General features: G+C 30.2%; 410 protein-coding genes, 19 tRNA genes, 3 rRNA genes, 1 other RNA gene and 14 pseudogenes (2 of these 447 running past the window's edge). 226 read left to right on the forward strand and 221 right to left on the reverse strand.

Features of this window, described 5'->3' with window-relative positions; translation table 11 throughout:
• Window positions 1-1,126, forward strand: partial view of a cell division protein FtsZ gene (gene ftsZ / locus CKCE_RS00225; RefSeq protein WP_015238308.1) — the 3' portion only. The gene continues 35 nt to the left of window position 1, outside the view; the window shows 1,126 of its 1,161 coding nt (coding positions 36-1,161); the start codon falls outside the window, past its left edge; it ends in the stop codon at window positions 1,124-1,126.
• A gap of 37 nt (window positions 1,127-1,163) precedes the next feature.
• Window positions 1,164-2,039, forward strand: coding sequence for a UDP-3-O-acyl-N-acetylglucosamine deacetylase (gene lpxC, locus CKCE_RS00230; RefSeq protein ID WP_015238309.1), 876 nt, complete (start codon window positions 1,164-1,166; stop codon window positions 2,037-2,039).
• Between the two features lie 38 nt (window positions 2,040-2,077).
• Here lpxC and CKCE_RS00235 read toward each other — a convergent pair whose 3' ends face one another.
• Window positions 2,078-2,575, reverse strand: a complete 498-nt coding sequence (locus CKCE_RS00235) for a DciA family protein (RefSeq protein ID WP_015238310.1) — start codon at window positions 2,573-2,575, stop codon at window positions 2,078-2,080.
• A 196-nt stretch (window positions 2,576-2,771) separates the two neighbouring features.
• Here CKCE_RS00235 and secA point away from each other — a divergent pair, with 196 nt between their 5' ends.
• Window positions 2,772-5,408, forward strand: coding sequence for a preprotein translocase subunit SecA (secA, locus tag CKCE_RS00240; protein WP_015389152.1), 2,637 nt, complete (start codon window positions 2,772-2,774; stop codon window positions 5,406-5,408).
• A gap of 4 nt (window positions 5,409-5,412) precedes the next feature.
• Here the strand turns inward: secA and CKCE_RS00245 are convergent, their stop codons facing one another.
• The 7 genes from CKCE_RS00245 to CKCE_RS00275 all read right to left on the reverse strand — a co-directional run bounded on the left by CKCE_RS00245 (window position 5,413) and on the right by CKCE_RS00275 (window position 12,515).
• Window positions 5,413-6,069 (reverse strand): lysophospholipid acyltransferase family protein, encoded by a 657-nt coding sequence (locus tag CKCE_RS00245; protein ID WP_015238312.1) that lies wholly within the window; start codon window positions 6,067-6,069, stop codon window positions 5,413-5,415.
• A gap of 128 nt (window positions 6,070-6,197) precedes the next feature.
• Window positions 6,198-8,363: a glycine--tRNA ligase subunit beta gene (gene glyS, locus CKCE_RS00250; RefSeq protein ID WP_015238313.1), complete on the reverse strand. Its 2,166-nt coding sequence runs from the start codon at window positions 8,361-8,363 to the stop codon at window positions 6,198-6,200.
• A gap of 9 nt (window positions 8,364-8,372) precedes the next feature.
• Complete coding sequence (glyQ, locus tag CKCE_RS00255) at window positions 8,373-9,260, reverse strand: glycine--tRNA ligase subunit alpha (RefSeq protein WP_015389149.1); 888 nt, start codon at window positions 9,258-9,260, stop codon at window positions 8,373-8,375.
• Between the two features lie 65 nt (window positions 9,261-9,325).
• On the reverse strand, window positions 9,326-9,808 hold the full coding sequence (folK, locus tag CKCE_RS00260; RefSeq protein ID WP_015389148.1) for a 2-amino-4-hydroxy-6-hydroxymethyldihydropteridine diphosphokinase: 483 nt from the start codon (window positions 9,806-9,808) through the stop codon (window positions 9,326-9,328).
• Window positions 9,809-9,844: 36 nt separating this feature from the next.
• On the reverse strand, window positions 9,845-11,074 hold the full coding sequence (gene pcnB, locus CKCE_RS00265; RefSeq protein ID WP_015238316.1) for a polynucleotide adenylyltransferase PcnB: 1,230 nt from the start codon (window positions 11,072-11,074) through the stop codon (window positions 9,845-9,847).
• Between the two features lie 44 nt (window positions 11,075-11,118).
• Window positions 11,119-11,817: an HAD family hydrolase gene (locus CKCE_RS00270; RefSeq protein WP_015238317.1), complete on the reverse strand. Its 699-nt coding sequence runs from the start codon at window positions 11,815-11,817 to the stop codon at window positions 11,119-11,121.
• Window positions 11,814-12,515: an HdaA/DnaA family protein gene (locus CKCE_RS00275; RefSeq protein ID WP_015238318.1), complete on the reverse strand. Its 702-nt coding sequence runs from the start codon at window positions 12,513-12,515 to the stop codon at window positions 11,814-11,816. Before CKCE_RS00275 ends, CKCE_RS00270 begins: the two co-directional genes overlap by 4 nt.
• A 200-nt stretch (window positions 12,516-12,715) precedes the next feature.
• Here CKCE_RS00275 and purM point away from each other — a divergent pair, with 200 nt between their 5' ends.
• Entirely contained in the window at window positions 12,716-13,765 is a 1,050-nt protein-coding gene (purM, locus tag CKCE_RS00280) for a phosphoribosylformylglycinamidine cyclo-ligase (RefSeq protein WP_015238319.1), read from the forward strand.
• Between the two features lie 4 nt (window positions 13,766-13,769).
• Here purM and miaA read toward each other — a convergent pair whose 3' ends face one another.
• The 6 genes from miaA to pdxH all read right to left on the reverse strand — a co-directional run bounded on the left by miaA (window position 13,770) and on the right by pdxH (window position 19,451).
• Window positions 13,770-14,666 (reverse strand): tRNA (adenosine(37)-N6)-dimethylallyltransferase MiaA, encoded by an 897-nt coding sequence (gene miaA / locus CKCE_RS00285; protein ID WP_225968721.1) that lies wholly within the window; start codon window positions 14,664-14,666, stop codon window positions 13,770-13,772.
• 71 nt (window positions 14,667-14,737) lie between these two features.
• Window positions 14,738-16,507, reverse strand: a complete 1,770-nt coding sequence (mutL, locus tag CKCE_RS00290) for a DNA mismatch repair endonuclease MutL (RefSeq protein WP_015238321.1) — start codon at window positions 16,505-16,507, stop codon at window positions 14,738-14,740.
• A gap of 29 nt (window positions 16,508-16,536) precedes the next feature.
• On the reverse strand, window positions 16,537-17,817 hold the full coding sequence (locus tag CKCE_RS00295; protein ID WP_225968710.1) for an N-acetylmuramoyl-L-alanine amidase: 1,281 nt from the start codon (window positions 17,815-17,817) through the stop codon (window positions 16,537-16,539).
• Window positions 17,766-18,302 carry a tRNA (adenosine(37)-N6)-threonylcarbamoyltransferase complex ATPase subunit type 1 TsaE gene (tsaE, locus tag CKCE_RS00300; RefSeq protein WP_225968711.1) on the reverse strand — a complete coding sequence of 179 codons (537 nt, stop codon included), beginning with the start codon at window positions 18,300-18,302 and terminating at the stop codon, window positions 17,766-17,768. The genes CKCE_RS00295 and tsaE overlap by 52 nt, the downstream gene beginning before the upstream one ends.
• Window positions 18,302-18,778: a flavin reductase family protein gene (locus tag CKCE_RS00305; RefSeq protein WP_015238324.1), complete on the reverse strand. Its 477-nt coding sequence runs from the start codon at window positions 18,776-18,778 to the stop codon at window positions 18,302-18,304. Before CKCE_RS00305 ends, tsaE begins: the two co-directional genes overlap by 1 nt.
• A 34-nt stretch (window positions 18,779-18,812) precedes the next feature.
• Window positions 18,813-19,451 (reverse strand): pyridoxamine 5'-phosphate oxidase, encoded by a 639-nt coding sequence (pdxH, locus tag CKCE_RS00310; protein ID WP_015238325.1) that lies wholly within the window; start codon window positions 19,449-19,451, stop codon window positions 18,813-18,815.
• 193 nt (window positions 19,452-19,644) lie between these two features.
• Here pdxH and CKCE_RS03975 point away from each other — a divergent pair, with 193 nt between their 5' ends.
• Together CKCE_RS03975 and CKCE_RS03995 are read left to right on the forward strand one after the other, a co-directional pair.
• Entirely contained in the window at window positions 19,645-20,079 is a 435-nt protein-coding gene (locus CKCE_RS03975; RefSeq protein WP_015238326.1) for a tRNA threonylcarbamoyladenosine dehydratase, read from the forward strand.
• Window positions 20,080-20,095: 16 nt separating this feature from the next.
• Window positions 20,096-20,401 carry a hypothetical protein gene (locus CKCE_RS03995; RefSeq protein ID WP_015238327.1) on the forward strand — a complete coding sequence of 102 codons (306 nt, stop codon included), beginning with the start codon at window positions 20,096-20,098 and terminating at the stop codon, window positions 20,399-20,401.
• A 6-nt stretch (window positions 20,402-20,407) separates the two neighbouring features.
• Here the strand turns inward: CKCE_RS03995 and uvrA are convergent, their stop codons facing one another.
• Window positions 20,408-25,858 (reverse strand): excinuclease ABC subunit UvrA, encoded by a 5,451-nt coding sequence (gene uvrA, locus CKCE_RS00320; protein ID WP_015238328.1) that lies wholly within the window; start codon window positions 25,856-25,858, stop codon window positions 20,408-20,410.
• 505 nt (window positions 25,859-26,363) lie between these two features.
• Between uvrA and ettA the strand changes: the two genes are divergently transcribed.
• Entirely contained in the window at window positions 26,364-28,037 is a 1,674-nt protein-coding gene (gene ettA / locus CKCE_RS00325) for an energy-dependent translational throttle protein EttA (RefSeq protein WP_041572020.1), read from the forward strand.
• 80 nt (window positions 28,038-28,117) lie between these two features.
• Here ettA and minE read toward each other — a convergent pair whose 3' ends face one another.
• From minE to CKCE_RS00385, 12 genes are all read right to left on the reverse strand, one after another.
• Window positions 28,118-28,372 (reverse strand): cell division topological specificity factor MinE, encoded by a 255-nt coding sequence (minE, locus tag CKCE_RS00330; protein ID WP_015238330.1) that lies wholly within the window; start codon window positions 28,370-28,372, stop codon window positions 28,118-28,120.
• A 3-nt stretch (window positions 28,373-28,375) separates the two neighbouring features.
• Complete coding sequence (gene minD / locus CKCE_RS00335) at window positions 28,376-29,191, reverse strand: septum site-determining protein MinD (RefSeq protein WP_015238331.1); 816 nt, start codon at window positions 29,189-29,191, stop codon at window positions 28,376-28,378.
• Window positions 29,192-29,371: 180 nt separating this feature from the next.
• Window positions 29,372-30,043 carry a septum site-determining protein MinC gene (gene minC, locus CKCE_RS00340; protein ID WP_015238332.1) on the reverse strand — a complete coding sequence of 224 codons (672 nt, stop codon included), beginning with the start codon at window positions 30,041-30,043 and terminating at the stop codon, window positions 29,372-29,374.
• A gap of 4 nt (window positions 30,044-30,047) precedes the next feature.
• Entirely contained in the window at window positions 30,048-31,808 is a 1,761-nt protein-coding gene (locus CKCE_RS00345) for a glutamine--tRNA ligase/YqeY domain fusion protein (RefSeq protein ID WP_015238333.1), read from the reverse strand.
• A 119-nt stretch (window positions 31,809-31,927) separates the two neighbouring features.
• Entirely contained in the window at window positions 31,928-33,001 is a 1,074-nt protein-coding gene (gene ruvB / locus CKCE_RS00350; protein WP_041572022.1) for a Holliday junction branch migration DNA helicase RuvB, read from the reverse strand.
• 105 nt (window positions 33,002-33,106) lie between these two features.
• Window positions 33,107-33,682, reverse strand: a complete 576-nt coding sequence (ruvA, locus tag CKCE_RS00355; protein ID WP_015238335.1) for a Holliday junction branch migration protein RuvA — start codon at window positions 33,680-33,682, stop codon at window positions 33,107-33,109.
• Window positions 33,683-33,715: 33 nt separating this feature from the next.
• Window positions 33,716-34,258, reverse strand: coding sequence for a crossover junction endodeoxyribonuclease RuvC (ruvC, locus tag CKCE_RS00360; RefSeq protein WP_015238336.1), 543 nt, complete (start codon window positions 34,256-34,258; stop codon window positions 33,716-33,718).
• Between the two features lie 21 nt (window positions 34,259-34,279).
• Window positions 34,280-35,875, reverse strand: a complete 1,596-nt coding sequence (gene purH / locus CKCE_RS00365) for a bifunctional phosphoribosylaminoimidazolecarboxamide formyltransferase/IMP cyclohydrolase (RefSeq protein WP_015238337.1) — start codon at window positions 35,873-35,875, stop codon at window positions 34,280-34,282.
• Window positions 35,876-35,947: 72 nt separating this feature from the next.
• Window positions 35,948-36,181 carry a helix-turn-helix domain-containing protein gene (locus tag CKCE_RS00370; RefSeq protein WP_015238338.1) on the reverse strand — a complete coding sequence of 78 codons (234 nt, stop codon included), beginning with the start codon at window positions 36,179-36,181 and terminating at the stop codon, window positions 35,948-35,950.
• A 146-nt stretch (window positions 36,182-36,327) separates the two neighbouring features.
• The gene (locus CKCE_RS00375; protein ID WP_015238339.1) at window positions 36,328-37,665 is read right to left on the reverse strand and encodes an aminopeptidase P N-terminal domain-containing protein; all 1,338 of its coding nucleotides are present in this window, start codon (window positions 37,663-37,665) and stop codon (window positions 36,328-36,330) included.
• A 13-nt stretch (window positions 37,666-37,678) separates the two neighbouring features.
• Window positions 37,679-38,542, reverse strand: coding sequence for a UTP--glucose-1-phosphate uridylyltransferase (locus tag CKCE_RS00380; RefSeq protein ID WP_015238340.1), 864 nt, complete (start codon window positions 38,540-38,542; stop codon window positions 37,679-37,681).
• A 168-nt stretch (window positions 38,543-38,710) separates the two neighbouring features.
• A complete protein-coding gene (locus CKCE_RS00385) occupies window positions 38,711-38,896 on the reverse strand; it encodes a zinc-finger domain-containing protein (protein ID WP_015389142.1) in 186 nt (61 codons plus the stop codon).
• A 211-nt stretch (window positions 38,897-39,107) separates the two neighbouring features.
• Between CKCE_RS00385 and CKCE_RS00390 the strand changes: the two genes are divergently transcribed.
• A complete protein-coding gene (locus CKCE_RS00390; protein ID WP_015238341.1) occupies window positions 39,108-40,415 on the forward strand; it encodes a DEAD/DEAH box helicase in 1,308 nt (435 codons plus the stop codon).
• A 71-nt stretch (window positions 40,416-40,486) separates the two neighbouring features.
• Here CKCE_RS00390 and CKCE_RS00395 read toward each other — a convergent pair whose 3' ends face one another.
• The 4 genes from CKCE_RS00395 to CKCE_RS00410 all read right to left on the reverse strand — a co-directional run bounded on the left by CKCE_RS00395 (window position 40,487) and on the right by CKCE_RS00410 (window position 42,221).
• Entirely contained in the window at window positions 40,487-40,858 is a 372-nt protein-coding gene (locus CKCE_RS00395) for a thioredoxin family protein (protein ID WP_015238342.1), read from the reverse strand.
• Between the two features lie 21 nt (window positions 40,859-40,879).
• Entirely contained in the window at window positions 40,880-41,935 is a 1,056-nt protein-coding gene (locus CKCE_RS00400; protein ID WP_015238343.1) for a quinone-dependent dihydroorotate dehydrogenase, read from the reverse strand.
• Between the two features lie 117 nt (window positions 41,936-42,052).
• Window positions 42,053-42,126, reverse strand: a tRNA-Cys gene (locus CKCE_RS00405).
• Window positions 42,127-42,145: 19 nt separating this feature from the next.
• Window positions 42,146-42,221: transfer RNA gene (locus CKCE_RS00410), tRNA-Gly, on the reverse strand.
• A 214-nt stretch (window positions 42,222-42,435) separates the two neighbouring features.
• On the opposite strand from CKCE_RS00410, the gene murB reads away from it, so the two are divergent.
• Window positions 42,436-43,449: a UDP-N-acetylmuramate dehydrogenase gene (gene murB / locus CKCE_RS00415; RefSeq protein ID WP_015238344.1), complete on the forward strand. Its 1,014-nt coding sequence runs from the start codon at window positions 42,436-42,438 to the stop codon at window positions 43,447-43,449.
• 12 nt (window positions 43,450-43,461) lie between these two features.
• Here the strand turns inward: murB and dapB are convergent, their stop codons facing one another.
• The 4 genes from dapB to CKCE_RS00435 are packed head-to-tail and all read right to left on the reverse strand — an operon-like array spanning window position 43,462 to window position 47,287.
• A complete protein-coding gene (gene dapB, locus CKCE_RS00420; RefSeq protein ID WP_041572074.1) occupies window positions 43,462-44,262 on the reverse strand; it encodes a 4-hydroxy-tetrahydrodipicolinate reductase in 801 nt (266 codons plus the stop codon).
• Between the two features lie 37 nt (window positions 44,263-44,299).
• Complete coding sequence (locus CKCE_RS00425) at window positions 44,300-44,695, reverse strand: outer membrane protein assembly factor BamE (protein WP_015389140.1); 396 nt, start codon at window positions 44,693-44,695, stop codon at window positions 44,300-44,302.
• Window positions 44,696-44,714: 19 nt separating this feature from the next.
• Window positions 44,715-46,382 carry a DNA repair protein RecN gene (gene recN / locus CKCE_RS00430; protein WP_015238347.1) on the reverse strand — a complete coding sequence of 556 codons (1,668 nt, stop codon included), beginning with the start codon at window positions 46,380-46,382 and terminating at the stop codon, window positions 44,715-44,717.
• A 5-nt stretch (window positions 46,383-46,387) separates the two neighbouring features.
• Window positions 46,388-47,287, reverse strand: a complete 900-nt coding sequence (locus CKCE_RS00435; protein ID WP_015238348.1) for an NAD kinase — start codon at window positions 47,285-47,287, stop codon at window positions 46,388-46,390.
• Between the two features lie 255 nt (window positions 47,288-47,542).
• Here CKCE_RS00435 and hemH point away from each other — a divergent pair, with 255 nt between their 5' ends.
• From hemH to dnaJ, 4 genes are all read left to right on the forward strand, one after another.
• Entirely contained in the window at window positions 47,543-48,598 is a 1,056-nt protein-coding gene (gene hemH, locus CKCE_RS00440) for a ferrochelatase (protein ID WP_015238349.1), read from the forward strand.
• Between the two features lie 72 nt (window positions 48,599-48,670).
• The gene (grpE, locus tag CKCE_RS00445) at window positions 48,671-49,261 is read left to right on the forward strand and encodes a nucleotide exchange factor GrpE (protein WP_015238350.1); all 591 of its coding nucleotides are present in this window, start codon (window positions 48,671-48,673) and stop codon (window positions 49,259-49,261) included.
• A gap of 138 nt (window positions 49,262-49,399) precedes the next feature.
• On the forward strand, window positions 49,400-51,319 hold the full coding sequence (dnaK, locus tag CKCE_RS00450) for a molecular chaperone DnaK (protein ID WP_015238351.1): 1,920 nt from the start codon (window positions 49,400-49,402) through the stop codon (window positions 51,317-51,319).
• A gap of 95 nt (window positions 51,320-51,414) precedes the next feature.
• Window positions 51,415-52,533 (forward strand): molecular chaperone DnaJ, encoded by a 1,119-nt coding sequence (gene dnaJ / locus CKCE_RS00455; protein ID WP_015238352.1) that lies wholly within the window; start codon window positions 51,415-51,417, stop codon window positions 52,531-52,533.
• Between the two features lie 11 nt (window positions 52,534-52,544).
• Here the strand turns inward: dnaJ and CKCE_RS00460 are convergent, their stop codons facing one another.
• Window positions 52,545-52,979, reverse strand: coding sequence for a DUF1841 family protein (locus tag CKCE_RS00460; RefSeq protein WP_015238353.1), 435 nt, complete (start codon window positions 52,977-52,979; stop codon window positions 52,545-52,547).
• Window positions 52,980-53,266: 287 nt separating this feature from the next.
• Between CKCE_RS00460 and CKCE_RS00465 the strand changes: the two genes are divergently transcribed.
• Window positions 53,267-54,703: a basic amino acid/polyamine antiporter gene (locus CKCE_RS00465; protein WP_015238354.1), complete on the forward strand. Its 1,437-nt coding sequence runs from the start codon at window positions 53,267-53,269 to the stop codon at window positions 54,701-54,703.
• A gap of 12 nt (window positions 54,704-54,715) precedes the next feature.
• Here the strand turns inward: CKCE_RS00465 and CKCE_RS00470 are convergent, their stop codons facing one another.
• From CKCE_RS00470 to trxB, 3 genes are read right to left on the reverse strand one after another with little or no spacing between them, the layout of a single operon-like run.
• The gene (locus tag CKCE_RS00470; RefSeq protein ID WP_015389138.1) at window positions 54,716-55,042 is read right to left on the reverse strand and encodes a DMT family transporter; all 327 of its coding nucleotides are present in this window, start codon (window positions 55,040-55,042) and stop codon (window positions 54,716-54,718) included.
• Window positions 55,043-55,591: a Smr/MutS family protein gene (locus CKCE_RS00475; RefSeq protein WP_015238356.1), complete on the reverse strand. Its 549-nt coding sequence runs from the start codon at window positions 55,589-55,591 to the stop codon at window positions 55,043-55,045.
• Window positions 55,584-56,540 (reverse strand): thioredoxin-disulfide reductase, encoded by a 957-nt coding sequence (gene trxB / locus CKCE_RS00480; RefSeq protein WP_015238357.1) that lies wholly within the window; start codon window positions 56,538-56,540, stop codon window positions 55,584-55,586. Before trxB ends, CKCE_RS00475 begins: the two co-directional genes overlap by 8 nt.
• 76 nt (window positions 56,541-56,616) lie before the next feature.
• Between trxB and CKCE_RS04075 the strand changes: the two genes are divergently transcribed.
• From CKCE_RS04075 to serS, 3 genes are all read left to right on the forward strand, one after another.
• A complete protein-coding gene (locus tag CKCE_RS04075; RefSeq protein WP_015238358.1) occupies window positions 56,617-59,064 on the forward strand; it encodes an FtsK/SpoIIIE family DNA translocase in 2,448 nt (815 codons plus the stop codon).
• Window positions 59,065-59,246: 182 nt separating this feature from the next.
• Complete coding sequence (locus tag CKCE_RS00490; protein WP_015238359.1) at window positions 59,247-60,602, forward strand: replication-associated recombination protein A; 1,356 nt, start codon at window positions 59,247-59,249, stop codon at window positions 60,600-60,602.
• Between the two features lie 4 nt (window positions 60,603-60,606).
• Complete coding sequence (gene serS / locus CKCE_RS00495; RefSeq protein ID WP_015238360.1) at window positions 60,607-61,911, forward strand: serine--tRNA ligase; 1,305 nt, start codon at window positions 60,607-60,609, stop codon at window positions 61,909-61,911.
• A gap of 24 nt (window positions 61,912-61,935) precedes the next feature.
• On the opposite strand, the gene CKCE_RS00500 is transcribed toward serS, so the two are convergent.
• Window positions 61,936-62,027 (reverse strand) — tRNA-Ser (locus tag CKCE_RS00500).
• A 183-nt stretch (window positions 62,028-62,210) separates the two neighbouring features.
• On the opposite strand from CKCE_RS00500, the pseudogene CKCE_RS03905 reads away from it, so the two are divergent.
• From CKCE_RS03905 to pnp, 7 genes and pseudogenes are all read left to right on the forward strand, one after another.
• Window positions 62,211-62,917, forward strand: a pseudogene (locus tag CKCE_RS03905) (YaaA family protein).
• Window positions 62,918-63,310: 393 nt separating this feature from the next.
• The gene (gene ilvB, locus CKCE_RS00510; RefSeq protein ID WP_015238362.1) at window positions 63,311-65,029 is read left to right on the forward strand and encodes a biosynthetic-type acetolactate synthase large subunit; all 1,719 of its coding nucleotides are present in this window, start codon (window positions 63,311-63,313) and stop codon (window positions 65,027-65,029) included.
• A gap of 10 nt (window positions 65,030-65,039) precedes the next feature.
• Window positions 65,040-65,531 (forward strand): acetolactate synthase small subunit, encoded by a 492-nt coding sequence (ilvN, locus tag CKCE_RS00515; protein WP_015238363.1) that lies wholly within the window; start codon window positions 65,040-65,042, stop codon window positions 65,529-65,531.
• Window positions 65,532-65,610: 79 nt separating this feature from the next.
• Window positions 65,611-66,627, forward strand: a complete 1,017-nt coding sequence (gene ilvC, locus CKCE_RS00520; protein ID WP_015238364.1) for a ketol-acid reductoisomerase — start codon at window positions 65,611-65,613, stop codon at window positions 66,625-66,627.
• Window positions 66,628-66,709: 82 nt separating this feature from the next.
• Window positions 66,710-67,462 carry a CDP-diacylglycerol--serine O-phosphatidyltransferase gene (gene pssA / locus CKCE_RS00525; protein WP_015238365.1) on the forward strand — a complete coding sequence of 251 codons (753 nt, stop codon included), beginning with the start codon at window positions 66,710-66,712 and terminating at the stop codon, window positions 67,460-67,462.
• Window positions 67,463-67,603: 141 nt separating this feature from the next.
• Window positions 67,604-67,873, forward strand: a complete 270-nt coding sequence (rpsO, locus tag CKCE_RS00530; RefSeq protein ID WP_015238366.1) for a 30S ribosomal protein S15 — start codon at window positions 67,604-67,606, stop codon at window positions 67,871-67,873.
• Window positions 67,874-67,955: 82 nt separating this feature from the next.
• Complete coding sequence (pnp, locus tag CKCE_RS00535) at window positions 67,956-70,058, forward strand: polyribonucleotide nucleotidyltransferase (protein ID WP_015389134.1); 2,103 nt, start codon at window positions 67,956-67,958, stop codon at window positions 70,056-70,058.
• An 8-nt stretch (window positions 70,059-70,066) separates the two neighbouring features.
• Here pnp and CKCE_RS00540 read toward each other — a convergent pair.
• Window positions 70,067-70,151, reverse strand: a tRNA-Leu gene (locus tag CKCE_RS00540).
• A 143-nt stretch (window positions 70,152-70,294) separates the two neighbouring features.
• On the opposite strand from CKCE_RS00540, the gene CKCE_RS00545 reads away from it, so the two are divergent.
• From CKCE_RS00545 to nuoN, 20 genes are all read left to right on the forward strand, one after another.
• A tRNA-Ser gene (locus CKCE_RS00545) sits at window positions 70,295-70,382 on the forward strand.
• 142 nt (window positions 70,383-70,524) lie between these two features.
• Window positions 70,525-71,502 carry an NAD(P)H-quinone oxidoreductase gene (locus CKCE_RS00550; protein WP_015238368.1) on the forward strand — a complete coding sequence of 326 codons (978 nt, stop codon included), beginning with the start codon at window positions 70,525-70,527 and terminating at the stop codon, window positions 71,500-71,502.
• 59 nt (window positions 71,503-71,561) lie between these two features.
• Entirely contained in the window at window positions 71,562-72,311 is a 750-nt protein-coding gene (tpiA, locus tag CKCE_RS00555) for a triose-phosphate isomerase (RefSeq protein ID WP_015238369.1), read from the forward strand.
• 16 nt (window positions 72,312-72,327) lie between these two features.
• Window positions 72,328-72,702: a preprotein translocase subunit SecG gene (gene secG, locus CKCE_RS00560; RefSeq protein WP_015389132.1), complete on the forward strand. Its 375-nt coding sequence runs from the start codon at window positions 72,328-72,330 to the stop codon at window positions 72,700-72,702.
• A gap of 63 nt (window positions 72,703-72,765) precedes the next feature.
• Window positions 72,766-72,852, forward strand: a tRNA-Leu gene (locus CKCE_RS00565).
• 443 nt (window positions 72,853-73,295) lie between these two features.
• Window positions 73,296-74,480 (forward strand): porin, encoded by a 1,185-nt coding sequence (locus CKCE_RS00570; RefSeq protein WP_015238371.1) that lies wholly within the window; start codon window positions 73,296-73,298, stop codon window positions 74,478-74,480.
• Window positions 74,481-74,683: 203 nt separating this feature from the next.
• Window positions 74,684-75,043: an NADH-quinone oxidoreductase subunit A gene (locus CKCE_RS00575; protein ID WP_015238372.1), complete on the forward strand. Its 360-nt coding sequence runs from the start codon at window positions 74,684-74,686 to the stop codon at window positions 75,041-75,043.
• A 42-nt stretch (window positions 75,044-75,085) separates the two neighbouring features.
• Complete coding sequence (locus CKCE_RS00580) at window positions 75,086-75,562, forward strand: NuoB/complex I 20 kDa subunit family protein (protein WP_015238373.1); 477 nt, start codon at window positions 75,086-75,088, stop codon at window positions 75,560-75,562.
• 58 nt (window positions 75,563-75,620) lie between these two features.
• Window positions 75,621-76,241, forward strand: a complete 621-nt coding sequence (locus tag CKCE_RS00585; RefSeq protein ID WP_015238374.1) for an NADH-quinone oxidoreductase subunit C — start codon at window positions 75,621-75,623, stop codon at window positions 76,239-76,241.
• Window positions 76,242-76,246: 5 nt separating this feature from the next.
• Window positions 76,247-77,503, forward strand: coding sequence for an NADH-quinone oxidoreductase subunit D (locus CKCE_RS00590; RefSeq protein ID WP_015238375.1), 1,257 nt, complete (start codon window positions 76,247-76,249; stop codon window positions 77,501-77,503).
• Window positions 77,504-77,560: 57 nt separating this feature from the next.
• Complete coding sequence (gene nuoE, locus CKCE_RS00595) at window positions 77,561-78,052, forward strand: NADH-quinone oxidoreductase subunit NuoE (RefSeq protein WP_015238376.1); 492 nt, start codon at window positions 77,561-77,563, stop codon at window positions 78,050-78,052.
• A gap of 3 nt (window positions 78,053-78,055) precedes the next feature.
• Window positions 78,056-79,426: an NADH-quinone oxidoreductase subunit NuoF gene (gene nuoF / locus CKCE_RS00600; RefSeq protein ID WP_015238377.1), complete on the forward strand. Its 1,371-nt coding sequence runs from the start codon at window positions 78,056-78,058 to the stop codon at window positions 79,424-79,426.
• A gap of 15 nt (window positions 79,427-79,441) precedes the next feature.
• Window positions 79,442-81,784: an NADH-quinone oxidoreductase subunit NuoG gene (gene nuoG / locus CKCE_RS00605; protein ID WP_041572076.1), complete on the forward strand. Its 2,343-nt coding sequence runs from the start codon at window positions 79,442-79,444 to the stop codon at window positions 81,782-81,784.
• Complete coding sequence (gene nuoH / locus CKCE_RS00610; RefSeq protein WP_015238379.1) at window positions 81,781-82,842, forward strand: NADH-quinone oxidoreductase subunit NuoH; 1,062 nt, start codon at window positions 81,781-81,783, stop codon at window positions 82,840-82,842. The genes nuoG and nuoH overlap by 4 nt, the downstream gene beginning before the upstream one ends.
• Window positions 82,843-82,866: 24 nt before the next feature.
• Window positions 82,867-83,355, forward strand: coding sequence for an NADH-quinone oxidoreductase subunit NuoI (gene nuoI, locus CKCE_RS00615; RefSeq protein WP_015238380.1), 489 nt, complete (start codon window positions 82,867-82,869; stop codon window positions 83,353-83,355).
• 21 nt (window positions 83,356-83,376) lie between these two features.
• Complete coding sequence (locus CKCE_RS00620; protein WP_015238381.1) at window positions 83,377-84,018, forward strand: NADH-quinone oxidoreductase subunit J; 642 nt, start codon at window positions 83,377-83,379, stop codon at window positions 84,016-84,018.
• Window positions 84,015-84,323 (forward strand): NADH-quinone oxidoreductase subunit NuoK, encoded by a 309-nt coding sequence (nuoK, locus tag CKCE_RS00625; protein ID WP_192810990.1) that lies wholly within the window; start codon window positions 84,015-84,017, stop codon window positions 84,321-84,323. The genes CKCE_RS00620 and nuoK overlap by 4 nt, the downstream gene beginning before the upstream one ends.
• A 10-nt stretch (window positions 84,324-84,333) precedes the next feature.
• A complete protein-coding gene (nuoL, locus tag CKCE_RS00630) occupies window positions 84,334-86,358 on the forward strand; it encodes an NADH-quinone oxidoreductase subunit L (RefSeq protein WP_015238383.1) in 2,025 nt (674 codons plus the stop codon).
• A 5-nt stretch (window positions 86,359-86,363) separates the two neighbouring features.
• Complete coding sequence (locus CKCE_RS00635) at window positions 86,364-87,848, forward strand: NADH-quinone oxidoreductase subunit M (protein ID WP_015389130.1); 1,485 nt, start codon at window positions 86,364-86,366, stop codon at window positions 87,846-87,848.
• Window positions 87,849-87,860: 12 nt separating this feature from the next.
• Entirely contained in the window at window positions 87,861-89,333 is a 1,473-nt protein-coding gene (nuoN, locus tag CKCE_RS00640; RefSeq protein ID WP_192810987.1) for an NADH-quinone oxidoreductase subunit NuoN, read from the forward strand.
• Here nuoN and mfd read toward each other — a convergent pair.
• Complete coding sequence (gene mfd / locus CKCE_RS00645; protein WP_015238386.1) at window positions 89,326-92,790, reverse strand: transcription-repair coupling factor; 3,465 nt, start codon at window positions 92,788-92,790, stop codon at window positions 89,326-89,328. The genes nuoN and mfd overlap by 8 nt on opposite strands.
• A gap of 387 nt (window positions 92,791-93,177) precedes the next feature.
• Complete coding sequence (locus CKCE_RS00650) at window positions 93,178-93,726, reverse strand: peroxiredoxin (RefSeq protein ID WP_015238387.1); 549 nt, start codon at window positions 93,724-93,726, stop codon at window positions 93,178-93,180.
• Between the two features lie 205 nt (window positions 93,727-93,931).
• Here CKCE_RS00650 and CKCE_RS00655 point away from each other — a divergent pair, with 205 nt between their 5' ends.
• Window positions 93,932-95,179, forward strand: coding sequence for a bifunctional tRNA (adenosine(37)-N6)-threonylcarbamoyltransferase complex dimerization subunit type 1 TsaB/ribosomal protein alanine acetyltransferase RimI (locus CKCE_RS00655; protein ID WP_015238388.1), 1,248 nt, complete (start codon window positions 93,932-93,934; stop codon window positions 95,177-95,179).
• A 7-nt stretch (window positions 95,180-95,186) separates the two neighbouring features.
• The gene (locus CKCE_RS00660) at window positions 95,187-95,942 is read left to right on the forward strand and encodes a uracil-DNA glycosylase (RefSeq protein ID WP_015238389.1); all 756 of its coding nucleotides are present in this window, start codon (window positions 95,187-95,189) and stop codon (window positions 95,940-95,942) included.
• A gap of 2 nt (window positions 95,943-95,944) precedes the next feature.
• On the opposite strand, the gene lplT is transcribed toward CKCE_RS00660, so the two are convergent.
• Entirely contained in the window at window positions 95,945-97,240 is a 1,296-nt protein-coding gene (gene lplT, locus CKCE_RS00665; protein ID WP_015389128.1) for a lysophospholipid transporter LplT, read from the reverse strand.
• 278 nt (window positions 97,241-97,518) lie between these two features.
• On the opposite strand from lplT, the gene CKCE_RS00670 reads away from it, so the two are divergent.
• Together CKCE_RS00670 and ligA are read left to right on the forward strand one after the other, a co-directional pair.
• A complete protein-coding gene (locus CKCE_RS00670) occupies window positions 97,519-98,466 on the forward strand; it encodes a hypothetical protein (RefSeq protein ID WP_015238391.1) in 948 nt (315 codons plus the stop codon).
• A complete protein-coding gene (ligA, locus tag CKCE_RS00675; RefSeq protein ID WP_015389127.1) occupies window positions 98,420-100,528 on the forward strand; it encodes an NAD-dependent DNA ligase LigA in 2,109 nt (702 codons plus the stop codon). Before CKCE_RS00670 ends, ligA begins: the two co-directional genes overlap by 47 nt.
• A gap of 31 nt (window positions 100,529-100,559) precedes the next feature.
• Here the strand turns inward: ligA and CKCE_RS00680 are convergent, their stop codons facing one another.
• From CKCE_RS00680 to fdxA, 7 genes are read right to left on the reverse strand one after another with little or no spacing between them, the layout of a single operon-like run.
• Window positions 100,560-101,336: a peptidylprolyl isomerase gene (locus tag CKCE_RS00680; protein WP_015238393.1), complete on the reverse strand. Its 777-nt coding sequence runs from the start codon at window positions 101,334-101,336 to the stop codon at window positions 100,560-100,562.
• Window positions 101,337-101,361: 25 nt separating this feature from the next.
• Complete coding sequence (locus CKCE_RS00685) at window positions 101,362-101,628, reverse strand: BolA family protein (protein WP_015238394.1); 267 nt, start codon at window positions 101,626-101,628, stop codon at window positions 101,362-101,364.
• A gap of 5 nt (window positions 101,629-101,633) precedes the next feature.
• The gene (locus tag CKCE_RS00690) at window positions 101,634-102,194 is read right to left on the reverse strand and encodes an inner membrane-spanning protein YciB (protein WP_015238395.1); all 561 of its coding nucleotides are present in this window, start codon (window positions 102,192-102,194) and stop codon (window positions 101,634-101,636) included.
• Between the two features lie 15 nt (window positions 102,195-102,209).
• Complete coding sequence (gene nth, locus CKCE_RS00695; RefSeq protein ID WP_015238396.1) at window positions 102,210-102,884, reverse strand: endonuclease III; 675 nt, start codon at window positions 102,882-102,884, stop codon at window positions 102,210-102,212.
• A gap of 13 nt (window positions 102,885-102,897) precedes the next feature.
• On the reverse strand, window positions 102,898-103,527 hold the full coding sequence (locus CKCE_RS00700) for an RnfABCDGE type electron transport complex subunit B (protein WP_015238397.1): 630 nt from the start codon (window positions 103,525-103,527) through the stop codon (window positions 102,898-102,900).
• Between the two features lie 24 nt (window positions 103,528-103,551).
• On the reverse strand, window positions 103,552-104,343 hold the full coding sequence (locus CKCE_RS00705) for a ferredoxin--NADP reductase (protein ID WP_015238398.1): 792 nt from the start codon (window positions 104,341-104,343) through the stop codon (window positions 103,552-103,554).
• A gap of 6 nt (window positions 104,344-104,349) precedes the next feature.
• The gene (gene fdxA / locus CKCE_RS00710; RefSeq protein ID WP_015238399.1) at window positions 104,350-104,673 is read right to left on the reverse strand and encodes a ferredoxin FdxA; all 324 of its coding nucleotides are present in this window, start codon (window positions 104,671-104,673) and stop codon (window positions 104,350-104,352) included.
• Between the two features lie 99 nt (window positions 104,674-104,772).
• Between fdxA and pncB the strand changes: the two genes are divergently transcribed.
• From pncB to accD, 4 genes are all read left to right on the forward strand, one after another.
• Window positions 104,773-105,957 (forward strand): nicotinate phosphoribosyltransferase, encoded by a 1,185-nt coding sequence (gene pncB / locus CKCE_RS00715; protein ID WP_015238400.1) that lies wholly within the window; start codon window positions 104,773-104,775, stop codon window positions 105,955-105,957.
• Between the two features lie 575 nt (window positions 105,958-106,532).
• Window positions 106,533-107,732, forward strand: coding sequence for a tryptophan synthase subunit beta (trpB, locus tag CKCE_RS00720; RefSeq protein WP_015238401.1), 1,200 nt, complete (start codon window positions 106,533-106,535; stop codon window positions 107,730-107,732).
• A gap of 6 nt (window positions 107,733-107,738) precedes the next feature.
• Complete coding sequence (gene trpA, locus CKCE_RS00725; RefSeq protein ID WP_015238402.1) at window positions 107,739-108,578, forward strand: tryptophan synthase subunit alpha; 840 nt, start codon at window positions 107,739-107,741, stop codon at window positions 108,576-108,578.
• A 31-nt stretch (window positions 108,579-108,609) separates the two neighbouring features.
• On the forward strand, window positions 108,610-109,461 hold the full coding sequence (accD, locus tag CKCE_RS00730) for an acetyl-CoA carboxylase, carboxyltransferase subunit beta (RefSeq protein ID WP_015238403.1): 852 nt from the start codon (window positions 108,610-108,612) through the stop codon (window positions 109,459-109,461).
• Between the two features lie 59 nt (window positions 109,462-109,520).
• Here the strand turns inward: accD and CKCE_RS00735 are convergent, their stop codons facing one another.
• The gene (locus tag CKCE_RS00735) at window positions 109,521-112,010 is read right to left on the reverse strand and encodes an Rne/Rng family ribonuclease (protein ID WP_015238404.1); all 2,490 of its coding nucleotides are present in this window, start codon (window positions 112,008-112,010) and stop codon (window positions 109,521-109,523) included.
• Window positions 112,011-112,476: 466 nt separating this feature from the next.
• Here CKCE_RS00735 and CKCE_RS00740 point away from each other — a divergent pair, with 466 nt between their 5' ends.
• Window positions 112,477-113,391 (forward strand): RluA family pseudouridine synthase, encoded by a 915-nt coding sequence (locus tag CKCE_RS00740; RefSeq protein WP_015238405.1) that lies wholly within the window; start codon window positions 112,477-112,479, stop codon window positions 113,389-113,391.
• Here CKCE_RS00740 and CKCE_RS00745 read toward each other — a convergent pair.
• Window positions 113,386-114,111 carry an SAM-dependent methyltransferase gene (locus tag CKCE_RS00745; RefSeq protein ID WP_015238406.1) on the reverse strand — a complete coding sequence of 242 codons (726 nt, stop codon included), beginning with the start codon at window positions 114,109-114,111 and terminating at the stop codon, window positions 113,386-113,388. The genes CKCE_RS00740 and CKCE_RS00745 overlap by 6 nt on opposite strands.
• Window positions 114,104-114,712: a Maf family nucleotide pyrophosphatase gene (locus CKCE_RS00750; protein ID WP_015238407.1), complete on the reverse strand. Its 609-nt coding sequence runs from the start codon at window positions 114,710-114,712 to the stop codon at window positions 114,104-114,106. Before CKCE_RS00750 ends, CKCE_RS00745 begins: the two co-directional genes overlap by 8 nt.
• A 242-nt stretch (window positions 114,713-114,954) precedes the next feature.
• On the opposite strand from CKCE_RS00750, the gene rpmF reads away from it, so the two are divergent.
• The 13 genes from rpmF to recO all read left to right on the forward strand — a co-directional run bounded on the left by rpmF (window position 114,955) and on the right by recO (window position 127,074).
• Window positions 114,955-115,137: a 50S ribosomal protein L32 gene (gene rpmF / locus CKCE_RS00755; protein ID WP_041572078.1), complete on the forward strand. Its 183-nt coding sequence runs from the start codon at window positions 114,955-114,957 to the stop codon at window positions 115,135-115,137.
• 13 nt (window positions 115,138-115,150) lie between these two features.
• Window positions 115,151-116,149 carry a phosphate acyltransferase PlsX gene (gene plsX / locus CKCE_RS00760; protein ID WP_015389122.1) on the forward strand — a complete coding sequence of 333 codons (999 nt, stop codon included), beginning with the start codon at window positions 115,151-115,153 and terminating at the stop codon, window positions 116,147-116,149.
• Between the two features lie 68 nt (window positions 116,150-116,217).
• Complete coding sequence (locus CKCE_RS00765) at window positions 116,218-117,195, forward strand: beta-ketoacyl-ACP synthase III (protein WP_015238410.1); 978 nt, start codon at window positions 116,218-116,220, stop codon at window positions 117,193-117,195.
• Window positions 117,196-117,234: 39 nt separating this feature from the next.
• A complete protein-coding gene (fabD, locus tag CKCE_RS00770; protein WP_015238411.1) occupies window positions 117,235-118,167 on the forward strand; it encodes an ACP S-malonyltransferase in 933 nt (310 codons plus the stop codon).
• 18 nt (window positions 118,168-118,185) lie between these two features.
• On the forward strand, window positions 118,186-118,923 hold the full coding sequence (fabG, locus tag CKCE_RS00775) for a 3-oxoacyl-ACP reductase FabG (RefSeq protein WP_015238412.1): 738 nt from the start codon (window positions 118,186-118,188) through the stop codon (window positions 118,921-118,923).
• 177 nt (window positions 118,924-119,100) lie between these two features.
• A complete protein-coding gene (gene acpP / locus CKCE_RS00780) occupies window positions 119,101-119,340 on the forward strand; it encodes an acyl carrier protein (RefSeq protein ID WP_015238413.1) in 240 nt (79 codons plus the stop codon).
• A gap of 111 nt (window positions 119,341-119,451) precedes the next feature.
• Window positions 119,452-120,681: a beta-ketoacyl-ACP synthase II gene (gene fabF, locus CKCE_RS00785; RefSeq protein ID WP_015238414.1), complete on the forward strand. Its 1,230-nt coding sequence runs from the start codon at window positions 119,452-119,454 to the stop codon at window positions 120,679-120,681.
• Window positions 120,682-120,758: 77 nt separating this feature from the next.
• Window positions 120,759-122,195, forward strand: coding sequence for a Do family serine endopeptidase (locus CKCE_RS00790; RefSeq protein WP_015238415.1), 1,437 nt, complete (start codon window positions 120,759-120,761; stop codon window positions 122,193-122,195).
• Window positions 122,196-122,240: 45 nt separating this feature from the next.
• On the forward strand, window positions 122,241-124,034 hold the full coding sequence (gene lepA, locus CKCE_RS00795) for a translation elongation factor 4 (protein ID WP_015238416.1): 1,794 nt from the start codon (window positions 122,241-122,243) through the stop codon (window positions 124,032-124,034).
• A gap of 5 nt (window positions 124,035-124,039) precedes the next feature.
• Entirely contained in the window at window positions 124,040-124,867 is an 828-nt protein-coding gene (gene lepB, locus CKCE_RS00800; RefSeq protein WP_015238417.1) for a signal peptidase I, read from the forward strand.
• Window position 124,868: 1 nt separating this feature from the next.
• Complete coding sequence (gene rnc, locus CKCE_RS00805; RefSeq protein WP_015238418.1) at window positions 124,869-125,573, forward strand: ribonuclease III; 705 nt, start codon at window positions 124,869-124,871, stop codon at window positions 125,571-125,573.
• Window positions 125,574-125,580: 7 nt separating this feature from the next.
• Window positions 125,581-126,477, forward strand: a complete 897-nt coding sequence (gene era / locus CKCE_RS00810) for a GTPase Era (RefSeq protein ID WP_015238419.1) — start codon at window positions 125,581-125,583, stop codon at window positions 126,475-126,477.
• Between the two features lie 12 nt (window positions 126,478-126,489).
• Window positions 126,490-127,074 (forward strand): DNA repair protein RecO, encoded by a 585-nt coding sequence (gene recO, locus CKCE_RS00815; protein WP_041572023.1) that lies wholly within the window; start codon window positions 126,490-126,492, stop codon window positions 127,072-127,074.
• Window positions 127,075-127,127: 53 nt separating this feature from the next.
• Here recO and CKCE_RS00820 read toward each other — a convergent pair whose 3' ends face one another.
• The 3 genes from CKCE_RS00820 to CKCE_RS00830 all read right to left on the reverse strand — a co-directional run bounded on the left by CKCE_RS00820 (window position 127,128) and on the right by CKCE_RS00830 (window position 129,859).
• Window positions 127,128-127,838: a Bax inhibitor-1 family protein gene (locus CKCE_RS00820; RefSeq protein WP_015238421.1), complete on the reverse strand. Its 711-nt coding sequence runs from the start codon at window positions 127,836-127,838 to the stop codon at window positions 127,128-127,130.
• A 97-nt stretch (window positions 127,839-127,935) separates the two neighbouring features.
• Complete coding sequence (locus CKCE_RS00825) at window positions 127,936-128,382, reverse strand: DNA polymerase III subunit chi (RefSeq protein WP_015238422.1); 447 nt, start codon at window positions 128,380-128,382, stop codon at window positions 127,936-127,938.
• The gene (locus CKCE_RS00830) at window positions 128,372-129,859 is read right to left on the reverse strand and encodes a leucyl aminopeptidase (RefSeq protein ID WP_015238423.1); all 1,488 of its coding nucleotides are present in this window, start codon (window positions 129,857-129,859) and stop codon (window positions 128,372-128,374) included. Before CKCE_RS00830 ends, CKCE_RS00825 begins: the two co-directional genes overlap by 11 nt.
• Window positions 129,860-129,921: 62 nt before the next feature.
• Between CKCE_RS00830 and CKCE_RS00835 the strand changes: the two genes are divergently transcribed.
• Window positions 129,922-130,998, forward strand: a complete 1,077-nt coding sequence (locus CKCE_RS00835) for an LptF/LptG family permease (RefSeq protein WP_015238424.1) — start codon at window positions 129,922-129,924, stop codon at window positions 130,996-130,998.
• 15 nt (window positions 130,999-131,013) lie between these two features.
• Here CKCE_RS00835 and CKCE_RS00840 read toward each other — a convergent pair whose 3' ends face one another.
• Window positions 131,014-131,529: a C40 family peptidase gene (locus CKCE_RS00840; protein ID WP_225968712.1), complete on the reverse strand. Its 516-nt coding sequence runs from the start codon at window positions 131,527-131,529 to the stop codon at window positions 131,014-131,016.
• Between the two features lie 215 nt (window positions 131,530-131,744).
• Between CKCE_RS00840 and CKCE_RS00845 the strand changes: the two genes are divergently transcribed.
• On the forward strand, window positions 131,745-132,146 hold the full coding sequence (locus tag CKCE_RS00845; RefSeq protein WP_015238426.1) for a GlcG/HbpS family heme-binding protein: 402 nt from the start codon (window positions 131,745-131,747) through the stop codon (window positions 132,144-132,146).
• A gap of 73 nt (window positions 132,147-132,219) precedes the next feature.
• Window positions 132,220-134,205, forward strand: a complete 1,986-nt coding sequence (gene acs / locus CKCE_RS00850) for an acetate--CoA ligase (protein WP_015238427.1) — start codon at window positions 132,220-132,222, stop codon at window positions 134,203-134,205.
• A gap of 8 nt (window positions 134,206-134,213) precedes the next feature.
• Here acs and CKCE_RS00855 read toward each other — a convergent pair whose 3' ends face one another.
• Window positions 134,214-135,866 (reverse strand): electron transfer flavoprotein-ubiquinone oxidoreductase, encoded by a 1,653-nt coding sequence (locus CKCE_RS00855; protein ID WP_015238428.1) that lies wholly within the window; start codon window positions 135,864-135,866, stop codon window positions 134,214-134,216.
• 204 nt (window positions 135,867-136,070) lie between these two features.
• On the opposite strand from CKCE_RS00855, the gene pyrG reads away from it, so the two are divergent.
• Window positions 136,071-137,714, forward strand: coding sequence for a CTP synthase (pyrG, locus tag CKCE_RS00860; RefSeq protein ID WP_015238429.1), 1,644 nt, complete (start codon window positions 136,071-136,073; stop codon window positions 137,712-137,714).
• Between the two features lie 259 nt (window positions 137,715-137,973).
• The gene (gene eno / locus CKCE_RS00865; protein ID WP_015238430.1) at window positions 137,974-139,260 is read left to right on the forward strand and encodes a phosphopyruvate hydratase; all 1,287 of its coding nucleotides are present in this window, start codon (window positions 137,974-137,976) and stop codon (window positions 139,258-139,260) included.
• A gap of 64 nt (window positions 139,261-139,324) precedes the next feature.
• On the opposite strand, the gene CKCE_RS00870 is transcribed toward eno, so the two are convergent.
• The 3 genes and pseudogenes from CKCE_RS00870 to CKCE_RS00880 all read right to left on the reverse strand — a co-directional run bounded on the left by CKCE_RS00870 (window position 139,325) and on the right by CKCE_RS00880 (window position 143,379).
• On the reverse strand, window positions 139,325-140,536 hold the full coding sequence (locus tag CKCE_RS00870; protein WP_015238431.1) for a THUMP domain-containing class I SAM-dependent RNA methyltransferase: 1,212 nt from the start codon (window positions 140,534-140,536) through the stop codon (window positions 139,325-139,327).
• Between the two features lie 28 nt (window positions 140,537-140,564).
• Window positions 140,565-140,996 carry a CopD family protein gene (locus tag CKCE_RS00875; protein ID WP_015389120.1) on the reverse strand — a complete coding sequence of 144 codons (432 nt, stop codon included), beginning with the start codon at window positions 140,994-140,996 and terminating at the stop codon, window positions 140,565-140,567.
• Between the two features lie 100 nt (window positions 140,997-141,096).
• Window positions 141,097-143,379: pseudogene (locus CKCE_RS00880) on the reverse strand (NADP-dependent malic enzyme).
• A gap of 661 nt (window positions 143,380-144,040) precedes the next feature.
• Between CKCE_RS00880 and CKCE_RS00885 the strand changes: the two are divergent.
• From CKCE_RS00885 to CKCE_RS00900, 4 genes are all read left to right on the forward strand, one after another.
• Window positions 144,041-146,917 carry a 2-oxoglutarate dehydrogenase E1 component gene (locus tag CKCE_RS00885; RefSeq protein WP_015238435.1) on the forward strand — a complete coding sequence of 959 codons (2,877 nt, stop codon included), beginning with the start codon at window positions 144,041-144,043 and terminating at the stop codon, window positions 146,915-146,917.
• A 39-nt stretch (window positions 146,918-146,956) separates the two neighbouring features.
• Window positions 146,957-148,171 (forward strand): 2-oxoglutarate dehydrogenase complex dihydrolipoyllysine-residue succinyltransferase, encoded by a 1,215-nt coding sequence (gene odhB / locus CKCE_RS00890; RefSeq protein ID WP_015238436.1) that lies wholly within the window; start codon window positions 146,957-146,959, stop codon window positions 148,169-148,171.
• 120 nt (window positions 148,172-148,291) lie between these two features.
• Entirely contained in the window at window positions 148,292-149,716 is a 1,425-nt protein-coding gene (lpdA, locus tag CKCE_RS00895) for a dihydrolipoyl dehydrogenase (RefSeq protein WP_015238437.1), read from the forward strand.
• Between the two features lie 103 nt (window positions 149,717-149,819).
• On the forward strand, window positions 149,820-151,154 hold the full coding sequence (locus CKCE_RS00900) for a tryptophan--tRNA ligase (protein WP_015238438.1): 1,335 nt from the start codon (window positions 149,820-149,822) through the stop codon (window positions 151,152-151,154).
• Between the two features lie 8 nt (window positions 151,155-151,162).
• On the opposite strand, the gene bamD is transcribed toward CKCE_RS00900, so the two are convergent.
• Window positions 151,163-151,918 carry an outer membrane protein assembly factor BamD gene (bamD, locus tag CKCE_RS00905; protein WP_015238439.1) on the reverse strand — a complete coding sequence of 252 codons (756 nt, stop codon included), beginning with the start codon at window positions 151,916-151,918 and terminating at the stop codon, window positions 151,163-151,165.
• Between the two features lie 59 nt (window positions 151,919-151,977).
• Here bamD and CKCE_RS00910 point away from each other — a divergent pair, with 59 nt between their 5' ends.
• Complete coding sequence (locus CKCE_RS00910) at window positions 151,978-152,931, forward strand: RluA family pseudouridine synthase (protein ID WP_015238440.1); 954 nt, start codon at window positions 151,978-151,980, stop codon at window positions 152,929-152,931.
• 12 nt (window positions 152,932-152,943) lie between these two features.
• Here the strand turns inward: CKCE_RS00910 and ssrA are convergent.
• Both ssrA and CKCE_RS00915 read right to left on the reverse strand, forming a co-directional pair.
• Window positions 152,944-153,329: a transfer-messenger RNA gene (ssrA, locus tag CKCE_RS03930) on the reverse strand.
• Window positions 153,330-153,507: 178 nt separating this feature from the next.
• Window positions 153,508-154,053 carry an OmpA family protein gene (locus CKCE_RS00915; RefSeq protein WP_015238441.1) on the reverse strand — a complete coding sequence of 182 codons (546 nt, stop codon included), beginning with the start codon at window positions 154,051-154,053 and terminating at the stop codon, window positions 153,508-153,510.
• Window positions 154,054-154,396: 343 nt separating this feature from the next.
• Here CKCE_RS00915 and gyrA point away from each other — a divergent pair, with 343 nt between their 5' ends.
• The 13 genes from gyrA (at window position 154,397) to rplS (ending at window position 168,759) form a co-directional block, all read left to right on the forward strand.
• The gene (gene gyrA, locus CKCE_RS00920; protein ID WP_015238442.1) at window positions 154,397-156,997 is read left to right on the forward strand and encodes a DNA gyrase subunit A; all 2,601 of its coding nucleotides are present in this window, start codon (window positions 154,397-154,399) and stop codon (window positions 156,995-156,997) included.
• Window positions 156,998-157,055: 58 nt separating this feature from the next.
• A complete protein-coding gene (gene serC, locus CKCE_RS00925; protein WP_015238443.1) occupies window positions 157,056-158,183 on the forward strand; it encodes a 3-phosphoserine/phosphohydroxythreonine transaminase in 1,128 nt (375 codons plus the stop codon).
• Window positions 158,176-159,267 (forward strand): prephenate dehydratase, encoded by a 1,092-nt coding sequence (gene pheA / locus CKCE_RS00930; RefSeq protein ID WP_015238444.1) that lies wholly within the window; start codon window positions 158,176-158,178, stop codon window positions 159,265-159,267. Before serC ends, pheA begins: the two co-directional genes overlap by 8 nt.
• A 7-nt stretch (window positions 159,268-159,274) precedes the next feature.
• On the forward strand, window positions 159,275-160,396 hold the full coding sequence (hisC, locus tag CKCE_RS00935; RefSeq protein ID WP_015238445.1) for a histidinol-phosphate transaminase: 1,122 nt from the start codon (window positions 159,275-159,277) through the stop codon (window positions 160,394-160,396).
• Window positions 160,393-161,286: a prephenate dehydrogenase gene (locus CKCE_RS00940; protein WP_015238446.1), complete on the forward strand. Its 894-nt coding sequence runs from the start codon at window positions 160,393-160,395 to the stop codon at window positions 161,284-161,286. The genes hisC and CKCE_RS00940 overlap by 4 nt, the downstream gene beginning before the upstream one ends.
• Window positions 161,287-161,290: 4 nt before the next feature.
• Window positions 161,291-162,625 carry a 3-phosphoshikimate 1-carboxyvinyltransferase gene (gene aroA / locus CKCE_RS00945; protein ID WP_015238447.1) on the forward strand — a complete coding sequence of 445 codons (1,335 nt, stop codon included), beginning with the start codon at window positions 161,291-161,293 and terminating at the stop codon, window positions 162,623-162,625.
• Window positions 162,626-162,646: 21 nt separating this feature from the next.
• Entirely contained in the window at window positions 162,647-163,318 is a 672-nt protein-coding gene (gene cmk, locus CKCE_RS00950; RefSeq protein ID WP_015238448.1) for a (d)CMP kinase, read from the forward strand.
• A gap of 99 nt (window positions 163,319-163,417) precedes the next feature.
• The gene (gene rpsA / locus CKCE_RS00955) at window positions 163,418-165,130 is read left to right on the forward strand and encodes a 30S ribosomal protein S1 (RefSeq protein ID WP_015238449.1); all 1,713 of its coding nucleotides are present in this window, start codon (window positions 163,418-163,420) and stop codon (window positions 165,128-165,130) included.
• A 5-nt stretch (window positions 165,131-165,135) separates the two neighbouring features.
• A complete protein-coding gene (locus tag CKCE_RS00960) occupies window positions 165,136-165,420 on the forward strand; it encodes an HU family DNA-binding protein (protein ID WP_015238450.1) in 285 nt (94 codons plus the stop codon).
• A gap of 209 nt (window positions 165,421-165,629) precedes the next feature.
• Window positions 165,630-166,559: a histone deacetylase family protein gene (locus tag CKCE_RS00965; RefSeq protein ID WP_015238451.1), complete on the forward strand. Its 930-nt coding sequence runs from the start codon at window positions 165,630-165,632 to the stop codon at window positions 166,557-166,559.
• A gap of 24 nt (window positions 166,560-166,583) precedes the next feature.
• Complete coding sequence (locus tag CKCE_RS00970; protein WP_015238452.1) at window positions 166,584-167,324, forward strand: electron transfer flavoprotein subunit beta/FixA family protein; 741 nt, start codon at window positions 166,584-166,586, stop codon at window positions 167,322-167,324.
• Window positions 167,321-168,265, forward strand: a complete 945-nt coding sequence (locus CKCE_RS00975) for an electron transfer flavoprotein subunit alpha/FixB family protein (protein ID WP_015238453.1) — start codon at window positions 167,321-167,323, stop codon at window positions 168,263-168,265. Before CKCE_RS00970 ends, CKCE_RS00975 begins: the two co-directional genes overlap by 4 nt.
• A 122-nt stretch (window positions 168,266-168,387) precedes the next feature.
• Window positions 168,388-168,759, forward strand: a complete 372-nt coding sequence (rplS, locus tag CKCE_RS00980) for a 50S ribosomal protein L19 (RefSeq protein ID WP_041572026.1) — start codon at window positions 168,388-168,390, stop codon at window positions 168,757-168,759.
• Here rplS and rsgA read toward each other — a convergent pair.
• Window positions 168,739-169,665, reverse strand: a complete 927-nt coding sequence (gene rsgA / locus CKCE_RS00985) for a ribosome small subunit-dependent GTPase A (RefSeq protein ID WP_015238455.1) — start codon at window positions 169,663-169,665, stop codon at window positions 168,739-168,741. The two genes, rplS and rsgA, sit on opposite strands and share 21 nt — an antisense overlap.
• Before the next feature lie 90 nt (window positions 169,666-169,755).
• Here rsgA and orn point away from each other — a divergent pair, with 90 nt between their 5' ends.
• On the forward strand, window positions 169,756-170,301 hold the full coding sequence (orn, locus tag CKCE_RS00990) for an oligoribonuclease (RefSeq protein WP_015238456.1): 546 nt from the start codon (window positions 169,756-169,758) through the stop codon (window positions 170,299-170,301).
• On the opposite strand, the gene CKCE_RS00995 is transcribed toward orn, so the two are convergent.
• The 3 genes from CKCE_RS00995 to CKCE_RS01005 form a co-directional block, all read right to left on the reverse strand.
• On the reverse strand, window positions 170,294-171,703 hold the full coding sequence (locus CKCE_RS00995; RefSeq protein WP_015238457.1) for an MATE family efflux transporter: 1,410 nt from the start codon (window positions 171,701-171,703) through the stop codon (window positions 170,294-170,296). The genes orn and CKCE_RS00995 overlap by 8 nt on opposite strands.
• A 235-nt stretch (window positions 171,704-171,938) precedes the next feature.
• The gene (locus CKCE_RS01000; RefSeq protein WP_015238458.1) at window positions 171,939-172,202 is read right to left on the reverse strand and encodes a type B 50S ribosomal protein L31; all 264 of its coding nucleotides are present in this window, start codon (window positions 172,200-172,202) and stop codon (window positions 171,939-171,941) included.
• 255 nt (window positions 172,203-172,457) lie between these two features.
• Window positions 172,458-172,533 (reverse strand) — tRNA-Thr (locus CKCE_RS01005).
• A 342-nt stretch (window positions 172,534-172,875) separates the two neighbouring features.
• On the opposite strand from CKCE_RS01005, the gene CKCE_RS01010 reads away from it, so the two are divergent.
• The 9 genes from CKCE_RS01010 (at window position 172,876) to CKCE_RS01050 (ending at window position 185,995) form a co-directional block, all read left to right on the forward strand.
• The gene (locus CKCE_RS01010; protein WP_015238459.1) at window positions 172,876-174,237 is read left to right on the forward strand and encodes a pseudouridine synthase; all 1,362 of its coding nucleotides are present in this window, start codon (window positions 172,876-172,878) and stop codon (window positions 174,235-174,237) included.
• A gap of 286 nt (window positions 174,238-174,523) precedes the next feature.
• Window positions 174,524-175,042 carry a ribosome maturation factor RimP gene (gene rimP, locus CKCE_RS01015; RefSeq protein ID WP_015238460.1) on the forward strand — a complete coding sequence of 173 codons (519 nt, stop codon included), beginning with the start codon at window positions 174,524-174,526 and terminating at the stop codon, window positions 175,040-175,042.
• Window positions 175,039-176,511, forward strand: a complete 1,473-nt coding sequence (gene nusA, locus CKCE_RS01020; protein ID WP_015389117.1) for a transcription termination factor NusA — start codon at window positions 175,039-175,041, stop codon at window positions 176,509-176,511. Before rimP ends, nusA begins: the two co-directional genes overlap by 4 nt.
• 77 nt (window positions 176,512-176,588) lie before the next feature.
• Window positions 176,589-179,465, forward strand: a complete 2,877-nt coding sequence (infB, locus tag CKCE_RS01025; RefSeq protein ID WP_015238462.1) for a translation initiation factor IF-2 — start codon at window positions 176,589-176,591, stop codon at window positions 179,463-179,465.
• Between the two features lie 23 nt (window positions 179,466-179,488).
• A complete protein-coding gene (rbfA, locus tag CKCE_RS01030; RefSeq protein WP_015238463.1) occupies window positions 179,489-179,851 on the forward strand; it encodes a 30S ribosome-binding factor RbfA in 363 nt (120 codons plus the stop codon).
• 30 nt (window positions 179,852-179,881) lie between these two features.
• Entirely contained in the window at window positions 179,882-180,610 is a 729-nt protein-coding gene (truB, locus tag CKCE_RS01035; RefSeq protein WP_015238464.1) for a tRNA pseudouridine(55) synthase TruB, read from the forward strand.
• A 14-nt stretch (window positions 180,611-180,624) separates the two neighbouring features.
• Window positions 180,625-182,439: a translational GTPase TypA gene (typA, locus tag CKCE_RS01040; protein WP_015238465.1), complete on the forward strand. Its 1,815-nt coding sequence runs from the start codon at window positions 180,625-180,627 to the stop codon at window positions 182,437-182,439.
• 54 nt (window positions 182,440-182,493) lie between these two features.
• Window positions 182,494-185,172: a DNA polymerase I gene (gene polA, locus CKCE_RS01045; RefSeq protein ID WP_015238466.1), complete on the forward strand. Its 2,679-nt coding sequence runs from the start codon at window positions 182,494-182,496 to the stop codon at window positions 185,170-185,172.
• 28 nt (window positions 185,173-185,200) lie between these two features.
• Window positions 185,201-185,995 (forward strand): ZIP family metal transporter, encoded by a 795-nt coding sequence (locus CKCE_RS01050; protein ID WP_015238467.1) that lies wholly within the window; start codon window positions 185,201-185,203, stop codon window positions 185,993-185,995.
• A gap of 33 nt (window positions 185,996-186,028) precedes the next feature.
• Here the strand turns inward: CKCE_RS01050 and CKCE_RS01055 are convergent, their stop codons facing one another.
• Window positions 186,029-186,673 carry an epoxyqueuosine reductase QueH gene (locus CKCE_RS01055; RefSeq protein WP_015238468.1) on the reverse strand — a complete coding sequence of 215 codons (645 nt, stop codon included), beginning with the start codon at window positions 186,671-186,673 and terminating at the stop codon, window positions 186,029-186,031.
• A 35-nt stretch (window positions 186,674-186,708) separates the two neighbouring features.
• On the reverse strand, window positions 186,709-187,965 hold the full coding sequence (gene rho / locus CKCE_RS01060; RefSeq protein ID WP_015238469.1) for a transcription termination factor Rho: 1,257 nt from the start codon (window positions 187,963-187,965) through the stop codon (window positions 186,709-186,711).
• A gap of 615 nt (window positions 187,966-188,580) precedes the next feature.
• Here rho and CKCE_RS01065 point away from each other — a divergent pair.
• From CKCE_RS01065 to trmD, 7 genes are all read left to right on the forward strand, one after another.
• Complete coding sequence (locus CKCE_RS01065; protein WP_015238470.1) at window positions 188,581-189,585, forward strand: 2Fe-2S iron-sulfur cluster-binding protein; 1,005 nt, start codon at window positions 188,581-188,583, stop codon at window positions 189,583-189,585.
• Between the two features lie 27 nt (window positions 189,586-189,612).
• Window positions 189,613-190,875, forward strand: coding sequence for a D-amino acid dehydrogenase (locus CKCE_RS01070; protein ID WP_015238471.1), 1,263 nt, complete (start codon window positions 189,613-189,615; stop codon window positions 190,873-190,875).
• A 184-nt stretch (window positions 190,876-191,059) separates the two neighbouring features.
• Window positions 191,060-193,693 (forward strand): alanine--tRNA ligase, encoded by a 2,634-nt coding sequence (alaS, locus tag CKCE_RS01075; RefSeq protein ID WP_015238472.1) that lies wholly within the window; start codon window positions 191,060-191,062, stop codon window positions 193,691-193,693.
• An 8-nt stretch (window positions 193,694-193,701) separates the two neighbouring features.
• Complete coding sequence (locus CKCE_RS01080) at window positions 193,702-193,965, forward strand: sulfurtransferase TusA family protein (RefSeq protein WP_015238473.1); 264 nt, start codon at window positions 193,702-193,704, stop codon at window positions 193,963-193,965.
• An 82-nt stretch (window positions 193,966-194,047) separates the two neighbouring features.
• Window positions 194,048-194,308, forward strand: a complete 261-nt coding sequence (rpsP, locus tag CKCE_RS01085) for a 30S ribosomal protein S16 (protein ID WP_015238474.1) — start codon at window positions 194,048-194,050, stop codon at window positions 194,306-194,308.
• Window positions 194,309-194,321: 13 nt separating this feature from the next.
• Window positions 194,322-194,891 carry a ribosome maturation factor RimM gene (gene rimM / locus CKCE_RS01090; RefSeq protein ID WP_015238475.1) on the forward strand — a complete coding sequence of 190 codons (570 nt, stop codon included), beginning with the start codon at window positions 194,322-194,324 and terminating at the stop codon, window positions 194,889-194,891.
• The gene (gene trmD / locus CKCE_RS01095) at window positions 194,891-195,664 is read left to right on the forward strand and encodes a tRNA (guanosine(37)-N1)-methyltransferase TrmD (protein WP_015238476.1); all 774 of its coding nucleotides are present in this window, start codon (window positions 194,891-194,893) and stop codon (window positions 195,662-195,664) included. The genes rimM and trmD overlap by 1 nt, the downstream gene beginning before the upstream one ends.
• Before the next feature lie 32 nt (window positions 195,665-195,696).
• Here the strand turns inward: trmD and CKCE_RS01100 are convergent.
• Window positions 195,697-198,574, reverse strand: a pseudogene (locus tag CKCE_RS01100) (valine--tRNA ligase).
• Between the two features lie 232 nt (window positions 198,575-198,806).
• On the opposite strand from CKCE_RS01100, the gene ndk reads away from it, so the two are divergent.
• The 25 genes and pseudogenes from ndk (at window position 198,807) to CKCE_RS01220 (ending at window position 222,878) form a co-directional block, all read left to right on the forward strand.
• A complete protein-coding gene (ndk, locus tag CKCE_RS01105; RefSeq protein ID WP_015238479.1) occupies window positions 198,807-199,238 on the forward strand; it encodes a nucleoside-diphosphate kinase in 432 nt (143 codons plus the stop codon).
• Between the two features lie 8 nt (window positions 199,239-199,246).
• Window positions 199,247-200,368 (forward strand): dual-specificity RNA methyltransferase RlmN, encoded by a 1,122-nt coding sequence (gene rlmN, locus CKCE_RS01110; protein WP_015238480.1) that lies wholly within the window; start codon window positions 199,247-199,249, stop codon window positions 200,366-200,368.
• 347 nt (window positions 200,369-200,715) lie between these two features.
• A complete protein-coding gene (gene hisS, locus CKCE_RS01115; protein WP_015238481.1) occupies window positions 200,716-202,038 on the forward strand; it encodes a histidine--tRNA ligase in 1,323 nt (440 codons plus the stop codon).
• Window positions 202,031-202,612, forward strand: coding sequence for a YfgM family protein (locus CKCE_RS01120; protein WP_081581874.1), 582 nt, complete (start codon window positions 202,031-202,033; stop codon window positions 202,610-202,612). Before hisS ends, CKCE_RS01120 begins: the two co-directional genes overlap by 8 nt.
• A 6-nt stretch (window positions 202,613-202,618) precedes the next feature.
• Window positions 202,619-203,719: an outer membrane protein assembly factor BamB family protein gene (locus CKCE_RS01125; protein ID WP_015238483.1), complete on the forward strand. Its 1,101-nt coding sequence runs from the start codon at window positions 202,619-202,621 to the stop codon at window positions 203,717-203,719.
• Between the two features lie 25 nt (window positions 203,720-203,744).
• Window positions 203,745-205,080, forward strand: a pseudogene (der, locus tag CKCE_RS01130) (ribosome biogenesis GTPase Der).
• Between the two features lie 310 nt (window positions 205,081-205,390).
• Window positions 205,391-205,627 carry an RNA chaperone Hfq gene (hfq, locus tag CKCE_RS01135; RefSeq protein WP_015238486.1) on the forward strand — a complete coding sequence of 79 codons (237 nt, stop codon included), beginning with the start codon at window positions 205,391-205,393 and terminating at the stop codon, window positions 205,625-205,627.
• A gap of 69 nt (window positions 205,628-205,696) precedes the next feature.
• On the forward strand, window positions 205,697-206,788 hold the full coding sequence (hflX, locus tag CKCE_RS01140) for a GTPase HflX (RefSeq protein WP_015238487.1): 1,092 nt from the start codon (window positions 205,697-205,699) through the stop codon (window positions 206,786-206,788).
• Window positions 206,772-208,027, forward strand: a pseudogene (gene hflK / locus CKCE_RS01145) (FtsH protease activity modulator HflK). Before hflX ends, hflK begins: the two are co-directional and overlap by 17 nt.
• Window positions 208,028-208,042: 15 nt before the next feature.
• The gene (gene hflC / locus CKCE_RS01150; protein ID WP_015389113.1) at window positions 208,043-208,915 is read left to right on the forward strand and encodes a protease modulator HflC; all 873 of its coding nucleotides are present in this window, start codon (window positions 208,043-208,045) and stop codon (window positions 208,913-208,915) included.
• Between the two features lie 32 nt (window positions 208,916-208,947).
• Window positions 208,948-210,111, forward strand: coding sequence for an ATP phosphoribosyltransferase regulatory subunit (locus tag CKCE_RS01155; RefSeq protein WP_015238491.1), 1,164 nt, complete (start codon window positions 208,948-208,950; stop codon window positions 210,109-210,111).
• A 75-nt stretch (window positions 210,112-210,186) separates the two neighbouring features.
• Window positions 210,187-211,476, forward strand: a complete 1,290-nt coding sequence (locus CKCE_RS01160) for an adenylosuccinate synthase (RefSeq protein WP_015238492.1) — start codon at window positions 210,187-210,189, stop codon at window positions 211,474-211,476.
• A gap of 185 nt (window positions 211,477-211,661) precedes the next feature.
• Window positions 211,662-211,874 carry a 30S ribosomal protein S21 gene (gene rpsU, locus CKCE_RS01165; protein ID WP_015238493.1) on the forward strand — a complete coding sequence of 71 codons (213 nt, stop codon included), beginning with the start codon at window positions 211,662-211,664 and terminating at the stop codon, window positions 211,872-211,874.
• Between the two features lie 16 nt (window positions 211,875-211,890).
• Window positions 211,891-213,246: a DNA primase gene (gene dnaG / locus CKCE_RS01170; RefSeq protein WP_015238494.1), complete on the forward strand. Its 1,356-nt coding sequence runs from the start codon at window positions 211,891-211,893 to the stop codon at window positions 213,244-213,246.
• Between the two features lie 77 nt (window positions 213,247-213,323).
• Window positions 213,324-213,707 carry a hypothetical protein gene (locus tag CKCE_RS04000; protein ID WP_225968713.1) on the forward strand — a complete coding sequence of 128 codons (384 nt, stop codon included), beginning with the start codon at window positions 213,324-213,326 and terminating at the stop codon, window positions 213,705-213,707.
• 140 nt (window positions 213,708-213,847) lie between these two features.
• Window positions 213,848-216,085, forward strand: a complete 2,238-nt coding sequence (rpoD, locus tag CKCE_RS01175) for an RNA polymerase sigma factor RpoD (protein WP_015238496.1) — start codon at window positions 213,848-213,850, stop codon at window positions 216,083-216,085.
• 51 nt (window positions 216,086-216,136) lie between these two features.
• Window positions 216,137-216,215 (forward strand) — tRNA-Ile (locus CKCE_RS01180).
• Between the two features lie 281 nt (window positions 216,216-216,496).
• The gene (gene xseB / locus CKCE_RS01185) at window positions 216,497-216,754 is read left to right on the forward strand and encodes an exodeoxyribonuclease VII small subunit (protein WP_015238497.1); all 258 of its coding nucleotides are present in this window, start codon (window positions 216,497-216,499) and stop codon (window positions 216,752-216,754) included.
• Between the two features lie 292 nt (window positions 216,755-217,046).
• Window positions 217,047-218,875: pseudogene (gene dxs, locus CKCE_RS01190) on the forward strand (1-deoxy-D-xylulose-5-phosphate synthase).
• Between the two features lie 68 nt (window positions 218,876-218,943).
• Window positions 218,944-219,762, forward strand: coding sequence for a GTP cyclohydrolase FolE2 (gene folE2, locus CKCE_RS01195; RefSeq protein WP_015238500.1), 819 nt, complete (start codon window positions 218,944-218,946; stop codon window positions 219,760-219,762).
• A 142-nt stretch (window positions 219,763-219,904) separates the two neighbouring features.
• Window positions 219,905-220,279 (forward strand): 30S ribosomal protein S6, encoded by a 375-nt coding sequence (rpsF, locus tag CKCE_RS01200; protein WP_015389110.1) that lies wholly within the window; start codon window positions 219,905-219,907, stop codon window positions 220,277-220,279.
• 16 nt (window positions 220,280-220,295) lie between these two features.
• On the forward strand, window positions 220,296-220,592 hold the full coding sequence (locus tag CKCE_RS01205) for a primosomal replication protein N (protein WP_015389109.1): 297 nt from the start codon (window positions 220,296-220,298) through the stop codon (window positions 220,590-220,592).
• A 75-nt stretch (window positions 220,593-220,667) separates the two neighbouring features.
• Window positions 220,668-220,940 (forward strand): 30S ribosomal protein S18, encoded by a 273-nt coding sequence (gene rpsR / locus CKCE_RS01210; protein WP_015238503.1) that lies wholly within the window; start codon window positions 220,668-220,670, stop codon window positions 220,938-220,940.
• 12 nt (window positions 220,941-220,952) lie between these two features.
• Entirely contained in the window at window positions 220,953-221,405 is a 453-nt protein-coding gene (gene rplI, locus CKCE_RS01215) for a 50S ribosomal protein L9 (protein WP_015238504.1), read from the forward strand.
• Window positions 221,406-221,510: 105 nt separating this feature from the next.
• Window positions 221,511-222,878 (forward strand): replicative DNA helicase, encoded by a 1,368-nt coding sequence (locus CKCE_RS01220; RefSeq protein WP_015238505.1) that lies wholly within the window; start codon window positions 221,511-221,513, stop codon window positions 222,876-222,878.
• On the opposite strand, the gene pdxA is transcribed toward CKCE_RS01220, so the two are convergent.
• The 3 genes from pdxA to CKCE_RS01235 are packed head-to-tail and all read right to left on the reverse strand — an operon-like array spanning window position 222,871 to window position 224,810.
• Entirely contained in the window at window positions 222,871-223,875 is a 1,005-nt protein-coding gene (gene pdxA, locus CKCE_RS01225) for a 4-hydroxythreonine-4-phosphate dehydrogenase PdxA (protein ID WP_015238506.1), read from the reverse strand. The genes CKCE_RS01220 and pdxA overlap by 8 nt on opposite strands.
• Window positions 223,876-223,891: 16 nt before the next feature.
• A complete protein-coding gene (locus CKCE_RS01230) occupies window positions 223,892-224,368 on the reverse strand; it encodes a peroxiredoxin (RefSeq protein WP_015238507.1) in 477 nt (158 codons plus the stop codon).
• A gap of 4 nt (window positions 224,369-224,372) precedes the next feature.
• Window positions 224,373-224,810 (reverse strand): Mth938-like domain-containing protein, encoded by a 438-nt coding sequence (locus CKCE_RS01235; RefSeq protein ID WP_015238508.1) that lies wholly within the window; start codon window positions 224,808-224,810, stop codon window positions 224,373-224,375.
• Between the two features lie 206 nt (window positions 224,811-225,016).
• On the opposite strand from CKCE_RS01235, the gene CKCE_RS01240 reads away from it, so the two are divergent.
• On the forward strand, window positions 225,017-226,327 hold the full coding sequence (locus tag CKCE_RS01240) for a homoserine dehydrogenase (RefSeq protein ID WP_015389108.1): 1,311 nt from the start codon (window positions 225,017-225,019) through the stop codon (window positions 226,325-226,327).
• Window positions 226,328-226,386: 59 nt separating this feature from the next.
• Here CKCE_RS01240 and CKCE_RS01245 read toward each other — a convergent pair whose 3' ends face one another.
• The 3 genes from CKCE_RS01245 to CKCE_RS04005 are packed head-to-tail and all read right to left on the reverse strand — an operon-like array spanning window position 226,387 to window position 230,142.
• On the reverse strand, window positions 226,387-227,373 hold the full coding sequence (locus CKCE_RS01245; protein WP_015238510.1) for a class 1 fructose-bisphosphatase: 987 nt from the start codon (window positions 227,371-227,373) through the stop codon (window positions 226,387-226,389).
• A 10-nt stretch (window positions 227,374-227,383) separates the two neighbouring features.
• The gene (gene pepN / locus CKCE_RS01250; RefSeq protein ID WP_225968714.1) at window positions 227,384-229,531 is read right to left on the reverse strand and encodes an aminopeptidase N; all 2,148 of its coding nucleotides are present in this window, start codon (window positions 229,529-229,531) and stop codon (window positions 227,384-227,386) included.
• On the reverse strand, window positions 229,492-230,142 hold the full coding sequence (locus tag CKCE_RS04005) for a gluzincin family metallopeptidase (RefSeq protein ID WP_015238512.1): 651 nt from the start codon (window positions 230,140-230,142) through the stop codon (window positions 229,492-229,494). The genes pepN and CKCE_RS04005 overlap by 40 nt, the downstream gene beginning before the upstream one ends.
• 338 nt (window positions 230,143-230,480) lie before the next feature.
• Between CKCE_RS04005 and tldD the strand changes: the two genes are divergently transcribed.
• The 4 genes and pseudogenes from tldD (at window position 230,481) to purB (ending at window position 235,857) form a co-directional block, all read left to right on the forward strand.
• The gene (gene tldD / locus CKCE_RS01255) at window positions 230,481-231,944 is read left to right on the forward strand and encodes a metalloprotease TldD (RefSeq protein ID WP_015238513.1); all 1,464 of its coding nucleotides are present in this window, start codon (window positions 230,481-230,483) and stop codon (window positions 231,942-231,944) included.
• A 173-nt stretch (window positions 231,945-232,117) separates the two neighbouring features.
• The gene (aroG, locus tag CKCE_RS01260) at window positions 232,118-233,191 is read left to right on the forward strand and encodes a 3-deoxy-7-phosphoheptulonate synthase AroG (protein WP_015389106.1); all 1,074 of its coding nucleotides are present in this window, start codon (window positions 232,118-232,120) and stop codon (window positions 233,189-233,191) included.
• A 91-nt stretch (window positions 233,192-233,282) separates the two neighbouring features.
• Window positions 233,283-234,384 (forward strand): annotated as a pseudogene (mnmA, locus tag CKCE_RS01265) (tRNA 2-thiouridine(34) synthase MnmA).
• 72 nt (window positions 234,385-234,456) lie between these two features.
• Window positions 234,457-235,857, forward strand: a complete 1,401-nt coding sequence (purB, locus tag CKCE_RS01270; protein WP_015238517.1) for an adenylosuccinate lyase — start codon at window positions 234,457-234,459, stop codon at window positions 235,855-235,857.
• Between the two features lie 10 nt (window positions 235,858-235,867).
• On the opposite strand, the gene CKCE_RS01275 is transcribed toward purB, so the two are convergent.
• Together CKCE_RS01275 and CKCE_RS01280 are read right to left on the reverse strand one after the other, a co-directional pair.
• Window positions 235,868-235,944 (reverse strand) — tRNA-Met (locus CKCE_RS01275).
• A gap of 148 nt (window positions 235,945-236,092) precedes the next feature.
• Window positions 236,093-236,177 (reverse strand) — tRNA-Leu (locus CKCE_RS01280).
• Window positions 236,178-236,248: 71 nt separating this feature from the next.
• On the opposite strand from CKCE_RS01280, the gene rnr reads away from it, so the two are divergent.
• From rnr to CKCE_RS01300, 4 genes are all read left to right on the forward strand, one after another.
• Window positions 236,249-238,432: a ribonuclease R gene (gene rnr / locus CKCE_RS01285; RefSeq protein WP_015238518.1), complete on the forward strand. Its 2,184-nt coding sequence runs from the start codon at window positions 236,249-236,251 to the stop codon at window positions 238,430-238,432.
• Between the two features lie 28 nt (window positions 238,433-238,460).
• Window positions 238,461-239,201, forward strand: coding sequence for a 23S rRNA (guanosine(2251)-2'-O)-methyltransferase RlmB (rlmB, locus tag CKCE_RS01290; protein ID WP_015238519.1), 741 nt, complete (start codon window positions 238,461-238,463; stop codon window positions 239,199-239,201).
• A gap of 152 nt (window positions 239,202-239,353) precedes the next feature.
• A complete protein-coding gene (locus CKCE_RS01295) occupies window positions 239,354-239,626 on the forward strand; it encodes an HU family DNA-binding protein (protein WP_015238520.1) in 273 nt (90 codons plus the stop codon).
• A 105-nt stretch (window positions 239,627-239,731) separates the two neighbouring features.
• Window positions 239,732-239,807: transfer RNA gene (locus CKCE_RS01300), tRNA-Val, on the forward strand.
• 54 nt (window positions 239,808-239,861) lie between these two features.
• On the opposite strand, the gene argF is transcribed toward CKCE_RS01300, so the two are convergent.
• On the reverse strand, window positions 239,862-240,803 hold the full coding sequence (gene argF / locus CKCE_RS01305) for an ornithine carbamoyltransferase (RefSeq protein WP_015238521.1): 942 nt from the start codon (window positions 240,801-240,803) through the stop codon (window positions 239,862-239,864).
• A 183-nt stretch (window positions 240,804-240,986) separates the two neighbouring features.
• On the opposite strand from argF, the gene rdgB reads away from it, so the two are divergent.
• The 6 genes from rdgB to recG all read left to right on the forward strand — a co-directional run bounded on the left by rdgB (window position 240,987) and on the right by recG (window position 246,165).
• Entirely contained in the window at window positions 240,987-241,610 is a 624-nt protein-coding gene (gene rdgB, locus CKCE_RS01310) for an RdgB/HAM1 family non-canonical purine NTP pyrophosphatase (protein ID WP_015238522.1), read from the forward strand.
• A gap of 141 nt (window positions 241,611-241,751) precedes the next feature.
• Complete coding sequence (gene hemW / locus CKCE_RS04010; protein ID WP_015238523.1) at window positions 241,752-242,411, forward strand: radical SAM family heme chaperone HemW; 660 nt, start codon at window positions 241,752-241,754, stop codon at window positions 242,409-242,411.
• Between the two features lie 41 nt (window positions 242,412-242,452).
• Window positions 242,453-242,851, forward strand: a complete 399-nt coding sequence (locus CKCE_RS04015; RefSeq protein WP_015238524.1) for a hypothetical protein — start codon at window positions 242,453-242,455, stop codon at window positions 242,849-242,851.
• Window positions 242,852-242,885: 34 nt separating this feature from the next.
• Window positions 242,886-243,659 (forward strand): ferredoxin--NADP reductase, encoded by a 774-nt coding sequence (locus tag CKCE_RS01320; protein ID WP_015238525.1) that lies wholly within the window; start codon window positions 242,886-242,888, stop codon window positions 243,657-243,659.
• Window positions 243,660-243,680: 21 nt separating this feature from the next.
• Window positions 243,681-244,067 (forward strand): Rid family detoxifying hydrolase, encoded by a 387-nt coding sequence (locus tag CKCE_RS01325; RefSeq protein WP_015238526.1) that lies wholly within the window; start codon window positions 243,681-243,683, stop codon window positions 244,065-244,067.
• Window positions 244,068-244,122: 55 nt separating this feature from the next.
• Window positions 244,123-246,165 (forward strand): ATP-dependent DNA helicase RecG, encoded by a 2,043-nt coding sequence (recG, locus tag CKCE_RS01330; RefSeq protein ID WP_015238527.1) that lies wholly within the window; start codon window positions 244,123-244,125, stop codon window positions 246,163-246,165.
• 17 nt (window positions 246,166-246,182) lie between these two features.
• Here the strand turns inward: recG and CKCE_RS01335 are convergent, their stop codons facing one another.
• Together CKCE_RS01335 and asd (CKCE_RS01340) are read right to left on the reverse strand one after the other, a co-directional pair.
• On the reverse strand, window positions 246,183-247,247 hold the full coding sequence (locus CKCE_RS01335) for an alcohol dehydrogenase (protein ID WP_015389104.1): 1,065 nt from the start codon (window positions 247,245-247,247) through the stop codon (window positions 246,183-246,185).
• Between the two features lie 25 nt (window positions 247,248-247,272).
• On the reverse strand, window positions 247,273-248,151 hold the full coding sequence (asd, locus tag CKCE_RS01340) for an archaetidylserine decarboxylase (protein ID WP_015238529.1): 879 nt from the start codon (window positions 248,149-248,151) through the stop codon (window positions 247,273-247,275).
• A 459-nt stretch (window positions 248,152-248,610) separates the two neighbouring features.
• On the opposite strand from asd (CKCE_RS01340), the gene CKCE_RS01345 reads away from it, so the two are divergent.
• From CKCE_RS01345 to CKCE_RS01370, 6 genes are all read left to right on the forward strand, one after another.
• On the forward strand, window positions 248,611-250,674 hold the full coding sequence (locus tag CKCE_RS01345) for a carbon starvation CstA family protein (protein ID WP_015238530.1): 2,064 nt from the start codon (window positions 248,611-248,613) through the stop codon (window positions 250,672-250,674).
• A 29-nt stretch (window positions 250,675-250,703) separates the two neighbouring features.
• Window positions 250,704-250,916 (forward strand): YbdD/YjiX family protein, encoded by a 213-nt coding sequence (locus tag CKCE_RS01350; RefSeq protein WP_015238531.1) that lies wholly within the window; start codon window positions 250,704-250,706, stop codon window positions 250,914-250,916.
• Between the two features lie 190 nt (window positions 250,917-251,106).
• Entirely contained in the window at window positions 251,107-252,567 is a 1,461-nt protein-coding gene (guaB, locus tag CKCE_RS01355) for an IMP dehydrogenase (protein ID WP_015389102.1), read from the forward strand.
• A 3-nt stretch (window positions 252,568-252,570) separates the two neighbouring features.
• Window positions 252,571-254,151 carry a glutamine-hydrolyzing GMP synthase gene (gene guaA, locus CKCE_RS01360; protein ID WP_015238533.1) on the forward strand — a complete coding sequence of 527 codons (1,581 nt, stop codon included), beginning with the start codon at window positions 252,571-252,573 and terminating at the stop codon, window positions 254,149-254,151.
• Window positions 254,152-254,246: 95 nt separating this feature from the next.
• The gene (lplB, locus tag CKCE_RS01365) at window positions 254,247-254,534 is read left to right on the forward strand and encodes a lipoate-protein ligase small subunit (RefSeq protein ID WP_015238534.1); all 288 of its coding nucleotides are present in this window, start codon (window positions 254,247-254,249) and stop codon (window positions 254,532-254,534) included.
• Window positions 254,525-255,307, forward strand: a complete 783-nt coding sequence (locus tag CKCE_RS01370) for a lipoate--protein ligase family protein (RefSeq protein WP_015238535.1) — start codon at window positions 254,525-254,527, stop codon at window positions 255,305-255,307. Before lplB ends, CKCE_RS01370 begins: the two co-directional genes overlap by 10 nt.
• Window positions 255,308-255,310: 3 nt before the next feature.
• Here the strand turns inward: CKCE_RS01370 and CKCE_RS01375 are convergent.
• The 4 genes and pseudogenes from CKCE_RS01375 to mltG all read right to left on the reverse strand — a co-directional run bounded on the left by CKCE_RS01375 (window position 255,311) and on the right by mltG (window position 258,740).
• Window positions 255,311-256,086, reverse strand: a pseudogene (locus CKCE_RS01375) (TatD family hydrolase).
• A gap of 52 nt (window positions 256,087-256,138) precedes the next feature.
• The gene (locus CKCE_RS01380; protein ID WP_015238537.1) at window positions 256,139-257,134 is read right to left on the reverse strand and encodes a hypothetical protein; all 996 of its coding nucleotides are present in this window, start codon (window positions 257,132-257,134) and stop codon (window positions 256,139-256,141) included.
• On the reverse strand, window positions 257,131-257,751 hold the full coding sequence (tmk, locus tag CKCE_RS01385; RefSeq protein WP_015238538.1) for a dTMP kinase: 621 nt from the start codon (window positions 257,749-257,751) through the stop codon (window positions 257,131-257,133). Before tmk ends, CKCE_RS01380 begins: the two co-directional genes overlap by 4 nt.
• Complete coding sequence (mltG, locus tag CKCE_RS01390; protein ID WP_015238539.1) at window positions 257,748-258,740, reverse strand: endolytic transglycosylase MltG; 993 nt, start codon at window positions 258,738-258,740, stop codon at window positions 257,748-257,750. Before mltG ends, tmk begins: the two co-directional genes overlap by 4 nt.
• Before the next feature lie 117 nt (window positions 258,741-258,857).
• Here mltG and ygfZ point away from each other — a divergent pair, with 117 nt between their 5' ends.
• Window positions 258,858-259,832 carry a CAF17-like 4Fe-4S cluster assembly/insertion protein YgfZ gene (gene ygfZ / locus CKCE_RS01395; RefSeq protein WP_015238540.1) on the forward strand — a complete coding sequence of 325 codons (975 nt, stop codon included), beginning with the start codon at window positions 258,858-258,860 and terminating at the stop codon, window positions 259,830-259,832.
• Here ygfZ and CKCE_RS01400 read toward each other — a convergent pair.
• Both CKCE_RS01400 and CKCE_RS01405 read right to left on the reverse strand, forming a co-directional pair.
• Complete coding sequence (locus CKCE_RS01400) at window positions 259,822-260,511, reverse strand: VIT1/CCC1 transporter family protein (RefSeq protein WP_015238541.1); 690 nt, start codon at window positions 260,509-260,511, stop codon at window positions 259,822-259,824. The genes ygfZ and CKCE_RS01400 overlap by 11 nt on opposite strands.
• A gap of 26 nt (window positions 260,512-260,537) precedes the next feature.
• Window positions 260,538-260,861, reverse strand: coding sequence for an RnfH family protein (locus CKCE_RS01405; protein WP_015238542.1), 324 nt, complete (start codon window positions 260,859-260,861; stop codon window positions 260,538-260,540).
• A 264-nt stretch (window positions 260,862-261,125) separates the two neighbouring features.
• On the opposite strand from CKCE_RS01405, the gene smpB reads away from it, so the two are divergent.
• On the forward strand, window positions 261,126-261,596 hold the full coding sequence (gene smpB, locus CKCE_RS01410; RefSeq protein WP_015238543.1) for an SsrA-binding protein SmpB: 471 nt from the start codon (window positions 261,126-261,128) through the stop codon (window positions 261,594-261,596).
• A gap of 70 nt (window positions 261,597-261,666) precedes the next feature.
• Here the strand turns inward: smpB and ppsA are convergent, their stop codons facing one another.
• Entirely contained in the window at window positions 261,667-264,030 is a 2,364-nt protein-coding gene (ppsA, locus tag CKCE_RS01415) for a phosphoenolpyruvate synthase (RefSeq protein ID WP_015389099.1), read from the reverse strand.
• A 155-nt stretch (window positions 264,031-264,185) separates the two neighbouring features.
• On the opposite strand from ppsA, the gene ppsR reads away from it, so the two are divergent.
• Window positions 264,186-265,022, forward strand: coding sequence for a posphoenolpyruvate synthetase regulatory kinase/phosphorylase PpsR (ppsR, locus tag CKCE_RS01420; RefSeq protein WP_015238545.1), 837 nt, complete (start codon window positions 264,186-264,188; stop codon window positions 265,020-265,022).
• Window positions 265,023-265,029: 7 nt separating this feature from the next.
• Here ppsR and rnhB read toward each other — a convergent pair whose 3' ends face one another.
• From rnhB to rpsB, 15 genes and pseudogenes are all read right to left on the reverse strand, one after another.
• Window positions 265,030-265,611 carry a ribonuclease HII gene (gene rnhB / locus CKCE_RS01425; RefSeq protein WP_015238546.1) on the reverse strand — a complete coding sequence of 194 codons (582 nt, stop codon included), beginning with the start codon at window positions 265,609-265,611 and terminating at the stop codon, window positions 265,030-265,032.
• A 19-nt stretch (window positions 265,612-265,630) separates the two neighbouring features.
• Window positions 265,631-266,826, reverse strand: a pseudogene (gene lpxB / locus CKCE_RS01430) (lipid-A-disaccharide synthase).
• Window positions 266,823-267,623 carry an acyl-ACP--UDP-N-acetylglucosamine O-acyltransferase gene (gene lpxA, locus CKCE_RS01435; RefSeq protein ID WP_015238549.1) on the reverse strand — a complete coding sequence of 267 codons (801 nt, stop codon included), beginning with the start codon at window positions 267,621-267,623 and terminating at the stop codon, window positions 266,823-266,825. Before lpxA ends, lpxB begins: the two are co-directional and overlap by 4 nt.
• Window positions 267,607-268,077, reverse strand: coding sequence for a 3-hydroxyacyl-ACP dehydratase FabZ (gene fabZ, locus CKCE_RS01440; RefSeq protein ID WP_015238550.1), 471 nt, complete (start codon window positions 268,075-268,077; stop codon window positions 267,607-267,609). The genes lpxA and fabZ overlap by 17 nt, the downstream gene beginning before the upstream one ends.
• Before the next feature lie 47 nt (window positions 268,078-268,124).
• Window positions 268,125-269,228: a UDP-3-O-(3-hydroxymyristoyl)glucosamine N-acyltransferase gene (gene lpxD, locus CKCE_RS01445; RefSeq protein WP_015389097.1), complete on the reverse strand. Its 1,104-nt coding sequence runs from the start codon at window positions 269,226-269,228 to the stop codon at window positions 268,125-268,127.
• Between the two features lie 8 nt (window positions 269,229-269,236).
• Window positions 269,237-269,752, reverse strand: coding sequence for an OmpH/Skp family outer membrane protein (locus CKCE_RS01450; RefSeq protein WP_015238552.1), 516 nt, complete (start codon window positions 269,750-269,752; stop codon window positions 269,237-269,239).
• A gap of 90 nt (window positions 269,753-269,842) precedes the next feature.
• Window positions 269,843-272,167: an outer membrane protein assembly factor BamA gene (bamA, locus tag CKCE_RS01455; RefSeq protein WP_015238553.1), complete on the reverse strand. Its 2,325-nt coding sequence runs from the start codon at window positions 272,165-272,167 to the stop codon at window positions 269,843-269,845.
• A 36-nt stretch (window positions 272,168-272,203) separates the two neighbouring features.
• Complete coding sequence (gene dxr, locus CKCE_RS01460; protein WP_015238554.1) at window positions 272,204-273,415, reverse strand: 1-deoxy-D-xylulose-5-phosphate reductoisomerase; 1,212 nt, start codon at window positions 273,413-273,415, stop codon at window positions 272,204-272,206.
• Window positions 273,412-273,576: a phosphatidate cytidylyltransferase gene (locus CKCE_RS04085; RefSeq protein ID WP_420864527.1), complete on the reverse strand. Its 165-nt coding sequence runs from the start codon at window positions 273,574-273,576 to the stop codon at window positions 273,412-273,414. The genes dxr and CKCE_RS04085 overlap by 4 nt, the downstream gene beginning before the upstream one ends.
• Window positions 273,577-273,649: 73 nt before the next feature.
• On the reverse strand, window positions 273,650-274,132 hold the full coding sequence (locus tag CKCE_RS04065; RefSeq protein WP_015238555.1) for a phosphatidate cytidylyltransferase: 483 nt from the start codon (window positions 274,130-274,132) through the stop codon (window positions 273,650-273,652).
• Window positions 274,133-274,287: 155 nt separating this feature from the next.
• A complete protein-coding gene (gene uppS / locus CKCE_RS01470) occupies window positions 274,288-275,010 on the reverse strand; it encodes a polyprenyl diphosphate synthase (RefSeq protein ID WP_015238556.1) in 723 nt (240 codons plus the stop codon).
• 46 nt (window positions 275,011-275,056) lie between these two features.
• The gene (gene frr, locus CKCE_RS01475) at window positions 275,057-275,620 is read right to left on the reverse strand and encodes a ribosome recycling factor (protein ID WP_015238557.1); all 564 of its coding nucleotides are present in this window, start codon (window positions 275,618-275,620) and stop codon (window positions 275,057-275,059) included.
• Between the two features lie 11 nt (window positions 275,621-275,631).
• A complete protein-coding gene (gene pyrH / locus CKCE_RS01480) occupies window positions 275,632-276,348 on the reverse strand; it encodes a UMP kinase (RefSeq protein ID WP_015238558.1) in 717 nt (238 codons plus the stop codon).
• Between the two features lie 77 nt (window positions 276,349-276,425).
• Window positions 276,426-277,304: a translation elongation factor Ts gene (gene tsf / locus CKCE_RS01485; RefSeq protein WP_015389093.1), complete on the reverse strand. Its 879-nt coding sequence runs from the start codon at window positions 277,302-277,304 to the stop codon at window positions 276,426-276,428.
• A 32-nt stretch (window positions 277,305-277,336) separates the two neighbouring features.
• The gene (gene rpsB, locus CKCE_RS01490; RefSeq protein ID WP_015238560.1) at window positions 277,337-278,077 is read right to left on the reverse strand and encodes a 30S ribosomal protein S2; all 741 of its coding nucleotides are present in this window, start codon (window positions 278,075-278,077) and stop codon (window positions 277,337-277,339) included.
• A gap of 323 nt (window positions 278,078-278,400) precedes the next feature.
• Here rpsB and map point away from each other — a divergent pair, with 323 nt between their 5' ends.
• The 3 genes from map (at window position 278,401) to CKCE_RS01505 (ending at window position 280,678) form a co-directional block, all read left to right on the forward strand.
• The gene (map, locus tag CKCE_RS01495; RefSeq protein ID WP_015238561.1) at window positions 278,401-279,207 is read left to right on the forward strand and encodes a type I methionyl aminopeptidase; all 807 of its coding nucleotides are present in this window, start codon (window positions 278,401-278,403) and stop codon (window positions 279,205-279,207) included.
• 252 nt (window positions 279,208-279,459) lie between these two features.
• Window positions 279,460-280,122: a MarC family protein gene (locus tag CKCE_RS01500; protein ID WP_015238562.1), complete on the forward strand. Its 663-nt coding sequence runs from the start codon at window positions 279,460-279,462 to the stop codon at window positions 280,120-280,122.
• Between the two features lie 58 nt (window positions 280,123-280,180).
• Complete coding sequence (locus CKCE_RS01505) at window positions 280,181-280,678, forward strand: disulfide bond formation protein B (RefSeq protein WP_225968717.1); 498 nt, start codon at window positions 280,181-280,183, stop codon at window positions 280,676-280,678.
• Between the two features lie 56 nt (window positions 280,679-280,734).
• Here the strand turns inward: CKCE_RS01505 and purF are convergent, their stop codons facing one another.
• The 4 genes from purF to rph all read right to left on the reverse strand — a co-directional run bounded on the left by purF (window position 280,735) and on the right by rph (window position 284,929).
• Window positions 280,735-282,192 carry an amidophosphoribosyltransferase gene (purF, locus tag CKCE_RS01510; protein WP_015238564.1) on the reverse strand — a complete coding sequence of 486 codons (1,458 nt, stop codon included), beginning with the start codon at window positions 282,190-282,192 and terminating at the stop codon, window positions 280,735-280,737.
• A gap of 21 nt (window positions 282,193-282,213) precedes the next feature.
• A complete protein-coding gene (locus CKCE_RS01515) occupies window positions 282,214-282,705 on the reverse strand; it encodes a CvpA family protein (protein WP_015389091.1) in 492 nt (163 codons plus the stop codon).
• Between the two features lie 202 nt (window positions 282,706-282,907).
• Window positions 282,908-284,197, reverse strand: coding sequence for a bifunctional tetrahydrofolate synthase/dihydrofolate synthase (gene folC, locus CKCE_RS01520; RefSeq protein ID WP_015238566.1), 1,290 nt, complete (start codon window positions 284,195-284,197; stop codon window positions 282,908-282,910).
• A 24-nt stretch (window positions 284,198-284,221) separates the two neighbouring features.
• The gene (gene rph / locus CKCE_RS01525; protein WP_015238567.1) at window positions 284,222-284,929 is read right to left on the reverse strand and encodes a ribonuclease PH; all 708 of its coding nucleotides are present in this window, start codon (window positions 284,927-284,929) and stop codon (window positions 284,222-284,224) included.
• 88 nt (window positions 284,930-285,017) lie between these two features.
• Between rph and CKCE_RS01530 the strand changes: the two genes are divergently transcribed.
• Window positions 285,018-285,923: a YicC family protein gene (locus tag CKCE_RS01530; RefSeq protein WP_225968718.1), complete on the forward strand. Its 906-nt coding sequence runs from the start codon at window positions 285,018-285,020 to the stop codon at window positions 285,921-285,923.
• A 67-nt stretch (window positions 285,924-285,990) separates the two neighbouring features.
• Here the strand turns inward: CKCE_RS01530 and purL are convergent, their stop codons facing one another.
• From purL to CKCE_RS01555, 5 genes are all read right to left on the reverse strand, one after another.
• Window positions 285,991-289,959 carry a phosphoribosylformylglycinamidine synthase gene (gene purL, locus CKCE_RS01535; protein ID WP_015238569.1) on the reverse strand — a complete coding sequence of 1,323 codons (3,969 nt, stop codon included), beginning with the start codon at window positions 289,957-289,959 and terminating at the stop codon, window positions 285,991-285,993.
• Window positions 289,960-290,128: 169 nt separating this feature from the next.
• Window positions 290,129-290,971: a PHP domain-containing protein gene (locus CKCE_RS01540; protein ID WP_015238570.1), complete on the reverse strand. Its 843-nt coding sequence runs from the start codon at window positions 290,969-290,971 to the stop codon at window positions 290,129-290,131.
• Window positions 290,972-291,014: 43 nt separating this feature from the next.
• Complete coding sequence (locus tag CKCE_RS01545; protein ID WP_015389090.1) at window positions 291,015-291,818, reverse strand: TatD family hydrolase; 804 nt, start codon at window positions 291,816-291,818, stop codon at window positions 291,015-291,017.
• Window positions 291,819-291,824: 6 nt separating this feature from the next.
• Window positions 291,825-292,511 (reverse strand): ABC transporter ATP-binding protein, encoded by a 687-nt coding sequence (locus tag CKCE_RS01550; RefSeq protein ID WP_015238572.1) that lies wholly within the window; start codon window positions 292,509-292,511, stop codon window positions 291,825-291,827.
• Window positions 292,501-293,694, reverse strand: coding sequence for an FtsX-like permease family protein (locus tag CKCE_RS01555; RefSeq protein ID WP_338058144.1), 1,194 nt, complete (start codon window positions 293,692-293,694; stop codon window positions 292,501-292,503). The genes CKCE_RS01550 and CKCE_RS01555 overlap by 11 nt, the downstream gene beginning before the upstream one ends.
• A gap of 149 nt (window positions 293,695-293,843) precedes the next feature.
• Between CKCE_RS01555 and CKCE_RS01560 the strand changes: the two genes are divergently transcribed.
• Both CKCE_RS01560 and recJ read left to right on the forward strand, forming a co-directional pair.
• Window positions 293,844-294,767 carry a hypothetical protein gene (locus CKCE_RS01560; RefSeq protein ID WP_015238574.1) on the forward strand — a complete coding sequence of 308 codons (924 nt, stop codon included), beginning with the start codon at window positions 293,844-293,846 and terminating at the stop codon, window positions 294,765-294,767.
• Window positions 294,751-296,460 (forward strand): single-stranded-DNA-specific exonuclease RecJ, encoded by a 1,710-nt coding sequence (recJ, locus tag CKCE_RS01565; RefSeq protein ID WP_015238575.1) that lies wholly within the window; start codon window positions 294,751-294,753, stop codon window positions 296,458-296,460. Before CKCE_RS01560 ends, recJ begins: the two co-directional genes overlap by 17 nt.
• A gap of 1 nt (window position 296,461) precedes the next feature.
• On the opposite strand, the gene CKCE_RS01570 is transcribed toward recJ, so the two are convergent.
• Genes CKCE_RS01570 through aceE form a run of 5 tightly spaced genes read right to left on the reverse strand, consistent with a single transcriptional unit; the run spans window position 296,462 to window position 305,058 of the window.
• Entirely contained in the window at window positions 296,462-298,084 is a 1,623-nt protein-coding gene (locus CKCE_RS01570; protein WP_015238576.1) for an NAD+ synthase, read from the reverse strand.
• A gap of 30 nt (window positions 298,085-298,114) precedes the next feature.
• A complete protein-coding gene (locus tag CKCE_RS01575) occupies window positions 298,115-299,287 on the reverse strand; it encodes a mechanosensitive ion channel family protein (protein ID WP_015238577.1) in 1,173 nt (390 codons plus the stop codon).
• 42 nt (window positions 299,288-299,329) lie between these two features.
• Window positions 299,330-301,036, reverse strand: coding sequence for a dihydrolipoyl dehydrogenase (gene lpdA / locus CKCE_RS01580; RefSeq protein ID WP_015389087.1), 1,707 nt, complete (start codon window positions 301,034-301,036; stop codon window positions 299,330-299,332).
• A 9-nt stretch (window positions 301,037-301,045) separates the two neighbouring features.
• Window positions 301,046-302,344, reverse strand: coding sequence for a dihydrolipoyllysine-residue acetyltransferase (gene aceF / locus CKCE_RS01585; RefSeq protein WP_015238579.1), 1,299 nt, complete (start codon window positions 302,342-302,344; stop codon window positions 301,046-301,048).
• An 11-nt stretch (window positions 302,345-302,355) separates the two neighbouring features.
• Window positions 302,356-305,058: a pyruvate dehydrogenase (acetyl-transferring), homodimeric type gene (gene aceE, locus CKCE_RS01590; RefSeq protein WP_015238580.1), complete on the reverse strand. Its 2,703-nt coding sequence runs from the start codon at window positions 305,056-305,058 to the stop codon at window positions 302,356-302,358.
• A 241-nt stretch (window positions 305,059-305,299) separates the two neighbouring features.
• Between aceE and folD the strand changes: the two genes are divergently transcribed.
• Window positions 305,300-306,151 (forward strand): bifunctional methylenetetrahydrofolate dehydrogenase/methenyltetrahydrofolate cyclohydrolase FolD, encoded by an 852-nt coding sequence (folD, locus tag CKCE_RS01595; protein ID WP_015238581.1) that lies wholly within the window; start codon window positions 305,300-305,302, stop codon window positions 306,149-306,151.
• A 103-nt stretch (window positions 306,152-306,254) separates the two neighbouring features.
• Here the strand turns inward: folD and CKCE_RS01600 are convergent, their stop codons facing one another.
• The 8 genes from CKCE_RS01600 to rpmI all read right to left on the reverse strand — a co-directional run bounded on the left by CKCE_RS01600 (window position 306,255) and on the right by rpmI (window position 311,520).
• On the reverse strand, window positions 306,255-306,467 hold the full coding sequence (locus CKCE_RS01600) for a hypothetical protein (protein WP_015238582.1): 213 nt from the start codon (window positions 306,465-306,467) through the stop codon (window positions 306,255-306,257).
• 87 nt (window positions 306,468-306,554) lie between these two features.
• Window positions 306,555-306,631, reverse strand: a tRNA-Pro gene (locus CKCE_RS01605).
• 25 nt (window positions 306,632-306,656) lie between these two features.
• Entirely contained in the window at window positions 306,657-307,034 is a 378-nt protein-coding gene (locus CKCE_RS01610; protein ID WP_015238583.1) for a MerR family transcriptional regulator, read from the reverse strand.
• Between the two features lie 71 nt (window positions 307,035-307,105).
• A complete protein-coding gene (locus tag CKCE_RS01615) occupies window positions 307,106-307,399 on the reverse strand; it encodes an integration host factor subunit alpha (protein WP_015238584.1) in 294 nt (97 codons plus the stop codon).
• Window positions 307,400-307,422: 23 nt separating this feature from the next.
• Window positions 307,423-309,843, reverse strand: coding sequence for a phenylalanine--tRNA ligase subunit beta (pheT, locus tag CKCE_RS01620; protein ID WP_015238585.1), 2,421 nt, complete (start codon window positions 309,841-309,843; stop codon window positions 307,423-307,425).
• A gap of 15 nt (window positions 309,844-309,858) precedes the next feature.
• Complete coding sequence (gene pheS / locus CKCE_RS01625) at window positions 309,859-310,881, reverse strand: phenylalanine--tRNA ligase subunit alpha (protein WP_015238586.1); 1,023 nt, start codon at window positions 310,879-310,881, stop codon at window positions 309,859-309,861.
• Between the two features lie 63 nt (window positions 310,882-310,944).
• The gene (rplT, locus tag CKCE_RS01630) at window positions 310,945-311,298 is read right to left on the reverse strand and encodes a 50S ribosomal protein L20 (RefSeq protein WP_015238587.1); all 354 of its coding nucleotides are present in this window, start codon (window positions 311,296-311,298) and stop codon (window positions 310,945-310,947) included.
• Between the two features lie 24 nt (window positions 311,299-311,322).
• Window positions 311,323-311,520 carry a 50S ribosomal protein L35 gene (rpmI, locus tag CKCE_RS01635; RefSeq protein ID WP_015389085.1) on the reverse strand — a complete coding sequence of 66 codons (198 nt, stop codon included), beginning with the start codon at window positions 311,518-311,520 and terminating at the stop codon, window positions 311,323-311,325.
• A 511-nt stretch (window positions 311,521-312,031) separates the two neighbouring features.
• On the opposite strand from rpmI, the gene CKCE_RS01640 reads away from it, so the two are divergent.
• Window positions 312,032-312,280 carry a cold-shock protein gene (locus CKCE_RS01640; RefSeq protein ID WP_015238588.1) on the forward strand — a complete coding sequence of 83 codons (249 nt, stop codon included), beginning with the start codon at window positions 312,032-312,034 and terminating at the stop codon, window positions 312,278-312,280.
• Between the two features lie 147 nt (window positions 312,281-312,427).
• On the opposite strand, the gene CKCE_RS01645 is transcribed toward CKCE_RS01640, so the two are convergent.
• Both CKCE_RS01645 and xseA read right to left on the reverse strand, forming a co-directional pair.
• Entirely contained in the window at window positions 312,428-313,009 is a 582-nt protein-coding gene (locus CKCE_RS01645) for a superoxide dismutase (RefSeq protein WP_015238589.1), read from the reverse strand.
• A gap of 49 nt (window positions 313,010-313,058) precedes the next feature.
• Window positions 313,059-314,402, reverse strand: coding sequence for an exodeoxyribonuclease VII large subunit (xseA, locus tag CKCE_RS01650; RefSeq protein ID WP_015238590.1), 1,344 nt, complete (start codon window positions 314,400-314,402; stop codon window positions 313,059-313,061).
• Between the two features lie 366 nt (window positions 314,403-314,768).
• Here xseA and lpxK point away from each other — a divergent pair, with 366 nt between their 5' ends.
• The 7 genes from lpxK to CKCE_RS01685 all read left to right on the forward strand — a co-directional run bounded on the left by lpxK (window position 314,769) and on the right by CKCE_RS01685 (window position 320,381).
• A complete protein-coding gene (gene lpxK / locus CKCE_RS01655) occupies window positions 314,769-315,779 on the forward strand; it encodes a tetraacyldisaccharide 4'-kinase (RefSeq protein WP_015389084.1) in 1,011 nt (336 codons plus the stop codon).
• A gap of 337 nt (window positions 315,780-316,116) precedes the next feature.
• Entirely contained in the window at window positions 316,117-316,536 is a 420-nt protein-coding gene (locus CKCE_RS01660; protein WP_015238592.1) for a hypothetical protein, read from the forward strand.
• A gap of 82 nt (window positions 316,537-316,618) precedes the next feature.
• Window positions 316,619-317,290 (forward strand): adenylate kinase, encoded by a 672-nt coding sequence (adk, locus tag CKCE_RS01665; protein WP_015238593.1) that lies wholly within the window; start codon window positions 316,619-316,621, stop codon window positions 317,288-317,290.
• Window positions 317,291-317,426: 136 nt separating this feature from the next.
• Window positions 317,427-319,004 carry a murein biosynthesis integral membrane protein MurJ gene (gene murJ, locus CKCE_RS01670; RefSeq protein WP_015238594.1) on the forward strand — a complete coding sequence of 526 codons (1,578 nt, stop codon included), beginning with the start codon at window positions 317,427-317,429 and terminating at the stop codon, window positions 319,002-319,004.
• Between the two features lie 117 nt (window positions 319,005-319,121).
• Window positions 319,122-319,382, forward strand: a complete 261-nt coding sequence (gene rpsT, locus CKCE_RS01675; protein WP_015238595.1) for a 30S ribosomal protein S20 — start codon at window positions 319,122-319,124, stop codon at window positions 319,380-319,382.
• A gap of 122 nt (window positions 319,383-319,504) precedes the next feature.
• Window positions 319,505-320,287 carry an exodeoxyribonuclease III gene (xth, locus tag CKCE_RS01680; RefSeq protein ID WP_015238596.1) on the forward strand — a complete coding sequence of 261 codons (783 nt, stop codon included), beginning with the start codon at window positions 319,505-319,507 and terminating at the stop codon, window positions 320,285-320,287.
• An 18-nt stretch (window positions 320,288-320,305) separates the two neighbouring features.
• Window positions 320,306-320,381, forward strand: a tRNA-Ala gene (locus CKCE_RS01685).
• Window positions 320,382-320,388: 7 nt separating this feature from the next.
• Here the strand turns inward: CKCE_RS01685 and CKCE_RS01690 are convergent.
• Window positions 320,389-321,894: an AMP nucleosidase gene (locus CKCE_RS01690; protein ID WP_015238597.1), complete on the reverse strand. Its 1,506-nt coding sequence runs from the start codon at window positions 321,892-321,894 to the stop codon at window positions 320,389-320,391.
• 213 nt (window positions 321,895-322,107) lie between these two features.
• Here CKCE_RS01690 and gmk point away from each other — a divergent pair, with 213 nt between their 5' ends.
• The 3 genes from gmk to pyrF all read left to right on the forward strand — a co-directional run bounded on the left by gmk (window position 322,108) and on the right by pyrF (window position 324,234).
• Window positions 322,108-322,731, forward strand: a complete 624-nt coding sequence (gene gmk / locus CKCE_RS01695; protein ID WP_015238598.1) for a guanylate kinase — start codon at window positions 322,108-322,110, stop codon at window positions 322,729-322,731.
• A 50-nt stretch (window positions 322,732-322,781) separates the two neighbouring features.
• Entirely contained in the window at window positions 322,782-322,985 is a 204-nt protein-coding gene (rpoZ, locus tag CKCE_RS01700; protein WP_015389083.1) for a DNA-directed RNA polymerase subunit omega, read from the forward strand.
• Window positions 322,986-323,406: 421 nt separating this feature from the next.
• Window positions 323,407-324,234 (forward strand): orotidine-5'-phosphate decarboxylase, encoded by an 828-nt coding sequence (gene pyrF / locus CKCE_RS01705; RefSeq protein ID WP_015238599.1) that lies wholly within the window; start codon window positions 323,407-323,409, stop codon window positions 324,232-324,234.
• A 5-nt stretch (window positions 324,235-324,239) separates the two neighbouring features.
• On the opposite strand, the gene CKCE_RS01710 is transcribed toward pyrF, so the two are convergent.
• The 6 genes from CKCE_RS01710 to ftsY all read right to left on the reverse strand — a co-directional run bounded on the left by CKCE_RS01710 (window position 324,240) and on the right by ftsY (window position 328,996).
• Window positions 324,240-324,737, reverse strand: coding sequence for a phosphatidylglycerophosphatase A family protein (locus CKCE_RS01710; RefSeq protein ID WP_015238600.1), 498 nt, complete (start codon window positions 324,735-324,737; stop codon window positions 324,240-324,242).
• Window positions 324,738-324,766: 29 nt separating this feature from the next.
• The gene (gene thiL / locus CKCE_RS01715; RefSeq protein WP_015238601.1) at window positions 324,767-325,723 is read right to left on the reverse strand and encodes a thiamine-phosphate kinase; all 957 of its coding nucleotides are present in this window, start codon (window positions 325,721-325,723) and stop codon (window positions 324,767-324,769) included.
• Between the two features lie 41 nt (window positions 325,724-325,764).
• Entirely contained in the window at window positions 325,765-326,199 is a 435-nt protein-coding gene (gene nusB, locus CKCE_RS01720; protein WP_015238602.1) for a transcription antitermination factor NusB, read from the reverse strand.
• A 47-nt stretch (window positions 326,200-326,246) separates the two neighbouring features.
• Window positions 326,247-326,708, reverse strand: coding sequence for a 6,7-dimethyl-8-ribityllumazine synthase (gene ribH / locus CKCE_RS01725; RefSeq protein WP_015238603.1), 462 nt, complete (start codon window positions 326,706-326,708; stop codon window positions 326,247-326,249).
• A gap of 26 nt (window positions 326,709-326,734) precedes the next feature.
• Window positions 326,735-327,865, reverse strand: coding sequence for a 3,4-dihydroxy-2-butanone-4-phosphate synthase (ribB, locus tag CKCE_RS01730; RefSeq protein WP_015238604.1), 1,131 nt, complete (start codon window positions 327,863-327,865; stop codon window positions 326,735-326,737).
• Window positions 327,866-327,937: 72 nt separating this feature from the next.
• Window positions 327,938-328,996 (reverse strand): signal recognition particle-docking protein FtsY, encoded by a 1,059-nt coding sequence (gene ftsY / locus CKCE_RS01735; protein ID WP_015238605.1) that lies wholly within the window; start codon window positions 328,994-328,996, stop codon window positions 327,938-327,940.
• Between ftsY and rsmD the strand changes: the two genes are divergently transcribed.
• Window positions 328,995-329,552, forward strand: coding sequence for a 16S rRNA (guanine(966)-N(2))-methyltransferase RsmD (gene rsmD / locus CKCE_RS01740; RefSeq protein ID WP_015238606.1), 558 nt, complete (start codon window positions 328,995-328,997; stop codon window positions 329,550-329,552). The genes ftsY and rsmD overlap by 2 nt on opposite strands.
• Here rsmD and CKCE_RS01745 read toward each other — a convergent pair.
• From CKCE_RS01745 to surE, 5 genes are all read right to left on the reverse strand, one after another.
• Complete coding sequence (locus CKCE_RS01745) at window positions 329,549-331,444, reverse strand: peptidylprolyl isomerase (RefSeq protein WP_015238607.1); 1,896 nt, start codon at window positions 331,442-331,444, stop codon at window positions 329,549-329,551. The genes rsmD and CKCE_RS01745 overlap by 4 nt on opposite strands.
• A gap of 63 nt (window positions 331,445-331,507) precedes the next feature.
• Window positions 331,508-332,818, reverse strand: a complete 1,311-nt coding sequence (rlmD, locus tag CKCE_RS01750; RefSeq protein WP_015238608.1) for a 23S rRNA (uracil(1939)-C(5))-methyltransferase RlmD — start codon at window positions 332,816-332,818, stop codon at window positions 331,508-331,510.
• Complete coding sequence (locus tag CKCE_RS01755) at window positions 332,818-333,600, reverse strand: 3'-5' exonuclease (protein WP_015238609.1); 783 nt, start codon at window positions 333,598-333,600, stop codon at window positions 332,818-332,820. Before CKCE_RS01755 ends, rlmD begins: the two co-directional genes overlap by 1 nt.
• A complete protein-coding gene (locus CKCE_RS01760) occupies window positions 333,597-334,376 on the reverse strand; it encodes a peptidoglycan DD-metalloendopeptidase family protein (RefSeq protein WP_015238610.1) in 780 nt (259 codons plus the stop codon). Before CKCE_RS01760 ends, CKCE_RS01755 begins: the two co-directional genes overlap by 4 nt.
• 63 nt (window positions 334,377-334,439) lie before the next feature.
• On the reverse strand, window positions 334,440-335,192 hold the full coding sequence (gene surE / locus CKCE_RS01765; protein ID WP_015238611.1) for a 5'/3'-nucleotidase SurE: 753 nt from the start codon (window positions 335,190-335,192) through the stop codon (window positions 334,440-334,442).
• Window positions 335,193-335,263: 71 nt separating this feature from the next.
• Here surE and plsY point away from each other — a divergent pair, with 71 nt between their 5' ends.
• Complete coding sequence (plsY, locus tag CKCE_RS01770; protein WP_015238612.1) at window positions 335,264-335,887, forward strand: glycerol-3-phosphate 1-O-acyltransferase PlsY; 624 nt, start codon at window positions 335,264-335,266, stop codon at window positions 335,885-335,887.
• Between the two features lie 4 nt (window positions 335,888-335,891).
• Here the strand turns inward: plsY and tsaD are convergent, their stop codons facing one another.
• Window positions 335,892-336,932 carry a tRNA (adenosine(37)-N6)-threonylcarbamoyltransferase complex transferase subunit TsaD gene (tsaD, locus tag CKCE_RS01775; RefSeq protein WP_015238613.1) on the reverse strand — a complete coding sequence of 347 codons (1,041 nt, stop codon included), beginning with the start codon at window positions 336,930-336,932 and terminating at the stop codon, window positions 335,892-335,894.
• Between the two features lie 132 nt (window positions 336,933-337,064).
• Between tsaD and trxA the strand changes: the two genes are divergently transcribed.
• Entirely contained in the window at window positions 337,065-337,382 is a 318-nt protein-coding gene (trxA, locus tag CKCE_RS01780; RefSeq protein WP_015238614.1) for a thioredoxin, read from the forward strand.
• Window positions 337,383-337,405: 23 nt separating this feature from the next.
• Here the strand turns inward: trxA and CKCE_RS01785 are convergent, their stop codons facing one another.
• The 4 genes from CKCE_RS01785 to queE are packed head-to-tail and all read right to left on the reverse strand — an operon-like array spanning window position 337,406 to window position 339,574.
• Entirely contained in the window at window positions 337,406-337,984 is a 579-nt protein-coding gene (locus tag CKCE_RS01785; RefSeq protein WP_015238615.1) for an IMPACT family protein, read from the reverse strand.
• A gap of 51 nt (window positions 337,985-338,035) precedes the next feature.
• Window positions 338,036-338,506 carry a tRNA adenosine(34) deaminase TadA gene (tadA, locus tag CKCE_RS01790; RefSeq protein ID WP_015389081.1) on the reverse strand — a complete coding sequence of 157 codons (471 nt, stop codon included), beginning with the start codon at window positions 338,504-338,506 and terminating at the stop codon, window positions 338,036-338,038.
• On the reverse strand, window positions 338,496-338,942 hold the full coding sequence (gene queD / locus CKCE_RS01795) for a 6-carboxytetrahydropterin synthase QueD (protein ID WP_015238617.1): 447 nt from the start codon (window positions 338,940-338,942) through the stop codon (window positions 338,496-338,498). Before queD ends, tadA begins: the two co-directional genes overlap by 11 nt.
• Window positions 338,939-339,574: a 7-carboxy-7-deazaguanine synthase gene (gene queE, locus CKCE_RS01800; protein ID WP_015238618.1), complete on the reverse strand. Its 636-nt coding sequence runs from the start codon at window positions 339,572-339,574 to the stop codon at window positions 338,939-338,941. Before queE ends, queD begins: the two co-directional genes overlap by 4 nt.
• Before the next feature lie 101 nt (window positions 339,575-339,675).
• On the opposite strand from queE, the gene CKCE_RS01805 reads away from it, so the two are divergent.
• From CKCE_RS01805 to lysS, 3 genes and pseudogenes are all read left to right on the forward strand, one after another.
• Entirely contained in the window at window positions 339,676-340,143 is a 468-nt protein-coding gene (locus tag CKCE_RS01805; protein WP_015238619.1) for a GatB/YqeY domain-containing protein, read from the forward strand.
• 27 nt (window positions 340,144-340,170) lie between these two features.
• Window positions 340,171-341,274, forward strand: a pseudogene (gene prfB, locus CKCE_RS01810) (peptide chain release factor 2).
• Between the two features lie 83 nt (window positions 341,275-341,357).
• Window positions 341,358-342,881: a lysine--tRNA ligase gene (gene lysS / locus CKCE_RS01815; protein ID WP_015238621.1), complete on the forward strand. Its 1,524-nt coding sequence runs from the start codon at window positions 341,358-341,360 to the stop codon at window positions 342,879-342,881.
• Between the two features lie 45 nt (window positions 342,882-342,926).
• Here lysS and fdx read toward each other — a convergent pair whose 3' ends face one another.
• The 9 genes from fdx to uvrB form a co-directional block, all read right to left on the reverse strand.
• Entirely contained in the window at window positions 342,927-343,268 is a 342-nt protein-coding gene (gene fdx, locus CKCE_RS01820; RefSeq protein WP_015238622.1) for an ISC system 2Fe-2S type ferredoxin, read from the reverse strand.
• Between the two features lie 13 nt (window positions 343,269-343,281).
• Window positions 343,282-345,138 (reverse strand): Fe-S protein assembly chaperone HscA, encoded by a 1,857-nt coding sequence (hscA, locus tag CKCE_RS01825; RefSeq protein ID WP_015238623.1) that lies wholly within the window; start codon window positions 345,136-345,138, stop codon window positions 343,282-343,284.
• A 27-nt stretch (window positions 345,139-345,165) separates the two neighbouring features.
• Complete coding sequence (gene hscB / locus CKCE_RS01830; RefSeq protein WP_015238624.1) at window positions 345,166-345,684, reverse strand: Fe-S protein assembly co-chaperone HscB; 519 nt, start codon at window positions 345,682-345,684, stop codon at window positions 345,166-345,168.
• A gap of 10 nt (window positions 345,685-345,694) precedes the next feature.
• Entirely contained in the window at window positions 345,695-346,018 is a 324-nt protein-coding gene (locus CKCE_RS01835; protein ID WP_015238625.1) for a HesB/IscA family protein, read from the reverse strand.
• A gap of 14 nt (window positions 346,019-346,032) precedes the next feature.
• The gene (gene iscU / locus CKCE_RS01840) at window positions 346,033-346,416 is read right to left on the reverse strand and encodes a Fe-S cluster assembly scaffold IscU (RefSeq protein ID WP_015238626.1); all 384 of its coding nucleotides are present in this window, start codon (window positions 346,414-346,416) and stop codon (window positions 346,033-346,035) included.
• A gap of 29 nt (window positions 346,417-346,445) precedes the next feature.
• On the reverse strand, window positions 346,446-347,663 hold the full coding sequence (locus CKCE_RS01845) for an IscS subfamily cysteine desulfurase (RefSeq protein ID WP_015389078.1): 1,218 nt from the start codon (window positions 347,661-347,663) through the stop codon (window positions 346,446-346,448).
• A 25-nt stretch (window positions 347,664-347,688) separates the two neighbouring features.
• On the reverse strand, window positions 347,689-348,186 hold the full coding sequence (locus CKCE_RS01850; RefSeq protein WP_015389077.1) for an Rrf2 family transcriptional regulator: 498 nt from the start codon (window positions 348,184-348,186) through the stop codon (window positions 347,689-347,691).
• A gap of 85 nt (window positions 348,187-348,271) precedes the next feature.
• Window positions 348,272-348,769 (reverse strand): low molecular weight protein-tyrosine-phosphatase, encoded by a 498-nt coding sequence (locus CKCE_RS01855; protein WP_015238629.1) that lies wholly within the window; start codon window positions 348,767-348,769, stop codon window positions 348,272-348,274.
• A 19-nt stretch (window positions 348,770-348,788) separates the two neighbouring features.
• Window positions 348,789-350,819 carry an excinuclease ABC subunit UvrB gene (gene uvrB, locus CKCE_RS01860; protein ID WP_015238630.1) on the reverse strand — a complete coding sequence of 677 codons (2,031 nt, stop codon included), beginning with the start codon at window positions 350,817-350,819 and terminating at the stop codon, window positions 348,789-348,791.
• A gap of 70 nt (window positions 350,820-350,889) precedes the next feature.
• On the opposite strand from uvrB, the gene CKCE_RS01865 reads away from it, so the two are divergent.
• Window positions 350,890-352,095, forward strand: a complete 1,206-nt coding sequence (locus CKCE_RS01865) for an amino acid aminotransferase (RefSeq protein ID WP_015238631.1) — start codon at window positions 350,890-350,892, stop codon at window positions 352,093-352,095.
• A gap of 53 nt (window positions 352,096-352,148) precedes the next feature.
• On the opposite strand, the gene lon is transcribed toward CKCE_RS01865, so the two are convergent.
• The 6 genes from lon to CKCE_RS01895 all read right to left on the reverse strand — a co-directional run bounded on the left by lon (window position 352,149) and on the right by CKCE_RS01895 (window position 358,925).
• A complete protein-coding gene (gene lon / locus CKCE_RS01870) occupies window positions 352,149-354,596 on the reverse strand; it encodes an endopeptidase La (RefSeq protein ID WP_015238632.1) in 2,448 nt (815 codons plus the stop codon).
• Window positions 354,597-354,765: 169 nt separating this feature from the next.
• Window positions 354,766-356,016 (reverse strand): ATP-dependent Clp protease ATP-binding subunit ClpX, encoded by a 1,251-nt coding sequence (clpX, locus tag CKCE_RS01875; protein WP_015238633.1) that lies wholly within the window; start codon window positions 356,014-356,016, stop codon window positions 354,766-354,768.
• A 44-nt stretch (window positions 356,017-356,060) separates the two neighbouring features.
• Entirely contained in the window at window positions 356,061-356,672 is a 612-nt protein-coding gene (clpP, locus tag CKCE_RS01880) for an ATP-dependent Clp endopeptidase proteolytic subunit ClpP (RefSeq protein ID WP_015238634.1), read from the reverse strand.
• Between the two features lie 23 nt (window positions 356,673-356,695).
• Window positions 356,696-358,006, reverse strand: a complete 1,311-nt coding sequence (gene tig, locus CKCE_RS01885; RefSeq protein WP_015238635.1) for a trigger factor — start codon at window positions 358,004-358,006, stop codon at window positions 356,696-356,698.
• Between the two features lie 247 nt (window positions 358,007-358,253).
• Entirely contained in the window at window positions 358,254-358,460 is a 207-nt protein-coding gene (locus tag CKCE_RS01890; RefSeq protein WP_225968723.1) for a cold-shock protein, read from the reverse strand.
• Between the two features lie 380 nt (window positions 358,461-358,840).
• Window positions 358,841-358,925 (reverse strand) — tRNA-Leu (locus tag CKCE_RS01895).
• Window positions 358,926-358,964: 39 nt separating this feature from the next.
• On the opposite strand from CKCE_RS01895, the gene dapC reads away from it, so the two are divergent.
• From dapC to prmB, 4 genes are read left to right on the forward strand one after another with little or no spacing between them, the layout of a single operon-like run.
• Window positions 358,965-360,164 (forward strand): succinyldiaminopimelate transaminase, encoded by a 1,200-nt coding sequence (gene dapC / locus CKCE_RS01900; RefSeq protein WP_015238637.1) that lies wholly within the window; start codon window positions 358,965-358,967, stop codon window positions 360,162-360,164.
• 23 nt (window positions 360,165-360,187) lie between these two features.
• Complete coding sequence (gene dapD, locus CKCE_RS01905) at window positions 360,188-361,009, forward strand: 2,3,4,5-tetrahydropyridine-2,6-dicarboxylate N-succinyltransferase (protein ID WP_015238638.1); 822 nt, start codon at window positions 360,188-360,190, stop codon at window positions 361,007-361,009.
• Window positions 361,009-362,148 (forward strand): succinyl-diaminopimelate desuccinylase, encoded by a 1,140-nt coding sequence (gene dapE, locus CKCE_RS01910; protein WP_015238639.1) that lies wholly within the window; start codon window positions 361,009-361,011, stop codon window positions 362,146-362,148. The genes dapD and dapE overlap by 1 nt, the downstream gene beginning before the upstream one ends.
• Window positions 362,149-362,153: 5 nt before the next feature.
• Window positions 362,154-363,053: a 50S ribosomal protein L3 N(5)-glutamine methyltransferase gene (gene prmB, locus CKCE_RS01915; RefSeq protein WP_015238640.1), complete on the forward strand. Its 900-nt coding sequence runs from the start codon at window positions 362,154-362,156 to the stop codon at window positions 363,051-363,053.
• Between the two features lie 5 nt (window positions 363,054-363,058).
• Here prmB and CKCE_RS01920 read toward each other — a convergent pair whose 3' ends face one another.
• The 3 genes from CKCE_RS01920 to purN form a co-directional block, all read right to left on the reverse strand.
• Window positions 363,059-365,311, reverse strand: coding sequence for a UvrD-helicase domain-containing protein (locus CKCE_RS01920; RefSeq protein WP_015238641.1), 2,253 nt, complete (start codon window positions 365,309-365,311; stop codon window positions 363,059-363,061).
• Window positions 365,308-366,510, reverse strand: a complete 1,203-nt coding sequence (locus tag CKCE_RS01925) for a DesA family fatty acid desaturase (RefSeq protein WP_015238642.1) — start codon at window positions 366,508-366,510, stop codon at window positions 365,308-365,310. The genes CKCE_RS01920 and CKCE_RS01925 overlap by 4 nt, the downstream gene beginning before the upstream one ends.
• Before the next feature lie 216 nt (window positions 366,511-366,726).
• The gene (gene purN / locus CKCE_RS01930) at window positions 366,727-367,380 is read right to left on the reverse strand and encodes a phosphoribosylglycinamide formyltransferase (protein ID WP_015238643.1); all 654 of its coding nucleotides are present in this window, start codon (window positions 367,378-367,380) and stop codon (window positions 366,727-366,729) included.
• A 73-nt stretch (window positions 367,381-367,453) separates the two neighbouring features.
• Here purN and CKCE_RS01935 point away from each other — a divergent pair, with 73 nt between their 5' ends.
• The 5 genes from CKCE_RS01935 to dut are packed head-to-tail and all read left to right on the forward strand — an operon-like array spanning window position 367,454 to window position 373,500.
• A complete protein-coding gene (locus CKCE_RS01935) occupies window positions 367,454-368,389 on the forward strand; it encodes a bifunctional riboflavin kinase/FAD synthetase (RefSeq protein WP_225968696.1) in 936 nt (311 codons plus the stop codon).
• Window positions 368,379-371,240, forward strand: a complete 2,862-nt coding sequence (ileS, locus tag CKCE_RS01940; protein WP_015238645.1) for an isoleucine--tRNA ligase — start codon at window positions 368,379-368,381, stop codon at window positions 371,238-371,240. Before CKCE_RS01935 ends, ileS begins: the two co-directional genes overlap by 11 nt.
• A 3-nt stretch (window positions 371,241-371,243) precedes the next feature.
• Complete coding sequence (gene lspA / locus CKCE_RS01945) at window positions 371,244-371,771, forward strand: signal peptidase II (RefSeq protein WP_015238646.1); 528 nt, start codon at window positions 371,244-371,246, stop codon at window positions 371,769-371,771.
• 21 nt (window positions 371,772-371,792) lie between these two features.
• Complete coding sequence (gene coaBC / locus CKCE_RS01950; RefSeq protein ID WP_015238647.1) at window positions 371,793-372,989, forward strand: bifunctional phosphopantothenoylcysteine decarboxylase/phosphopantothenate--cysteine ligase CoaBC; 1,197 nt, start codon at window positions 371,793-371,795, stop codon at window positions 372,987-372,989.
• A 1-nt stretch (window position 372,990) separates the two neighbouring features.
• Entirely contained in the window at window positions 372,991-373,500 is a 510-nt protein-coding gene (dut, locus tag CKCE_RS01955; RefSeq protein ID WP_015238648.1) for a dUTP diphosphatase, read from the forward strand.
• 19 nt (window positions 373,501-373,519) lie between these two features.
• Here dut and CKCE_RS01960 read toward each other — a convergent pair whose 3' ends face one another.
• The 12 genes from CKCE_RS01960 to dusA form a co-directional block, all read right to left on the reverse strand.
• Entirely contained in the window at window positions 373,520-373,777 is a 258-nt protein-coding gene (locus tag CKCE_RS01960; RefSeq protein WP_015238649.1) for an HPr family phosphocarrier protein, read from the reverse strand.
• A gap of 59 nt (window positions 373,778-373,836) precedes the next feature.
• On the reverse strand, window positions 373,837-374,790 hold the full coding sequence (gshB, locus tag CKCE_RS01965; protein WP_015238650.1) for a glutathione synthase: 954 nt from the start codon (window positions 374,788-374,790) through the stop codon (window positions 373,837-373,839).
• Between the two features lie 70 nt (window positions 374,791-374,860).
• Complete coding sequence (gene infC / locus CKCE_RS01970) at window positions 374,861-375,385, reverse strand: translation initiation factor IF-3 (protein WP_041572042.1); 525 nt, start codon at window positions 375,383-375,385, stop codon at window positions 374,861-374,863.
• 25 nt (window positions 375,386-375,410) lie between these two features.
• Window positions 375,411-377,342 (reverse strand): threonine--tRNA ligase, encoded by a 1,932-nt coding sequence (thrS, locus tag CKCE_RS01975; protein WP_015238652.1) that lies wholly within the window; start codon window positions 377,340-377,342, stop codon window positions 375,411-375,413.
• A 278-nt stretch (window positions 377,343-377,620) separates the two neighbouring features.
• Window positions 377,621-377,697: transfer RNA gene (locus CKCE_RS01980), tRNA-Val, on the reverse strand.
• 74 nt (window positions 377,698-377,771) lie between these two features.
• Complete coding sequence (locus tag CKCE_RS01985; protein ID WP_015238653.1) at window positions 377,772-378,446, reverse strand: phosphoribosylanthranilate isomerase; 675 nt, start codon at window positions 378,444-378,446, stop codon at window positions 377,772-377,774.
• Between the two features lie 17 nt (window positions 378,447-378,463).
• Complete coding sequence (gene asd / locus CKCE_RS04020) at window positions 378,464-380,362, reverse strand: aspartate-semialdehyde dehydrogenase (RefSeq protein ID WP_015238654.1); 1,899 nt, start codon at window positions 380,360-380,362, stop codon at window positions 378,464-378,466.
• Between the two features lie 42 nt (window positions 380,363-380,404).
• The gene (gene leuB / locus CKCE_RS01995; RefSeq protein ID WP_015238655.1) at window positions 380,405-381,490 is read right to left on the reverse strand and encodes a 3-isopropylmalate dehydrogenase; all 1,086 of its coding nucleotides are present in this window, start codon (window positions 381,488-381,490) and stop codon (window positions 380,405-380,407) included.
• A gap of 53 nt (window positions 381,491-381,543) precedes the next feature.
• The gene (gene leuD, locus CKCE_RS02000) at window positions 381,544-382,185 is read right to left on the reverse strand and encodes a 3-isopropylmalate dehydratase small subunit (RefSeq protein ID WP_015238656.1); all 642 of its coding nucleotides are present in this window, start codon (window positions 382,183-382,185) and stop codon (window positions 381,544-381,546) included.
• Window positions 382,186-382,195: 10 nt separating this feature from the next.
• Complete coding sequence (gene leuC / locus CKCE_RS02005) at window positions 382,196-383,599, reverse strand: 3-isopropylmalate dehydratase large subunit (RefSeq protein WP_015238657.1); 1,404 nt, start codon at window positions 383,597-383,599, stop codon at window positions 382,196-382,198.
• Between the two features lie 72 nt (window positions 383,600-383,671).
• Window positions 383,672-384,736 (reverse strand): chorismate synthase, encoded by a 1,065-nt coding sequence (gene aroC, locus CKCE_RS02010; protein ID WP_015238658.1) that lies wholly within the window; start codon window positions 384,734-384,736, stop codon window positions 383,672-383,674.
• 239 nt (window positions 384,737-384,975) lie between these two features.
• Window positions 384,976-385,989: a tRNA dihydrouridine(20/20a) synthase DusA gene (gene dusA, locus CKCE_RS02015; protein ID WP_015238659.1), complete on the reverse strand. Its 1,014-nt coding sequence runs from the start codon at window positions 385,987-385,989 to the stop codon at window positions 384,976-384,978.
• Window positions 385,990-386,099: 110 nt separating this feature from the next.
• Between dusA and CKCE_RS02020 the strand changes: the two genes are divergently transcribed.
• Window positions 386,100-386,861 (forward strand): hypothetical protein, encoded by a 762-nt coding sequence (locus CKCE_RS02020; RefSeq protein WP_015238660.1) that lies wholly within the window; start codon window positions 386,100-386,102, stop codon window positions 386,859-386,861.
• 1 nt (window position 386,862) lies between these two features.
• Here CKCE_RS02020 and ppa read toward each other — a convergent pair whose 3' ends face one another.
• The 13 genes from ppa to CKCE_RS02075 all read right to left on the reverse strand — a co-directional run bounded on the left by ppa (window position 386,863) and on the right by CKCE_RS02075 (window position 397,505).
• Window positions 386,863-387,399, reverse strand: coding sequence for an inorganic diphosphatase (gene ppa, locus CKCE_RS02025; RefSeq protein ID WP_015238661.1), 537 nt, complete (start codon window positions 387,397-387,399; stop codon window positions 386,863-386,865).
• Between the two features lie 50 nt (window positions 387,400-387,449).
• Complete coding sequence (locus tag CKCE_RS02030) at window positions 387,450-388,835, reverse strand: heme biosynthesis protein HemY (protein ID WP_015389074.1); 1,386 nt, start codon at window positions 388,833-388,835, stop codon at window positions 387,450-387,452.
• Window positions 388,836-388,849: 14 nt separating this feature from the next.
• Complete coding sequence (locus tag CKCE_RS02035) at window positions 388,850-389,839, reverse strand: uroporphyrinogen-III C-methyltransferase (RefSeq protein WP_225968697.1); 990 nt, start codon at window positions 389,837-389,839, stop codon at window positions 388,850-388,852.
• A gap of 61 nt (window positions 389,840-389,900) precedes the next feature.
• The gene (locus tag CKCE_RS02040) at window positions 389,901-390,482 is read right to left on the reverse strand and encodes a uroporphyrinogen-III synthase (protein WP_081581875.1); all 582 of its coding nucleotides are present in this window, start codon (window positions 390,480-390,482) and stop codon (window positions 389,901-389,903) included.
• Window positions 390,464-390,652 (reverse strand): uroporphyrinogen-III synthase, encoded by a 189-nt coding sequence (locus CKCE_RS04090; protein ID WP_420864528.1) that lies wholly within the window; start codon window positions 390,650-390,652, stop codon window positions 390,464-390,466. Before CKCE_RS04090 ends, CKCE_RS02040 begins: the two co-directional genes overlap by 19 nt.
• A 96-nt stretch (window positions 390,653-390,748) precedes the next feature.
• A complete protein-coding gene (hemC, locus tag CKCE_RS02045; RefSeq protein ID WP_015238666.1) occupies window positions 390,749-391,678 on the reverse strand; it encodes a hydroxymethylbilane synthase in 930 nt (309 codons plus the stop codon).
• Between the two features lie 10 nt (window positions 391,679-391,688).
• Window positions 391,689-391,811, reverse strand: a complete 123-nt coding sequence (locus CKCE_RS04070; RefSeq protein ID WP_263987851.1) for a hypothetical protein — start codon at window positions 391,809-391,811, stop codon at window positions 391,689-391,691.
• Between the two features lie 66 nt (window positions 391,812-391,877).
• On the reverse strand, window positions 391,878-392,759 hold the full coding sequence (gene sucD / locus CKCE_RS02050; protein ID WP_015238667.1) for a succinate--CoA ligase subunit alpha: 882 nt from the start codon (window positions 392,757-392,759) through the stop codon (window positions 391,878-391,880).
• Between the two features lie 26 nt (window positions 392,760-392,785).
• Entirely contained in the window at window positions 392,786-393,946 is a 1,161-nt protein-coding gene (gene sucC, locus CKCE_RS02055; RefSeq protein ID WP_015238668.1) for an ADP-forming succinate--CoA ligase subunit beta, read from the reverse strand.
• A 285-nt stretch (window positions 393,947-394,231) separates the two neighbouring features.
• Entirely contained in the window at window positions 394,232-394,675 is a 444-nt protein-coding gene (locus tag CKCE_RS02060; protein WP_015389072.1) for a regulatory protein RecX, read from the reverse strand.
• A gap of 42 nt (window positions 394,676-394,717) precedes the next feature.
• Entirely contained in the window at window positions 394,718-395,776 is a 1,059-nt protein-coding gene (gene recA, locus CKCE_RS02065; protein ID WP_015238670.1) for a recombinase RecA, read from the reverse strand.
• 144 nt (window positions 395,777-395,920) lie between these two features.
• Window positions 395,921-397,189, reverse strand: a complete 1,269-nt coding sequence (locus tag CKCE_RS02070) for an aspartate carbamoyltransferase (protein WP_015389071.1) — start codon at window positions 397,187-397,189, stop codon at window positions 395,921-395,923.
• 239 nt (window positions 397,190-397,428) lie between these two features.
• A tRNA-Met gene (locus tag CKCE_RS02075) sits at window positions 397,429-397,505 on the reverse strand.
• Between the two features lie 274 nt (window positions 397,506-397,779).
• Here CKCE_RS02075 and CKCE_RS02080 point away from each other — a divergent pair.
• The 6 genes and pseudogenes from CKCE_RS02080 (at window position 397,780) to rlmH (ending at window position 402,192) form a co-directional block, all read left to right on the forward strand.
• The gene (locus tag CKCE_RS02080) at window positions 397,780-398,508 is read left to right on the forward strand and encodes a YebC/PmpR family DNA-binding transcriptional regulator (RefSeq protein WP_015238672.1); all 729 of its coding nucleotides are present in this window, start codon (window positions 397,780-397,782) and stop codon (window positions 398,506-398,508) included.
• A 68-nt stretch (window positions 398,509-398,576) separates the two neighbouring features.
• Window positions 398,577-399,866, forward strand: a complete 1,290-nt coding sequence (gene purD / locus CKCE_RS02085; RefSeq protein ID WP_015238673.1) for a phosphoribosylamine--glycine ligase — start codon at window positions 398,577-398,579, stop codon at window positions 399,864-399,866.
• 9 nt (window positions 399,867-399,875) lie between these two features.
• Window positions 399,876-400,775 (forward strand): oxygen-dependent coproporphyrinogen oxidase, encoded by a 900-nt coding sequence (gene hemF / locus CKCE_RS02090; protein ID WP_015238674.1) that lies wholly within the window; start codon window positions 399,876-399,878, stop codon window positions 400,773-400,775.
• Window positions 400,772-401,365: a nicotinate (nicotinamide) nucleotide adenylyltransferase gene (gene nadD, locus CKCE_RS02095; protein WP_015238675.1), complete on the forward strand. Its 594-nt coding sequence runs from the start codon at window positions 400,772-400,774 to the stop codon at window positions 401,363-401,365. The genes hemF and nadD overlap by 4 nt, the downstream gene beginning before the upstream one ends.
• Before the next feature lie 18 nt (window positions 401,366-401,383).
• Window positions 401,384-401,725: a ribosome silencing factor gene (rsfS, locus tag CKCE_RS02100; protein ID WP_015238676.1), complete on the forward strand. Its 342-nt coding sequence runs from the start codon at window positions 401,384-401,386 to the stop codon at window positions 401,723-401,725.
• Window positions 401,726-401,761: 36 nt separating this feature from the next.
• A pseudogene (gene rlmH, locus CKCE_RS02105) lies at window positions 401,762-402,192 on the forward strand (23S rRNA (pseudouridine(1915)-N(3))-methyltransferase RlmH).
• A 67-nt stretch (window positions 402,193-402,259) separates the two neighbouring features.
• Here rlmH and rrf read toward each other — a convergent pair.
• The 5 genes from rrf to CKCE_RS02130 form a co-directional block, all read right to left on the reverse strand.
• Window positions 402,260-402,373, reverse strand: a 5S ribosomal RNA gene (gene rrf / locus CKCE_RS02110).
• Window positions 402,374-402,511: 138 nt separating this feature from the next.
• Window positions 402,512-405,394, reverse strand: a 23S ribosomal RNA gene (locus CKCE_RS02115).
• Between the two features lie 247 nt (window positions 405,395-405,641).
• Window positions 405,642-405,717 (reverse strand) — tRNA-Ala (locus CKCE_RS02120).
• A 32-nt stretch (window positions 405,718-405,749) separates the two neighbouring features.
• Window positions 405,750-405,826, reverse strand: a tRNA-Ile gene (locus CKCE_RS02125).
• Window positions 405,827-405,957: 131 nt separating this feature from the next.
• A 16S ribosomal RNA gene (locus CKCE_RS02130) occupies window positions 405,958-407,488 on the reverse strand.
• Together the 16S, 23S and 5S rRNA genes with 2 tRNA genes alongside form the textbook arrangement of a ribosomal RNA operon.
• Window positions 407,489-407,875: 387 nt before the next feature.
• Between CKCE_RS02130 and lgt the strand changes: the two genes are divergently transcribed.
• The gene (gene lgt, locus CKCE_RS02135) at window positions 407,876-408,682 is read left to right on the forward strand and encodes a prolipoprotein diacylglyceryl transferase (RefSeq protein WP_015238678.1); all 807 of its coding nucleotides are present in this window, start codon (window positions 407,876-407,878) and stop codon (window positions 408,680-408,682) included.
• Here lgt and CKCE_RS02140 read toward each other — a convergent pair.
• The 3 genes from CKCE_RS02140 to CKCE_RS02150 all read right to left on the reverse strand — a co-directional run bounded on the left by CKCE_RS02140 (window position 408,647) and on the right by CKCE_RS02150 (window position 410,002).
• On the reverse strand, window positions 408,647-408,976 hold the full coding sequence (locus tag CKCE_RS02140; protein ID WP_041572045.1) for a cell division protein ZapA: 330 nt from the start codon (window positions 408,974-408,976) through the stop codon (window positions 408,647-408,649). The genes lgt and CKCE_RS02140 overlap by 36 nt on opposite strands.
• On the reverse strand, window positions 408,963-409,445 hold the full coding sequence (locus CKCE_RS02145; protein WP_015238679.1) for a hypothetical protein: 483 nt from the start codon (window positions 409,443-409,445) through the stop codon (window positions 408,963-408,965). Before CKCE_RS02145 ends, CKCE_RS02140 begins: the two co-directional genes overlap by 14 nt.
• Window positions 409,446-409,519: 74 nt before the next feature.
• A complete protein-coding gene (locus CKCE_RS02150; RefSeq protein WP_015238680.1) occupies window positions 409,520-410,002 on the reverse strand; it encodes an RNA pyrophosphohydrolase in 483 nt (160 codons plus the stop codon).
• A gap of 89 nt (window positions 410,003-410,091) precedes the next feature.
• On the opposite strand from CKCE_RS02150, the gene CKCE_RS02155 reads away from it, so the two are divergent.
• The 9 genes and pseudogenes from CKCE_RS02155 to CKCE_RS02195 all read left to right on the forward strand — a co-directional run bounded on the left by CKCE_RS02155 (window position 410,092) and on the right by CKCE_RS02195 (window position 419,764).
• Window positions 410,092-411,819 (forward strand): proline--tRNA ligase, encoded by a 1,728-nt coding sequence (locus CKCE_RS02155; protein ID WP_015389157.1) that lies wholly within the window; start codon window positions 410,092-410,094, stop codon window positions 411,817-411,819.
• Window positions 411,820-411,880: 61 nt separating this feature from the next.
• Window positions 411,881-412,537 (forward strand): hypothetical protein, encoded by a 657-nt coding sequence (locus tag CKCE_RS02160; RefSeq protein WP_015389158.1) that lies wholly within the window; start codon window positions 411,881-411,883, stop codon window positions 412,535-412,537.
• Between the two features lie 190 nt (window positions 412,538-412,727).
• Window positions 412,728-413,129 (forward strand): hypothetical protein, encoded by a 402-nt coding sequence (locus tag CKCE_RS02165; protein WP_225968698.1) that lies wholly within the window; start codon window positions 412,728-412,730, stop codon window positions 413,127-413,129.
• Window positions 413,130-413,136: 7 nt separating this feature from the next.
• Window positions 413,137-414,417 carry a PD40 domain-containing protein gene (locus tag CKCE_RS02170; RefSeq protein ID WP_015238684.1) on the forward strand — a complete coding sequence of 427 codons (1,281 nt, stop codon included), beginning with the start codon at window positions 413,137-413,139 and terminating at the stop codon, window positions 414,415-414,417.
• Window positions 414,414-414,896: an OmpA family protein gene (locus tag CKCE_RS02175; RefSeq protein WP_015238685.1), complete on the forward strand. Its 483-nt coding sequence runs from the start codon at window positions 414,414-414,416 to the stop codon at window positions 414,894-414,896. The genes CKCE_RS02170 and CKCE_RS02175 overlap by 4 nt, the downstream gene beginning before the upstream one ends.
• Before the next feature lie 31 nt (window positions 414,897-414,927).
• Window positions 414,928-415,554 (forward strand): tol-pal system YbgF family protein, encoded by a 627-nt coding sequence (locus CKCE_RS02180; protein WP_015389160.1) that lies wholly within the window; start codon window positions 414,928-414,930, stop codon window positions 415,552-415,554.
• A 38-nt stretch (window positions 415,555-415,592) separates the two neighbouring features.
• Entirely contained in the window at window positions 415,593-416,393 is an 801-nt protein-coding gene (locus tag CKCE_RS02185) for an alpha/beta fold hydrolase (RefSeq protein WP_015238687.1), read from the forward strand.
• Window positions 416,394-417,000: 607 nt separating this feature from the next.
• Window positions 417,001-418,215, forward strand: a complete 1,215-nt coding sequence (gene gltS, locus CKCE_RS02190; RefSeq protein ID WP_015389161.1) for a sodium/glutamate symporter — start codon at window positions 417,001-417,003, stop codon at window positions 418,213-418,215.
• A gap of 293 nt (window positions 418,216-418,508) precedes the next feature.
• Window positions 418,509-419,764 (forward strand): annotated as a pseudogene (locus CKCE_RS02195) (TAXI family TRAP transporter solute-binding subunit).
• 62 nt (window positions 419,765-419,826) lie between these two features.
• Here CKCE_RS02195 and dnaQ read toward each other — a convergent pair.
• Window positions 419,827-420,549, reverse strand: coding sequence for a DNA polymerase III subunit epsilon (dnaQ, locus tag CKCE_RS02200; RefSeq protein WP_015389163.1), 723 nt, complete (start codon window positions 420,547-420,549; stop codon window positions 419,827-419,829).
• Between the two features lie 26 nt (window positions 420,550-420,575).
• Window positions 420,576-421,028 (reverse strand): ribonuclease HI, encoded by a 453-nt coding sequence (rnhA, locus tag CKCE_RS02205; RefSeq protein ID WP_015238692.1) that lies wholly within the window; start codon window positions 421,026-421,028, stop codon window positions 420,576-420,578.
• 170 nt (window positions 421,029-421,198) lie between these two features.
• Here rnhA and gloB point away from each other — a divergent pair, with 170 nt between their 5' ends.
• From gloB to CKCE_RS02225, 6 genes and pseudogenes are all read left to right on the forward strand, one after another.
• Window positions 421,199-422,014 carry a hydroxyacylglutathione hydrolase gene (gloB, locus tag CKCE_RS02210; RefSeq protein WP_015238693.1) on the forward strand — a complete coding sequence of 272 codons (816 nt, stop codon included), beginning with the start codon at window positions 421,199-421,201 and terminating at the stop codon, window positions 422,012-422,014.
• 61 nt (window positions 422,015-422,075) lie between these two features.
• Window positions 422,076-422,789 carry a lytic transglycosylase domain-containing protein gene (locus CKCE_RS04095; protein ID WP_015238694.1) on the forward strand — a complete coding sequence of 238 codons (714 nt, stop codon included), beginning with the start codon at window positions 422,076-422,078 and terminating at the stop codon, window positions 422,787-422,789.
• 17 nt (window positions 422,790-422,806) lie between these two features.
• A pseudogene (locus tag CKCE_RS04110) lies at window positions 422,807-422,872 on the forward strand (hypothetical protein); the annotation flags it as partial.
• A gap of 12 nt (window positions 422,873-422,884) precedes the next feature.
• The gene (locus tag CKCE_RS04100; protein ID WP_015238695.1) at window positions 422,885-423,295 is read left to right on the forward strand and encodes a LysM peptidoglycan-binding domain-containing protein; all 411 of its coding nucleotides are present in this window, start codon (window positions 422,885-422,887) and stop codon (window positions 423,293-423,295) included.
• Between the two features lie 48 nt (window positions 423,296-423,343).
• Entirely contained in the window at window positions 423,344-424,123 is a 780-nt protein-coding gene (locus CKCE_RS02220) for an enoyl-ACP reductase FabI (protein WP_015238696.1), read from the forward strand.
• A 92-nt stretch (window positions 424,124-424,215) separates the two neighbouring features.
• Window positions 424,216-426,054, forward strand: a complete 1,839-nt coding sequence (locus tag CKCE_RS02225) for an ABC transporter ATP-binding protein (protein ID WP_015238697.1) — start codon at window positions 424,216-424,218, stop codon at window positions 426,052-426,054.
• A gap of 8 nt (window positions 426,055-426,062) precedes the next feature.
• Here CKCE_RS02225 and CKCE_RS02230 read toward each other — a convergent pair.
• From CKCE_RS02230 to tyrS, 6 genes are all read right to left on the reverse strand, one after another.
• Window positions 426,063-426,153 (reverse strand) — tRNA-Ser (locus CKCE_RS02230).
• Between the two features lie 31 nt (window positions 426,154-426,184).
• Window positions 426,185-426,805, reverse strand: a complete 621-nt coding sequence (locus CKCE_RS02235; RefSeq protein ID WP_015238698.1) for a riboflavin synthase — start codon at window positions 426,803-426,805, stop codon at window positions 426,185-426,187.
• 14 nt (window positions 426,806-426,819) lie between these two features.
• Entirely contained in the window at window positions 426,820-427,977 is a 1,158-nt protein-coding gene (gene ribD / locus CKCE_RS02240; RefSeq protein ID WP_015238699.1) for a bifunctional diaminohydroxyphosphoribosylaminopyrimidine deaminase/5-amino-6-(5-phosphoribosylamino)uracil reductase RibD, read from the reverse strand.
• A 32-nt stretch (window positions 427,978-428,009) separates the two neighbouring features.
• The gene (nrdR, locus tag CKCE_RS02245; protein WP_015238700.1) at window positions 428,010-428,456 is read right to left on the reverse strand and encodes a transcriptional regulator NrdR; all 447 of its coding nucleotides are present in this window, start codon (window positions 428,454-428,456) and stop codon (window positions 428,010-428,012) included.
• Window positions 428,457-428,555: 99 nt separating this feature from the next.
• Window positions 428,556-429,803 (reverse strand): serine hydroxymethyltransferase, encoded by a 1,248-nt coding sequence (gene glyA / locus CKCE_RS02250; protein WP_015238701.1) that lies wholly within the window; start codon window positions 429,801-429,803, stop codon window positions 428,556-428,558.
• A 107-nt stretch (window positions 429,804-429,910) separates the two neighbouring features.
• Window positions 429,911-431,116: a tyrosine--tRNA ligase gene (tyrS, locus tag CKCE_RS02255; protein WP_015238702.1), complete on the reverse strand. Its 1,206-nt coding sequence runs from the start codon at window positions 431,114-431,116 to the stop codon at window positions 429,911-429,913.
• Window positions 431,117-431,392: 276 nt separating this feature from the next.
• Between tyrS and CKCE_RS02260 the strand changes: the two genes are divergently transcribed.
• The gene (locus CKCE_RS02260; protein WP_015389165.1) at window positions 431,393-432,727 is read left to right on the forward strand and encodes a M23 family metallopeptidase; all 1,335 of its coding nucleotides are present in this window, start codon (window positions 431,393-431,395) and stop codon (window positions 432,725-432,727) included.
• Window positions 432,728-432,735: 8 nt separating this feature from the next.
• Here the strand turns inward: CKCE_RS02260 and erpA are convergent, their stop codons facing one another.
• From erpA to CKCE_RS02285, 5 genes are all read right to left on the reverse strand, one after another.
• Window positions 432,736-433,098, reverse strand: a complete 363-nt coding sequence (erpA, locus tag CKCE_RS02265; RefSeq protein ID WP_015238704.1) for an iron-sulfur cluster insertion protein ErpA — start codon at window positions 433,096-433,098, stop codon at window positions 432,736-432,738.
• Window positions 433,099-433,153: 55 nt separating this feature from the next.
• Window positions 433,154-434,218 (reverse strand): N-acetyl-gamma-glutamyl-phosphate reductase, encoded by a 1,065-nt coding sequence (gene argC, locus CKCE_RS02270; protein WP_015238705.1) that lies wholly within the window; start codon window positions 434,216-434,218, stop codon window positions 433,154-433,156.
• 122 nt (window positions 434,219-434,340) lie between these two features.
• Complete coding sequence (gene rpsI, locus CKCE_RS02275) at window positions 434,341-434,733, reverse strand: 30S ribosomal protein S9 (protein WP_015389167.1); 393 nt, start codon at window positions 434,731-434,733, stop codon at window positions 434,341-434,343.
• Between the two features lie 10 nt (window positions 434,734-434,743).
• Window positions 434,744-435,172 carry a 50S ribosomal protein L13 gene (gene rplM, locus CKCE_RS02280; protein ID WP_041572048.1) on the reverse strand — a complete coding sequence of 143 codons (429 nt, stop codon included), beginning with the start codon at window positions 435,170-435,172 and terminating at the stop codon, window positions 434,744-434,746.
• 214 nt (window positions 435,173-435,386) lie between these two features.
• Window positions 435,387-436,751: a metallopeptidase TldD-related protein gene (locus CKCE_RS02285; RefSeq protein WP_015238708.1), complete on the reverse strand. Its 1,365-nt coding sequence runs from the start codon at window positions 436,749-436,751 to the stop codon at window positions 435,387-435,389.
• A 201-nt stretch (window positions 436,752-436,952) separates the two neighbouring features.
• Between CKCE_RS02285 and CKCE_RS02290 the strand changes: the two genes are divergently transcribed.
• Window positions 436,953-437,630, forward strand: coding sequence for an alpha/beta hydrolase (locus tag CKCE_RS02290; protein WP_015238709.1), 678 nt, complete (start codon window positions 436,953-436,955; stop codon window positions 437,628-437,630).
• Here CKCE_RS02290 and CKCE_RS02295 read toward each other — a convergent pair.
• Window positions 437,619-440,060 (reverse strand): bifunctional acetate--CoA ligase family protein/GNAT family N-acetyltransferase, encoded by a 2,442-nt coding sequence (locus CKCE_RS02295; RefSeq protein WP_015389169.1) that lies wholly within the window; start codon window positions 440,058-440,060, stop codon window positions 437,619-437,621. The two genes, CKCE_RS02290 and CKCE_RS02295, sit on opposite strands and share 12 nt — an antisense overlap.
• Window positions 440,061-440,175: 115 nt before the next feature.
• On the opposite strand from CKCE_RS02295, the pseudogene gltX reads away from it, so the two are divergent.
• The 3 genes and pseudogenes from gltX (at window position 440,176) to CKCE_RS02310 (ending at window position 445,751) form a co-directional block, all read left to right on the forward strand.
• Window positions 440,176-441,575, forward strand: a pseudogene (gene gltX / locus CKCE_RS02300) (glutamate--tRNA ligase).
• Between the two features lie 244 nt (window positions 441,576-441,819).
• Entirely contained in the window at window positions 441,820-444,642 is a 2,823-nt protein-coding gene (locus tag CKCE_RS02305; RefSeq protein ID WP_015389171.1) for a ribonucleoside-diphosphate reductase subunit alpha, read from the forward strand.
• A 35-nt stretch (window positions 444,643-444,677) separates the two neighbouring features.
• Entirely contained in the window at window positions 444,678-445,751 is a 1,074-nt protein-coding gene (locus tag CKCE_RS02310) for a ribonucleotide-diphosphate reductase subunit beta (RefSeq protein ID WP_015238714.1), read from the forward strand.
• 71 nt (window positions 445,752-445,822) lie between these two features.
• On the opposite strand, the gene prmA is transcribed toward CKCE_RS02310, so the two are convergent.
• The 4 genes from prmA to aroQ are packed head-to-tail and all read right to left on the reverse strand — an operon-like array spanning window position 445,823 to window position 449,016.
• Window positions 445,823-446,725 carry a 50S ribosomal protein L11 methyltransferase gene (prmA, locus tag CKCE_RS02315; protein ID WP_015238715.1) on the reverse strand — a complete coding sequence of 301 codons (903 nt, stop codon included), beginning with the start codon at window positions 446,723-446,725 and terminating at the stop codon, window positions 445,823-445,825.
• Between the two features lie 19 nt (window positions 446,726-446,744).
• On the reverse strand, window positions 446,745-448,091 hold the full coding sequence (gene accC / locus CKCE_RS02320; protein WP_015238716.1) for an acetyl-CoA carboxylase biotin carboxylase subunit: 1,347 nt from the start codon (window positions 448,089-448,091) through the stop codon (window positions 446,745-446,747).
• A gap of 6 nt (window positions 448,092-448,097) precedes the next feature.
• Window positions 448,098-448,529: an acetyl-CoA carboxylase biotin carboxyl carrier protein gene (accB, locus tag CKCE_RS02325; RefSeq protein ID WP_015238717.1), complete on the reverse strand. Its 432-nt coding sequence runs from the start codon at window positions 448,527-448,529 to the stop codon at window positions 448,098-448,100.
• Between the two features lie 52 nt (window positions 448,530-448,581).
• Window positions 448,582-449,016 carry a type II 3-dehydroquinate dehydratase gene (gene aroQ, locus CKCE_RS02330; protein ID WP_015238718.1) on the reverse strand — a complete coding sequence of 145 codons (435 nt, stop codon included), beginning with the start codon at window positions 449,014-449,016 and terminating at the stop codon, window positions 448,582-448,584.
• A 376-nt stretch (window positions 449,017-449,392) separates the two neighbouring features.
• Here aroQ and CKCE_RS02335 point away from each other — a divergent pair, with 376 nt between their 5' ends.
• The 4 genes from CKCE_RS02335 to CKCE_RS02350 all read left to right on the forward strand — a co-directional run bounded on the left by CKCE_RS02335 (window position 449,393) and on the right by CKCE_RS02350 (window position 454,219).
• The gene (locus CKCE_RS02335) at window positions 449,393-451,279 is read left to right on the forward strand and encodes a ribonuclease catalytic domain-containing protein (protein WP_015238719.1); all 1,887 of its coding nucleotides are present in this window, start codon (window positions 449,393-449,395) and stop codon (window positions 451,277-451,279) included.
• Between the two features lie 99 nt (window positions 451,280-451,378).
• Window positions 451,379-452,245 carry a shikimate dehydrogenase gene (gene aroE, locus CKCE_RS02340; protein WP_015238720.1) on the forward strand — a complete coding sequence of 289 codons (867 nt, stop codon included), beginning with the start codon at window positions 451,379-451,381 and terminating at the stop codon, window positions 452,243-452,245.
• 26 nt (window positions 452,246-452,271) lie between these two features.
• Entirely contained in the window at window positions 452,272-453,357 is a 1,086-nt protein-coding gene (locus CKCE_RS02345) for an LptF/LptG family permease (RefSeq protein WP_015238721.1), read from the forward strand.
• Window positions 453,358-453,391: 34 nt separating this feature from the next.
• On the forward strand, window positions 453,392-454,219 hold the full coding sequence (locus CKCE_RS02350) for a symmetrical bis(5'-nucleosyl)-tetraphosphatase (RefSeq protein ID WP_015238722.1): 828 nt from the start codon (window positions 453,392-453,394) through the stop codon (window positions 454,217-454,219).
• 2 nt (window positions 454,220-454,221) lie between these two features.
• Here the strand turns inward: CKCE_RS02350 and ruvX are convergent, their stop codons facing one another.
• Complete coding sequence (gene ruvX / locus CKCE_RS02355; protein ID WP_015238723.1) at window positions 454,222-454,623, reverse strand: Holliday junction resolvase RuvX; 402 nt, start codon at window positions 454,621-454,623, stop codon at window positions 454,222-454,224.
• A gap of 50 nt (window positions 454,624-454,673) precedes the next feature.
• Complete coding sequence (locus tag CKCE_RS02360) at window positions 454,674-454,838, reverse strand: rubredoxin (protein WP_015389172.1); 165 nt, start codon at window positions 454,836-454,838, stop codon at window positions 454,674-454,676.
• Between the two features lie 134 nt (window positions 454,839-454,972).
• Between CKCE_RS02360 and thiE the strand changes: the two genes are divergently transcribed.
• Together thiE and hemL are read left to right on the forward strand one after the other, a co-directional pair.
• Window positions 454,973-455,620 (forward strand): thiamine phosphate synthase, encoded by a 648-nt coding sequence (thiE, locus tag CKCE_RS02365; RefSeq protein WP_015238724.1) that lies wholly within the window; start codon window positions 454,973-454,975, stop codon window positions 455,618-455,620.
• 4 nt (window positions 455,621-455,624) lie between these two features.
• Window positions 455,625-456,914, forward strand: coding sequence for a glutamate-1-semialdehyde 2,1-aminomutase (gene hemL / locus CKCE_RS02370; RefSeq protein ID WP_015238725.1), 1,290 nt, complete (start codon window positions 455,625-455,627; stop codon window positions 456,912-456,914).
• Window position 456,915: 1 nt separating this feature from the next.
• Here the strand turns inward: hemL and panC are convergent, their stop codons facing one another.
• Together panC and CKCE_RS02380 are read right to left on the reverse strand one after the other, a co-directional pair.
• Complete coding sequence (panC, locus tag CKCE_RS02375) at window positions 456,916-457,773, reverse strand: pantoate--beta-alanine ligase (RefSeq protein ID WP_015238726.1); 858 nt, start codon at window positions 457,771-457,773, stop codon at window positions 456,916-456,918.
• Between the two features lie 48 nt (window positions 457,774-457,821).
• Window positions 457,822-458,010 (reverse strand): DUF3460 family protein, encoded by a 189-nt coding sequence (locus CKCE_RS02380; protein WP_015389173.1) that lies wholly within the window; start codon window positions 458,008-458,010, stop codon window positions 457,822-457,824.
• Window positions 458,011-458,481: 471 nt separating this feature from the next.
• Between CKCE_RS02380 and rplU the strand changes: the two genes are divergently transcribed.
• The 3 genes from rplU to cgtA all read left to right on the forward strand — a co-directional run bounded on the left by rplU (window position 458,482) and on the right by cgtA (window position 460,223).
• Window positions 458,482-458,796: a 50S ribosomal protein L21 gene (rplU, locus tag CKCE_RS02385; RefSeq protein ID WP_015238727.1), complete on the forward strand. Its 315-nt coding sequence runs from the start codon at window positions 458,482-458,484 to the stop codon at window positions 458,794-458,796.
• 43 nt (window positions 458,797-458,839) lie between these two features.
• Window positions 458,840-459,091, forward strand: coding sequence for a 50S ribosomal protein L27 (rpmA, locus tag CKCE_RS02390; protein ID WP_015238728.1), 252 nt, complete (start codon window positions 458,840-458,842; stop codon window positions 459,089-459,091).
• Between the two features lie 103 nt (window positions 459,092-459,194).
• Window positions 459,195-460,223, forward strand: a complete 1,029-nt coding sequence (gene cgtA / locus CKCE_RS02395; protein ID WP_015238729.1) for an Obg family GTPase CgtA — start codon at window positions 459,195-459,197, stop codon at window positions 460,221-460,223.
• Here cgtA and CKCE_RS02400 read toward each other — a convergent pair.
• Both CKCE_RS02400 and CKCE_RS02405 read right to left on the reverse strand, forming a co-directional pair.
• Window positions 460,210-460,980 carry a HesA/MoeB/ThiF family protein gene (locus CKCE_RS02400; protein ID WP_015238730.1) on the reverse strand — a complete coding sequence of 257 codons (771 nt, stop codon included), beginning with the start codon at window positions 460,978-460,980 and terminating at the stop codon, window positions 460,210-460,212. The two genes, cgtA and CKCE_RS02400, sit on opposite strands and share 14 nt — an antisense overlap.
• A 36-nt stretch (window positions 460,981-461,016) precedes the next feature.
• Window positions 461,017-461,373, reverse strand: partial view of a S41 family peptidase gene (locus CKCE_RS02405; protein WP_015389176.1) — the end only. 1,002 nt of this gene lie beyond the right edge of the window; only the last 357 of its 1,359 coding nucleotides appear in the window; its start codon lies beyond the right edge, outside the window — the gene reads right to left on this strand; its stop codon occupies window positions 461,017-461,019.

Below are 461,373 nucleotides of genomic sequence, written 5' to 3' on the forward strand. Positions count from 1 at the left end.
AACAATTATAAAAGTTATAGGGGTCGGAGGTGCAGGAGGTAATGCTGTAGCACATATGATTAATAGTGGAATTAAAGGTGTTGATTTTATATGTGCAAATACAGATTCTCAAGCTTTAGCTGCTACTAATGCTCCTGTGCAAATACGTCTTGGAGAGACTGGTTTAGGTGCAGGAGCAAAACCAGAGCAAGGAAGGGCACATGCGGAAACGGCGAGAGAAGAGATACGTTCTGTGTTAGATGGATCCCATATGGTATTTATTACTGCAGGAATGGGAGGAGGTACAGGTACAGGTGCTAGTCCTATTGTTGCAGAAATAGCAAAAAATTTAGGTATATTGACGGTGGGGATTGTAACAAAACCATTTTTATTTGAAGGCAATAAGCGCTTACGTTTAGCAGAAGAAGGTATAGCAGAGTTATCAAAATATGTAGATTCTCTGATTGTTATTTTGAATGAGAATCTTTATGAGTTTATGGATGATGATTCTACACAAGAAGATTGTTTTAAAGCTGCAGATAGTGTTTTACATAATGCCTGTGCTGGTATTGCAGAAATAATTAATGTTGATGGTAATGTTAATGTTGATTTTGAAGACGTGCGTACAATTATGGGCGAGCATGGACAAGCTATGATGGGTACTGCAGTAGCATCTGGTATAGAACGTGCAAAAATTGCAGCAAAACAGGCTATTTCTTGCCCTTTATTAGAAGGAGTGAATTTAGAAGGGGCAAAAGGATTGCTAGTTAATATTACTTCTAATAGATCACTAAAAATGAAGGAAACTCGTGAAATTATGGAAATAATACGTGCTTATGCATCAGAAGATGCTACTGTGATTTTTGGTAATGCTTATGATGATTCTATGGGCGATGAACTTAGAGTTACTGTTGTGGCAACTGGTTTGAATAAGTTTACAGATGATATAAATAATAATAAATTGCAGAGTATTTCTATTGATAAAAAGAGATCAGCTTTTGATTCTAATAAATATCAAAATAGAGTTTCTACTCCATCTGTCATTACGAATCCTAGATTAAAAGATTCTAATATTGAAAATGATAAATCTGTTCAAAGTAATAATGATTTCGATATTCCTAGCTTTCTAAGAAAGAGAGTTGATTAGATTATAATATTTTATATTCTGTGTATAGGGTTTATTTATGCTAAAACAGTGTAGCATACAGAAAGTTGTTAGTATAAGAGGTATTGGTATCCATTCAGGACAGATTGTTGATTTGGTTTTAAGGCCTGCTAATGTTAATAGTGGCATTGTATTTCATAGGGTTGATATAAACCCAACTATAGATATACCAGCTTGTGCAAATTATGTATGTAATACTAAATTGGCTACAGTTTTACAGTATGGTGATGTAAGAGTGTCTACAGTGGAACATTTAATGTCTGCTCTATGTGGTTTGGGAATAGATAATTTACATGTAGACATTAATGCAGAAGAACTTCCAATAATGGATGGCAGTTCTATTTCATTTGTTAATTTATTATTAGCAGCTGGCATTGTTGAACAAAACAAACCTAAAAAGTTTATAAAAATAATTAAGCCAATAGAGGTTTTTGACGAATGTGAAAAATACAGAAAATATGCTAAGTTAGAGCCTTGTAGTGAATTTGTTATAAATTTTTCAATTGACTATAATCATCCTGCCATTATGGATACTGCTAGTAACATGGAAATTAATATTTCTAAGGAAACTTATATAAAAGATATTTCTATGGCAAGAACTTTTGGTTTTATAGAAGACGTTAACTATTTGCGATCCAAAGGATTAGCGTTAGGTGCTTCTTTGAAGAATGTTATTGTTTTAGACCATAATAAGGTTGTAAATGATGAAGGTCTTCGCTATAAAGATGAATTTCTAAGACATAAGATTTTAGATGCAATAGGAGATTTATATTTGTTAGGTCATCCTTTACTAGCTCGTTATACCGCTAGCAAATCTGGTCATTCTTTGAACAATAAATTAGTTAGATCTTTGTTAAAAACTAAAGATGCATGTGAATATATTACCTTTTGTTAATAAGGTAATAACAAGGAATTAGGATAGTATAATGTTGACTATGTTCTTATAAAGGTGGAGTTCTTTTTTATCAAATTTGATATAGATTCTTTTAAAGGACCTTCTTGTATTTTATTTTGCAATTTCTTGAAGTTATTTAAACTATGTTCATTGAGAAAACATTTTGCACTATTTTTTGCAAGTGGTTTATGTGTTACAAAACAATTGCTATATATTTTTATTTTTATTGTATCAATTTTTAAATGAAATTTTGATTGTATATTTTTTATAATGTCTGTTGAGAAATAACGTATTCTTGTTGCATTTTCTGAGTTTGGTACTGCAATTGATAGAATATTGTTCTCAAATTTGATAAGTTTATACGAAATTTTCAAGTTTTTAGGTATGAATATAGAAATAGCATGTTCTATACTTATCATATTTTGTGCTATGTTTATAATGTTATTGGTATTTTTATCTAAAGATAACCATTTAACAACTAGTATATCCAATATATTATGATAGTTTCCTTTATTTTTTTTATAGTAAATAGCCATTTTATATGTAGAGTATAGTTTTATGCTGATAAAATAATTATTATATAGAGTTTAATATTTAGATTGTAAAATAATTAATTCTTATTAGAAATGAAATTATAATAACCAATACAGCATATAAATTTAAATTTTTTGCAAAAATCAAAATCTAGTGATTGAGTCTAGATATCTTATAATGGGGTCTTATAGTTTGGCAATGGACTTTTTCTTTTTATTCAAAAAAATTTTTGGTAGTCGTAATGATCGGTTATTAAAAAAATATTATGATTTAGTTAATATAATAAATAGTTTTGAGAATCAACTAATTGTTTTAACTGATGACGAGCTTAAATCTAAAACTAAAGAATTTCGTCAACAATTTGAAAAAGGCATTTCTTTAGATGATTTATTGCCAGAAGCATTTGCTGTTGTTAGGGAAGCAAGCAAAAGAGTATATAACATGCGTCATTTTGATGTGCAGTTATTAGGAGGCATTGCTTTACATAATGGTAAAATTGCTGAAATGCGAACAGGTGAGGGTAAAACTCTTACAGCTACCTTAGCTGTGTATTTAAATGCTATACCTTCTAAAGGTGTTCATGTTGTTACAGTTAATGATTATTTAGCACGTAGAGATTCTGAATGGATGGGTAAACTATATAATTTTTTAGGCTTATCTATAGGGGTTGTTGTTGCAAATCAGACTGCGGAAGAGAAAATTGCTGCATATAGGTCTGATATTACATATGGAACAAATAATGAGTTTGGTTTTGATTATCTAAGAGATAATATGGAATTTAGCTTAGATAACAAACGTCAGCGAATATTAAATTATGCTATTGTTGATGAGGTTGATTCTATACTGATAGATGAGGCACGCACTCCTTTGATAATATCTGGAGCTTCAAGTGACAGTACAGTCCTATATATAGAAATTAATCGTATCATTCCTTTATTAAGACGTATGGTCTCAGAGCCAGATAGAGAAGGTAATGAGCCTGACGGAGATTTCTGGGTGGATGAGAAAACTCAGCAAGTTTACTTATCAGAGTCAGGTCATGAAAATGTAGAATTTTATTTAAAAAAGCATGGTTTATTAAAAAGTAATGAATCTCTATATGATTATAATAATGTTCATCTAATCAATCATATTATGGCAGCTTTAAAAGCTTGGAATTTATTTAAAAGAGATCACCATTATGTGATTAAGAATAATGAAATTGTTATAGTAGATGAATTTACTGGTCGGTTAATGAGTGGTAGGCGTTGGTCAGATGGTTTGCATCAAGCAATTGAAGCTAAAGAAGGAGTTGCTATTAATGCAGAGAATCATACTATGGCTTCAATAACTTTTCAAAATTATTTTAGAATGTATGACAAGTTATCTGGAATGACGGGAACAGCTGATACTGAGGCCTATGAATTTCAAGAAATATACGGCTTAGAAACCTTGGTAATACCAACCAATAAGCCACTTGTAAGACATGATTATAACGATCATATTTATAAAACGAATAAAGAAAAATATGAAGCCATACTAAAAGACATAGTGTCTTGTAATGATAAGGGTCAGCCTGTACTTGTAGGAACTACGAGTATTGAGAATTCAGAGCTTTTATCTGATATGTTGAAAAAGAATAATTTGAAACATAATGTTCTAAATGCAAAACAACATGAACGCGAGGCTGATATTATTGCTGAAGCTGGTAAGCCTTATTCTATAACTATAGCTACTAATATGGCAGGACGTGGTACTGATATTCTATTAGGAGGTAATGTAGATAAGCATATAGATAAAATTTTGTATAGCAATAATATAGATGCTAGTTCTAAAGATATAATTATTGAGAAATTAAGAAAAGAGTGGAGTTCTTTAAATCTAGATGTTAAAAAATCTGGGGGCTTGCATATTATAGGTACAGAAAGGCATGAATCTAGAAGAATTGATAATCAATTGAGAGGCAGGTCTGGTAGACAAGGAGACCCAGGGTCTTCTCGCTTCTATTTATCGCTTGATGATTCATTAATGAGAATTTTTGCTGGTGAAAAATTACAACAGATAATGAGCCACTTAAAATTGCCTGATGGTGAACCGATTAAATCTAGCCTGGTTGATAGGGCTATAGAAAACGCACAACGCAAAGTCGAAAGTAGGAATTTTGACATAAGAAAGCAATTATTAGAGTATGATGATGTAGCAAATGAACAGCGTCAAATAGTTTATGTACAAAGAAATGAGATTTTATCAAGAGAATCTTTTATTGACTCTATTAGTGTTATTTTTAAAACAGTAATAAATAATATTGCCCAGTCTATATTGATTGATATTTCTAATAAAGAGCAATTATTAGAATTCCAATATGCTATAAAAAATCTATTACATGTGAATTTAGATTTAACCAATTTTTTTCAGAATAATATTGAAGATATTGATGCTTTGTTAAATTTAGTTGCAGATGATTTAATAAGCTTTTACTCAAATAGAAAAGATATATCTGGTAATTTAGATTGGATAGAAATAGAAAGATTTATTTTTCTGCAGTCTATAGATACAAATTGGAGAGATCATTTATCTTTCTTAGACTCATTGAGACAAGGCATTCATCTTCGAGGTTACGCTCAAAAGAACCCTAAACAAGAATATAAAAAAGAGGCTTTTGAGAATTTTTCTGTAATGTTAGAAAATATAAAAAAAGATATAGCAAAGAATTTGCTGTTAGTCGACTTTAATAGTAATGTACATTCTGCAGGTGAAGTTGATAATGTAAAGCATATTGGGAAAATTAGGCGTAATGATCCATGTTATTGTGGAAGTGGAAAGAAATTTAAGCATTGCCATGGTTTTATAAAATAAAAAATTAATTCTGATTAATATGATCTTGGCAATTTATTTTATCGAATTCTTTTTTGATCCATTCATAAATTATTATGTTGATCTCACCAGGAGTTAATGAATCTATTGTTATTACATCACCTATAGATAGTTGTATGATGCCAGGCTGTATCATAAAACTATTTTTTTTCCAAAAATTACCTGCATTATGTACTATTGGTAGGATGTTACATCTAGTATTCTTTGCTAATAATGATGCTCCAATTTTGAATTTTTGTATTTTTCCAGATGGAGCTCTTGTACCTTCTGGGAAAATTAATATTGAATAATTATGTTTTAATTTTTCTGTGCCTATCTCTGATACTTTTTTAAAAGAATTGAATCCATCAGAGCGATTAATTGCTATCATATCTAATAAAATTAATCCCCATCCAAAAAAAGGTATATAGTTAAGTTCTTTCTTATATATAAAGCATATTTTTTTAGGAAAATATGCAATAAAAAATAGAGTTTCCCATATAGATTGATGATTAGATACAATAATTAAAGGTTGAGTTGGGATTCGATCTATTCCTTTTATATGACATTGAAGATTACATATAAATTTTAAGCCAAATAATGCTATTTTAGGCCAAAATGTTATTATTTTATAACGTATATTTAGTGGTAAAGCGAAAGTCATTAGACTTAATATTGAGTACGGTATAACTGTTACTATTAAAAATAATACATATATACAAGATCTTAGAAAAATTATTAATGTTTTCATATTTTGATAAATAAATTTTGTTTTTATGTTATGAGATTTTATCAAATATTGTTATTTTCATGGTTTAAGTATGAAAGATCTGCAAAATTATTAATTATTTCTCTTATCTTCGATAAAAGAAACAATCTGTTATTGCAAATTCTGTTATCTGTCGTCATTATTGTTACTTTATTTAAAAAATTATCCGTTTTATAGATTAAGGAATAAGTTAATTCTAAATATTCTGAAAACTTTCCAAGTTGTAATAGTTCTAATAGAACATGTTTTGTATTTAAGAAAGCATCATAAAGTATTTTTTCAGCATCATTGTCTATTAATTTTTCTTCAAAGTAATTTGTAGATAGATTATCTTGTTTCAAAAAATTGTTTATGCGTTTATTTGTTATAAGAAACAATGATAATTTTGGTGTGGTTTTAAATATTTCTAAGGTTTTTAATATTGGAAGTATTAGATGTAGTGGTGGTTTTTTTGCAAAAGTTGATTCTATAATATCTCTGTTGAAATTATTTAATAATTGGTATTTATAACGATCATGTATGAAATCTACTGCTTTTTTTGGGGTTTCTAAATCAATATTTTTTTGATGAAATAATGATAATGTTAATTCAGATAATTCTAGTATATCGATATAATTAGAATAGTTTGTTTCTAGTGTTTTGCCTTCAACCATTTTCTCAAAAATATTTATTATCCCTATAGCTGCTCTTCTGAGTCCATAAGGATCTTTTTCTCCACTAGGATATATTTTTATGCTAAATAAACTTATTACTTTTTCTATTCTTTCAGAAAGAAAAAGTATAGCTGAGATGATATTTTTGCTTGTAACAGGCTGATCAAATCTATTTATATATTGATTTTTCAATGCGTCTACTATGCTATCAGATTCTCCATTTTGTTTAGCATAATATGACCCCATGATTCCTTGTAATTCAGGAAATTCACCAACCATTAATGATTCTAAATCAGATTTTGATAACATTGCTGCACGGTCTGCTAATATAGGATCAGTTGCTAATTTATTTGCAAGATATTTGCTTATTATGCGTAATCTTTCTACACGTTCTAGTTGATTACCTATCTTATTATGATATATTACGTTTTTTAGTTTTAAGACGCGCTTATCTAGAGATACAATATTGTCTGTTTCGTAAAAAAATTTAGCGTCAGATAATCTTGGATATATTACTTTTTGATTTCCTGTTATTATATTTTCTTCTTTGCCAGAATAGACATTACTTACAATTAGGAATTTATTTATTAAGTTGTTAGTTTCTTTTTCAAATAAAGGAAAGTATTTTTGATGTGATCGCATCGTCAATATCAAACATTCTCTAGGTAATTCTAAGAACTCTTTATCAAATTCACCTATATATACAGATGGATATTCAACTGTGGCTGTTACTTCATCTAATAAACTCATTAATTCTTCATGATTCCCTAGTATAGAATTTATTTGAGTTGCTTTTTCTTTTAATTCATTTAGTATATATTTTTTTCTTTTTATAAAAGATGGTATTACAAAACCTTTTGTTTCTAGAATATCCTCATATTTATTAGCATGATCTATCTTTATGAAACTATTGGACATAAATCTATGTCCAATAGTTTCATTTGAAGACTTGATTCCTAAAACAGATATATCTAGCAATTCTTTGCCAAATAAAACAAGCAGATTCCTTGCTGGTCTAATAAATTTAACTGTGTTGACTTCATCTGGAAGTTGATATCTCATTGATTGATACTGATTAGATATATTTTGTATTGTTGTAGTTATTGTTTCTTGGACTATGTTTTGAATTGTTTTTCCAGATATAGAGTTTTCTATTGTTAAATATTCTTGTTGTTCATTCAATTCAATTTTTACGCTAGACAGATGTTTTTCATCTAAACCTTTGGAATATAGTTTTTTTATTAATGCTTGTGTAGGCTGATTGTTTTCTGTTAATCCTATTTTTTTAGGCATTAATTTTTCTTTTTTTGTTACATCAGGTGACTTTTCTAGTACATCAGAAAATGAAATAGCTAATCTTCTTGGAGTAGAGTAACAATTTGTAATATTATTTACACCTATAACATTATTATTTGACAAATTCAAACTTATAGAATTAGTAAAAGTATTTTCAATTTCCAATAATTTTTTTGGTGGTAATTCTTCCGTTAATAACTCTATCGTTAATGCCTTTGTTCTCATTTCTTCATGTTCCATTAGATAATATTATTTCGATATTAAAGGGAAGTTTATTTTTTCTCTGGTAGTATAATATGTTTGTGCAATCGATCTAGATAAATTACGTATTCTTCCTATATATGAAGCTCTTTCTGTGACACTTATCGCTCCACGCGCATCTAATAAATTAAATATATGAGCCGCTTTTAATGTTTTTTCGTAAGCTGGTATTGGCAGCGATATCTCTACTAATTTTTTTGCTTCATTTTCATAGTCATTGAAATGATTAAATAACATTTCAATTGAAGCATGTTCAAAATTAAATTTTGATTGTTCTTGTTCATTTTGAAGGTGAATATCTCCATATGATATGGAAATATCATGGTGATTTTTTGTCCAAGTAATATCGTATACATTATTTACATTTTGTAAATACATTGCTAATCTTTCTAGACCATAAGTAATTTCCCCTGTAGTTGGATTGCAATCCATTCCACCTATTTGTTGAAAGTATGTGAATTGTGTTATTTCCATTCCATTTAACCATACTTCCCATCCTAGGCCCCAGGCGCCTAATGTAGGATTTTCCCAGTTGTCTTCAATAAAACGAATATCATGCTCTATTGGGTTTATGCCTAATTCTTTTAAGGAATCTATGTATAGATCTATAATATCAAGAGGAGACGGTTTCAAGATTACCTGAAATTGATAATATTGTTGTAAACGATTAGGGTTTTTTCCATACCTGCCATCTTTAGGACGTCTAGATGGCTGAACATAGGCTGCTCTCCATGGTTCTGGTCCTATAGCTCTTAGGAAAGTAGCTGTGTGAGATGTGCCGGCACCTATTTCCATATCATAAGGTTGCAATATTGTGCAACCATGTTTATTCCAATACTGTTGTAAATTAAATATAATTTGTTGAAATGTAAGCATTTTATGTATTTTTGCAAAAAGCATATTGTATTTGAATTGTTTTATTCTATTTGAAATTTTTTATATTACTCAATAGTATTAATTTCCTGATTCTTAATTTTTTTTATTAAATTATTAATGTTTCCATAAATAGGTAATTCTATATTTGGTTCTAAATCTTTTAATGGCTTTAAAACAAATAGTCTTTCATGCATTCTAGGATGAGGGATTATTAAATCATGACTTTGTATTATTTGATTACCATACAATAATATATCAATATCAAGAGTTCTAGGAGCATTTTTATATGGTCTTGTTCTTCCAAATTTGTTTTCTATTTTTTGCAACTGATCAAGGAGATCTATTGGACTGTTAGTCAAATAGATCTCCATTACAGAATTAGTAAAATTTGGACCGTCAGCATCGACAGGTGTAGTTGAATACAATTTAGATGTTCTACAATTGTTTTTATGAAAAATAGAATAAATGTGGTTTGTAGCATTTTTAATATTTGCGATACTGTTGCCTTGATTAGAGCCTAATCCAATATAAGTTTTTATAGAATGCATTTTTGTTAATTATTTAAAAATTTAAAATAAATGTAATTATTTTTTGTTTTTTAGTTTTTTATTTTGTTTTCCTTTAATCATCTGTTTTTTTAAATCATCATCAGCTTTATAAAAATCAACCCACCAGTTTGATAATCCATTATCTATCTCTTTTGACTCTGCTCTTAGTTGCATGAAATCAAATGCAGCTCTGAATTTAGCATGTTCGATAATTTTATAGTAATTTTTTATATTTTTTGCTTCTAATTTTGCTTGCATTAACCAAATATCTTTTGCATCTATAGTAATTCTTTTATGTATTTTTAGAGTTTTTGATTGTTCTAAAAGAATTTTTTCTGATGCTTGATCCATTGATAAAAAAGAATTGTTTTGCTTAGATAGTAATTCTTTCCATAAAGACTTTGTTGGCTCCCATAGTATTATAGCTAATAGAAATCCAGGGCTGATGCTTTTATTTGTTGAAAGTCTATAATCAGTATTGTTTAATGCGATTTTTAGGAAGTTTATATCTTTTTTATTTGTGAATGTTTTATTTAATGATGGAATTAGATTATGTAATATGTTTTTAGCATGTAGTTGTTCTAAGCAAGAAAAAGAATTTCCACATGTAAGGATTTTAATTATTTCATCAAATAATCTTGCTTGAGGGATATTAACAATTAGATCTTTTAATGCATCTATTTCAATATTAGTATTTTTTTCTAGAGTTCCATTAATTTTAGTAGATAATCTTATTGCTCTTAACATCCTTACAGGATCTTCTCTATATCTTTCTCCTGCATTTCCTATTATTCTAATTCTTTTATATTTTAAGTCTTTTAATCCAGAGTAATAATCAATTATTTCTTGTTTCATCGGATTATAGTACAGTGAATTTATAGTAAAGTCTCTTCTAGATGCATCTTCTTGATGTGAACCGAAGGAATTATCTTTCAATATGCGTCCAAACTCATCTTTTTCCAAAGGAGGGGACCTAAAAGTTGAAATTTCTATAAGTTCTTTCCCCATAATTACATGGACGATTCTAAAACGCTTGCCAATTATATAAGCTCTTCTAAAGAGTGATCTAACTTCTTCCGGGCTAGCATTTGTTGCTATATCAAAGTCTTTTGGCTTTAACCCTACAATTAAATCTCTAATAGCACCTCCTACTATATAGGACACAAACCCTGCTTTTTGTAGAGTCTCACATACCTTTATGGCGTTAGTTGATATATTATCTATATTGATGTTGTGTTTATTTTGTTTCACTATTTTAGGTTTCATATATCCAAAAAAATAGCATATTTTATGAATTGTTTTTGTAAGCATTAAGATTTATTGTCATCTAGATTTTCAAAAATATCTATGGTTTTCCAATTTCTTTGTTGAGCTATGGATCTAAGTTTTTCACTGGGGTTAGTAGCTACTGGATTAGTAACTTTTTCTAGCAAAGGAAGATCATTTATAGAGTCACTGTAAAAATATGTTTTTTTAAAGTCATCAAAATTGCTATTTAACGTAGATAACCATTGATTTACGCGAATGATCTTACCTTCTTTAAAGCTAGGAGTTCCAATAAATTTACCGGTATACCTACCATTAATGTATTCAGCTTCTGTTGCTATCAAGTATGGTATTCCAAATGCTCTAGCTATTGGTGTGGTTACGAAATTATTAGTGGCTGTTACTATTGCACAAAGATCACCTTTGTTTAGATGTTTTTGTACAAGATCTATTGCTTGTTTTTTTATTGAATGCCTAACTACTTTTTGCATAAATTCTTCATGAAATTTTGACAAATCATAGGGATTATGTATTTTTAGTAAACCAAGCATAAATTCCGCAGATTCTTCTATTGATAATTTGCCTTGATTATACTTATCCATTAATTCATTATTTAATTTAATCGCTATTTCTGGTGTTGTGCCAGCTCTGCCTGTTTTTGCTAAGAAATTAGCCCATTGATAATCACTATCTATAGGTATCAAGGTATGATCTAGGTCGAATAGGGCAAGATTGTTGTTCATATCTGTATAGACTCCGATTCTTTTAGCATAGTTCTAAGTAAATTTATGGTGATTGGACGTTTTGTCGAAATAGAATATTTATTTAGTAAAGTTAGTAGGTTCATGAGATATTTTATATCGCGGTTGCAATATTTTAACATCCATTGGATAACATTATCTAGATTTCTAATACCGAGTTTATTTCCTAATGTTTTTAACGCATTTAATTTATCTTGATCTGATAATGGTTCAATACGGAATGATATGTCCCAACCTAGACGAGTTTTTAAATCTTCTCTTACATTCATAAGTATTGGGTTTTTATCACCTGATAAAATCATAGCAAAAGATTTGTCAGTTTGTGATAATTCACGCCAACGGTTATATAGACTAAATAGTCCAGATTGTTGGCTATTACTTAGTAGATGAACATCATCTATAGCTATTAATTTTGGAATAGATTCTATTTCATTATTTATTGCTAGATTGAATATTTCATAACAATTTGTATAGTTAATATATGGGCTATTTCTTTCATTGGTTATTGCGCGCAATATATGGCTCTTTCCTGAACCTTTATCACCCCATATATATAAAGCTCTTCCTCCTGTTATGGATTTAGCAGCATGTAATGCTTCAGTATTTATTCCCAAAATATAATTAGATAAAGATGGTTCAATGTTAGGTAGTATATTTAAAATAAGCTGATGTTGTTTCATGCTTTAAAGGTTAATCTATTACTGAGTATAAATAATTATATCTCTAGTATATACTATACTTTGTTGAAATATATCAATGAGTTTCATGATATCGTTGACAACAAGTCTAGAAAAGATGTTATAAATATACATTATAGTGTGGTGGTTAGAATATTACTTTCATTCTAGCTAATTGTAGTTTTTTTTATATAAAGTTAAATATGTCTAATTTAAATTCTACTTCCTTAAATTATCGTGATGCAGGTGTTGATATAGATGCAGGTGAAGCTTTAATTAACAAAATAAAGCCTTTTGCAGCTAAGACAATACGCTCTGAAGTATTGACTGGTATAGGAGGATTCGGTGCTTTATTTGAAGTTCCAAAAAAATTTGCTGATCCAGTTTTGGTATCTGGAACAGATGGAGTTGGTACAAAATTACGTTTAGCTTTTGAATGGAATTCGCATGGCACAGTAGGTATAGATTTAGTAGCGATGAGTGTAAATGATATATTAGTACAAGGTGCTGAACCGTTATTTTTTTTAGATTATTTTGCTTGTGGCAAACTATCAGTTGATATTGCTTCTGCTGTGATAGCTGGCATTGCTAAGGGCTGTGAATTATCAGGCTGTGCATTGATAGGAGGTGAAACAGCAGAGATGCCTGGAATGTATCCAGATGGCGAATATGATCTTGCTGGATTTGCTGTTGGTGCTGTCGAAAAATCATCTATTATAAATGGCAGTTCGATAGATGTTGGAGATATTGTTTTAGGTTTAACTTCCAGTGGGGCTCATTCTAATGGATATTCCTTAATTAGAAAAATTATAGATATAACTGGTTCTAAACCTTATCAAGATTTTTATGGGCGACCACTTGTTGATGTAGTAATGGCTCCAACTAAAATTTATGTTAAATCAATTTTGTCAGTAATTAACAAGTTTGGTAAAGGTATTAAAGGACTCGCTCATATTACTGGTGGAGGTTTACTAGATAATATTCCTAGAATTTTGAACCAAAATATTTCAGCTAAACTATATAAGGACTCTTGGAGAATGCCTGATCTCTTCAATTGGCTACAAAAATCTGGCAATATAAGTGACACTGAAATGTATAGGGTGTTTAACTGTGGAATTGGTATGGTTTTAATAGTTCCTAAGCATCAAGCAGATTTAATAATGGGTGAGCTTTCATCTAATGGTGAAGACGTAATAAAAATAGGTGAAATAGTAAATAGAGAAAGAAATATGCCTAGTACCTATGTGGTGTAAATTTTTACGTATAATTTTTATAATTGTTGTTAACTATAGGTGCTAAGGCATCTATAGTTTTTTTATTATAGTTTTGATCTAAACAATCTATAATAATTCTTTCTGGTTGGGATCTTAACCAAGTCATCTGTTTTTTAGCTAGTTGCCTAGTGGCTATTATGCTTTTTTCAACAGCAAATTCTAAGGAATTTTTTTCTTCAAAATATTCCCATAATTGCCTATATCCAACACATCTTATTGATGGCATTGTTGTGTTGAGATCGCCTCTCTTAAAAAGAGAATATACTTCCTCTAAAAGTCCATTCTTCATCATTATATTGAATCTTTTGGTGATTCTATCATGTAGAGCAGATCTATTTGAGGGCTCTAAACTAATAGTGATATATTTATATTTTTTATTAGTTAGTTGATTGTCTCTTACCTTTAGTAAACTTGATAATGGTTTCCCTGTTGTAAAAAAAACTTCTAATGATCTTTGTATTCTTTGTTTATCTCTAATACCTATTCTATTTGCTGTGGTAGGGTCTATTTTTTTTAAATAGTTATGTAGGGAAGGCCATCCATTTTTACTGGCTTGTTCTTCTATTATTTGACGTATAGCTTGATTTGAAGTAGGTAAGTCATCAATACCTTCTCTTAAAGATTTATAATACATCATTGTTCCACCAACTATTATAGGTATTTTTTTTCTTTCTAGTATATTAGATAATAAAGCTAATGTATCAGAACAAAAACTTGCTGCTGAATATGAATCAACTGGATCAATTATATCTAATAGGTGATGTTTAGTTTTTAGTTGTTCTTCCCTAGAGGGCTTAGCAGATCCTATATCCATTTCTTTATAAATAGTGGCTGAATCCATATTAATAATTTCTATTGGCCAGTGTTTGGCTAATCCTATGGCGACAGAAGTCTTACCTGAAGCTGTTGGTCCAGTAAGGCAAATGATGTTGGGCTGATGTGTACTAATAACTACTTACCTCTTAAAAAGAATTTATCAATTTGTTTAATGCTAAATTGAACCCATGTAGGTCTTCCATGATTACAGTAGTCAGATTTTTCTGTAAGTTCCATTTGTCTTAATAAACTATTCATTTCTTCTAAATTTAATATGCGATTTGCCCTGATAGAACTGTGACATGCGATTGTAGCTAGTATTTTATAATGGTTTTCTAAAATAGAGCATGACTGTCCTGTTAAATTAATTTCATCAAAGATATTTAATAAGGTTTCTTCAATGTTATTTAATTTTATTATAGAAGGAATATGTTTTATAGAAATAGAAGAATTTTCTATGTTACAACTTATATCAAACCCAAAACTTAGTAAATCAGATTTATGGTTGTCAGCAATTTCTATAAACTCTTCTTTAATTTCTATTTCTAAAGGAGACATAAGCGTTTGCGTTTGTATCGAACGGTTAGCAAACGATTTTTTAAGATTTTCATATACTATACGTTCATGTGCTGCATGTGCATCTATTATAACCAGTCCATCTTTATTCTGAGATAATATATATATACCATGTATCTGTGCTATTGCTAAGCCAAGTGGGTATTCATTATTATTATTATTATTATTATTCTGTTTTATTTGTGATTGCTGTCCTTTTGAATTGCTTTCAAAAACATTGTTGTTTATGTTATTAAATACAGAATAATCCATATTTATTTGTTTGTAATTATTATCAACAGTATTTTCTATTATTTTTTCTTCTAATGGTCTAGAAACAATTTGATTCCTATTGCTAGAAATGGTTTTGTTAATCACAGTTCTTATAAATTTGTAAATTGCATTGCTATCACGAAATTTCACTTCATTCTTTTGTGGGTGAATATTTACATCTATTAGATTAGGATTAATATAAATAAATATAATAAATGATAATTTACTATTGTGGTGTGATATATCTTGATATGCTGATTTGATAGCATGATTTACGATCCTATCTTGTACATATCTATCATTTACATATAAGTACTGATAGTGTGCTTTTAAATTAGTATTAGTTGATTGAGAGATAATACCTCTAATTGTTATGTCATTACTTGATTGATTTATTTTAAGACATGGATCTGTAATTTTTTTTCCAAAAACGTCTTTGATTCTGCTAAAGGGTTCATTTTTTACCCATTGTTTTTGTAGTTTTTTATTATGGAATATTTTAAAGCATATATTTGGGTGTGATATGGCTATTTTTTCTATCATAGATAGACAATGAAGCCATTCTGTTCCTTCAGATTTGAGGAATTTTCGGCGTGCTGGTATATTATCAAAAATCTGTTGTACTTTAATTGTTGTTCCTGGCAAACCTAAGGCAGGAAGTATTTTCTGTGTTATCGAGTTAATCTGCCAAGCATTTTGTGATTTGTTTATGCGGGAAATGATAGTCAAATCAGATATTGAACTGATAGAAGCTAATGCTTCTCCACGAAAGCCTAGTGATAATGTAGAGTTTAACTCTTCTAAGTTATATATTTTGCTAGTCGCATGTCTAGTCATTGCCATTGCTAAATCTTTTTTGCTTATTCCTTGACCATCATCAATTACTGTTATTTGTTTTATGCCTCCGCCATCAAGATAAATTTCTATAGAAGTTGACTTGGCATCAATAGAGTTTTCAAGCAATTCTTTTACAATTGAAGAAGGTCTATCTATAATTTCTCCTGCAGCTATTTGACTTACTAATAAGTCTGAAAGTTTTAATATTGCACGATTTTTGTAAATTGAATTTTTATTCATCTCATCAAATTTAATATGTTTTCTTGTTTTTAATTTGAGTTACACTCTATTTTAAAATACTCAATAATGGTTTTAAAAATAGCATTAGCTATTTTATCTTGATGTTGATTTGAGTTGAGTAATTTTTCCTCTTTAGGATTACTAATAAATGCTGTTTCTACTAGAATTGATGGTATATCAGGAATTTGTAAAATGGCAAATTCTGCTTGTTCTACATCTTTATTATGTAATTTGCTAATTTTTGCTAATTTTTTTAATAAGATATTTCCTATTTTTTTTGATTCATTAATTTGTGTAGCAGTAGACAAGTCCAGTAGTATTTTAGCTACTTTTTCATCTTGATTATATAAGTTAACACCGCCTATTAAGTCAGATCTATTTTCTTTATCAGCAAGCCATTTTGTTTGTATACTGGAGGATTTATCATTTGACAAGGCAAACACTGAGGCACCATTTGTTTCAGGGTCTATCCATGCATCTGCATGGATAGAAATAAAAATATTTGCTTTTAAAAGTCTAGCCTTCTGTGTTCGGATAGCCAAAGGTACAAAACAGTCATCATTTCTAGTTAAATAAGTCACAATATTTTTTTGTGTTTTTAATAATTTTTCTATTTTTTTTGATATTGATAAGACTATATTTTTTTCCATTGAACCATTAATTCCTATAGCTCCAGGATCTTCTCCTCCATGCCCAGGATCAATTACTATTATGATTTTTTTATTATTTATTATTTTTTTGTCATAACAATCATTATCTGTTATAAGATTTATTATTGTTTCTTCTAGTTTATTATTTTTGTATTCTTTTTGATTATATATGATTGCTTTAATTGGATCATTTGTAATTTTTGGGTATAAATCTAAAATAGTTCTATATTTATAACTAGCTACTGGTTTTAGAGTGAATGTTTGAGAGTCAATTGGTTGTTCTAAATCAAATACTAACCTAAAACAGTTCGAGTTTTTTTTAGCAGTTCTTATATTTTTAATATAAGAACTGTTTATTGTAAGATTTTCTATATGTTTTGTTATTGCATAATCTATTTCTATATTTTCTATATCTAAAACTAATCGATCAGGTTTTTGCAAAAAAAAACTTTTATAATTTAAATATTCTGATGATTCAATTATTACTCTTACATATTCTTCTGAGGGCCATATTCTTATTGATAGTGCTTTGTTATGGTGTGAAAACGCTATTTTAGGGAATAAGAGTGATAAAACAATCAATGGAATTAGGATGGCAAATTGTCGTTTCATAGCAGATATTGGAGATTTATATTTTTTGTCTCCATTATCTTCATCCATTCTATTCCTTGTATTGTGCGTGCTAATACTTTAGCTATTCTTCCTTCTTTATAACATTGAAAAGAAATTTCTATATCTGGGGTAGGTAGGAATTCTTTAGTTTTTTCTGGCCATTCTATTAAAAATATTGCTTTTTCATATAATAAATCTTTGAAACCTAGATCTAGGAATTCCATATGATGATTTAGCCTATAGAAATCAAAATGATATATATTTAAATTATCAATATTATATTGTTCTAAAATAGAGTAGCTTGGGCTCTTAATTTTATCTATAACCCCTATTGTTTTTAAAAATGATCTGGCAAAAGTAGTTTTTCCTGTGCCAATTTCTCCTGTTAGATAAATTCTAATAGGTTTTTTATTTTTAATTAGTATCGTTGTTCCTAAGGTATTTGCAAAATAATCAGTGTTATTAGGTTTTGGCAAAAATAGATCTATATTATTAGAGGTATTCATTTTTACGACATATTCTAAATAATTCATTAGGAATTGAAATTTTCATTTAATTTCCCATTATAAAAAATTAAAGGATTAATTTCTGAATAAAAAAGATGCTCAACCTTTCCTATCATGATAATATGATCTCCTTCAACATATTGTTTGTAATTGTAACAATCAAACCATGCAGTAAAATTATCATTTATCATAAAAGTGCCACTTGGCGACATTGTTTTTTTTACTTCATCAAATCTTTCAAAAATATTTTTTTTAGAGAAAATCTTTGCAAGATTAGCTTGTTTATTAGATAAAATTTGTATTACATAGTTATTGCAATTTGTAAATATATTTTTTGCTGATGATTTAATAGAAAGATTCCAGATTACCATTGCAGGATTAAGAGATAATGATGAAAATGAATTTATAGTTAATCCAATCGCTTGATCATTGAGATAATTTGTGCTTACAATAGCTACTCCAGTAACATATCTGCCAAATGATTTTCGTAGTTTTTCTTCCATAATGATATGTATTATATTTTTTTTGTTTTTTGTTTTATGGAGATAATCTATTTATGTTCCAGCAATTATTATTTTCCAAAACATATATAATTCTATCATGTAACCTAGAAGGTCTTCCTTGCCAGAATTCAAAATATGATGGTCTTAAATTATAACCACCCCAATAATCAGGTCTGGGAGGATTATCGCCAAATTTTTTTTGAAAATATTTTTCTTTGTCCTCAAGTGTTTTGCGGCTTTCAATTTGCTCGCTTTGAAGAGAAGCCCATGCTCCGATTTTAGAGGCTAATGGACGGCTGTTAAAATATTCATCAGATTCTGCAGAAGACACTTTGTTAATAATTCCTTCTATTCTAATCTGACGCTCTAAAGTTGGCCAGAAGAAGAGTAAAGATGCCTTAGGATTATTTATTAAATCTAATCCTTTACGAGATTTATAGTTAGTATAGAAAACAAAGCCATTATTATCAAAGTTTTTCAACAATAATATTCTAGAAGATGGTTGTAGTTTTTCATTTACTGTGCTTAAAATCATTGTATTAGGTTCATATATTTTATTGTCTATAGCATCTGAGAACCACAAACCAAATTGGTCAAAAGGAGAGCTTGATAGATTTTCTTCTATGATTTGGTCTTTGTAATAATTTTGGCGTAGATTTGATATATTTGACATAATTGTTTGTGTCTTTAAATAATTCTAAATTAAAATTTAATATTAATTTAAAGATATGTTTTTAACAATAGTTAAGTAATGATTTAAAATAATCTTATACTAAATCATTACATTTTATATAAGTAATTATGTATGAAAGAAAATATTGATGTTAATTTATCTAGAAGATTTAATAGTGTAGTTAGATTATATAATGAAGAATTTTTTGTATTTTTTTAGAAATTCTCATGTTGCTGTTATAGGTGTAGGAGGAGTAGGGTCATGGGTTGTGGAGGCCTTAGCCAGGACAGGTATTGGTAATATTACTATGGTAGATTTAGATAACATATCAGAATCAAATATTAATAGGCAGATTCATGCTTTGAGTTCTACTATAGGAAAAACAAAAATTTTTACAATGGCAGAACGCATATTAGAAATAAATCCAGCCTGTAATATAGTTTGTAAAGAAGAATTTGTTACATCAGATAATATTGATAGTATTCTGTCAGATGAATATAACGTTATTATAGATTGTATAGATCAGGTTATAGCAAAATTATCAATAGTATATTTTTCAATGAGAAAAAAAATTTCCATTATTAGTATGTGGGGGAGCTGGAGGAAAAACGAATCCATTTTCTCTTAAGTATGGTGATATTTCTTTGGCTAAGTACGACTCTCTTTTATCATCATTAAGACATAAAATTCGTAAAGATATTAAGTTTTCAAATTTAGTGAAAAGTAGTTACAAGGACAGATCTATTAGGAAAATTGGTTTAAATGCTTTATGGTTTGAGCAGCATACTGTATATCCTGATAATTGTTCTAAAACAGGTCTCCAGTATGGACTGGCATGTTCAGGATACGGTTCTGTGGTGACATCAACAGCCTCTATGGGTTTTGCTGCTTCTAGTATAGCTATCAACATTATTGAAGAGGAATTTCGTGTAAAAAATCCAATTAATTAAAGATTATTATTGTTGTATATATTCTATGATTGCTTCTTTTGTATAGGAATCGACATCTTTTTTTAACAAGCTGTCAATTGTTCCTTGAAATAATAATTGTCCTCCATTTCTTCCTCCTTCTGGCCCTATATCTATTATCCAATCAGATTGGATAATGAAATCTAAGTTGTGTTCTATAACGATAACAGTATTATTTAATTCTGTTAATTTTCTCAATACCAGGACCAATTTTTTTATGTCATAAGACGATAGTCCTATAGTTGGTTCATCTAATATATACAGAGTATTTTTTTTGTTATTTATAAAATCGCTCATTTTTGACAATTCAGTTACTATTTTTATTCTTTGTGCTTCTCCACCTGATAAATTTGAAGATGATTGTCCAATAGGTAGGTATCCTAGTCCTATTTCTTGCATTAGTTCTAGTGGATGACTAATTTTTGGGAAATTTGCAAAAATTTTTAAAGCTTGATCCACATTCATGGATAAAATTTCACCAATATTATATCCTGAAAATTCAACAGTTTTTGTTTCACTATTGAATCGACTGCCATTACATACATCACATTGACTCTCGGCATTAGGCATAAAGTTCATTTCAATAGTTTTTATGCCAGTACCTTTGCATTCTTCACACCTGCCTTCCTTAGAATTAAAGGAGAATCTTGATGCTGTCCATCCTCTAATCTTTGATTCGTTAGAATTAGAAAAGATTTTTCTAATTTCATCCCAGAAACCTATAAATGTGGCAGGACAAGAGCGAGAATTCTTTCCTATTGGCGTTTGGTCTACGGATAGTATTTTATCTATACTCTCGAAATTCTTAATATTTTGACAGTGTTCCCATGTATATAAGTCATTGTCAAGTTTAGATTTAATATTGTTAAATAGAACATTTCGTATTAGAGTTGATTTTCCTGACCCAGATACGCCTGTGACTACATTTAAAAAACCTAGAGGAAATTTTACACTTACATTGTTCAAATTGTTTTTTGATGCATTTTTAATTTCTAAATTATTTTTATAAGAATTTTTTTTGTTGAAAATTAGTTTATTCACATATTTATGTGTTATATTTTTTGTAAAAAAAGAGTCATTATCTTTTAAAATTTTCTCCATTGGTCCTTGGTTAATAATTGTGCCTCCTCTAACTCCAGCACCTGGTCCTATTTCTATAAGGTAAGAAGCACTCTTAATTACTTCTGGATCATGTTCTACAACTACAACTGTATTTCCATTATTTGTAAGATTTACGAGTGATTTGATTAATGATTTGTTATCACGTGGATGTAACCCTATAGTTGGTTCATCTAATATATAACATATCCCTTGAGATGCTGAGCCTAATTGTGATGATAAATGTACTCTTTGTAACTCTCCACCTGATAAAGTTGGTTCAGACCTATTTAGAGAAAGATAACCTATGCCTAGGTTTGCCATAAAATCTAAACGTTTTATAATTTCTTTTACAATTTCATTAGCTATTTTGTTTTCTATAATTTCAGTAAGATTTTTATTAAAAAAAGTTTTTAGGTCATCTATAGACATTGAAATTAAATCATTAATATTAAGGTTTTTCCATAACACAGATAAGGATATGTTATTCAGTCTTTTCCCATTACATATTTTACATTTCAAATCATTGTCATACTGCTTAGAATCAATCATTTTTTTTGACTGTTGATTGTTTGATAGCATACCTGTACCGTGGCAGCTATCACACCATCCTTTTTTATTATTATATGAGAATAATTGAGAATCTATTTTTGGATAATCAATTTGGCAATAGAAACATTTTTGCTTTGTTGAGTAAATAATTGATTTGTTTTCTAGTTTAAGGCATGCAGATTCTGCTTTCTCACTTATTTGAACGAATCCATCACTATATTCTAAGGCATTTTTTATTCTATTGTTTAATAGAATTTCATTTTTTTTACTAATTTTTATTTCTGCTATTGGCAAATATATAATTGTATTTTCTTGTGTTTTATTTATATCTATAGATAAGTTTAATTGTTTAATAAGGTTTTTTATCAATGTTTTATTGCTAGTTTTTATAGGGGTTGTAATAATAACAATTTTATTATAAAAAATATTCTTTATGCGAGAAATGATTTGTTCTATAGTAAGTGAGGTTATGTTTGAACCGCATTTATAACAATGTTGTTGTCCTAATTTAGAAAATAATAATCTTAGAAAATTATTTATTTCTGATATTGTGCCAACGGTTGACTTATGACCTGCACTATTTAATCTTTGAGATATAGCAGCAGTTGGTGGTAGGTTAATGATTTTATCAACACGTGGCTTTTTTGCTGTATGTATTATTGAACGAGCGTAAGCGTTCATAGTCATTAGATATCTTCGTTGGCCTTCATTAAATAATATATCAAATGCTATAGTTGATTTTCCTGATCCAGACACACCTGTGATGGCTATAAATTTTCCTAAAGGCAATTCTAGATTAATATTTTTGAGATTATTTTCATATGCATTAAATATTTTAATATTATCGTCTTTCGTTATTCTTTTTATTTCATTTCTATCAAAATATTGTTTTTGCAAAATTATATCGTTTGATACTGCATCTTGTTCTCTTAATGCTTTTCCAGTCAAAGAAATATTACTTTTTTTAATATTTTCTGGAGTGCCTACCGCTACTATTTCACCGCCTTTTTCTCCAGCGCCTGGCCCTAAATCACATATCCAGTCAGAGGAACTGATTAATTGTAAATTATGTTCGACTACTATTACTGTATTTCCAGATTTTACTAAGTCTTTTAAAACGGTTATTAGTAAATCAATTTCGTTAATGTGTAATCCTGCTGTAGGCTCGTCCAATAATAATAGTGAGTTTTCATTTGCATTTTCAGATTTAAATTGCATTAGATATTTTGCAAGTTTTAATCTTCTAATTTCACCGTTGGACATTATTGATATAGTTTGACCTAGAATTATATGCGGCAAGCCTAATGACATCATACAAGAGAGAGCATCTGAGAAAATAGAATCATTATTAAATATAATCATTGCTTCTTGTATGGTCATATCTAAGACTTGGTCTATAGAATATGCTTGGTCATTCCTATAAATTTTAACTTCTAATATTTCAGGGCGAAAACGTTTACCTTCACATTCTTCACACTCTAGGTATATATCAGATATAAACTGCATTTCAATTTTTTTAAATCCTTTACCCTCGCACTCAGGACATCTACCTAAACCACTATTCATACTGAATACATTAGGTTTGTAGTTTCTTTCTATAGAGAGATCTGCTTTTGCAAAAATATCTCTAATTATTTCAAATATTCCAAGATAACTGGCTGGTGTAGATCTAGAGCTTTTTATGAGAGGACTGTTATCTATCAGATATGTTTCAGTTATATGTTCTATCCCAGTTATATCTTTTACTTCTTTTGTTTTCTTATTGCCTGTTTCTTTAAAGTCCATTATAGAACTATAAATAATATCTTTCACAAGGGAGCTTTTTCCTGATCCTGAAATGCCAGTAATGCATATAAAATTATTTAATGGTATTTCTAAATTAATATTTTTTAGGTTATTAGCGCATGCTCCTGTAATACATATTATATTTCTTTGATTGTTTTGTTGGGAAGTTTGTTTGTGTGTATGATTTTTTTCTTGTATGTATTTGCCAGTTATGGTATTTGATTTTATTATCTTTGATGGATGATCATCAAAGATAATATTTCCACCATTTATGCCTGATCCAGGACCCATTTCTATCAGTCTATCTGCTGATAATATTGCTTCTTTATTATGTTCTATTACAATTACACAATTCCCCATGTCACGTAATTGTTTGAGCTCTTTAATAATTTTATGTACATCACAATAATGAAGACCATTGGTTGGTTCATCTATTATAAAAAGAGTATTTATTAATGAAGATCCAAGTGCTGTAGTTAAATTAATTCTTTGCAACTCTCCGCCAGAGAGAGTTTTGCTTTGTCTATTTAGAGTTAAATATCCAACTCCAATATTATTTAGTGTTTCTATTCTTTTAATGATTTCTTGTATTGTGGATATTTCATTAAGATCTGGGTTTTTAGAAAAATTTTTAAGTAGAATGAGAGTTTGTTCTAATGGAGAATTTAGTATATCGCTGATATTAAATTCCTTTTTATATTCTTGCTTTCTTTCTTGAAATTCTATACTAGGTATTTCATTATTTTCATACTTTATTTTTGAGCACATATACCATAGTAAAGAATCTTTTTTTAATCTGTTTCCTTTACATTTTGGACATATAATATGTTTTCTATACTTTGAGAGTAATATGCGAATATGCATTTTATATGATTTTGATTCCAAATGTTCAAAAAAATTCTTTACTCCATACCATATGTTTTTCCAAGAAGAATCATTATTTTCCCAAGAAGCATCTCCATTAATAACCCAATTTTTCTCCTCCTCCTTTAAATCTTTCCATGGTTTTGACAATGGTATTGAGTGTTTTGTAGCATATCGTTGTAAATCCATTTGACAACTTTTAAAAGTATCTGTTCTCCATGGTTTTATTGCCCCATCTAACAAAGAAATAGATTTGTCTGGTATTACTTTATCTATATCTATAACTATTTTATTGCCAAAACCATTGCATTCAATACAAGCTCCTAATGGAGATGAAAATGAAAAATGATCAGATGTAATATCGTAATATTTTATATTGCAATTTGTGCAGTATAGAGAGCCACTATATTTCCATGTATTAATAATTTCATCTTTGTCCATTAATTGGATTGTAACCATATTTTTACCCATTGATAGGGCAGTGTTCACTGCCTCTAGGAATCTGGTCTTATTTTTATTGGCTAGAATCAATCTATCTTGTATAATATTCAATACAATGTAAGGCATGCCATTGTTTTGCTTAACTATGTTCTGTTGATGTATGTTTAAGTATCCTTTACTAGCTAAGAATTTTAAAACATCATCTTTTATTTCTTCAGAAGTTAAAAAATCAAAAGATATAATTATTTTTGGTTTGCTTATTTTTTCTGTTCTATCTAAAATATTCTGAAATATAGATTCAGGATTATTTTTTTGTACTAAAGCATTACATTTTTTGCAAAATAGCTTAGAGTTATTTGCAAAAAATAGTTTTAAATAGTCACATATTTCAGTAATAGTTCCAACTGTGCTATGAGAATGTTTTATGGTGTTTTTTTGATTAACAAGAATGGCGGGTAGTATACCTTCTATCTTATCTGCCATTGGCTTGTTTGCAGAATTTAGAATTTGTCTTGCATATGTTGAAAATGTTTCTAAATATCTATTTTGGCCTTCAGAGAACAGGGTGTCTATAGCTAGGGAACTCTTGCCAGAGCCAGATACTCCGGTGATAACCATAAATTCATTTGTATCGATTTCTAAATTTATGTTTTTTAGGTTATTTTGTAATGCTCCTGATATTCTGATTTTTGCACTCATATAATTCCAGATTATTGGAAACTAAAAACTATTTGTTTTCTATTTAATAGTTAAAGGTTGTACAGTTTTGCTTATAATTATAGTATATTGATAGCATATTTATATAGCAATTGATCCCATTTAACAAATAGATTATTTTAATCCTTAAGGAGGCTTATTGTGGCAGAACGTAAACGTGTGAGACGCAATACACTTGAACGTCGTTGTCTTAGTAAAATTTATAAAAGATTATTTGTAAATTTATCAAAAGATGTATTTAAAATGCTAGAGAAAATAAAGAAAATTTGATTTTAGCTTATTTTGAACGTATTTAAATGTTGCCTTATATGATTGTAATTCGTTATAGCAAAAAGAATATTTTTTGTTTATATTCTTTTTGCTGCAATTAATGTTTTCAATCAGAGTTTCTCAGATTATACAGTAACTGGTTTTGAAGGTTACTGTATAACTTTTTTTAAAGGTATAACTTATATCTTTAATTTAATTAATATTTGATAGTATATAAATGACTAAGTATGTATATACGATGAATCGAGTTAGCAAGACTGTTTCATCTAATAAAAATATTCTTCGTGATATTTCACTATCATTTTTTCCTGGTGCAAAAATTGGTGTTCTTGGATTAAATGGTTCTGGAAAATCAACATTGTTAAAAATCATGGCTGGTTTAGATAATGATATTGATGGAGAGGCTACTCCTATGCCTGGTCTTAAGATAGGCTATCTTGCTCAAGAACCAATACTTGATTCTAATTTTTCAGTAAGAGAAATAATAGAAGAAGGATTGGGTAATGTTTATGCTGCAAAGAAACGTTTAGAGTTAGTATATGCAGCTTATGCTGAGCCTGATGCTGATTTTGACAAGTTATCATTAGAACAGGCTGAGTTGGAATCTATAATAACTGCTTCTGCATCTAGTGGGTTTGATGATCTAGATCTCCAGATAGAAATAGCTGCAGAGGCTCTGCGTATACCATCTTGGGATTCTAGAATAAGCGATCTTTCAGGTGGAGAAAAAAGAAGAGTGGCTTTATGTAGGATGTTATTATCTAAGCCGGATATGCTTTTGTTAGATGAACCAACTAATCATTTAGATGCTGAAAGTGTAGAATGGTTAGAGCAATTCTTACATAAATTTAGTGGTACTGTAGTTGCTGTTACACATGATAGATATTTTCTAGATAATGTTGCAGAGTGGATATTAGAGTTAGATAGGGGTTATGGCATACCGTGGAAGGGAAATTATAGTTCTTGGTTAAAACAAAAAGAAATACGTTTGTTAAATGAAGAAAGCACAGAAACAGCCAGACAACGGACTATCAAGAAAGAATTAGAGTGGGTTTCTAGCAATGCGAAAGGAAGGCAGTCTAAATCAAAAGCTCGTTTGAAGCGTTTTGAAGAGATGTCTTCTTACGAATATCAAAAACGTAATGAGACTCAAGAGATATTTATTCCTGTTGCGGAGAGGTTAGGTAATGAAATTATAGAATTTAGTAATGTAAGTAAATCTTATGGTGATCGGTTGTTAATAGATAACTTAAGTTTTAATGTGCCTCAGGGTGCCATTGTTGGTATAATAGGGCCTAATGGAGCAGGTAAGTCTACTCTGTTTAGAATTATTACAGGAGTTGAGAAAGTTAATAATGGCTCTGTTTCTATAGGAAAGACAGTTAGTATATCCTATGTTGATCAGTCAAGGGATGATTTATTATCTGATCAAACAGTGTTTAATTATATATCTGAAGGTGCAGATAATATAACTGTTGGTAGATTTTTAATGTCTACACGTGCCTATCTAAGTAGATTTAACTTTAAGGGCAGTGATCAAAATAAGAAAATAGGTTTGTTGTCTGGAGGTGAAAGAGGGCGGCTTCATTTAGCTAAAACATTGTTAAATGGTTCAAATGTTTTGTTATTAGATGAGCCATCAAATGACTTGGACGTAGAAACTTTGAGAGCACTAGAAGATGCTTTGATGGAATTTGCTGGTGCGATTTTAGTTATTAGTCATGACCGATGGTTTTTAGATAGAATAGCTACTCATATAATAGCATTTGAAGGTGATTCAAAAGTAGTTTTCTTTAACGGAAATTATAGTGAATATGAGTCTAACAAAAAAATATTGATGGCAGTTAACGATATAACTCCAAAGAGACTAAAATTTAAATCATTAAGGTAGGCAAAGTAATTGCAAATTTGACATGAGCATTATATCAGTTAATAGAAATTATGCTCATGTTTACAAAAGTACTTAGGTAATTAAGTTTTTTGTTGCATCTCTATTTTTACTTCAAGAACATCCAAAGAACCCTGACTTTCAATATTAACTTTAATATCATCAGGGTTTATTACAACATACTTAGATAGAACTGATATAAGTTCTTGTTGTAGTTTATTTAGATAGTCTGGTGAATTTTTGTTTGAACGCTCGTGTGCAAGTATGATTTGTAATCTTTCCTTAGCAACAGAGGCAGTTTTTTTCTTTTCTCCTAATAAAAACGACAGAAATGACATGTTTTATCTACCTCCAAAAAGTCGTTTGATAAAGCTAGGTTTTTCATATTCTGTAAATTTCATTGGAATGGATTCGCCTAAGTAACGAGAAACAAGATCATTGTATGCTATTGATACTGGTGTTTCATTAAGATGAATAGCAGGTAGACCCTGGTTAGATGCGTGCAATACTGATTCAGATTCTGGAATAACTCCAGCTAGGTCGATACGCAAAATATCTTCTATATCTGATATAGAAAGCATTTCACCATTAATAACTCTTTTTGGGTTATATCTGGTTATCAACAAGAATTCTTTTATAGGTTCGAGGCCCTCTATAGCACGTTTTGACTTTGAGGACAGTATCCCTAAAATCCTATCGGAGTCTCTTACAGAAGATATTTCAGGATTTGTGACAATAATAGCATCATCTGCAAAATATGCGGCCATTAACGCACCAGACTCTATTCCAGCTGGAGAGTCGCATACTATGTATTCGAAACCCATTTTTTTTAGATCTTCTAAAACCTTTTCTACTCCAGATTGTGTTAATGCATCTTTATCTCTTGTTTGCGAAGCAGGAAGTATAAATAGATTTTCAGTATTTTTATCTTTTATTAGAGCTTGTTTTAGATTGGCGTCTCCTTGTACTACGTTTATGAAATCATATACTACTCTTCTTTCACAACCCATAATAAGATCAAGATTACGTAATCCGACATCAAAGTCTATTACGATAGTTTTATAGCCGCGTAAAGCTAATCCAGCAGAAAAGCTAGCACTGCTAGTGGTTTTACCCACGCCTCCTTTACCAGAAGTTACTACAACAACTCGCGCCACGACGTTTAAATCCTTATGAATGTTCAAAGTTTTAAAATTAATATGTGGTATTTATAATTTACCTAAGCTAGTACTATAAATAATTTATAATGTCAATATTATTTTCTAATAATACTTTATTATCTTAATAAATTCCACCATTATTATTATAATAATGGTGGAATTTATTCTTAAGAAGAGTTATATGGCAATTATTGTTAGTTTTTCATCCATTAGTTGTACTATGGCTGGTTTATTCATCACAGTATCTTTTAAATCATTTTCTATAACTTGATATACACCTGATATAGATAATAATTCTGCATTTAGTTGTGTTGTAAATATTCTAGCCTCTTTATTACCCTGTGCTCCAGCCATTGCTTTACCTCTTAGCGGGCCATACACATGTATATTTCCATCTGCTATAATTTCAGCTCCTTGGCTGACCATGCCGATTACAATAAGGTCAGATTTGCTAGCATATATTTTTTGCCCAGAGCGTAACGGTTTATCAATTAGCATCGTTGGTAATTGTGTAGCGTTTGTTTCAATTTTAATATTTTTATTAGTGATAATATCTAATGGAGACAATCCAGCTTTGATTGCATTCTGAATATTAATGTTATTAGCTACTATTCCTAATATATTAATCTCGTGTTCTTTAAGAATTGTGATCAGCATATCCCAGTCTATAATTTGGTCTATCTGAGTAGCATCTATAACTACATGTTCATTTTTAAAAAAGTTTCCAGAATTATATATATGTTTTGTTATTGAGGTGCTTAAGTCATTTATATTAGAAGTATGAATTATAATTTTAGGAGCATATACATTAAAACTGGCACTTTTAAATTCAATTAAGGATTTATTCATCATTTTAAATTGACCACGAATCTTTTAAGGTTACAACTCGATTGAGTACATAACAATTATTTTGGCTTTCTTTGTAGTCCAAAGCAAAATAACCTAATCTCTCAAATTGCCAATTAGTGGTATTTCTAATGAAGCAATTTGGTTCCAATAAGGCCTTAGTAGTTTTTTTAGAGTTCTTATTTATAAGTTTTAAGAAATCCTTATTGCCTGAATCTGGTTCTGGGTCGACAAACAACCGATCATATAAATTGACAACAACAGATTGTGTTTGAGAGGTAGAAAGCCAAGTTATGGTATTTTTTACTTTTATTTTATTTGATCCAGGGGATCCACTTTTTGTATCATGTATATATTCTGCATATACCTCAATAACTTCACCTTTTTCATTTTTTAGGAATCCAGTACATTTTATTATATACGCATATTTTAATCTTACTATATTTCCTGGAAATAGACGATAGTATTTTTCATAAGGAATTTCTTGGAAGTCATCTCTCTCAATCCAAATTTCTTTTTCAAAAATTAATTCACGAGTTCCTGCCTCTTTATCATGTGGATTAATTGGTGCATAACAATTTTCTTTAATGTTATCAGGATAGTTAGTAATTATGAGTTTTATAGGATCAATAATACATATTGCCCTGGGGGCAATAGGGTCAAGATCTTCTCTTAAAGATTGTTCTAGAAGAGAATAATCTATTATAGACTCTGATTTAGATACTGATATTTTATTACAAAATAGCTTGATAGAGTTAGGAGTATATCCTCTGCGTTTCAAACCTAGCAAGGTTGGCATTCTAGGGTCATCCCAGCCTTCAACAAATCCTTCTTTTACAAGCTGTAATAGTTTTCTTTTACTAGTTACAACATGACTGAGTTTGAGTTTCGCAAATTCATATTGTTTTGGTAAAGGTTCTCTTAGTTTTCCTAGCTCTTTTAACTTGCTTAAGAACCAATCATATAGTGGTCTTATATCTTCAAATTCTAGTGTGCAAATACTATGAGTAATTCCTTCTAGAGCATCTTCTATAGGATGTGCCCAATTGTACATTGGATATATACACCATTTATTAGAAGTTCTATGATGAGGGACATGTTTAATTCTATACATTACAGGATCTCTCATATTTATATTTGGAGATGCCATGTCTATTTTAGCTCTTAGAACAAGTTGTCCGTCTTTATACCTACCATTTTTCATATTTTCGAATAATTCTAGAGATTCTTTGTAAGGTCTATTTCTCCATGGTGAATTAATGCCAGTTTCGGTTAATGAGCCTCTTGTGTTTTTTATTTGTTCAGAGGTTTGTTCATCTACATATGCATTTTCAGATATAATTAGTGCTCTAGCAAAATCATACATATAATCGAAATAATCACTAGCAAAGTATAGATTACGTTTGTCATTTTCTATAAAACTAAACCCAAGCCATTCTACGGCATTAATGATAGAGTCTACATATTCTTGTTCTTCTTTGGTTGGGTTAGTATCATCAAACCTTAAGTGGCATGATCCATTATATTGTTCAGCCAACCCAAAGTTTAAGCATATGCTTTTAGCATGTCCAATATGTAAATAACCATTTGGTTCTGGTGGGAATCTAGTTCTAATTTTAGCTGGGTCAATTTTGTTTGCTGATTCTTGGAATATAGCATCTCCTGGTGTTCCTGACCATATTCTATTTTCTAGATAATGGTTTTTTATATCATCATCTATAATGCGGCATAAAAAATTTTGAATTGGTTTTATTTTAGATGGGTCCATAAATATTTTTGATTTTTTAAGTTACTTAATAGTTAGAATAATAAACAAAATTAGTAAGATATATAATAATAGACTACGATTATTGTTTTGGTAGGTTCTACTTATTATTTATAGTTAGATTATTGATGTTTCTCATCAAATTGTATGTTTTTCTGTTTATTATTGATGATGTCTGTTGATCCAATATGGTTTAATGTTATTGATGTTGCTATTCTTCCCCTTGGTGTTCTTTGTATATAACCATGTTGAATAAGATAAGGTTCAATAACATCTTCAATTGTATCTTTCTCTTCTCCTATTGATGCAGCTAAGCTATCTATTCCTACTGGTCCTCCGTCAAACCTATACACTATAGCTTCTAGTAATTTTCTATCCATCAAATCAAGACCATGAGGGTCTACTTCTAGCATCGTTAGAGCATGATTTGCTATTTCTGCATTTATGTTTCCTTCAGCTTTTACTTCAGCATAGTCTCTTACTCTTCGCAATAATCTATTTGCTATTCTAGGTGTTCCTCTTGATCTATTTGCTATTTCATTAGCCCCATCATTTGTAATGCTTGTGTTAAGTAACTTTGCACTACGCATAATAATTTGAGTTAATTCTTTGGGGTTATAAAATTCAAGACGAGAAACAATACCAAATCGATCCCTTAAAGGATTTGTTAGCATTCCTGCTCTAGTAGTTGCTCCTATTAAAGTAAATGGTTGTAGATCAAGTTTTACGCTTTTCGCAGATGGGCCTTCTCCTATTAGAATATCAATCTGGAAATCTTCTAGAGCAGGGTATAAGATCTCTTCCACAACAGATGATAGTCTATGGATTTCATCTATAAATAGCACATCATTTTTTTCCATATTGGTAAGTATAGCTGCTAGATCACCAGGTTTTTCTAGTATTGGTCCTGATGTTTGGCGTAAGTTAGCCTTCATTTCATGAGAAATAATATGAGCCATTGTTGTCTTTCCTAATCCTGGAGGACCAAACAATAACACATGATCTAGAGCTTCATTTCTTTGAGTAGCAGCTTTTATAAAAATATTTAATTGTTCACACGTGTTTTTTTGTCCAATATATTCAGAGAGACTTTTTGGACGCAAGGCTTTTTCAACTTTTTCTTCTACAGTATATTTGGCCGGTTCCAAAATATTTCTAGTGGCATTTGATTTTAGATGGTCAGATTTTATGGCCATATATTTTATTTCTTCCAAGATATGATTAAATTATTATTCTAATCCATAATTTATGGAATTAAAAAGAATGTTTGGTAAATTTAATATATTGTGTATTGATATGTTTTAGCTTTTGTTTAATAGTCTAAGAGCATATTTTATAGTTTCTGGCAGAGTCAGTTGATCTGGTAATAAATTAATTATAGACATAATCTCTTTTGATGAATACCCCAAAGAAGTCATTGCTTCTATTATGTCTGTTTTCTTACCTGATTCACAAAAATTATCTTCAATATGTGAGGATTTTATTTTATCTCTCATTTCTAATATTAGTCTTTCTGCTGTTTTCTGTCCTATTCCTGGTATTTTAGTTAAGATTGACGTGTCTTGTAATGTAATTGCTGATATTATTTCTTTAACAGTCATGTTAGATAAGATTGACAAAGCTGTTCTTATTCCAATGCCATTTGTTTTCATAAGGGATTTAAATATAACTCTATCTTGTTGGTTATCAAATCCAAATAATATATGTGCATCTTCTCTTATTACCAAATAAGTAAATAATGTAACTTTTTCTCCAATCTTGGGTAATTTTGTTAATAGACTTGTTGGTATTTCTATTTCATAACCGACTCCATGCACATCTACACAAATGCTGTTCGACCATGTTTCTAACAATAAGCCAGAGATTCTTTCTATCATATGCAATACAACCTAATATCATAATTAGCCATGTTATATAATTAACCGTCCATTTTTAACTTTTTTTCTGCCATCTAATGAGTTTTCTATTTTTAAAATTTTATTTTGTAACGAGCTAACATGAGCATGACAAATAGCGCACGCAAGTGCATCTGCAGAATCTGATGCGGGCATGCCATTTAATGATAGCAAATGTTGCACCATTGTTTGCATCTGTCTTTTTGCGGCTCTTCCAGTGCCAACTACCGCTTTTTTTATTTGTAGTGCTGTATATTCATAAGTTGGTATGCTTTCACTAGCAACTGAACAAAAAGCTGCTCCTCTAGCTTGGCCAAGCAATAAGGTAGTAGCTGGATTTGTATTCATAAATATTATTTCGATAGATGCTACATCTGGCTTTGTTTCCTCTATAACCTGTTTTAAATTATCAAAAATAACTTTTAGTCTTTCGGACATAGGCATAACAGGTGGTACCAATATGGTGCCACTTGTTATGTATGATATATTAGTGCCATGTTTATCTATGACTCCAAATCCAGTTTTTCTTAACCCTGGATCTATTCCTAATATTCTCATGCTCATTTATATAGTTTGGTTTTAATGTTTGAAATGTCTAGTCCCTGTCATTGCCATAACTATATTATGTTCATTCGCTGCTTCAATTACCTCATTATCTCTTAAGCTGCCACCAGGCTGAATTATACAACTGCTTCCAGATTGGACAATTACATCTAAACCATCTCTAAAAGGGAAAAATGCATCTGATGCAGCTACAGAATTTTTAAGACTAAGACCAGCATTATCTGCTTTTATTGAAGCAATTCTTGCTGAGTCAATGCGGCTCATTTGACCTGCGCCAACACCTAAAGTCATTTCATTAGAAGCAAATACTATGGCATTCGATTTTACAAATTTTGCAACTGTCCATGCAAAAAGCATGTCTTTAGTTTCTTGATCTGTAGGTTTTCTTTTTGTAACAATTTTTATTTTGCCCAAGTCGGTTTTACAGGAATCTGGTGATTGCATTAGCCATCCTCCTCCTACTCTTTTAATATCAAAGTCATTCTGAGAATATCCAATTGGTATTTCTAATACTCTAATATTCTGTTTTTCTGAGAGTATAAGAATAGCCTCTTCATCATAAGAAGGAGCTATTAATAACTCTAGGAATTGGTTGTTTATGATTGTCTTAGCTGTTTTAGCATTAACACGGCTATTAAAAGCAATAATTCCACCAAATGCTGATGTTGGGTCTGTTTGAAATGCTTTTGAGTATGCTTCTAAAGTATCTGAGGCAACTGCAACTCCACATGGGTTGGCGTGTTTTACAATAACACAAGCTATTGCATTATTAAAACTACGGACACATTCCCAAGCTGCATCGGCATCAGCTATATTATTAAAAGATAACTCTTTTCCTTGTATTTGTTTATAAGATCCTAGTAAGCCAGATATATTTTTTCTATCTACATAAAAAGAAGCTGTTTGATGAGGATTCTCTCCATATCTTAATGATTGTTGTTTGTTTGTTTGAATAGTGATGATATCTGGCCATTTTTGTTTTGATGGAGTTAGATTATAATCTGGTTGTTCATCTATGATGCTGTTTAAATAATTGCTGATAATTCCATCATATAAGGCAGTGTGTGCAAATACTTTTTTTGCAAGCTCCAATCTTAATTTATAAGAAGTATTACCAGATAGATCTATTTCATTAATAACATTTTTATAATCTTGTGGATCAACAATTACAGTAACTCCTCCATTTATAGTTCCATGATTTTTTGCTGCTGATCGTAACATGGCTGGGCCACCAATATCTATATTTTCAATAGCATTAGAAAAAGTGCAATTATCTTTTGAAACTGTTTCGTAGAAAGGGTAGAGGTTTACTGCTAAAATATCAATTTTGTCTATATTATATTTTTTTATAATATCTAAATGATCTTGCTTATCTCTTCTTGCTAATAATCCACCATGAATCTTAGGGTGCAAAGTTTTTACTCTGCCATCTAGCATTTCAGGAAAATCTGTATATTCTGACACTTCAGTAACTTTGATCCCAGATTCTTTTAAAAGTTTAGATGTTCCTCCTGTAGATAGTATTCTAATATTTCTTGATTCTAAGGCTTTAGCAAAATCAATGATTCCTTCTTTATCTGATACAGAGAGTAGTGCGGTTTCAATTTTCATAATAATAAATATGTTATAAATATTATAAAAACACAATAAATAAAATTCTTGGTTTTTATGAAAGACCTAAATTTATATATTGTGAGCAATTAATTTTTTTCTTAAAGTACTTCTAGTAATTCCTAATATTTCAGATGCCTTGGATTGGTTATTGCCAGCTTTCTCTAGAGCAACCTCTATAACTGGTTTTTCAACGCATAACATAACCATTTTCAGCATATTACACGGTTCAGAATCTCCTAAATCTTCTAGATATCGAGACAGGCTTATTCTTATGCATTCCTCAAAAAGATCTTCTTTTTTCATTTTATAAAAAACTCAGCGTTCCTAAATGTAACTATTTTGTTATTGTATACTTATATAATCATATACTATATGTTTAATACATTATATATAAATAAATGATTTCTATTACGTTTATATTTATTGCTTTTAATAGAAGTTAGGATTTATTAGATTATTATTGAATCCTTCATTATTTTTTCTATTTCATGAGCTTTAACTGGTACATTTTTTGTAATAATTTCACATTCATTGGTTTTAATAAGAATAGTATCTTCTATTCTTATTCCAATATTCCAGAAATGACTTGGTATATTATTAGATTGTCTAATATATAGACCAGGTTCTATTGTAAGTAACATTCCAGGTTTTAGTTTTGTCCAGTTCTTAATATTATCTTCTGATGAAGAGTAGTATGAACCAACATCATGTACATCAAGACCAATCCAGTGGCTCGTGCTATGTGGGTAGAATTCTTTGTATTTCTGATTTTCTATTATTTCATCTTTATCGCCAACCAGGATTTTTTCATCTAATAATCCTTGTATTAAGATCTTTAGAGCAGCTTGGTGAGGATCATTAAAACTATTGCCTGTCTTGCAAGAATCTATAGCAGTTTTTTGAGCTTCTAGTACTATGTTATATATAGCTAATTGTGAAGGGCTGAATTTGCCATTGGCAGGGAATGTTCTTGTTATATCTGAAGCGTAACTATTTAGTTCGCATCCTGCATCTACAAGTATTAGATCTCCATTTTTGATTTTTTGATTATTTTTAATATAGTGAAGTGTGCAAGAGTTCTTGCCTGATGCAACTATACTATTATAAGAAATTGACTGTGCTCCTTGTTTTCTAAAATTGTAAGAAATTCTAGATTCTAGCTCATATTCATACATTCCAATTTTGCAATATTTTAGAAGATCCAGATGTGCTTCTGCTGAAATTTGAGCTGCTAGTTTCATTGTTTTTATTTCTGAGTTATCTTTTATTAACCTCATTTCACTTACAATATCAGATAAATCACAAATATGTTTTATTTTGTTTGTTGTTTTTATTTGTTCATTTATAGAATCAAAGATTTTATTTTTTTGTCCTATATATTTGTTCATTTCTATATATATGGAATTAATAGATAGATTATTGATAATGTCAGATATTACTATATCGAATTTCTCTATTGGATAAGCATAATCAAACTTAAATACTCTACCTGCTACTTCATTTCCATATACCTCTCCAGTCCACATTTCATTATTTTTGTTTTTTGGTAAGCAGAAGAGAAAAGATTTATTTTGTTTGCCAGCCACTAGTACTATACATGAATTTGGTTCTGTGAATCCTGATAAATAATAGAAATTGCTATCATGTCTATATTGAAATTCATTATCATTATTTCTATAAAATTTTTTGGCATTAGGAATAATTATGATTCCTCCACCTAATTCATTTATTTTTTTTATTAATGTTTCCCTACGTTTTTGAAATTGCGTTACAGATATTGTTTTCATTACAGCATACCTTTTATTCTATAAACTTATTTATTGCATTGAATCCATGATATTTTTTTCCAAAATATATGTTGGCATAGAATATTCCATGTTTTGTTCCACAATCAAATCTTTGCCCTTCATATCTATAAGCCAAGATCTTTTGTTCTTTTAAAAGAGAGATTATAGCTGCAGTTAATTGAATTTCGCCTTTTATATCTGGTGTGATAATACGTAGATGATCGAAAATATCAGGTTTAAGTATATATCTGCCAACGATAGCCGTTTGAGATGGAGAGCTTTTTCGAGTAGGTTTTTCTACAATACTACTAATTTCTTCAGTATTTTTTATTTTAGGATATTTTTGCGTGGCTGCTATGCCATAATTTTCTACGTCTTCTAATGAAACATCTTGAATAGCAATAACATTAGAATTTGTTTGTTGAAATATCAGCATTAATTGTTTAATGGCAGGTATTTTAGAGTCTATTAGATCATCCGCTAGTATTACAGCGAATTCTTCATTATTTATAATATGCTCAGCGCTCAGTATTGCATGACCAAGACCTAGTGGTTTTGATTGTCTGATAAAGCTAAATTTTATATTTCTTGGTACAATGTTTTCTATTATGCTGAGCATTTCGGTTTTATTATTATCAATTAGATATTTTTCTAATTCTGGAGATGAGTCGAAATGATCTTCTATGATTCTTTTGTTGCGGCTGGTAATAAAAATTAATTCAGTTATTCCAGCAGATATGGCTTCTTCTACAGCATATTGAATTAAAGGTTTATCTATTATTGGAATTATTTCTTTGGGGAGTGCTTTTGTTATTGGTAAAAGTCTTGTCCCCATTCCACCTCCTAATGGAAATATAGCCTTTCTAATCTTGCTCATTATTTGATATAAGTTTATGTTGTTAGGTGGTTATTAATTTTTAATATAAGTATATTTGGAGTTAGAAAATCATCAATGGCTTGAGGTTCTAGTATAATCTAGATAACATTTAGAATTTATCATATATAATCATTATTTATCTATAAAATATCATGATTATATTTATTGCTATATTGTTGATTCTTGTTTATTAATTTGATATTTTGCCCCGCAATAAGGGCAAATTGTTACTTTTTTATTAGTTAAATCTAGAAATACTCTGGGATGCATGTTCCAGATTTCTTTTTCATAGTCTGGGCAGGATAACATTGTTTTATTGTGGTGATTATCAAAGTCTAGATAATTGGTTTTCATTAGATAGCTCTTATATATTAATTAGTTTTTGTAAGAAAACATTTGTACTATAAATTTTTGTAATAAAACTACTGTTTAAATAAGTTGGAGTTGTTAATTATATATGACGTTCCTTCTAGTTGACAAATATGTAACAATACTACTTGTTACATATTTATATTTTAAAATATAAATATCTATATGTTCAGATAAGGAAGATATACACATAGTTATGAAAGAAAAAAGAGAAAATAAAAATAAGCAGATTTTATTTGATAGTTTTGGTTTAGATCAACTTTTACTAAACAGCATAAACTCCATAGGTTATGACACTCCAACAGCAATACAAGAAAAGGCTATACCTTTCATATTGAATGGAAGAGATGTTCTAGGTGCAGCACAGACTGGAACAGGAAAAACAGCAGCTTTTGTTTTACCAATTATTAACAAAATATTACCATATGCTAATTCTAGCACCTCTCCAGCTCGTCATTTATTACGTGTCTTAATATTAGTTCCAACGCGTGAGCTTGCAAATCAGGTTTATGACAGTGTTGTTATTTATAGTAAAAATACTAATTTGCGATCTGTTGTTTTGTTTGGAGGAGCAGATCACTATAATCAAGAAAATAACTTAAAGTTAGGATGTGAGATTCTTGTAGCAACGCCAGGAAGGTTGATAGCTCATATCGAGCAAGGTAATTTGCATTTACAAAATATAGAAATTTTTGTTCTTGATGAAGCTGATAGAATGTTAGATATGGGGTTTATGCCAGATATAGATAAAATCATAAGTAAATTACCTAAAAATAGACAAACTCTTTTCTTTTCAGCTACATTTAGTAAGTTTATGCGTAAAATAGGCATGTCTTATTTAAAAGATCCAGTTGAATTAGATATTACTAGTCCTAATTCTATAGCTGATAATGTAGAGCAATTATCATATATTGTACCTAATAGATTTAAGATGGAAGCAGTTGTATCTATCCTTACAGCTAGAGTTCTAGAAACAATAATAATTTTTACTAATACTAAATTATCTACCATAAAACTTACATCTTTTTTGCGATCGAGTAATATTCAGTGTGACTCTATTCATGGCGATAAGAGTCAATTAGAAAGAACAGCCGTACTAGAAAGTTTTAAAAATGGTATTTTGCGTGTGCTTGTTGCTACAGATGTAGCAGCTAGAGGACTTGATGTACTAGGTATTTCATGTGTTATAAACTTTGATATTCCACATAGTCCTGAAGATTATGTACATAGAATAGGAAGAACGGGTAGAGCAAACAATACTGGAGTTGCCATTTCCTTAATATCTAATGATGAAGAAGATGTTTTGTTATCAAGTATTGAAAAATTTACAGATAGTACAATATTACGGTTGCCTTTAAATCAGATGAAGTTAACCTCTAATGATTCTAGATTATTAGGATCTGGTGTTGATGAACAACTTAATAAAAAAGCGGTTCTTTTAGGCTCGAGCGCAATTGCTTCTTCTAACAAAGAAGATCATTTTAATAAAATTAAAATACAATAACAGTATTAAAATGACTAAAGAGAATTACGCTATATTGCTGGGTGGTACTGGGAAAAAAAATTGATAACTATTTATTTCTTTAGTTTTTCCCATAGTTTTGGTGCATTAGTAGATGAGTAATGATCATTCATAGTGTCTATACCACTAATTATTTTTGTTAGGTATTTAATATTTGGGTTTATAACACCATAAAAAAGTGTCTTATATTTATTCTGAATCAATATGGTTGGAAAATTTATTATATCTTCATCATCTAGAAGATAATCATCTTCTTCTATATCTATCCAATAGAAGTTATAGTCTATAAAATTTTCTGATACTTCATGAAATTTGGATTGATAATCCCTGCATGTGCCACACCATTCTGCGCAAAAGCAGGCTATTATATATTTATTCGAATCACATGAAGATTTCACTATATTTTTTTCAGGTTTCAAAATCATATAAATATTTTATTAAATTAATTAATTAATATTGATGTTTTCTTTAATAAGATTAAAGCATTCTTCTATAATACTAGGACCTTTATATATGAGTCCGGTGTATATTTGTATAGCATTCGCTCCTGCTTCTATTTTTTCCTTTGCCTGTTGTCCTGAAATGATTCCACCTGTTCCTATTATTGTTATTTCTTGCCCTAGTAATGATTTTAATCGTCTAATAACATTTAAAGATAGTTCATGTAAAGGTTCTCCTGATAGCCCGCCTAATTGGTCATGATTTTTCAATGTTTCTATTTTTTTTCTTGAAATTGTTGTGTTGGTGGCTATTACTCCATCAATTTTATATTTTAAGAGTAATGTAGAGATGTCTTCTATTTCTTCATTTATTAAATCTGGTGATATTTTTAATGCTATAGGAACATATTTATTATAATTATCTACTAATTCCTTATGTGTTTCTTTAATCTGAGTTAAAAGGTTTTCTAAATAATATGTGTTTTGTAAATCACGAAGATTTTTAGTATTTGGAGAAGAAATATTTATGGTTATATAATCAGCATATGGATAAGCTTTTTTTAGACAAAAAGTATAATCATCAGCAGCATTTTTTAGTTCTGTGTTGAAATTTTTTCCAATGTTTATTCCTAATAAATTATCATTTTTTTGCCACTCATTATTTTTTATATTATCTAAAATTTTTTCTATTCCATGATTATTAAAACCTAATCTATTTATTATGGCATTAGCTTTAGGTAATCTAAATATTCTTGGTTTCTGATTTCCATTTTGGGCATAAGGAGTTACAGTTCCTATTTCCATGAATCCAAATCCTAAATTTCCTAGAGCGTCAATACATTCTCCATTTTTGTCAAGACCTGCTGCTAGACCTATAGGATTTTTGACATTTAACCCCATTATTTTGCTTGGCAAGTTTATAGAAGAGTGTAATTTTTTTCTGAGAAAGTTGTATTTATATGTTTTGTTAAGCATAAACAATGTAAGGTTGTGGGCTGTTTCTGCATCTATAGAAAACAAAATTTTTCTTATTATTGGGTATGAGCTAGAAATTATAGACATGGTAATCGTCTTTGGAATATTGTGTGTTAGTATGACTATCGGTTATGGTCAAATTATAACATTGATATTTAAAGAAAAATAATTATTGATAAATTAATGTGATATTTTATATTAGCTTGGAGGCGCAAGACGGAATCGAACCGCCGTACACGGATTTGCAATCCGCTGCATGACCACTCTGCCATTGCGCCATTACTAGATTATCAGAACTGGAGCGGGAAACGAGTCTCGAACTCGCGACCTCAACCTTGGCAAGGTTGCGCTCTACCAACTGAGCTATTCCCGCAATTTTATAGATAAAAGCAAAACTATGCTTCATGAAAACATATAAAATACTAAGAATGCATTATATATCTAAAAAAATATTTTTGCAAAGATATTAATACTAACTTGAGTATAATTTTATATAATACTAAACAATTTTTCATATGTAGTTGATTATCTATGTATTATATAATAGATTTATTTTTTTATTTAAACAATTATTTTTCCATATAGCTTTGAAGAAACCTTGTCACCAAAATCTTAAGAAATTTAATACTTTTGGAATAGATATATATACCAAAAATTTTTTTCGTGTTTCTAACTACAGTGATTTAGAATACTTAATAGATATAAGTAAGAATTATTCAAAAATCTTTGTAATTGGTGGTGGTAGTAATGTTATTTTATCCTCAAATATTATTGATGCTTTAGTAGTAAAAATAGATATTCTTGGCATTAATATCATATCCAATGATAGCAATCATATTTTGATAGATGTTGGAGCTGGTGAATCTTGGCATGATATAGTAGTTTTTTGTTTAAGCCGAGGATGGTATGGATTAGAGAACCTAGCATTAATTCCAGGTACAGTAGGAGGGGCTCCTGTTCAGAACATAGGGGCTTATGGCTTAGAGTTTTCTGAATACTGTCATAGTGTTTTTGCTTGGAGTTTTAAAAATAATTGTTTCATTGAAATTAAGGCTCAAGATTGCTTGTTTTCATATAGAGAAAGTATTTTTAAGAAAAATAATAATGATTATCTAATACTATCAGTTCGTTTGCTTTTAGACAAAATATGGACTCCTAGAATAGGATACCATGATATAAAAAAGCAAATTACTAATTGTGTAGCAAAACTAACTCCTACGCATGTTTTTGATGTTGTTTGTTCTGCCAGAAGAAGTAAGCTTCCAGATGTCAAGGCTTTAGGTAACGTAGGCAGTTTTTTTAAAAACCCTATATTGGAAATACCAGAGTTAGAATATCTTAAATTACTTTTTCCTAATATTGTATTCTGGAATCATATTCCCGGTGTATCTTTTAAAATATCTGCTGGTTGGCTAATCAATATATGTGGTTGGAAGGGCAGGATTATAGGTCCGGTGGCTGTTTATAAAAAGCAGTCTCTAATATTAGTAAATATCAATAATGCGAATGCAAGTGATGTGTTAGTACTAGCACACGCCATTCAAGAAGACGTGTGCTGTAAAACTGGTATTTCATTAGAAATAGAGCCTGTCATATTCTAATAATTATTAGAATTAGTAACTATTTAAATTTAGTACATCTGCCATATTGTAGTAGCCAGATTGTTTATCTTTCAAAAAAGTGGAGGCAAGTAAAGCTCCACTTGCATAGCCGTCTCTGCTACCAGAATGATGAGCAACTTCAATGGTCTCGCCTTTTCCACAGAAATATGCTTTATGATCACCTATAATATCACCGCCTCTTAGAACAGAGAAGCCTATAGTTCCTGGCTTTCTTGCTCCTATATTACCATGGCGTGTCCAGGTTGCTACATCTGACAATGGAACATTCCAAGCTGATGCTATTGCCTCACCCATAGTGATTGATGTTCCTGATGGACTATCTATTTTATCTTTGTGATGAGCTTCAAATATCTCTGCATCATATCCAGAATTCAACATTTTAGCAGCTATTTCTACAAGCTTGAATGTTACGTTTACTCCAATACTCATGTTTGATGAATGAACAATAGCTATTTTTGTAGACGCATTTTTTATAGTTTTTAGCTCATCTTTACTAAATCCTGTTGTCCCAATGACAATATTGATTTTATGTTTCAAACAATATTCTAAATGCGTTAGTGTTCCATGTGGTCTTGAGAAATCTATCAAACAATTAGCTTTTTTTATTTCATCCATATCATCGCTAACTATTACTTCAGTTTTCTTTCCTAACAAAATAGCCGCATCTTTTCCAATTAAAGGGCTGCCAGGACGATCAATAGCTGCTGTTAGTTTAACGGAATTATCTTCTAGAGATGCTCTAACTAATGTTTGTCCCATTTTTCCACTGACACCAGTGATTGCTATATTCATATCTGCTCCTTGCATATTAATTAATGGATTTCAACTCTTATTCTTTTTGATCTATTGTAATTCTTTTTATTATATCAATTTTATATTCTCGCTGTTTTGGAAATTCATCTCCTGACCATTTAATTAGTTTGTCATTTTTAAAAAACACTGTAAATTGCAATATGTTTTTTTTGCCTTTATTTGTTTTGCTATATTGAATATAATTCCACTGTTCTGGTTGATAAATATTTTTTAATAAAGGAGTTCCCAGGATAGATAAAACTTGTTTTTTCGTCATTCCTATTTTTAGCATATTTTGCTGTTCTATATTAATAACGTTACCTTGTTTTATATCTTGCTTATATGGGATCGATATTTCCTTAACAACTGAACACCCTTCTAATAACAAGAAAAGTGAGATGATTAAGATGTTTTTAATGGTATTATAAAACATTTCTAATATTCTCTAATTTTTATATATTTGAAAAATTTTTTATTGTGTTAATAAGCATCTCTTTTGCATGATGTATCGTTGTTGGTGTTATTACTATCCCACCCAGCATTCTAGCAATTTCTGTTACTCTGTCATCATAAGATAGCTCTTTTATTTCAGAAGTAATATCTTGGTTCTTTTGATGTTTGCTTACTAAGAAATGATTTTTACCATAGGAAGCTACTTGTGGTAAATGTGTCACGCATAAAACTTGATTATGATTGCTTAATTGACTTAGTAATTTGCCTATGGTTTCAGCTACAGCACCTCCTATGCCACTATCTACTTCATCGAATATTATTGTTGGTACATTACTATGGTTAGTTACAACTGATATTGCTAAATATATACGTGAAAGCTCACCTCCAGAAGCAATTTTTGAAATGCCTTTAGATTCAGTTCCAGTATGAGATACTAAAAATTCAATATTGTCTATCCCATGGTTATGTTCTTTAGATCTTGTGATTTTAATATCAAAAGAACTATCTTCCATAGATAGCTCTTTCATGATCTTAGTAACTTCATTACTAAGTATAGTTGCTTTTCTACTTCTTTCTTCAGAAAGAATATTTGCTGCATGGAGGTAATTTTTTTGTGCTTCTTGTTCTTTTATTTTTATCTCATCAATATTGGTAATGTTTTTTATTGCATTGATTCTATTTATTATAGTGTCATGAAAATGCTTTAACTCATTTGGTGATATTTTTAGGCGTCTAGCTGTATCTGTAATTAGCGTCATTCTTGCTTCAAGATCATCTATTTTATTCGAATCAATTTCAATTTTGCTTATATAATTATTCAAATCATGAATTGCTTCTTTTATTGTTATTTGTGCTGAGTTTAATTCTTCATATATATTTTGTAGTCCAGGGTCTTTTAACAAAATATTGTCTATTCGTTGAATAAGAGTATTTAAAGTTCTATATATAGAAAATTCTTCTCCATCCAAATTTTTAAGAAGAAAATCACATGTATCAATTATAGTTTCAATATTAGATAGTTTGTTATATTCGTGTTGAATTTTCTGCCATTCATCCGTTGAGAATTTTATTTCTGATATTTCTTCTGCTTGCAACCTTAAAATATTTAATTCTTCTTTAAGGTTTTCTGCTAACTGTGTAGCATTATCTAGGTCTTTTCTTATTGAACGCCATACTTTCCAAAATTTTTTTGTTCTTGTTAATGGGATATCTAATTGTCCATATAGATCTAGAAGTGACCTTTGAGAATTTGTATTTAACAAATCTTGATAAGCATGTTGCCCATAAATTTTGACCAACATAGAACCTATTGTTCTTAGATTTGCAATTGTAGTAGGAGTATTGTTTATAAAAGCTTTGCTATTATTATCTTTATCTAGAGTTCTCTTTAAGTGGATTTCATGACCGATACTAAAAGCATGTTTTTCAAGCCATTCTTTTGCATTTGTTGTGATATCAAAAGAAGCTGTTACTTCAGTGTTAATAGTATTTTTTCCAATTATATTGTCTATATTTGAAACTTTGAAACCTAATACAAATGATAAAGCATCTATTATAATTGATTTTCCTGCTCCTGTTTCTCCAGAAAATACAGTAAACCCATTACTAAAAATAATTTCAGCATTTTTTACTATTATGAAATTTTGAATAAATAGATTACGTATCATAATTATTATTCTATAACGTCTGATGATATAGGCATAATATTCCAGTGAAGTTTTCTTCTTAAAGTAGAAAAGAAACTATAACCTTTTGGATGTATGAATCTTGCATTATGTTGTGATTTTTGTATTGTAATATAATCACCAGGGTGTAATTCAGATAGTGTTTGCATATCAAAATGTACGCTGGCTCCTATGTCGGTTCTTCCTACTGCAGTTAAGGTCATTTTTAATATTCCATTATAAGGAATAACAATTGGTCTATTAGACAGGGTTTGAGGCGCAACCGCTACTAAAACCATAGCGTTTAGTTCTGGGTGTAGTATTGGCCCATTAGAAGCTAAAGAATATGCCGTAGAACCAGTTGGTGTTGCTACGATCAATCCGTCAGCTCTTTGTGTGTACATAAAAGTATTATTCAATTCTACTTTTATTTCTATCATGCCGCCTATGCCTGCTCTATTTAAGACCACATCATTTAAAGCGCAGTTTGAGTAAATTTGTTGATTGTCACGCCAAACAATTCCTTCTAATAGCATTCTATTTTCAGATAAATAAGATCCTTCCATTATATGAATAATTGCTCTAAATGTTTCATCCATTGACAATGAGGTTATGAATCCTAATCTTCCATGATTAATACCTAGAATAGGAACGTTATACTTTGCTAAATGTCTAGCTGCGCTTAAAACGGTGCCATCTCCACCGGTAATGATAGCGAGAGATGCTTGTTCTCCTATTTGGCTTATGCTCGCTACATCATATTCATGAATTCCTGTGTTACAGGCAGTGGTAGATTCTATTAATATTTTTCTGCCTATATTACTTAAAGTTTTAGCAATAGCTTTTAGCGGAGTATCGAGACCAGTATCTTGGTATCTCCCAATAAGAGCAATAGTGGGGAAATGCATATGAAGTTCACTAGTATTTATTTAACTAAAAAATGTTTGGTGTTTTGTTATCTTTGTTTGTAAATATAGTCGATTAAATTGTCTATAATTTGTTATTATAGCAAATTATTGTAACTAATATTTCTATACTAGAAAATAGTAGCAATTTAATAAAGACTAATAGCTAGTTGGTTAGTAATCAATATTAGATTGTTCTGAGCAATTAAGGTATATTTAAATTTTAATTATAAACTAAGTTTAACATTTTGGTTATCAATGGATGAAAACTCTAAAGAATATAATTCTATTCTAATGTCTGCTAATAATGATCACTATGGTTTGAAAAACTCAAATCGCAATATAGGTATATTATTGGTGAATTTGGGTACACCTAAATCTACGAAAATTAATGATATTAGAGAATATATTGGATCTTTTTTGTCCGATAATCGTGTTGTTGAGTTGCCTAGGTTTATTTGGCAGATCATATTACGTACTATAGTATTGAGAACTAGGCCTAGAAAATTAAAGAAACTTTATGACAAAATATGGATGCCAGAAGGTTCTCCTTTATATGTGTATAGTAAACTGCAAGCATTGAAATTAGAGAGAATATTTCTGCAAAATAATATTAATGTTCAAATAAAGTTTTGCATGAGATATGGTTATCCATCAATTAAAGAATCTTTAGATAGTTTAATTGATGGATCTTGTGAAAAAATTTTGTTATTTCCTTTGTTTCCTCAATATTCTTCTAGTACTACTGGTAGTATAGTAGAGTATGTTGGTAGGCGTTTGATTTGCAAAAGAGATATTCCAGAGTTTAGATATATAAAAAGATTTAGCTCATCTAAATTTTACATAGATTCCTTGGTAACTAATATTCATAACTATTGGAATACGCATGGTTTTCCAAATAGTCTTGTAGTAAGTTTTCATGGTCTGCCTCAGAACTCTATTGATAAAGGAGATCCTTATTATAAGGACTGTATTGAAACGTTTACTTTATTATCAAGTCAGCTCAATTTTGACAAAAATATTATATATATAAGTTTTCAAAGCAAATTTGGTTATTCAAAATGGATAAAACCTTGTACATCAGAAATATTGGTGGATCTTGCTAATAGAGGGGTTAGTAGGGTGGATGTTGTTTGCCCAGGTTTTGTCTCAGATTGTCTAGAAACACTAGAAGAAATAAATGAGCAGTGTCGCCACTTGTTTTTGAGTTCAGGTGGAAGAGATTTTCATTATATAAATGCTTTAAATGATAATGAAGATTGGATAAATGGTCTAGAAAATCTCATTAAAACCCATATATATGATTGGGTATAGATTTATCAAATTCTTTTGACCTGAAGCGATATTAGTGTATGGTTTTTATTCTAACGAATTTTTGATGAGTCCATGATATTGGCTTATGATTTTCAAATTGGAGGTAATGATATGAATACAAAGGTTAATTCTAACGATGATCTACAAGATTTAGAGGTGGATAACAAATCCATTGATGATTTGTCACCTGAGGAACTCAATGTTTGTTTGCAGGATAAATTAGAAAAATTAGAATCAATTATTGATAATCAAAATGATAAAATTTTAAGAATTTCTGCAGAAATGGAAAATGTAAGAAAAAGGTCTCAGGAAGAATTAGTTAAAACTCGTAAATTTGCTATTGAGTCTTTTGCAGAGGGTATGGTGTCAGTAAAAGATAGCTTAGAAGCCGCCTTATTGCAAAAAAATCAAAATATTAATAGTTTAACTGAAGGAGTTTCTCTAACTTTGAAACAGCTGGATTCAGTTTTTAAAAGTAATATGTTGCAAGAAATTAGTCCTGCTTTGGGTGATAAATTTGACCCAACATTACATCAAGCTATTTCTTCTGTGAAATCTGATTATCCTGCCAATTCGGTTGTAGAAATTCTACAAAAAGGTTATGTTATAAGCGAGCGTGTTTTGCGCCCAGCTATGGTTGTTGTAGCCTCTTCAAATGATTGATTTATTTTTGAAAATGATCATAGGTAATTGTTTTTTCTAACAATTGATCTTGAAAAATATTCTTTAATCCCAAATTAAAGATCAGGAAAGTTTGTTTTACAACATTAATCAATATTACTTATTCAAGGTAAAGACGCTATGGGAAAAACTATAGGTATCGATTTAGGTACTACAAATAGCTGTGTAGCTGTTATGGATGGAAGTCAAATAAAAATAATAGAAAATGCTGAGGGCGCTCGTACTACTCCTTCTATAGTTGCCTATATGGAAGATGGCGAGATTTTAGTTGGAACTCCAGCAAAAAGGCAAGCTGTTACAAACTCAAAGAACACGGTGTATGCAAGTAAGCGTTTAATTGGAAGAAAATTTGAGGAAAAGGCTGTTCAGAAAGATATTTCTCTTATGCCTTATTCTATTGTTAAGGCTGAAAATAATGATGCATGGATAGAAATTCGTGGAAAGAAAATAGCTCCTCCACAGGTATCAGCTGAAATTTTAAGAAAAATGAAGAAAACAGCTGAGGATTACTTGGGTGAAGAAGTAACTGATGCTGTTATAACAGTGCCTGCTTATTTTAATGATAGTCAAAGACAGGCAACTAAAGATGCTGGAAAAATTGCAGGTTTAAATGTAAAAAGAATAATTAATGAGCCAACTGCTGCTGCATTGGCATTTGGTCTAGATAGATCAGAAAAAGGTGATAAGAAGATAGCAGTATATGATCTTGGCGGAGGAACTTTTGATGTTTCAATAATAGAAATAGCAGAAGTAGATGGAGAAAAACAGTTTGAAGTTTTATCTACTAATGGAGATACCTTTTTAGGTGGAGAAGATTTTGACCAGTGTATTATTGAGTATATAATAGCTGAGTTTAAAAAAGATCAAGGTCTTGATCTTTCTAAAGATATATTGGCTTTACAAAGGTTAAAAGAATCTGCAGAAAGAGCAAAAATAGAGCTTTCTTCATCCCAGCAAACTGAGATTAACTTGCCTTATATAACTGCTGATGCTTCTGGACCTAAACATCTAAATGTAAAAATCTCTAGAGCTAAGTTGGAATCTATGGTTGAAGCTCTAATAGATCGTACAATCGAGCCTTGCAAAATAGCTATTAAAGACGCAGGTCTTTCTGCTTCGGATATAGATGATGTTATTTTGGTTGGTGGTATGACACGTATGCCAAAAGTTCAGGAAAAGGTTAGAAATTTTTTTGGTAAAGAACCAAGGAAAGACATTAACCCTGATGAGGCTGTAGCTGCTGGTGCTGCTATACAAGGTTCAGTTTTATCTGGTGAAAGAAAAGATGTTCTCTTATTAGATGTTACTCCATTATCTCTCGGAATTGAAACCCTTGGTGGAGTTATGACGAAGATGATTCAGAAAAACACGACAATACCTACTAGGTATTCTCAAGTATTTTCTACAGCGGAAGATAATCAGCCTTCTGTAACAATCAAAGTATGTCAGGGAGAAAGAGAATTAGCTTCAGCTAATAAAGTTCTTGGTGAATTTAATTTGGAAGGTCTTCCTGCGGCAGCTCGTGGTACTCCACAAATAGAAGTAACTTTTGACATTGATGCCAATGGTATTTTACATGTTTCTGCAAAAGATAAAGGGACAGGTAAAGAGAAGAAGATTACTATTAAGGCTAATTCAGGATTATCTGAACAAGAAATTGAAAAGATGATTAAAGATGCTGAGGCAAATGCAGAAGAAGATCATCGTATTGCAGAATTAGCTTTATCTAGAAATCAGGCTGATAGTTTGATTCATGTTACACGTAAATCTATTTCTGAACATGGAGAAAAACTAGAACCTTCTGATAAAGAAAATATAGAGAATGCTATTAAAGATCTTGAAAATGCATTGAAAGGATCAGACAAGTCAGAGATAGATTCTAAAATGACAGCTCTTTCAATGTCGGCTCAGAAGTTAGGTGAAAAGATTTATTCTGATAATAAATCAGAAAACCACAATGAAGTTAACGAAACAGATGGTGACTCAACTTCTGACAAAGATATTGTTGATGCTGAATTTAAAGAAGTTAAGAAAGATTAATTTTCTTTATTTAAATTAAAAGTCCGAGTTTTCTCGGGCTTTTTTCATGTTAGTAGATATTTTCTTTTTTAACAAAGTCAAATTGTGTGTTGGATATGTCAAAACGTGATTTTTATGAAGTATTAGGTTTAAAGCGAAATGCATCTGAAGATGAAATAAAAAAAGCTTATCGTAAGCTGGCTATGAAATATCATCCTGATCGCAACCCCAATAATAAAGAGGCTGAAGATAATTTTAAAGAAATAAATGAAGCCTATGAAGTTCTTGGGAATTCAGAGAAAAGGTCTGCTTATGATCGCTTTGGGCATTCTTGGTCTGGGCAAAATGGATTTTCTGCTGGACAAGGGATGGAGGGTGGATTTGCAGATGCTTTTGGCGATATTTTTGGTGAAATATTTGGTTCTTCCGGTAAAAGAGATGACAGTAGTCGTTTTCGTGGATCTGACTTGAAATATGACCTAGAAATTACTCTTGAACAAGCCTCTAGTGGTTGTAATGTTGATATTCGTGTTCCTGGTTGGGATACTTGTAAAGGATGTAATGGGAAAAGATCTAAATCTGGGGATGCTCCAAAAAAATGCTCTTTATGTGGAGGAAAAGGTTCTGTAAGAATGCAACAAGGTTTTTTTAGCGTTCAACAGACATGTCATGTTTGTCGTGGAGTTGGGGAAGAAATAAGTGATCCATGTTCTGTTTGTAATGGCGTAGGGAAGACTAGTAGTAAAAAAACTTTGCAAGTGAATATCCCTATTGGTGTTGATGATGGGATGAGGATACGTTTGTCTGGTAATGGAGAGCCTGGTTTGCATGGTGGTCAACCAGGTGATTTATATGTAGAAATACATGTTAAGAAACATAAAATTTTCCAAAGAGATTCTGATAACTTGCATTGTGAATTAACAATACCATTTACTACTGCTGCTTTAGGTGGTTCTATACAAGTACCTACTTTAAATGGCAAGGCTGAGATTTCTATCCCAGAAGGAACTCAATCTGGTAAGATATTTAGGCTAAAAGGAAAGGGCATAAAGAGCATGAGATCTAGTCATACTGGTGATTTGTATTGCCATGTTATAGTAGAAATTCCTGTTAAACTTAACGAAGAACAGAAAAATATATTAAGAAATTTTGAAGTGTCTCTTAAAGATACTGGTGGTCGTCATTCACCAAACAGCAAGTCATGGACAGATAGGGTTAAGGAGTTTTTTAGTTAATTAATAATGAATTAGATTGATGATGTTATTTTAATAAGTTCTATGTATCTTGTGTGGTTGATTTGGTGCTTTTTTATATTACTTTCACGCATTACAGTTTCTAGACATTTTATTAGTTTGTGAGCTGCTTTGTGTTTATTAGTTTTTTCTGATAATTTTACGTAGGCCTCTTTGATTCCAAGAGGTTGGTTTATCATTATTTGTTCAGATATAGCAAGATGCATAGATAAATGTAGAAATGGATTATGATTTAATTCTTTAAAATTATAATCTTTTTTTGCAGAATCCCTATCTTCTAAAACTTTATGATATTCAGGATGTTCTTTTATCCATTCTATGGCTAATAATTCTATAGGAGATAAGAGTAATTGCGTTCTGGGATTGTTGAATTTTCCCCACGCCTCAATAAAAAAAAATCTGACCTGTTCTATAGAAGGATTAAACATAAAAAGCTAATTTGTTTGCTAAAAATAGAGTGATTTTACGTATATTTTTGCAATTGATTTATAATAGATTTTTTAAATTCAATTAATTATAGTAAAACATTAGTATCATTATAATATACTTCTGTGCCAAAGACTATATAATGATATTTTTCAATATTTGAAATAATTTAATTCGTCATACTAACCTTTACATGTATATTTTATTAAGGTTCTTATGATGACTTTCCTTGAATATTATTTAGAATAAGATTTTGTAATAGACAAAATTTTAATGGGAGTGTATTTATATGAGTGAGTCCAGTACTCAGAAACTTTCTGTTATGACCCTGACTGCTATGGTTGTAGGTTCTATGGTTGGTGCAGGTATTTTCTCTCTACCCCAACATTTTGGTCAAGTAACTGGGCCATTTGGAGCTTTGATTGCCTGGTCTATTTCTGGTTTCGGCATGTTAATGTTGGCTTTTGTTTTTCAGAGTTTATCTTGTAGGAAACCAGATTTAGATTCTGGAGTTCACTCTTATGCACAAGCTGGTTTTGGAGATTATTTAGGTTTTTCATCTGCCTGGGGATACTGGGCAGGCACTTGTTTAGGTAATGTGACCTACCTTATTATTATAAACTCTACGATGGGTGCGGTTTTTCCTGTTTTAGATGATGGGACTACAATATATGCAGTGTTATTGTCATCAATAGTATTATGGGCTTTTCATTTTTTAATTTTGAGGGGAATTAAAGAAGCGGACTATATTAATAATATAGTTACAATTTCTAAAATTATTCCAATCATTATGTTTTTGGTATTAGTTGCGGTTGGATTTAAACCAGAAATTTTTATGAAAAATTTTTGGGGTGGTGGAGAATTTAGTTGGTCTGGTATTTTTGAGCAGATTAGAGGAACAATGCTTGTAACTGTATTTGTGTTTTTAGGGATAGAAGGTGCAAGTGTTTATTCTCGTTATGCAAAAAATAGAAAAGATGTGGGAGTGGCAACCTTATTTGGATTTACAAGTGTTCTAATTATATTAATTTTAATCACTATGCTTTCATACGGGGTTATGGATCGTGAGGAGTTGGCTGGGTTAAGAAATCCATCAATGTCTGGTGTGCTACAAGCAGTTGTTGGTGATTGGGGGGCTGTTTTAATAGGATTTGGTTTGTTAATAGCTGTATTAGGGGCTTATCTTTCTTGGTCTTTGTTAGCGGCAGAAGTTTTGTATACGGCGGCTGCAGCTGGTACAATGCCCAAATTTTTAATGATAGAAAATAAAAATAAAGTTCCGTCTGCTGCTTTATGGATGACCAACATAACCATACAGGTCTTTCTTATTGTTACTGTTCTAGCACAGGAAGCTTTTGTTTTAGCAAGAGAACTAACTAGCTCTATGAACCTTATTCCTTATCTTTTGGTTGCTGCTTATGGATTTAAGCTATCTTTTACAGGAGAAACTTATCTTTCAAAAGATTACAAGCAAAGAAAATTTGATTTTATTTGTGGTGCTTTGGCTACCATATTTACAACTTGGTTGATATACGCGGGAGGTCTTAAGTATCTTCTTTTATCTGCTGTTTTATATGGTCCTGGTACAATCTTTTTTATCTTAACTAAAAGAGAACAAAAAACAAATAAAATTTTCTCTACTAGCGAACTTGTGCTATTTGCTATAGCAATGATAGGTGCTTTCATTGCTATATTTAATTTAGTGAAAGGTAATATAGTTATATAGTATTTTATGAATTTACACACTAACCTTAGAGAATAAATTCATTATAACTACCCCCAGTACTATCATAGATATTCCTATGATAGCTGGGGTGTCGAGTTTTTGTTTGAAAAAAAAAGCTCCTATTATTGAAACTAAAACTATTCCAACTCCGCACCATATGGCATAAGCAACTCCTACTGGTATTTCTTCAAGAGTTAGTGATAAAAAGTATGTTGATATAAAATAGAATGTGCATGTGAATAAAGAAGGCCAAAGTTTGGTGAATCCAATAGAATTTTTTAATGCTATTGTTGCCATTAGTTCAGTAATAATTGCAATAGATAAATAGATAAATTTCATTTAAGATCTTATTCTTTGTTGTATTAATATTACTACAGCTCCGGTACCACCTTCATGTTTAGAAGCCTCTGAAAATGCTTGAACTTTTTCTATTTGAACTAGCCATGATGGCATTTTTTGTTTTAAAATTGGTCCTATATTACTATTAGAGCCATAGCCTTTTCCATGAATGATTTTTATACATCGCATGTTTTTTTGATAGCATTCCTGAATAAATTTATTTAAAATTTCTCTTGCGCTATCTACTTTTAAACCATGTAAGTCTAATATTGCTTTTATAGGCCATTTGCCGTTTTTTAAGTTTTTTGCAATATTAGGGTCTGAATTATTTCTAATAAAAGATTTTCCATCGTCAGATAACACATGAGACATTTCTAATTCATCAGAAATATCGCATTTAATTATATCATAATTACTTGAGTTTTTCTTAATAGTAGAATTGAATCTATTGGTTTTGATTTTTGTTACATAATGTTTATCTGAGTTTTTATTTTCTGTTAGATATTTTCTTTTAAAATCTTCTATTTTTAATAATTTTATCCTACCCATTATTCTCTAGCCATTTTTGTGCATCTAAAGCTGCCATGCAACCTGTTCCTGCGCTAGTTATTGCTTGTCTATATATGCTGTCTTGTACATCTCCTGCAGCAAAAATTCCTGGTATTGAAGTCATTGTTTGAAAATTTTCAGATCCTTTTTTGGTTACTAAGTATCCATTAACCATGTCAATTTTATTTTTGAATACTGAAGTATTTGGATTATGCCCTATTGCTATAAATACTCCATCTAATATTAATTCTTCTTCTTTATTTGATTTTGAATTTATTATTCTTGCTCCTGTGACACCATGTTCATCTCCAATTATTTCACTGATATTGTAAAATGTTTTTACGCTTATCAATCCTTCTTGAGATTTTTTTCTAATTTTTTCTAGAAGAATAGCTTCGGCTTTGAATTTATCATGCCTGTGTATTAAAGTTACTTTATTGCATATTGTAGATAAATATAAGGCATCTTCTATAGCAGTATTTCCTCCTCCTACTACCAGTACATTTTTGTTTTTATAAAATGGTCCATCACAAGTTGCGCAGTATGAGACACCTAAACCATTATATCTTTCTTCAGATTTAATATTAAGTTTTTTTGCAGAAGCGCCTGTTGCTATAATGACTGTTTGGCAGGCATAATTACATCCACTATCAGTTTTTACTATAAAAGGCCTTTTTGAAAAATCTACATCTATCATAATGTCTGAAATTACTTTAACATTAAATTTATTGACATGTTTTGAAAATAGATCCATAAGTCCTGGCCCGTCTATTCCTTCTATAGTTGGCCAATTCTCTATTTCTAATGTGTTCATTAGTTGACCTCCTTTATCTAAGCCTGTAATAATAATTGGGTCTAGATTAGCTCTTGCTGCATAGATAGCTGCTGTATATCCAGCAGGTCCAGAGCCAATTATGAGGACTTTAGTATTTTTAGTATTTGTAGACATGGCATTACCTTTTTAAGTTTCAATAATTATATAAATCATAATTTTACATATGTTTCGACGATATAAAATATTTAATATGTTTTTACAAGTGCTAGCTAGCTTTAGAAAAAAAATTTCTTTGATAAAATTTTCTACTACTTTATATGAAGTTTGTTTTCTTTCTTTAATTATTTTAACTATTTGGTTATCAATAAGCTTGTTTACTTGGAGTTCTGAAGATCATAAATTGCTCTCAGATAATCTTTATTTTGCTTTGAAAAATCAGGGTGGTATTGTAGGTTTTTATTTTTCCAGCTTTTTATTAAAATTTTTTGGTTTCTCTTCTTATTGGTTTGTGTTTTTGTTATCTTATTTTATTATTAATTTATATAGATTAATATATTTTAACTTATCTAATATTGAAACAAGTAATTTCTCATTAAGAAAAAACAATTTTTTAAAAACAATTGTTGGTTTTGCTTTCATTTTAGTAGGTTCTTTAGGTATAGAGTCATTATATGTCACTTTCTTTTGTTCATATATGCCTATAACATTTGTTGATATTTGTATTTCTGGTTGTTTATTAGGTAACTTAATAACAAATTATGTTTATTTTTCATTCGGATTACTATCTACAAAGTTATATTTTTTTGCTTTGTTATCAATAGGATTTAGCTTATTTTTTTCTTTTTCTTGGTTTGTTTTTTTTAGATCATTAGTAACTAATTTTTTTTGTCTGACTTGTAATATTAAATATAGATTTATTTGTCTCGCTTGCTGGTTATTAAAATTAATAAAAGGCATAAGGATCAAAAGATCTAATAATAAAAAAGATGTTTTTTTAAGTAGTGAGTCAAATTCAATTAAAGTTATAAAAGATAAAAATATTAGAGAAATAGAAAGTAATTCAAATGATGGTAGTAATTCAAGTGAGGATAGCAATTTAAGTTCATATGTTGAAGAGGATTTTGTAGAAAAGGCAAGTGATAATAATGTTTCAGATTCCAAAAGCAACACAAATATCATAGAATCTTATAAAGATAAAACCTCTTATGACAAAAAATCTCCAGATCTTAGTTTATTAGATATGCCAGATAATAGTCCATGTTATGTCACAGATGAGATCATAGAGTCTACTTCTGAATTAATAGAAAAAAAACTTTCTGATTTCGGAGTCTCTGTAAAGGTAGTTCTTGCAAAGGCTGGTCCGGTTGTAACAAGATACGAGATTGAGCCTAATATAGGTGTAAAAGGCAGTCAGATTGTCAATTTGTCTCGTGATTTGGCTCGTGCCCTTAGTGTTGCAAGTATCAGAGTTGTAGAAACAATACCAGGAAAAAATTTGATGGGGTTAGAATTACCCAACCCTAAACGTCAATCTGTTAGCCTACATGAAATTTTAGAATCTTCTTTATATCAAAATAGTAATTCTGTATTAACTATGGCTCTTGGTAAAGATATTGCTGGAAATCCGGTTATAGCTGATTTGTCAAAAATGCCCCATTTGTTAGTTGCAGGAACGACAGGATCAGGAAAGTCAGTTGGTATAAATGCTATGATCATATCTTTGTTATATAAATCTGATGCATCTCAAATTAGATTGATTTTAATAGATCCTAAAATGTTAGAGATGAGTGTATATGAAGGAATACCTCATTTATTGACTAACGTTGTTACAGATATGAAAAAAGCAGCTAATGCTCTGAGATGGTGTGTTGGAGAAATGGAAAGAAGATATCGATTGATGAGCAAATTAGGCGTTCGTAATTTGTCTGGCTATAATGAGAAAATTATAGCTTCTTTTAACAATGGCAATGGCATAAAAAATCCATTTTCTATTAGCACTGATAATCCAGAATTTCTACAGGTTATGCCATCGATAGTTGTTGTTATTGATGAGTTAGCTGACTTAATGATGGTAGTAGGAAAGAAAATAGAAGAATTAATAGCTCGTTTGGCACAGAAAGCTAGAGCTGCAGGTATACACTTAATTCTTGCTACACAAAGACCTAGTGTTGACGTTATTACAGGATTGATTAAGGCAAATATCCCTACACGTATAGCTTTTCAGGTTTCTTCAAAAATAGATTCACGTACTATTTTAGATCAATCTGGAGCAGAAAACTTATTGGGCCAGGGAGATATGTTATATCTACCTCCTGGGGTAGGTTTTCCTGTCAGAGTACATGGTGCTTTTGTTAGTGATAATGAAGTCCATAGGGTAGTTGAATATTTTAAATCACAAGGAGAAGCTAATTATGTTGAAGGAATCCTTGATGCTGAGCCTTATGATAACAATTCTGATTCTGCAAATAGTATCACTGGCATAGAAGACAATGAGTCAGATCCAATGTATGATAGTGCTTGCGACATTATTATAAAACATAAAAGAGCCTCTATATCTCTAGTTCAGCGTCATTTAAGAATTGGGTACAATCGTGCAGCAAGATTATTAGAACAAATGGAAAAGGCAGGTATGGTTTCTAAAATGCATTCAAATGGAAATAGGGACATACTAATTTCTACAGATGGTAAGGATGAGTGAAATTTTGTATATGTTTTTGTTTTGATTTTTTCAAAATACAAATCAAAGAAATATGATTTTTATCAGTTTTTTTATCTTGTTTGTTTTAAATATAAAATCTGTAGTTGCTAAAGGATATTTTAATTTTTAAAGATATATGAATTATAGAAATTTTTTTCTGTTTCTTATATTGGGGCAAAACAATGTCTTTTGATGATAGTTTTAAAAATAATAGTCATACTCCTCTTTCAGAAATTATGCGTCCTACTAGTTTAGATGATTTTATAGGGCAAGATCATTTAATAAATAAAGATAAACCTTTGAGATTGTCGCTGGAAAGCAAAAAACTTTATTCTATGGTGTTATGGGGGCCACCTGGGGTAGGTAAAACTACATTAGCCAATCTAATAGCAAGATTGTCTGGATATAATTTCGTATCAATATCTGCTGTTTTGAGTGGGGTGAAAGAAATACGTAATGCCATCGATAATGCAAAAGAATCAAGAAATATTGGAGTTAGCACTATTATATTTGTTGATGAGGTTCACCGTTTTAATAAATCTCAACAGGATATTTTTTTGCCCTATATAGAAAAAGGGTTATTTTGTTTTATAGGAGCAACAACAGAAAATCCATCGTTTGAGTTGAATTCTGCATTGTTATCAAGAGTTAAGGTTCATATTTTAAATGCTTTAACATATGAAGATCTGAAGAAAATATTATCGAGGACACTATTTTTTTTAAATAAAAAATTAGTAAAAAATTTTATTAAATTTGATTCGGAGGTTATTAATAAATTAATTATATTTGCTGATGGAGATGGTAGGAGACTTATTAGCTTAGTAGAAACTTTGTTTGATTCCGCTGTATCTCTGGAAGTATTTGATGTGAAACATGATTGGTTTGAAGAGATAATTTCTAGAGATCTTAGGCTATTTGATAAATCTGGTGATATTTTTTATGATCAAATAAGTGCGTTGCATAAATCTATAAGAGGGTCAAATCCTGATGCTGCTTTGTATTGGTTTTTTTGTATGATTGATGGAGGGGTTGATCATTATTATTTAATTAGAAGACTTTTAAGAATAGCTACTGAAGATATAGGGTTAGCTGACCCAAGAGCTATAAGTTTAGTTGTTGATTGCGCTAATGCTTATGAGCGTCTAGGTTCTCCAGAAGGAGAACTGGCCTTAGCAAATGCAGTTATTTATATGTCTTGTGCTCCTAAATCTAATGCTGTCTATAAAGCATATAATGATGTAAGTAAATTTTCAAAATTTCATGGGAGTCAACCTGTTCCTATTCATTTACGTAATGCTTCAAGTAGCCTTGATAAGAAATTAGGTTACGGAAAATTATATAGTTATTCCCATGATGAGCCTGAAGCATATTCTGCACTACAAGATTATTTTCCAGAAGGTTTAAATGCTATTTTTTATAGGCCTACTGATTTTGGTTTGGAAATAAAAATAAAACAAAAATTAGAATTTTTAAGAAATTTAGATTATAAACAAAAAAGGAAAATAAAAGATAGTTTTTATTATTTTTTAACTTTTTAAAATTATGTTAGATATCAATATTATACGTAAAGAACCACGAAAATTGTTTGAGAAATTGTCTACTCGTGGTTATGACCTGGACATTTCCTATTTTGAAGAATTAGAATTTAGTCGTAAAAAACTTCAAAAACAGACTGAAGATATGCAAGCTAAGCGTAATTCTTTGGCAAAGAAAATAGGTTTTTTAAAATCACAAGGACTAGATGCAAATGATTTAATTCTTGAATCTCAATCTATACCTGAAGACTTAAAAAATCTAGAACAAAAACTTTCTTATTATCAGGAGGAAATTAATAAAATATTATTTTCTATTCCAAATGTTCCACATGCTAGTGTTCCTATTGGCTCTAATGAACAAGATAACATTGAGGTTCGTCGATGGACCCCAGATCAAAGGGTTGTTGATGAAAGTTTTGATTATAAAGATCATGTTACAGTAGGTGAGCCTCTTGGGCTTGATTTTTCTACTGCAGCCAAAATGTCTGGTTCTAGATTTTTATTCATGACTGGTGGTTTAGCTCGTTTGCATAGAGCATTGTCACAGTTTATGTTGGATTTGCATATTAATCATGGTTACGTTGAGTGCTATACTCCTTACATAGTCAATGCTTCTGCTTTGCTTGGAACTGGTCAGTTGCCTAAGTTCAAGGAGGAAATGTTTGCTATAAAGAAAGGTTCATTGAATTATGGCAACAATAGTATTGATGAACAGTATTTAATCTCTACTTCGGAAATTACTTTAGTTGGCAGGGTATCTAATAGCATACTAAATATGAATGAGTTGCCCATTAAATTAACTGCTCATACTCCTTGTTTTCGTTCTGAAGCAGGAAGTGGTGGTCGTGATATTAAAGGTATGATCAGGCAGCACCAGTTTGATAAAGTTGAATTAGTTCAAATTGTTCATCCTAGTACTTCATATAATGCTTTAGATGATGTTTTATCTGACGCTGAAAGAGTGTTGCAATTATTAGAACTTCCTTATAGGGTTGTTTTATTATGTTCTGGTGACATGGGGTTTTGTTCAGCTAAAACTTATGATCTAGAAGTTTGGTTGCCATCTCAGAAAAATTGGCGTGAAATATCATCTGTTTCTAATTGCGAAGATTTTCAAGCAAGGAGAATGAAAGCTCGTTTCCGTAATGATCAAGGTGTGCTTGAATATGTACATACAATTAATGGCTCAGCTCTTGCTATAGGTAGGACCTTAGTGGCTATTTTAGAAAATTACCAACAAAAAGACGGTAGTTTGATTATACCAGAAGTTCTTCGTGGTTATATGAATGGTGATAGTATTTTAAGGCCTTAGAGATACATATTTATATACTTGTTATGGCGGAGAGAGTGGGATTCGAACCCACGGTACAGTTAATTCTGTACTCCTGATTTCGAGTCAGGTACATTAGGCCTCTCTGTCATCTCTCCTAGATTTATGATTATACATGTAATTTTGTTATATTTGTTTGTATTGTTTTTGCTTTTTTGCATTTATAACATTTAGATGTTCTAACGATTTTTAACTACCTAGGATTTTGAAGTGTTATTTTTGCTTTCTCCATCTAAAAAATTAATCAAAAAGATAGTAAATATTCTTTTGATATAGAACCTATCTTTACAAAACAAGTTTCTGTTTTATTAAATGAACTCCAAAGAAAGAGTGCGAATGAATTATCTAGCCTGATGAAGATTAGTAAAGAACTTGCTGAGTTGAATGTTGATCGTTATTTGAATTGGGAAAATAGTAAGTATGGTATGGCAAGTGCTTTTTTTCTTTTAGTGGGGATGTTTATAAATTTTTAGATCCATATTCTTTGGGTCTTGATGATTTATATTGGGCACAAGATCATTTTATCATTCTAAGTGGTTTATATGGTTTGCTTAGACCATTAGATTTAATGAAGCCTTATAGATTAGATATGGGGGTTAAGATTAAATTAAGTTGTAGTAGAGATCTATATGAATTTTGGAAAACTGAAATTGCTTGGTACATCAATAGGCAGCAAAAAGAAAGCAGTTCTAATGTTATCGTAAACTTGTCTTCGAATGAGTATTTTAAGGTTATAGATCCAAGTATTTTGAATGGTAAAGTGGTTAATTGTGTTTTTCAAGATTTTGTAGGTGGTCACTGGAGAGTGGTTGGGGTTAATGCAAAACGGGTGCGTGGTTTGATAGCTAGATATATTATAAATAATAAGGTTGGAAATTTAGAGGATTTAAAAAAAATACATATGGTGGTTATGCTTATGTTTCATCTGAATCAATGGAAGATTGTTTGGTTTTCAGACAACAAATATAATTTTATTTATTTTTTTTAAATCTACCTTCATTGAGTTGCTAAAGTAGTTTATACTTATAAGCTGAACGTAGCAAAGCGTTGGTTCTCATATGGCACTGATTTGTATATGCTTGACTCAGTGTTTTTAATATTATATTTATCGGTATATCATTTATATGGGTTAACAATAGCTGCTTTTGGTCGCATCACAAGTGCGGATTACCAGGGCTTTCGTTTCGATCTTATTCGTCTTCTATAGACGTTTGTTCTGTGCTCATGATGAACAAAGATAAAGTTTATTACTGTGGTTTTGTGGAATAGCTCTATGAGTTTCTAAGCATTTATCATAGTTATTCAAAATTGTTTTAGTTCTGTTATTATATAGTTATGACAATCATGAGGAAAAAGAGCTTGTATTGAAAGGAAATAAATAATGGAAATGAATGGTGCGGATATACTTGTGCATTGCTTGGCTGAACAAGGTGTGGAACACGTTTTTGGCTACCCAGGTGGTGCAGTTTTGTATATATATGATGCGATTTTTAGACAGGATAAATTTGAACATATTCTGGTTAGACACGAACAAGCAGCAGTTCATGCTGCTGATGCATACTCTAGGTCTTCAAAGAAAATAGGAGTTTGTCTAGTAACTAGTGGTCCAGGTGCAACTAATGCTGTAACTGGCATAGCGAATGCTTACATGGATTCTATTCCTATGGTCATCATAAGTGGACAGGTTTCTACTGAGGCTATTGGAGAAGATGCTTTTCAAGAATGTGATACTATAGGCATTACTCGTCCGTGTGTTAAACATAATTTTTTAGTTAGAGATGTAAAGAATTTGGCTGAAACTGTTAGAAAGGCTTTTTATATAGCACAGACTGGTCGTCCTGGACCTGTATTGATAGACATTCCAAAAAATGTTTCTGCTGCTAAGTATAAATATGCACCTGCTAAGAGTGAAGTTGTTATGAGGTCATATTCTCCTGTTGTAAAAGGGCATCAAGGACAGATAAAGAAAGCCGCTCAAATGCTATTAACTGCTGAGCGTCCAATTATCTATACTGGTGGAGGGATAGTTTTATCTAATGCATCAGATAATTTACGATCTTTATTAAAAGTAACAGGAGCTCCTTGTGTAAATACATTAATGGGGTTAGGTTCTGTTTCATTTGATGATTCACAGTATCTTGGCATGCCTGGAATGCATGGGACTTATGAAGCTAACTTTGCTATGCAACATTGTGATGTAATGTTAGCAATTGGCACTCGTTTTGATGATCGTGTCATTGGAAATGTAAAGCATTTTTCCCAAAATGCTCGGAAAATAATACATATAGATATTGATCCTTCTTCTATTTCTAAAAGAGTTAGGGTTGATGTTCCAATTGTTGGTGATGTTAAAGATATACTAGTTGATTTGATTGATCATATTGAACAATTAAAGCTGAGTGGTTTGAAGCAGTCATCATTAAAAAAATGGTGGGATCAAATTAGTATATGGAAAGAGAAGGATTGTAAAAAATATTTGAATTCTGAAGAAGTTATCAAACCCCAATATGTTATTGAAACATTATGGAAAGTAACCAATGGTGATGCCTTTATAACATCTGACGTTGGTCAACATCAGATGTGGACTGCTCAGTATTACGGCTTTAAACAACCAAGAAGATGGATTAACTCTGGTGGTCTTGGGACCATGGGTGTTGGTTTGCCGTATGCAATGGGAGTGCAAAAAGCAAATCCTGATGCTGATATTGCTGTTATTACTGGTGAAGCTTCAATACAAATGAATATCCAGGAATTATCTACATGTTTTCAGTACAATCTAACGCCAAAGATTATATGTTTAAATAATCGCTTTCTTGGAATGGTGCGCCAATGGCAGCAAATTGATTATGGTTCAAGATATTCTCAGTCATATATGGAGTCTTTACCTGATTTTGTGAAATTAGTAGAGTCTTATGGTCATGTAGGTATTCGTATAGAAAACCCATCTGATGTTGAGCCAGCATTGAAAGAGAGTTTTTCTAAACATAAGAAAAGATTGGTTTTTATGGATTTCATTACAGATCGTACAGAAAATGTATGGCCAATGGTAAAAGCAGGCCGTGGTTTGACTGAAATGTTGCTTGGTTCTGAGGACTTATAGGATTGTCATTATGAAACATGTGATTTCTGTTTTAATGGAAAATGAGCCCGGTGCGCTATCCAGGGTGGTTGGTTTATTTTCTGCTCGTGGTTATAATATTGAGTCATTGACAGTTGCTCCTACAGAGGATTCAACTTTGTCTAGACTTACAGTTGTTACTATTGGTTCTGATGAGGTAATAGAACAAATTACCAAACATCTTAATAGGTTAATAGATGTTGTAAAAGTTGTTGATTCAAATGATGGCGCTCATGTTGAAAGAGAGCTTTTACTTATTAAGGTAAGGGCTATAGGTAAAGAGAGAGATGAAATAAAACGTATGGCTGATATTTTTCGTGGTCATATTGTTGATGTTACATATAAATCATATACAATTGAATTAACTGGAACACAATGTAAAATACAGGCTTTTATAGAGGGGTTAGATCGTAGTTCTATTTTGGAAACTGTTCGTACCGGTATTTCTGGTATAGGCAGAGGAGAAAGGATACTGAAGATCTAATTTTATAAAAATCTTAAAAGTGTTGTTTTATGTCTTGTTTTATGTGGTTATATAAATTTAAAATTAATGGAGCTTTTTGATGAAAGTTTTTTATGATAAGGATTGTGATTTATCTTTAATTAAAGGTAAAACTGTTGCCATAATTGGTTATGGATCTCAAGGTCATGCACATGCTTTGAACTTGCATGAATCAGGTGTTAAGGTTGTAGTTGGCTTGCGCAAAAATGGAGCTTCTTGGAACAAGGCTGCAAATGCAGGTTTGCAAGTTAAAGAAGTTGCTGAAGCTGTAAAGTCTGCCGATGTAGTAATGATGTTATTGCCAGATGAAAATATTGCCAATGTTTATAATAATGAAGTTCAAAAAAATATAAAATCTGGTGCTGTTTTAGCTTTTGCTCATGGTTTTAATGTTCATTATGGTCAGGTAGTTCCACGTGATGATATCGATGTTATTATGGTGGCTCCTAAAGCTCCTGGTCATACAGTAAGAGGCACTTATAGAAATGGTGGCGGTGTTCCTCATTTGGTTGCCGTATATCAAGATAAATCAGGTTTTGCTCGTGACATCGCTTTATCATATGCATGTGCAAATGGTGGCGGTCGTGCTGGTATTATCGAAACTTCTTTCCGTGAAGAGACAGAAACAGACTTGTTCGGAGAACAAGCTGTCTTATGTGGTGGTACAGTCGAACTTATTAAAGCTGGTTTTGATACTTTAGTTGAAGCAGGATATGCTCCAGAAATGGCATATTTTGAGTGCTTGCACGAACTTAAATTAATAGTTGATTTAATTTATGAAGGCGGTATAGCTAACATGAACTATTCTGTTTCTAATAATGCAGAATTTGGTGAGTATGTAACAGGTCCTAGAGTTGTTACAGATGAAACACGTAAAGCTATGCGTCAATGTTTGACAGATATACAAACCGGAGAATATGCAAAGAATTTTATTCTAGAACATGTTGCTGGCGCTCCTACATTAACTTCTCGTCGTCGTATTAATGCCGATTCTTTAATTGAGAAAGTTGGTGGACAATTAAGATCAATGATGCCTTGGATTACTGCTAATAAATTGGTAGATAAATCTAAGAATTAAGATTTTTTGTATATTTATTTGTAACGGTATACTATAAAAAGTATACCGTTTTTTTATGCTTTTATTTTTGGGTAGATGAACTATGGTTGATCTTGAGAATCGTCATCGTAGTATATATCTATTGCCTAATATATTTACTACGGCGTCATTGTTTGCAGGATTTTATGCGATAGTTCAATCAATGAATAATAACTTTGAGATTTCTGCTATTGCTATTTTTGTTGCTATGTTATTTGATGGGGTAGATGGTAGAGTAGCCCGTTTTACAAATACTCAATCTTCTTTTGGAGAAAATTATGACTCATTGTCAGATATGGTGTCGTTTGGGGTTGCTCCAGCTTTAGTTGTCTATGAATGGGTTTTACATGAAATTGGTCGCTGGGGATGGATTGCAGCTTTTGTTTATGTTGTAGGTGCTGCTTTAAGATTGGCTAGATTCAATACTAACATAAATAATATTGATAAAGTGTTTTTTCAAGGACTACCTACACCTGCTGCTGCTGCTTTAGTATCTGGATTTATTTGGTTGGCTGTTGATAATAAAATATCTATTCATGATTCATATGTGATTTGGGTTGCTTTTTTACTAACTATGTATTCTGGTATTGTAATGGTTACAAATATTCCATTTTATAGCGGAAAAAACTTTTCATTAGGGAAAAGCGTTCCTTTTTGGGTGATACTTTTAATGGTAGGGGTATTTGTATTTGTTTCTAGCAATCCTCCTTTAATGCTTTTTTGTTTATTTATTATATATGGATTATCTGGGTGGGTAATATTTATGCATAGATATCGCAAAGCTTATAGTATTAGAAAAAATCGTCATAAAAACTAAAATATCTTCAGTGTCTATTAGTTATATTTGTAATACTTTTTAAATTGTATATAATCTTATTATTGCTATTGTATTAGTATTTTTTTATTTTTTCACTTTAGGACTCCTCAGTTCTGAAGCATGTTTTAGAGGATTTTGATTATGGCTGTTGCCGATATAAATAAAAATGAAATAGTTTCTGCCTTTTGTCGTTCCGATAGAGATACAGGTTCTCCAGAGGTTCAGGTTGCATTGTTAACTGCTAGAATTAATGATCTTACAGGTCATTTTAAAAAACATTTGAAGGATCATCATTCTCGCAGAGGTTTGCTAAAAATGGTTAGTAGACGTCGCAAACTTTTAGATTATTTAAAAAGTAGAAATCCTAATTCTTATAAGATTTTAATAGATAGATTAAATTTACGTAAGTAATTTTATTACATATGACATAGTACCGTGGTTAGATCGATTATTTGTGATCGTACTGACCACGGTTTTTTTTTAAGGAATATTTGTGTTTAACAAAGTAATTAAGTCATTTAAATATGGTTTGAATGATGTGGTTTTAGAAACTGGAGAGATAGCAAGACAATCTTCTGGAGCGGTTCTTGCTTCTATGGGTGATACAGTTATTTTAGCTACAGTTGTAGGTAGTCAAGAAATTAAAGAAGGACAAAAATTCTTTCCTTTAACTGTAGACTACATTGAGAAAACATATGCTGTAGGTAAAATACCTGGAGGTTTTTTTAAAAGAGAAGGAAAATCATCTGAGAAAGAAATATTGACAGCTCGTTTAATTGATAGACCTTTAAGGCCTTTATTTCCTAAACAATTTTATAATGAAGTTCAAATAATTATTCATGTGTTATCTGTTGATCCAGAAATTGATCCTGATATCATTTCTATAATAGGGTCTTCTGCTGCATTGGCTTTATCTGGAATTCCATTTAATGGTCCTATTGGTGCAATTAGGGTTGGTTTTATAGAAAATGACTTTGTAATAAATCCTACAAAGAGTCAATTAGAGAAATCTTCTTTAGATCTTGTTTTGGCAGGTTCTTCGGACGCTGTTCTTATGGTTGAGTCTACAGCTAGAGAATTATCTGAATCTACAATGCTTGAGGCAATTGATTTCGGTCATCAACAGATGCAAGTTGTTATAGATAATATAATAGAACTAGTTAAGGAAGCTGGAAAGCCAGAATGGGATTGGAAACCAAAACCATGTGATCAGTTTTTAGTTGATATAATAAATGAATTTTCTAATGAGAAATTAGTATCTGCTTATAACATAAAAGAAAAGCAAGATCGTTCTTTGGTTCTTAGAGAGATTAGGCTAGAAATCAAAAATTTTGTTAAAGATAGAGTTGGTAATTCTGATGTCATTCCATTAGATAGTACTATTGATGATATTATTTTTAACTTAGAATCTAAAATTGTTAGAAATAGGATATTGTCGGGAGAGCCTAGGATAGATGGTAGAAATACAAGAACAGTAAGGCCTATAGATATTAGGCTTGGTGTTTTGCCGAGAGCTCACGGTAGTGCTTTGTTTACAAGAGGTGAAACTCAGGCATTAGTTATAGTTACATTGGGGACTAAGCAGGATGAGCAAATTATAGATTCTTTATTAGGAGAATATAGGGATAAATTTATTTTTCATTATAATATGCCTCCATTTGCAACAGGAGAAATCGGACGCATAGGAATTCCAAAAAGAAGAGAAGTAGGACATGGCTATTTAGCAAGAAGAGCATTAACACCAATGCTACCTGATCCTAAAGATTTTCATTATACTACTAGATTAGTCTCTGAGATAACAGAATCTAATGGCTCCTCTTCTATGGCATCTGTTTGTGGAGGATCTTTAGCAATGATGGATGCAGGTGTTCCGATAAGTAAGCATGTTGCAGGTGTTGCAATGGGTTTAATACTAGAGGATGATAAATTTGCTATTTTAACTGATATTCTAGGAGATGAAGATCATCTTGGTGATATGGATTTTAAAGTAGCAGGAACTTCTGATGGCATCACTGCTTTACAGATGGATATTAAGATTCAAGGAATAACTAAAGACATAATGGGGATTGCTTTATTGCAAGCTCAGGAAGGAAGGTTATCTATTCTTGAAAAAATGAAAAAGGCTATAAATATTTCTCGTGAGGAATTATCTTCATATTCACCAAAGATAATAACAATCAAGATTAATCCAGATAAAATCCGTGATGTTATTGGTAAAGGAGGGGCTACAATCAGAGCAATCACAGAAGAAACAGCAACTCAGATTGATATCTCAGAAGATGGAGTGGTTTCCGTTGCTGGTGTTGATAATAATAATGTGCAAAATGCTTATAAGAAAATACTAGAGTTAACTGCCGATGTGGAGGTTGGTAGTGTATATGAAGGTAAAATTTTGCGCATTCTGGATTTTGGTGCTATTGTTCAGCTTTTTCCAGGAAAGGATGGTCTTCTACATATATCTGAAATATCCAATAATAGGATACAGAATATAAGTGATGTTCTATCTATTGGACAAAGAATAAAAGTCAAGGTGATAGAATCTGATGATAAGGGTAGGTTTAGACTTTCAGCTAAAGCAGTGAAAGAAGATCTATAAAACATTTTTGGTGCACCTGGCCGGAGTCGAACCGGCATGCCGTTAGGCGAGGGATTTTAAGTCCCTTGCGTCTACCAATTTCGCCACAGGTGCAAATGATATATTTGTTAATCACAACAAATATATCATTGCTTTTATTTATATCCAAGAATAATTTTTATAAAATTTAATTTTTTTTCAAAAATACAAATTTTACAACATGAATATCTAATTATATTATATAATACAGATAAGCGGGAAGTTTGGCAGAGTGGTCGATTGCACTGGTCTTGAAAACCAGAGATCCGAGAGGATCCCAGGGTTCGAATCCCTGAGCTTCCGCCATTTCATTATTTTCTCGCTGTTGTTAAATTCTCAATGTATACCATTTCATATCGTATATGTCTTTATTCTATAATAAAATATTTTGTTTTTCATATTGATTTAATCTTATCAATTTTATTAGCTTTGCTTTTGGGTTTTTGACATGAAAGTTATAGAGGTTAATGGTTATGGTAATATTGATGTTTTGCGTGTTGGTAGTAGAAACATTCCAAAGCCAGGTAAACAAGAGGTTTTAATTAAAGTAATAGCGGCTGGTGTTAATAGACCTGATGTTTTGCAAAGAAAAGGGTTTTATGATCCACCTATGGGGGCTTCAGATATTCTTGGTCTAGAAGTTTCTGGAGAAATTGTTTCTGGTGATTTGGGTAATAGTGATTTTTCTATAGGCGATAGGGTTTGTGCCTTATTATCTGGTGGTGGTTATGCTGAATATTGCATAGCTCACGTTTATCATTGTTTGCCAATTCCTAAGAATGTTACTTTTGAAGAGGCTGCAGGTCTTCCTGAATCTCTTTTTACTGTTTGGAATAATGTTATTAACATAGGTAATTTATCAAACGGTGAATCTTTTTTAGTCCACGGAGGTTCTAGTGGTGTTGGAACTATGGCAGTACAGTTAGCTAAATCTATGGGATGTTTGGTTTATTCTACGGCTAGTAGTGATGAGAAAGTAAGAGCAGTAGAATCTTTGGGGGCTTTGAAATGCATTAATTATAAAAATGAAGATTTTGTAGAACAAATATTAAATTTAACTGAAATGAAAGGTGTAAATTTAATATTAGATATGGTTGCTGGTGATTATCTGCAAAGAAATATAAAAGTTCTATCTTATAATGGTAGAATGGTGATAATAGCTTTTCTTGGTGGGTCTCGTGCTAATCTGAGTTGTGTTGATATTTTGACCAAAAATCTTACTATTAGTGGGTCCATGTTGCGTTCTAAATCTAATTCATTCAAGTCTAGGATAGCGAGTGCTTTACGAGAAACTGTTTGGCCTCTTCTAGAGAAAAAAAATATTATACCAATTACTTATGCTTATTTTCCAATAGATCAAGTTTCTCAAGCTCATGCTATGATGGAGTCTGGAGAACATATTGGTAAGATAATTTTAAGAATATAGCTCTAAGATTGCTATGTTTATTTTATGATGATTTTATATATTGGATTTTGACTACTGCTATGGGTTATAAAAAATCTGCACGTCTTGTTCTAGGTAACTGGAAAATGTTTGGTAGTTTTTTTGAAAATGCACGCTTATTAAAAGGTTTGCAGTCTATAGATTATTCTCTTTATTGTGAAATGGGAATTTGCATTCCTTTTCCATATTTATATCAAGCGGTTTTAAGTTTGCAAGGTAGTAATTGCTCTTGGGGAGCTCAGGATATAAGTATGTATTCTTCTGGAGCATATACAGGGGAAGTATCAGGTATTATGCTGAAAGAGTTTGGTTGTAAATGGGTTATAGTAGGTCATTCTGAAAGGCGCATGCTTCATGGAGAAACTGATCTTGATGTTTTAAGAAAAATGGAAGCTGCAATAAATAATGATATAACTCCTGTAGTTTGCATAGGAGAAACTCTAGAACAGTATAAATCAGGTATTTCTTTTAAAATAATTGAAAAACAAGTAAGGTCTATTTTGCAGCTAAAGCATTCGTCATTATCAAAAATTGTAATTTCATATGAGCCCATTTGGGCAATAGGATCTGGAATTGCTGCAAATCCTGATTATGCACAAAATATCCATTATATGATTCGTAAAATGTTATCAGATGATGGCGTTTTTAATGTGAAAATACTATATGGTGGTAGTGTAAAACCAAATAATGCATTTGATTTTTTTGCAATGCCAGATATAGATGGGGCGTTAGTAGGTGGCGCTTCTTTAGTTTTAGAAGATTTCTTGGCTATATCTTCTATAAAATTTTGATTTGAGGGTGTTTAAAATGTCTTTATTCTTACTTATGGTAAGTCTCCAAATAATTTCAGCTTGTGCTATCATTGTGTTAGTTTTGTTGCAAAATGGTAAAGGCTCAGATATTGGTGCTTTAAGTGGAAGCGCTTCTTCTCTTAGTGTTTTTGGTGCTTCTGGGTCTGCTAATTTCTTATCCAAATCTACTAAGTATTTCGCTATTATCTTTTTTCTAAGTACAGCGGGTATTTCTTATTTGAATAACAAGACGTTTATTAGGTCCTCGGCATCCAGTATTATGTATAGTGATAACCATAGTAAGATGGATGTTTCAATTCCTAATTTTGAGCATGTTGATAGTAGTACAGATAAAGAATTTGTTGAAAAAAAGTTGGATAAAAAACAATAAGATCTAATTTGTACTAGATAATCTTGTTTATATGATACAATGACCGTCATTATTTTATTCATGGCCGACGTGGTGGAATTGGTAGACACGCTATCTTGAGGGGGTAGTGGCTTGATTGCTGTGCGAGTTCGAGTCTCGCCGTCGGCACCACATGGTGCCAATTGCTTAATTGGTTTTTATTTGTATCAAGAATAATAACAATAGTTTTATATATTTTATCCCTTAGCTAGTTGTTTTTAACTATTTAGTATTTTTTCTTTTTAGTTATTATGTTATTGTAAGTTTGTAACACTTTTGTATTTTTGTTGTTTTTTATTGGTGAGTTTTACTCTATGGAGATTATAATATCTCTTGATTGATTTAGTAGAGGATAGATCACTTTATTAAAAGTGCTGAATATGTTTAAAAAAGATGGAGGCTTAGCTTTATAAGCAAGTTGTTATTTTGCAACATATTTTGTCTTTTTTATTGTACTTATTGTGGTCATTTGAGCTAAATTTTAATGCAACGCTCACAACTTCTATTTTGGAGCTAAGGAGTTTTGTATTGAGTATATCTTGCTCTTGTTATTCAAATTATTGGAGATTTTTTAAATGAAAAAAACTCTGCTTGCAGCTGCTTTGGTTACCAGTTTTGCTGGTGTTGCCCAGGCAGAAACAGCTGTTAATCTATATGGATTAATTGATACAGGTGTTAATGTAAATACTGTAGAAGTACGTGACTTTCGGAGAGTAAAACACAAGATTAGTCGTGTTGGTCCTGTATCTGGAGCTCAAAGTGGTTCTCGTTGGGGTCTTAAAGGGACTGAAGAGATTGGAAATGGTTTGCGCGCTGAGTTCGTTTTAGAAGGTGGTTTTAATTCTGGAAATGGTGATGCTGCTCAAACTCAACGTATTTTTGGTAGACAGGTCACTGTTGGCGTAGCAAATGATGCTTGGGGACGTTTAGATATTGGTCGTCAAACTAATGTTGCTAGCAAATATTTTGCAGATATAGATCCATTTAAAGGTGGTTTTGAACAGTCAGCTATTGGAATGAGCATTGGTTCTTCGAATGTTCGTTATGATAATATGATTATGTATCAAACTCCTTCTTTCCGTGGAATTGATATCGGAGTTGGTTATTCTTTCAGCGTTGATACTAAGTCTTCTAAATCTGAGCATGTTACTGTTAATAACGCATTCTCAGCAGAAGAAGCAGCAAACTGGAGAACAAATGAAAACGATCGTGCTTTTACAACAGGCATTCGTTACTCTAATGGTCCTGTAGTTGCTACTGCATCATTCGATTATGTTAAAGGTTCTAAACGCAGAGTGGAACGTGATGCTTACTTTGATGTAAGTCCATGTTCTTATGCTGTTGGTGGAGCTTATGATTTTGATGTAGCTAAAGTTTCCGTAGCTTATGCAAAAACCATGGATGGATGGATTGGAGCATTGAATGTAGACGGCTATAGAGATCTAATTGGCTTAAGTAGATTAATAACAGAATATGCTGATGGATTCCGTTCTAGTTCATATGTTGTTGGAGTAAGTGCGCCAATTAATGAAACTAGTAATGTTTTTGGATCTTGGCAACGCGTTTCTGTAAATGCAAAACCAAAAGGAGCTAGATTAACTGGCGATAATGACTCCATGAATGTATATAGTGTAGGCTATACACAAGATTTGTCTAAACGTACAAATTTATATGCTTATGGTTCTTATGCCTCTGACTATGCTTTCTTGTATAGTGCAAAAAGTAAAGTTGTTGGTTTCGGTATGCGTCATCGCTTCTAAACCTGATGGCTCGAGTAATTTAAGGTATGTTACGTAACTATACTTAATAATATTAGATATTTCTAATGCTAAAAGCCACCTTCTTACAATAGATAGGTGGCTTTTAGTTTTTATATTGATTTAATTTAAGCTTGATACCATAATTTTTGTTATATGATATATAATCAACAAGTTTATTCAGTTATCATTAGGAATTAATATTTATGAATTTGCAGCAATATTTTCCTGTATTCCTTTTTATAGTAATAGCAATAGTTATTGGTTTTGCATTGCTATTTGTAGGTTATTTGCTTGGTCATAAATCGCCTTATTCTGCAAAAAATTCTCCGTATGAATGTGGTTTTGATTCATTTGGAGATTCTCATATGCAATTTGATATCAGGTACTATTTAGTTGCGATATTGTTTATTCTATTTGACCTGGAGATAGCATTTCTATTTCCTTGGGCAATAGCTCAAGATGCTCTAGGACTAAAGGGCTTTATTTCAATGCTAATATTCATATTTATATTAGTTATAGGTTTTATATATGAGTGGAAGAAAGGTGCGATAGAATGGGAATAAATCTTAATAAATATATTATTTTTTCTTTTAGAGAATAGGATTATGTCTACAGACGATATTCTTAAACAAGGTTTTATAACCACTAACGCTGATAAGCTTCTTAAATGGGCTCAAACTGGGTCCATATGGCCAGTAACTTTCGGGTTGGCTTGTTGTGCTGTTGAAATGATGCATGCTGGTGCAGCGCGTTATGATTTGGATCAATTTGGTATTATCTTTAGGCCAAGCCCACGTCAATCTGATTTAATGATAGTAGCTGGTACATTATGTAATAAAATGGCTCCAGCCTTAAGAAAGGTTTATGATCAGATGCCTGAGCCTAGATGGGTTTTGTCTATGGGTTCTTGTGCTAATGGTGGTGGTTATTATCATTATTCTTATTCTGTTGTCAGGGGGTGTGATAGAATTGTTCCTGTAGATGTCTATGTTCCTGGATGCCCGCCTACATCCGAAGCATTAATTTATGGGCTTTTTCAAATGCAGAAGAAAATTTTACAAAAGAATAGTATTTCAAGGTAATTCTTTAATGTTTTAGAAAAAAATAAAATTTTATTGCCTATTAAGGATATAAGTGTAGATGAATCAAATAGAAATTCTGAAAGATACTTTAAAAGAGGTGCTTGTAAATTATAATTTTAACTTATTGCATGGTAGAACAAATGAGCTAACTTTAGAAATTTCTTCTGACCAATGGTTGGATGTTTGCAATATCTTAAAATTGGATAATAGTTTATATTTTGAAACTTGTATCGATTTATGTGCTGTAGATTATTTATCTTGGGGTAAGTCTAGTATTCATGAGAGTAATACTATGTCTGATGGTAAGCGTTTTGCTGTAGTGATTCATGTTTTATCTATAGTTAATAATTGGAGGCTTAGAGTCAGGACATGGGCAAATAATAATGATTTTCCAGTTATACCTTCTTTAATAAATTGTTGGCCTAGTGTTAATTGGTTTGAAAGAGAAGCTTTTGATTTATTTGGTATAGTTTTTCATGGGCATAAAGATTTAAGAAGAATAATTACTGATTATGGTTTTGTTGGCTATCCTTTTCGTAAGGATTTTCCTTTATCTGGTAATGTTGAAGTGCATTATGATGAAAGCCTTAAAAAAGTTGTTTACAAAGAAGTTAGTATTGATACTAGAGAAATTACTCCAAGAGTTATTCGGGAAAACTCTTATGGATTGGAATTGTAGTAACCATGGATATTAAAACTTATACTTTGAATTTTGGTCCTCAACATCCTGCTGCTCATGGTGTTTTGCGTTTGATATTGGAATTAAATGGTGAAGTAGTTCAAAAAGCAGACCCACATATAGGACTGCTACATAGAGCAACTGAAAAATTAATAGAAAATAAAACATATATACAGGGTCTACCTTACATGGATCGTTTGGATTATGTTTCTATGATGTGTAACGAGCATGCTTATGTTATGGCTATTGAGAAACTTTTAGGGATTGAAGTTCCATTAAGAGCTCAATATATCAGAGTAATGTTTGATGAAATTACTAGGATATTGAATCACCTTATGTCTTTAGGTTCCCATGCACTGGATGTTGGGGCCATGGCCGTATTCTTATATGCATTTCGTGAGCGTGAAGATTTGATGGATTGTTATGAAGCTGTGTCTGGTGCAAGGATGCATGCTGCTTATTATAGACCAGGTGGTGTATATAGAGATTTACCTAATTCCATGCCTATGTATAACGATTCTTCTAAGGAAATTAGAAATAAAAAAGATTTTGATAGAATGAATGAAGCTCGTTCAGGTTCCTTGTTGGATTTTATATATGATTTCACTGAAAGATTTCCAAAATGTATAGATGAGTATGAGTCTTTGTTGACAGACAATCGTATTTGGAAACAGAGACTTGTTGGTGTTGGAGTAGTCAGTCCTGATAGAGCAAAGGCTTTGGGTTTTACTGGTCCTATGTTACGAGGGTCAGGTGTTGTTTGGGATTTACGTAAAAATCAGCCTTATGAAGTTTATGATAATCTTTCTTTTGATATTCCTATTGGAGTTAATGGAGATTGTTATGATAGATACTTGGTTCGTATGGCTGAAATGAGGGAAAGCAATAAAATTATCAGACAATGTATAGATTGGCTGCGTAATAATACAGGCGCTGTTATAGCAGATAATTGTAAATACGTTCCTCCTAAAAGGACAGATATGAAGACAGGAATGGAAGAACTGATTCATCATTTTAAGTTTTTTAGTGAAGGTTTTTGTATACCAGCTGGAGAGGCTTATTCTTCAGTCGAGCATCCCAAAGGCGAATTCGGGATATATATAATATCTGATGGTGCTAATAAACCCTACCGAGTTAAAATTCGTGCGCCTGGTTTTGCTCATTTGCAGTCTTTAGAGGAAATGTCAAAGGGGCATATGATATCAGATGTGGTAACTATTATAGGAACACAAGATATTGTGTTCGGTGAAATAGATAGGTAAATTTTTTATATTGACATTATATAAATTAAGGTTATTTAACTCTAAGACAGGCAAAGTATGTTGCTTTCTAAAAAATCATATCAGAAAATAGATGCGGAATTGGCAAAATTTCCTGCTGATAGGCGTCAATCTGCTTTAATAGCAGCTTTAGCAATTGCACAAGAAGATAAATCTTGGTTATCTCCAGAAGTTATAGAGGATGTTGCTAATTACATAGGTGTTTCTCCTATAACAGCTCAAGAAGTTGTTACTTTTTATAATATGTTTAATATTAAACATGTGGGAAAAAATAAAATTTCTGTATGTACTAATCTTTCATGTTCGTTTCGTGGTAGTAACGAAATTGCTTCATATTTAAAAAGAAAATTGGGTATAGAATTTAACGAAACAACTGAAAACAAACAGTTTACTTTGATTGAAAGTGAGTGTTTAGGAGCTTGTGGTGATGCTCCAGTTTTATTGGTTAATAACAAACATATGTGTGCCAGAATGACTGAAGAAAAAGTTAATTCTCTTATTGATATTCTTTCAAAAGAAGACGGGGAATAATAGATGAATTTAAAAGAATTTGAGATTAATTTTGATGATGGTTTAAAGCCATATCCTAGTGGCACGATAGAAAGTAGATCTACATGTTTCCATGGTAGGCATCTTTCTCCTCAAATTTTTGCTGGAATTACTGGTTGTAATTGGAGAATAGAGGATTATTTAGCTAGGAATGGCTATGATTCTATAAAAAAAATTATACATTCTAAAATGTCTCCTAGTGATGTAATAGAAGAGATTAAGTCATCTGGATTGAGAGGTAGGGGAGGAGCAGGATTTCCGACTGGTTTAAAATGGAGTTTTATGCCAAAGAATTCATCTACTCAGAAATATCTAGTTTGTAATTCTGATGAAGGTGAACCAGGAACCTTTAAAGATAGAGATATATTAAGATTTAATCCACATATTGTTATTGAGGGCATGATTATAGCAGCTTATGCTATGGGCATAAGCATTGGGTATAATTACATTCATGGTGAAATTTTTGATGTTTATAAGCGTTTTGAAGAAGCTTTAAATGAAGCTAGATCATATGGTTTTTTAGGTGAAAACATATTAAATTCAAACTTTAGTTTTCATTTATATGGAGTACATGGCTATGGTGCTTATATTTGTGGAGAAGAGACTGCTTTATTAGAATCTCTAGAAGGTAAAAAAGGAAGACCTCGTTTTAAACCACCATTTCCTGCTAATGTTGGATTATATGATTGTCCAACAAATATTAATAATACTGAAACATTTGCTGCTGTTCCTTGGATTATATTGAATGGTGCAGATAAATATTTAGAATCTGGAAAAATTAATAATGCAGGAACCAAGATATTTTCTGTTAGTGGAGATGTAGAGTTTCCTGGTAATTATGAAATTCCACTTGGTACACCATTTTCTGTGCTTTTAGATCTTGCTGGTGGTGTTGTTAATGGTAATAAATTAAAAGCTGTAATTCCTGGAGGATCAAGTTCACCCGTTCTTCCTGCAGATATAGTTATGAATTGTAGTATGGATTATGATTCCATATCTAAGGCAGGATCTATGCTTGGTTCTGGTGCTGTTATAGTTATTGATGAAACTAGGTGTATGGTAAAGTCTCTTCTAAGATTGTCATACTTTTATTATGAAGAGAGTTGTGGGCAATGCACTCCTTGCAGAGAAGGAACAGGTTGGCTATATCGCATATTATCTAGAATTGAGAAAGGTGATGCTAATGTTGACGACTTGGAATTATTGAATTCTATTTCTCATAATATAATGGGTAATACAATTTGTGCTCTGGGAGATGCAGCAGCTATGCCTGTGATAAGTTTTTTAAAACATTTTAAACATGAATTTTTGTATCATGTAACACATAAATCTTGTTTAGTAAAAAAATATTTGTAGAGTCTGAAAATGCAAATGATAGAAATAACCGTTAATGGTGAAAAAATACGAGTGCCAAAAGGAAGTAACCTTATTCAAGTTACTGAAAAACTTGGTTGTTATGTGCCACATTTTTGCTATCACAAAAAATTGTCAGTTGCTGCAAATTGCCGTATGTGTTTAGTAGAGATAGAAAAAACACCTAAGCTCATGCCTGCTTGTTCTACTATAGCAAGTGAAGGAATGGTTATATATACTGACTCTAAGAAAGTTAAGGAAGCACAAAACTCTGTTATGGAGTTTTTGCTAATTAATCATCCTCTTGACTGTCCTGTCTGTGATCAGGGAGGTGAGTGTCAGTTACAAGATTTAGCTGTTGGTTATGGTAAGAAAAAGTCTCGTTATTCTGAAAAGGAAAAAAGAGTAGTTTTTCATAAAAATTTTGGTCCTTTAATATCTGCTGAAGAAATGAGCCGTTGTATACACTGTACTCGTTGTATACGTTTTGGACAAGAAATAGCAGGAATAAAGGAATTAGGCATGCTTGGCCGTGGTGAGAATTCAGAGATATCGACTTTTCTAGGTAATTATGTAGAGTCTGAATTATCAGGTAATATGATAGATATATGTCCAGTTGGAGCGCTTACTTCTAAGCCTTTTCGATTTAAGGCCCGTACTTGGGAACTAGCTAGGAGAAAATCAATTAGTCCTCATGATAGTTTAGGTACAAATTTAATAATGCAGATTAAAAATAATCAGGTTATGAGAGTTGTTCCTTTTGAAAATGATGATGTTAATGAGTGTTGGATAACAGATAGAGATCGTTTTTCTTATGAAGGATTAAACAGTACTGATAGATTATCTTCTCCTATGTTTAAAGACGACAATGGTGATTGGAAGGAGTTATCTTGGGAAGAAGCATTAGAAAAAATTGCTTATAATTTTAACTTAATAAAAAACAAATATGGTGAGCAGCAAATTGCTGGTATAGCTTCTGAGTATTCTACTCTAGAAGAGTTTTATTTATTTAAAAAATTATTGAATAATATAGGATCTAATAATGTCGATTTTAGATTAAGGCAAAATGATTCTAATTTAGATAAAGTTTTTAATGGTATCCCTTGGTTAGGGTGTTCTTTAGAAGAGTTAGAAAAATTAGATATTTTACTAGTAGTAGGATCTGACTTAAGGAATGATCATCCATTAATAGCACATAGACTTCGTAAAGCGGTTAAGCGTGGAGCAAAGATTTTTATATTAGATAGTTACCAGTCAAATCAATTTATTAATATTTCAGGTAGAATTACTGTTATTCCTTCACAGCTTCATTTGTTATTAGCAGAATTATGTGTAATTTTGTCAAAGAATATGTCTCAAGATATTCCAAGAGAATTTGAAAAATTGTGTCTTACTGATAACAAAGTTTTATTTGCTATTGCACAAGAGTTATTAGATAGAAATAAGAGGTCAGCTATTTTATTGGGTAATATGGCTTTATCAGTTCCTAATGCATCAAAGTTGGTGGCAAATGCAGGTTATGTTGCTGATATTATTGATTCTAATATTGCTTTTCTTGGCAATGGAGCAAATGCTATTGGTGGTTATGTATCTAACTTCCTTCCTGAGAAAGGAAAATTAGTAAATGATATTTTTAATAGTTCATTGAAATCCTATATAGTTCTTCACTCTGACCCATATTTAGATATTGATAATGGAGCAAATGCTTTAAAAGCTATAAATAGTTCTGAATTCTCAGTTGCGTTAACTCCTTATTTCTCTTTTGCTAAAAAATGGGCAAATATAATACTTCCGATATCTCCTTTTAGTGAAACTTCAGGAACATACATAAATTCTCAGGGCATCGTGCAAAGTTTTAAAGGTGTAGTAGCTCCTTTTGGTAAAACTCGACCTGCATGGAAGGTTTTTTGTGCTTTAGGTAAGTTATTAAATATCTCTGGATTTAATTATGAAAGTTCTGATGAAGTTAAACAGGTTGTTTTAACTAATTGTGACTTGAAAACTAGTCTATCGAATAGCATCGACCTTTCTTTTATAGGCATAGATAATCTGTCTAGTAAGTTTGAAAGAATTCCTAACGTTCCAATATATAGGTCAGATGTTATTGTAAGAAGTTCTACCTCTTTGCAAAAGACAAAATATTCACAGCCTCCAGTTTTAAGGCTTAATAGCTGTTCATTAAAACAGTTAGGTATTTCCAATGGTGAAATGGTGAAGATATCTAGTAGTAGTGATAGTATAAAATTAGCTGTGATGCATGATGATTTTGTTCCAAATCAAGGCTTATATTTGCCAGCCGCATTTGAAGAAACAGCTTCTTTAGGTTGCTCTTTTGAAGATATTAATGTGGAGAAATTATGATATCAGAATTGATTTTTATAAATTTCTTAAATAGTAATATATATTTAGTTTTATACACTATATTAAAAATATTCGCTATTATGCTTCCTGTAATACTTTGTGTGGCTTATTTAACATATTGGGAACGTAAATTGATTGCATCAATGCATGCTAGGCTTGGTCCTAATAGAGTTGGTTACGGAGGGCTTCTTCAACCATTTGCTGATGTTTTTAAACTGTTAACTAAAGAAGTTATTATTCCTAGTGAATCTAATAAGGTTCTTTTTTTAATTGCTCCCGTTATTACGCTCATGCCAGCACTAGCTGCATGGGCTGTTATACCTTTTGGTCCTGATATTGTTTTAGCTGATATTAATGCTGGTTTATTATATGTGATGTCTATAACTTCTTTAGGTGTTTACGGAGTTATCATAGCTGGTTGGGCATCAAATTCAAAATATGCTTTATTAGGTGGCTTGAGGGCTTCTGCTCAAATGATATCCTATGAATTAGCTATTGGGTTTGTATTAGTTACTGTTTTATTAGTTTCTAGAAGTTTGAATATGAGTGATATCGTTAATATTCAAAACAAAGGTTTTTTTTCTGACATAGGATTGTCTTTTTTATCTTGGAATTGGTTGCCACTGTTACCTCTATTTGTTATATATGTCATTTCATCTGTTGCTGAAACAAATAGACATCCTTTTGATGTTGTAGAAGGAGAATCTGAGATTGTTGCTGGTCATATGGTTGAATATTCAGGAGTTTCATTTGCAATATTTTTTTTAGCTGAATATGCAAATATGATTTTGTTATCATGTATGGCTTCAGTAATATTTTTAGGTGGGTGGTATTCCCCACTTAATTTCTTTCCTTTTTATTTAATACCTGGATGGATTTGGCTTTGGATAAAGACATTTTTTATAGTATGTTTGTTTATATGGTTTAGAGCTTCTTTCCCAAGGTATAGATATGACCAAATAATGAGACTTGGTTGGAAAATATTTATACCAATTACAGGAGTGTGGTTTTTGGTAGTTGCTATTTGGGTTAGAACACCATGGAATATATGGTATTAGTTCTTTTATGATAAGAGGGATTTAATGAAGTCTATAGGAAGGTTTTTACGTAGTCTTATGCTTGTTGATTTCTTGAAAGGAATGTTTATAACAGGTAAATATTTTTTTAAAGGTAAAAATACGTTGATCTATCCGTATGAGAAGACTCCTATTTCTCCAAGATTTAGAGGATTGCATGCTTTAAGGCGTTATCCAAATGGAGAAGAACGTTGTATTGCTTGTAAGTTATGTGAGGCTGTTTGTCCAGCTATGGCTATAAGTATAGATTCTGAGCAAAGGGAAGATGGTACAAGACGTACTACTAGATATGATATTGACCTTACTAAATGTATTTTTTGTGGTTTTTGTGAGGAAAGTTGCCCTGTTGATTCCATAGTAGAAACGCATTTTTATGAATATCATGGAGAAAAAAGAGGTGATCTTTATTTTACAAAAGAGATGCTTTTAGCTATTGGCGATAAATATGAATCTGAGATTGCATCTAGAAAAGCTCAAGATGCTTTGTATCGTTGATTATTTTCAGGATTTTAAAAAATGAGTTTTGTTGATTTTCTTTTTTCTTTTTTATCTGTTGTAGCATGTCTATCGGCAGTTTGTGTTGTAATAGTTAGAAATCCTATTGTTGCTGTTATGAGTTTGATATTGGTATTCATAAACGTTTCCATGATGTGGATGCTATTAGGCTCAGAGTTTCTATCATTGATATTAGTATTGGTTTATGTTGGTGCTGTTATGGTTATGTTTTTATTTGTCGTGATGATGATTGACATTCATAATCTTAAGGAAGATTTTAGTCTAAATAGATATATTATTTTTGGTTTTTTTGTTGGGTTTGTTTTAGTTATAGAAACAGCTATGATATTATTTGCGACATGGAATAAAAGTTTTTATATGCCTATGAGTAATTATTGTTCTAGTATGACTAATTCTTTTTCTATTGGTTATGCCATGTATTCTGATTATTATATCTTTGTTGAAATAGGTGCTGTAATATTATTGGTAGGGATGATATCTGCGATTGCTTTAACAATACGTACTAGAAAGGATAAAAAAACAAATGAAGTGGATGTTGCTTTAAAGGCAGATCCAGCTAGCAGGTTGATTATGGTAAAGTTTCCTAAAAATATAAACAATTATTATACTAATGGTGTTTCTTCTAAAGAAGGAAATGAATAATGTTAACCTTGTCATATTGTCTTATTGTTAGTTCTATTATTTTCTCTATAGGTTTGGTTGGAATTTTTATAAATAGAAAAAATCTAATTGTTTTGTTAATGTCTTTAGAATTGTTATTGTTATCAGTTAATTTTAACCTAGTTGCATTTTCTCGATTTAATAGTGATATATCAGGTCAAGTTTTCGTGTTTTTTATTTTAACAGTTGCAGCTGCTGAAGCAGCTATAGGATTGGCATTGTTAGTCTTATTATTTAGAAATTCAGGTGTTGTAGATTCTAATGCAATTAGCAATCTTAGAGGATGAAAAATAAAAGATGAATATTTTTTCATTAAATTCTAATATTTTTCTAGTTATATCTTTAGCACCTTTATTTGGATCAATACTGTCTGGTTTGTTTGGAACTAGCTTCTTTGGTAAACCTATCTTAAATAGAAAAATTACTCATATTATTACAATATTTGCAGTTTTTATTTCTTTTATCGGATCTGCAATTGTAATAACTGATATTATCAATAATCATAATTCTTATGAATATGTTTTGTATACTTGGAGTGTTATAGAAGATGTTGAATTAGAAATAGGTTTTTTAATTGATATATTATCTGCACTTATGATGGTGATAATAACATCAATCTCTTTGATGGTTCATATTTACTCTATAGGTTATATGTCAGACGATCAAGGTTATCAGCGTTTCTTCTCATATATTTCTTTATTTACATTCGCAATGTTGATGTTAGTTATGTCTAATAATATGCTGCAATTGTTCTTTGGATGGGAAGCTGTAGGACTAGTTTCTTATTTGCTAATAGGGTTTTGGTATAACAAGGAATCTGCAATTGTAGCAAATATGAAGGCTTTTTTAGTTAATAAAGTAGGCGATTTTGGTTTCATATTGGGTATAGGTTTATTATTTTCTTATACTGGCACAATGAATTATTATGAGATTTTTGATAAAACAAATGGTTTGGTTGGTAAAGTTATCGAAAATGATGTTATTTTTTCTGGATGTTCTATTATTACTGTGGCTTGTTTTTGTTTGTTTGTGGGGGCAATGGGAAAGTCAGCACAAGTTCCGTTGCATGCTTGGTTACCAGATTCCATGGAAGGTCCTACTCCAATTTCAGCATTAATACATGCAGCTACTATGGTTACTGCTGGTATTTTTATGGTTGCTCGTTTTTCCCCTATTTTTGAATACTCTTCAGTTGTTTTATCATTTATCATCCTAGTAGGATCTGTTGGAGCTTTGTTTTTAGGTATATTAGGTATTGTTCAGCATGATATTAAAAAGGTTGTTGCTTATTCTACATTATCGCAACTAGGGTACATGACAGTAGCTTTAGGAGTATCCTCATATTCTTTAGCAATTTTCCATTTGATGACTCATGCATTTTTTAAAGCTCTTTTATTTTTAGGAGCTGGTTCTGTTATTTTAGGTATGCATCATAATCAGGATATTAGATATATGGGTGGGTTATATAGGTATATGCCTATAACCTGGATAACTTTTCTAATAGGAACTTTATCTTTAGTTGGGACTCCTTTTTTCTCTGGTTTTTATTCTAAAGAATTGATATTAGAAGCAGTGAAGAATTCTGATATTTATGGTTCGTCTATTGCATATTATTTTTTACTTATTGGCATTTTTGTTACATCTGTATATTCTTTTAGATTATATTTTCTAGTTTTCCATGGTTCTTATAATGAAAAAAATCATCATTTAGATGAACATAAAACGCTTAGTAATAATTTGGATGACCATCATCCAAAAGAGTCCTCTATTGTTGTGACTATACCATTATTATTATTATCTATTCCAGCTATGTTCATAGGATATATTTTTGCTGATAGGTTTTTATTTAATGGATTATTTGATAATGTTATTACTATAATTCCAGATCATTTATCTTTTTATAAAGTGTCATTAAATTGGCATGGTAGCCTAAATTTTGCTTTGCATTCTTTAACTTCTATGCCTTTTTTATTAACTATAAGTGGTGCTATTATTTCATGGTATTTATTTTTGATTAATACAAATCTGCCTGTTGTAATTAAGAATAGGTTTTCCTTGATTTATAAGATATTACAAGAAAAATATTATTTTGATTTTTTATATGGAAAAATTGCGGCAAGTGCTTATTATATAGGATTGTTTTTTTGGCAATTCTTTGATCAAGTCTTAATTGATAAGTTTCTTGTGAATGGTTGTGCAAATATTGCTTGTTTTTTTTCAAAGATTAGTAAGAAATTACATTCTGGTTTTATTTACTATTATTCTTTTTCCATGACTATGGGTATTGTTTGTTTGGTAACATTTTTTGTATTTATTCGATGATTACAATGTCTTATACATCTATTCCTTGGCTTTCTTTATCTATTTTTACACCAATTGTTTTTGGTTTTATTATTTTGGCTGTAGATAGACGTAATCAGCTTTATATTAAGTTGATATCATTATTTGGTTCTATAATTAGTCTTTTTATTGTTTTATCTATATATAAGTTATTTCAAATAGATAGTTCTTTATTTCAATTTGAGGAGAATTATTCTTGGATAGAAACATTTAATATAAATTATCATTTAGGTATAGATGGCATATCATTATGGTTCCTAATACTAAATTCTTTCATGACAGTTATAGTAATTTTATCTTCTTGGGAATCTATAAAGAATAATATTTCACAGTATTTTGCAGCCTTTCTTATTCTATCAGGTTTAATTAATGGAGTTTTTGTTTCACTAGATGGCATATTATTTTATGTGTTTTTTGAAACTACTTTAATTCCTATGTATCTAATTATAGGTATATGGGGAGGTCCTAATCGTTTTTATGCTTCTTTTAAATTTTTTTTATATACTTTATTAGGCTCTTTATTGATGTTTATTGCGTTAATTTATTTGCGTAATATTTCTAATTCTTCTGAAATTATTAATTGGTATTCAATAAATATTCGTTATATTGATCAAGTACTTATTTTTATGGCATTTTGGTTAGCTTTCGCTGTAAAAATACCTATGTGGCCAGTTCATACATGGTTGCCTGATGCTCACGTAGAAGCTCCTACTGGTGGATCTATTATTTTGGCTTCTATTATGCTTAAGTTAGGGGCTTATGGTTTTTTACGTTTTTCACTGCCCATATTACCTGATGCATCTAAAGACATGTCTATTTTAATGATATCATTATCTTTGATAGCCATTATATACATAGGGTTTATTGCTATAGCACAAAGAGATATGAAGAAATTGATAGCTTATTCTTCAATTGCTCACATGGGTTTTGTTACTTTGGGGATATTCATATTTAATAAGGCAGGGATGGAAGGTGCTATTTTACAAATGATTTCTCATGGTTTTGTTTCTACTGCGATGTTTTTTTCTATAGGGGTTTTATATGATCGAACTCACTCTAGATTAATATCTGACTATAGCGGCCTCGTCAATGTTATGCCTACATTTGTAACGTTTTTTGTATTTTTTTCTATGGCAAATTCTGGCTTGCCAGTTACTAGTGGTTTTGTTGGTGAGTTTTTTGTTATTATGGGCTCTATAAAATATAATTTTGTAGTAGGCATATTAACGGCATTATCTTTGGTTCTTAGTGCATCTTATTCTTTATGGCTAGTTAAAAGAATTGCTTTTGGCAAAATTAATAGTAGTACTGCTTCTAATAATTTATCAGATGTTAATAAAAGAGAATTTTTTATATTTTCTTTATTAGCAATATTAATTTTATTTATGGGGATTTATCCCAAGATATTTACAGATGTAATTCATCTTCCAGTAGAAATTTTATTAGATCAATTATCTATAACAAAAATATAACAAAATTTTAAAATGAATATGATTAACTATAATAGTTTTATTCTCATCCTGCCTGAGATTTTATTGCTCTGTTCTACTTTGATAATACTTTTGATAGATCTTTTCAAAAGAAATCATAATATTACATTTATAATAAGTTTGTTGGTGTTATTTATATCAACTATTTTTCTTATAGTTATGCAACAGTTTGATTTTGTCGATAGGATATTTAATGGGTCATTAGTAATAGATAATTTTTCTCAATATTTAAAAATATTTCTTTGTATTATTACTTTTACTTCTTTTGTTTATAGTAGAGCCTATGTAAAGGATTTTAATATTTTATCACAAGGTGGTGAGTTTTATTATTTAGCTTTATTTTCTCTACTTGGTCAAATGATCATGGTTTCTTCTGGAAATTTGCTATCTATTTATTTAGGGTTAGAATTAATGTCTTTGCCCCTATATACAATGATAGCTATGCGTAGAGATTACTCTAAATCAATAGAAGCTGCTTTAAAATATTTTATTTTAGGTTCTATTGCATCAGCAGTTTTACTATATGGGTTTTCTTTAGTTTATGGTATTTCTAATTCTTTGGAATTAGTTGACCTATCTGCATTTGTTCAAGGTGCAATTGGCACAAAAATTGTTATTTTTTCTTTAATATTTATATTAGCTGGCCTTTCTTTTAAGCTTGGGGTCGTTCCTTTTCATATGTGGGTTCCTGATGTTTATCATGGTTCTCCTACTATAATTACATTATTGATTAGCACTGCACCAAAAATAGCTGCTTTTGCTGTTATGATAAGAATTTTATTTAATTCTTTTGTTGCATTTTATCTAGATTGGCAATCTATAATGATAATATTCTCAATCTTATCATTAGCAATAGGAAATATAGCTGCTATATTGCAAACTAATTTCAAAAGAGTGTTGGCTTATTCTACAATTTCTCATATGGGTTTCATCTTGTTAGGGCTTGTAGGAGTTGAGCCTTTAGAAGGATCGGTTGCGTATGTAGATGCTATTTTTTATATAATTAGTTATGTTTTAACTAACATGGCTATTTTTGGCTTATTAATGTTTTTCTCACGTGCTAGTTTTGATTGTGAGAATTTAGATGATTTAAAAGGTTTAAATCAAGTAAGTCCTATAATGGCTTTTTTGATGTTGATTTGTATGTTGTCTTTAGCTGGCTTACCTCCTTTTGTAGGGTTTTATGCCAAATTTTCTATTTTGCAGAATTTGATAAATTCTAATCATCTATATCTTGCTATTTATGCTGTTTTATTTTCTTTAATTGGAGCTTTTTATTATTTGAGAGTTATTAAGCTTGTTTATTTTGATAACTGTAATAACAATTTATCTCTGATCAAATTAAATAATTCTTATCATTCTCTAGTTTTTAAGAATTTATTAATTTTTAATGTAGCATCTATTATAATTATTAGTTTTTTTCCAGATATCTTATTTGATTTATGTGCTCAAATGACTATTATTTAATGTAGCTGTTATTGTTTAAATAATTTAATATATTAAATAATTCATTGATCTTCGATTTATAATCTTTATTATTTAGCAGAAAAATTTTATTATCACTACTGAGCTTTATGTTTCTATTATTTTTTGTTAGAGATATTATTTTTTCTATATCTGCACTTGTGTTTTCTTCAAAAATTAAAATAATACGATTATTTTCTACGATGAGTTTTTTTATGTGTAATTTATCGGCTAATATTCTCAGCTTATGAGTGATAATGAGATTTTCTGCTGGATCTGGTAATTTACCAAACCTATCTTCTATTTCATATTGTATTTTAAGTATCTCATCTTCATTATGAGCATGAGATAATCTTTTGTATAACGCTAATCTAGCGGATATATCAGGACAATATTCAGATGGTAGAATAGATGAGACACCTAGATTTATTTCGCAAGATGCTGGTATAGTTAAATGTGTTAGGTTTGTTTCTTTTCCATCTTTTATTTTGGCTATAGCTTCAGACAGCATTTCGTTATATAAAGAGTATCCTATTTCTTGTATATTTCCAGACTGTGATTCTCCTAGAATTTCTCCAGATCCTCTAATTTCCAAATCGTGAAGAGCTAAATAAAAACCTGATCCAAGATCCTCCATGTTTTGGATTGCATTAAGTCTTTTATTCGCCTGGCTAGTTATTGACCCTTCATTAGGAATTAATAAATAAGCATATGCTTGATGATGAGATCGTCCTACTCTACCTCTTAATTGATGCAGCTGTGCTAATCCAAAAGTATCAGCTCTATTAATTATAATAGTATTGGCATTTGGTATATCTATTCCATTTTCTATTATGGTTGTACATAGTAATACATCATATTTTTTTTGACAAAAATCTTTCATAATATTCTCAAGATTTCTTGCCAACATTTGGCCATGAGCAATAGCAACTTTTATTTCTGGCAATAATTGTTCTATTAAGTCTTTTTTATTATGTATTGTAGAAATTTCATTATGTAGAAAATAAACTTGTCCTCCTCGCCTTATCTCGCGTCTTATAGCTTCTACAATAATGCTATTATCTTGATATCTTATAAATGTTTTTATTGGAAGTCTTTTTTGTGGCGCTGTTGTAATAATTGAGAAATCTCTTATTCCTTCTAACGACATACTTAGAGTACGAGGAATAGGGGTTGCAGTCAGCGATAATACATCAACTTCAGATCTAATATTTTTGAACATTTCTTTTTGTCTTACGCCAAATCTATGTTCCTCATCTATTACTACAAGACCTAGATTTTTAAATTTAATTTCAGATGATAGTATTTTATGTGTGCCTATAATTATATCTACAATACCATCGTTTATTGCAGAGATAGTATGTAATATTTCTTTGCGTGATTTCATTCTAGATAATTCAGATATTTTGATTGGCCAATTTGCAAATCTTTTACTAAATGTTTGTGTATGTTGTTCTGCCAATAATGTTGTAGGGCATAGTATAATTACTTGTTTATTATTTGAAACAGCAATAAAAGATGCCCTCAAAGCTACTTCTGTTTTTCCGAAACCTACGTCTCCGCATACTAATCTATCCATTGGTTTTTCTAAAGACATATCTTTTAAAACAGACTGGATAGCTTGTTCTTGATCAATAGTTTCTGTAAATTCAAAATCTTCTACAAACTTGTTATAGTCATCATTATTTGATAAGAAGGCATGTCCTTTTTTTAAAGCTCTTTTAGAATAGATATCTAATAACTCAGCTGCTGTATCATGTATTTGCTGAATTGCTTTTTTATATTTTTTTTCCCACGTATCTGAGCCTAATTGATGTAGTGGGGCATTTTCTGGGTCTATTCCTATATATCTAGAAATTAAATTTAAGTTAGTAATAGGCACATATAAATTAGTTTTTTTTGCATATTCTAAATGTAAGAATTCCATTTGATCTTGTCCTACATTCATATTAACTAATCCTTTGTATCTTCCAACACCATATTGATAATGTACGACAGGATCTCCTATGGATAGTTCAGCTATATCACGAAAGTTAGCTTCTTGACTTTTTTTATTGATCTTATTTTTTTTATAATTTTTCTCATTATATGTATTGGGATATAAATCATTTTCTGTGATAACAGTTAAATTTTCTGAAATATATTTGAAACCATAATTTATAGGTGCTATTGTTATCCCTATTTGATCTGCTGAATTAAAAAAAGATTCAATATTTTTATGAGATACTATATTTATTTGTGAATTTGTTTTTAATGTATTTGTTATTATTTCTTTCCTAGAATTTGCATCTACACATATAATAATTTTTGATTTCTTGTCTCTAATAGTCTCTTTTATGCTTTTTACTATATTTAAATTGTTTTCTAATATAGAAATATTAGGAATTTTTTCAAATTCGTCATTCTGCTTTAAATTAATAGATAAATGTTTAAAATTATTTATTTTTTTGTAAAAATTTTCTTGATCAAGAAAAAGATCCTCTGGCTTAAGGATAGGTCTTTCAATATCATGTTTTAAAAAATTATAACGATCTTGAGTGTCTCTTGAGAATTGTTCTATAGTTTCATTGATATTTTCTAATGTTATAAATAAAGATTCTTTTTGTAAGTAATCGAAAATTGTAGTTTTTTCTTCAAAAAATAATGGCAAATAGTATTCAATTCCAGGAAATATATTTGATTTACTAATATTCTTATAGATCGAGTACTTAGAAGGATCTCCTTCAAAGTATTCACGAAATTTTGAACGAAAATAATTTATTGATTTTTCATCTACAGGGAATTCTTTTCCTGGTAGTACTTCTATACTTTCAATGTAGCCTGTGCTACATTGTGTTTCTATATTAAATGTCCTAATAGATTCTATTTTGTTGTCTAATAAATCTAATCGATACGCTGTTGATGAGCCCATTGGAAATATATCTATAATACTACCTCTGATGCAAAATTCACCAAAGTCTGCTACTTGGCTAACTTGTTTATAATTGGCAATTTTAAATTGATTAAGCAAGTTTTCTTCATTAATAAAATCATCTTTTTTATATATAAAACTATATGAGGCTATAAAATCAATAGGAGATATATAATTAATAACTGCATTTATAGGTATAACTAAAACATCAATGTTATTGTTTAGTAACTCGTAAAGAGTTTTTAATCTTTCTGAAATTAAACTTTGATTTGGGGAAAATATATCATAAGGTAAGGTTTCCCAGTCTGGCATATTAAACACGCGTAGTTTGGAGTAGAGTACCCCTATCTCTCCAGCTATTTGTTGAGATTCCAGAGAGTTATGCGTAACTATTATGATTGGATATTTATAATATTGTTTAATATTGCCTACTAGAAATGATAAACCTGAACCGTAAGGTTTTCCGTATTGATATTTTTTATGATTATCTAATTTAGATAGTAATTTTTGAATTGTGTATGGAGTATTTTTCGTATTAGAGAGATTCACTTAATTAATACCAATTATTAATAATATATTAAAATATGAAATCCAATTCCTTAGATATTAGGATTTCATTATCATTTTTAGTAAAAGATTCTTACAATATTCGTAATGTTATATTGTAGCAAAACAACATGCACGTATTTTAATAAAAATTTTTCATAAATTAAATTTATATTAGATTGCGATTTAAATTAATTTGAATATAGGAGTAAATAGATATATTGCATATATCTATTTATAAAAATAGTATTCTATTTGCAACATATGGTTTTTGATTATTAAATTTATTGATTAAAACTCTTTATAAGAGTCTTATGGTTTTGTTTGTTAGTAAATTTATAATTTAATCTTTGCAATTTATTCTCATAAATTGCAAAGAAGGTTTTACATTTATAATGTATCCTCACCTATTCCTCTATTGCAAGGACACAACTCTTTAGTTTGGAAACCATCCAATAGTCGTAGTATTTCTTCAGGATTACGTCCGACACTTAGATTATTGACAGAAACATGTTGTATAACGTTGTCTGGGTCTATTATAAATGTAGCACGCAAAGCAACACCAGCATTTATGTCTCTAACTCCTAGTTGGTCTATTAGTGAGCCTGTCATATCAGCGAATTGATAATGGCTAATTTTACTAAGTCCAGGATGTTCTCTACGCCATGCTAATTTTACGAATTCATTATCTACAGAACCACCCATAAGCACTGCATTTCTATCTTCAAATTCTTTAGATAATTTATCAAATCCCATTATTTCTGTAGGACAGACAAACGTAAAATCTTTAGGATAGAAGTATATAACTTTCCATTTTCCAGGAAATGAACTTGCTGTAATTTCTTCGAATGCAGAAACTCCATTTTCTTCATGTTGTGTAAATCCTGGTTTTACTCCCATCACTTTGAAGGATTCTAACTCTTCTCCAACTGTCTTCATAAAAACTCCTTTGAATAATACAGATTATAATTTTTAAATTATTTTAATACAAGTTTAATTAATTTTTATATCATAGAACATTACATAAGTGATAAATTGTTATTTTAGTTACTAAAAATCTAGAATAACATTTAGATACTATTGCCTAATCTAAACCTATTAACTTTTATAAATTTTTCATGGTACATATCTGAAATAAATTATTATGAACAATAAGATTATTAATTTGTTAGCTATGGAGTCTTCTACAGAGGTTTGTAGTGTCTCTATAATATCTTTTGATTTAAATGGAGTTGTTAAAGATCTAATTTCATCAAAAATTTATAAAGAAAACCTGCCTTCTGAGCATATAATACCTACTATAGAATCTATTCTATCAGAAAGAAAATTAGATAAGAGTGAATTATGTGCAGTTTCATTTGACCAAGGCCCCGGTAAATTCACAGGTATCAGATTATCTTGTAGTATTGCAAAGTCTATTGGCATGTTTCTAAATATACCAATCATACCTGTAATTTCTTTATATTCTATGGCTTATCAAGCACAAATTGAATCTCCAGATGACTATAATATCATAATATCATCTATGGATGCTAGAATGAACGAAGTATATATAGCAGCTTATCTGGTATGGCCTTCTACTAGTAGTAATTGTAAGACTTTATTCGAACCTAGTCTTATTTCTGTTTGTGATCTATCATTATGGTTATTATTTCATGTCAACCAATGGAAATCAGTTTATAAAAAAAATACTGTTATATTAGTTGGTGATTCATGGCGTATTTATGAGTCTGAATTGAGAATACCAGAAGATAGCATTTATTTTGGTATTGCTAACCCAGATTCAGCTATCATAGCTATGATAGCAAGGGATTATTTCCTTGACACAGCAAAAACATTTGAGGATATTGAACCTTTTTATATAAGAAATAAAGTTGCCTTTACAAGAAATGAGTTGCTGCATAATAAGGGAGGAAATCCGCAAGCAGGTTCTTTTCTTTCAGAAATGAATATAACTAAAATGACTATTAGTGATATTAAAGATGTTGTATTGTTAGATGCTAAGGTACAGTTGTCCTCTTGGACTTATGGTAATTTTCAAGATTGCCTTGATGCTGGATATATTTCTTGTATAGTTAAGTATAAAGGAAGTCTTCTAGGTTTCTTTGTTATGATGCTTGCTCCTGATGTTGCTCATTTATTGCGCATTGCAGTTCATGAGGATATTCAAAATATTGGTATTGGTTCTAAATTATTAGATGAATGCATCAAAATTTCTAAAGATAATGGATTAAGTAGTATCATAATAGAAGTTGGAGAGCATAATATAAATGCTGTAAATTTTTATAAAAAACATGGTTTTGCTAAAATAGGTATAAGAAAAAATTACTATATTCTCGAGAATTCTAAAACTGAACATGCAGTTGTAATGGAAAAAAAACTATGCAAATAAAATTGTTATGCTATTTTACTTAAAGAATAAGAATTCAGTCAGTTATATACAGCGTATCTTATTAAAAGAGATAGGTGTACGTATTGTTTCTGAAGAATCTAGTCTAAATAGATCAAAGCATAAGGAGAAATTTTTGAAAATAGACAATCCGTCTATAGAAGAGAATATATCTAATGATCATCGGGCAAATAAAATTAATTCTAATAATTTTGACATACTAAAAAACGTAGTAAATAAATGTCAGTTATGTGACCTTTGTCATTCTAGGAAGAATGTAGTTTTTGGTTCAGGAAATATTACTCAATGCTCATGTTTAATAATAGGAGAAGCACCAGGAGAACAGGAAGATGCTACCGGAATTCCATTCGTAGGAAGATCAGGAAAACTTCTGGATCAAATGCTTAATGCAATTGAAATTCATAGAGATAGAGAGACTTTTATTACAAATATAGTTAAGTGTAGACCACCTGCTAATAGGAATCCAAAACTTGAAGAATTAGAATCATGTCGACCTTTTTTGTTAGAACAGATTGATTTTTTGAAGCCAAGTAAAATTTTAGTTTTGGGAAAGTTCGCTGCCAACGCTGTTTTAAATAACAGTTTGAGTATAAGAGAACTTAGAGGCAAAGTTCACTATTTTTCTTCTGGCAATAAATCAAATGATATTCCTGTTATTGTTAGCTATCATCCTGCATATTTATTACGTAGGCCAGAAGAAAAATCTTTGGTTTGGGATGATCTTTGTTTATTAAAGAGTGTATAAAACTAGTTTTGTTCTTCTTTATCTAAAATTGCTAATAACTTCCTATATAATTTTTTGTTTATATGTATATACAATAGACAATAGGACATCGATATACTGACTATCATTCCATATATAATAATTATATTATCTATATCTACATTAAACCAAACAAGCATAGTGTAAAAACTTATCATAACAAGTATATTTAACTGCTCGTTAAAATTTTGAACAGCAATAGAATGGCCAGCAGATAATAACTTATAACCTCTATGTTGTAGCAATGCATTCATTGGAACAACAAAGAAACCAGCGAGTACTCCAGTGATAATTAGTAATAGATAGGCATTTATTTCTGTTTGTATAAAAGGCATTAATAACATCAATAGTCCCATCGTTATTCCTATAGGTATAGTTGATAATGCTTGACTTAACCTGAGATATTTTGCTACTGCTGTTGCTCCTATTATTGTTCCTATTGCTACACTTCCTATAAGTATAGAAGTTTGGTCTATGGAATATCCAAGATGGATTTGACCCCATTTAATAACTATTAATTGTAAACTTGCACTTGCTCCCCAAAAAACAGTCGTAACAAATAGTGATACTCTACCTAATTCATCTTTGTATATTACCAATATGCTTTTATAAAAATTTCTAAAAATTTCAATTGTATTTTTATGCTGTATTGTATATGTAATATTTGTTTTTTTTATCATTAGATTAAATATAGAAGCAGATATATATATATGTAATATAACAAACACTGCCATTTCTGATGAGGAACTAGTAAAATATGATAGGTATGTTTGATTGATTAAAAAGCTTGATGTATTAGGAGTGATAAGGTATCCACCAAGACAGGTTCCTATTATTATTGATAATACTGTTAGGCCTTCAATCCAACTATTACCTTGTACAAGCATTTTTGGAGGAAGTATTTCAGTTACTATGCCATATTTTGCTGGTGAATATATTGCAGCACCTATTCCTACTAGGCTATAGGATAGTGATACTAGATATATTTTTACATCTAAATCAAAATCTAGTGTTGGAATAAAAATTATTAATAAGCAACCTAGCATTTTAATTAGATTTGAATAAAACATAACATGACCTTTTGGAAACTTATCAGATATTATGCCAACAAATGGGGCTAGGACAACATAAGATAAAGCAAATGACCATTTCATAAGTGGAATGACCCAAGCTGGGCCATTGAGTTCTATGATTAGTGATATAACAGCTATGAATAAAGCATTGTCTGCCAATGATGAAAGAGCCTGTGCAGCCATGATAATATAGAATTCTTTTTTCAAAAATCTTCCTCTAATTTTTTTAAACTTAGATTATATAATATATTTAATAATAATTATTATTAAATATTGCTCACAAGTTTTGCTTTGTATTGTAATTCAGGTTTAAGATGGTTTTTAATTTTGTTAAAGTAATAACACTAGGTTAACTTTATGCTTATAATATATATGTAATCAATGATGCATTTGTTTTTCTAATATAGAACATGAGTTTGTCAATTACTTATTTTATCTATAACTTATTTTATTTATCTTATAAAACCTAATAAAAAATATCAGAGATGAATTATAACTTTTTACAATCTATAAAAGATATTATTAATAATATAAAATTAATGACTAATGTAAATAATTCAAAAGATATTAGTCATATTTCTGATCGTATTGAACCAGTTATTTCGGCATCTGCTTCTATTTTGAGTGAAGATTATAACAATTATTATTCTAATATTGATAATGAAATTGAATTTTCAATAGATATTATTTTCGATTTGCCAGTTTTGGGTATTGATATTAAGAAAATATTAACTGTTAATCATGAAGAAGAGATAAGATATTTGGTAGAGTCAACAGATAAAATAAAGCAGATAGATATTTCTGATAATAATTCTTACAGTTTGTTAAAAATGCTAGTTTTACTAGCAAATAGAGCAGGACCTATAAGTGAGTCAAGATTTTTCAATTCATATCAATTAGCTAAAGATATAACATCACATATTAATGCTACTATCATATGTCCTGATTATAATTTTATTATTGACAAAGCTATTTGTTTAGATAGGCTATGTATGTCTTTAGATTCTTGTATTAGTTTGCATTTAATTATGAACAAGAAATTAGATAATGGGATGTTATTAAGTATTGCTAATATATTCGGATTCATATATTCATATAAAGATGCTTTATTATTGGATAATAGTGAATATTACATTATCTTATCTCGAAGTAATAATTATTCATTACAAGATTTTGTAAAAATAGGAGATGTAATTAGTTTTACATTAGATATTCCTCGTTCTAATTCTGATAAAAATTTGTTTTATATTTTTTTTAGTTTTATAAAGGAAATCTCAGAATATATAGATGCTAAAATAGTTGATAAAAATGGTATTGAGTTATCTTTTGATAATATAAATGCAATAGAATTACAAGTGCAAAAAATTTTGAATTCTTTAGAAAATAATGGTTTTAAAGCTGGTAGCTATCGTGCAAGAAGAGTTTTTAAATAAAAATTATAGCATTAATGAATTGAAACAAATAATTCTTTCCTTAAGAAAAGAAATTGATTTTCATAATATAAATTATCATTGTTATGATGATCCTTTGATTAGCGATGCCCAATATGATGCATTGGTGGATAAGCTAGTTAAATTGGAGTTATTGCATCCTGATTTAATAGACCCTAATTCTCCAACGCAGCGTGTAGGGTCTTCGCCTTTGCCTTATTTTAATCAAATTGAACATGAAGTGCCAATGTTGTCTTTGTCTAATGCATTTAAAGATGATGATGTTGTTTCTTTTGATGCCAGGGTAAAAAAACTATTATATGATAATAATTTGGTTAGTCCTAAGGAAGATGTCTGCTATTTTTGTGATTTAAAGTTTGACGGACTTGCTATAAATATACGTTACGAAAAAGGTTTACTAGTAAGCGCTTCTACAAGAGGTGATGGTAACGTTGGAGAAGATGTTACATCTAATATCAGAACTATAAAGTCTGTTCCACTGATTTTACATGGTGTAGTTCCTGATATCTTAGAAGTTAGAGGTGAAGTTTTTATGAGACATGATGATTTCGAAAGATTAAACAATCATCAAAGAATGAACGGTGATAAGCTTTTCATGAATACTCGTAATGCTGCTGCTGGTAGTTTAAGAAATTTAGATCCCAGGGTAACTGCTTCACGTAATTTGAAATTTTTTGCATATGGTTGTGGCAATATTCAAAATATTTTTCAAGAAGAAAATTTTATAATATCTAATTATCATAGTTCAGTTATAAATTGGCTTTCGTCTATAGGATTTCCAGTTAACAAAACCTATCAGGAAATAGTGAACAGCTGTAGTGGTATGCTGAATTTTTATGAAAAGATTAACAACATAAGAAATTCTTTGCCTTATGATATAGATGGAGTTGTGTATAAAGTTAATTCTTTGGTTTTTCAAAAAACACTTGGTTATTCATCTAGGGCCCCTAGATTTGCTTTAGCACATAAATTTTCTCCAGAAGAGGCTGTCACAAAATTGCTTTCTATAGATGTTCAAGTAGGTAGAACTGGAGCTATAACGCCAGTAGCTAGACTGGATCCAGTTCTTATATCAGGAGCCAATATATCAAGTGCTACTTTGCATAATGAGAATGAAATAATCCGTAAAGATCTAAGAATTGGTGATTTTGTAAGAATCAGAAGAGCAGGAGATGTTATTCCAGAGGTTATTGAAGTAGTCAAAGAATTACGATCAAACGTTGTTAGTATTTTTAATATGCCACATTACTGTCCTATTTGTAACTCATTACTACGTAGAATAGATGGTGAATCTGTAACTCGTTGTACTGGCGGTCTATTTTGTTCAGCGCAATTGAAGCAAAGGTTACTACATGCAGTAGGTAGAAAAGCTTTGAATATTATTGGTTTTGGCGAGAGCTTGATTTATAAACTAGTAGATAGTAATAGAATAAAATCTTTGGCTGATATATATAGCTTAAATATTGAAGATTTATTAGATATAGAAAAGATAGGGCCTAAGTCTGCTAATAATATTATGGAGTCTATAGATAGGTCTCGTTCTCCAAAATTAGATAGATTTTTATTCTCTCTAGGTATAAGACATGTAGGAGATAGTACTGCTAACACTATTGCAAGTAAGTTTATTTCTTTAGATAGAATTATGAATTGTAGTAAAGAAGATTTTATGGAATTGCCTGATATTGGGCCAAAAATAGCTTCTTCAATAGCAATTTTTTTTTCGGAACAACAGAATATAGACTTGTTAGATAAAATGAAGAAAAATGGTTTAAATCCTGAATCGTTTGAAGTTAACACAGAAGTTTTGCCTTCATTGGAAGGTAAAACTTTTGTGTTAACCGGAAAGCTAAAAAGATTCTCTAGGGATGAGATTAGAGATTATATAACTAAGAATGGTGGTAAAGTTTTAAATACAATTTCATCAAATGTCAATTATTTGCTTGTTGGTGATGAGCCTGGCAGTAAAGTAGCCAAGGCTCAACAATTCCCTAATTTGATAATTATAAATGAGGAAGATTTTATGTATTTAGTTGAACAAACCTAGTTCAGATTTTTGCATAAAATTTTTTAAACACTTATTTTATAATAGATTTTGAACGTAATTCTTTTTGTAAATTCGATAGTACTTGTTGTTTTAGCATTTCTTCTATTTGTGGTCTTACTTGGCTTAGTTCTGGAAACTCTATGTTTCTAGTTTCATCTAATTTGATGATATGCCATCCAAATTTTGTCTTGATTGGATTTTGCGATATTGTTCCAGGTGAGAGGTTTTTAACAGCAGTTGCAAACTCTTCTACATATTCTTCAGTGTTGCTCCATCCTAATAAACCACCATTAAGCTTACTGCTTTCATCTTTAGAGGTTTCTTTTGCTATTTCAGCAAATTTTGATGTATCTGCATTTAATTTTATAATTAAATTAATGGCGTCATTCTTATTGTCTGTAAGTATATGTCTTACTTTATATTCTTTTTTAGAAGATTGATCTTTCTTTAGTTTTTCATATTGGGTTTCTATTTCATTATCAGTTATTTTATTTTTTTTTAAAAATTCTGTTAGAAAAGATCTTACTATTATGCTTTCTTTTGCAAGCTGTATTTCAGTTTTTACTATAGGATTGTTCATAGTGCCATCTTTTTCAGCTTCTTGTAATAGAATTTGTCTATTTATCAGTTCTTCTTTTATTTGTTCTCTTAGTTCCTTTGAGTCAGAAGCTCCTTGGTTTACAAGTAGGGTAACAAAATTTTCTAAATTTTCTTGAGTAATATTATGACCATTGACTGATACTATATTCTTTGCTGAAGCTACATTTGATATTAAAAGTACAGCTATAAACATTATGATTTTTTTCATATTGGGCCTTTATTATTTCTATATGTTAATTTTTTGTTTCTAAAATAATAGCATGTATTGGTGATGGTATTAAATCTTCTAGGCATTTATATACTGTCCTATGTTGTTCTATTTTAGATATATTTATAAACTTATCAGATTTTATTATGACTTTATAATGCCCAGAATTTTCTGGTTTATTATGGTTTTTATGTAAGTCAGATAGGTCAATTACTTCTAAAAAACTTGGTTGTAAAACAGTTAATCTATTTTTTATTAGACTTACTAATGTATTTTCGTTTTGTTCTTTCATATTTTCTATTCTTTATTTGTTAAATATTTATGTTTAATATGTTTTCTTATTAATAGTAATTGTATAAAAGCGTATGTAAGTAATATTGATAATATTCCAAATGTTCGAAAATTTACCCATGTTTTTTGAGTAAATAAACCTGAAAAAGCAACAAATGAATTTAATAGGCTAAGCATTACAAAAAAACAAATCCATGAAACATTTAGATTATTCCATACTTTAATTGGTAATTTAATTTTCTTATGTAGGACTATGTAAACTAAATTTTTTTTAAAAAATACATTTGCTATTAACATTGATATAGCAAAACCTAGATATATTATGGTTGGTTTTAGTTTTATAAAGAAATCATTTCTACATACTACTGTAGCTGTACCCATTATTATCACTAATAATGTACTTAATACCATTATATTATCTGTTTTGTTTTTTTGTAATTTCAGAAATATTAATTGTAGTATACATAGTAAAACTAAAATTTTTGTAGCGATGTATATATCATTTGTATAATTATAAGATAAGAAGAAAACAGATATTGGAAATATGTCTATAATAATTTTATTCACTTATTTGTCCTAATATTAAGATTGTTTTTTTAAGCTTTTAGATACATGCATTATATTTATATTTGATTTCTTGTCATATTCACATATATCTTTTATTAAACATAAATGACATTTTGGTGATTTTTTTTTGCAAGTATATCTACCAAGAATAATTAACCAATGGTGAGCATTTTGTAAATATTCTTTTGGTATGTTATTTAGCAGATTTTTTTCAACTTCCACAACATTCTCACCTTTTGCTAGGCCAGTTCTATTTGAAACTCTAAATACATGTGTATCAACTGCAACTGTTGGTTGTTGGAATATTATGTTTAATATTATGTTTGCTGTTTTTCTTCCTACTCCAGGTAGGAGTTCTAAATCTTTTCTATTTCCAGGAACTTGTCCATTGAAGCATTCATCTATAATTGTAGATGTATTAAAAATATTTTTTGATTTTGATTTATATAATCCTATACTTTTTATATAAGACTCTATTCCTGAAACACCTAGTTTTATTAATGATTTTGGTGTTCCATAGTTTAAGAATAGATGTTTTGTTGCAGCGTTTACAGATTTATCAGTTGATTGTGCTGATAAAATAACTGCTACCAACAACTGGAAAGCAGAATTGTATTCGAGTTCTGTTTTTGGATTTGGAGTTGTGTTTTGAAAACGCTCGAAAATACTAATTATTTTTTCTTTTTCCATTGTAGATATAAATTTATTTGTTTCTTTTTTCTTTTGCTTTGCGAGTAATTTGATTTATTAAACTCATTTTGTCTTTTAGAGAATTGCTGTTATTATCAATATCGAAATTATTGTTATTATTGATTATCTCTGTTAAATGTATATCCATAGATGTTTTTGGCTTGACTCTATTTTGATGTTTTTCTCTTCTTATTCTGGAATTGTCTGCATCTTTTTGTGTCCATGATTTATTGCTTGGAACCATTTCTATGCAATCAACAGGACATGGATCAAGGCAAAGTTCACAGCCAGTACACCAATCTTGAACTATAGAATGCATCTTTTTTGCAGCTCCAATTATTGCATCAACTGGACATTTATTTATGCATATTGTACATCCTATACATATATTTTCATCTATAATTGCTCTTTTATAGCCGACATATTTACCTCTTGAATTATCAAGTGGTATTATTTGTTGATTTAAAATGGTAGCTAGCTTGTATATGACTTTATCGCCACCTGGGGGACAAAGATTTATTTTTGCATCTCCATTGGACAAAGCTTCTGCATAAGGTTTGCAAGCTTGATATCCGCATTTACCACATTGTGTTTGGGGTAGGATTGCATCAATTATATCTAGTAATTTTTCTTTGTTTATCATTCTTTATTATTTGTTTTTATAAAATCAGATCCAATAACGTTCCATAGCAAGATTACCAGTAATATGCTGTTTTGATGTATAGAATCCTCTATCATATAGTATTTTACGCATTTCCAATACCATTGTAGGATTGCCACACAGCATTATTTTGGAAGACTCTGGGTCTAATTTTTCTTTTGTTAATGTTTCTAAATTACCACTCATAACTAAGGATGTAATTCTTGTTTCTGATATAGTTGATGATTTTTCTCTTGTTGTTACTGGTAAATATTTAAATCTTTTGTTTGTTTTTGATAAAATCTCTAATTCTTTTTTATATGACAATTCATCTAAAAACTTGGTGCTATGTATTAAAAAAATTTTGTCAAAATATTTCCAGGTTTTATGGTCTCGTAATATTGAAATATAAGCAGATAAACCTGTTCCTGTAGCTATAAGCCAAAGTTTATTATTTTTTTTCTTTATATTTGGTCCAACAAATTGATTTATCGTTAAGAACCCATATGCTTTTTTTTCTATAAATATATTATCATTTTCTTTTAGATTTAATAAAATTTTGCTAAATTCTCCCTTATTGATTATAGTGTAGTAAAATTCTAAAAAATCTTCATGAGGAGCACTTACTATTGAATATGCTCTCCATATTAATGTATTGTTATTTTGGTTTATGAGACCAAGACGAGCAAATTGACCTGGTTGGAAATTATAACTTGCATCTTTGGTGGTTTTTATGGAAAATAAACTATCATTTTTCCATATTTTGATATTCTCAATAATTTGAGATGTATAGTTTTTGCTTAATTTTGCTTCTATCATAATTATTTAGCGTTTTAGATATTTTATTTTTCCTTTTATATCTTTCCATTTATCTGCGTCTTTTAATGATGGTTTTGACCTGGTAATATTTTTAAATGTTTTTGATAGTTCTTGGTTTATAGAAAGAAAAATTTTTTGATCTTCTGGTAAATCTTCATCAGAGAAAATTGCATTTGCAGGGCATTCAGGTACACAAACTGCACAATCTATACATTCATCTGGATCGATTACTAAAAAATTTTCGCCTTCCTTAAAACAATCAACAGGGCAAACATCAACGCAATCGGTATATTTGCAATTAATGCAGTTTTCTGTAACTACATGTGTCATTTATGTACCTCCTATGATATAAATAATTTGTTTCAATATGTTTAAACATGTTAGTGTAAACTTTTAATTATATTAAAAAAAGTTTTTTATAACAGAGCCATGATAATAGAATCTTTACTTGATACAGATTTATATAAATTTAGTATGATGCAAGTGGTTTTACACCATTTCCCTGCTGCCTATGTAGAGTATCGTTATAAATGTAGAACTACAGGGATTAATTTATGTCCATATATTGATGAAATAAGAGAAGAAATTAACCATCTTTGTTCCTTAAGGTTTTCTGAAGACGAACTAAGTTATTTAGGTAATTTAAGATTTATCAAAAGCGACTTCATAGATTTCCTAAGATTGTTTTACCTTCCTAAAAAATGTATTTCAGTTGAAGAAAGTAATAATATAGGTGAAATTAGTATTAGCGTAAAAGGTCCATGGTTACATACTATTTTGTTTGAAATACCAGTTTTAGCAATAGTTAATGAAGTTTATTTTCGTCATAATAGTAATAATTTAAATTTGGATGAAGGACGAAATAGACTAAAATCAAAAATTAATTTGGTTTTGAAAGATTGTAGCTTAGTTGATTTAAGAGTAGCTGAGTATGGCACAAGACGTCGCTTTTCTAAGAGTTGGCATGAAGAAGTTGTAGATACTATGAAAAATGATATGTTCCATAATTTTGCTGGAACCAGTAATGTTATGTTGGCTAAGAAACATGGAGTGTTGCCATTAGGAACAATGGGTCATGAATATTTGCAAGCTTGTCAGTCATTAGGTCCGAGATTAAGAGACTCTCAGGTTTTTGCATTTGAAATTTGGGCTAAGGAGTATAGGGGTGATTTAGGAATAGCATTATCAGATGTTTATGGAATAGATGCTTTTTTAAGAGATTTTGATTTATATTTTTGCAAATTATTTGATGGTGTTCGTCATGATTCTGGAGATCCATTTATTTGGGGTAATAGAATTTTAGAACATTATAGAAAAAATAGAATAGATGCTCGAAATAAGACATTGATTTTTTCAGATTCTTTGACTTTTCCTAAAGCTATTGAACTAACAAGATATTTTTCTAACGCATGTAAACTTACTTTTGGTATAGGAACAGATCTAACAAATGATCTTGGTTTTAAACCTTTGCAAATCGTTATGAAAATGGTTCGTTGTAATGATCAGCCAGTTGCAAAGATTTCTGATGCTCCAGAAAAAATAATGTGTGATGATCCAGACTATCTATTTTATTTAAGAAAAGTTTTTAATTTACCTGATATTAGATCAAGCTAATCATTCTTTATAGATTCTTATAAAGAAATATATTGTAAAAATATTAAAATTTTTATCTTGATTTAAATATTATTCATTTCTCGTGAATAATTTGTTACTTAATGGTACTCTCTATGATCGGAAATGTTACAACAGATGACAAACAGATGACAAACAGATGACAAATTAAGTAATTGTTTAGACAATTTTTATGTTTACAAAGATATAAAATAATTTTTTATTTCCATTCAATTTCAATGCTAATTAATTATTATTTTTGAGATTGTATTTTAAGTCAAATGGCTATTAACAGTTATGAATTTTTAAAGAAATATGAGTATTATGCCTTGAAGTATAAACGATATTAATTTTGGAATAGAAGTTTCTTTGTTTAACCATCAATATAGAGTATTTTATAAGTAAAGGCACGAGTTAATTAAAGTAATTTTAGTTCTTATAAATGTTATTGATATATTGTATTTAGAGCATAATATTTTATTAATTCACAATTTCTTATAACTTGATGTAGAATTACAATTATTAGTTTTATTTAAGTTGTTAATAATAATTTTTATTAGTAATAGTGGAGAACTTTCTTGTTAAAGTATAATTACCCTGATGATAATGGCCATTTTGGTCAATATGGTGGGCTCTTTGTTTCTGAAACGTTAATGCATCCATTAGCTGAATTACGTTTCAATTATGATAAATACCGTAATGATTTATTTTTTGTTGAAGAGTTTGAAAATGAATTAAAACATTTTGTTGGCAGACCTAGCCCTGTATATCATGCTAAGAGATGGTCGGAACTGTTGGGTGGGGCGCAAATATGGTTTAAAAGAGAAGACCTAAATCATACTGGAGCACACAAAGTCAATAATTGTATAGGGCAAGCGTTACTCGCTAAAAGAATGAATAAGCGACGTATTATAGCAGAGACTGGTGCTGGACAGCATGGGGTTGCTACAGCGACTGTTGCTGCTCGTTATGGCATGGAATGCGTTGTTTATATGGGTAGTGAAGATGTTAAGAGGCAAGCTTCTAATGTATATAGAATGAAATTATTGGGAGCAAGTATAATACCAGTTAATTCTGGTTCATGTACATTGAAGGATGCTTTAAATGAGGCAATGAGAGATTGGGTTACCAATGTAGATGATACTTTTTATATTATTGGTACTGTGGCAGGACCTGATCCTTATCCGCGCATGGTCAGAGATTTTCAAACTGTAATAGGTAAAGAAAGTATTTGTCAGATGCCTAAATATGCAGGTCGTCAACCTGATTATGTTATTGCTGCAGTAGGTGGTGGCTCGAATGCTATAGGTATATTTCACCCATATATTCCGTATGAAAATGTTCAATTAATAGGGGTGGAAGCAGCTGGATCTGGTATAGATACAGGTTTGCATTCAGCTTCTTTAATAGCTGGCAAGGTAGGTGTTTTGCATGGTAACAGAACATATGTAATTCAAAATGAGGATGGTCAAATAACAGAGACTCATTCTATATCAGCTGGATTGGATTATCCTGGAGTTGGTCCAGAGCATGCTTGGCTAAAGGAAATAGGGAGAGCTAATTATGTGGGTATTACTGATGATGAAGCGTTGAAATCTTTTCATGATTGTTGTCGTATTGAAGGCATTATGCCTGCCTTAGAATCATCTCATGCAATTGCTCAAGCCGTCAAAATGGCACCTTCTCTTTCAAAAGATAGTATCATTCTTGTTAATTTATCTGGTCGTGGTGACAAAGATATGCATACAGTTGCCGAACGTTCTGGTATTTTATTATAAAAAATTATGAACACAAAAATAAATCGCATTGAATCATTTTTTTCTAGCATGGTTAGTAATGGTCGTAAGTCAGCTCTCGTTACATATGTTACGGCTGGTGACCCTTCAATCAATTCTACTGTTCCTTTGATGCATAGCTTAGCAAAAAGTGGGGCAGATATTTTAGAAATTGGAATACCTTTTTCTGATCCTATGGCAGATGGACCTGTAATACAAAAAGCTTCCGAACGAGCTATAAAAAATGGCATGACTTTAAAAAAGATATTAACTTCAGTAGAGGAGTTTCGTATTCATGACAAAATAACACCAGTTGTTCTCATGGGATATGCTAATCCAATAGAGAGTATTGGGCAAAAACAATTTGCTAAGTTGGCGCAAACTGCTGGAGTAGATGGGGTATTAGTAGTTGATTATACTCCTGAAGAATCTGATGATTTTTCAAAAATGCTTAGTGATGTAGGGATAAATATGATTTTTTTGCTTTCTCCTACATCTGGAGAAGATCGCATAAAAAAAATATCTAAGATTGCGAATGGTTATGTATATTATGTTTCCTTGCGTGGAGTTACTGGTTCTAAAAAACTGAATGCTGAAGAGGTGGCTGAGAAATTACAGTTAATTAGAAAATATATCAATATTCCAGTTGGAGTTGGTTTTGGTATCAGAGATGCTGAGAGTGCCAAACAGATTGGTAGTTGTGCTGATGCAGTAGTAATAGGAAGTAAAATTATAGAAATAATGCACGAAGCAGCTAATAATGAAATTGTTGGAAATAAGGATAATGCAGCTATATCAGCTGCTAGTGATTGGATATCTAATATAAGAAAGTCTCTTGATAGTATATGATTCTTTATTTTATTTTTCTGCTATATATAATATGAGTTGGCTAGAAAAAATTCTACCTCCAAGAATTAGTAAATCTAATGATAGTGGTGCTAGACGTGTTCCACAGGGTTTGTGGTGCAAATGTGCTTCTTGCGATTCAGTCTTATATAACGAAGATTTGATTGCTAGTTTATACGTTTGTCCAAAATGTAGTTATCATATGCGTATGGGGTCAAGAGCAAGAATAGATTCTTTGTTGGATTCAGAAGGGCGTTTTGAGATAGGTGGCAATATAAGGTCTGTTGATATATTGAAATTTAAGGATACAAAAAAATATAGCGACAGATTAAATGATGCTATAAAACAGACAAAGGAAACAGATTCGTTACTTGTAATGTCTGGTTGTATAAGTAGAATGCCAGTTGTTTTAGCTTGTTTTGAATTTGCGTTTATGGGTGGTTCTATGGGCTCAGTAGTTGGCGAGCGTTTTAAGTTAGCTGTGCAGCATGCTATAGAGCATTCTATGCCATTTATATGTGTATCTGCATCTGGCGGAGCAAGAATGCAAGAGAGTTTATTTTCATTGATGCAGATGTCTAAAACTAATGCTATGTTAGTTTCTTTATCTGCTGCCAAACTACCTTTTATTAGTGTTCTTACTGATCCTACTATGGGTGGTGTTTCTGCTAGCTTTGCTTTTATGGGTGATGTTGTAATCGCTGAGCCTAAGGCCCTAATAGGATTTGCAGGGCCTAGAGTTATAGAGCAAACTGTTAGAGAAAAATTACCTGAAGGATTTCAGAGAGCAGAATTTTTACTAGATAAAGGTGCCATAGACATGGTTGTTGATAGAAGAAAATTAAAAGAAACAATTTATAATCTATTATCAATTTTAGTAAAATAATTATTCAAGCATGAGACTGTAGCATCTGTAATTTATTACAGATGCTATAGTCTCTATTTTTAATTTTTAGTTTCTACCTGTGTTAGTTGTTTCTTTATTTTATAGTTTGTTGTATTTTTTGTATAAAGTCTTTTATTAACTTCTGGTTTAACATCATTAGTTTGCTCATTAGTAGATTGGCAATTAGTTTCTACCATTTGAAGATTTTTTGTGTGGTGACTAGTAGTAGCTACAGTATCCTGTTTTGTCTTTGAATATTCTAGATCTAAATTATTTATAGCTACTGTTGTTCTTATTATATTATCTTCAACTTTATTAGTAGTAGATGTCATTTTTTCTATATTTTTCTGAGCATCAATATTGTTAATGTTATCTTCAGAAGAAAGAGTTCTGTCTATATTATCTATTTCATGAGAATTAGATAATTCTTTCGAATTTTTAGACATATTAAAATTTTTCTGATTTTTTCTATAACCATTATTTCTTCTGCGGATATTTGGTTTTTTATCATTATCGCCATTACTTGTTATCAAATTATTCTGATCTAAAGCATCAGTTTTTTTGTCATCATGGTCTAGAATTTTATTCTCTACAAGGTTTATTTGGTTATCACGTTTAGTTTTGTTCTTGTCTTTTTTAGATAAAAGATAATCCTCTTCTAGCTTATTTAAATTTTCATTATATGTATCTATAGAATTTATCTGTTGTTTTTCTTGTAGTAATTTGCTTTGATTTTTATTTTTATAATTATATTTTTTTTCATTTCTATGTTTTGAGTTGTGTTGTTCATGTAGAGATGCTTTATGATTATTATGTTGGTTTTCTGGAGTTATTTCTTTTTTATTGAATAAATTTATCCAGGAAAATATTTTTTTGAATATATTTTTACTAACATTAGAATTATTCAAGGATTTATATTTGATATTTGATACTATTGGAGCTGGCTTTTTAGGAGTGCTATCTTTTATTAAGGCTTCAGGCCTATGTTTTTCTTCTGATTCTGGTATGTTCCATATTAAGTTATTGTTTGGTATTTCTACTAAATTAAAACTTGTTTTGTGTTCTTCTAGTTTTGGATCATCATTTTTTATTCTTTCTATATTATAATGAGGTGTTTCAAAATACTTATTTGGTATTAGAACAAGTTTTATATTTAGTTGCAGTTCAATGTTGTTTATATCATTTCTTTTTTCATTTAATAAATAAGTGGCAACATCTACTGGTAATTGTGCATATACTGCTGAAGTAGCATCTTTCATTGCTTCTTCTTGAATTAGCCTCAATACTTGTAGGGCACTAGATTCAGTATCTCTAATAACGCCAATCCCAGTACATCTAGGACATGTTATATGTGATCCTTCATTTAACGCTGGGCGTAGTCTCTGTCTTGATAGTTCTATTAATCCAAATTTTGATATTTTTTTCCCAATTTGAACTCTTGCTCTATCGACTCTTAATGCTTCTCTAAGTTTTTGTTCAACATTTTTTTGATTTTTAATATCTTCCATATCTATGAAATCAATTACTATAAGACCGCCAAGATCTCTTAACCTTAATTGTCTCGCAACTTCTTCAGAAGCTTCGAGATTGGTTCTTAAGGCAGTTTCTTCTATATCTGCTCCTCTTGTTGATTTTGCAGAATTTACATCTATTGCAACTAAAGCTTCAGTATGGTCAATTACAATAGATCCACCAGATGGCAATTGAATCATTCTAGAATATGCTGTTTCTATTTGATGTTCTATTTGAAATCTTGAAAATAATGGTATTTCATTTTGATAATCTTTGACACATTGTACATTATCAGGCATTACAACGCTCATAAATGCTTTAGCTTGCTTAACAATTTCTTGATTGTCAATTAAAATTTCATTAATATCTGGTGAAAAATAATCTCTTATTGCCCTGATAATTAGACTAGATTCTAAGTATATAAGTACGGGGGAATTATTTTCTTTAGCTGCCTGGTCTATCGCATTCCATAGTTGAAGTAGATATGATAAATCCCACTGAAGTTCTTCAATAGTTCTACCAATTCCAGCTGTTCTTGCTATTATGCTCATTCCATTAGGCACATCTAGTTTTTCCATTATGTCTTTTAACTCTTGACGTTCTTCTCCTTCTATACGTCTAGATACACCTCCGCCTCTAGGGTTATTAGGCATTAGTACTAAATATCTGCCAGCCAATGATATAAATGTAGTAAGAGCAGCTCCTTTATTACCTCTTTCTTCTTTTTCTACCTGAACAATTAATTCTTGACCATCTTTTATGGCATCTTGAATTCTTGTGTTTCTAAAATCTATTCCATCTCTAAAATAACTCTTCGCTATTTCTTTAAATGGTAGGAATCCATGTTTATCTTCTCCATAGTTTATGAAACATGCTTCTAAACCAGGTTCTATTCTTGTTACAACTCCTTTATATATATTACCTTTACGTTGTTCACGGTTAGACGTTTCTATATCTAAATCTACTAGTTTTTGTCCATCTACAATTGCAACACGTATTTCTTCAGGGTGTGTTGCGTTAAATAACATTCTTTTCATGAGTGGTATTTTCTCCGTTACCATTAAAAACAATACTAAACACTATCTTAATTTCTGCTACATATCATGTAGATATTAAAGATCAAATTAACTTCTATTCATTATTTATGATTTATAATTAACATATTATTTTTTTTGTTAAAAATAAGAATATTTATTTTTTGTTTTCCTTTATTTTATTCAGATAAATTGATAGCTTGTTTTACTTGATTTTATTCTCTTATATTTGCTAAGGATTGTGTATAACAAATTTTATTATGTACACACAAAACATTTATATTTAAAATATTTACTGGTAAATGCATCAGTATTAATATAGAACCTATTAAATTTGATTTACTGTATCTTATTATATTTTAATTTAAGATAACAGTTTTCTAATTATCATCTTTATAGGTATTCCTCTAATTATAAGTCTCTTTCTGTTACTAGCAAAGATACTTTGATAACTATAATTACTTTTATTGTGAAAAATATAAATATTGATATAGATAATGAAGGTCAAAGGTTAGATAATTTTTTATTAAAGATTTTAAAAGGTGTTCCTAAAAGTCATATTTATAAAATTATTCGCAAAGGCAATATTAAAATTAATAATAAGAAATCAAAAGTTGATTATAAATTACTAGCTAAAGATGTAGTTTCATTACCTAATTTAAGATTACCACAAGCAGATACAAATGTTACTTTTCCTAAAATAAAATTTTCTATTGTTTATGAAGATGATAATTTTTTTGTTATAGACAAACCATGTGGAATAGCAGTCCATGGTGGTAGTGGTATTTTATTTGGAGTGATAGAACAATTGAGAGCATGTTATAAAAAAGGTACATTTTTAGAATTAGTTCATAGACTAGATAGAGATACTTCTGGTTTATTGATAGTTGCAAAAAAAAGGAGTTGTTTATTAGAATTCCATAAAATGTTCAGAGAATCTTTATGCCACAAAAAATATATTGCTTTAGTTAAGGGTAAATGGTTGAACAAAAGGCAACATATTAAACTTCCATTGAAAAAATATGTTACAAAATCAGGCGAAAGAAGAGTTGTTGTAAGTCCAGAAGGGCAATATGCGCATACAATTGTTGATTTAATAAGACATTATGGTGATTATAGTTTACTAAACGTAGAAATACTTAGTGGTCGTACACATCAGATTAGAGTTCATTTATCACATAGTGGTTTTCCAATCATAGGTGATAGCAAGTATGGTTCAAAAGAATATGATTCATTTTGTATCCAACATGGATTTAAAAGAATGTTTTTACATGCATATGGTTTAAAATTCCTGCATCCTTTGACTAAGGAAATGATTGAATTAGAGTCTTGTATGCCTGTTGAATGTGATAGCATATTAGATGTACTAAATTTAGGCTTATGATTTTTTAAAAAAATTATCTGCCATATAGAGAAATATTGTTGGTTTTTTATGAATATTTGGGTATTCTTGCGCTTTCCATTGTTTGATGTTAAGTGTTTTAATTTCTTCATCCATTGAATTTAGTGAGCTTGCAACGCAAAGTTTTGTATTTTGGTTTAGAGTGTTAATTAAACTGTCATATAAGTGAGTATTACGGTAAGGTGTTTCTATCAAAATTTGTGTTTGATTATTTGTAAGCGACTCTTTTTCCCAATGGGCTATTGTTTTTATTCTTTCTTCTTGTTTTTTTGGTGCATATCCTCTGAAAGCAAAATTTTGTCCATTTAGTCCGCTTGACATTAGGCCTAATATTATGGAGGAAGGGCCAACATAAGGTTTTATCTGTATCCCCATATTGTGTGCAACTCTTACTACTTGCGACCCGGGGTCAGCTATAGCAGGACACCCAGCTTCTGAAACTAGTCCTATGTCCCCTATATTTTCTAGTGATAACCACTTTTCTATTTCAGAATCTTGTGTTTTGTTTGTTATTGTATAAATAGTTATTTCATTTAAAGGATACTTTGAATGTATTTGTTTTAAAAAAGATCGAGCTGTTCTTGCATTTTCTGCTATATATGTTTTTAAAATGGATGATAATTTTAATGTTTCTATTGGAATAGAATAACTGATCAAATTGCTACCTATAGGCACTGGTATTAAATGTAATTTTCTATTCATTTGAGTCATGTTCTGCAAGTAGTGGATCTATATGAAACTCTTTTAGGATATTAGTCAACTGTATAATAGACAACCCTAAAATAGCAGTAGGATCATCACTGTATATTTTTTCTAATAAAATTATTCCTAATCCTTCGGATTTAACGCTTCCTGCTACATCAAAAGGCTTTTCTATTTCTAAATATTTTTTTATAGTTAACGCATCTAGATTTTTGAATTTACATTTTACTAGTGTTGTTGCTGTTCTAGTCGTTATACCATTTGTTACGGCTATTGAGTTGCTAAAAAATATGTTTTTTCCTGACATGAATTCTAATTGTTTTTTTGCTGCAGAGAAGTTTCCTGGCTTTCCAATGTGACGTGTACCATCACCTGCGACCTGATCAGATCCAATAACAATGCAATTATGATTTAGTTCTGAAACTTTTTTTGCTTTCATTAATGCTAGTCTCATAGAAGTTTCTGTTATCGTTTCTTTATCCAGAGCTGTTTCATTTATTTCAGGTGATATGCAAATAAAAGGTATTTTTAACCTCGATAAAAGTTCTTTACGATATTTTGAACTTGATGCTAGAATTAGTGGCTGATTAATTTTTTTCATAGATTTGATGCAATATTTTTCTATTTATAGATTTTTAGTCATATTTATGTAATAACATGTAGTTTAAATGTTGATATAATTTTTTATTTTATAGTAATTGGTCATTATTTCATCATTTCATATGTACATGAAATTTTTTTATAAAGTACCTAATACAAATATGTTAATATTCCGTTAGGTTATTAAACAGTATGTTATTGCTAGTAGTATACTATATATCATATTTTTTTATAGGAGCTGTCGTGGCTGTTCAACAAAATAAAAAATCACCTTCTAAAAGAGGAATGCATAGGTCCCATGACTTTATCAGTCCTGTTTCTACTTCTGTTGACTCTAAGACTGGGGAAATTCACTTGCGTCATCATATCAGTCCAAATGGGTTTTATAGAGGTAAAAAGGTTTTAGCAGTAAAAGAAAACAATTAAATACCTATACACTGTGATAAAAATAGCTATCGATTGTATGGGAGGAGATGCTGGATTGCCTGTTACTGTACCGGCTTCAGTTTCTTTTATTAAGAAGTATTGTGACACTTCTGTTTTTTTAGTGGGTAGCGATGATTTAATAAAGAGCTGTTTGGATAAAATTCATAACGTACCATTTAATAGGATCGAAATAATTCATTCTGAAGAAAGTATTGGGATGAATGATTCTGTTGATGTAGCTCTTAGGAAAAAAAAGAAATCATCTATGCATTTATCAGCTCATAGTGTTAAAAACAAATTGGCTGATGCTTGTATTTCTGCTGGGAATACAGGAGCTTGGATGGCTATTTCAAAATATGTTTTGAAAACATTGGAAGGTATAGATAGGCCTGCTATAGCTGCATCTATACCTAATCAGACCGGAAAATCAACAACAATATTAGATCTTGGAGCAAATGTAGATTGTTCGCCTGAAAATTTGTTGCAATTTGCTATGATGGGTACTGCTTTAATAAAGAGTATTGATGGTGTGATTAATCCAAGTATAGGTTTATTAAATGTTGGCTCAGAATTAATAAAAGGTAATAGTTTAACCAAAAGCACTTTCGACCTGTTATCTTCAAGTGATTTAAATTTTTATGGAAATGTTGAAGGAAATGATATTTTTAATGGAGTTGTAGATATAGTGGTATGTGATGGCTTTGTTGGAAATATAGTTCTTAAGTCTATAGAAGGTTTAGCTAAAATGTTTTCTGTTACTATGCAAGAAGAATTTAAGAAAAATTTATTATCTTTATTTGCAAGTATTATGGCAAAACCTGTTTTAAATAACTTGAAAAGAAGAATGGACAATAGGCGTTATAATGGTGCATCTTTGCTTGGGTTGAAAGGTGTAGTTTTTAAAAGCCATGGTTCTGCAGATATAGTTTCTTTCCATTATGCTTTACGTCGCACTCGTGAAGCGGTATTAAACGGCTTAATAAATAATATTTCTATAAATATTAACAGATAGAGAATTTGATAGTATTTTGAGCGCATTAATATATTTTTATAGAGTTAAATAATTTTGCAGAGATATATATGGGGAATGCAAGGATTGTAGGGTCCGGTTCTTTTTTGCCTGAAAAAATTGTTTCTAATGAAGAATTAGCAGCTACCTTGAATTCAAAAGGAATAAAAACTTCTGATGAATGGATTATACAGCGCACTGGTATTTGTCAGAGACATCTAGCAGAAAATCTCACAACTAGTTATATGGCTGGGGAAGCAGCTAAATTAGCTTTGTTGGATGCGGATATAAAATCATCTGAATTAGATATGATAATAGTAGCTACCTCTACTCCAGATAATGTTTTTCCTAGTACTGCTTGTTTGGTTCAAGCAAATATTCAAGCATATTCAGCATCAGCATTTGACATACAGGCAGCTTGTAGTGGTTTTGTTTATGCATTGTCTGTGGCGAATAGCTTTATTAGTTCTGGATTTGCAAAAAACATCATGGTAATTGGATCAGAGATATTTTCTAGAATTATAGATTGGAATGATAGGAAAACATGTGTTTTATTTGGTGATGGTGCTGGGGCTTTTGTTCTATCAGAGTCTGGCGATTTACATTCTGGTATATTATCAGTAGATTTACAAGCTAATGGAGATTATTCTAGCATTCTTAGTGTAGGTAGCCATTTTAATAATTCTGCTATTGTAGGTGATCCTTTTATAAGAATGGATGGTCAGGCTGTTTTTAAACAGGCAATTAATTTTCTAGAAATCTCTGCTCGTAATATTTGTAAAAAATCAAATTTTCCGTTGGAAAGTATTGACTGGTTTGTTCCTCATCAAGCGAATATTAGAATTATGAATGCACTTGGTCATAAATTAGGTATTCCGAATGATAAGTTTATAATTACTGTAGATAAACATGCTAATACATCTGCAGCTAGTATTCCTCTTGCTTTTGATTATGCTAGGAAAGACGGTAGAATTAAGGAGCGTGATGTAGTTCTAATGCAAGGTGTAGGTGGTGGTTTTACATGTGGTTCTATACTTGCTGTAGTTTAATATACATATTTTTGTTAAATATAAATATTTTTAAAGTTTATGAAGACTGCTTTTGTTTTCCCTGGGCAAGGTTCTCAGTTTTTAGGGATGTTAGATGTTTGGAATGACAATCATATTATTAAAGATGTTATTTCTTTAGCTTCTGATGTATTAGATCAAGATGTGAATTACTTGATAAAGAATGGTCCACTTGAAGATTTGAATCTTACGATAAACACTCAGCCAATTATGTTAGCAATAGGTTTTGCGTATTTTTCTTTTTGGAAATCTTTTGGTAGAGGCATGCCAATTTTAATGGCTGGGCATAGTTTAGGAGAATATACAGCCTTAGTTGCAGCTGAGTCTATATTATTTGAAGATGCTTTGCGTTTGGTTAGAATTCGTGCTGAAGCTATGCAGTCAGCTGTTCCTATTGGATTCGGTGCTATGGCTGCCATCATTGGTCTTAATCCAGAAACAGTAATATCTATTTGCCGGTCGAGTAGTATTAACGGTTGTATAGTTGAAGCTGTTAATTTCAATTCTCCTGTTCAGACAGTAATAGCAGGTCATAAAGATGCTGTAGATAAAGTATGTAATGAAGCAAAAAATAGTGGAGCTAAGAAAACTGTTCTATTGCCAGTTTCTGCGCCATTTCATTCTTCTTTGCTTAAGCCTGCCGCGTTAACATTATCAGATTTTATTGATAATGTTAATTTTTCTGTTCCAAAGATTGATGTTATTAATAATGTAGATGTTTCTATTTATAGAAATCCATTTGAAATTAAAGATGCTTTAATTCGTCAGGTTTGGAAGCCAGTACGTTGGATTGAAATTATAAATAAAATGTCTGCCTTAGGTATTACTAATATTATAGAATTTGGTCCTGGTAGTGTTTTATCTAGCTTTATAAAAAGAATAGATTCCAATTTATCTGTTACATCAATTAAGGATCCAAAATCTTTAGATGATAGTTTAAATTTTTTTCATTAATGTTGTGTGGTATCGATTATGGATTTGAAAGGTAAGGTTGCTCTTGTCACTGGTGCAAATAGGGGTATAGGAAAAGCAATAGTTAAGGAATTACTGAATAACAATGTGTTCGTAGTGGGAACTTCAAGATCTATAGATGGAGCAGAAGAAATTAATTCAGAATTATCTCCTTTTTCTGGATGCGGGGTAGTTTTGGATGCTTCTAACATTCAGAGTTGTGATCTTTTAATGAAAAAATTATCAGAATTGAAAATATTTCCAGATATTCTTGTCAATAATGCAGGTATTACTAAAGATTCTTTGTCTATTAGGATGAAAGAATCTGATTGGAATGATGTAATTAATACTAATCTTAGTAGCGTGTTTTATCTATCAAAGAGATTTATACCTCATATGATGAAGTCTAAATGGGGCCGTATTATTAACATAACGTCTGTTGTTGGCTCAATAGGTAATGTTGGTCAAGCTAATTATGCAGCTTCCAAGGCTGGAATAGAAGCTTTTTCACGTGTTTTGGCTAAAGAATTTTCTAGCAGAGGTATTACCGTAAACTGTATTGCACCAGGTTTCATAGATACAGATATGACGAAATCATTAAATCATAACCATATAGATGCTTTGTTATCACAAATTCCTACAGGGCGTTTGGGTCATGTTGATGATGTTGCTTATGCTGTATCTTTTCTGGCTAGTTCAAGAGCAGATTACATTAGTGGTATAACATTACATATAAATGGTGGTATGTACATGAATTAATAAGATGTTTTGTTGTAAATTTTGATGAATTGTATATAACAATATACTAAATAGTTTTAGGATATTATAATTTATGAGTTTGCCTATTATAGTTCATTAGATATGTTTTATATAATGTAATTAGGTTTTTATGCTTAAAAATGGTTTGCTTATTTTTTTACACTTGGAGATAGGTTAATGGATAGTATAGAACAGCGAGTCAAAAAGATTGTCGCTGAGCAGCTTGGAGTTAATGATTCTGATATTAAGGATGATTCATCCTTTGTAGAAGATTTAGGAGCAGATTCACTAGATATGGTTGAGTTAGTCATGGCTCTTGAAGATGAGTTTGAAACTGAAATACCGGATGAAGAGGCTGAGAAAATTAATACAGTACAACAAGCGATTAGTTATATACTTGGTAGTAATAAGCATTAGTATATGATAGTTGCGCATGATAAATTCATATATTGAAGATGATATTTTATATTTGAAGTGATATATGAATGATTTCATGTGTTGGTTTTCACCAAATATAAGGAGTTATGCTTGAAACGACGTGTTGTTATTACTGGTCTTGGTATAGTTTCTCCAGTAGGAAACAATTTAGAAACAGCTTGGAAAAATATTATTAGCGGTGTTTCCGGAGTTGGTAAGATAACTAGATTTGATTCTTCTGAAATGCCTTGTCAGATAGCCGCTGAAGTATCTAATTTTGATATTGGACAATATATTTCTTTAAAAGAGTCCCGTCATATGGATACTTTTATTCATTATGGCTTTGCTGCAGCTAATCAGGCTTGGAACGATAGTGGGTTGGTAGTTAACGATGCAAATGCAGATAGGATAGGAGTTTTAATCGGTTCAGGCATAGGTGGGTTACAAAGAATTGAAGAAACTCAGAAAGAAGTTTTAAAAAAAGGTATAAAAAGAATATCCCCTTATTTTGTTCCTGCTTCTTTAATTAATCTAATTTCTGGGCAGGTTTCTATTGAATATGGATTTAAAGGTCCTAGTTATGCTGTGGTTTCTGCTTGTACTACAGGTTTGCATTCTATAGGCAGTGCTGCCAGAATAATTAGTTACGGTGATGCGGATGTTATGTTAGCAGGTGGCGCTGAATCCACAGTTTCTCCATTGGGTATAGGAGGTTTTTCTGCTATGAGAGCTTTATCCACTCGTAATAATTCTCCGGAAACAGCTTCGCGTCCATGGGATATAGATAGAGATGGATTTGTGCTCGGAGAAGGGGCTGGTGTTCTTATATTAGAAGAATATGAGCATGCTAAGAAGAGAGATGCTCGTATATATGGGGAATTGATTGGTTATGGAATGAGTTCTGATGCTTTTCATATTACCTCGCCAGATAAATATGGTCCAAGCAAAGGTATTCAGAATGCGTTAAAAGATGCTTCTTTGAACTTTGATTCTATTAATTATGTTAATGCTCATGGAACATCCACTGTTTTAGGCGATAAAAATGAAACTGAAGCTTTAAAACATGTATTTGGTTCGCATGCTAAAAAACTGGTAGTTAATTCCACCAAATCTATGACAGGTCATTTATTGGGAGCTGCTGGTGGAGTTGAAGCTGTTTTTACAACCATGGCATTATATAATGGTATATCTCCTCCTACTATAAATATCTTTAATCAAGATCCATCTTGTGATCTAGATTACTGCGCTAATGAAGCAAGGGATTTAGATATTAATTTTGCTATTTCTAATTCTTTTGGATTCGGTGGGACTAATGGAACAATAATTATTTCTAAAGTATAGTTATGACTATTAGCTGCATCATTTAATCTTATGTTTTACAGGTTTTTAATAACAATTTATTCTCTTGGAGATTTTTTGTGAAGAGTATAATTTTATTTCGTAAGAGAATATCTTTTTGTTTTATTATTGTACTGTTATATTTATCGTGTATAAATAATATTTTTGCAGTAGATGATAATAATAATGGAAATTCAAATTTAGTATCTTTGCCTGATTTCACTCAAATCATAGAAAAATTAGACTCTTCTGTAGTTAATATCCGTACAATGACTAATATTAGTGAATTTTTCCATGGTAATAACGATCCATATGAAGTATTTAGGTGGTTTTTTGGTCCAAATATGCCTTCTTTGCCTCATGGTAATAATCAACAGCCTTTAGATGAAAAAACTCCTAAAGGTTTAGGCTCTGGATTTTTTATTTCTAACGATGGCTATATTTTAACTAATAACCATGTTACATCAGATGCTAGTGAAATCCTTGTTACTTTAGCAGACGGTAGAGAGTTTATTGCAAATTTGGTAGGGGCAGATGACAGAACAGATATTGCATTGCTTAAAATTGACGTAAAAAATGTAAATCCTATTCCAATAGGTGATGTTACTAAAGTAAAAAAAGGCCAATGGGTATTAGCTATAGGATCGCCATTTGGTCTTGATTCTACAGTTACTGCAGGCATTGTGAGTGCAATAGGTCGTGATACAGGTGAGTATTTACCTTTTATACAAACTGATGTTGCAGTTAATCCTGGAAATTCCGGTGGTCCTTTATTAAATTTGAAAGGAGAAGTGATTGGAATTAATTCACAGATAGTATCTAGAAGTGGTGGGTTTATGGGTATTTCTTTATCTATACCTATAGATGAAGCAATGAGAGTTGTCCAACATTTAAGAGTTTCAGGTAAAGTTATAAGAGGCCGTATTGGAGTTCAGATATCTGAAGTTAGTAGGCAAGTTGCAGATGGTTTGGGTTTAACTAAAGCTCATGGAGCGTTAGTTACTAATGTTGAAATTTCAGGTCCAGCAGATAAAGCTGGTATTCAAGCTGGTGACGTAGTATTAAAATTTGACAATGAAGAAATAAAAAAATGGTCTGATTTACCACGGATTGTAGGTCAAACAAAACCTGGAAAAATTTCTGAAATTGAAATTTTAAGAAGAGGAAAAAAACTTAATATAAAAGTAAAAATTGGTGAAATTTCCAATGATTCAACCCCTTTAAGTCTTAAATATGCGAAAGTTAATAATAAAATTGGATTAGAAGTTGTAGATCTTTCGCAAGAAATGAAGGATAGTTTACGTATATCCGGTGGAGTATTAGTAAAAAGTGTGAGTGGCCCATCATTAAAAGCAGGATTAAAAGTTAATGATATTTTAATAGCTATCAATGATGAAAATATAAAAGATGTTAGTCATTTTACTAATATTCTTAATAAAACTAATAAAAAAACTTTCTTGTTATTAGTTCGTCGAGGTGATCAGACCCATTGGATGCCAATCAAGCTGTCTGATTAGTTGTTATATACGTGACTTTATTAATTTTTTAATAGTTTTTTTAAAATGAATTTTATACGCAATTTTTCTATTATAGCTCATATAGACCATGGTAAATCAACTCTAGCAGATCGCTTAATAGAGAAATGTGGGGCTCTTGTAGATCGTGAAATGTCTAATCAGGTTCTTGATTCTATGGATATAGAAAAAGAGCGTGGTATTACAATTAAAGCTCAAACAGTTGCTCTCAATTATAAATCACTAGATGGTATTTTATATAAATTTAATATGATTGATACTCCTGGACATGTTGATTTTTCTTATGAAGTAAGTAGATCATTGTCAGCCTGTGAAGGAGCCTTATTAGTTGTAGATGCATCTCAGGGAGTAGAGGCTCAAACTGTAGCTAATTGTTATACTGCAATTGACTTAGGTGTGGAAGTTTTGCCTGTTTTAAATAAAATAGATTTGCCACAAGCAAATCCAGAAAATGCAATTCAAGAAATAGAAGATTTTATTGGATTAGATTCAAGCAATGTTGTTTTAGCTAGTGCCAAAAATGGTGTTGGCATAGAAGAAATTTTAGAGTTAATCGTTGCAAAAGTTCCTGCACCAGTAGGTGATATATCTAAACCTTTGCAAGCTTTGATTATTGACTCTTGGTTTGATAGTTATACAGGAGTAGTTGTTTTAGTAAGAATAGTTAATGGAGTGCTGAAGCCAAAAGATAAAATCTTGTTTATGTCAAACAAAATTAGTCATATGTGTGAACAAGTAGGAGTCTTTACTCCTAAATCAGAGTATAGAGAGTCTTTATCTGCAGGTGAAGTTGGTTTTGTTGTTGCCGGTATAAAAGATCTAAAACATGCTCAAGTAGGTGACACTATTACTTCGTTTGATAATCAGGCTACCAATTCTTTGCCAGGATTTAAAATTGCCCAACCACAAGTATTTGCAGGTTTATATCCAGTTGAAAGTTCTGAATATGAGTTTTTGCGTATTTCTTTAGAAAAATTAAAGTTGAATGATGCTTCTTTAGTTTTTGAGCCAGAAGTATCACAGGCCTTAGGATTTGGATTCAGGTGTGGTTTCTTAGGGCTCTTGCATATGGAAATAGTGCAAGAAAGATTAGAAAGAGAATTTAGTATGAATATCATTACTACAGCTCCTTCTGTAATATATGAAGTTCAAAGAAAGGATGGTAGTATAGAGTCGATAGATAGTCCATCCAAAATTCCAGTGCTAAATTCAATTAGTGAAATTCGTGAACCTATTGTTAAAGTTAGCTTATTTTTGCCTCAAGACTATGTTGGTGCTGTAATGACTCTTTGTAATATGAAAAGAGGTGTTCAGATTGATATGTCTTATCATGGTCGTCAAGTTAATTTGATTTATGAAATACCTCTTGCAGAAATAGTTTTAGATTTTTTTGATCGCCTAAAGTCTATTTCTCGCGGTTATGCCTCTATGGATTATGAGTTATTGGATTATAGAGCAGCTGATGTTGTTAAGGTTGATATCATTATTAATGGAGATTATATAGATGCATTATCAATGATAGTTCATAGATCTGTTGCAAGGTATAGAGCAAGAGAAATTGTTTCGAAAATGAGAGAAATTATTCCAAGACAAATGTATGATGTTGCTATACAAGCTGCAATAGGATCAGAGATTATTGCTCGTGAAAACGTAAAAGCTTTAAGAAAAAATGTTTTAGCTAAATGTTATGGTGGTGACATTAGTCGCAAGAAAAAATTATTAGAAAAACAAAAAACAGGTAAAAAAAGGATGAAAAACATTGGAAGTATAGAAATTCCACAGGAAGCTTTCTTGGCTATTCTAAAAGTAGAAGATAGATAATACAAATGAGTCGTTATTTTTCTATTATTTTATTTTTTTTGTTAGTATTGACAGGTTTTATTTATTTGTTAGATATTTTTATTTTTAGTGCTAAACGTAAAAAAATAAATGATTCATTGAGTATTGTTGATGGAGTTTGTAAAAAAACACCATTATGGATAGAATTTTCTATTGCTCTTTTCCCAATAATTCTAATTGTTTTTTTATTAAGATCATTTTGTTTGGAGCCTTTCAGAATACCATCTGGATCCATGTTGCCAACGTTAAGATCTGGTGATTTTATATTTGTTAATAAATTTATATATGGAATTAAGATACCTATTATAGATTATAAGATAGTATCTGTTTTTGATCCTTCTAGAGGGGATATAATTGTATTTCGTGACCCTTGGTTACATAAATTAGATTATATAAAACGTGTTGTTGGTGTTCCTGGTGATAAGATTGATTATCATAATAAAAAATTGACTATTAATGATAAAGAAATTGTAAGTTTGATGGAAGCTTCTTATTGTGATCAAGGCACTAATTTATTGATTAGTACATATAAAGAATTTATAAGTGAAAAATATCACTATATTGCGTTACAAGATAATGTTTTTAATTTGTTAAAACCTTCTTGGTATTACCCATATTATCATAATTGCAATTATGATAATAATGGATTAACCTGTGTTGTTCCTGCTGGTCATTATTTTGTTATGGGTGATAATAGAGACAATAGTTTTGATAGTCGTTATTGGGGATTTGTTCCAGAAGAAAATATAGTTGGCAAGGCATTTTTCATATGGATGAATTTCAAGAATATTACCAGAATAGGTCTTTTAAAATAGCATGACATTATCTAATTTAGAAAAGAGCCTCCGATATTATTTCAATGATATATCTTTATTAGAGTTAGCATTAACACATCGTAGTTATAGTTCTAATCATAATGAAAGACTAGAATTTCTTGGTGATTCAATATTAAATGCTTCAATAACTATTATATTATTTAATAAATTTATTGATATAGATGAGGGAGTTTTGTCGAGATTAAGAGCTAGTTTAGTTCAACAAAATTCTTTGATAAAAATTGCTAATAAATTAAATATATCTAATTATATAAAGTTGGGAGATGGAGAAATAAAAAGTGGGGGCTCTAGGCGTCCATCTATATTAGCAGACTCTATAGAAGCGATATTCGGAGCTATTTTTCAGGATTCAGGATTTGATATATGCAAAAATATTATAGAGCATCAATATCTTGATTTTATAGAAAACTTAGATTTAAGTAATATGGGTAAAGACGCTAAAAGTTTACTACAAGAATTGTTGCAATCTAAACATATATCATTGCCTTCTTATATAATTGTGAATACTGATGGGTTAGCCCATAATCAAATATTTGAGATAGATTGTATTATCTCAGATTTAAACATTAGAACAAAATCATTTGGTGATACTAGACGTTCAGCAGAACAATTAGCAGCTAAAATGGCACTAGATATGGTTATGAAATCAAATCTTTTTTGTTCAAAAAATAAGAAAAATTATTAGTTAAAAAATGAACAATGAATTAAATAGTTACCGTGCAGGATTTATAGGTATAATTGGCCGTCCAAATGTTGGAAAGTCAACTCTAAACAATGCTTTGTTAGGACATAAGCTTTCTATAGTTTCTAAAAAAGCGCAAACTACTAGACACAGAATAAAAGGAGTTCTGACTAGAAAAGATGCACAATTTATATTTGTAGATACACCAGGCTTCCAATTAAAATATTTAAATCCTTTAAATAGGATGATGAATAGAATAGTATCACAAGAACTATTAGAAGTAGATCTTATTATCCATGTTATTGATTCTGCTAGGTGGTTAGAAGAAGATAGTAGGTTGTTAGAGATAATACCTAGATCGAAAAAAGTGATTCTTATACTTAATAAAATTGATTTGCTTAAAGATAAGAGTGAATTACTACCATTTATATCAAAATTAACAAATATTTACCCTTATGATAGCATAGTTCCTGTTAGTGCTTTAAAAAAACATAATATAGATGCCTTATTAAATGAAATAGCATCTCATTTGCCATTACAAAGAAAAATATTTGATGATGATTATCTAACGGATAGATCTACTTCATTTTTTATTTCTGAATTTTTAAGAGAGAAAATATTTAGATTTGTAGGAAATGAAGTTCCGTATGAGTGTACAACTTTAGTAGAAAAATGGGAAGAAAAGCTTAATATTTTACATTTAAGTGTATGTGTAATAGTCGGTAGTAGCAATCATAGAGCTATTTTGATTGGTCATCGTGGTGAAAATTTAAAACGTATTGCAATTGCCGCAAGATTAGACATTGAAAAATTTTTAGAAAAAAAAGTTTATTTGAATGTATATATAAAAGTGAAGAAAAAATGGTTAAATGATAAGAATTCTTTAATAAGTTTTGGTTATGAATAAAAAAACCCACGTATAAAGGAAGATATTGGTTATATATTACATAGTATTTCTTGGAAGGAAACATCTTTAATAATTAAGGTTTTTTCTCGCGAATATGGTTGTATAAATATGGTAGCTAAGGGGGCTAAAAGGCCTTATTCTCAACTTAGACCAGTTTTATCTAAGTTTACTCCATTATTATTAAGATGGACTGGAAAATCTGAAGTCAAAACTTTGGTAAAAGCTGAATTAAATGGAATAATTTCTTTGCCTGGGAATTTTTTAATATTTGCATGGTATTTAAATGAGTTAATTCTATCTTTTTTGCCAAAAGAAGATTCTCATCCTATTTTATTTGATGCATATAATGATGCATTATTAAAATTTTGTGATAATCACGAAAAAAATAGTAGTTATATTTCTAGTATATTAAGACGTTTTGAGTGGGTTTTACTTAAGGAAACTGGTTATGGTTTTGATCAAGAAGAACCTGATTTTGGTAATGTCTTAGAAAATTCTCTTGTTTATCAAACTATATCTGACCGTATAGAAACTTATTTATATGGAAGAACTTTATATAGTAGAAAAATCTTAAAAGATCTAAAGTGTTTTATTTAAAATAAAGCCCACTATTATTTTAAATAAAAATTATTTGTGGGCTATTACTTATTTTATTCTTTATTATTATTGAAAAAACCTATTATAACTAATAAGTTACTGAATACATTATATATATCCAAATACAGAGCTAATGTTGCGGATATATAATTTGTTTCTCCATTATTTATAATTCTGTGTATATCAATAAGCATAAAAGAAGAAAAAACTATCATTGAGAGCATACATATTGTTAATGTCATAGCACTCATCTGTAGAAAAATATTTGCAATTATAGATAATAGTAATACTACTGCACCTATAGTCATAAATCTTTCTAAACTAGATAAATCTCTTTTCACAGTATGTGCAATAAAATTCATAAAGCAGAAAATTGTAGCAGTTCCACCAAATGCCATTGTTACTATTTTCGAGCCATTATGCATTCCTATTACTATTCCTAATAGCCTTGAAAGCATTATGCCCATAAAAAAAGTAAACAATAGTAAAAATAATATACCAGTAGAATTATTTTTATTTTTCTCTATGCACGACATTAGAAAAAAAGAACCTATAAAAAATATCAAAGTAGATAATCCTGGATTAGATAACATTCCATAATTTATGCCAGAAAGTATTCCGAACATAGACCCTAGAACAGTGGGTATCAGAGATATAGCTAGTAGCAAATAAGTATTTTTCAATACCTTATTATGTTTTAATATATTGTTCTTTGTAGCTATGCTACTGTTATTATCAAATTTAGAGTATTGATAATTATTCATATGCAACTCCTAATTGGTAGTAGTCATTTATTTGTAGAATTTTTTTAAATTGTAACGTTATTGTTCTAATTGAATCTATTTATTATTTTAATTTATTTTAAGTAGAAATCTTAAAAGGTTTTCCCTTTACAATATGGCCATTCTGTTTATAGAATTTCCACTTAAGTCGTGCTTTTGCACGATCATTTTCATCTTCTGATACTATTTCTATAAGATGATCAAATTGATTATAGTGTTGTGGATAATTGTTAGATAAATTCACTATATATGATAAATAATTTTTGTTAGTTTTGTCAATATATTTTAATTCAAATAAATCTTTAGTAGTAATGGTTACTCTCGTATTATTTTTATTACAATCATTACTTATTGAATGTGGTATAAAAGATATATCATCAAAAGACCATAGTAACTTATCTATTTTATGTGCAGTTTCTTTGTCTTCACAAAATACTATAACACTACTTGTCATATAAATTTCTTTAATTATATGACAAGTAGATAATAATTTATTTTTAATATCAAATACAAAATCAATTTGCATTTGATTTATCTAATAAAAATTGTGTAATCAATGCAACTGGTCTTCCAGTAGCACCTTTTTTATTGTCTTTACTCCAAGCTGTACCTGCTATGTCAAGATGAACCCATTTATATTTATCGACAAATTCTGATAAAAAACAGGCAGCAGTTATACATCCTGCAGAATAACCACCAGTATTTTTTATATCTGCAAAGTCGGACTTTAATTGTTTTTTATATATATTATCTAGTGGCATTTCCCATACATAATCTAAAACTTTTTTGCTAGATGAAGATATTAGATCTGTAGTTTCTTTATCGTTAGAGAATAAAGCTGTTCTGATGCCACCTAATGATACAACACATGCTCCTGTTAAAGTTGCCATGTCTATTACTAGACAAGGATCATATTTTTTAGCATAAGTTAGTGCATCACATAATACTAATCTTCCTTCTGCATCTGTATTTATTATCTCTATTGTTTTGCCTGACATGCTTTCTATTACATCACCAGGTTTATTAGCACTTCCACTAGGCATATTTTCACAAGCTGGTATTAGTCCAATAACATTATGATTGATTTTTAGTTTTGCGATTGATTTTATTATTCCTAGAACTGCAGCTGCTCCACACATATCATACTTCATTTCTTCCATTGAAGATGAAGGCTTAAGAGATATTCCTCCAGAATCAAAAGTTATTCCTTTTCCTATAATTATAATTGGCCGTTCTTTTGTTCTATTAGATTGGTATATAATCTCTATAAATTTTAATGGTTCATTAGATCCTTTTGCCACAGACATAAAAGATTTCATGCCGATTTTGCTAATATCTTCAATATTTAATATATTAGTTTTTATAGATGAAAATTCCTGCTCTAATTTTTTAGCTTCATTTGCTAAATAAGTTGGTGTACAAATATTACTAGGTAGATTTCCCAATTGTTTTGCTAAATATATCCCTTCAGATATTGATGTTCCTTCTAATAAACATCTATCTATATCTTTTGAGTTATTATTATTTGTTATAAATACAATTTTTTTTAATTCTATAGTTTTTTCAATATTTTTTATTGTAGCAGTATATTTATAGACAGATCCTTTTGCTGTTATTATGGAATTTTTAATAAACAATATACTTTTTTCTGGATCAGCTTCTAAAGCAATAGTTGAATAACATTCTTTTATTTGATGTTTAATACATGTTTTAAAAAATGATTCTTCAGCTATATTATGTTCTTCTAGTGAATATTTATCATTATCACCAAGGCCTATAATTACAATACTTTTTGCCTTAATATTTGGTATGTTGTATAGAACTATACTATTTCCTAGTTCTGCATTGAAATTATTTAATATTTGCTTTAGGAAATCATTGCTATTTTCATTTATTTCTTTTGCAGACGAAGTTAGAATGTTATTCTTGTATATTCCTATGCCTAATGATTCCGTTTCTATATTTGATATATTTATAGTTTTATTTTCTATATAAATTTCCATATTATGTTTCTCTAGATTATAGTAATTGAACAAATTTAACATATCTTTTGTATTTTTAGAAAATGTCAATTTTTAAAAAATCCTTTTTTTATGAAATAAATAAAAACTTTGCATTTGTTTTGTCGATTTTAATTTTTATTTGGTTCTCTATAATTATTATACGTATATTTAAAGAAAATTTTTTAATAGATTTGTCGATAAATAATATGTTCAAGATGGTATTTCTACATATTATAACTGCATTGCCGATAATAATGACTGTTTCATTATTTATAGCAGTTATAAGAACTATAATGCGTAGTTATAGAGATTCAGAAATGATAGTTTGGATGATTAGTGGTCTGTCTTTGAAAGATGTATATAATCTAGTATTGACTTTTTCCATACCTATTTCATTGATTATTATGATATTTTCTTTGTTTTTATCACCAATTGCGTATAGAAAGATAGAACAAATTCATAGATCTTCTTTAGAAGATTCTAATTTATACAAGGTGTCTCCTGGGAATTTCATGGAGTTTAATAGTGGTAATATAGTATTTTTTGCTGAAAATATAAATAAAAATAATGAATTTAGTAACGTTTTTGTACGATTAATTAATCATAATGAATTTATTTTAGTAACTGCTAAATCTTTAAAAATAGATAAATTATTAGATTGTAATAATTTTTTTGTTATGAAAGGTGTAAGTATTTCAAATATTGGTAGCAATTCTTCTGAAATAACATTTACACATTTTGATGAATACGAAGTCTGTTTGGATGATTTTTATAACACTAATTTCAATTCTAGTTGTTTTATGAGTAATAAAAGGTTTATGAAAGGTTTATCCACAAAAAGACTTTTTTTTGAAAATAGTAACTTATCTTGGTCCTATATAGTAGGGCGTATTTCTATACCTATAGTTGCATTAAATCTGTCATTTTTAGCTATTCCACTAGGTAAAACAAACGCTAGGAATAGATCTATTAATTTTTTTATCGCTGTATTGCTAGCATTAGTATATTTTAGTATTGTTGGTTTATTTCAATTGTTAGTTTTACGAAATTCTATTGGAATTATATTCGGTTTGATTTCACCACATATTATAATTTATTTTTTATACTTAGCATTGGTAAAATCTAGAATATTCATGTAGAAGTTAAATTTTTTATCAATAACATATTCTACGAGATGTTATATATTTTCTTGACCAATATTTACTATTGATATTATCAAATTTTATTTTTTTACCAGTTCTTGGTGCGTGTATAAAGATATCATCTTTTACATAAATACCAACATGTAATTGATTATGATTTGTTTTAAAAAAAACTAGATCTCCAGTTTGTACTCTTCTCTTAGAAACTTGATTTCCAACTTTAATTAGCTTCTTAGTAGTTCTTGGTAGATTTAAATTTAATGATTTTTTTGCACAGTAGTATACTAAACCACTACAGTCAAATCCTTTTTGAGGTGATGATCCTCCATAAACATACTTTTTATTTATTTGTTTTAGCGCCTCTTTTGTAAAAATAATATTTTTTTTACTACTTGTTTGTAAAACAATTTTTTGTGGAATATAGACTTTATTTTGTGGATTTTCTTGTATGCAGCAAGAAGATGCATTAATGCAAATTATTAATATAAATATTTTCTTAATTATGGTTCTTATGCTAGAAATATTCAAAATAGTGTAGTCTATCAAAACTCTAATAGTAGAATAAATATATGTTATATAAATAAAACCTGCTATGGTACATGATATTGGGATAATTGTTTATTATCAAGCTTCTTGGTTAGCAAAGTATTCTATTTTTTGATATGTTAGTGGTTGATGTCAACTTTGTTATTATTTAAATAATTAATATTTTAATATTTTAATATTTTATAGGTAGTCTTTTAATGAAAACTAAAATTATTTTGAGTAGTTGTGAGGTAAAAAAAATTATATCTGCAGCAGAAAATTATGCTGTTAAAAATAATTTTAAAGTTACAATTGCTGTCGTAGATGATGGAGGTCATTTGCTTGGAATGTCTAGAATGGATGATGCTCCAGCAATATCATCTTATATTGCTCCAGCAAAGGCAAAAACTTCAGCTCTTGCTAGACGTGATTCTAAAGTATATGAAGACATTATAAACAATGGTCGTTATTCATTTCTTTCTGCTCCTAATTTAGAGGGTATGTTGGAAGGTGGCGTGCCAATTATTCTGGATGGCAATGTTGTTGGCGGCATAGGTGTTTCTGGAGCAAAATCAGATGAAGATGTTGATATAGCTAGAGCTGGATTACTATCATTATAATTCATATCAATTAAATATCTTAAATAGAAAATTATATTGAGTATGGCCAGAATTAATAATTGGAGACATTATTATGTCTAATCACATAGAATCTGTTTTGATTGAGGACAGGGTTTTTAATCCTAAGAAGAATAATATTAAGGATAATAATTTTTTTATTAAGGATTTAGATGTTTATAAATCTTTGTGCCTAGAATCAGAGAATGATTATAAGTCATTTTGGAAAAAATATGCTTTGGATTTCTTAATTTGGCATAAATTGTTTACTAATGTTTTAGATGAGTCAGAAGCACCTCATTACAAATGGTTTACAGATGGTGAAATGAATGTTTCATTTAATTGTCTTGATGTTAATCTAACTAATGGAAATAAACATAAAACAGCTATTATTTTTGAGTCAGATGATGGCAAAGTAGAAAAAATTAGCTATATAGAATTATTTACGCGTGTTTGTAAATTTGCTAATGGTCTTAAAAAATTAGGTTATTGTAGTGGAGATAGATGCATTATATATATGCCTATGTCTATAGAAGTAGTTGTAGCTATGCAAGCATGTGCGAGATTAGGAATAATAATTTCAGTTGTTTTTGGTGGCTTTTCTTCCAAAAGCCTTCATGAAAGGATTGTTGATATTGGGGCTTCATTAGTTATAACAGCTGATAGTCAGAAACGTGGTGGAAAATATATACCATTGAAGGTTGCCGTAGATGATGCAATTGAGATGGGTGGGTGTGAAAGCATAAAAAACATTATTGTTTATAAACGTTCAGACAAGTGTGTTAGTTGGGATATAGATCGTGATTTATGGATGTCTGATGTTGAGGATACCCAGTCAGAATATTGTGAACCCACATTTGTAAATTCAGAGCATCCTTTATTTATTTTGTATACATCTGGTTCTACAGGTAAACCTAAAGGAGTGCAGCATTCTTCAGCTGGTTATCTACTTTGGTCTAAAATGAGTATGAATTGGACTTTTAATGCCAGTGATAGTGATGTATTTTGGTGTACTGCAGATATTGGCTGGATTACTGGGCATACTTATATATCATATGCTCCTTTAGCTTTAGGTATGACTCAGGTTATATTTGAAGGTATTCCAACTTATCCTGATTCTGGAAGATTTTGGAAGATGATATCTGATCATAAAGTTACAGTATTTTATACAGCTCCTACTGCTATAAGGTCGTTAATAAAATCATCTTCTAGCGATCAAGAGGTGCATCCTAAAAATTTTGATCTAAGCAGTTTGCGTATAATAGGTTCAGTTGGAGAGGCCATTAATCCAGAAACTTGGCTTTGGTATTATAAAAATGTTGGTAGAGAAAAATGTTCTGTAGTTGATACCTGGTGGCAAACTGAGACAGGTGGTCATATGATAACACCAATACCTGGTGTTACTCCATTGAAACCAGGATCTTGCACTTTACCTTTGCCAGGTATATCTGCTTCAGTAGTAGATGAAACAGGTGAAGATGTATTACCTGGGAAGGGTGGTTTTTTAGTAATAAAAAGACCTTGGCCTGGTATGATAAGAAATATATGGAATGATTCAGAAAGATTTAAATCTAGTTATTTTCCAGAAGAATTGAGAGGTTATTATTTAGCTGGAGATGGAGCTCAAAAAGATAATGATAATTATTTTTGGATTTTAGGGCGTATTGATGATGTTTTAAATGTATCAGGTCATCGTCTTGGAACAATGGAAATTGAGTCCGCCTTAGTATCTCATGAATTAGTTTCTGAGGCAGCAGTAGTTGGCCGTCCTGATATAACAACAGGCGAAGCAGTAGTTGCCTTTGTGGTATTAAAAGATAAACAGCCTGAAGGAGAAGAAGCAATAAAAATAGCAAAACAATTGCGAGATTGGGTTGCAAAAGAAATAGGACCTATAGCTAAACCAAAAGATATTAGATTTGGTGATAATCTACCAAAAACTCGTTCAGGTAAAATAATGAGGAGATTATTGCGCTTGACAGCTAATGGAGAGCAGATAACACAGGATATATCTACGGTAGAAAATATCCATGTATTAAAAAGTTTATCAACAGTATTATGATGTAGTAATTACATGCCATCATATATGGGACCTTCACCTCCTTGAGGTGGAGTCCAGATTATATTTTGAGTTGGGTCTTTGATGTCACAAGTCTTACAATGGATACAGTTTTCTGCTTCTATCACAAAATTAAATTTATTATTGTTATCTTTTTCAAATTTATATACTCCTGCTGGACAATATCTAACTTCAGGTGCTCCATATTGTATTAGATTAGTTTTTATTGGAATATTTTGATTAATTATTTTTAGGTGTATAGGTTGATTTTTTTGATGATGAGTATTTGATAGTTGTACTGAACTTTCTTTATCAAAAGTTAATATATTGTCAGGTTTGGGATATTTTATATATTTGCTATTTTTTTTATCATTAAGACATGCATTATCTTCTTTATGATTTTTAAGATCGAATTTGAATTTTTCTTTCAAAAGCATTTGTTCTGTAAAACTCATCATGCATCCTATCAATTTTGGTTTTTTATTCCATAGTTTAAAATTTCTAGATAAATATAATTCTTTATGTAGCCATGATTTTTTAAATAAAGAATTATACTGTATAAGATCATTGTTAATTGATTGTTTGGATGACAAATAACTATCCATTATTGTTTCTGCAGCTAGCATCCCGCTTTTTATAGCAGTATGTACTCCTTTTAGTCTAGATGAATTTAAGAATCCAGCTTCACATCCTACTAATAGACCTCCAGGAAATGATATTTTAGGCAATGAAAGTAAACCTCCATTTGTGATGCTTCTAGCACCATAAGATAGCCTTTTACCGCCTTTTAAAATATTAGAAATTAGTTTATGTGATTTATAGTTTTGGAACTCATCAAAAGGAGAAAACCATGTATTTCGATAATCTAAGTCTATAACCATTCCTATTGATAGGATGTTTTTCTCTAGATAATACAAAAAAGCTCCTCCAGAAGCTTTTTGATTTAATGGCCATCCTATAGTATGGATTACATCTCCTTGAGAATAGTCTTTACTCTCTATTTCCCAGTTTTCTTTTATGCCTATTGAGTATGTTTGTGAATTTTTTAAACTATCTAATTTAAATTTTTTTATTATTTCTTTTCCTAGATGTCCTCTTGACCCTTCTGCTAAAATTGTATATTTTGCTTGTATTTTCAAGCCTTCTTGGAAAATATTACTTTTTTGACCATATTTATCTATTCCAAAATCACCTGTTTTTATTCCGCATACTTCTTTGTTTTTATTATATAAGATATTTTTTGCTGTAAATCCTGTAAAAATATCAACACCTAGTTCTTCTGCTTTTCCCCCTAGCCATCGTACTAAATGCCCTAATCTTACTATGTAGCAATTGCTGTTTGTTAGGCATTTTGGTATAAGTATGTTTGATATCTTGAAACTTCTGTTTTTAGTTAAATAAAAAAAACTTTCATTTAAAACAGGGCTTAGAATATTATTATTTGCTATATTATAATCTGGGAATAATTCCTCTAAAGATCTTATATCTATAATAGCTCCTGATATGATATGAGAACCTAGTTCAGCAGATTTTTCTATTATACAAATATTGAGTTCTTTATTTTTTTTTTTAGATAATTGTTTTAAGTGTATGGCTGTAGCTATACCTGCAGGTCCACCTCCAACAATTACAATATCGTAATTTATAGTATCATTTTCTGACATTGTATGTGTTTTCTCTAGAAAATATATTTATTACTGTAATAGTATTATATATTTATTTATTTGTGTATTTATTTTAGTCTAATATTGTCTTGATAGTTATGATAGTAGTCTCTAGTGTATAATATTGATTTTAATTTTATGCTTTATTTTTTATTTCGTAATCTTTATAAGCATATAATGTGATTGATTTCTATTGAGAATATAATGACTAAATACGTTTTTATAACAGGGGGAGTAGTATCTTCACTTGGCAAAGGAATAGCAGCAGCTTCTTTAGCTGCTATTTTAGAATCTCGTGGTTTGAATGTCACCATGCTGAAATTAGATCCTTATATAAATGTTGATCCTGGTACTATGAGTCCATTTCAACATGGTGAGGTTTTTGTTACTGAAGATGGGGCAGAAACTGATTTGGATTTAGGCCATTATGAACGTTTTATATCAACCAGGATGACAAAACTTAATAATTTTACTACTGGTAGAATATATGAATCAGTTTTAAAAAAAGAACGTCGTGGTGATTATTTAGGAAAAACAGTACAGGTAATTCCTCATATTACAAATGAAATACAAGATTTTATTATTAAAGGAGTTGAATCTAGTTTTAATGGAAAGGCAGACATTGCTATCATTGAAATTGGAGGTACAGTTGGAGATATAGAATCTTTACCATTTCTAGAAGCTGTAAGGCAAATGAGTTTGCTTATGGGTAAGCATAATTCTGCGTTTGTGCATCTTACACTAGTTCCTTCTGTATTTCCTGCAGGGGAACTTAAAACTAAGCCAACACAACATTCTGTGCAGAAATTAAGAGAAATTGGAATACATCCTGACCTGCTTTTATGTAGGGCAGACAGAGCTATACCTGAAGAAGAAAGAGCAAAAATCTCAATGTTTTCAAATGTTTCTATGGAGTCAGTAATCTCTGTTTGGAATGTAGATTCCATTTATAAGATACCATTAATGTTACATGAGCAAGGTGTTGATAGCATAATTTGTGATGTCTTAGCATTAAAACCAAATGTAGCTGATTTAAGTATTTGGAGGAAATTAATTAGTACTATAGAAAATTTAGAACATAATATTACTCTTGGTTTAGTTGGCAAATATGTTGATTTTACGGAATCATATAAATCTCTTATAGAAGCAATAGCACATGCAGGAATACATACTAACTCCAAAATAAAAATAATGTATATTGATTCTGAAGATTTAGAACATAATGGAGTAGGTGTCTTAGATAATTTAGATGCTATATTAATTCCTGGAGGTTTTGGTAAAAGAGGAATAGAGGGTAAAATTTTAGCAGCTAGGTATGCAAGAGAGAATAATATTCCTTTCTTAGGAATATGTCTTGGTATGCAGGTCGCTGTAATAGAATATGCCCGTAATATTGCAAACTTACTAGGTGCTAATAGCACGGAGTTTGATAAAAACACTCATTATCCTGTAGTAGCTTTGGTTGAAGAGTGGGTTAATGGTGAAGGTAGTATTGAAATACGTAATTCTTTGTCTGACTTAGGAGGAACTATGCGCAAAGGATCGCAACATATTTCAATAAAACCAAATACTATAGCATTTAATGTGTATGGATCAGATGCTTACGAGCGTCATCGTCATAGATATGAGGTAAATAACTATTATATAGAAATTCTAGAAAAAAATGGTTTGATATTTAGTGGTGAGACTATTAAAGAAAAATTACCAGAAATCATAGAATTACCTAGTCATTGCTGGTTTGTTGGAGTTCAGTTTCATCCAGAATTTAATTCTAACCCAAGAGATGGACATCCTTTATTCATTAGCTTTATAAATGCTGCTATTCGGATGAAAAATATTGAAAAATAATAAATTTTATTTTTTATTGAATTATATAAAGTAGATGATTAGTTTAAAACTAAAAAATATTTTAATTTTGCTTAATTTAATTATTATAAAGAAGGTTACTTTTTGTCATATATGTTAGTGTCATTGTAAATGCTATATTGATATATACATAAAAATTGATCATAAATTGCAACTTTGCTTAATAATTTTATATCCATGATTAATATAATTTTTATTTTTGTTTAGTATTTTTATATATTATTGTTTAGGAATAGGTATTATGAGTGCAATTATTGATATTGTTGGCAGGGAGATTCTTGATTCCCGTGGTAATCCCACAGTTGAATGTGATGTGATTTTAGAGAGCGGTGCTATGGGTAGGGCATCTGTTCCTTCTGGAGCATCCACTGGTACACGTGAGGCTATAGAACTTAGAGATAATGATGTAAATAGATATATGGGGAAAGGAGTTCTTAAAGCTGTAGAAAATATAAATTCTGATATAAGTGAAGCTATAATAGGATTAGACGCTTATGAACAATCTTTCATTGATAAAACAATGATAGATCTAGATGGAACAGAAGACAAAAGTAGATTAGGAGCTAATTCTATTTTAGCAGTTAGTATTGCCATTGCTCGTGCTGCATCAGATGAATCTGGTCTTCCACTATATCGTTATCTTGGTGGTAGTGGTCTAATGAGTATGCCTGTTCCAATGATGAATGTTATCAATGGTGGAGCTCATGCCAATAATAATTTAGATTTGCAGGAATTTATGATACTGCCAATTGGAGCTAGTAGTTTTCAGGATGCATTACGTTGGGGTGCTGAAATTTTTCATACCTTAAAGAAAATTATTATTGCAAATGGAATGTCTATTGCAGTTGGAGATGAAGGAGGTTTTGCTCCTAGTGTTAGTAATAATGAAGAAGCTATTAAGTTAATATTGAAGGCCATTAGCGAAGCAGGATATGAGCCAGGAACACAAGTATGTTTGGGTTTAGATTGTGCTAGTTCTGAATTTTATCGTAATGGTAAATATAATCTTTATGGAGAAAATAATATTTCTTTAAGTTCTAAAGAATTTGCTGATTTTCTTGGTAATTTATGTGATAAATACCCTATTATTTCTATTGAAGATGGAATGTCTGAAAATGATTGGGATGGTTGGGAAATACTAACAAACCAGTTAGGTAGAAATATTCAATTAGTTGGAGATGATTTATTCGTTACCAATACTAAGATTTTAAGAGAAGGGATAAAGAAAGGGATTGCAAATTCTATTTTGATTAAGATAAATCAAATTGGAACCTTGACAGAAACTTTTGCAGCTATAGATATGGCAAAAAAAGCTGGATATACTTCAGTTATTTCTCATAGATCTGGAGAAACAGAAGATTCTACTATTGCTGATATAGCTGTAGCTTCAAATGCTATGCAAATCAAAACTGGCTCATTATCAAGATCTGACAGAATGGCTAAATATAACCAGTTATTGCGTATAAATGAAGAATTATCTAGTGTTGCTATTTATCCTGGTAGAGATGCTTTTTACAATATTAGTTAATCTTAATAAAAAAGCGTGCCAACTATAAAATTTACTACAATATAGAGAGTGGTTGGCATGCTTTCTATTTTTGTGTTCTATAACTATTTTTTACTATTTCAAATTTAAATAATCTACATTCTAATTTTCCATTAAAAATAGGAATTTTTCTTTTTGGTTTCAAACGCATTTTACCTGGTAGTGACATATCATTTGAAATTATATTAAGATCCCAATTAAAGAAATTTTCTTTTAGGTTATGAGACCAAGAATACCATATATCTTCGTTACAGGTTCTTTCTCCATAAGGAGGATTAGTTACTATAAATCCTTTATTATGATTTGCTACTTTGATATTACAAGCATCATCATGTACAAATTTTATATTATTATTATTTATCCCTGAGTTAGATAAGTTAATTTTAGCATACTCTAGAACTGTTTTATCTATGTCACAACCAATTAATTCTGCTTCAATGGTCCTGTTTATGTTGGTTGACGCTTCTTCTAATACAGCATTCCAATTAGAATTATTATGAAAATTTAGTTTCTCGAAAGCAAATTTTCTCGATATGCCAGGAGGAATGGAGCAGGCTATATGCGCTGCTTCTATAATTATAGTTCCACTTCCACAAAAAGGATCTAGTAAAGAATATTCTGGAGTCCATCCTGATAATGCTAATAACCCAGCTGCTAAATTTTCCTTTATTGGTGCTGTTCCTTTATTCATTCTCCATCCTCTTTTAAATAGAGATTCTCCAGAAGAATCTATATATAAGGTGAATGTATTTTGTTTTATAAATGAATATATTTGTATATCAGGGTCTTGTTTATCTATGTTTGGTCTAGAATTATATATTTTTCTAAAATAATCGCATATCCCATCTTTTACTAACAGAGTACAGTATTGAATGCTTTGAAATTTAGTATTATATCCAATAGTTTTTATTTTGATTGTTTTTCTTATATCAAACCATTCATCCCATCTAACTTGAGCAGAAATATCTAATATATCTTTTTCGTTATCAATGATATTTTTTTCAATTTGCATCAAAATTCTAGATGCTATTCTTGAATGCAAGTTAGCATATTGTATACCTAGTAAATTACTTTTAAAGGTGCATCCTGATTTTTCAATTACGATATTATTGAAACCAATTGTTTTTAATTCTTCTGATAGTTTTTCTTCTAGTCCATATGTGCATACAGCAAAAACAGTAAAAATTTTTCCATCAGAGAAATTATTATGATTTTTTTTATTTTGAGAATTATTATTACTGCTATGTGTATCTGACATTTTGATTTTGTTTAATATTTGATTTCGTTTAGAATGGTTTTATAGTTACTAAAGATAATATTGTAATTAAAAAAATTAATGGTATTTCATTAAAGACTCTATAAAAATTATGACTTTTTTTATTCAAGCCTTTTTCAAAATTTTCAATCATTTTATTACATATTTGTTGGTATATAAAAGTCATAAATACAATTACGAGCTTTAAATACATCCATTTATGATGATCTCCAACATTTTCTTCTATAGGACTCTTCGATAGATATAGCATTATTCCTGAAATTATTACTCCAACACTTAAAAGATGCATAAAATTATATAAACGTTTAGCCATTCCTATAAGGCAATTTTTAATATTATTGTCATCTTGTTGTGCTATATTTACAAATATACGAGGTAGATAAAATAATCCTGCAAACCATGATATTGTTATTGACATGTGAATAATAATAAATAATGGCATAAATATTTTTATCCTAAATTAAGTTATTTACATAAAAAAACAGGCCATGCATAAAGGTGATATCTATATTTTATACATAGCCTGTTGATATCAGAAAAAATTATGTTTTATTTTTTTCTTTTTGAGCATCAATTACAGCTAGAACTGTCATATTAATTATTCTTCTGACAGTTGAACTATTTGTCAAAATATGAACAGGTCTAGATGATCCCAATAGTATAGGGCCAACAGATATGCCGTTACTACCAGTCATCTTGAGTAAATTATGAGCAATGTTTCCTGCATCTAAATTTGGCATTATCAATAAATTTGCAGTACCTTTAAGGTTATTATCTGGATAAGAAATATTTCTTATTTTTTCAGATAAGGCCGAATCAGCATGCATTTCTCCTTCTACCTCTAATTCAGGTTCTAATCTTCTTATTATTTTTAATGCCTCTGACATTTTTTGTGAAGATTTGCTAATCTGGCTACCAAAATTAGAATGAGATAATAATGCTACTTTAGGAGTGAAGCCAAAATTAACCATTTTTTGTACAGCTTGTATAGCTATATTAGCAATTTCTTGTGAATTAGGATCTTCATTAACTTGTGTGTCTGCAATAAATAATGTTTGATTTGGTAACATTAATACATTCAGAGCTGCATATGTATTGTTTGCTTCTTTACCTATTACTTCATCTATGTATTTTAATTGATTATTATATTTGGTTGTAATTCCACATAGCATTGCATCAGCATCACCTCTTTTTAGAAGCATAGCTCCTATAAGAGTATTATGTTTTCTGATCATAGATTTAGCAATATCTGGACTTACACCATCTCTACATTTTAATTTATAGTAGCTAGTCCATAGATCCTTAAATCTAATATCATCTTCTGGATTAACAATTTCTAAATCATTATTTATATTGATGCGCAAACCCAATTTTTTTATTCGCATTTCTATCACTGATAATCTGCCTATCAGGATAGGGTATGCTAATTTTTCATCTATTATCGTTTGTACTGCTCTTAATACTCGTTCATCTTCACCGTCAGCATAAATTACTCTTTTCAGATCTTTTTGTGCTTGTTCAAATAAAGGAAGCATTATTTGACCAGAATGATATACGTAAGATGCTAATTTTTGTTTATAGGCTTCTAAGTTTTGTATAGGTCTTTTAGCAACACCTGACTCCTGAGCAGCTTTTGCAACAGCTGGTGCTATATGTACTATTAATCTAGGATCGAAGGGTTTTGGTATTATGTATTCCGGTCCGAAAGATAGATTTTGACCAGAGTAGGCTGCAGCTACTTCATCATTTTGTTCTGCTTGTGCTAGATCAGCTATAGCTTTAACAGTAGCCATCTTCATTTCTTCTGTAATTTGTGAGGCTCCGCAATCTAGGGCTCCTCTGAAAATGAAGGGAAAGCATAAAACATTATTTACTTGATTAGGGTAATCAGACCTTCCTGTGGCTATTATGCAGTCTGGTCTAGCTTCTTTAGCTAGTGTTGGTAATATTTCAGGTTCTGGATTTGCTAGAGCCAAAATAAGTGGCTTATTAGCCATAGTTTTAACCATGTTAGGAGTTAGAACTTTTGCTGCAGAACATCCTAAAAATACGTCTGCATCTTTTACAACATCAGCCAGAGTTCTTGATGAAGTTTTTTTTAGCATACCTAAGCTTATTAGCCTCCATCTTTTCATCTCTGCCTTCCCATATAACTCCACGAGAATCAACCACATAGATATTTTCAATTTTTGCTCCTAACCTTACCAAAAGGTCTAGGCACGAAATAGCAGCAGCTCCAGCTCCAGAACAAGCTATTTTGACATCTTCTATTTTTTATTTACTACCTTAAGGCCATTAAGAATAGCAGCAGATGAGATTATTGCAGTACCATGTTGATCATCATGGAAAACTGGTATTTTCATTTTTTCTCTGAGCTTTTTTTCAATATAAAAGCATTCTGGAGCTTTTATATCCTCAAGATTAACACCGCCTAATGTTGGTTCTAAAGCAGATATTATATCTACAAGTTTGTCCGGATCATTCTCTGCTAATTCAATATCAAAAACATCAATTCCAGCAAATTTTTTAAATAAACAGCCTTTTCCTTCCATGACTGGTTTTGATGCTAAAGGTCCTATATTACCTAGACCTAAAACTGCTGTGCCGTTTGTAATCACTCCAACTAAGTTGGATCTAGAGGTATACATTGAAGCGGCACTGTCTCCAGAATTAAAAATTGCCATACAAGCAGCTGCTACTCCTGGGGAATAGGCCAAAGATAAGTCATCTTGATTAGCTAATGTTTTAGTAGGAGTTACAGATATTTTTCCTGGAGTAGGAAAAGCATGATATTCCAGTGCTCTTTGATTTAAATTTTCATCCATATTTTTTACACTTTGTTGAAAGTTTTATAATAAAATTCTTAGTCAGCTTTAAAATACAAGATCGATAAGTAGTCAAGTTAGCATTTTATGCATGCTATTGCCAATATCCGATTAAAAATTAATTGCTTAATTATAATTTTTTATAATTATAACCGACTATAAATGATAATAGATTTGATTAATATTTAATTTTTATGAAAAACATCATTATCTCATAAATACTCTTTCTCCATAAGAATTTTTGAAATACTAATCAATTTTATTTATATAATTACAATTATCATTTTAACAGTGTTTTCTTGTGTCACAAAGTTATAATTGTTTCTGTAACTGTATCATTTTATAATTTATTGTTAATAAGTTTTATATTTGATGTTGTTTTATGATGTTATTAGTTATATCTATAATGTTGAATTCATGATATTTAAACTTTTTTTGTGTACAATAATTGTTGTAGAAAGTAGTTATAAAGTTATGACGAATGAGTTATAATTAATTCGTTAGTTATTTTGGCCATACATAATGAATGGCTTTTAAAGTTTTAGGTTTTATGCACATGCCTTTTGCCCATTGCTATCCGCTGAACGGGAAGTCCGTGTCGCGGAAGGTTTTATCCCATGCATCGTGTCGAGTGAAATACTCGGAAAGGTGAAGCTAAATTATGTCTTCGAATAAAGAATCATTGTCCACATCATATTTATTTGGCGGTAATGCGCCATATGTAGAAGAGTTATACGAGATTTATCTTGATAACCCAGGAGCTGTAGCCGAACATTGGCGACAGTATTTTGATCACTTACAGAATTCACCAGCCACAGATGGCAGTGAAAAAACTGTAGATCAGGCGCATGCTCCTATAGTAGAGTCTTTTGCTTATAGAGCTAAAACAAATTCTTTTGTTAATAACAGTCCTAAATCTTCAGATTTGTCAGTTGCTTCAAAACAAGTTTTTGTGCAATCTATAATTGCTGCTTATAGGTCTTTGGGAGTTCATTGGGCTGATTTAGATCCTTTGAAAAGGAAAGAGCGTTCTGATATTCCTGAGTTAGATCCAGCTTTTTATGGTTTTATAGAATCTGACCTTGATCAGACTTATTCTTCAAGCAGCACTTACTTTTCAAAGTCTAGTACTATGACTTTGAGAGAAATATTAAAATCTTTGAGAGATACATATTGTCGCTCCATAGGTGTTGAGTTCATGCATATATCTAATCCTGTAATAAAAAGATGGATACAGGAACGTATGGAATCAACTCAAGGAGTAGATATTAATTTAGGTGTTGATGGAAAGCGCCATATATTGCAACAGTTGACTGAGGCTGAAGGTTTAGAAAGATTTTTGCATACAAAATATGTCGGCCAGAAACGATTCTCTCTTGAAGGAGGGGAAAGTTTCATAGCTTCTATGGATGAGGTTGTTAATCATGCTGCTGACCTTGGAATTCAGGAAGTTATAGTAGGTATGGCTCATAGAGGGCGTTTAAACATGTTGGTAAACATCATGGGGAAAATGCCTGGTGATTTGTTTGCAGAATTTGAAGGTAAACACTCACAATTCCTTAGCGATGGTGATGTTAAATATCACAACGGTTTTTCTAGTGACCTAGCAACAAGAAGTGGCCCTGTCCATTTGTCTCTAGCTTTTAATCCATCACATTTAGAAATTGTTAATCCGGTCGTTGAAGGTAGTGCTAGAGCTAGACAAGAGAGACGTGAAGATCATAAAGGAAAACAACAAGTTCTTCCTGTTCTTGTCCATGGTGATTCTGCTTTTGCTGGTCAAGGCGTTGTTATGGAAACATTGAATCTAGCTTTAACTAGAGGATATGGTACTGGTGGTACAATACATATTGTTATAAATAATCAAATAGGTTTTACTACATCTGACCCTAGAGATGCTAGGTCTACAATATACTGTACAGATGTTGTTAAAATGATTGAAGCACCAGTATTTCATGTTAACGGTGATGATCCTGAGGCTGTTGTATTTGCAAGCAGATTAGCTGTAGATTATAGAATGCAGTTTGGTCGTGATGTTGTTATTGATATTGTTTGTTTCCGTAAGCTTGGTCATAATGAACAAGATACTCCTGCTTTAACACAGCCTTTGATGTATAGCCGTATTAAACAACATCCTGGAACACGTAAATTTTATGCTGATAAGCTGATTGATCAAAAAGTTTTGACTTCTGAAGAAGCAGATAATTTTGTAAAAGAGTATCGTCAGGTCATGGAAGATGGACATCGTACCATTGAACCAATATTAACTGATTATAAGAGCAAGTATGCTATAGATTGGGCTCCATTTTTAAATTCTAAATGGACAGATCATGCAGATACTGCTGTGCCTATTTCCGAATTAAATCGTATAGGCGAGCTTATAACTAAGGTGCCTGATGGTTTTAACGCTCATCCATTAGTTGCTAAATTGCTAAACGATCGTCGTAAAATGTCTCATGGAGAGATTAATTTGGACTATGGTATGGCTGAACATTTAGCTTTTGCTACTTTGCTAAATTCTGGTTACGCCATAAGAATTACAGGTCAAGATTCTGGTCGTGGCACATTCACTCATAGACATGCTGTTCTGCATGATCAAAATAGAGAAAAATGGGATGATGGAGTATACGTACCTCTTAAAAATATTTCTGATTCTCAAGCTCCTTTTGTTGTAATAGATTCTGTTCTTTCAGAGGAAGCTGTACTTGGGTTTGAATATGGTTATTCTTGTTCAGAACCTAATACTCTTACAATATGGGAAGCTCAGTTTGGTGATTTTGTAAATGGAGCTCAAGTAGTTATAGACCAATTTATATCATCTGGTGAAGCAAAATGGGGCCGTCAATCTGGTTTAACTATGATGTTGCCTCATGGTTACGAAGGACAAGGGCCAGAACATTCTTCTGGAAGAATTGAAAGATTTTTGCAATTATGTTCTGATAATAATATGCAGGTTGTTCAGCCTACTGCTGCATCACAAATATTTCATTTATTGCGCAGACAAATGATTCGTCCTTTCCGTAAACCTTTGGTAATTTTCACTCCTAAATCTTTGTTGCGTAATAAAGATGCAAGTTCACCATTGTTAGATTTATCTGAAGGATCTTTCAAGATGGTGATTCCAGAAGTTGATGCTAATATCAATCCAAAGTCAGTGAAAAGGTTATTAGCTTGTTCTGGTAAGGTATATTATGACTTAGTGAACTCTCGTAAAGAAAGGTCATTGGATAATGTTGCTATAATCAGAGTTGAGCAATTATATCCTTTTGCTCATAAATCTTTTGAGGCTGAGCTACAAAAGTATCCAAATTTATCTGAAATTATATGGGTGCAAGATGAGCCACAAAATCAAGGTCCTTGGTATTATATTCAACATCATTTATATGAAAACATGAAAGAGGGTCAAAAACTTGGTTATGCTGGACGTACTGCGTCTGCATCTCCTGCAGTGGGTTATTTAGCTAAGCATCAAGAGCAACAAAAGAATTTAGTTGACCAGGCTTTTGCTCAAAAATTTAAGGTCATACTTGCTAAATGATATTTTTATAATTGTTAATGAATTACAGGATTTACCATTATGGCTATTATTGATGTTGTTGTTCCTCAGTTATCTGAGTCTATTTCAGAAGCTACTATGATGTCTTGGAAAAAGAGCGTAGGTTCTTTTGTAGAGTCAGATGAGATTTTAATTGAAATTGAAACTGATAAGGTTGTTTTAGAAGTTCCAGCCCCATCTTCTGGCGTGCTAATAGAAATAGTTAGAGGTGACAGTAGTACTGTTATTTCTGGTGAGTTAATTGCAAAAATAGATACTGCTGCCAAAGCAACTTCTGTAGATGTTTCTAAAAATGTTTCGAATCCTAGTGAAACGTCAAATCAAACTTCCAATCATAATGTTAAGGATATGAAAAATGTCGCTTCACCTGCAGCTTCAAAAATCTTATCTGAGAAAGGATTAGATGTATCATCAATATCTGGTTCAGGAAGGGATGGTAGAGTAACAAAATCTGATGTTTTGTCTGCAAAGTCTTCATCTGATGCTGTTAAACATGCAGTAGATAATACACAGCCAAAAACATTTTCTATTGATGGAAGGCCAGAACAGCGTGTTCCTATGAGTCGTTTGAGATCAAGGATTGCTGAAAGATTAATACAATCTCAACAAGAAAATGCGATATTAACTACTTTTAATGAAGTTAATATGCAGTCTGTTATTGACATAAGACGTAAATATAAAGATAAGTTTGAAAAAGAACATGGTGTGAAGCTTGGTTTTATGTCTTTCTTTGTGAAGGCTGCTGTTGCTGCACTTAAGAAATTTCCATTAATTAATGCTTCTATTGATGGCAAAGATATTATATATCATGGTTATTTTGATATTGGTATTGCTGTTGGTAGTCCAAGAGGACTTGTTGTCCCAATACTTAGAAATGCAGATCAGTTATCTATATCAGACATAGAGAAATCTATTGCTGATTTTGGTAAAAGAGCAGCAGATGGTAAATTAAGTATAGAAGAAATGACAGGTGGAACATTTTCCATATCAAATGGCGGAGTCTTTGGGTCAATGTTGTCTACTCCAATAATTAACCCTCCACAATCTGCTATTCTTGGAATCCATGCTACTAAAGAACGTGCTGTTGTTGAAAATGGTCAAGTAGTTATTCGTCCTATGAATTATCTAGCATTATCTTACGATCATAGGATTATTGATGGTCGTGAAGCTGTATTGGGTTTAGTAGCAATTAAAGATGCATTAGAAGATCCACAAAGTCTTTTATTGGATTTGTAAAATTTTTATTTTTAAAATAAGAGTGTTCAGTATATTACTTTAATACTCTTATTTATGATCTAGATATTATTTTTATAAAAATAATATCTAGAGTTTATGAATTTCTTTATGTGTAAAAATATGTCAAAACAATTTGATCTTGTAGTGATAGGTGCCGGTCCAGGTGGATATATAGCAGCTATTCGTGCTTCTCAGCTTGGATTAAATGTGGCCTGTATAGATGAATGGAAAAATGTGGATGGTTCTCCAGCTCCAGGTGGGACATGTACTAATGTTGGTTGTATTCCATCTAAAGCTTTATTACAATCTTCAGAACATTTTGATCTTGCAAATCATCATTTTGATGAGCATGGTATAGTAGTTTCTAATGTATCACTTAATCTAAAAAAGCTTATTTCTCGCAAAAATTCAGTGGTTAAGCAAAATAATGAGGGAATTTTATATCTTTTTAAAAAAAATAAAGTTTCTTTTTTTCATGGTCTTGCTTCTTTTGTAGAAAAAAATAAAGATTATATAACAATAAAAGTATCTTCATTGAATGAGGAATTATTAGCAAAGAATGTGATAGTTGCTACTGGTTCATCTGCCAGAGAGTATCCTGGTTTGAAATTTGATGAAAAAACTGTTTTATCTAATGATGGTGCATTAAATATTGAAAATGTTCCTAAAACATTAGGAGTTATAGGAGCTGGTGTTATAGGTCTTGAAATGGGTAGTGTGTGGCGTAGACTTGGCTCTGATGTTACTATACTAGAAGCTATGCCTGATTTTTTAATGGCTGCTGACTCTCAAATTTCAAAAGAAGCTTTAAAGGTATTAACAAAACAAGGTCTTAATATTAAAGTTGGTGTTGATATTATTGAGGTTAAAAATATTGGTAAATCTGTATCTATCAAATATAAAGATAAAGATGCTTCAGTAAAAGATTTATTAGTAGATAAAATTATTATTTCTATAGGACGTGTTCCTCGTACTGATGGATTAAACGCTTCCGCTGTTGGTTTGAATATAGACGAACGTGGTTTTATAGTTGTTGATGATAATTGTAAAACTAATTTGTCAAATGTTTGGGCTGTAGGTGATGTTGTAAGAGGGCCTATGTTAGCACATAAAGCCGAAGAGGAAGGTGTTGCTGTCGCAGAACGTATAGTTGGACAGCATGGACACGTGAATTTTAATACTATTCCTTCTGTTATATATACTTCTCCGGAAATTGCTTGGGTTGGAAAAAATGAGCAACAATTAAAACAGGAAGGTCGTCAATATAAAGCTGGTAGTTTTCCTTTTTTAGCTAATGGTAGAGCAAGAGCATTAGGAGATACAACTGGTTTTGTAAAAATAATAGCTGATGCTGTAACTGACGAAGTTTTAGGTGTTCATATTATAGGTCCAATGGCTTCTGAGTTAATTTCAGAAGCTGTAACAATTATGGAGTTTAAAGGAGCAGCAGAAGATATAGCTCGTATTTGTCATGCACATCCAACTCTTTCTGAGTCAATGAAGGAAGCTGCTTTAGCGGTTGATAAGCGTTCTCTAAATTATTAGTATTGATGTTCTCCATAATATGATTTTGAATTAATTAAATCATATTATGGTTTTTATTTTTGCTATTTTTAAGTATTTGTTTTAATTTTATATTATATATTTCATGAAAACCTGTATTGTTACTGGTATTACTACTTCTGGTACTCCTCATCTCGGTAATTATGCTGGTGCTATTCGTCCAGCTATACAGGCTAGTCTTCATTCAGATGCAGAGTCATTTTTTTTTCTAGCAGATTATCATGCATTAATAAAATGTTGGAATCCAACAAGGTTATATCGTTCTAGATTGGAAATAGCAGCCACTTGGTTAGCAGCTGGGTTGGATGTTGATAGGGTTGTTTTTTATAGACAATCTGATATTTCTGAAATATTAGAATTATGTTGGATACTTACATGTAGTACAGCTAAAGGTTTAATGAATAGGGCGCATGCTTATAAGGCGTTAGTCAGTCAAAATGTGTCAAAAGGCTTAGATGCTGATGATGGTGTTAGTATGGGGTTATTTTCTTATCCTGTTTTGATGGCTGCTGATATTTTGATGTTTAAAGCAAATAAGGTTCCAGTAGGGAAAGATCAAATACAACATTTAGAAATGGCTAGAGATATAGCTCAAAAATTTAATCATTTATATAATGTTAATTTTTTTGTCTTACCTGAGGCATTTGTAGTCGATAATGTTGCTACTTTGCCTGGCTTAGATGGTCGTAAGATGTCTAAAAGTTATAATAATACTATACCTTTATTCGAGGGTGGAACTAAAAATCTACGTTCCTCTATTATGCGTATAGTAACTGATTCAAGTAAATCTGGTGATCCTAAGAATGCAGAAGATTCTCATTTATATATTCTTTTTAGGGCGTTTGCTACAGAAGAAGAGTCAACGCTTTACAAATCAAGTTTGAATGCTGGTATGTCTTGGGGTGAGGCAAAGAATATTTTATATGAGAAAATAGAGAGTGAATTATTGCCTATGCGTGAAAGATATAATAAATTGATCTCGCAACCAGATTTAATTGAAAATATACTTCAAGCAGGATCTCAAAAAGCACGTTGTTTTTCCAAGAGAGTTATTAAAGATATACGTGATATAGTTGGATTACGTAGTTTAAATATAGATATTTGTAGTAGTAAAAAACAATTTATCAATAATAAAAATTCTAATTTTGATAACAATGAAAATAAAGATCCTCGCTTTCTTTGTTATCGTGATGATAAAGGATATTTTAAATTTCGTTTAATCTCTTCATCTGGTAAAGATATTTTAAAGTCAAGAGGTTCTTTTTCTAATGCTAGCAATGTAGGTTCTTTAATAAAAGATATTAAAATCTTTTTACAAAAGATTAAGAGTGAAAAAATGAATGAGTTTGAGTATTCACCTATACTAGATAGTTATGATTTAGATTGTGACATTCAAGAATTGAAGCGAGTTATTGAATAAATATAAAATTACTTATTTGTGCATATATTAATATTCATATTTAATTCTTTATAAGATTTTTCTAATATTTGTTTTGCTTTACAACTATAAGGAGATTCTTTGAAGTTCTCTATGATATTATTAGCGCGATTAATTGATGCTAAATAAGCTTCTTTATTAAAATAATACTCTGCGATATTCAATTCATTTTTTGCTATAGAATTTTTAGTGAAGTTGAGTAATTTTTTTGCTTCTTCAATATATTTACTATTTGGAAAATTTTGTATTAATTCATCATAGATTTTATAGGCGTTCTGCATTTTTTTGACATCTTTTTCTAGAAAAATATCTTTATTAAAAAAAGAAATAAATGATTCTTTAGGAGAAAAATTGATTAATCCTTTCATATAAAGTATATAATCCATATTGTTAGCTCCAGGATATTTTTTCTGGAATTGTTCTATGTCGGTTAAAGCTTCTTCTATTTCACCATTCTGCCATTTTACATATATCAAATTTATTAATGATTGTTTATAAATTTCTCCAAATGGTCTTATTACTATAATTTTATGGATTAGTTCTTTTGATTTTATCCAATGTTTATTTTCTATTTCTCTAATTGTTTGAAGATATAACTCTCTATTAAATTCATCTTCCAAATATATATTATTATTTATGCAAGTTGCATTATTGTATGCGTATACATCAACTGAGATAATTATATTTAATAATAAAATGGTATATATAATCAAACGATTTAGTTTTTTTAAAAATATATAAGGCATGTAATATGTGTTGTTTGTTAAGTTAAAATTTGCTTCTTTGTATTATACGATCTATTGCTATGTTTAATAAATATAATTCTAATTGTTTTAATGAATCTTTTCCAAAAAATATAACTGTTCCTGAAGGTATTAGTGATAGGTTAGATAAAATTTTATCATATTTGATGCCAGATTATTCTAGAGAGCGTATTAAACAATGGATTAAAAATAATCATGTTTTAGTAAATGGTAAGTTAGTAAAAATACGCCATAATGTTCAACCTGGTGATCTTATCACTGTTTGGGTACAGCCAACATTAGAATCTTTGTCATTTAGTCCAGAAAATATTATTTTTGAGGTTATTGATGAAAGTTCTGATTGGATTGTTATAAATAAACCAGCAGGATTAGTAACACATCCTGGTTCTGGAAACTGGAAAGGAACTCTATTAAATGGATTGTTATATAAATATCCTGAGTTATTTTATGTGCCACGGGCTGGTATTGTTCATAGACTAGATAAGAACACATCTGGAGTGATGGTTGTTGCACGTACAATAGAATCTCAATTATATTTTGTACGACAATTACAGTTAAGGAATATTTCTAGGGAATATTTAGCAATAGTACATGGTCATATATCTACATCTAGCACTATAAATAAACCTATTGGTAGAGATGCTAACAATCCTATCAAAATGGGTGTAAAAAATATTATAGCTCCTAAAGAAGCAATTACTCACTTTAAACCTATTGTAAAAGGTATTACCACAAATGGGCATAACATTACACAAGTGGCATGCAAATTAGAAACAGGTAGAACTCATCAAATTAGGGTGCATTTATCTAGTATTGGGAATCCTATTCTTGGAGATTCTATTTATAATAGCAACTATATAATTGAAGGAAATAGACATATGTTGCATTCAAGATTCTTAAATTTTACTAATATTAAAGGTATTTCTTGCAAATTTAATTGTCGTATACCAGAAGATATGACTAAAGTTATAGATTCTATGAGATGGTTTGAATAGTTAAATAAGCTATGGTGGAGCCGGGGGGAATCGAACCCCCGTCCATCAGCTTTCCATAGTCACTTCTACATGTGTAGTCAGTTTATTTTTTTTAATCTAAAAACATGCCAACTGACAGGCCATTGTTAGACGATTCACTAAAATTAAGTTTAAAATATGTGAAAGTATTATAAACTGATTCCTTGTAAATGACACTGCAGCAACAAAGTAGTTTCAATTAAGAAAAAACCCCATTACCTAACCCAAGGAAAGATTAGTGCAGCGGCTAGAGAACTAAGCTGCTAGCTTGAAACGCGTATCGTTGGCGTTTATATTTTTTTCCAGTGGATTACCGAGCTTACTGGTGCTCGACATGCTGTAATCTATTTTCCAACTAATGTCGAAACCTTATCGGCCCCTCTATAGAGGATAATGTAAAAAATTAATAATAAGCAATTAAATCATAGCACATAATTCAAAGAATTATTTTATATATATAAGTTTATTATGATATTTATTTTGAGTATTATAATACTGTTCTTATTCTACTAGTAATGTATTAAATAATACAATACATTACTAGTATTTTATTAGATGTTATTTTTTGCTAAATACCTTAATTTCTGCTCGTCTATTTTTTGCTCTTCCTTCTTCATTATTGTTATCGGCTATAGGATCGCTTGAACCGTTAGCTTTTGTAGATATAAAAGTAGATTTTATTCCATTATGGATTAGATAATTTCTAACTGATTCTGCGCGATTTTCGGAAAGTCTCTTGTTGTAATTAGCATTACCTTTAGCATCTGTAAAACCAGAAATAATAATTTTATCTATATCAATATTTTTTAAGTCTTTTATAACATCATCAAGAAGGCGAATGCTTTCTGACTTTAAAATATAGCTATCAAAATCAAAAAAAGTATTTTTATGTAAACTAATTTTTTTTGATGAATTAGCATCAATAAGTTTCTTTTTTAGATTATTACTGTTAATGCTATTATTCCAATGCAGTTCATTAGTTCCATTTTTAAGTGGATTGCCAAATGAATCAGTCCAATAATTCTTTTCATTAGCAACAGCACCGCCAGAAGTGGCAATAGTAGTACAGGCAATGATTAAAGCCGTTTTAAGTGATTTATTCATATTTCTCCTCTTTTATAATTGAAAGGATAAGACACACGTGTCATAGTCTTAATTTTACAGCATTAATTGATATTTAATGTAAATTAAATGTTAATATAATAATCTTTTAGACAATCATAAGATGATTTGATATGTTAATCTAATTATTTATAAAATAATAAGTGTAATGTTGTTTTAGATGGACAGTATCTTGAATTGTTTATTACTTAAATATAGATAATTTATAGCAAGTAATATTTTGTTTTTTATCTTAAATTAAATGGTAGAACATATTATCCTATAGTAGAAACTATGTTCTTTTGTTGTATGAATTAGAGATTTTTTAAATAGTGTGATCGTAAATATGAATTCTTTTGCTATGGAAATGCTTCCAATATCCTTGGAAGAAGAGATGCGTCGTAGTTATTTAGACTATGCTATGAGTGTCATTGTTGGCCGAGCTTTGCCTGATGTTCGCGATGGATTAAAGCCTGTTCATAGAAGAGTTCTTTTTGCAATGCACGAACTTAACAATGATTGGAATCGTGCTTATAAGAAATCAGCTCGTATTGTTGGTGATGTTATTGGTAAATATCATCCACATGGAGACCAATCTGTATACGATACCATTGTAAGAATGGCACAAGATTTTTCTATGAGATATGTGCTTGTAGATGGTCAGGGCAACTTTGGATCTGTTGATGGCGATAGTGCTGCTGCTATGCGTTATACAGAAATAAGGTTAGCAAAAATTTCCCATGAATTATTAGCAGATATTGATAGTGAGACAGTTGATTTTGGTCTTAATTATGATGGTAGTGAAAAAGAACCGTTGGTGTTGCCTACTAAATTACCTAACTTATTAATCAATGGAGGTTCAGGTATTGCTGTTGGTATGGCTACTAATATTCCACCACATAATCTTAGAGAAGTTATTTCAGGATGTTTATTTTGCCTAGATAATCCAGATTGTTCTATAGATGAATTGATTGATTTTATCCCTGCTCCTGATTTTCCAACTGGAGGGATAATATATGGTCTTTCTGGTGTTAGAGATGGATATAGAACAGGTCGTGGTAAGGTTTTAATGAGGGCTAAGACTCATTTTGAAGAATATGGTAGAGAACATAAATCTGCGATTATCGTTGATGAAATACCATATCAAGTTAATAAGAAAACTCTTCAGGAGAGAATTGCTGAATTAGTAAATTCTAAAAGAATTGAAGGTATATCTGATATAAGAGATGAGTCAGATAAAGATGGTATGCGTTTAGTTATAGAACTTAAAAGAGGAGAGTCTCCTGAAATTATTTTAAATAATTTGTATAAGAATACACAATTGCAAGATACTCTCGGTATGAATTTGGTTGCGCTAGTACATGGTCAGCCTAAATTATTAAATCTTAAGCAAATTATTAGTTATTTTCTAGAGCATCGTCGAGAAGTAGTTACCAGAAGGACTGTTTTTAGGTTAAATAAGGCTAAGAATCGTGCTCATATATTGGAAGGATTGGCAGTAGCTTTAGCTAATATAGATGAGTTTATATTAATAATTAAAACTGCAGCCAGTCCTTTAATTGCTCGTCAAAATTTGATGAATAAGGATTGGCCATCTGATTTAGTTGGGTCAATGATTAGCAAGTTTGAAACTAATGGAGTTTCTAAAGAAAATTATAAACCAGCGGTTGTTGGTGATAATTTTGGAATAGTAGAAGGTAATTTATATAGGTTAAGTGAATGGCAGGCGCAAGAAATATTAAATATGCGTTTACAACGATTGACTGGTTTAGAACAAGATAAAGTTTTTGATGAATATAAAGAAACAATGTCAATAATATCTGATTTACTAGATATTTTATCTAATCATGAAAGAGTAACCGATATCATTAAGGAAGAGTTGATTTTAATAAAAGATGAGTTCTCTAGTGAGATAAAAGATCCAAGAAAATCTTATATAGAAGCTAATACGACTGAATTAGTTACAGAAGATTTAATTGTGCCAAATGATATGGTTGTTACTTTATCATACAATGGGTATTTAAAAAGTCAGCCTTTATCTGAGTATCATGCTCAAAAGAGAGGGGGTCATGGCAAACAAGCAACTTCTATTAAAGATGATGATTGGATTGAGCATTTGTTTATAGCAAATTCTCATGAATATTTATTATTCTTCTCTGATTTAGGAAGAGTTTATTGGATAAAAGTTTGGGAAACTCCTCAGGGCAGTAGAGGATCGAAAGGAAAACCAGTAATTAATTTATTTCCATTATCTAGTAATGAAAAAATTACAGTTATTTTGCCAGTAAAAGATTTTAGTGAAGATCTATATGTTTTTATGGCAACAGCTAAAGGTACTGTGAAAAAAACACCGTTATCTGATTTCTCTAATCCAAGAAAAAATGGCATTATAGCTGTAGGTTTAAATGATGGAGATTATTTGATTGGAGCAGAACTGACAAATGGTGATTATGATGTGATGCTTTTCTCAGACTCTGGAAAAGCTGTAAGGTTTAATGAAAAAGATGTTCGTTCTATGGGAAGAAGTGCTCGTGGTGTACGTGGTATGATCTTAGGAAAGAACCAACAGGTAGTATCTTTATTAGTATCTAACAATGAAGATAAGAGTGTTTTGATAGCTACAGAAAATGGCTTTGGAAAAAGAACTTCCATTAAGCAGTACACTGTGCATAATAGAAGTACAAAAGGTATGATTGCAATACAGAATAGCAAACGTAATGGTAAGGTTATTGGTGCTGTTTTAGTAAACCCAAATGATGAAATAATGTTAATTACTACTGCGGGTGTTTTAGTTAGAACTAGAATTGCTGAAATTAGGAATATGGGTAGAATTACACAAGGTGTTACCTTGATAAATATTGCTAAAGGCAGTTATTTATCAAAAGTTAGAAAAGTTGTTGAGTCTGATGATGAAGTTGTTATTGATCATATAAAAGTAATAGAGTAGTTATCTTAATTAATTTTTGTATTTTTTTGATCATAAATAGTTAGGAGTTCATCTGAGAATGGATCAAATTTGGAATTTTTCATCTGGTCCCGCTGCTTTGCCTAAAAGTGTATTAGAACAGATTTCGCATGATGTAATTAATTGGAATGATACTGGCTTTTCTATATTAGAGATGAGTCATAGAAGTGATTATTTTGCTAATATTTGTTATGAAGCAGAATACGACTTGCGTGGTTTATTGAATTTAAGTAATGATTATGCAATTATTTTTACGCATGCTGGAGGTCATGGGGCTAATGCTTTTGTTCCCATGAACCTTATGGCTAGATGTTACAGCAGAAATGCTGATTTTATAGTTTCAGGTCATTGGTCTTATACATCTTATCTTGAAGCAAAAAAATATGGAAATGTACGTATAGCTGCAGATAATAATTCTATTTTAAATCATAATAATCTTAAATATAAGACTCGTAGATGGATGCCTCTTTTAGAAAATTGGAAATTAAGTAAAGAATCTTCTTATATTCATTTATGTAGTAATGAAACCATTGATGGCATTGAGTTTATTGACTGGCCTATTTTATCAGATATGTCTGTTGATTCTGTACTAGTTGTGGATGCATCCTCTAATTTTTTGACAAGGCCATTAGCTATAGAAAGAACTGGACTAGTATTCTCTTGCGCTCAAAAAAATATTGGTGTTGCAGGTCTTACTGTTGTTATAATTAGAAAGGATTTATTAGAAAAATTTTTGCCATCATGCCCCTCATCTTTCAATTATACTAATATTTTTAAAGCAAATTCTTTGTACAGCACTCCGCCAATATTTCCAATTTATGTAGCTGGTCTAATGTTTAAATGGTTAAAGACAAAAGGCGGCTTATCTATTGTGGCTGAAGAGAACAGGGTGAAATCTTCAGTTTTTTATGATTATCTAGACTCTACTGACTTTTATCAGAATGAAGTAGAAAGAAGTGTAAGGTCAAGAGTAAATATTCCTTTTATGATAAAAGATAATGTTTTGACTAATGTTTTCTTATCAGAGGCTAAAAAATTAGGTCTAATAAATTTAAATGGACATAGAACTGTAGGTGGATTAAGAGCTTCTATCTATAACGCTATGTCGATGTCCGGTGTTTTATCTTTGATTAAATATATGAGAGATTTCGAGTGTCATTATGGATGATGAAGTATTGTTACAATCAAGTTTGCTGCCTTTGCGTAATTTAATAGATGATATTGATCAGCAAATCTTGGAATTATTAAATAAACGTGCTGAAGTAGTTATTAAAGTAGGTGATATTAAAAATAATACAAAGTTTAATTCAGCAGTTTTTAAGCCAGATAGAGAGGCTCAGATTATAGATGCTTTGCAAAATAAAAATAGAGGTCCTTTTCAAAAAGATGCTATCTATTATGTTTGGAAAGAGATTATGTCTGCTTGCCGTGATTTAGAACGTCGTACAAAAGTTGCTTATCTAGGGCCATCAGGATCATTTTCTGAGCAAGCAGCATTTGAGCATTTAGGACATTCTATGGATAGATTGTCGTGTGCTTCTTTTGATGAAGTTTTTTATTCAGTAGAGAATGGTAAGGCTGATATTGGCATTGTTCCTATTGAGAATTCTCTTGAAGGGGCTGTTAATAGGAGTTTAGATCTTTTTCTTAATACTAATGTGAAAATATTAGGAGAGCGTTCATTAATAATAGAGCATTGTTTGCTTACTAAGAATGGAACAATGGATGGTGTTAATAAAATAATGGCACACCCTCAAGCATTAGCTCAATGTCAAAATTGGTTAAATAAAAATTTTCCTAATATAGAAAGGGTTCCTGCTTCTAGCAATTCTGAAGCAGCTCGTTATGCTTCATCTAATCATAATTCTGCTGCTATAGCTGGGATGATAGCAGCAGACTCTTGGGGTTTGAAGGCAGTTTATTCTAAGATACAGGATGATATTAATAATCGGACTCGTTTTGTTGCTATAGGCAATTCAGAATCAATGCCTAGCGGTAAAGATAAAACAAGTTTGATTTTGGCTGTTCCAAATCGATCTTGTGCTGTTTATGAAATGATAAAGCCATTTGCTACTAATCATGTTTCTATGACTCGCTTTGAATCTAGACCTGCTCGTACTGGGCAGTGGGAATATTATTTCTATATAGATATAGAAGGTCACCAGAATGATGAAAATGTTTTTAATGCTTTACGTTTGATAAAATCGCAAGTAGCATTTTTTAAGATATTAGGTTCTTATCCAGCACAGTGAGTAAATTATGGTTATTGAAAATAGATTTTTTTTGCCAGATTATATAAAAAAAATTAATCCTTATCAGGCAGGAAAACCAATAGAGGAATTAGCGAGAGAGTTTAATATAGATCCAAAATGTATTGTTAAACTTGCTTCTAATGAGAATCCTCTTGGTGTTTCTGATAGTGTATTAAATATAATAACTCAGTCTTTCAGGACTATATCTAGATATCCAGATGCTAATGGTTTTGATTTAAAATATGCTTTATCCAAAAAATATTCTATTCCAATAGAAAATATTGTTCTGGGTAATGGTTCGAATGATATACTAGAGTTAATATCTCTGGCTTTTTTAGATAACAGATCTTCTGCAATATATTCTGAATATTCATTTGCTGTTTACAAAATAGCTACTCAAGCAAGAGGCTCTAGGCATATACAAATACCATCTATTGACTATAAGCATGATTTAAAAAAATTTTATGATGCAATAAGTGATGATACTAGATTGATTTTTATTGCCAATCCAAATAATCCAACTGGTACTTTTATACCTAAGAATGACATCATTGATTTTTTAGATAGTGTATATAAAAAATATAGCAGCAAAGTTTTAGTAGTTTTAGATGAAGCTTACACTGAATATTTAGATGAAATTGATAGATTTGATAGTTTTTCTTTAATACAAAAATATCCAAATTTAATAGTAGTAAGAACTTTTTCAAAAGCTTATGGACTTGCTGGGTTGCGTGTCGGCTTTTCAGTTTCTCATCCTGATATAGCTGATTTTATAAACAGAGTAAGACAACCATTTAATGTAAATTCATTAGCTCAATTAGCAGCTATTGCAGCTTTAGAAGATCAAGACTTTTTATATAAAAGTTGTGTACTAAATAAGGAAGAAAAACATCATTTGTATGAATCATTTGATTCTTTAAATCTGGAGTATATTCCTAGTTTTGGAAATTTTGTATTAGTTAAAGTGGGGAATGCTAAAAATATAAATTTTGAATTATTAAAAAGAGGAATTATTGTTCGTCCAGTTGATAATTATGGTTTATCAGAGTGGCTTAGAGTGACTATTGGTAAGAAATTAGAGAATACATTGTTTTTAAATACACTAAAGGATATTATTAACAAGGTATGAATAATAAAAATGATGTTTTATTTAAAAATTGTGATGTATCAATTTTATCTATTATTGGTGTTGGCTTAATAGGTTCTTCTTTTGCTTTGGCTCTGAGGAGATCCGGTTATAATGGTCGTATCATTGGTGTGGATAATAACCAGGAATCTTTGATACGCGCTAAAGAACTAAAAATCATAGATGACCATGGTAGTTTAGAATTTGCTGTTTCAAGAGCAAATTTTATAATGTTAGCTACTCCAGTTGGTCATGTAAGAGATTTGTTATTGAAAATAAAACCTAATTTGTTACCAGATGCAATAATAACAGATGTAGGCAGTACAAAAATGGATACAATTAATGCAGCTTATGATGTTTTAGATGATTGTGTCTGTCAATTTATTCCAGGCCATCCTATAGCAGGAATAGAGAAAACAGGTCCAGACGCTGCAACTGCAGAACTTTTTAATCAGCAGAATGTTGTTATTACTCCCTTGATAGAAAATAGAAAAATAGATCTAGATATTATAAGTAATTTTTGGTTGTGTTGCGGTGCAAATGTAATGTATATGAGCCCAGAAGAACATGATAGTATCTTTGCTTCTGTTAGTCATTTGCCTCATTTTCTATCTTATATGTATATGTCTCAGGTAGCATCTTCTGAAAATTGCGATAGAAGATTATCATTAGCTGGTTCTGGGTTTAGAGATTTCAGTAGAATATCTGCTAGTTCTCCAGATATGTGGTGTGATATATTTTTTTCTAATAAGAAATTTATAGAGATAGAGTTGGAGAAAGTACTTTCTTTAATTTTAATGGCTAGAAAAGCGTTAGATACAAAAGATAGGAAATTGTTGTATTCAATTTTAGAAAAAGCCTCTATTGCTCGCCGTAACTGGTTTAAGGAATAAATGTATGGATCAAAAAATGGCTTATTTGGATTTAGGTAAATATTGTAAAGCTGAGGGTGGTTTTATTCTGCCAGGTTCAAAAAGCATTTCTAATAGAGTATTATTATTATCGGCTTTGTCTAACGGAGTAACAGAAATTAATGGTTTATTAAGTTCTGATGATACCAAAGTTATGATAGATGCTCTATCTAAATTAGGCATTATCATTGTAGATAAAGATATAAATAATATTGAATTAATAAGCAATGGCAGCTTGAATAATGGAAGTTTTGATTTATTTTTAGGTAATGCTGGTACTGCATTACGTCCATTGCTTGCTGTTCTCTCTTTTATGGATGGATATTATAAGCTGCATGGTGTTCCAAGAATGCATGAGCGTCCGATTAGAGATTTAGTGAATGCATTGAGGCAATTGGGATGCAATATTAAATATTATGATAAGGAAGGATACCCACCTTTGATAGTTAGTCCTTTTATAAAATCTAATACAGATAGTGTTTCTATAAAAGGCTCTGTATCTAGTCAATTTTTAACTGCTTTATTATTAGCAGCTCCTGTGTTTACAAATAAAAATAAAACTAATCTTACTATTAATTTAGATGGAGAATTAATTTCAAAACCATATATAGATATTACTTTAAATTTGATGGAAAAATTTGGGGTTGTTGTTAATAGAATATCAAATGATAGTTTTTTTATAAATCATGAAGATTTTTATACTACTCCTGGCAAAATATCTGTTGAAGGTGATGCTTCTGCTGCATCTTATTTTCTAGCTTTAGGAGCTATTGCTGGAGGACCTATTATTATTAATGGTGTAGGAAATAATAGTATTCAAGGTGATATAGAGTTTACGAAGTTTTTAACATCTATAGGAGCCAATATTAAATTTTCGGAAAATTCTATTGAATCCAGTGGTATTTTGGTATGTAATGGGGAGAAATTAAAATCTTTTGATGTTGATTTTAATATGATACCTGATGCTGCTATGACTGCTGCTGTATTAGCGCTATATGCTGATGGAAAATGTTTTTTACGCAATATAGGCAGTTGGCGTGTGAAAGAAACAGATAGAATAAATGCTATGCAAGTTGAGTTAAGTAAGTTTGGTGTTAAGGTAGAGTCTGGTGATGACTGGTTATCTATTGATCCAATTGATATAGATAATTGGCCATCCCATGTATCTATAGATACATGGGATGATCATAGAATGGCCATGTGTTTTTCTTTGACTGCATTTGGCAAAACCAATGTAAGGATTATGGATCCTTCTTGCGTTAATAAGACATTTCCAGAATATTTTGATGTGTATAACAAAATGTTAATACAAAAGATATAAAGTGCTAATATTTGTCTGCCTGTGAACATAAAGAACAATATCCCAATTATTGCAATTGATGGCCCCACCGCTTCTGGTAAAGGGACGGTAGCTTTTTCTTTAGCAAAAATATTAGGTTGGTCAATTTTAGATTCTGGTGCCATATATAGATCTTTAGCTTTTTTTATTATTCAAAATAGTATTTCATATACTGATATTAATGCAATTTTAAGTTTATTAAAAACATTAAAATTTTCTTTTCATAGTAATAATATACATGTTAATAGTTTAGATATTACTGAGAAAATTAGGAATGAAGATGTTGGTAAATTGGCTTCTATTATTTCAGAGAATAGAATTATTCGTGATTCTTTGTTAAATATACAGCGTAGCTGTATTCAAGAGCCTGGTTTGATAGCTGATGGTAGAGATATGGGCACAGTAGTTTTTCCTTTTGCCAGTTTAAAAATTTTTTTAACTGCAAATATTGATATAAGAGTGGAAAGACGTTATAAACAGTTGATAACTAGTAAAGTCTCTGTTAACATTAGCAACCTTAGAAGTGCTATAATAGATAGGGATTTAAGAGATACTCAACGTGTAGTATCACCTTTAATACCTGCTTATGATGCTCATATATTGGATTCTTCTTATCTTACAAATGATGAAACAGTAAGCGTAATATTAGATTTATGGAAGAATAGGCACTACTAATATTTTTGAGGATTAATAAAATATTAGTAGTTTTTTTAACTCCACCAATTATTTGGTGTGTATTTTTATGGTCTTTGTACCGAATGGTTTAATACTCCTATGTCATTATTTTCATCAAACGCTAGTAGCGGAGAGAGTTTTGCTGAATTATTTGCAGAAAGTTTAAAAAAACAAGACATGAAGTCTGGTGAAGTAATTAGCGCTGAAGTTGTAAGAATAGATCATAACTTTGTTGTTGTGAATGCTGGACTTAAATCAGAAGCCTTAATACCTTTAGAAGAATTTTTAGATGATCAAGGCAATATAGAAGTAAATACAGGAGATTTTGTATCAGTAGCTATTGATTCTTTAGAAAATGGTTATGGTGATACTATTTTATCTCGAGATAGGGCAAAAAGGTTGTCAGCATGGCTGAAATTAGAACAAGCTCTAGAAAGTGGAGAATTAATTACTGGAACAATTACAGGTAAGGTTAAAGGTGGTCTTACTGTAATGACTAATGGTATTCGCGCTTTCCTTCCAGGTTCATTAGTAGATCTACGTCCTGTAAAAGATACTACTCCATATGAAGGTAAAACTATGGAGTTTAAGGTTATCAAACTTGATAGAAAAAGGAATAATGTAGTTTTATCTAGAAGACAAGTTCTTGAAGCAAGTGTAGGGGAAGAACGTCAAAAATTGTTAGAGAACTTATACGAAGGAGCTGTGGTAAAAGGAGTAGTGAAAAATATCACAGATTATGGAGCCTTTATAGATTTAGGTGGTGTTGATGGATTGTTACATATAACAGACATGGCTTGGCGTCGTGTTAGACATCCATCTGAAGTGTTACAAGTTTGTCAAGAAATAGAAGCTAAAGTTTTAAAATTTGATCAAGAAAAAAACAGAGTTTCTCTTGGTGTTAAACAACTAGGAGAGGATCCTTGGGTTGATTTATCTCGACGTTATCCACAAGGCACCAGATTATTTGGTAAGGTTACAAATTTAACCGATTATGGTGCATTTGTTGAAGTTGAATCTGGTATTGAAGGTTTAGTTCACGTGTCAGAGATGGATTGGACTAATAAGAATGTTGATCCACGAAAAGTAGTAACTTTAGGTGATGAAGTCGAAATAATGGTTCTTGAAATAGATGAGGAGCGTCGTCGTATTTCTTTAGGAATGAAGCAATGTCGTGTTAATCCATGGGAAGAATTTGCTGTTAACTTTAAAAAAGGTGATAAGGTTAAAGGAGCAATTAAATCAATTACTGATTTTGGTATATTTGTTGGACTTCCTGGAGGAATTGATGGGTTGGTTCATTTATCAGATTTATCTTGGACTGATAGTGGTGAAGAGATAGTTAGAGCTCTGAAAAAAGGTGATGAAATTGAAGCTGTTGTCTTAGGAATAGATACATCTAAAGAAAGAATTTCTTTAGGGGTAAAACAGTTAGTGAATGATCCTTTCCAAGATTTTGTTGCTTCTCATGATAAAGGTTCGGTTGTTTCAGGTATTATAAAATCAGTAGAGCCTAAAGGGGCTATAGTTACACTTGCTCCAGAAGTTGATGCTTATTTAAGATCATCAGAAATATCTTCTGGTAAAGTTGAGGATGCAACTAGTATTCTCAAAGCAGGTAATAATGTTGATGCTATGATTTTAAATATAGACAAGAAGGCTAGATCAATTCAATTATCAGTTAAGGCGCGTGATGTTGTAGAAACAGTAGACACAATACAACGCATGTCTGATGCTAGTGCTTCTTCAGGAACAACAAATCTTGGAGCTTTGCTAAAGGAAAAATTAGATCAACAGCGTAATGATGGTTAGTTAATGTGACTAGATTAGATTTAATTGATAACTTAGTATCTAAATATCCTGATTTGTCGTTAAAGGATGTTGAACATCTGGTTAAAACAATTCTTTCTTCGCTAGAAGATGCTATGAAGTTAGGCAAAAGAATAGAAGTGCGTGGATTTGGAAGTTTTTCAATTGTAACAAGACATTCTAGAATTGCTCGTAATCCAAAATCTGGAAGTCTTGTTTTATTGAAAGAAAGAAAAGTACCAATTTTCAAAGCTGGAAAAGAATTGAAAGATAGAATTAAGTTATCAAAATAATATAATTCTGTATAAAATAAAGTTTTAAATAAAAACATAGAATATTTTAAATAATTCTATGTTTTTATTTTTTGATATATAAATTATTTGCATGTTTTATTTTTACTTAAACCGGTAAAAATTTATCAATGATAGTTCTAAATATTTTTATCGATTTCATCATATAATACAATTTGTCTAGAATTTTGATTTCTAACTATAGGCTTTTTATGAAGACTATGTATGTGACTCATCCTAGTAGTTTAAAGCATGAAATGGGTTGTTTTCATCCAGATTCTCCAGAGAGAATATATGCTATATCTGATCAAATGCTAGCAAGTGGTTTAATGTCTTTTGTAAAACAAGGTTATTCTTTTAAAGCATTAAAAAAAGATATATTAAGAGTTCATTCTCCTATTTATTTAGATTATCTATATAAAAACATTCCAACTGATGGTGAATATTATTATATAGATAACGATACCATAATGAATTCTTATACATTTGAATCTGCATTATATGCTGCTGGTTCTGGTATGTTTGCTATAGATGCTATATTTAGTAATAGTGTAAAAAACGCTTTTTGTGCGATAAGGCCTCCTGGTCATCATGCAAATCATGACAATGCTATGGGTTCTTGTTTTTTTAATAATGTTGCAATAGCAGCTAAATATGCTTTTGATAAGTACAAGGTAAGTAGATTAGCAATTGTGGATTTTGATGCTCATCATGGTAATGGTACTGAAGAAATATTCTATGATGATGATCGTGTTTTGATGTGTAGTTTTTTTCAACATCCATTTTATCCTTATTTAGGAAAACATTCTTTAAAAAAAAATAATATGTGTAATTTGCCAGTAAATGCTTATGCAAAAAGCAGTAGAATTAGAGATATTGTTAATAATCATTGGGTTCCAGCTATACATAAACATAAACCTGAAGTGATATTAATTTCTGCTGGTTTTGATGCTCATAAAGAAGATGATATGAGTCAAATTTGTTTAACAGAATATGATTATGCTTGGATAACTAATATTATTGTTGAGTTATCTGAACAATATGCAAATGGACGTATAGTTAGTATATTGGAAGGTGGATATAATTTATCATCTTTAAGTAGAAGTGTGGTTTTGCATATTCGTGCTTTGGCTAATATATAATTAAAATAGTTTGGGATTCTATTAATGAAGGTTTTAGTAGCTATAAAAAGTGTTATAGATCATAATGTTACAGTTCAAATTAGAGATGATAATCTAGGTGTTAAAACAGACAATGTAAAAATTTCTGCGAATCCTTTTGATGAAATTGCTTTGGAGACAGCAATTCAATTAAAAGAAAAAGGTATTGTTTCTGAAATTATTGTTGTTTCTTGTGGTATTGATTGTAAATCTGTTTTGCAAAATGCATTAGCAATGGGAGCTGATAGGGCATTTTTTGTTTATTCTGATATTGATTTACAACCATTAGCTGTCGCTAAAATTATAAAAAAATTGGTTCAAGAAGAAAAACCTCAAATTGTATTTTTAGGTAAGCAGTCTATAGATAATGATTATTGCCAAACTGGGCAAATATTAGCTGGATTATTAAATTGGTCTCAGGCAACATTTGCTAGCTGTATAGATTTTATAGATAATAGATTTTTAGTAAATATGGAGGTTGATTTTGGGTCAAAATTAGTTTCTGTAAAATTACCAACTGTTATTACAGCAGATCTTAATCTTAACCAACCTAGATATATTTCTTTACAAAATTTAATTAAATCAAAAAAGAAAAAGATTGAATTAATCAATTCAGAAGAAATCTTAAATGACATCAAACCAAGAATAATTAGATTAAATATGAAAGAAGCGAAAAAAGATAAAAAAACTGTATTTTTCAACGAAATAAATATTTTTTTAGATAAACTTAAGAATGAATTAATATGATATTAATAGTTCCTGATCATAATAATTATTCTCTTGATAGTTCCACTATAAATCTTCTAGAAGCTGCTTCAAGATTAGGATTAAAAGAAGAGATACATATATTGATAATTGGGTATAATTTAGAAAGGGTTATAAAAGAAGCTACTAATATATCTAATTATATAACGAAGATATTGGTAGTTGATGCATTTTATTTTGGAGATTTTCTAGCAGAGAATCATGCTTTACAAATTTCTAAATTAGCTAGTGATTATTCTTGTGTTATTTTTTCTAATTCTTCTTTTGCAAAAAGCATTGCTCCAAGGTTAGCAGGTATCTTAGATATTGCCCCAATATCTGAAGTTACTGATATTATTTCTAAGGATATTTTCGAGCGTTTTATATACACAGGTAAGTTTATAGAAACTGTTTCTTGTAATGAAAATACGAAAATTCTTACTATAAACACATCATTTTTTGCTAATAAAAATTCTTATAAAAAGAATTCTACTGTTTTAGTAGAGCATGTTTCTCCAATAGATAATCTTGGTTTATCTATTTTAGTAGATGATAAAATAAATCTCACAAATCGTCCTGATTTATTGAAAGCGAATATTGTAGTAGCTGGGGGTCGTGCACTAGGCAGCAAAGAAAATTTTGATAATTTGATATGTGGTTTAGCTGATAAATTAGGAGCTGCTGTTGGGGCATCTCGTGCTGCTGTTGATGCTGGTTATACTTCTAATGATTTGCAAATAGGTCAAACTGGCAAAAGCATTTCACCAAAATTATACTTTGCTATAGGTATATCAGGTGCGGCACAACATATTGCTGGTATTTGTAATGCGGGTGTTATTGTATCAATAAATAATGATAGAGATGCACCTATTTTTCAATTTTCTGACTATGGAATAGTGGGAAATCTTTTTGATATTGTTCCAAAGTTAATAAAATTACTATAATGGCACTGGATTTATTGAATAAAGTAAATTATAATTCTTTATTATTTAACAATATCATCCTCTAGTTCTAGGCTAAAAATATATTTTATAAAAATAGAATGAATGATGATTTCGGAGTATTTATGAATTTAATTGGCATTTTAGAAAAAGAAGAAATTTCTCGTTTAAGCAGTCCTAAAAAAAACTTTGATTTTTCTCCAGGAGATACAGTTTCTGTTAGTGTAAACGTAGTAGAAGGTACACGTAAAAGGGTTCAAATATATGAAGGCGTTGTAATAGCTAAAAGAAGCAAAGGTCTTAATTCTTCATTTATTGTTAGGAAAGTTTCTTCAGGCGAAGCTGTTGAAAGAACTTTTCAATTTTATTCTCCTCAAATAGAAGCTATAGAGATAAAAAGATTGGGTAGTGTTCGAAGAGCTAAATTATATTATCTTAGATCTAGATTTGGACGTTCAGCTCGAATTAAAGAAAAACTAGTCTTTAAGAAAAAATAGTATTATTACAGTTTTTGTTTTCTTGATATTCTTTAATAATTTTTTTATATAAAGAATATCTTGTTTTTTTATTCTATTGTCTTTTACTGCTTGTATTATCCCACAAAATGGTTCGTGACAATGTGTGCAATTATAAAATTGACACGTATGGATGAAATTTTTAAATTCTGGAAATCCTTTATCAATTTCGTTTAGCTTAATATGTCCAATTGAGAATTCTTGAATTCCAGGAGAGTCTATAATGAAGCTATTTTCAATATTTAGTTTGTATATTTTTGTGTAACTTGTAGTATGTTTTCCTGTTCCTAGGTGTTTAGAATATTCATTTGTAGCGGCATTCGCAGATGGCACTAATTTATTTATGATAGTAGACTTTCCCATGCCACTTTGCCCAACTAATAAAGTAGTCCTATTACTTAGAACATGAATTAGTTTATTATTAATGTCTTGATTATTTAAGTATTTTGCACTTAGTGTAATTATATTTATTTCGTCTGGTTTTATAGCATTAATTTTTTCAATACTTCTTGGTAGGTCTTCTTTTAAATCATCTTTATTCAAAATTATTGTTACATCTATTTTCGATCTAAATGATTCTAATATTATGTTAGCTATGGTTTCTGTAGAAAACTCTGGTTTAGTGGCAGCTATAATAATTACATGATCTATATTTGCTGCTAATTTTTTGATTTTATTTTTCTCAGAACGATAAAAAATATTTTTTCTCTCTAATATATTTACTATACAATTTTTATCATATGATTCTTTGCTTACTTCTACCCAGTCACCTATAGTTGCATAGTTTTTTTTGCCTTTCATATAACACTTATATAAAGAATTATCTGACTCTACTATGTAATGCTGCTTATGAAATTCAACAACTCGACCAATAATGTGATTTTTCATATAGTAATATTTTGATTGTTTCTATAGTAGACTTACTCTAAATATAGTAAATTATTAATGTAAGATTAAAACTAATTATGTAGATAATATATGAAAAATTTAAAAGATGATAGATTGGTTTGGATTGATATGGAAATGAGTGGTTTGGATATGCATAAAGAGCGTATATTAGAAATTGCAGTTCTAATTACTAATAATAATTTAGATATTATTTCAAAAGGACCTGTATTGGTTATAAAGCAAAGTGACGAAATACTGGATGCAATGGATAAATGGAATACCTCTGTTCATAACAGAAGTGGTTTAGTCGACAAGGTTAGAAAATCTGAACTTAATGAGAGTGATGCGGAAATAATAATATTAGATTTTTTAAAAAAATATGTAATTGTCAATAAATCACCTTTATGTGGTAATACCATACATCAAGATCGTAATTTTATGAAATTATATATGCCTAATTTAGAAAATTTTTTTCATTATCGTAATATAGATGTCAGTTCTATAAAAGAAGTTATTCATAGATGGCATCCTGATACTAAATGTAAATTTATTAAACAGAATCAACATGAAGCATTAGCTGATATTTATGAGTCTATAGAAGAGTTAAAATTTTATAAAAAACATTTTTTTATTTAAAAATGTCGATTTCTTTATTAGCATAGTTGTTTGTAACTCTAATATATATAATATATAGAAAAAATGATGAGGCAATCATACCTATTGTGGATAATAACCATAAACTACTTACTGCAATATATGACTCTGGTGCAATAATTTTATTAATGTATTCGAAATAATTAATGCCTTTTCCAAAACCAAACCACCATCCTCCACCTAACCCTATGACTCCCAAAGATATTATTTGAGTAATAAATGGTATAGTGCTTATCTTATAAGCTCTTAATAGATATGAATTAAAGCATTGAATAGAATCAAATATATGAAACAATGGCAGTACTATCATAACAAGATTTAGAATGGTATTTTTTATTAAATTATCATTGGTATATATATTTATTATGTTTTCTTTATTTGAAAAAACAAGAATTGCAATTATAAGAGATAGAAAAATAGTTAATTTTAGTCCTATATTTCCTATTTCTTTAGCTAGTTGATAATTTTCTGCTCCAATTGCTTGTGCAACAGCTGAAGATGTAGCTATTCCTAATGCAATTGGAAATACATAGGTTACCCCTGCTATATTCGCAATAATCTGATGTCCACCAATAGCCACAAGTCCTTCTTGAGCAACTAATATTGCCATGGATGTGAATGTTAATACTTCTACTAAATAAGATCCGCTCATTGGTAGGCCAATTTTTAGTAGTTCTTTAATTTCTGTTAATTTTGGTTTGTATATAGTTAGTTTGAATTTGGAAAAAAAATTATCTGTTTTTATAATGTATAAAGCAACTATAAGATTTATCCAAGTTACTATTACAGTTGATAATGCTGCTCCAGTTGCTCCCATTTTTGGAATATGCTTAGATCCAAATATAAACAAGCAATTAAATATAATTTTAAGAATTATGGATAATATGCTTATAAACATTAATTTCTTAAACCTAGATAACGAAGCACATAAATTATATATGGTTCGGAAAATTAAAGATGCTGGCAAAGCAAGTATTAATATATTTAAATAAGAAGATATATTTGAGTAAACATTTTCATCCATATTTCCAAAGAATCTAAACCATATATTAGGAAAATATAGAAATATAGAACCTATAAAAGATAGGAGGATTGCAATCCAAACTCCCTGACACCAATAAACACCTATTGCTTCATATTTTTTTTTGCCAAAATTGTTCGCTATTATAGGTATTAACGAATTTATGACTCCTATTAAACTTACAAATACTGTTATGTATATTGAGCTTGATAAAGCAACAACTGCCAAGTCTTCTTTGCTTGAGTGTCCACTCATAATTGTATCAATCAGACCATAAGATACAGAGACAATTTGTGTGATTAATATTGGCCAAAACTGGCCCAATATTTCTTTTAATATAGTTTTTTTTGTTTCTATAATCATGTTTTCTTGTTTAGTTAATAGTTCACAATGATAAGATTTATTTCTATCTTTTCTTATATTGACGCAAAAGAAACTATTGAATTTTTGCCTGTATGGTTTATGTTGATTTTGTAATACATAATATTTGATTATAGAAAACCATTCTTAATTTTTATAAAATACTAATTAAGAAAAATTTACCTAAAATATTCAATTGTCAAATATTGATATAATTTAGGTAAACTTGTAGTATTTTTTATTGTTTGGTTTTAGGTGTAGCAGTGCGAGAGAAACGTGCTCTGAATTTTTCAACTCTGCCTGTTTCCACCAATCTAGTTTGCGCTCCTGTATAAAATGGATGAGATTTTGAAGTTACATCACATTTAAACAAAGGATATTCATTGCCTTCTATCTTAATAGATTCCCTAGTTTGTACAGTTGATCTAACTATGAGTTTATGATCAGTTTGTACATCTAGAAAAACAACATCACGATATTCTGGGTGTATATTTGGTTTCATAATAAGCTAATTCCAATCATTATGTTATAATTATCGAACAAAACAACATTGTAATGCTATTGTTTTTGTAATGCCATATTTCATTGTAGGTAACTTATATTTGATTGTTTCAATACAACTTATATTTTGTATAAAAAATAATTTTTTAGCAAATAAATAAGATGCAGGTTATAATCAGATACTATTAGATTCGTTGCATTATTCTGTAGTTACCTATATGATTGCAGTCGATAAACTTGTATATAAGAATTTATTTGGTGCCGATAAGAGGAGTCGAACCTCTGACCTTCGCATTACGAATGCGCTGCTCTACCATCTAAGCTATATCGGCAGGTTATATGTCTTATGTTGTGTTTATTCGTAAGACCCATTATTGTATAATAATGTTTATTTAGAATTAATCAATATTTTTTAATTACCTATTTACATATTTTCTTTGTATAATGTAGAATTAAACGATTATTTCTATATATTTTTTATGTTTATTCGTGATTTATGTTTTCTAACGATATGTTTTTTTTAGATAACAGTGTCAAGAATTTATTTGTGTTGAACATCTTTCTTTTATTCGATCCTGAAGTTTTCTAGTTTTATATTTTAAAATAAAATTTATTTGGGAATATCTACTGCCGTTAGTAAACCTTCCAGGAGTTTATGGTTTGGAGTTGTCTAGGTGACTAATAATAAAGTTACACCAAGCAGTATTTGTAATGGTGATAAGTTGTCAAAATCAGATTGTGAGTGCGAAGATAAAGTAAATTTATCTCGTAAAGGACGTAAACTACGTACTCCATTTAGGCGTCATAGAGACAATATTAGTGATTCTAGTGTAAATAGTGCTGCTAATGAACCTGTTAACGATGTTGATAATTTGGATTTTTCTTTTTTAGAAAAATCTGATCATATTGTTAATAAGTTAAAACAATCTTTAAGTCATGATGATATTAATCCAAAATTGCATAAAGTGCTTGCGGAATTAGGAATTGGTTCTAGAAGGGAAATGGAAGACCTTATAGTTGCTGGCAGAATATCTGTTAATGGAGCTCCAGCTCATATTGGTCAACGAGTAAAACCAAGCGACCTTATTCGTCTAAATGGGAAGTTAATTCGTAGAGCAAATATTCGTAAGTCTCCAAGAATTTTGGTATATCATAAACCTGCTGGAGAAATAGTAAGTAATAAAGACCCTCAAGGTAGAGAAAGCGTTTTTGCTAATCTTCCTAAAATGGAATTAGGAAGATGGATATCTGTTGGTAGATTAGATATCAATACTGAGGGTTTGCTCATTTTTACAACCTCAGGGGATTTAGCAAATTATTTTATGCATCCTAGATATAATTTTGAGCGTGAATATGCAGTTAGAATTGTCGGTGAACTTACTGATTTACAAAGGAAGTCTTTGAAAGAAGGGGTGTCATTAGATGATGGCATTGCCCGTTTTGAATCATTAGAATCTTTAGGTGGTGAGTCAACAAACCGCTGGTATAAGATTGTTATCAAGGAAGGTAGAAATCGAGAAGTTAGGAGAATGTTCGAAAATATAGGTATTATGGTAAGTAGGTTAATTAGAGTAAGGTATGGTGATATATCGTTACCACGTAATTTGCGTCGTGGTAATTATTATGAATTTGATGATTCATCTGTAATGGCAATTATGCTTAAGAGTGGATTTTCAAATGCAAAGGAGTTTATAAACTCTTCAAAATCTGCTAGCACTAGAGAATCTAATGTTAGGATTAATTCGCCTAAGAAAAACAAAACTGATTCTCGTCCTTTATATCAAAAAGAATCTAAAACATTAAAGAATAATAATTATGGTAATAGTTACCAAATAAATAAAAATAATAAAAATTATAAAATCAATGAAAACAATGAAAGTAGTAATATATCTAGCAATTCTTCTTCAGTTAAAAATTCTTTTCCTAAATCTAGCGCTCATAGAATTCATGATAATAAAGTTGTTCTTAAAAGAAACAACAAGATAAATTCTTTTAATAAGAATAATGATGCTTTTTCTAAAAGAAAAAAAATTTAGTTGATACAACTGTTAATCCTAATGATGATTGGCAACCTAGTAATCCAAGTGCTCATGAGTCTAATTTAGGAGTTCTTAGCAGAAAAAGAAGACATTTCAATTGATTTTTTTGTATACTTTTATACTTATAGTATAATTTTAATCAAATGTCTGTTAAAATTATCAGTCAAGCACTGATTTACCATGAATTCGTGAAATTGTTCGATTATCGTATTCAGCTTTTTTGAGCTGAACTGGTTTTTTATTTTTTATCTTTATCGGATTTTATCCATTTATAATTTTATATATGATTGATTTATTTTCTATTGCAGAAAATGCCTTACAGGGATTGTCAAGTGATTTTGAACTTGTCGATATAGAGATTCTTTCTGCTGGTGTTTTGCGGGTTACCATTGATAAAGTATCAGGCATAAGTATAGATGACTGTGAAGAAGTGTCTCGTCATTTAACTCATGTATTCGCTGTAGAAAATATTAATTATAGTAATCTTGAAGTTAGTTCTCCAGGAATAGATAGACCATTGCGCAAATTTTCTGATTTTTTGCGTTTTATTGGTGAAAGAGTTGAAATTAAATTTCATAATGCACTCAATGGTAGAAAGATTTTTAGAGGTGTTTTGTTATTAAAAAGTGATTTACCTTCTGATTATAATGTCAATGAAGTAAATTCTTGTGATATTACGTTTGGAATAAATGTAGATAGTTTGGATAATAAAAAAAATATTCAAACTATTGATTTCGTTCTTAATGATGTGGATCGAGCAAAATTGGATCCTATTCTAGATTTCAAGGGCAAATGGCGATGAGTCGTGAAATTCTTATGTTGGTCGATGCATTGGCACGTGAAAAAAATGTTACCCGTGAAGTTATTTTTTCAGCTTTAGAGGGCGCTCTTGCCTTTGCTATGAAGAAAAAATTTAAAGAAGATGTTGATATTCGTGTTTCTATAGATAGGGATACTGGTAAATATGAAGGTTTTCGTCGGTGGCTTATTGTTCCAGATGAAAATGGCTTACAGGATCCTGACAAGCAAGAAATGTTGTTAGATGCTAAGGACATAGACCCTAATATTGATGTCGGAGATTATTTGGAAGAACCCTTAGATCAGTCTGAATTTGGTAGAATTAGCGCTCAAGCTGCTAAACAGGCTATTTTACAACGAGTAAGGGATGCAGAAAAAGAGCAAATATTGAATGATTTTCTTAGTCGTGGAGAGAATGTAATATCTGGCATAATTAAGAGAATTGATAAGGGTGATGCGATAGTAGATATAGGTAGAATAGAAGCTAGGTTACCACGTTCTGAAATGATTCCTAAGGAGAATTTAAGAATGGGGGACAGGGTAAGAGCTTTGGTATTAAGAATTGATCGTAATATTCGTGGTCAAAGAGTTATCTTATCAAGAACTGCGCCTGAATTTATAAAATATTTATTTGAAAACGAAGTTCCTGAAATAGAACAAGGTTTATTGGAGATAAAAGCAGCTGCTCGTGATCCTGGGATAAGAGCTAAAATTGCAGTGGTAGCTAATGACAAACGTATAGATCCTATTGGTACTTGTGTTGGAATGAGAGGTTTGCGAGTAACAGCTGTTCGAAATGAATTAGGTGGTGAGCAAGTAGATATAGTTTTATGGTCAGATGATCCAGCGCAGTTTGTAATTGGAGCTTTGTCTCCTGCGAATGTTGAGTCTATAGTTGTAGATGAAAATAATCATTCTATGGATGTAGTTGTTGATGATGATAATTTGCCTAAAGCAATTGGAATTAAAGGCCAAAATGTTAGGCTTGCTTCAGATTTAACTGGTTGGAAAATAAATATCATGACTTCTGATGAAAGCCTGAAAAGACAGGAAACTGAAAAAATGAGATTGATATCTTATTTTGTAGATAAATTGAATATCAGTAATAGTGAAGCAGATATTTTAATTGAAAATGGATTTTCTGGTATAGAAGAAATAGCGTATGTTCCATTGCAAGAATTATTAGATATAAAATCATTTAGCGAAGATTTTGTGAATAATTTAAGATTATCAGCTAGAAATGCTTTATTAACTGAAGCGATAGTTAAGGAAGAACATTTAGGTTTGAAATCTGATTTGTTAGATATTAAAGGTATCAATAGTAATATATTGGACTCTTTAAGAGTAAATAATATTCTTAGCAAAAAAGATTTAGCAGAGTTAGATGCTGGAGAATTATCTGAAATATCTGGTTTAAATTTTAATGAGGCTAGTGAGTTGATAATGCTAGCACGTGAAGATTGGTTTAAATAATAATGTAAATTGGAATTTTGGTTTTTTTATATATATTATTTATTTTTTTATTTTAGCTATACAGGGAATATGTCTTGATGTCGATTATAACTGTAGCTCAGTTTGCTGTTGAGCTTAATATGTCTGCTGATGTGTTATTGGATCAATTAAGATCTGCTGGTGCTAGTGTTAGTTCAGTAAAAGACTTTGTTACTAATAGCGATAAAATTAAATTATTAGAATCTTTGCGTAAAGCGCATGGTATAGATAATAATGATAAAAAGATAGTTTTGACTAAAAGAGAAACTAGCGAAATTTATCAGGCTGATGCTAGGGGCAGATCAAGAACTATTCAAGTGAAGATTTTGAAAAAACGTACTTTTATTAAGAAAAATGAGAATCTTAATAAAGATTTGGAAAAGGAAAAAGTTGGAATCAATAATGATGTTATTAATAAAATAAATGAAAATGTGGGTGAATCTTCATTTAAAATTTCTGTCAGAGATACAGATTTGGTTAAGGGTGAATATTTGGATAAGGAAGATTCTCCTATAAATGTTAATGAAAATATTGGTAATTTAAAAGTTGATGCTGATAGTCTTTTAAAACCTCGAAATGAAGATACAGAGCATAAAATTTCACTAAAAAATGCTATTAATGTGCCATCAAAGGCATCTGTCAATGTTATTAGTAATAACATTGAATCTTATAATAAAGATTCAAATAAGATGGAGTCTTCTTCTAAGTCTCAAATTATGAAAAATCCTAAGAATACAATAAATAACCGCGCTGCAACTCAAAATACAATTACAAAAACAGAAAAAAAACCTGAAAAATTAATTAATGATAGGGAAGATTCAAAAAAAACTTCTGAAGCTGAAGCTGCTGCTTTGCAAGACATGTTAAATCGTCCACGCAAAGTTTCAAAAGCAACTGAAAATCCTGCTCCTAAAAATAATAAAAATACTTCTATAAAAAAAGATAATAAGAGCAGTGTTTCTTCAAAAAAGTCACCAAAATCATCTGATGTTGCTTCCTCTTGGAGTGATGAGAGTTCTCGTAGGAAAAATTTAGAAAGAGATAAGCGTTCGACATTATTAAGTGATGCTGATGGATGGAAAGTTTCTGGAATAAAAACTAACAAGTCTTCGAAAAATAATAAACAGAATTCTAATGGTTCTTTAAAAGATTCTGTTAACCAGCAACAAGAGTTTATAGCTAAAAAAATACATGTTCCTGAGACTATTACGGTTGCAGATTTAGCTCATAAAATGTCTATAAAAGCTGCGGAAGTAATAAAACATCTTATGAAACTTGGTCAAATGGTTACTATTAATCAAGTGCTAGATCAAGAGACAGCTATGATAGTTGTTGAAGACCTAGGTCATACAGCAGTTGCAGCAAAAATAGATGATCCTGAGACTTTTCTAGATGAGTCTAATGTTATTAATCAATCTGATTATATTACAAGAGCTCCTGTAGTTACTGTTATGGGCCATGTTGATCATGGCAAAACTTCTTTGCTTGACTATATAAGAAAAGCTACTATTGCAAGTAATGAAGCAGGTGGTATAACGCAACATATAGGTGCTTATAATGTAAGAACTTCTTTAGGCTCAATCACTTTCCTTGATACTCCAGGACATGAAGCTTTTGCTGCCATGAGGGCTAGAGGAGCAAAAGCTACAGACATTGTTGTTTTGGTAGTTGCTGCAGATGATGGAGTTATGCCACAAACAAAAGAAGCTATAAGCCATGTTAAATCAGCTTCTATTCCAATGATTGTTGCTCTAACAAAAGCTGATAAACAATCTGCTAATTTAGATAAAGTAAGGCAAGAACTAATATCAGAAGGTATAGTTCCAGAAGAATATGGTGGTGATATTCCCTTTATAATGGTTTCTTCTAAAACTGGTTCTGGAATAGATAGTTTGTTAGAACATATATTATTACAAGCAGAAATCTTGGAGCTTAAAGCTTCTGTAAATGTTAGTGCTAAAGGTGTTGTTATTGAAGCAAGTCTTGATAAGGGTAAAGGTCCTATTTCTACTGTTTTGATCCAAAATGGAACCTTAAAAAAAGGTGATGTTGTACTTGTAGGGGCTACATTTGGTCGTGTTAGAGCAATGTTGGATGAAAAAGGACTTGCTTTGCAAGAGGCTGGACCTTCAATTCCTGTCGAAATACATGGTCTTACAGATGTTCCTTCTGCTGGAGATATTCTAGTTTCATTAAATGATGAGCGCAAAGCCAGAGAGATTGCTTTATTTAGACAAGGTAAGTTTAGAGATTCAAAATTAGCTAAAAAACATGCCGCAAATTTTGAATCTATGTTTGATAATATGGCTGATGCTATAGAATCTAGAATTCTATCTATTATTATAAAAGCAGATGTTCAAGGTTCACAGGAAGCTTTAGCTAATTCATTGATCAAATTATCTACTGATGAAGTAAAGGTAAAGATTATTCATGCAGCTGTAGGTGGAATATCTGATAATGATGTTAATCTAGCTGTGGCTTCAAATGCTTTTATAATAGGTTTTAATGTTAAGGCAGATGCCATAGCTAAGAAGAATGCAGAGTTAAATAATGTTAGAATGAGTTATTATAATATTATTTATGATGCAATTAATGATGTTAAATCTGCTATGTCTGGTATGTTGGCTCCAGAGAAGAAAGAAGATATCATTGGTACTGTAGAAATTCGTGAAGTATATGCAATATCAAAAATTGGTAGTGTTGCTGGTTGCATGGTAACTGAAGGTATAGTAAAAAAAGATTCAAAAGTACGATTATTTAGAAATAATGTAGTGGTTTGGACCGGACAAATAGATTCTTTACGTAGATTTAAAGATGATGTGAAAGAGGTAAGATCTGGATTTGATTGTGGTATTACATTGAAAGGAAATCCAGAAATTATTCCTAATGATCAGTTAGAAATTTTTGAAATTAAAGAAATAGCTAGAACATTATAATATATTAGGAACGTTTTCTATTTATGAAAATGATTGATATTGACAAAGTGTCAAGTAGAAATACTCGTATTTCTAAACAAATTCAGAAAGATTTATCAAAAATAATTAGCCAAAAATTTACTATAAAGGAAATTGGCATTGTTACTATTTCAAAGGTAGATCTCTCGGTTGACTATGCGTATGCCAAGATATATTTTACTGTCTTTGGTGTTGATCCTAAGATAGTAGAGGAATTTTTGAATAAGAAATCAGGTTGGTTTCATTCATACATTTATAAAAGATTGCATATACATACAGTTCCAACTTTGTTATTCTTGCATGACACCCATATAGAAAAAGCTAATAATTTGTTAGATTTGATAAATAAAGCTAATAGCGATTTTTAGTTTTTTATTCAGTTTACTTTTACAATAAATATGTCCAAAAAAGTTTTTCGTAATCTTGATGGGTTTATATTACTTGATAAACCATCAGGGTTGTCAAGTAATATTGCATTGCAAAAAGTTAGGCATGCTCTTGAAGCTTCCAAGGCAGGTCATGCAGGTACATTAGATCCTTTTGCTACAGGTTTGCTTGTTTGTTGTTTAGGGAAATATACTAAGTTTTCAGCTAAATTGATTGATTCTTCTAAATCTTATATAGCAACTTTGAAATTTGGAGAAGAAACTGATAGCGGTGATTTTACCGGGAATGTTTTATCTAAATTTGAAGATAATATTTTGATGAATGAGGATTCTGTTAGAAGTATTTTGAATTCATTTATTGGTGAAATCACACAAATTCCTCCTATGTATTCTGCTATTAAATATAAAGGTATTCCATTATATAAATATGCAAGAAAAGGTATTGAGATAAATAGAGAACCAAGAAAAGTTAATATATATGATATAAAATTATTATCATTAAAAAACAACTATCTAGTTATTGAAGTTTTTTGTAGCAAAGGAACTTATATTAGAACTTTGGCCCAGGATATTGGCAGAAAATCTGGTTTTTTTGCACATTTAGTAGAATTAAGAAGGTTATCTGTAGGTCCATTTTGCATAAATCAGGCAATTAATTTAGATTCTTTGTTATTAATGGAAGAGCCAACGAATGCTATGCTTGATGAGAATAAGATATCTACAATTTTTTTTAAATTATAAAATAAGGATTTTGTATGGCTAAAGCTTTACGCAATATTGCCATAATAGCTCATGTTGATCATGGAAAGACTACTTTAGTTGATCAATTGTTACGTCAATCAGGTGTTTTTAGAAACAACCAAAATGTAACAAAGCGGGTTATGGATTCTAATGTTCTTGAAAAAGAAAGAGGAATAACAATTTTATCTAAAAATTGTTCTGTGGAATATAATGATACATATGTAAATATTATTGACACTCCTGGACATGCCGATTTCGGAGGTGAGGTCGAACGTGTATTGTCAATGGTAGAAGGTGTTTTGCTTTTAGTGGATGCTGTAGAAGGACCAATGCCACAAACAGTATTTGTGACAAGAAAGGCATTGAGTTTAGGTTTGAAACCAATAGTTGTTGTGAATAAAATTGATAAACCTGGGGCTCGTCCAGATTTTGTGATTAATGAAGTTTTTGAGTTGTTTGATCGACTTGGAGCTACAGAAGAACAATTAGATTTTCCAGTAGTATATGCTTCTGGTCTTTCTGGTTATTCAAGTAGTGATCCTGATGTGCGTTCTGGCGATATGTCATATCTATTTGAGATTATCTCTAAATATGTACCAAAACCTCAAAATGATTCAGATGGCCCTTTCCAAATGCAAATTGCTTCATTGGATTATAATTCTTATGTAGGTAAAATTGGGATTGGTAAAATTCATAGAGGTGTATTATATCCATCGATGGATGTTGCTCTTAAGATGGGTGAGTCTGGTCCAGTTTTAAAATCTCGTATTAATCAAGTTTTAAAATTTTCAGGTTTGGATAGAGTTTCTGTTGAAAAAGCTGAGGCTGGAGATATAGTTCTTATAAATGGAATAGAAGATGTAGAAATAGGAATTACTATAGCTGATCCTTTAAATATAGATGCTTTGCCTGTACTAAAAATAGATGAGCCAACACTTACTATGAATTTTATGGTAAATACTTCTCCTTTAGCAGGTAAAGAAGGTAAATTTGTTACTAGTAGGCAAATTAGAGATAGATTAGATTTAGAATTAAAATCCAATGTAGCTCTTAAAGTTCGTGAAACTGATGATGATACTGTATTTGAAGTTTCTGGGCGTGGTGAATTACATTTGACTATTTTGCTTGAAACTATGCGTCGTGAAGGATATGAATTATCAGTCTCAAGACCACGTGTTGTTTATAAGGATATTGATGGAGTAAAACATGAGCCTTTTGAAGATTTAACATTATATGTTGATGATGTTTATCAAGGTGCTGTTATGGAAGAAGTAGGTAGGCGTAAAGGTGATTTGCAAAATATGATACCTGATAATCATGGTAGAACACGTTTAGAGTATGTAATACCAGCTCGTTCACTTATAGGATTTCAGAATGATTTTATGAGTATTACTAGAGGTAGTGGCTTAATGAGCCATGTTTTTAGAGAGTATGCTCCATTTTATGAAGGTTCTTTAAGCAATAGAAGAAATGGTGTTCTTATTAGTCAATATGCTGGCGAATCTGTTGCCTATGCTTTGTGGAAATTACAGGACCGTGGAAGGATGTTTATTAAACCTGGAGAGTCTTTATATGAAGGCATGATTATAGGCGTTCATAGTAGAGATAATGATTTAGTAGTAAATCCTGTCAGAGAAAAACAATTAACTAATGTAAGAGCTTCTGGAACAGATGAAGCTATACGTTTAGTGCCTCCAATTAATTTAACTTTAGAATATGCAATAGAATTTATAGAAGATGATGAGTTAGTGGAAATAACTCCAAAATCTATACGTTTAAGAAAAAGATATTTGCAAGAACATGAAAGAAGACGTAATAGAAATGCCTAATATAAAACAATCTTAAGTGTTATATATTATTTCTTAATTATATTATAAGAATTTATGAGTGAATCTTTATTATTGGTTGATGGTTCTAGTTACTTATATAGGGCTTTTTATGCTTTACCTGAATTAAAAAATTCTAAAGGAGATCATACAGGAGCTATATATGGGATAGTGAGCATGCTAAGAAAGTTGCTTTCAAAATATGAAACCAATTATTTTGCTTGTATTTTTGATGCCCCAGGGAAAAATTTTAGGCATGATATATGTAGTTCGTATAAATCAAATCGTCCATTAATGCCTCAAGATTTAATAAATCAAATAGATAAGATTTATCAAATTATTAAAGCTCTAGGATTACCTGTTTTTAGTATAAAAGGAGTTGAGGCTGATGATGTTATTGGTACAATATCGGATTTATTCTCTAAAAAGTATGAATGTCAAGTTATTATTGCTACTGGTGATAAAGATTTAGCTCAATTAGTAAATAAGAAAGTAAAATTAATTAATACAATGAATGAAGAGGTTTTAGATGAATCTGGTGTTTTAAAAAAATTTGGTGTAAGTCCTTCTTTGATTATAGATTATTTAATGTTAATAGGCGATTCCGTTGATAATATACCTGGAGTAGCAAAAATAGGTCCAAAAACTGCATTAAAATTATTATCAGAATTTGGCTCTGTTGAAAATATTATTGCTTCTGTTGATAAAATTACAGGTGTTATTGGTAAGAATATTAGAGATTTTATCCCTAATTTTATTAATACCAGAAAACTAATTACAATAAAACGTGATTGTAATTTATCTCCTTATTTTGAAAGAATAGAAGATTTTAAAAAAAAATCTATAGATTTTAATTCTTTAAAAAATTTATATGAGAGTCTTGATTTTTCTTCTTGGTTATCTGATCTGGAATCCAAAGATAATCTATCAGGTAGTTCTTTAAAAAATACAGACGTCGAACTAAAAAAATGTATAGTGGATTCTGAAAATAATTTATCTTTGCTATTAGAAGAATTACATAAATCAAAAATTGTTACTATTGATCTTTATGGTAGTAATACATCATTATTGCAAACAATATGTTTTTTAGTTAACTCAGTAGTTTATTATATACCACTATATAATTTAGCATCAGATTCTATAAATAGAGATGATGTTATATCAAGATTAAAATTTTTTTTAGAAGATCCTAACAAATATAAAGTAACATATGATTTGAAAAAAGTATTACATCTTTTATTTAAAGAAAAGATAAATCTAAAAGGTGTAATAGATGATGTTATGTTAGCAGCTTATGTCGTAGATTCACGTAATAATGATAATTTATATAAATTGGTAGATAACTTTTTAAATTATAAATGTATTACTTATGATGAGGTATTTGGTAAAGGTTCAAAATTAAAATTAATAGAAGAAGTTTCAATAGAGGTTATTATTGATTTTTTTTCTCAAAGGGTTCTTTCTATTAGTCAGTTACATTCTTTATTTAATAATAAGCTATCTCAAGATTCAAAACTAAAAGATATTTATGATATAGAGAAAAAAATAGCTATCATTTTGCAAGTTATGGAAACCAATGGTGTAAAGATAGATCATTTGAATTTGCAAAACCAAAGTAATTTTTTAGAAAAGAAAATCATAAATTTGGAAAACGAAATATATTTATTATCTGGATGTAAGTTTAATATTAACTCTCCTAAACAATTAGGTGAGGTACTTTTTCAATTTGTTGGTCTTCCTATTATTCGTAAGACAAGTGCTGGGTTACCTTCTACAGATGAGGGTGTTCTTAGTAAACTTGCAAAAGATTTTAAACTGGCTAGATTAGTTTTAGATTACCGTACTCTTACTAAATTAAAATCTACGTATACAGATAAGCTACCAAAAATGATAAATATAGAAACTGGTAGGTTACATACTACTTATTCTCAAGTTTCTGTGATTACAGGTAGATTGTCTTCCTTTGATCCTAATTTACAGAATATTCCTGTTCGTACAGAAGAGGGCAAATTAATTAGAGAAGCTTTTATAGCTGAAAATAATAATATATTAATTTCAGCTGATTACTCCCAAATAGAACTTAGAGTAATGGCTCATGTTTCAAAAGATTATAATCTGCAACTGGCTTTTCAAGAAGGTAAAGATGTTCATATATTTACAGCATCTGAGATATTTGGTATTTCTGTTGATAATGTTTCTGAAGAACAAAGAAGAATAGCTAAAACTATTAATTTTGGATTAATTTATGGTATGAGTGCTTTTGGTCTTGCATCTAATCTAAATATTGATCGTGTATCAGCACAGAATTATATTAATAGATATTTTGACCGTTATCCTGGAGTATTAAATTATATTAATTTAATTAAAGAAAAATATAATGACTTGGGATATGTAGAAACTGTATTTGGAAGAAGATTATATATTTCATCTTTATCTAATAAATCTTTTAGTAACAGACAAGCTACAGATAGAGCAGCTATCAATGCCCCTATACAGGGTACAGCAGCAGATTTAATCAAGAAAGCTATGATTTCAGTCCAAGATTGGATATCCAGTGAGAATTTAAATTCTAAATTAGTTATGCAGGTGCATGATGAATTGGTTTTAGAAGTTGTGGACTCAGAATTTTTAATTGTGAAAGATATGTTGCCTACTTTGATGTGTAAAGTTGCTGAATTTAATGTTCCTTTAATAGTTGATTTAGGTGTTGGTTATAATTGGTCAGAAGCTCACTAATTTGTTAATTATTTTATAAGATCTATTTATGATATTTTTCTATATTTTGATTTCTACCTTTTCTAGTGGTTTAATTGCTGTTGGCATAGCAAATTGGTTAACATATAATTTTTTTTCTAAATATCTTGATAGTATTGTTAGCATATCAGTAGGTATTTTTTTATCAGTAGCTTTTTTGCATTTATTGCCTGAAGCTTATGATCATTTAAATAATAACGCTAATATTATTTTTATTACTATGTTGGTATCAATAATATGTTTTGTAATTTTAGAAAAAGTATCATTGTTGAGACATAATCATCATTATGAAGGTGATGGTCATCTTCATGGAAATGGTCATGATAAAACTGAGGCTGGCAGCGGTGGTATTATTATATTGATAGGCAGTTCATTGCATAATTTTTCTGATGGTATAGTGATTGCTGCTTCTTTTCTAACATATCCACTGCTTGGTATTATCACATCTTTATCGATTACAGTTCATGAGGTTCCTCATAAATTATGTGATTTTGTTGTTTTAAGAAATTCTGGAATTAATAGATCTAAGGCACTCATAATGATTCTAATTTCTAGTTTTTGTTCATCAATTGGAGGATTCATTGGGTATTTTATTTTGCATTCTGCAAGGCAATTCACACCTTTTGCTTTAGTGATTGCTGCTAGTAGTTTTATATACATAGCTATATCTGACCTTATTCCTCAGATGCATGAACATACTGATAAAAAGAATTTTACAAGTCATTTAATTGAATTATCATTGATTTTTATAGGTATATTATTTATATTTTACTTAACAAAGGTAAGTCATTGTTACCATTGTTAATTTGTAATATTTTATTTTGTGGAAAGTGTGATTCTAATTTTTATAAAATTTTTCACCTATTTTTATTCTATCAAATCCATGTTCTCTTCTTGCTTTATTAGTATCTCTTAATGAGTAGACACAACCACAATATTCTTGCTGATAGAATTGTTCTCTTTTGCTTATAAATATCATTCTTTGTGATCCACCTTTTTTTCGCCAATTATAGTCCCAATAGGTTATGTTATATCTAGATGCTGCTTGTATCCCTGATCTATTTATCTGATTAAAATCTTTCCAACGTGAAATTCCAAGAGAACTAGTAATGGTATCAAAACCATGTTCATAAGCATATAAGGCTGTTCTTTCAAAACGCATATCAAAACATACTGTGCAACGCTCGCCTCTTTCTGGAGAATTTTCTAATCCCTTAACTCTTAGAAACCAATTGTCGGTATCATAGTCAGAATCTATAATTTCTATATTATATTTATTAGCTATTCTTATATTCTCTTGCTTTCTAATTTCATATTCTTTTTTTGGATGTATATTTGGATTATAAAAAAATATTGAATATTTTATATTTGCCTCAATCATTGCTTCCATTACTTCACATGAACATGGAGCACAACATGAATGCAACAAAACTTTCTTACAGTTTGATGGTAAACTAACTATGGGTCTTGGTATAAATTCCATAAATCTTTTTATATTATATTTATAATGTGATGTTTTTATTTTTTCATCATTTCGAAAAAATCTAAATTTGTTTTTGTGGAGCGCATTTTATCTAGAATAAACTCTATTGCTTCTATATCATCCATATCATGAATAAATTTTCTTAGCACCCATATTTTTTGTAGTATATCTTGCTTAACTAAGAGTTCTTCTCTTCTTGTACCTGATTTATTTAAATTTATAGCTGGGTAAACTCTTTTTTCAGCCATTCTTCTTTCTAAATGAATTTCAGCATTACCAGTACCTTTAAATTCTTCATAGATTACTTCATCCATTCTACTTCCGGTATCTATTAATGCTGTTCCTAAGATAGTTAAAGATCCACCTTCTTCTATATTTCTAGCCGCCCCAAAAAATCTTTTTGGCCTGTGTAGAGCATTGGCATCTATACCGCCTGTAAGTACTTTTCCTGAAGAAGGTATAACAGTATTATATGCTCTGGCTAACCTAGTAATAGAATCTAGCAGTATAATTACATCTTTTTTCATTTCTACAAGTCTTTTTGCTTTTTCAATTACCATTTCAGCGACTTGTACATGTCTATTTGCAGGTTCATCAAACGTTGATGCTACCACTTCACCCCTTACTGTACGTTGCATTTCCGTTACTTCTTCAGGCCTTTCATCTACTAATAAGACTATTAAAGTTGCTTCTGGCATATTTGATGCAATAGCATGTGCTATATGTTGCATCATTATAGTTTTTCCAGATTTAGGACTTGCTACTATCAATCCTCTTTGTCCTTTACCTATAGGTGAGAATACATCTAGTATTCTTCCTGTAAGATTTTCTTCACTTCTGATTTCTCTTTCTAATTTTATATTGTGACAAGGATGAAGTGGTGTAAGATTTTCAAACATAATTCTATGTTTTACAACTTCTGGTAATACACCATTAACTTTTTCAACTTTAACCAATGCAAAATATCTTTCACCTTCTTTTGGTGTTCTTACTTCACCTTCAATAGAATCACCAGTATGTAAGTTCATTCTTCTAATTTGAGAAGGGGATATATATATATCATCTGTACTGGCTAAGTATGATGTTTCTGGTGACCTTAGGAATCCAAAACCATCTGGAAGTACTTCTAATACTCCATCTCCAAAAATTTGTTCACCTTGTTTTGCTCTTTTCTTCATTATAGCAAACATTAATTCTTGTTTTCGTAGACGATTGGCATTATCAATTTCTAAATTAGAAGCCATTTCTAATAGCTGTGATACATGCAAAGTCTTTAGTTCATTTAAATGCATTTTTTTTGATTATTTGAATGTTTTTCTCTGATTTTTTATTTATTTTCATAAAAAACTTGAATTCTTTATGCTTAATATTAATAACAAATAAAAGAGTCTGAGATTGATTTTTAATAAGAATATTTTTGGTTATTAAGTTTTTTGACTTGCTTAGATTTATATAAAAATCTATAAAACTACATAATTCAATATATTTTTGATATTACTCATGTTTAATAAAAGTTTATCAGTATTTTATTCATAGTCAATAATTTACTATTATAAATTTCAAAACTTATTTAATGCTCTATTATACTTATATATAATAAAAAATAGGGATTTTAATCAGTAAATAACTTGTATTCCATCATAATAATGATCAAATATAACATCAACATTACTGTTGTTTTATGTTAATAAGATTTAATTGTGAAATATTATTATATTACTATAATGATCTATTCTTTTTATTTACTTAGTTGTTTTTTTATTGGCATTAATAAAATGTTAGTTGATTACCTATATTCTATGTGTAAGTTCTGGCTATGGGTTTAGATTCAGATCAATATTATTAGCATTAATATTAATTCTTAAGATGTTTATAATTATTGTATATTTTACAGTGAGTTTTATAGCATGAGCTTTCATATTTCGATAAAACCTGGTACAGAATATTTGATGGTAAAAAACAATCAATCTATTCTAGAGGCCGCTAAGGAGAAGCAAATTGCTTTGCCACATAGTTGTAGTAATGGAAAATGTGCTAAATGCAAATGTAAAGTTTTATCTGGGTCTTTTGAAATATCTAATTATTCTAATAAGGCATTAACTGATCAAGAAAAATCAAATAACATCATTTTAACATGTAAAACGTATCCATTATCAGATATGGTTATACAATATGATCATTTAATTGATAAATCTCCATCTTTTAAAACTATAGGAAGGGTAATTTCTATAGAAAGAAAGACTGTTGATGTAATAATTCTTAAAATAAAAATCTCATTCGGAGAGCGATTTTTATTTAAACCAGGGCAGTATGTCGATTTTCTATTAAAAAATGGGGAAAAACGCAGTTATTCTATAGCAAATTCTCCTTTTATAGATCAATATTTAGAGTTTCATATCAAACATTTTTTCGGTGGACTTTTTACTGATCAGTTATTTGGATTAACTAATATTCATTTGAAAGAAGATGATATTCTTCGTTTAGAAGGGCCTTTTGGTAGTTTTATTCTTCAAGAAAAATCAAAGAATCCAATTATTTTTTTAGCAAGTGGAACAGGTTTTGCTCCAATAAAATCAATGATGGAATATATAATAAGAGAAAATATTTTTTCTCAACCTATATATTTGTATTGGGGAGCTAGAAAATTATCAGACATATATATGAATGATTTAGCAAAGTCGTGGGAGTCTTTGATTGTAAATTTTAAATACAGACCTGTTTTAATAAATGAAATATCGGAGTCTATGGTTAATATTCCTGAATATGTTATGAAAGATTTTAAAGACTTATCATCTTTTCAAATATATGCATGTGGTTCTAATATCATGATCGAATCTGCAAAGAGAGATTTTATTACGAAATGTAGATTACCTGTAAATAAATTTTATTCAGATGCATTTATTTCAACCTAAATATTTTATTAGGAGAGTTTCTTTTGTATGAAAGTAGCTATATTAGGTAGTGGGATTCATGGCATATCTAGTGCATGGTGGATATCTCAATCGGGAATTGCTAATGAGATAGTAGTTATCGATAGGCTTTCTAAGCCTGCTTTAGATACTAGCTTTGCTAATGGAGGTCAAATTTCTGTTTCTTATGCAGAACCTTGGGCAAACTTTAATAATTTATTACTATCGCTAAATTGGATTCTGAGAAAGCGTAGCCCTATAACTTTTAGACCTAGTCTTGATGTTAATCAGTGGAAATGGTTTTTATGCTTTATGAAAGAATGTATGCCTAATAATGTTATTCGCAATATGGAATATATGATTAATTTGGCAAAATATAGTAGAGACGTTCTTAAAAATGTTCGTAATGAATTAAATATAGAATATGATTTTCTTGATAAAGGTATTTTGAGTTTTTATACTGATAAAAATGAGTTTCATAAAGCTCAAAAAACTGCTGATATTATGAGAAAAATGGGAGTACATAGAAAGTCATTATCTGTTGATGAGATTATTAATATTGAGCCAGCTTTATCTAGTATTAAAGATAGTTTAGTTGGTGGTTATTTTACAGAAGATGATGAAAGTGGTGACGCATGTAAATTTACACAATCATTAGCAGACCTGTGTTCAGAAAGATCAGTGCAATTTAAATATAACCACAACATAAATAAGCTTATATATAATAATGGTAGAATCACTAGTGTTGAGTTAATAGATCAAGATGGATATTTCAAAAATATAGATGCTGATATATTTTTGGTTACTTTGGGTAGTTATAGCCCAATTTTATTAAAACCATTAGGTATTAAGCTTAATATTTATCCAGCTAAGGGTTATTCGGCTACTTTTCCTGTCAAAAATAAAGAAAAAGCTCCATATGTTAGTTTGATAGACAATGCTGATAAGTTAGTTTTTTCTCGTTTAGGCGATCGTATGCGTATAGCTGGTTCAGTAGATTTCTCAGGTTATTCTAGATCTTTAAATAATATTGATTGCAATTTGCTATTAGAAAAAGCAATGGAGATGTTTCCTAATTCGTTAGATTTTGAAAATGTTTCTTATTGGTCAGGATTAAGGCCAGCTACTCCATCTAATGTTCCTATTGTAGGGAAAACCAAAATTGATAATTTATATATAAATTCTGGTCATGGACCTTTAGGATGGACTATGGGAATGGGTTCGGGTAAAGCTATAGCAGATATAATAAATGGTAAAAAACCTAATTTTAAATTTCCATTTTTAGGCATATAATATATTAAAATGGTACTTTGCAATAAAAATATTATGATTTTGAGTCAGTTGTTTATTATATATTTAATATGAACAATTTGGGTTATGTTTTATTTTTATTATTCTTATTGAGTTATTATTAAAAGTGAGTTTTCAGTTTTATTCTATGGCTTAATTAATTTTTCTTAATATTTTTATTTTTTTAATGAAAACATCAGAAATCAGGTCTAAATTTTTAAAATTTTTCGAATCAAAAAATCATGTCATTTTGCCTTCTTCTTCTTTAGTGCCAGTTGATGACCCAACTTTATTGTTTACAAATTCAGGAATGGTGCAGTTTAAAGATATTTTTTCTGGAAAAGAGCAAGCTAGTTACAAGAGGATAGTTACTGCTCAACGTTGTTTTAGAGCAGGCGGTAAACATAATGATCTTGAAAATGTTGGTTATACAGCTAGACATCATACATTTTTTGAAATGCTAGGTAATTTTAGTTTTGGTGATTATTTTAAACGTGATGCAATTCATTATGCATGGGAGTTGCTTACAAAAGTATATAATATACCATCTCATAAATTATTTATAACTGTTTATCATGATGATGATGAGGCATATGATATTTGGCATAGTGAAATAGGTGTTCCTAGTAGTTTGATATCCAGGATTGGAGATAATAAAGGATCAAAATTTGCATCTGATAATTTCTGGCAAATGTCAGATACTGGTCCTTGTGGACCTTGTTCAGAAATTTTTTATGATCATGGTCAACATTTTCATGGGGACCCTCCTGGTCTTGGAAACATAGAAGGTGATAGGTATGTGGAAATATGGAATCTAGTTTTCATGCAATTTTATATAGATAAGGCACAAAATATTTCTCGTTTGCAGGTTCCATGTATAGATACTGGAATGGGTTTAGAAAGAATTGCAGCAGTTTTACAAAATGTTCATTCAAATTATGATACAGATTCCTTTAAAAAATTAATATTTGCAACTGCTTCAAAAATTGGTATTAAAAATTATTCTGATAATTCATTGAAAGTAATTTCTGATCATTTACGTGCATCTGTTTTTTTGATTGTTGATGGAGTATTACCAAGCAATGATGGTCGTGGTTATGTATTAAGGCGAATTATAAGAAGAGCTTTAAGACATTCTTATAAATTAGGACATTCTGGTTCTTTTCTGTATAAACTTGTTCCTGATCTTATTTTAGAAATGAGTGATGCTTATCCAGAGATAAGTAAAAAATCAGATTATATTTCTAAAATAATTTTACAAGAGGAAGACCGTTTTGGTGATACTCTTATTCATGGTATGAAGATATTAAATTCTGCTATTTCTAAAGTTGAACATGGAAATCAATTAGATGATGATATTGTATTTTCTTTATATGATACTTATGGGTTTCCTATAGATTTAACAGCAGATGTATGTAGAGAAAAAGGTATTTCAATTGATTTGAATTCTTTTGATAAACATATGAATTCTCAACGCAATAAAGCTAGATCATCAGGTAAATTCAAATCAAATATTTATAGTTTGGATTGTAGTAATTTTGTTTCTGAATTTTATGGTTACGAAAACCATAAATTAGAGAATTCAAAAATACTAGCTATTTATGTAAATGGGGCTATTGTAAATAAGATTGATAATAGCCAAGAGAAAGTTTGTATTATTTTAGATAAAACGCCATTTTATGCAGAATTGGGTGGTCAAGTAGGAGATACTGGAGTATTAAGAAGTAATGATGCTGTTTTCATAGTTAATAATACATTCCTTGGAAATACGAATGTATTTGTTCATAGTGGCATGTTACAGAATGGCATATTGCAAGTTGGCGATATAGTATCTTCCTGTGTTGATAGAACAAGGCGTTTAAATATTTCTAAAAATCATTCTGCAACACATTTGATGCATTTTGCTCTTAGAGAAATCTTAGGTTCACATGTTCATCAAAAAGGGTCTTTAGTAGATGATGAGAGAATTAGATTCGATTTTACCAATGATTATCCACTATCTTGTTCACAAATATCTCAAATAGAAGAATTAGTTAATTATTATATTGTTTTAAATAGTGATGTTATTACAGATATAATTCCATATGAAAAAGCTATAAGTAGTGGGGCTATAGCTTTATTTAATGAAAAATATTCTAGTAAAGTGAGAGTTGTTTCTATAGGACCTTCTATTGAATTATGCGGTGGAACCCATGTGGTGAAAACTGGTGATATTGGTTTTTTTAAAATTACTACTGAGAGTTCTATATCTAATGGGGTAAGAAGAATAGAAGCATGTACTGCATTAAAAGCGGTAAATTTTGTTAGTAAACAAAGTTCACTTTTGTATGATATCGCAAAAATATTTAATTCTAGCAATGATGAATTATTAGATCGCATATCACAATATAAAAATTATGTTAAACATAAGGAAAAGGAAAATCTTTTTTTGCGTAAAAAATTGGCATCTAGTATTGTAGAATATATTTGTATGGATAATATTGATAATCAAGATGAGATAAAACTTGTATCTTATTTTTTTGCAGATCTTGATCAGTCTATATTATTAGATATTATGGATTTTATGAAAAATAGATTTAAAAAAGTAATAGTTGTCTTAGGCACTAATGACTTATCTAGTAATAAGGGGATTTTAGTTTGTGGTGTTTCTAACAGTATTATAGAAATTATAGAAGCTCGTGAGATAATGAATTTTTTTGCATCTTGTGTTCAAGGCAAAGGTGGTGGACGTGCAAATACTGCTACTGGAAGTACTAATGATGCTAAATTGTTGCCTGATGGCATTGAAAATACAAAAAAATGGATATTGAGTAGGATTTGATAGTTGCCATGAATATTGAAGAAAGTAAAGATATAGAATTTGATTCTTATATTGATGCAAGAGGTCTTAATTGCCCATTACCTATATTAAAGACAAAAAAAGCTTTATCAGAAATGGAAAGTGGGCAAATTTTGCGTATAATAACTACAGATGTTAATGCAGATTCTGATTTTAATATTTTTTCCAAACAAACTGGAAACAATATTATTATGCAGCGTAAGTGTTTTATAGAAGCTTTGGAAGTTACAGAGCATTTTTTACAAAAAAGATAAATTTTATTTTGCAAATTTGTCTGAATGATTGTTAAAATTACAAGCTATTTTTATAGTTAAATTAATTAGGATTTAAATTGTTATGGTAGTTATTCGTTTAGCTCGTGGTGGATCAAAAAAAAGGCCTTTTTATAGTTTAGTTGCTACAGATTCTAGAAATCGTAGAGATGGTAGATTTATTGAACGTTTAGGTTTTTATAATCCTGTTGCTGTTGAAGGTTCTGATCAAGTTAGAATTTCATTAGATAGGATTAAGTATTGGAAAGATAATGGTGCAGAACTATCTTCTGTTGTTTCAAGATTGGTAAAAGAATATTCCAAAAAACAGACCTCAGGTCTCTAACATAGAGTCATTGATGTTTGATAATTCTGTTCCCAGTGATTTGATAGAACTTGCTAAAGTTGTATCTTCATATGGTGTTAGGGGTTCATTAAAGGTTTATCCATATTCAGATAACAAAGAAACTTTGTTATCTGTTTTTGATTGGTGGTTATCTTTTTGCAATTGCCAAGCTAAACAATGTCAATGTAATCCTATATATAAACATTATGAGATAACTAGTTCTAAAAATTATAATAATTTTGTTATAGTAAATATATTAGGTATAAATACAAGAGAGGAGTCAGATAAACTTCGTAATAGTAGAATTTATGTGTCTAGAAGTTTATTTCCAAAACCACAAGAAGATGAGTATTATTGGGTTGATTTGATAGGATGTAAGTTATATGGAATTTCAAATTGTGATTCTATTTTTCTTGGTACGGTGACTGATATTTTTGAAAATGGTGCTCATCCTATATTACGTGTTTTAAATACTAATGAAGATAAACACAAAGAAATATTAATTCCTTTTGTTAAATTTTATATAGATAGAATAGACTTATTGAATCATGAAATTTTTACTAGCTGGTCATTAGAATATTAATGTATTTAGATATTATAACTTTGTTTCCTGAGATATTTAGTATTGTAAATAATATGGGAGTTATAGGAAGATCCTGCAAAAATAATATATGTAATATTCATACTTGGAATCCTAGGGATTTCTCTGATAGTAAAAGAAAGAATATAGATGATAGACCATATGGTGGTGGTCCTGGTATGGTTATGACGCCAATTCCATTGGAAAATACTTTAAATGCTATAAATAAGAAACGCAATTTAAATGGCTTACATTCATCACCGGTTATTTTGTTAACTCCGATAGGTAGTGTTTTCACTCAAAAAAATGCAGAAAAACTTTCGACAACTGATGGGTTTGTTATAATTTGTGGTCGCTATGAGGGTATAGATAAAAGGTTTATAGATCGCTTTGTTACTGATGAAATATCGATTGGTGATTTTATAATATCAGGAGGAGAAATAGCTGCGCTTGCTTTAATTGATTCTGTTATAAGACTTTTACCTGGAACCCTTAATAATAAAGATTCAATTTTATATGAATCTTTCAGTGATGCTAATGATGGATTATTAGAACCATATAGTTATACACGTCCTTATGATTATAATGGTGAGTATGTCCCAGATGTTCTTATAAATGGAGACCATCAAAAAATAAATATATGGCGTAGACAAAAAGCTTTAGAAATCACTATGTTGCGTCGTCCTGATTTAATTGAAAAAGCACGTCATAATGGATTGTTATCTTGCGATGATGAGAAAGTAATATTAAATTTTTTGTTAAAAAAAGGATTATAATTAAATTGCTAGAATTATAATCCTTTTATAATTTATGTATAATGTTTTTTTATTTTATCAATTTGACTGCTAACATTATTAATAGTCAATTGAAATTTTTCTAGTCTATTTTTTTCTTGATCTATAATATGTTCAGGAGCATTTTTCATAAAATTACTATTTTGCAATTTTAGATTACATTTATCAATTTCCTCCATTAGCTTTTTTTGTTCTTTTTCTAATCTCAATAATTCCAAATTAATATCTATTTTTATGTCTAACATCAAATATGTTTCGCCTACTATTTGCACAGGAGCTTCTAATTTAGGGATATCATTTACTATATCTATACTTTTTAGCTTTGCAAAATGCATTATATAAGGTGAATTGCGTTTTAATTTTGTAATATTTCCTTTTGCTAATAAAGGAATTTTATCAGCAGGGGATAGATTCATTGCTCCTCTTAGTGTCCTTACTGCATCAATTTGTGATTTGAGTTCAATAAAATCTTTTTCTATTGCTAAATTTATTTTATTTCTGTTTTCTTTTGGATATTCTTGTGTAGAAATACTTATAAACACATTTTTATTATGATAATCATTGAAAAATAACGATACTTTTTGCCATAATTCCTCTGTAATAAAAGGTATAATTGGATGTGCTAATCTTAATACTTCTTCTAAGACAATCAATAATATTTTTTTAGTGCTACTTTGTTCTTTTTCTGAAAATTGTTTTATTTGTACTTTTGCTATTTCTAAATACCAATCACAAAACTCATCCCAAAAAAAATTTGTAGATAGCGTTAGCTACATTATCAAATCGATATTCATCATATGCATGTTTTACTTCTATAATAGTATTTTGTAATCTTGAAATAATCCATTGGTCAGCAAAAGAAAAGTGCGTATTATTATCTATATCATTCTTTGATATTTTGTAATCCTCTTCTACATTTAATAATACAAATCTTGTTGCGTTCCATAATTTATTACAGAAGTTTCTATAGCCCTCACATCGCTTTATATCAAAGTTTATATCACGACCTAAAGTTGCATAAGATGACATTGTGAATCTTAATGCATCTGTTCCTACTCCTTTGATGCCTTCTGGAAACTGTTTTTTAGTAAGTTGTTTTATTTTTTCAGCATGTTTAGGATTTAATAAGCCTGAAGTTCTTTTTTGCACTAAACTTTCTATTTCTATGCCATCTATCAGATCTAGTGGATCTAAAGTATTACCCTTAGATTTGCTCATTTTCTTGCCTTCAGAATCTCGTATTAATCCATGGACATATATATTTTTGAATGGTATTTTTCCAGTCATATGTTTTGTAAGCATTACCATTCGAGCAACCCAAAAAAATATAATATCAAAACCAGTTACTAATACGTTTGAAGGTAGATATTTTTGCATATCACTTGTTTCATTAGGCCATCCCATAGTAGTAAAAGGAATCAATCCAGAAGAAAACCATGTATCTAGTACATCTTCATCTCGTTTTAGAACGCCCTTCACACCAGCTAGAGATGCTTTTTGATAAGCTTCTTGTTCATTGTGAGCTACAAATATTTGGCCGTCTTCTGAATACCATGCTGGAATTTGATGACCCCACCATAGCTGTCTTGATATACACCAATCTTGTATGTTTACTAACCATTGTTTATAAGTGTTTTTCCAATTATCTGGGTAGAACTTTATTTCTTCTTTTTCTATAACTTCTAGAGCTATCTCGGAAAGACTCTTACCGGGATTTATGCTGCTGTCTGGGGCTAACTTAGTAGTAGATACAAACCATTGATCAGTCAACATAGGTTCTAAGACAACTCCAGTTCTATCTCCCACTGGCTGGACAATTTTGTGAGGTTCAGTTTTTATCAAAAAATTTGTATTATCTAAATTTTTTATTACTAACTCTCTTGCTTGATAGCGTTCTAATCCTTGAAATTTTTCAGGAACATTCTCATTTAGATGTGCATCTTTAGTAAAAATTGAAATTAATGGCAAATTATTTCTAATTGCACACTGGTAATCATTGAAATCATGAGCTGCAGTTATTTTTACACAACCAGTTCCAAAATTTATATCAACAAAATCATCTGATATAACTGGAATTTTTCTATTAGTAAGAGGAATATAAACATTTTTTCCTACTAAATGTTTATATCTATCATCATCAGGATGGACACATATAGCATTATCTGCAAATATTGTTTCTGGGCGAGTTGTAGCTATAACTAAATAGTTAGAATTGTCTTCATTCTGTTCTTCTATGTTATATTTTATATACCACATAAAAGAATCTACTTCTTCCATTTCAACTTCTAAATCTGATACAGCTGTAAGAAGTTTTGGGTCCCAATTGACTAATTTTTTTCCTCTATATATTAAACCTTGTTCATAGAGTCTTATGAAAGTCTCTATAACTCCAATAGACATGTTTTCGTCCATTGTAAAATATTCACGATCCCAATTTGCAGAAATTCCAAGGCGTTTTATTTGATCAGTAATAATATTTCCAGATTTTTCTTTCCATTTCCATATTTCTTTAATAAATCTTTCTTTACCTATGGCATATTTAGATGTATTTTCCTTTTCTAATTGTCGTTCTACCACTAGTTGTGTTGCTATTCCAGCATGATCCGTACCTGGAACGAAAATAGTATTTTTTCCTAACATCCTATTATATCTTATTAAACAATCCATTATGGTTTGGTTAAAAGCATGACCCATATGTAGAGTTCCAGTCACATTAGGAGGAGGGAATTGTATAGAATAGTTATCTTGTGGTTTATTTAGTCTACCTAAGTTATTCTTTTCTTCAAAACATCCATTTCTATACCATTCTCTATACCATTTATTTTCTATTTCTGATGGTTCAAAACTTTTATGTATATTATTCTTAATATTTTTTTCTGATTCTGTAATCATTGAATATAATTCCGATAATGCTTATTTCAACTTAAAATGTGTATAATAATTAGACCTTATATTATATAGGTTTAACTAATATTTTAATAATTTTAATTATAGTTGGTTTGATGTATTTTTATTTTATAGTATAAAGATAAACTAATAGAACTATAAAAATCAAAAATAATTAGATTGTTATTTTATTGTATGTTTTTGTTTTATATTGAAAATTAAAAAATTAGGAATAAAAATGGCAATTCAACGTACTTTATCAATAATAAAACCTGATGCAGTGTCTAAAAATTGTATTGGGAAAATTATATCTCGTTTTGAAGACAATGGTTTATCTGTAGTTGCTTCACGTTTTCATAAATTATCTACTTGTGAGGCAGAATCATTTTACTCTGTGCATAAGGAACGTTCTTTTTTTAGAGATTTGATAAATTTTATGATTTCAGGGCCTGTGTTTATCCAAGTTTTAGAAGGAGAAAATGCTGTACAGATTAATCGTAATATTATGGGTGATACTGATCCAAAGAAAGCAAAAAAAGGAACAATTAGAGCTGACTTTGCCGACAGTATAGATGCTAATGCTGTACATGGTTCTGATTCAGAAGAAAATGCAAAGAATGAAATAGCTTTTTTCTTTTCTGAGATGGAAATCCATTCTCATAAATTATAATATTTTCTATGGAAGATAATTTTCTGATTAACCTGTTGGGTATAGATGAGCTGTCTTTAAGAAGAATCTTAGAAGAATGCGATTGTTATAGCAATTATAGAATTTCTCAATTGAAGAATTGGATTCATAGACGTCAAGTTAGTTCTTTTGATGAGATGACTAATCTATCTATGAAATTACGTGATTATTTGAAGACTATAGCTAAAATAGAAGCGATGCCATTAAAAACACAGCAATTTTCTATGGATGGAACTAGAAAATGGTTATTTGATGCTGGTTTTGATAATGCAGTTGAGACAGTTTTTATACCTGATAGCAATAGAAACACTCTTTGCATATCTAGTCAAGCAGGTTGTGCCGTAAATTGTAGTTTTTGTTTTACTGGGCAACAAGGATTTAATCGTAATTTGACTACTAGTGAGATTATTGGTCAGTTATGGTGGGCGCAAAAAAATATAAATAATGATTTTTTTTCTGGAAATCTAGATAAATCTATTATCAACTCTCCTAAAATAACTAATATAGTAATGATGGGAATGGGAGAGCCTTTATTAAACTACAGCCAGGTTATTCCAGCTTTGCGTTTGATGATGGATGAAAATTCATATGCTTTATCAAAAAGAAAAATAACCTTATCTACATCAGGTATAGTTCCTATGATTGATAAGTTGGTGAATGATTGTCCTGTTTCTTTGGCTATTTCTTTGCATGCTCCTAATGATGAATTAAGGGATAAATTAATACCAATAAATAAAAAATATCCATTACAAGAACTGATGAAGTCTTGTCGGAACTATGTGTCTTATGCTCCTAGAGATTTTATTACATTTGAATATTGCATGCTAGATAATATAAATGATTCAGATAAACATGCATTTGAATTGATTGAATTAGTAAGAACTATTAAATGTAAAATAAATTTAATACCATTTAACTCTTTTCCTAATTCCAATTTGAAAAGATCTACACAAAATAGAATTTTGTCTTTTGTAAAAATATTAAATTCTCAAGGAATTGTTACGACAGTAAGGAAAACACGAGGTGATGATATAAATGCAGCATGTGGTCAATTAGCAGGTAGTATTAAAAATATTACTAAGATTAAGACTCATGAATCTATAAAGCTATAAATATGATATGGGAAAATATTTAAATTTCATCACAAATTTAAATATTTTTTCATCATAACATCTTTTTTAATGTAAAAAATTTTAACTATATTAGTTTTGTGCAATGTTAAAATAATTTTATATATTGATGATAAATATTAAGTAATTATGCAAAGCTTGAGTCCTTTTTATTTTCTTTAAAGATTAGATAATAATGAATAGATGGTAATGTTATTCTGTTTTTGTAGTTATTTATGGAAAAGTTTACATTAAAAGATAATAGTTTTTCAATGTTCAAATATGTTTGATAATTATACTATTTAAGGTGTCTAATATTCTCACAAGAATTATTTTTTAAGAAAAAAAGTATGGTAAATAATACAAATACTAAAAAAATTTTAGCAATACGAGGAATGAATGACATTCTTCCTTCAAGAAGTTGTGACTGGGTCTGTCTAGAAAATATTTTATTAAATTGGCTTCATAGCTATGGCTATTCTAATATTAGAGTTCCTGTTTTGGAGCAAACTAGTTTGTTTCAAAGAGGAATAGGTGAGGTAACTGATATAGTAGAAAAAGAAATGTATTCGTTTAGAGATAGTTATAATAATGATTCTTTAACAATACGTCCAGAGATTACAGCAGGAATAGTTAGAGCAGCCATAGAACATAATATTTTATATGAAAGGCCTCGTAGATTGTATTCTATTGGCCCTGTTTTTAGGCATGAGCGCCCGCAGTTAGGGAGATACAGACAATTTCATCAAGTTGATATAGAAGCTATTGGTTTTGATGGTCCTGATTTGGATGCTGAATTAATGATAATGGTATCTAGACTATGGAAAATTTTAGACATTCAAGATATTAAGTTAGAACTTAATTGTCTTGGTTCTTATCAAGATAGGTTGAATTATAAAGAAGTATTATTAAATTTTTTTGAAAAAAATATAGATCATTTAGATGATATTAGCAAAAAACGTCTATATTCTAATCCATTGAGAATTTTGGATAGTAAAAATCCAACTGTACGTTCTTTAATAGAGGAAGCTCCAGTTCTATTAGATTTTCTATCAGATGATTCATTAAAATATTTTGATTCTGTATGTGGTTTTTTAAAGTCTAATAATATTCAATATTACATTAATAATCGATTAGTAAGAGGATTGGATTATTACAATTTGACAGTTTTTGAGTGGACTACAGATAAATTAGGCTCACAAAGCACAGTTTGTGGTGGTGGTAGATATGATAATTTATTCAGTATGCTTGGTGGCAAAAATATTCCTGCTGCTGGCTTTGCTATAGGGTTTGAAAGGTTAATAGAACTATGGAATTTTTATAAAGGTACGTCTAAAACAAAAGATTGTGATATTTATATCACTCACCGTGGTTTAATAGCTCAGAAGTTATCGTTTAATTATGCAGAAAAATTACGTGATTCAGGATTTAAAGTCATAGTTCATTGCGGTTTAAATGATGCTTTAAAACGTCAGTTTAGAATGGCTGACTTGAGCAATGCTACTATAGCTATAGTTTTTGGAGAAGATGAAGTTAAGAATAATTTTGCAAGCATAAAATTATTGCGTGTATCTCATAAAGATAATGTTAATCAAGAAAAAGTTCCTCTAGAACAACTAATACCTTTTTTAAAAGATAAAATAAAAAATAATTTTGGATTTTATGATGAATAAAATATTTCTTATAATCAGACAAAAATTAATAATTTTATCAATAGCTATTTTTTTTATTGTGTTAATAAAGTGTTTTTTTTTCAAAAAAACAAATATTGATAACATGAAAGATTTTGAATTGTTTGAACAAACAGTTATGACGCATCCTGTTGATCTCGAAAAAATTAGAGTGTTATTAGGTTCAATTAAAAGAAATAATATTAATGATGGATATTCTAAACTGTCTTCATTAATTGCCGCTAATGTATTTCAAGAACATTTTTTATTTGATGAGGCAAAAAATGAATTAATATGGTTATCTAATGTTAGCAAATATAACTTATTTCAATATATTGCAAAACTACGTTTATCTAATGTATTTGTGAATATGAGTGAATATGATAAAGCATTAGAATGTTTAAAGAATCCTCCAAAATCTTTTGAGAGTTTATTTGATAATAGTAGAGGTGATGTTTTTTTTGCACAAGGCAAATTGAGTAAGGCTATAGAAAATTGGAAATTATCTTTAAATAATATGGATAAAAATGATCCTTTATTTAAAATAATTCAGTTAAAAATTGATTCTTGTAATTAGAATTATATGAATGTATATAAATTTATTTTTTTATTGCTTTTTCTCAGTATTCATAATAAGTCTTTTTCAGCTATAGATAATAATGAGCAGCAAATAGTACGTCATGTTAACGGTGGCTTATCTTATAAAAGATTATTCTCTGATTTTAGAATTGATTTAATTTCAAATGTAGTAGATGATTATATATATGTAGCCTCTTTAGATGGAAATATTGCTAAGTTAGATGTTGTTAGCAATAAATGTTTATGGCAAAAGAAAATTTCCATTGATAATATAGTATCTATAGTTGTTGATTTTGCTAATGTTGTAGTTGTTTCTGAAAAAGGAAATATTCTGGTATTTGATAATAATGGCAATCAAAAATGGCTATCTTTTGTGAATAATGCAATTAATATTCTACCAGTTATATATAAAAATATTCTCTTAATTAGGACTTGTGACTTATCTATTCATGCTTTTGATATTAATACTGGAGAAGTAATTTGGTCATTGAATAATTATTTTTTTTCAATATCATCTGCTATTTATTCTCCCATGTTATCTTTGAAAAAGTCTCTTATAACATATAGCACAAATAATAGTATTTCATCAATTGATATTGATACTGGTTTTATAGAATGGAAAATTCCAGTTTTCTTAGGCAATGTAAATAATGATTTATTGGGAATTAATGGTTCATTTTTAACACATAAAAATAATATTTATTTTGCTGATAGTAAAAATTATATTACTTGTTTAGATATAACAAATACAGTTATTGTTAAATGGAGTAAACTGTTTCCAGTATGTCGTGTTATGTATATGTGCGATGGATTTATTTATGCTTTAAATGATGAAGGAGAATTAGCTAAGTTTAATTCTATAAATGGAAGTATTATTTGGAAAAAAATAATTTTTAAAAATTGCAAATTTAAAACTATTTTGGTAGAAAATAAGTTAATAGTTTGTGGTGATTCTTCTGGTCAATTATATTTTATTTCTTCTGATGATGGCTCTATATTTTATAAATTTAAGATTAGCAAGAACAGTATATTATCTTCTGTCATTTTTAGCAAAAATCAAATTATAGTTAGTACTATAGATGGTGTTTTCATAATAGATATTTAATTTTCATTTTTTTAAAGTTTTTACCGTGTCTTATAAACCAATAGTTTCGATAGTAGGAAGAGCAAATGTAGGTAAGTCTACTTTGTTTAATCGTTTAACAAAAACAAAAAATGCATTAGTGGCTGATTTTCCAGGTTTAACGCGTGATAGACATTATGGAGAAGCTCATTTTGCATCATACAATTTTATTGTGATTGATACTGGTGGCCTTGATGTTCATTCTAAAGATCAATTTTCTTTGAAAATTGCTTCTCAAACCAATCAAGCTATATTAGAGTCTGATATTATTATATTTTTGCTTGATGGTCGTTCAGGAATATGTTCTCAAGATTATGAAATTGCTAAATTATTACGTAAATTTTCCGATAAACGTATATTATTAGCTATTAATAAATCAGAAGGAATGAACTTAAGTAATTTTAGCAATGAATTTTATGAGTTAGGTTTGGGTAAGCCATATTTGATTTCTTCATCTCATGGTGATGGTATTTACCATTTAATTGAAGATTCATTAAGTGGGTTCTCGCAAACTGATGTTGATGAGAATTCAATTGTAGAATCAAATTCTTCTATTAAATTGGCTATAATTGGCAAACCAAATGTTGGAAAATCTACATTAATTAATTCATTTTTAGGAGAAGAGAGGCTAATTGCTTTTGATATGCCAGGTACTACTAAAGATTCTATAAATGTTGATTTCAAGTTTGATGATAGGAAATATATATTGGTAGATACGGCAGGTATGCGTCGTAAGAGTAGGGTGATAAATTATATTGAAAAATTCTCAGTAATAAAAACTATTCAGGCAATAGAATCTAGTGATGTTGTTTTGTTAGTTATAGATGCAAATGAGGAAATTTCTGATCAAGATGCTCATATGGCTGGCTTTATTTTAGAATCAGGAAAAGCAATTGTCATAGCTTTTAATAAATGTGACACCATAGAAAAAGAAAAATTAAAGAATCTTGAAAAATCTTTTAGAAGAAAAATGCATTTCCTGTCATTTGCTAAATTACATATGATTTCAGCATTAAAAAAATATCATATTAATGATTTTTTTATCTATAAATGAGGCTTATGATTCTTCGTTTGCTAATTTATCTACACCAAAACTTAATAAGTTACTTAAAATAGCTATTACTAAACAACCGCCTCCTAAAAAAAATATAATTAGACCAAAAATGCGTTATGCTCATCAAGGTGGTCAGAATCCTCCTATTATTGTAATTCATGGAAATTCTCTCGAACATATTTCTAGTTCTTATATCAGGTATCTTGAATCATTTTTCAGGAGAGAGTTGTCTTTAAAAGGTACACCGTTACGAATTGAATTTAAATCATCAAAAAATCCATATATTTAGATTTTTGATATATTTGAATATGTATATACACAACATCTTTTGTGAATATATAAAATATTTATATATGTTAAGGTGTAATAAAAAACATAACTAATTATTTGTTGTTGTATTATATAAAATATTATTTACACTTAATTTTATTTAGAATTCAATTTTTATTAGTGTTAGATATAATTTTAGTCAATATTTATTGATTTTTAATAGAAAGATGTCTAATTCAAGTTTGTTTTTCTATTAATTTAGCGTATTTTATGTCAGTTTAACTCATAATAGAAAAAAACATTTATAACAAACATATGGAACATAAATAATGAATAATAAAGGCCAAACTCTACAAGATCCATTTTTAAATAAATTGCGTAAAGATCATGTGCCAATATCTATATATCTGGTTAATGGAATCAAACTGCAAGGGCAAATAGAAGCATTTGATCAATATGTTGTTTTATTAAGGAATACGGTAACACAGATGGTATATAAACATGCTATATCAACTGTAGTCCCTTCTCGTGCTATAAGTTTCCAGGAAGATTTTGAGGCAGAATAGTTTGGAAAAGATACAATTATTTTAATTTTTATGCTGTTTTGTTGTTTATTAACACTTTGAATTTGTTATATGAGATCTTTAATAGTTGGAGTCAATTTAGGCGGTGTTTTTTTTGATGATAATTTAAAAGAATTCTTTATGCTAGCTCAATCAGCTGGGGCCTTAGTAGCAGATCATGTAGTTGTTAAGAGAGATGTTCCTGATAAAAAATTTTTTATAGGATCAGGGAAAGTAGAAGAAATATCATATTTGATAACAGAACTTTCCATAGAAATAGTCTTGTTTGATACTTCCTTATCTCCATCGCAACAAAGAAATCTTGAGTTAAGATGGGGAGTTAGAGTAGTTGATAGAGTTGCTTTAATCTTAGATATATTCGCCATCAGAGCTAAAAGTCACGAAGGAAAGCTTCAAGTTGAGTTAGCACAATTGCAATATTTATCTACAAGATTAACTAGGCTATGGACTCATTTGGAGCGTCAGCGTGGTGGAATTGGGATGAGAGGTCCTGGTGAATCACAGTTGGAGATGGATCGGCGTATTATATCTAGCAAAGTTAAGGTTTTAAAAGAGCGTTTAAAGAAAATAAAATCCAGAAGAGTATCTCAGAGAAATCTTCGTGAACGTAATAGGGTGTTTTCAATTTCTTTAGTTGGTTATACCAATTCAGGAAAATCTACATTATTTAATTTATTAACAAAAGAAAAAACTTATGTTGCTGATCAATTGTTTGCAACATTAGAAACAACATCTCGTCGTATTTGGGTAGGCACTTCTAATAAAGATATTGTTATTTCTGATACAGTAGGCTTTATACGTGATTTACCACATAATTTGATAGATTCATTTCATGCGACACTACACGAAGCCATAAGCGCTGATTTGCTGCTTCATGTAGTTGATTTTTCCAATGAAAATTACCAAGAACAAATAGATAATGTTAATAATGTCATTAAAGAAATAGGAGCATCTGATATACCAGTTATTATGATTTATAATAAGATTGATTTATCTAATGTACAACCTAGGGTAGAATATGGTTTAAATAATACTATTGATAGTGTTTTTTTGAGTGCAGCGAAAAACACTGGAGTAGATGGTTTAACTGAAGCGATAATTAATGCTAGTAATACAATGGGGCAAGATATTGAGAATTTTTAATATATTTAATTTTGATGATTCTAATTGGGGACGAGGAAAAAACAAAGGTTTTTCTGATGAGTCTAAAAAAAATAGTAATCCACCAGATTTAGATGATGTTTGGAATGATTTAAGCAAGCGTTTTTCTAATATTTTTGGTAAGTACGGAAAAAAAATAGTAATGATAAGTTACCAGATTTTAATTTTAAAAATTCTGGTATTTTCTTTTGCTTGTTTATTTTATTTGCCTCTATTATCTGGTTATCTAGTAGTTTTTTTGTAGTTAAAGAAGGTCAAGTTTCTGTGATTACTCGATTTGGAAAATATTATAGAACAGCACAACCAGGTTTTAGATGGCATTTGCCGTATCCTATTGAAAATCATGAAATGGTAAATCTATCTCATTTGCGTACTTTTGAGGTAGGTTTTCGTGGAAATTCTCAAAATAAAGTTCTGTCTGAATCTTTAATGCTTACAACAGATGAAAATATTGTAGATATGCAATTTGTTGTCCAATATCGATTAAGCGCAAATGGAGCTATTAATTACTTATTTAAAATCAGAGATCCTGATGAGTCTGTTAAACAAGCTGCCGAAACTGCTATGAGAGAAATAGTAGGTAAGAAAAATATGGATTTTGTTTTGTATGAAGGTAGGACTGCTGTTACTTTTGAAGTTCAGAAACTCATGCAAAATATTTTAAATAATTACAATACTGGCATTCAAATAACTGCAGTTGCTATACAAAATGTTCAGCCGCCAGAACAAGTTCAGGCTGCTTTTGATGACGCAGTGAAGGCAGGTCAAGATAGAGAAAGAAAAATTAATGAAGGATACGCTTATGCAAATCAGGTTATACCATTGGCTAGTGGTCAATCTTCTAGATATTTAGAACAAGCAGAGGCCTATAAAGCTACGGTAATAGGAGAAGCTAAAGGTGAGTCATCTCGTTTTTATAGTATATTAAAAGAATATGAAAAGGCGCCTGATGTAACAAGGACTCGTTTATATCTAGAGGCTATGGAAAGTATTTTTTCTAAGGCTAATAAGTTGATGATTGATTCTAAGAATAATAATGTTTTATTGTTACCTATAGACGCATTAAATAATAAAATTAATGATTCTTTTATAACTAAGAAAAATGATTTATTAGAAGAAAAAGTAGAAAAAAAGCTTTATGATATTGATAATTCAAATGATAGTTTTAAAACTATCAATAAATCATCAGATAAGATAAAGCGTGATCGTTCATTATACTAATAGAAAAGATTTTTTATGCAACGTATATTTTTAATACTATCTAGTTGTTTTGCTTTATTTGTATTAGCTTGTTCTACGATGTTTGTCGTAAATGAGCGTAGTTATGCACTGGTTTTCTCACTTGGTGAAATTAGTAGAGAAATTAGTTCTCCTGGTTTGTATTTTAAATTACCAGCTCCATTTCAAAATATTGAGTTTCTTGATAAGAGAATACTTACAATTGAGTCAAAGGATGCAGAACGAATTCAGACTTCTGAAAAAAAGAATTTATCTATTGACTCTTTTGTTAAATGGAGAATAGCTAATCCAAAATTATTTTATGTAACTTTTGAAGGTAATGAGAGGGCTGCACAAGAAAAATTGCAAGCACAAATTAGAGATGCCTTAAATGCTTCAGTTAACGTTAGAACAGTAAAGGAAGTTGTTTCTGTAGAGAGAAGTGAAATTATGACTGAAATTCTTAATAATGTAGCTTCTAGAGCAGAACCATTGGGTGTTGAAATTGTTGATGTAAGGTTGCGTAGAATTGAGTTCGCACCAGAAATTTCTAAATCTGTATATAGAAGAATGGAAGCTGAACGGACAAAAGTTGCTAATGAATTAAGATCTATAGGGGCAGCGGAAAGTGAAAAGATTAGAGCAGAGGCAGATAGATCTCGTGAAGAAATATTAGCTAAGGCTAATGCTCAAGCAGAAGCGATTAAAGGAGAAGGTGATGCTATTGCAAGTGCGATTTATGCTTCATCTTTCGGTAAAAATCATGATTTTTATAAGTTTTATAAGAGTCTAGAAGCTTATAAAAAATCTTTTTCTAATAAGGATGATACATTAGTAGTAGACCCAAGTTCTGATTTTTTTCAGTTTATGAAAAAAATTGATTTGAAATAGATTTAATAAATTTTATTTAGGAAATATAACTAATGAGTAATTGGTTACTACCTGAAAATCTTGCTGATATTTTGCCAGTTGAGGCTAGACATATTGAGAAATTGCGTCATAAATTACTTGATTTATACAAGACTTATGGTTTTGAGCTCGTTTGTCCTCCATTAGTAGAATATATAGATTCTTTATTGTCTGGTACTGGTAGTGATCTGAATTTACAAACTTGTAAACTTGTAGATCAATTATCAGGTAGAACATTAGGCATAAGAGCGGATATGACTCCACAAATTAGTAGAATTGATGCTCATTTATTAAATAGGGACGGCATAACAAGGTTGTGTTATTGTGGAAATGTTTTTCATGCCCTGCCTAATGATTTTTTATCTAGTAGGGAATTGTTGCAGATTGGGGCTGAAATATATGGACATGCTGGAGTAGAAGCTGATTTTGAAATAATTCAACTAGCTATTGATACTATTAAAACAGCGGGCATAAGTACTTATAAACTAGATTTATGTCATCCTGGTGTAATACGTAGCATTATAAATTCAGATCATGCTGCATCTGCTAATGTTGATTTGATTCTTTCTTTATTGAAAGAAAAAGATGTTGCTGGAATTTTAGAATTATCAGGTGTCATTAAAAATATAAGAAGTGATACATTAGAGTCTTTAAAGATAGTATCTTCTTTATATGGTGATACAGAAACTGTTATTTCTTTAGCTAGAAAATCTCTTCCATCTAATCCTGGAATTATAGGAGCTCTTGATGCTTTACAAATTTTGATTCATTCATTAGAAGATGATGTTGAATTGGGAATAGATTTGGCTGATGTTTCTGGTTATGGCTACCATTCAGGAGTAACTTTTTCTTTATATGCAGAAGGTTGGCGTGATACACTGGTCAAAGGTGGTAGGTATGATAATGTTGGCATTGCATTTGGTCGCGCTAGAGCTGCGACAGGTTTTAGTTTAGATCTACGTAAATTAGCTAGAGGTCTTTTTACTATGGAAAAACCAAGTGCTATTTTAGCTCCTTGGGGCCGTGATAAAGATTTATTAACTTGTATAAAAAATTTACGTCAAGATGGTCAAATAGTAATTCAAATGTTACCAGGGGGTTATCCATCTCAAGATGAATTTGTTTTTGATCGCAAACTTGTTTTATTTGATGGTATATGGCAAATTAATGATTTATAAATTTATTTATATTAAATAATAAATAAATTTGTTTATCATTCAAGTTAATATTTTTATGTTATTAAGTTGATTAATATGAGCAAAAATATAGTAATAATTGGCACTCAATGGGGTGACGAAGGCAAAGGTAAAATTGTAGATTGGCTAACTGAATCTGTTGATGCTGTAGTAAGATTTCAAGGTGGTCACAATGCTGGTCATACTCTTTGGATAAATGGAAATAAAACTGTTCTGAGATTAATTCCTTCTGGGATAATGAGGCCTCATGTATCATGTTTTATTGGAAATGGTGTTGTTTTATCGCCTGAGAATTTACTGAAAGAGATAGGTGAGTTAGAGTCTGTTGGCATAGATGTTCGTTCTCGTTTAAAAATTTCAGAAATATGTCCTTTGATACTTCCATATCACGTAGCAATTGATCAGGCTAGAGAACAAAGTAAAGGAAATGAAAAAATTGGTACTACAGGAAGAGGTATTGGTCCTGCTTATGAAGATAAAATAGCTCGTAGAGCTATAAGGCTCCAAGATATTTTTAGTTATGATGTGTTTTTTCAAAAGCTATCAGACTCACTAGAATATCATAATTTTATTCTGAAAAATTACTTTAATACCTCAACTTTAGATTTCAATGAGATATTAGATAACTATCTAAAAATAGCAGATGTCTTAGCTCCTATGGTTACTGATGTTTCCAATAGTTTATATTCTTTGCAAGAATCTGGAGGTAAACTTTTATTTGAAGGAGCGCAGGGCTCTTTATTGGATATTGACCACGGTACATATCCTTACGTAACTAGCAGTAATTGTATTGCTGGTTCAGCTTCTGCTGGTTCTGGAGTAGGTATTCAATCTATAAGTTATGTTTTAGGTATTACAAAAGCTTATACTACTCGTGTTGGATCTGGTCCATTTCCTACAGAACTAAATGATGAGTTAGGAGCTCACATTGCTAATGTTGGTAAGGAATTTGGTTCAGTTACTGGAAGGCCTAGACGTTGTGGTTGGTTTGATGCAGCTGCACTTAAAAGAGCTGTGCGATTAAGTGGTGTTTCTGGTCTTTGTATAACAAAGTTGGATGTTTTAGATGGAATCGAGAATTTAAAGATTTGTGTTGGTTATCGATTAGGTAATGAATTTCTTGATATATTACCGTATGGCTCTGAAATTGTTTCACGATTAGAGCCTGTATATGAAGAAATGCCTGGATGGAAGTCTTCAACCTTTGGTATCAGAGAATTTGACCAGCTACCATTAGAAGCTAGACATTATCTAGGAAGAATAGCTGAGGTATCTGGTGTACCGATAGATTTAGTATCTACTGGTCCTGACCGTAATGAAACTATAGTTTTAAGGCATTTGTTTTAGAAAATAGAATCATTCTAGAAATAGATTATATAAAATTTATTTCTAGAACTATTTATCTTGATTAAATAGTTGTCTAAAAGCATTGTTTTAATGTAGAATTAGGTGATTGATGCTACAGCATTGAGTTTTTGTTGCTGTAGAGTGAAATTTGATTATAATTATTCTTTTAAATTAAAGTATTGACTATGCCTATTGTTAAGCTTAAAGAAAATGAACCTTTTGAATCAGCTATGCGTCGTTTTAAACGCACTGTTGAAAAAACTGGCCTGTTGACAGAGTTGCGTTCTAGAGAATTCTATGAAAAGCCAACAGCTGAAAGAAAACGTAAACTTGCTGCTGCTGTGAAACGTCACTATAAACGTATACGCAGTCAACAACTGCCTCCTCGTATGTACTAGCAAACTGTGTTTTTATTTGATTCCAAAATATTTTATCCAAGATTTATCGTTTAGACTAGATATAGTAGAAGTTATAGGCTCTTATATTTTATTAAAAAAATCAGGGTCTAGTTTAGTTGGTCTTTGTCCATTTCATTCGGAAAAAAGTCCTTCTTTTACTGTAAGTCAAACAAAAAAAATATATCATTGTTTTGGTTGTGGAGCTCACGGTGATTCCATTACGTTCGTAATGGAATATCTTGGTCTTAGTTTTGCTGATGCAGTAAAACAACTAGCGTCTTCTATTGGTGTGACAATTCCAGAAGAAGGTAGAAATTCTAATTTTTTGTCTAATGAACAAAAAAAGGAAAGAGAGTTGTTGAGCATAATGAACAAAGCTCAAGAATATTATCATTCATATCTGTTAAAATCCTCTAATGCTCTGAATTATTTATCAAAAAGGAAAATTCATAAAGAAACAATAGAATTATTTGGAATTGGTTGGTCAGGTTTTGAGACTAATTTTTTATCTAAATGTTTTGATAATTATAACGATGCTTCTCTCAAAGAGGTGGGTCTCGTTATAGACGAAACAAGGAGATATGATAGATTTAGACAGAGAATAATGTTTCCAATAAGAAATTATTATGGCAATGTTATCGGTTTTGGAGGTAGGACAATTGACAGAAGACTTCCAAAATATTTAAATTCTCCGGAGACTATATTGTTTTCTAAAAGAAAAGAATTATATGGTTTGTGGGAATCTAGGAAAAATATAAAAAAACAAGGATTTGTATTAGTAGTTGAGGGATATATAGATGTTATTATCCTAACACAATACGGTATTACTAATGTAGTGGCAACACTAGGAACTTCAATAAGTTCTGATCATATAATAAAATTATTTTCAATAACTGATAAAATAATTTTCAGTTTTGACGGTGATGATGCTGGTCATAGGGCAGCATGGAGAGCATTATTAATTTGTTTAAAAGAATTAAAAGATAATCGTGAAATAAGATTCTTAATTTTAAAAGAAAACTATGATCCTGATTCTTATATTTTAGAATATGGAGTTCATAAGTTTAAAGAAATAATAGATAATTCTATTTCTTTGTCAAAGTTTTTTATTAATGAAATGCAGAAAAAACATAATATTTTAGAGGCAGAAGGTAGAGTATCTTGCTGGAATGAGTCTCTTTCTTTGTTAAATTCTATGCCTCTTAATGCTTTTCGTATACAGTTTGAGAAAGAAATTGCTAACTTATTAAATTTTAATAATAATGATATTAGACTGTTATCATCTATTAGCAATAGAAATACAAATAATTTGCAAAAACATTATTTTAAGAATGAAAATAATGTGAATTATAGTGAAATTGAAAAAAAATAAACCTTTATAATTCAAGTCGTAATATTCAAAAAGCTCCATCTCTTGCTAAACATTTACTGAATCTAATAGTATTTAATTTGCAATATATTGATGACATGGTTGGGATTCAACAATTAGAGATTTTAGAAAAACAACCTGATTTAAAATATATAAAGGATCTAATTTTAATTATTCAAGAAAAAAATATTAAAACTTTAGAGGGATTGCAAGAATCATTACCAAAAGATTCTGAATTGTATAAAATGGTTTCTAATATTAGTAATCAAGCTACTCACAAAGAGGTTTTATTACCAGATCCAGTCAAAGAATGGGAAGATGCTTTATTATTAATAGAACATGAATATTTGAAAAAAGAAATTAACTTGCTTGTAGAGCAAGGTTTAACCTCTGATAATGATATAAATAAGTATAAAGAATTGTCTAATAAATTGTTTTTGATTAAAAAAGGTAATTTAAATTAAAATTGTTATGATTTTCATAACCATTATGAGTAATTATGCTGTTTATAAATAAAATCTTATTTATGAAATGTCTACTTGTTAATTCTTAATTTTATAATTGTTTGATCTTTATTAATAAATTTTAATATCACGGAAAAGGTATGATTACAAAGTCTAAAGACAAAGATAAAAATGTTTCAAATAAAAATAAAAATAATACTTTAAATCATCATAGCGATGATAGTAGTGATATTCCATCTTATGAAGAATTTAATAAATTAGAGAATTTAAAAAAATCTAAGAAAATTGTTAAAAATAAAATATTAAAATCTAATAAAGATGTCAATAATGAAAATTTAATAGATGGAGATGAGCTATTAGTATCAATTAAAGTTGCTGAATTAGCTAAAAAATCTAGCATAGTAATTAATGATGACTCTATTGAGAGTGATGATGAGCTTTTCGATGGTTTATCTGCAGATAATAGTGTAGATATGCTAACTTATTCTAAATCTAGTAAACGAAGTAGACGTAGCAAAAATGATCCTAAGGATTTAATTCTAAAAGGGCCAATTTCCCAAGAAGAATATGAAAATCGTCGTAATAATCTTAAAAATCTTATTAAATTAGGTAAAGAAAAAGGATATCTTACATTTGGCGAGATTAATGATAGTTTACCTGATGATTTAGCAGATGATGAAGTGTTTGATACAGTAGTTGCAACTTTTAGTGATATGGGGATTGCTGTTTATGATAAGACTCCAGATATAGATACACTATTAATGAGTGAAAATAATACTGTAATCTCTAATGATGATGTTGAAGATGAAGCAGAGGCTGCTCTCACAACTGTCGATTCTGATTTTGGTAGAACTACAGATCCTGTACGTATGTATATGCGTGAAATGGGAACTGTCGAACTCTTAACAAGGGAAGGAGAAATAGAAATAGCAAAAAGAATTGAAGATGGTTTGAGCCTTATGATATCAGCTATCTCTGCTTGTCCTACGACTGTAAATGAAATTTTATTAGATATAGAGAAAGTAAATAATGATCAACTTCAAATAGATGAGATTGTAGATGCTCTTATAGATAATTCAGATTGTGATCCTAACATAAGTTTTCATCTTTCAGAAAATGAAGAATTGCTAGATATGTCATCGGGTATAATGTCTGCAAAGCAATTAGAGGAGTTGCGTACAAAAAGCTTAGAAAAATTTTCAGCCGTTACTAGTCATTTTAAAAAAATGCAAAAAGCTTATGTAGAAAATGGATATAACTCTGAAGATTATTTAGAAGCAAAAAATTTGATACAACAAGAATTAATGGGTGTAAGATTTAATGCTAAAATGATAGCTAAGTTAGCTGACTCAATTAGATCTCATATGCAAGAAATAAGGTCTGTAGAAAAATCTATAATAAATATATGTGTAGATAAGGTTGGCATGCCAAGAGAACTTTTTCTTCAGTGTTTTATAGGAAATGAATCTAATACTCAATGGATGTTTGCAGAGCCTATAATTAATAGTAAATATTTTCAAGCATTAGAACCATTAGTTTTGCTTATACAAAATAAGCAAAAAAAATTATTGGAAATTCAGGAGAGAATTGTATTACCAATTCAAGAATTTAAAGAAATCAATAAACAAATGACAACTGGAGAGAATAAATCTCTTAAAGCAAAAAAAGAAATGACTGAAGCTAATTTGCGTCTAGTTATTTCTATAGCTAAAAAATATACGAATAGAGGTTTACAATTTTTAGATTTAATACAAGAAGGTAATATTGGCCTAATGAAGGCTGTAGATAAATTTGAGTATCGTAGAGGATATAAATTTTCTACATATGCTACCTGGTGGATAAGGCAAGCTATAACACGTTCTATAGCAGATCAAGCTAGAACTATCAGGATTCCGGTACATATGATAGAAACAATAAATAAGATGAATCGTATTAGCCGTCAGATTTTGCAGGAAACCGGTTTAGAGCCAGATCCTTCAGTTTTATCCAAAAAAATGGATATTCCAGAGGATAAAATTAGGAAAATTCTTAAAATAGCTAAAGAACCTATATCAATGGAAACTCAAATAGGAGATGACGATTCTCATTTAGGTGATTTTATAGAAGATACTAACACTTTAGCTCCTTCTGATTCTGCTTTACATAGTTCTATGAAGAATATTGTTAAAGAAGTATTAGATTCTTTGACTCCTAGAGAGGCTAAAGTTTTAAGAATGAGGTTTGGTATTGAAATGCATACAGATCAAACATTGGAGGAAGTAGGTAAACAATTTGATGTTACAAGAGAAAGAATTAGACAAATTGAAGCTAAAGCGTTACGGAAACTAAGACATCCTAGTAGAGCTGAAAAGTTAAAAAGTTTTTTAGATAATAATTAAGTTAAATTTTTTATTGCAAAATTAAAAAAAATACCTTATAGTTGTTTATCTGGGCCTCTAGCTCATGCCTGGTTAGAGCAGCGGACTCATAATCCGTTGGTGCCGAGTTCGACTCTCGGGGGGCCCACCAGATTTAATAATCTATATAATTTGTCTTATATTTTATGTAATTTTAGCTTTGCTAAATTATATTTCTTAAACGTTCCAAGAAACAATTGTATTGTTACAGATTTGAACATTGTTAGATGTTGTCATTTTTTTAGTTTAAATGATCTGTATTTAGCATATAATTTATGCTAACTTTCCAACGTTATAATTTTGAACTAATTATTTATATTTATTTATTATCTATAATATTTGCAAATAAATTGTAAACTAAATGTTAGAAGCAAAAATATTACGGAGATCACTATGAAAAATAATACATCAAGTTCATTGGAAAATATGAAAAATTTAGATTTTGAAACAGCGCTGCTTGAGTTAGAAATGCTAGTTTCTAATATGGAACAAGAAAATATAACTTTAGAAGATTCGCTATCATTATATCGTCGTGGTGTCAATTTAGTTCGTTTTTGTCAAAATCATATTGCAAAAGCTGAAGAAACTATAAAAGTATTAGATGGTGAATTGCTTAAGCCTTTAGATAGTAATGAATTAGGTGAAGAATAAATTTGTACCTATATGACAGTTATTTTTTAGAAATACTTGTTATTTGCTATCTATAGACTCATAAGTGGATATTGCATCTATTTTGCTAATTACCAACAATATATAATTAATTTTATCAAAAAAAATAAATTTGTTTACTTTTTTATCGAAAAATATCTGAAAAAATTAGCAATTCTGTATATTGTTATAGTTAGTGAAGTTTATTTCTCAAAAATATAATATATTTGTTTTATTTATTCTCTCTAGAGAATATTTTTAATAAAAAATTTAAAAACTCTTATAGAATAAATTTATGTTTCCTAAATTATTAGATAATATTCATCTTCCATCTGATCTAAGAAAATTAAATTTTGATTGTCTTAGTAAGTTATCTGAGGAATTACGACAAGAAGTTTTGGAGATTGTTTCTAAAACTGGGGGGCATCTTTCATCTAGTTTAGGAGTTATAGAATTAACAATAGCATTACATTATGTATTTGATACACCAAATGATATTATTATTTGGGATGTAGGACATCAATCTTATCCTCATAAAATATTAACTGGAAGAAGAGAAAAAATGGGGACTTTACGCCAGAGGTATGGGATATCTGGATTTCCAAATAGATCTGAATCTTGTTATGATGCCTTTGGTACTGCTCATTCTTCCACTTCTATTTCTGCTGCGTTAGGAATGGCTTATGCAGCTAGCAAAAAAAATTAAAGAATAGACAACATATAGCAGTAATTGGTGATGGTTCGATTTCTTCTGGTATGGCTTTTGAAGCTATAAATAATGCTGGTGTAATGAAAGATATAAATCTTTTGGTTATTCTTAATGATAATCATATGTCTATTTCTCCACCAGTAGGAGCTTTGAATAAATATTTCAATAATTTAATGCAAGGTCGTTTTTACGCTAATGTTAAAGCTGTTGATGATATAGTACATATTGAGCATCAAAAAATTAATAATACTAGCTTTGTGACATTTTTTGAGGAATTTGGTTTTAAATATTATGGGCCAATTGATGGTCATAATGTAACTAATTTAGCTAATGTGTTGCGAAACATCAAACAAGAATCTGGATTAAATTTTTTGCACATTGTAACAAAAAAAGGCAAAGGTTATAAGTTAGCTGAGAAAGACCCTATATTATACCATGGTCCAAGCAAATTCGATTTAGATATTGGCATCATAAAATCAAAAAAAACTTGCAATAAAACTTTTACTCAAGTTTTTAGCAATTGGGTTTGTGATATGGCAACCTATGATGATAGTTTAATAATAATTACTCCTGCTATGAGAGAAGGTAGTGGGTTGGTAGAATTTGAGAGTCTTTTCCCAAGTAGATATTTTGATGTTGGCATATCAGAACAACATGCAATTACATTTGCAGCTGGTATGGCATGTGATGGATTAAAACCAGTAGTAGCAATTTATTCTACTTTTTTACAAAGAGGTTATGATCAATTAGTACATGATGTAGCTATTCAAAATCTAGATGTAACTTTTGCAGTTGATAGAGCTGGTTTAGTGGGAGCTGATGGAGCTACACATGCTGGTAATTATGATATATCTTTTTTAAGATGTATCCCAAATTTAATAATCGCTACACCTTCTGATGAAAATGAACAACGTTTACTATTAACTACATGTTATCTATATAATGGTCCTGCGATTGTTAGGTATCCTAGAGGTGAAGGGTTTGGTGTAAATATTGATGAAGAATTAAATTCTTTAGATATTGGTAAAGGAATAGTTAGAAAATTTGGTAAAAATATTGCTATTCTTGTATTTGGTACTTTATTTAATACAGCAAATATTGTTGCTGATTCAATGAATTTAACTATTGCTGATATGAGATTTGTTAAGCCAATTGATAAAGAATTAATTATTAGTTTATCTAAAACTCATAGAGCTATTGTTACTTTAGAAGATAATTCTATAATGGGAGGAGCTGGTAGTGCGGTACTAGAAGTTTTGCATGAAAATAATTTATATATTCCAGTTCTTCAATTGGGTATACCTGATAGATTTATCGATCATGGGGATGTTAAACAATTAATTGCTGAAATAGGATTAGATAGTAATGGAATAGAACTTTCTATTAAATCTACTTTTCATAAATTATTGTTATAGCTTAATAAAATTATTTCATTAAATACTTTATTTTATTAAAAAAAATTAATTAACTGATTATATAATAAATGGATATTAACAAAATAAATACAAATTCTGTGATACCAGATATACAAAGCTTAGTAGATGCTAGAAAAATTCCTATAAAGCGTGTTGGGATTCGTAATATTTGCTTGCCAACTAATATTTCAGATGCTAGTTCTATAATTCAAAATACCATAGCTAATTGGACTATGACTGTTTCACTATCAGAAAATGATAAAGGAACCCATATGTCTAGATTTATAGTTTTATTAGAAAATTATCGAACTAAAATACTGACTCCTGCTTTATTTGGTAGTATGTCTTTGGAAATGTTAACTTTATTAAATGCTATTAACGGCGATATTTCATTATCTTTTCCTTTTTTTATAGAAAAAACAGCTCCTGTATCAAAATCTAAAAGCCTAATGGACTATAAAGTTGAATGGATAGTTAGAGCTACTGAAAAAATAAAAACTGAATTTGAGCTTATTATACAAATTCCAGTTACAAGTTTATGTCCATGTTCTAAAGCTATCTCTTCATATGGAGCTCATAACCAAAGATCTAATATTACAATATCACTTGTTTTTAATGATTATTCTGATATTAAAATGTCAGATTTTATTGTGTTGGCTGAAAAAGAATCATCTTGTGAGTTATGGTCTTTATTAAAAAGGCCTGATGAAAAATATGTAACAGAATATGCTTATGAAAATCCTAAATTTGTTGAGGATTTGGTTCGTGATCTAGCTGCTAGTATAGATAAAAAATTTTTAAATATAAAAAAATATAGAATAGAGGCAGAAAATTTTGAATCAATACATAATCATTCAGCATACGCTATGGTTGAAAAAAGTGTATAATCTAGATTAGATGTAAATATTTTAAATAATTATTACTTTTATTGCTTTATCTGTTTGTTATTACTTGCTAGATATTTTTATCTAGCTGTTTTGAATTACTGTATAAGGTACTTTCTAAACATCCATAAGGGGTTTTATTATAATGAGACATTATGAAATTGTGTTTATAGTTCATCCAGACCAAAGTGAACAGGTTCCTGCGATGATAAAGAGATATACTTCTACTATTACTGAAGCTAATGGTATTATTCACAGAGTAGAAGATTGGGGTAGGCGTCAGTTAGCTTATCAAATAAATAAAATAGTAAAAGCGCATTATATTTGTATAAATATTGAGTGTTCACAAAGTATTCTAGATGAATTGGAAAATTCTTTTCGCTATAATGATGCTATTTTAAGGCATATGATAATTAAAAAGAAAAATTCTGAGACAGAGCCATCTATTATGATGAAAACAGTTGATAAAGAAGAGTCTTCTAATTCTTCAACAGACGAGTTAGAAATAATAGAAGAGTAGTTTTTGTTTATCTTCTATGAATTTTCTTAGTCTTAATGCAAGGATTCTAAATCGAGATTCTATAAGGTATAATTATGCTGGAATTCCGGTATTAGAAATGACCTTAAGTAGTTTTTCTAAAGTATTGGAATATAATATTGAACGTAATATTAATTTGACAATTAAGGCTATTGCTTTGGGAACTTTAGCCATATCTTTAGATAAAACTCCATACGATAAGGAATTTTTTGCGACTGGTTTTTTGGCTCCAATATACAAAAATTCAGTAATTCTAAGATTTCATTTGCAAAAAATAACAAGTAGTGATGACTAAATTAAATTTAGTTATAATTAAAATTTTTATTTGTACAATTATTTATAATTTGCAAAATAATTTAAAGGTATTAAAATGTCTTTCTATCGAAAACCTAAGGAAAAACGCAAATTTGTCCAACAAAATCCTTTATTTAAACGTCGTAAATTTTGCAGGTTCACAGCTGCTAAAGTAGAAGAAATAGATTATAAGGATGTGGACATCTTAAAAGATTTTATACAAGAAAATGGCAAAATAATTCCAGCACGTCTTACTGGCACAAAAGCTATATATCAACGTCAATTGGGAATTGCTATTAAACGAGCACGTTTTTTAGCATTATTGCCTTATACAGATAATCATAAATAGATATGAGTTAATATGGAAATTATTTTATTAGAAAAAGTGTCATCGCTAGGTAATTTAGGGGATGTAGTTCGTGTTAAAGATGGATATGCAAGAAATTACCTAATTCCTAAGAAAATAGCGCGTCGTGCTACAAAAAATGCTATAAAAGAATTTGAAGATAAAAGAATAGAACTGGAACAAATACAATTAGATAAATTTAATACTGCCATGGATATTAGTACTAAATTATCTGGTTTCCAATTACTTATACATCAGAAATCAAGTGTTGATGGAAGACTTTTTGGTTCTGTTACTAATTCCGATGTATCTGAGCATTTAAAAAAATCTGGTTTTGATATTAATAAATCTCAAATAAATTTATCAGTCGAGCATATAAAAACAATTGGTGAATTTTCAGCTAAAATAAAACTGCATCCTGATGTAGTTTCTGAAATAACTATATTAGTTTCTAAAGAAAATTCTTAATTTATTTCTTGTATAAGAATTTGATTTAATTCAAATTCTTATACATTAAAATTTTAAATCCAAAAACCATAATTGGTAATATGATTTTTTTTCAATGAAATAATTATGAATAATAAATCAAAAGATTTAGATTATCTACGTACTCCACCTCATTCTATAGAAGCAGAACAGTCTGTATTGGGTGGATTATTTATAGATAACAGTACTTGGGATAAAGTATCTGATGTTATAAAAGAAGAAGATTTTTATAAAAATGAGCATAAGATTATATGGAAACATATAGAAAAATTAATCAGTGCTGACCGTCCTGTTGATATTATTACAATTAATGATTCATTGTTAAATTCTGGAAAATCAGAAGATGTAGGTGGTATAGAATATCTTAATGCATTGGCTCACAATACACCTTCTGCTGCAAATATACGTAGATATGCAGAAATAGTTCGTGAACGTGCTATTTTAAGAAAATTAATTAGCATATCAGAAGAAATATCAGAGAATGCTTTAAATACAAAAGGAAAAGATGCCAAACAAATATTAGATGAGGCAGAAGCTAAGGTTTTTAGAATAGCACAAGATCGGATATCTAATTTTATTGGTTTTCAAGAAATACAGCCTCTATTATCGCAAGTAGTAGAAAGAATAGATGAATTATATAGTCGTGATAGCAATTCTGATATTACTGGAGTTCCTACTGGCTTTATAGATTTAGATAAAATGACATCTGGTTTGCAACCTGGTGATTTAATTGTTGTGGCTGGTCGCCCATCTATGGGTAAAACTGCTTTCTCTATGAATATAGGAGAATATGTTTCAATAGAGCATGGTTTGCCAGTAGCTATTTTTTCCATGGAAATGAGTGCCACTCAATTGGCTATGAGAATGCTTGGTTCTATTGGAGTAATAGATCAGCATAAAATTCGTACAGGTAGATTAACAGAAGAAGATTGGCCAAAGATAACTAATGCTATACAAAGTATGCAAGATGCCCAACTTTATATAGATGAATCTCCTGCATTGAATGTGATGGAAGTCAGAGCTAAAACTAGAAGACTATCACGCCAATGTGGACAGCTAGGATTAATTATAATAGATTATATGCAACTGATGTCTGGCAATGGTGAGGAAAATAGGGCTACAGAAATTTCTGAAATTAGCCGTTCATTGAAAGGTCTAGCAAAAGAATTAAATTGCCCATTAATAGCTTTATCACAGTTAAATCGTAGTTTAGAGCAAAGACAAAACAAAAGACCTGTTATGAGTGATCTAAGAGAATCAGGTGCGATTGAACAGGATGCTGACTTAATTTTATTTATATATAGAGATGAAATATATAATCCTGATTCGCAAGAAAAAGGAATAGCAGAAATTATTATAGGAAAACAAAGGAACGGTCCTATTGGTACTATTAAATTAACATTCCAAGGGCCTACAACAAGATTTTTGAATTTTGCTAATACCTCGTCTATTTAGTAGTAGATTTGAATATATCTACTGCTGCGTTAATAGCATTTAATAAAGAATCTGGGCTTGCTGTGCCTTCCTTCCAAGCAATATCAAAAGCTGTTCCATGATCAACGCTAGTTCGGATTATTGGTAATCCTAGTGTTATATTAACACCGCTATCTATACCTAAATATTTTATTGGAATTAATCCTTGATCATGATATTGTGCAACTACTATATCAAACTTACCGGTTCTTGCTTGCATAAAGACCGTATCTCCAGGCCATGGACCAGATACATTTATACCTTCATTTCTAGCTTTAGTTATGGCTGGATTAATAAATTTAATTTCTTCAATACCGAATTTGCCATTTTCCCCAGCATGTGGGTTAAGTCCAGCTACAGCTATACGAGGATCTTCAATGCCAAGCATTTTACATGCATTATATGCCATTTTTATGGAATTCAACTCTGATGAAATACTTATGCTATTACTTACATTGGATAGTGGCAAATGAATCGTAACTAAGATAATTCTTAAAGAATCATTAATCATCATCATATTAAATTTTTTGCTATTAGTTAATTTAGCTAATAATTCTGTATGTCCTGGAAAATTTATATTAGCTTTAGCAAAAGATTCTTTGTTTATAGGACACGTTACTACTGCATTTATTTTGCTAGATAGAGCATCACTAACTGCATTTTTAATACAGTTGTACGAAGAAATTCCTGCTATTTCACTAACTGTTGATGGTTTAAAATCATCTGGTTTTATTTCGTAACAATTAATAATATTTAGATAGGAGCTATCAGCAATTAAATTATTAGAAAAAAGTTCATTAGATTTTAATAACCTAATATTTATTTTCTTTCCTATTAATTTGGCTGCTTTGCTAATAATGTAAGGGTCAGCATAAACAACTGTTGGCACTAAGAATTTAGCTAAAAATGATTTTACAATAATTTCAGGTCCGATTCCAAATGGATCGCCCATGGTTATTCCAATAACTGGTAATTTCATATTAATGATATAAAAACTATTTATTAGTTAATGTTTTATCCAGAAAATCTAATACTTGCGTAGCATGATTATCAACCTTGATTTTACGCCATTCCATTATAATATTACCTTCAGTATTAATTAGAAAAGTGCTTCTTTCTAAACCTAATACAGTTTTTCCATATATATTCTTCTTTTTTAAAACATTATATAGAGAGCATATATTTTGATTTTGATCAGATATAAGAGGAAATGGTAATGAAAATTTTGATTTGAAATTTTCATGTGACTTAATACTATCTCTGGATACTCCCAAAACTTCTGTATTCCTTATAGAAAATTCTCTATATAAATCTTTAAACTCAAGGTTTTCCTTAGTGCAACCAGGTGTGTTGTCTTTAGGGTAAAAAAACAATATTAAGTTTTTTCTATGAAGATAATCATCTAGTTTAATTACACCTAATGTGCTATCTTCTTGAAATTTTGGAGCTGGTTTTATAATAAAATTATCCATAACTTTAAATATTATCCCTCATAGGAATAGCAGCAAATATAACATCTCTATTATTCAATATTGACATATTATAAGTATATATTGCTGATCTAGTATTCATAATTTCTACGCTAATGCCCATTTTATATAGTGGCAATAATACATCATTATCTATAATTTCATAAGAATTTCCAGTTCCTATTAATAAGAATTCAGGTAAATATTCATTATGATTTATTTCTACTTTCTTTTGCTTATCAACATCATTACAAAAACTATTCAATAACAACATAATTTTTTCTGATGTTATATCAATATGTTTATTTATTTCCCAATTCCTTACATTTCCCTTTTTTCCAAAGAAAATTGAGCCAATATATTTTTCTTTATTAACGGTTATAAAACCATTGCCATAAGAATCAATTATATTTACAGATTCTATATTTTCTAAATATAACTTCAAATGGAAATCCTTTTTTATTAAACAATGGTTTAATTATTTTTTATAAAAAATGTAATTTAATCATAAAGGTAAATAATTATATATTTATGTATACTAAATAATAATAATTATGTCTTTGATAAGTATATTACAATATGAATAAGCTCATGTTATTATTTAGTTTGAATTGATGTGGTTATATATATTTTAACAAAATGGTGGTGTTAATGGATTCTATAAAAGTTGGCCTGCTTGGTATGGGTGTCGTAGGTAGTGGCACTTGGACTGTTTTAGATCGAAATGCAAAAGAAATAGCAAGACGTGCTGGTAGAAATATAGAAATTTCTAAAATTGCTACTCTGAATGTAGATCATGCTCGTTCTTTGGTCAATGGCAAGACTGAAGTTATTCAAAATGCTTACGATATAGTAAGGGATCCAAATATTGATATAGTTGTTGAATTGATAGGTGGTGATACTATAGCTTTAGATTTAGTAAGAGAAGCTATCGATAATGGCAAACATGTAGTTACTGCCAATAAGGCTATGCTAGCAAAACATGGAAATGAAATCTTTGCAAAAGCTTCATCCAAGGGAGTAATAGTAGCTTTTGAAGCAGCTGTTGCTGGAGGAATACCAATTATAAAAGCAATTAGAGAGGGTTTAACTGCTAATCGCATAAAATTTATAGCTGGTATTATTAATGGCACTACTAATTTTATATTATCTGAAATGAGAAGTACTGGATTGCCATTTAAAGAGGTGTTATCTAAAGCACAAAAACTTGGATATGCAGAGGCTGATCCAACTTTTGATATTGAAGGAGTAGATGCAGCTCATAAATTAACATTGTTAGCTTCATTATCTTTTGGTATTCCTGTTCAATTCCAGAGTGCTTATATTGAAGGTATTTCTCAATTGTCTTCAGAAGACATAACTTATGCAGAAAAATTAGGTTATCGTATAAAATTATTAGCTATAACCAAATATAGAGCAGATGGTATTGAATTAAGAGTTCATCCAGCTTTAATATCATCATCTTGTTTATTAGCTAGTGTAGAAGGGGCTATGAATGCAGTATTTGTAAAAGGTGATGCTGTTGGCCCAACACTATATTACGGACAAGGGGCAGGTGGTGAACCCACAGCTTCAGCTGTTATCGCTGATTTAGTAGATGTAACAAGGCTTCAAACAGCTGATCCAGGTAATAGAGTTCCACATTTAGCATTTCAGGCAGATGCTTTATCAGATGCTCGTATTTTACCAATAGAGTTAATTTCTACATCGTATTATCTAAGATTAAGAGTTATCGACCAACCTGGAGTTCTTTCTGAAATATCGAAAATCTTAGCTGTTTCTAACATATCTATTGGTTCTATGATACAAGAAATATGTTCTAATAGTAAAAATGAAGCAGATATTATATTCATCACTCATGAATCTATAGAAAGAAATATTAATCAGGCTATTAAACAGATTGAATCTTTGCCTGTAGTACAATCAAAAGTGACTAGATTAAGAATAGAAAGCATTAATTAATTGTGCATAATTGGCAAGTAGCGTGATATTTTAATAGGGATATCACGCTACTCATTGTATTATTGATAATATTTTTTTATAATTTCTACTTCTGCTTTTGAACCTAGAACCACACCAATTCTTTGATGTAGTTCCTTTGGTTCTATTTCTAAAATAGATTCTGTACCACTGGTTGCTAATCCTCCAGCTTGTTCAATTAAAAAACTCATTGGGTTAACTTCATACATAAGTCTCAGTTTACCATTAATTGAATTTGAATCTTTGGGATATAGGAATATTCCACCTCTTCTCAAGATTCTATGAATATCAGCAACCATTGATCCAACCCATCGCATATTATATTTCTTTTTTAATGGACCGTCAGTTCCCATAAGGCAATCTTCTATATATTGTTTTATTCTAGAATCCCAAAGCTTCATATTAGAAGCATTTATTGAAAATTCTGAGCTATGTACAGGTATGGTAATTTTTTCTTCTTTTAATACCCATTCATTATAACTATCTAAAATAAAAGATAAAACTCCATCTCCAATAGATAAAACTAAATTAGTTTGTGGTCCATATATTATATAACCTGCTGCAATTTGTTTTTTTCCTTTTTGTAGAAAACTTTTTTCTGTAATACTATTATCATTATCATCTGTTTTTAATATAGAAAATATTGTGCCAATAGATATGTTTACATCTATATTTGACGATCCATCTAAAGGATCAAATAATAATAAATAATCACCTCTAATATATGCATTTGGTATTTCATATATTGTTTCTACTTCTTCAGAAGCTATCCCTGCTAAACAAGATATACATTCTGAATCTTTTATAATTAATTCATTAGCAATAATATCTAATTTTTTTTGTTGTTCTCCTTGCACATTAATAGTATTAGATTCAGAAAAAATATCATATTCATTCCCATTTCTAATAATAGAATTAATCTTTTTGCAAGAATTAGTAATTGTATTTAACAAAACTAATAAATTTTTATCTATCTTAGAACAATCAAGTTGTTTTTTTAAAAAAGTTGATAGAGTTATATTATTCAAATAATTCTCCTTAAAAAATATTCAAGGCTTTTGAAACAATTTCAAAAGTATTTCTTGATAAATCATCACGTTTGTAAACAATCTCAATAGCATCATACATTTGAGATTTTAATTCAGGGGTAAAACAATACCAATTATCTAATGCTCTAGCTAATCTAGCTGCAACTTCTGGGTTTATCTTATCTAGATTAATGACTTGTTCAGCCCAATATTGATATCCTGAGCCATCATTTTTATGCATATGTAAATAATTTTTGAAACAAAATTGGAAAACTAATGATCTTACTCTATTTGGGTTTTGAGGAAAAAAATCAGGATGTTTCATCAAACATTTAATTTCTTTAATTCCAGTACATCTTGAGGAAGATTGTATTGCAAACCACTTATCTATTACTAAATTATTGTTTTTCCATTTATTATAAAAATATAATTTTGCTTTATTTGCTTTATTTTCATCTCCCAAAATTAATAAATTCGATAGCATCGCAATAGAATCTGTCATATTCTTAGAAGTATAGAAGTAGTTTTCAATTTTTTCCTCAATATAATTATTCCCACTTGCTAGAAGATATTTTATAATCAAGTTTCTTAATAAACGATTGTTTGCTAATCTAGGATCATATATTTCTGAAGTAACTATTTCTTCATTTTCAAGCTTTTCTAACTTAGACAAAAAGTAGTCTGACAATTCATATCCTATTGTTTTAATTAATCCGTAACGAGTTTCTGTTATTAAAATAGGATCTATGATTTTTACATGATTGAATAATATACTCTCATTAGGAATAGTTAAGAGTTTTGCACAATAGGAATTATCTAGGTTTTTGTTTGATATTATTTTTTTAAAAGTTTCAAAATATTCTTCATTAATTCTTAAATTAGAACTATTTGTCATATTTTCTAGTATTTTGCGAATACTTAACTCTTGAAGAGCTTCCCAACGAGCAAAATAATCTCTGTCATGGTTAGCTAATATATATAGTTCATTGGTGCTATATTTATAATTCACTTTAACTGGTGCTGAAAAATTTCTCAATAAGGAAGGAATAGGATGATTATTTATAGATTTAAAAGTCCAGCTTTGAGTTTTTTTATATAGTTCAAGAATAAAAGTATCTTTAGTATTGTAATAATTTTTATTATCGTCTTCTAATACTAAATTTATACTATTTCCGTTGTAATCTAAAAAACCAATAGCAAAAGGTATATGGAAAGGTTTTTTTTCTTTAAAAAAAGTCTGCTTATTGTTTTCTATCCCAACAAAATCACATTCTTGATTAAGTATAACTGTGCATGTATTTTTATTTTCATCATATTTTATAACTACATTAATAGTAGGAGTGCCTGCTTGTTTATACCAATTCTTAAATATGCTGAAATCGGAATTTTTATTATTGATTGAATTAAATTCTCTTTCTTTATATATAGATTGCATAACATTTAAAAAATCATCGCATGTTACTGCTTTACCATCATAAAGACTAAAATATTTATTAATACCTTTTAAAAAATTTTCATAACCTAAGATATTATTTAGCATTCTAATTATTTCTGATCCTTTTTCATAAATAGTAGCAGTATAAAAATTACTTATTTCTTGATAATTATCAGGGCGTATAGGGTGTGCCATAGGACCAGAATCCTCTGGAAATTGATTTGACCTTAAATTTATAGCATCATCAATACGCTTTACAGCTTTTATAGTTAGTTTTGTTTCTTCATCTTTAACTAAATCAGACATAACATCACTAAAAAACTCTTGTTCACGAAAAACAGTAAGGCCCTCTTTTAAACTTAATTGGAACCAGTCTCTGCATGTAACTCGATTCCCTGTCCAATTATGAAAATATTCGTGACCTATTACAGTAATTATATTTTCATAATCAGAGTCTGTGGCCGTATTTTCATCTGCCAATATGTATGATGAATTAAAAATATTTAAACCTTTATTTTCCATAGCTCCCATATTAAAATCATTGACAGCTACTATCATATATTGATCCAAATCTAATTTTAGATTATATCTATACTCATCCCATCTGATAGCTTTTACTAGCGAATACATTGCCCATTCTGTTTTATTTTGGAATTTTGGATCACTATAAATTTGTAAAGTTACTACTTTGCCATCAATTGTTTTAATTTTTTTTCTAAACATGAAAATTCACCAACGACTAATGCAAATAAATAACTAGGCTTTGGAAAAGGATCTTCCCAAATGGCTTCCTTTTTTCCATCAGGTAATATTTTTTTACTTATTAAATTGCCATTAGAAAGTAATGTAGAGTATTTTGCATCTGCAATTAATGTAACTAAATATTTCGACATTACATCAGGTCTATCTGGGAAACAAGTTATTTTTCTAAATCCCTCTGGCTCACACTGAGTGATAAAATTTTTATTAGATAAGTACAAGCCCATCATAGTTAAATTTTCTGATGGAAAACATTTTGTTATTATTGTTAAAGTCCCAGAATCAGGAAATTGTTTTATAAGCAAAAAATCTTTTTGTACTATATAATTATCCTTACTTAGTTTTTTCTTGTTAAGAATGATATCTATTAATGCTAACTCATTAAAATCTGCATTTAAATATAAGTCATCATCCTGAAATTTTATTTTTCTTTGTATTTCCATTGTATTTGTAACTATAGTACAATTTTCATCAAGATTTATTTGCAAATCAACTTTTTGTATGAAAAAAGGAAATTCTCTATAATCAAAGCGATTTATAGTTATTGGTTTTTTAAACTTTTTTACTGGTAGCATATTTGTTTTGTTTATTGTTAATTAAAGTTAAATATTCAATGAAATATTATTATCAATACTAATTCTAGATTATCAATCATAAATAATTAATAAGGTGAACCTATTAAGGTAGAGAAATTTATTATTGTTACAAACTTATTGAACTACGTTAAATAATAAAATTTTAAAATATCTAATATTACTTAAAAGTAAGATCATTCAATGATCGCAATTTTTATGACTTAAAACAGTGTTTTGATTTTAGAACACTCAAGTCAAACTAAAAAATATATTACTAGTCTGTTATAGTAATATAAAAATATTAATTGTAATAACTACAATACAGATAAGAATCATATATGAAAATAAATAATCTTCGAAACAATAATTTACATATTGCACAAAAAACTCTTTTAGATCCATTTGGCCTTAATGAACTAAGTTTAGATAAGGCTATGGGCACTATACTTTCTAATAAAGTTGATTATGCTGATTTATATTTTCAATATGTTATAAAAGAAAGTTGGAGTTTAGAGGAAGGAATTGTAAAAAATGGAAATTTTGCCATTAATCAGGGAGTTGGGGTTAGAGCTATTAGTGGAGAAAAAACTGCTTTTGCATATTCAGACTCAATATCTCTAGACTCTCTTATAAAATCATCAAAAATAGTTAGTAATATAGCTAGATCTGGCTCAAAGCATCACGAAAAGATAACTTTACCATTTAATTATCAATATAATTTATATCAGCCTATAAACCCATTGGATACATTAACAGCTGATAGCAAAGTACGGTTACTAGAAAAAATTGAAAAGATGGCTAAAAAAAGTAGTCATAAAATAACACAGGTTATGGCTAATTTATCAGCTATGTATGAGGTTATACTTGTATCAGCCAGTGATGGAAAACTTGTTGCTGATGTAAGACCATTAGTTAGATTGTCATTGACCGTCATTGCTGAAGATAATGGTCGTAGAGAAACAGGACATGCTGGAGGAGGGTCAAGATCTGATTTTTCTTTTTTTTCTGATGAAATACTAAGTTCTTATGTAGATCAAGCAATAAAAGAATCCTTAACAAATTTAGAAGCTAAAGAAGCTCCTGCTGGAGAAATGAAAGTAGTATTAGGAAATGGGTGGCCAGGTATTTTATTACATGAAGCGGTAGGCCATGGATTAGAAGGAGACTTCAACCGTAAGGGATCAAGCGTTTTTTCTGGCAAAATTGGTGAAAAAGTTGCTAGTAAAGGTGTTACTGTAATAGATAATGGTACGATTGAAGGAAGAAGAGGTTCTCTAAATGTTGATGATGAAGGTAATTCTACAAAAAGCAATGTTTTAATTGATGATGGAGTTTTGTGTAATTATATGCAAGATATAATGAATGCAAAATTAATGAAAATGCAACCAACAGGTAACGGTAGAAGAGAATCTTTTGCTCATATACCATTACCAAGAATGACAAACACTTATATGTTATCTGGTTCATTCCATCCAGAAGAGATCATTTCATCTGTAAATTATGGTGTTTATGCTGCTAATTTTTCTGGAGGGCAAGTTGACATAACTAGCGGTAAATTTGTTTTTTCTGCATCTGAAGCATATATGATAGAGGATGGAAAAATAACTAAACCTATAAAAGGTGCAACCTTGATAGGTAGTGGTCCAGAAGTAATGAATCAAATATCAATGATTGGAAATGATTTAAAGCTTGATTCTGGAGTTGGTACTTGTGGTAAAGATGGACAAAGTGTTCCTGTTGGAGTTGGAATGCCAACAATACTTATAGATAGGTTGACAGTAGGTGGTACAAGTAATTCTTAACATCAAAGATTTGCAAAAAATAATTATATTGCTTATTATCGATGACATAAATATTTATTTAATCAAAAACTTTTATTTGTATAAGAAAGAATATTAATTATTTTTGTATTAGCGGTTAGATAAAAAACTTATTTGACTTTTGAAATTATATAACAGTTCTGTGAGGTAGCATAGTGACTTATAATACCGATGATATTCGTATCCGTGAAATTAAAGAATTAAATCCACCTGCAAATGTAATGAAAGAGCTGGAGTGTACTCGTGAAGCTTCAGAAACGGTTCATTCTGCAAGAAATGCAATTCATAAGATATTGTATGGTGTTGATGATAGACTAGTTATTGTAGTAGGTCCTTGTTCAATACATGATGTAAAAGCTGCTACTGAGTATTCAAAAAAACTAAGTGAAATAAGAAAAAGCTTAAAATCAGAACTTGAAATAGTAATGAGGGTTTATTTTGAAAAACCACGTACTACAGTTGGCTGGAAAGGATTAATAAATGATCCTGATTTGGATTCTAGTTTTAACATTAACAAAGGAATACGGTTAGCTAGATCTTTACTATTAGAAATAAATTCATCAGGATTACCAGCTGGATGTGAATATCTAGACATGATTACACCACAATATATAGCAGACTTAGTTTCTTGGGGAGCAATAGGTGCAAGAACCACTGAAAGTCAGGTTCATCGTGAATTAGCATCTGGGTTATCTTGCCCAGTAGGATTTAAAAATGGAACTGATGGAAATATTAAAATAGCAATTGATGCAATTAAAACAGCTTCTCAGCCACATCATTTTCTTTCTGTTACTAAAGGCGGGCATTCCGCAATAGTATCTACAGATGGTAATGAAAATTGCCACATAATTTTGAGAGGTGGTACAGAACCTAATTATGATGCCATTAGTGTTCAAAAAGCAAGCGAAGAAATGGGCAAATCTGGTTTAGCCTCTAGGTTAATGATAGATGCAAGTCATTCAAACAGTAATAAAAAACCAGAAAATCAACCATTAGTAATTGAAGATATATGCAAACAGCTTGAAAATGGTGAGTCAAGAATATTTGGAATTATGATTGAGAGCTACTTAGAAGCTGGACGTCAAGATTTTATACCTGGAAAAGATTTAGTTTATGGTAAAAGTATTACAGATGCTTGTATAGGATGGGATACTACTGTTGAAGTTCTTAATAGATTAGCTAGTGCAGTTCGTACTCGTCGCCAATACTTATCACAAACACATGATTAGTTTTTTATAATTCAATAAAAATAAAGACATCTTATATAGAGTGTCTTTATTTTTTAATAAAGTATTTCAATAGCTTTTAACTAAAGGCTCTATGGCAAAAAAAACATATAAAGAGTTAGTAGTACTTGGAATGTCTGGTGGAGTTGACTCTTCTGTTGCTGCTTTTATTTTGAAAGAACAAGGTTATAAAGTAGTTGGGTTATTTATGCAAAATTGGGAAGATGATAGTAACGACTCATTTTGTAATATCAAAGAAGACCTATTAGATGCAGCAAGTGTAGCTGATTTAATTGGAATAGATTTCGAATATATAAATTTTGCTAAAGAATATAAAGAAAAAGTTTTTTCTATATTTCTTCAAGAATATTCTATGGGCAGAACTCCAAATCCAGATATTTTATGTAATTCAGAAATAAAGTTTAAAGCTTTTTTGGAGCATTCTTTAAAAATTGGCGCTACAAAAATAGCTACTGGACATTATGCTAGAATAAAAAATGAAAATAATAAATTCCAATTACTGAAGGCTGTTGATTCAAATAAGGACCAAAGCTATTTTTTATATAAGTTAAATCAAAATCAACTTTCTAGTGCTATTTTTCCTATAGGAAACTTATATAAAACCCAAGTTAGAGAAATAGCAAAGAAAATAGGTTTACATAATGCTTCTAAAAAAAGACTCTACTGGCATTTGTTTTATTGGAGAAAGACCATTTGCTGATTTTTTAAACAAGTATATAAAAGAAAAAGAAGGTCCAATATTAACAATTGATGGAAAAGAAATAGGAACTCATAAAGGCGTATTTTTTTATACTATTGGACAGAGAAAGGGATTGGGATTAGGTGGAATAAAAGGATTCTCTTCACAAAAAAATCCTTGGTATGTATTTAAAAAAGATTTAGATAAAAATATTATTTATGTTGTACAAGATCATGATAATAAAATGCTTTACTCTAAAACATTAGAAATAAATGATATTAGTTGGATAAATGGTTTTCCTCCAGATAAAGTAGAGCAAAATGACTATTCATCAAAATCTAGATATCGACAATCCGAAGCCAAATGTAAAATTAAATTTATTGGTAATGAAAAGGCATTAATTACTTTTTTTGAACCACAATGGGCAATAACAAAAGGACAATCTTTAGTTATATATGACAATGATGTATGCTTAGGTGGTGGTATCATTTGTTAACTAGTTTTGTGTTATATAATTGTAGTATTTTTTTAAATTTATTAGTTATAATTAATAAGAGAGTTAATAACCATGTTAGAAAAACTTAATGCTTTATCTCCCCTAGATGGAAGATACGCTTCTTCTGTAAATGAGTTAAGACCATTTCTTTCTGAGTATGCTTTCATGGCACATAGGGTAGAAATAGAAATCAATTGGTTAATTGCTTTATCAAATTATAATTTACCAGAAATTAAACGTTTTTCAGATGAAGAACACAAAAAACTTAATGATTTAATAAAAAACTTTTCAGTAAAAGATGCTGATGATATAAAAAAAATAGAAAAAACCACTAACCATGATGTGAAAGCAGTTGAATATTGGTTAAAGGAAAAAATATCTTTTATAGCAAACTTTGATAAAGTTTCAGAATTTATTCATTTTGCATGCACATCTGAAGATATTAATAATACATCTCACGCTTTAATGCTACTAAGAACTAGAGAAAAGATATTAGTTCCTGTTTTAGAACACTTAATAGATAACTTAGAAAAATTAGCAAAAAAATATTCTAATCAACCTATGCTTTCTAGGACACATGGTCAGCCAGCAAGTCCTACTACAATAGGAAAAGAATTTGCTAATGTTGTAATAAGATTAAAAATAGCTTTAACAAAAATTAAATCTGTAAAAATTTTAGCTAAACTTAATGGTGCTACTGGCAACTATAATGCACATATATCATCATATCCAAACATAAATTGGCCTAATTTGAGCTGTGATGTTATAAATAAGTTAGGCTTAATACAAAACACTCACACAACACAAATAGAACCTCATGATTGGATAGCAGAGTTGTTTGATAGTATTAGCAGAATAAATACGATAATACTTGATTTAGATAGAGATATTTGGGGATATATATCTTTAGGTTATTTTAAGCAAATTTTAAAAGAAGGTGAGGTCGGTTCATCAACTATGCCTCATAAAGTGAACCCTATTGATTTTGAAAACTCAGAAGGTAATATAGGAATGGCAAATTGTATTTTAAGACATATGTCAGATAAATTACCAGTATCTAGATGGCAAAGAGATTTGACTGATTCTACTGTGCTCAGAAACATAGGAGTAGCACTAGGATATTGTTTAGTATCTTGGAAATCATGTATTAGAGGTTTAAATAAATTAGAAATCAATAAAACCAACATCGACAATGACATAGATAACTGTTGGGAAATATTAGCTGAACCAATACAAACAATAATGAGAAAACATGGTTTACCTAAACCATATGAACAATTAAAATCCCTAACTAGAGGAAGAGGAATTAATAAAGAGTCTCTCAGAGAATTTATCAAAAATCTTGATTTGCCAAAAGAAGAAAAATCATATTTATTAACACTGGAGCCAAGAAAATACATAGGTCTTTCAGAATCACTATCTTTAGAAACTCAAGTGTCTAATAAGCTATTGAAAAATTATTTCAATTCATAGAAAAGAAAAATGGTGGCGCATCCCTGACTCGAACAGGGGACCTGCGGATTATGATTCCGTCGCTCTAACCGACTGAGCTAATGCGCCATCTCAATATTTAAGATAGTCTAAGCAAAAACAATACTAAAATCAATATAATATTTAACAAAATAACTAAATAAGGTGGTTTTTATAACTTTTTTCTAAAAAACTATCTTATAATGAAATAATATCTATTACAAATTTCACCTAACATTGGTGCCCAGAAGAGGATTTGAACCTCCATACTTGTAAGTACATGGACCTGAACCATGCGCGTCTACCAATTTCGCCACCTGGGCATAAATTTGTTTTAGATTAACATTGATAATGTTACATATAACGTTACGGATTATATACGGAAATAATTACTTTGGCAAAATTAGAAAAAAATAATATTAAATTAAATGAAACAATTCCAAACTGGTTTGATCATAATTTACCTTCGAGAGAAGAAATTGTTTCTTGCATAAGAAAACACAATAAAAAATTAAATGAACTAGATATAGCAAATTTATTACAAATAAAACAAAAGAAAACTATTACTAGCCTGAAAAGACGTCTAGCTGCTATGCAAAAGGATGAGCAGATTGTTATTGATAATTTAGGATATATATCAATAAATATAAACAATATTGTTTTAACAGGTAAAGTTACACTTAAAAATGACGGCACTGGTGTTCTATCAACAAACAGTGAGAAAATTTTTATAAATCACAAGGAAATGCGCAAAGTCTTTCATGGCGATCATGTACAAGTAAAAAAAGTAAAATATAACAAAACCTTAAATTGTACAGAAGGGAAAATTTTAGAAGTGTTAGAACGCTCATCTAAAAATATAATAGGTAAAATTATCAAAAGAGAAAATAATTTTTATTTAATACCTATAGAACCAAAATACAATAATAAAATTATATTGCCTGATAAAAATTTATCAGAGGGTCAAGTGGTTATTATTGATATAATAAAACAACCATCAGTTTATTCATTAGCCGTAGGCAATATAAAAGAGTATATCGGTAATATCAATGATCCTAAGATAGGAACTAAAGTTTCTTTAGAAAAATTTCATATCAGAAATTCTTTCAATGAAAAAATATTTGAAGAATTAGAAAGCATCACAAATGATATAAGCTCTTTTAAAAAAAATAGAACTGATTTGACGAGTTTACCATTTATTACAATAGATGATGAAAATGCTCGTGATTTTGATGATGCATTATTTTGCAAAAAAATAATTGATAAAAATGGAATAATTTCATGGGAAGTTTTTGTAGCTATTGCAGATGTATCAGAATATGTAAAACCTGATATGGAAATAAATCAGGAGGCATTTGAGAGAGGGACAAGTATATATTTTCCAGAATATGTTGTTCCTATGTTGCCTGAAAAAATATCAAACAATATTTGTTCTTTAATACCTGAAGAAAAAAGATTAGTGCTTGTTTGTCAATTTACAGTATCTGAAAGCATACTATCAGATAAAGATCATATAGTTAAAAATTACTCATTTTATCAAGCAATTATCAAATCAAAAGCAAGAATGAGCTATGACAGTATAGACAAGTTTATATCTGATAAAAATATTAATATTGACGATGATGTTAAGGTTAATATTGATAATCTTCAACAAGCATATAATATTCTCTCGATAGCTTCAAAATTAAGAGGGTCTATAGCATTTGAAATGCAAGAAAATAAAATAATTTTTTCAGAAAATGGACACATTGAAAAAGTAGTAAAAAAAGAACGATATATTGCAAATAAAATAGTTGAAGAATGCATGTTAGCCGCAAACAGTTGTGCAGCACACTTCATTTATATAAATAAAAATATCTGTCTATATAGAGTACATGACAAACCTTCGAATAGCTCCGTTAATAACTTAACTAAATTTCTAACAACTCAAAATATTAAAATAGATAATTATAATTTTTCTACATCACAAGGCATAAATAATTTTCTAGAAGACATAAGAGATAGGAATAACTTTAATATTATACAACTAGCCTGTTTGCAGGCAATGCAGCCTGCATCTTATAGCATACATAATATAGGTCATTTTGGGTTATCGTATGAATTATATGCTCATTTCACATCTCCAATTAGAAGGTATCCGGATTTATTTAATCATAGGATGATAAAGAAAATAATTAACTCGACAAATCATAATCCATTGCATGGAACTTCTAATGATGAACTTATAAAGTTTGGAAATGATATGTCTATCTGTGAGCGGTCTGCAGATGAAGCTTCTAGATATGCTCATAATTGGATGTTATTAAGTTTTTTAAAAAAATATGAAGGTAAATTTTTCAATGGAATTATAACAAATATTCTAAATTATGGTATGTTTGTAAATATAGAAAATATGTTTATAGACGGAATGCTACATATATCAGAATTAAAAAAAGAAAAATTTAAATATGATAAAGATATGAACTATTTTTATAACAAAGAATCAAAAATATCATATAATTTAGGTGGAAAAATCAGAGTGCTTATTAAGCTTGTGAATATAGAACAAGGGCAAGTTGTACTGGGGTTAGTTAAATAATACTATTAACAACAAGGATAATTTATATATGTCATCTACAAAGACTATAGCTGGATTTCATGCTATTCTTGCCAGACTACATCATTATCCTGAATCTATTAAAACCATATATATTGACGCCAAACGTCATGATAAAAGAAGTATTTTTTTATTAGATAAAATAAATAATGTTGGCTGTAAAGTTTGCCATGTTGAAACAAATAGACTGGATAATATGACTGGTGGCATGAGACATCAGGGAGTAGTAGCTATATGCAATGAAGTCAAGTTACCTAATGATATAGAAGAAATTCTAGATGATCTTCAAGAACCTGCTTTATTGCTAATCCTTGATGGAGTTACTGATCCTCATAATTTAGGAGCATGTTTAAGAACTGCTAATGCTGCTGGTGTACATGCTGTTATAGCTCCTCGTAATAGATCAGCTAGTATAAATGATATTGTTTATAAAGTATCATCTGGAGCAGCAGATATCACACCATATATTATGGTAACTAATCTCGCTAGAGTTTTGAGAGATTTAAAAGATATGGATGTATGTCTAGTTGGTACTGATGAAAATGCTGTAAACAATATATATACAGTAAATGCTACTAAATCCATGGCATGGGTACTGGGGTCTGAAGGTAAAGGTATGCGCCGTCTAACTAGAGAATCATGTGACTATTTAGTTAATATACCTATGTTAGGGGCGGTAGAAAGTTTAAATGTAAGTGTAGCTAGTTCTTTATGTTTGTACGAAAGCGTACGTCAAAGAAACTATTGTTAAATAGACTGATTGTATGCTTATATGTTTATCCAAACAACACTTTAATTTTATTAATTACATCATCTTTAGTAACAGGCTTAATGTTGATATATAATTTGTTATAAACAATTTATTTTTTATAAAATTAGGAACAATTCTTAGGGGATATTTATATGAATAAAACCGAGCTTATCGATCAAATAGCTGTTAGTGCTGATATTTCTAAAGCTGCAGCAAACCGTGCGATTGATGCTTTTATAAACGTAATCAAAGAAACTATGAAAAAAGGAGATACACTCACTCTAGTTGGATTTGGTTCTTTTGCAGTATCAACAAGAGCAGCTCGTAATGGACGAAATCCAAGAACTGGAGAAGTTATTAAAATCAAAAAAACTAGAGTACCAAAATTCAGACCAGGGAAAACATTAAAAGAAGCTGTAAATTAACAACATTGTTAATCATATTTGTTATGAATATAAAAAATATGATATTATTTACTTTATATAGAATCATTTTTTAAATTTCTATCATTTGGTATGAAATTTATGATAGGGTGCTTAGCTCAGCTGGTAGAGCGGCGCCCTTACAAGGCGTAGGTCACAGGTTCGATCCCTGTAGCACCCACCATTAAATACGAAACAGCTTATTACATGTAATAAGCTGTTTTTATATACATTAAAATTAGAGTTTTCCCAAAAGCAAGAATTCCATTAAAGCTTTTTGAATATGCAAACGATTTTCAGCTTCATCCCATACGACACTTTGTGGGCCTTCTAAAACATCATTTGTTACTTCTTCTCCACGATGTGCTGGTAAACAATGCATAAACAAAGCGTCTGTATTAGCAGATGACATCATTTTTGAGTTAACACACCAATCAGAAAAAGCTTTATGACGTATGATATTTTCTTCTTCATATCCCATACTTGTCCATACATCAGTTGTTACAAGATCTACTCCTTTACAAGCTTCATAAGGGCTGTCAAACTGCCTTAAAATCTTATCAGAAATATTACCTATACGATTTTTTTCCATTTTATAGCCATTAGGAGCAGAGATATGAAGAGTAAAACCTAAAATCTCTGCTGCTTGCAACCAGGTATAAGACATATTATTAGCATCTCCTATCCATGCAACTTTCTTATTCTCTATAGAACCTCTATGTTCTATAAATGTAAGAATATCAGCTAATATTTGACATGGATGAAATTCATTAGTTAAACCATTAATAACAGGAACCCTAGAATGTGCAGCAAAACGCTTCAGTCTTTCTTGCTCAAATGTTCTAATCATCACAATATCGACCATTCTAGATATTACTCTTGCTGTATCTTCAATAGGCTCTGATCTTCCAAGTTGAGAGTCATTAGAGGTTAAATTAATAGCGCATCCTCCCATTTGATAAATTCCAGCTTCAAAAGATACTCTGGTTCGAGTACTGGCTTTCTCAAAAATCATAGCTAAAGTTCTGTCATGAAGCGGCATATGCGGTTCATATTTTTTAAATTTATCTTTTATAAAAATAGCTCTATTTAATACATAAATAATTTCTTCTTTGCTAAAATCTTTTAATTCTAAAAAATGACGCATATTTATTTTTTTATTACTTGAAGAATTAATCATATTCACCCAGCTCCATTAATTGTTATGAAAATAACTATTATTACTATATGTGAGTATTCGTATGTATACTTAAAAATACAAAACATCATACTAATTATACTTAACAAAAAAACATTAATAAAGAAACTAAATATTAGTAAAATATTTCTGAATCTTTCATACTAAAATTATTACCACTATACTATGAATAAAATTGATTGCATAAATAACAAATTAGTAATTGCTTCCAGCAATAAAGAAAAATTAATAGAAATTACAAGTTTTTTTAAAGATTTTGATTTATCTATATATTTGCAGAGCGATTTTGGCATACATACTAATGATGAACGTAATAATACTTTTATTGAAAATGCTCTAAATAAGGCTAGACATGTGAGTAGACTCACTGGCCTTCCTTCTTTAGCAGAAGATTCTGGATTATGTGTCAATTCATTATCAGGAGCCCCAGGTATTTTTTCTGCTAGATACTCCTCTTTTTCAAATAAAGAAAATTCTGATAGTAAATTAAATAATGAATTACTAATAAAAAATTTAAAAGGACTCGAAGATAGAAGGGCATACTACATTAGTATAGTTGTTATTTTAAGGAATCCTAATGATCATAGGCCATTGATAACAGAAGGTATATTACATGGAGAAATTGTAGAAAAAGCCTCTGGAAATAATGGTTTCGGATATGACCCACATTTTTTTGTGCCTAGCATAGGCAAAACACTTGCTTCTATTACGCTATCTGAAAAAAATAAAATTAGTCATAGAGCAAAAGCTTTTGAAAAAATGATTCAGAAATTAAAATTTACAAATTAAATTAACAACATTGCTCATGAAAAAAATAATAAATATATATCAAAAAAAAGATATTTTAGAAATGGGATATAAAGATAATATCAAAAATGTTTTTTTTTAAAACCACCACCATTATCTTTGTATATACATATACCATGGTGTGTGAGCAAATGTCCTTATTGTGATTTTAATTCGCATTCTATAAAAAACATTAATTCAATACCAGAAGAAGAGTATATAAATGCTTTAAAAATAGAAATAGAGCAATCATTGCCTTTAGTATGGGGTAGGAAAATAATATCGGTATATATAGGAGGTGGTACTCCAAGCCTTCTAAAGGCTAGTTCCATAAATAAAATTATGGAATTGCTTAGAACATTTTTTAATTTAAGCTCCCAAATTGAAATAACTATAGAAATGAATCCTGGAACTGTAGATTCTAGCAAAATCAAAGAATTTGTTACTAGTGGTATAAATAGAATTTCTATAGGAGTACAGAGTTTCAATAATAGCAAATTAAAAATTCTTGGAAGGATTCATAATAAATCAGATGCTATTAAAACAATTCAAACAGCTCAATCATTAATTGATAATATTAATATAGATATAATGTTTGCTTTGCCAGGACAAAATATTGAAGATTGTTTGATGGATTTGAAAGAACCTATATTATCTGAAGTTAATCATGTATCTATGTATAATTTAACAATAGAAAAAAATACATTATTTGCAAAAAATACTCCTGAAAATCTTCCAGATGAAGATAATAGCGCTATAATGCAGGATATAATAGAAAAAAATTATTTGATAAAAACATTATAAGATATGAAATTTCAGCATATTCTAAAGATGGGTTTCAATCAGTGCATAATAAGAACTATTGGACTTTTGGAGATTATTTAGGAATAGGCCCTGGAGCACATAGTAAGCTTTCCTTTCAAGATCATATCATAAGAATAAAAAGAATATATAATCCAAATCTTTGGATCAAAACTACAATGCAAAATGAAAAGAAATCAAGCAATAAAAAAATATTACAAATAAATGAAATACCATTTGAATTTATGCTTAATGCCCTAAGATTAAAAAATGGTGTAAAAAGATCTTTATTTCAAGAACGAACTGGATTGTTTATTAATATAATAGATAAACAATTAAAAATAGCTTATGAAAAAAAACTTCTAGAAGAGAACTGTACTAACATAAAAGCAACAGATCTAGGATGGAGGTTTTTAAATAACTTACAGGAGATTTTTTTATAAAAAATTAATTTTTTATAAAAAATTAATTCGAATTATGGCAAGTGTCAATGTAGAAAAAGTTTTAAAAGTATATCACTGGAATGAAAATTTATTCTCTTTTATAACTACAAGAAATAAGTCTTTTAGATTTGAAAATGGTCATTTTGTTATGTTAGGTATTAAAATAGAAGATAAACCTATTATGAGAGCATATAGCATCGTTAGTGCTAATTATGAAGAAAATTTAGAATTTTTTAGCATTAAAGTTCCAAATGGAAAACTAACTTCTCATTTAAAAGAATTAAAAATTGGAGATGAAGTTTTAATAAGCAATAAATCTGTAGGAACTCTAGTTATAGATAGTTTAAATAAAGGAAAAAATTTATACTTACTTGCTACTGGCACAGGTCTAGCTCCATTTATGAGCATAATAAAAGATTTTTCTATATATGAAAGATTTGAAAAAATCATATTAGTCCATAGTGTACGCAAGAAAAGTGATTTGGCATATAGAGACTATATAGAAAGTAATTTAGATAATAATGAATTATTGGGAGGTTTAGTAGAAAAACAACTTATATATTATCCTACTGTAACCCAGGAACAATTCTATAATAATTCCAGGATTACTAATTTATTATTATCAGATAATTTTTTTCTAGATATAAAATTACCAAAAATTAACCCTACTAATGATCGAGTTATGATTTGTGGTAATTCTGAAGCTTTAGTTGACATTAGTATTATTTTAAATAATATTGGATTTAAAGGATCATTAGGAATTAATAAACCTGGTGATTATGTTTTGGAAAAAGCTTTCGTAAATTAATTTAAAACATAGGAGATTTCAATGAACAAGGAAATTATTCACACAAACAAAGCTCCAGAAGCTGTTGGTCCATATTCGCAAGCAGTAGCATGTTCTGCCAATAAACTTGTTTTTTTATCTGGTCAAATAGGACTCGATCCTAATACAGGAAAACTTATAGAAGGTGATTTTGAATTACAGGTTCGTCAATCTTTTAATAATATGCAAGCTGTTATAGAAGCTTCAAATGCTACTTTAGCTAATGTGGTAAAGATGAATTTATTCTTAACAGATCTTACAAAATTTGATGTTGTTAATAAAATTATGTCTGAAATATTTCCAAAGCCATTTCCTTCAAGATCAACAGTTGGAGTATTAAATTTGCCTAAATCTGCTGAATTTGAAGTAGAAGCAATATTAGCTTTGTAATGGTCAAGAGCAATTCAGATATCTTATTTATATTTTTATATAGTTAATTTCTTATATGGATAAGAAAACTGAAAAATCTATTCAAAACAAACTGATAAAATTAAAGCTATATACGCAAAATGACTACATATTTCATATACCACTAAGATATGAAAATGAAACTAAATTAACAAAAATTATAGATATACCTTTATCCACCTATATCTTAACAGAAGGTGTCATCATTGATGTTAAGATATTGGATAATAGGTTTAAAAATAAAGTTTTAATTGTTATTATCAAAGATGATACTGGATACTTGCAACTTCGATGGCTACATTTTTTTAGTTCACAAATTACAAAATTTATTATAGGAAATAAAATTAGAGTAGGAGGAGAAGCTAAAAGAAAACAATCTGAATTAGAAATTATACACCCTAGAATTTACAATATTAACACCAAACTATCCAAAAAATTAACTCCAATATATTCTACTATAAAGGGCTTAAGTCAAATAAAAATCAGAAAAATAATCTTAGAAGAATTAACAAAGACAATAACTGATACTTTACCAGATAATATAGTAAAACATTTTAATCTAATGGCTTTTGATGAGGCTATAAAATATTTACATTATCCTCCACCTTACAATTCTTTGAGTCTATCTACTGAAAAAAAACATCCTGCTTGGACAAGGATAAAATTTGATGAGTTACTGGCTCATGAACTTTCCATTGGAATAATACGTCAAGATAGAATGCAAAAAAAAGCTTATTGCTTACCAAAAAATAGTAAATTTATAAAAAACTTAGCTACCTTTATTGATAATTTAGAATTTACTCTTACAGATTCTCAGCAATATGTAATTAATGAAATTTCGAATGACTTATCTATGAGTTTCCCCATGAACAGATTGTTACAAGGGGATGTAGGATGTGGTAAAACTGTTGTAGCTACTATTGCTGCTATTCAAGCTATAAGTTCAAATAAACAAGTTGCACTTATGACACCCACCGAAATTTTAACAGAGCAGCATTTTTATAAGATACAAGAATACTGCAAAAAATTAGAAATTATTGTTGAATATATTAGTAGCAATAAATCAATAAAAGATAAAAAAAGCATTAAAGAACGAGTTATTTCAGGCGAAATAAACTTTATAATAGGTACTCAATCTTTAATACAAGAACATATTTATTTTAATAACTTAGGTCTGTTAATTATTGATGAGCAACATCGTTTTGGCGTAGAACAAAGATCCGTTTTTTATAATAAAGGGATCTATATAGATAAAAATTCTGTAATATATCCTCATTTATTATCCATGAGTGCTACACCAATACCTAGAACATTAGCTATGACTCTATTAGACGATATGGACATATCTACAATAAAATCATTGCCTAAAGACAGAAAACCAATAATTACGAAATTGATATCTGATGATAGGCGAGAAGAGGTATTGACAAAAATAGTAAAATTTATTAAAAATGGACGCCAAGCTTATTGGGTATGCCCAATGATAGTAGAAAATGAAAAAATTGATTTACAAAATGCAGTTGATACTTTTGAAGATATAAAGAAAAGGTTTCCTGATTTAAAAATTGGTTTAATACATAGCAATTTAGCTAATAATTTAAAGAATGAAATCATGCAATCTTTTAGAAATGGTAATATAAATTTGTTAGTTGCAACGACAGTAATCGAAGTAGGAGTAGATGTTCCAAACGCATCTTTGATGACTATAGAACATTCTGAAAGATTTGGACTAGCACAATTACATCAATTGCGAGGAAGAATTGGAAGAGGAATTGACCAATCAATATGTATACTACTTTATCAAAAACCATTATCTTTGATAGCAAAAAAAAGACTCAGAGCTATCTTTAAGACACTCGATGGTTTTAAAATAGCACAGTATGATTTATTAATAAGAGGTCCGGGAGACTTTTTAGGAACTAAACAATCAGGAGTTAATTTATTTAGATTTGCAGATATAGAAACTGATCAAGACATATTACAAAAATCTAAGGAAGCTGCTTTAATAATAAAAAAATATAATCCTGAATGTATAAATCCACATATTAGCAGGTGGAAGAAAAATGATAACTATATTTGATGAAAATGACAATTTAGCTAAATATTATTAATAATGACGGCTCTACCAACAACCTTACCAGATCTTAAATCTGACAGCGCTTCATTAAGCTTATCAAAATCATATTTCTTAATTTGTACTGGTTCTAATTTTTGATCAATTACCAATTTCATTAATTCATTAAATTCAGATAAATTACCAACATAACTTCCTATGATTTTTAAAGCTTTCATAGGAATGAATGCTAATGGCCAGTTTGATAAACCACCAAACATACCAACTATAATTAATGCTCCTGATTTTTCTAAGATATCAAAAGATGCTTTTGTAGTGTTAGAGTTTCCAACTAGATCAATGACAGCATGATACTTATGATTAGAATTATGATCTAGTAATTTCTTTACTAAATGTTCGTCATTATAATCAAAAACAGCTAAAGCGCCTGCTTCTAAAGCGGCCTGTTTTTTATTTAAATCATTAGTTATAACAATACTGCCATAACCACCAAGAGCTTTCAAAATAGAAACAGCCATTAATCCCAAACCACCAGCACCAAAAATTACAACTGGCTTTTTCTTATAGATATTTTTCTCAATCTTATTAATTGCTGAATATGTAGTTAATCCAGCACAAGCATACTGAGCTATCATAGCAGGATCCATATTTTTAATATTTACGAGATATTTATAATGAGGAACTAAGATATATTCTGCAAACCCTCCTGGTTTATTTATGCCAAGATATTGAGGACTTAAGCAGTAATTTTCACATGATTCTTTACAATTTTCACAGATTCCACAACCTATCCACGGATATACTATATAATTACCACCTATTTCTATATCTTTAACATCTTCTCCCTTAGCAACAACATTTCCAACTATTTCATGACCAAGAACTAGAGGTAATTCAATCCCTCTATCTTTTAATTCAAATTTTTTACCCATACCAATATCATAATATCCGTTACATAAATGGATATCACTATGACATATTCCAGATGCCTTTACTTTCAACAAAACCTGGTTTGTATGAGGAACAGGTAAGTCTATATCTTTTTCCTGCAAGGGTGATGAAAAATTATTAAGACAATAGCATTTCATAAATATCTCTTAGTATTAGCAATAATTAAAAAATGAAATTACCTATTTCTTGACCAAATAAAATTTCACTTTGTTCAGAAAGAGAGTAATCCCATCTTATATTTTCATTTGACCCAAATAGAACTATTACAGTAGATCCTAATTGGAATCTAGCCATCTCATCTCCTTTATTTAGAGTGAGTGGTTTAATTAGATCTTGTCTATGAAAGGTAAATGGTTTTGACAATAAAGACTTCGGTTTAACTAAGCCAGTCCATACAGTTTCGATAGAAGATACTATCATAGATCCAACCAAGACTATAGCAATAGGACCATTTATACTATCAAATAAACAAATAACTCTCTCATTACGTGCAAATAAATTAGGAACATATTTCACTACTGTTGGATTAACAGAAAACAGCTTACCAGGTATATATTTGATTTTTGTTAAAGTAGCATCAAAAGGCATATGCACACGATGATAATTTTTAGGTGATAAATATATGTTTATAAAATTGCCATCACTAAATTTAATATAATCTAGTGAATCATTTCCTAAAAGGCTAGCTACGCTATACTTGTGATTCTTAGCTTGAATAATTGAATTATTATATATTCTTCCAAATTGACTAATAAAACCATCTGCTGGAGATAATATTGAACTTATATTGTTTTTTTTATTTAACAATCTATTTTGTGTTTTTATGGAACGGGTAAAAAAATCATTGAAACAAGTATAATCATCATATTTTTTTATATCACAATATGTTAAATCAATATCATATTTTTTTATAAAGCTAAGTATCATCAAATTTTTAAGCCAAACTACCCGACAATTTGCAGCAAAGAAAAAAAACTTAGAAATAAGATGATGAGGCAATAAAAATTGGCCTATTAATAAAAAAATATCTTTAATTCGCATATTACAGTAGTGTTATTTTATATGTTAATTTAAATGCAATATAGATATAATAAATAATTTACTAATCCTAAAATATTCAAACAATTGTATAATACAAATCTATAAATATAAATTTATTTTCCCGTAATATTGAAAACAAATTAAAAAAAACCGTGCAATCAAATCCACAGTGCCATATAATTGCTCGTTATTTACTATAAGTTTTTAGGGGGTAGTAATAATGTGTTAAGTAATTATTAAAAACATAATAATTATCAAATTATCATTTTAGTAGTTATATGATTATTTAATATCATAAATTAACAGATAAAGACATATAGCTAAATCAGCAAACCTAGCTGAAATTATGGGTTATAGCTATTTTTTTTCGTTTAGATTCTAAAAACAGTATTTAGTGAATTATTATTCTCAAATCATTACGGGCTCGTAAATCACTTCATACGAGAGGAGTTACTTATTATGCAAAGTAGTACTAGGAGCTGTCGTCAGCACCTAATATGGATATTAATATCAATTGTCGGAGCTTTTGCTCTTGGTTTTATCGCTTTAAATCGTGGAGAAAGCATAAATGCTTTATGGATTTTAGTAGCCTCAATTTGTGTATACCTTATAGCATATCGTTATTATAGTAGATTTATCGCACACAAAGTTTTCCAACTAAATGCTAAACGCATAACACCAGCTTGGAAGTATAATGATGGGATTGATTATGTACCAACAAACAAACATGTGTTATTTGGACATCATTTTGCTGCTATAGCAGGAGCTGGCCCTCTAGTTGGTCCAGTTTTGGCTGCGCAAATTGGTTATTTGCCAGGAATGTTATGGATTTTAGCTGGAGTCGTTTTTGTAGGAGCAGTTCAAGATTTTGTTGTTTTGTTTATTTCAACTAGAAGAGATGGAAGATCTATTGGAGATATAATAAAATCAGAATTAGGAGATGCACCTGGTTTATTAGCATTATTTGGCACGTTCATTATAATGGTAATTATACTAGCAGTTCTTGCGTTAATTGTTGTAAAAGCATTAACAAACTCTCCATGGGGCACATTTACTGTTGCAGCAACAGTACCGATAGCTATTTTCATGGGTGTTTATCTAAGATATCTAAGACCAGGAAGAATAGGTGAGATATCTATTATTGGTTTTGTCTTACTGATGGCAGCTATAGTTTTTGGTCAAAAAGCTGTTAATAATGATATATTGTTATTTCTCTTTGACTTAGATGGAAAAAAATTAACCTGGATTTTAATAGGCTATGGGTTTATAGCATCTGTATTACCAGTGTGGTTACTATTAGCACCTCGTGATTATTTATCTACTTTTTTAAAAATAGGAACGATAATAGGCTTGGCAGTTGGCATAGTGATAGTTGCCCCAACAATCAAAATGCCTTCAATAGTTACTCAATTTGCAGATGGAAATGGTCCTGTATGGTCAGGGCAACTTTTTCCATTTCTTTTTATAACAATAGCATGTGGAGCTGTATCGGGGTTTCATGCTCTTATAGCTTCAGGAACAACACCTAAACTTATAGAAAATGAAATTCAAACTAGATATATAGGATATGGTAGTATGTTGATGGAATCATTTGTAGCTATTATGGCATTAATAGCTGCAAGCATAATAGATCCAGGTATTTATTATGCTATGAATAGTCCAGCAGCATTAATAGGAACAACCCCAGAAGAAGTAGCTAGTGTAGTTTCAAGTTGGGGATTTGTTATAACACCAGAAGATTTAATAAGAGTAGCAGATGAGGTCGGGGAAAGTAGTATTATTTCTCGTGTGGGAGGAGCTCCTACATTAGCTGTATGTATGGCTCATATATTTCACCAAGTAATAGGTGGTTCAGGGATGATGGGTTTTTGGTATCATTTCGCTATACTATTTGAGGCTCTTTTTATATTAACAGCTGTAGATGCAGGAACTAGAGCAGGTAGATTCATGCTTCAAGATCTCATAGGGGCATTTATACCTTCTTTTAAACGTACAGATTCATTAGTATCCAGCATTATCGCTACTAGTATGTGTGTGGCTGCCTGGGGATATTTTTTATATCAAGGAGTAGTAGACCCTTTAGGAGGCATAAATACACTGTGGCCTCTATTTGGCATGGCGAATCAAATGTTAGCTGCTATAGCACTAATACTAAGCACAGTAGTGCTATTTAAAATGAAAAGAGATAAGTACGCTTGGGTTACAATAATACCAACCATATGGTTATTAATATGTACTTTTGCTGCTTCTTACCATAAGTTGTTTGATAACAATCCAAATATTGGATTTATAGCACACGCTAATATGTATAAGGATGCTATTAAACAAGGGCTTATTCTTTCTCCAGCAAAAACAATATCTGAAATGCAAATGGTCATCAAAAATGACTATATAAACGCATCTCTGTGCTCGCTATTCATGTTTGTTGTATTAGGTATAGCTTTATATGGAATACGCTCTATACTTATAGCAAGAAAAAACCCAAAACCTACTTGCATTGAATCAGATTTTAATGCTATTTAAGCATATAGTTTTTATAGGATGGTTTTAAAATGATATTTAGTATGTTAAATAAAAAAGCGTCTGTAGCCAGCAAATATCTAGGTCAAACACTAAGATTAATGGTTGGAATACAAGACTATGATCAATATATTAACCACATGAAAAAAAATCATCCTGATAAAACACCATTAAGTTATGAAGATTTTTTTAAGGCATGTCAAGATTCTAAATATGGCGGCAACGGAAATATTAAATGTTGTTAAACACAATATATTAATAGCAAAAAAAATCTAATAATAGTATTAGGGTTACTAAAATAACCTTAATACTATTTTTTTGTGAAACATTGTTAAATAATGATAATAATTATGTTGCTTATCTAACAAAATAGCGTTATTTATTTTTATAAAAAAAGTATAATATCACTTTATATAAAATTATTAGATATTAACAATGCTTACTTTGAAAAAGGCTTTCACATTTGACGATGTGTTGTTAGTTCCTGCATATTCAGAAATATTACCTAAAAACACTTCTCTTACAACAAAACTTACAAAAAATATTGAACTAAAAATACCTTTTGTATCTGCAGCAATGGATACAGTAACCGAGTTTAGTTTAGCAATTGCCCTTGCACAGGAAGGGGGCATTGGAATAATACATAAAAATCTTACACCTGATCAACAAGCTCATGAAGTTTCAAGAGTGAAAAGACATGAATTTGGAATTGTTATAGACCCTATAACTGTAACACCGAATATGAATGTTGCCGAAGCTATAAACTTACAACGAAAATTTGGAATTTCTGGTTTACCAGTAGTTGAAAATGGTAAAGTTGTAGGAATTATAACTAATAGAGATTTGCGTTTTGAAACCAATTTGAATCAACCATTAAAAAATGTAATGACCCCTAAAGAACGCCTAGTAGTAATGGAAGAGGGCGCGACTTTATTAGATGCACAAGCTTTAATGCATAAACATAGGCTGGAAAGGGTCCTTATAGTAAATTCTGATTTTGAATTGCGTGGATTAGCTACTGTTAAAGACATAGTTAAAAATACAGAGCATCCAACAGCTAATAAAGACTCTCGTGGTCAATTAAGAGTTGGAGCAGCTGTAGGAATAGGAAATGAAACAACAGAACGTGTCGAAAAATTAGTTCATGCTGGTGTTGATGTAATAGTTGTAGATACCGCTCATGGTCATTCTCTAGGAGTATTAAAAACCATCAGCTGGATAAAATCGAATTATCCTCAAATTGATATTATAGGTGGTAATATTGCTACAGCGAGAGCAGCTAAAGCATTAGCAGAGCATGGAGCTGATGGAGTAAAGGTAGGTATAGGACCAGGTTCTATATGCACAACTAGAATAATTTCTGGTGTTGGAGTTCCTCAAATAACAGCCATAAGTGAAGTTGCAAAAGCTTTAAACAATACAGATGTTTCCATAATAGCTGATGGTGGCATTAGATATTCTGGTGACATTGCGAAAGCTATAGCAGCTGGTGCCCATTCTTGTATGATGGGCAGCATTTTTGCTGGAACATCAGAAGCTCCTGGAGAAGAAAGTTTATTTCAGGGAAGAACCTATAAATCCTATAGAGGCATGGGAAGCATTGGAGCCATGGAAAAGGGTTCAGCTGATAGATATTTCCAAGGTCATTATAAAACAGCTGATAAATTGGTTCCAGAAGGAGTAGAAGGAAGAGTACCTTACAAAGGCAGTGTTATCTCAATCATATATCAATTAATAGGTGGTTTAAGAGCTGCCATGGGTTATTGTGGATGTGCAACAATAAATGACTTAAGAACTAAAACTGAGTTTGTTGAAATTACTTCTGCTGGAGTTAGTGAATCACATGTTCATGATATACATATTACAAAAGAAGCTCCTAATTATAGGTCAGAATAATTTATGAATAAAAACATACTAATTGTTGACTGTGGTTCTCAAGTTACTCAACTGATTGCTCGTAGAATAAGAGAAATAGGTATATACACAACGGTAATTAATCACAATTCTGTAGAACAAGATTATTTAGTTGAACAAATAAATAAAGGATTGGCTGGAATTATAATATCTGGTAGTCACGAATCAATTAATAAAGAATCTCCAGATAAAATTAAAAAATATATATTTAAATTAGGTATTCCTGTGCTTGGAATTTGTTATGGCATGCAGTCTATGGCTAATCAATTAGGCGGAGAAGTAAGTGTTTCAACAAATAGAGAATATGGGCATGCCGAAATTACAATATCAAACGAAAGCGAACTATTAGGTGCAATTCAAGAAATCAATCCTAATAGTACTTTAAAAGTTTGGATGAGTCATGGTGATACAGTAACAAAGTTACCAGATGGTTTTAAAAAAATTGCTCATACAAATTCTGCAATTGCTGGGATGGAAAACAATGAAAAAAAACTGTATGCTTTACAATTTCATCCAGAAGTTACACATACTGAATTAGGTAAAAAAATTCTAGAAAGATTTGTAATAAACATCTGTAATTGTCAATATAACTGGGATATGCCAAGTTATATTGAACAAGCAATTACAAATATCAAATCAACAGTAGGTAATGATAAAGTTATACTGGGACTATCTGGTGGTGTAGACTCATCTGTTGCTGCAGTCTTAATAAACAAAGCTATTGGCAAAAAATTAACTTGTATATTTGTAGATCATGGTCTTATGAGATTAAATGAAAAAGAACAAGTAAAGACAATGTTTTCCTCATTTGATATAAATGTTATTTATTGCAATGCTTCAGAATTATTCTTAAAAAAGTTAGAGGGTGTTACTGATCCTGAAAAGAAAAGAAAAATAATAGGGAATGAATTTATTAATGTGTTTCAAGAAGAAGCAAAAAAAATTGGTAATGTTAAATGGCTTGCTCAAGGAACCATATATCCAGACATAATAGAATCTTCAAAAGAAAAAAATGGGATATCTAATGTTATAAAATCACATCATAATGTTGGAGGTCTTCCTGAAAAAATGAACCTTTCTTTATTAGAGCCGTTAAAATATCTCTTTAAAGATGAGGTAAGAAAAATAGGTATAGAGCTTGGAATTCCATACGACATGATATGTCGTCATCCTTTTCCTGGACCTGGTTTAGCTGTAAGGATAATAGGAGAAATCAAAGAAGAATTTATAAAAATTCTACAAAGTGCTGATAATATTTTTATAGATGAATTAAAAAGTAACAAAAATATTTTAAACAATAAAAGTTGGTATGATTCTGTCTCTCAAGCCTTTGCTGTATTTTTGCCTATTAAGTCTGTTGGGGTTATGGGTGATGGACGTACATATGAATACGTTATAGTTTTAAGATCTGTAGATACTTCAGATTTCATGACAGCAAATTGGTCAGATATACCTGCATCTTTATTATCAAAAATTTCTTCTAGAATAATTAACGAAGTTTCTGGCATTAATAGAGTTGTTTATGATATTTCTAATAAACCTCCATCTACCATAGAATGGGAATAAAATAATGTATACGCATAATATATATTATGTAAAGTAATGTGTATATTATAATACTTGCTCCTGTAAAATGAATATCACTTAAGGAATTAATATAAATGCATGGAGAATATAAAGCACCTGGAAATAAATTGGTAATGATAGACTTTGAAATTGACCATGATAATAATACGATATATAACGTACAAATAAGCGGCGATTTTTTTCTTGAGCCATCTGAAGCATTAAATATTATGAATGAATCTTTAAATGGTTTACCAATTGAATCAAATGATGAATTTATAAAAAAAACAATAGAAAAAAATCTACCTGAAAATACAGAATTTATCGGATTCTCAACCACAGATATTGTAGTAACAATAAAAAGGGCTTTGTTATGTCCATAAAAAAATGGGATGATTATAAATGGCAACTGATATATGGTGCCCCTCAAGATCCAAATATACATATGGCTTTAGATCAACAAATTACAGAAGATGTTAACCTAGGCATAAGATTACCTACACTAAGAATATGGGAATGGGATTCTTCTGCTATAGTATTAGGACGATTTCAATCTGTAAAAAATGAAGTTAATAAATTATATGCTGATAAATATAACTTAAAAATAGTTAGAAGAATCACAGGTGGTGGAGCTATGTTTATAGAGCCAGGAAATACTATTACATATTCTATTAGCCTTCCTAAAGAATTGGTTCTAAATTTAACATTCCAAGAATCATATAAATTTCTAGACAGCTGGGTAGTTGACTCTTTTAAAGAATTAGGTGTATCTGTAAAGTATAAACCACTAAATGATATAGAATCAGAAAATGGAAAAAAGATAGGTGGAGCGGCTCAAGCAAGATTATCCAAAGCAATACTACATCATACTACTATAGCATATTCTATAGATCAGGAGAAAATGGCAAAAGCACTACGTATTAGCAAAGAAAAAATATCTGATAAAGGCATAGAAAGTGCAAATAAAAGAGTAGATAACACAACTCTTACAAGCACAGGATTATCCAGATTAGAGTTTATTCAAAACATGATAAAGCATTTTTCAAAAATATGTCATGTTGAAAAAATTGAGTTAGATAAAAAAACAATGAACTTGGCAAAAAAAATATCTAAAGAAAAATTCTCAACAGAATCTTGGATAAACATAGTCCCTTAAATTTCATAATCCTATCTTTGAAAATAAAGAAAAAAAGTTTTTTCTTGATGCATTGGCAACATCCTCAACTGTTGTTTTACGTAATTCTGCTATTTTATTGGCTACATAAACAACATTGGCTGGATTATTAACTTTTCCTCTATATGGCTCCGGTGATAAATACGGCGAATCTGTCTCTATAAGAATCCTATCTAACGGAACTTTTGATGCTACCTCATGAACTATCTTAGCATTTTTAAAAGTGACTATCCCTGATATAGATATATAAAAATTTAAATCCATTGCCAATTTTGCGGCATCCCAGTTCTCAGTAAAACAGTGCATTACACCACCAACATCTCTAGCACCCTCTTCTTTTAGAATATTTAATGTATCTATAATTGCAGATCTAGTATGTATTATTAAAGGTAATGTGGATATCTTTGCAGCCCTTATATGCTGGCGAAAGCGATTTCTTTGCCAATCTAAATCTTGATGATCATGACTATGATAATCTAAACCTGTTTCTCCTATTGCAACTATTTTTTTATTATGTTTTGCTAATAAGCATAATTCTTCTATAGAAAACTCTTCCTTATCTAAACATTCAGGATGCATTCCTACAGAAGCATATAAATTGCTATAATTTGAGATTAGTTTTAGTATATTATTAAATTTTTTTTATCTATACCCGCAACTAAAGCATAATCAACTTTAGCATTAGACATTTGAGTCATTATCAGATCGATGCCTTTGTCAAATTCTTGCAAATCCAAGTGACAGTGCGAATCTACAAACATTTTAAAATCCTTTGTTATTTAAATGATGTTATTACATTATTTAAAATATTATTTAAAAAAATTTTTTTATTAACTTGCTGATCAGATAATTTCTTTTTTTATTTAACCAAATAAAATTATTTATTAAAGAATCAGTAGATGTTCTAATACTTAACTTATCTAAAATATTTTTCAAATCTATAAAATATTTTGGAGTAATTTTATATGAAACTAAAACTAAATCAAAAAATAATTTTTGAAAAATATCAATTAATTCATTAATAGGAATATCATCAGGGTAACTCTCTAATAGTGAATAAATATGAATATCTAAATTATTAGATAACAATTGTAAAAATTCATACACCCAAGATGGACAAGGATTCTTTCTATGAGAGCTATAACGCAATGCATCTATTGGAGCATTACTAGAAAAACTTAACCAATGATTAGGGTTGTCTAGATTATTATTTTTAAGCCAACTCAAAGAAATTTGATAATCAGGAATTGGCAAATGTAAAATTTGACAACGAGACACTATTGTTGGTAATAATTTATCTAGGCAATCAGATACTATAAGAAAAAAAACATCATCACTAGGCTCTTCTAGCATTTTTAATAAGGCATTAGAAGAAATAATATTTAAATTATCAGCTTTATATATAATGACAATCTTTTTATTATTACGATATGACTTAACATTAATCCATGGAATTATATCTCTTATTTGATTTATACGAATTTCATTAGAAATATGTGAAATATTTTTTTTCTCATCAAAAGATGTACTAATAATAATTTTTTTTTCATCAGCTATTGAATTTGGCATTAATAACTTAAAATCAGGATGGTTATTTTTTTCTATCAAATTACAAGATGTACATTTTTGACAGGCAAACTTACTATCATAATTTTCACATAAAAAAGAGGCAGCAAATGCAGTCGAAAATTCAAATTTGCCTATACCTTTTAAGCCATATAAGATTATCGCATGGTGTACTTTATCAGAATTTTTCAAGTATTTATTTGCAATTTCTATTTGCCAAGGAAAAAACGAATTTTCGATCATATTGTTCTATCAAAATTAATATAGTTAATTATTTCTGTTTGTATCTCATTAATAGAATTTGCAGCATTTATAATTTTAATTCTTTTGCTATCAATTTCAGCTCTTTTTATGTAACCTTTCCTTATATTATCAAAAAATAATTTATCTTTTTTTTCGAATTTGTCTAAATCTTTATTATTTATAAATCTTAAATTCATAACCTCAAAAGAAATATCAAACAAAAAAGTTATATCTGGTTGCAAAGAAAAATTTACCCATGACTCTAAATCTCTAATTAGATTGATATCTAATTTTTTACCATAACCTTGATAAGCATAAGTAGAATCGATAAATCTGTCACATATAACCCATTTTCCACTCAATAAAGATGGTTCTATAATTTTTTTAAAATGCTCAAAGCGAGCTGCAAACAATAGTAATGTTTCTGTTTCAACGAACATATCTGTATTCAGTATTAAGTCTCTTATATTCTCTCCCAATTTAGTTCCACCAGGTTCCCTAGTAAGCACCAGATCTATACCCTTGGACTTCAAAAAATTAGCTAACCAATAAGCCTGAGTACTCTTACCTGCACCATCTATGCCATCAAATGTTATAAATTTTCCAGGAACAATCATTTATTTTCCTTTGACTTCAATATATATTCTTTTATTTTACTATTATGAGATTCGTAAGTAATGGAAAAAACAGTAGTGCCATCACCTCTAGCTACATAATATATATAATTATGTGATTCTGGATTTAAAGCGGCCCATAAAGAAGATTCACTAACTGATGAAATTGGAGTGCTAGGCAAGCCATACCGAGTATAGGTATTCCATGGAGTATCTTTTTTTAAATCAAATTTAGTGATCTTCCCTGAAAAATTATTACCAATACCATATATAACTGTAGGATCTGATTGTAAACGCATACCTAACTTTAATCTATTATGTAATACTCCACTAATAACTGCTTTTTCCATATAGTTACTTGCTTCTTTCTCTATGATAGAACCCAAAATAATGGCCTCATAGGGAGTATTAATAATTGTACTAACTTTTCTTTTTTTCCATAATTTACTGATAATTTCATTAGATTTTTCATACGACATCTTTAAAACATCAAAATCTGTAGTATCAAAAGATATATAATATGTATCTGGATGAAACAATCCTTCAGGGCTTAATATTTTGGACCCTAATAATTTCATTAAATCAGAGTCATTAACGTCAGTTATTGTCTTCTTAAGATATATATTACTCTCTAATGCTTTACGAAATTGACTGAAATTCCAACCTTCCAAAAATGTTATATGATTATAGTAGCATTTACCTAGTACAAAATTATTCATTATATTGAAAGGAGTATCAATATTTGATAGTTTATATTCTCCAGACTTAAAAGATTTATCAGTATTGTAAATATATGTCATCCAAATGAAATTTCTAACATTGATATTAAAGCCCTTCTCATTAATTAACTTAGCTACTTTTTTGGCTGTATAACCATTTTTAATTATAATTCTAACATCACTATTTTTAGAAAATGATAATGGTTTCTTAGTCCATAATATAAATAATATGAATAAAAAATAAAAAACAGATGTTACAATTATAAATAGCAAATATATAAGTTTTTTAATTTTATTTGTAAACAATCTTTGATCCTATTGTAAAAATTTCTTGATAAATTAACTATATTTTAAAATAGTTAACCATCATGAAATTATCAAAATAAAGCTATGAAAACAGATTTTTCTTTTTACACACAACTAAATGATTTTAGTATTATAAGTATCACTGGTAAAGATAGTGAATCTTTTATACAAAGACAATATACACAAGATATTATAAATATATTTCAAGATAAAGCTTGTTTCTCTGGGTATTGCTCTCATAATGGAAAAGTTTTATTTACTACAATACTATGGAAAGAATTTGATAATAATACTAAAAATATTTACTGCATAATAAAAAATGATATTGTCGAATATTTTATTAAAAGATTGCAATTATTTATACTAAAATCTGACGTTGATATAAAAATTCATAAACAAGAACTACTTGGAGTATGTTTTGCAATAAATGATAAAACTTCATTTGAAGAAAAACATTCTATTCATTTAAAAGATGATGAATTTGAGATATCACATAATAAGTTTGGAACTTGGATTTCTGCCCCTTCAAATAATAATAAAAGATTTTGGCTAATTACTAACAATATTAGTTATCAAAAATTTATAAATAGCAATTTTTTTGAAATAAAAAAAACACAGGCTTTATATCAAAATATATGGCATTACAATGATTTCTGTACGAACCTCCCATTTATTGGAATACAAAATAGTAATTTATTTATAGCACAAAGTATCAATTTAGATTTAATCGGAGCTATTAGCTTTGACAAAGGTTGCTATCCTGGACAAGAAGTTATTGCAAGAATTCATTATAAAAATAAAATCAAATACAGAATGACTCTTGGTTTCTGTTATTTAAATAATTCTGTAATAAATAAAAATTTAATAGGGTATGATGTTTTCAACAAAGATGATTTAATAGAATGCGGACGTATTATAGATCATGTAACTTTAGATAATAAAATATTCATTTTATTAGAATTAGATATAAATTGTAATAATAAAAATATAGAATTATATATGAAGCACCCCAGCCAAAGTTTTGAATTGCAAAATAGCTTACAAATTTTTATAAAATAAACTCGAAAACACTTCCCGAAAAAGATGCTATTATCATAGATATAGCACCTAAAATAGAAATTCTTCTTATAGCTGGCCAAATTTTTGCTCCGCCTGTTATAGCAGAAACAGCACCTAAAATAGCTAAACAAATAACAGAACCAACTATGATTGATGGAATCAAACACCATACCGGAACTATGATAGAGATCATTATTGGCAATATAGACCCTAAAGCGAATGATATAGATGACGCTAATGCAGCCTGTAATGGACGAGCCCTGTTATGTATTAATATACCTAATTCATCTCTAGCATGAGCATCTAAAGCGTTATGATCAGTTAATTGGCTTGCTACTTGAGTAGCTAAATCATATGATACCCCTCTATCAACATATATTGAGATTAATTCTTCTAGCTCTTCTTCATGGTTTTTTTTAAGCGAATATTGTTCCATCTGTAAATCAGCATTTTCTATATCTGCTTGAGACTGTACTGATACATACTCACCAACAGCCATAGACAAAGATCCTGCAATTAAGCCAACTATTCCTGCACTAATAATGGTGAAATAGTCGTAACTAGTTGATGCTATACCTGTTATTAAACTAGAAGTAGAAATAATACCATCATTCGCTCCTAATACAGATGCTCTTAACCAAGCGGACCTAAAAATTTTGTGATGTTCTTTTGCTGGCATAAAATATGCTAAATTAATCTAATCAATTATAACTTGTTTTGTTTTGTTTTTCTTTGTTTTGTCAACCTGATTAACCTAGAATCTCTGGGATCAGATAATAATTTTCTATATATTTCAACTCTATCGTTATCGTACAATTCACTATCTAGTTTTTTTAATTTACCAAACACTCCTATATTATCTGATAAATAATCAATACTTTTAATACTTAATATATTTTTAGAAAAATATAAAGCATCTCTTATCGTAGAATTCTTTGGCATAATAATTTCTTCATTGTACAAAGAACCTGATTCATCAATATATACTATGGTAATATTAATATTTTGATTAATACGATTGGCTGACATATAAAATCACTATTTTTGTAAAAAATACAAATCTATTTATTAAATGTATTTTAACTATTTTAATATTAAAAAGATAAATAATTTCAAAACTATAGGCATAATATTATTTTTTAATAACATAACTATACTATAGAATAAACAAGTATATTTGGTATAAATTATAAGTACAAATAAATAATTTAAAATTTACTAGTTTTTTATAAAAAATTCTAAATCAAAAAAATATAATTTAAGAGTTAAAAACAACAATTATCAATAATTTATATGAAAATAACAGAAAACAGAAAAGCTTATCATGATTATTTTATAGAAGATAAATTCGAAGCTGGAATAGTATTACAAGGATGGGAAGTTAAAGCGATCAGGAGTAAAAATGTAAGCATAAAAGAAGGATACATAATTATAAAAAATGGAGAAATATATATAATTGGAATGCATATAAGTCCACTTAAAACTATTTCCAACCATATAACTCCTGATCCTTATAGAACAAGAAAATTATTGCTCAATAACAATGAAATTAAAAAATTGATTGGAAAAGTTGATCAAAAAGGCTTTACATTAATTCCATTAAACTTACATTATAAAAACAATCTAATTAAACTAGATATGGCTCTAGGTAAAGGTAAAAAAATGTATGATAAACGTAATGATTCTAAAGAAAAAGAATCAAAAAAAGAACAAGAAAGATTTCTAAAAAGCAAATTAAAAACCTATTCCAATAACAAAGATTAACAATTCATTGTTTTCACATAATCAAACATAACTTATTTTGATACATATGAAAACAATGAATTAATAAATATTAGTTAGATAAACGTTTCCAAGTATCTACTACTGTATCTGGATTCAAGGAAATTGATACAATTCCTTCCTTATGTAACCATTTAGCAAAATCAGGATGATCACTAGGGCCTTGACCACAGATACCTATATATTTATTTTCATCTAGACAAGCTTTTATTGCCCTCTGCAACATGAATTTTACTGCAGGATCTCTTTCATCAAATTCTGCTGTTAAAAGTTCCATTCCAGAATCTCTATCAAGACCTAATGTCAACTGAGTCATATCATTTGAGCCAATAGAAAATCCATCAAAATATTGTAAAAATTCTTTTGCAAGAATTGCATTACTAGGAACTTCACACATCATTATAATTCTAAGACCATTCTCACCTCTTCTCAAACCATTTTCTGATAATAAATCAATAACTTTACTAGCTTGGGAAATAGTTCTAACAAAAGGAACCATGATTTCAACATTAGTTAAACCCATTTCATTACGAACTTTTTTAAAAGCATCACATTCCATACGAAAACATTCGCTAAAATCTTTAGAAATATATCTTGAAGCTCCTCTGAATCCTAACATTGGATTTTCTTCTTCTGGCTCAAATCTAGATCCTCCAATTAATTTTCTATATTCATTAGATTTAAAATCAGATAAACGAACTATTACAGGTTTTGGCCAAAATGCAGCAGCTATTGTAGATATTCCTTCAGACATTTTTTCTACAAAAAATGAACGTGGGCTAACATAACCACGAGCTGCAGATTCAACTGCCTTCTTTAAATTAGGATCAATATTTGGGTATTCCAATACTGCTTTAGGATGTACTCCTATATTATTATTAATAATAAATTCTAGACGTGCTAAACCAACACCAGAATTTGGTAATTGTGAAAAATCAAATGCAAGTTGTGGGTTCCCAACATTCATCATGATTTTAATATCTATTTCTGGCATTTCACCACGATGAACATCCTCTATTTCTGTTTCTATAATACCATCATAGATTCTACCCTCATCTCCTTCAGAACAAGAGACTGTTACATACTGCTCTTCGACTAAAACACTTGTTGCATCACCACAACCAACAACTGCAGGTATTCCAAGTTCTCTAGCAATGATAGCAGCATGACAGGTTCTGCCTCCTCTATTAGTAACTATAGCAGATGCTTTTTTCATAACAGGCTCCCAATTAGGATCTGTCATATCAGTTACTAAAATATCTCCTGGTTTTACTCTATTAATTTCAGATGTATCAGCAACAATTCTAACAGGTCCAGACCCAATTTTTTGACCTATAGATCTACCAGTTATTAGAACTGTTCCACTAGCTTTTAACTTATATCTTTGTTGAACTTCCTTATTGTTTTGCTGCGATTTCACAGTTTCTGGGCGTGCCTGAAGTATATAAAGTTTGCCATCTATACCATCTTTACCCCACTCTATATCCATAGGGCGTCCATAATGATTTTCAATAATAACAGCATATTTTGCTAACTCTAATACTTCAGAATCATCTAATGAATATTTATTACGATCCGACAAATCAACGTCAACTGTTTTGACAGCTTCGTCTGCATTATGATCTTTATTAAACTCCATTTTAATAAGTTTAGACCCGATACGACGGCTTATTATCGCATCATGTCCCTTAGAAAGGGTAGGTTTAAATACATAAAACTCATCTGGATTTACAGCACCCTGTACTACAGTTTCTCCTAATCCATATGAAGAGGTAATAAATACAACATTTGGAAACCCAGATTCTGTATCTATTGTAAACATAACACCAGCACTACCTTTATCTGATCTTACCATCTTTTGTATACCTGCCGATAAAGCTACCTCAGTATTATGATACCCTTTATGAACTCGGTAAGAAATAGCCCTGTCATTGTACAAAGAAGCAAAAACATATCTAATTTTATCTAAAATGTTCTCTACACCAGAAACATTAAGATATGTTTCTTGTTGCCCAGCAAAAGAGGCATCAGGTAGATCTTCTGCCGTAGCAGAAGATCTAACAGCAAAAGAACCATTGCCATCAACATCTATAAGAGAAAATGCATCCCTAATTTCTTTTTCAAATTTTTCTGAAAAAGGAGCATTCATTATCCATTGTCTAATTTCTGCTCCAACACTGGATAACTCTTGTATATCATCAGGATTTAAACTTGCTAATCTATTAGATATTTTTACATCTAGATCAGAATAATGCAAAAAATCACGAAATGCTTGAGCTGTTGTAGCGAACCCGCCTGGAACTCTAACACCTGCATCAGATAATTGACTAATCATCTCCCCAAGAGATGCATTTTTACCACCTACAGAATCAACATCAGACATTCGTAGCTTTTCAAAACTAACTACATAAGACATATACTATCCTTTATAAAAATAAAAAAACAATTTGATAAATACACTAAAAATAATGTATTGATCAAATTATTCAAAAAAAATAGATAATACATACGTTAAGATTATACAATTTATCATTAATAAACAAAATTAATTTAACAAAAAAGGATTAATATATGAATAATCAATTACTACCAGAAAGAACTGTATATTTGGTATCAGATGGAACTGGAATTACAGTAGAAACTTTTAGTAATGCAGTTCTTTCTCAATTTGATCAAGTAAGATTCAAAGAAATACATTTGCCATTCATTTGTTCCATAGAAAAAGCCAAAGAAGCTGTAATAAAAATTAATAACACTGCAAATGAAACTGGATACCCACCAATTATTTTTAGCACATTAGTAAATATAGACATAATGAATTTACTAAAGACTGCTAACTGCATATTTATAGATTTATTTGGAACATTTATAAACCATATAGAACAAGCAATTGGTCATAAATCAAATAATTCTATAGGAAGATCACACATGGTTTCAGATTCTGAAAAATATAGAAACCGTATAGATGCAATTAATTTTAGCCTGTCTCATGATGATGGTCAATTTGTTAATCAACTTAATAAAGCTGATGTCATCCTTATAGGAGTCTCTCGATGTGGTAAAACACCAACTAGTCTATATCTTGCAATGCAATATGCAATAAAAGCAGCTAATTTTCCTTTAACACCAGATGATTTTGAAAGAAATACATTACCTGCTACTATTGTTCCATTTAAATCAAAATTATTTGGACTATCAATATTGCCAGAAAGATTATCAGAAGTAAGAAATGAAAGGCGTCCAAATAGTAAGTATGCTACTTTAGAACAATGTAGATATGAAGTTAGTGAGTCTGAAAAAATGATGAGAAGAGAAGGCATATCATGGTTATCAACTACCACAAAATCAATAGAAGAGATATCAACAACTGTATTACAAGAAATAGGTTTATCTAGGACCCTAGCATAAATATATGCTACAAATTTATAACTTCTCTCACAGGAGCAAAGCTCCTTCTATGAAAAACACAAGGACCATATAAGCGTAATAACCTTAGATGTTTAGAAGTACAATATCCTTTATGCTGATCAAATCCATAATTAGGATATTCCAAGTGTAGTTTTAACATCTCAGCGTCTCTTTCTGTTTTAGCTAGAATAGAAGCAGCAGATATAGACTGAACCAGTCTGTCACCACCTACGATAGTCTTAACAAGGCAATCTAAATGTGGTGACACATTGCCGTCTACCAAAGCAATATTAGGTTTTCTGCTTAACCCTAGAACAGCTCTTCTCATTGCTAATAAAGTAGCCTGCAATATGTTCAAACTATCTATTTCTTCAACACTAGATATTCCTATAGCCCATGATAATGACTTTTCTTTGATAATTACAGATAACTGTTCTCTTTTATTCTTATTTAATAGCTTTGAATCAGCCAATCCTCTGATAGGATGTTTGTCATCCAATATCACTGCAGCAGCATATACAGGACCAGCTAACGAACCACGGCCGGACTCATCTATCCCAGCTGAAAAAACAGTAAAATCTAAACTCATAATATCACTTTAAAATATCTCACATAGTTTTTTTTACAACTTTAATGATTGTTTCTGCCACAAGCTTTGGAGTATCTAATTTTAAATCTTTATGCATATTTTGGAAACAATCTACTATAGAACTACAATACGTTCTATCTAATAATATATTTAAAACTGCTTCAGCTAATTTTTTTGGAGTAGCATTATCTTGCACAAATTCAGGAACAACAAACCTATTCATTAAAATATTTGGAAGACCAATCCATGGTAAATATGGTTTGTTTTGACCTGATTGCCATGTCATAATTTTTTTAACTAAAGGTGATAAAACATAAGATATAATCATAGGTTTTTTAAACAAAGCAGCTTCCAAAGTTGCTGTGCCACTAGATAACAGAACAAGATCACTAGCTTCCATAGCGTACCATGATAATGGCTTATTTATCAAAATATTATTTTCATAATCACGTCTACTAATACAACGAAGGTTAGATACCTCAATAGAGTCTAATAGATTTTCAAACTCAGAACGCCTTGATTCATTAACCATTGGAACTATAAATTGTAAATCAGGTCTTATTTTATTTAGCAATTTAACTGTTTGTAAAAATATAGGACCTAGATTACTTATTTCTGATGATCTGCTACCTGGCAAAACAGCTACCACTTGGGCCTTTGGATCAATATTTAAAAATTTGCGGGCTGATTCTTGGGAAGGTTTTAATGGAATAACACTTGCTAATGGATGACCAACATAAGTAACTGGGATATTTTCCTTACGATATATTTCTTCTTCAAAAGGAAAAACTACTAGCATATGAGATACAGCTTCCTTAATCATTGTTATTCTATCAAATCTCCATGCCCATATTGAAGGACTTATAAAATGTATAGTAGGTATATTATTTTTTTTAAACTAGACTCTAGTCTCAAATTAAAATCAGGCAAGTCAATCCCTAGAAAAACATCAGGTTTATTTGTTAGCCATCTTTTCTTTACATTCTTGTATATGCTAAATATTCTAGGGAAAGCAAGTATTGCATCTAAATATCCAAAAACAGATAATTCATCCATGGAATACCAAGAATTAAAACCTATACTAGATAATTCCAGTCCACCAATGCCATCATAAATTGCATCTTGAAGATATTTATTTCTTATTCCTTCAAGAATTTGCTTGGCTAATAAATCACCTGAAGGTTCCCCAGTGACTATTCCAAGATGTAATTTCATGATCTAATTATGCCACGCTCAGAATTTTGTAAAAAATCAACAATTAATTTTATATAATCTGAAGTATCTTGATTTTTGTAATTATAGCTGCTTAAACAATGACAAGCTTCCTGTAAAGAAAAACCTTGTCGATAAATTATTCTATACGCCCTTTTAATTTCTAAAATTACATCTTCAGAAAATCCTCTACGTTTTAATCCTTCTAAATTAATACCAAAAGGACGAGCTGGATTTCCTCCACACAACACAAAAGGAGGGACATCTTGCTTAAGAGCACTTTTGGCTCCTATCATAGTATATTTGCCAATCCTCGAAAATTGATGCACGCCACTTAAGCCCCCTATTACTGACCAATCTTCTACTATGACATGACCACCTAACTGTACAGAATTAGCTAATGTTATATGATTACCTATTCTACAATCATGCGCTATATGGACATAAGCCATTATCCAATTGTCATCACCAATTAACGTAGTATATCCTCCCTGTGATGTACCAACATTAAAAGTCGTAAATTCTCTAATAGTATTACGTGAACCTATTTGTAAATAAGTCTTCTCACCATTATATTTTTTATCTTGAGGCAAGGATCCAATAGAACAATAACGATAAAAAATATTATCTTTACCTATTGTTGTATTTCCATCTATATGGCAATAAGGTCCAATTACATTACCAGAGTCTATAGAAACTCCAGAACCTATTACAACATAAGGACCAACTACAACAGAACCATCAACTTCAGCACCTACATCTATAATAGCTGTAGGATGTATCTTAATACTTTGTTGCATTATTATTTTCCAAAGCACGCATAGCACACATTAAATCTGTTTGGGCTACAACTTGATTGTCAACTAAAGCTTTTGCCTTATATTTAGATATTGAAGTTCCTAAACGATCAGCAAAGACTTCAAGACGCAACTGATCTCCTGGAACCACTGGACGTCTAAATCTAGTATTTTCAATTCCTACTAAATAATAAGCAGTATTATTTTTAAATTCAATATCATGAGACTTGTTACCAAAAGAAAAAATAGCTGCAGCCTGAGCTAAAGCTTCTATAATTAAAACCCCAGGCATAATAGGTAGATGAGGAAAATGGCCCTCAAAAAAAGGCTCATTTATAGAAACATTTTTTATAGCAACTATAGATTTTCCTGGTATCATTTCTAATACACGATCTACTAATAGTATAGGATATCTATGAGGTAAAAGTTCCATTATTTCTTTGATATTTAAATTCATTTCTATCAATTCCTCTAATACTGTTATATGAAGCTCTAATAAGTGAATTAATTATTACTATGAGGGAACATAATCATTTTTCTTAGTTTTGCTAAATGCGATATAATTGGAGCGTTTTTTTGCCATTCAATATGACTAGAATATGGATAAACACCAGCATATCTCCCTGCTTTGGTAATATTGGATATAACAGCTGTACCACCAGCTATATGAACATCATCTACAATATTTAAATGACCAGATATCATAGCAGCTCCTCCAATTATGCATCTTTTGCCAATCATAGTAGAGCCTGCTATACCTACACAAGCTGCAATAGCTGTAGATTCATTTACAGTAACATTATGACCTATCATTACTTGATTATCTATTTTAACTCCATCCGAAATCACAGTACTGTCCAATGAACCCCTATCTATTGTAGTATTAGCGCCTATTTCCACATTATTGCCTATTAATACAGTACCAAAATGAGGTATTTTAGACCATGAGAAATTGTTGCCGCTATGGTCTTGGGCATAGCCAAAACCATCAGATCCGATAACAACTCCACTATGAAAAATATTGTTATTTCCTATACAAACATTTTTATATAAAGTTACTCTAGGAAAAAAACGACAATTACTACCTATTTTAACTCCAGAGCCTATAAGAGAAAAAGCGCCAATAATACTATTATCTCCTATCTCTACATTTTCCTCTATTACACAATAAGGACCTATTACAACATTCTTACCGATATTTACTTGTGTCGATATAATAGAAGTTCTATCTATATTTCTGCCCATCATACAAATGTTGCTAATAAAATTATTAAACCATTGGGCAATTCTTGTGTATAGCAAATAAGCATTATCACTTATAATAAAACACTGGATGTTTTTAGACTCAATATTCTCCACATGTTTATAGAACTTCTCTTCTATAATAACTACACATGCCTGAGTTTTATAAATATCATTCAGATATCTGTAATTTGAAAAAAAACTAATATCACAAGATGATGCTGACAATAAAGTAGAAATACCTCTAACAAATATAGTGTCGTTTTCAACTTTTGAAATTATATGCCATTTTATTCCAGTAGTATTAACAGACTCCATCAACTTAATAATAGATATTGCATTATGTTCGTCTAAAATTAAAGGCATAAATAATATTACCCATTTAAATTTTTTATAATTTTATCTGTAATATCAATACGTGGATTAACTACCACAGCATCTTCAATGATAAGGTCATAATTCTCCTCTTCTGCTAACTTTTTAATACATTCATTAGCTTTAGAAATAATAATAGAAAATTCCTCATTTCTACGTCTATTAAAGTCTTCTTGAAATGCACGACGCTTACGTTGGAGATCAAGATCTAAATCTTCCATATCTCTTTGCTTTTTTAATTTATCATTCTCTGATAAAATAGGACCATCCTTTTCAAACTTACTCACAAGAGATCGTAATTCTAATTCTAAATTATGCAGGTCATGCTTCATTGTTGTGAATTCAGATTCTATTTTAGATTGCGCAGATCTGCCTATATCAGAATCCTTTAAAATGCGTTCAGTACTAACAAACCCAACTCTTAAATCATGAGCATATAAACTAAAAGAAAAAGACAATAAAAATATAAGAATAAATTTAATAAAACTAACAAATTTAAAATTAATTCTTTTCATAGGAAATTTTAAGAAAAAATAGTTGTGACGAAACATATTACTTAACCTTTAAAAAATCAGTTCAAACTTAACAAAGAGTTTTTTATAAAACTAAAAACCGCTACCAATCTGAAATTGCAATCTTTGAATATCATCAGGTCGTGAAATATTTAATGGCATGGCATAGGAAAGTTGTATTAATCCCAGAGGAGATAGCCAAGACACACCAATGCCAGCAGAATAACAATAACCATTATTATCTATAAACAAACTATCATTTTTATAGATATTTGATTTTGCTTTTTTTTCACAAAATACTTTGCCTACATCGCTGAATAAAAACCAATTTATCTTTTTATCATTGATAAGCTCTGGGAAAGGAAAATAAACTTGAGCATTTGCTATAATTCTTGCTGATCCTCCTAAATAATCTCCAGTAATAGTATGCTTTGGACCTATAGATGATGGAATATATCCTCTAACTGTTCCTATGCCTCCGGCATATAAATGCTTTATAGTAGGATAAGATCTTTTTCCATAACTTAAACCATAATCAATTGCTCCATTGAAAGAAAAGATACATTTATCCATAAAATGAATATAATATTGACGTTGGAATTTGATAGCAAAATATTGCAGATCATTAGTAGATACATCTAATGAAAGTTTAGAATAACTACCAGAACTAGGAAGAATATTGTTATTTCTAGTATCTTTAAACCATCCTGAGCTTAAGATAAAAGAATTAGTATTGTCACCATATTCATTGACAAATGTATTGTAAATATATGGTAATTTATTATGCAAACCGATCTTGTTTTTCTCAAAAGACAAACCTAGAAAAACCTTATTATATTCTGAAAGTGGTAATCCAATATTGATGCTAGATCCACTAGAATTAATTTCATATTTATTAGAATTTTCTATAGGATTATTTATTTTATAAAAAGCTGAAAATATACTACTTATTGCATCTTTGGTTACATATGGGTTATGATAAGAAATAGTCATGTTTTTACCAATCTTACTTGCATTTACATCAAGAGATAAATCATTACCTGTACCAAAAATATTATCTTCACTAACACTAGCTGATATTATTGGACCTTCAGAAGCACTATACCCCATCCCAAAATTTGCAATGCCAGTATGTTTATCTACAACTTCTACTTCTAAATCTGCTAGATCATCATGATCCACACGTTGCTTTAACCTAAAATCTACTTTTTCAAAAAAACCAAGCCTATCTATATTTTTCTTCGAGAAATTAACATTATCAAAATTATATAAAGATGCTTCATATTGTTTTATTACTCGTCTTATAACATAATCACTAGTACGTCTATTACCAATAATGTTTATATTATTAATATAGATTTTCTTACCACAATTTATATTAAATATAATGTTTACCTTATCTGTATCATGTTCTATTTTTGTAGTTGGAGCGACTTGAGCAAACGCATAACCATAATTACCTAAAAGTTCTTTTATATTGGATGTAATATAATTTATACTATTTAGAGAAAAATATTCATCTTTTCTAATCGTTACTAATTCACTTATTATTTCATCCAACCCATTTAAATCACCAAATATTTTTATATCATTTATTTTATATTTTTTGCCTTCTTTGACTACTATTACTATATCAACATTGTTATCTTTGGAAAAATTGAATTGCTTATTTATAATTGAAAAATCTAAATAACCCAAATCCATATAGTATGATATTAATTTTTCAATATCATACTCAATTTTTCCAATAAGAAAATAATTAGACTTACTATACCAACTAAAAAGACTTGAAGACGTCGATGTAAATAATCGTAATATTTGCTCTTCAGAAAAAATATTATTGCCAATTATTTTTATTGATTTGATTTTCGATATTTTAGGTTCTTCCACATTAAATTCTATATCAACACAATTTGTAGGCAAATTATTAATACTATATTTAATGGATGTATTATAAAAACTTTTTAGTTCATACAATTCCTTGATTGTATCAACAGATTTTTTTAATAAATTTTTATTAAAATGATTTCCAGCAACCAATCCATATTGCTCTAAAACTCTTAAAAAATCTTTAGAACTTAAAACTGACATTCCATTAATAATAACAGAATGTATTATTGGTCTTTCTTCAACATTTAAAATAATAATATTCTTATCTATATCTAGACTAACCTGTTCAAAAAATCCTAAATCATAGATGTTTTTTATGGACTGTTTAATATTTTTCTCTTCGAAAACATCACCCACTTTTACCTGTAATGCTTTTGTGATACAAACTTTATCAATAGTAGCAATACCGTTTATTTTGATATCTTCTACAGTAAAGGAGTCAAAAGCATAACTACAATTTGAAATTGTAATAATTATAAAAAAAAATATATTTTTCCAATATTTATGTAAACTACGTATAGAAGACATTACAAAAAACCTTTCAGATTTATAAAAACTATAAAATTAGGATAACCCTATCCCAAGATTAGAAGCAAAATATCGAGCTTCAAGATCAAGATTAATTATTTCATCTAAACTTAATAATTTTTTGGATAATTTACTTGAATACCATTCAAAAGAAGCTTCAATTACTCTAGGAATCCATGTGTATTTTAAACGACCTGATAAAAATCCTTCCACCGCAACTTCATTAGCTGCGTTTAATACTATACAATAACCTGGACCAGCATTTAAAGCTTCAAAGGATAAATTTAGACATTGAAATCTTTCTAAATCAGGCTTAAAAAAATCTAACGAACATACTTTAGATAAATCTAAAAAACCAACATTATTTTCTAAAATATCTGGAAAACTTAATGCATATGATATAGGTATTTCCATATTAGGTTTACTTAAATTAGCTATAACTGAACCATCTGAATATTCTATCATTGAATGAACTATACTTTGAGGCTGTATTAATATATCTATAGATTCTATTGGCATAGAAAACAACCAAAAAGTCTCTATAATCTCAAAGCCTTTATTTATCATTGTTGCTGAATCAACAGATATTTTCTGACCAATTTGCCAATTATGATATTTATAAATATGAAGTGGTGTAACATCTTCTAACTGATCTACAGACATACTTCTAAAAGGACCTCCAGAATCTGTAAGAATAATTTTATTTATATAATTATTTGCAAATTCATTTTTTGTGTTATCCAGGTAACTGTTTCTATGAAGACACTGGAAGATAGAATTATTTTCACTATCTATAGGAATTATTTCAGTTTTATTTAAAGAAACAGCATCCATAAATAACTGACCAGCAATAACTAATAATTCTTTATTAGCCAATAAAATACGCTTTCCACTTTTAGCTGCTTCTAATGCAGAATATAATCCAGCTACTCCAGATGTAGCAATAATTGCTATATCATATAATCCTGAAGAAGCTACATTCATTAATGAATTTTCACCTATTAAGACTTCAGGAACATTGTAACAAATAGGCATAGCTTTATAAAAACGCTCTCTTGCCTGCTTATTAGGAACTACTACTACTTTTACATTAAAATTTATCGCCTGTTTTGCTAAACGTTCTATTTGACTGTTCGCGCTCAGACCAAATACTTCGAAGCGATCTTTGTTTATGCTAATAACTTCTAAAGATTTTTCTCCAATTGAGCCAGTAGAACCAAATATAAAAACACGCCTTACCTCTCTCAATTTATCACTCCAGACAATATGATAGCCATCGGAATAAAAGGGATAAGAGAATCTAGTCTATCAAAGAAACCACCATGGCCTGGAAGTAAAGAGCCAGAGTCTTTTATTCCAAAATTACGTTTTAATAAAGACTCGAAAAGATCACCTAATATAGCAACCATGCTGAGAATAAAAAATAAAACTAATGAAACAAATACACCATGAGTTTCTAAAATAAAGCTGGCAAAACTTCCTTTAAAAAAAACTGCTGATAATATAAAATAGTACAGAAAAAAATATGCCAGCTATAGCACCTTCCAATGTTTTTCCAGGGCTAACTTTAGGAATTAATTTAGTCCTGCCCATATATTTACCAAAAATATAACCTGATGTATCAAGAATCCATACAGGCATCAATAAAGAAATAACGAACCAATTCCCATGCATTTTATAAAATATAACAAAAGCAAACCAAGCAGAAAAACAAGCTGGAATAGAAAAAAATAACCAAAATTTCTTTTCTAAACTAGAAAAATCACGGTGAGAAATTACTGACATAGCAGCAAATGATATCCATAAAATAACAACAACAGATATTAAAAACTTAAATATGTTGTTATCTTTAATAGATAAATCTTGAAATAAGAATTCTGATAGGTAAATTAAAAAAACAAATATAATCAAAGAAAATATATATAAATAATTTTTATATTTTTTTTCTAAAAAAATTGTACCCATTCCAAAAAAACCATAGAAACACAGAATGTAAACAGAGATACAAAATAAATCTTATTATCCAACAATAATGATAATAAGAATATAAAAAGCATAATAAATGCAGTTAATAATCTTTTGGCTAACACTACAATATCACTTTAAAAATTTACAAATAATTAATTATTAATTTTACCAAATCTTCTTTCTCTTGTTTTATACCATTCAAAAGCTCTTTCTAAATCTAATGGAGTAAAATCTGGCCAATATATATCAGTAAAATAAAGTTCAGTATATGCTAATTGCCATATTAAAAAATTAGATATACGTTTCTCACCTCCTGTTCTAATAAGAAGATCAGGATTAGGAGCCCAAGACATAGATAAATAACGACTAAAATCATTTATATATAAATTATGGTTATTCCTTTGAAATAAAGAATTATCTTTATCAAAAATCATCAACTTTATTGCCTGCAAAATATCCCAATGCCCACCATAATTAGCGGCCACAGTAAGATAAAATCTTTTATTACCAGAAGTTTTTCGTACAGCATAATTAATTAATTCTTGCAAATCATAATTAAAAGCTGTTGTATCTCCTATTACATTAAAACAAATACCCTCAGCAATTAATCTATCAACTTTATTCTCTAAAGTTTTAGCAAATAAACTTATTAAATTAGATACCTCTTCAGGAGGACGATTCCAATTTTCAGAACTAAAAGCAAACAATGTTAAATACTTTGTACCTAACTGCATGCTTTTATTAATAATACTAATTGCTGATTTTATTCCTTTTACATGACCAGAGCTTCTTGGCAAAAATCTACTACTGGCCCAACGACCATTGCCATCCATAATAATAGCAAGATGCTTTGGTGCAGCTAGATTAGTTGACATAATTGATATTTTGTTTTTTCAATTTTTTTTATCAAAACAATTCAAATTAAATAACCATTATTTCTGATTCTTTTTGAGTTATGATTCTATCTATTTCAGATATTTTTATATCAGTAATCTTTTGTATAGAATCTTGAACTCTTCTTTCATCATTCTCTGATATTTCTTTTTCTTTTAACATTTTCTTAACTACTTCATTACATTCGCGACGTATATTACGTATAGCTATTTTAGACTCTTCTCCTTCTGACTTTGATATTTTTACCAAATCCTTACGCCTTTCTTCTGTTAAAGGCGGCATAGGAACCTTAATTGAATTACCACCCATTGATATAGGGTTTAAACCTAGATCAGATTCTCTAATTGCCTTTTCAATACTAGAAAGCATATTTTTTTCATAAGGAGTAACGGATATAGTTCTTGAATCTGTCAAACTTACATTTGCTATTTTGGTGATTAAAGAAGGAGATCCGTAATAATCAATTTTTATATGATCTAATATGCCTGTATGAGCACGACCAGTACGAATTTTTGCTAAATTTGACTTCAACATATCAACAGATTTACTCATTTTTATTTCGGCTGATTTGCAAACACTATCTAAATCCATAAAATACCCTTTTAAATATGCACCAAAGTTCCTTCATTTTCACCGCTAACAACTCTTTTTAACGCATTTTCTTTATAAATTGAAAAAACATTTATTGGCAAATTATGATCACGACACAATGCAAAAGCTGTAGCGTCCATAACTTCTATTCTACGAACAATAACTTCATCAAAACAAATATTTGAATATTTAGTAGCTGAGGGATCTTTTTTAGGATCAGAACTGTATATTCCATCTACTTTAGTAGCTTTTAAAACTATTTCAGCACCTATTTCAGCACCACGCAAAGCAGCAGCTGTATCAGTAGTGAAAAATGGATTGCCAGTACCAGCTGCAAATATAACAATTTTCCCTTCTTCAAGATAACGTAAAGCTTTTGGTCTAATATATGGTTCTACAACTTGGTCTATATTTAAAGCAGATTGGACCCTGGCATCCACACCAATGCACTTTAAAGAATCTTGCAAAGCAAGTGCATTCATAATTGTAGCCATCATGCCCATATAATCAGCTGTTGCCCTATCCATTCCTTGCGCACCAGGTGCGACACCACGGAATATATTACCACCACCTATAACAATAGCTATTTCTATTCCCAAATCAAAGACTTTAGAAATTTCTGATGTTATATTTGATATAGTAGATCTATTAATACCAAAAGAATCATTTCCCATCAAAGCCTCACCAGAAAGCTTCAATAAAACTCTTTTGTATGGCTTATTATTCATAATAATATATTCCGTATTCCTAAATTAAAAAAACCAATAACACTATTGAAATTACGAAAACATAAAAATCTTAATATTTAATTTGATCTCATTGCTGCTACTTCAGCTGCAAAATCGACATCTTTTTTCTCTATACCTTCTCCAACAGCATAATAAATAAACTTATTAATATTACTGTTCTTCTCTTTCAGCATTTGATTAACAGTCTGCTTATCATTTTTTATAAATTGTTGAGATACTAATGTAACCTCTTTAAGAAATTTCTGAATAGAACCTTCTATCATTTTTTCAACTATTTCTTTAGGTTTGCCAGAATTTATAGCTTTTTCTTTAGCAATAGATTTTTCAATAGCAAGATCTTCTTGACTAATACCACTCTCATCAATTGCCTTAGGCTTTGTGGCTGCTATATGCATAGCCAAATCTTTACCAATAGAAGAATCTCCATTAAAATCAACTAAAACACCAATTTTGCCATTATGGTTGTAACTAGATATCTTATTACTAGAAGATATTCTCTCAAAACGACGAATAGAAATATTTTCTCCAATTTTGCCTACTAATTCTGATCTAAAAACATCTACAGTATCATTGTTATATTGTAAATTTAACAATGCATCAATATTTTCTGGATTTTTATTAGCAATTATTTTTGCAATATTATCAACAAAATTAATAAAATCAGAATTCTTAGCAACAAAATCTGTTTCACAATTTACTTCTACTAATACTCCTATACTCATGTCATTTTCAATACATGTATATATTCCAATTAATCCCTCAGAAGCTAATCTAGAAGCAGCCTTACTAGCTTTGCTCCCTAACCTTACTCTCAATATCTCTTCAGCTCTAGAAATATCACCTTCAGACTCAATCAGAGCCTTTTTACATTCCATCATAGGAGCATCAGTTTTTTCCCTTAATTCTTTCACAAGGGAAGCATTAATCTTTGTCATAAAATTTCTCAAAATATAATTAATAAAGTAAATTAAGACTTGTCTTCTACAAATTCTTCTAAATCATCTCTAATTGCATTTACAGTATTATCTAATTTCTTTTTACGTCCATCCAATACAGCATCAGCAATACCCTTCACATAAAAAGATATAGCCTTTGCTGAATCATCATTACCAGGAATAACATAATCAACGCCATCAGGTGAATGATTTGTATCAACAACCCCAACTACTTTTATTCCAAGAGCTTTGGCTTCAGCTATAGCAATTTTATGATAACCAACGTCAACAACGAATAAAACATCAGGCAAACCACCTATATTTTTAATACCACCTATAGCTCTATTTAATTTCTCAAGTTCACGATAAAATAAAAGCGATTCTTTTTTAGTCATTTTTTCTATATCGCCACTATCGACCATGCTTTCCATTTCTTTTAGACGCTTTATAGACGACTTAACAGTTTTAAAATTTGTAAGCATTCCTCCAAGCCATCTATGGTTGACATAAGGCATCCCACATCTAATGGATTCTTCAGCAACAAATTCACGAGCAGCTCTTTTTGTGCCAACAAATAATATGACGGAACCAGATTCAGAAGATTTTTTTACAAATTCAACAGCTTCTAAATATTTTTCTACGGTTTTTTCTAAATTAATTATATGTATTTTATTTCTTTGTCCAAAAATATACTGCGACATTTTTGGATTCCAATAACGAGTTTGATGACCGAAATGGACACCAGCTTCTAACATTTCACGCATTATAGACATAAAAATCTCCAAGGGTTAGTTTCTTACAACACATAAGTATCAAATTATAAAATGACACCCTGGATAATGTGTTGTGCAAATATAATATTATTAAATAGAATATATTTTTTTCGCAAAATATATTCTATTTAATTATGTATTGATTATACATTAATCAAAAAATCTATGTAGAGTATAATGCAAAATAAGCGTTAAGTATAAAGCTTATTTTATCAAAAGAATTTATAGGAAAGATTGTTATATAATTAACAAGTAATAACGTTGTAAATAAATAACTTTACATACGTCTGTATTAACCAAATAAAGTAACTATAAAGTTTAAAATGGGAATAATTACAAATATTAATGATCTGGAAAAAATGCGTGCTGCCTGTGAAGATGCAGCAAAAATACTTGATTTTATACATCCTTATATTAGGCCAGGTGTAACTACTGGAGAATTAGATAAATTATGTTTTGAATATATGACTGAAGAATTACATGTAAAATCAGCAACTATAGGATATGCCCCACCAGGATATACGCCTTTTACTGGTTCGATATGTACTTCAGTAAATCACCAAGTATGTCATGGAATACCTGGTGAAAAAATTTTGAAAGATGGAGACTCACTAAATATAGATGTAACAATAATAAAAGATGGTTGGTATGGCGATACAAGTAGAATGTATCATGTAGGAGAACCCAATATATTGGGTAAAAGACTTGCTGACATTACTTATGAATGCATGTGGAAAGGAATAGAACAAGTTCGTAATAAAGCCAGACTTGGAGATATAGGATATGCAATACAAAAGCATGCTGAATCATCTGGCTTCTCAGTTGTACGAGAATATTGTGGACATGGTATAGGACGCAATTTTCATGAGGATCCACAGGTGTTGCATTACGGCAGACCTAATACAGGAGATTATATAAAAACAGGAATGTTAATAACTATAGAACCAATGATAAATGCAGGCCGTAAAGAAATAAAACATCTCAAAGATGGATGGACTGTTGTAACAAAAGACCACAGCTTATCAGCACAATGGGAACATACTATACTTGTCACAGATAATGGTTATGAAGTATTAACAAAATCACCAGGTATGAAACAAATTCCTTCTTTTGTGAAAAAAGAATTTTAAAGAATGTATTTATATAAGTATTTTCTTAAAATATAATAATTATGTTATTGTTATATTGCCATGTATTATCACCTTAATTAGGAGAAGTCTATATGTGCATCTAAAGAAATAATAATACTCGCATAGTATATAATTATTAAGTTTAACTACTAAGAAAAAACTTATCATAAAATGATACATTTTTCTTACATAATTAAATTTAAATCTTTACTAAATAAACATTAACCAATTATATTTTTATTTGTAACTATTATGATAGATCCATTAATAAAAAGTTTTCTTTTCACATTGGCTACCTTGTTGCCTTTTTTAAACCCACCTGCTATTGCACCAATATTCCTTTCCATGACAGAAGGAGCATCTCCAGAAACTAGATTAATGCTAGCAAAAAAAGTTGGAATAAATGTTGCTATTATGCTTATATCAACTATGTTAATAGGCAATGGGATATTAATGTTATTTGGCATTTCACTTCCTATAGTCCGTTTAGGTGGTGGCATGCTTATAATGTATAGTGCTTGGAATTTAGTTACTGCATCTGATGACAATTCTTCAGGTGAGACTGATCAAACAAAATCCATGTCTCTAGAAATAGCAAATTCCAGATCCTTTTACCCTCTAACTTTTCCAGTAACATTTGGTCCTGGCGCAATTGCTGGAGCAATAACTGTTGGTGTTTCATTAATAGATGAACAATTATCAATAATAGCTTTAAGATTATCTGGAGCAATTCCAGCAATTTTATTAGCTACTTTTGCTCTATATATATGTATGAAATTTTCGTCTCAAATGCTGAATAAACTTGGTAAAAGTGGCACTGCTGTATTTATGAGATTATCTGCATTCATTATGTTGTGCCTAGGTGTACAAATATGTTGGGCTGGCATACAAGGCTTAGTTAATACTTTTTTATAAAAATAGATATTTGTAATTAATCCATTTGATTCCTATAAATTAGAATGAAAATAATACTATGAAACAGCAGATGAAGCAGAATCACTTTAGCAATAAGCTTTTTCTTATCATGTTTATACTAAGTTTTTTTTCAATACTAATTGCTTTAATATCTCAACATTTTTTTGATATGCAACCATGTGCATGGTGTGTTATTCAAAGATTATTATTTTTTTTGATAGGTATAATTTCTTTAATTGGTTTTTTCCTAAATAAAGTAATAATTTCTAGGATATTCGCACTTTTGATTGCAGCTCTTGGAATAGTAGGTATTTTAGCAGCTTGTCTTCAAAAAATATTTTCTTCAGACGACCTGTCCTGCACAACAGTAACAGCTGCTGATAAAATAATTAGTAATAGTGGATTTGATTCTGCTATACCATGGTTATTTAATATATATGCATCATGCGCAGATGACCCTGTTACATTATTTGGAATAGAATATTTTATTTTGAGTTTATCTGTTTTTGTTTTACTAATCTTAATATCCTTTTCTATTTGTTTAAAAAAAGAATAACTAAAATCTCTATACTTATGATAAACAACGCATATATGCGTTGTTTATCTCTTTAGTTAAGAAGTCCTCGTATTACTCAAATTAGATAAATACTCTGAATTTACATCTCCTGTAATATAAACTCCATTAAAACAAGAAGCTTCAAAATTAGCTAATGAAGGTTGTATGCCTCTTACAGACTGTTCCATATCTTCTATATTCTGATATATTAAATAATCACTTCCTATAAATTTTCGTACTTCTTCTTCTGTACGATTAGAGGCAACCAATTCATCTGGGGTAGGCATATCTATACCATAAACATTTTGATATCTAATTGGAGCTGCTGCTGATGCAAAATATACTTTCCTTGCGCCAACAGAACGAGCCATTTCTACTATCTCCTTGCTTGTAGTTCCTCTAACTATTGAGTCATCTACCAAAAGTACATTTTTATTTTTAAATTCAGTAGCAATAGTATTTAATTTTTGCCTTACAGACTTCCTACGTATAGATTGTCCAGGCATGATAAAAGTTCTACCTACATACCTATTTTTAATAAGCCCTTCTCTATAATCTAAATTTAAACAGCCAGCAAGTTGCATAGCAGCAGGACGAGATGAATCAGGAATTGGAATAACAACATCTATATCCCCTGACCGAACTTCCTTTGAAATTTTTGCAGCTAAGTACTCGCCCATGCGCAAACGAGCATCATACACTGATACTCCATCTATAAAAGAATCAGGTCTAGCAAAATAAATATATTCAAATATACATGGTGTTAATACACTCTTATCAGAACAAACTTTACTATAAAAATTCCCATCTAAATCTATAAATATAGTTTCTCCTGGTGCTACATCTCTTACAAATTTAAATCCATTACCTTCCAATGCTACAGATTCAGATGCTATCATCCATTCAACACCTTTATCTGTATCTTGACGACCTATACATAAAGGCCTAATACCATATATATCACGAAAAGCAACTAAACCATATCCTGATATTAATGAAACTACAGCGTAAGCACCGCGTACACGTTTATGTAGATTTTCTACTGCTTTAAAAATAGCATTTTCATCCAAAGAAACTCCACTAGAAACTGAATGTAATTCATGTGCAAATATATTCAATAAAACTTCTGAATCAGAATTAGTATTTATGTGTCTTTGATCTACTTTGAATAAAGATTCTCTTAATTCCTTCCAATTTGTTAAATTACCATTATGGGCAAACATTATACCAAAAGGAGCGTTAACATAAAAAGGTTGAGCCTCATGCTCACTATTATTAGAACCTGCAGTAGGATAACGTACTTGTCCTATACCTTGACATCCCGGTAAAGAAAGCATGTTATGTGACCTAAATACATCTCTTACAAGTCCATGTGATTTATGAAGATTAAACAAACCATTATTAGATGTAGCTATACCGGCTGCATCTTGACCTCTATGTTGCAGCAGCAAAAGACTATCATATATAAGCTGATTTACTTGGCTACGTCCAATAACACCAACAATTCCACACATAATTATTTTCCTTGATAATTATTAAGGCAACAACTCTTTTAATCTGGAAGAATAAGGTAAATATAATTTAATATTCTCAATTAAAATCATAATAGGATCTATGAAAATACTATCAACCCAATATAATTCTTGCGATAAATTAGTAAAACAACAAAATACAACTATTAATACTACTAGAAAAAGACCTCTAAAAAAACCAAATAGTGCACCAAAAATTCTATTTATATTTGAAATGCCTGTTTTGTTTATAAAAAAAGATATCATATTAGCAATCAAAGAACAAAATAATAATGATAAAAATAAAACTATTAAACAAGATAAACAATCTTTGAATAAAATAGAATCTATATAACAATCAAAAAAAGGCGATAAAATAGTACCGATCAAATCAGTAATCAAGAATGAAATTATATAAGCAAATAAAGATAGAAATTCTTTTATAAAACCACGATAAAATCCTACAAAAGAAGAAAGAATCAAAATAAATAGAATAAAAAAGTCAAAATAATTCACAGTTTTAGAAAAAAATAATAATTTTAGAAAAAATTGATAGGATATATATTTTTATTAAACGTTAAATAACTATTTTTATAATAAAAAAATATATTACTATGCTAAGTTTAGTAATAAAAAAATCAAAAATATGATAGTAAACAAAATATGATCTTTTAACCAATTTTTATAATAAAAAAACAAGTAATAACAACATAAAACATCACAACTTATTTGCATAAACACTATATATCTCTGATACAGTAATGAAGGAACCAAATACCAGAATTCTATCTAATTTTGAGCAATTTGTTAAAGCCATATTGAGTGCATCAGATGGGCTCGGAAAAGTGCGAACTAAATTTTCATCAATATTTATCGATGTTTTTATAATATTTTCTAACTCACTAGAAGATAAACCTCTTTCTCCATATGTACTAGCACAATACCAATAGTCTATATCTTTTGATAATAATCTAATAACTTCTCTTATGTCCTTGTCTTTTAACATACCAATAATTGCATATGTTCTATGAAAATTATTACTTTTTTGTAAATTATCTGACAATACATTTGCTGCATGCGAATTATGTGATACATCTATTATTAAATTTGGATTATTTGAGATAACTTGGAATCTAGCTGGTATAAAAACTTTCTCAATTGCAAGTGATATAACCTGACAATTAATTGATAATATTGGATATACTGAATCCAAAGCAGACAAAGCTACAGTAGCATTCACTATTTGACAATTACCAAATAATTTTGGCATTGATAAATCTCTAAAATTATAATTATCGCCAAAATAAGACCAAGATGCATTTTTTTGATCGACTATAAAACTAAAGTCCTTATTTATTAATCTTAGATTTGCATTTATTTCATAAGCATAATTTAATAATGAATCAGGGGGATTAATATCTCCACATATAGCTGACTTATTCTTCCTGTAAATATAAGATTTCTCTTTACCTATTGAATCCCTAGTATTTCCTAACCATTCCACATGGTCAATACCTATATTGGTAATAATTGAACAATCAGCATCTATAATATTCACAGCATCTAACCTTCCTCCTAGTCCTACTTCCAATATGAGAGCATCTAATGCCTTATTAGCAAAAATGTTCAATGCTGCTAGTGTTGAATATTCAAAATAAGTTAATGATATTTCTTTACGAATGTTTTCTATAAAGCAAAAACTATCTATTATTTCTTGATCACCAACCTTGTTACCATTAACACGAATACGCTCACTAAAAGATAGTATATGAGGAGATGTATATAAACCAACTGAATAACCAGACTCTAATAAAAAAGATTCTAAGAAAGCACAGGTAGATCCTTTGCCATTAGTACCTCCAACAATAAATTTAACTCCTCTAATCTTCAGATTCATTCTTCTAAAAACATTGTTAACACGATCTAAGCCTAGATCAATATTTTTTGGATGAATCCTCTCTAAATATTTTAACCAAGCACTTAAAGAAGTAGTAGTATTAGGCTTCATAGCAAAAATCCAAAAATATATTTATCAATAATAAGATATTAATTTCAAAATCCCATGTCCAGCAGCAGATAACATCAAATCAAATTTTTCTTTATTAAATTTTATTTTTTCTCCTGTAACTTGTATTTCAATAAAATTACCATTGGCATCCATTACAACATTCATATCTACATCACAATTAGAATCTTCTTTATAATCCATATCAAGCAATATATCATTATTAATAAGACCAACAGAAATGGCTGCTATTTTCTCAAATTTTTTATCATATCTAATAGAGTACTTTTTATATAAAACAGGAAGGATATCTACAATAGCCAAATACGCCCCTGTAATACTTGCACATCTTGTACCACCATCAGCTTGTAACACATCACAATCTACTTTAATAGTAAACTCACCACTATATTTCATATCAAAAGCTGCTCTTAAACTACGTCCAATCAATCTTTGTATTTCATGTGTTCTACCAGATTGTTTTCCTACTACTGCTTCTCTTGTCATTCGAACTTTTGTTGAGCTTGGAAGCATACTATACTCTGCTGTAATCCAAGGACTATTTGTTCCTTTCATAAAATCTGGAACACTATCTAAAATATTAGCATTACAAAGAACTACAGTATTTCCCATACTAATCAAAATTGAAGCATCAGAATTACTAGTAAATTTTTTAACTATCTTGAAAGGTCTAATTTGATCAAAAGACCTTCCAAATAAACGTTTAATTATCATATAACATCCTCAAATTTATAAAAATGTAAATTATATTTAAATAAACATTTATGATATAAATATTTATTTTATAAATGAGATTATAACTATGAACAGTATGACAGGTTTTGGTTGTTCACAAATAGATATTAATAAAAATGAAATTATATCTATTGAAATACGAAGTTTTAATAATAAGTTCTTAGATATTAAGATGAATGTCTTAGAAGAATACAAAAATCTAGAAAAAAATATCAGAAATCTAATAACAACAAATATTTCAAGAGGTAAAATTGAAATAAAAATAAGCAAACAATCAAACGATATACTAGAAGACTATTCATTCCATGCTTTCATAAATAATATTTCAAATAAGATGCTATTTATAAAAAAAGAAATACCTGATATTAGACCGCCAACATCAGCAGAATTGATTAATCTTTTCTATAAAAACAAGAACAATGTAATAAATTCTTCATGTCCTCTAAATGAAAATCTAGTTATTGAATCGATTATTTTAGCTATAAATAACCTAAAAGAAGATCGAGAAAGAGAAGGAGAAGCTCTCTGTAAAATAATTATAAATTATACAAATAATATTGGAAAAATAATCAAACATATAGAACAGAATGCACAACTAAGTATTGAATCTTTCAAAAATAAGTTATTAAAGAAAATAGAAAAAAATTTTATAGGAGTATTATCCAATAAATTTGATGAAATTGATGATCAGGAAATCAAAGATAAATTTATTCAAGAAATAATTGCTAATGTTTTAAAAGTAGATATTTCAGAAGAAATAGATAGACTAAATATACACTTGAAAGAAATGTATAGGACAGTAAATGAACAAAAATGCAATATAGGAAAAAAAATAGAATACCTAACTCAAGAGATGAATAGAGAAATAAATACAATAGGATCAAAAACCAATACCACAGAAATATCCCATCTTGCTATCGAAATAAAATTATTAATAGATAAAATAAGAGAACAATCACAGAATATAGAATAAACAAATTAAAAAAACATCATTAAATTTAAAATCTAATAAATAAATGATGTTTTTTATTAGCAAATAACTATCCAAGCCATGCTCGTGCATTTCTAAACATACGCATCCATGGACTATAATTTTCTGTCCATTCTGATGGATGCCAAGAAAATAATATATTACGAGAAACTCTTTCTGGGTGAGGCATCATTATAGTACATCTACCATCAGTTGTTGTAACAGCAGTTATTCCTTTAGGACTTCCATTTGGATTCAGCGGATAAGATTCTGTCATATCACCATAATTATTTACAAAATAAGCTGATGTATTAACGAGGTTAATATTACCAGACTTAGAAAAGTCAGCATACCCTTCTCCATGAGCAACAACAATAGGAATTCTAGATCCTTCCATTCCTGAGAAAAATATAGATGGAGAAGATATTATCTTAATGGTTGATAAACGGGATTCATACTTTTCTGATTTATTCCTTGTGAATTTAGGCCAATTCAAAGCACCAGGAATTATGGTTGATAATGAACTCATCATTTGACAACCATTACATACTCCAAGTGAAAAACTATTTTTATTAGCAAAAAAACTAGAGAATTGATCATATAAAAAACTATTAAATAAAATAGTTCTAGCCCACCCTTCGCCTGCTCCTAAAACATCGCCATAACTAAATCCACCTACAGCTACTAAGCCTTGCATATCAGAAAGATTTATACTTTTATTTAATAAATCAGTCATATGTACATCTACAGAAGAAAAACCTGCTTGATCAAAAGCCCATGCCATTTCTACATGGCTATTACATCCCTGTTCTCTTAAAATAGCAATTTTAGGACGAATTTGTTTACTGATATATGGAGCAGAAACATCAATATTTGGATCAAAAGATAATACTGGATTAATACCAGGATCATTAATATCCTTCCACAAATTCAATTCTTCAGAAGCACAAGAAGGATTATCTCTTATAGATGAAATTCTATAACTTACATCACTCCATATTATTCCTAAATCAGACCGATTTTGCTTCCATAAAGAAGCGCTATTATGGCTTATTTCGATAATATCATGTGTATTTACTGAACCTATTGTATAACAATAATTAGATAGATTGTTTTTCTCAAAACAGTTAATAACATCATCATAAAATTTATTATGAACTTGAATTACAGCCCCTAACTCTTCAGAAAACAAAGTCTTTATAAGGTTTTCATGATTTAAAGAACCAGTTATTACATTATCTAACTCTATAGAAACACCAACATGTCCAGCGAAAGACATTTCTACTATAGTAGTAAATAATCCACCATCTGATCTATCATGGTAAGACAATATCATATCTTCATTAGCAAGATGTCTTATCGCATAAAAAAAACTTTGTAATTTATTAGGATCATTAATATCAGGTGCTATATCACCAAATTGATTATAAACTTGTGCTAATATAGAGCCACCAATTCTATTTTTAGAAAAACCTAAATCTATATAAATTAACTTGCTATCAATATTTTTGATTAATTCAGGGGTCAATGTCTTACGAACATCATTGACTTTAGAAAAAGCAGAAACAACTAAAGATACTGGTGAAACAATATGTTTTCCATCATCTGCAATTGTTTTCATAGACAAAGAATCCTTCCCAACTGGTATAGAAAGACCAAGTTCTTTACAAAACTTACTAACAGCTGAAACTGCCTCGTAAAGACTAGCATCTTGACTACCATTACTACAATCAGCCATCCAGTTAGCCGACAATTTTATATCCTCTATCTTCTCTACGTCAGAGGATACTAAATTTGTTAATGCTTCAGAAACCGCCAAACGAACAGAGGCTGCAGGATTAATTATTGCAATAGGAGCACGTTCACCTATTGACATTGCCTCACCAAGAAAACTATCGTAACTAGCCAATGATACAGCACAATCAGCAACTGGCACTTGCCATGGACCAATCATTTGGTCACGAGCGACTAAGGACCCTACTGAACGATCACCTATTGTAATAAGAAATGATTTGCTAGACACAGTAGGATGGCTTAAAACCATAGATATAGCTTCTGATAGAATAATATTATCAAATTTTATAACATCACTTCTATGGTTATAACTTTTAACATTACGAGTCAAACGAGGTGATTTCCCCAAAATAACATCAAGAGGAAGATTTACTGGGTGTTGTTCGAAATCTGATTTAGCTATATTTAATAAGTTATCAGCATCGAAATCAGCATTATTCTCATCAATTAGATACAAATGCCTATCATTAATTGCCATCCCAACGACTGAATAAGGACAACGTTCTCTAATCGCTATTTCATCGAATTTTTTCAAGCTACTAGGCAAAATAGCTAATACATACCTTTCCTGAGACTCATTAGTCCATATTTCGGCAGGAGACATCCCATATTCTTCTATTGGGATTTTATTTAAATCAAATATCGCTCCCATTTTAGAATCATTGATCAATTCTGGAAAAGCATTAGATAATCCACCAGCTCCTACATCATGAATAGATAATATAGGATTATCATCCCCTTGTTGCCAACATCTATCTATCACCTCTTGAGCTCTTCTTTCTATTTCAGGATTTCCTCTTTGGACTGAATCAAAATCCAATTCTTCTGTATTACTACCTATGGTAATGCTAGAGGCCGCTCCTCCACCCATTCCTATACGAAATCCTGGTCCACCTAATTGAATCAATAAAGCTCCTTCAGGTATACTTTTCTTATTACTTAATTTAGAATCTATAGTACCTAGACCACCAGATAACATTATTGGTTTATGATAACCCCAATGAATACCATCTATAGTCTGCTCAAATGATCTAAAATAGCCTAAAATATTAGGGCGACCAAATTCATTGTTAAATGAAGCACTGCCTAATGGACCATCAACCATGATAGATAAAGGTGATGCCATGCGAGAAGGTATTCTATAGTAATCACCCTCCCACTGACGTATATTATCTTCAAATCTTAAATGTGAAACAGAAAAACCAGTAAGACCTACTTTAGGTTTGGAGCCACAACCTGTCGCACCTTCATCTCGTATCTCTCCACCAGCACCAGTAGCAGCTCCTTGAAAAGGAGAAATTGCAGTCGGATGATTATGAGTTTCTACTTTCATAATATTATGAAAAATAGCACTTTTTCTATTATAAACAAACATACCATTTATAGAAGATTTGTTTGCATGAAAGCTATTAACAACTCTACCTTCCATAATAGCTGAATTATCAGAATAGGCTACTATTGTACCAATTGGTTGACTATAATGTGTTTGTTTAATTAGATCAAATAGAGTATCTGTTTTTTGTTTTCCATCTATAATCCATTCAGCATTAAAAATTTTATGACGACAGTGTTCACTATTAGCTTGTGCAAACATTATCAATTCAACATCAGTAGGGTCCCTTTTAAGAGACTTAAAAGACCTTTCTAAATAATCAATTTCATCATTAGATAATGCTAATCCTAAGTCTTTATTTGCCTTCTCTAGAGCAATACGACCATCTTTCATAAGATGAATAGTCTTTAGATCTTTTTTTTCTGCATTAGTAAATAAAAGTTTTGAATCAAAATCAACATTAACAACACTTTCTGTCATGCAATCATGTATAAAATCCAGTAATGTATCTAGTGCTTCTTTAGGCAGTTTATTATCAACTAAAGGTTCTTTACAAGAGAGCACATATTTAACACCTCTTTCAATTCTTTTGACCACACTCAAACCACAGTTGTGAGCTATATCTGTAGCTTTACTGGACCATGGAGAAACTGTTCCTAAACGAGGAATTACCAATAGTTCTATTTTAAAGTTATCAGATGATTTAGAAAAATCTACAGAACCATAATCCAATAATTTTGATAGAATGGAATTCTCATTCTCTTCTAAAGAACGCTCTAAATATACAAAATGTTCATAATAAGCATGTATATTTGATATGCTAATACCAAAAATACTTAACTTAGCTAATAGATTTTGACGACGAAAATCAGAAATAGCGGATGAACCTGAAAAATTTTGAACTATTAGCACGATATATCCTAAAAGCAAAACTAGACTAAATAATCATTACTGACAAACATGAGAACAACTATAATTGTAGAAATGACAATATGTTTATGTAAATACAAAACTTTATTCATAAGATATAGCAAAATAATTAATTTAACAAGAAATTTATTAATACTCTACCAATAAATTCCTATAAAAAATTACACCATATATTCTTTAAATCACTTGGTATTTTAGAAAATCTTTCTTTTGTCATTAAATTATCTTTGAACGAATGAAAGTCTGATCCACATGATATATAAAAATTATATTTTTTGATTAAATAAATAATTAATTCATAATTTTTATGATTTTGAAATAAAGGTATTTCAACACACTCTCCACCTAAATCAGCAAATCTTTCCATAAGTTTATCAAGTTCTATATTTGAGAATTTATAATTTAAAGGATGAGCTATTACAGCTACACCTCCTGCATTTTTAATCCATGAAATAACATCATGCAAAGGAGCATATTTATCAGAATTCTTAAAAAAGTCATCAGATAAATACTTTAGAAAAACCTTCTTAATACTTTTACAATAACCACTTTGAACTAAAAATCTAGCAAAATGAAGTCTACCTATTATACTAGACTTATTATTTAACCTAGAAGAAAGCAAACTATCAGAGCCATGAAATCCTAAGCTATCCAAATGTTTAACAATATTAAATGCTCTAGTTTTACGGCAATTAATATTGCTTTCTAAGCCTTCCAGCAAACAATTGTTATTATAGTCAATGTATAATCCTAATATATGTATAGTTCTACCATCCCAATCAGAAGAAATTTCAACTCCATTGATAAAAGCAAGATCTAGTTTTTTTGATTCGTTCTGTGCTTCCGATAATCCATCAACAGTGTCGTGATCGGTTAATGACCATGTGTTTATATTAGAATTATGAATCGTATATGCTAAATCCCTAGGAGATAATAAACCATCTGATATATCTGAATGACAATGAAGATCTACTAATAGATTATTATAATTCACTTTTATATTCACTAAACATTATTGTTTCTTTTTTAAAGATATTCTAAGAAGCCATTTGAGGAATTGTTCTTAGTATATTTTCAGTTGTATATCTAATGACTTTATCAACATTACATCTTTTGATATTAGCAAGTTCTATTGCAATCTTAAACAGTTCACATGGACTATTTATATTCCAATCATAAGAAGATTTCCAAAACGGTTCCATATAAGGAGAATCAGTCTCAAGAACTAAATTCTCTAAAGGTATATCTAATGCATTTTGTCTAATTTTTGAATATTTTTGATAAGTAATTGAACCACCTATTCCCAATAAAAAACCTAGTTTTATAAAACAATCAGCTTGTTGGTAACTGCCATTAAATGCATGAACTATCCCTCCACATATTCTTTTTCTTGATCTTAATATTTTCAACATAACATCATGAGATTTTCTTGCGTGAAGAATCACTGGCAAAGAAAATTCTTCTGCAATATGCAACTGTTCTATAAAAACTTTCTTTTGCAAATCAATATCATGATCGTCCACAGAACAATAGAAATCCAATCCTATTTCTCCAATACCAATAAAATTAGCATGAGAATTTTTAGAGTCTTTTACATAATTATATAAAACCAATAAATCATCGTTAAAATTTTTTTGATTAACACTCATAGGATGTATTCCTAGTGTATAAAATAATCCTTGATTTATAGGTAAACTTGATACATTCTCAAAATTATGCACAGAAACAGACGGAACGATAATTTTTTTTATTCCGTTATTAAAAGCTTCTCTAATAATTAAAGACCTGTGTTTATCAAATCTAGAATCATCCAAATGACAATGTGTATCCACCAAAAACATATAATACTAGATCCTTAATAATCCACCATTTTTCATAATAAACTTCCTGTCTGCAATAGACATTAATTCAAAATCATGTGTAACTATTATAAAAGAAGAATTAAGTTCATTTTTTAATTTTACAAATAAATCAAATACTTTATAAGCATTTTTCTTATCCAGATTTCCAGTTGGTTCATCAGCTAAAATACAATCAGGTTTTGTAATAATTGATCTGGCTATAGCAACTCTTTGACGTTCACCTCCTGATAAATTATAAATCATACTATTTTGTTTTGAATTCAAGCCAATAAGATTTATTATTAGATTAGCCTCCACACGTGCGTGATCATATCTATATCGTCTTACGATTAATGGCATTGCAACATTATCAACAACAGATAATTCTGATAATAAATTATGAGATTGATATATAAAACCAAGATTTTTATTGCGTAAATTACATTTCTGGTTCTCTGACAATATAGAAGTATCTAGGTCGTTAATGATTAGTTGCCCACTAGATGCTGTATCTAATAAACCAAGTATATGTAGTAAAGTACTCTTACCAGAACCAGAAGCCCCCATTATAACTACAATTTCAGAAGCATTAATATAAAAATCTATATTTTGTAATATATTAATAGGACCGTTTTGATCATGAAAGTTTTTACAAATATTATCTGCTTTAATTATATATTTCTTATCTAACATTGTTCAAAATCCTTGCCGGCATATATTTTGATGCTTTAATACTAGGATAAATGGTAGCTATAAAAGACAATGATATTGATACGATAGAAATATTTAATATATCAAGATAATTTATATCATATGGTAATGTTCCCATAATATAGGACTCTACTGGAAAAAAATTGACCATAAATATCTTCTCAATTAGGCAAACAATTAGGTCTATGTTATATGTAAATATAATTCCAGATATAACACCAATAATTGTCCCTACAAAACCTATCATCAAACCAGTTAATAAAAATATTAAAGAAATATTAATATAACTAACCCCAAATGTCCTCATTATAGCAATATCATATTTTTTTTCAGATACTAACATTGTCAAAGATGAAAACAAATTAAATGAAGCAATAGCTATAATAACTGACAGTATTAGAAACATCATTCGTTTTTCAGTTTGGACTGCATTAAACCAAAATTTATTAGTATTAGACCAATCGTCCACAGAAAAATAATCAGGCAAAATATCTCTTATGTTTTTAACACTTATGGGAGTAAGGTGAACATTCTTTACACAAAATCTTATACCATTCTTCATACTATTAAAAAAGAAGTTATTTGCATCATTAATATTAACAAATACCATATTGGCATCATACTCATAATATCCTGATGAAAATATACCTTGTACTATAAATTCTTTTAAACAAGGAGAAAAACCAATAATACTTGAAGATGAGTTAGGAGCTAAAACTGTAATACTATCACCAACGCTTACATTAAGAAATTTTGATAATTCTAGACCTATTATGACACCAAATTCATTATCTTTTAAATGTTTTATATCACCACAAAATAGATTTTTGTCTAGCCTATACACATTAATAAAATCAGTATCAATCCCCTGAACCTGTACTCCAATTATCTTAGAATCTTTTAACACTATTGCTTGTGATAAAGAAAAAGATGCACTAGACTCTATGTTAGAATCTTTATCAATTAAAGATTTAAATTTTTTGTAAGAATTAATGAAAGTATTATAATCTACTCCTGGAATAGAAATTTCCATATGAGGAATTATATCAAGCATCCTATTACGAACTTCCTTTTGAAAACCATTCATTACTGACAGTATTACAATTAAAGCAGCTACTCCAATAGCTATACCGCAAATAGAGGTTATAGTAATAAAAGATATTATTTTATTTTTTTATTTTTGAAATTTAATAAACCGCTATATTTAACAGCTAACCAAACCTCATAAGGAATCATAAACACAACCCATTACCAATTAAGTTAAAATAGAAGAATTACCAATACACTAATAAAATATACCATACAACAAATAAAATGCTTATTGTAATACCTGGTTTTTTTCCTCCAAATGAATTTAATATCAATATTAATAGTATTATAAAAAAAGAAACACCATATATTTTTAAATGGCTGAAAAATGCTTCTATAAATTATATAGATGATCAATTGTTAAACTATGGCTGCACTGCTTTTGAAGCATGGCAAATTAAAAACAATGGATTTGTTCCTGATAACAATCAAACAATAAGTTCTGCTTTGGGTCCATTGTTTACAAATTTTGAAAAACAAGATAATTACCCAATATGGCTACTAGAATTAGTAAATATAGAAATTAATACATCTGGAGTTAGTTTATCAAACCCATACAACATAAATCTAGCACATTCAGAAAGTTTGTGTTTATTGAACAGCATAAAATACATACTAAATGATTATCCATTTAAAATTGAATATATAGCACCACAAAGATGGCGCATATTTTTACCAGATAGCTTTCATCAACTTTCTCTCAGCCCATATTTTATTTTTGAAAAAAAAATTAACGTTTTTTCAAATTGTAAAATAGAAATATTACAATTAAGAAAATTATTAAATGATGTGCAAATGTTCTTTCATAATCATGAAATAAATATATACAGGGAGAGTCGTGGATTAAAACCAATAAATTTTTTATGGCTTTATGGTGGAGCAAAATATTGGAACCCTAAACAACAAAAGCCAGATATATTATTTACAAAACTATATGAAGCTTCTATAAGCCTTAATTACGATATGTGGATCTATGAACTAAAAAATCTAGAATATTTATTTAAGACCTTATCAAAGAACAATAAATTGCCAAAAAACAGTACAAATCTAGTGCTTTTAGGTCATGAGAAATGTAATGAATATCTTATTCACAATGATATAAATATATTTAAACGCTTAAACATCTTTAAAAATGAACTCTTCCTATAAAATTTATACAAGAAAAATACATAAAGAAAATTATGATCTTCTATTAAAAAACGGTATAAATCCATTATTAGCTAAACTATTCTCATCCAGAGGTGTAACAGAACCCTCCCAAGTACAATATATCTGGTCTAATTTAATTAACCCCAACAATCTTAGTCAAATAGAAAAAGCAACGAATTATTTACTAGAATCAATAATTAGAAAAAAAAGAATTCTTATAGTAGCTGACTATGATTGTGATGGAGCTACAGCATGTGCCTTAGCTGTAAGAGCTTTAAAAAAAATGGGGGCTATTGTCAATTTTATAGTACCTAACAGGTTTAATAATAATTATGGATTGTCAGTTGATATTATTAAACAAGCTTATGAACAAGCTATGGAAAAGCCCGATTTAATAATAACTGTAGATAACGGAATCTCTAGTATTGAAGGAGTAGAATATGCTAGACAAATGGGTATAGATGTAATTGTAACAGATCATCATTTACCAGGTAAAACATTACCAAAAGCTTTAGCAATTATTAACCCAAATCAATCTGGTTGCAATTTTCCATCTAAAAATTTAGCTGGCGTTGGAGTTATCTTTTATTTAATGATTGCATTAAGATCAAAAATGCGTATACGTGGAATTTATAAAGAAAATGAAGGACCTAAACTAAATGAGTTAGTTGATTTGGTAGCCCTAGGAACTGTAGCTGATCTTGTTAAGTTAGATTTAAATAATAGAATCCTAGTTACTCAAGGATTAAAAAGAATACAAGCAAACAAAACAATAGTAGGAATACAAGCGCTTTTTAATGTATCTAATAAAAAAATTAATATTGCAAATAGTAATGATTTGGGTTTTTTTATAGCACCAAAAATCAATGCTGCCGGAAGGTTATCTGATATGAGTATCGGAATACGTTGTCTAATAACTGATAACTATGAAGAGGCACTAGATATAGCACAAAAATTAAATGATATTAATAATGAAAGAAAAAAAATAGAAGAAGAAAGTAATTTACAAGCTATATCAGAAATTGATAATTATGAATCTGAGTCAAGTAATAGTATATGTATTTATAAAGAAAATTGGAATCATGGCATAGTAGGATTAATTGCATCAAAATTAAAAGAGAAATACTGGAAACCAACTATAGCATTTGCTCCTTCAAAAAATAACGAATTAAGAGGCTCCGGAAGATCTATTACAGGAATAAATATAAAAGAAATATTAGATATTATTTCAAAAAAATTTAATATAATACAACAGTTCGGAGGTCATGCAATGGCTGCTGGACTAACAATTACGAAAAACAACTACATGAATTTTAAATCAGCATTTGAGGAAACAACAAAAAATATAATAGGTAATAATGATATACGACAATTATTAGAAACTGATGGTTCTCTTGATATAAAGTATGCTAATACAGAATTTGCAAATTTGCTAAATCAACAAGTATGGGGATCAGGGTTTGATGAACCACTATTTATAGATCAGTTTGAAATTATTTCTCAAAAAACATTAAAAAACAAACATTTAAAACTAGTACTACAACGTGAAAAATTGTTATTCGATGGAATATATTTTAACCATCAAATAGTAGAATATAAAAATATTAAGGCTATATATAGAATAGAAAACAACTTATGGAATGATAAAACATCATTGCAGTTAATTATAAGATTAATTATACCAAATGATTAAACTATAGTTTTTCATAAAATGAATTCGTAATAGGATAACGCCAATCACAACCAAATGAACAAGAAGTAATTTTAGGACCTATTGGAGATTGGGATCTTTTATATTCATTTTTATGTAAAAGTTCTAATATCCTATTAACAATATCAACACCATAGCCACAATCTATGATTTGCTCTATTGTAAATTTTTTTTCTATATATAACTCCAAGACCTCATCTAATAAATCATAAGGAGGTAAAGTATCTTGATCAGTCTGATCAAATTTTAATTCAGCTGAAGGAGCTCTCGAAATTATTCGATCAGGAATAATATAAGATATTCTATTTCGCCATTTTGATAATTTATAAACCATTGTTTTGCTTATGTCCTTAAGTAAAGCAAAACCACCAACCATATCTCCATAAAGGGTACAGTATCCCATAGCTATTTCAGATTTGTTGCCTGTTGTTACAACTAAGTTACCATTAGTATTTGAAATAGCCATTAATAAATTACCTCGTATTCTAGCTTGAATGTTTTCTTTTGCTATTTCAGATGTCTTTAAAATTTCATTTGTAATATTATTATATGAATAAAGTATCTTATTAATATCAATATTATTATACTCAACATTTAATCTTCTAGCTAAAATATCAGCATCTATAATAGACATTTCCGATGTATAACAAGTAGACATCATAATTGCCTGCACTCTATTAGAACCAATAGCATCCACCGCTAATGTAAGAGCTAGAGCTGAATCTATACCACCTGACAAACCTATAATGACTCCAGGAAAATTATTCTTATTTATATAATCCCTTAAACTTAAAACCAATGCATTCCATACCTGCAACTCTATATTAGGATTTTGCAAAATATCAAAATAATTGATACTTGATTCTTCACATACATTTATATCAAAATAATCTAAATCTTCTTTCCAAGAAAAAAGTTTCTTAGTACACAAACCACGTGAATTCATGAAAAAAGAACCACCATCAAATATTAATTCATCTTGCCCTCCTACCGCATTAACATAAACTAACCCGCAACGTAATTTATTTACTAACTTTTTACAAATTGAATAACGCAACTCATCTTTACCAATAAAAAAAGGAGAAGCATTAAGACTAACAATTATATCAACATGTAAATCTTGGTATAATTCAATAGACGCATCTACCCATAAATCTTCACAAATCATTATGCCAATTTTTTTACTTTTAATATTAAAAGTAAATGCTTGTTTCTTAATAGAAAAATATCTCTTTTCATCAAAAACAGAGTAATTCGGCAATTGACTTTTATAATACCTACCTATAACTGCTCCATTATTAAATAATGTTGCTACGTTATATGCATTATTAGATTCATGATGAACATGCCCTACTAAAACAAATAACTTCTTAAGACCAATAGTTGATTGACGAAGCTTTTCCAAATGCAAATTTTGTGATTTGATGAATGAATGATGAAATAATAAGTCTTCTGGTGGATAACCTGTAATAACAAGTTCTGGAGTAACTAATAAATCAAAATTATTATAAGATTCATTAATAATTTTTATCAACTTGATAGTATTGCCCTCTATATCCCCAACAACTGAATTTATTTGAGCTATTGCAATTTTAATATTATTCATTAAATAATCTCATCATGATATTCAACTCAACTAATCACATTGCATAAAATTATGCATTGATGGTTTTTGATAAAGACGCAATTGAAATTTATATATCATAGAATTAATATGATCAAAGATTTCTCCTTGTATACGCTCATGTTCGACCCATGCTGTTAATGCAGTAAAACAATATATTTCTATAGGAATACCTTCAGATTTTTGTTCCATCATTCTAACCAACATAGGCATATCTTGTCGCAACTCATCATGACTTTTTAAAAAAGCAGTTATATAATATCTAAACAAAGATATATTCATAAAATGATCTTGATCTTTATGGTTTAATTCTAAATAATTAGATAATAAAGATATTTTCATTAATTCAGTAATTTCAACCTTATTCATAATTTTAATACTGGATATATCTATATATATAACCCTTTTTATTCTCCTCCCACCAGATTCAAACATTTGTCTATAATTACGATAACTTTCTGCAAATAATTTATAAGTAGGCACAGTAGTAACCGTATTATCCCAATTTTGGATCTTTACAGTGTGTAAAGCTATATCTCTAACATAACCATCAGCATTAGATTGAGGCATTTCAATCCAATCTCCTATCCTAAGCATATCATTTGTTGTTAATTGAGTGCCTGCTACTAAAGACAAGAGAGTATCTTTAAACACAAGTAAAAGAACAGCAGATAAAGCACCTAACCCAGAAATCATCCACAATGGAGAACGATTTATAAGAACAGATAATACCAAAACTATACCTATAACTATTAATAGTAGCTTACCTACCTGTATATACACTTTAATAGATCTAGCTCTAGCAGAATATATGCTTTGAATAACACTTAATAACCCGATAAGAGCAGCAAATATATAAATCCATATAATAGCACTAGCAAATCTAGAAATATATTCAGCTATATTTCCAATATGATAGACAAATTTAATTCCTTCAGAAATAACAAAAAAAGGCACAGAACGCAAGATGTTCTTATACACGTTGTATCTATATAATTCATGATGCCACTTTCCATAACCATCAATATTAATAACTTTATTTGTTAACCAAACTAATAAACGAGATATACCCCATTGCACTACAAATGAAATAATAATTAAACAAAATAAACATGAAATTATTTTAATTAATCCTAATGTAGGAATATAAAACTCAATCATTCTAATTATCTCATCAAGCTTCATTTAAAATCCCCAAGTTTTATATATTACATTATTAATTTTACATTATGGTAAGTCAGTGCAAATTCCCAGGGCTACTTCTGAAGACATGCCTATAGATTCTGATAGGGTTGGATGAGGATGAATAGTTTTTGCTATATCAAACATATCTGATCCCATTTCGATGGCAAGAGCTATTTCTCCAATTAAGTCACCAGCATGAGATCCTACAATACCACCACCAATAATTCTTTTGCTATCAACATCAAATATAAGTTTAGTAAACCCATTTTCACTATTAGTTGCAATAGCTTTCCCTGAAGCACTCCATGGAAATAATCCTATTTTTATATTCATTTCGCTCTTCTTTGCTTCAAGTTCAGTAATACCTACCCAAGCAATCTCTGGACTAGTATAAGCCACTGATGGGATAACAGCTGCATCAAAAAAAGATTTTTCTCCATGTATAACTTCAGCTGCGACATGAGCTTCATGAACAGCCTTGTGGGCAAGCATCGGATTGCCATTTACATCACCAATTGCAAATATATTTGCAATATTTGTTCTCATCTGTTGATCTACTTTAATAAAACCATCATGACTTAACACAATACCAATTTTATCTAAATTAATTTTATCAACATTAGGTTTGCGACCTATAGCCTGTAGAACCATATCATAACATTGAGGTATATTTGGAGCATTTTTCCCCTCAAAACTAACATACACACCATCATTTCTAGACTCAGCACCAATAACTTTGGTTTCTAACATTATGTTATTAAAACGATTTTCATTAGATTTAGACCACGTTTTAACTAAATCACGATCAGCACCAGAAATTAAATTATTAGATACTTCTACTATATCTATTTCAGAACCTAAAGCAGAATATATTGTTCCCATTTCTAAACTTATAATACCTCCACCTATTAATAACATTTTTTTAGGTATCATAGGTAATTTTAAAGCTCCTGTTGAATCAACAATTCTATCGTCTATAGGTAAGAAAGGTAGATGTACAGCATGACTTCCTGTCGCTATGATAGCATTTTTAAAGTTAACGATTTTAGATAAGTTGTTATTAGATTTTACAGACAGACTATTTCTGTCCAAAAACTTAGCAAACCCATTAATAACTCTAACTTTTCGCGCTTTAGCCATACTACTTAGACCATTGGTCAATTTAGACACTGTAGAGTCAACAGAATTCCTTAATTTATTCAAATCTATATTAGGCTTCTCTTGATATTCTATTCCACAATCAAAAGATTTTTTCACTCTTTCAATAATAGATACGTCATGTAATAAAGCCTTGGTTGGAATGCATCCAACATTTAAACAAACACCTCCTAATTTAGGATGTTCTTCTATTAGAATAGTATCCAATCCTAGATCTGCTGCACGAAAAGCAGCAGAATATCCTCCAGGACCAGACCCTATAATAACAACTTGGCAATTAACAACATCACAATCTATATCATGTTTTAAGTCTGGACTTGAATTTGAACTTGCATCTACACCTAAATCACTAGTTTTTAGCTCTACTATAATACTTCCTGCTGATATGCTGTCACCAACTTTGACACAAATATTGACTATTTCTCCTTCAATATTTGATGGAATATCCATAACAGACTTTTCAGACTCAACAGTAATTAAACTTTGTTCTTTTTTAACAAGATCACCATTAGAAACTAAAATCTCTACAATCTTAGCCTCTTTTATATCACCAATATCCGGAACTACTACTTTATACACATTGTTTATCATATTTATCACTTATAAAGAAATAAGACGAAAATCATTCATAATTTGACACAAATATTTATTAAAATGTGCGGCCATTGCACCATCGATAACTCTATGATCATAAGAAAGAGATATAGGCATAATCAATCTTGGCACGAATTGTTTACCATCCCACAACGGTTTAAAGGCAGATTTAGATACACCTAATATCGCTACTTCTGGAGCGTTAACTATTGGAGTAAAAGAAACACCACCTATTCCTCCTAGAGAAGAAATAGAAAAACATCCACCCTGCATCTCTTTAGCAAATAATTTGCCTTCCCTAGCTTTTTGAGATAAGTTTTTTATTTCCGATGCAATTTCAATAACGCCTTTATTATCAACATTATGTATTACAGGAACCATTAATCCATTAGGAGTATCTACAGCAAATCCTATATTATAATATTTTTTAAGTATTAGTTTATCATTATCCAAAGAAGCATTAAAATCTGGAAATTTTTTTAAACAAGAAACTAGTGCTTTAACTAAAAAAGATAACATAGTAACTTTTATATTGCTTTTAGATAAATCTTGATTTATTTTAGCTCTAAAATCTTCTAAATCAGTAATATCAGCCTCATCATTATTAGTAACATGAGGTATCATCATCCAGTTACGATGCAAACTGGAACCAGATATTTTCTGAATCCTACTCAATGGCTTGCTATCAATTTCACCAAATTGAGCAAAATCTATTTTTGGCCAAGGTGGCAAATTAAATAATTCAGCGCCACTAGTTACAGATGGATTATTTAAATTATTTTTAACAAAAGAACTAACATCATCCACAGTAATACGACCCTTCTTACCTGTTCCATGTACTTGAGAAATTTCTACACCCAATTCTCTAGCAAACTTCCTTATAGACGGAGAGGCATAAGAAAAATTTTTTACTACATCCCTATTATTGATAGATGAAATATGATCAATATTATTATCACTAACTAATATTTTTTCGCTCTTAATCTTGCTATTAACAGGTACATCTTTTATAGAAATATTATCTATATTTGATTTCTCTGGAACTGCACTAACAATATCGGTATTATTTTTTTCTATAGATAGCAAATGAAAATTCTCAGAGATTTTATCACCAACCTTTACATTAACCGATTTAACTATACCTGCACAAGGAGCAGGAACTTCCATAGAAGCTTTATCTGATTCTATAGTAATAACACCTTGTTCTGAAATAACTTCATCTCCTATAGAAACTAAAACTTCTATAACTCGAAATTCCTTTGAATCTCCAACTGATGGCATATTAAATTCTATAATTTCATTCATGTTTTATTATCCTATATATCCTGAGGATTAGCCTTATTTGAATTAATCTTATACTTTTCAATAGCTTGGAAAGGCACATCTGAAGAAATCTTACCAGAATCAGCCAAAGCTTTTAAAGCTCCTAATACTATGAAGTTACGATCTACTTCAAAATAATTACGCAATTTAAATCTAAAATCTGACCTTCCAAATCCATCTGTACCTAAAACACGATATTCTCTATCTTTTGGAATAAAAGGTCTTATTTGATCTGCGTAAGATTTCATATAATCAGTAGAAGCTATGATTGGTCCTTCAGACAATAATAATTTTTCAGTTACATAAGGAATCTTCTGTTCACTTTTTGGATTCAATAAATTATAACGATCTACATTTAAACCATCACGACGTAGCTCATTAAAACTTGTTACGCTCCAAACATCAGAAGATATTTTCCAATCAGACTCCAACAATTCCTGTGCAGCAAGAACCTCCCTCAATATAGCACCAGACCCTAATAATTGAACATGATTTGTAGATTTCAAAGAACTTGATTTAAATCTATATATTCCCTTAATTATGCCCTCTTCATCACCATCTATTAAACCTGGCTGAGTATAATTTTCATTCATAACTGTAATATAATAATAGATATCTTCTTGATTCTCTATCATTCTTTTTAGACCATCATGTATAATCACAGCCAATTCATGAGCAAAAGCTGGGTCATAAGATACACAACTAGGTATAGTGGAAGCTAGTATATGACTATGACCATCCTCATGTTGCAATCCTTCCCCATTTAATGTCGTGCGCCCTGATGTTCCTCCTATCAGGAAACCCCTAGCTTTCATGTCAGCTGCAGCCCATGCTAAATCACAAACTCTTTGAAACCCAAACATTGAATAATATACAAAAAAAGGTATCATAATCCTATTGTTTGTGGAATAAGAAGTACCAGCAGCAATCCATGAACTAATTGCACCAGCTTCATTGATACCTTCTTGTAATAATTGACCGTCAACAGTCTCACGATAGTACATGACTTGATCTTTATCAACAGGAGTATATTTTTGCCCATCAGGAGCATATATACCTATCTGTCTAAATAACCCTTCCATACCAAAAGTTCTAGACTCATCAGCTAATATTGGTACTAATCTAGGACCAATATACTTATCTCTCAATATTTGATTTAGAATTCTAACAAACGCTTGCGTAGTTGAGACTTCCCTACCGCTAGAAGTCGGTTCCAAAATAGACCTGAACATTTCTAATGAAGGAATATTAAATGTCTCATCAGACTTTTGACGACGTCTTGGCAAATATCCACCTAATGACTGTCTATGCTCATGCAAATACTTCATCTCAGGAGAATCTATAGGTGGTTTAAAATATGGCAAAGAATCTAATTTATCATCTGGTATAGGTATACCAAAACGGTCTCTAAATTCTCTGATGGAGTCAATATCTAATTTTTTATGTTGATGAGTGGAATTTTTTGACTGACTAAAATGTCCTAATCCATAACCCTTGATTGTTTTAGCTAAAATTACACTAGGCTGCCCAAGATGTTTACTTGCAGCCTCAAAAGCAGCATAAACTTTGTTTGGGTCATGACCACCACGATTTAAACGCCAAATAGCGCTATCACTCATATGTGAAACAGACTCTAGTAATTGAGGATGCTTACCAAAAAAATTATCTCTAACAAATTTGCCATCATTAGCTTTATATGCTTGATATTCACCATCTACAGTATCTTGCATAATACGTCTTAGTATTCCATTTTTATCATTAGACAATAAAGAATCCCAATAACCGCCACATATTAGTTTTATAACATTCCATCCAGATCCACGAAATATACTCTCTAATTCTTGTATAATCTTACCATTACCTCTTACTGGTCCATCTAGTCTCTGCAAATTACAATTGACAACAAATATTAGATTATCCAAATGTTCTCTAGAAGCAAGCGAAATAGCTCCTAAAGATTCTGTCTCATCCATTTCTCCATCACCACAAAATACCCACACTTTTCTATTGCTAGTATCAGCTATACCTCTAGCATGTAAGTATTTTAAAAATCTTGCTTGGTAAATAGCCATAATAGGACCAAGACCAACAGAGACAGTTGGAAACTGCCAGAAATCAGGCATTAATCTAGGATGAGGATACGACGGAAGACCATTACCATCGATTTCTTGACGAAAATTATCTAACTGTTCTTCAGATAAAAAACCTTCGAGATATGCACGGCTATACATACCTGGAGAAGCATGACCTTGAAAATAAACTAGATCACCTTCACTATCACCATTTGAGGCTTTCCAAAAATGATTATAACCACAACCTATCATTGTAGCCAAAGATGCAAATGTAGAAATATGGCCCCCTAAACTACCACCATCGTCTGGATTATGACAATTAGCCTTTACAACCATAGCCATAGCGTTCCATCTAACATACGCATTAATTCTTGACTCGATCTTTAGATTGCCAGGATGAATCGGTTGCGATGACAGTGGTATTGTATTCACATAATCTGTATTTAAAGGAAATGGTATTTCCACACCCAATCGACGAGCATCTTCTATCAAGCTTTTTAATAAGAATGAAACCTGATTCGAACCTTTATTATTAAAAACAGCTTCTAATGATTCTAACCATTCTTGTTGTTCTTGTATGTCATCATTATCTCTATTACTAGGATTACTATCTAAAGACATCATATAACTCATCCCCCCATTACCATTGTTTTATTATTTTTAAGCTATCATTAAGCTAATAATATTAACATTAAGCAAACAAAAAATATTATCTTATTTTTGCAATTTGAAAAATTAAATATTATTTATCATTGACAAACTTATAAAAAAATAATATGTTATCAAAATACATATCTAACATGATATAAAAAATTATTGTTATCGATTGAAATATTTAAATAATTTTTTAATACAGGCTTAATAAATGAATACAAAGATTATAGATGGACTCAAACTATCAAAAGAAATACGTTCTAATTTAAAAATTAGAGTAGATAATCTGTGTTCAAAAAACATAGTTCCTGGATTAGCTGTAATACTTGTTGGAGATAATTCAGCATCTCAGGTATATGTAAGAAATAAAATTAAAGCATGTGAAAATACTGGCATTCTGTCTATTGAAAAAAAATATCCTGAAAACGTAAATGAAACAGAGCTTTTAAAAACAATTGAAGAATTGAATAAAAATAGCAAAATTCATGGTATTTTAGTTCAGTTACCTCTACCTTCACACATAAACACCTACAAAGTTATCAAAACTATAGATCCTAAAAAAGATGTTGATGGATTTCATGTAATAAATGCAGGTTTATTAATGATAGGTAAACCTATGTTTTTACCATGTACCCCTTATGGAATAATGAAACTATTAGAATCAGAAAAAATAAACATAAAAGGTTCAGAAACAGTAGTTATAGGAGCTAGCAATATAGTAGGAAAACCAATTGCCATGATGTTATTACAAAAAGGTGCAACTGTAACAATATGTAATTCCAAAACCAAAGATTTATCATCACATACAAAAAAAGCAGACATCCTTATAGTAGCTACAGGCAAACCTAATATAGTAGAAGGATCTATGATCAAAACAGGTGCTATATTAATAGATGTGGGTATTAATAGAAATGAAAACAATAAAATTTGCGGTGATATAAATTTTGATTCAACGATAGGAATTGCAAGTGCTATTACTCCAGTTCCTGGTGGAGTAGGACCTATGACAATCGCTATGCTATTAACAAATACTGTAGAGGCTGCAGAAAAAACAATAGTTTGATAATAAAAGCTAATTAAATGTAAAAAACCAGATCAATAAAAATTGTAATTTATTGATCTGTAAAATTAAATACTTCAATACAAAACCTGCCTATAAAATGAATCTATGGGAATATATTTTCATCTATCCATTTTTTTGCAAAAATCTCTGCTAAATTTCTTGCCTCAAATAAAGAAGCACAGTCTCCAAGATAAGAAAAAACATTATCAACTTCCGTGCCGCCTTCAGAAGTCACTGTTAGAAAAACACCGTAACCACCAGTATCAATTGCAGCTGTAGATACATCTACTAAAATCTCTTGATCACAAAACTGCATAGAAAGTTACCCCATTAATAAATTTCAATTGAATGTTTTTATAAAAACTATACATTTTATTTATTGAAAATATAAAAAATAATACTATGGTCGGGACGGTGGGATTCGAACTCACGACCACTTGCACCCCATGCAAGCACGCTACCAGGCTGCGCTACACCCCGAATTAATAAATAAATTCATAACAAATTAACAATTATCAATTACCACAAGAAAAGAATTTATAATTTCTTCTATTTCATTGTTTAATTTATTAATATCTTTTCCAGTAAACTGTACAACGTTATTTGAAGAAAAATGTTTGAAATCTTTCATACCATTTAAGATACTATGTACACCATTAATAGTGAATCCTTTCTCATATATTAAAGAATATATTTTTCTTAGAACTAATACTTCATGATGTTTATAATATCTCCTATTTATGAACTTAAACCCAAATCTATTTCTCAGAAATTCCCTTTCCCAGTATCTAATAACATGAGGTTTTACATTACACAATCTAGATACTTCATCTATGTCAAAAATTTTTTTGCAAGGTATCGAATGAGGTAAATTTTCAGACATAATATGTTAATCCTAAAAATATGACATTAGCATAATAAATTAAATAAAATTGCTTATAAATATTTATATATTTATATATTTATATTCCTTTTTAATATTTTACTTGGACGAAATGTTACAACTCTACGAGCAGAAATAACAGTAGGAATTCCAGTTTTGGGATTTCTACCTGGTCTTTGTTCTTTATCTAGCAAACTAAAATTACCAAAACCAGACAATTTAACCTCTTTACCATTAGCTAACGAACTACGAATTTCTTCGAAAAAAGAGTCTACAATATTTTTAGAGATTGACCTATTTAAACCAACTCTTTCGAAAACTAAATCAATTAACTCTGATTTAGTAAATGTATTAGAATTACTCATTATACTAATCCACAACAAATAATTTAAATACGATGACGAGCACCGATTGATTTTACAAGACATTCTATAATTGCATTGATACAAACATTGACCCTATCATCATCTAAAGTTACATCGTCTTGAAACCAAAATCTCATTGCTATACTTTTTTCTTCAACAATATCATTAACTTTCTCATTAGACCAAACATCAAATAATTTAAAGTCCTTTACGATAAATAATCTTTCATCTAATTTAATAAAATTATTAATTTTTTCTTTAACAATTTGAAATTGTATATTTTTATCAATCCACAAAGAAATATCTCTGACAACCATTGGTTGTTTTGATAAAAATTGCGCTTCAGGTATTTTTACAACTAATAAAGCGTCTAATTCCAATTCGAATACGATAGGAGCATAAGGTAATTCCGCATCTAAAACTAACATAGGATTTAATTCACCAATCCATCCAATTTCACGACCATAGATACTTATACATGCGCTGCGAGATGGATGTAAAGCTTTATGATACTTAGATTCAAAAACAAGATCTGAATATCTATTACCAAATAAAGCTTCAATATCGCCCTTCACATCATAAAAATCTACTAAACGTGACTTTTCAGACCACTGGTCTTCTAAAAGATTACCATAGGCTATAGCAGATAATAAAACAGGCTGATTAACTCCTGCAACATTCTCATTATCATTATCAATACTACTATCTTTAAAAAAAACACGTGCAATCTCAAATAGTCTAACTCTAGAAAATTGTCTATTGATATTATAAGAAACATTTTTAACTAAGCTTGAAATAATACTAGATCTCATAATAGAGAGATTAGCAGAAATTGGATTTTCTAGTTTTATAGAGTCTATATTACTACAATATTTTTCTTCCCATTCAGAATGAATAAAACTATAATTAATTACTTCTTGATAGTCTCTGGACGCCATCATTTTTCTAATATCATGTTTATCTAAGATGGATTCAGGAAACATCAACATGTTTGACTGTGTTACTGGAGGAATAGATGGAATATTCTCATAACCATATAGCCTAGCAACCTCCTCTATTAAATCTTCTTCTATTTTTAAATCAAAACGATAACTTGGTGGAATGACATAAAAAGAGTCACTCTTTTCTTCAAATTTCATTTTCAGTTTATTAAAAATAGCACGAACATCTTCATGTTCTATTTTTACACCCAAAACTTTTATACATCTAGAAAGACGCATACATATTGCATTAGTTTCAGGTAAATCTACAATGATATCTTCAATTGGTCCTGCACTACCACTGCAAATATTTATAATCAAGCTAGTTATATAATTTAAACATTCTTTCGTTGAATTATAGTCAACTCCTCTCTCATAACGATAAGCAGCTTCTGAATTCAATTTCAATTTTCTAGATAAACCAGCCACAGCAACTGGTTTCCAAAACGCTGACTCTATATATATATTTTTAGTTTCTTCTGTGACTGAAGAAACTTTAGAACCCATAATTCCAGCTAATCCTAATATGCCTTCATTATCACTTACAACACCTATATGATCACCCAATTTAACTAAATTACCATTTAACAAGGTTACCTGTTCACCTTTTTTTGACCATCTGATTTGTAAAGTTCCAGAAATTTTATCTAAATCATAGATATGAGAAGGAATACCAAGTTCTAGCATTACATAATTAGATATATCTACCAAGACAGAAACACAATTTAATCCTGATTTAATTAAACGATCTCTTATCCAAAGTGGAGTCTCCACATTAACATTGAGATTACGTATTACTCTCCCAGAATAACGACCGCATAAATCATTAGCAATGATATTAGGTCTTAAAATATCTTTAATAGCAGGAGAAATATAATCATATTTCGGAAAAGAAATAGAATTATTGGTTAAAGCAGCAACTTCTCGAGCAACACCTAGTATAGATAAGCAGTCAGCTCTATTAGGTGTCAATTTAATATTAAAAATATTTTCTCCTAAATTAAATTTGCTATATATATCATCACCTAATCTTGAATTACATTCAATTTCTTCTTTTAAACTGTCTAATAATGTTAAATCTTCAAATAAACAAATTTCACCAAAACATATACCTTTGCCGAATAAATTTAATTTTTTATAATCAAAATTAATAGGAACCGTTCCTTTATTAGCAACTATAGCCTTAGAACCAGGTTTAATATTTTTTATTCCTATACAATAGGCCCAACTATTAGAATCAATACAATTAATACCATCATTTATTAAATAAATAGATACTCCACTGGAATCATCATAGTAAATTAAATCCAAAACCTCTATCACCAGCATTTTGTATTGTAAGGGTTCAATAAAAGGATATAATTCTTCGACTTCTAATCCAGACATAGTAAGCTTATCAGAAAGCTCCTCTGAAGTAATTTGAGGATCAATCATAGAAAATAGCCAAGATTCAGGAAATTGCATTATAAATAACCAACTTTAATTTCTAATTTGATTTAAAAAACGCAAATCATTTTCATAAAAATGACGTAAGTCAGTAATACCATATCTCAACATAGTCAAACGTTCTAATCCAGAACCAAAAGCAAAACCCATATAATATTCTGGATTCAAACCAAAATTTCTAATTACATTAGGATGAATCTGACCAGCACCCGATATTTCCAACCATTTGCCCTTATTTGATCCACTTGTAAACATCATATCTATTTCTGCAGATGGTTCTGTAAATGGAAAAAAAGATGGTCTAAACCGTAGTAAAAGATTTTCAGTTTCAAAAAAGCATTTTAAAAACTCTGTATAAATCCCTTTCAAATCAGCAAATGAAACATCCTTAGAAACCCATAAACCTTCAACTTGATGAAACATAGGTGAATGTGTTGCATCGCTATCTATTCTATATGTTTTGCCAGGAGCTATAACTTTAATAGGAGGTTTATTAGTGCTAGCATAACGAACCTGCATAGGACTTGTATGCGTCCTTAACAAAAGAGGCAATCCATTCTGATCTTTTAGATTCAGATAAAAAGTGTCTTGCATAGAACGAGCAGGATGATCAATCGGACTGTTCAACGCAGTAAAATTATTCCAATCTGTTTCTATTTCTGGTCCATCTATAACATCGAACCCTATAGAACGAAAAATCTTCTCTATTCTTTCTTGAGTTCTCATAATTGGATGTATATTTCCAAATGATTTACCCCTACCAGGTAAGGTAACATCAATTAAGTTAGAGGAAACACTCAAAGAAATATTAACATCCTGCAAATATGATTTTTTATTAGCCAATAAAACTTCTATTTTATTCTTGGCCTCATTTATTAATTTTCCATATTGACGTTTTGTCTCTATATCAAAATCAGAAAACTGCTTAAAAAATTTCGTTAAAACACCATTTTTTCCAATAAAATGTGCCTTTACTCTATCCAGAGAAGCTGAATCTTTTACAGACTCAAATTCCTTTTCTGCATTTTTAACAATGTCATCTAATAAATGAATCATTTATACGTTTAACTAAAAAAAACACGGATACAATCATAAAAAATGCATCCGTGTAAAATATTATTATAAACTTTCTTTAACTTTTTGCACAATACAAGCAAATCCATTCTTATCACGAACTGCCATATCTGCTAAAACCTTACGATCAATCTCAATCATAGCCTTTTTAAGGCCAGCTATAAAAACGCTATAATTTAAATCATATTCATGCACAGCGGCATTAATACGAGTGATCCATAAAGAACGAAAGGTCCTTTTCTTATTCCTACGATCACGATAAGCATACTGACCAGCACGCATAACAGCTTGCTTAGCAATCCTGAAAACATTACCACGACGTCCTAGGTAGCCTTTGGCTGAATTGATAATTTTTTTATGACGAGCATGAGCCGTCACTCCACGTTTTACACGAGGCATAATAATTCTCCATTATTTTTATTATTAAGCATAAGGCATCATTGCTCTTACCGAAGCCATATCAGAACTATGAACTACAGTAGAACCACGCAATTGACGTTTTACTTTGGTATTTTTCTTGGTAAGGATATGCCTTTTAAAGGCATGGGCACGTTTTACAGAGCCATCACTACGAAACCTGAAACGCTTAGAAGCGCCTCTTTTAGTTTTCATTTTAGGCATATAGTTTCCTAAATAATTAATATGTTATTTTAGATGATATATGGTGAATGTTGGAAAACACCAACAAAACTTTTTAACCAATAATCATTTTTTAATTTGCATAATAAAACTGTTTGCAAACTATCTCATATTGTAGTGTTTTTTTTAGCACTTTGTCGACTATTACTTAAGAAAAATGCAATTTAAACACAAATTCATTTGAAAAACGTATGACATCATTATTTATTTTTAAACTACTTTTAAAAGCAAAACTCAAACTAATTACAAATCAGAAGTGTAAATAATAAAATTTATATTGTTATTATTGTTAATGAAACAACAGTTTCTATAAATTTTGTGCTCTAGTAAACACAAATGAACATAAATTCACAAAAGTATTATAAAGCTTACTTGACTAAAGAAAGGAAAGCATAGCATCATTATAAACAGAAGTTGTTCAGTATTCTTATTTAACAATTTTAAAATAATTAATAATTTGCCTGTAAGCATGTGATTTAAAGAGGCAGTATACATGTCTAGTATAAACGAAATGAATAATGATCAAAAAGTGAAATCAACTGGTACAGTAAAATGGTTTAATGATGCTAAGGGATTTGGATTTATAACTCCAGATGATGGAGGCGAAGAAATATTTGCACATTTCTCTTCTATTCAAATGGATGGCTTCAGAACCCTAAAAGAAGGACAAAAAGTTTCATATGAACTCACACAAGGACCAAAAGGAAAACAAGCACTGAATATAACAAAACCACAAATATAATTATGTTTCGCGATATAAATATTGATAATTCTATTAATATAAAGTAAGTTTATTATTAATTAGAATAATATTTATGTTAAGAAAGATAAGATTATTGTAAAGCCCAGTTAATATGAATAACAACTGGGCTTTACAATTTATTACCACTTATAGAGAGAAATTTTGTTCAGCAAATTTCCAATTGATTATTGACCAAAAATTTTCCAAATATTTAACTCTTGCATTTCTATAATCGATATAATATGCATGCTCCCAAACATCACATGTAATCATAGCTTTATCATTACTATTTACAATAGTTCCAGCATTACTAGTATTTAAAATTTCTAGACTTCTATCTGATTTCTTTACTAGCCAAGTCCAACCAGATCCAAAATTACTTGCAGCTTGTTTATTAAATTCTAGTTTAAATGACTCGAAATTACCCCATTTTTGATTAATGGCATCAGCCAAATTTCCTTCTGGTTTTTTTGTGGAATCAGGACAAATACTATTCCAATAAAAATTATGATTCCATACTTGTGCTGCATTATTAAATATAGCACCAGAAGATTTTTTAATTATTTCTTCCAATGACATTTCTTGAAATTCTGTATTCTGAATTAACGAATTGAGATTATTAATATAAGTTTGATGATGTTTTCCATAATGAAATTCTAGTGTCTCCTTTGAAATATAAGGACTCAAAGAATCTATTTTATATGGCAAATCTGGTAAAACATGAATCATTTTAGTTTAAACTCCTATAATATTTTAAAAATAAACAACTGATTCTATGTCAAGAATCTACTAATACGTCTACTTTACCATCAGAAAATTGAATTTCCAATCTTTGCTTATAAACTAAATCTTTAGAGCTTCTTACAAGCTTACCATCATTACTTCTAACAAAAGAATATCCTCGCAATAAAACATTCTCTGGATTTAACAAATGCAATCTAGATTCTAAATGCCCTAAACTATTTTTCTTAAAAAGTAAAATAGACCTATGGATTCTAAATAGCTTATCTGCATATGAATTAATAAAACTTAAGTAATTATCTAAAGCTGGCTTATTATTTAATAAATTATTTTTTAAAATTGTTATTTTTTGAGAATACCTGGATTTTGGTTCCTTAACCATTGATGATAATAATTTAAAAAAATATGAAATTATGTCTTTTTTACGATTTAAGATTATTTCTGGAGAAATTATCCTAAATGAAAGTTTATCAAGATTTTGCTCAAAAATTCTTATAAGGTTTGTCTGAGACTTACTAATACTAGTTTGACACCAATATAATTTATTCTCTAAATCTTTTTTAGCTACACAAGCTAGTTCAGCAGCAGCTGTTGGTGTTGGTGCATGCAAATCTACTACAAAATCAGCAATTGTAAAATCAATATCATGACCAATGCCACTAATAATAGGTATTAAACTCACGCTAATAGCACGTGCTAGGTCCTCATTATTAAAACACCACATGTCCTCTAAACTACCACCACCTCTAACTAAAAGTAAAGTATCAACTTCTAATCTTCTATTTGCAATTTTTAATTGCTCAATAATCTTATGGGAAGAATTTTCCCCTTGTACTGGTGCTGGGTAAATAATTAGTCTGACATAAGGGGCTCTTCTCTTAAAAACTGCAATAACGTCCTTTAAAGCTGCTGCTTTTAATGAAGTAATGATGCCAACCGAATTCGGAATGGTTTTAATACTTTTCTTTCTTTCTTTTGCAAATAGACCTTCAAGAGCTAATCTATTTTTTATCATTAAATATTGCTCATGCAAGTTTCCTGTGCCAGATATGATGATACCAGTCGCTTGCAACTGATAGTCTCCTCTTGGAGTATATAAAGACAATTTAGCATAAACTTGTACTTGATCGCCATTTTTTGGTACAAATAACACCGATGATGAATAACCTTTAAACATTACAACTCTTACTGATGCTTGACTATCTTTTAATGTAAAATACCAATGCCCAGATGAAGCTATAACAAAATTAGATATCTCTCCTTTTACATAAAAAAAAGGCAATTCCTTATCAAAAAAATTACTTATAAATTTATTTAATTCAAAAACACTCCATACTTCATTAAAACTATCTCTTAATTCAAATAATGTATCTTTACTCATATAAGCAACGCCAAAGTTAAAAACTATCCACAGAATTAAAACGCTTGTAAAAATCAGTAATTTACATATCAAACAAACCATAATAACCCATAAGATCAAGACATATGGTAGTAACTCTTTGATTAACCAATGCTTTTGTATAAAGCTGTATAAAAACTATACAATCCACTCTTAGGCTAAGGAAGACAGTATATCTCAGAAGTTACACACACAATTATCCACAATTTCTGTGGATAGATAAAAAATATAATCTTTGATGCTAATGCTATAAAAAAATGAAATAATATATGATATTAATTTTAGTAATGTCTATGTTTTTAGAAAAATGATTAATACAAATTATTTGAGAATTGCCATACAAAATCAATGGAAAAAAAAGGATTCTTTAGTAAGGTTATGTCCCCCCTATCATATATAACCATGTTCTATAATTTTATCAAGGAAAAAACTTATTCATTTGGTATTTTGAATATATATAGACCAAATGTTCCTATAATAATAGTTGGGAACATATATATAGGAGGCACTGGAAAAACACCAGTTGTTATTGCAATAGTAAAAGAATTAAAATCTCTAGGATGGAACCCAGCTGTAATTAGCAGAGGTTATGGAGTAAGAATAAAAAAAGATGTTGTTATACAAGATATAATCAATAACCCAGCAAAAATTGGAGATGAACCTGCTTTAATTAACAAAGAAACCGGAGTAACTGTAGCAGCTCATCCAAATAGAATAAAAGCGGTTAAGGCTTTATTAAAACATGACCCAGAAATTGATGTGATAATATGCGATGATGGATTACAACATAAATCTATAGCTCGAGATTTTGAAATAGTAGTCCAAGATGAAAGAAAACATGGCAATGGGAAACTTTTGCCATCAGGGCCATTGAGAGAATCAATAAATAAATTAAAAGAAGTAGATTTTATTATAAATAATGTAAGCAAACATGATTTCAAAAATAACTCCAGTAATCATGATGATAATGAGTTATATATGTTTTTAGAACCTATTCATGCCCGTAATGTACTAAATAGAAATATTACCATGCCTTTAAAAAAATTTTCCTCAAAAAAATATTTCAAAAAAATAGTCGCTATAGCTGGAATTGGAAATCATGAAAGATTTTTAACAATGTTAGAAGCATATAAAATAAATATAGATAAATATATTAAACTCGACGATCATTTTAATTTTCAAGAATCTACTTTTTCTAATATAATTGCTGACGTTATAATCATAACATCTAAAGATGCTATAAAATGTTTGAATATCAAAGATGATAGATTATGGGAAATACCAGTAATAGCAAAATTTTCAGACTATACTTTTATAAAAAAAATATCTGAATATATATATGATTTTCACCATAAGTAGTATATATAAAATTAAAAGTGATTTTATTAATACATTTGGTTAAATATATTCTAGCCTATATCTCTAACAAATTGTATTATGTTTCAAGATAATTAAAAAATTCTGACCAAGCAATGAATGACATATTACTATAAATTTTAACCTAAAATATTTGTATTTGTAGTAAATAATTATCTCATGATCAGAAAATCAAAAATTATTATGTAAATTTGATTTAATAATTTTTCCGGTTTTACTTGTTAGTAAAAAATACTATTTTAAAAGGTTAAATATTATTGGGATAATGAAGTAATTTTTATAATTCCAACTAAATTTAATTCAAAAATAATTCTAAAAAATGATAGCTGATATAAATTGTTTTTCAATTGCAACAATGGTTACTAGCAAAGTATCCATTATCAAGTATCAAAATTATGATAGTACGAACTATTCAAACAGAATAGCAGCTAATAAAAGAGCATTAAGTTATGGAACAACAAAAAAATCAGATATTTTAATTGATAAAATATCTGATTTTCCTATTTATTTTAGAAAAACAAAATATTATAGTAATGATAATAAATCTAATAATCATAATAAAGACTATAAAATACATACCTACTATGCGTTGTTTTTATATACCTTTCGTGAATTAAAATATCAACAGTTCAAATTAAAAAACTTTTTAGAACAGTTAAGAACTTTAGAAATTGTTATAATATGGAAATTGGCATATTTGATTATTATCAAAAAATTAGAAATATATGGATCACAATGATAAAAATAAAAAAACCTGTACATAATTATTACATTAAAACTTCGATCTCTTTCCAAAAATAATTTTTTAATTAGGAGTACTCATGCGTCTAATATTGCTCGGACCTCCAGGAGCCGGCAAAGGCACCCAGGCCTCATTATTAACTGAGCATTTTAATATACCTCAAATTTCAACTGGCGATATGCTAAGGACAGCTATTAAAAACGGATCTTCTTTAGGTTCTGAGGTTCAAAAAATAATGGATGCTGGTAAGTTAGTTCCTGACGTTATAATACTTAAACTAGTCAGCGACAGATTAGAAAATAATGATTGCCATAATGGATACTTACTTGATGGGTTTCCTAGGAATATTAATCAAGCAAATGCTCTAAAAACAGCTAATATAAATCTCGACTACATTATAGAAATAGATGTGCCAGAAAAAAATATTATAGAAAGAATAAGTGGACGTCGCATACACATGCCTAGTGGTCGTACTTATCATATAACATTCAATCCTCCAAAATTTGAAGGGAAAGATAACATAACAGGAGAAGACCTTATCCAAAGAGAAGATGACCACGAAGAAACCGTACGTAATCGATTAAAAATATATAAAGAACAAACAAAACCATTAGTAGATTATTACTCATCATGGGCAAAAAAAGAACCAGATACAGCACCCAAATATCGGAAAATATTAGGACTAGGATCTGTAGAAGAAATTAAAAATAGAATTTTAGAATCGATATACAACAACAATTGTAATGTATAAAAGCTATATAATATCTATCTTATAAATAGCATGTTTCTTTTAAAAGAAAAATTATTTTTCTTATATAGAAGTCATGATTTTTAATAGTTGATTCATTAGAAATATGAATAATGAATCAACATAACCTCGAAATAATATGATTCTAAAAAGAATTATTCGCTCAATCTTAACTGTAAGTATTTTTACTTTTTTTTCCAAAATTACAGGATTAGCACGTGATGTTCTTATTGCAAAAACCATAGGTGCAAACCACATCAGTGATTCTTTTTGGATTGCATTCCGAGTACCTAATATGTTGAGAAAAATATTCGCAGAGGGTTCTTTTTCTCAAGCTTTTATTCCTATATTAAACAATATACATAATAATGACTGTAGTAATTACCATAAAACAAGATCTTTAATCAACAAAACAGTTATCGTACTTACATTAAGTGTAAGTGTTATAGCTATGATAGGAATATTAACGTCACCACTAATTATCAAAACTATTGCAAGTGGAATATGTAATTCAACTGATAATATAGAACAATTCAAATGTACTGTTAGTATGACAAGAATTATGTTTCCTTATATTGTATTAATATCTCTTACATCATTTGCTTCTAGCATATTAAATACTTGGAAAATATTCTCGATACCAGCTTTTACACCAGCACTACTAAATATATCAATGATATTTTCATGTATATTCCTTTCAAAATATTTACAACAACCTGTATTATCATTATCCATAGGTGTAATATTAGGAGGAATAATTCAACTAATCATTCAATGGATAGCCATAATAAAAATAGGTTTTGCTCCAAAATGGTCAACAAATTTCATGGAATCATGGAATGATAAAGATGTGCAAAAAATAATAAAAAAAATGATTCCAGCTATTATAGGAATGACTATTTCGCAAGTTTCACTTCTTATAAATACAAATATAGCAACATGGTTAAAACATGGAAGTCTTACATGGCTAACATTTGCAGATAGAATAATGGAACTTCCAGTTTCATTGTTAGGTATGGCTTTAAGTACAGTAATGTTACCAGAATTATCAAAAACTTTTGCAACAAAGAATACTATTCAATATAACAAATTATTAAATAATGGTTTAAAACTTGTAATCATATTCGGGATTCCATCTGCAATATGCATGGCAACTTTCCCAACTGGCTTGGTAGCAACATTATTTCATTTTGGTGCATTTAATAACATAGATGTTAATCAAACAAAATATGCTGTTATGGCTTATTCATTAGGTGTTATAGGATTAATGTCATCTAAATTACTATCATCTGCTTTCTATGCTATGCAAGACACAATAACACCAACTAAAATATTTTTATTTGGTTTGGTTATATCGCAAATTGTAAACTTTATAGCTGTTCCAATATATTCTCATATAGGATTGGCACTAGGTATTAGTATGGGAGCATTAACAAATTCTTTACTTATGTTAACAATCCTAATAAAAAGGAATTTTTTTGACTATAAAAATAATAATTGGGGTAAATTTTTATTAAAAATAATACCTGCATCTATAGTTGTTGCAATAATTTTTAATTACTTTGATAATAGAATAGATTGGATTGGCCTACAAACACATTTTATATACAGATTTATTATATTTATTCATATAATATTATTAGCAATGTTATCATATTTAATGGTACTATTCCTGTTTGGCATGAGACCTAATAATTTTACAAAAACACAAACGTAAAATATATAAATCATACTAGACAGCAAAATTAAATAGTTTAAAATGCAATTATCAAGCTGCTTTTTAGCTTCATTAGTTTTTATTTTATAATCAAATATTTTATTGAGTTGGAGTAAGATGGCAAACACAGCACAAGCTCGCAAACGTTCTAGACAGTCAATAGAACGTAATAAACATAATTCTAGCTTACGATCAATGTTTCGTACTGCTATAAAGAGAGTAATTCAAGCTATTAAAAACGCTGACAAGATCTCTGCAGAAGAAACCTTTAAAAAAACTGTTAGTATTATAGACAGGATAGCTGATAAAGGTATTATTCATAAAAATAAAGCTTCTAGACATAAAAGTCGCCTGTCTAGTGCAATAAAAAATATGTAAAAAATAATAAAATTATTTGATATATAAACAAATCTATAAAACAAGTAATATTTTTAGCAATTCCTCGTTTTATAGATTTGTTTTTGAATTTTAAAATTTGTCTACCGTATATATAATATACAATGAATATTGCTACATGGAACGTTAATTCTCTTAAGATAAGATTTAATCAAGTTCTTGATTTCCTAGTAAAAAATAATATAGATATATTGTGCCTACAAGAAACAAAACTCATAGATGATAATTTTCCTCATGAAGAATTTAATAGATTGGGTTATCAATCTTATTGTTATGGTCAAAAAACTTATAATGGAGTAGCAATAATAAGTAAGTATAAAGCAATTGAAGTTTCTTATGGCATTAAAAATTATATAGATGAACAAAAAAGAGTAATATCTATAACTGTAAATGTGAATAATTTTGATTTAAGAATAATTTGTATTTATTGTCCTAATGGGCAATCATTAGAAAGTGATAAATTTAGATATAAAATGGAATGGTTCTATCATTTAAACACATTCATCTATAATGAATTAGAAAATCATAAAAATTTAATACTATTAGGTGATTATAATATTGCACCTAGTGACGATGATGTATATGATACAAATATTTGGCAAAACACAATACTAGTATCTAAAGATGAAAGAACAGCATTTACGAATTTAATTAATCTAGGACTAAATGATTTATTCAATAAATTCGATCAGCCAAAAAAATCATTTACCTGGTGGGACTATAGAAATTATAGTTTTCTCAAAAATAATGGCTTAAGAATTGATCATATACTAGCATCAAATTCTGTTCAATCGGTTTGCGAATCATTTAACATAGACATAGAAATGAGAAAAAAAGAAAGGCCCTCAGATCATGCTCCTGTGTCTATTAGAATAAAAACTATATAGAACAAGTTAATAAAATATGGGGCGGTAGCTCAGTAGGGAGAGCGTCGCGTTCGCAATGCGAAGGCCGGGAGTTCGATCCTCCTCCGCTCCACCAAATAAGATTACTGAAATGCAGTTTCCATAAATGTTCGTAATTTCCTGGAATGAAGCCTTGCAGAAGGCATACTGCGCAAAATTTCCAACGTTTTAATACCAATTTCTAAATGCTTATTAACTTGGGTACGATAAAAAGCAGTAGCCATACCAGGCAATTTTAATTCTCCATGTAATGGTTTGTCGGAAACACATAATAAAGTACCATAAGGCACACGAAATCTGAAACCATTAGCAGCTATTGTACCAGACTCCATATCTAAAGCGATTGCTCGAGATTGAGAAAAACGTTTTACTAATTCTACCTGATCATGTAATTCCCAATTACGATTGTCTATAGTTACAACAGTACCAGTTCTCATAATACGTTTCAATTCCCATCCTTCAAGACCAGATATTTCTTCAACAGCACGCTCCAAAGCAACTTGGACTTCAGCTAATGCAGGAACAGGAACCCAAGTAGGCAAATCTATATCAAGAACATGATCATCTCTTACATAACCATGTGCTAACACGTAGTCACCTAAACGTTGTGAATCTCTTAGACCAGCACAATGTCCTAACATTAACCAAACATGAGGTCTCAAAACAGCAATATGATCAGTTATTGTCTTTGCATTTGATGGCCCTACCCCTATATTAACTAAAGTAATGCCTGAATGATTAGGCCTGACTAAATGATAAGCAGGCATTTGAGGAGTTTTAAATCCATCACTTCTCAAATTATTACAATTATCCTTAGTAATTATATTATTACCTGGCTCAACCAATGCTGTATAACCACCATTTTCTTGTAAAATTAACTTTTTTGCCATATTACAAAACTCATCAACATAAAACTGATAGTTTGTAAATAAAACATAATTTTGGAAAAATTCTGGTGCTGTTGCCGTATAATGTTGTAATCTTTGCAGCGAATAATCTATGCGTTCAGCAGTAAAAGGAGCTAATGGTTTCGGTTCTTTCTCTTTTCCTTTCCAAGTCCCATTAACTATAGAGTCATCTGTAACAGATAAATCTGGCACATCAAAAATATCCCTTAGTAATCTATTGGCACTATCATTTTCTTGAAATTTTGCATTAGTATCTATAAAAGCAAAATGTATTGGTATAGCAGAATTAGACTCACCAATCCAAACAGGAACATTATGATTATTTATAAGCTGACTAATCTGTTCAATCAAATAAGATTTAAAAAGCTTAGGTCTAGTAATAGTAGTTTGATAGAATCCGGGCTCTGCAACATGGCCATACGAAATTCTTGAATCTATGGAATCATGAGTAGACACAGAAATCCTTATAGCCGGATAGAATGCTCTAAATTTATGATTAGCCACCTGATCTTTACAATTTATTTCTTCTATAAAAGATGAACACAAAAAATTCGTGTTCCTTTCATATATCTCTATTAGATAATCAACTGCTTTTTCAGCTTTATCAAAAGAAATAAAAGATAAAGGCTCTGGCGTCTTTATCTTTTGTTTTTCCATTCTTGAAATAAAAGTAGAATCCATGCATCTCACCTCAAATTTTAATTTTGTTATTAATATCAATAGTCATAAAAATAATGACATATTGATAAATATTTAACTTTAACAACTACACCTTACCTCATATAAAAATCAAATCATGCAAAAAAGAAAATTTATTTTTATTCATTGAAAACTATAATAATCATATAATAAATTATAAATTCAATTTTAATAAGATTTTTCAAAGAAAATAATATGAATTATGGTAATTTATTTATAATAATAGCTCCTAGTGGAGTTGGCAAATCTAGTCTAATAAAAGCTTTAACTAATTTACATAAAGATATATCTGTATCTATATCATATACAACTAGAAAACCTCGTCCAACTGAAAAAAATGGTTTTGACTATCATTTTATAGAAATAGATGAATTTCAAAAAATGCATAATGATAAAGTTTTTTTAGAATCAGCTAATGTACATGGTAATTTCTATGGAACATCTAAAGACTTTATCAACCATCAAATTAGCAAAGGAAAAGATATAATAGTAGAAATAGATTGGCAAGGAGCAAAGCAAATAAAATTACAATATCCAGAAGCAACTAGCATATTTATATTACCACCATCTATTGAAGAAATGAGAAAAAGATTAATAAAAAGAGCACAAGATGATTTAATAACTATTACTAGGAGAATAAATGCTGCAACCACAGAAATTAAATATGCAAAAACATGTGAATATATTATTGTAAACAATGACTTTGATAAAGCACTAAGTGATTTAATTCATATTATTAATGCAACAAAATTAAAATTTCAGGTGCAAGCTAGCAAAAATGTAGAACTTTTTACTAGATTAGGAGTTACAACTGAATAGATAAATGATAGGATTAAGTAGTCTGTAACCTTTATGATATTGAAAATAAAATGGCCCGTATAACAGTAGAAGATTGTTTAAAAAATATTAATAACCGATTTGATCTAACTTTAGCAGCAGCATATCGAGCAAGAGAATTATCTCAAGGTCATATGCCTAAAGTTGAATCAAATAATAAACCTACAGTATTAGCTTTACGTGAAATCAGCAAAGGATTATCAGGGGTAGAAATGCTCCTTAAAGTACCTAGTTAGGTTTTCGTTATAGTTCCTAACATTACAAAAATGATGTGTTGATATTAAAAAAATCAGCACATTATTCAAAATCTAATAATCTAAATAATATGCAATCAGTTTCAATTATTAAAAAATAATCTAAATAAAATTTAAATTAAAACCTATTGCTAATATTAATTATGGTGTATAACAAATACATAGTTTATGCATAAAATGAATAAATAGTGATGATATTAAATCCATCACTTATGCTAAGTTATATAAAAATATTCAATGTACTGCAAAATTTCAATTTAGATAATATTATTACAAATAAATAGATATAATTACGCAAATTCTAGTGCAGTTCTAAACATTTTGGCTATACAGTTTAGAAATAGACAGCTAAAATACCAAAAATTGAATATTAAAATTAATATATAGGTATTATAAAAGAAAAATGAATTTTATAGAAAAAATTGAAAAGTCATGGGAAAAAAGCAATTCTTTATTGCAAATAGGACTAGATCCTAACCCTAAAAATTTTCCCTATGAATTAAAAGATAAAAAAAATTCTATTTTAAAATTCTGTATTGAAATAGTAGACGCAACTGCGCAATATGCATGCAGTTTCAAACCTCAAATTGCATATTTTTCTGCATTGCGTGCTGAAGAACAATTAGAGGAATTATGTTCCTATATAAAAAATAAATATCCATTTCTACCAATTGTTTTAGATGCTAAAAGAGGGGATATTGGAACTACAGCTGAACAATATGCAATCGAAGCTTTCGAAAGATATAATGCAGATGCAGTAACAATTAATCCATTTCTAGGACTAGACTCTATATTGCCATACATGGAGTGGAAAGATCGTGGCATAATAATATTATGTAAAACATCAAATCCTGGTGGATCAGATTTACAATTTTTAGAATTAAAAAATGGAATGATGTTATATGAATATATTGCTGAAATAGTATCAACAAAATGGAATACAAATAATCAATTTGGTTTAGTTGTTGGAGCTACATATCCCAAAGAATTATCTATAGTTCGTAAAATAGTAGGAGAAAGGATGCCCATACTAATACCGGGCATAGGATTTCAGGGAGGTGATATTAAAAATACTGTTCTATCTGGCATAAACAAAATAAATAGAGGTGTTATGATAAATTCATCTAGATCAATATTATACTCATCTAAAGATGATAATTGGAGAGAAGCAGCATCAGACTCAGCAAAATCATTAAAAAATTTAATAAACAATTTTTTAAACCATAATTAATAAAATTACATAATTTTATTAATTAATAAAACCACAGCTATAGTATAAATAGCAGCCATTAAATCATCTAACATAACACCAAATCCACTCTTAAATACTCTATCTACGTATTTAATAGGTGGTGGTTTTATTATATCAAAAAACCTAAATATAATGAATGATAATAACTCAATAAGAAAAGATCCTTTTAAAACCCATAAAATAAATACAAATGAAACAATTTCATCAAAAACTATTCCAACATGATCATTTGTATTTAATTCAATTTCCATAGATTGGCAAACCCAACAACCATAAAAAAATCCAATAACTAATAGGCAGCCCATAGTTAAGTTATCAAAATACCTCAAAAAACTAAACCATAACAACCAAGCCATTAACGTTCCCCAAGTACCTGAACCTGGTCTTATTAATCCGCTGCCAAAACCAAAAGCAAAAAATCTACTATGATTTTTGCAAATCCAAGAAAAACTTGGAAAACTAGCATTATAACGATCTTGCATTAATTATATCTCTTATAAAATATACTTTTTTAAAAATGATTAAAGCCATTGATATCATATAATATAGATCTATCATGGGGGGAAATTTTTATAGATTTACCACTAACCATCTTACCTACCATATGCAGTACAATACCAGTGTCATTAGATATTTTTCTAATAGCATTATGATTACTTTTTGATGCAGTAAAACATAATTCATACACATCCCCACCATTCAAAATAGCTTTTTTAATATCTTCTTGCGACACTTTTCCTTCTAAATATTTATCAAATGGAATTTCATCATAATATATATTAGCCCCTAAATTGCTAGACCTAGTAATATGACTCAAATCTTGTAAAAAACCATCTGAAATATCAATAGCAGAATTAGCTATTCCCAATAAACAACGACCAAGATGTATCCGCGGATTAGGCCAATCCAAAGCACGTATAGTTCTTCTTAATAAAGATTTACTACCCATAATTTGCTTCGTTATAATGCGATATGCAATATCAGCACTGCCTAAATTTCCAGAAATCCAAATTTCATCATTTAATTTGGCTCCATTTCTACGAATAGCTTGTGATACTGGCACTGCCCCAAAAACTGTTATACTTATCGATATTCCAGAGGAACTTTTTACAGTATCACCACCTAATAATGGACAGGCAACTTCATTAGATAATTTAAAAAAACCTTTTGAAAATTTTGATAACCATCGATGATCCACTGTTGGAATCGCAATACCAAGCAAACATCCAATAGGCTGTGCCCCCATTGCAGCTAAATCTGATAAATTAACTGCCAAAGACTTATGACCCAACGACACAGGATCAACATTAGAGAAAAAATGCTTACCTTCTATTAATAAATCCTTACTAACAGCAACTTCATTTCCATGAGGAACTGTAAATAAAGCACAGTCATCACCAACCCCTAACATACTTTTTTGTACTACAGATTTGGAGAAATACTTTCTAATAATGTCGAACTCTGACATATTCACTTAAAGAAATAATAAATTATAAAAACTAAAGCTAATTAATTAGCACGAATACTATTAGCCATTTTATCTAATACACCATTGATAAATTTAAAACCATCGGTCCCACCAAAAGATTTAGCTAGCTCTACAGACTCATTAATTATAACTCTATAAGGAATCTCCATATGTTCAATTAATTCAAAACTTCCTATTAGCAGAATAGCATGTTCAATTGGAGAAATAGATCTTAGTGGTCTATCTAAATATGGTGTGAAATTACTTCTTAAATTTTCACAATTTTGCAAAATACCTGAAATGAGTATTTTACACCAATCTTTATCTATATCTCTAAAATTATTTATCTCAAAGAAATTATAGAGAACATCATTAAAAGCATCTTCTTGATTAGATCCTGTAATTATCCATGAATAAATATATTGCAAAGCAAATTCTCTTGCTTTTCTTCTTGCTGTTGTTTTATTTTTTTTCATATATAAGCCGTGTAATATATTTTACTAAGATAAATGATATTAACAAATCAAGATTTAAGCATTTGAATTAAATTAGCCATTTCTACAGCTGCATCGGCACAATCTCGTCCTTTTTCAGACGCTCTAACATTGGCTTGCTCGTAACTATCAACTGTTAAAACACCATTAGCTATTGGTACACCAGATTGTATAGATAGTTTTGTAATAGCAGAAGCCATTTCATTACTAACTATGTCAAAATGAAAAGTTTCACCTCGAATAACAGCACCAAGAGCTATTAAAGCATCAACTTCACGATTTTCAATAAGATGCAACATAGCTACACCTATTTCTAAAGCTCCAGGAACTGTCATTAAAACTATGTCTGATTCCGAGACACCTAAAGAAAATAATTCTTCTAAACAGTAATCTAATTCTATCTGCCCTATTTCATCATTAAACCTAGATACAACTATACCAATACTAAGACCTTTACCATCTAGATTCGGATTAATACTATTAATATCCATAATAATTTTCTTATAAAAATAAAACTCTATATAAACTCATATCCCGAAACTGAAAGACCAAAATCAAACTTATTAGGGGAATTTTTCTCTTTTATTAATCTAATACTACTAATACCTATATTACAAAGTATCTGTGATATAACTCCATGTGTAGCCAAATTATATTTCGAATTATCTAGAAATGGTTTGGTTTTATTAAATTCATTAATACTTCTTAAAACATCATCACAAGAAATATGGCTGTTTATTAATAACAATACTCCAGAAGAAGATTGCACAATTCTCTCTAAAGCCTTATTAATTGTCAATAGACCAAAATTATCATCTACTCTCATTACATCTAAGATAGAAGACGGTGTTTGTATACTGACCAAAGTATCTTTATACAACTCAATATTACCATGTACTAAAGCAATATGAATTGAAGAATTTATAACATCACGATAACAAAATGCTTTAAGATCGCCATACATTGTACTTATTATAAAACTACTATACATATCAATTAAAGTTTCTTTTTCACTTCTGTATTGTATTAAACTAGAAATTGTACCTATTTTTAAATTAAACTCCTTAGAAAACTCTAACAGATCTGGTAATCTAGCCATTGAACCATCTTTATTTATGATTTCACAAATTACAGCAGCAGGATTAAGACCAGCCATTCTTGTTAAATCACACCCTGCTTCAGTATGCCCTGCCCTGGATAAAACTCCGCCTTTAACAGATCTGACTGGAAATATATGGCCAGGTTGCACCAAATCTTCTGGTGTAACATTATTATCTGTAGCTACTTTTATAGTATGTGCTCTATCAGAAGCAGAAATACCTGTACCTATACCTTTTGCCGCTTCTATTGATTGTGTAAAATTAGTACCATAACGAGAACTATTATTTTCTGTCATCATACTTAGACCTAACTTTTGACAATGATCCTCTGTTAAAGTTAGACATACCAACCCACGGGCATGTGTTATCATAAAATTGATACTCTCAGAAGATACAAAATCCGCAGCTATTAATAAATCACCCTCATTCTCTCTATCTTCTTCGTCAATTAATATAATCATACGACCAGATTTTAGTTCATCGATAATATCATCAACAGATGATATAACACCATATTTTTGTATATTTGCAATGGAGGAATTAGACATATAATAGATTGTTAATAATAGTGTTAGTTTTTTACGGGTTTGATTTTTAAAATTTAAATAAAAAAATATTTTTTATTTATCTAGTATAGCTGCTACAAAATCTTTAGCTACAAAAGATAAGATGTCATTCTTATTTTCTCCTACACCTATCCAATAAACAGGAATTTTACGAATATTACTTTTACCATAAGCTACAGAAACTAAAATACCACCCTTAGCAGTCCCATCTAACTTGGCCATAAACAAGCCTGATATACCAATATAATTATCAAAAGCTGATATTTGTGCAATATTATTCTGACCTGAGTTGGCATCTAAAACCAGTATAGTTTCGTAAGGATCAGCATTGTTTGCTTTAGATATAACCTTTTTTACTTTTGTCAATTCGTTCATCAAATTTATATTTGATGGTAATCTTCCAGCAGAATCTATAATAATAACATCAACATTTTTAGCCCTGCCAAAATTAATACCATCAAAAACCACAGAAGAAGGATCTTGTATCCCTATTTTAGAGTATACCATTATATTATTAATATCACCCCATTTCTGCAGTTGATCTACAGCAGCAGCACGAAATGTATCAGCTGCCACCAATAAAACTGTCAAGTTTAAAGATTTAAAATAGGAAGCTATTTTACCAATTGATGTAGTCTTACCTACTCCATTAGCTCCAACAATTAAAAAAATGCTAGGCTTATTATTAATATGAATTTTACTTTCTAAAACTTTTAAACGATCAGTTAATATTTCATATAATTCATTTTTTACCTCTTTAATCTCAAATGTATTTCTTTTCAAGAATTTAGATTTTAACAAATTTATTATATCGCTAGATGCTTCAAATCCTACATCTGACATTATTAAAGCAGACTCCAAATCTTCAAAAATAGCTTCATCTATTGTTGATTTTCTAAAAAATCTATTTAAATTATTACTTGTATTAGATAAACTTTTCTTAAGCGATGTAAAAATAGAATATTTATTATAATTATTATCTTTTTCGCAATTAATATTTTCTTGATTCTGTTCATTTACAAAGTCTTCTTTTAATATTTTTTCTTCTGATTCTAATATAGTATTACTAGAACTAACATTTTTATTAAATTTACTTTTCAAAAAATCAAACATGACTAATAACTCTGTTTATATTATTTCTGGAATATATAGGAATACCAAAATTACATTTCCTAAAATTAATGGATTGCGTCCAACTCCGAATAGAGTTAAAGAAACATTATTCAACTGGATAAATAATAAATGGAATAACAATTTTACAGATAAAAATATACTCGATTTATTTGCTGGCAGTGGATCATTAGGATTTGAAGCAGCTTCCAGAGGCGCTAATTTTGTACAAATGGTAGAGTATAACAAACAGGCGATAAAATCAATTCAACTTACCTGCAAAAAACTATCACTTAACCAAGTAAACATATTTCCTGGAAAAGCTATAGATTTTCTTCAACAAAAACAAACGAAACAATTTGATCTAATTTTATTAGACCCTCCATTTCAAAATAATGAATTTGAAAAAATATGGAATTATTTACCAAGAGTGCTAAATAGTAATAGTATAGTTTATATAGAATCAAATTTAATAGTACAAATACCAGATTATCTAAATTTAATACGCACAAAAAAAGCTGGAAAAGTTTATTTTAACCTTTATGAATATAATATCTAATCTATTTTTAAATTAAGAATATCATTAATATTATCAAACAATCTTAAATTATAGTTATCTCTCAAATATCTAATAAATGCCATAGACTCAGATTTACCATAACTATCAAAAAATATTTTCCTAAAATTTTTATTTATATCATCATCATGAGTAATATTTTCATCAATTTTTTCTAATTTAATTATGTAAAGACCAGAATCTAATGAAATAAAATCATAAAATGGTAATTTAGAATGTGACATCTTCATAACAAAATCAGAAACTTCTGTTGGAATACCAATACTCTCTTTATTCCGCATACATTCTATAGGCTTGGAAAATTTGTTTGACAAATTTTTAGGGAAATTACCATTATTTAAAGAAATTAAAAGTTCTTTAGCCTTTTTTATTGCCAAATCTCTACTTTTTTCAGATATCACAACTTTCTTTATAGAGTCTTTAACTAAATCATATGGTGGAATGAAAGCTTCATTTAAAGAATTTATTCTAACAATAACAAATTTCGTAGAAGAAAGCTGGACAAGATTATAATTACGATCATTATATAAAAAATCATTAAATAATATATTTAATATTTTCCTATCTTTAAAATAATTATTCTTAATGTCATCAGAGTTAATAACACCACCATCTCTTGTTAATCCGTATAAACTGTGTTTCTTTAAAGATAATTCTGTAGCAATCGCACTTAAATCTTTATTGTCATAATAAATAGAATCTCTAATTTTTGATATTAAATCTACGAAAAGCAAATTTTTCTTTTGTTTAAAAATAATATCTTTTATTTGATCTTTAGTATAACTAATGTTATTAGCTTTTTTTATAAGTTTAACTATATAAAATCCATCATTAGTTTCTATTATATTAGATATCTCACCTTCTTTTAGATTAAAAACAATTTCAGAAAATTCAGGTCCATAATTATCTGATAAATGATCTTTACTATAAAAATTATTTATCTGGCTATTATTTACTTTACTAATAGCGAAAGACTCAAACTTATTTGGATCTTGAACTACAAGTTCCAATATGTTTGAAGCATTACCTATGTCTAATAATCTATCATCCTTCTTTTTTATATAAATATAATCAAAAGAACGTACTTCATTATTACCTAAAATATTTTTATCATAAAAATGATCTACATCAGAATCTGTTATATCAAAATCCAAAGATATATTATCTTGATCTAGAATTAGATAATCAATATCTATATTAAAAGGAATTTCTAATAATTCATTATTATTTTTATACCACACTAAGACATCATCTTCTTGAACTGATACTTCATCTTCAAATTTTTTATATTTATAATCTATTAAACGTACAGTTCTTTTTTGTAGAGAGGATCTGGTAAAATGATCTAATAGCTTTTCAGGAAATATAGGAGATATAGCAATAAAATTTATTAGTTTTCGTCCTGCTAAATAGGTTCTTTGATCTTCTTCAAATTCTCTTGGCGTAATTCCTGCACTACGCAAAGCACTTATGTAATTCGATTTAGAAAAATTATTATAGCCATTACCCCAATCTAAAGAAGATATATATTTACAAAGAACATCGTCAGATACAGATATTTTTAAATCAAGCGCTGTTTTATTTAAAACATTTGAATTTATAAGTTCTTCTAAAAAAGATTTTCTCATTTTAGGTGTATCTACCAAAGATATATCTATATCATCTTTAGTATCTGAAATAACTTTTCTTATAAAACTAGAATAAGTTTTTTCAAAATCAAAAAGCGTTATATTAGAATTACCTATAGAAACTATTTTTTTATCTTTATGAGACTTATTAATCATCATTATCCCAGAAAAAAAAATAGCTGGTATAATGAGAATTATTGCTATTAAAACAATCCAACGAGATTTTTTTCTAAAAAATTCAAACATAATATTCAGCAATAAAAATAACTATAATAATTATATATACAAAATCATCAAGAATTAAAAACACTATAATTCGAGTACTGTTATAGATTCAACATGTCCAGTATGAGTAAACATATTTATAACTCCTGCGCATTTTAAGGTATAACCACACTCATATACTAATACATTAACATCCCTAGATAAAGTAGAAGGGTTACAAGAAACATATACTATTCTTCTTGGCAAAAACTTTTTTTTACAAACAGACAACGATTTAACGATAGAAAATGCTCCATCACGAGGAGGATCTAATAGCAAAATATCAAAAATTTCTAGTTTAGAAAACCAATTCATTTCTATTTCAAATAAGTTAACAACTTTAAAACTTATAATTTTATCTAATTTATAAAATGTTGCTATATTTGAAGCTCTAACAATCAAATCATTATTTATATCTATACCTATAACTTTCCTAGCCTTTGTAGCTAATGGCAAAGTAAAGTTCCCAAGACCGCAAAACAAATCTAAGATTACGTCTGATGGCTTAATATCTAGCAATGATAAAACTCTTGATACCATTATCCTGTTCACTGAATGATTTATTTGCGTAAAATCATTCACATTAAAATGCATTAGAAACCCAAATTCAGGTAATGAGTAGTATAACTCTCTGTCGTTATTACTTATCTGATAAAGCTCTTGATTCTTCCCTCTTTGAATCCAACATTTAGTATTATATTCCTTCTCAAATTTCAACAAAAGACTTTTGTCAGTATAACTTAATTGATTAGAAGTACAAATTGACAAATGAATTACTGAGTTATCTCCTATAGATACTTCTATATTAAATATATTCCTTGAAATTGATAGTTGAGAAATAACCTCTCTCAATGGTGAAATTAGTTTACTAATGTCATTATGCAAAATTGGACAGTAATTAATATCAGTAACAAATAGACTACGACGCTCCAGAAAACCAATGGAAACAAAAGATTTTTTCGATCCTAATTTTACAGAAAATTTTGCCCGACACCTATATTGCCAATCTAGTCCATAAATAGCCTGTAAAATAAAATCTGGATTTATTTTTCCTAAATGAAATAAATTATCTTCTAATATACGCTGTTTCATAGATACCTGTGATTTCGGATCTATATGCTGCATAATACAACCACCACATGTACCAAAATGCTTACAAAGTGGTTCTTTTCTAAAATTTGACTGAGTTACTATCTGTTTTAATACTGCTAGATCATATTTTTTTGTTTTTCTAACGATATCAACTACTACTTTTTCTCCAGGCAAAGCACCATCAACAAATACAACTTTATTATTGTAACGTGATACACCTCTAGCATTTAAATCAATAGAATTAATCTCTAAAATATCGCTCACTAAATAATATCCTTCCAAGAAGCAATAAATTTAACCCAATGATCATCTTCAAGATTCGAAATATATTTTTTTAACAAAGAAACTTCTTTTGTATAAGAATCAAAATCTAAAGAACCTTCAAACAAACAAAATCTACAATACAACAACCAGGTATTTACAACATCTGTCTCACAATATGATCGAATAGATTTTATGTCACCATTACACCAAGCTTCCCATACCATACTGCCATCCATTCCTATCTTGCCAGGAAAATCACATAGTTTTGCTAATTCATCCATAGGAACACTCGCACGTACGTTATACTTTGACAAAACATCCATCAAATCTATATGTCTACTATGGTAGCGATTTATATAATTATTAAATTTAAATTCTCTATTATCATCACCTAAATCCCAATATTTACCAGAAATAACTTTATTAATTAAACTGCGATAATGAATAACTGGCAAATCAAACCCTGAGCCATTCCAAGTAACTAATCTAGGTGTATAACGATTTATAATTTTAAAAAATAATAACAGTATTGATTGTTCTGAATCATTTTCTTGTCCTAATGTTTTTATGCTTACTACATCAGCATTCCTAAACAGACAGCTAATAGAAACTATTCTATGCAAATGCAATGGTAGGAAATCATGTCCATTTTTCTTTATACGCTCTTGCTTTACTAGTTCAAGTAACTCGAAATCAGAAAGATCTCCGTCAAAACTATTCAGCTTTCTTAAGCCATCTATATCAGGTATAGTTTCAATGTCGAATACTATTATTGATTTCATCTTACAGGAAGAACTTTTAATGGATCTATTGGAACTCCATTTTTTCTAATTTCAAAATGTAATTTACAATAATCTGAATCACTCTTTCCCATTTCTGCAATATTCATATTTTTAGAAACCATATCACCAGCAACAACCAAAAGTTTACTGTTATGAGCATAGGCTGTTATAAATCCATCATCATGACTTATAATTAATAAATTACCAAAACCACGCACTCCGTTACCACTATATACAACCTTCCCATCAGAAGCTGCCACAACAGAATCCCCAATATTTCCAGAAATATCTATACCTCTATTATAAGAATCAAATTTCGTTATAATATCTCCATTGCAAGGCCAACCCCAAGAGTCATTATTTATAGTTGTTTTTCTTTCTTCTATACTAAGCTTATTTGTATTTCTAGTAAAATTTACAGATTTATCAATATTTACATAAGATTTTTTTCTTTGTGAATTATAAATAGAAGTTGGTATATATAGCATATCACCAATTTTTATAACATCATTATTAATCCTGTTAATTTCCTTAATAGTTCCAATATCAATATTATGATGCTTAGCTATTTTAAATAAACTATCACCTGATTGAACTATGTAAAAATTGAATAAACGCAAATCATCATTAACAACTGGAATATCCGTGATTCTAGCCATATCGTGACTACAGTTACTACAACCACATAAACAAAAAGATAAAGCCACAACAAATACAAACAAAAAATCGTATGTTATTTGTCTTAATTTACTAAAAAGCAAAACAAAAATAATCATATGTCAAAAATAATCTTTGAAAGAAAACATAAAAAATATTAATAAATTCATAACAATTAGAATTTAAATATCTATTTTTGAAACCCATTCTTTTAAAAATGAAATATCGGCATTAACATATGAATCTATTTCTAGCAATGTAACCGATATATGATTTTTAGAAATTGCATGAAAATCAGTCCCTTCAATATCATCAACAGAAGGTCCTAATTGACCTATCCAATAAACTGGATCTCCATAAGGATTATAACTTTTTATCATATTTTTAGAAGGTAGTCTTTTACCTAATTTTGTTACTGAAATCCCTTTTATAGCACTTAAACTAACATCAGGTATATTTATATTCAATAAAAAAAGACTATCTATACCACAATCAATATAACTCTTAACAAAAATGCTAGCGATTCTCACTGCACTATCTATGTGATTCCAACCTTTACCCACCAAAGAAAAAGCTATAGCAGGAACACCAAGAACGTAAGCCTCTCTTGCGGCAGCAACAGTTCCTGAATACAAAACATCATTACCCATGTTTGCTCCGTTATTTATTCCAGATATTACTAAATCTGGTTTTTTATCTAGCAATCCTGTTAAAGATAAGTGTACACAATCTGTTGGAGTACCATTCAATATCATGAAACCATCAGAATTTATATGAACATTCAATGGTCTATTAAGAGTTAGTGAATTAGATACACCACTACAATTAGATTCTGGTACAACAACTTGTAAATCTACTATACTTTGCAAAGAGTCAGCTAACTTTTTTAAACCTTTAGCGTGGTAACCATCATCATTTGATAAAAGAATACGCATTAAAAACCTACATATAAATTGATTAATAATTATAATACTAAAACTATATCACATAGTCATGGAGGCATATTATGTATACAGAAATACTAAATAAAAACTATTTGTTATTAATATTAATTTCCTATTTAATTGGATCAATTCCTTCTGCCATTTTAATCAGTAAAATTATGCATTTAGAAGATCCAAGAACATTCGGATCAAAAAATCCAGGTGCCACTAACATGCTAAGAACTGGAAATAAAATTGCTGCTATAGCAACTCTTATTGGAGATATATCAAAAGGATATATAGGTTTAAAAATAGTACAGTTATATTGCTACAATCCATCAACAGAAATAATATGTTTTAGTGCAATTGCTATATTATTAGGTCACATATACCCTATATTTACAAAATTTATAGGTGGTAAGGGTGTTGCTACATTCTTCGGAATTTTAATGAATATCGAGCCGACACTGGCCTTTATTTCTTTTGCAACATGGTTAACAACAATAAAAGTTTTTAAATATTCCTCTCTTTCCTCAATTATAGTTAGCTTACTAACACCAATATATTATGTAATATTTGATAAAATACTATGGAAAGCAGAAAAACCTTTTTTAATATTAATAATTACAATATGCACTATACTCTTATATAGACATCAAAACAATATTGCCAGATTATTACAAAACAAAGAAAACAAGATCAAATAATATATTAATATATACTATTTACATCTTTTAAATTCCATCTTGGTTTCACAGACAAATTATATTTAAGACTATTCATGTTAATTAAATTATGTTTAAGTCTCAAATATGCAGCAAAGGAAATCATGGCAGCGTTATCAGTAGATAACTCCAATGGTGGAAAATAAACTTTACAAGACAAAGATTTTAATGAATCTAGCATAGTAACACGCAATAAATTATTAGCACTTACACCACCAGCAACTACTATTGTTTTAATACCTGTTCTCTTTACAGCTAAATAACTTTTATGTATTAATATATCTATTATTGATTTCTGAACAGATGCAGCAATATTTGCTCGAGCTATATGATCAAACATTTCTTTGGACTGTAGTTCTTTTATCCTAATCATTGCTGCTGTTTTCAAACCACTAAAACTAAAATCTAGACTAGGACTATTAAACATAGGCCTTGGAATTTGAAATACATCAGGATCACCATTAACTGCTAATTTTGCAATTTCTGCCCCATTACAATAATCTAAGCCCATTAATCTAGCGATTTTATCAAAAGCTTCACCAGCTGCATCATCCAAAGTTTCCCCTATCACATTATAATCACCAATTTTATTAACTGCCATTAATTGAGTATGACCACCTGACACCAACAAAGAAATAAATGGAAACTCCAGCTTTGCATTGGAAATCAACGGTGACAATAAATGACCTTCTAGATGATGTATTGGAATAGCAGGTATATTCATAGACCAAGCTGCAGTTTGTGCAAAACTAGATCCGATTAAAAGCGAGCCACTTAATCCAGGACCAATAGTATAAGCAACAGCATCTATATCAGAAAAAGACAAGCCGCTTTTTTCAAAAGCTTTATTAGTCAAGAAAGAAATTTTATTTAAATGATCTCTAGATGCTAATTCTGGAACTACACCTCCATAATCTTTATGTATGAGAGACTGGTTATTTACCAAATTTATAACAACACCTCGATTACTACAGAATATTGATACTCCAGTATCATCACAAGAACTTTCAAAACCTAGAATAATCATTAAAAAAATCTCTAATAATATATTATAATATGCATTATAAAACAAACTTAATGGTAGAATAAAAATGTTCCTATAAAGAACAATGTACTGAACTAATACTTAAAAATAAATCTACAAATTTACGAGGTAAAGATGAACTTACTAAATTTAGATCAAGAATCATTTAATGAAACTATCAAAAAAGATGGTATCATTGTAGTTGATTTTTGGGCTCCTTGGTGCGGCCCTTGTCGTAATTTTGCTCCTATTTTTGAAGAAGCTTCGAAAAAATACAAAGATATTTTATTCGTCAAAATAAATATTGATAATGAATCTAAGTTAGCCTCATCATTAAATATTAGATCTATACCAACAATTTTAATATACAAAAATCAAGAAATAGTATATTCAAAACCAGGATCTTTATCAGCAAAACAACTAGAAGAAATAATTAACACAGCAAAACAATAAACTATTGAAACGATATTACTAAATTATAACCATATAGCACTACCTTTAGTAATATCGTTCACTAGCCTAATGACTAAATCAATATTGTTGCATGGCATCTTTATTTTAATAACAACAAATTTGCTATAAAACTCCTCTTCTAATAAATCAACATGATTCATTTTTCTGAGTCTATTATTCAACAAAGAAAAATAGCTAACTTCGAGTTTGCATTTTAAATATGAGTAATTAACAACATCTATTAGTGTTCCTGCATTCACACATTCAGAAGCACAAAAACGATAAGCTCTGACTAAACCACCACTTCCTAATTTCACTCCACCATACCAACGTGATACAAGTATGGCGATTCTATCTAAGTTATTCATTTCTATAACATCAAAAATAGATTTTCCTGCTGTTCCACTGGGCTCTTTATCATCATTTAAACGAGCCGTACTACCAACTCTAAAGGCCCAGCAGTTATGAGTTGCTGTTCTAGAAAAATGTTGTTCAAAAAAAAATTCTGCTTCTTTATAGCTACCAACATATGATGCATTCGTTAAAAAACGACTTTTTTTAATAAAACATTCATATATACAACTTCCAGTCAAAGTTTTCATACATTTAAACTTCGAAATAATTGCAATAAAAAATAATTGGAGAGTAATGCATTAAGAAATGCTAGTGCGTAAATTCTTAAAAAATTTACTTAAAATATGGCTGCAATTTGATACGAGATCACCATTAAATTGTAAAACATTAGTATGATGGTTTATTTCTTTCAAAGAAGGCAAATTAATAACACTACCACAAACTCCTGTTTTATAATCTTTTGCTCCAAAAACAACTTTTGTTATTCTAGCACTAAAAATAGCACCTAAACACATAAGACAAGGCTCTAAAGTTACATATAGACTCATTCCTGAAAATCTATAATTGTTTATATTTTTTGCAACAGAACGAATCGCAACTATTTCAGCATGAGCAGTGGGATCATTATCAACTATAGTCCTATTATAACCGTAACCAATAGGGTTTCTATCACTATCAACTATAACAGCACCTACTGGAACTTCCCCAATTTTATAAGCATTCTCAGCCTCTTTTAATGCTAATTCCAACATCATGTGATCATATTCCATGATATTCAGCCCAACAATTAGGAGTTTCATAAATACGTATTTTTTTTAAAATCAAATGCTTATCATAGACTTTTTTATAAACAGGAAATAAAATATTATAAGCAATTAATGATAAGTTTTCTGCTGTTGGCACTCTATCTAAAACTACAGTTTTATGATCAGGTAATGTGCTTAAAAAATTCAAAACCAATAGATCTTGATCATGTACTAAAAATGAATGATCCCAGTTTGAAACAATATACTTCATAGCAATTGATTTAACATCAGAAAAATCCATAACCATACCATAATCACATTCGCTATTAACTTTAGATAAAAAACCCTCCAAAGTAATTTCTAATACATATCTATGACCATGTATGTTTTTACATTGACCTTTATGATTAGGAATCCTATGACCAGCATCAAATTCTAACTTTCTAGTAATTGAAATCATGGAATACCTATATATTTATGAGTTTGAAGACTAAGATGCCATTTTGGATGTGTAATACAATATTCAACAGATAATCTAGTATTCTCTTTTATATTAGCGTCATCTAAAGGCTGAAGAAAAAAATGTTCGAAATTCATACTTAGTAAACTATCTATGTTCATATTTGACTGCGGATAAACAACTTTAAGTTCATTACCATATTTTAAAATTATATCCCTTGATACTTTAGGACTCACACAAATCCAATCTATACCATCAGGAGGAATAATAGTACCATTTGTTTCAATCGCAATAAAAAAACCAGCATTATGCAATGCATCAATTAATTCCACATCAACCTGGAGTAATGGTTCACCACCAGTTAGAACAACATAACGATCTTCATAATTCTCACAACCCCATTCCTTTGAAATACTATGCACTAATAAATCAACATTTTTAAATTTACCTCCATTAACACCATTAGTTCCAATAAAATCAGTATCACAAAACTTGCAATCTGATGTTAATCTATCTTTTTCCAAACCATTCCATAAATTACATCCTGAAAATCTACAAAAAACTGCAGCCCTTCCAGAATGAAAACCTTCACCTTGTAATGTTTTAAATATTTCTTTTACAGAATAAGACATAATAATAATAATATAAAAATAATAAGACCACTAATATAGTACAAAACATTTCATAAATCATTTAATATATTGAAATATACTATACTTTTTTATACTATCTTATGAACTCAATAAACATTAAAGACACTATACAGGATAAATTAATAGCTGCATTGAAAAGTCATCAAACAGAAAGACTAAGTACTTTAAGACTTTTGTTAGCAGCAATCAAAGAAAAAGAAATAGAGAAAAGGACACAACTTAATAATATTGATATAATTTGTATAATTGAAAAACAAATAAATCAAAGGTTAGAGTCAATTCAAGAATTTACAAAAGCCAATAGAGAACTTAGAGTAATACAAGAAAAAAATGAAATTTTAGTTCTTGAAGAGTTGTTGCCGAATCAAGCCTCAGAGGAAGAGATAAATCAAGTAATTAACAATGCCATTTTGGTTGTTGAATCAAAAGGAATCAATGGCAAAGCCTCGATTGGAGAAACAATAAAAATTATAAAAAAAGAATTGATTGGTAGAGTTAACATGTCAGCAATCTCTAAAAAAATCCACGAACTTTTTAGTAATAAATAAAAATATAAACTTACCAAATTGCAAAATATGAATATAGAAGGCCAAAATAACATACTAATTACAATGAAAGATTTTCTAAAAAGAGTACTCGAATTACGGAGGTATCTTTGAATATGATAAAAAAATAGAGAGATTAAAAATTATTGAATCAGAATTAGAAAATCCTGATTTATGGAATGATCATAGTTACGCACAAAAAATTAACAAAGAAAAAAAATATTAGAAGAAACAGTATTTGAGCTAACTAAAATACACGATGATATTGAAGACTCTATAGAAATGTTTCATTTGGCACAAATAGATAATGACAATCAATTAATCAAGAGCTTAGAATCTAATGTCATTTTATTCAAAGAAACAATTGAATCATTAGAATTCAAAAGGATGTTCGTAAATAAGACTGATTCTCTCAATTGTTTTTTAGATATTCAATCTGGTGCTGGTGGTACAGAAGCACAAGACTGGGCTTTTATGTTAATGAGGCAATACATAAGATATTCAGAAAAAAAAGGTTTCAAAATCGAAATTCTAGAAGAGTCATTAGGTGAAATTGTAGGAATAAAATCTGCTACATTAAAAATAATTGGCAACTATTCATATGGGTACCTAAGAACTGAGACAGGAATACATAGACTTGTTAGGAAAAGCCCTTTTGACTCTTCTAATGGTAGACATACATCTTTTGCTAGCATATTTGTATACCCAGAAATAGATGACTCATTTGAAATAGAGATAAACCCGTCTGATTTAAGAATAGACACATATAGAGCTAGTGGTGCTGGTGGACAACATATTAATAAAACTGATTCTGCAGTAAGAATAACGCATAACCCTACAGGGATAGTAGTGCAATGTCAAAATGATAGATCCCAACATAGAAACAAAGCCGAAGCCTTACAAATATTAAAATCTAAACTATATGATTTAGAAATAAGAAATCGTTTGCATGAAAAAAAATTATTAGAAGACTCAAAAACTGATGTTGCCTGGGGACACCAAATAAGATCATATGTATTAGATCAGAGTAGAATTAAAGACAATAGAACAAATATTGAAGTATCTAATACACAAAAGGTACTAGACGGTGATTTAGATGTTTTCATTAAGTCAAGCCTTAAACAAGGAATATAGATATATACCTTACAAATAATAAAGTTAGCGAAATATTACATTAATTAATAATTTATATATAACAACAAATCAAACCAAATACCATGAATGAGCATACAAACAATAGTTATGAAGATACAGAGCACAATAAACTAATAGATGAAAGACGTGCTAAATTAGAAAAAAATAGAGCAGCAGGTTTTAACTATCCAAATAATCTTATACCAAGTAATAAAAATATAGAATTAATAGTTCAATATAACACTTTAAGCAAAGAAAAACTTCAAGAAGCTAATATTAAAGTTCATATTGCTGGACGCATAATGCTTAAGAGAATCATGGGAGCTGCCAGTTTTGCAAGTTTGCAAGATAGCACTGCTAGAATACAATTATATTTAGATAAGAAAAAAATAGGTAATGATGTATATCAAGAATTTAAACAATTTGACATAGGCGATATAGTATATGTCGAAGGAATAATGTTTAAAACAAACAAAGATGAATTATCTGTACATGTTTCTTCCATAAAAATAATATCTAAAGCTATTAGACCAATGCCTGATAAATTTCATGGTATAGCTAATCAAAATATAAAATATAGACAACGATATCTTGATTTAATAATATCAGAAGATACTCGTCAAACTTTTAAAACACGTAGTGATGTAATTAATTACATTAGACAACATATGCATGAATCTAGTTTCATGGAAGTAGAAACTCCTATGCTACATGTAATACCAGGTGGAGCTGCAGCTAAACCTTTTGTCACACATCACAATTCTCTCAATATGGATATGTATCTGAGAATAGCTCCAGAGCTATACTTAAAAAGACTAATAATTGGTGGCTTTGAAAGAGTTTTCGAATTAAATCGTAATTTTAGGAATGAAGGAGTAAGCCCTCGACATAATCCAGAATTTACAATGATGGAATTCTATGCCGCGTACACTGATTATAATTGGTTAATGGATTTCACTGAAGATTTGATAAAGAAAACAGTTCTTTTAATACATAAAGACTCTAAAATAGAATATCAAGACAAACAATTAGATTTTTCTAAAGAATTTGAAAAAATTAGCATATGCCAAGCTATATGTAAGTACAATCCACAATATAATTATAACTCTCTAAATAACAAAGAATTTTTATATAGTGAAATAATAAAATTAAATAATAAAATTAATATAGAAAATTTACAAACAATATCATTAGGATATTTACAATTATATTTATTTGAAGAAACTACGGAATCAAAAATATGGGAACCTACATATATAATTGACTATCCTACCGAAACATCACCTCTTGCAAAACAATCAAACTCACGTCCTCAAATTGCAGAAAGATTTGAATTATTTATAGCAGGACGTGAAATAGCTAATGGCTTCTCAGAACTAAATGACCCAGAGGAACAACTACAAAGATTCCTTGACCAAGTTAATAAGAAAAATATAAATATAGAAGAAGAATCACTATTTTTAGATCTTGATTATGTTAAATCATTAGAGTATGGCATGCCACCAACTGGAGGATGTGGGATAGGAATAGATAGATTACTAATGTTGTTAACTAATAAAAACAATATTAGAGATGTCATATTATTCCCTCACATGAGACCAGAATAAAACCATAAAACTAGCACATAAATAGAATAAGAAAGTGCTAGTTTTTCAATATTTTTCTTTAGCATGATTAATGCTATATTTCGGTATCTCTATTGTTAAATCATCCTCCATCACTATAGCTTGACAAGATAAACGAGAGCAAGATGTTAACCCCCAAGCTTTATCTAGCATATCTTCCTCTATTTCATCGATACTATTCAAAGAAGAAAATCCTTCTTTAATAATAATATGACAAGTAGTACAAGCACAAACAAGACCGCAAGCATGTTCAATATCTATACCATTAGATAATAATATTTCACAAATAGAAGAACCATTTGGTGCATTTTCTATAATTTTACCATTTGGACAAATATCTGGATGAGGAAGTATTGTAATTTTAGGCATAGTTAATATTATATTAAATATCAAGAATATTCTTTTTAAATAAAGAATTCTTTATGTGATAATTCATTCTTAAAATAGCAAAATTTTCAGTTTTAATAGATAAATCATTTATAATCGATTCTAATAAATTAATATTTGAATCATTTATATGTTTTTTGGCATCAATTAATGAATTCTTTATGACTGATAATTCTTGCTCACTAATTACATAAGGATCTTGGTTTAACGCCTCCTCAATTGTCTCAATTAGTTTTTGCAGTTCCAATTGTTTTTCTAATAAAAAACGATTAACACCATTATCATTAGATAACAAAGTTTTCTGGATCATTAGCTTTACTTCATCATTAGTTAAACCATTAGATGGCTTAACAACTATTCTGGATTCTATATTTTTAGTGGTTTCTCTTGCAGAAACTTGTAATAAACCATCTGCATCAATCTGAAATTTAACTTCAATACGAGGCACACCAGACAACATTGGAGGAATATCATTCAATTCGAAATAAGCAAGAGAACGACATTCTTGAACTAGATCCCCTTCACCTTGCAAAACATGAATTCTCATGGATCTTTGATTGTTTTTCATAGTAGTAAATTCTTGTTTTGCCAATATAGGGATTTTACTATTACGTGGTATGATTTTCTCAAAAAGTCCTCCCATAGTTTCAATTCCTAGGGATAAAGGAGTTACATCCAATAACAACCAATTATTCTCAATGTGATTATTATTTACTAACCTATCTGCTTGCAAAGCAGCTCCTAGAGAAACTACCTTATCTGGATCAATATTAATTAATGGCTCTTTATCAAAGATATCAATAACTAATTCTCTGATAATTGGCATGCGTGTAGCTCCACCAACCATGACTATATTAAGAATATCTTCTTTAATATTTAATCCTGAATCTTTTATAGCTTGGTGTACACATGTTTTAATTTTATTTAATAAACTTTCTGATATTTTTTTAAAAATAATACGGTCTATAGAACCAACAATTGCATGTCCATTTTCAAGAACTATATTAAATTCACAATTTTCATTAGTTGTCAGAGATTCTCTAATGGACTTAGATTTAATAAGGATATTTCTTTTGTCTTTCAAAGAAATATCCTTATTAGTAGCTAGACCAGTGATATAATTAGCTATTATTTCATCAAAATCATTACCACCTAGAACAGTGTTGCCAAATGTTGATAGAATATCAAAAATACTATCATGTAATTTTAAAATAGAAATATCAAATGTTCCTCCTCCTAAGTCAAAAACCACATATATACCATCATTAGAATTCTCTAACCCATAAGCAATAGCTGCCGCAGTAGGTTCATTCAATAAACGCAAAACATTTAGACCAGCCAAATTTGCTGCATCCCTAGTAGCTTGTCGTTGTCTTTCGTCGAAGTAAGCAGGAACCGTAATAACAGCGTCATTAATTTTTTCATGTAATTTATTTTCTGCTATTTTTTTTAAATAAGAAAGAAGATCGGCAGAAATTTCGACAGGAGTAATATTACAACTTTTAGTATGTATTTTTAATATATTATTTTCACTAACAAAATTATAGGTAGGAAAATTATCATTTATTCCTTCAATTGACCTTCCCATAAATCTTTTAAATGAAGAAATTGTATTTACATCATCTAATAATTTAAGAGCATCTTGACCAACAACAGCTTCTTTACCACTATAATTGACGATAGACGGAATTAAAGAATGTCCATTATAATCACAAATAATTTCTGGCTCTGAAACATTGTTTACAAAAGAAACCAATGAATTTGTTGTGCCTAGATCAATACCTATAGATAAATTTCTTTTCAAGATTTCATCATCTTGATTTTCCGGTTCTGAAATTTGCAATAATGTCATTATAAATAACTTTAAAAAATTAAAATACTACAATTGCTTATAATCAAGAGCTTCCTTCATTATTTTATCAAGGAACATTAACTCTTTAATCACAATACTAGCTTTACGATAATCTGAAGATTTATCTAGAAAAACTGATAATAATTCAAAACGAATATTTTTTTTATTCTGTAATTCTTTGATAAAGATATCTAAAGCTTCAATATTTCTTTGTTCAATAATATTAGTAAGTAAATCTCTCAATTCCATCTGTTCTAAAAGAAAGTTAGAATCATTAAAAGAATCAGCATTGTCAAAATCTATGCCATTAAGCTCACAAATATAACGAGCTCTTTTGATTGGATTTCGCAAATTATAATATGCTTCGTTAATAAATGACATAAGTCTAACAGATGCAGACTGATCTACCTTACTAAATCCTACATATCTATCAGGATGAGCTAAATTTGATAGATCTCTCCATGTCTTATCTAAATAATCCTCATCTAAGATAAAAGCAACTTTGAGGTTGAACAAACTAAAATAATTATTCTTATCATCTAACATTAGCTTCTAATTATATTGTAAAAGATTCTCCACAACCACACCTAGCTTTTTCATTAGGATTAATGAATTTAAAACCTTCTTTAAAACCTTCTTTTGCATAATCTATCTCAGTTCCATCTAAATATATGAGATGATCTTTTTTAATAAAGATTTTAACTCCAAAACTCTCAAAAACTAGATCTTCCAAACTGCACTTATCAACATATTCAAGTTTATAAGATAAACCAGAACAACCAGTTGTTTTCACTTTAATTCTAAGGCCAACCCCAGAACCTCTTTGAGACAATAAGTTAGAAACTCTTAGTGCTGCCTGCTTAGTAAGCAAAATAGACATGAAATAAGCCCCATTTATATTTTATTTTTTTCCTTATAATCTTTTACAGCAGATCTAATAGCATCTTCTGCTAAAATAGAACAATGTATTTTCACAGGTGGTAAAGCAAGCTCTTCTGCTATATCAGTATTACGTATAGTCAAAGCCTGATCTACAGATTTTCCTTTTATCCACTCAGTAACTAATGAACTTGAAGCTATCGCAGATCCACAACCATAAGTTTTAAATTTTGCTTCTTCGATTAAACCTTCCCCGCTTACTTTAATCTGCAACTTCATTACATCACCACAAGCAGGAGCTCCTACCATACCTGTTCCTACAGATTTATCATTTTTGTCTAATGACCCTACATTACGAGGATTTTCATAATGATCCAAAACTTTATCACTATAAGCCATATGTTTACCTTTATTACTACTTAATTGATTTAATTAACAGACCACTGAACTGTACTAATATCAATGTTTTCCTTAACCATTTCCCATAAAGGAGATAACTCCCTTAATTTAGCAACATTTACTTTTAGTAGCCCAATAGCATATTCAACATCTTCCATAGTAGAAAATCTTCCTAAACTAAAACGAATAGAACTATGGGCCAATTCGTCACTACGACCGAGAGCTCTTAAAACATAAGAAGGTTCTAAACTAGCTGAAGTACAAGCAGAACCACTAGAGACTGCTAGTCCATTCAAAGCCATCATTAAAGATTCTCCTTCTATATAATTAAAACTTATATTTAAATTATGGGGAACCCTATGCTCCATACTTCCATTAACATAAGTATCTTCTATACTAGATATTCCTTGATATAATCTATCATGTAATAGTTTAATACGGTCGTTTTCTAAAGACATTTCTTCCCTAGCTATACGAAAAGCCTCTCCCATACCTACTATTTGGTGTGTTGGCAGAGTACCGGATCTTATACCCCTCTCATGCCCTCCGCCATGCATTTGAGACTCGATTCTAACTCTTGGCTTACGAGATATATACAAAGCTCCTATGCCTTTAGGTCCATAAGTTTTATGAGCTGAAAATGACATTAAATCAACTGGCAAATCTTTCAAATCAATTTCAACTTTACCAGTTGCTTGAGCAGCATCTACATGTAATAAAACACCTTTTGATCTACACAAATGCCCAATAGATTTAATATCTTGTATCACACCAATTTCATTATTAACTAACATCACAGATACTAAAATAGTATCCTTTCTTATAGAAGACCCCAAGTAATCTATATCTAGAATACCATCCTCTTTTACATCTAAATAGCTAACTTCGAAACCTTTGCGTTCTAATTCTCTACAAGCATCTAAAACTGCTTTATGTTCTGTTTTGACAGTAATAATATGCTTACCTTTGTTAGAATAAAAATTAGCAGCCCCTTTTATGGCTAAATTGTTAGATTCCGTAGCACCAGAAGTCCAGATTATCTCACGAGAATCCGCATTAACAAGCCTAGCTACTTCCTTTCTGGAATTTTCGACAGCCTCCTCAGCCACCCATCCAAACGCATGGCTACGAGAAGCAGGATTACCAGGATTTTCATACAGCCATGGAACCATCTTATCAATAACTCTTGGGTCCACAGGTGTTGTAGCAGAATAATCCATATAAATAGGTTTCAACTTATTTGACATATAACTAATATCCTAATTCTTAACTCTATAAAAACACTATTTCATTTATACAATTATCATGATGACTCAAGTAATTTAAAGAATCAGACTTTCGACTGTTAAAATTCTTAGCATCTAGTAAACTTTGCAATGAAATTGAACTTAAATACTCAAACATTTTTTGATTTAATGACGACCATAAATCATGTGTAATACACTTAGTAAAGTTACCGTTATTGTCTTTCTTACAATTTGCCATGCCTTTACAAGCTGTAGCATCTAAAACATCATCAACAGCAAAAATAATATCTGCTACAACTATTTCACTAGGAGATCTTGATAAATAATAACCACCATTAGAACCACGCACACTATTAACTAAAGATTTTTTTCTTAATTTCAAAAATAATTGTTCTAAATAAGATATAGAAAGATTGTGACGCTCACTAATCAAGCTTAAACTCACGCTTGCTGATAGATCATACTCTATAGCCAATTCAAGCATAGCAGTCACAGCAAAACGACTTCTAGTTGTCAACCGCATATATTTTTACACCGTCATAAATTATGTAATTATTTATTATAACAGTAATCCTACTAATTTAATAGGGAATCAAACAAAAATATATTTACTTATCATAAATAAATTCATTAGAATAATTTTCATATATAAAATTAAACAATCCTTCACACGCATCCTCTATATATTCAAATACCCTACTAAACCCATGCAAATTGTCATAATATGGATCAGGAACTTCATCTAAAAAGAAGTTTTTAGAATAACGCATCAACATACTTAATTTATAAAGATCTTTGGAGGGACACATCTCTTTCATAAATCTCATATTTTCAAAATCCATAGCGATTATCAAATCAAAATATGAAAAATCTCCAATATTCAAAGGACGCGATTTATGGGATGAAATATCAAATCCTCTATTCTTAGCTTCCATTGCAGCCCTATGATCAGCTAGCCTACTAATATTTCCTGAATGAGTGCCAGCAGAATCGACATTAATATACTTAGACATACCAGAATTATAAACAATTTGTTTAAATATAATTTCAGCTGTAGGAGATCTACAAATATTGCCCATACAAACAAATAATACATTTTTAGCCATAAGAGATTTATTTATTAAATTAACTTTTAAATAAAAACATCTGTTTTAGATTGTTTAAAGAATCTCTAACATTTGCTGCCTTTTCAAATTCTAATTTATTAGCATAATTAATCATTAGCTTTTCTAATCTAGAAATTTCCTTAGATAATTTTTTCTGATTATTCAATAAAGAACGATCTACTTCTTCCAATGAACTATCTGATCTAGTAAAGTTATTATTAACCAATAAACCATCTATTAATTCACGAACATCCTTTTTTATACCCTTCGCTATAATGCCATGATTTTTATTAAATTCTATCTGTTTTTCACGACGTCTATAAGTTTCATCTATAGCCTTCCTGATAGAATTAGTAATTCTATCAGCATATAAAATAGCATGGCCATTTAAATTTCTTGCTGCTCTCCCTATTGTTTGTATTAAACTGCGCTCTGATCTAAGAAAGCCCTCCTTATCTGCATCGAGAATGGCAACTAATGAGACCTCAGGTATATCTAAGCCCTCTCTTAGCAAATTAATACCAACTAAAACATCAAAAACACCTAAACGAAGATCTCTTAATATATCAGATCTCTCAACAGTATCTATATCAGAATGAAGATATTTAACTTTGATATTATTTTCACTCAAAAAATCTGTTAAATTTTCTGACATACGTTTTGTTAAAGTAGTCACTAAAACTCTTTCTTTTTTATCAACACGATTTTTTATTTGATGTAATAGATCATCAATTTGTGTTTTAGCTGGTTTAACCTCTACCTCAGGGTCTACGAGACCTGTAGGCCTTGCTAATTGTTCTATTATGCAGCTAGAATTGACTAGTTCATGATTTGATGGAGTAGCAGATACAAAAATACATTGTTTGATTCTTTTTTCAAATTCATTAAATTGCAAAGGCCTATTATCTAAAGCAGACGGCAACCGAAAACCATGACTAACCAAATTTTCTTTTCTCGATCTATCACCAAAATACATACCTGATATCTGACCAATAGTAACATGACTTTCATCAATAAAAACTAATGAATCATTTGGTAAATAATCCATTATGGTACTTGGAGGCTCACCAGGCAAAGAACCACTTAAATGCCTACTATAGTTTTCTATACCTTTACAAAAACCTGTTTCTTGTAGCATTTCTAGATCAAATCTTGTGCGTTGCTCCAATCTTTGAGACTCTAAAATCTTTCCTTCTGTTATTAAAAAATTTGACCGTTCTATCAACTCTTCTTTTATTGTTTTAATAGCATTCATAATTTTATCTCTAGGAACCGCATAAAGAGATACTGGATAAACGGCAAAACGTGAAATTTTCTGTATACAACTCCCAGTCAAAGGATCAAACATTTCTAATGATTCTATCTCATCATCAAACAACCCTACTCTCAATGCCACATCAAAATTTTCAGCGGGGAATATATCAATATACTCCCCTCTAACTCTAAAAGTTCCTCTAGAAAAATCTGTATCATTCCTAATATATTGCATCAAGACTAACTGCTCAAACATCTTATCTCTCAATATATGATTACCTATTCTAAGAGTAAGAGCAATATCATTATAAACTGAAACATCTCCAATGCCATAAATACATGAAACCGTACTAACTATTATAGTATCCTTACGCTCTAATAAACTCTTAACAGCTGAAAGCCTCATTTGTTCTATATGAGCATTAATTTGTGCATCTTTTTCAATGAAAGTATCACGAGAAGGAATATAAGCCTCTGGCTGATAATAATCATAGTAAGAAACAAAATACTCTATTGCATTATTTGGAAAAAAATCTCTCATTTCAGCATATAATTGAGCAGCAAGTGTCTTATTAGGAGCGAGAATAAGCGATTGTTTTCCAGATCTAGCTATGACATTCGCCATAGTATAAGTTTTACCTGAACCAGTAACGCCTAAAAGGGTTTGATATTTATAACCATAATCCAATCCTTTCAACAAACTTTCGATAGCTTTTGGCTGGTCACCAGCAGGTTCATAAGGCTGATGAAGATTAAAAGAACTATTTGGAAAATTTACAAATTTACAAAATGTCATGCTAAACTCTGTCTGAAAGAATATTTCTTCGAAATATATTATATAAATATTTTTATTGTTACTTAAAATTATGAATGATTTATTTAAACCTGTCCAATTAGCTCCTCGTGACCCAATATTAGGTCTTAACGAACAATTTAATTCTGATAACAGAACAGAAAAAGTTAATTTAGGAGTAGGCGTTTATTATGATGAAAATGGAAAAATTCCTTTGATGCAAGCTGTGTATAAGGCAGAGCTATCATATATGGAAAAGGCCATGCCAAAAGGGTATTTACCAATAGATGGAATAGCAAGCTATAACAAAGCAGCTGCAAAATTATTATTAGGTTCAAATTCCCAAGTTTTATCAGAAAATAGAAGTGTGACTGTCCAAACTCTTGGAGGAACTGGAGCACTCAAAATTGGAGCAGATTTTCTTAAGCAATTATTACCAAATTCAAAAGTTCTTATTAGCAATCCAAGTTGGGAAAATCATAAAGCATTATTTGAACGCGCCGGATTTGAGGTAGATAATTATCCTTATTATGATCCAATTACTCATGGTCTAGATTTTGAAAATATGCTGTCAAAATTAAAAAATACAGCACAAAAATCAATTATAGTATTACATGCATGCTGCCATAATCCTACTGGTATCGATCCTACTAAAGAACAATGGAGACAAATTGCAGAAGTAATCAAAGATCGAAATCTAATCCCATTTTTAGATATAGCTTATCAAGGTTTTAGCAATGGATTGGAAGAAGATGCGCAAGTAGTAAGAATGTTTACTGAAATGGATCTTCTTTGCTTTATTAGTTCATCATTCTCTAAATCATTCTCTCTTTACGGAGAAAGAGTAGGTGCTTTAACCGTGACAACCAATGAAAAAGATGAATCAATAAAGGTATTAAGTCAGATTAAAAGAATTATTAGAACAATATATTCTAACCCACCAACTCATGGAGCTACTATCGTAAGCTCTGTATTAAATTCAAATGAATTATTCAAAGCATGGGAAGAAGAACTATCCATTATGCGCCAAAGAATCAAACTTATGAGACAAACATTAGTCAATAAGATTAATGAACATGGCGTAAAGCAAGACTTTAGTTTTGTTTTAGATCAGAAAGGTATGTTCTCTTATTCAGGATTAAATAAAGAACAAGTAGAAAATTTAAAAGATAAATTTGCAGTATACGCAGTTTCTAGCGGCAGAATATGTGTAGCTGCATTAAATAATAGAAACGTTGACACAGTAGCTTACAGTATTGCACAAGTTATAAATAAATAGTATTTAAAGATTAAAGGGATAATAGTATTAATATATTATCCCTTTAGTTAGAATTAATGGTTTAATAAACTATTATCTATATTATTCTGATTTTTTTTCGTAATACTACCTTTTTTATTTGTTCGTATTTTTTTATTAGATAAATTAACAGGATGTTCTAAAGCAACATCAAATACTTTATCAATCCATTTTACTGGTACTATTTCAATATCTTGTTTGACAAAGTCTGGTATATCAGTCAAATCCCTAACATTTGTTTCTGGGATAATAATAGTTTTAATACCACCACGATGTGCTGCCAATATTTTCTCTTTGAGTCCTCCTATTGGTAAAACCTCTCCCCTCAAAGTAATCTCTCCTGTCATAGCAACATCAGATCTAACAGCAATTTTAGACAATGCTGAGACCATAGCTGTTGTAATTGCTATGCCAGCTGAAGGGCCATCCTTTGGTGTAGCTCCTTCTGGGACATGAATATGCATGTCTCTCTTATTAAACATGTCTTCTGAAAAATTAAAATACTCTGATTTTGATCTTACAACAGTACGAGCTGCTTCTATCGATTCCTTCATAACATCGCCCAAAGAACCAGTTCTTAAAATATTACCCTTACCAGGGATATCTGCAACTTCCACTGTTAACAAATCTCCACCAACTTCGGTCCAAGCCAAAGCAGTAACTTGCCCAATCCTGTTATCTTTTTCTGCAGAACCAAAATCATAACGACGAACACCAAGATAATCACCTATATTGTCACTATCAACAGTTGTTGATAACAAAACAGAAGATTTACCACCTTCACTATTTTTTAGAGAATTTTTAACAACTTTTCTGCAAATTTTACTAATTTCTCTTTCTAAAGAACGGACACCAGCTTCTCTTGTATAATACCGAATTATATCTAATATGGCATTTTCAGAAATTTCTAATTCATTCTTTAATAAACCATTATTCTTGAATAACTTAGGAACTAAATGCTGCTTCGCTATATGTAGTTTTTCATGTTCAGTATATCCAGATAAATTAATAATTTCCATACGATCTAATAGAGCTGGCGGTATGTTCATAGTATTGCTTGTAGCAACAAACATAACATCAGAAAGATCAAAATCAATTTCAATATAATGATCTTGAAATGAATTATTTTGCTCTGGATCTAAAACTTCCAATAATGCTGATGCAGGATCACCTCTAAAATCCATACCTATTTTATCAATTTCATCAAGCAAGAATAAAGGATTACGAACACCAGATTTAGATATATTTTGCAAAATCTTACCAGGCATAGATCCTATATAAGTGCGACGATGACCACGAATTTCAGCCTCATCTCTAACTCCACCAAGAGCCATTCTAACAAACTTTCTATTTGTGGCCATAGCAATAGATTGACCTAATGATGTTTTACCTACTCCAGGAGGGCCAACCAAACATAAAATTGGAGCTTTAAGCTTCTGAACTCTTTTTTGAACTGCCAAATACTCTAAAATACGTTCTTTTACTTTATCCAACCCATAATGATCAGCATCTAAAACATTTTCAGCCATACCTATATCTAAGTTGATTTTAGTTTTTTTCTTCCACGGCAAACTCAAAACTGTATCAATATAATTTCTTATAACATTAGCTTCTGCAGACATAGGAGACATCATTTTTAATTTCAAAAATTCTGCCTCTAACTTCTTACGAGCTTCCTTTGTCATATAAGTAGATGATATTCTATTCTCTAATTCATCTAAACCTAAATTATCATCACTCTCGCCTAACTCTTTTTGTATGGCTTTAAATTGCTCATTGAGATAGTAATCTCTTTGACTTTTTTCCATCTGTTTTTTTATGCGAGTTTTGATTTTTTTCTCTACTTGCAAAATTTCGATTTCGCTATCTATTTGAGATAGTAAAAACTCTATTCTTTCAACTACAGACCCCATTTCTAAAATATTTTGTTTGTATTCAAGCTTTATGGGCAAATGAGAGGATATAGTATCAACAAATCGATAAATATCATTTATATCTGACAACGATGTTAACACCTCTGTAGGAATTTTTTTATTTAGTTTTAAATACTGATCAAATTGTTCTATTAGAGTTCTTTTCAGAGCTTCTATTTCTATATCAGAAGCATCATGTTGTTCATTTTTTATATCAGTTATATGACACATGAAATGTGACTCTAAATCTTCTACAGAATTAATATCAACTCTGCCAACACCTTCCACTAATACTTTTACAGTGCCGTCAGGTAATTTTAACATTTGCAAAATATTAGCCACACAACCAACATGATATAAATCACTAGCATCAGGCTCATCTTTACCAGCTGATTTCTGAGTAACAAGAACAACATTCTTATCACCTTCCATAGCTATCTCAAGCGCTCGAATAGAACGAGATCTACCAACAAATAAAGGAACAGTCATATAAGGAAATATAACAACATCCCTCAATGGAAGTAACGGCAAAGACACTGATTCAGAAAGAACAGTCTGGCTTGCAGACATAAGCAAATCCTCAATTTAATAGGCACAAAAGTTAAAATAGGTACATCCAAATTTATATAACCATATATTTGGTATCAATAATCAACAATTCAATATCATTGATAAAAAGAATTTTATCTATTCTCAGTTTAATATTACAACATTAAATCTCTAATCACTATTATCAAGACTAATTTCTCAAATAAGAAATTTTTATTTCATCCGAGTTATCAACAACATCTACTACTACTTTAGCAATATTCTCATCATCTGGAATGCTGTACATTGTATCAAATAAAAGATTCTCTACTATAGACCTCAAACCACGAGCCCCTGTTTTATATTTCAATGCTTTTTTAGCAATAACTTTTAAAGATGCTTCTGTAAAATTAAGAAGTACATTATCAATAGAAAAAATCATTTGAAATTGTTTTATGATAGCGTTCTTTGGTTCAGTAAGTACTTTTAGTAAAGCACATTCATTTAACTCTTCCAATGAGGATATTATTGGTATACGACCAACCAATTCTGGAATGAGACCATATTTAATCAGATCATCTGCTTCTACCTCAGAAAATATATTAGCAACGCTATTACCTTCTATATCAACAATATCTGCGTTAAATCCAATACTATTTTTACTAGTTCTATTCATAATAATTTTCTTGATGCCATCAAACGCACCTCCAACTATAAATAATATATTGCTAGTATCTATCTGGATTGATTTTTGGCTAGGGTTTTTCCTTCCTCCATCAGCTGGAATATTTGCAATTGTACCTTCAATAATTTTTAACAATGCCTGTTGAACTCCTTCTCCAGAAACGTCCCTAGTTATGGAAGGGTTTTCTGACTTACGTGCAATTTTATCTATTTCATCAATAAAAATAATTCCTTTTTGGGCCTTATCTATATCAAAATCACAACTTTGCAATAATTTGTGTAGCATGTTTTCAACATCATCACCAACATAACCAGCTTCTGTTAATGTAGTGGCATCAGCTATAACAAAAGGAACATCCATGATTTTTGACAAGGTTTGACACAAAAGAGTTTTTCCTGAACCAGTTGGCCCTATAAGAAGTATATTACTCTTATTTAACTCTATATCGCTTTCATTTAGTTCACAACAAGACAAACGTTTATAATGATTATAGGCAGCAACAGATAATATTTTTTTAGAAGAATCTTGTCCTATAACATACTGGTCTAAATGTTTTTTTATTTCACTAGGCTTTAGTATTTTTTTAGAAATATCTATTGATTTATTTTCAGAATAATTATCCTCTTTAAGGATTCTATTGCATTCTTCAATGCACTCATCGCAGATAAAAAGAGATGAAGGACCGGCTACTAATCTAATAGCCTCTTTTTTACTTTTACCACAAAACGAGCAGTTTTCACCACCTGTGTGAATATTAGAATTATTATTATCGGACATAAAGATCACTTAAATATTTTTAAAAAACTTTCAATTGTAAAAACTTAACGATTTGTTAAAACCTTATCTATTAAGCCATAAGACAAAGCCTCATTAGCAGACATAAAATAATCACGATCTGTGTCTCCAATAATGGTTTCTATGCTTTGACCTGTGTTATATGCCATAATGGAATTCAACATATCTCTCAATCTTAAAATCTCTTTAGCATGAATTTGAATATCAGATGACTGCCCTTTCACTCCTCCTGATGGCTGATGTATCATGATAGAAGAACTAGGCAAACTAAAACGTTTCCCCTTTTCTCCAGCAGATAATAAAAAAGCACCCATGCTAGCAGCAATCCCAGTACACATTGTAGAAACATCAGGTTTAATAAATTTCATGGTATCAAAAATAGCCAAACCAGCATAGACAGAACCACCAGGAGAATTTATGTATAGATGTATATCTTTTTTAGGATTTTCTGACTCTAAGAACAACATTTGAGCAACCACTAAATTAGCCATATTATCGTCAATAGGACCAACTAAGAATATAATTCTTTCTTTTAATAATCTAGAATAAATATCGTAAGCACGCTCACCTTTTCCAGAGTTTTCTACAACCATAGGAACGTAATTAAATGAAAAATCATCTGTTTGATTATTATTCATATTTACAATTGTTCTTTTATTAGTCATTCTAATCCCATTAAATTTTCGAATGTTAGTTCTTCCTCTGAAATATTAGCTCTACTTAAAATATGATCAACGATATTATTTTCGAGAATCAAGGCTGCTACTTCTGACTTCTTATTAGAATCTGCCATATAATGGCTCACAAATTTTTCTGGATCTTCATAATTTTTAGCAAAATTATTTAAATAAGACAAAATCTGTTCATCATCGACTTTGATATCATTATTCTTAGCTATCTCAGACATGATTAGCCCTAACTTAACCATCTTTTTAGATTCCTCTTCAAGCAAGATGTCTTTAGATAAACTCTCAAGATCTTTTATATTGCCATCTTTAAGTCTACTTTTTAAAGAGTTAAGCCTTAATTGCATTTCGTTTCTTATTAAAACTTCTGGAATTTCAAATTCTATATTTTTAAGCAAAACACCCATTACACTATCTTTGTTTAGATTCTTTAATCTAATACCGATCTCTCTTTCTATACTAGATTTTACATTCTCTTCTAACTTTTCTAAATTAAAGTTATCTTCATTACTAAACAATTTGGCAAAATTGTCATCTAAATCTGGCAAGGTTCCTACAAAAACTTCCTTGACTGTAATAGAAAATTTAGCTTCTTTACCTGCAACTTTAGAATCATGATATGTATCAGGAAATTTTAAATCTAGTTCTTTACTATCACCTTCTCTCATCCCAATTAAAGAATTTTCAAAATCAGGCAATAATTGATTATTACCGACAATAACAGAAAGAGATTCAGAACTACCACCTTCAAAAGAAACACCATCTATAGTGGCATTATAGCTAAGAATAATTTTGTCTCCAATTTCAGCACAATGATCATCTTTCTTTTCAAAAACAGATCTTTGTTTTTGCAAAATAGCCAGTGTTTTTTTAACATCTTCTTCCGTAAGATTATGCCTATAACGTTTAATATCTAAACTTTCAAATGATGGAATAGAAATTTCAGGATATATTTCAAATTCAGCTGCAAAGCATAATTCATCAGAATTATTAATAGAATCGACAGGTATAATATTTGGATAACCAACTACGAATAAATTATTTTCTTTTACCAATTGATCAAATGAGTTGCTAAGAAGTTTAGTAACAACATCTTGACGAACATTATGACCATAAGTGCGCTTAACAACACTAATAGGAGCCTTACCTGGCCTAAAACCAGAAATTTTAGTATTCCTTGATAAACTTAGCAGTTCCTTTTCTAATTCGTCTTCAATACAAGAATTAGAAATTTTCAAAACAGCACGACGCTTCAAACTAGAAAGAGATTCAATAATAGGTTGCATTTAAAAATTATCCAAATAAATAGTTAAACAAATTAATATTTTGAAAATACTATAGAGATTATAGAACAATTTGATTATTTAGAATAATCTTGACATTAAATGACAACTAAAACTCTGAAAATATAATTTTCTTTGTAAATACAAAAAAATAAATAATCATCAATATATGTATTTTTACAAAATATAGATCACCACAAAAAATAAAAAACCACTCATTTAAAGAGTGGTTTTTTTACAAAAATAAAAATTATTGTATTATCTGAATCTTAGTAGCCTGCAAACCTTTTGGGCCTGTAGTAACAACAAAACTGACTCTCTGATTTTCCTCAAGTGATTTAAATCCTGAACCTTGAATTTCTGAAAAATGTACGAATAGATCTTTGCCACCAGACTCTGGAGAGATAAAACCATATCCTTTTTCAGTATTAAACCACTTAACAACACCAGTTTCCAACATATTGTATTTCCTTAAAGATATAGGCATATAGCCGAAAACACAACCACTTAAGGAGAGAGCAATAGAACAATAACTATATCCAAAAAAGACACAAAGTACTGAACGAAAAATCTCAACACCTGAGATCGTGTGTTAGTAATGCTACAAAGCAACATACTAACGTAATAACAAACTAAAAGCCCAAAATAAAAATTAAAGCGATCCTAATTAAAGTAATTATTGAAAAATTCACAATTTAACAACATCAAATATCTAACATAAAATATTTCAATTAACAAACCATGACTCAATTTACTAAAATAGAATCAATATAAACTATACGGCAAAACAAATTATGTTTACAATAAAAGTATAAAATAACTTGAAAGATCGTATATTGGTGCGAAGAAGGGGACTCGAACCCATACGCCTTTCGGCGCCAGGACCTAAACCTGGTGCGTCTACCAATTTCGCCACCTTCGCAACATTTTATCATTATATCATTTTACTTATAAAAAAACCATGAATCCTAGGCTAAATAAATTAAATCCCTACCCTTTCGAAAAACTTCGAAGTCTTTTGTCAGGAGTTAGTTACAAAAAAGAACAACTAGAACCAATAAATTTATCAATAGGTGAACCAAAACATCCGTCGCCAAAATCTATTGCTGACGCGATAAAAGACAATATTTCAAGCATATCCCATTACCCAGCAACAAAAGGAGAAGAATTACTAAGAGAAACAATAGCAAACTGGATAGAAAATCGTTATATTGCAACAAAAATAGATCCAAATACACAAATATTACCAGTTCTCGGATCAAGAGAAGCTTTATTTTCGTTTACGCAAATTGTTATAGATAATTCTTTTAGAAATCCTGTTGTAATATGCCCTAATCCATTTTATCAAATTTATGAAGGAGCATCGATATTAGCTGGAGCTGAGCCTTATTATGTTAACCTAGATCCAGAAAATAATTTTTCTTGTAAGTGGGATGATGTTCCAACAGAAATATGGGATAGAACTCAACTAGTATTTGTATGTTCTCCTGGAAACCCTGCTGGGAATGTTATAAATTTGGAAGAATGGAAAAAAATATTTGAATTATCTCAAAAATATAATTTTGTTATTGCTTCTGATGAATGTTATTCAGAAATTTACCATGATGAGTCTAACCCTCCATTAGGAGGACTACAAGCTGCAAATATTTTAGGAATAAAAGACTATAACAACCTAGTGGTCTTTTCTAGTTTATCTAAAAGATCCAGTGTTCCAGGATTAAGATCTGGATTTGTTGCTGGCGATTCAAAAATAATGAACAAATTCTTACTTTATAGAACTTATAATGGTAGTGCAATGAGCCCATTAATATCAGCCGCAAGCATAGCAGCATGGAGTGACGAAAAACATGTTCATGCAAACCGCCAGCTATATAATGATAAAATAGAGATTTTCTACTCAAAAATAAATAAATATTTGGAAGTAACTAAACCACAAGCATCCTTTTATATATGGGCAAAAACTCCTGTTTCAGATACAGAATTCACAAAAAAACTATACCAAGAGGAATCAATTACAGTTCTTCCAGGCAGTTTCCTAGCTCGTGAATATCTAGGAGTAAATCCTGGAAATAAAAGAATAAGAATCGCTCTAGTATCCTCATTAGAGGAATGTATAGAAGCCGCTAATAGAATTGCTAGATTTGTACAAACATACTATTAATAACTAACTATAAATTAAAAATTATGAATTCAGATATACAAAATAAAATTGAAAAAGCTTGGGAAGATAGAAATAATATTTCTCCATCAAATATAGATAAAGATACAGATAACGCTATTCAAACAACAATAGAATTATTAGATACTGGAAAACTAAGGGTTTCTGAAAAAATTGATGGGGAATGGATTACTCATCAATGGATTAAAAAAGCTGTTCTGTTATCTTTTAGAACAAAAAATAATCAAGTGATTGGAGAAGACCCTTTAGTTTTTTACGATAAAGTACCTTTAAAATTCAGTAAATTTGATAATAATGCATTTAAAAATGGTGGCTATAGAGTTGTCCCTAATGCAGTAGCAAGAAAAGGTTCATTTATAGGAAAAGATGTAGTTCTTATGCCATCTTACGTAAATATTGGAGCATATGTTGGAGAAGGCACTATGGTAGACACATGGGCTACTGTTGGCTCTTGTGCCCAAATTGGTAAAAATGTACATTTGTCAGGTGGAGTAGGTATTGGTGGAGTACTAGAACCATTACAAGCAAATCCAACAATTATAGAAGACAACTGCTTCATTGGAGCAAGATCAGAAGTAGTTGAAGGCGTTATAGTAGAAGAAAATTCTGTTTTAGCAATGGGAGTATTCTTATCACAAAGCACAAAAATTCTAGACAGAACAACTAAAAAAGTCACTTACGGCAGAATACCTTCTGGATCAGTTGTTGTACCTGGTTCAATCCCATCTGATGATGGAACTTACAGTTTAGCATGTGCCGTGATTGTAAAAAGAGTAGATGCAAAAACTAGATCAAAAACAAGTATTAATGATTTATTGAGAGCATAATGTCAGAAAAGAGCCTAACCTTACAAATCGCAAAAAAACTTATTGGATGCAAATCAGTAACTCCAGAAGATGCTGGATGTCAAAATTTATTAATAGAAGAGTTAAAAAAATTTGATTTTCAAATTCAAACTATTGTTAAAAACGGAGTGACTAATCTCTTTGCAATCAGAGAAAGAAAAGGCCCATTGTTAGCTTTTGCTGGGCATTCAGATGTGGTCCCAGCTGGAAACCTGGATCAATGGACAACAGATCCTTTCATCCCAATAGAAAGTAATGGTTTTTTGTATGGTAGAGGCTCTTCTGACATGAAAGGTTCTATAGCTGCATTCTTAGTTGCAACTATGGAATTTCTAGAAGAAAATCCTAATCATGATGGTTCTATAGCTTTTATAATAACCTCAGATGAAGAAGGACCTGCAAATTACGGAACTAAAATTGTATGTGACTATCTTAAAAACAAAAACATAGAAATAGATTATTGCATCGTAGGAGAACCAACCTCGGAAAAAGAACTAGGTGATATGTTTAAAAATGGACGTCGCGGATCTTTATCAGGGAATCTAACAATAAACGGAATACAAGGCCATGTTGCTTATCCTCATCTTGCTAATAATCCTATACATCTAGCGCCAGAGGCACTCTTAGAAATTATTAATATTAAATGGGACAATGGGAATGAATACTTCCCTCCTACAACCTTTCAAATTTCCAATATTCATTCTGGAAATGGAGCTACGAATGTAATTCCAGGAGAATTAGAGATAAAGTTTAATCTACGTTTTTCTACTGAAAATACCCCTGAATCTTTAAAATCAAAAATTCATTCAATATTAGAAAAACATAACTTGAATTACAATATAGAATGGATTTTAAACGGAGACCCTTTTTTAACGAAAACAGGAACTTTGACAGATACATTATCTAAATCCATTAAAGAAGAACTTGGAATAGAAAGCAAAATGTCTACTTCTGGAGGCACATCAGATGGTCGTTTTCTTACCAAAGTAAGCAAACAAATAGTAGAGTTTGGCCCTTGCAATGAAACAATACACAAAGTAAATGAATGTGTAAAAATAACAGATTTAGCAAAATTAAAAAATATCTACAAAAAAGTTATAGAAAAACTATTAACTAAATAAATATTATGTCTATTAATAATACTAACCCTATATCTAAATCAAAACCAATAAAAGAATTAATTAGGTATGCCACTTACTGCTTAGATAAAGAAAATTTATTTTTTGGCCATGGTAATGATAACTCTTTAGATGAAGCTATATGCATAATATCTAATATATTGGGAATAAACCCAGATGTGATAGATAAATACTTGGATTCAACATTATCCAGTGAAGATTTCCATAAATTTCTAAATATTTTAGAAAGAAGGACTAAATTGTACATCCCAACAGCTTATCTAACTAATGAAGCTTGGTTACAAGGATATAATTTCTATATTGATGAAAGAGCAATTATACCAAGATCTTTTATATCAGAAATACTTATTAATGGAATATACCCTTGGATTAAAAAAACTGAAAACATAAAAGATATATTAGACTTGTGTACAGGATCTGCTTGCCTAGCAATAATATCATCATTCATATTCCCAAATGCTCAAATATTAGCATCTGATATTTCAGATGATGCTCTACAAATTGCAAAAAAAAATATAGACTCATACGCTTTGCAAGATAGAATTGCTATAAAAAAAAGTAACCTTTTTGAAAAAATTAACAATAAAAAATATGATTTAATTATATGCAATCCTCCATATGTAAATAAAATATCTATGGAAAATTTACCAAAAGAGTATAAACATGAACCAGAGATAGCTTTATATGGAGGTAGTGATGGCATGGATATTATCAATACAATTATCAATACATATAATGAATATTTAAATGATAATGGAATACTTTTACTTGAAATAGGTAATGAATACAAAAATTTTAAACAAAGATTTCCTGATTTGTATCCAATTTGGCTAACAACAGCAACAACAGAAAATAGCGTTCTACTTTTACAAAAAAATATAGCATAAAAACTTTATTCAAACCTAGCTATACCTAACATAATAGTCTTTATACCACAATTATTAAAGCTTATCTGGGCTTGTGATTCCTCTCCATGACCAATTAACTTAATAATTGTACCATCACCAAATTTTTTATGTTTTACATTTTGTCCAATTACAAACTTCTTACCATTAATATCAACAAAATTCGTATTACCACTGGATAACTTATTTGACTGTTGATGAGAATTCGAAGTAAATCTAGAATTACTTTTTAAATAATTATTTGGTAAAATTTGCTCTTTATTTTTTACAAAAATTACATTACCCTCACCAACCTCAGAAATAAAACGAGATTTAACAGAATATCTTACTTGACCTCTTAACATACGACTATTTGCCATAGTTATATATAATTTTTTTCTAGCTCTTGTAATAGCAACATACATTAAACGTCTTTCTTCTTCAATACTAGAATTGTCAGACATACTATTTTCATGTGGAAATAAACCTTCCTCAACACCTGTAATAAAAACAACCTTAAATTCCAATCCTTTTGCAGCATGAACCGTCATTAATTGCACAGATGATTGCTCTGATTCAGATTGGTTATCTCCAGCTTCTAAAGAAGCATGTGATAAAAAAGATAGCAAAGGAGTAATTTTCTCTTGTTCTAGGTAAATATTATTGTTCAAACTTACATCAAGATTTTCTTTTAAATCATCAATCAAAAGACTTGCAGGAATTTCAGAAAAATTATTTTCACCTGAAAAAATAGTAGCGGCTGTAACTAACTCCTTTAAATTATCCAAACGATCAGTTTCTTCTTCATTTTTATAAAAAGCATTAATCCCAGTAAATTCTAAAACATGTTCTATTAATTGAACAAGAGTTAATTTTCTTGAAGACTCTTCTAAAGTAGAAATAATATTATTAAACATCAATAAATTATTTTTACTTCTACCTGAATGATATGCAACAGCATCATACAAACTAATATTCTTATTTTTTGTTATTTCGAATAATGATTCTATAGTACGAGTTCCTATTCCTCTAATTGGAAAATTAACTGATCTAAGCCAAGCAGAGTCATCATTACGATTTACAATAAGCCTCAAATAAGCTAATACATTCTTAATTTCTTGTCTTTCAAAAAATCTTAATCCACCATAAACTTTATAAGAAATACCACTTAAAAATAAAGCATGCTCTAAAACTCTTGACTGAGCATTACTTCTGTATAAAACAGCTATATCATCTTGTTTAATACCATTTTTAACAATATTTTTAATTTCATCAACTATCCATTGTGACTCTAATAGATCATTGTGTTTTTCAACTATTAATACTTTTTCACCATCACCTTCTTGCGTCCATAATTTCTTACCTAAACGCCCATTGTTATACCTAATCAAAGAATTAGCTGCACCTAATATATGGCCCATGGATCTATAATTTTGTTCCAAGCGGACTATATTACCTTTGGCATATTCCTTATCAAATAAAGACATATTATCTATATTTGCACCACGAAATGCATAAATAGATTGATCATCATCACCTACAGCAAATACTGAAGTAGAATTACCTATCAATAAACGTAACCACCCATACTGCAAGCTATTAGTATCCTGAAATTCATCTACTAAAATATACTTAAAACGTTCTTGGTAATAATTTCTAATTGTTTGATTATTTTTTAAAAGATCATAGGATTTCAGCAACAATTCTGCAAAATCAAGCAAACCATCACGAATACATTGATGCTCATAAAGATGGTAAAACTCAGCAATATATTTATTGTATGAATCATAAACATCTATCTCATTAGATCTAAGACCCTTTTCCTTATAAGAATTTATAATTTTTTGTAGATCCCTTGCTGAATACTTAGATTCATTAACATTTGCAGATTTCATCAAACGCTTTATCAAAGATAGCTGATCTGACATATCTATAATTTGGAAATTTTGTATTAAATTAGCCTCGCGCCAATTCAATCTAAGCATTTTATGACACAACCCATGAAAGGTACCAATCCAAAAACCTTTCATATCCCTATCCAACATCATAGATATTCTAGACACCATCTCACGAGCGGCCTTGTTAGTAAAAGTAACAGCCAAAACCTCATTAAAAGATGCCTGACCAGTATTGATAAGCCAGGCTATTCTAGAAGAAAGAACCTTAGTTTTACCACTACCTGCACCAGCCAACACCAAAGAATGTGAATTGTCCGTAGTCACAGCCTTTCTTTGAGCATTATTTAAGTCATCTAAATTCATACAATACTATATCTATTCAATTTAGAAGCAAATTTTTGTAATCCACAAACCTCACTATTTTTGGCACGATCACACCAAGACTTTAAATGCAAAACAAGCTGATCACTGGTTAAGGAAGAACCTTCCCAAATACGACCTAAATCTCTACGCATTTGTATTAATACAAATAAAGATTTACTTGATGAAACAACATTATCTACCTCTGCAAGTTGCTTAGGTTGCATTATCGACTCATGCTTATATAAATAGCTATTAATACTCTTTAAACGCTCATAGCGAGAATCACTGCATGAGTATTTTTTTAATTCTTTAAGTTCCTGATGCACGACATCTTTGATAATATCAGCATATTGAGTCATTAATTCATATCTATGAACTATTACTCCATGAAGTGTAGAAAGATCAATATTACGATCATAATTACTTAAAACTAATTTAGGCGCTATTTTTTTTATCTTTGCAAGTCGAAAAAATCTCATGATATTTATATAACACCAGCCCAAATCAAATTCATACCACTTGGAAGAAAACTTTGCTGAAGTAGCAAAAGCATGATGATTATTATGTAATTCCTCACCAGATATTATAAAACCTATTGGAAATAAATTAGTACTAGTATCAGGCGAAGCAAAATTACGATAGCCAAAATAATGACCCATTCCATTAACAACACCAGCAGCCCAAAATGGTATCCAAGCCATTTGGACAGCCCATACAGATAAACCAAGAACTCCAAATAGAAAAATATCTATAAACAACATAATCAAGATACCTAAACTACTATGTTTTGAATAAATATTTCTTTCAATCCAATCATCAGGTGTGCCTCTACCAAATCTAGATAAGGTATCAATATTAGCAGCCTCTTCCCGATATAACTCTGCTCCTTGAAAAAATACTTTCCATATTCCATATATCATAGGTGAATGTGGGTCACCTTCTCTTTCACACTTGGCATGATGTTTTCTATGTATTGCTACCCATTCCTTTGTTATCATTCCAGTTGTCATCCACAACCAAAAACGAAAAAAATGCATTATAACTGGATGAAGATCTAGCGCTCTGTGAGCCTGACTTCTATGCAAAAAAACAGTAACACCAATAATTGTTATATGAGTAACAAATAGAGTAAACATCAAAACCTGCAAAGCAGAAGCCTGAGTAAAACCCGATGAAATAAATGAAATAATTTTGTCCATATATTCTTACTTATAGAAATAAAAAAACTTGATACTATGATATACTTTATCAATAAAAAATAACCAAAAAACTCATATTAATTGAGCAAAATCAACAAAATTCCAAATATCTAAAATAGATTCTAATTACAATATTTGTTAATTAATAAATTTGGACTACTACACCAATAGTAATACGAATGTAGCAAAAAAACAACTAAACTACTTATCAATTAATCATCTGTCAACAAAAATAAATCTTTTCTCTCCTTCAACACTTACCTTCCTTGATTTATCTATGCTAATTTTGCCCATAGAAAGCCATTTAACAACCAGAGGATAAATTTTATGCTCAATACCTAAAACTTTTTCAGATAGACTATCTTCATTATCACTAGATAATACAGGAAGACAACCTTGCGCTATTATTGGGCCATCATCTAAATTGGCATTAACAAAATGAATGGTGCAACCATGAACAAGCACCCCCTTTTCTATGGCCTTAGAATGAGTGTTTAAACCAGGGAAAGAAGGCAACAAAGACGGATGTATATTTATTAGCATATCGTTATAATGGTCAACAAACCCTTTTGTTAAAACCCTCATAAATCCAGCTAATAAAACATAATCAGGAGTGTATTCATCTATCTTATCAATTAGAAATTGATCAAAAAGCTCACGACTATGAAAATCTTTATGGTTTAAAGAAATTGAATCTATACCTCTAGATTTAGCCCATTCTAGTCCTTTCGAACTAGGGTCATTAGAAATGACCGCACAAATAGTTGCAGGCCATTTTTCAGCAATACATGACTCAATTATTTTCTGCATATTACTACCACGTCCTGAAATTAAAATAACAAAACGACAATTTTTATGATATGTTTTCACGGTAATAACATCCTCACTTAATGTACAATTTAGTTAGACTATAATAATTACTTTCTTATTTGTGAAAATAATCTTGCATACCTACAAAAATAAAAAATGTAACAGTGCGAATCAAGCATGCGCAATTACAATCGGAAACTTTGATGGAGTTCATTTAGGTCATCAAAAACTTTTTCAAAAATTAGTGCAAAAAGCTTCGATCTACAACATGACACCTTCTGCTCTTACGTTTCATCCTCATTCTCGTGAATATTTTAAGCAAAATAAAATATCTAGAATTTATAATACTAGAGACAAAATAAAGCTTATAACAAAGCATGGCATGAATCAAATAATGATTCAAAGATTTGACGATATAATTAATATTGAAGCAGATTTATTCATAGATTATTTTTTAATAAGAAAGCTTAATATGAAACTGCTTATAATAGGAGAAAACTTTCGATTTGGTTACCAACGTCAAGGTGACCTAGAATTATTAAAAAAAGCATCCACTAAATATGGTTTTCAACTATATACAATTGAAGATGTAAATAATAATATAACTGGAAGCATTGTATCCAGTTCAAAATTAAGAGATTTGTTAAAAAAATCAGACTTAGAAACATCTAGAAGATTACTAGGCAGAATATTCGGAATAAGTGGTCATGTAATACATGGAAAAAAAATAGGAAGAAAACTAGGCTTTCCAACAATGAACATAAATGTTCCTCAGAATTATGCATTAGAAAAAGGAGTATATATCGTCAGAGTATATGGCCTAAAAAATAAAATATTACCAGGAGTTGCTAATCTTGGTATACGAGAGAGCATAGAAATAAATGGGTCTTTGCTATTAGAAATTCATCTTATAGATGATAATATAGATGCTTATGGAAAAATCATTTATATAGAGTTTTTAAAAAAAATTCGCAATGAAGAGAAATTTACTAATATCAAATCTTTGATAAATGCAATTTCAAATGATATAAAAAACGCACGTTCTTACTTTGCTAACAATGGACTATAAAAATACACTTAACTTATTAGATACATCTTTCCAAATGCGTGGCAATTTGCCAAAAAAAGAGCCTGAATGGCTTAAAAAATGGGAAGACCAAAACATATATAATGTTATTAGAAAATCTTGTCAAGGAAGACAGAAATTCACATTACACGATGGACCGCCTTATGCAAACGGAAATATCCATTTAGGGCATGCTGTCAATAAAGTTCTCAAAGACATCATAATTAAAAGCAAAACTATGTCAGGATATGATGCCCACTACATTCCAGGTTGGGACTGCCATGGTATGCCGATAGAAATACAAATAGAAAAAAAATTTGGCAAGCATTTATCGACTAAAGAGATTCAAAACAAAGCTAGGTTATATGCTAAAGAACAAATAGAAAAACAAAAACAAGAATTTAAACGCTTAGGAGTACTTGGAAACTGGAACAATCCATATTTGACTATGAATTTCAAAAATGAAGCAAATGAAATTCGTGTATTAAAAAGAATAATGGAATCAGGATTTGTTTTTCGAGGACTCAGACCCATAAATTGGTGTTTTGACTGTAAATCAGCCTTAGCAGAGGCTGAAATAGAATATTATGATAAAAAAGACGATGCTATATATGTAGCTTTCAAGTCTGCTAGCACAGAAAAATTATCTGAAATATTTAATTATAATATTAATATATGCTCCGCTATAATATGGACTACAACACCATGGACAATACCTGCGAATCAATTTCTAAGTGTTCATCCTGAACTAGACTATGCTCTAATAGAAACAAATTCAGATAAGAAAATATTATCAAATATAATAATAGCCAAAGATAGAGTTAACTATTTTCTAGAACAAACAAATCTAAAAGGAAATGTATTATCAATAGTAAAAGGTGTGAAATTAGAAAACCATACTTTTTTACATCCATTGTTTAATTTACATGATTCTTATAATCGCACATCACCTGTCTTAATGGGCAAATATGTAACTACAGATACTGGAACCGGTATAGTGCATTCAGCGCCAGCACATGGCTTAGATGACTTTAATGTCTTTAAGAAAAATGGATTTACAGACTCAGATATTCTTGATCTTATTACAGAATACGGTACTTTTATATCTGAAGTTCCTTTCCTAGAAAATATATCTATTTGGGATGCAAATCAAAAAATTATTGAAATGCTATTAGAAAATGAGACTCTAGTAAAACAGGAAATATATGAGCATAGTTATATGCATTGCTGGCGCCATAAAACACCAGTTATTTTCAAATCTACTCATCAATGGTTTGCTGGACTAGATATAAAATCAGACAATAACAAAACGATACGAGAAATTGCTCTAGATAATATTGAAAAAACTACTTTTTATCCATCTTGGGGTAAAGACAGGCTAAAAGCTATGATTGCCAATAGACCTGATTGGACAATTTCAAGACAACGACAATGGGGGGTGCCTATGGCTTTATTATTAAATAAAGATTCTAAAAACATACACCCGGATACCATATCATTATTAGAAACAATAGCACAGAAAATAGAAATTAGTGGAATTGAAGAATGGCAAAATATTGATTGCAACCATCTTATTGATAAAAAAAATGCCGAGCAATACGAAAAAAGCAATGACACTCTAGATGTTTGGTTCGATTCTGGATCAACTCATTTAACTGTTATAGGTGGCAAAGATAATGAATTTAATGGCACTCATTCTAAAGAATTAGAATGGCCAGCTGACCTATATTTAGAAGGATCTGATCAACATCGAGGATGGTTTCATTCTTCCTTATTAATTGGATGTATGCTATATAAACAAGCTCCTTATAAAGCACTTCTAACTCATGGATTTGTTGTAGATGGCCAGGGAAAAAAAATGAGTAAATCTTTGGGGAATATAGTTTCTCCCCAAAAAATATGTGATTCACTAGGTGCTGATATACTAAGGCTTTGGATTGCTAGTGCAGACTACTCTAGCGAACTATCCATTTCTAAAGAAATTCTTGATAGAACAGTAGAAAGTTATAGACGCATACGAAATACAATACGATTTTTACTATTAAATATATCTGATTTTGATCATAAGAATAACTACGTAGAATATTCCAATCTGTTTGAAATAGATAAGTATGCATTAGTTTTAACATCAAAAATTCAAGAAGAAATCTTACAATATTATGAAAAATATGAATTTCATAAAATAGTTTCAAAAATACAAAAATTTTGCTCAGAGGATTTAGGGTCTTTCTACTTAGATATATTGAAAGATAGGTTGTATACAACTCCTGTCAATAGTTTAGCACGTAGATCTGCTCAAACTGCATTGTTGGAGATTACAAAAATTTTGCTAAAAACTGTAGCACCAATTCTTTCATTTACATCTGAAGAAGCATGGGAAGAATTAGCTAATTCAACAATACCATCTTTAAAAAATGAATATGATGCAGTAACTATATTTACACAATTATTTCAAAAATTAGATGTAGAAAAAGATTTCTATCTCTATGATAAATGGTCTTCCATAAGAAAAATTAGAGATATTGTTCAAAGAAAATTAGAAGAAGCTAGGACCAATGGAGAAATAGGATCATCTTTACAAGCAGAAATAGATATATATATGAATCATCATGACAAAGAAATATTAGAGAGCTTAAAATCTGATTTGCATTTTATATTTATTGTATCTAAAACCAACCTTTTCGATTCTCTAGAACAAGAAACAACAATCATTGTTCGAACATCTAAAAATAAAAAATGTGAGCGTTGTTGGCACTGGAGAGAAGATGTTGGCGTTGATACTAAACATAAAAATATTTGTAATAGATGCATTCAAAATTTATTTGAAAATGGTGAAAAACGCAATAAAGCCTAATCTATGATATATTTACCTTATGTATGTAGTAGTAAGAAGTATATTAAAAAAATCTATTATTTCTTAATACTACTATTAATTTTTTTAGACCAATTAAGTAAATTATACATAGATAAAACTATAGAATATGGCGATAGAATATACGTAACTTCATGTTTTAATTTAACACTAATATACAATTGGGGTGCAGCCTTTAGTTTGCTATCGAATCAAGAAGGAAATCAAAAATACTTGTTTATACTTATAGGTATTAGCGTATCTTGTTTTATACTTATGATATTAAATTCTTCCAATACAACAAAGACAAATAATATAGCTCTTGCAATGATTATGGCAGGAACTATAGGAAATATGATAGATCGTTTTTATAATGGTTACGTTATTGATTTTCTATTGTTTTATTGGGATGATTTTTTCTTTCCAGTTTTTAATCTAGCAGATGTCTATATTTCAATTGGAGTAATTTTATTTTGTTTCATTGAAATAAGATTATTAAAAAATAAAAATCTTTCTATAACAAAAAAGTTATAAGCTGTTAAAAATGATATCCAAATGCCTACACTTTTAAAAAAACAAATCATTATAGGTATGACAGGCAGTATTGCTTGTTACAAAGTAGCTGACCTAGTTAGAGATCTTATTAAAGAAGATGTCTTAGTTGATATTGTAATGACAAAATCAGCACAAAATTTCATAACTAAAACTACAATGCAGGCGTTGTCAGGAAGAATAATATTTGATGATTCTAACAATCAGTCAAATAATGCTATGGATCATATAAATTTAACAAGAGAAGCTGATTTGATGATTATAGTACCAGCAAGTGCTAATTTTATATCAAAATTAGCACATGGTATAGCTGATGATCTTTTATCAACAATGTGTTTAGCACGAAAATGTCCTTTATATGTTGCGCCTGCAATGAATAAAGAAATGTGGACTAATCCTGTTATTCAAAGAAATGTTAAACAACTTATTTCTGATGGAATAAAAATTATTGGTCCAATATATGGAAAACAAGCTTGTGGTGAAGAAGGTTATGGAAAATTAGTAGATAATGAAAATTTACTAATTGAAATCACATCAATATTTCAAGAAAAATTATTAGCAAATAAGAATATACTCATAACAGCTGGACCAACTATAGAACCAATAGATCCAGTACGTTTTATTAGCAATAAATCTTCTGGAAAAATGGGATATGCCATAGCAAGATCTGCCTATGAATCTGGAGCTAATGTTACTTTAATAACAGGACCAACAAAGATAAAAATACCAAATTATATAAATGTTTATAATATAAACACAACTGATGAAATGTATAATATGGTTATGAAACTAATAAATAATATAGATATATTTATATCTGTTGCTGCTGTTGCTGACTGGAAAGTAAAAAACTATAACCAAAAGAAGATCAAAAAGTTACACAGTGAATATATACCAGAAATACAATTAGAACATAACCATGATATATTAGCTGAAGTTGCCAATTTAGAAAAAAAACCTTTCTGTGTTGGGTTTGCAGCAGAAACTGATGATTTAAAAAATAATGCTCAGAAAAAACTAATTAAAAAGAATTTAGATATGATAATTGCAAATATTGCTACAGATGTCATGGATTCTGATGACTCCGAAGTAATATTAATAGACTCAAAAGGCTCATATAATATACCTAAGGCCAACAAGCTTGAAATATCAAGAATTCTGATAAAAGAAATTTCAACAAGATTTTATAATAGGCAATAATATGGAAAATAAATATTTAGACCAAATCAAAAATCTATTATCACCTACAATAGAAATTAAAATAACTGACAATTCTTTGCAAGAAAAATTGAATATACCAAAATACCAGAGTGAACTTGCTGCTGGTATTGACTTATATGCATGTATAGAAAATCAAATCGAAATAAAACCAAATGATAAAGCAATACTTATATCTACTGGTATAGCTATACATATGAATAATACAAATATGATGGCAATCATACTTCCAAGATCTGGCCTTGGTCATAATAAGGGATTAATCCTAGGAAATACAGCTGGAGTAATAGATGCAGATTACTCAGGTACTATATTTATAAGTGTATATAATAGGAATAATGCTATGTCGAATGATTCAATATCCATAAAGCCTGGTGATAGAATAGCACAAATGATATTTTTGCCTATATTAAAACCGACTTTCAATATAGTGAATGATTTTTCAGAAAAAAATAATAGAGGTGACAAAGGTTTTGGTTCTACTGGAATATAAAATATCCCTTAATATATTTTTATTCATCACAAAAAAATAAATCTAAGGCTTTCATTGCTGCTTCAGAATCAGGCCCAGAAATTTCTATCTTAATATTTTTCCCTGTTCCTGCTGCCAACATCATTATTCCCATAATGCTTTTAGCATTTACTTTACGTGCATCACAAGAAATAAAAACTTCACTTCTAAATTGACTAGCAATTTTTGTCAATTTAGAAGCTTCTGAAACATCTAAACCATTTTTCTTATTTAGAACTATGCTTTTAATAATCGTCATAATATGAATTACCATATGTTAGGATTAAATTTTAAAACCCACCTAATAAATACATTAGACTATAAAATACTCTCCAAATAATCTATAAACATTCCAGCAACATCAAATTTAGTGCTATTAGTAATTTCAACAAAACACGTAGGACTGGTTACATTAATCTCTGTAAGAGATTTACCTATAATATCTAGACCAACTAGAGACAATCCTTTACCTTCTAAAAAAGATCCAACTGATTCAGCAATTTTAATATCAGATTCAGAAAGAAGTTGTGCAACTCCATGACCACCAACAGCTAAGTTTCCCCTACTTTCACCTTTTTTAGGAATTCTAGCAAGACAATAAGGAACTATTTTATTGTTTATTAAAATTACCCTTTTATCACCTTGTGTTATTTCAGGAATATATTTCTGCACCATTACAGTACGTTGAGCATTATTAGTAGAAGTTTCTAATATAACATTTAAATTAGGATCGTCTTTTTTTAATCTAAATATCCCAGATCCTCCCATGCCATCCAATGGTTTTAATATAATATCATTATAGAAAAAACAAAATTTTTTCAATTCATTAATATTGCTAGATACTAAAGTGGGCATAATCAACTCTGGAAAATTTAAAATAGATAATTTTTCAGAGTAATTCCTAAGAGATGTAGGATCATTAATAATCTTTACACCTTTGTTCTTAGCTATCTCTAATATATGAGTTAAATAAAAATACTCCATATCAAAAGGAGGATCTTTTCTAACTAAAACAATATCAAAGATATTAATGATCTCTACACATACAGAGTCAGTAATAAACCAATCATTACTACTTAGGTTTATATTGTCTTTTAAGAATAACTTTTTAGCACTAACTATAACTTCACCATTAGGATCTATAAATAAATCTGTTTGAGTAGCAACGCTAACATCGTACCCACGTGAAATTAAAGAAATCATTATAGATACAGAAGTATCTTTATAAGCAGAAAGAGAAATCAACGGATCTATAATGAATAATACATGCATAAAATTAAAAATAAATTATAAAAAACAACAATTATAAAAACAAAAGACAATAAATACAATTAGTCATCAACTAAGCACTTTTTTTCTTTGGTGAAAGCATCATAACCATTTGTCTTCCTTCTAATCTTGGCATTGATTCTACGACAGCATGATCAGATAGATCATTACGTATTCTTTCTAAAACACGCATACCTAAATCTTGGTGTGCCATTTCTCTTCCACGGAAACGCAAAGAAACTTTTGCCTTATCTCCATCCTCTAAAAATTTACGTAAATTTCTTAACTTGACATTATAATCACCATCATCTGTAGATGGCCTGAATTTAACCTCTTTTACCTGGATTATTTTTTGTTTTGATCTAGCTTCAGCTAACCTTTTCTGTTCTTTATACTTGAATTTGCCATAATCCATCAATCTGCAAACAGGAGGGACAGCATTAGGAGCTATCTCAACCAAATCAACTTCATTCTGTTCTGACAAACGCAAAGCATCAGAAATCTTCAATATTCCTAACTGTTCCCCTTCTATACCTATAAGACGCACTTCGGGAACACGAATTTCATTATTAATGCGACTAGTTTTTTCGGTAGCGATATTAACAACTCCTCAAAAAATAAAATCAAATAGAGAGATTATTATGTAATTTAATTTCATTTTTCAATTGTTTCACAAAATCATCATTCTTCATAAGAATTGAATAATTTGATCCTAATTTACGAACTGAAACAGTTACATTATTTTTCTCTTTCTCTCCAACAACTAAAACATACGGTATTTTTTGTAAACTATGTTCTCTAATTTTACGATTAATTTTCTCATTTCGCAAATCAACAACAGCACGAAAACCTTTGTTTTTGAGATCATTCATTACAAATTTTGCATATTCTTCAGACTGCTCAGAAATACAACAAACTACAACTTGCACAGGAGATAACCATGTTGGCAATGAGCCAGCATGATGTTCAATTAAAACTCCTATAAAACGCTCTATAGAACCTAGAATAGCCCTATGCAACATAACAGGAACACGTCTTTTATCACATGAATCAACATACTCAGCATTAAGTCTATCTGGCATAAAAAAATCTACCTGGATAGTACCACATTGCCAATTTCTTCCTATTGCATCCTTTAACATATACTCTATTTTAGGACCATAAAAAGCTCCATCACCTGGATTAATGTCAAAATCACAACCAAGTTCACTAAGACTATTCATTAAAGCTTTCTCTGCCAAATCCCAAATATTATCATCGCCAATTCTTTTTTTAGGACGAGTTGAAACTTTGTATACAATATCCTTAAAACCAAAGTCATTATATACTTTTTGTAATAATTTTGTAAAATCTACACATTCATTTTGCAAGTCTTTTTCCGTGCAAAATATATGGCCATCATCCTGAGTAAAACCTCTCAACCTCATTAATCCGTGCAAAGATCCAGAATATTCATTACGATGACACTGCCCAAATTCACCATATCTAATTGGCAAATCTTTGTATGATCTTAAACTAGAATTAAATACCTGTATATGACCTGGACAATTCATTGGTTTCAAAGCATAATCTTTATTCTCTGAATGTGTTAAAAACATATTCTCACTATAGTTATCTAAATGGCCAGTTTTTTTCCAAAGAGAAATATCTAATATTTGTGGACTTTTTATTTCTTTATAACCATTCCCTAAATATATTGATCTCATATATTTCTCAATCTCCTGCCATATAACCCAACCTTTAGGGTGCCAGAAAACTAATCCAGGAGCTTCTTCTTGAATATGAAATAGATCTAATTCCTTAGATATTCTTCTATGATCTCTTTTCTCTGCTTCCTGCAACATATTTAAATAATCATCTTGTTGCTGTTTAGTAAGCCAAGCTGTGCCATATATTCTCTGCAACATTTCATTTTTGCTATCACCACGCCAGTAAGCACCTGACACTTTTAATAATTTAAAATGTTTTAAGAAACCATTGGATGGAACATGAGGTCCTCTACATAAGTCAACAAACTTTCCCTCTCTATATAAAGTCAAATTTTCATCTTTTGGTATTTGAGAAATTATTTCTACTTTATAGTCTTCACCTAATGTCTTAAATAGCTCTACTGCATTATCTCTACTATAATATTCTCTGATTATAGGCTCATTTTTTAATGACAACTCATGCATTTTTTGCTCTATTACAACCAAGTCTTCCAAGGTAATATGATGTTTACAACTAATATCGTAATAAAAACCATTATCTATAACAGGACCTATTGCTATTCTAGAATCAGGAAATAACTCTTTGACAGCATATGCTAATAAATGAGCTGTAGAATGCCTAATTACCTCTAAGGCCTCTGTATCATGTATTGTGATTACTTTCAGACTGATATTTTCAGATATTAAAAAATTCAAATCTACGTACTTAGAAGCACCATTTTTATCGCTTATATAGGCAACTACAGCTGTATTAATATCCAAGCCAATATCTTTTATAACTTCTGAAATACTAATGCTGGTTTCATATCTAAATTGAGAAGCATTTGGCAAGGTAACTGAAATCATTAATTAATATTCCCTAAATTGCAAATATTGAACATGTATAGAATTAAATTAAAACTAATAAAATTTAATAGAAACTTTACTTTAATGATACTTAATACCATTAATACTATAGAAACAATTGATTAAAGTTTAAAAAATTAGTTCTTTCATACAAGAAAATCATATCTAGAAATCTAAATTAGATATGGTGACAAAAAAGAAATCAGCATAACTTCGCTGAAATTATCACTGAAGTATGGAAAATAAACTAATTATTAATTTGCATTGTTTTATTTATTTGGTAGGCGATATTGGAATCGAACCAACGACCTCTACGATGTCAACGTAGCGCTCTAACCATCTGAGCTAACCGCCTATAGATTTTATATTTTAACTCTCCTTTATAAAATCTGCAAATATAATCATAATTATTATGATTATATTTATATATTATGTATTTATGGAAACACAATTATTTGTTTTTTCTATAATATTTAAAATACGAGACATCTTTTCTAACGATTTAATGCCAGGAGAGACCTCAACACAACTACTAAAATCTAAAGCAAATGGATCTAAATACCTAATTATATCTTCAACATTAGTTTCATTCACTCCACCTGATACTATTACCCGGTTTTTGATAGAACTTCTACACAAAGAATGTAAAACCTTATGATCAAAAGAAATACCACTACCACCGTATACGTCTGTATAACTATCAAATAGCCAACCAGAAGCAGAAGAATAGGACTTACAGGCACGTTCCAAATCATTGCTATTTTCTAAGCCAGGAGCCCCAACTCTAAACACCTTTAAAAATTTTTGTTTAAACATAGAACAAAAATCTTCTGATTCATTTCCATGAAATTGTAAAAAATCTGGTGAAATCTTATCTTGAACAAGATTAATTTCTGATTTTGTAGCATTTACAAATAAAGCAACTACATCTACAAATGGAGGAATTTCCTTACGTATATTAATAGCTTGTTCTATAGATATAAATCTTTTGCTATTTTCATAAAATACCAACCCTATAGCATCAACACCAAGATTAATAGCAAAAACAACATCTTCAACCCTAGTAAAACCACAAATCTTTAATCTAGTTCGTTTATTAATCATGAAATCTTAACTCTATTCTATAAAAATGGAAAAATTACGCTACTATTAGAAATATCACTAGACAAATTAAAATAATCAGGGTACTTAACAGAAAACAAATATAATCCATGAGGAGAAAAAGTGGGAGCTGCAAAAGATCTATTTTTAATTTCTAGTAATTCTTTCATCCATTCTATACTTTTAATAGACCTACCTATTTCTATCAAAACTCCCACTATATTACGAACCATATGATATAAAAAACTATTTGCTTCTATTGTAAAAATAATAAAAGAGCCATTTTTCTTTATGTCAAAGCTATATATCTCTCTAACAGATGTATTAGACTGGCATCTAGATGCCCTAAAACTAGAAAAATCATGTAGACCAATTAAGTAATTAGATGAATCTATCATTTTATCTATATCTAGCTCATACATACACCACCCAACCAAATCATGATATATAGATGGTCTCACACTACCGCAGTATAATACATAAGTATATTTTCTAGATGTAGCACTAAACCTAGCATGGAAATCTGTTGTTACACTCTTAGCCCAATGTATTGAAATATCTTTTGGCAAAAAAGCATTCACTCCCCTTACCCATGAAGTCATACTCCTCTCTATTTTAGTGTCGAAATGAACAATTTGTGAAATGGCATGAACACCACGATCAGTACGACCTGCACATATAGTCTTAACTTTTTCATCAACAGATATAAATTTTGATATTGCAATTTCCAATATATCCTGTATAGACTGACAATGAGGTTGCGATTGCCATCCATAAAAAAAAGAGCCATTATAAGATAGGCCCAAAGCTATTCTGAGCATACGGCGCAAAGGTTCAGCTGCACCCCATAACAATTGATCTCCAACAGTAAAAGCACTAAGATATTGAGGACCCATGGATAATTTACGTAAACGTCCAACTGGTATATCTAATGTTCCAGCAACTGCAATAGGAGTTAATTTAGTAACGCTATCCTCTTTATTATTAGGTATTACCTTAGACCAAGAAGAACCACCATCAATAATTTCTTCTATTTCTTTGATAGGAATATCTTTTTTCAATTTAATAGTAAGTGCTTGACTATGACATCTCATAGCACCTATCCTCACACATATACCATCTACTTGTATTGAATCTTTACTATTTTTAGCGTTACCTAAAATTTTATTAGTCTCAACTTCCGCTTTCCACTCTTCTCGAGACATACCATTACCAAGATCTTTATCAATCCACGGGATTAAACTTCCTCCTAAAGGAACTCCAAAATGAGGACTTGGAAAATCAGAAGATTGTTGAATTTTTAAAACTTCTCTATCAATTTCTAAAATAGCTGATGCTGTATCTTGTAAAAGCTCATTTACTGAACCATTAATTATTCCAAATTGGTTAAGCAATTCCCTCATATGCTGAGCTCCGCCACCAGAAGCAGCTTGATATGTCATAGATGACACCCAATCTACAAGATTGTGCTTAAACAATCCAGACAGCCCCATTAGCATGCAACTAACAGTGCAATTACCGCCTATAAAATCACGAATACCTTTTCTTAAAGCATTATCAATTACTGAACGATTCACTGGATCAAGGACTATAATAGAATTGTCCTCCATTCGTAAAGAACTAGCTGCATCTATCCATATGCCATCCCATCCAATCTGCCTAAGCTTTGTATGAATTTCTGTTGTATAATCACCACCTTGGGCAGTTAGAATAATAGGTAGTTTTTTTAATTCATTAACATCATAAGAATCTTTTAACTTATCAGCTCCATCAGCCCAATCGGGAGCATGTCCACCAACATTGCTACTAGAAAAAAATACTGGATTAATCAAAGAAAAATCATTTTCTTCACGCATTCTTTTCATTAAAACGGAACCAACCATTCCTCTCCAGCCAACTATACCTACTGATTTAATCATCTTATGTCACTCTAATAAAATAAGTATTAATAAATACAATAACTAAATTTTTCTATTCAATTCCTTTAGAATTTCATCACCCATCTCTGAAGTACTAACTTTGACCATACCTTGTTCAAATATATCAGAAGTACGAAATCCTTTCGCTAAAACACTTTCAACTGCAGTATTAATAAGGTCAGCTTGGACAGGCATATTCAAAGAATATCTAAGCAACATAGCTGCAGATAAAATCGTTGCTATAGGATTAGCTATATTTTTACCAGCTATATCTGGCGCAGAACCATGACTTGGTTCATATAAACCTTGATTCTTAGAATTTAATGATGCTGAAGGAAGCATTCCTATTGATCCTGTTAACATAGCTGCTTCATCAGAGAGTATGTCACCAAATAAGTTTCCAGTAACAATAACATCAAATTGACATGGGTTTTTAACTAATTGCATAGCTGCATTATCTATATACATATGTGTCAACTCAACATCTTTATATTCTTTAGAGACATCTATAACAATATCACGCCAAAACTGAGAAGTTTCCAGAACATTTGCTTTGTCAACACTACAAAGTTTTTTCTTGCGTTTTTGTGCAGATTGGAATGCAATATGAGCTATTCTACGAATTTCTGATTCAGAATAACGCATAGTATCAAAACCTTCTTTCTCTCCTACAAAATGACCATCTTTAGATACTCTAGTTCCACGAGGCTGACCAAAATATACATCACCTGTTAACTCTCTAACTATTAGTAAATCCAAGCCAGAAACAACTTCAGGTTTTAAAGTAGATGCATTTGCCAAGTCAGAATATAAAAAAGCAGGACGAAGATTAGCGAATAAACCAAGCGATTTACGAAGACCAAGAATCGATTGTTCTGGACGCAATTCACGAGGCAAACTATCGTATTTCCAATCACCAACAGCCCCAAATAAAACTGCATCAGAATTATTAGCTAAATCAAGTGTCTCTGTGGGCAAAGGATGTTCAAATTGATCAAAAGCTGCCCCTCCAACTAAAGCATTTTTGATAATAATATTATTATCTAAAAGATTTAACACACGAACAGCTTGCTCTACAATTTCTGGACCTATACCATCACCAGCTAAAACTGCAACAACATTAGTCATTTTTTGTCCAATTATAAAAACATAAATAATAAAAAATCAAAACAAAACTATATTTACATAGCTTCCAACCATGGGTTGCTAAGCAAATGTTTATTTTCAAATTCTTTAATTTCACTAGAATGTTGAAGAGTTAAACTAATATCATCAAATCCATTTAGCAAGCAATGCTTCCTAAAAGATTCAATATTAAAACTGATAACTAATCCATCATCTGTAGTAATTTTCTGTTTATACAGATCTATAGTTATTTTATAACCAGGTGTTTTTTCTACCTGTTCAAACAACATAGAAATATCAGACTCAGCTAATACTATTGGAAGCAAACCATTTTTAAAGCTATTGTTAAAAAATATATCGGCAAAAGAAGGAGCAATAATTGACCTGAATCCATATTGTGTTAAAGCCCAAGGAGCATGTTCTCTGCTGGAACCACAACCAAAATTTTTTCGGGCTAATAAAACAGACGCCCCAATATAACGTTTTTGATTTAATACAAAATCAGGATTTATAGGACGTTTGCTATTATCCATACCAGGTTCACCATGATCCAAATACCTTAATTCATCAAATAAATTAGGACCAAATCCAGTTCTCTTTATAGATTTTAAAAACTGTTTTGGTATAATGAGATCTGTATCAACATTTTCTCGATCTAATGGAACTATTAGACCTTTATGAATAGTAAACGGTTGCATATTAAATAACTCAGTTAAAATCTCTAATATCTACAAAATGGCCAGCAACTGAAGCTGCTGCTGCCATAGCAGGGCTAACTAAATGAGTTCTACCACCTTGTCCTTGACGACCTTCAAAATTACGATTTGAGGTAGAAGCACATCTTTCTCCAGGTTCAAGCCTATCAGCATTCATAGCTAAACACATAGAACAACCAGGTTCTCTCCATTCATACCCAGCATCAATGAAAATTTGATCAAGCCCTTCCTGTTCAGCTTGTTTTTTAACCAACCCAGAACCAGGGACAACAATTGCTTGAATGATATTAGGAGCAATATGCTTTCCTTTTAAAACTTTAGCAGCATCCCTCAAATCTTCAATTCTCGAATTAGTACAAGAACCAATAAATATTTTATCTAATTTAATATCAGTTAGTGGAATACTAGGATCTAATCCCATATATGATAAGGCTCTTTCTATACTATTACGTTTTACTTGGCTTGACTCTTTTGATGGATCAGGCGTACTAGCATTAATAGGCAATACCATTTCTGGAGATGTTCCCCAAGTTACTTGAGGATGTATATCAGAAGCATCAATTTTTATAACTTTATCAAATAAGGCACCATCATCACTGTGAAGATTGTTCCAATATTTACATGCCTCAGTCCAGAGCTCGCCTTTAGGAGAAAATGGTCTGTCTTTGAAATATTCAATGGTTTTATTATCAACAGCTACTAATCCAGATCTGGCTCCTGCCTCTATAGCCATATTACAAACTGTCATTCTACCTTCTACTGAAAGAGAACGTATTGCCTCACCAGCAAATTCTATAGCATAGCCAGTACCTCCAGCAGTTCCTACAACACCAATAATATGTAAAATAATATCCTTGGCAGTACACCCATAAGGTAGTTGGCCATCCACAGTGATCAACATATTCTTGTTTTTCTTCATTAGCAATGTTTGAGTAGCAAGAACATGCTCCACTTCTGAAGTGCCTATTCCGAAAGATAAAGCACCTATTGCACCATGGGTACTAGTATGAGAGTCACCACAAACAACAGTCATACCTGGCAAAGTAGCTCCTTGTTCAGGACCTACAACATGGACTATACCTTGACGCAAATCATTCATACGGAATTCTAAAACACCATAATTCTTACAATTATTATCAAGAGTATCTACTTGTAATTTTGATATTGGATCCTCTATACCTTTTGACCGATCTACTGTAGGAACATTATGATCTGCTACAGCTAGGTTTGCTCCAATACGCCAAAGTTTACGATTAGCTAAAGATAATCCTTCAAATGCTTGAGGACTAGTTACCTCATGAAGCAAATGACGATCTATGTAAATCAAACAAGTCCCATCGGATTCTTGACGTACGACGTGGGCATCCCAAAGTTTATCATATAGGGTTTTTGCCATAAAAGAACTCTTTAAAAACTATTTAAATTAACCTACTAAAAAATAGTAGAAACGATTTTAATAAAAAACAACTTATTTAATACCACACTGTCCTCGGTATCTAAGGGCATGATCAATAAGAATTATTGCCATCATAGACTCCACAATTGGAACAGCTCTTATACCAACACAAGGATCATGACGACCAAAGGTTTGAACAACAACTGCTTCATTATTTTTATTAACAGAATTTCTTTCAACTCTGATACTGGAAGTTGGCTTAATAGCTAATGATACATTAATAGGCTGTCCTGTTGATATGCCTCCTAATATCCCACCAGAATTATTAGATTTAAAACCTCCAGGTGTAATTTCATCGCCATGTTCAGAACCCAATTGGCCTATACAGTCAAAACCAGAACCAATTGACACTGCTTTAACTGCATTCAGCCCCATCATTATATGTGCAATATCAGCATCTAACCTATCATAAATAGGCTCTCCTAAACCAACAGGTACATTATTAGCAACAACTTCAATACGAGCACCTATGGAATCTCCATTCTTACGCAATAAATCCATATAATTCTCTAGCTCTGGAACTATTTCCATATTTGGAGAAAAAAAAGGATTTTTATCAATATAATCGTAAGAAATAAATGGAATAGAAATCTTGCCTAATTGACTCATGTAAGCAGATATAGATATGTTATATGTTTCAAAAAGCCACTTCTTAGCTATTGCACCTGCAGCCACTGTAGGTGCAGTTAAACGAGCTGATGATCTACCACCTCCTCTAGGATCTCTGACTCCATATTTATGCCAATAAGAATAATCGGCATGTCCAGGACGAAACGCCTCAGCTATATTTGAATAATCTTTACTACGAGCATCAATATTACGAATCAATAAAGCTATTGGAGTTCCAGTAGTTACTCCATTATAAACTCCTGATAATATTTCAACCTCATCTTTTTCTTGTCTCTGTGTAACATGACGAGAAGTACCTGGTTTTCTTCTATCAAGTTCAGACTGAATATCAAGATGATCTAATTTCATTCCTGGAGGACATCCATCCACCACGCAACCAATTGCTGGCCCATGAGATTCTCCAAAATTAGTAACACAAAATAATTTACCTAAAGAATTACCAGACATATAAGATCACAAAATTTGAATTTAAAATTTTAATAAAGACACTATTTAATAAAAATAAAAAATCTCATTTAATAGATAGACTCCAAATAAGTAACTCTATAAACTAAAATTTCACGTAAATATTATTATAAAATGCCTTAAAGAGCATACATTCTAACATATCAACACAATAAAATCATATACGTCAATACTAAAAAATATACCAACAACTACTAACAACTTAAAACCTTTATCAAAAATCAAATAATATTATCATTTAAAAAAGCAGACAAATTCTTCCATGCTAACATTATCATCTCAGGATTATTTTCTTTTAGTTTACTTTGATCAGAAAGCATATTTCTCCACATTTTAGCGCCTTTAAAACCTTTAAACATATTTAGCATTGGCCGCACTATTGACCAAAGAGGCACTCCATTAGATACTTCTCGTTCTGCATATTCTGTCATTATATGAATAACTCTTTCTAGCTTGTATGGGACATAATCAGGCCATAAAATACTAGATATACTTGAAATAATTAAAGGATTATTCATAACTGCACGCCCAATCATAACCCCATCTACTTTTTTCAAAATACTATTAATAACTTCTAAATTTAAAATACCACCATTCAAAATAATAACAGCATCGGGAAAATCTTGTTTCAATTGATAAACATAATCATAATTTAATGCTGGAATATTACGATTATCTCTAGGATTTAGTTTTCCTAAAACAGCATTTCTTGCATGCACCACAAAAATCCTACACCCAACATCATAGATAATACCTACAAAATCCCTTAGAAAACCATAAGAAAAATTATAATTCAAGCCAAGCCTATGCTTTACAGATACAGGTATTGAAACAGCATCTTGTATTGCTTTAAAACAATCAGCAACTAATAAAGGATTATTCATCAAAGAAGCTCCAAAAGAACCTTTTAATACTCTATCAGATGGACAACCACAATTTATATTAATCTCTTTGTAACCAAAAAACTCACCAAAACTTGCCGATCTAGCTAAATCTAGAGGATTATTACCTCCCAACTGCAAAACAACATGATTTTTTATATGATTAAAATACAAATATTTATGCAAATTTTCTACATTATTTACTAAAGCAGAGGTAACTATCATTTCACTATATAAGTTAACATTAGGCGATAATAAACTATAAAAAAAAAGACAATGCCTATCTGTGACTCCTAACATGGGTGCTACACTAAACTTTCTATCTTTCTTCTGCGTATCTGAATCTACTAGCATCTAGTTAATAACCAAATTAAAAATTTTAATTAATACAAACATGATAAAATGCCATTCTCATATGAAATATTATATGAACATTAATTAATAAAATTTTTTGTTTTATAAAAATGAAATTAAATAAACTAGCAGCAAATCGTGGAATAAAATGGATAATTGATGGAATTAGCATTTTCTCTCAAGCTCCTGCTATTATAATTCTATTAAGTGCAAGCATACAATTTACCACTATTTTTGCTGAAAAATTATTTATCTTAGGAATTCTAATAAAAATAATATCAAGTCATATTGTTTTTTTTATAGCAATGTCTTTAGGTAAAACAGTATTATACAATGATAGAAATATATTTATGAGAGACATATTTAATATTCAAACTATAAAAAAGGGTTTCATAATAGGATGTTTAGTTTTTTTAATATGTGTGTTAACAAGTCTATTATCACTTCTTCCTTTTATGAGAGAAATACACCTTCTTTTGAAAAATATAGATTCTTTCGGAATATCGCAAGAATCTATATTTAATTTAGAAAAACTTCTACAAATACCAACTATTATAACTGGAATATCTATTTTAATATTTAATGTATTACTAATATTTTGCATGCCAATCGCTATCTGGAATCAAACTAAATTATTAAAATCCTTATTTTTCTCATCACTCAGTGTATTATATAATGCAAAACCATTAACAATATATTTAACTACGTGGATAGCAATATTTTTCCTAACAGAAATTCTAATTAATTACGCATTCAAGCATTTACTGTCAGAAACAGACCTACTTATTCTAGGACTAATCATAAAAACAGTTAGCAATTCAGTTTTTTATGCTAGTCTATATCCAATGTATTTAGATTTTTTCAAAAAATAAATCAGGGCTTTTTATGATTATAAGCAGATAAAGATCTCATCAACTCTGCGTGTGCAGACTCAATTCCTTTCCATCCAATTACTTTAACCCATTTCCCTTGTTCTAGATCTTTATAATGCTCAAAAAAATGTTTTATACGATTTAGATCATCTTTTTCTATATCTTCATAAGATTTTATCTTGCTATAAGGAGCATAAATTTTATTTACAGGTAAAGCTAAAATTTTAGCATCAAAACCAGATTCATCTTCCATCTCTAAAATACCTATAGCTCTACATCTGATAACAGAACCTATTTGCACAGGAAATGGAGTTATGACTAAAACATCAGATGGATCACCATCTTGTGATAAAGTATTGGGAACATAACCATAATTACATGGATAATGCATAGATGTAAGAATAAAACGATCAACAAAAATAACACCAGAATTCTTATCAACCTCATATTTAACCGGCATAGAATTCGCAGATATTTCTATCACAACATTAAATTCTTGTGGGTTTTTTTCACCTGAATCAATTTTATTTAAACTCATAAATATTTTCCTATAAGTCAATTAGTAACTATTCTATATATTTGATCAAACTATGATCTATCATTTTCTATATTATTATCAAAAACAGAAAATGGCATAGGAGCACTATCAAAATACTCATCCTCATCATCTCTTAGAGCATTACTAGAAAAATCAGCAGCTATTTGATCAGAAACATTTGTAATATTTATGTTATTAGCACCCAAAAATGATTCCTTTTCTAAAACAGGAACAACATACCCTGATATTAAAAGATATTTTTCCCAATGCAACACCATATCATCAGTTCTAGATAAATAGTCATACAAGCTAATTAGCAATAAATGTGGGTAAGGCTTATCTTCAATACTTAAGCTACGTAAAAGATATAATTCTGCTTGACCCCATAATTTATACTTCAAGCACAAAATACCTAATGCATTAAGTAAATCACAGTTGTTCTCATTTTTCTCTAACCACAATTCAATCTTTGCTATTCTTAAAGAAATCTGCTGTTCATCACAATTATTTGCATATTCATATATTAATCTTGGTTCTAATGAATTATTTATAGATCTTTCTAAAACTTTAGATGCTTCTTCATATTGATTAGCAGATGCTAAATACCTGGAAAAACACAATGATATTTTAGGGAATAAGCGTTCTTGTGATTTAAAATATTTCCATAATGGATAACATGATTCATTTTTTAGACTATATTCATTTATTAAATTTGCTCCTGCTTCATCTATAATCTCATTTAGATTAGAATGGAATTCACAATTTCGGTCTAAAAGCAATCTAGCAATATCTATAACTTTTGTATTTTCTCCCAACATAATATATATCTTAAGAGATAGTTCTAATACATTTAAATTATTTTCTCCAACTAAGGCATTAAGTTTCTTCAAAAAAACTAACGCTTTTTCAGGTGTTTTTTTTGCAATTAAAACCTTAATTTTCAAAACTAAGAACGCTTCTAATGAAGAAGGATCTGATTCAAAATAATTTAAAGAACCTTCTAAATCTCTCAAGCAATTGTCATGGTTTCCTATTGAAAAATTACTTTTTACTGACAGTATAAATAACAAGAATCTATCTTGGAAAGTAGAGCCATTCGTAAGTAAGTTAGAAAATATTTCATTAGATTCTGTGTATTTATCTTCTAAAAAAAATAATAAACCTTTTTTAAAAAGCCTATTTTCTTTATCAAGAATTCTATTTTTGTGCCAATTGCTAATCTTGTTTTTTATAGAAAATAAAAAAGATAAAATCTTAAATATGGCGTATAACGATAGAAGAAATATTAGCAACACAAAGCCTGCAGTGATTAAAGACATATTAAAATGCCAAGAGTCTATTATTACTGTTACTTCAGAAGAGTCATATTTTTTAAAAAAAATTGCAGTAACAATAATCAAAACAACTATACAAAACAATCGAAAATAATAAGACATATTTAGTTTATTTCCTAATTAAGATCATCCTTATGAAGAGAACTACGCAAACATTTCATACTATTCAATGTATCAGAAATATCTAACAAATCATTAAATAAAACAACATCATTAAAACAAGAAGCTATCTCTATTACATCAGAAATAAATTTTGAGTTCGGATCATAGTAGTTGGATACAATATCATTTATAACTTTAATATTGAAAGAGAACAAATCATACTGATGAGTTAACAAAGCAAACTTAGCCATTAATATTTGTTGCTGCAATATAATATGTACACTATCCTTCTTCAAAAAAGAATCATTCTTTATCCTATGAATCTTAATAGAACTAGCAATATTGTTATATACACATATTGAAGCATCTTTGACATAGGAAATAAAACTATTTAAATATGGAAAAGAAGTATTATTTTTATTTTTTTCTTCAATCAAAGGAATATTATTTTTATTAAAAAAATTATCACTATAAATACAATTATTTTTATAATTCAATAATTCTACTGATAAATCATATAATTTATTTAAAGAAACTAAATAAGTACTAATATCTATTGGCTGAATTTTTTTTAATTTATTAACATCATTATCAATACTGCTTCTTAAAGTATTAACTTGTTCATTCTCCTCAATTAAATCTAGACAAGATCTCGCTTTCTGCAAAAGGATAATAACTTTATTACAATCGCATGTAATTAATAAATATTGATTGGCCATATTCAGCAAAAGCTCTATATAATCTAATGATGAATCTTTTTTTGATGATGTTGTAATAAATTCATGAATTGAATTATATTTTTGCTCTAAAGCATCAAATGAATTATTAACTGATGTAATTAGTTTTCTATTTAAACTAATATTTTTTGATTCCATCAATTCCAATCTAGCAACTAAATCTTTTTCAATATTAGAAATATGAGACAGTTTCATAGCTAACAAAATAACAACTGAAGCTAATAGAAACATCCCAAATGAATATAAAATTATTTTAAAATAACGCATCTCTTTCTTCTAAGTAGTCAACATACACAAAGAAAACATTAGCACAATCTGAATAATATATTTAATCACTAGTAATAGCAAAAGAAATTGATTCTTCTACAGGGTCGCAAATTTTAATATTCAAATCTTTAAATCCTATACCTAAGAAACAACTTTCTAAAAATTCTTTAATTTTATAATGTATTACTATAAAAGAAGATTTTTCAAAAAATTCATTTTTATAAAAATGTTTTAAATTTAAAAAAAATGATGAAACAATTTCATTGCTAGTAAAAACCCAAATAACCTCTTTGGACTCACTATATATTTTACTAATGATAGATAATTGGCTACGCAGTAACAATTCTTTCTTTCTTAGATAAATAGGGCATATGTCTACAAAACATCCTGACTCTTTTAATTTATCTATTAACCAGTTTCTTCCACTAATACCTCTTACTACAAGAATTCTCTTTCTTAATAAAGAATAATTATGTTTTAATAATGCAAACAGTGATTCTGAATCATAGATGTTACCAAACTCATTTGGAAATAAAATTTGAATTTTATCTATATCGGAAACAATATATCTTGAATACATAAAAGCTTTAGCTGTAGCAGGCCCAACTGCAGCAGCTATTGAATTTAAAGGCCAAATTGATATTTTTTTTTTTCAAAAACTTCTTTTAAGTACAATCTAACAGCATTACCACTTACAAAAATCACAAAATCATAATTATTAGGCAAAAAAACTTCTTCGAATTTGTCTAAAGGAATAATTGATATCAAAGGAATAGAATAAACATTAACTCCTATTTTTTTATTTTTTTTGATAAGGAATCATTTAAACCATCAGGCCTTGTCAAGATAACTGATTTAGATAAAATCATAAAAAATGATAACAATATATAAAATTAAGATAGTTCAAATTTAAAAAGATAAAGAATTTAATATTTTATCTCCACCTTTAGACAAGATGTCATGAGCTAGGGCTTCACCTAAATCAGCAGCAGTACTGACTGGACCAAAAATTTCAGATTTAATAATATTATTTCCATCCACTGATGCGACTAATCCCTTTAAGAGCAAATTATTGCCTATCAAAGTTGCATATGCAGCTATAGGAAATTGGCATGACCCACCAAGCATTCTCAAAAACGATCTTTCAGCTGAAACACAAGCTGTAGTATCGACACAAGATAGCACACTTAATAAAGCACGCATATCATCCCGATCACTTCTAATTTGTAAACCTAACGCTCCTTGGGCAACCGCAGGCAAAATAACATCACTATCAATATATTGTTTTATGCGTGCATTATAACCTATACGTTTTAACCCAGCTGAAGCTAAAATAATGGCATCATAATCACCACTATCCAACTTATTTAGTCTCGTATCTAAATTGCCTCTAAGAGATTTAACTATTAACTCAGGGAATAAATTTTTTATTTGAGATTCCCTACGTAAACTTGACGTACCAATAACTGACCCAGGCATCAACTCATCCATAGAAAAACAAGTATTAGAAATAAAAGCATCTCTTGGATCTTCTCTATGCATGATACTACATATTTCTAAATCATTCTGGATATCTGCTGGTACATCTTTCATAGAGTGTACTGCTAAATCAGCAACATTATCTAACAAAGATTTTTCAATTTCTTTAACAAATAGACCCTTACCACCAATTTTTGAAAGACTTGTATCAAGAAACCTATCTCCTTTCGTAATAATTGTTAAAAGATCTACTGAATATTCTGGATAAAATAATAACAAATTATTACGAACATACTCAGCCTGCCAAAGTGCAAGCTTGCTTGCACGAGTTGCAATAACTATTTTTTTTGATAAAGACATCTATAGAATATTATGAAAAAAAATTGAAAATAATTTTGGCAATAACACCAAACATAGCCAGAATAAAAAGACTCTTTAATAATGGACGGCCAGAATGAAGTTTTCTTTTATAAGGACACTGATTTGTTTTCATAAACCACCCTAATATAGGCGAAGAGGCTAAACTTAATTATATGAGATTAGCCTCTAGAATAGATTATTACAAGACAGATTTTAAAAGCTTGCCCATTTCTGAAGGATCACGAGTAGTACGTATTCCACAACTTTCCATGACTTCTAGTTTAGCATCAGCAGTATCAGCACCACCTGAAATCAAAGCACCAGCGTGACCCATACGTTTACCTGCCGGAGCAGTAACACCAGCGATAAAACCAACAACTGGTTTTTTCATGTTATCCTTAGCCCATAAAGCAGCATTTACTTCATCTGGACCACCTATCTCACCTATCATAATAACAGCATCTGTATTAGGATCATCATTAAATAATTTCAAAACATCTATATGTTTTAACCCATTAATAGGATCACCACCAATACCAACTGCACTAGATTGTCCTAATCCTAATTCTGTAACCTGAGCTACAGCCTCATAAGTAAGCGTACCTGATCTACTTACAACTCCAATACGACCTTTACGATGTATATGGCCAGGCATTATACCTATTTTTATTTCATCAGGAGTAATTAAACCAGGACAATTAGGTCCAAGCAACAACGTTTTGCTATTAGAAGAAAACATCTTACTCTTGACTTCTAACATATCTTTTACAGGTATCCCTTCTGTAATACAAATTACTAAATCTAACTCTGCCTCAACTGCTTCCAAAATAGCAGAAGCAGCTCCAGCAGGAGGAACGTAAATTACAGAAACAGTAGCTCCAGTCTGTTTTTTTGCATCTTTTACAGAGGCAAAAATTGGAATACCTTCAAAATCTTCACCAGCTCTCTTTGGATTAACTCCAGCTACAAAAGCAGATTTACCATTTGCATACTCTCTACACATACGAGTATGAAACTGACCAGTTTTACCAGTAATACCTTGAGTTATAACCTTGGTATCTTTGTTTATCAAAATCGACATTTATAAATCCTTGGCAATTGTAATTATTATTTAACAGCAGCAACGACTTTGGTAGCAGCCTCAGCCATAGTATCTGCACTGATAATTGGCAAACCAGATTCAGACAACATTTTCTTGCCTAACTCTTCATTAGTTCCTTTCATTCTGACAACTAATGGAACTTTAAGGTCTACTGCTTTACAAGCTAATATTACACCTTCAGCAATAACATCACATCTCATAATTCCGCCAAAGATATTAACTAAAATAGCTTTCACTTCTTTATTTTTTAGCATTATTTTAAATGCTTCTGTTACTTTAGAAGCTGTAGCACCACCACCAACATCAAGAAAGTTAGCAGGTTCTCCACCAAACAGTTTAATAGTATCCATGGTAGCCATCGCCAAACCTGCCCCATTTACTAAACAACCTATATTTCCATCTAGCTGTATATAAGCAAGATCAAACTTACTAGCTTCTACTTCTGCTGGATCTTCTTCATCTAAATCACGATAGACAACAATATCAGGATGACGAAAAAGCGCATTAGCATCAAAATTAAACTTAGCATCCAATGAGACTATATTTCCGTCACCTGTCAAAATCAACGGGTTAACTTCAACCAATGATGCGTCAGTATCCCAATAAGCTTTATACAGTTTGATAAATTCTAAAGATGCTTTTTCAACTGATTGCTCTGGAACACCTATACTTCTTGCTAAATTTTTAGCTTCTTCATTAGTTAAACCAACTGTAGGGTCAACAAATACCTTTATTATTTTCTCAGGACTTTTTGCCGCTACTTCTTCTATGTCCATACCTCCTTCACTGGAAGCCATGACACAAATTCTTTGTGTTCCTCGATCAGTTACTATGCCAAAATAGTACTCTTTTCTTATGTCAGCACCTTCCTCAATTAATAAACGACGAACTTTTTGTCCTTGAGAACCTGTCTGGTGAGTTACAAGTTGCATACCCAATATTTCTGAGGATATTTTTTTTACTTCGTCTAAAGAACGTGCTAATTTAACTCCACCTCCTTTACCTCGACCTCCTGCATGAATTTGAGCCTTAACAACCCATACTGGACCACCAAGCTTTTCAGCAGCAGATATAGCTTCATCAATAGAAAACGCTGGAATGCCACGTGGTACAGTTACATTAAACCGTCTAAGCAGTTCTTTACCTTGATACTCGTGAATCTTCATGTATTACCTGTCTGAACTTAATTAAATGAGAAAAAAACGTTACTATCTGACTTCTTAAAAGTTTAGTAAACACCTAAATTTAAATTAAAAAAATCTAACAAAATATAAATGCAACAACAACATTACACAAAATAAGCAACAAAAAATCTGTTGCTATATTCTAACATGATAATAGAAAGAGACAAATCTACTTTTTTACAATAATTGTTAGATACTTTTGAATTATACAATAATTATAATTTATATATAAATATAAAAATATACGTTCAATTCAAAATAAAAAACTTATAAATCATATTTAGAATCATTTAAAACCTTATAAACTATTTCGTTAGAGAAACCACGTGAGGCTAAAAATCTAGCTTTTTTGCTATAAGAAACAGCTTGATTTGAATTGCTACCAAATTTTTTTTCACATAGAGATAATGCCCTATCAAAATCTGTTTCTTTAATTTCAGAAATATTTTTTTCTATAAGCTCTATATCTATACCATAAAATTTCATTTTCAAAAAAATAAATTGACTTCCATAATTGTTAATATACTTAGCTACTAATCGCTCTGAAAAAATCTCATCAGAAAGAAATTTCTTTTCTTTTAGAAGTTCAATTGTATAGTCTATCTCTGAGTGATCTTCACAAAATGACAGTAATTTTTTAGAAAGCTCATGGCAAGAGTAGTTTCTTTTGCTTAAAAGCTTTATAGCGATCGAAATTAGTTTTTTCTTCAAGAATGCATCTCAATAACAAAATTATAAATAATTTTAAATATATCAATCCACCTGTTTATCTTCTAAAGGCTTAGAAAGAGAACGATTTCCATGAATAAGATTTTCTCTGATGGAATCTTCAATTTCTTTAGATACATCAACATTTGCATTCAAAAATTCTCGAACAGTATCTTTACCTTGGCCAATTTTATTTCCTTTGTAACTATACCATGATCCTGATTTCTCAAGGAATCCATTTGTTACACCTAAATCAATAATTTCTCCTGCTCTTGATATACCTGTTCCATACATTATGTCAAACTCAGCTTGTTTAAAAGGAGGAGCTACTTTATTTTTTACTACTTTTACTCTTGTTTCACTGCCTACAACTTCATCACCTTTCTTAATAGAACCTACCCTTCTAATATCCAAACGAACAGACGCATAAAACTTTAAGGCATTACCTCCAGTAGTTGTCTCAGGACTACCAAACATTACACCTATTTTCATCCTTATTTGATTAATAAATATAACCATGCAATTAGTTCTTTTAATAGTTGCAGTCAGTTTCCTAAGAGCTTGGCTCATCAGTCTAGCCTGTAATCCAGGCAAAGAATCACCCATATCGCCCTCTATCTCAGCCTTAGGAACCAATGCAGCTACTGAGTCAATAACTATCAAGTCCACAGAACCAGATCTAACTAAAGCATCAGCAATTTCTAGAGCCTGTTCACCAGTATCTGGTTGCGAAACCAGCAAGTCAGAAAGCACAATTCCAAGCTTAGATGCATATTGAACATCTAACGCGTGTTCTGCATCAATAAAAGCACAAGTTCCGCCTATCTTTTGCATTTCAGCTATAACTTGTAATGTAAGAGTAGTCTTCCCAGAAGACTCTGGACCATAAATTTCTATAACACGACCTCTTGGTAAGCCGCCAACACCTAAAGCTATATCAAGGCCTAATGAACCAGTTGATATTACTTGAATATCATTCTGAACATCATTATCTCCATAACGCATTACAGAGCCTTTCCCAAATTGTTTTTCAATTTGAGAAATTGCAGCTGACAAAGCCTTGTCTTTATCAGATTTATCAACTTTAGTATTTTGTTCACTCATAAATAATCCTATAACACACCAATAATGGCACAATCAAAAAATTAACATAAATAATTAGTTGATGTCCTAGCCAGTTATCCATAAAGAAATAAACTTAAATCATACAAAATTACTATAACTTATAAAAAGTTTATGCTAAAAACTTTATAAATTATGAAATGCTGCATCAGCAAAACTAATATATACAGGACGACTCCACTCTACATCCCTTAAATTCCTATGTACGATATTTTCCACACCAAGAAGAATAGCAAAAATAGCCATCCTAACCGGTATGCCATTATCAGATTGCCTAAAAATTGCCAAACGATCGTCATTATTCAAGTCTGTACTAAGATCATTTGATCCTACATTACTATCTCTTGGTAATGGGTGCATTATGATAGTATCTTTATTACAAAAAGCATTTATCTTCTCACTGTTAATATGAAAATCACTTTCATATCGAAATTCAAATTCAGATTCAAATCTTTCTTTTTGAACTCTAGTAGCATATACAACATCTGCGCCACTCAATCCTTTTTTTACAGAAGACTCAACACTCACAATATTACCATTTCTAGAAGCATAATTTATAATGCTCTCAGGCATTTCTAAGCCAATAGGAGAAACTAATGAAATTTTTAAATTTTTATACAAAGATAGTAGTTTGATCAAAGAATGCACAGTTCTACCATACTTTAAGTCACCAATCAAAGATATATGAGCACCATCCAATGATTTATTTAATCTGCTAAATTCGTTCTTTATTGTATATAAATCAAGTAAAGCTTGACTAGGATGCTCACCAGGACCATCACCGCCGTTTATAATAGGAATATTAGATGCTCTAGCAAACTCTGAAACAGAACCACGATCAGGGTGACGAACAACCATTATATCAACATAACCAGCAATTACCCTACTAGTATCATAGATAGACTCGCCTTTAGCCATAGAAGAAAAAGTAAAACCAGTTGTATCACATACGGAACCACCTAGCCTACAAAAAGCTGTTCCAAAACTAACTCTAGTACGAGTACTGGCTTCAAAAAAAAGATTTCCTAAAACGGCTCCTTCCAAAACTCTGGAAATTTTTTTACGACGAGCTATTGGTACCATTAAATCAGCAATGGAGAATACTTCTTCTATTGAATCACGATCAAATTGCTCTACTGACAAAAGATGATTTTTACCAAAGAAAGAAATTTTATTTCGCAAAGGAAGATTGTATACACCAGATAAAGAATTTTTTTCAATAAACTCAGATATATAATTAAAAACACCATTAGGCATAGGTGTATATTCTGTACTTAGACTAGAAGCAAACCAAGAATTTAAAATCTTGCCATTTACTCCCAAATAGGCAGCAAGATTCTCTTTCTTAAAACCAAATTTATCCATCATTTCTTGTAAAAGCATTTGCTGAGACATATTAGACATTACAAATAACCTCATTAACATTGATATATAGCTTTAAATCAAAGATTTAAATTTAAAAAGTAACATAAAACATGATTTTATATCTCTTTTACAAAAAACAATAATAAAGAAAATTATGTCTATAACAGAAAAACAAATTTATGCCCACCAATCTATAAAAGAATGAACAATATAAAAATCAACTACGATGTAAGACAGGAAGAATTTTGAAGACCTAGTAGATATTATCATGGTTGCGGGGGCAGGATTTGAACCTACGACCTTCGGGTTATGAGCCCGACGAGCTTCCAGACTGCTCCACCCCGCTACTGATTTTTTGATTATATACGTTGTAAGTAATTAATACAATACAATACAATAAATATATTTTTTATATTACATTGTTTTTGCAACAAATATTTATATTTAATAAAATTCAAATTGTTATAATTAACTTAGATAACAATTAATAATAGTCAATAAATAACACTAAAGTAACACTCAATTAAATCTTGAGTGCTTTTTTGCATATGACTAAAAACTAAGCAAATATGTTATATCTTATTTTATATATTGTGTTTATTAAATTTTACAGGTGAACTATGGCAGGACATAGTAAATGGGCTAATATTCAACATCGAAAAAACCGACAAGATGAAAGGAAAAGCCGTTTATGGACTAAAATAATCAGAGAAATAACCGTATCTGCAAAAAATGGCGGACCAGATCCAGATACAAATCCACAATTAAGATCTTCCCTGGAAAAGGCATCTAATGCAAATATTCCAAAGGAAAATATAAATAGAGCAATTCATAAAGGATCAAAAGAGTCTGATACTGTAAAATATGAAGAAATTTATTATGAAGGATATGGAATTAATGGTTCTGCTATCATTGCTTACGCAATGACGGATAATAGGACTAAGACAGCGTCAGAAGTTCGTCATGTTTTTACAAAAAATAATGGTAATTTAGGACAAGACGGATCTGTGTCTTTCTTGTTCAAAAAATATGGACGATTTATTTTTCCAGCAGGACACAATCCAGAAGAAATATTTGAAACAGCATTAAACTTTAATGTAGAAGAAATAGAAACATTAGAAGATGCTTCTATAGAAGTATTGTGTGAAATAGAATATTGTACTGAGTTATATAACCTTTTTAAAAGTAAATTTAACGAACTAAAATTTAGTAATGATATAATAATGAAGCCTTTAAGCTTGGTTCATCTCAACCAAGAAGAATCAATAAAAATGAATAAATTGCTTTTAGATTTAGAAAATTTGGAGGATATACAATCTACATATACCAATGCCATCTTAACAAGTTAAAACAATACACTACATTGTTATAGAACAATGATTTCTAAATAATCTTAATTAAAAAGCGCGAAAAAAAAATGAAAATATTAATAATTGGTTCTGGTGGTCGTGAACATGCTTTGGCATGGAAAATAGCTCAATCTTCAAAAACGACACAAGTATATGTAGCTCCTGGAAATGGAGGAACATCAAATGCAAATAATATAAAAAATATTCAAATCGAAAATATAGATGAATTAGCAAAATTCGCAGAAGAAAATAATATAAAAATGACCATTGTTGGCCCTGAAGTTCCTTTGGCAGAGGGTATCGTAGATAAGTTCATGAGTAAAGACTTACGAATATTTGGCCCAACAAAATCTGCTGCTAGACTAGAAAGCTCTAAAAAATTCGCTAAAGACTTTATGTCTCGCCACAGTATACCTACAGCTAAATATGCCACTTTTACTAACATAGAAGAGGCTATTTCCTACTTAGAAACAGAAGGAGCCCCTATTGTTATAAAAGCAGATGGATTAGCTTCTGGAAAAGGGGTTGTTGTGGCTGAAACCTTAGAAGAAGCTAAGGAAGCAGTAATTGATATGATTAGCAAAAAAAATGTTAATAAACTAATAATTGAAGAGTACTTAACTGGAGAAGAAGCATCCTTTATTGTAATGTCAGATGGTATAAACATCATGCCTTTAGCCACAAGTCAAGATCATAAAAGACTCAAGGATGGTGATCAAGGTCCTAATACTGGAGGCATGGGTGCTTATTCACCTGCCAACATAGTAACTCCAGATCTTCATAATAGAATTATGAAAGAAATTATCGTGCCTACTATTCAAGGAATGGCGAAAGATGGAATTCCATATACTGGATTTCTTTATGCTGGTGTAATGATATCTCCCGGAGAAAACCCTGAACGACCAATAAAAACATTAGAATTCAACTGTAGAATGGGAGATCCTGAAACACAACCAATTATGATGAGAATGAAAAGTGATTTTGTTGATGTCCTTGAACATGCTCTAAATGGCTCATTAGATAAAGCTGAGATTATATGGGATAGAAGAGTTGCATTAGGTGTTGTTCTTGCTTCTTATAATTACCCTGAATCTCCAAGAAAAAACGACATCATTAATGGGATACCTAATGATAAAGAAGATTGCATCACATTTCATGCTGCAACCAAAATTTCTTCTGGAAAATATAAAACTGATGGCGGACGTGTGTTATGCGTAACCACATTAGGAGATTCTGTTAGAATAGCTAGAGAAACTGCTTACAAAGTGATATCAAATATTACATTTGATGGTATGCAATACAGATCTGATATAGGATGGAGATCACTAAAATCTAACTCATCTAATAAATCTGGCTAAAGGAAATTTATGCAAATTCATAGAAATTTTAAAACAAAAGAATATTTCACTTCTTTACAAAAAAATATAGTGTCTTCTTTAGAAGAAATTGAATGTCAAAAATTTCTATATGATCCTTGGAATAATGACAAAGGAGAAGGATTATCTTGCTTAATAGAAAATGGAAAAGTCTTTGAAAGAGCAGCTGTTCTATTTAGCAATATGAAAGGAGATAAATTACCACCAACAGCAAGTGAAAAAAAACCTGATTTACATGATGCTAAATGGGAAGCAATGGGTGTTTCTCTTGTAATTCACCCTAAAAACCCTTATGTTCCAACAACCCATATGAATGTAAGGTTATTTATGGCAAAAAATCATCATGGCAATGATGTTTTTTGGTTTGGTGGAGGCATGGATCTAACTCCATATTATGTTTTTGAAGAAGATGCAAAACATTTTCATACAATTTGTTACCAGTCGCTCAAACCATTCGGAAGTAATTTTTATAAAAACTATAAGAATTGGTGTGATAAATATTTCTTCATAAAACATAGAAATGAAGCTAGAGGTATTGGAGGTATATTCTTTGATGATTTGAATGAGCCAGATTTCGCAACATCATTTAACATTGTAAAATCAGTTGGAGATAACTTTGTTAATGCATATTTACCAATAGTAAAAAAACGTAACAATATAGAATATAGTGAAAAAGAAAGAGAATTTCAATTATATAGAAGAAGCAGATATGTTGAATTCAATTTAATCTATGATAGAGGAACGTCATTTGGTTTGCAATCAGAAGGCAGAACTGAATCAATTTTATTATCAATGCCTCCAACAGTTAAATGGCAGTATAACTACAATCCATCTAAAGAAACCCCAGAATTTCTATTAAATAAATATCTTCATCCAAGAGAATGGTTATGAAAAAAGTAGGATTGTTAGGTGGAGGATTTGATCCTATACATATTTCCCATATTGATATAGCTAACCTTGCATTAGAGGCATTACATTTGGATGAAATACACCTAATTCCAACTGGAATATCTGGACAAAAACAATCTTTCTATGCATCAAAAATAGAAAGATTAGATATGCTTAGACTAGCTATAAATGATTCTAAAAATAACAAAATTAAGATAAATGAAATAGAAATAAAAAAAGATGAAATAAGCTATACCATAGAAACAATAAAAAAAATACCAGAAAATAATATTTATACTCTTATATTAGGATCTGACCAATTAAATAATTTTTCCAGTTGGAATAAATGGCAAGATATTTTAGACATAGTAAATATAGCTATAGCACCAAGATATAATCATCCAATACTAATACCAGAAATAGTATTAGAAAAGTTAAACCAAAACAAAAAAAGCATTACAATAATACCATTAAAACCAAGTAATATTTCTTCTACATATATAAGAAAATGCATAAAAACTTCTATCAATGCTAGTAATTTACTAAATCATAAAGTATTAAAATATATTATAGAAAATAATCTATATAAATAATAATTATTTATTTCAACTATGAACGACGAAATCACAAAATTAGAGAACTGCGTTATATCATTATTAAATGATTTTAAAGCTAAAGATATAAAAATTATCAACACATCAAAATCAACAGCATTGTTTGATAAGATCATAATAGCTACTGCTACTTCTAATACACATGCTAGAGCAATAGCGCTAAACACCTCTAAACTACAAAAAACCTTCAAATATAAAAAGATTAAAGGTCATATTGAAGGAATAGACAATGGAGAATGGATTGTTATTGATCTAAATTACATAATAGTTCACATAATGCAAACAAGCATAAGAAATTTCTACAATTTAGAAGATTATTGGAATAATATAACATTATAAATGATAAAAATTACAATAATAACAGTAAGTGGTAATATGCCCAAAGCAATTAGTTCTATTTGGGAAGAATATAAAAAAAGAATTAACAAAAATTATCGAATAGAACTAAAAGAAATAAAACCAGAGCAAAGAAATAAAAATAAAACCACTATTCAATCAATATTAGAAGAAGGTAAAAGAATAGTTTTAGCTATACCTCATAACTCTTATATAATTGCCCTTGATGAAAAAGGTGAAGATTATGACACAAGAAGTTTTGCTATGTACTTTAATAACATATCTGGAAAAGATATAACATTTATTATAGGTGGAGCTGATGGGCTTGATGAAAGTGTAAAAAAAATATGCAACAAAAAATAAAACTATCTTCTCTAACATTCCCACATCATATGGTAAAAATTATACTAATAGAACAACTATACAGAGTATATAGCATATTAAATAATCATCCATATCATAGAGATTAATTATTAAGAATTAATTTTAGATACAAAAAAACCCTACAGACTCTTATCTGTAGGGTTTTAAATAAAAGCCTGACGATAACCTACTTTCACAGACTAAAAGTCTACTATCATCGGCGCAAAGGCGTTTAACTGTCCTGTTCGAGATGGGAAGGAGTGGAACAACCTTGCTATAGTCATCAGGCATAACCTGTACGCTGTTTGTCTACAAAATAACAAACATAAAAATAATCTAAGAAGAAGCAACAAAAATATAAATTAGGATGTAACCACATTAATTAATATCATAACATATAATTATCTCAATAACCTGTAGAGTTATAGGATCAAGCCTCACGGGCAATTAGTATCGGTTAGCTTAATACATTACTGCACTTACACACCCGACCTATCAACGTCCTAGTCTTGAACGACCCTTTAGGGGGATCTAGTCCCCGGGATACCTTATCTTCAGACGAGTTTCCCGCTTAGATGCCTTCAGCGGTTATCTCTTCCGTACTTAGCTACCCGGCTATGCCATTGGCATGACAACCGGTACACCAGAGGTACGTCCACTCCGGTCCTCTCGTACTAGGAGCAGGCTCTGTCAAGTATCCAACGCCCACGGCAGATAGGGACCAAACTGTCTCACGACGTTTTAAACCCAGCTCACGTACCTCTTTAAATGGCGAACAGCCATACCCTTGGGACCGACTACAGCCCCAGGATGAGATGAGCCGACATCGAGGTGCCAAACACCGCCGTCGATATGAACTCTTGGGCGGTATCAGCCTGTTATCCCCAGAGTACCTTTTATCCGTTGAGCGATGGCCCTTCCATTCAGAACCACCGGATCACTATGTCCTGCTTTCGCATCTGTTCGACGTGTCAGTCTCACAGTTAAGCACGCTTATGCCATTGCACTAACAGCACGATTTCCGACCGTACCTAGCGTACCTTAGAACTCCTCCGTTACTCTTTAGGAGGAGACCGCCCCAGTCAAACTGCCCACCATGCACTGTCCCAAATCCGGATAACGGATCAAGGTTAGAATCGCAAACAATCCAGGGTGGTATTTCAAGGTTGGCTCCACATAACCTAGCGGTTATGCTTCAAAGCCTCCCACCTATCCTACACAAGATTATTCACAACCCAATGCAAAGCTACAGTAAAGGTTCATGGGGTCTTTCCGTCTAGCCGCGGGTAGATTGCATCATCACAAACACTTCAACTTCGCTGAGTCTCAGGAGGAGACAGTGTGGCCATCGTTACGCCATTCGTGCAGGTCGGAACTTACCCGACAAGGAATTTCGCTACCTTAGGACCGTTATAGTTACGGCCGCCGTTTACCGGGGCTTCGATCAAGAGCTTGCACCCCATCACTTAACCTTCCGGCACCGGGCAGGCGTCACACCCTATACGTCGACTTTCGTCTTTGCAGAGTGCTATGTTTTTAATAAACAGTCGCAGCCACCGATTATCTGCGGCCTCTTCATGCTTTGAGCGCAAGCTCATCACAATAATGAGGCATACCTTCTCCCGAAGTTACGGTATCAATTTGCCGAGTTCCTTCTCCTGAGTTCTCTCAAGCGCCTTAGAATATTCATCCCGTCCACCTGTGTCGGTTTGCGGTACGGTCTTGTACAGCTGAAGCTTAGAGGCTTTTCTTGGAACCACTTCCAATCACTTCGCGAAATATATCCGCTCGTGCCACACCCTCGAATTACGTGACCGGATTTTCCTAATCACCTTCTATAATGCAGCAACAGGGAATATCCAACACCCTGATGATCTTCCACGATCCGTCCCCCCATCGCACTGTACAATGGTACTGGAATATTAACCAGTTTCCCATCAGCTACGCATCTCTGCCTCGCCTTAGGGGCCGACTCACCCTGCGCCGATGAACGTTGCGCAGGAAACCTTGGACTTACGGCGAGGAGGCTTTTCACCTCCTTTATCGCTACTCATGTCAGCATTCGCACTTCTGATACCTCCAGCAGCCTTTACAAGCCACCTTCACAGGCTTACAGAACGCTCTCCTACCGCGTGTAATAAAACACGCCCGCAGCTTCGGTTTATTGCTTAGCCCCGTTACATCTTCCGCGCAGGACGACTCGATCAGTGAGCTATTACGCTTTCTTTAAAGGATGGCTGCTTCTAAGCCAACCTCCTGACTGTCTATGCCTTCCCACTTCGTTTCCCACTTAGCAATAATTTGGGACCTTAGCTGGCGGTCTGGGTTGTTTCCCTTTTGAGTCCGGACGTTAGCACCCGGTGCTCTGTCTCCCACGCTGTACTTGTACGTATTCGGAGTTTGCCATAGTTTGGTAAGTCGCCATGACCCCCTAGCTATAACAGTGCTCTACCCCATACAGTAATACGTGAGGCACTACCTAAATAGTTTTCGGAGAGAACCAGCTATTTCCAGATTTGTTTAGCCTTTCACCCCTATCCACAGCTCATCCCCTAATTTTTCAACATTAGTGGGTTCGGTCCTTCAGCACGTGTTACCGTGCCTTCAACCTGGCCATGGATAGATCATCTGGTTTCGGGTCTACACCCAGCGACTAAATCGCCCTATTCGGACTCGCTTTCGCTACGCCTCCCCTATTTGGTTAAGCTTGCCACTGAATGTAAGTCGCTGACCCATTATACAAAAGGTACGCAGTCACGGAATAAATCCGCTCCTACTGTTTGTATGCATACGGTTTCAGGATCTATTTCACTCCCCTCCCGGGGTTCTTTTCGCCTTTCCCTCACGGTACTGGTTCACTATCGGTCGATCACGAGTATTTAGCCTTGGAGGATGGTCCCCCCATATTCAAACAGGATTTCGCGTGTCCCGCCCTACTTTTCTTACGCTTAGTTCCACATCAAAGATTTCGTCTACAGGGCTATCACCTACTATGGCAAAGATTTCCATCTTTTTCGACTATCAATAACGCTATAACGTAAAGGCTGATCCGATTTCGCTCGCCACTACTTTCGGAATCTCGGTTGATTTCTTTTCCTCGAGTTACTTAGATGTTTCAGTTCACCCGGTTCGCTTCTACTGACCTATATATTCAGTCAGTGATACCCTCTTAAGAGGGTGGGTTTCCCCATTCGGACATCTGCGGATCAAAGTTTGTTTTCTAACTCCCCGCAGCTTTTCGCAAGATACTACGTCCTTCATCGCCTGTGATCGCCAAGGCATCCACCATATGCACTTATTCACTTGATCCTATAACACTAAAGGCTATATGAATTAAAGTTAACTACATGTTTGTGCTGTTCATAAATATTCTAAAGATTTTACTCTCAAAGAACATAATTATAATTAATGCAATCACAACCCTAATCGTATAGATTATACAAAATGTAAAATCTATACATATTTATGTTGCGTCTCTTCTAGATTTTTAAAGAACAATCAGCTAATAAAACTTAATTTTTAAACTTGAAACAAGCCTAAAAATTAAATTCTAAATTGGTGGAGGTGAACGGGATCGAACCGATGACCTCCTGCTTGCAAAGCAGGCGCTCTCCCAATTGAGCTACACCCCCATAGTACCACAGAAAGGTATTACTCAAACAGATGGTGGGTCTGGTTGGACTTGAACCAACGACCCCCGCCTTATCAAGACGGTGCTCTAACCAGCTGAGCTACAGACCCATGCATTTATAGGGTTAGCATAACTTTGGGCAAACCCCAATGAAGAATCTGTCGCAACCCTGCTTACTACCAATCTCAGCTAAATAACAATCGATAATTGTAGGCACTTAATATGTAGTTCATATGCTCTTAAAGGAGGTGATCCAGCCGCACCTTCCGATACGGCTACCTTGTTACGACTTCACCCCAGTCATGAATCCTACCGTGGTAATCGCCCTCCTTGCGGTTAGGCTAACTACTTCTGGTAAAACCCACTCCCATGGTGTGACGGGCGGTGTGTACAAGACCCGAGAACGTATTCACCGCGACATGCTGATCCGCGATTACTAGCGATTCCGACTTCACGTAGTCGAGTTGCAGACTACGATCCGGACTACGATCGGGTTTGTGGGATTAGCTCCCCCTCGCGGGTTGGCAGCCCTCTGTCCCGACCATTGTATGACGTGTGAAGCCCTACCCATAAGGGCCATGAGGACTTGACGTCATCCCCACCTTCCTCCGGTTTGTCACCGGCAGTCTCATTAGAGTGCCCTTTCGTAGCAACTAATGACAAGGGTTGCGCTCGTTGCGGGACTTAACCCAACATCTCACGACACGAGCTGACGACAGCCATGCAGCACCTGTGTTCTAGTTCTTTTGCAAGCACTCCCAAATCTCTTCGGGATTCTAGACATGTCAAGGGTAGGTAAGGTTTTTCGCGTTGCATCGAATTAATCCACATCATCCACCGCTTGTGCGGGTCCCCGTCAATTCCTTTGAGTTTTAATCTTGCGACCGTACTCCCCAGGCGGTCAACTTCACGCGTTAGCTGCGCTACTAAGATCCGAAGATCCCAACAGCTAGTTGACATCGTTTAGGGCGTGGACTACCAGGGTATCTAATCCTGTTTGCTCCCCACGCTTTCGTGCATGAGCGTCAGTGTTACCCCAGGAGGCTGCCTTCGCCATAGGTGTTCCTCCGCATATCTACGCATTTCACTGCTACATGCGGAATTCTACCTCCCTCTGGTACACTCTAGTTCGGTAGTCAAAAATGCAGTTCCAAGGTTAAGCCCTGGGATTTCACATCTTTCTTTCCGAACCGCCTGCGCACTCTTTACGCCCAGTAATTCCGATTAACGCTCGCACCCTACGTATTACCGCGGCTGCTGGCACGTAGTTAGCCGGTGCTTATTCTGCAGGTACCGTCATTCACATCAGATATTAGCCAATGCTATTTCTTCCCTGCCAAAAGTGCTTTACAACCCTAAGGCCTTCATCGCACACGCGGAATGGCTGGATCAGGGTTTCCCCCATTGTCCAAAATTCCCCACTGCTGCCTCCCGTAGGAGTCTGGGCCGTGTCTCAGTCCCAGTGTGGCTGGTCGTCCTCTCAGACCAGCTACGGATCGTCGCCTTGGTGAGCCATTACCTCACCAACTAGCTAATCCGATATCGGCCGATCCAATAGCGCGAGGTCCGAAGATCCCCCGCTTTCCCCCTTAGGGAATATGCGGTATTAGCCACGCTTTCGCGTAGTTATCCCCCTCTACTGGGCACGTTCCGATATATTACTCACCCGTCCGCCACTCGCCACCAAACCGAAGTTCGTGCTGCCGTTCGACTTGCATGTGTAAAGCATTCCGCTAGCGTTCAATCTGAGCCAGGATCAAACTCTTCAGTTTAATCTCTGCATTTTGCGCAAATTCAAAATAATTTGAAAATACGATTTACTCAAAAAAATAAACAGGTTTCTCAGATGTCTCTGGAAAAAAATTTATAATTTAATGAGTACTTACTTGTTTGTTTTTAGCACGACATATATAAATATATGCCTCAAAACTACCATCAAGTACCCACAATTATCGATTGTTCAATTGTTAAAGATCAGTTGGATTCACAAATTCAATTATTTGCGAAACAGATGACGATTATCTATCATAAAGAAGATAATGTCAACATTTTTATAAATAAATAAAATATCTTAATAACAACATTAAGACTAATTACTATTCTTAACGTATCCTGATTACCTTTGATATTATGATAACACTAATTATAGAATATATTATATGATAATAGAACAGCCTATATATATAAACCCTATAGCCTTATCAATAGGAAATTTCCATATATATTGGTATGGCATTATGTACTTAATTGGATTAATGCTTATATATATGGTAAGTTTAAAAAATATTTCTAGATCAGAATACACCAAAATAACAAAAAAACACCTAGAAGAAATTCTATATTGGGGGATGATGTCAGCAATATTAGGAGGAAGATTAGGTTACGCAATCTTCTATAAAGCTGATTACTTCTATGACCATTTATTAGAACTTTTTTATATAAGGAATGGAGGCATGTCTTTCCATGGAGGCTTGATAGGTGTAATAATATTTATGTATTACTATACTAAAAATAAAAAAATATTATTCTGGGAAATATCTGACCTTATAGCCCAAGCTGTTCCTCTAGCGCTATCGACAGGGAGAATAGGAAATTTTATAAATGGCGAACTTTTCGGTACCCCAACCAGTCTTCCATGGGGGATTATATTTCTAAACGCACATGATAATATATACCGCCACCCTTCCCAACTATATGAGTGTGTATTAGAAGGTCCCGTATTATTTATAATAATAAAAATATTTCTGCATAAAAAAAGATTATTAGGACAAACTAGCGCAATATTCTTAATATTTTACGGCATATTAAGATGTATAGGAGAAGTTTGGAGAGAGCCTGACTATATTATTACCATTTACAGTAGTACCTATAGCATGGGGCAGATACTCTCCATGTTAATGATAATCAACGGCTTTATACTTTATTATGTACTAAGCAAAAAAAATAGGATTATTTTGTTTTTTTAAAATAGATTCTATTTTAAGAACAATAGAATCTATTTTTTTGCTTATCTCACCCATTGAGAATCCTGATTCAGATGAATTTTCTGACCCTAAAACTTTCGTGCTCATTAACTCACTAGCAATTTGTAAAGCAACCATTACAGCCACTCTTTCATTCGTGTAGTTTTTCGCAGAATCCTGAATTTGAGAGCTCAATCTGTTAAAATAATTTACAGCCTCAACAAGATTATCTTTCTCATTCTTTGAACACCTAAAAGAGTATTCTCTACCTAATACAACAGTATCAAGCTGCTCCATTTATATCTCCATCCTTTAAGTCAAATGAAGGCAAGATAGTTTTCAATCTTTTCAATCTATCTACACCACTTAAAATGCTTTCTCTAAGATGAGTGTTTTTTTGTTCTAAAGATAAAATTTGCTCTTCTAATCTAGCTTTGCAAGCTAAATTGGTTTTTTCTTTCTCGTTCCAAGAAGATTCTTTTTCATTCCAAGCAATTTCTTTCTGCATCAATTGAGCTCTCAAATCTTCCTCTACTTTTTTTATATCTATTTGAAGAACGAAAACAAGATCTTCTAATTTTTTAGATTTATCCCTTAAAGACGAAAGTTCCGACTCTTGGTCAACAAAAGTCTTTTTAAGATAAGCCATCTCATCCTCTGCATATTTATTGCTTGATTGCAATGCAAGGTTTTCAGAAGATAACTTAATAGAATGCTCTATTAATTTATCTACCAACAAAGAAAGTTTTTCTATATTTTCTAACATGTTCAGTTGATATGTTTATCTTTAAAATTAATAAAAAATGTAAAACTTTTCGCCCATATAAAACAAATAAGCAATTACGTCCTACTCGGAAATAATATCACAGATAACTCTTTTAAAGCTTGGCTATACACTTTTCTCTTAAAGTCTATAGCAACATCCAATGTAGTCCAATAGTCACGCCACTTCCATTCATCAAACTCTGGATGTCTTGTAGAATACAAACAAACATCGCTATCTTGCCCAATTAGCCTTAAGAGAAACCATATTTGTTTTTGCCCTTTATAGAATCCTCTACATTCTTTACGGATAAAATTCATAGGAACGTTGTAATGTAACCACTCTTTAGTTCTTCCTATTATTCTAACATGTTCTGGTCTCAACCCTACTTCTTCATGGAGCTCTCTATACATAGCTTCCTCCAGAGATTCTCCTTGTTTAACACCTCCTTGCGGCAACTGCCATGAATTTTCTTTTATTCTTTTTCCCCAAAAAATTTCATTTTTACAATTGGCAATAATGATTCCAACATTAGAACGATATCCCTCGCTATCTAACATGATGATAGTCTACCTAATCAAATTCAGTACAATTTAGTACAATGGACAAATAAATTATTATTATAAACATTTAAATAACTACAGAAAACATGTACACCACTAAATATCACATACACACAGCAAAAGAAACACCTTCAGAAACAGAAATTATCAGTCATCAGCTAATGATTAAATCTGGGATGATACGAAAATTAGCAGGAGGAATCTACAACATAATGCCCATAGGCCTAAGGGTTCTAAGAAAAATAGAACAAATTGTCAGAGAAGAGATGACGAATTCCGGGGCTATAGAAATACTTATGCCTATTGTACAACCTGCTGAACTATGGCAAGAATCTCGAAGAATAGAGGAATACGGTCCTGAATTGCTTAGATTTAAAGATAGACACAATAGAAATTTCGTCTTGCAGCCAACATCAGAAGAAGTTATATCAGACATAGCTAGGAATGAAATATACAGCTATAAGCAATTGCCATTAACCTTTTATCATATTCAAACTAAGTTTCGTGATGAAGTAAGACCAAGATTCGGCATGCTAAGAAGCAGAGAATTCATAATGAAAGATGCCTATTCTTTTGATGTCGATGAAGAAAATGCTTTAAAAAGCTATCATGTTATGTTCAAAACTTATTCAAAAATCTTTAGAAAAATGTCACTCAATTTCTGCGCTGTTTCAGCCGACACCGGATCTATAGGAGGAACATATAGCCATGAATTCCATGTCTTAGCAGAAACAGGAGAAGATACGATAGCCTATGATAAAAATTCAGATTACGCAGCCAACCTAGAGTTAGCAGCAGCTCCTTGCTTATTAGATAAAAGACTATGTGCAGAGAAAAAAATAACACTTATCCCAACTCCAGAAACAACAACCTGTGAAAAGTTATCAGAATTCTTACAAATACCAATTACTAAAACAATCAAATCAATTGTTCTAGCAAGTGAAAGTGATAACGTCATAAATATCTTCTTACTATTAATCAGAGGAGATCATTCTTTAAATGAAGTAAAGGCAAAAAAAATATTAGGAATAGATAACTATCGTTTTGCAACATCAAATGAAATAGAAGAATATTTCAATTGTCCTCCAGGATATATTGGACCTATCAATACAGCAAAACCAGTCTGTGTTGTAGCAGATACTACAGTTGCAAACATGAGTGATTTTGTTTGTGGAGCTAATCAAAAAAACGCCCACTACATTGGCGTCAATTGGTCAATAAATCTTAAAGAACCAGATATAATTGCGGACATAAGAAATGTTGTTGAGGGAGATCCTTTGCCTAATGGCAATGGCTATTTTTCTCTACAAAAAGGTATAGAGGTTGGTCATATATTTTTTCTAGGCACAAAATACTCGCAAGATTTAAGAGCTTCTTTTTTAAATAAATCTGGCGAAAAAGAATATTTGCAAATGGGGTGTTATGGAATAGGAATAACTAGAATAATGGCTGCTGCTATAGAGCAGAATAACGATGCCCTAGGAATAATATGGCCAAAATCTATAGCTCCATTTGAGGTTGTTATCTGTCCAATAGGATGGAAAAATGATAATGTAAAAAATATAGCAATACAAATATACAATATGCTTAAAGCACACAATATTGATGTTATTCTTGATGACAGAAACACCAGACCAGGCATAATGTTTGCAGAATGGGATTTGATAGGTATACCTTGCAGAATTAACATAGGACCTAAAGATTTGGAACATAATTTAATCGAAATCAAGATTAGAAAATCACCAAATGAGTCAATAAAGATTCCTATAGAATCAGCCTCACAAGAACTAATAAAAATTTTGAATAATCTATAAAGAATTAATAATTGGATAAAATTTCCAAAACAATAAACAAGATAAAAAACAAGGTATAAGCATGTCTTTAATTTTAACCTATTACAATCTAAGCGTAATAACAAGAATTATAATTATATATCAATTTCTAGTTATGTTTTTATTCCTTAGATCAGCAATAAAAACTATAATTAATTTAAATGCCAATTCAAAAAGCAACAAAAAATTTACAAAAGAATTCTGGTCTGGTGTAAATTTAATAGACCTACATAAAAAGAATCACAGCATAAACAATAAATCTACTATACCCAAGATCTTTGAATCAGGAATGAATGAATTTTCAAAGTCCCAATTTTTAGAAAGAAATCATTCTGCTAAAAATGCTATGGAAGCAACTTTAATAAAAGAAATACTAGATATACAAAATAAAATTGACGGAATGTATATACTAATAAATAGTATTTTCTATATTGGGTTATTAGGCTTCATAATGCAAAATATTGAAATAATTAACTATTTTTCCAAACAACAAAATCTTGATTCTACTTTCTTTATTCCTCACGCAATAGAATCACTATTATTAGTCACGATAACTATATTAGGGTCATCATTATCAGAAACAATTTATATTTATATAATAAAAATGATAAAGAAATATTCCATGGAATCCAGAATTTTTATAAAAGATTTTTTAAAAATAATACAAAAACAAAATATAAAAAATATAGTTAACAAATAAACGGTAAAATCATATAAAGCTAAAATTAATAATAAGGCATGTTCTATGTTCATTGATTTTAAATACTTGAAATTTAACCTATTACATATAGTATTGTGGGAATTCATATTTATATATGACTAAGTACTTCTCATCACCCCGAAATATGAAAATTATTAAACACAAAAAAATACTCACCTTCATATTTTTTTTGTATTTATTATTGATCTATATACAGATTAATACATATACTTCCAACAAACATAATGAGGACATAAAACATAAAAATCAAACTAATATAGTTTTATATCCGCCAAAGGAAACGTTCTTAAACGAACAAACTAAAAATGACATAAAGACATGTATTCTATCAGGAATAACATACCCTAGATTTTCGTGTCTACAATTAGAAAGCATCCAATCATCCGAATTTCTATTTAAAATAAATAAAAAAAATGAAATAAATAAATTAATTTTGATAAAATCATCCAAAAATACAACCTTAGATAAAGCTGTTGAAATAGGCATCTTAAGATGTGAAGAACTTATAATAAAACAAGTTTCTAATGAAGATTCTCAGCTACATATAATCTATAAAATACGCGAAGAATAGGAAAAAAATGAATATTCGTAAAGAAAATTTGATATTAGTAATGTTATTTTTTCTAGCCATCTTTTCATATTTTACTCAAGCAACTGCGCAACCCAATATAGACAAAAATCAATCAATAGCGAAAGAGTTTAATATTAAAATATATGAGTGTGATAACAATACATATGAAGGGCAAAAAGTTATAGAAACAATACAAAATAATTTATTAAGCATACATAAATTTAAGATAACAAAAGTTTCAGAGAAAGATAAAAGAAAAAATATTTATAATAAATTCCTAAGAAAAAATAATTTCGATTATATGGTGTCTATACAAGTAAAGCATTTACAAGATGATCTTTACGAAATCAATTTCACCATTGAGAATTCAGATGATCTATTAGATAAAGTATCATTCTCTGGATCAATCAAAGATATTACAAGAATATCTCATATAATCTCCGATAGAATATATGAAACAAGCACCGGAAATAAAGGTATTTTTAATTCACGGTTAGCTTATGTAGTTAAAAAAAATAATATTTTCGAATTACAAATTGCAGATCATGATGGAAAAAATCATCAAATAGCCCTTAGGTCGTTAAAGCCAATAACATCAATAAGATGGTCTCCAGACGGAAGCAAAATTCTTTATGTAAGTTTCGAAACTGGTAGGGCAATAACATACATGCATGATTTATTCACATCTAATAGAGTTATTATAGCAGATCAAAAAGGAAGCAATAGCTCTCCATCATGGTCTCCAGACGGTGAAAAAATAGCTTTAACTATGACAGAAACTGGCTTATCTCAAATATACATATTGGACGTTTCAACAAATTCTTTTAGAAGACTCATTAAATCATCAGCATGTGATACAGAAGCTTGTTTTTCTTCTGATGGGAAAAATATCATATTTGCAAGTGATAGAAGCGGTAGTTATCAAATATATTCAACTGATTTGTATGGTCAAAATATAACAAGACTTACTTTTGATGGAGATTACAATGGATCTCCTGTAGCACTCCCTAATAAAAACATGATCATTTATGTCAAAAAAGTTAATGATGCTTTTAATATATATGCTCTAGATTTATCATCAAAAAAAGAAGAATTGATTACGTCTGGTAGAAACGATCAATCTCCATCCATATCACCAAATGGGGAATACCTAACCTACTCTTATATCAATAAACAAGGAATAAATTCTATAGCTCAAATATCACTATTTAATTCACAAATAAAAATAATTCAAGACAAATCAAATTATGAAATATTTGATCCTTCTTGGGGGCCTATAATTAAATGAAAAACAGATCAACTAATATAATTAGTTCATACATAAAAAAAAGCATTGCTGTTCTTATAATGATTCTATCAACCAGTACAATAACATCTTGTTCGTTCTATGAATTCTATCATGGCGCCAAAATAAACAAAACAAACAAGATCATGAAAGAAACTCAGGTGTTTTTTGACAGCTGTAGCTATATTATTCCTGATGAATATATAACAGAAATAGAAAATTTTGTATTTCCAATATTAGATAAACATTCTTTAAAAATAAAAATTATTGGTAATACAGATCAGAATGGAGGAGTAGAGTACAACCTTGCCCTAGGGCAAAGAAGAGCTTATGCAGTATATAAGATACTTAAAGTTTTAGGAATTAGTGACGATCAAATTGAAGTTATAAGTCTTGGTAAGACAAATTCTATATTAGATCATTCTAATAATGAAGAATATTTGTCAAAAAATCGACGAGTTGACATTATATGTTATAAATAAATATTTACTAGAAACACAGGATAGATTACATATGAAAAAACTAATATCATTAATACTAATTTTCGTACCACTAATGCTACCTGTGTATGCTGCATCAAAAAATAGTGATTTACAATTACAGATAGAGAATATAAAAAAATCTAATCTAGTATTGCTGAATCGTCTTAATACACTAGAACATGAACTTGCAATTATTCTAAACCAAGTTGAAATTATTAAGAATAATCATGTTGAAAATAATAACTATAAAAACTCTAATGTTATTATGTCAGAGAAAATATCAGAAGATATATTAGAAGAAGAATTCAAAATTGCTCTAGATTTATTGAAAAAAGAAAAATACTCAGAAGCTGAAGAGAAATTTAATAAAATTCTGGAAATAAATTATGATATTAAATTAATAAACGAAATTAAATTTTACTCTGGGATTTGTAAATATAAACTTGGCAAATTTAAAGAATCAATAGCACAACTACAAAACTATATCAAAAACAACTCAACCAATAGAATACCAGAAGCTCTCATTACAATCGCAGACAATAAAATAGCTCTGAACGATATCTCAGGTGCTACAGAAATTTTAAGAACAATAACTAAACAATATAAAAACTCAGAAGTTTCTTTAAAAGCTGAAAAGAAACTAAAAATGATAAATTAACATTACAAACACATATTTATTAAAAACTTAATGCTACTATGATCGCAACAGAAATTAATAATTACAAATTATATTACAATAAAATTGGCAAAGGGAAACCTATTGTTATGGTACATGGTTCATTATGTGATAGCAGATACTGGAAAAAACAGATAGATGTTTTTAGTAGCTTCTTCGAAGTATACTCAATAAATTTGAGACATTACTGGCCAAACGATTGTAATAGTAACTATGAAAATTTCTCTGTAAAGCAACATTCTAATGACTTAATAACTTTCATAAAAAAAATTATTGATCGTCCAGTTTATTTATTAGGACACTCGAGAGGTGGTGCCATATCAATAGAAACAGCAATTAAAGAACCAAGTATAGTAGATAAACTTATACTTGCAGATCCTGGAGGATTTAAAATAGAAGGGATGGTTAACATTTTTGATGAAAGAGATGATTTTAGACTTAGATCAAGTAAATTAGTCCTTGAAAATAAAAAAGAAGAAGGTTTGCAGCTATTCATTGATACAGTAAGCGGACAAAATACCTGGGCAAGAATGGTAAGTTGGTTTAAACAAATGGTACATGATAATGCAAAGACTCTCATTGCACAGTCTAAAGAACCCCCTTTTATTTTAAATATAGAAAATCTTTCCAATATATCAATGCCAACTTTATTAATTGGAGGATCATTAAGCCCAAGTCCTTACCCAGAAATACTGGATAAATTACAACAAATTATACCTAACAACACAAGAATAAATATTATTGGATCTTCGCATGGTATGAATATTGGAAACCCGAAGGTATTTAATAGTAGTGTTTGTAATTTTTTGATGAAAAATTAGCACTAGAATTTTTTATATAATTCTAAGCCTAGTATTATAATTTTAAATATGCTAATACACTGAAGAATATTTATTGAATAAATACTATAACTTGGAAAACATAATTCTAAATATAGTGAATTTGTTATACATGTTTGCTATTATGTTACGACTTAAATAAAATAACTTAATCAAAAATTTGTTTTATCAGCAAATTAGTTAATTTATACAACTTAATATTTATTCCTGATTTAGCACGAATTGCTAATAAATAGAATATTATTTCTTCATGTTAGAATGTTAAGTTTTGTTATACATTAAGTTAATTTTTTTAATATATAATTTTAAAACAAAATACAATAAAAGAAATGATAATAGGATTAAGAAATAAAAATTTCTATGGTTATAAAAAGAAAAAGCTGTACAACAGCCGCATGTGCTCTCTGCTCGTCCCAAAGACTAAAAAGCATTAGCACTAAATCAAAACAAGTCACTATAAATAGAAAACATCTTTATTAAAATATTGAACTTGTTTATTATTTTTGTTTGTAATGGCTCAGAGTACTTATCTAAAGATAGAATAAGTTAATCTGTTTTTTAAATACGCCATAAGATAATAAAGGCCCACATGATTTCGCTTTCATTAATACAATCACTACTTGCCTGCTGTCTTGTTCTGCTTAGTGGGCGCTATTTGACAAAAAGAATTACAATTTTAGCTAAATATAGTGTTCCAGATTCTATAGTTGGAGGACTTATTTTTGCTACTATGACTCATATATTGTCTGCATGGTGTGGTATTCAAATATACCTTGATACTGCCATTAAACCAACATTCTTATTATTATTCTTTGGATGCGTTGGTTTAACAGCAAACTTAAAACTATTAGCAAAAGGAGGATCTAAACTAATAGTATTAGTATTAGTTTTAGCACCATTTCTTCTTATACAGAATATTGTAGGATTAGGATTAGCAAATTTATTAGATATGCATCCACTAATGGGGCTCGTTGGAGGGACAATAACTTTGGTTGGTGGACATGGTACTGGAGCTGCTTACGCAGCACGCTTTGCTGATTTTAACAATATTCAAAACATAACAGCATTAGCAATGACTTCTGCTACTATTGGACTAGTATTTGGTGGGGTTCTAGGCGGACCTATTTCAGAATGGCTAATAAAACGTTATAAAATAGTTACTCCAAAGCAACAAGGAATCAAAGCAAAAACTGATGGTGATATAAGCGAGAAAGAAAATAATATACAACAAATAACCCCAGCAGAATTTATCACATCTTTAACAGTTGCTTTAATTACTTTAGTTGGAGGAACATACTTATCTAAATTAGTTGGTAGTTCTACTGTTAGTCTACCAAATTTTCTATGGTGTTTAGCAATAGGCATTATAGTAAGGAATCTTGGACCTATTACAGGACTTAGGCTTAATGATAAAGCAACAGAAATACTAGGTACGGTTATGTTATCTCTTTTCTTAGGGCTAACTATGATGACTTTAGACCTAGCAAGCGCAGCAAGATTAGCTGGTCCTTTAGCATTTATTCTAGTAATACAATCTATAGTTTGCGCCTTGTATTGTTGTTTAGTAGTATTTAAAGCTCTAAAAAAAGATTATGAATCTGCAGTTATGGCCGGAGCTTTTTGTGGCATAGGCTTAGGAACTACAGCAACTGCTATTGCTAATATGCAAGCGATAGCAGGAAGACATGGCAATGCCCCACAATCCTTCATTGTAATTCCGTTAACTGGAGCTTTCCTAGTTGATATTATGAATGTAATTATCCTTACAGCTCTAATATCATTACCTTGTGTTGGAGGGGTGTAATGGACTTTTTTAAGAAAATATTATTATTGTCATTATGCTTGATTCTAGCTGCCTGTGAGAGGAAACCTAGCTCTACTGAATTACATAGTGCTTTAAACAAAAGACTTCAAGAAACTTTTGGCTCTAATTCTTTTAAAATAGTTAAACTAAATAGAATGGGTAGTGCTATAGATAGCACAGCTCCATCAGATGAGAACAGAAGAGTAGTTTACTATGATGTAATATTAGAAGCCAATAAAAATATAGACTTAGGGGCTTGGGATCAACCAGGGGCTGCTGCTCTGGTCACCCTAATGGGAGCCGGGCCTAGAAGTATTATAGGAGTCGATTCCAGTGGTAATAAAGCTGGTGATAGGATAATTGCACATGCAAGTGCTATATACCGTAAAAAAAATAACAATTGGGAAAGAGTCTCTTCTGATAACTATACAACAGAGGAAGCTCCTTTTTTAGAGTCAGGATTACAAAAACCTGCAACAGAAAGACTTTTAAGTACCTTAAATACAATTACTACTTCTATTCCTTATACATCTTCAAAAACAGCACAAAAAGTTGTGCAACAAGAACTAGAGCGCTCGGTTACACGAATAAATGGTAGATTAGCAAGATTGCAAGATGGATATCCTTTTGCAGGCGGTCCAAACAAAGGAGAATATCTAGTCTTTGCTCAATCAATAGCTGATATTACACAAAGAAATCAGGTCAAAATGATACCATTAATAACAAGTGGTAGCACTGAAAATATTGACTTACTGAGAACAGGAAATGCAACTATAGCTTTAGCTCCTGCTGACATTGCTTTAATGGCATATAACGGGACAGGTCCTTTTGAAGGACATGGTCCTTTTGCTGAATTACGTACTCTTGGGAGTCTTTACCCAGAATTAGCACACATAATAGTAAGACAAGACTCAGAAATAAAAAAAATTATAGACCTTAAAGGAAAAAAATATCCCTTGGACCAGCTGGATCTGGAGGTAGAACAACTATTGAGCAAATACTAGCAGCACACGGATTATATGCTCATAAAGACTATAAAGTTATAGATGCGCCTTTTACTAATTCACTACAACAACTCAATAAAGAAGAGATTGATGCTGTAACTCAAATAATTGGGGTCCCAGCAACACCAATAAGAGCAGCTATGACTCAATCTAATCTAAGGATTCTTCCGCTAGAACCATTAGCAGTAAAAAGATTAATACAAAATAATCCGGCTCTATTATCTTTAAATATAGCTGGAGGAACCTATTCTAATCAAAGCAAAAGAATCCCAACTGTTGGCACAGCCGCATTAATGCTAACTACATCTGAACTTACTATAGCTGAAGCCGAAAACATGGCAAATGCTGTATATAACGCAGGACAATATCTCTTGGCAGCCGGATCAGCACAAGGAGCACAAGTATCAGTCACAACTTCAAAAATATGCCTTACAGTTCCAATTCATCCTGGAGCGGATGAGGCTTTAAGAAAAATGGCTCATACTGCATTACCAAGAGCTGTATTACCTAGAAAAATACAAAAACAATCAATTAGTAATAATTAAAATTATATGGTTTGATAATTATAAGTAATAAAGTGAATTAAAAGTAATTATCAAGCCATTTTTTATTTACTATTCTTTAAGTTTTTTCTATCTAGCTCTATCCACAAAACACTATTAGAAGATTCTTTCTTCATATTTCTCAAATATTCTTGATGACTATTAATTTCTTCTTCTTTTGGAATAATTACTGGTAATGATATCTTTGCGTGATTATCTGTAATCTGGAAAGACTTCTTATTTCTTTCATAATCATCAATTAAAAACTCGTTCTGCCCTCTAGTCATAGCCAACCAAACTTGTGATAAAAGCCTAGAATCAAGTAAAGCTCCATGCATCTTTCTGTCTAAATTTGAAATGCCATAATGATCACATAACGCATCCAAAGAGTTTCTTTTACCAGGTCTGATTTTTCTAGCCAAAGATAATGAATCTGTAATTTTTCTACAATATTTAGATAAGTTTCCTAAATTTAATTTATCTAATTCACTATTTATAAATTTAACATCAAATTGTGCATTATGAGCTATTATTTCGGCATCATTAATAAAATCAAGAAATTGCGTAATAACATCTGCAAAATCCGGTTTATCTGATAAAAACTCACTTGTTAGACCATGAACAGATAAAGCACCAACATCTATTTCTCTATGAGGATTAATATATAAATGTAAATATCTATCTGTAATAATGCGATTATTTATTTCAACACATCCTATTTCAATAACTCTATGCCCATCTGAAACATCTAATCCTGTCGTCTCAATATCAAAAATCACTTGTCTCATAAAAATTAAACTTTTCAATAAATCTTTTATATAGTTTCCACACCCATATTTGCTAATTTATCAGCTTTATTATTACCATAATTATCTGAATGGCCTTTTACCCAATTCCAATTAATATTATAATTTTCTGACAATTTATCTAAAGACTCCCAAAGATCTTTATTTTTCACATCTTTACCATTTGATAATTTCCAACCTTTATGTTTCCAACCGTTTATCCATTTAGTTATCCCATTCATAACATATTGAGAATCGGTATAAATTACTATGTCCAGATAGTTACTACTACCCAATTTCTTTAGACCATTAATTACAGCCAACAACTCCATACGATTATTTGTTGTTTTACTTTCTCCTCCATAAATATTATCTTCTCTTCCATCTGGCCATTTTACAACAACACCCCATCCTCCTATACCAGGATTTCCTTTACATGCTCCATCTGTCCAAAGCTCAACATACTTAATGTTATTTATCATAAAATTATCTAAATTAATGTAAATAGACTTACAGTCAAATTATAATTTGTATATTATAACTTACTTGGATTCTTTATAGATAAAAACATTAGTTTTATAAAAAATATGATTTATTTAACTTAAAAAATTAATAAGATTAGAAAATATAAGAAACACAGGATACATCATCAATGTTAGATAGAAAATTTGTTAATAGAATTATAAATTTTGGAGGGATTCTACCAATAGCCGCCTTTAAAGACAATTACATATGGTCTATCATAAAAAATGGAAAAATTGCAGTAATAGATCCTGGTGATTATGAAGTAGTACTAAGATTTATAGAAAAATATTCATTAAGACTCATTGCAATACTAATTACTCATCATCATAAAGATCATACAGACGGCGTAGAAAGACTATCTAAAAAATTCAAAACCCCAGTATTCGCATCAAAAAAATCTAAATTGCCTTTTTGTAACAATCATTTAATAGAAAATGATATTATAAAATTTCGTGAACTTGGTATTAAATTAAAAACAATAGATGTTCCTGGTCATACTGATGACCATATTGCTTTTTATGGCAAAACAATTAAGAATCGTAAAGTTCTATTTTGTGGCGATGCCCTATTTTCAGCTGGATGTGGACGTGTTTTAGAAAATAATTATATACAAATGTTTAATTCACTTAAAAAACTCTGTAACCTACCACTAGATACTTTAATTTTCTGTGCTCATGAATATACTATAAGTAATTTAATTTGGGCAATAGACGTTGATACAGATAACAGATACTTGCAATATTGTTATAAACATGCAAAATTGTTGAGGAGATATGGTTACCCTACAATACCTTCTTCTATTATTAGAGAGTCATATATTAACCCTTTTCTAAGAACAGACTATATCAATATCATCAAATCAGCCTCTTTACATGCTAAAATCCAACTTAAATCACAATTAGATGTCTTTATAGAATTAAGAAAATGGAAAAATGCGTCTTAAAAAAAATTTAATTATACAATTTTATTTTATATTTATATGTGCACTTATAACTGGATGCACTATGCTTGTGCGTCCACAGATAGGACAATTAAAAAGTATAGTTCTTTCTAGCAATGCTAGTGCTCCTGATGATATATGGGATGTGATTAGAAAAGGTTTTCAAATTCCTAACTTAAGTAATAATTTATCAAAACAATGGACTCAATATTATCAAGATCATCCTGAATCTATAAAACGTATTGCTGAAAGATCTGTAAAATATTTATACTTTGTAGTTAATGAGATTAATAATAGAGGATTGCCAACTGAATTAGCTCTTATGCCTTTTATAGAAAGTGCTTATGATCCTTCTGCAATTTCAAAAAACAAAGCTTCTGGGTTATGGCAATTTGTACCTAGAACTGCCAAACACTTTAATTTAAAGCAAAATTGGTGGCTCGATGAAAGAAGAGACCCAATAGTATCAACATATGCTGCGCTAGATTACTTAGAATCTCTATATAAGAGACAAGGACATTGGCATCTTGCGCTAGCTTCATATAATTGCGGTGAATCAGTCGTCCAAAAAGCTATAGAAAAAAATAAAAAATCTAATAAATCTACAAAATATATTAATCTTCAACTTCCAAAAGAAACTACTAATTACGTACCAAAACTACAAGCTGTAAAGAATATTATTACAAACCCACAAAAATATGGAATTGATCTGCCTAAGGTAGAAAATAAACCGTATTTTAAAACAGTAAAAAAAATAAAGATATTGATATTGAAGTAGCTGCAAAATTAGCAGAAATATCACTTGAAGAGTTCAAAGCTCTCAACCCGTCCCATAACAGACCAGTAATATCTTCTAAACATTCTCAAACAATTTTGTTACCAGCAAAAAATATAGAAAAATTTCACATAAACTTAAAAAAATTTACAGATAATTTAAGTAACTGGAAAATATATAAATCTAAAAATGGCGAAACTTTCTTGTCTATAGCTCAAAAATTCGGAATTTCTGAAGCAAAATTAAAAAAAACCAATAACATAAGAACCCAACAAAAAACAGCCTCAGGGCAACTACTATTGATAGAACAAAAACATGTTATTTCTTTAGCAACAAATAAAAAATATATTCATAAAAAAACTTATGACTACCTTGTGCGCCCTGGAGATAATTTGTCAAAAATCGCAAAACAACATAACACAACTGTCACAGAAATACGCTATTTAAATAAACTAAAGAACGATATTATCAAACATGGCAAAAAAATAAAATTACCTTATGAAGAATAAATCATTCATAAAAACTAAAAATCTTGATCTATTAAATAGGAGTAGACTATGGGATTTCTGAAATCAAAAAAAATTTTAATTACAGGTATAATATCAAATCGCTCTATTGCATATGGAATAGCAAAAGCTTGCAAAAACCAAGGAGCAGAATTAGCCATAACATATGTAACAGATAAAATGAAGGATCGTGTTATAGAACTGTCTAGGGAGCTGGATTGCAAAATATGCTTACCTTGCGATGTAAGTAATGATGACTCTATAGAAAAATTAAAAATTGAACTCTCAGAATATTGGGATAATTTAGATGGTTTCGTCCACTCAATAGCTTTTGCAAATAAAAATTCTATATCCGATAAATTCTTAGATGGATTCAATAGAGAAAATTTTCGTATTGCCCATGAAATTTCTTCCTATAGTTTACCTGCTTTAACAAAAGCATTATTACCTTTAATGAATACACAAACATCTATAGTTACACTAAGTTATATAGGATCTGAAAGATTTGTGCCAAATTACAATATGATGGGACTAGCAAAAGCCTCTTTAGAAGCTAGTATAAGATATCTAGCTAATGATTTAGGATCTAAAGGAATAAGAATCAATGGGATATCTTCTGGGCCAATAAAAACATTAGCTGCAAGTGGTATAAAAGATTTTTCAAATATACTAAAATTTGTGGAAAATAATGCACCACTCAAAAGAAATGTTACAACTGAAGACATAGGAAACGTAGCTTCTTTTTTATTATCAAATCTATCTTCTGGAATAACTAGTGAAGTAATACATGTAGATGCTGGATTTTCTAATGTAGTAGGACTATGCGAGTAATAACTATAACTAACCATGACATATGTTTTGGAAAATTAGCTTTAGTGTTATATTATTAAGTATTTTAATAATAATTTATTCAGGGAAGTATTATGTCTGATGAAAAGTCATGTTTTTCATATTTTGAAAATCTGATTGATCCATTCAGAGAGACACCAGATATTCCACCTCCATATAAAGTATCATCGTTTTTTTACTATTACTTAAAACAAATAAAAACGATTTTGATAATTTTGCTTTTTATAGGGCTTGGGGTTTCTTTAGTTGAAATTGCATTATTCAAATATGTAGCAAATATAATAGACTTAGCTCAATCAAGCAATCCTGAAAAAATATTTGGAATGCATTATAAAGAATTGTTAGTAATGATGATAGTAATATTAGTTTGTCGACCTATCATATTTGCTTTGCATGATTTGCTAATTCAACAAACCATTACCTCTAATATGGCTGCATTAATAAGATGGCAAAATCATAAGTATATTCTTAAACAAAGCATTAGTTTTTTCTATAATGACTTTGCAGGGAGAATCTCTAACAGAGTGATACAAACTGGTGCAGCATTAAGAGATTCTGCAATACAAGCAATAGAAGCAATTTGGCATGTGGTTGTTTATACAAGCAGTGCCATATTTATATTTTCACAAACTGACTGGCATTTAATATTTCCTCTATTAATTTGGATTGTTGTTTATGTGTTCTTTCTTGTGCATTATATTCCACTAATTCAAAAACGCTCTACTATCTCATCTGAGACTAGATCTAAATTAATTGGATTAATTGTCGATACCTATTCAAATATAATTACTATCAAACTGTTCTCTCATACAAAACAAGAAGAAGAATATGCTAAAAAAACAATGACAGAACAAATAAAAACGCATCAATTGGCTTTAAGGCTTATAACGGAAATAGATACGGCACTCACTGCTATTAACGGTCTATTAATAGTATCAACAGCAGGCATAGCACTATGGTTATGGAGCAAAAATATAATATCTCTAGGATCTATTACTTTAGCTATTAGCTTAGTAATAAGAATAAATAATATGTCAAGTTGGCTAATGTGGGTAGTAAAAAACATATTTGAAAACGTAGGGGTTGTACAAGACAGTATTGGAACAATATCTCAATCTAGAGAAATTGAAGATTTTGATAACTCAAAAACCTTAAAAATAACGAATGGAGAAATCAAGTTTGATTCAGTGTTTTTTGCCTATGAAAAAAAACATGAGGTTATAACTAATTTAACATTAACAATTAAATCAAAAGAAAAAATAGCTATAGTTGGACCATCTGGAGCAGGTAAATCAACACTAATACATTTATTACTTAGATTGCATGATGTAGAAAATGGATCTATATGTATAGATGGACAGAATATTAAATATGTTACTCAAGACAGTTTAAGATCACAAATAAGCGTAGTTACACAAGATGTTTCTTTACTGCATAGATCTATAAGAGATAATCTTGTTTGTGGGGCTAATAACGTATCAGAGGAACAACTAAAAAATGTTATAAAAAAAACAAAATTAGATTTTATAGACAGTATCACAGATACTAATGGAAATACCGGACTGGATGCACATGTTGGAGAAAGAGGCATAAAACTATCTGGAGGACAAAAACAAAGGATAGCTATTGCTAGGGCATTACTAAAGAATTCTCCAATAATTATATTAGATGAGGCAACTTCAGCTTTAGACTCTGAAACTGAGTCTATAATTCAACAAAACCTAGAAGATATGATGATTGGCAAAACTGTTATAACTATCGCTCATAGATTGTCTACTATTCTAAAAATGGATAGAATTATTATAGTCAGCAAAGGAACAATTGTTGATTCAGGAACACACGGAGAACTTATCTCAAAAGCAGGAATATACCAAACGCTTTGGGATAAACAATCTAGATATCTAACAAAATAATATTTATATGGCGGACAGAGGGGGATTCGAACCCCCGATACGCTATAAACGTATACACGCTTTCCAGGCGTGCGCCTTCAACCACTCGGCCATCTGTCCTAAAATATAATGGTTTCTATTGTAGCATATTTTATTTATTAAAAGTTAAAATTCTATCAACATACCTAGCAATACTATCTATTTCTACATTTACAGAATCGTTTTTTGATAATTTATGTAAAGTAGTAGTAACCTGAGTATGTGGAATAATATTGATTGTCATCCTGGAAAACTCATTATAGTCCACAACTGAATTAGTAGTTAAACTAACTCCATTAATTGCTATAGATCCTTTATAAGCCACAAATTTAGCAAAATTTGTAGGGATATCTATAGCTAATGCTTTGGATTCGCCACAAGGACTAAAATCATATACTTTACCTATACAATCAACATGACCATATAATATATGCCCACCCATTCTTGACTCTAGTTTTAAAGCTCTTTCAATATTAACTTCTCCTACTGAAGAAAGGCCTACTGTACATTTCAAACTTTCTTGAGAAATATCAACATAAAAACCACTACCTTCTATATTAGTAACAGTCATACATGCGCCTTGTATAGATATAGAATCTCCTATAGAAATACTCTTCAGATCTATATTGTTTACTTTCACAAATAATCTAATGCCATTATTAATATTTTCTAAGTTAGAACTATTATAAATATTAGTTATAAAGCCAATATCTTCTATTATCCCTGTAAACATAATCAAATCCGTTATTAAGTCATGTCTTGTAAAATGCACTTTTCTTTTATAAGATTCCATCTATCATAGTTATATACTCTTATTCTTATATCATTATCAATTAATTTTGACTCAAGAGTAGAAAAAGCAACAGCATCTTTTAGTTCATTTATAGATGGTATTTTTATAAATGTATTTGCCTCACCAATTAAAATTGGAGCAAAATATAGCAACATTTCATCTATAGAATTATTTTTTAATAGTTTCCCATTCAATCCAGGTCCTGCTTCAACATGGACTTCGTTAATACAATTTTCGGCAAACCATTTCATTACACTAGATAAATTTATCTTATTCGAATTTTTACCGATACTATCTACTAGAATTATTTCTCCATTTTGATCAATAATCTTTTTGTTTTTTTCTTTATCATTAATAGTTGTGAATATAACTACTCTAGATCCATCAAAAATATTTGAATTAGAATCAATTAAAAATGTATCGTCTATAATTGCTTTAATAGGCTGCCTAGATATTGGAAAATGTCTAACTGTCAAAATAGGATTATCATTTATTATTGTTCCTATACCTGTTAGAATAGCTCCACTGCGAGCCCTCCAATAATGTCCATCCTTACGTGAGCTTTCCGAGGTTATCCATTGTGATTTTTTATTATATAAAGAACTTCTACCATCTAACGATGTGGCTATTTTTGTTCTGACCCAAGGCAAAGATGTTATAACTCTAGAAAAAAAGCCAATATTTAACCATATTGCTTCTTCTGCACAAATTCCTATTTTTACATTTATACCTACTGATCTTAATATTTGTATACTTTTGCCATTTACTACAGGATTTGGATCTAATACAGCTATAACAACACTTTTTGGTTTGGCTTTTAATAATGCATTAACACATGGTGGAGTTTTTCCATAATGACAACAAGGCTCCAGTGTTACATATATTGTAGATCCTTCCAAAACATAATGTTTACCCATAGCATCATGCAATGCACATACTTCAGCATGAGATCCTCCGAATGACTGAGTAGAACCCTTGCCTATACAAAAATTATTCTTTACTATAACACAACCAACACTTGGATTAGGCCATGCTACACAAATAGAACTCCTAGCCAAATCTAAAGCTTGAGACATCCAAAATTCATCAGATAAATTATATAAATCGGGCATAAAATGATTCTGTTAAAAAAATTTAATAAGGACTATATTACCTCTTGTATTAATTTTATAAATTCATCTATATTTTTAAAACTTTTGTAAACTGAGGAAAACCTAATATAAGCTACCTTATCTAGAATTTTTAATTCCTGCATAACCAACTCCCCAATATACTCAGTAGTTACATCACGCATACCACTTGCCAGTATTAATTTCTCTATATTAAATACAGATTTTTCCAAATCATCTGAATTTACAGAACGTTTGCGCAAAGCTATAAAAATACTTCTACGTAATTTACTAACATCGTAATCACATCTTGATCCATTTTTTTTGATTACAGTAGGAAAAAATAATTCAACTTTCTCATATGTAGTAAATCTTTTATCACATAAAAGACAACGTCTTCTCCTGCGAATTGAATCTTTATCATCTGAAACACGACTATCCATAACCTGGGTTTCACAATGACAACAAAAAGGACACCTCATAAAAAATAAACTTTTACAAAAAATCAAAAAAGATTTGTATAGCCATATACTTAAACAAAGTATCTAATGACTATACAAAAACCTAAAAAACTAGCATAACTATATGCTGTACACAGGCAATCTAGATGTTAACTCATGAACCTGATTACGTACATTGTTTATATTTGTATCATCGTATGGATTACCTAAAACATCAGCTATTAAGTTTGCAGTAAGTTCGACATCTGACTCTATAAACCCTCTAGTAGTAACAGCACAAGTTCCCAAACGAATACCACTAGTAATAAATGGGCTCTCTGGGTCATTAGGGATAGAATTTTTATTTACTGTGATATGAGCTTTGCCAAGAGATATTTCAGCATCTTTACCACTTATCCCTATAGATCTCAAATCCACTAGCATTAAGTGACTTTCTGTTTTTCCTGAGACAATACGCAATCCTCTTTTTACTAAAGTATCAGCCATGACTTTTGAGTTACTTAACACTTGTTTTGCATATTGTTTAAAACTTGGATCAAGAGCTTCTTTAAAAGCCACTGCTTTACCAGCAATTACATGCATTAAAGGCCCACCTTGAATTCCTGGGAAAATAGCAGAATTAATAATGCGCTCATACTGAGGTTTCATCATGATAACCCCACCTCTAGGACCACGAAGAGACTTATGTGTAGTAGATGTAACAAAATCAGCATAAGGAACCGCATTAGGATAAACTCCTCCGGCTATTAACCCTGCATAATGAGCAATATCAGCCATTAATAATGAGTTATTGTCATGAGCAATCTTAGCTAAATATTCAAAATCTATTTGCAATGAATAAGCAGAAGCTCCTACTACTATAAGTTTTGGCTTATGTTGTTTAGCTAAAATTTCAATATTTTTATAGTCTAATACTTCATTTTCATCTAAACCATATGAGACAAAATTATAAGTTTTCCCAGAAGAATTAACAGAAGCACCATGAGTTAAATGCCCTCCTTCAGCAAGACTCATCCCAAGAACTGTATCACCAGGTTTTAAAACAGCATTATATACACCTTGATTTGCTTGCGATCCTGAGTTTGGCTGCACATTAGCTGATTCAGCTCCAAATAACTCTTTAAGCCTATCTATAGCTAAACGCTCTACTATATCAACATATTCACAGCCTCCATAATACCTCTTGCCAGGATAACCCTCTGCATATTTATTAGTTAGACAAGATCCCTGTGCCTCCATTACTGCTTTACTAGCATAATTTTCAGATGCAATAAGCTCTATATGTTGTTCCTGGCGAACTGCCTCTTCTTGAATGGCCTTCCACAATTCTGGATCCATTTGACTAATAGTACGATTGTTTTCAAGCATAACAGCTCCCTTTCTTAACTATTTATAAAAAATACTGCAATCATTTTTTTAACTTGGCACAAAAAACATCAAAAATCTAATAACATCCAACTACATCCAATAAAAACCTAGTCTAAACGAATTTTTATAAATTTACGCTTGCCTATCTGAATAATATGTAGGCCTCTATCTAATAATAAAGACTTATTATCTATTCTTTCCCCATTAACCTTGACCCCTCTCTGTTCTATATGTCTTTGAGCTTCAGAATTAGAGGAAGTTAATCCTGAACGAAACATGGCATGTATTATACTCAATGGAGCTACTCCCAAATATATTTCTTCAATATTTTCTGGAGCTATACCATCACGAAACCTACTATTAAAATTTAGTAATGCCTGATTAGCTTCCTTAAAAGAGTGAAATCTAGACACTATTTCTATAGCCAAAGCAATTTTGATCTCTTTTGGATTAAGACCACAACTAATATCTTGTTGCATTTTTTGTATCTCACTTATCGATTTAAATGATAATAGATCAAAATATTGCCACATTAATTCATCTGAAATTGACATAATTTTAGCAAACATAACATCAGGAGTTTCATTAATTGCTATAAAATTATTTTTCGATTTCGACATTTTTGCTATGCCATCAGTTCCTATTAATAAAGGCATTGTCATTACACATTGGGGCTCTTGCCCATATTCCTTCTGCAACTCTCTACCTACAAGCAAATTAAACTTCTGGTCAGTTCCACCTATTTCCAAATCAGATTTTAAAACAACTGAGTCGTAACCTTGCATCAATGGGTATAAAAATTCATGCAATGCTATGGAAACACCACTTTTATATCTTTTAGTAAAGTCATCTCGCTCTAACATCCTAGCAAGAGTATAACTAGAAGCCAATTTGATAATACCACGAGAACCTAACTGATCAGACCATTCTGAATTATATCTAACTTCAGTTTTATTTTGATCTAGGATCAAAGATGCTTGTTTATAATAAGTTTTTGCATTTTCCTCTATTTGTTCTCTGCTTAAAGGAGGACGAGTCACATTTCTACCACTAGGATCTCCAATAGTAGCTGTAAAATCACCTATCAAAAATACAACAATATGACCAAGATCTTGCAATTGTCTTAATTTATTTAGAACTACCGTATGACCAAGATGTATATCTGGAGCTGTCGGATCTAATCCTAATTTGATACAAAGAGGGATGCCGCTAGAATAACTTCTTGATAATTTGAGAATAAAATCTTGTTCTACCAATAATTCATCACAACCCTTTCTAATAATTGATAAATTTGATGCAATTTCTGAATTCATATAAGATTCTTGACAATATGTAATTAAAGATATAATTTAAAATGCATCTAGTATAAATATAAGTTATAGAAGATTTTTACTTTGAATTTGTATACAAGTAATAAATCTCACTGAAACAATAGCACTAGAATGAAATTATGTGTGTTGTATTTAAGATTACGCAATTATAAACTATCAATCGCTTTTTCTAAAATAAAAATTTTTTATTACTGAATTTTATAAAATTAAACCTATCAATAAAAGTCTTCTTTGGCTTTAAACTAGACTAGCAAAAATATGATTAAATCTTCTTGGTTACGCAAATACATTTTTATAACAACTATATTTTTAGCTATTGTAGTGACATTAGGTTTTTTCTTACAAAAATATGAAAATGCTCAGCAGCCTCAATTAAAAATCATCAGAGGGGAGCGGAAGCTAAATGTACATAACAGAATATTGGAAATAAATGATATTCATAAACCATATATAAGTGAAACTATAATCAAAACTGGTGACAATCTAAATTCTGTTTTACAAAGATTGAAAATAAGCAATATAAAAGATATTCAAAGATTTATCAGCAACGATAAGAATGCTAAGAAATTAGCAAAACTAATGTCTGGAAGACCCATATATGCTGCCACCGACTCAGTAGGAAATTTAATATGGCTAAAATACCTACATACGCCTAATTCAGAATTAAATGGCAAAGTAGCATCAAAATATTTACAAATAACAAGAAATCCAAACAATTGTTATAAAGCTTCAGAAGAGGTGGAAATACCTAATAAACATGTTCGTGTTGCTTTTGGCAACATTCTTTCGTCTCTATTTGAAGCAACAGAGTCAGCAGGAATACCTAACTTTATTGCATTACAAATGACAGATATTTTAAGTAACAAAATAGATTTTTTAAGAGAGCTAAGACATGGGGATCAATTCATAATAATTTATGAAGTACAAACAATCAATGGCTACAACATAGGCAGTGGAAAAATACTTGCTATGGAATTTAAAAATCATGACAAACAATATAATGCTATATGGTTTGATAATAACGGTCTAGAAATAGGAGCCTATTATGATTTTGATGGTAATAGCCTTCAAAGAGCATTTCTAAGAAACGCTGTAAAATTTACTAGGATAAGTTCTACATTTGGCAAACGTCTACACCCCATTAACAAAACTTGGGTTGAACACAAAGGTATAGATTATGTGGCTCCAACAGGAACTCCAATATACGCAACAGCAGATGGAGTTGTAGAATTTGTAGGGTGGCAAAACGGCTATGGAAAGGTAACAATACTAAAACACTATGATAAATACTCAACTTTATATGCACATCAAAGCCAAATAGCACCTAAAATATCAAAAGGCAAGAAAGTATATCAGGGACAATTACTTGGATATGTCGGATCAACAGGATGGGCTACTGGGCCACATTTACATTATGAACTAAGAATAAATAATAAACCTGTTAATCCATTAACAATAAATTTACCAATTTCCAAAAAAATTGACAAATCAAATTTTGAATCTTTCAAAAACACGATGGCTTTTTATCAAACACAAATAAATTTCTTAGCTAAATTTAATAATGAGTCTATTAAATTAGCCTCTAGCAACTAGATTTTGAGTTAGATGGAAAAAGAAGATCCGCATCCACATGTTGTTACTGCATTAGGATTATTTATAACAAACTGTGCTCCTTCTATGTCTTCTCTATAATCTATCTCAGCTCCTTTCAAATACTGAAAACTCATTTCATCAACAACTAACTTAATATCTTTTTTGGTCACTACAATATCATCCTCATTTATATCTTCATCAAAAGCGAAGCCATATTGAAAACCAGAACAACCTCCACCTTGAACAAAAACACGCAAATTTAAATTGGGGTTATTCTCTTCTATTAAAAGGCCTTTGACTTTTGAAACAGCTGATTCTGTAAAGATTAATTCTGAATCACATGACAAATTCATATTTTCTATAAAATCCATAACAATACTTTCGCCTCCTTATGCTAGACAAATCAAATATAAATCTAATTGACACTTATGGCAAAACGGCTATTTGTTCTAACCCTGTTGCTTCTGGAAAATCAAACAGTATATTCATGTTCTGTACAGCTTGACCAGCTGCACCTTTAACTAAATTATCTTGAATTACTAATATAATCAAATCATCACCATTATTTGGTCTATGAACAGCAATACGAATGTTATTTGATGATCTTACCGATCTAGTTTCTGGAAAGCTCCCTGATGGCATTACATCAATAAAAAATTCATCTTTATATCGTTCTTCAAAAACTTTCTGAAAATCTAGATTAGAGTACTCAGGCAGTATTTTAGTATAAATAGTAGAAAACATTCCTCTTATCATAGGGACTAAATGAGGGACAAAAATCAGATTTACTTTATTACCAGAAATTCGTTCTAATTGAGACACTATCTCAGGATGATGTCTATGCCCAAGAACACCGTAGGCTTTAAAATTATCAGATGACTCTGCAAATAGTGAAGATGTTTCTAGTTTTCTACCAGCCCCAGATATACCTGATTTGCAATCAGCTATTATTCTGTTTAAATCTATAAATATATTATTGTTCTCTAATAATGGGGTCAAACCAAGTATAACAGTAGTAGGATAACATCCAGGATTGCCTATTACATTAGCTGAAGATATACGATGACGATTAATTTCGACTAACCCGTATTCAGAATTTTCTAAAATATCAGGACATTCATGTGGTATTTTATACCATTTTTCAAATACAGACTTGTTTTTCAAGCGAAAATCAGCAGCAAGATCAATAACTTTTGTACCAGAATCTACTAAGTTTTTAGCCTGCGACATTGCCACACCATGAGGAGTTGCAAAAAACACAACATCACAAATAGTCAGGTCAACTTCATCAGGAGAAGAAAATTTTAATGATATACGATTACGTAAGTTAGGGTATAATTCTTCTACATCTAGACCACTCTCTTTACGTGACGTGATCGCACATATTTCGACCATTGGATGATTTAACAAAATTCTTAGTAATTCCACTCCTGTATAACCAGTCCCACCAACTATTCCAACTTTAAGTTTTTTATTTAGAGAATTCTTCATATAATTATATGACTGTTAGAGTTTATAAAATATTTTAAATATGTTATACAATTTTAGCACATAAAAAATGGCTGTTTTGCAATACTATTGCTAACAGCCATTTTTCGAGTAGTTTCAAAGACTTAACGTTTGCTAAATTGCTTTTTGCGCCGAGCTTTACGAAGACCAACTTTCTTTCGTTCAACTTCTCTTGCATCACGAGTAACAAAACCAGCTTTGGATAAGGCTGGTTTTAAATTAACATCATAATCTATTAAAGCTCTAGTAATTCCATGACGGATGGCACCAGCTTGTCCAGTCTCACCTCCTCCTGAAACATTTATATTAAAATCAAAAGAATTCAAAAAATCTGTTTGATTTAATGGCTGTCTCACAATCATTCTACCCGTTTCACGAGCAAAAAAATCATCCAGAGGTTTGCCATTAATTATGATATTGCCTACACCTTTTTTCATAAAAACACGTGCCACTGAGGTCTTACGTCGACCTGTGCCATAATTCCAATCACCAATCATACATATTTCCTTAGAATTTCAGAAACTTAGGCTGCTGAGCAGAGCGAGGATGAGTTTCACCAGCATAAACTTTAAGTTTTTTGATCATAGCATAACCCAAAGGACCTTTCGGCAACATTCCCTTAACAGCTTTCTGAATAGCCCTTCCTGGAAATTGTTTTTGCATTTTTTCAAAATTAGTCTGACGAATTCCACCTGGATAAGTTGTATGTCTGAAATAATTCTTACTAAAAGATTTATTTCCTGTTACCACTATATCAGAAGCATTGATAATTATTATAAAATCCCCAACATCAACATGAGGAGTAAACTCTGGCTTATGTTTTCCTCGCAAAATATGTGCAACTTCGCTGGCCACACGACCCAAAACCTTTCCTTTTGCGTCAACTACAAACCAATTCCGCACTACTTCATGCGGTTTAGCCACAAAGGTCTTCATTTTTAATTCCTAATATAAAACCAAACAACAAACCAACAAAATTATTAGTTGCTGCATTGATTCTTAGTGAAAAAGTAAATACATAAAAAGTTCAATAACGGAAATGCCTAGATGTTATAAATCACCTGTACATCAATTGAAATTTAGATGATTCTTACATAAAAAACACATATTTGCAATATTTTGTATAAAATATAAAAGCCATAAAAATCAATTAATATCCAGCAATAGACATGTTTTCTATTAGAATTGATCCTGAAGTTTTATTACCTCTTGTAATTTTATCTGAGCCTACGGCAACAATCTTGCTAAACATATCCAACAAATTACCAGCTATAGTTACTTCTTGAACAGCATGTTGTATTTTACCATTCTCTACCCAATAACCAAAAGCTCCTCTTGAATAATCACCTGTCACATAATTAATACCTTGCCCAATTAATTCTGTAACCAATAACCCCTTATCCATTCTCTTTATCATTGTATCAAGACTATCTTCTTCTAAAGTCCTTTGGGAGTTAATATACAAATTGTGTGAGCCACCTGCATTTCCTGTAGTAAACATATCTAATTTTCTAGCAGTATAGGTAGACAAAAAATAACCTTCTAAAATTCCTCCTGATACAACTTTTCTTTTCTTTGTCGCCACTCCTTCAGAATCAAAGGAAGAACTGCCAATTTCGCCATAGATATGAGGATCATCAACTATATCAATGAAATCTGGGAAAATTTTTCTTCCCAAAGCATCAACTAAAAAACTAGATTTTCTATAAAGGTTATTCCCACTTGATGCTTGTGCAAAAGACCCTATCAACCCCAATGCAACAGGTGCTTCAAATAAAACAGGATATTTACCTGTAGGAATACGCCTAGCATCAATACGAGATAACGCTCTTTCAGCAGCAACACGACCTACAACAACAGGATCTAAAAGTTTAGTAGGATTACAATTATTAGTACACCAAAAATCTCTCTGCATACTACCATTCTTACCACTAGCTATAGGTACAACAGACAATGAATAATCAGAATAATAGTGATCACCACAAAATCCTAATGTATTACTTATCAAAGAGTAACTCTCTTCACAGTCAATAAAAGATCCATCTGTATTAGTAATTTTATCATTAAATCCCATAGCTGAACATTCAGAAATCTTTGCTATATCTATTATTTCCTCTGTTGTTTTATCCCATTGATGATAAACATCAAAATCCTTTTGTTCTTGTGCCAAAAGATTTGATTCAGGTAAACCAGATGCATTATCAATAGCTGTATGCTTAGCTATATAAAAAGCAGCTTCTACTGTTTTTTTTATAGACTCTATAGAAAAATCTGAAGTAAAAGATGACCCACTTCTTTTTCCATTAAAAACAACTAAGCTTAAAGAACGATCATGTGTATGTTCAATTGTATCAATATCATTCTTTCTGACAGAAACTGATAAACCTTTGCTTTCCGAAATAGAGGCAACTGCATCGCTAGCTCCGAGATCAACGGCATCTTTTAATGCCCTGCTAATTACCTCTCTTAGGTAATTTCGATCATTTTCTGATAAAGAGGTAGAAGAATTAACCATTAAAATCCAATATTATCAAGACTTAACTTTAAAATAACAAATTATACCAGCAAAGTGATATATTAAAACCATATATTATCCAACCAAGATACATTATAATGCAATAAATTTTGCAAAAGCAATTTTTGAAAATAACAAAATACTTACAACAAAACTTGATCTTGCATAATACAAACAAATGATAATTATATAGCTATCAATATGAATATTAATACTGTCGATATAACAACTCACGAAAACCCTACACATACAATAATTTGGCTTCATGGACTTGGGGCTGACTCTACAGATAGCTTTCAGTTGCTAAACTATTTGAACATAACAGAATTAAAATTAAGATTTGTTTGTCCTGATGCAAAAAAAAGAATAATAACAATCAATAATAATTCAATAATGAGAGCTTGGTATGATATAAAATCTAATGATTTAAGTGAAAACATTGATATTAGCGGCATCCAAGATTCAGCAAACATAATTAGACATCTTATAAAAAAAGAAATAAGCCAAGGGATTCGTAGTGAAAATATTATATTAGGAGGCTTTTCGCAAGGTAGTGTTATATCTTTATATACCGCAATGAATTTAAGTGTCAAAATAGCAGGTGTAGTATGCTTATCTGGCTATTTACCAGATATTAAGAATGAAATAACAAATATTTTCAATGCAAACAAAAATACTCCATTTTTCATTGCACATGGCTTGTTTGATGAAATAATACCAATTAATAAGTTCTATACTTGCATATCAGAACTAAAAAAGAACGGTTATTATCTAATTACAAAAAAAGAATATACGCATGGGCATAATGTCAATGAAGAAGAACTACAAGACATAAGATCCTTCATAACAAATATAGTTAATAATAATCTATTGTTTTAAATTAAATTTAACAAGACGCATAGATGCATCTTCCTTATCTTGGATATTAGAAAATCCTAGTTTTTCTAGCAAAGTAAGCATTGGTTTATTGTTTTTTAAAACATAACCATTTATATAATCAAGCCCTCTCGCCCGAGCAATCTGAAGAATATATGACATCAAATGCTTACCTATGCCAAGTCTTTGCCATTCATCTCCCACTACCAAAGCATATTCAGCACCAATTCCATCTTCGTTATACAGATAATGCACGAAACCTATCATGTTTTCTGTTATTACATAATTATCATTATTCTTATATTGTTTTTTCTCAGAAGTAACAACAACTAAAGCTAACTCCCTATGATAGTCAATTTGAGTGTAATGAGCCAACATTTTTGGGGTTAGTTCCTTCATCGCTGAGATAAATCTCATATACCTTGTTTTATCAGACAATCCTCTAATAAAACCTTGCAAGATTTCAGCATCTTCTGGCCTAATCGGTCTAATAGTACAAGAAATCTTATTCTTCAAGGTAATCTTTTTAATCAGATCAACTGGGTAAGGATGTATTGCCATATGTGGATAGTTAATTTCCTTATATGAAATATTGCTCAAAATATTAGATCTTAATAATATTTCTGTATCTAATGACCTCAAATAATCCTTGCCAACAAAAAAATCTTTTATACTCAAACTATCTATTTCTGGAAATTCACTTACTAACTCTGAAATTTGTACCAAAATATGTTGTAAATTACTAAATACTTCCTTCTCTATAGTTGGCTTTGTATTATTCTTATATACTCCACTACGCTCAATTAGAAGATTAGCAAGAAAATTATTTAAAGGTGGTATATCTATACCAATATTTTCTTGGTAAGAAAAGTCATTACTAGTACCTCCATGCAAAGAAATTACTGGTCCAAATACTATGTCAGACCATACTTTTATGCTAATAGGTCCTACTTCCTGATTTACATTAGTCTTTCTAGAAAAATTGATGTTGAATAAACTATATAAGGATTCTATCTCTTTCCTATCTAAGAAAAGACTCTTTTTAAGAATAGCTCTCTTTATCAATTTTTGTCCTTCTTCAATATGACCAGATAAATAAAACGGAACAGAAGGTTGAACCTGTAATAACATCTGCTGATTATAATGGTGTTCTGCTAGAACACCCATAGCATAAGCAGAAGACTCTGGAGTCCTAAAAGCATAGGTTCCTACAGAATTTAATAATGCCCTCAAAGGCCTCATCTCAGCATCACCCATTAAACAAGTGATAACTGGCTTTTTAGTTTTTGATGTTATTTCTGCTAAAGATTTTGTAACTGTGAAACTATCCAAAGAAAAGTCGGGAGTTAATAATATTAAAATGCCATCAACTCTCTTATCAATCAAAAGAGCATTAATAATCTTATATATAATCTCACTTGTAATAGGTTTATAAACAATAATAACATTTTCCTTAATATCATCTTTTTCTATAAAACATTCTAAATATTGTAATGTTTCAATACTTAAGTTAGCCTTCGTCAAAATAGACGCACGATTCATCATATCTGAAGCAAGTTGTGGAGGGCCGCTCCCATTTGATAATAATACTATATTACGGCCATAGATTTTATTTGGATATGATAAAACTTTAAGCGCAGAAAATAAATGTATAAAATATTGCACCCTAACAGCACCAGCTCTTCTCATAACCGCACTGAACACCAGATCAGATCTATAATCATCTTGTCCTGCTTTTAAAACAATCACTGGCTTAACTCTGGCTAAAGCTCTTAATGCACTAATAAATTCTCTGGCAATACCTGTAATGTCTTCCAAATAAAGGACTATACTATCCGTATGTATATCCCAAACTAAATAATCTAATATTTTGGATATACTAAGAGAGTCTTTCTTTCCAACAGAAGCTATCAAAGAAAAACCAACATTCACATCTTCTGCCCAATCCATTACAGAAGCTGCAATAGATCTAGATTGTGTTATCAAAGCCACTTTGCCAGATTTAGACATATGGTTATGCAAACTAATATTTAACAAACTATGCGGTCTTTGTATTCCTGAGGATTCTGGGCCTAATAATTCGCACTGATGATCAATAGCCCATTTTTTACAAAAAAAGATGCTTTTATCATCAAACCTATCATAAACAGGACAATGCAAAATTATGAGAGAGATTGGCCTAAATAAAGATATAAAATTTAATGCTTCTGATATTAAGTTTCTAGATGTACATACCACAGCTAAATCAACCCTTTCAGAATCTAATTCTTCAAAAGAATTTTCTTCCAAATGAAACCCCAAAATAGTACTATAATTAACATGTAATATTTTTTTAACTACATTGGGAATAGAAATTTTTATCTTTACCTGTGAGTCAATAACAAGCAATATAGAACGAGGTTCGAACAAATAAGTAAGGAAATGCCTCGACATCAAAAACCTCGAAAAATGTTTATTAATTTATGGGCTATAATGACTATATATTGTTAACGTTTTTGCTTAAGTTTAAACAATTAGCATTTTATTCTAATACATTTTAATAAATTTTATGTCTAATAATCAAATCAGAGTTCGCTTTGCTCCTTCTCCAACAGGAGATCTTCATTTAGGCGGTGCACGTACTGCACTATTCTCATGGGCTTTTGCTCGTCATAATAATGGTATTTTTTTATTAAGAATAGAAGATACAGATTTACAAAGGTCAACTAAAAAAGCTGTTGAATCTATAATGGAAGGAATAACTTGGTTGGGACTAATTCCTGATGAAACACCAGTATATCAAACCAACAGAATGGAACGCTACAAAGAAGTACTTCAAAAAATGCTAACTGATGGATCTGCTTATTATTGCTATAGCTCACCAGAAGAAATTGAATCCATGAGAGAGTTAGCAAGAAAAAATTTCTTAAAACCAAAATATAATGGTCTATGGCGACCAGAGAAAGGAAAACAATTACCAGAAGTACCAAAAGGACGAAACCCAACAATAAGATTCAAAGCTCCACAACATGGAGTAACCAAATGGAATGACATAGTAAAAGGAGAAATTATTTTCCCAAATGAAGAACTAGATGATTTAATAATTGCTCGTTCTGATGGAACACCAACTTATAATTTCTGCGTAGCGGTAGACGATTGGGATATGAGAATCTCACATGTGTTACGCGGTGATGATCATGTAAATAACACTCCTAAACAAATAAATATATTAAATGCAATGGGAGCAAATATACCACAATACGGTCATATTCCTATGATTCTAGCTTCTGATGGAGAAAAACTATCTAAAAGACATGGAGCTGTAAGCGTACTAGAATATAAAAAACTTGGATACCTACCTGAAGCAATGGTAAATTATTTATCTAGATTAGGATGGAGCCACAAAAATGATGAAATTTTTAGCAGAGAAGAATTAGTAAAATGGTTTGAGCTTAAAAACCTCTCAAAGTCATCGGCTCAATGGGACCAAAAAAACTAAATTGGGTAAATTCTCATTACATTAAAAACACAAGCTCTATTGACCTATCAAAAATGATATACCAAGATATTCTAGAAAAAAATATAGATTTTAATAAAGCAAACTTGCAAGGAATTATTGAACTTTTTAAAGATAGGGCAAATACACTGTTAGATCTAGTAGACTCTATCATGATTTTCTATTTAGAACCAACAGTGGAATCTCTGAAACAGATAAATAAAGAAGATAAAAACATATTAAAATTATTTCTTGCAGAAATAGAAAATATAGAATGGCAATTAGATAATATAGATATGTCAATAAAAAAAATTATAAATGATAATAATATTTCAATGAAAGAATTAGCCACCCCATTAAGAATTGCGCTAACAGGAAGCACTAAGACTCCTTCTCTTAACAAAATATTAATTGTCATGAACAAAGATAGTGTAATCAATAGAATACATATCGCCATCAAAACAAACAATTAAATTACCAAAAATCTTTATCTGATATCTGTCAATAATTATTTGCAAAAAAACAAAACAAAATATTTTTAACTTGTATAAAAAAAATCTAAACACTACCATTAGTGTTTAGATTAAATAAAAGTACTATATATTGTATTGAACATATAGATTAAAGTTTTTGTACTGTTTAATAAACATAAAATTACACAGTACTTATAAAAAGAATTAGGAAATGGAAAATAAAATAAATAATTTAGTTGAAACAATGTTTTCTACAAAAGATGGCAGTGAGAATCAATGGATGAAGTATAAGGTTATTCGTCGTGATGGCTCAGTTGTATACTTCACTCCTCATAAAATAAGCACAGCAATGGCAAAAGCTTTTATAGCCGTTCGAAATGAGCAGAACACTCTATCAATTAGTAATAGAGAGCTAATAGAAAAACTAACTAGTCAAGTAGTAACCGCTTTAATACGAAATAAAACTGATGGAGCTACTTTCCATATAGAAGATATTCAAGATCAAGTAGAATTATCATTGATGCGTTCTGGTTTGCATGATGTGGCAAGATCTTATGTCCTATATAGGGAAAAAAGAAATCAAGCTAGAAAGACTGAACATAATTTTTCTCCACTACAACCAAAAAATGAATTTCAATCAATAATTGTAGAAGATTCTGGCATAAAGCGTCAATTAGATATCGATAAACTCAAATCAATCATAAAGTCAGCATATACTAATTTTGAAAGCTTATTAGATATAGAAGGAATTCTAAAAGAAACAATAAGAAACTTATATAACGGCATTAAAATAAGCGAAGTATTTAAATCTCTTATTCTTACTACCAGAGCAAAAATTGAAAAAGAACCAGCATATAATTATATTACTGCCCGTCTTTTACTACATACTATTAGAAAGGAGGTTTTAGGAAAAGAACTGAACCATGAAGATATGGCAACAGAGTATAAAGAAGCCTTTGAGTCATTTATAAAAAAAGGCATCTCTTCAGGATTGTTGTCTCCAAACATGGGAAGTTACGACCTTAAAAAACTTGGAAATGCATTAGATCATAATAGAGACCTAAAATTTAAATATTTAGGATTACAAACTTTATACGATAGGTATTTTTTACATATAAATAACACTCGCATTGAATTGCCACAAATATTTTTCATGCGGGTAGCCATGGGCATAGCACTAAAAGAAAACTATAAAGAAGAAAAAGCCATAGAATTCTATGAAATATTATCTTCCTTTGATTTTATGAGTTCTACACCAACTTTATTTAATTCTGGAACAAAGCATTCACAAATGTCTTCCTGCTATCTCACAACTGTACCAGATAGCTTAGAAGGTATATATGACGCAATTAAAGAAAATGCATTATTAGCAAAATATGCTGGTGGACTTGGTAATGATTGGACTCCAGTTAGAGCTCTACGGAGTCATATAAATGGTACTAATGGAGAAAGCCTAGGTGTTGTTCCTTTCCTTAAAGTAGTAAATGATACAGCTGTTGCTGTTAATCAAGGAGGTAAGCGCAAAGGAGCTGTATGTACATATCTAGAAACATGGCATTTAGATATAGAAGAGTTCTTAGAACTTCGTAAAAATACTGGTGACGAACGGCGAAGAACTCACGACATGAATACTGCCAATTGGATTCCAGACTTATTTATGAAAAGAGTACATGAGAATAAAGAATGGACTTTATTTTCACCTTCAGACTGCCCTGACCTACATGATAAATATGGTAAAGAATTCGAAATATCCTATACAGATTATGAGAAAAAAACCATATCAGGAGAAATAAAATTATTTAAAAAAATTTCTGCTGTTATCCTATGGAGAAAAATGCTTTCAATGCTATTTGAAACCGGTCATCCATGGATAGCCTTTAAAGACCCTTGCAATATAAGATCTCCTCAACAACATGTAGGAGTTATTCATAGTTCTAATCTGTGTACAGAAATTACGTTAAATACAAGCGACTCTGAGATTGCCGTATGTAATTTAGGGTCAGTTAATTTAGTTAATCATCTCAAAGAATCCAAAAATGGAAATCTTGAACTAGATTTAGACAAATTACAAAAAACTGTAAATATAGCTATGCGCATGTTAGATAACATAATAGACATTAACTATTATGCTGTATCTAAAGCAAAAACAGCAAATGAGAAACATAGGCCTGTAGGGCTTGGATTGATGGGATTCCAAGATTGTTTACATATAATGAAAATCCCATACTCATCACAGGAAGCCGTCAGTTTTTCAGATAAATCTACAGAAGCATTATGTTATTATGCCTATTTAGCATCTAGTAATCTTTCAAAAGAAAGAGGTAGATATAGTTCATTTGATGGCTCTCTTTGGTCAAAAGGAATTATGCCACACGATTCTTTAGAGCTCTTATTAAAAGAACGTGGTGATTACCTTGATATCGATAACTCAACTTCTCTAGATTGGAATTCCCTGAGATCACATATTCTAAAGCACGGTATGAGAAATTCAAATTGCGTTGCAATTGCCCCAACCGCTACAATTTCAAATATCATTGGTGTATCAGCCAGCATAGAACCTACCTTTCAGAATTTATATGTAAAATCAAATCTTTCTGGAGAATTTACTATTATTAATGAATATTTAGTAGAGGATTTAAAAAAATTAGATTTGTGGGACCAAGTAACAATATCTGATTTAAAATACTTTGATGGTAGTTTATCAAAAATAGATAGAATTCCAAATTTCATAAAGACAATATATAAAACAGCATTTGAAATAGAACCAAACTGTCTAATAGAATGTGCAGCAAAACGGCAAAAATGGATAGATCAAGCTCAATCTTTAAATATATATATGAATGGAGCGTCTGGTAAAAAAATAGACGAAACATATAAATTGGCATGGACCAAAGGACTAAAAACAACATACTATTTAAGAACATTAGGAGCTACTAGCGTGGAAAAGTCTACGGGAAATGGAGGCGAGCTAAATTCAGTAAGTATCGCAAACAATAGCACAGAAGATACTAAACCAACCTGTTCTATAGGAAATAATTCCTACGAAGAATGTGAAGTATGCCAATAATACGTTTATTAAGTATTTAAAAGAGAAATGAATATATGAATACAGAAAAAATATTAATAGATGATAAAACAACATCTTCTATTCAGCAAAATGGAAGAGTAAATGTCTTAGAGAAAAGAATTATTAATGGTAAAACAGATGTGAACCAACTAGTACCTTTTAAGTATAAATGGGCATGGGAAAAATATCTTAATACTTGTGCTAACCACTGGATGCCTCAAGAGGTGAATATGTCCAGAGATATAGCCCTATGGAAAAATCCAAATGGTCTTACAGAAGACGAGCGCAGAATTGTAAAACGTAATTTAGGATTTTTTGTTACTGCTGATTCATTAGCAGCTAACAATATAGTCTTAGGAACATATAGACACATTACAGCACCAGAATGCAGACAATTTCTATTAAGACAAGCGTTTGAAGAAGCTATTCATACTCACTCATATCAATATATAGTTGAAAGTTTAGGATTAGATGAGTCTGAGATATTTAATGCTTACCATGAAATAGAATCTATTAAGGCAAAGGATGAATTTCTAATTCCCTTTATAGATTTAATATCTGATAGTAATTTCAAGACAGGAACTTTAGAATCAGATCAGAATCTACTAAAATCATTAATTGTCTTTGCATGTCTGATGGAAGGTTTGTTTTTTTATGTTGGGTTTGTGCAGATATTGTCGCTAGGTAGACAAAATAAGATGACTGGAGCTGCAGAACAATATATGTATATATTACGTGATGAATCTATGCACTGCAATTTTGGCATAGACTTGATCAATACTATAAAGTTAGAAAACCCTCATTTATGGACAACGGAATTTCGTCAAGAAATAACTAGTTTATTTGAAAAAGCTGTAGAGCTAGAATACGCCTATGCTGAAGATACTATGCCTAGAGGTATATTAGGGCTAAATTCTTCGATGTTTAAATCATATCTTAGATTTATAGCTAATAGACGTTGCCAACAAATAGGTTTAGAAACACTATTTGATCACGAAGACAACCCATTTCCTTGGATGTCAGAAATGATAGATCTAAAAAAAGAAAGAAATTTTTTTGAAACAAGAGTAATAGAATATCAAACTGGTGGAGCTCTAACTTGGGAGTAACATCTTCCTTAAATTAGTAATTTAATACTGAAATATATAATTAAATTACTAATTTCAAAATATTAATTTAATTATATTCGAATGCCATGTAAGCATACCCAATCATCTTTAATTTTCCAAACAGATAATTTAATATAATTACTATAAGCTAATTCTATTGATTTAATTTGACTAGTAAGTATTCCAGATAAAAGCAAACTACCTCCAACCTCTACTCTTCTACTTAACTCTGCAGCCAAAATTTGCAAAGGCTCCTTTAAAATATTAGCTACAACTAAGTTATATCTTTCATCTGTCAGATGTGAAGGTAACTTAACATCTACAAGAACATTGTTAATGTTTGCATTATTCACAGTTGTATCTATTGCTAAAGGATCAATATCTACAGCAACAGCCTTTTTTGCACCTAATTTCATAGCAGCTATGGATAAAATTCCAGACCCACAACCATAATCTAGAACAGAACTATTACTCACAAGATGTAAATCCATCCATGATAAACATAAACTAGTAGTCGAATGTGACCCAGTGCCAAAAGCCATTCCAGGATCAATCCTTACGTATATTTTTGTATCTAAATCATTTCCTTTATCAAGACTATAATTAACAGGAACTATTCTAAGTCTATCTGTAATCTCACAAATAGAAAAATTACTCTGCACTAAAGAAACCCAATCTATATCTAAAACTTTTTTAAAAACTAAATTAGTTATAACAAGACTATCTTCTAAAGAATCCAATGCATAATTTAAAACTTGCAATGGATCTAAATGTTCAGATATAAGCACTGATAATTTATTCCTTTTCCATGATAAGTTTTCTAAAACAATACCAGGCTCTCCAAAAATTGGGATCTCATAGTCACATCCTGCATCTGCATCTTCAACAGAAACAGAGCAGGCACCTACTAGCAATAACTTATCAGATAATAATTCAGCATCTGAATGGAAACAATTAAGACTTAATTCATGCATAAATATCTCAAAAACACTATCAAATACGTTGTGATATCTTTTGTTCTAGATAATGTATACTCGTACCACCTTCAATGAATCTTGCATCTTGAAGCAATTCTCTATGCAAAGATATATTGGTAGAAATACCTTCTACTACCATTTCAGACAAAGCTACTCTCATTCTAGATAATGATTGTTCTCTAGTATCTCCATATGTTATTAACTTAGCAATCATAGAATCATAATAAGGAGAAACAAAGTAACCACTAAAAACATGTGAGTCAACCCTAACACCAGGACCTCCAGCCACATGCCAATTAGTTATTTGCCCAGGACTAGGTGTGAAATTAAAAGGATCTTCAGCATTAATACGACATTCAATAGCATGTCCTTTTATACTAACATCGCGTTGTCGGAATCTTAGTTTTTCACCAGCAGCTATTCTAATTTGTTCTTGTACTAAATCTATACCTGTAATTAACTCTGTAACAGTATGTTCAACCTGAATGCGAGTATTCATTTCTATAAAATAGAATTCTCCATTCTCAAATAAAAATTCAAACGTACCGGCTCCTCTATAATTCATTCTTTTACAAGCATCTATACATCTATCACCTATCCGTTCAATCAATTTTCTAGGTATATTAGGAGATGGAGCTTCCTCAATAACCTTTTGATGCCGCCTTTGCATGGAACAATCTCTTTCTCCTAACCATACAGTATTACGCATCTTATCAGATAGAATTTGTATTTCAATATGCCGAGGATTCTCTAAAAATTTTTCTATATATACATCTCTATTATTAAATGCCGTTTCAGCTTCGGAACGAGTCATCGCAACTGCATTTAATAATGCAGCTTCTGTATACACTACTCTCATTCCTCTGCCTCCACCACCAGCAGAAGCTTTAATTATAACTGGGTAACCTATTTTTCTTGCAATATTCAAAATCTCTTGAGAATCTTCCGGCAAAACACCATCTGAACCAGGTACAACAGGCACTCCAGCTTCAATCATCATCTTTTTAGCACAAATTTTGTCCCCCATTTGCCTAATGGTTTCTGAACGAGGACCAATGAATACAAAACCACTTTTTTCAACACGTTCAGCAAAATCAGCATTTTCAGAAAGAAATCCATAGCCAGGATGAATTGCCTCAGCATCTGTTACTTCAGCAGCGGAAATAATAGCTGGCATATTTAAATAACTATCTCTAGAAGAAGCTGGTCCAATACACACTGACTCATCTGCCAACCTTACGTATTTTGCATCACAATCAGCCTCAGAGTGAACAACAACTGTCTTAATACCCATTTCCCGACAAGCTCTCTGTATTCTGAGGGCTATTTCACCACGATTTGCTATTAGAATTTTTTCAAACATAATTTATCAATCAATAATGAATAAATGCTGCCCATATTCTATTGGAGCACCATTTTCAACTAGAATTTCTTTTATAATACCCGTCTTTTCTGACTCTATTTCATTAAGCAATTTCATAGCTTCTATAATACATAAGGTATCCCCCTCCTTAACTGCTTGCCCTACATGAACAAAAGGAGAAGCTCCTGGTGAAGATGACCGATAGAAAGTTCCTACCATTGGTGCTTTAACTACATAAGAATTATCTATATTCTTCACTGCAGAATCATGACCTGATAAAACAACCTCGCTATTCAATGCAGTAGGAATAATAGACTGATTACTAGGATTTGAAGACTTAACTATCTTGATCTTTTCTTCTCCTTCAGTAATTTCAAGTTCAGTAATTGTAGACTCAGAGACTAAATCTACCAACGATTTTATTTTTACAAGATCCATTTCATATCCAAAAAAGTACTTAGGATTTTTATACAAATATAGTTACAATATATTAATAATCTATGGCATATCTCAATGCTGCTTCATACCCATTTAAACCAAGACCGGAAATCATTCCCAAAGCAATATCAGACAAGTATGAAACATGTCGAAAATTCTCCCTCTTGTATATATTTGAAAGATGAACCTCTATAAAAGGAATACATACTGCAGATAAAGCATCACGTATTGCAACACTAGTATGAGTAAATGCTGCCGCATTAATAATAATAAAATTAACTTTGCTACTATATGCTTCATGAATATGCTCTATCATTGCACTTTCACTATTCTCTTGATAAATAGAAAGATGCACATCAAATTGTTCTGCTAATTTTTCTAAATGAGAGTTTATATCTTGTAAGGTACTACTACCATATATATTTGGTTCTCTAGTACCTAATAAATTCAAATTTGGACCATGCAATAACAGTATTTTTTTTGCCATAATAATATCAATCCTCTAGCAAAATAGTTATACTAAAAATATGTCAATAACCATGTATTATTTATAATAGACCATAGTTCATATTTGAAAAATGAGAATATATTCAATTTAAAAATGATAATTTTTATATAAATTAAATATAAAATTAGTGATTATACTCTAATTTTACCTATCAAATATTTATATAATATGTAATTTACAGCATAAATTACAAATAAGGAAAGATAATTTAAATTTATATAAGGACTATTTAATTAATAAAGATATTATTGATGCGTAATAATATCAAACATGATTATAAACATTAGCTAACAAAATAGTACTAAAAACATAATAATATAAAAATAAAAGCGTTATAGATAAATGGAATATAAACATGTATGTGCTTTATGAAGATAGTGGCTGTCTAAAAACTGGTGCCATAATATCTAAAACAGAGTCTAATATGCTAGTAGAAACAGAGCATGGGAAAAAAATTAAACTCAAAACCCACAGCTGTTTGTTACAATTTAATGACCCTTCACCTAGCAAATTGATAAACGAAGCTACTATTATAGCTAGTACTATAGATATAAATTTTCTGTGGGAATGCGCATCGCAAGATGTGTTTTATGCATATGAATTATCAGCTGAATATTTTGGCCATGATCCTAGTGCTATTGAGCAAACAGCTATGCTACTTAAACTACATAATTCCCCTATTTATTTTTACAAAAAAGGAAGTGGTCAATATAAATCAGCAACTAAAGACAAACTCTTACTTGCTATAGCAGCCATAGAAAAGAAAAAAGCACAAGAAGAAGAGGAAAAAAAACTAGTAGAATCGCTTATTAATGGAGAATTACCTTACATAATAAAGGCAAATGCTCTTGATTTAATTATAAAACCTGATAAAAACACTATCTACTGGAAAGCTCTAGAAAAAGCCTGTGTCATTTTAAATAAAAGCCCAGAAAAATTATTGCTAGAGTTAGAAGCCTGGCCTAATTTATTAACCTTATTAAGAAAAAAATTCATAAAAAGCAATTTTCCAAATGGCATTGATTTTCAAGACAATATTTCCGCAAACATTATTGATGACTTGCCAATATCAGACGCTGAAATCTACTCTATAGATGATATAAGCACTACAGAAATAGATGATGGAATATCAGTTAGGAAAATAGATAAGGATCTTACGAAAGTAGGCATACATATAGCATCTCCTGCCTTAGGTATACAACACGGAAGCATATTAGATCAAATTGCAAGATCACGTTCTTCTACAATTTATTTGCCTGGAGAAAAAATAACTATGTTACCACAGAAAGTAATAGAAGAATTTTCATTACAATCTGGTAAGTTGTCACCGGCTATATCTCTATATGTTACATTAGATAATAATGGAACAATTGTAAAATCAGAGTCATTAATAGAAAAAGTTAAGGTTAAAGAAAATTTACGAATTACTGACATAGAAAACATATTTACAGAATCTAATCTTAATAATTCAGATATAGATATTCCATTTTCTGAGTGGATAAGGCCATTATGGAAAATAACACAAATTTTATCTCTAAAAAGAGAACAAAGAAGAGGCTATCCAGAAAACTTATCTCGTCCAGAATATAATTTTCGTATACATGGCAATACTGATGATCCAAACTCTGTAGTTATAATAGAAAAAAGGCCAAGAAATAATCCTGTTAGTAAAATTGTTGCTGAATTTATGATTTTAGCTAATAGCATATGGGCTAACTTATTAAAAGAATATGGCGTAGCTGGAATATATAGGTCTCAACAAACGTTTGGAAGAGTAAGAATGAGCACGATCCCATTACCTCATGAATATATTGGGGTTGATCAATATATTTGGAGCACTTCCCCTCTAAGAAGATATATAGATTTAGTTAACCAATGGCAGATTATATCAATAATAAAACATAGTGTATCGGCACGACTAGCATCTCCTTTTAAAGCTAAGGATAGTAATTTATTTTCTATAATTCAAGAATTTGAATTTAAATACAATGTAATTTGTTCATTTCAAAATGAAATTGAAAACTTCTGGTCGATACAATGGTTAATACAGAAAAAACTAGAAATAATAAATGGATACATAATAAAAGAAAACCTAGTCAAAATAGATGAAGTCCCTATCATTATAACAGTTGATAACCTTCCAAAACTAGAAAAAGGAACACATATAAAAATCAGAATTATATCAATCAATTCCTCTACACTAGAGATAAAAACTCAATATATAGAGACTATAGATTTGTGAGCATTAATCAAAACTTTTGCTTTACGTTACAAATAAAAAAAAGCGATAATTAACGATAACGAACACATTTATTACATCCTTATTTTTAAGAGAAATCTTATGCATATTAAAGACAATGTTCCTTGCTATGGAGTTGTTGGAAATCCAATAGAACATAGCAAATCACCAATAATACACAATGCATTTTCTATACAGACAGGAATATCCATAAAATATGATAAAATTCTTACATCAGAAGAATATTTCTCAAAAACAATTAAAGACTTCTTTGAATCAAATGGTTTAGGACTAAATATAACAGTTCCTTTCAAAAAAAAAGCATTCGAAATAATACCTTATAATAATATTTCAGAAAGAGCAAAACTAGCCAAAGCTATTAATACTATTTGGAAAAAAGATAACAACCTATATGGATGCAATACAGATGGAGTTGGATTATTAAAAGACATTAATCGCCTGAATTTTAACTTGCATAATGCCAACATATTAATTATTGGAGCTGGTGGAGCTGCCAGAGGGGTTTTAGAACCATTAATTCTCTCTAAACCATCCAAAATACATATAGTGAACCGCACAAAAATTAATGCAGAAAACCTATTAAATGATTTTATACATTCAACGACAATAAAAACAAACTTAAAAATAAGTTATGGTGGACTGAGTGAGACTAATTCAGAAAAACCATGGGATATAGTTATTAATACTACAGCTAGTGAACTAAATGGAGAAAGTTTAGATCTGCCAAAATTAACATTCAACCCCAAAAAATCATTAGCATACGATATTATGTATGGTTCCAACAAAACCTCATTCTTATTAAAAGCTGAAAATGAAGGAGCTTTACAATGTGTTGACGGACTAGGAATGTTGGTAGAACAGGCAGCTGAAAGTTTTTTTATATGGCATGGTGTTAGACCTGAAACCAATAAGGTTTTAGATGAAATACGACAACTAATCTCATCATAATATATGAAAAACCAATTCAATAAATTATGATTTTAACGCTCTATATTGGAAAAGAAGTATATAAATCAACAACTATAGTTCTATTGTTTTTAATAGGTCTATTTATTTTTTTCTCATTTGTAGAAGACATAAATGATTTAAATGATGAATTAACACTAATTAAAATAATTAATATAAATCTTCTAAAGATTCCAAACTACTTATATGAGATCTTACCTATTGCTTTACTAATAGGAGGGACTATATCGATAGCAAAGCTTTCTAGAAATAATGAAATTGTAATCTTAAAAACTTCTGGAATAAGTAATTTAAAATTGCTAAAAATTTTATGGGCTATAACAGTACCTATAATACTAATCTCTATAGTATTATCAGAATATATTATACCTATAGCAGAAATAAAAAACAAAGAACTTAAACTTTATATAAGAACAACTAATAAAGACTCGCTATTAAGCGATTACTGGTTTAAAGAAACAATAGATGAGAATAAATCAAGAATAATAAATATTAAAAATATTAAGAACAATACTTGTATATGCAATATATATATTTATGAATTTTCTAAAGATCTAGACTTATTAAACCTAATAATTGCAGAAAAAGGTAGATTTATCAATAATTATCTTGCTTTAGATAAAGTAACTATTATAAAAAAAACAAGTGATAATAACCATAAAAAGTATTTCTCTAAAGATTTTCTAGATTGTTTAAAAATAACAACTTCCTTGAATTATAAAACAATAACATATAGTACGTTAAACCCAGACAATATGTCCATGGAAATGCTAATGAATTATATGAATACTACAAAAAATACTCAAATAGATACTCGCAAACAAAAAGCAGCTTTCTATAGACGAGTTTCTAGTCCTATCACATTATTCATCATGATCTCAATAGCTATACATTTAGTTATTGTACAATCAAGAGAAAACAAATTAAATAATAAGATTTTTATATCTATAACTTTAGGAACTATTTTCTTTCTAATCAATCAACTATTGCTAAATGTAAGTTTAAAAAACATACCAATATATATTTGGGTTACTATCCCTAATATTTTTTGCTTAACTGTATTGACTACTGTATTAATTTTGAATAAAAAATAAGAAATAATTTCAAAAATATTCTCAAAGGAACAAAGTGAACGAAGAAAATACTTGGGTTATTGGTGATGTACAAGGATGTTATTGTCATCTAAAAAAATTACTATCTCATGAAGAGATTATAAGTAATCCAAAAGCTCGTTTTTGGTTCGCAGGTGATCTTGTAAATCGAGGGCCAGATTCTTTAGGGGCCATTGAATATATTATGTCTCTTGACGAAAAATCAGTTTGTGTTCTTGGTAATCATGATCTAAATTTACTAGGTGTTTTTGCTGGTTTAAAAGAATATTCTAAATCAGATCATCTGAATGATATTCTACACTCTTCTAACTCAACCAATATTATAAATTGGTTAAGACATAGGCCATTAGCTCATTTTGAACATAATTATTTGATGGTACATGCTGGAGTATTGCCACAATGGGATATCAATAAAGTTATGTCATTAGCGTCTGAAATACAAGAATTATTAAGAAGTGCGAATTGGCAAAAAACTATAAAAAAAATTTTTGGCAATAAAGTAACACAATGGAATGAGGATCTCACCGGAGGAAAAAGAATAAGAGCTATAGTAAATGCACTTACTAGGATTAGATTTTGCAATGCTGATGGCAGCATGAATTTTTCTCAAAAAAAATCTCCAGAAAACAGAGAAACAAAACAACTTATACCATGGTTCAATATGCCAGACAGAGCAACTAAAAATATTAAAATAGTATTTGGACATTGGTCATCTTTGGGACTATTTATAAAAGAAAATATAATGTGTCTAGATAGTGGGTGTGTTTGGGGAAGAAACATGACAGCTATGCGTTTAAAAGATAAGAAAACTATACAAATATCTTGCAAAGATTTATCAAATTAATACTATTGTATAGATAACGCATCAAAATACCTTTGCAAGATTACAGCAGCAGCAATTGCATCATCATGCTTATTATTTCTTAGCAACGACTGTGCCTCAATGCTAGAATAGCTTTCATCTACGAATTCTACAGCAACTTGAAATCTCCCTTTCAATCTGTTAGAAAATCTATAAATAGATGCCGTTATCGTTTGTTCAGACCCATTAAGATCTAAAGATAATCCTACTATTACTCTTTTTATTTCCCAATGATTAATGAGATAACCTAATCTGGCGAAACAATCCTTCTTATTATGATTAGAAACTATTTCTAATGGTCTAGATGTAAAGCTAAAAGTGTTACCTATAGCTACACCAATTTTCTTTTCTCCATAGTCAAATGCCAAAACTATTTCTTTTTCCATAAAAACTAGAGCAAATTAATTTAATTACAAAATATCCAAACCGATCACAATCAAATTTCCATTAATTCAAAATCTTCTTTTCTAGCTCCACATTCTGGACAAACCCAATTTGGAGGAATATCTTCCCATTTTGTTCCAGGAGCTATTCCTTCATCAGGGAAACCACTATTTTCATCATATATCCAACCACAAATCAAACACATCCACGTACGCATATAAACTCCTAGAAAAATGTATAATTTAACAATCTTAGTTTAATAATTTTACATATATTATATATATCTTATATTAATTGAATTATCATTAATATTATAATCAATTTTAAAATTTATTTAATAAATACCATAATATGCAAAAATCAAAATTACCAATTGGGCTATATGGAATAACTCCTGAATGGGATGATACTAAGCAACTCATAAAAGCAGTGATTAGTGCAGCTAAAGGTGGAATGAAAATACTACAATTAAGAAGAAAAAAAACAACATATGAAAAAATAAAGCTGCAAACAAGTGAACTATGTAAAGTATGTCAAGATGTTAATGTTAAATTTATAATAAATGATTTCTGGGAACTGGCTGTAGAATATCAGGCTGATGGATTCCATCTTGGAATTGATGATTTTGATTTAAACAATATTAAAAATAAAATTGATACAGGACTTATAGTAGGAGTCTCTTGTTATAATGATATTAATAGAGCAAAGATGCTAGTGCAAGCCGGGGTAGATTATGTTGCATTTGGAGCTGTGTTTAAATCAAATACCAAACCACTAGCCCGTCATATTTCTTTAAATGAAATTAAAGAAGCTAGAAACAAAATTAATAACAACAAACCTTATTCAATAGTAGCTATAGGGGGAATTAATATTAATAACGCAAAAACAGTTATTGAATCCAATGTAGATAATATCGCCGTTCTTAATGGACTTTTTGACTCTGATAACATTTTTGAAACAGCCCAGGCTCTTTCTTCTCAATTTACAAAAAGAGACTAAGATAATGACAAATAACATAGAAATTTTCAAAAAAGCTTCTAGATTTATCCCAGGAGGAGTAAATTCACCAGTACGTGCTTTTCTATCTGTTGGAGGTACTCCTAAGTTTATAGAAAAAGCATCCGGACCTTATATTTGGGATATAGAAGGCAAAAAATATATTGATTATGTTGGGTCTTGGGGTCCTGCAATCCTTGGACATGCACATCCAGAAGTAATTGAAGCAGTAACTAAAGCGGCAGAATATGGCCTTTCATTCGGAGCTCCAACAAAAGGCGAAGTAATTCTAGCTGAAATGCTAGTATCACGAATACCTTCTATAGATAAAATTCGCTTAGTAAATTCTGGAACAGAAGCAACAATGACAGCTATTCGTTTAGCTAGAGGATATACAGGAAGAACAAAGATAGTAAAATTCGAAGGATGCTATCATGGGCATTCTGACAGCCTGTTAGTAAAAGCTGGATCTGGTCTGTTAACTTTTGGAAATCCTAGCTCTGCAGGGGTGCCTGATAATTTTGTAAAAGATACAATAAGCTTAGAATACAATAATAGCGATATAGTAAAAGAAGTTTTTCAGAAATATGGTCATGAAATAGCTTGCATAATAGTAGAACCCATTGCCGGTAATATGAATATGGTTAAGCCAAAAAAAGGATTTCTAGAAGATCTGAGAACCATAACTGAACAACATAAATCGCTGTTAATATTTGATGAAGTAATGACAGGTTTTAGAGTAGGTCCCACTGGAGTACAAGGAATGCTAAATATACTACCAGACATTACAACTTTTGCAAAAATAATAGGTGGAGGAATGCCGATTGGTGCAATAGGAGGCACAAATAAAATCATGAGCAATCTTGCACCAGAAGGAAAAGTTTATCAAGCAGGCACTTTATCAGGAAATCCTGTAGCTGTTGCTGCTGGTATTAAAACATTAGAAATAATAGAAAGATCTGGCTTTTATGAAAGACTATCTATTCAAACAGAAAAACTATCTAGTGGTTTACAGTCAATTGGCAGAAAAAATGGATTCAAAATATCATCAGATTATATTGGAGGTATGTTTGGCCTTTATTTCTGTGAAAAAATACCTACTTCATTTGAAGAAACAAAAAACTTCAACAGCGATCTCTTTAAAAAATTCTTTAATAGCATGTTAGATAAAGGAGTATATTTATCACCATCTGCATTTGAAGCTGGGTTTGTATCTTCTTCTCATACAGATGATGTTATTGATGAAACTCTACATATCGCAGATAAATCATTCAAAGAGATCTCGCAGTTCATATAAATTAAATTTCTATATTATCTATCAATCTGGTGTTGCCTAGAGTGGCAGCACCCAAAACTACTAAAGGTTCTTTTCCGTCAAGATCACCCATATTTAAAACAGACAAATCAGATCTTCTACGAATACTAATATAGTCAGTCTGCCAACCTCGAGCATTTAATTCAGCAGAAGCTTTATTCTCTAACTCTATCAATTGATCTAATTTTAGATCAGGATATAAACCAATATGTTTCTTTATACCTAATAATGTATTATATAAGTAAGGAGCTTCAATCCTCTCTAATTGACTTAAATAAACATTTCGCGAGGAAAATGCTAAGCCATCACTACAACGAACAGTATCTTGACCTATAACTTTTATAGGTAATCTAAATTGGCGGCACATATTTTCAACAATAACAAACTGTTGAAAATCTTTTTTACCTAAAATAACTATATCTGGATTTATATTTGAAAAAAATTTTAAAAGAACAGTACATACTCCAGAAAAAAAGTTTGGTCTAAATTTACCTTCTAAATCATTAGCAATAGTATTCGCCGGATGAATATAAAAACTCTGTTCAAATGGGTAAACTTCATTCTCTTGTGGGATAAACAATAAATCAACTAAATTAGTTTTAGACAATAAATTTACATCATTATCAATTACTCTTGGGTATTTTTCAAAATCCTCTTTTGGACCAAACTGCAAACGATTCACAAAAATACTAGCAATGACATACTTACTATTATTCTTTGCCTTATCAATTAATGTTAAATGACCATCATGAAGACTACCCATTGTTGGAACAAAAGATATCAATGAATTAATTTTTTTTAAATGCGTACGCATTTCTTCAAAGGAATTTACAATTATCATATTTTTAATATTAGAGATAAAAATTTATAGAAATATATGTATTAGAAATCAGTCTACTTGATATACATATGGTTTTTGAGGAACTCTTGCATAATCAAAGTCCTTCTTTAATTTCTTATCTATGACTTTATCCCATAAAATTGCACGCCCAGCATATTGCTTTAATGCTATATCTGGATTTGATTGTTTAAAATTACGCAAAAAAATAGTAATTTCTGATTCATATTGATTTGACATTCCTTAGTATCTCCATAAACATATACTGAGTTAAAAAGCTTGATAAATAAACTCTATATGCAAAAAATAGCAGGCGCTACTATCTCTGTATATAAGCTAAAACCACACTCTCAAAAGATTGAAATATTATAAAACTTATAATATATTATTTGTTATAAATATATACAAAAACAAAATGTGTAAGAATTATTTTATCTAACTATCATATAAAAAATCTAATAACTGTTTCTGCGATTCCAGGATATAAAAAACAAGGCCATCAAAAATAATTTCAATATATTTTAGTCAACTTATTACAATGCTTGATGACTATTGTTTTGACTTTTATTTAATCTAAGAATAAAATACAACATTTACAGAACGAAGTGTTATCTGTAAACACAAGAATCTATTAATAATAAAATCAAACCAAAGATTTTTAGTAAAACACTTATTTATATAAGCATTCTGAATAACAAATAAGGGAATTCCATGTACGCGGTCATAAAAACTGGTGGAAAACAATATCGTATAACCACTGGCCAAAAAATCAAAATAGAACAGATACCTGCAGACATTGGGCAAGAGATTGTAATTGATCAAGTTCTGTTGTTAGAATCTGATGAAAAAGTAACTATTGGCACTCCTACAGTATTAGGAGCAACAGTAAAAGCTACAATCCTTGCTCAAGGCAAACATGATAAAATAAAAATATTTAAAATTAGGCGTCGCAAACACTACCAAAAACACCAAGGTCATAGGCAAAAATATTCTGAAATTATTATAAAGGAAATTTGTACAAATTAGTTTTTAAAAAATCAAATTAAAATATAACTTTAGGATATTAAAAATGGCACATAAGAAAGGCGGAGGCTCTACTCGCAATGGGCGTGACTCAGAATCAAAAAGATTAGGAGTTAAAATGTTTGGCGGACAACAAATTACAGCTGGCTCAATCATTGTGCGCCAAAGAGGAACAAAATTTCATCCAGGAATTAATGTGGGAGTAGGTAAAGACCACACATTATTCGCTTTAAAAAACGGAGTAATACAATTTAAAGTAAAAGGTCTACTAAAAAAACAAACTGTTTCAGTTCTATAAGAAAACCTTTTCTTTTCTCTGCAATAAAATCGCCTAATTATAATAGTTAATATATTAGGCGATTTTTTTATAAAAACTGTTCTTAAATAACGATAATATAAATATGAAATTTGTAGATGAGGTAACCATTGAAGTTATCGCTGGAAATGGCGGTAATGGAGTAGCTAGTTTTAGAAGAGAAAAATTTATTCCTAAAGGAGGACCTAACGGAGGAGATGGAGGGAGAGGAGGAAGCGTACATGCAATAGCAGATGATAATATAAATACTCTAGTAGATTTCCGTTACACTAGAATATTTAAGGCAAAAAATGGTGAAAATGGAAAAGGCTCAGATAAATATGGAGCTGCAGCTGAAGATATTTTCCTCAAAGTTCCAGTTGGAACATTAATAAAGAATGCTAATACTAACGAATTATTAGCAGATCTTAATAAAAATGGAGATATCGTTACTTTAGCAAAAGGTGGCCGAGGAGGATTAGGCAATTTACACTTTAAATCAAGTGTGAATCGAGCCCCTCGTCAGTTTACACTTGGTGAAAATGGCGAAAGTTATAAAATTCAATTAGAATTAAGAATTCTAGCTGATGTTGGCTTATTAGGATTGCCTAATAGTGGCAAATCTACATTAATATCAAAAATATCAAATGCACGACCAAAAGTTGCAGACTACCCTTTTACTACTTTATACCCAAATTTAGGAGTGGTTCGTGTGTCAGAATCTAATAGCTTCACTGTGGCTGATATCCCAGGTCTTATACCAGGAGCATCAACAGGAGCAGGTCTTGGTCACTTATTTTTACGTCATCTAACTAGATCCCTACTATTAATACATATTGTAGATATTTCATCAATAAACTATGAAAAAAATCTTAGCAAAATTGAGAAAGATTTTAAAGATATTCTTTTAGAATTATCCTCTTACAGTGACGATTTAGCACAGAAACAAAGATGGCTAGTGCTGAATAAAAGTGACCTAGTCCCAGATCAAGACATTCATGAGCTGGAATTTAATATTCAGAAAAAGCTCAAGTGGGATGGCCCAATATTTACAATATCTGCCATCACTAAAAATGGCTTAGAAAAACTAATATACGCAATTCACAAATATTTGCTTACAATCAAAAAAAATTAGATCTACATACTAAGCAATTATTATCTTTATCAAATTTAGATGTTTTGAAAGTCATATCAAGAATATTTAAACGAAGAAGTTTTCCTATTAGACTATCGTCATCGCTACCTATTCCTGCTAATATTTTCATTGCCTCAGAAGCTTGTATACTACCAACTATGCCAACTAAAGGAGCAAAGACTCCTGTGGTAGAACAATTCTCATTTTCCAGTAAATCTACACTTTCAGATGGAAAAAGACAATTGTAACAAGGATTGTTTTGGTCCCTTAAATCATACACACTTACTTGGCCACTAAAACGTATGGCCGCGCCTGAAACAAGTATTTTCTTAAATTTGAAACACATTCTATTTAATAAATACCTAGTTTCAAAGTTATCAGAACAATCCAATACTATATCTATTGGATCTAAAATATTATTTAATAATTCTTCATTAACTCTACAATGGAAAGTGGTAACATTAACTTCAGGGTTAAGATCTAAAATAGTCTTTCTTGCAGAATCAACCTTTAACTGTCCAACTCTTTTAGAATTATGTAGAATTTGCCTTTGTAGATTGCTAATATCAACTACGTCATCATCTATTAAAGTCATGTTTCCAATACCAGAAGAAGCTAGGTAAATAACTGCTGATGAACCTAAACCACCTAGACCAACTACTAGAATATTAGAGTTCATGATTTTTTTCTGTTGTTTAACACCATAATTTTCCAGTAAAATATGGCGGGCATATCTCATCAACTGTTTATCATTCATTTAGTTACACTCTTAAAATTATTCATAGATATTCTTCTAGTCCTTTTTCCGACTATCCTCATTATCTGATAAAAGGTCGAAGAAAATATGTATTGCTTGTTTCAATTGAAAATCATTATCATCACCAAAATTAAAATCTTTTCTAACATGAAACTGATTAATTTGTGATTCTCGCATATCTATTTCAGGCAATAGATTATCATTAATGTTACTTAAATGTCCTTTTAAATCTACTTCTCTTCTTTTAAAAGACAACGCACTACTAGAATCATCTATTATGATATAATCTGGATGTATACCTTCTGCCTGTATGGATTTACCTAAAGGGGTAAAATATCTTGATATCGTTAACTTTAGTCCTGTAAAATTATCCAGTGGCAAAACTGCTTGAAC

Origin of the sequence: Candidatus Kinetoplastibacterium crithidii (ex Angomonas deanei ATCC 30255) (genome assembly GCF_000319225.1) — a bacterium.
Lineage (GTDB): Bacteria > Pseudomonadota > Gammaproteobacteria > Burkholderiales > Burkholderiaceae_B > Kinetoplastidibacterium > Kinetoplastidibacterium crithidii_B.

Coding starts and splice junctions, on each gene's coding strand:
- argC (WP_015238705.1), bottom strand. CDS start 434,218: ATGAAGAATTCTCTAAATAAAAAACTTAAAGTTGGAATAGTTGGTGGG.
- CKCE_RS00660 (WP_015238389.1), top strand. CDS start 95,187: ATGCTATTTTACTTAAAGAATAAGAATTCAGTCAGTTATATACAGCGT.
- CKCE_RS01380 (WP_015238537.1), bottom strand. CDS start 257,134: ATGATCGAAAATTCGTTTTTTCCTTGGCAAATAGAAATTGCAAATAAA.
- fabZ (WP_015238550.1), bottom strand. CDS start 268,077: ATGAATTTAAATATCAAAGAAATAATGGAACTTTTACCTCATAGATAT.
- ruvB (WP_041572022.1), bottom strand. CDS start 33,001: ATGGCCATAAAATCTGACCATCTAAAATCAAATGCCACTAGAAATATT.
- lpxK (WP_015389084.1), top strand. CDS start 314,769: ATGGAAAAAAAAGGATTCTTTAGTAAGGTTATGTCCCCCCTATCATAT.
- CKCE_RS00970 (WP_015238452.1), top strand. CDS start 166,584: ATGAAGGTTTTAGTAGCTATAAAAAGTGTTATAGATCATAATGTTACA.
- clpX (WP_015238633.1), bottom strand. CDS start 356,016: ATGTCCGATAATAATAATTCTAATATTCACACAGGTGGTGAAAACTGC.
- ygfZ (WP_015238540.1), top strand. CDS start 258,858: ATGAAAACAGATTTTTCTTTTTACACACAACTAAATGATTTTAGTATT.
- nrdR (WP_015238700.1), bottom strand. CDS start 428,456: ATGAGGTGTCCTTTTTGTTGTCATTGTGAAACCCAGGTTATGGATAGT.
- CKCE_RS00855 (WP_015238428.1), bottom strand. CDS start 135,866: ATGTCAGAAAATGATACTATAAATTACGATATTGTAATTGTTGGAGGT.
- CKCE_RS01205 (WP_015389109.1), top strand. CDS start 220,296: ATGAATTTTCTTAGTCTTAATGCAAGGATTCTAAATCGAGATTCTATA.
- acs (WP_015238427.1), top strand. CDS start 132,220: ATGTCTAATCACATAGAATCTGTTTTGATTGAGGACAGGGTTTTTAAT.
- CKCE_RS00245 (WP_015238312.1), bottom strand. CDS start 6,069: ATGACTTTCGCTTTACCACTAAATATACGTTATAAAATAATAACATTT.
- guaA (WP_015238533.1), top strand. CDS start 252,571: ATGAATAAAAACATACTAATTGTTGACTGTGGTTCTCAAGTTACTCAA.
- CKCE_RS03975 (WP_015238326.1), top strand. CDS start 19,645: ATGAAGAATTTTTTGTATTTTTTTAGAAATTCTCATGTTGCTGTTATA.
- lpdA (WP_015389087.1), bottom strand. CDS start 301,036: ATGATAAACAATGTGTATAAAGTAGTAGTTCCGGATATTGGTGATATA.
- iscU (WP_015238626.1), bottom strand. CDS start 346,416: ATGGCTTATAGTGATAAAGTTTTGGATCATTATGAAAATCCTCGTAAT.
- aroE (WP_015238720.1), top strand. CDS start 451,379: ATGCATATTAAAGACAATGTTCCTTGCTATGGAGTTGTTGGAAATCCA.
- rplI (WP_015238504.1), top strand. CDS start 220,953: ATGGAAATTATTTTATTAGAAAAAGTGTCATCGCTAGGTAATTTAGGG.
- CKCE_RS01615 (WP_015238584.1), bottom strand. CDS start 307,399: ATGAGTAATTCTAATACATTTACTAAATCAGAGTTAATTGATTTAGTT.
- queD (WP_015238617.1), bottom strand. CDS start 338,942: ATGATTTCAATTACTAGAAAGTTAGAATTTGATGCTGGTCATAGGATT.
- CKCE_RS01560 (WP_015238574.1), top strand. CDS start 293,844: ATGCTTATTGTAATACCTGGTTTTTTTCCTCCAAATGAATTTAATATC.
- bamD (WP_015238439.1), bottom strand. CDS start 151,918: ATGCCTTATATATTTTTAAAAAAACTAAATCGTTTGATTATATATACC.
- orn (WP_015238456.1), top strand. CDS start 169,756: ATGAAAAATTTAAAAGATGATAGATTGGTTTGGATTGATATGGAAATG.
- ilvN (WP_015238363.1), top strand. CDS start 65,040: ATGAAACATGTGATTTCTGTTTTAATGGAAAATGAGCCCGGTGCGCTA.
- CKCE_RS00295 (WP_225968710.1), bottom strand. CDS start 17,817: ATGGATGAAGATAATGGAGACAAAAAATATAAATCTCCAATATCTGCT.
- purH (WP_015238337.1), bottom strand. CDS start 35,875: ATGAAAATTGAAACCGCACTACTCTCTGTATCAGATAAAGAAGGAATC.
- ruvA (WP_015238335.1), bottom strand. CDS start 33,682: ATGATAGAAAGAATCTCTGGCTTATTGTTAGAAACATGGTCGAACAGC.
- uvrA (WP_015238328.1), bottom strand. CDS start 25,858: ATGAGTGCAAAAATCAGAATATCAGGAGCATTACAAAATAACCTAAAA.
- pheT (WP_015238585.1), bottom strand. CDS start 309,843: ATGCAATTTCCTGAATCTTGGCTATTTTCTATGATTGATCCTCAAATT.
- pdxA (WP_015238506.1), bottom strand. CDS start 223,875: ATGAAATTACCAGTTATTGGAATAACCATGGGCGATCCATTTGGAATC.
- prmA (WP_015238715.1), bottom strand. CDS start 446,725: ATGCATGAATTAAGTCTTAATTGTTTCCATTCAGATGCTGAATTATTA.
- CKCE_RS04085 (WP_420864527.1), bottom strand. CDS start 273,576: ATGGTTGCTATATTAGGTGATCTTTTCGAGTCTTTATTAAAACGTAAT.
- clpP (WP_015238634.1), bottom strand. CDS start 356,672: ATGAATAATAATCAAACAGATGATTTTTCATTTAATTACGTTCCTATG.
- accB (WP_015238717.1), bottom strand. CDS start 448,529: ATGGATCTTGTAAAAATAAAATCGTTGGTAGATTTAGTCTCTGAGTCT.
- CKCE_RS02035 (WP_225968697.1), bottom strand. CDS start 389,839: ATGCGTTATTTTAAAATAATTTTATATTCATTTGGGATGTTTCTATTA.
- rnhA (WP_015238692.1), bottom strand. CDS start 421,028: ATGATAAATAACATTAAGTATGTTGAGCTTTGGACAGATGGAGCATGT.
- ruvC (WP_015238336.1), bottom strand. CDS start 34,258: ATGAGAATATTAGGAATAGATCCAGGGTTAAGAAAAACTGGATTTGGA.
- CKCE_RS00940 (WP_015238446.1), top strand. CDS start 160,393: ATGAATAATAAAAATGATGTTTTATTTAAAAATTGTGATGTATCAATT.
- aceF (WP_015238579.1), bottom strand. CDS start 302,344: ATGAATGAAATTATAGAATTTAATATGCCATCAGTTGGAGATTCAAAG.
- CKCE_RS02400 (WP_015238730.1), bottom strand. CDS start 460,980: ATGAATGATAAACAGTTGATGAGATATGCCCGCCATATTTTACTGGAA.
- plsY (WP_015238612.1), top strand. CDS start 335,264: ATGTATACAGAAATACTAAATAAAAACTATTTGTTATTAATATTAATT.
- ftsY (WP_015238605.1), bottom strand. CDS start 328,996: ATGTTTGATTTTTTGAAAAGTAAATTTAATAAAAATGTTAGTTCTAGT.
- CKCE_RS02080 (WP_015238672.1), top strand. CDS start 397,780: ATGGCAGGACATAGTAAATGGGCTAATATTCAACATCGAAAAAACCGA.
- odhB (WP_015238436.1), top strand. CDS start 146,957: ATGGCTATTATTGATGTTGTTGTTCCTCAGTTATCTGAGTCTATTTCA.
- lysS (WP_015238621.1), top strand. CDS start 341,358: ATGAATGAGCATACAAACAATAGTTATGAAGATACAGAGCACAATAAA.
- aceE (WP_015238580.1), bottom strand. CDS start 305,058: ATGATGTCTTTAGATAGTAATCCTAGTAATAGAGATAATGATGACATA.
- CKCE_RS01335 (WP_015389104.1), bottom strand. CDS start 247,247: ATGAAATGCTATTGTCTTAATAATTTTTCATCACCCTTGCAGGAAAAA.
- lpxD (WP_015389097.1), bottom strand. CDS start 269,228: ATGCCTTTAATTTTAGACGAACATAATGCAATATCTATTATTAAGTTG.
- ilvB (WP_015238362.1), top strand. CDS start 63,311: ATGGAAATGAATGGTGCGGATATACTTGTGCATTGCTTGGCTGAACAA.
- CKCE_RS00705 (WP_015238398.1), bottom strand. CDS start 104,343: ATGATAGAAGCAAAATTAAGCAAAAACTATACATCTCAAATTATTGAG.
- CKCE_RS01550 (WP_015238572.1), bottom strand. CDS start 292,511: ATGTTAGATAAGAAATATATAATTAAAGCAGATAATATTTGTAAAAAC.
- argF (WP_015238521.1), bottom strand. CDS start 240,803: ATGATTAATTCTTCAAGTAATAAAAAAATAAATATGCGTCATTTTTTA.
- purF (WP_015238564.1), bottom strand. CDS start 282,192: ATGTGTGGAATTGTTGGTGTTATTGGACGTAGCCAAGTAAATCAGCTT.
- erpA (WP_015238704.1), bottom strand. CDS start 433,098: ATGGATTTTATAGAAAATATGAATTTGTCATGTGATTCAGAATTAATC.
- thrS (WP_015238652.1), bottom strand. CDS start 377,342: ATGATTTCAGTTACCTTGCCAAATGCTTCTCAATTTAGATATGAAACC.
- hemF (WP_015238674.1), top strand. CDS start 399,876: ATGCAAATTCATAGAAATTTTAAAACAAAAGAATATTTCACTTCTTTA.
- dapC (WP_015238637.1), top strand. CDS start 358,965: ATGAATCCTAGGCTAAATAAATTAAATCCCTACCCTTTCGAAAAACTT.
- hfq (WP_015238486.1), top strand. CDS start 205,391: ATGAATAATAAAGGCCAAACTCTACAAGATCCATTTTTAAATAAATTG.
- rlmN (WP_015238480.1), top strand. CDS start 199,247: ATGGAAGATAATTTTCTGATTAACCTGTTGGGTATAGATGAGCTGTCT.
- CKCE_RS01450 (WP_015238552.1), bottom strand. CDS start 269,752: ATGAAAAGAATTAATTTTAAATTTGTTAGTTTTATTAAATTTATTCTT.
- ppsR (WP_015238545.1), top strand. CDS start 264,186: ATGAATAATCAATTACTACCAGAAAGAACTGTATATTTGGTATCAGAT.
- truB (WP_015238464.1), top strand. CDS start 179,882: ATGTCCAAAAAAGTTTTTCGTAATCTTGATGGGTTTATATTACTTGAT.
- lgt (WP_015238678.1), top strand. CDS start 407,876: ATGATAATAGAACAGCCTATATATATAAACCCTATAGCCTTATCAATA.
- CKCE_RS01160 (WP_015238492.1), top strand. CDS start 210,187: ATGAGCAAAAATATAGTAATAATTGGCACTCAATGGGGTGACGAAGGC.
- uvrB (WP_015238630.1), bottom strand. CDS start 350,819: ATGACATTTTGTAAATTTGTAAATTTTCCAAATAGTTCTTTTAATCTT.
- tig (WP_015238635.1), bottom strand. CDS start 358,006: ATGCAACCTATTATTGAATCTCTTTCTAGTTTGAAGCGTCGTGCTGTT.
- leuC (WP_015238657.1), bottom strand. CDS start 383,599: ATGGCAAAAACCCTATATGATAAACTTTGGGATGCCCACGTCGTACGT.
- pheA (WP_015238444.1), top strand. CDS start 158,176: ATGGATGATGAAGTATTGTTACAATCAAGTTTGCTGCCTTTGCGTAAT.
- CKCE_RS04065 (WP_015238555.1), bottom strand. CDS start 274,132: ATGGGTACAATTTTTTTAGAAAAAAAATATAAAAATTATTTATATATA.
- acpP (WP_015238413.1), top strand. CDS start 119,101: ATGGATAGTATAGAACAGCGAGTCAAAAAGATTGTCGCTGAGCAGCTT.
- asd (WP_015238654.1), bottom strand. CDS start 380,362: ATGATTAAATCAGTAGGTATAGTTGGCTGGAGAGGAATGGTTGGTTCC.
- tmk (WP_015238538.1), bottom strand. CDS start 257,751: ATGATTGTTCCTGGAAAATTTATAACATTTGATGGCATAGATGGTGCA.
- gyrA (WP_015238442.1), top strand. CDS start 154,397: ATGAATTCTTTTGCTATGGAAATGCTTCCAATATCCTTGGAAGAAGAG.
- rnhB (WP_015238546.1), bottom strand. CDS start 265,611: ATGAGTTTAGATTTTACTGTTTTTTCAGCTGGGATAGATGAGTCCGGC.
- CKCE_RS00620 (WP_015238381.1), top strand. CDS start 83,377: ATGAGTTTTGTTGATTTTCTTTTTTCTTTTTTATCTGTTGTAGCATGT.
- CKCE_RS00965 (WP_015238451.1), top strand. CDS start 165,630: ATGAAGACTATGTATGTGACTCATCCTAGTAGTTTAAAGCATGAAATG.
- CKCE_RS02180 (WP_015389160.1), top strand. CDS start 414,928: ATGAAAAAACTAATATCATTAATACTAATTTTCGTACCACTAATGCTA.
- CKCE_RS01545 (WP_015389090.1), bottom strand. CDS start 291,818: ATGTTTTTGGTGGATACACATTGTCATTTGGATGATTCTAGATTTGAT.
- dapD (WP_015238638.1), top strand. CDS start 360,188: ATGAATTCAGATATACAAAATAAAATTGAAAAAGCTTGGGAAGATAGA.
- xseA (WP_015238590.1), bottom strand. CDS start 314,402: ATGAGTAAAGATACATTATTTGAATTAAGAGATAGTTTTAATGAAGTA.
- CKCE_RS01220 (WP_015238505.1), top strand. CDS start 221,511: ATGAATAATAAATCAAAAGATTTAGATTATCTACGTACTCCACCTCAT.
- CKCE_RS01325 (WP_015238526.1), top strand. CDS start 243,681: ATGAACAAGGAAATTATTCACACAAACAAAGCTCCAGAAGCTGTTGGT.
- recN (WP_015238347.1), bottom strand. CDS start 46,382: ATGATACGTAATCTATTTATTCAAAATTTCATAATAGTAAAAAATGCT.
- smpB (WP_015238543.1), top strand. CDS start 261,126: ATGAAAATAACAGAAAACAGAAAAGCTTATCATGATTATTTTATAGAA.
- adk (WP_015238593.1), top strand. CDS start 316,619: ATGCGTCTAATATTGCTCGGACCTCCAGGAGCCGGCAAAGGCACCCAG.
- CKCE_RS00400 (WP_015238343.1), bottom strand. CDS start 41,935: ATGTCTATAATTTCTAGCTCATACCCAATAATAAGAAAAATTTTGTTT.
- rpsB (WP_015238560.1), bottom strand. CDS start 278,077: ATGTCTATAATGCGTGAAATGTTAGAAGCTGGTGTCCATTTCGGTCAT.
- ilvC (WP_015238364.1), top strand. CDS start 65,611: ATGAAAGTTTTTTATGATAAGGATTGTGATTTATCTTTAATTAAAGGT.
- CKCE_RS00910 (WP_015238440.1), top strand. CDS start 151,978: ATGTTTAATAAATATAATTCTAATTGTTTTAATGAATCTTTTCCAAAA.
- CKCE_RS01500 (WP_015238562.1), top strand. CDS start 279,460: ATGATAGATCCATTAATAAAAAGTTTTCTTTTCACATTGGCTACCTTG.
- CKCE_RS01850 (WP_015389077.1), bottom strand. CDS start 348,186: ATGCGGTTGACAACTAGAAGTCGTTTTGCTGTGACTGCTATGCTTGAA.
- CKCE_RS00305 (WP_015238324.1), bottom strand. CDS start 18,778: ATGGAAGAAAAACTACGAAAATCATTTGGCAGATATGTTACTGGAGTA.
- grpE (WP_015238350.1), top strand. CDS start 48,671: ATGATATTGGCTTATGATTTTCAAATTGGAGGTAATGATATGAATACA.
- fabD (WP_015238411.1), top strand. CDS start 117,235: ATGAAGACTGCTTTTGTTTTCCCTGGGCAAGGTTCTCAGTTTTTAGGG.
- CKCE_RS01710 (WP_015238600.1), bottom strand. CDS start 324,737: ATGCAAGATCGTTATAATGCTAGTTTTCCAAGTTTTTCTTGGATTTGC.
- aroQ (WP_015238718.1), bottom strand. CDS start 449,016: ATGGCAAAAAAAATACTGTTATTGCATGGTCCAAATTTGAATTTATTA.
- CKCE_RS00390 (WP_015238341.1), top strand. CDS start 39,108: ATGAAAGAAAAAAGAGAAAATAAAAATAAGCAGATTTTATTTGATAGT.
- nuoF (WP_015238377.1), top strand. CDS start 78,056: ATGAATTTAAAAGAATTTGAGATTAATTTTGATGATGGTTTAAAGCCA.
- nusA (WP_015389117.1), top strand. CDS start 175,039: ATGAGTCGTGAAATTCTTATGTTGGTCGATGCATTGGCACGTGAAAAA.
- ppa (WP_015238661.1), bottom strand. CDS start 387,399: ATGAGTTTAAATAAAATTGATTCAGGTGAAAAAAACCCACAAGAATTT.
- serC (WP_015238443.1), top strand. CDS start 157,056: ATGGATCAAATTTGGAATTTTTCATCTGGTCCCGCTGCTTTGCCTAAA.
- CKCE_RS01570 (WP_015238576.1), bottom strand. CDS start 298,084: ATGAATAATATTAAAATTGCAATAGCTCAAATAAATTCAGTTGTTGGG.
- CKCE_RS02285 (WP_015238708.1), bottom strand. CDS start 436,751: ATGGTTAATTCTTCTACCTCTTTATCAGAAAATGATCGAAATTACCTA.
- hemH (WP_015238349.1), top strand. CDS start 47,543: ATGGATGAAAACTCTAAAGAATATAATTCTATTCTAATGTCTGCTAAT.
- CKCE_RS01610 (WP_015238583.1), bottom strand. CDS start 307,034: ATGTCTGAAAATTTACCTCATTCGATACCTTGCAAAAAAATTTTTGAC.
- CKCE_RS04095 (WP_015238694.1), top strand. CDS start 422,076: ATGCTTGTGCGTCCACAGATAGGACAATTAAAAAGTATAGTTCTTTCT.
- ligA (WP_015389127.1), top strand. CDS start 98,420: ATGGTTTTAAAGCTGGTAGCTATCGTGCAAGAAGAGTTTTTAAATAAA.
- fdxA (WP_015238399.1), bottom strand. CDS start 104,673: ATGACACATGTAGTTACAGAAAACTGCATTAATTGCAAATATACCGAT.
- folE2 (WP_015238500.1), top strand. CDS start 218,944: ATGGATATTAACAAAATAAATACAAATTCTGTGATACCAGATATACAA.
- thiL (WP_015238601.1), bottom strand. CDS start 325,723: ATGTCAGAGTTCGACATTATTAGAAAGTATTTCTCCAAATCTGTAGTA.
- rlmB (WP_015238519.1), top strand. CDS start 238,461: ATGTCATCTACAAAGACTATAGCTGGATTTCATGCTATTCTTGCCAGA.
- polA (WP_015238466.1), top strand. CDS start 182,494: ATGAGTGAATCTTTATTATTGGTTGATGGTTCTAGTTACTTATATAGG.
- murJ (WP_015238594.1), top strand. CDS start 317,427: ATGATTCTAAAAAGAATTATTCGCTCAATCTTAACTGTAAGTATTTTT.
- rpsU (WP_015238493.1), top strand. CDS start 211,662: ATGCCTATTGTTAAGCTTAAAGAAAATGAACCTTTTGAATCAGCTATG.
- CKCE_RS02185 (WP_015238687.1), top strand. CDS start 415,593: ATGATCGCAACAGAAATTAATAATTACAAATTATATTACAATAAAATT.
- recA (WP_015238670.1), bottom strand. CDS start 395,776: ATGAGTGAACAAAATACTAAAGTTGATAAATCTGATAAAGACAAGGCT.
- tadA (WP_015389081.1), bottom strand. CDS start 338,506: ATGGAATATGATCACATGATGTTGGAATTAGCATTAAAAGAGGCTGAG.
- CKCE_RS00820 (WP_015238421.1), bottom strand. CDS start 127,838: ATGAATAATTATCAATACTCTAAATTTGATAATAACAGTAGCATAGCT.
- mutL (WP_015238321.1), bottom strand. CDS start 16,507: ATGAATAAAAATTCAATTTACAAAAATCGTGCAATATTAAAACTTTCA.
- CKCE_RS01835 (WP_015238625.1), bottom strand. CDS start 346,018: ATGTCTATTTTGCTTACTAAGCAGGCAGCACTAAGAGTTTCTAACTTA.
- surE (WP_015238611.1), bottom strand. CDS start 335,192: ATGCGTATTCTTTTATCAAATGATGATGGTTACCACGCTAAAGGTTTA.
- rpsT (WP_015238595.1), top strand. CDS start 319,122: ATGGCAAACACAGCACAAGCTCGCAAACGTTCTAGACAGTCAATAGAA.
- rpsR (WP_015238503.1), top strand. CDS start 220,668: ATGTCTTTCTATCGAAAACCTAAGGAAAAACGCAAATTTGTCCAACAA.
- CKCE_RS02260 (WP_015389165.1), top strand. CDS start 431,393: ATGATTAAATCTTCTTGGTTACGCAAATACATTTTTATAACAACTATA.
- CKCE_RS00570 (WP_015238371.1), top strand. CDS start 73,296: ATGAAAAAAACTCTGCTTGCAGCTGCTTTGGTTACCAGTTTTGCTGGT.
- lon (WP_015238632.1), bottom strand. CDS start 354,596: ATGTCTGCAAGCCAGACTGTTCTTTCTGAATCAGTGTCTTTGCCGTTA.
- nusB (WP_015238602.1), bottom strand. CDS start 326,199: ATGAAAAAAAATAAAACAACAGCAAGAAGAAAAGCAAGAGAATTTGCT.
- CKCE_RS00735 (WP_015238404.1), bottom strand. CDS start 112,010: ATGAAAAGAATGTTATTTAACGCAACACACCCTGAAGAAATACGTGTT.
- CKCE_RS01645 (WP_015238589.1), bottom strand. CDS start 313,009: ATGATTCATGTTTTACCAGATTTGCCATATAAAATAGATTCTTTGAGT.
- aroA (WP_015238447.1), top strand. CDS start 161,291: ATGGATCAAAAAATGGCTTATTTGGATTTAGGTAAATATTGTAAAGCT.
- rsfS (WP_015238676.1), top strand. CDS start 401,384: ATGAACGACGAAATCACAAAATTAGAGAACTGCGTTATATCATTATTA.
- CKCE_RS02235 (WP_015238698.1), bottom strand. CDS start 426,805: ATGTTTACAGGGATAATAGAAGATATTGGCTTTATAACTAATATTTAT.
- CKCE_RS00700 (WP_015238397.1), bottom strand. CDS start 103,527: ATGATAAACAAAGAAAAATTACTAGATATAATTGATGCAATCCTACCC.
- CKCE_RS02070 (WP_015389071.1), bottom strand. CDS start 397,189: ATGTCTCAGCAAATGCTTTTACAAGAAATGATGGATAAATTTGGTTTT.
- nadD (WP_015238675.1), top strand. CDS start 400,772: ATGAAAAAAGTAGGATTGTTAGGTGGAGGATTTGATCCTATACATATT.
- CKCE_RS01855 (WP_015238629.1), bottom strand. CDS start 348,769: ATGGCTAAAAATGTATTATTTGTTTGTATGGGCAATATTTGTAGATCT.
- dnaQ (WP_015389163.1), bottom strand. CDS start 420,549: ATGAGACAAGTGATTTTTGATATTGAGACGACAGGATTAGATGTTTCA.
- CKCE_RS02310 (WP_015238714.1), top strand. CDS start 444,678: ATGAATACAGAAAAAATATTAATAGATGATAAAACAACATCTTCTATT.
- glyS (WP_015238313.1), bottom strand. CDS start 8,363: ATGGAACATGAAGAAATGAGAACAAAGGCATTAACGATAGAGTTATTA.
- CKCE_RS00425 (WP_015389140.1), bottom strand. CDS start 44,695: ATGTTTTATAATACCATTAAAAACATCTTAATCATCTCACTTTTCTTG.
- rnc (WP_015238418.1), top strand. CDS start 124,869: ATGACATTATCTAATTTAGAAAAGAGCCTCCGATATTATTTCAATGAT.
- sucD (WP_015238667.1), bottom strand. CDS start 392,759: ATGTCGATTTTGATAAACAAAGATACCAAGGTTATAACTCAAGGTATT.
- pssA (WP_015238365.1), top strand. CDS start 66,710: ATGGTTGATCTTGAGAATCGTCATCGTAGTATATATCTATTGCCTAAT.
- CKCE_RS00835 (WP_015238424.1), top strand. CDS start 129,922: ATGTCAATTTTTAAAAAATCCTTTTTTTATGAAATAAATAAAAACTTT.
- CKCE_RS01845 (WP_015389078.1), bottom strand. CDS start 347,663: ATGTCAAATAAGTTGAAACCTATTTATATGGATTATTCTGCTACAACA.
- purB (WP_015238517.1), top strand. CDS start 234,457: ATGTTAGAAAAACTTAATGCTTTATCTCCCCTAGATGGAAGATACGCT.
- CKCE_RS02140 (WP_041572045.1), bottom strand. CDS start 408,976: ATGGAGCAGCTTGATACTGTTGTATTAGGTAGAGAATACTCTTTTAGG.
- folK (WP_015389148.1), bottom strand. CDS start 9,808: ATGCATTCTATAAAAACTTATATTGGATTAGGCTCTAATCAAGGCAAC.
- CKCE_RS01755 (WP_015238609.1), bottom strand. CDS start 333,600: ATGAAATCAATAATAGTATTCGACATTGAAACTATACCTGATATAGAT.
- CKCE_RS01405 (WP_015238542.1), bottom strand. CDS start 260,861: ATGTCAGCCAATCGTATTAATCAAAATATTAATATTACCATAGTATAT.
- tldD (WP_015238513.1), top strand. CDS start 230,481: ATGAAAATAAATAATCTTCGAAACAATAATTTACATATTGCACAAAAA.
- CKCE_RS00900 (WP_015238438.1), top strand. CDS start 149,820: ATGAAAACCTGTATTGTTACTGGTATTACTACTTCTGGTACTCCTCAT.
- tsaE (WP_225968711.1), bottom strand. CDS start 18,302: ATGAATTATTTAGAATATGTCGTAAAAATGAATACCTCTAATAATATA.
- aroC (WP_015238658.1), bottom strand. CDS start 384,736: ATGTCTGGTAATTCTTTAGGTAAATTATTTTGTGTTACTAATTTTGGA.
- asd (WP_015238529.1), bottom strand. CDS start 248,151: ATGCGAATTAAAGATATTTTTTTATTAATAGGCCAATTTTTATTGCCT.
- gmk (WP_015238598.1), top strand. CDS start 322,108: ATGAATTATGGTAATTTATTTATAATAATAGCTCCTAGTGGAGTTGGC.
- gloB (WP_015238693.1), top strand. CDS start 421,199: ATGTTAGATAGAAAATTTGTTAATAGAATTATAAATTTTGGAGGGATT.
- CKCE_RS01745 (WP_015238607.1), bottom strand. CDS start 331,444: ATGTTTGAATTTTTTAGAAAAAAATCTCGTTGGATTGTTTTAATAGCA.
- ribB (WP_015238604.1), bottom strand. CDS start 327,865: ATGTCTAATTCCTCCATTGCAAATATACAAAAATATGGTGTTATATCA.
- nuoH (WP_015238379.1), top strand. CDS start 81,781: ATGATATCAGAATTGATTTTTATAAATTTCTTAAATAGTAATATATAT.
- CKCE_RS01240 (WP_015389108.1), top strand. CDS start 225,017: ATGGATTCTATAAAAGTTGGCCTGCTTGGTATGGGTGTCGTAGGTAGT.
- CKCE_RS00830 (WP_015238423.1), bottom strand. CDS start 129,859: ATGGAAATTTATATAGAAAATAAAACTATAAATATATCAAATATAGAA.
- CKCE_RS00885 (WP_015238435.1), top strand. CDS start 144,041: ATGTCTTCGAATAAAGAATCATTGTCCACATCATATTTATTTGGCGGT.
- tyrS (WP_015238702.1), bottom strand. CDS start 431,116: ATGAATTCAGAAATTGCATCAAATTTATCAATTATTAGAAAGGGTTGT.
- ndk (WP_015238479.1), top strand. CDS start 198,807: ATGGCAATTCAACGTACTTTATCAATAATAAAACCTGATGCAGTGTCT.
- dnaJ (WP_015238352.1), top strand. CDS start 51,415: ATGTCAAAACGTGATTTTTATGAAGTATTAGGTTTAAAGCGAAATGCA.
- tpiA (WP_015238369.1), top strand. CDS start 71,562: ATGGGTTATAAAAAATCTGCACGTCTTGTTCTAGGTAACTGGAAAATG.
- rph (WP_015238567.1), bottom strand. CDS start 284,929: ATGATAATTAAACGTTTATTTGGAAGGTCTTTTGATCAAATTAGACCT.
- infB (WP_015238462.1), top strand. CDS start 176,589: ATGTCGATTATAACTGTAGCTCAGTTTGCTGTTGAGCTTAATATGTCT.
- recG (WP_015238527.1), top strand. CDS start 244,123: ATGGATAAGAAAACTGAAAAATCTATTCAAAACAAACTGATAAAATTA.
- CKCE_RS00395 (WP_015238342.1), bottom strand. CDS start 40,858: ATGATTTTGAAACCTGAAAAAAATATAGTGAAATCTTCATGTGATTCG.
- rpmA (WP_015238728.1), top strand. CDS start 458,840: ATGGCACATAAGAAAGGCGGAGGCTCTACTCGCAATGGGCGTGACTCA.
- CKCE_RS01640 (WP_015238588.1), top strand. CDS start 312,032: ATGTCTAGTATAAACGAAATGAATAATGATCAAAAAGTGAAATCAACT.
- CKCE_RS02155 (WP_015389157.1), top strand. CDS start 410,092: ATGTACACCACTAAATATCACATACACACAGCAAAAGAAACACCTTCA.
- nuoL (WP_015238383.1), top strand. CDS start 84,334: ATGAATATTTTTTCATTAAATTCTAATATTTTTCTAGTTATATCTTTA.
- pcnB (WP_015238316.1), bottom strand. CDS start 11,074: ATGAAACCTAAAATAGTGAAACAAAATAAACACAACATCAATATAGAT.
- CKCE_RS01985 (WP_015238653.1), bottom strand. CDS start 378,446: ATGATTAATAAACGAACTAGATTAAAGATTTGTGGTTTTACTAGGGTT.
- accD (WP_015238403.1), top strand. CDS start 108,610: ATGAGTTGGCTAGAAAAAATTCTACCTCCAAGAATTAGTAAATCTAAT.
- panC (WP_015238726.1), bottom strand. CDS start 457,773: ATGATAATTGTAAATTCCTTTGAAGAAATGCGTACGCATTTAAAAAAA.
- CKCE_RS02145 (WP_015238679.1), bottom strand. CDS start 409,445: ATGTTAGAAAATATAGAAAAACTTTCTTTGTTGGTAGATAAATTAATA.
- CKCE_RS01000 (WP_015238458.1), bottom strand. CDS start 172,202: ATGAAACCAAATATACACCCAGAATATCGTGATGTTGTTTTTCTAGAT.
- rbfA (WP_015238463.1), top strand. CDS start 179,489: ATGAAAATGATTGATATTGACAAAGTGTCAAGTAGAAATACTCGTATT.
- CKCE_RS01345 (WP_015238530.1), top strand. CDS start 248,611: ATGCAAAGTAGTACTAGGAGCTGTCGTCAGCACCTAATATGGATATTA.
- pepN (WP_225968714.1), bottom strand. CDS start 229,531: ATGTTTAGAAAAAAAATTAAAACAATTGATGGCAAAGTAGTAACTTTA.
- CKCE_RS00750 (WP_015238407.1), bottom strand. CDS start 114,712: ATGAAAAAAATTAATCAGCCACTAATTCTAGCATCAAGTTCAAAATAT.
- CKCE_RS02295 (WP_015389169.1), bottom strand. CDS start 440,060: ATGTCGAGGCATTTCCTTACTTATTTGTTCGAACCTCGTTCTATATTG.
- rdgB (WP_015238522.1), top strand. CDS start 240,987: ATGAATAAAATTGATTGCATAAATAACAAATTAGTAATTGCTTCCAGC.
- secA (WP_015389152.1), top strand. CDS start 2,772: ATGGACTTTTTCTTTTTATTCAAAAAAATTTTTGGTAGTCGTAATGAT.
- trxB (WP_015238357.1), bottom strand. CDS start 56,540: ATGTCTACAAATACTAAAAATACTAAAGTCCTCATAATTGGCTCTGGA.
- CKCE_RS00590 (WP_015238375.1), top strand. CDS start 76,247: ATGGATATTAAAACTTATACTTTGAATTTTGGTCCTCAACATCCTGCT.
- guaB (WP_015389102.1), top strand. CDS start 251,107: ATGCTTACTTTGAAAAAGGCTTTCACATTTGACGATGTGTTGTTAGTT.
- CKCE_RS02020 (WP_015238660.1), top strand. CDS start 386,100: ATGAAATTAAATAAACTAGCAGCAAATCGTGGAATAAAATGGATAATT.
- CKCE_RS01530 (WP_225968718.1), top strand. CDS start 285,018: ATGAACAGTATGACAGGTTTTGGTTGTTCACAAATAGATATTAATAAA.
- recJ (WP_015238575.1), top strand. CDS start 294,751: ATGAACTCTTCCTATAAAATTTATACAAGAAAAATACATAAAGAAAAT.
- prmB (WP_015238640.1), top strand. CDS start 362,154: ATGTCTATTAATAATACTAACCCTATATCTAAATCAAAACCAATAAAA.
- CKCE_RS01350 (WP_015238531.1), top strand. CDS start 250,704: ATGATATTTAGTATGTTAAATAAAAAAGCGTCTGTAGCCAGCAAATAT.
- CKCE_RS01960 (WP_015238649.1), bottom strand. CDS start 373,777: ATGACGATTATTAAAAGCATAGTTCTAAATAAGAAAAATGGTTTAGAT.
- typA (WP_015238465.1), top strand. CDS start 180,625: ATGGCTAAAGCTTTACGCAATATTGCCATAATAGCTCATGTTGATCAT.
- pyrF (WP_015238599.1), top strand. CDS start 323,407: ATGAATTTTATAGAAAAAATTGAAAAGTCATGGGAAAAAAGCAATTCT.
- CKCE_RS01575 (WP_015238577.1), bottom strand. CDS start 299,287: ATGAAGCTTGATGAGATAATTAGAATGATTGAGTTTTATATTCCTACA.
- CKCE_RS00470 (WP_015389138.1), bottom strand. CDS start 55,042: ATGAAATTTATCTATTTATCTATTGCAATTATTACTGAACTAATGGCA.
- dapE (WP_015238639.1), top strand. CDS start 361,009: ATGTCAGAAAAGAGCCTAACCTTACAAATCGCAAAAAAACTTATTGGA.
- rho (WP_015238469.1), bottom strand. CDS start 187,965: ATGCATTTAAATGAACTAAAGACTTTGCATGTATCACAGCTATTAGAA.
- dut (WP_015238648.1), top strand. CDS start 372,991: ATGGAAAATAAATATTTAGACCAAATCAAAAATCTATTATCACCTACA.
- pheS (WP_015238586.1), bottom strand. CDS start 310,881: ATGATTCATTTATTAGATGACATTGTTAAAAATGCAGAAAAGGAATTT.
- lpxC (WP_015238309.1), top strand. CDS start 1,164: ATGCTAAAACAGTGTAGCATACAGAAAGTTGTTAGTATAAGAGGTATT.
- CKCE_RS00550 (WP_015238368.1), top strand. CDS start 70,525: ATGAAAGTTATAGAGGTTAATGGTTATGGTAATATTGATGTTTTGCGT.
- CKCE_RS01920 (WP_015238641.1), bottom strand. CDS start 365,311: ATGAATTTAGATGACTTAAATAATGCTCAAAGAAAGGCTGTGACTACG.
- CKCE_RS00975 (WP_015238453.1), top strand. CDS start 167,321: ATGATATTAATAGTTCCTGATCATAATAATTATTCTCTTGATAGTTCC.
- hisC (WP_015238445.1), top strand. CDS start 159,275: ATGGTTATTGAAAATAGATTTTTTTTGCCAGATTATATAAAAAAAATT.
- hemL (WP_015238725.1), top strand. CDS start 455,625: ATGACAAATAACATAGAAATTTTCAAAAAAGCTTCTAGATTTATCCCA.
- nth (WP_015238396.1), bottom strand. CDS start 102,884: ATGGAAAAAGAAAAAATAATTAGTATTTTCGAGCGTTTTCAAAACACA.
- CKCE_RS01065 (WP_015238470.1), top strand. CDS start 188,581: ATGAGCTTTCATATTTCGATAAAACCTGGTACAGAATATTTGATGGTA.
- lepA (WP_015238416.1), top strand. CDS start 122,241: ATGAATTTTATACGCAATTTTTCTATTATAGCTCATATAGACCATGGT.
- accC (WP_015238716.1), bottom strand. CDS start 448,091: ATGTTTGAAAAAATTCTAATAGCAAATCGTGGTGAAATAGCCCTCAGA.
- CKCE_RS01660 (WP_015238592.1), top strand. CDS start 316,117: ATGATAGCTGATATAAATTGTTTTTCAATTGCAACAATGGTTACTAGC.
- CKCE_RS02220 (WP_015238696.1), top strand. CDS start 423,344: ATGGGATTTCTGAAATCAAAAAAAATTTTAATTACAGGTATAATATCA.
- CKCE_RS01600 (WP_015238582.1), bottom strand. CDS start 306,467: ATGCAGTTTTGTGATCAAGAGATTTTAGTAGATGTATCTACAGCTGCA.
- CKCE_RS00465 (WP_015238354.1), top strand. CDS start 53,267: ATGAGTGAGTCCAGTACTCAGAAACTTTCTGTTATGACCCTGACTGCT.
- era (WP_015238419.1), top strand. CDS start 125,581: ATGAACAATGAATTAAATAGTTACCGTGCAGGATTTATAGGTATAATT.
- CKCE_RS00370 (WP_015238338.1), bottom strand. CDS start 36,181: ATGAAAAAAGAAGATCTTTTTGAGGAATGCATAAGAATAAGCCTGTCT.
- ettA (WP_041572020.1), top strand. CDS start 26,364: ATGACTAAGTATGTATATACGATGAATCGAGTTAGCAAGACTGTTTCA.
- CKCE_RS00575 (WP_015238372.1), top strand. CDS start 74,684: ATGAATTTGCAGCAATATTTTCCTGTATTCCTTTTTATAGTAATAGCA.
- rpoD (WP_015238496.1), top strand. CDS start 213,848: ATGATTACAAAGTCTAAAGACAAAGATAAAAATGTTTCAAATAAAAAT.
- CKCE_RS02175 (WP_015238685.1), top strand. CDS start 414,414: ATGAAAAACAGATCAACTAATATAATTAGTTCATACATAAAAAAAAGC.
- rpsA (WP_015238449.1), top strand. CDS start 163,418: ATGTCATTATTTTCATCAAACGCTAGTAGCGGAGAGAGTTTTGCTGAA.
- CKCE_RS00460 (WP_015238353.1), bottom strand. CDS start 52,979: ATGTTTAATCCTTCTATAGAACAGGTCAGATTTTTTTTTATTGAGGCG.
- serS (WP_015238360.1), top strand. CDS start 60,607: ATGTTAGATATCAATATTATACGTAAAGAACCACGAAAATTGTTTGAG.
- CKCE_RS00490 (WP_015238359.1), top strand. CDS start 59,247: ATGTCTTTTGATGATAGTTTTAAAAATAATAGTCATACTCCTCTTTCA.
- tsf (WP_015389093.1), bottom strand. CDS start 277,304: ATGACAAAGATTAATGCTTCCCTTGTGAAAGAATTAAGGGAAAAAACT.
- rimM (WP_015238475.1), top strand. CDS start 194,322: ATGTTTGATAATTCTGTTCCCAGTGATTTGATAGAACTTGCTAAAGTT.
- CKCE_RS01925 (WP_015238642.1), bottom strand. CDS start 366,510: ATGGACAAAATTATTTCATTTATTTCATCGGGTTTTACTCAGGCTTCT.
- CKCE_RS00235 (WP_015238310.1), bottom strand. CDS start 2,575: ATGGCTATTTACTATAAAAAAAATAAAGGAAACTATCATAATATATTG.
- rpsI (WP_015389167.1), bottom strand. CDS start 434,733: ATGATTGGTGATTGGAATTATGGCACAGGTCGACGTAAGACCTCAGTG.
- CKCE_RS04070 (WP_263987851.1), bottom strand. CDS start 391,811: ATGAAAACAAATCAGTGTCCTTATAAAAGAAAACTTCATTCTGGCCGT.
- trpA (WP_015238402.1), top strand. CDS start 107,739: ATGAACACAAAAATAAATCGCATTGAATCATTTTTTTCTAGCATGGTT.
- CKCE_RS00635 (WP_015389130.1), top strand. CDS start 86,364: ATGTCTTATACATCTATTCCTTGGCTTTCTTTATCTATTTTTACACCA.
- hemC (WP_015238666.1), bottom strand. CDS start 391,678: ATGTCTTTATCAAAAAAAATAGTTATTGCAACTCGTGCAAGCAAGCTT.
- pdxH (WP_015238325.1), bottom strand. CDS start 19,451: ATGTCAAATATATCAAATCTACGCCAAAATTATTACAAAGACCAAATC.
- CKCE_RS01120 (WP_081581874.1), top strand. CDS start 202,031: ATGAATAAAATATTTCTTATAATCAGACAAAAATTAATAATTTTATCA.
- CKCE_RS00745 (WP_015238406.1), bottom strand. CDS start 114,111: ATGAATAGAAAATTACATTTAATACCAGTGCCTATAGGTAGCAATTTG.
- minC (WP_015238332.1), bottom strand. CDS start 30,043: ATGAATAAATCCTTAATTGAATTTAAAAGTGCCAGTTTTAATGTATAT.
- CKCE_RS00655 (WP_015238388.1), top strand. CDS start 93,932: ATGAACAATAAGATTATTAATTTGTTAGCTATGGAGTCTTCTACAGAG.
- leuD (WP_015238656.1), bottom strand. CDS start 382,185: ATGCAACCGTTTACTATTCATAAAGGTCTAATAGTTCCATTAGATCGA.
- rpsP (WP_015238474.1), top strand. CDS start 194,048: ATGGTAGTTATTCGTTTAGCTCGTGGTGGATCAAAAAAAAGGCCTTTT.
- rpsF (WP_015389110.1), top strand. CDS start 219,905: ATGAGACATTATGAAATTGTGTTTATAGTTCATCCAGACCAAAGTGAA.
- trmD (WP_015238476.1), top strand. CDS start 194,891: ATGTATTTAGATATTATAACTTTGTTTCCTGAGATATTTAGTATTGTA.
- lplB (WP_015238534.1), top strand. CDS start 254,247: ATGCATGGAGAATATAAAGCACCTGGAAATAAATTGGTAATGATAGAC.
- CKCE_RS01505 (WP_225968717.1), top strand. CDS start 280,181: ATGAAACAGCAGATGAAGCAGAATCACTTTAGCAATAAGCTTTTTCTT.
- pyrH (WP_015238558.1), bottom strand. CDS start 276,348: ATGAATAATAAGCCATACAAAAGAGTTTTATTGAAGCTTTCTGGTGAG.
- rplT (WP_015238587.1), bottom strand. CDS start 311,298: ATGCCTCGTGTAAAACGTGGAGTGACGGCTCATGCTCGTCATAAAAAA.
- rpsO (WP_015238366.1), top strand. CDS start 67,604: ATGGCTGTTGCCGATATAAATAAAAATGAAATAGTTTCTGCCTTTTGT.
- CKCE_RS02170 (WP_015238684.1), top strand. CDS start 413,137: ATGAATATTCGTAAAGAAAATTTGATATTAGTAATGTTATTTTTTCTA.
- folD (WP_015238581.1), top strand. CDS start 305,300: ATGAATACAAAGATTATAGATGGACTCAAACTATCAAAAGAAATACGT.
- gltS (WP_015389161.1), top strand. CDS start 417,001: ATGATTTCGCTTTCATTAATACAATCACTACTTGCCTGCTGTCTTGTT.
- CKCE_RS02160 (WP_015389158.1), top strand. CDS start 411,881: ATGTCTTTAATTTTAACCTATTACAATCTAAGCGTAATAACAAGAATT.
- CKCE_RS00915 (WP_015238441.1), bottom strand. CDS start 154,053: ATGAATAAATCACTTAAAACGGCTTTAATCATTGCCTGTACTACTATT.
- CKCE_RS01690 (WP_015238597.1), bottom strand. CDS start 321,894: ATGGATTCTACTTTTATTTCAAGAATGGAAAAACAAAAGATAAAGACG.
- folC (WP_015238566.1), bottom strand. CDS start 284,197: ATGAAGCCTAATACTACTACTTCTTTAAGTGCTTGGTTAAAATATTTA.
- rsgA (WP_015238455.1), bottom strand. CDS start 169,665: ATGAAAAATCACATTATTGGTCGAGTTGTTGAATTTCATAAGCAGCAT.
- CKCE_RS02380 (WP_015389173.1), bottom strand. CDS start 458,010: ATGTCAAATCAATATGAATCAGAAATTACTATTTTTTTGCGTAATTTT.
- CKCE_RS01295 (WP_015238520.1), top strand. CDS start 239,354: ATGAATAAAACCGAGCTTATCGATCAAATAGCTGTTAGTGCTGATATT.
- cgtA (WP_015238729.1), top strand. CDS start 459,195: ATGAAATTTGTAGATGAGGTAACCATTGAAGTTATCGCTGGAAATGGC.
- CKCE_RS01055 (WP_015238468.1), bottom strand. CDS start 186,673: ATGGAATTTATACCAAGACCCATAGTTAGTTTACCATCAAACTGTAAG.
- thiE (WP_015238724.1), top strand. CDS start 454,973: ATGCAAAAATCAAAATTACCAATTGGGCTATATGGAATAACTCCTGAA.
- pncB (WP_015238400.1), top strand. CDS start 104,773: ATGATAATAGAATCTTTACTTGATACAGATTTATATAAATTTAGTATG.
- CKCE_RS01805 (WP_015238619.1), top strand. CDS start 339,676: ATGAACTCAATAAACATTAAAGACACTATACAGGATAAATTAATAGCT.
- CKCE_RS00995 (WP_015238457.1), bottom strand. CDS start 171,703: ATGATTATAGAAACAAAAAAAACTATATTAAAAGAAATATTGGGCCAG.
- bamA (WP_015238553.1), bottom strand. CDS start 272,167: ATGTCTTCTATACGTAGTTTACATAAATATTGGAAAAATATATTTTTT.
- CKCE_RS00680 (WP_015238393.1), bottom strand. CDS start 101,336: ATGAAAAAAATCATAATGTTTATAGCTGTACTTTTAATATCAAATGTA.
- pyrG (WP_015238429.1), top strand. CDS start 136,071: ATGACTAAATACGTTTTTATAACAGGGGGAGTAGTATCTTCACTTGGC.
- ppsA (WP_015389099.1), bottom strand. CDS start 264,030: ATGTCTTATGTAGTTAGTTTTGAAAAGCTACGAATGTCTGATGTTGAT.
- secG (WP_015389132.1), top strand. CDS start 72,328: ATGTCTTTATTCTTACTTATGGTAAGTCTCCAAATAATTTCAGCTTGT.
- CKCE_RS00375 (WP_015238339.1), bottom strand. CDS start 37,665: ATGAAAACAATATCTGTAACGCAATTTCAAAAACGTAGGGAAACATTA.
- minE (WP_015238330.1), bottom strand. CDS start 28,372: ATGTCATTTCTGTCGTTTTTATTAGGAGAAAAGAAAAAAACTGCCTCT.
- nuoG (WP_041572076.1), top strand. CDS start 79,442: ATGATAGAAATAACCGTTAATGGTGAAAAAATACGAGTGCCAAAAGGA.
- CKCE_RS01155 (WP_015238491.1), top strand. CDS start 208,948: ATGAGTAATTGGTTACTACCTGAAAATCTTGCTGATATTTTGCCAGTT.
- CKCE_RS00875 (WP_015389120.1), bottom strand. CDS start 140,996: ATGCCATTATTTATTATTATTCACATGTCAATAACAATATCATGGTTT.
- CKCE_RS01785 (WP_015238615.1), bottom strand. CDS start 337,984: ATGAAAACTTTGACTGGAAGTTGTATATATGAATGTTTTATTAAAAAA.
- CKCE_RS00380 (WP_015238340.1), bottom strand. CDS start 38,542: ATGAGCAAGATTAGAAAGGCTATATTTCCATTAGGAGGTGGAATGGGG.
- lspA (WP_015238646.1), top strand. CDS start 371,244: ATGATATATTTACCTTATGTATGTAGTAGTAAGAAGTATATTAAAAAA.
- ribH (WP_015238603.1), bottom strand. CDS start 326,708: ATGGATATTAATAGTATTAATCCGAATCTAGATGGTAAAGGTCTTAGT.
- hflC (WP_015389113.1), top strand. CDS start 208,043: ATGCAACGTATATTTTTAATACTATCTAGTTGTTTTGCTTTATTTGTA.
- map (WP_015238561.1), top strand. CDS start 278,401: ATGGGAATAATTACAAATATTAATGATCTGGAAAAAATGCGTGCTGCC.
- trxA (WP_015238614.1), top strand. CDS start 337,065: ATGAACTTACTAAATTTAGATCAAGAATCATTTAATGAAACTATCAAA.
- gshB (WP_015238650.1), bottom strand. CDS start 374,790: ATGCATGTATTATTCATTATAGATCCGTTGATTTCTCTTTCTGCTTAT.
- CKCE_RS01760 (WP_015238610.1), bottom strand. CDS start 334,376: ATGATTATTTTTGTTTTGCTTTTTAGTAAATTAAGACAAATAACATAC.
- nuoE (WP_015238376.1), top strand. CDS start 77,561: ATGTTGCTTTCTAAAAAATCATATCAGAAAATAGATGCGGAATTGGCA.
- CKCE_RS00435 (WP_015238348.1), bottom strand. CDS start 47,287: ATGCATTTCCCCACTATTGCTCTTATTGGGAGATACCAAGATACTGGT.
- CKCE_RS02360 (WP_015389172.1), bottom strand. CDS start 454,838: ATGCGTACGTGGATGTGTTTGATTTGTGGTTGGATATATGATGAAAAT.
- dnaK (WP_015238351.1), top strand. CDS start 49,400: ATGGGAAAAACTATAGGTATCGATTTAGGTACTACAAATAGCTGTGTA.
- hscB (WP_015238624.1), bottom strand. CDS start 345,684: ATGTTAGATGATAAGAATAATTATTTTAGTTTGTTCAACCTCAAAGTT.
- nuoN (WP_192810987.1), top strand. CDS start 87,861: ATGAATATGATTAACTATAATAGTTTTATTCTCATCCTGCCTGAGATT.
- CKCE_RS02345 (WP_015238721.1), top strand. CDS start 452,272: ATGATTTTAACGCTCTATATTGGAAAAGAAGTATATAAATCAACAACT.
- hflX (WP_015238487.1), top strand. CDS start 205,697: ATGAGATCTTTAATAGTTGGAGTCAATTTAGGCGGTGTTTTTTTTGAT.
- fdx (WP_015238622.1), bottom strand. CDS start 343,268: ATGCCTAAAATTACAATACTTCCTCATCCAGATATTTGTCCAAATGGT.
- lepB (WP_015238417.1), top strand. CDS start 124,040: ATGAGTCGTTATTTTTCTATTATTTTATTTTTTTTGTTAGTATTGACA.
- CKCE_RS00585 (WP_015238374.1), top strand. CDS start 75,621: ATGAATCAAATAGAAATTCTGAAAGATACTTTAAAAGAGGTGCTTGTA.
- CKCE_RS00345 (WP_015238333.1), bottom strand. CDS start 31,808: ATGGACCCATCTAAAATAAAACCAATTCAAAATTTTTTATGCCGCATT.
- uppS (WP_015238556.1), bottom strand. CDS start 275,010: ATGTCAACTAATCTAGCTGCACCAAAGCATCTTGCTATTATTATGGAT.
- rplS (WP_041572026.1), top strand. CDS start 168,388: ATGAATTTAATTGGCATTTTAGAAAAAGAAGAAATTTCTCGTTTAAGC.
- lpdA (WP_015238437.1), top strand. CDS start 148,292: ATGTCAAAACAATTTGATCTTGTAGTGATAGGTGCCGGTCCAGGTGGA.
- CKCE_RS02305 (WP_015389171.1), top strand. CDS start 441,820: ATGTTTTCTACAAAAGATGGCAGTGAGAATCAATGGATGAAGTATAAG.
- tsaD (WP_015238613.1), bottom strand. CDS start 336,932: ATGATTATTCTAGGTTTTGAAAGTTCTTGTGATGATACTGGAGTATCA.
- CKCE_RS01050 (WP_015238467.1), top strand. CDS start 185,201: ATGATATTTTTCTATATTTTGATTTCTACCTTTTCTAGTGGTTTAATT.
- CKCE_RS01320 (WP_015238525.1), top strand. CDS start 242,886: ATGGCAAGTGTCAATGTAGAAAAAGTTTTAAAAGTATATCACTGGAAT.
- CKCE_RS00765 (WP_015238410.1), top strand. CDS start 116,218: ATGGGGAATGCAAGGATTGTAGGGTCCGGTTCTTTTTTGCCTGAAAAA.
- rsmD (WP_015238606.1), top strand. CDS start 328,995: ATGACTAATAACTCTGTTTATATTATTTCTGGAATATATAGGAATACC.
- sucC (WP_015238668.1), bottom strand. CDS start 393,946: ATGAAGATTCACGAGTATCAAGGTAAAGAACTGCTTAGACGGTTTAAT.
- eno (WP_015238430.1), top strand. CDS start 137,974: ATGAGTGCAATTATTGATATTGTTGGCAGGGAGATTCTTGATTCCCGT.
- CKCE_RS02150 (WP_015238680.1), bottom strand. CDS start 410,002: ATGTTAGATAGCGAGGGATATCGTTCTAATGTTGGAATCATTATTGCC.
- glyA (WP_015238701.1), bottom strand. CDS start 429,803: ATGCTTGAAAACAATCGTACTATTAGTCAAATGGATCCAGAATTGTGG.
- hscA (WP_015238623.1), bottom strand. CDS start 345,138: ATGACATTATTGCAAATTTCAGAACCGGAAAATCAAGATGATGAAATC.
- queE (WP_015238618.1), bottom strand. CDS start 339,574: ATGTCTTATTCTGTAAAAGAAATATTTAAAACATTACAAGGTGAAGGT.
- xseB (WP_015238497.1), top strand. CDS start 216,497: ATGAAAAATAATACATCAAGTTCATTGGAAAATATGAAAAATTTAGAT.
- CKCE_RS01070 (WP_015238471.1), top strand. CDS start 189,613: ATGAAAGTAGCTATATTAGGTAGTGGGATTCATGGCATATCTAGTGCA.
- frr (WP_015238557.1), bottom strand. CDS start 275,620: ATGGATTTAGATAGTGTTTGCAAATCAGCCGAAATAAAAATGAGTAAA.
- alaS (WP_015238472.1), top strand. CDS start 191,060: ATGAAAACATCAGAAATCAGGTCTAAATTTTTAAAATTTTTCGAATCA.
- CKCE_RS00580 (WP_015238373.1), top strand. CDS start 75,086: ATGTCTACAGACGATATTCTTAAACAAGGTTTTATAACCACTAACGCT.
- CKCE_RS04075 (WP_015238358.1), top strand. CDS start 56,617: ATGTTTTTACAAGTGCTAGCTAGCTTTAGAAAAAAAATTTCTTTGATA.
- nuoI (WP_015238380.1), top strand. CDS start 82,867: ATGAAGTCTATAGGAAGGTTTTTACGTAGTCTTATGCTTGTTGATTTC.
- CKCE_RS00270 (WP_015238317.1), bottom strand. CDS start 11,817: ATGAACAACAATCTTGCCCTATTCGACCTAGATCATACCTTGATACCT.
- fabG (WP_015238412.1), top strand. CDS start 118,186: ATGGATTTGAAAGGTAAGGTTGCTCTTGTCACTGGTGCAAATAGGGGT.
- dapB (WP_041572074.1), bottom strand. CDS start 44,262: ATGAATATAGCAATCACTGGTGTCAGTGGAAAAATGGGACAAACATTA.
- CKCE_RS02335 (WP_015238719.1), top strand. CDS start 449,393: ATGTATGTGCTTTATGAAGATAGTGGCTGTCTAAAAACTGGTGCCATA.
- leuB (WP_015238655.1), bottom strand. CDS start 381,490: ATGACTAATGTTGTTGCAGTTTTAGCTGGTGATGGTATAGGTCCAGAA.
- glyQ (WP_015389149.1), bottom strand. CDS start 9,260: ATGCTTACATTTCAACAAATTATATTTAATTTACAACAGTATTGGAAT.
- CKCE_RS01400 (WP_015238541.1), bottom strand. CDS start 260,511: ATGCCAGCAAAAGAACATCACAAAATTTTTAGGTCCGCTTGGTTAAGA.
- CKCE_RS01865 (WP_015238631.1), top strand. CDS start 350,890: ATGAATGATTTATTTAAACCTGTCCAATTAGCTCCTCGTGACCCAATA.
- CKCE_RS02225 (WP_015238697.1), top strand. CDS start 424,216: ATGTCTGATGAAAAGTCATGTTTTTCATATTTTGAAAATCTGATTGAT.
- purD (WP_015238673.1), top strand. CDS start 398,577: ATGAAAATATTAATAATTGGTTCTGGTGGTCGTGAACATGCTTTGGCA.
- CKCE_RS02290 (WP_015238709.1), top strand. CDS start 436,953: ATGAATATTAATACTGTCGATATAACAACTCACGAAAACCCTACACAT.
- CKCE_RS02030 (WP_015389074.1), bottom strand. CDS start 388,835: ATGTCTTATTATTTTCGATTGTTTTGTATAGTTGTTTTGATTATTGTT.
- CKCE_RS01080 (WP_015238473.1), top strand. CDS start 193,702: ATGAATATTGAAGAAAGTAAAGATATAGAATTTGATTCTTATATTGAT.
- CKCE_RS00385 (WP_015389142.1), bottom strand. CDS start 38,896: ATGAAAACCAATTATCTAGACTTTGATAATCACCACAATAAAACAATG.
- rpmI (WP_015389085.1), bottom strand. CDS start 311,520: ATGCCTAAAATGAAAACTAAAAGAGGCGCTTCTAAGCGTTTCAGGTTT.
- CKCE_RS00475 (WP_015238356.1), bottom strand. CDS start 55,591: ATGGGTAGGATAAAATTATTAAAAATAGAAGATTTTAAAAGAAAATAT.
- CKCE_RS00825 (WP_015238422.1), bottom strand. CDS start 128,382: ATGCAAATTGATTTTGTATTTGATATTAAAAATAAATTATTATCTACT.
- CKCE_RS00685 (WP_015238394.1), bottom strand. CDS start 101,628: ATGAAAGAACAAAACGAAAATACATTAGTAAGTCTAATAAAAAATAGA.
- CKCE_RS01370 (WP_015238535.1), top strand. CDS start 254,525: ATGTCCATAAAAAAATGGGATGATTATAAATGGCAACTGATATATGGT.
- ribD (WP_015238699.1), bottom strand. CDS start 427,977: ATGCCCGATTTATATAATTTATCTGATGAATTTTGGATGTCTCAAGCT.
- dusA (WP_015238659.1), bottom strand. CDS start 385,989: ATGCTAGTAGATTCAGATACGCAGAAGAAAGATAGAAAGTTTAGTGTA.
- CKCE_RS04005 (WP_015238512.1), bottom strand. CDS start 230,142: ATGCTACCAGTAAAAAAGTTTAAAAAACCAATAACTATAAATCGCTTT.
- coaBC (WP_015238647.1), top strand. CDS start 371,793: ATGCCTACACTTTTAAAAAAACAAATCATTATAGGTATGACAGGCAGT.
- rplU (WP_015238727.1), top strand. CDS start 458,482: ATGTACGCGGTCATAAAAACTGGTGGAAAACAATATCGTATAACCACT.
- CKCE_RS00870 (WP_015238431.1), bottom strand. CDS start 140,536: ATGTCAGATACACATAGCAGTAATAATAATTCTCAAAATAAAAAAAAT.
- rplM (WP_041572048.1), bottom strand. CDS start 435,172: ATGAAGACCTTTGTGGCTAAACCGCATGAAGTAGTGCGGAATTGGTTT.
- xth (WP_015238596.1), top strand. CDS start 319,505: ATGAATATTGCTACATGGAACGTTAATTCTCTTAAGATAAGATTTAAT.
- CKCE_RS00275 (WP_015238318.1), bottom strand. CDS start 12,515: ATGAAACAACATCAGCTTATTTTAAATATACTACCTAACATTGAACCA.
- rimP (WP_015238460.1), top strand. CDS start 174,524: ATGATTGATTTATTTTCTATTGCAGAAAATGCCTTACAGGGATTGTCA.
- hisS (WP_015238481.1), top strand. CDS start 200,716: ATGGTAAATAATACAAATACTAAAAAAATTTTAGCAATACGAGGAATG.
- ruvX (WP_015238723.1), bottom strand. CDS start 454,623: ATGGAAAAAGAAATAGTTTTGGCATTTGACTATGGAGAAAAGAAAATT.
- CKCE_RS01230 (WP_015238507.1), bottom strand. CDS start 224,368: ATGGATAATTTTATTATAAAACCAGCTCCAAAATTTCAAGAAGATAGC.
- lpxA (WP_015238549.1), bottom strand. CDS start 267,623: ATGCAACAAAGTATTAAGATACATCCTACAGCTATTATAGATGTAGGT.
- ileS (WP_015238645.1), top strand. CDS start 368,379: ATGGACTATAAAAATACACTTAACTTATTAGATACATCTTTCCAAATG.
- CKCE_RS00845 (WP_015238426.1), top strand. CDS start 131,745: ATGAAAACTAAAATTATTTTGAGTAGTTGTGAGGTAAAAAAAATTATA.
- CKCE_RS01125 (WP_015238483.1), top strand. CDS start 202,619: ATGAATGTATATAAATTTATTTTTTTATTGCTTTTTCTCAGTATTCAT.
- CKCE_RS00670 (WP_015238391.1), top strand. CDS start 97,519: ATGAATTATAACTTTTTACAATCTATAAAAGATATTATTAATAATATA.
- CKCE_RS00650 (WP_015238387.1), bottom strand. CDS start 93,726: ATGAAGACAGTTGGAGAAGAGTTAGAATCCTTCAAAGTGATGGGAGTA.
- purM (WP_015238319.1), top strand. CDS start 12,716: ATGTCTAATTTAAATTCTACTTCCTTAAATTATCGTGATGCAGGTGTT.
- rpoZ (WP_015389083.1), top strand. CDS start 322,782: ATGGCCCGTATAACAGTAGAAGATTGTTTAAAAAATATTAATAACCGA.